464 protein-coding genes, 4 tRNA genes, 1 other RNA gene, 13 pseudogenes and 3 riboswitches (2 of these 485 only partly in view) are annotated in these 461,373 nt (G+C 32.5%); of the genes and pseudogenes, 120 read left to right on the plus strand and 362 right to left on the minus strand.

All coding sequences use genetic code 11. The features are described 5' to 3' along the window. Positions 1–2,334: the 3' portion of a YfhO family protein gene (locus tag JG554_RS07975; protein WP_238394751.1), read on the plus strand. 285 nt of this gene lie to the left of the window's left edge; only the last 2,334 of its 2,619 coding nucleotides appear in the window; the start codon falls outside the window, past its left edge; the stop codon is at positions 2,332–2,334. Positions 2,335–2,416: 82 nt separating this feature from the next. Here JG554_RS07975 and rplS read toward each other — a convergent pair whose 3' ends face one another. The 4 genes from rplS to rpsP all read right to left on the minus strand — a co-directional run bounded on the left by rplS (position 2,417) and on the right by rpsP (position 4,786). After that, positions 2,417–2,767: a 50S ribosomal protein L19 gene (rplS, locus tag JG554_RS07980; protein ID WP_019468465.1), complete on the minus strand. Its 351-nt coding sequence runs from the start codon at positions 2,765–2,767 to the stop codon at positions 2,417–2,419. 103 nt (positions 2,768–2,870) lie between these two features. Further along, positions 2,871–3,608, minus strand: coding sequence for a tRNA (guanosine(37)-N1)-methyltransferase TrmD (trmD, locus tag JG554_RS07985; protein ID WP_046208652.1), 738 nt, complete (start codon positions 3,606–3,608; stop codon positions 2,871–2,873). Continuing rightward, positions 3,608–4,114: a ribosome maturation factor RimM gene (rimM, locus tag JG554_RS07990; RefSeq protein ID WP_064209040.1), complete on the minus strand. Its 507-nt coding sequence runs from the start codon at positions 4,112–4,114 to the stop codon at positions 3,608–3,610. Before rimM ends, trmD begins: the two co-directional genes overlap by 1 nt. Before the next feature lie 405 nt (positions 4,115–4,519). Next, complete coding sequence (gene rpsP, locus JG554_RS07995; RefSeq protein ID WP_019468468.1) at positions 4,520–4,786, minus strand: 30S ribosomal protein S16; 267 nt, start codon at positions 4,784–4,786, stop codon at positions 4,520–4,522. Between the two features lie 197 nt (positions 4,787–4,983). Next, positions 4,984–5,083: riboswitch (TPP riboswitch) on the plus strand. Between the two features lie 107 nt (positions 5,084–5,190). Here rpsP and JG554_RS08000 point away from each other — a divergent pair. Together JG554_RS08000 and JG554_RS08005 are read left to right on the plus strand one after the other, a co-directional pair. Then, positions 5,191–5,943 carry a 3-oxoacyl-ACP reductase gene (locus JG554_RS08000; RefSeq protein WP_046208654.1) on the plus strand — a complete coding sequence of 251 codons (753 nt, stop codon included), beginning with the start codon at positions 5,191–5,193 and terminating at the stop codon, positions 5,941–5,943. Between the two features lie 19 nt (positions 5,944–5,962). After that, positions 5,963–7,273 carry an LLM class flavin-dependent oxidoreductase gene (locus JG554_RS08005; RefSeq protein ID WP_107360316.1) on the plus strand — a complete coding sequence of 437 codons (1,311 nt, stop codon included), beginning with the start codon at positions 5,963–5,965 and terminating at the stop codon, positions 7,271–7,273. A gap of 254 nt (positions 7,274–7,527) precedes the next feature. On the opposite strand, the gene ffh is transcribed toward JG554_RS08005, so the two are convergent. The 10 genes from ffh to fapR all read right to left on the minus strand — a co-directional run bounded on the left by ffh (position 7,528) and on the right by fapR (position 18,851). After that, entirely contained in the window at positions 7,528–8,895 is a 1,368-nt protein-coding gene (gene ffh / locus JG554_RS08010) for a signal recognition particle protein (protein ID WP_107360290.1), read from the minus strand. A gap of 26 nt (positions 8,896–8,921) precedes the next feature. Beyond that, on the minus strand, positions 8,922–9,254 hold the full coding sequence (locus JG554_RS08015) for a putative DNA-binding protein (RefSeq protein WP_046208657.1): 333 nt from the start codon (positions 9,252–9,254) through the stop codon (positions 8,922–8,924). After that, positions 9,241–10,476, minus strand: coding sequence for a signal recognition particle-docking protein FtsY (ftsY, locus tag JG554_RS08020; RefSeq protein WP_107360289.1), 1,236 nt, complete (start codon positions 10,474–10,476; stop codon positions 9,241–9,243). Before ftsY ends, JG554_RS08015 begins: the two co-directional genes overlap by 14 nt. Beyond that, positions 10,473–14,042 (minus strand): chromosome segregation protein SMC, encoded by a 3,570-nt coding sequence (gene smc, locus JG554_RS08025; RefSeq protein WP_107360288.1) that lies wholly within the window; start codon positions 14,040–14,042, stop codon positions 10,473–10,475. Before smc ends, ftsY begins: the two co-directional genes overlap by 4 nt. Before the next feature lie 255 nt (positions 14,043–14,297). Further along, complete coding sequence (gene rnc / locus JG554_RS08030) at positions 14,298–15,008, minus strand: ribonuclease III (protein WP_371090939.1); 711 nt, start codon at positions 15,006–15,008, stop codon at positions 14,298–14,300. A 249-nt stretch (positions 15,009–15,257) separates the two neighbouring features. Then, positions 15,258–15,491, minus strand: coding sequence for an acyl carrier protein (locus tag JG554_RS08035; protein ID WP_019467939.1), 234 nt, complete (start codon positions 15,489–15,491; stop codon positions 15,258–15,260). A 162-nt stretch (positions 15,492–15,653) separates the two neighbouring features. Further along, positions 15,654–16,391 carry a 3-oxoacyl-[acyl-carrier-protein] reductase gene (gene fabG, locus JG554_RS08040; RefSeq protein WP_046208661.1) on the minus strand — a complete coding sequence of 246 codons (738 nt, stop codon included), beginning with the start codon at positions 16,389–16,391 and terminating at the stop codon, positions 15,654–15,656. Further along, positions 16,384–17,310 carry an ACP S-malonyltransferase gene (fabD, locus tag JG554_RS08045; RefSeq protein WP_046208662.1) on the minus strand — a complete coding sequence of 309 codons (927 nt, stop codon included), beginning with the start codon at positions 17,308–17,310 and terminating at the stop codon, positions 16,384–16,386. The genes fabG and fabD overlap by 8 nt, the downstream gene beginning before the upstream one ends. After that, positions 17,303–18,289 (minus strand): phosphate acyltransferase PlsX, encoded by a 987-nt coding sequence (plsX, locus tag JG554_RS08050; protein ID WP_046208663.1) that lies wholly within the window; start codon positions 18,287–18,289, stop codon positions 17,303–17,305. Before plsX ends, fabD begins: the two co-directional genes overlap by 8 nt. Next, the gene (fapR, locus tag JG554_RS08055) at positions 18,282–18,851 is read right to left on the minus strand and encodes a transcription factor FapR (protein ID WP_046208664.1); all 570 of its coding nucleotides are present in this window, start codon (positions 18,849–18,851) and stop codon (positions 18,282–18,284) included. Before fapR ends, plsX begins: the two co-directional genes overlap by 8 nt. Before the next feature lie 291 nt (positions 18,852–19,142). On the opposite strand from fapR, the gene JG554_RS08060 reads away from it, so the two are divergent. Next, positions 19,143–20,702, plus strand: coding sequence for a M4 family metallopeptidase (locus JG554_RS08060; protein WP_107360287.1), 1,560 nt, complete (start codon positions 19,143–19,145; stop codon positions 20,700–20,702). A gap of 50 nt (positions 20,703–20,752) precedes the next feature. On the opposite strand, the gene recG is transcribed toward JG554_RS08060, so the two are convergent. From recG to JG554_RS08085, 5 genes are all read right to left on the minus strand, one after another. Beyond that, positions 20,753–22,798, minus strand: a complete 2,046-nt coding sequence (gene recG / locus JG554_RS08065) for an ATP-dependent DNA helicase RecG (protein WP_107360286.1) — start codon at positions 22,796–22,798, stop codon at positions 20,753–20,755. Position 22,799: 1 nt separating this feature from the next. Beyond that, positions 22,800–23,669 carry an L-serine ammonia-lyase, iron-sulfur-dependent, subunit alpha gene (gene sdaAA, locus JG554_RS08070; protein ID WP_046208667.1) on the minus strand — a complete coding sequence of 290 codons (870 nt, stop codon included), beginning with the start codon at positions 23,667–23,669 and terminating at the stop codon, positions 22,800–22,802. A 13-nt stretch (positions 23,670–23,682) separates the two neighbouring features. Continuing rightward, positions 23,683–24,348 carry an L-serine ammonia-lyase, iron-sulfur-dependent subunit beta gene (sdaAB, locus tag JG554_RS08075; RefSeq protein ID WP_046208668.1) on the minus strand — a complete coding sequence of 222 codons (666 nt, stop codon included), beginning with the start codon at positions 24,346–24,348 and terminating at the stop codon, positions 23,683–23,685. Positions 24,349–24,707: 359 nt separating this feature from the next. Continuing rightward, complete coding sequence (gene fakA, locus JG554_RS08080) at positions 24,708–26,369, minus strand: fatty acid kinase catalytic subunit FakA (protein ID WP_107360285.1); 1,662 nt, start codon at positions 26,367–26,369, stop codon at positions 24,708–24,710. Between the two features lie 14 nt (positions 26,370–26,383). Next, complete coding sequence (locus JG554_RS08085) at positions 26,384–26,755, minus strand: Asp23/Gls24 family envelope stress response protein (RefSeq protein ID WP_019467949.1); 372 nt, start codon at positions 26,753–26,755, stop codon at positions 26,384–26,386. A 239-nt stretch (positions 26,756–26,994) separates the two neighbouring features. On the opposite strand from JG554_RS08085, the gene rpmB reads away from it, so the two are divergent. After that, on the plus strand, positions 26,995–27,183 hold the full coding sequence (gene rpmB / locus JG554_RS08090) for a 50S ribosomal protein L28 (RefSeq protein WP_002483503.1): 189 nt from the start codon (positions 26,995–26,997) through the stop codon (positions 27,181–27,183). 81 nt (positions 27,184–27,264) lie between these two features. Here rpmB and JG554_RS08095 read toward each other — a convergent pair whose 3' ends face one another. The 15 genes from JG554_RS08095 to gmk all read right to left on the minus strand — a co-directional run bounded on the left by JG554_RS08095 (position 27,265) and on the right by gmk (position 43,044). Further along, positions 27,265–27,900: a thiamine diphosphokinase gene (locus tag JG554_RS08095; protein WP_064209050.1), complete on the minus strand. Its 636-nt coding sequence runs from the start codon at positions 27,898–27,900 to the stop codon at positions 27,265–27,267. Between the two features lie 5 nt (positions 27,901–27,905). After that, the gene (gene rpe, locus JG554_RS08100; RefSeq protein WP_046208671.1) at positions 27,906–28,550 is read right to left on the minus strand and encodes a ribulose-phosphate 3-epimerase; all 645 of its coding nucleotides are present in this window, start codon (positions 28,548–28,550) and stop codon (positions 27,906–27,908) included. Then, positions 28,551–29,426 (minus strand): ribosome small subunit-dependent GTPase A, encoded by an 876-nt coding sequence (gene rsgA, locus JG554_RS08105; RefSeq protein ID WP_203265227.1) that lies wholly within the window; start codon positions 29,424–29,426, stop codon positions 28,551–28,553. A gap of 229 nt (positions 29,427–29,655) precedes the next feature. Continuing rightward, positions 29,656–31,701: a Stk1 family PASTA domain-containing Ser/Thr kinase gene (pknB, locus tag JG554_RS08110; protein WP_070658407.1), complete on the minus strand. Its 2,046-nt coding sequence runs from the start codon at positions 31,699–31,701 to the stop codon at positions 29,656–29,658. Further along, positions 31,698–32,441 carry a Stp1/IreP family PP2C-type Ser/Thr phosphatase gene (locus tag JG554_RS08115; RefSeq protein ID WP_046208674.1) on the minus strand — a complete coding sequence of 248 codons (744 nt, stop codon included), beginning with the start codon at positions 32,439–32,441 and terminating at the stop codon, positions 31,698–31,700. Before JG554_RS08115 ends, pknB begins: the two co-directional genes overlap by 4 nt. 4 nt (positions 32,442–32,445) lie before the next feature. Continuing rightward, positions 32,446–33,540: a dual-specificity RNA methyltransferase RlmN gene (gene rlmN / locus JG554_RS08120; RefSeq protein WP_064209053.1), complete on the minus strand. Its 1,095-nt coding sequence runs from the start codon at positions 33,538–33,540 to the stop codon at positions 32,446–32,448. A 3-nt stretch (positions 33,541–33,543) separates the two neighbouring features. Continuing rightward, on the minus strand, positions 33,544–34,851 hold the full coding sequence (gene rsmB, locus JG554_RS08125) for a 16S rRNA (cytosine(967)-C(5))-methyltransferase RsmB (RefSeq protein WP_225792175.1): 1,308 nt from the start codon (positions 34,849–34,851) through the stop codon (positions 33,544–33,546). 2 nt (positions 34,852–34,853) lie between these two features. Continuing rightward, positions 34,854–35,786, minus strand: coding sequence for a methionyl-tRNA formyltransferase (gene fmt, locus JG554_RS08130; RefSeq protein ID WP_064209127.1), 933 nt, complete (start codon positions 35,784–35,786; stop codon positions 34,854–34,856). Beyond that, positions 35,779–36,267, minus strand: a complete 489-nt coding sequence (locus JG554_RS08135) for a peptide deformylase (RefSeq protein WP_046208677.1) — start codon at positions 36,265–36,267, stop codon at positions 35,779–35,781. The genes fmt and JG554_RS08135 overlap by 8 nt, the downstream gene beginning before the upstream one ends. Before the next feature lie 200 nt (positions 36,268–36,467). Beyond that, a complete protein-coding gene (locus tag JG554_RS08140) occupies positions 36,468–37,157 on the minus strand; it encodes a GNAT family N-acetyltransferase (RefSeq protein WP_107360300.1) in 690 nt (229 codons plus the stop codon). Between the two features lie 444 nt (positions 37,158–37,601). Continuing rightward, complete coding sequence (locus tag JG554_RS08145) at positions 37,602–38,069, minus strand: GNAT family N-acetyltransferase (protein ID WP_046208679.1); 468 nt, start codon at positions 38,067–38,069, stop codon at positions 37,602–37,604. Positions 38,070–38,238: 169 nt separating this feature from the next. Next, complete coding sequence (gene priA / locus JG554_RS08150; RefSeq protein WP_070037916.1) at positions 38,239–40,647, minus strand: primosomal protein N'; 2,409 nt, start codon at positions 40,645–40,647, stop codon at positions 38,239–38,241. 1 nt (position 40,648) lies between these two features. Further along, complete coding sequence (coaBC, locus tag JG554_RS08155) at positions 40,649–41,851, minus strand: bifunctional phosphopantothenoylcysteine decarboxylase/phosphopantothenate--cysteine ligase CoaBC (protein ID WP_107360299.1); 1,203 nt, start codon at positions 41,849–41,851, stop codon at positions 40,649–40,651. 369 nt (positions 41,852–42,220) lie between these two features. Then, entirely contained in the window at positions 42,221–42,421 is a 201-nt protein-coding gene (gene rpoZ, locus JG554_RS08160; RefSeq protein ID WP_046208682.1) for a DNA-directed RNA polymerase subunit omega, read from the minus strand. Continuing rightward, positions 42,421–43,044: a guanylate kinase gene (gene gmk, locus JG554_RS08165; RefSeq protein WP_046208683.1), complete on the minus strand. Its 624-nt coding sequence runs from the start codon at positions 43,042–43,044 to the stop codon at positions 42,421–42,423. Before gmk ends, rpoZ begins: the two co-directional genes overlap by 1 nt. A 159-nt stretch (positions 43,045–43,203) precedes the next feature. Between gmk and JG554_RS08170 the strand changes: the two genes are divergently transcribed. Continuing rightward, positions 43,204–44,901, plus strand: a complete 1,698-nt coding sequence (locus tag JG554_RS08170; protein WP_073342352.1) for an Rqc2 family fibronectin-binding protein — start codon at positions 43,204–43,206, stop codon at positions 44,899–44,901. A 116-nt stretch (positions 44,902–45,017) separates the two neighbouring features. Here the strand turns inward: JG554_RS08170 and JG554_RS08175 are convergent, their stop codons facing one another. The 32 genes and pseudogenes from JG554_RS08175 to bshC all read right to left on the minus strand — a co-directional run bounded on the left by JG554_RS08175 (position 45,018) and on the right by bshC (position 81,500). Beyond that, a complete protein-coding gene (locus tag JG554_RS08175) occupies positions 45,018–45,425 on the minus strand; it encodes a VOC family protein (protein WP_046208685.1) in 408 nt (135 codons plus the stop codon). 118 nt (positions 45,426–45,543) lie between these two features. Then, a complete protein-coding gene (locus JG554_RS08180) occupies positions 45,544–46,398 on the minus strand; it encodes a YitT family protein (protein ID WP_046208686.1) in 855 nt (284 codons plus the stop codon). A gap of 628 nt (positions 46,399–47,026) precedes the next feature. Continuing rightward, positions 47,027–48,586: an MFS transporter gene (locus tag JG554_RS08185; RefSeq protein WP_238394752.1), complete on the minus strand. Its 1,560-nt coding sequence runs from the start codon at positions 48,584–48,586 to the stop codon at positions 47,027–47,029. A gap of 210 nt (positions 48,587–48,796) precedes the next feature. Then, positions 48,797–48,982, minus strand: a complete 186-nt coding sequence (locus JG554_RS08190; protein ID WP_070658399.1) for a hypothetical protein — start codon at positions 48,980–48,982, stop codon at positions 48,797–48,799. 22 nt (positions 48,983–49,004) lie between these two features. Next, entirely contained in the window at positions 49,005–49,616 is a 612-nt protein-coding gene (pyrE, locus tag JG554_RS08195) for an orotate phosphoribosyltransferase (protein WP_046208689.1), read from the minus strand. Next, a complete protein-coding gene (pyrF, locus tag JG554_RS08200) occupies positions 49,609–50,313 on the minus strand; it encodes an orotidine-5'-phosphate decarboxylase (RefSeq protein ID WP_046208690.1) in 705 nt (234 codons plus the stop codon). The genes pyrE and pyrF overlap by 8 nt, the downstream gene beginning before the upstream one ends. A gap of 208 nt (positions 50,314–50,521) precedes the next feature. Further along, positions 50,522–53,695, minus strand: a complete 3,174-nt coding sequence (gene carB / locus JG554_RS08205; RefSeq protein ID WP_103161345.1) for a carbamoyl-phosphate synthase large subunit — start codon at positions 53,693–53,695, stop codon at positions 50,522–50,524. Continuing rightward, a complete protein-coding gene (locus JG554_RS08210) occupies positions 53,688–54,788 on the minus strand; it encodes a carbamoyl phosphate synthase small subunit (protein WP_107360193.1) in 1,101 nt (366 codons plus the stop codon). Before JG554_RS08210 ends, carB begins: the two co-directional genes overlap by 8 nt. Next, a complete protein-coding gene (locus JG554_RS08215; RefSeq protein WP_046208693.1) occupies positions 54,788–56,062 on the minus strand; it encodes a dihydroorotase in 1,275 nt (424 codons plus the stop codon). Before JG554_RS08215 ends, JG554_RS08210 begins: the two co-directional genes overlap by 1 nt. Further along, positions 56,046–56,960 (minus strand): aspartate carbamoyltransferase catalytic subunit, encoded by a 915-nt coding sequence (locus tag JG554_RS08220; protein ID WP_046208694.1) that lies wholly within the window; start codon positions 56,958–56,960, stop codon positions 56,046–56,048. The genes JG554_RS08215 and JG554_RS08220 overlap by 17 nt, the downstream gene beginning before the upstream one ends. 31 nt (positions 56,961–56,991) lie before the next feature. Further along, complete coding sequence (locus JG554_RS08225) at positions 56,992–58,299, minus strand: uracil-xanthine permease family protein (protein ID WP_046208695.1); 1,308 nt, start codon at positions 58,297–58,299, stop codon at positions 56,992–56,994. Between the two features lie 302 nt (positions 58,300–58,601). Further along, a complete protein-coding gene (gene pyrR, locus JG554_RS08230; protein ID WP_064209064.1) occupies positions 58,602–59,129 on the minus strand; it encodes a bifunctional pyr operon transcriptional regulator/uracil phosphoribosyltransferase PyrR in 528 nt (175 codons plus the stop codon). A 518-nt stretch (positions 59,130–59,647) separates the two neighbouring features. Next, a complete protein-coding gene (locus JG554_RS08235) occupies positions 59,648–60,565 on the minus strand; it encodes an RluA family pseudouridine synthase (protein WP_070658392.1) in 918 nt (305 codons plus the stop codon). Between the two features lie 12 nt (positions 60,566–60,577). Beyond that, on the minus strand, positions 60,578–61,054 hold the full coding sequence (gene lspA, locus JG554_RS08240; protein ID WP_064209066.1) for a signal peptidase II: 477 nt from the start codon (positions 61,052–61,054) through the stop codon (positions 60,578–60,580). A 136-nt stretch (positions 61,055–61,190) separates the two neighbouring features. Next, positions 61,191–61,985 carry a VOC family protein gene (locus JG554_RS08245; RefSeq protein ID WP_070812716.1) on the minus strand — a complete coding sequence of 265 codons (795 nt, stop codon included), beginning with the start codon at positions 61,983–61,985 and terminating at the stop codon, positions 61,191–61,193. A gap of 311 nt (positions 61,986–62,296) precedes the next feature. Further along, the gene (gene ileS / locus JG554_RS08250; protein ID WP_107360191.1) at positions 62,297–65,047 is read right to left on the minus strand and encodes an isoleucine--tRNA ligase; all 2,751 of its coding nucleotides are present in this window, start codon (positions 65,045–65,047) and stop codon (positions 62,297–62,299) included. Positions 65,048–65,286: 239 nt separating this feature from the next. Beyond that, positions 65,287–65,922 carry a DivIVA domain-containing protein gene (locus JG554_RS08255; RefSeq protein ID WP_046208701.1) on the minus strand — a complete coding sequence of 212 codons (636 nt, stop codon included), beginning with the start codon at positions 65,920–65,922 and terminating at the stop codon, positions 65,287–65,289. Between the two features lie 134 nt (positions 65,923–66,056). Further along, positions 66,057–66,827 carry a YlmH family RNA-binding protein gene (locus JG554_RS08260; RefSeq protein ID WP_046208702.1) on the minus strand — a complete coding sequence of 257 codons (771 nt, stop codon included), beginning with the start codon at positions 66,825–66,827 and terminating at the stop codon, positions 66,057–66,059. Positions 66,828–66,933: 106 nt separating this feature from the next. Further along, positions 66,934–67,223: pseudogene (locus tag JG554_RS08265) on the minus strand (YggT family protein). 12 nt (positions 67,224–67,235) lie between these two features. Further along, positions 67,236–67,817 (minus strand): cell division protein SepF, encoded by a 582-nt coding sequence (locus JG554_RS08270; protein WP_046208704.1) that lies wholly within the window; start codon positions 67,815–67,817, stop codon positions 67,236–67,238. A 5-nt stretch (positions 67,818–67,822) separates the two neighbouring features. Then, on the minus strand, positions 67,823–68,497 hold the full coding sequence (locus JG554_RS08275; protein WP_203265228.1) for a YggS family pyridoxal phosphate-dependent enzyme: 675 nt from the start codon (positions 68,495–68,497) through the stop codon (positions 67,823–67,825). 18 nt (positions 68,498–68,515) lie between these two features. Continuing rightward, positions 68,516–69,304 carry a peptidoglycan editing factor PgeF gene (gene pgeF, locus JG554_RS08280; protein ID WP_070658380.1) on the minus strand — a complete coding sequence of 263 codons (789 nt, stop codon included), beginning with the start codon at positions 69,302–69,304 and terminating at the stop codon, positions 68,516–68,518. Between the two features lie 238 nt (positions 69,305–69,542). Beyond that, on the minus strand, positions 69,543–70,709 hold the full coding sequence (gene ftsZ / locus JG554_RS08285) for a cell division protein FtsZ (protein WP_046208707.1): 1,167 nt from the start codon (positions 70,707–70,709) through the stop codon (positions 69,543–69,545). Positions 70,710–70,738: 29 nt separating this feature from the next. Further along, positions 70,739–72,145: a cell division protein FtsA gene (gene ftsA, locus JG554_RS08290; RefSeq protein ID WP_070658378.1), complete on the minus strand. Its 1,407-nt coding sequence runs from the start codon at positions 72,143–72,145 to the stop codon at positions 70,739–70,741. A gap of 105 nt (positions 72,146–72,250) precedes the next feature. After that, entirely contained in the window at positions 72,251–73,141 is an 891-nt protein-coding gene (locus JG554_RS08295) for a cell division protein FtsQ/DivIB (RefSeq protein WP_107360190.1), read from the minus strand. A 14-nt stretch (positions 73,142–73,155) separates the two neighbouring features. Then, on the minus strand, positions 73,156–74,505 hold the full coding sequence (gene murD, locus JG554_RS08300; protein ID WP_064209076.1) for a UDP-N-acetylmuramoyl-L-alanine--D-glutamate ligase: 1,350 nt from the start codon (positions 74,503–74,505) through the stop codon (positions 73,156–73,158). Position 74,506: 1 nt separating this feature from the next. Next, positions 74,507–75,472 carry a phospho-N-acetylmuramoyl-pentapeptide-transferase gene (gene mraY, locus JG554_RS08305; RefSeq protein WP_046208710.1) on the minus strand — a complete coding sequence of 322 codons (966 nt, stop codon included), beginning with the start codon at positions 75,470–75,472 and terminating at the stop codon, positions 74,507–74,509. A gap of 201 nt (positions 75,473–75,673) precedes the next feature. Next, entirely contained in the window at positions 75,674–77,956 is a 2,283-nt protein-coding gene (locus JG554_RS08310; RefSeq protein WP_046208711.1) for a penicillin-binding protein, read from the minus strand. Beyond that, positions 77,937–78,341 carry a cell division protein FtsL gene (gene ftsL / locus JG554_RS08315; RefSeq protein ID WP_046208712.1) on the minus strand — a complete coding sequence of 135 codons (405 nt, stop codon included), beginning with the start codon at positions 78,339–78,341 and terminating at the stop codon, positions 77,937–77,939. The genes JG554_RS08310 and ftsL overlap by 20 nt, the downstream gene beginning before the upstream one ends. 14 nt (positions 78,342–78,355) lie before the next feature. After that, positions 78,356–79,291, minus strand: coding sequence for a 16S rRNA (cytosine(1402)-N(4))-methyltransferase RsmH (gene rsmH, locus JG554_RS08320; protein WP_046208713.1), 936 nt, complete (start codon positions 79,289–79,291; stop codon positions 78,356–78,358). Between the two features lie 14 nt (positions 79,292–79,305). Continuing rightward, positions 79,306–79,737 carry a division/cell wall cluster transcriptional repressor MraZ gene (gene mraZ, locus JG554_RS08325; RefSeq protein ID WP_046208714.1) on the minus strand — a complete coding sequence of 144 codons (432 nt, stop codon included), beginning with the start codon at positions 79,735–79,737 and terminating at the stop codon, positions 79,306–79,308. A gap of 149 nt (positions 79,738–79,886) precedes the next feature. Beyond that, positions 79,887–81,500 carry a bacillithiol biosynthesis cysteine-adding enzyme BshC gene (gene bshC, locus JG554_RS08330; protein WP_046208715.1) on the minus strand — a complete coding sequence of 538 codons (1,614 nt, stop codon included), beginning with the start codon at positions 81,498–81,500 and terminating at the stop codon, positions 79,887–79,889. 275 nt (positions 81,501–81,775) lie between these two features. On the opposite strand from bshC, the gene JG554_RS08335 reads away from it, so the two are divergent. Next, positions 81,776–82,216 (plus strand): N-acetyltransferase, encoded by a 441-nt coding sequence (locus JG554_RS08335; protein WP_046208716.1) that lies wholly within the window; start codon positions 81,776–81,778, stop codon positions 82,214–82,216. Positions 82,217–82,371: 155 nt separating this feature from the next. Here the strand turns inward: JG554_RS08335 and JG554_RS08340 are convergent, their stop codons facing one another. The 17 genes from JG554_RS08340 to zapA all read right to left on the minus strand — a co-directional run bounded on the left by JG554_RS08340 (position 82,372) and on the right by zapA (position 98,365). Continuing rightward, complete coding sequence (locus JG554_RS08340) at positions 82,372–83,058, minus strand: YjjG family noncanonical pyrimidine nucleotidase (RefSeq protein WP_046208717.1); 687 nt, start codon at positions 83,056–83,058, stop codon at positions 82,372–82,374. A 166-nt stretch (positions 83,059–83,224) separates the two neighbouring features. Next, complete coding sequence (locus JG554_RS08345; protein WP_019469303.1) at positions 83,225–83,359, minus strand: beta-class phenol-soluble modulin; 135 nt, start codon at positions 83,357–83,359, stop codon at positions 83,225–83,227. A gap of 48 nt (positions 83,360–83,407) precedes the next feature. Further along, positions 83,408–83,542, minus strand: coding sequence for a beta-class phenol-soluble modulin (locus tag JG554_RS08350; RefSeq protein WP_046208718.1), 135 nt, complete (start codon positions 83,540–83,542; stop codon positions 83,408–83,410). A gap of 34 nt (positions 83,543–83,576) precedes the next feature. Next, positions 83,577–83,711: a beta-class phenol-soluble modulin gene (locus JG554_RS08355; RefSeq protein ID WP_019469301.1), complete on the minus strand. Its 135-nt coding sequence runs from the start codon at positions 83,709–83,711 to the stop codon at positions 83,577–83,579. A gap of 972 nt (positions 83,712–84,683) precedes the next feature. Beyond that, a tRNA-Arg gene (locus JG554_RS08360) sits at positions 84,684–84,757 on the minus strand. Positions 84,758–85,029: 272 nt separating this feature from the next. Next, positions 85,030–85,539, minus strand: coding sequence for a YfcE family phosphodiesterase (locus JG554_RS08365; RefSeq protein ID WP_107360189.1), 510 nt, complete (start codon positions 85,537–85,539; stop codon positions 85,030–85,032). Further along, positions 85,539–86,120 carry an XTP/dITP diphosphatase gene (locus JG554_RS08370; protein ID WP_070037973.1) on the minus strand — a complete coding sequence of 194 codons (582 nt, stop codon included), beginning with the start codon at positions 86,118–86,120 and terminating at the stop codon, positions 85,539–85,541. The genes JG554_RS08365 and JG554_RS08370 overlap by 1 nt, the downstream gene beginning before the upstream one ends. Before the next feature lie 15 nt (positions 86,121–86,135). Continuing rightward, positions 86,136–86,930 carry a glutamate racemase gene (gene racE, locus JG554_RS08375; protein WP_046207831.1) on the minus strand — a complete coding sequence of 265 codons (795 nt, stop codon included), beginning with the start codon at positions 86,928–86,930 and terminating at the stop codon, positions 86,136–86,138. Between the two features lie 372 nt (positions 86,931–87,302). Then, on the minus strand, positions 87,303–88,115 hold the full coding sequence (sdhB, locus tag JG554_RS08380; protein WP_107360188.1) for a succinate dehydrogenase iron-sulfur subunit: 813 nt from the start codon (positions 88,113–88,115) through the stop codon (positions 87,303–87,305). 1 nt (position 88,116) lies between these two features. After that, positions 88,117–89,880, minus strand: a complete 1,764-nt coding sequence (gene sdhA / locus JG554_RS08385) for a succinate dehydrogenase flavoprotein subunit (protein WP_046207833.1) — start codon at positions 89,878–89,880, stop codon at positions 88,117–88,119. 40 nt (positions 89,881–89,920) lie between these two features. Beyond that, on the minus strand, positions 89,921–90,532 hold the full coding sequence (sdhC, locus tag JG554_RS08390; RefSeq protein WP_046207834.1) for a succinate dehydrogenase, cytochrome b556 subunit: 612 nt from the start codon (positions 90,530–90,532) through the stop codon (positions 89,921–89,923). Positions 90,533–90,869: 337 nt separating this feature from the next. Next, complete coding sequence (gene uvrC / locus JG554_RS08395) at positions 90,870–92,654, minus strand: excinuclease ABC subunit UvrC (RefSeq protein ID WP_046207835.1); 1,785 nt, start codon at positions 92,652–92,654, stop codon at positions 90,870–90,872. Between the two features lie 345 nt (positions 92,655–92,999). Then, complete coding sequence (trxA, locus tag JG554_RS08400; RefSeq protein ID WP_019469293.1) at positions 93,000–93,314, minus strand: thioredoxin; 315 nt, start codon at positions 93,312–93,314, stop codon at positions 93,000–93,002. An 81-nt stretch (positions 93,315–93,395) separates the two neighbouring features. Continuing rightward, the gene (locus JG554_RS08405; protein WP_046207836.1) at positions 93,396–95,744 is read right to left on the minus strand and encodes an endonuclease MutS2; all 2,349 of its coding nucleotides are present in this window, start codon (positions 95,742–95,744) and stop codon (positions 93,396–93,398) included. Positions 95,745–95,753: 9 nt separating this feature from the next. Further along, positions 95,754–97,466 (minus strand): DNA polymerase/3'-5' exonuclease PolX, encoded by a 1,713-nt coding sequence (gene polX, locus JG554_RS08410; RefSeq protein WP_107360360.1) that lies wholly within the window; start codon positions 97,464–97,466, stop codon positions 95,754–95,756. Between the two features lie 111 nt (positions 97,467–97,577). Further along, positions 97,578–98,099, minus strand: a complete 522-nt coding sequence (locus tag JG554_RS08415) for a CvpA family protein (RefSeq protein ID WP_107360361.1) — start codon at positions 98,097–98,099, stop codon at positions 97,578–97,580. Beyond that, positions 98,099–98,365 carry a cell division protein ZapA gene (gene zapA / locus JG554_RS08420; RefSeq protein WP_019469289.1) on the minus strand — a complete coding sequence of 89 codons (267 nt, stop codon included), beginning with the start codon at positions 98,363–98,365 and terminating at the stop codon, positions 98,099–98,101. The genes JG554_RS08415 and zapA overlap by 1 nt, the downstream gene beginning before the upstream one ends. Positions 98,366–98,666: 301 nt before the next feature. Here zapA and rnhC point away from each other — a divergent pair, with 301 nt between their 5' ends. After that, complete coding sequence (rnhC, locus tag JG554_RS08425; RefSeq protein ID WP_107360367.1) at positions 98,667–99,605, plus strand: ribonuclease HIII; 939 nt, start codon at positions 98,667–98,669, stop codon at positions 99,603–99,605. A gap of 90 nt (positions 99,606–99,695) precedes the next feature. Here the strand turns inward: rnhC and pheT are convergent, their stop codons facing one another. The 6 genes from pheT to JG554_RS08455 all read right to left on the minus strand — a co-directional run bounded on the left by pheT (position 99,696) and on the right by JG554_RS08455 (position 106,100). Beyond that, positions 99,696–102,098, minus strand: coding sequence for a phenylalanine--tRNA ligase subunit beta (gene pheT / locus JG554_RS08430; protein ID WP_119505765.1), 2,403 nt, complete (start codon positions 102,096–102,098; stop codon positions 99,696–99,698). Beyond that, positions 102,098–103,156, minus strand: coding sequence for a phenylalanine--tRNA ligase subunit alpha (gene pheS, locus JG554_RS08435; RefSeq protein WP_107360365.1), 1,059 nt, complete (start codon positions 103,154–103,156; stop codon positions 102,098–102,100). The genes pheT and pheS overlap by 1 nt, the downstream gene beginning before the upstream one ends. A gap of 327 nt (positions 103,157–103,483) precedes the next feature. Next, positions 103,484–104,224, minus strand: a complete 741-nt coding sequence (locus JG554_RS08440) for a TrmH family RNA methyltransferase (protein WP_107360364.1) — start codon at positions 104,222–104,224, stop codon at positions 103,484–103,486. Between the two features lie 17 nt (positions 104,225–104,241). Continuing rightward, positions 104,242–105,123: a M23 family metallopeptidase gene (locus tag JG554_RS08445; RefSeq protein ID WP_238394753.1), complete on the minus strand. Its 882-nt coding sequence runs from the start codon at positions 105,121–105,123 to the stop codon at positions 104,242–104,244. Positions 105,124–105,308: 185 nt separating this feature from the next. Beyond that, positions 105,309–105,482, minus strand: coding sequence for a 50S ribosomal protein L32 (gene rpmF / locus JG554_RS08450; protein WP_019469283.1), 174 nt, complete (start codon positions 105,480–105,482; stop codon positions 105,309–105,311). 81 nt (positions 105,483–105,563) lie between these two features. Next, positions 105,564–106,100 (minus strand): YceD family protein, encoded by a 537-nt coding sequence (locus JG554_RS08455; RefSeq protein WP_046207843.1) that lies wholly within the window; start codon positions 106,098–106,100, stop codon positions 105,564–105,566. Between the two features lie 126 nt (positions 106,101–106,226). Here JG554_RS08455 and JG554_RS08460 point away from each other — a divergent pair, with 126 nt between their 5' ends. Continuing rightward, the gene (locus JG554_RS08460) at positions 106,227–107,369 is read left to right on the plus strand and encodes a nucleotidyltransferase (RefSeq protein ID WP_107360169.1); all 1,143 of its coding nucleotides are present in this window, start codon (positions 106,227–106,229) and stop codon (positions 107,367–107,369) included. Between the two features lie 269 nt (positions 107,370–107,638). Here JG554_RS08460 and JG554_RS08465 read toward each other — a convergent pair whose 3' ends face one another. The 3 genes from JG554_RS08465 to rsmD form a co-directional block, all read right to left on the minus strand. Further along, complete coding sequence (locus JG554_RS08465; RefSeq protein ID WP_238394754.1) at positions 107,639–108,160, minus strand: MepB family protein; 522 nt, start codon at positions 108,158–108,160, stop codon at positions 107,639–107,641. A 531-nt stretch (positions 108,161–108,691) separates the two neighbouring features. Continuing rightward, on the minus strand, positions 108,692–109,177 hold the full coding sequence (coaD, locus tag JG554_RS08470) for a pantetheine-phosphate adenylyltransferase (RefSeq protein WP_019469279.1): 486 nt from the start codon (positions 109,175–109,177) through the stop codon (positions 108,692–108,694). A gap of 1 nt (position 109,178) precedes the next feature. After that, complete coding sequence (rsmD, locus tag JG554_RS08475) at positions 109,179–109,721, minus strand: 16S rRNA (guanine(966)-N(2))-methyltransferase RsmD (RefSeq protein WP_046207846.1); 543 nt, start codon at positions 109,719–109,721, stop codon at positions 109,179–109,181. Positions 109,722–109,786: 65 nt separating this feature from the next. Between rsmD and JG554_RS08480 the strand changes: the two genes are divergently transcribed. Next, on the plus strand, positions 109,787–110,176 hold the full coding sequence (locus JG554_RS08480; RefSeq protein ID WP_064209090.1) for a DUF7147 family protein: 390 nt from the start codon (positions 109,787–109,789) through the stop codon (positions 110,174–110,176). Positions 110,177–110,260: 84 nt separating this feature from the next. On the opposite strand, the gene JG554_RS08485 is transcribed toward JG554_RS08480, so the two are convergent. After that, positions 110,261–110,512, minus strand: coding sequence for a YlbG family protein (locus tag JG554_RS08485; RefSeq protein ID WP_064209091.1), 252 nt, complete (start codon positions 110,510–110,512; stop codon positions 110,261–110,263). A 131-nt stretch (positions 110,513–110,643) separates the two neighbouring features. On the opposite strand from JG554_RS08485, the gene JG554_RS08490 reads away from it, so the two are divergent. Beyond that, positions 110,644–111,570 carry a lysophosphatidylglycerol phospholipase D gene (locus tag JG554_RS08490; protein ID WP_107360170.1) on the plus strand — a complete coding sequence of 309 codons (927 nt, stop codon included), beginning with the start codon at positions 110,644–110,646 and terminating at the stop codon, positions 111,568–111,570. A 67-nt stretch (positions 111,571–111,637) separates the two neighbouring features. Here JG554_RS08490 and JG554_RS08495 read toward each other — a convergent pair whose 3' ends face one another. Further along, positions 111,638–112,072, minus strand: a complete 435-nt coding sequence (locus JG554_RS08495) for a YlbF/YmcA family competence regulator (RefSeq protein WP_107360171.1) — start codon at positions 112,070–112,072, stop codon at positions 111,638–111,640. Positions 112,073–112,083: 11 nt separating this feature from the next. Next, the gene (locus JG554_RS08500) at positions 112,084–113,133 is read right to left on the minus strand and encodes a CAP-associated domain-containing protein (protein ID WP_046207851.1); all 1,050 of its coding nucleotides are present in this window, start codon (positions 113,131–113,133) and stop codon (positions 112,084–112,086) included. A 180-nt stretch (positions 113,134–113,313) separates the two neighbouring features. On the opposite strand from JG554_RS08500, the gene JG554_RS08505 reads away from it, so the two are divergent. Next, positions 113,314–115,569, plus strand: coding sequence for an ATP-binding cassette domain-containing protein (locus tag JG554_RS08505; protein ID WP_203265229.1), 2,256 nt, complete (start codon positions 113,314–113,316; stop codon positions 115,567–115,569). A 165-nt stretch (positions 115,570–115,734) separates the two neighbouring features. Here JG554_RS08505 and JG554_RS08510 read toward each other — a convergent pair whose 3' ends face one another. Next, the gene (locus JG554_RS08510) at positions 115,735–116,211 is read right to left on the minus strand and encodes a DUF420 domain-containing protein (protein WP_046207853.1); all 477 of its coding nucleotides are present in this window, start codon (positions 116,209–116,211) and stop codon (positions 115,735–115,737) included. A gap of 24 nt (positions 116,212–116,235) precedes the next feature. After that, positions 116,236–117,147 (minus strand): heme o synthase, encoded by a 912-nt coding sequence (cyoE, locus tag JG554_RS08515; RefSeq protein WP_070037996.1) that lies wholly within the window; start codon positions 117,145–117,147, stop codon positions 116,236–116,238. Between the two features lie 279 nt (positions 117,148–117,426). On the opposite strand from cyoE, the gene JG554_RS08520 reads away from it, so the two are divergent. Continuing rightward, positions 117,427–118,335, plus strand: coding sequence for a COX15/CtaA family protein (locus JG554_RS08520; protein ID WP_046207855.1), 909 nt, complete (start codon positions 117,427–117,429; stop codon positions 118,333–118,335). Between the two features lie 62 nt (positions 118,336–118,397). Here the strand turns inward: JG554_RS08520 and JG554_RS08525 are convergent, their stop codons facing one another. From JG554_RS08525 to JG554_RS08535, 3 genes are all read right to left on the minus strand, one after another. Then, positions 118,398–121,853, minus strand: coding sequence for a pyruvate carboxylase (locus tag JG554_RS08525; RefSeq protein ID WP_073342460.1), 3,456 nt, complete (start codon positions 121,851–121,853; stop codon positions 118,398–118,400). A 368-nt stretch (positions 121,854–122,221) separates the two neighbouring features. Further along, entirely contained in the window at positions 122,222–123,457 is a 1,236-nt protein-coding gene (ftsW, locus tag JG554_RS08530; protein WP_107360172.1) for a cell division peptidoglycan polymerase FtsW, read from the minus strand. 357 nt (positions 123,458–123,814) lie between these two features. Then, positions 123,815–124,090, minus strand: a complete 276-nt coding sequence (locus JG554_RS08535; RefSeq protein WP_019469266.1) for an Fpa/YlaN family protein — start codon at positions 124,088–124,090, stop codon at positions 123,815–123,817. 344 nt (positions 124,091–124,434) lie between these two features. Between JG554_RS08535 and JG554_RS08540 the strand changes: the two genes are divergently transcribed. Both JG554_RS08540 and JG554_RS08545 read left to right on the plus strand, forming a co-directional pair. After that, entirely contained in the window at positions 124,435–124,917 is a 483-nt protein-coding gene (locus JG554_RS08540; RefSeq protein WP_046207858.1) for a hypothetical protein, read from the plus strand. Beyond that, positions 124,918–125,091 (plus strand): DUF2197 domain-containing protein, encoded by a 174-nt coding sequence (locus tag JG554_RS08545; protein WP_073342466.1) that lies wholly within the window; start codon positions 124,918–124,920, stop codon positions 125,089–125,091. It abuts the gene before it with no gap. 616 nt (positions 125,092–125,707) lie between these two features. Here JG554_RS08545 and typA read toward each other — a convergent pair. Beyond that, on the minus strand, positions 125,708–127,555 hold the full coding sequence (gene typA, locus JG554_RS08550; RefSeq protein WP_046207859.1) for a translational GTPase TypA: 1,848 nt from the start codon (positions 127,553–127,555) through the stop codon (positions 125,708–125,710). 100 nt (positions 127,556–127,655) lie between these two features. Between typA and JG554_RS08555 the strand changes: the two genes are divergently transcribed. After that, positions 127,656–127,847, plus strand: a complete 192-nt coding sequence (locus JG554_RS08555) for a DUF5325 family protein (RefSeq protein ID WP_046207860.1) — start codon at positions 127,656–127,658, stop codon at positions 127,845–127,847. Between the two features lie 194 nt (positions 127,848–128,041). Here JG554_RS08555 and JG554_RS08560 read toward each other — a convergent pair whose 3' ends face one another. After that, positions 128,042–128,857, minus strand: a complete 816-nt coding sequence (locus JG554_RS08560; RefSeq protein ID WP_046207861.1) for an inositol monophosphatase family protein — start codon at positions 128,855–128,857, stop codon at positions 128,042–128,044. 246 nt (positions 128,858–129,103) lie between these two features. On the opposite strand from JG554_RS08560, the gene JG554_RS08565 reads away from it, so the two are divergent. Further along, positions 129,104–129,715, plus strand: a complete 612-nt coding sequence (locus tag JG554_RS08565) for a YktB family protein (RefSeq protein WP_046207862.1) — start codon at positions 129,104–129,106, stop codon at positions 129,713–129,715. Between the two features lie 401 nt (positions 129,716–130,116). On the opposite strand, the gene JG554_RS08570 is transcribed toward JG554_RS08565, so the two are convergent. Further along, positions 130,117–130,638 carry a DUF4064 domain-containing protein gene (locus JG554_RS08570; protein ID WP_107360173.1) on the minus strand — a complete coding sequence of 174 codons (522 nt, stop codon included), beginning with the start codon at positions 130,636–130,638 and terminating at the stop codon, positions 130,117–130,119. Positions 130,639–130,876: 238 nt separating this feature from the next. Here JG554_RS08570 and JG554_RS08575 point away from each other — a divergent pair. From JG554_RS08575 to JG554_RS08590, 4 genes and pseudogenes are all read left to right on the plus strand, one after another. Continuing rightward, a pseudogene (locus JG554_RS08575) lies at positions 130,877–131,773 on the plus strand (Nramp family divalent metal transporter); the annotation flags it as partial. A 444-nt stretch (positions 131,774–132,217) separates the two neighbouring features. Beyond that, positions 132,218–132,361 (plus strand): hypothetical protein, encoded by a 144-nt coding sequence (locus JG554_RS08580; protein WP_002360221.1) that lies wholly within the window; start codon positions 132,218–132,220, stop codon positions 132,359–132,361. Positions 132,362–132,614: 253 nt separating this feature from the next. Then, positions 132,615–134,038, plus strand: a pseudogene (gene fexA / locus JG554_RS08585) (chloramphenicol/florfenicol efflux MFS transporter FexA). Positions 134,039–134,215: 177 nt separating this feature from the next. Then, positions 134,216–134,593: an NAD(P)H-dependent oxidoreductase gene (locus JG554_RS08590; RefSeq protein ID WP_238394755.1), complete on the plus strand. Its 378-nt coding sequence runs from the start codon at positions 134,216–134,218 to the stop codon at positions 134,591–134,593. A 320-nt stretch (positions 134,594–134,913) separates the two neighbouring features. Here JG554_RS08590 and JG554_RS08595 read toward each other — a convergent pair whose 3' ends face one another. The 3 genes and pseudogenes from JG554_RS08595 to JG554_RS08605 all read right to left on the minus strand — a co-directional run bounded on the left by JG554_RS08595 (position 134,914) and on the right by JG554_RS08605 (position 138,281). Beyond that, positions 134,914–135,279, minus strand: coding sequence for a DUF6262 family protein (locus JG554_RS08595; protein ID WP_000619629.1), 366 nt, complete (start codon positions 135,277–135,279; stop codon positions 134,914–134,916). 1 nt (position 135,280) lies between these two features. Beyond that, a pseudogene (locus JG554_RS08600) lies at positions 135,281–137,193 on the minus strand (tyrosine-type recombinase/integrase). Positions 137,194–137,195: 2 nt separating this feature from the next. Beyond that, positions 137,196–138,281, minus strand: coding sequence for a tyrosine-type recombinase/integrase (locus JG554_RS08605; RefSeq protein WP_031883924.1), 1,086 nt, complete (start codon positions 138,279–138,281; stop codon positions 137,196–137,198). 131 nt (positions 138,282–138,412) lie between these two features. Here JG554_RS08605 and JG554_RS08610 point away from each other — a divergent pair. Further along, positions 138,413–138,841: pseudogene (locus JG554_RS08610) on the plus strand (divalent metal cation transporter); the annotation flags it as partial. Positions 138,842–139,066: 225 nt separating this feature from the next. Here the strand turns inward: JG554_RS08610 and auxB are convergent. The 12 genes and pseudogenes from auxB to JG554_RS08670 all read right to left on the minus strand — a co-directional run bounded on the left by auxB (position 139,067) and on the right by JG554_RS08670 (position 151,192). Beyond that, positions 139,067–140,272, minus strand: coding sequence for a lipoteichoic acid stability factor AuxB (auxB, locus tag JG554_RS08615; RefSeq protein WP_107360174.1), 1,206 nt, complete (start codon positions 140,270–140,272; stop codon positions 139,067–139,069). A 74-nt stretch (positions 140,273–140,346) separates the two neighbouring features. Continuing rightward, complete coding sequence (locus tag JG554_RS08620) at positions 140,347–141,420, minus strand: ABC transporter substrate-binding protein (RefSeq protein ID WP_064209099.1); 1,074 nt, start codon at positions 141,418–141,420, stop codon at positions 140,347–140,349. Next, positions 141,417–142,229, minus strand: a complete 813-nt coding sequence (locus JG554_RS08625; RefSeq protein WP_046207866.1) for an ABC transporter permease — start codon at positions 142,227–142,229, stop codon at positions 141,417–141,419. The genes JG554_RS08620 and JG554_RS08625 overlap by 4 nt, the downstream gene beginning before the upstream one ends. A gap of 5 nt (positions 142,230–142,234) precedes the next feature. Next, entirely contained in the window at positions 142,235–143,038 is an 804-nt protein-coding gene (locus JG554_RS08630) for an ABC transporter permease (protein WP_064209100.1), read from the minus strand. Continuing rightward, positions 143,031–144,125 (minus strand): ABC transporter ATP-binding protein, encoded by a 1,095-nt coding sequence (locus JG554_RS08635; RefSeq protein WP_064209101.1) that lies wholly within the window; start codon positions 144,123–144,125, stop codon positions 143,031–143,033. Before JG554_RS08635 ends, JG554_RS08630 begins: the two co-directional genes overlap by 8 nt. Positions 144,126–144,136: 11 nt before the next feature. After that, positions 144,137–144,676, minus strand: coding sequence for a helix-turn-helix domain-containing protein (locus JG554_RS08640; protein WP_064209102.1), 540 nt, complete (start codon positions 144,674–144,676; stop codon positions 144,137–144,139). Between the two features lie 169 nt (positions 144,677–144,845). Next, on the minus strand, positions 144,846–145,118 hold the full coding sequence (locus JG554_RS08645; RefSeq protein WP_107360175.1) for a UPF0223 family protein: 273 nt from the start codon (positions 145,116–145,118) through the stop codon (positions 144,846–144,848). 235 nt (positions 145,119–145,353) lie between these two features. After that, on the minus strand, positions 145,354–146,760 hold the full coding sequence (gene lpdA / locus JG554_RS08650; protein WP_046207871.1) for a dihydrolipoyl dehydrogenase: 1,407 nt from the start codon (positions 146,758–146,760) through the stop codon (positions 145,354–145,356). Between the two features lie 3 nt (positions 146,761–146,763). Continuing rightward, positions 146,764–148,062: a dihydrolipoamide acetyltransferase family protein gene (locus JG554_RS08655; protein WP_064209103.1), complete on the minus strand. Its 1,299-nt coding sequence runs from the start codon at positions 148,060–148,062 to the stop codon at positions 146,764–146,766. A 145-nt stretch (positions 148,063–148,207) separates the two neighbouring features. Then, complete coding sequence (locus JG554_RS08660; protein ID WP_046207873.1) at positions 148,208–149,185, minus strand: alpha-ketoacid dehydrogenase subunit beta; 978 nt, start codon at positions 149,183–149,185, stop codon at positions 148,208–148,210. Between the two features lie 3 nt (positions 149,186–149,188). Further along, a complete protein-coding gene (pdhA, locus tag JG554_RS08665) occupies positions 149,189–150,301 on the minus strand; it encodes a pyruvate dehydrogenase (acetyl-transferring) E1 component subunit alpha (RefSeq protein WP_046207874.1) in 1,113 nt (370 codons plus the stop codon). Between the two features lie 265 nt (positions 150,302–150,566). Continuing rightward, positions 150,567–151,192, minus strand: a pseudogene (locus JG554_RS08670) (YkyA family protein). Between the two features lie 122 nt (positions 151,193–151,314). On the opposite strand from JG554_RS08670, the gene def reads away from it, so the two are divergent. Beyond that, positions 151,315–151,866 (plus strand): peptide deformylase, encoded by a 552-nt coding sequence (gene def, locus JG554_RS08675; protein ID WP_046207876.1) that lies wholly within the window; start codon positions 151,315–151,317, stop codon positions 151,864–151,866. A 53-nt stretch (positions 151,867–151,919) separates the two neighbouring features. On the opposite strand, the gene JG554_RS08680 is transcribed toward def, so the two are convergent. Beyond that, the gene (locus tag JG554_RS08680; RefSeq protein ID WP_064209104.1) at positions 151,920–152,192 is read right to left on the minus strand and encodes a hypothetical protein; all 273 of its coding nucleotides are present in this window, start codon (positions 152,190–152,192) and stop codon (positions 151,920–151,922) included. A gap of 494 nt (positions 152,193–152,686) precedes the next feature. Between JG554_RS08680 and JG554_RS08685 the strand changes: the two genes are divergently transcribed. Further along, on the plus strand, positions 152,687–152,902 hold the full coding sequence (locus tag JG554_RS08685; RefSeq protein WP_046207878.1) for a DNA-dependent RNA polymerase subunit epsilon: 216 nt from the start codon (positions 152,687–152,689) through the stop codon (positions 152,900–152,902). Beyond that, positions 152,902–154,773 carry a ribonuclease J1 gene (rnjA, locus tag JG554_RS08690; protein ID WP_064209105.1) on the plus strand — a complete coding sequence of 624 codons (1,872 nt, stop codon included), beginning with the start codon at positions 152,902–152,904 and terminating at the stop codon, positions 154,771–154,773. Before JG554_RS08685 ends, rnjA begins: the two co-directional genes overlap by 1 nt. A 228-nt stretch (positions 154,774–155,001) precedes the next feature. On the opposite strand, the gene JG554_RS08695 is transcribed toward rnjA, so the two are convergent. From JG554_RS08695 to JG554_RS08705, 3 genes are all read right to left on the minus strand, one after another. Beyond that, a complete protein-coding gene (locus JG554_RS08695) occupies positions 155,002–155,661 on the minus strand; it encodes a potassium channel family protein (RefSeq protein WP_019467854.1) in 660 nt (219 codons plus the stop codon). An 89-nt stretch (positions 155,662–155,750) separates the two neighbouring features. After that, positions 155,751–156,767: a cytochrome d ubiquinol oxidase subunit II gene (locus JG554_RS08700; RefSeq protein ID WP_070038289.1), complete on the minus strand. Its 1,017-nt coding sequence runs from the start codon at positions 156,765–156,767 to the stop codon at positions 155,751–155,753. Continuing rightward, positions 156,767–158,119, minus strand: coding sequence for a cytochrome ubiquinol oxidase subunit I (locus JG554_RS08705; protein ID WP_046207880.1), 1,353 nt, complete (start codon positions 158,117–158,119; stop codon positions 156,767–156,769). The genes JG554_RS08700 and JG554_RS08705 overlap by 1 nt, the downstream gene beginning before the upstream one ends. Positions 158,120–158,319: 200 nt before the next feature. Between JG554_RS08705 and JG554_RS08710 the strand changes: the two genes are divergently transcribed. Beyond that, positions 158,320–158,559, plus strand: coding sequence for a glutaredoxin family protein (locus JG554_RS08710; protein ID WP_070038015.1), 240 nt, complete (start codon positions 158,320–158,322; stop codon positions 158,557–158,559). 226 nt (positions 158,560–158,785) lie between these two features. Here the strand turns inward: JG554_RS08710 and ptsP are convergent, their stop codons facing one another. The 5 genes from ptsP to auxA form a co-directional block, all read right to left on the minus strand. After that, positions 158,786–160,501, minus strand: coding sequence for a phosphoenolpyruvate--protein phosphotransferase (gene ptsP / locus JG554_RS08715; protein ID WP_070658340.1), 1,716 nt, complete (start codon positions 160,499–160,501; stop codon positions 158,786–158,788). 1 nt (position 160,502) lies between these two features. Beyond that, positions 160,503–160,769 (minus strand): phosphocarrier protein HPr, encoded by a 267-nt coding sequence (locus JG554_RS08720; RefSeq protein ID WP_019467646.1) that lies wholly within the window; start codon positions 160,767–160,769, stop codon positions 160,503–160,505. A 165-nt stretch (positions 160,770–160,934) separates the two neighbouring features. After that, the gene (locus tag JG554_RS08725; protein ID WP_046207883.1) at positions 160,935–161,477 is read right to left on the minus strand and encodes a DUF697 domain-containing protein; all 543 of its coding nucleotides are present in this window, start codon (positions 161,475–161,477) and stop codon (positions 160,935–160,937) included. 58 nt (positions 161,478–161,535) lie between these two features. Continuing rightward, positions 161,536–162,705 (minus strand): class I SAM-dependent rRNA methyltransferase, encoded by a 1,170-nt coding sequence (locus tag JG554_RS08730; RefSeq protein WP_046207884.1) that lies wholly within the window; start codon positions 162,703–162,705, stop codon positions 161,536–161,538. A 210-nt stretch (positions 162,706–162,915) separates the two neighbouring features. Further along, a complete protein-coding gene (gene auxA, locus JG554_RS08735; protein WP_046207885.1) occupies positions 162,916–164,217 on the minus strand; it encodes a lipoteichoic acid stability factor AuxA in 1,302 nt (433 codons plus the stop codon). A 237-nt stretch (positions 164,218–164,454) separates the two neighbouring features. On the opposite strand from auxA, the gene graF reads away from it, so the two are divergent. The 4 genes from graF (at position 164,455) to JG554_RS08755 (ending at position 168,144) form a co-directional block, all read left to right on the plus strand. Then, positions 164,455–164,589, plus strand: coding sequence for a glycopeptide resistance-associated protein GraF (gene graF, locus JG554_RS08740; protein WP_196296357.1), 135 nt, complete (start codon positions 164,455–164,457; stop codon positions 164,587–164,589). Positions 164,590–165,158: 569 nt separating this feature from the next. Further along, positions 165,159–165,260: riboswitch (TPP riboswitch) on the plus strand. Between the two features lie 75 nt (positions 165,261–165,335). Further along, positions 165,336–165,911: an ECF transporter S component gene (locus tag JG554_RS08745; RefSeq protein ID WP_046207886.1), complete on the plus strand. Its 576-nt coding sequence runs from the start codon at positions 165,336–165,338 to the stop codon at positions 165,909–165,911. 12 nt (positions 165,912–165,923) lie between these two features. After that, positions 165,924–167,345 carry an ABC transporter ATP-binding protein gene (locus JG554_RS08750; protein ID WP_046207887.1) on the plus strand — a complete coding sequence of 474 codons (1,422 nt, stop codon included), beginning with the start codon at positions 165,924–165,926 and terminating at the stop codon, positions 167,343–167,345. After that, the gene (locus tag JG554_RS08755) at positions 167,338–168,144 is read left to right on the plus strand and encodes an energy-coupling factor transporter transmembrane component T family protein (protein ID WP_046207888.1); all 807 of its coding nucleotides are present in this window, start codon (positions 167,338–167,340) and stop codon (positions 168,142–168,144) included. The genes JG554_RS08750 and JG554_RS08755 overlap by 8 nt, the downstream gene beginning before the upstream one ends. A gap of 206 nt (positions 168,145–168,350) precedes the next feature. On the opposite strand, the gene purD is transcribed toward JG554_RS08755, so the two are convergent. The 11 genes from purD to purE are packed head-to-tail and all read right to left on the minus strand — an operon-like array spanning position 168,351 to position 179,586. Then, on the minus strand, positions 168,351–169,595 hold the full coding sequence (gene purD / locus JG554_RS08760; protein WP_107360256.1) for a phosphoribosylamine--glycine ligase: 1,245 nt from the start codon (positions 169,593–169,595) through the stop codon (positions 168,351–168,353). Positions 169,596–169,617: 22 nt separating this feature from the next. Beyond that, entirely contained in the window at positions 169,618–171,096 is a 1,479-nt protein-coding gene (gene purH / locus JG554_RS08765; RefSeq protein ID WP_046207890.1) for a bifunctional phosphoribosylaminoimidazolecarboxamide formyltransferase/IMP cyclohydrolase, read from the minus strand. Between the two features lie 15 nt (positions 171,097–171,111). Continuing rightward, positions 171,112–171,678, minus strand: a complete 567-nt coding sequence (gene purN, locus JG554_RS08770; protein ID WP_070038029.1) for a phosphoribosylglycinamide formyltransferase — start codon at positions 171,676–171,678, stop codon at positions 171,112–171,114. 2 nt (positions 171,679–171,680) lie between these two features. Further along, positions 171,681–172,709: a phosphoribosylformylglycinamidine cyclo-ligase gene (gene purM / locus JG554_RS08775; RefSeq protein WP_107360257.1), complete on the minus strand. Its 1,029-nt coding sequence runs from the start codon at positions 172,707–172,709 to the stop codon at positions 171,681–171,683. Then, positions 172,702–174,189, minus strand: coding sequence for an amidophosphoribosyltransferase (gene purF, locus JG554_RS08780; RefSeq protein WP_046207893.1), 1,488 nt, complete (start codon positions 174,187–174,189; stop codon positions 172,702–172,704). The genes purM and purF overlap by 8 nt, the downstream gene beginning before the upstream one ends. Next, on the minus strand, positions 174,168–176,357 hold the full coding sequence (gene purL / locus JG554_RS08785; protein ID WP_107360258.1) for a phosphoribosylformylglycinamidine synthase subunit PurL: 2,190 nt from the start codon (positions 176,355–176,357) through the stop codon (positions 174,168–174,170). Before purL ends, purF begins: the two co-directional genes overlap by 22 nt. Continuing rightward, the gene (gene purQ, locus JG554_RS08790; RefSeq protein WP_046207895.1) at positions 176,350–177,021 is read right to left on the minus strand and encodes a phosphoribosylformylglycinamidine synthase I; all 672 of its coding nucleotides are present in this window, start codon (positions 177,019–177,021) and stop codon (positions 176,350–176,352) included. Before purQ ends, purL begins: the two co-directional genes overlap by 8 nt. Further along, on the minus strand, positions 177,021–177,281 hold the full coding sequence (gene purS, locus JG554_RS08795; protein ID WP_019468141.1) for a phosphoribosylformylglycinamidine synthase subunit PurS: 261 nt from the start codon (positions 177,279–177,281) through the stop codon (positions 177,021–177,023). Before purS ends, purQ begins: the two co-directional genes overlap by 1 nt. A gap of 1 nt (position 177,282) precedes the next feature. Next, positions 177,283–177,984 (minus strand): phosphoribosylaminoimidazolesuccinocarboxamide synthase, encoded by a 702-nt coding sequence (purC, locus tag JG554_RS08800; protein ID WP_046207896.1) that lies wholly within the window; start codon positions 177,982–177,984, stop codon positions 177,283–177,285. Continuing rightward, positions 177,984–179,117: a 5-(carboxyamino)imidazole ribonucleotide synthase gene (gene purK, locus JG554_RS08805; RefSeq protein ID WP_107360203.1), complete on the minus strand. Its 1,134-nt coding sequence runs from the start codon at positions 179,115–179,117 to the stop codon at positions 177,984–177,986. Before purK ends, purC begins: the two co-directional genes overlap by 1 nt. Further along, positions 179,104–179,586 carry a 5-(carboxyamino)imidazole ribonucleotide mutase gene (gene purE / locus JG554_RS08810; RefSeq protein ID WP_107360204.1) on the minus strand — a complete coding sequence of 161 codons (483 nt, stop codon included), beginning with the start codon at positions 179,584–179,586 and terminating at the stop codon, positions 179,104–179,106. The genes purK and purE overlap by 14 nt, the downstream gene beginning before the upstream one ends. Positions 179,587–179,790: 204 nt before the next feature. On the opposite strand from purE, the gene folD reads away from it, so the two are divergent. The 7 genes from folD to rihC all read left to right on the plus strand — a co-directional run bounded on the left by folD (position 179,791) and on the right by rihC (position 186,884). After that, positions 179,791–180,648, plus strand: a complete 858-nt coding sequence (gene folD / locus JG554_RS08815) for a bifunctional methylenetetrahydrofolate dehydrogenase/methenyltetrahydrofolate cyclohydrolase FolD (RefSeq protein WP_046207899.1) — start codon at positions 179,791–179,793, stop codon at positions 180,646–180,648. A gap of 596 nt (positions 180,649–181,244) precedes the next feature. Continuing rightward, positions 181,245–181,562 (plus strand): immunoglobulin-like domain-containing protein, encoded by a 318-nt coding sequence (locus tag JG554_RS08820; RefSeq protein ID WP_046207900.1) that lies wholly within the window; start codon positions 181,245–181,247, stop codon positions 181,560–181,562. A 263-nt stretch (positions 181,563–181,825) separates the two neighbouring features. Beyond that, positions 181,826–182,947 carry a cytochrome aa3 quinol oxidase subunit II gene (gene qoxA / locus JG554_RS08825; protein WP_046207901.1) on the plus strand — a complete coding sequence of 374 codons (1,122 nt, stop codon included), beginning with the start codon at positions 181,826–181,828 and terminating at the stop codon, positions 182,945–182,947. Next, complete coding sequence (qoxB, locus tag JG554_RS08830) at positions 182,947–184,935, plus strand: cytochrome aa3 quinol oxidase subunit I (protein WP_107360205.1); 1,989 nt, start codon at positions 182,947–182,949, stop codon at positions 184,933–184,935. The genes qoxA and qoxB overlap by 1 nt, the downstream gene beginning before the upstream one ends. After that, entirely contained in the window at positions 184,925–185,530 is a 606-nt protein-coding gene (gene qoxC, locus JG554_RS08835; RefSeq protein ID WP_046207903.1) for a cytochrome aa3 quinol oxidase subunit III, read from the plus strand. Before qoxB ends, qoxC begins: the two co-directional genes overlap by 11 nt. Further along, the gene (gene qoxD, locus JG554_RS08840; RefSeq protein ID WP_046207904.1) at positions 185,527–185,817 is read left to right on the plus strand and encodes a cytochrome aa3 quinol oxidase subunit IV; all 291 of its coding nucleotides are present in this window, start codon (positions 185,527–185,529) and stop codon (positions 185,815–185,817) included. Before qoxC ends, qoxD begins: the two co-directional genes overlap by 4 nt. Before the next feature lie 158 nt (positions 185,818–185,975). Then, positions 185,976–186,884: a ribonucleoside hydrolase RihC gene (gene rihC / locus JG554_RS08845; RefSeq protein WP_107360206.1), complete on the plus strand. Its 909-nt coding sequence runs from the start codon at positions 185,976–185,978 to the stop codon at positions 186,882–186,884. A 391-nt stretch (positions 186,885–187,275) separates the two neighbouring features. Here the strand turns inward: rihC and JG554_RS08850 are convergent, their stop codons facing one another. Continuing rightward, entirely contained in the window at positions 187,276–188,454 is a 1,179-nt protein-coding gene (locus JG554_RS08850; RefSeq protein ID WP_046207906.1) for a serine hydrolase domain-containing protein, read from the minus strand. Positions 188,455–188,472: 18 nt separating this feature from the next. Beyond that, the gene (locus JG554_RS08855; RefSeq protein WP_107360207.1) at positions 188,473–190,131 is read right to left on the minus strand and encodes a phospho-sugar mutase; all 1,659 of its coding nucleotides are present in this window, start codon (positions 190,129–190,131) and stop codon (positions 188,473–188,475) included. A 456-nt stretch (positions 190,132–190,587) separates the two neighbouring features. Here JG554_RS08855 and JG554_RS08860 point away from each other — a divergent pair, with 456 nt between their 5' ends. From JG554_RS08860 to JG554_RS08875, 4 genes are all read left to right on the plus strand, one after another. Then, a complete protein-coding gene (locus tag JG554_RS08860) occupies positions 190,588–191,889 on the plus strand; it encodes an LCP family protein (protein ID WP_046207908.1) in 1,302 nt (433 codons plus the stop codon). A 22-nt stretch (positions 191,890–191,911) separates the two neighbouring features. Beyond that, positions 191,912–192,382 (plus strand): DUF2538 family protein, encoded by a 471-nt coding sequence (locus JG554_RS08865; protein WP_019468155.1) that lies wholly within the window; start codon positions 191,912–191,914, stop codon positions 192,380–192,382. Between the two features lie 78 nt (positions 192,383–192,460). After that, positions 192,461–192,883, plus strand: a complete 423-nt coding sequence (locus tag JG554_RS08870) for a GNAT family N-acetyltransferase (RefSeq protein WP_107360209.1) — start codon at positions 192,461–192,463, stop codon at positions 192,881–192,883. Positions 192,884–193,119: 236 nt separating this feature from the next. Then, on the plus strand, positions 193,120–197,637 hold the full coding sequence (locus JG554_RS08875) for a GW dipeptide domain-containing protein (RefSeq protein WP_203265230.1): 4,518 nt from the start codon (positions 193,120–193,122) through the stop codon (positions 197,635–197,637). 319 nt (positions 197,638–197,956) lie between these two features. Here JG554_RS08875 and JG554_RS08880 read toward each other — a convergent pair whose 3' ends face one another. After that, positions 197,957–198,379 (minus strand): MarR family transcriptional regulator, encoded by a 423-nt coding sequence (locus JG554_RS08880; protein ID WP_046207911.1) that lies wholly within the window; start codon positions 198,377–198,379, stop codon positions 197,957–197,959. A 202-nt stretch (positions 198,380–198,581) separates the two neighbouring features. Here JG554_RS08880 and JG554_RS08885 point away from each other — a divergent pair, with 202 nt between their 5' ends. After that, the gene (locus tag JG554_RS08885) at positions 198,582–199,586 is read left to right on the plus strand and encodes an acyltransferase family protein (protein WP_064209410.1); all 1,005 of its coding nucleotides are present in this window, start codon (positions 198,582–198,584) and stop codon (positions 199,584–199,586) included. Positions 199,587–199,706: 120 nt separating this feature from the next. Further along, complete coding sequence (locus JG554_RS08890) at positions 199,707–200,867, plus strand: aminotransferase class I/II-fold pyridoxal phosphate-dependent enzyme (RefSeq protein WP_070038056.1); 1,161 nt, start codon at positions 199,707–199,709, stop codon at positions 200,865–200,867. Positions 200,868–201,246: 379 nt separating this feature from the next. On the opposite strand, the gene JG554_RS08895 is transcribed toward JG554_RS08890, so the two are convergent. The 6 genes from JG554_RS08895 to JG554_RS08920 all read right to left on the minus strand — a co-directional run bounded on the left by JG554_RS08895 (position 201,247) and on the right by JG554_RS08920 (position 206,817). Further along, positions 201,247–201,705, minus strand: coding sequence for a MarR family winged helix-turn-helix transcriptional regulator (locus tag JG554_RS08895; RefSeq protein ID WP_203265231.1), 459 nt, complete (start codon positions 201,703–201,705; stop codon positions 201,247–201,249). Positions 201,706–201,946: 241 nt separating this feature from the next. Further along, on the minus strand, positions 201,947–202,138 hold the full coding sequence (locus JG554_RS08900; protein ID WP_046208092.1) for a hypothetical protein: 192 nt from the start codon (positions 202,136–202,138) through the stop codon (positions 201,947–201,949). 47 nt (positions 202,139–202,185) lie between these two features. Then, the gene (menB, locus tag JG554_RS08905; RefSeq protein WP_046208091.1) at positions 202,186–203,004 is read right to left on the minus strand and encodes a 1,4-dihydroxy-2-naphthoyl-CoA synthase; all 819 of its coding nucleotides are present in this window, start codon (positions 203,002–203,004) and stop codon (positions 202,186–202,188) included. Then, positions 202,997–203,803 carry a 2-succinyl-6-hydroxy-2,4-cyclohexadiene-1-carboxylate synthase gene (menH, locus tag JG554_RS08910; RefSeq protein WP_064209414.1) on the minus strand — a complete coding sequence of 269 codons (807 nt, stop codon included), beginning with the start codon at positions 203,801–203,803 and terminating at the stop codon, positions 202,997–202,999. Before menH ends, menB begins: the two co-directional genes overlap by 8 nt. Then, positions 203,790–205,472, minus strand: coding sequence for a 2-succinyl-5-enolpyruvyl-6-hydroxy-3-cyclohexene-1-carboxylic-acid synthase (gene menD, locus JG554_RS08915; protein ID WP_070657728.1), 1,683 nt, complete (start codon positions 205,470–205,472; stop codon positions 203,790–203,792). The genes menH and menD overlap by 14 nt, the downstream gene beginning before the upstream one ends. Next, the gene (locus tag JG554_RS08920) at positions 205,465–206,817 is read right to left on the minus strand and encodes an isochorismate synthase (RefSeq protein ID WP_046208088.1); all 1,353 of its coding nucleotides are present in this window, start codon (positions 206,815–206,817) and stop codon (positions 205,465–205,467) included. The genes menD and JG554_RS08920 overlap by 8 nt, the downstream gene beginning before the upstream one ends. A 190-nt stretch (positions 206,818–207,007) precedes the next feature. Between JG554_RS08920 and JG554_RS08925 the strand changes: the two genes are divergently transcribed. Next, positions 207,008–207,946, plus strand: coding sequence for a 1,4-dihydroxy-2-naphthoate polyprenyltransferase (locus tag JG554_RS08925; protein ID WP_064209416.1), 939 nt, complete (start codon positions 207,008–207,010; stop codon positions 207,944–207,946). Between the two features lie 84 nt (positions 207,947–208,030). Here the strand turns inward: JG554_RS08925 and JG554_RS08930 are convergent, their stop codons facing one another. Beyond that, entirely contained in the window at positions 208,031–208,582 is a 552-nt protein-coding gene (locus JG554_RS08930; RefSeq protein WP_107360211.1) for a GNAT family N-acetyltransferase, read from the minus strand. Between the two features lie 176 nt (positions 208,583–208,758). Here JG554_RS08930 and JG554_RS08935 point away from each other — a divergent pair, with 176 nt between their 5' ends. Together JG554_RS08935 and JG554_RS13375 are read left to right on the plus strand one after the other, a co-directional pair. Then, positions 208,759–208,971 (plus strand): TM2 domain-containing protein, encoded by a 213-nt coding sequence (locus JG554_RS08935; protein WP_046208085.1) that lies wholly within the window; start codon positions 208,759–208,761, stop codon positions 208,969–208,971. A 108-nt stretch (positions 208,972–209,079) separates the two neighbouring features. Next, on the plus strand, positions 209,080–209,169 hold the full coding sequence (locus JG554_RS13375; RefSeq protein WP_019469096.1) for an SAR1012 family small protein: 90 nt from the start codon (positions 209,080–209,082) through the stop codon (positions 209,167–209,169). A 464-nt stretch (positions 209,170–209,633) separates the two neighbouring features. Here the strand turns inward: JG554_RS13375 and JG554_RS13380 are convergent. Next, a pseudogene (locus tag JG554_RS13380) lies at positions 209,634–209,764 on the minus strand (MazG-like family protein); the annotation flags it as partial. A 95-nt stretch (positions 209,765–209,859) separates the two neighbouring features. Here JG554_RS13380 and JG554_RS08940 point away from each other — a divergent pair. Further along, positions 209,860–210,201 carry a magnetosome magnetite crystal formation protein family gene (locus JG554_RS08940; protein WP_203265232.1) on the plus strand — a complete coding sequence of 114 codons (342 nt, stop codon included), beginning with the start codon at positions 209,860–209,862 and terminating at the stop codon, positions 210,199–210,201. A 965-nt stretch (positions 210,202–211,166) separates the two neighbouring features. On the opposite strand, the pseudogene JG554_RS08945 reads toward JG554_RS08940, so the two are convergent. Next, positions 211,167–211,580, minus strand: a pseudogene (locus JG554_RS08945) (SH3 domain-containing protein); the annotation flags it as partial. Positions 211,581–211,713: 133 nt separating this feature from the next. On the opposite strand from JG554_RS08945, the pseudogene JG554_RS08950 reads away from it, so the two are divergent. The 3 genes and pseudogenes from JG554_RS08950 to JG554_RS08960 all read left to right on the plus strand — a co-directional run bounded on the left by JG554_RS08950 (position 211,714) and on the right by JG554_RS08960 (position 214,774). Continuing rightward, a pseudogene (locus tag JG554_RS08950) lies at positions 211,714–212,885 on the plus strand (IS256-like element IS256 family transposase). Between the two features lie 44 nt (positions 212,886–212,929). Continuing rightward, positions 212,930–213,334 carry a GNAT family N-acetyltransferase gene (locus JG554_RS08955; protein ID WP_000134308.1) on the plus strand — a complete coding sequence of 135 codons (405 nt, stop codon included), beginning with the start codon at positions 212,930–212,932 and terminating at the stop codon, positions 213,332–213,334. Then, positions 213,335–214,774 (plus strand): bifunctional aminoglycoside N-acetyltransferase AAC(6')-Ie/aminoglycoside O-phosphotransferase APH(2'')-Ia, encoded by a 1,440-nt coding sequence (locus JG554_RS08960; protein ID WP_001028144.1) that lies wholly within the window; start codon positions 213,335–213,337, stop codon positions 214,772–214,774. A gap of 128 nt (positions 214,775–214,902) precedes the next feature. Here the strand turns inward: JG554_RS08960 and JG554_RS08965 are convergent, their stop codons facing one another. From JG554_RS08965 to JG554_RS09230, 55 genes and pseudogenes are all read right to left on the minus strand, one after another. Continuing rightward, entirely contained in the window at positions 214,903–216,075 is a 1,173-nt protein-coding gene (locus JG554_RS08965; protein ID WP_000195429.1) for an IS256-like element IS256 family transposase, read from the minus strand. A 101-nt stretch (positions 216,076–216,176) separates the two neighbouring features. Then, a pseudogene (locus JG554_RS08970) lies at positions 216,177–217,088 on the minus strand (N-acetylmuramoyl-L-alanine amidase); the annotation flags it as partial. Between the two features lie 115 nt (positions 217,089–217,203). After that, positions 217,204–217,890, minus strand: a complete 687-nt coding sequence (locus JG554_RS08975; RefSeq protein WP_192948081.1) for an AP2 domain-containing protein — start codon at positions 217,888–217,890, stop codon at positions 217,204–217,206. A gap of 293 nt (positions 217,891–218,183) precedes the next feature. Further along, complete coding sequence (locus JG554_RS08980) at positions 218,184–218,657, minus strand: phage holin (protein WP_107520603.1); 474 nt, start codon at positions 218,655–218,657, stop codon at positions 218,184–218,186. A gap of 147 nt (positions 218,658–218,804) precedes the next feature. Next, on the minus strand, positions 218,805–219,296 hold the full coding sequence (locus JG554_RS08985; RefSeq protein ID WP_107520604.1) for a hypothetical protein: 492 nt from the start codon (positions 219,294–219,296) through the stop codon (positions 218,805–218,807). Between the two features lie 4 nt (positions 219,297–219,300). Beyond that, positions 219,301–220,392 carry a S8 family serine peptidase gene (locus JG554_RS08990; RefSeq protein WP_203265233.1) on the minus strand — a complete coding sequence of 364 codons (1,092 nt, stop codon included), beginning with the start codon at positions 220,390–220,392 and terminating at the stop codon, positions 219,301–219,303. Beyond that, a complete protein-coding gene (locus JG554_RS08995) occupies positions 220,389–221,123 on the minus strand; it encodes a BppU family phage baseplate upper protein (protein ID WP_203265234.1) in 735 nt (244 codons plus the stop codon). Before JG554_RS08995 ends, JG554_RS08990 begins: the two co-directional genes overlap by 4 nt. Positions 221,124–221,170: 47 nt before the next feature. Further along, positions 221,171–221,569 (minus strand): hypothetical protein, encoded by a 399-nt coding sequence (locus JG554_RS09000; protein ID WP_203265235.1) that lies wholly within the window; start codon positions 221,567–221,569, stop codon positions 221,171–221,173. Beyond that, on the minus strand, positions 221,556–221,978 hold the full coding sequence (locus tag JG554_RS09005; protein ID WP_203265236.1) for a hypothetical protein: 423 nt from the start codon (positions 221,976–221,978) through the stop codon (positions 221,556–221,558). Before JG554_RS09005 ends, JG554_RS09000 begins: the two co-directional genes overlap by 14 nt. A 36-nt stretch (positions 221,979–222,014) precedes the next feature. Then, complete coding sequence (locus JG554_RS09010) at positions 222,015–222,506, minus strand: XkdX family protein (RefSeq protein ID WP_238394757.1); 492 nt, start codon at positions 222,504–222,506, stop codon at positions 222,015–222,017. After that, the gene (locus JG554_RS09015; protein ID WP_203265237.1) at positions 222,506–224,176 is read right to left on the minus strand and encodes a phage baseplate upper protein; all 1,671 of its coding nucleotides are present in this window, start codon (positions 224,174–224,176) and stop codon (positions 222,506–222,508) included. The genes JG554_RS09010 and JG554_RS09015 overlap by 1 nt, the downstream gene beginning before the upstream one ends. Before the next feature lie 13 nt (positions 224,177–224,189). Next, positions 224,190–225,902: a phosphodiester glycosidase family protein gene (locus JG554_RS09020; RefSeq protein ID WP_203265238.1), complete on the minus strand. Its 1,713-nt coding sequence runs from the start codon at positions 225,900–225,902 to the stop codon at positions 224,190–224,192. Between the two features lie 14 nt (positions 225,903–225,916). After that, complete coding sequence (locus JG554_RS09025; protein ID WP_203265239.1) at positions 225,917–226,435, minus strand: hypothetical protein; 519 nt, start codon at positions 226,433–226,435, stop codon at positions 225,917–225,919. Then, on the minus strand, positions 226,428–227,981 hold the full coding sequence (locus JG554_RS09030) for a phage tail protein (RefSeq protein ID WP_203265240.1): 1,554 nt from the start codon (positions 227,979–227,981) through the stop codon (positions 226,428–226,430). The genes JG554_RS09025 and JG554_RS09030 overlap by 8 nt, the downstream gene beginning before the upstream one ends. A 9-nt stretch (positions 227,982–227,990) precedes the next feature. Beyond that, complete coding sequence (locus tag JG554_RS09035) at positions 227,991–228,818, minus strand: phage tail domain-containing protein (RefSeq protein ID WP_203265241.1); 828 nt, start codon at positions 228,816–228,818, stop codon at positions 227,991–227,993. A gap of 1 nt (position 228,819) precedes the next feature. Then, positions 228,820–234,375, minus strand: coding sequence for a peptidoglycan DD-metalloendopeptidase family protein (locus JG554_RS09040; protein ID WP_203265242.1), 5,556 nt, complete (start codon positions 234,373–234,375; stop codon positions 228,820–228,822). 38 nt (positions 234,376–234,413) lie between these two features. Then, positions 234,414–234,614 (minus strand): hypothetical protein, encoded by a 201-nt coding sequence (locus JG554_RS13200; RefSeq protein ID WP_073342768.1) that lies wholly within the window; start codon positions 234,612–234,614, stop codon positions 234,414–234,416. 41 nt (positions 234,615–234,655) lie between these two features. Beyond that, positions 234,656–234,982 carry a phage tail assembly chaperone G gene (gene gpG, locus JG554_RS09045; protein ID WP_103161283.1) on the minus strand — a complete coding sequence of 109 codons (327 nt, stop codon included), beginning with the start codon at positions 234,980–234,982 and terminating at the stop codon, positions 234,656–234,658. A gap of 104 nt (positions 234,983–235,086) precedes the next feature. After that, positions 235,087–235,707, minus strand: a complete 621-nt coding sequence (locus tag JG554_RS09050) for a major tail protein (RefSeq protein ID WP_203265243.1) — start codon at positions 235,705–235,707, stop codon at positions 235,087–235,089. Between the two features lie 62 nt (positions 235,708–235,769). Beyond that, positions 235,770–236,171 (minus strand): hypothetical protein, encoded by a 402-nt coding sequence (locus JG554_RS09055; protein WP_238394758.1) that lies wholly within the window; start codon positions 236,169–236,171, stop codon positions 235,770–235,772. A gap of 8 nt (positions 236,172–236,179) precedes the next feature. After that, positions 236,180–236,575, minus strand: coding sequence for a hypothetical protein (locus JG554_RS09060; RefSeq protein ID WP_203265244.1), 396 nt, complete (start codon positions 236,573–236,575; stop codon positions 236,180–236,182). Then, a complete protein-coding gene (locus tag JG554_RS09065) occupies positions 236,572–236,922 on the minus strand; it encodes a phage head-tail adapter protein (RefSeq protein WP_203265245.1) in 351 nt (116 codons plus the stop codon). Before JG554_RS09065 ends, JG554_RS09060 begins: the two co-directional genes overlap by 4 nt. After that, entirely contained in the window at positions 236,906–237,193 is a 288-nt protein-coding gene (locus JG554_RS09070; protein ID WP_203265246.1) for a hypothetical protein, read from the minus strand. Before JG554_RS09070 ends, JG554_RS09065 begins: the two co-directional genes overlap by 17 nt. A gap of 5 nt (positions 237,194–237,198) precedes the next feature. Beyond that, entirely contained in the window at positions 237,199–237,369 is a 171-nt protein-coding gene (locus JG554_RS09075) for a hypothetical protein (protein WP_186297065.1), read from the minus strand. Between the two features lie 16 nt (positions 237,370–237,385). Beyond that, complete coding sequence (locus JG554_RS09080) at positions 237,386–238,597, minus strand: phage major capsid protein (protein ID WP_203265247.1); 1,212 nt, start codon at positions 238,595–238,597, stop codon at positions 237,386–237,388. 23 nt (positions 238,598–238,620) lie between these two features. Continuing rightward, on the minus strand, positions 238,621–239,406 hold the full coding sequence (locus tag JG554_RS09085; protein WP_203265248.1) for a head maturation protease, ClpP-related: 786 nt from the start codon (positions 239,404–239,406) through the stop codon (positions 238,621–238,623). After that, the gene (locus tag JG554_RS09090; RefSeq protein ID WP_203265249.1) at positions 239,399–240,562 is read right to left on the minus strand and encodes a phage portal protein; all 1,164 of its coding nucleotides are present in this window, start codon (positions 240,560–240,562) and stop codon (positions 239,399–239,401) included. Before JG554_RS09090 ends, JG554_RS09085 begins: the two co-directional genes overlap by 8 nt. 11 nt (positions 240,563–240,573) lie before the next feature. Next, positions 240,574–242,205 (minus strand): terminase TerL endonuclease subunit, encoded by a 1,632-nt coding sequence (locus JG554_RS09095; RefSeq protein WP_238394759.1) that lies wholly within the window; start codon positions 242,203–242,205, stop codon positions 240,574–240,576. Further along, complete coding sequence (locus tag JG554_RS09100; RefSeq protein WP_103161279.1) at positions 242,202–242,558, minus strand: hypothetical protein; 357 nt, start codon at positions 242,556–242,558, stop codon at positions 242,202–242,204. Before JG554_RS09100 ends, JG554_RS09095 begins: the two co-directional genes overlap by 4 nt. A 171-nt stretch (positions 242,559–242,729) precedes the next feature. Continuing rightward, positions 242,730–243,023, minus strand: a complete 294-nt coding sequence (locus JG554_RS09105) for an HNH endonuclease (protein ID WP_203265403.1) — start codon at positions 243,021–243,023, stop codon at positions 242,730–242,732. Between the two features lie 641 nt (positions 243,024–243,664). Next, the gene (locus JG554_RS09110) at positions 243,665–244,060 is read right to left on the minus strand and encodes a helix-turn-helix domain-containing protein (protein WP_128088426.1); all 396 of its coding nucleotides are present in this window, start codon (positions 244,058–244,060) and stop codon (positions 243,665–243,667) included. A 13-nt stretch (positions 244,061–244,073) separates the two neighbouring features. Then, positions 244,074–244,298 (minus strand): DUF1514 family protein, encoded by a 225-nt coding sequence (locus tag JG554_RS09115; RefSeq protein ID WP_128088425.1) that lies wholly within the window; start codon positions 244,296–244,298, stop codon positions 244,074–244,076. Then, on the minus strand, positions 244,298–244,639 hold the full coding sequence (locus JG554_RS09120) for a hypothetical protein (protein WP_203265250.1): 342 nt from the start codon (positions 244,637–244,639) through the stop codon (positions 244,298–244,300). Before JG554_RS09120 ends, JG554_RS09115 begins: the two co-directional genes overlap by 1 nt. Next, a complete protein-coding gene (rinB, locus tag JG554_RS09125; protein ID WP_203265251.1) occupies positions 244,639–244,773 on the minus strand; it encodes a transcriptional activator RinB in 135 nt (44 codons plus the stop codon). The genes JG554_RS09120 and rinB overlap by 1 nt, the downstream gene beginning before the upstream one ends. Then, positions 244,770–244,919, minus strand: a complete 150-nt coding sequence (locus JG554_RS09130; protein WP_203265252.1) for a DUF1381 domain-containing protein — start codon at positions 244,917–244,919, stop codon at positions 244,770–244,772. Before JG554_RS09130 ends, rinB begins: the two co-directional genes overlap by 4 nt. A gap of 47 nt (positions 244,920–244,966) precedes the next feature. Further along, positions 244,967–245,389, minus strand: coding sequence for a dUTP diphosphatase (gene dut / locus JG554_RS09135; protein ID WP_203265253.1), 423 nt, complete (start codon positions 245,387–245,389; stop codon positions 244,967–244,969). Beyond that, positions 245,390–245,665, minus strand: coding sequence for a hypothetical protein (locus JG554_RS09140; RefSeq protein WP_203265254.1), 276 nt, complete (start codon positions 245,663–245,665; stop codon positions 245,390–245,392). It abuts the gene before it with no gap. A gap of 199 nt (positions 245,666–245,864) precedes the next feature. Then, positions 245,865–247,307, minus strand: a complete 1,443-nt coding sequence (dcm, locus tag JG554_RS09145; protein ID WP_203265255.1) for a DNA (cytosine-5-)-methyltransferase — start codon at positions 247,305–247,307, stop codon at positions 245,865–245,867. After that, positions 247,308–248,051 (minus strand): DUF3310 domain-containing protein, encoded by a 744-nt coding sequence (locus JG554_RS09150; protein ID WP_203265256.1) that lies wholly within the window; start codon positions 248,049–248,051, stop codon positions 247,308–247,310. Then, positions 248,052–248,270, minus strand: a complete 219-nt coding sequence (locus tag JG554_RS09155; protein ID WP_203265257.1) for a hypothetical protein — start codon at positions 248,268–248,270, stop codon at positions 248,052–248,054. It abuts the gene before it with no gap. 11 nt (positions 248,271–248,281) lie between these two features. Then, the gene (locus tag JG554_RS09160) at positions 248,282–248,683 is read right to left on the minus strand and encodes a hypothetical protein (RefSeq protein WP_203265258.1); all 402 of its coding nucleotides are present in this window, start codon (positions 248,681–248,683) and stop codon (positions 248,282–248,284) included. Position 248,684: 1 nt separating this feature from the next. Then, positions 248,685–248,873, minus strand: a complete 189-nt coding sequence (locus tag JG554_RS09165; RefSeq protein ID WP_145381604.1) for a hypothetical protein — start codon at positions 248,871–248,873, stop codon at positions 248,685–248,687. 5 nt (positions 248,874–248,878) lie between these two features. Beyond that, the gene (locus JG554_RS09170) at positions 248,879–249,280 is read right to left on the minus strand and encodes a DUF1064 domain-containing protein (protein WP_192947722.1); all 402 of its coding nucleotides are present in this window, start codon (positions 249,278–249,280) and stop codon (positions 248,879–248,881) included. A 10-nt stretch (positions 249,281–249,290) separates the two neighbouring features. Further along, entirely contained in the window at positions 249,291–249,515 is a 225-nt protein-coding gene (locus JG554_RS09175) for a DUF3269 family protein (protein ID WP_192947723.1), read from the minus strand. After that, positions 249,506–249,712 (minus strand): hypothetical protein, encoded by a 207-nt coding sequence (locus JG554_RS09180; protein WP_192947724.1) that lies wholly within the window; start codon positions 249,710–249,712, stop codon positions 249,506–249,508. Before JG554_RS09180 ends, JG554_RS09175 begins: the two co-directional genes overlap by 10 nt. Then, the gene (locus JG554_RS09185; protein WP_192947725.1) at positions 249,709–250,944 is read right to left on the minus strand and encodes a DnaB helicase C-terminal domain-containing protein; all 1,236 of its coding nucleotides are present in this window, start codon (positions 250,942–250,944) and stop codon (positions 249,709–249,711) included. The genes JG554_RS09180 and JG554_RS09185 overlap by 4 nt, the downstream gene beginning before the upstream one ends. Further along, a complete protein-coding gene (locus tag JG554_RS09190; protein WP_226857833.1) occupies positions 250,937–251,296 on the minus strand; it encodes a replicative helicase loader/inhibitor in 360 nt (119 codons plus the stop codon). The genes JG554_RS09185 and JG554_RS09190 overlap by 8 nt, the downstream gene beginning before the upstream one ends. Positions 251,297–251,305: 9 nt before the next feature. Next, positions 251,306–252,010, minus strand: coding sequence for a helix-turn-helix domain-containing protein (locus JG554_RS09195; RefSeq protein WP_203265259.1), 705 nt, complete (start codon positions 252,008–252,010; stop codon positions 251,306–251,308). Continuing rightward, positions 251,997–252,677, minus strand: coding sequence for a putative HNHc nuclease (locus JG554_RS09200; protein ID WP_203265260.1), 681 nt, complete (start codon positions 252,675–252,677; stop codon positions 251,997–251,999). Before JG554_RS09200 ends, JG554_RS09195 begins: the two co-directional genes overlap by 14 nt. A gap of 28 nt (positions 252,678–252,705) precedes the next feature. Beyond that, entirely contained in the window at positions 252,706–253,146 is a 441-nt protein-coding gene (ssb, locus tag JG554_RS09205) for a single-stranded DNA-binding protein (RefSeq protein ID WP_203265261.1), read from the minus strand. Next, positions 253,136–253,768, minus strand: coding sequence for a Sak single strand annealing protein (locus JG554_RS09210; RefSeq protein ID WP_203265262.1), 633 nt, complete (start codon positions 253,766–253,768; stop codon positions 253,136–253,138). The genes ssb and JG554_RS09210 overlap by 11 nt, the downstream gene beginning before the upstream one ends. After that, positions 253,761–254,021: a DUF2483 family protein gene (locus tag JG554_RS09215; RefSeq protein WP_203265263.1), complete on the minus strand. Its 261-nt coding sequence runs from the start codon at positions 254,019–254,021 to the stop codon at positions 253,761–253,763. The genes JG554_RS09210 and JG554_RS09215 overlap by 8 nt, the downstream gene beginning before the upstream one ends. Before the next feature lie 61 nt (positions 254,022–254,082). After that, the gene (locus JG554_RS09220; RefSeq protein WP_203265264.1) at positions 254,083–254,259 is read right to left on the minus strand and encodes a hypothetical protein; all 177 of its coding nucleotides are present in this window, start codon (positions 254,257–254,259) and stop codon (positions 254,083–254,085) included. A 12-nt stretch (positions 254,260–254,271) separates the two neighbouring features. Next, positions 254,272–254,481 carry a hypothetical protein gene (locus JG554_RS09225; protein WP_046208793.1) on the minus strand — a complete coding sequence of 70 codons (210 nt, stop codon included), beginning with the start codon at positions 254,479–254,481 and terminating at the stop codon, positions 254,272–254,274. Positions 254,482–254,665: 184 nt separating this feature from the next. Continuing rightward, a complete protein-coding gene (locus tag JG554_RS09230) occupies positions 254,666–254,899 on the minus strand; it encodes a hypothetical protein (RefSeq protein WP_203265265.1) in 234 nt (77 codons plus the stop codon). Positions 254,900–254,953: 54 nt separating this feature from the next. Between JG554_RS09230 and JG554_RS09235 the strand changes: the two genes are divergently transcribed. After that, positions 254,954–255,193, plus strand: coding sequence for a hypothetical protein (locus JG554_RS09235; RefSeq protein ID WP_203265266.1), 240 nt, complete (start codon positions 254,954–254,956; stop codon positions 255,191–255,193). Here JG554_RS09235 and JG554_RS09240 read toward each other — a convergent pair. Together JG554_RS09240 and JG554_RS09245 are read right to left on the minus strand one after the other, a co-directional pair. Continuing rightward, positions 255,138–255,332 carry a hypothetical protein gene (locus tag JG554_RS09240; protein ID WP_203265267.1) on the minus strand — a complete coding sequence of 65 codons (195 nt, stop codon included), beginning with the start codon at positions 255,330–255,332 and terminating at the stop codon, positions 255,138–255,140. The two genes, JG554_RS09235 and JG554_RS09240, sit on opposite strands and share 56 nt — an antisense overlap. Positions 255,333–255,344: 12 nt before the next feature. Continuing rightward, a complete protein-coding gene (locus JG554_RS09245) occupies positions 255,345–256,097 on the minus strand; it encodes a phage antirepressor KilAC domain-containing protein (protein ID WP_203265268.1) in 753 nt (250 codons plus the stop codon). Positions 256,098–256,196: 99 nt separating this feature from the next. Between JG554_RS09245 and JG554_RS13205 the strand changes: the two genes are divergently transcribed. Continuing rightward, the gene (locus tag JG554_RS13205) at positions 256,197–256,439 is read left to right on the plus strand and encodes a hypothetical protein (RefSeq protein ID WP_238394760.1); all 243 of its coding nucleotides are present in this window, start codon (positions 256,197–256,199) and stop codon (positions 256,437–256,439) included. Between the two features lie 146 nt (positions 256,440–256,585). Further along, positions 256,586–256,810 carry a hypothetical protein gene (locus JG554_RS09250; RefSeq protein WP_203265269.1) on the plus strand — a complete coding sequence of 75 codons (225 nt, stop codon included), beginning with the start codon at positions 256,586–256,588 and terminating at the stop codon, positions 256,808–256,810. A 104-nt stretch (positions 256,811–256,914) separates the two neighbouring features. On the opposite strand, the gene JG554_RS09255 is transcribed toward JG554_RS09250, so the two are convergent. Continuing rightward, positions 256,915–257,160, minus strand: coding sequence for a helix-turn-helix domain-containing protein (locus JG554_RS09255; protein ID WP_203265270.1), 246 nt, complete (start codon positions 257,158–257,160; stop codon positions 256,915–256,917). 164 nt (positions 257,161–257,324) lie between these two features. Here JG554_RS09255 and JG554_RS09260 point away from each other — a divergent pair, with 164 nt between their 5' ends. The 4 genes from JG554_RS09260 (at position 257,325) to JG554_RS09275 (ending at position 259,860) form a co-directional block, all read left to right on the plus strand. After that, positions 257,325–257,651 carry a helix-turn-helix transcriptional regulator gene (locus JG554_RS09260; protein ID WP_203265271.1) on the plus strand — a complete coding sequence of 109 codons (327 nt, stop codon included), beginning with the start codon at positions 257,325–257,327 and terminating at the stop codon, positions 257,649–257,651. Between the two features lie 11 nt (positions 257,652–257,662). Beyond that, entirely contained in the window at positions 257,663–258,127 is a 465-nt protein-coding gene (locus JG554_RS09265) for an ImmA/IrrE family metallo-endopeptidase (protein ID WP_203265272.1), read from the plus strand. A gap of 71 nt (positions 258,128–258,198) precedes the next feature. Next, complete coding sequence (locus JG554_RS09270) at positions 258,199–258,750, plus strand: Ltp family lipoprotein (RefSeq protein ID WP_203265273.1); 552 nt, start codon at positions 258,199–258,201, stop codon at positions 258,748–258,750. A gap of 60 nt (positions 258,751–258,810) precedes the next feature. Further along, complete coding sequence (locus JG554_RS09275; RefSeq protein ID WP_203265274.1) at positions 258,811–259,860, plus strand: tyrosine-type recombinase/integrase; 1,050 nt, start codon at positions 258,811–258,813, stop codon at positions 259,858–259,860. 52 nt (positions 259,861–259,912) lie between these two features. Here the strand turns inward: JG554_RS09275 and JG554_RS09280 are convergent. The 3 genes from JG554_RS09280 to JG554_RS09290 all read right to left on the minus strand — a co-directional run bounded on the left by JG554_RS09280 (position 259,913) and on the right by JG554_RS09290 (position 260,795). Next, a tRNA-Ser gene (locus JG554_RS09280) sits at positions 259,913–260,001 on the minus strand. 2 nt (positions 260,002–260,003) lie between these two features. Then, positions 260,004–260,078 (minus strand) — tRNA-Asn (locus tag JG554_RS09285). Between the two features lie 153 nt (positions 260,079–260,231). Next, positions 260,232–260,795, minus strand: coding sequence for a competence protein ComK (locus JG554_RS09290; protein ID WP_046208083.1), 564 nt, complete (start codon positions 260,793–260,795; stop codon positions 260,232–260,234). Positions 260,796–261,045: 250 nt separating this feature from the next. On the opposite strand from JG554_RS09290, the gene JG554_RS09295 reads away from it, so the two are divergent. Next, positions 261,046–261,264, plus strand: coding sequence for an IDEAL domain-containing protein (locus tag JG554_RS09295; protein ID WP_046208082.1), 219 nt, complete (start codon positions 261,046–261,048; stop codon positions 261,262–261,264). A 78-nt stretch (positions 261,265–261,342) separates the two neighbouring features. On the opposite strand, the gene JG554_RS09300 is transcribed toward JG554_RS09295, so the two are convergent. Beyond that, entirely contained in the window at positions 261,343–262,332 is a 990-nt protein-coding gene (locus JG554_RS09300) for a lipoate--protein ligase (RefSeq protein WP_046208081.1), read from the minus strand. Between the two features lie 197 nt (positions 262,333–262,529). Between JG554_RS09300 and JG554_RS09305 the strand changes: the two genes are divergently transcribed. Both JG554_RS09305 and JG554_RS09310 read left to right on the plus strand, forming a co-directional pair. After that, a complete protein-coding gene (locus JG554_RS09305; protein WP_002508073.1) occupies positions 262,530–262,715 on the plus strand; it encodes a YkvS family protein in 186 nt (61 codons plus the stop codon). 5 nt (positions 262,716–262,720) lie between these two features. Then, positions 262,721–263,323 carry a CPBP family glutamic-type intramembrane protease gene (locus JG554_RS09310; protein WP_107360344.1) on the plus strand — a complete coding sequence of 201 codons (603 nt, stop codon included), beginning with the start codon at positions 262,721–262,723 and terminating at the stop codon, positions 263,321–263,323. 190 nt (positions 263,324–263,513) lie between these two features. Here the strand turns inward: JG554_RS09310 and JG554_RS09315 are convergent, their stop codons facing one another. The 7 genes from JG554_RS09315 to JG554_RS09345 form a co-directional block, all read right to left on the minus strand. Further along, positions 263,514–265,022 (minus strand): bifunctional metallophosphatase/5'-nucleotidase, encoded by a 1,509-nt coding sequence (locus tag JG554_RS09315; protein WP_107360345.1) that lies wholly within the window; start codon positions 265,020–265,022, stop codon positions 263,514–263,516. A gap of 196 nt (positions 265,023–265,218) precedes the next feature. Beyond that, entirely contained in the window at positions 265,219–266,577 is a 1,359-nt protein-coding gene (locus tag JG554_RS09320; protein WP_070657733.1) for a TrkH family potassium uptake protein, read from the minus strand. Between the two features lie 18 nt (positions 266,578–266,595). Then, on the minus strand, positions 266,596–268,350 hold the full coding sequence (locus JG554_RS09325) for a S1C family serine protease (protein ID WP_107360346.1): 1,755 nt from the start codon (positions 268,348–268,350) through the stop codon (positions 266,596–266,598). A 190-nt stretch (positions 268,351–268,540) separates the two neighbouring features. Next, positions 268,541–269,338, minus strand: a complete 798-nt coding sequence (locus tag JG554_RS09330) for a TerC family protein (protein WP_046208076.1) — start codon at positions 269,336–269,338, stop codon at positions 268,541–268,543. Positions 269,339–269,701: 363 nt separating this feature from the next. Then, the gene (locus JG554_RS09335) at positions 269,702–271,264 is read right to left on the minus strand and encodes a peptide chain release factor 3 (RefSeq protein ID WP_046208075.1); all 1,563 of its coding nucleotides are present in this window, start codon (positions 271,262–271,264) and stop codon (positions 269,702–269,704) included. 12 nt (positions 271,265–271,276) lie between these two features. Further along, positions 271,277–271,516, minus strand: coding sequence for a YueH family protein (locus JG554_RS09340; RefSeq protein WP_046208074.1), 240 nt, complete (start codon positions 271,514–271,516; stop codon positions 271,277–271,279). Next, positions 271,506–272,990, minus strand: a complete 1,485-nt coding sequence (locus JG554_RS09345) for a UDP-N-acetylmuramoyl-L-alanyl-D-glutamate--L-lysine ligase (protein ID WP_107360348.1) — start codon at positions 272,988–272,990, stop codon at positions 271,506–271,508. Before JG554_RS09345 ends, JG554_RS09340 begins: the two co-directional genes overlap by 11 nt. Before the next feature lie 428 nt (positions 272,991–273,418). On the opposite strand from JG554_RS09345, the gene JG554_RS09350 reads away from it, so the two are divergent. Further along, entirely contained in the window at positions 273,419–274,594 is a 1,176-nt protein-coding gene (locus tag JG554_RS09350) for a diglucosyl diacylglycerol synthase (protein WP_107359990.1), read from the plus strand. Further along, positions 274,572–275,774, plus strand: coding sequence for a lipoteichoic acid biosynthesis MFS flippase LtaA (gene ltaA / locus JG554_RS09355; protein ID WP_064209420.1), 1,203 nt, complete (start codon positions 274,572–274,574; stop codon positions 275,772–275,774). The genes JG554_RS09350 and ltaA overlap by 23 nt, the downstream gene beginning before the upstream one ends. A gap of 127 nt (positions 275,775–275,901) precedes the next feature. Here the strand turns inward: ltaA and JG554_RS09360 are convergent, their stop codons facing one another. The 3 genes from JG554_RS09360 to JG554_RS09370 form a co-directional block, all read right to left on the minus strand. Next, complete coding sequence (locus JG554_RS09360) at positions 275,902–276,411, minus strand: YjcG family protein (RefSeq protein ID WP_019469079.1); 510 nt, start codon at positions 276,409–276,411, stop codon at positions 275,902–275,904. Between the two features lie 85 nt (positions 276,412–276,496). Beyond that, positions 276,497–277,243: an esterase family protein gene (locus JG554_RS09365; protein ID WP_107359989.1), complete on the minus strand. Its 747-nt coding sequence runs from the start codon at positions 277,241–277,243 to the stop codon at positions 276,497–276,499. Positions 277,244–277,341: 98 nt separating this feature from the next. After that, positions 277,342–278,913, minus strand: coding sequence for an alanine/glycine:cation symporter family protein (locus tag JG554_RS09370; RefSeq protein WP_046208070.1), 1,572 nt, complete (start codon positions 278,911–278,913; stop codon positions 277,342–277,344). Positions 278,914–279,249: 336 nt separating this feature from the next. Between JG554_RS09370 and cozEa the strand changes: the two genes are divergently transcribed. Next, positions 279,250–280,335 carry a lipoteichoic acid biosynthesis protein CozEa gene (gene cozEa / locus JG554_RS09375; RefSeq protein ID WP_064209421.1) on the plus strand — a complete coding sequence of 362 codons (1,086 nt, stop codon included), beginning with the start codon at positions 279,250–279,252 and terminating at the stop codon, positions 280,333–280,335. 85 nt (positions 280,336–280,420) lie between these two features. On the opposite strand, the gene fabI is transcribed toward cozEa, so the two are convergent. The 7 genes from fabI to JG554_RS09410 all read right to left on the minus strand — a co-directional run bounded on the left by fabI (position 280,421) and on the right by JG554_RS09410 (position 287,428). Continuing rightward, positions 280,421–281,191, minus strand: a complete 771-nt coding sequence (gene fabI / locus JG554_RS09380; protein WP_046208068.1) for an enoyl-ACP reductase FabI — start codon at positions 281,189–281,191, stop codon at positions 280,421–280,423. A 303-nt stretch (positions 281,192–281,494) separates the two neighbouring features. Beyond that, positions 281,495–283,333, minus strand: coding sequence for a monovalent cation:proton antiporter family protein (locus JG554_RS09385; RefSeq protein ID WP_064209422.1), 1,839 nt, complete (start codon positions 283,331–283,333; stop codon positions 281,495–281,497). Between the two features lie 8 nt (positions 283,334–283,341). Continuing rightward, positions 283,342–284,670: a magnesium transporter gene (gene mgtE / locus JG554_RS09390; protein WP_151362710.1), complete on the minus strand. Its 1,329-nt coding sequence runs from the start codon at positions 284,668–284,670 to the stop codon at positions 283,342–283,344. Between the two features lie 83 nt (positions 284,671–284,753). Continuing rightward, a complete protein-coding gene (locus tag JG554_RS09395; protein WP_107359988.1) occupies positions 284,754–285,608 on the minus strand; it encodes an RluA family pseudouridine synthase in 855 nt (284 codons plus the stop codon). After that, positions 285,608–286,417 (minus strand): NAD kinase, encoded by an 810-nt coding sequence (locus JG554_RS09400; RefSeq protein WP_019469071.1) that lies wholly within the window; start codon positions 286,415–286,417, stop codon positions 285,608–285,610. The genes JG554_RS09395 and JG554_RS09400 overlap by 1 nt, the downstream gene beginning before the upstream one ends. An 11-nt stretch (positions 286,418–286,428) precedes the next feature. Continuing rightward, positions 286,429–287,064, minus strand: a complete 636-nt coding sequence (locus JG554_RS09405) for a GTP diphosphokinase (protein ID WP_046208064.1) — start codon at positions 287,062–287,064, stop codon at positions 286,429–286,431. Positions 287,065–287,080: 16 nt separating this feature from the next. Next, complete coding sequence (locus tag JG554_RS09410) at positions 287,081–287,428, minus strand: UPF0738 family protein (protein WP_046208063.1); 348 nt, start codon at positions 287,426–287,428, stop codon at positions 287,081–287,083. A 189-nt stretch (positions 287,429–287,617) separates the two neighbouring features. On the opposite strand from JG554_RS09410, the gene JG554_RS09415 reads away from it, so the two are divergent. The 3 genes from JG554_RS09415 (at position 287,618) to yjbH (ending at position 289,466) form a co-directional block, all read left to right on the plus strand. Further along, the gene (locus tag JG554_RS09415) at positions 287,618–288,202 is read left to right on the plus strand and encodes a CYTH domain-containing protein (protein ID WP_107359987.1); all 585 of its coding nucleotides are present in this window, start codon (positions 287,618–287,620) and stop codon (positions 288,200–288,202) included. Between the two features lie 87 nt (positions 288,203–288,289). Further along, positions 288,290–288,661: a globin domain-containing protein gene (locus JG554_RS09420; RefSeq protein WP_064209424.1), complete on the plus strand. Its 372-nt coding sequence runs from the start codon at positions 288,290–288,292 to the stop codon at positions 288,659–288,661. 16 nt (positions 288,662–288,677) lie between these two features. Then, on the plus strand, positions 288,678–289,466 hold the full coding sequence (yjbH, locus tag JG554_RS09425) for a protease adaptor protein YjbH (protein WP_064209425.1): 789 nt from the start codon (positions 288,678–288,680) through the stop codon (positions 289,464–289,466). Positions 289,467–290,177: 711 nt separating this feature from the next. Here the strand turns inward: yjbH and pepF are convergent. From pepF to spxA, 4 genes are all read right to left on the minus strand, one after another. Next, positions 290,178–291,986, minus strand: a complete 1,809-nt coding sequence (pepF, locus tag JG554_RS09430) for an oligoendopeptidase F (RefSeq protein ID WP_064209426.1) — start codon at positions 291,984–291,986, stop codon at positions 290,178–290,180. Positions 291,987–292,040: 54 nt separating this feature from the next. Next, positions 292,041–293,042, minus strand: coding sequence for a competence protein CoiA (locus tag JG554_RS09435; RefSeq protein ID WP_070038085.1), 1,002 nt, complete (start codon positions 293,040–293,042; stop codon positions 292,041–292,043). Between the two features lie 594 nt (positions 293,043–293,636). Further along, entirely contained in the window at positions 293,637–294,353 is a 717-nt protein-coding gene (gene mecA / locus JG554_RS09440) for an adaptor protein MecA (protein WP_107359985.1), read from the minus strand. Between the two features lie 312 nt (positions 294,354–294,665). After that, on the minus strand, positions 294,666–295,061 hold the full coding sequence (gene spxA / locus JG554_RS09445) for a transcriptional regulator SpxA (RefSeq protein ID WP_040030144.1): 396 nt from the start codon (positions 295,059–295,061) through the stop codon (positions 294,666–294,668). Between the two features lie 304 nt (positions 295,062–295,365). Here spxA and trpS point away from each other — a divergent pair, with 304 nt between their 5' ends. Then, entirely contained in the window at positions 295,366–296,355 is a 990-nt protein-coding gene (gene trpS, locus JG554_RS09450; protein WP_107359984.1) for a tryptophan--tRNA ligase, read from the plus strand. A gap of 397 nt (positions 296,356–296,752) precedes the next feature. Here trpS and JG554_RS09455 read toward each other — a convergent pair whose 3' ends face one another. From JG554_RS09455 to opp3b, 5 genes are read right to left on the minus strand one after another with little or no spacing between them, the layout of a single operon-like run. Then, positions 296,753–298,402 carry a peptide ABC transporter substrate-binding protein gene (locus JG554_RS09455; protein ID WP_070657767.1) on the minus strand — a complete coding sequence of 550 codons (1,650 nt, stop codon included), beginning with the start codon at positions 298,400–298,402 and terminating at the stop codon, positions 296,753–296,755. A 17-nt stretch (positions 298,403–298,419) separates the two neighbouring features. Continuing rightward, a complete protein-coding gene (locus JG554_RS09460; protein ID WP_150822840.1) occupies positions 298,420–299,361 on the minus strand; it encodes an ABC transporter ATP-binding protein in 942 nt (313 codons plus the stop codon). Beyond that, positions 299,351–300,436: an ABC transporter ATP-binding protein gene (locus tag JG554_RS09465; protein WP_046208053.1), complete on the minus strand. Its 1,086-nt coding sequence runs from the start codon at positions 300,434–300,436 to the stop codon at positions 299,351–299,353. Before JG554_RS09465 ends, JG554_RS09460 begins: the two co-directional genes overlap by 11 nt. A gap of 17 nt (positions 300,437–300,453) precedes the next feature. Next, entirely contained in the window at positions 300,454–301,521 is a 1,068-nt protein-coding gene (gene opp3C / locus JG554_RS09470) for an oligopeptide ABC transporter permease (RefSeq protein ID WP_046208052.1), read from the minus strand. Next, positions 301,521–302,447: an oligopeptide ABC transporter permease gene (opp3b, locus tag JG554_RS09475; RefSeq protein ID WP_064209430.1), complete on the minus strand. Its 927-nt coding sequence runs from the start codon at positions 302,445–302,447 to the stop codon at positions 301,521–301,523. The genes opp3C and opp3b overlap by 1 nt, the downstream gene beginning before the upstream one ends. Before the next feature lie 244 nt (positions 302,448–302,691). Here opp3b and JG554_RS09480 point away from each other — a divergent pair, with 244 nt between their 5' ends. After that, entirely contained in the window at positions 302,692–303,066 is a 375-nt protein-coding gene (locus JG554_RS09480) for a DUF3899 domain-containing protein (protein ID WP_064209431.1), read from the plus strand. 36 nt (positions 303,067–303,102) lie between these two features. Here the strand turns inward: JG554_RS09480 and JG554_RS09485 are convergent, their stop codons facing one another. The 3 genes from JG554_RS09485 to JG554_RS09495 form a co-directional block, all read right to left on the minus strand. Further along, entirely contained in the window at positions 303,103–304,353 is a 1,251-nt protein-coding gene (locus JG554_RS09485; RefSeq protein WP_107359983.1) for an MFS transporter, read from the minus strand. A gap of 244 nt (positions 304,354–304,597) precedes the next feature. Further along, positions 304,598–305,842 carry a beta-ketoacyl-ACP synthase II gene (gene fabF, locus JG554_RS09490; RefSeq protein WP_070038090.1) on the minus strand — a complete coding sequence of 415 codons (1,245 nt, stop codon included), beginning with the start codon at positions 305,840–305,842 and terminating at the stop codon, positions 304,598–304,600. Positions 305,843–305,853: 11 nt separating this feature from the next. Beyond that, a complete protein-coding gene (locus JG554_RS09495; RefSeq protein ID WP_040030149.1) occupies positions 305,854–306,795 on the minus strand; it encodes a beta-ketoacyl-ACP synthase III in 942 nt (313 codons plus the stop codon). Positions 306,796–307,023: 228 nt separating this feature from the next. Between JG554_RS09495 and JG554_RS09500 the strand changes: the two genes are divergently transcribed. Further along, positions 307,024–307,218 (plus strand): YjzD family protein, encoded by a 195-nt coding sequence (locus JG554_RS09500; protein ID WP_046208047.1) that lies wholly within the window; start codon positions 307,024–307,026, stop codon positions 307,216–307,218. Positions 307,219–307,473: 255 nt separating this feature from the next. Here the strand turns inward: JG554_RS09500 and clpB are convergent, their stop codons facing one another. Continuing rightward, positions 307,474–310,083, minus strand: coding sequence for an ATP-dependent chaperone ClpB (clpB, locus tag JG554_RS09505; RefSeq protein ID WP_064209434.1), 2,610 nt, complete (start codon positions 310,081–310,083; stop codon positions 307,474–307,476). A gap of 318 nt (positions 310,084–310,401) precedes the next feature. Here clpB and JG554_RS09510 point away from each other — a divergent pair, with 318 nt between their 5' ends. After that, positions 310,402–310,821: a nuclear transport factor 2 family protein gene (locus tag JG554_RS09510; RefSeq protein WP_064209435.1), complete on the plus strand. Its 420-nt coding sequence runs from the start codon at positions 310,402–310,404 to the stop codon at positions 310,819–310,821. 171 nt (positions 310,822–310,992) lie between these two features. On the opposite strand, the gene JG554_RS09515 is transcribed toward JG554_RS09510, so the two are convergent. Together JG554_RS09515 and JG554_RS09520 are read right to left on the minus strand one after the other, a co-directional pair. Next, complete coding sequence (locus tag JG554_RS09515; protein ID WP_107359981.1) at positions 310,993–312,816, minus strand: acyltransferase family protein; 1,824 nt, start codon at positions 312,814–312,816, stop codon at positions 310,993–310,995. Between the two features lie 231 nt (positions 312,817–313,047). Next, a complete protein-coding gene (locus JG554_RS09520; RefSeq protein ID WP_019469047.1) occupies positions 313,048–313,356 on the minus strand; it encodes a metal-sulfur cluster assembly factor in 309 nt (102 codons plus the stop codon). Between the two features lie 113 nt (positions 313,357–313,469). Here JG554_RS09520 and JG554_RS09525 point away from each other — a divergent pair, with 113 nt between their 5' ends. Both JG554_RS09525 and JG554_RS09530 read left to right on the plus strand, forming a co-directional pair. Further along, a complete protein-coding gene (locus tag JG554_RS09525; RefSeq protein ID WP_046208043.1) occupies positions 313,470–314,312 on the plus strand; it encodes a Cof-type HAD-IIB family hydrolase in 843 nt (280 codons plus the stop codon). Positions 314,313–314,340: 28 nt separating this feature from the next. Beyond that, on the plus strand, positions 314,341–315,663 hold the full coding sequence (locus JG554_RS09530) for a CoA-disulfide reductase (protein WP_070038097.1): 1,323 nt from the start codon (positions 314,341–314,343) through the stop codon (positions 315,661–315,663). A gap of 63 nt (positions 315,664–315,726) precedes the next feature. Here JG554_RS09530 and JG554_RS09535 read toward each other — a convergent pair whose 3' ends face one another. The 9 genes from JG554_RS09535 to JG554_RS09575 all read right to left on the minus strand — a co-directional run bounded on the left by JG554_RS09535 (position 315,727) and on the right by JG554_RS09575 (position 329,145). Beyond that, the gene (locus JG554_RS09535; RefSeq protein WP_046208041.1) at positions 315,727–316,116 is read right to left on the minus strand and encodes a YisL family protein; all 390 of its coding nucleotides are present in this window, start codon (positions 316,114–316,116) and stop codon (positions 315,727–315,729) included. 226 nt (positions 316,117–316,342) lie between these two features. Next, positions 316,343–317,248, minus strand: a complete 906-nt coding sequence (locus tag JG554_RS09540; protein ID WP_046208040.1) for a fumarylacetoacetate hydrolase family protein — start codon at positions 317,246–317,248, stop codon at positions 316,343–316,345. A 119-nt stretch (positions 317,249–317,367) separates the two neighbouring features. Continuing rightward, positions 317,368–318,507 (minus strand): DUF418 domain-containing protein, encoded by a 1,140-nt coding sequence (locus JG554_RS09545; RefSeq protein ID WP_064209437.1) that lies wholly within the window; start codon positions 318,505–318,507, stop codon positions 317,368–317,370. Between the two features lie 25 nt (positions 318,508–318,532). Next, the gene (gene addA / locus JG554_RS09550; RefSeq protein ID WP_107359980.1) at positions 318,533–322,204 is read right to left on the minus strand and encodes a helicase-exonuclease AddAB subunit AddA; all 3,672 of its coding nucleotides are present in this window, start codon (positions 322,202–322,204) and stop codon (positions 318,533–318,535) included. After that, complete coding sequence (gene addB, locus JG554_RS09555) at positions 322,201–325,665, minus strand: helicase-exonuclease AddAB subunit AddB (RefSeq protein WP_119505735.1); 3,465 nt, start codon at positions 325,663–325,665, stop codon at positions 322,201–322,203. The genes addA and addB overlap by 4 nt, the downstream gene beginning before the upstream one ends. A gap of 229 nt (positions 325,666–325,894) precedes the next feature. Continuing rightward, on the minus strand, positions 325,895–326,467 hold the full coding sequence (gene lepB, locus JG554_RS09560) for a signal peptidase I (RefSeq protein WP_064209440.1): 573 nt from the start codon (positions 326,465–326,467) through the stop codon (positions 325,895–325,897). An 18-nt stretch (positions 326,468–326,485) separates the two neighbouring features. Then, positions 326,486–327,004: a signal peptidase I gene (gene lepB, locus JG554_RS09565; RefSeq protein WP_064209441.1), complete on the minus strand. Its 519-nt coding sequence runs from the start codon at positions 327,002–327,004 to the stop codon at positions 326,486–326,488. A gap of 4 nt (positions 327,005–327,008) precedes the next feature. Further along, entirely contained in the window at positions 327,009–327,584 is a 576-nt protein-coding gene (locus tag JG554_RS09570; protein ID WP_046208034.1) for a TVP38/TMEM64 family protein, read from the minus strand. 229 nt (positions 327,585–327,813) lie between these two features. Then, on the minus strand, positions 327,814–329,145 hold the full coding sequence (locus JG554_RS09575; RefSeq protein WP_064209442.1) for a glucose-6-phosphate isomerase: 1,332 nt from the start codon (positions 329,143–329,145) through the stop codon (positions 327,814–327,816). A 354-nt stretch (positions 329,146–329,499) separates the two neighbouring features. Between JG554_RS09575 and JG554_RS09580 the strand changes: the two genes are divergently transcribed. From JG554_RS09580 to JG554_RS09605, 6 genes are all read left to right on the plus strand, one after another. Further along, a complete protein-coding gene (locus tag JG554_RS09580) occupies positions 329,500–330,702 on the plus strand; it encodes an argininosuccinate synthase (protein ID WP_064209443.1) in 1,203 nt (400 codons plus the stop codon). Further along, positions 330,695–332,077, plus strand: a complete 1,383-nt coding sequence (gene argH, locus JG554_RS09585; protein ID WP_107359978.1) for an argininosuccinate lyase — start codon at positions 330,695–330,697, stop codon at positions 332,075–332,077. Before JG554_RS09580 ends, argH begins: the two co-directional genes overlap by 8 nt. A 251-nt stretch (positions 332,078–332,328) precedes the next feature. Next, complete coding sequence (locus tag JG554_RS09590) at positions 332,329–332,643, plus strand: ArsR/SmtB family transcription factor (RefSeq protein WP_046208030.1); 315 nt, start codon at positions 332,329–332,331, stop codon at positions 332,641–332,643. 3 nt (positions 332,644–332,646) lie between these two features. After that, positions 332,647–333,936, plus strand: coding sequence for an arsenite efflux transporter membrane subunit ArsB (gene arsB, locus JG554_RS09595; RefSeq protein WP_203265275.1), 1,290 nt, complete (start codon positions 332,647–332,649; stop codon positions 333,934–333,936). Between the two features lie 17 nt (positions 333,937–333,953). Next, positions 333,954–334,349 (plus strand): arsenate reductase (thioredoxin), encoded by a 396-nt coding sequence (gene arsC / locus JG554_RS09600; protein ID WP_070039204.1) that lies wholly within the window; start codon positions 333,954–333,956, stop codon positions 334,347–334,349. Positions 334,350–334,633: 284 nt separating this feature from the next. Next, positions 334,634–335,617 (plus strand): glycerophosphodiester phosphodiesterase, encoded by a 984-nt coding sequence (locus JG554_RS09605; RefSeq protein ID WP_064209448.1) that lies wholly within the window; start codon positions 334,634–334,636, stop codon positions 335,615–335,617. A 61-nt stretch (positions 335,618–335,678) separates the two neighbouring features. Here JG554_RS09605 and JG554_RS09610 read toward each other — a convergent pair whose 3' ends face one another. The 5 genes from JG554_RS09610 to JG554_RS09630 all read right to left on the minus strand — a co-directional run bounded on the left by JG554_RS09610 (position 335,679) and on the right by JG554_RS09630 (position 341,414). Then, positions 335,679–336,923, minus strand: a complete 1,245-nt coding sequence (locus tag JG554_RS09610) for a Glu/Leu/Phe/Val family dehydrogenase (protein ID WP_019469653.1) — start codon at positions 336,921–336,923, stop codon at positions 335,679–335,681. Between the two features lie 107 nt (positions 336,924–337,030). After that, a complete protein-coding gene (locus tag JG554_RS09615) occupies positions 337,031–338,221 on the minus strand; it encodes an ornithine--oxo-acid transaminase (protein ID WP_046208027.1) in 1,191 nt (396 codons plus the stop codon). 446 nt (positions 338,222–338,667) lie between these two features. Further along, entirely contained in the window at positions 338,668–339,801 is a 1,134-nt protein-coding gene (locus JG554_RS09620; RefSeq protein ID WP_107359976.1) for an NADH-dependent flavin oxidoreductase, read from the minus strand. Positions 339,802–339,987: 186 nt separating this feature from the next. After that, positions 339,988–340,389, minus strand: coding sequence for a S1 domain-containing post-transcriptional regulator Ygs (gene ygs, locus JG554_RS09625; RefSeq protein WP_046208025.1), 402 nt, complete (start codon positions 340,387–340,389; stop codon positions 339,988–339,990). Positions 340,390–340,817: 428 nt separating this feature from the next. Next, positions 340,818–341,414, minus strand: a complete 597-nt coding sequence (locus JG554_RS09630) for a peptidylprolyl isomerase (protein ID WP_064209450.1) — start codon at positions 341,412–341,414, stop codon at positions 340,818–340,820. A 67-nt stretch (positions 341,415–341,481) separates the two neighbouring features. Between JG554_RS09630 and kapB the strand changes: the two genes are divergently transcribed. From kapB to JG554_RS09675, 9 genes and pseudogenes are all read left to right on the plus strand, one after another. Beyond that, positions 341,482–341,862, plus strand: coding sequence for a sporulation phosphorelay system protein KapB (gene kapB / locus JG554_RS09635; RefSeq protein WP_064209451.1), 381 nt, complete (start codon positions 341,482–341,484; stop codon positions 341,860–341,862). Positions 341,863–341,990: 128 nt separating this feature from the next. After that, on the plus strand, positions 341,991–344,408 hold the full coding sequence (locus tag JG554_RS09640) for a Na+/H+ antiporter subunit A (protein ID WP_064209452.1): 2,418 nt from the start codon (positions 341,991–341,993) through the stop codon (positions 344,406–344,408). After that, positions 344,389–344,817 carry a Na(+)/H(+) antiporter subunit B gene (locus JG554_RS09645; RefSeq protein WP_080760407.1) on the plus strand — a complete coding sequence of 143 codons (429 nt, stop codon included), beginning with the start codon at positions 344,389–344,391 and terminating at the stop codon, positions 344,815–344,817. Before JG554_RS09640 ends, JG554_RS09645 begins: the two co-directional genes overlap by 20 nt. Then, positions 344,817–345,164, plus strand: a complete 348-nt coding sequence (mnhC1, locus tag JG554_RS09650; protein WP_040030166.1) for a Na+/H+ antiporter Mnh1 subunit C — start codon at positions 344,817–344,819, stop codon at positions 345,162–345,164. The genes JG554_RS09645 and mnhC1 overlap by 1 nt, the downstream gene beginning before the upstream one ends. Further along, positions 345,151–346,647 (plus strand): Na+/H+ antiporter subunit D, encoded by a 1,497-nt coding sequence (locus JG554_RS09655; protein ID WP_107359975.1) that lies wholly within the window; start codon positions 345,151–345,153, stop codon positions 346,645–346,647. Before mnhC1 ends, JG554_RS09655 begins: the two co-directional genes overlap by 14 nt. A 1-nt stretch (position 346,648) precedes the next feature. Next, on the plus strand, positions 346,649–347,128 hold the full coding sequence (locus JG554_RS09660; protein ID WP_064209454.1) for a Na+/H+ antiporter subunit E: 480 nt from the start codon (positions 346,649–346,651) through the stop codon (positions 347,126–347,128). After that, positions 347,128–347,421: a Na(+)/H(+) antiporter subunit F1 gene (locus JG554_RS09665; protein ID WP_046208018.1), complete on the plus strand. Its 294-nt coding sequence runs from the start codon at positions 347,128–347,130 to the stop codon at positions 347,419–347,421. Before JG554_RS09660 ends, JG554_RS09665 begins: the two co-directional genes overlap by 1 nt. Beyond that, positions 347,399–347,755 (plus strand): Na+/H+ antiporter subunit G1, encoded by a 357-nt coding sequence (locus JG554_RS09670; protein WP_064209455.1) that lies wholly within the window; start codon positions 347,399–347,401, stop codon positions 347,753–347,755. The genes JG554_RS09665 and JG554_RS09670 overlap by 23 nt, the downstream gene beginning before the upstream one ends. Before the next feature lie 127 nt (positions 347,756–347,882). Next, positions 347,883–349,027: pseudogene (locus tag JG554_RS09675) on the plus strand (NAD(P)-binding domain-containing protein). 146 nt (positions 349,028–349,173) lie between these two features. Here JG554_RS09675 and JG554_RS13210 read toward each other — a convergent pair. From JG554_RS13210 to JG554_RS09705, 7 genes and pseudogenes are all read right to left on the minus strand, one after another. After that, positions 349,174–349,360 (minus strand): annotated as a pseudogene (locus JG554_RS13210) (IS5/IS1182 family transposase); the annotation flags it as partial. A gap of 297 nt (positions 349,361–349,657) precedes the next feature. Continuing rightward, entirely contained in the window at positions 349,658–350,038 is a 381-nt protein-coding gene (locus tag JG554_RS09680; protein WP_046207526.1) for a PaaI family thioesterase, read from the minus strand. Between the two features lie 29 nt (positions 350,039–350,067). After that, complete coding sequence (locus JG554_RS09685) at positions 350,068–351,384, minus strand: Na+/H+ antiporter family protein (RefSeq protein ID WP_046207525.1); 1,317 nt, start codon at positions 351,382–351,384, stop codon at positions 350,068–350,070. Between the two features lie 210 nt (positions 351,385–351,594). Then, positions 351,595–353,070: a leucyl aminopeptidase family protein gene (locus JG554_RS09690; RefSeq protein ID WP_203265276.1), complete on the minus strand. Its 1,476-nt coding sequence runs from the start codon at positions 353,068–353,070 to the stop codon at positions 351,595–351,597. Between the two features lie 171 nt (positions 353,071–353,241). Further along, positions 353,242–354,450, minus strand: coding sequence for an NAD(P)/FAD-dependent oxidoreductase (locus tag JG554_RS09695; RefSeq protein WP_046207523.1), 1,209 nt, complete (start codon positions 354,448–354,450; stop codon positions 353,242–353,244). Between the two features lie 237 nt (positions 354,451–354,687). Next, complete coding sequence (locus JG554_RS09700; RefSeq protein WP_046207522.1) at positions 354,688–355,047, minus strand: HesB/IscA family protein; 360 nt, start codon at positions 355,045–355,047, stop codon at positions 354,688–354,690. Between the two features lie 13 nt (positions 355,048–355,060). Beyond that, the gene (locus tag JG554_RS09705) at positions 355,061–355,297 is read right to left on the minus strand and encodes a YuzB family protein (protein ID WP_019469672.1); all 237 of its coding nucleotides are present in this window, start codon (positions 355,295–355,297) and stop codon (positions 355,061–355,063) included. A 440-nt stretch (positions 355,298–355,737) separates the two neighbouring features. On the opposite strand from JG554_RS09705, the gene JG554_RS09710 reads away from it, so the two are divergent. Further along, positions 355,738–356,802 carry an NAD(P)/FAD-dependent oxidoreductase gene (locus tag JG554_RS09710; protein ID WP_064209459.1) on the plus strand — a complete coding sequence of 355 codons (1,065 nt, stop codon included), beginning with the start codon at positions 355,738–355,740 and terminating at the stop codon, positions 356,800–356,802. Between the two features lie 92 nt (positions 356,803–356,894). Here the strand turns inward: JG554_RS09710 and JG554_RS09715 are convergent, their stop codons facing one another. Further along, a complete protein-coding gene (locus JG554_RS09715) occupies positions 356,895–357,206 on the minus strand; it encodes a YuzD family protein (RefSeq protein WP_064209460.1) in 312 nt (103 codons plus the stop codon). A 106-nt stretch (positions 357,207–357,312) separates the two neighbouring features. On the opposite strand from JG554_RS09715, the gene JG554_RS09720 reads away from it, so the two are divergent. Then, a complete protein-coding gene (locus JG554_RS09720; RefSeq protein ID WP_019469675.1) occupies positions 357,313–357,555 on the plus strand; it encodes a NifU family protein in 243 nt (80 codons plus the stop codon). A 362-nt stretch (positions 357,556–357,917) separates the two neighbouring features. Here the strand turns inward: JG554_RS09720 and dltD are convergent, their stop codons facing one another. The 8 genes from dltD to JG554_RS09760 all read right to left on the minus strand — a co-directional run bounded on the left by dltD (position 357,918) and on the right by JG554_RS09760 (position 364,785). Then, positions 357,918–359,063, minus strand: coding sequence for a D-alanyl-lipoteichoic acid biosynthesis protein DltD (dltD, locus tag JG554_RS09725; RefSeq protein ID WP_107359972.1), 1,146 nt, complete (start codon positions 359,061–359,063; stop codon positions 357,918–357,920). After that, positions 359,060–359,296, minus strand: coding sequence for a D-alanine--poly(phosphoribitol) ligase subunit 2 (gene dltC, locus JG554_RS09730; protein ID WP_046207518.1), 237 nt, complete (start codon positions 359,294–359,296; stop codon positions 359,060–359,062). Before dltC ends, dltD begins: the two co-directional genes overlap by 4 nt. Positions 359,297–359,313: 17 nt before the next feature. Next, complete coding sequence (gene dltB / locus JG554_RS09735; RefSeq protein WP_203265277.1) at positions 359,314–360,528, minus strand: D-alanyl-lipoteichoic acid biosynthesis protein DltB; 1,215 nt, start codon at positions 360,526–360,528, stop codon at positions 359,314–359,316. Continuing rightward, entirely contained in the window at positions 360,525–361,988 is a 1,464-nt protein-coding gene (gene dltA / locus JG554_RS09740) for a D-alanine--poly(phosphoribitol) ligase subunit DltA (RefSeq protein ID WP_107359970.1), read from the minus strand. Before dltA ends, dltB begins: the two co-directional genes overlap by 4 nt. Positions 361,989–362,002: 14 nt before the next feature. Next, a complete protein-coding gene (locus JG554_RS09745; protein WP_070039178.1) occupies positions 362,003–362,149 on the minus strand; it encodes a teichoic acid D-Ala incorporation-associated protein DltX in 147 nt (48 codons plus the stop codon). A 445-nt stretch (positions 362,150–362,594) separates the two neighbouring features. Next, positions 362,595–363,554 (minus strand): 2-hydroxyacid dehydrogenase, encoded by a 960-nt coding sequence (locus tag JG554_RS09750; protein WP_046207514.1) that lies wholly within the window; start codon positions 363,552–363,554, stop codon positions 362,595–362,597. Between the two features lie 10 nt (positions 363,555–363,564). Then, on the minus strand, positions 363,565–364,344 hold the full coding sequence (locus JG554_RS09755) for a TIGR01457 family HAD-type hydrolase (RefSeq protein WP_107359969.1): 780 nt from the start codon (positions 364,342–364,344) through the stop codon (positions 363,565–363,567). Between the two features lie 6 nt (positions 364,345–364,350). After that, the gene (locus tag JG554_RS09760; RefSeq protein ID WP_046207512.1) at positions 364,351–364,785 is read right to left on the minus strand and encodes a DUF86 domain-containing protein; all 435 of its coding nucleotides are present in this window, start codon (positions 364,783–364,785) and stop codon (positions 364,351–364,353) included. A gap of 145 nt (positions 364,786–364,930) precedes the next feature. Here JG554_RS09760 and JG554_RS09765 point away from each other — a divergent pair, with 145 nt between their 5' ends. Beyond that, the gene (locus JG554_RS09765; RefSeq protein ID WP_046207511.1) at positions 364,931–365,197 is read left to right on the plus strand and encodes a DUF3055 domain-containing protein; all 267 of its coding nucleotides are present in this window, start codon (positions 364,931–364,933) and stop codon (positions 365,195–365,197) included. A gap of 301 nt (positions 365,198–365,498) precedes the next feature. On the opposite strand, the gene JG554_RS09770 is transcribed toward JG554_RS09765, so the two are convergent. From JG554_RS09770 to sufC, 12 genes are all read right to left on the minus strand, one after another. Further along, positions 365,499–365,885: a YutD family protein gene (locus JG554_RS09770; protein WP_107359968.1), complete on the minus strand. Its 387-nt coding sequence runs from the start codon at positions 365,883–365,885 to the stop codon at positions 365,499–365,501. A gap of 171 nt (positions 365,886–366,056) precedes the next feature. Continuing rightward, positions 366,057–366,986, minus strand: coding sequence for a lipoyl synthase (gene lipA, locus JG554_RS09775; protein WP_203265278.1), 930 nt, complete (start codon positions 366,984–366,986; stop codon positions 366,057–366,059). An 81-nt stretch (positions 366,987–367,067) separates the two neighbouring features. Beyond that, a complete protein-coding gene (locus tag JG554_RS09780) occupies positions 367,068–368,387 on the minus strand; it encodes a bifunctional metallophosphatase/5'-nucleotidase (protein ID WP_046207508.1) in 1,320 nt (439 codons plus the stop codon). A gap of 20 nt (positions 368,388–368,407) precedes the next feature. Beyond that, positions 368,408–369,232 (minus strand): sulfite exporter TauE/SafE family protein, encoded by an 825-nt coding sequence (locus JG554_RS09785; protein WP_046207507.1) that lies wholly within the window; start codon positions 369,230–369,232, stop codon positions 368,408–368,410. 12 nt (positions 369,233–369,244) lie between these two features. After that, the gene (locus JG554_RS09790) at positions 369,245–370,093 is read right to left on the minus strand and encodes a DUF72 domain-containing protein (RefSeq protein ID WP_046207506.1); all 849 of its coding nucleotides are present in this window, start codon (positions 370,091–370,093) and stop codon (positions 369,245–369,247) included. A 186-nt stretch (positions 370,094–370,279) separates the two neighbouring features. Continuing rightward, on the minus strand, positions 370,280–371,350 hold the full coding sequence (locus JG554_RS09795) for an NAD(P)H-dependent flavin oxidoreductase (RefSeq protein WP_203265279.1): 1,071 nt from the start codon (positions 371,348–371,350) through the stop codon (positions 370,280–370,282). A 65-nt stretch (positions 371,351–371,415) separates the two neighbouring features. Continuing rightward, a complete protein-coding gene (locus JG554_RS09800) occupies positions 371,416–372,435 on the minus strand; it encodes a hemolysin family protein (protein ID WP_046207504.1) in 1,020 nt (339 codons plus the stop codon). A gap of 237 nt (positions 372,436–372,672) precedes the next feature. Next, positions 372,673–374,070, minus strand: coding sequence for a Fe-S cluster assembly protein SufB (gene sufB / locus JG554_RS09805; protein ID WP_046207503.1), 1,398 nt, complete (start codon positions 374,068–374,070; stop codon positions 372,673–372,675). 136 nt (positions 374,071–374,206) lie between these two features. Continuing rightward, positions 374,207–374,656 carry a Fe-S cluster assembly sulfur transfer protein SufU gene (gene sufU / locus JG554_RS09810; RefSeq protein WP_046207502.1) on the minus strand — a complete coding sequence of 150 codons (450 nt, stop codon included), beginning with the start codon at positions 374,654–374,656 and terminating at the stop codon, positions 374,207–374,209. Beyond that, positions 374,646–375,884: a cysteine desulfurase gene (locus JG554_RS09815; RefSeq protein WP_046207501.1), complete on the minus strand. Its 1,239-nt coding sequence runs from the start codon at positions 375,882–375,884 to the stop codon at positions 374,646–374,648. The genes sufU and JG554_RS09815 overlap by 11 nt, the downstream gene beginning before the upstream one ends. Before the next feature lie 171 nt (positions 375,885–376,055). Continuing rightward, positions 376,056–377,363 (minus strand): Fe-S cluster assembly protein SufD, encoded by a 1,308-nt coding sequence (gene sufD / locus JG554_RS09820; protein ID WP_046207500.1) that lies wholly within the window; start codon positions 377,361–377,363, stop codon positions 376,056–376,058. A 98-nt stretch (positions 377,364–377,461) separates the two neighbouring features. After that, positions 377,462–378,223 (minus strand): Fe-S cluster assembly ATPase SufC, encoded by a 762-nt coding sequence (sufC, locus tag JG554_RS09825; RefSeq protein ID WP_046207499.1) that lies wholly within the window; start codon positions 378,221–378,223, stop codon positions 377,462–377,464. 365 nt (positions 378,224–378,588) lie between these two features. Here sufC and JG554_RS09830 point away from each other — a divergent pair, with 365 nt between their 5' ends. Next, positions 378,589–379,440 carry a polyprenyl-phosphate transporter PopT gene (locus tag JG554_RS09830; RefSeq protein ID WP_203265280.1) on the plus strand — a complete coding sequence of 284 codons (852 nt, stop codon included), beginning with the start codon at positions 378,589–378,591 and terminating at the stop codon, positions 379,438–379,440. 699 nt (positions 379,441–380,139) lie between these two features. Here JG554_RS09830 and JG554_RS09835 read toward each other — a convergent pair. From JG554_RS09835 to JG554_RS09865, 7 genes are all read right to left on the minus strand, one after another. Continuing rightward, positions 380,140–380,955 carry a MetQ/NlpA family ABC transporter substrate-binding protein gene (locus JG554_RS09835; protein ID WP_046207497.1) on the minus strand — a complete coding sequence of 272 codons (816 nt, stop codon included), beginning with the start codon at positions 380,953–380,955 and terminating at the stop codon, positions 380,140–380,142. Between the two features lie 18 nt (positions 380,956–380,973). Next, positions 380,974–381,669 (minus strand): methionine ABC transporter permease, encoded by a 696-nt coding sequence (locus JG554_RS09840; RefSeq protein ID WP_046207496.1) that lies wholly within the window; start codon positions 381,667–381,669, stop codon positions 380,974–380,976. Next, a complete protein-coding gene (locus JG554_RS09845; RefSeq protein WP_046207495.1) occupies positions 381,662–382,687 on the minus strand; it encodes a methionine ABC transporter ATP-binding protein in 1,026 nt (341 codons plus the stop codon). Before JG554_RS09845 ends, JG554_RS09840 begins: the two co-directional genes overlap by 8 nt. Positions 382,688–382,768: 81 nt before the next feature. Next, positions 382,769–382,874, minus strand: a riboswitch (SAM riboswitch). A gap of 53 nt (positions 382,875–382,927) precedes the next feature. Next, complete coding sequence (locus tag JG554_RS09850) at positions 382,928–383,227, minus strand: thioredoxin family protein (RefSeq protein ID WP_046207494.1); 300 nt, start codon at positions 383,225–383,227, stop codon at positions 382,928–382,930. Continuing rightward, entirely contained in the window at positions 383,224–383,616 is a 393-nt protein-coding gene (locus tag JG554_RS09855) for a toprim domain-containing protein (RefSeq protein ID WP_046207493.1), read from the minus strand. The genes JG554_RS09850 and JG554_RS09855 overlap by 4 nt, the downstream gene beginning before the upstream one ends. A gap of 248 nt (positions 383,617–383,864) precedes the next feature. Continuing rightward, positions 383,865–384,245 (minus strand): glycine cleavage system protein GcvH, encoded by a 381-nt coding sequence (gene gcvH / locus JG554_RS09860; protein ID WP_203265281.1) that lies wholly within the window; start codon positions 384,243–384,245, stop codon positions 383,865–383,867. 179 nt (positions 384,246–384,424) lie between these two features. Next, positions 384,425–384,778, minus strand: coding sequence for an arsenate reductase family protein (locus tag JG554_RS09865; protein WP_046207491.1), 354 nt, complete (start codon positions 384,776–384,778; stop codon positions 384,425–384,427). Positions 384,779–384,921: 143 nt separating this feature from the next. Between JG554_RS09865 and JG554_RS09870 the strand changes: the two genes are divergently transcribed. Continuing rightward, on the plus strand, positions 384,922–385,242 hold the full coding sequence (locus JG554_RS09870; protein ID WP_046207490.1) for a thioredoxin family protein: 321 nt from the start codon (positions 384,922–384,924) through the stop codon (positions 385,240–385,242). Positions 385,243–385,364: 122 nt separating this feature from the next. Here the strand turns inward: JG554_RS09870 and JG554_RS09875 are convergent, their stop codons facing one another. Continuing rightward, positions 385,365–385,910: a nitroreductase family protein gene (locus JG554_RS09875; RefSeq protein WP_203265282.1), complete on the minus strand. Its 546-nt coding sequence runs from the start codon at positions 385,908–385,910 to the stop codon at positions 385,365–385,367. A 66-nt stretch (positions 385,911–385,976) separates the two neighbouring features. After that, positions 385,977–386,696 (minus strand): type I 3-dehydroquinate dehydratase, encoded by a 720-nt coding sequence (gene aroD, locus JG554_RS09880; RefSeq protein WP_064209470.1) that lies wholly within the window; start codon positions 386,694–386,696, stop codon positions 385,977–385,979. A 174-nt stretch (positions 386,697–386,870) separates the two neighbouring features. On the opposite strand from aroD, the gene JG554_RS09885 reads away from it, so the two are divergent. The 5 genes from JG554_RS09885 to JG554_RS09905 all read left to right on the plus strand — a co-directional run bounded on the left by JG554_RS09885 (position 386,871) and on the right by JG554_RS09905 (position 390,851). Beyond that, the gene (locus JG554_RS09885; RefSeq protein ID WP_046207487.1) at positions 386,871–387,296 is read left to right on the plus strand and encodes an organic hydroperoxide resistance protein; all 426 of its coding nucleotides are present in this window, start codon (positions 386,871–386,873) and stop codon (positions 387,294–387,296) included. A gap of 486 nt (positions 387,297–387,782) precedes the next feature. After that, positions 387,783–388,319 (plus strand): GNAT family N-acetyltransferase, encoded by a 537-nt coding sequence (locus tag JG554_RS09890; protein ID WP_107359965.1) that lies wholly within the window; start codon positions 387,783–387,785, stop codon positions 388,317–388,319. A gap of 212 nt (positions 388,320–388,531) precedes the next feature. Beyond that, positions 388,532–388,798: a hypothetical protein gene (locus JG554_RS09895; RefSeq protein ID WP_064209472.1), complete on the plus strand. Its 267-nt coding sequence runs from the start codon at positions 388,532–388,534 to the stop codon at positions 388,796–388,798. A 168-nt stretch (positions 388,799–388,966) separates the two neighbouring features. Further along, positions 388,967–390,262: a CitMHS family transporter gene (locus tag JG554_RS09900; protein ID WP_107359964.1), complete on the plus strand. Its 1,296-nt coding sequence runs from the start codon at positions 388,967–388,969 to the stop codon at positions 390,260–390,262. Positions 390,263–390,614: 352 nt separating this feature from the next. Continuing rightward, positions 390,615–390,851 carry a hypothetical protein gene (locus JG554_RS09905; protein WP_203265283.1) on the plus strand — a complete coding sequence of 79 codons (237 nt, stop codon included), beginning with the start codon at positions 390,615–390,617 and terminating at the stop codon, positions 390,849–390,851. A gap of 9 nt (positions 390,852–390,860) precedes the next feature. Here the strand turns inward: JG554_RS09905 and JG554_RS09910 are convergent, their stop codons facing one another. After that, the gene (locus JG554_RS09910; RefSeq protein WP_046207482.1) at positions 390,861–391,076 is read right to left on the minus strand and encodes a sterile alpha motif-like domain-containing protein; all 216 of its coding nucleotides are present in this window, start codon (positions 391,074–391,076) and stop codon (positions 390,861–390,863) included. A gap of 311 nt (positions 391,077–391,387) precedes the next feature. Beyond that, on the minus strand, positions 391,388–391,594 hold the full coding sequence (locus JG554_RS09915) for a TM2 domain-containing protein (protein WP_019467917.1): 207 nt from the start codon (positions 391,592–391,594) through the stop codon (positions 391,388–391,390). A 276-nt stretch (positions 391,595–391,870) separates the two neighbouring features. Here JG554_RS09915 and tsaT point away from each other — a divergent pair, with 276 nt between their 5' ends. Next, positions 391,871–392,053, plus strand: a complete 183-nt coding sequence (gene tsaT, locus JG554_RS09920; protein ID WP_064209474.1) for a type II toxin-antitoxin system toxin TsaT — start codon at positions 391,871–391,873, stop codon at positions 392,051–392,053. Between the two features lie 238 nt (positions 392,054–392,291). On the opposite strand, the gene JG554_RS09925 is transcribed toward tsaT, so the two are convergent. Next, on the minus strand, positions 392,292–392,501 hold the full coding sequence (locus tag JG554_RS09925; RefSeq protein ID WP_046207480.1) for a hypothetical protein: 210 nt from the start codon (positions 392,499–392,501) through the stop codon (positions 392,292–392,294). A gap of 120 nt (positions 392,502–392,621) precedes the next feature. Here JG554_RS09925 and JG554_RS09930 point away from each other — a divergent pair, with 120 nt between their 5' ends. From JG554_RS09930 to JG554_RS09940, 4 genes are all read left to right on the plus strand, one after another. Next, entirely contained in the window at positions 392,622–392,870 is a 249-nt protein-coding gene (locus JG554_RS09930; RefSeq protein ID WP_107359963.1) for a hypothetical protein, read from the plus strand. A 127-nt stretch (positions 392,871–392,997) separates the two neighbouring features. Next, positions 392,998–393,132 (plus strand): hypothetical protein, encoded by a 135-nt coding sequence (locus JG554_RS13285; RefSeq protein WP_256277551.1) that lies wholly within the window; start codon positions 392,998–393,000, stop codon positions 393,130–393,132. A 149-nt stretch (positions 393,133–393,281) separates the two neighbouring features. Continuing rightward, on the plus strand, positions 393,282–394,244 hold the full coding sequence (locus JG554_RS09935; RefSeq protein WP_107359962.1) for an arsenic resistance protein: 963 nt from the start codon (positions 393,282–393,284) through the stop codon (positions 394,242–394,244). 162 nt (positions 394,245–394,406) lie between these two features. Next, positions 394,407–394,595, plus strand: coding sequence for a hypothetical protein (locus JG554_RS09940; protein WP_046207477.1), 189 nt, complete (start codon positions 394,407–394,409; stop codon positions 394,593–394,595). A gap of 92 nt (positions 394,596–394,687) precedes the next feature. On the opposite strand, the gene JG554_RS09945 is transcribed toward JG554_RS09940, so the two are convergent. Both JG554_RS09945 and JG554_RS09950 read right to left on the minus strand, forming a co-directional pair. After that, complete coding sequence (locus JG554_RS09945; protein WP_046207476.1) at positions 394,688–394,918, minus strand: hypothetical protein; 231 nt, start codon at positions 394,916–394,918, stop codon at positions 394,688–394,690. A gap of 357 nt (positions 394,919–395,275) precedes the next feature. Then, positions 395,276–396,447: pseudogene (locus JG554_RS09950) on the minus strand (IS256-like element IS256 family transposase). A gap of 223 nt (positions 396,448–396,670) precedes the next feature. Between JG554_RS09950 and vraX the strand changes: the two are divergent. Then, positions 396,671–396,835, plus strand: coding sequence for a C1q-binding complement inhibitor VraX (gene vraX / locus JG554_RS09955; protein ID WP_164996921.1), 165 nt, complete (start codon positions 396,671–396,673; stop codon positions 396,833–396,835). 262 nt (positions 396,836–397,097) lie between these two features. Here the strand turns inward: vraX and JG554_RS09960 are convergent, their stop codons facing one another. Then, on the minus strand, positions 397,098–397,484 hold the full coding sequence (locus JG554_RS09960) for a VOC family protein (protein ID WP_107359961.1): 387 nt from the start codon (positions 397,482–397,484) through the stop codon (positions 397,098–397,100). Positions 397,485–397,717: 233 nt separating this feature from the next. Between JG554_RS09960 and JG554_RS09965 the strand changes: the two genes are divergently transcribed. After that, the gene (locus JG554_RS09965) at positions 397,718–397,918 is read left to right on the plus strand and encodes a helix-turn-helix domain-containing protein (RefSeq protein WP_046207474.1); all 201 of its coding nucleotides are present in this window, start codon (positions 397,718–397,720) and stop codon (positions 397,916–397,918) included. Between the two features lie 251 nt (positions 397,919–398,169). Here the strand turns inward: JG554_RS09965 and JG554_RS09970 are convergent, their stop codons facing one another. Then, a complete protein-coding gene (locus JG554_RS09970; protein ID WP_064209478.1) occupies positions 398,170–398,352 on the minus strand; it encodes a hypothetical protein in 183 nt (60 codons plus the stop codon). A gap of 133 nt (positions 398,353–398,485) precedes the next feature. Continuing rightward, on the minus strand, positions 398,486–399,295 hold the full coding sequence (locus JG554_RS09975; RefSeq protein ID WP_064209479.1) for an alpha/beta hydrolase: 810 nt from the start codon (positions 399,293–399,295) through the stop codon (positions 398,486–398,488). A gap of 193 nt (positions 399,296–399,488) precedes the next feature. Between JG554_RS09975 and JG554_RS09980 the strand changes: the two genes are divergently transcribed. The 3 genes from JG554_RS09980 (at position 399,489) to JG554_RS09990 (ending at position 403,165) form a co-directional block, all read left to right on the plus strand. Beyond that, entirely contained in the window at positions 399,489–400,661 is a 1,173-nt protein-coding gene (locus tag JG554_RS09980; protein ID WP_000195429.1) for an IS256-like element IS256 family transposase, read from the plus strand. 145 nt (positions 400,662–400,806) lie between these two features. Further along, positions 400,807–401,085, plus strand: a complete 279-nt coding sequence (locus JG554_RS09985) for a hypothetical protein (protein WP_107359960.1) — start codon at positions 400,807–400,809, stop codon at positions 401,083–401,085. Between the two features lie 649 nt (positions 401,086–401,734). After that, positions 401,735–403,165, plus strand: a complete 1,431-nt coding sequence (locus JG554_RS09990) for a YfcC family protein (protein WP_107359959.1) — start codon at positions 401,735–401,737, stop codon at positions 403,163–403,165. A gap of 314 nt (positions 403,166–403,479) precedes the next feature. Here JG554_RS09990 and JG554_RS09995 read toward each other — a convergent pair whose 3' ends face one another. From JG554_RS09995 to isaB, 6 genes are all read right to left on the minus strand, one after another. After that, positions 403,480–403,959 (minus strand): GNAT family N-acetyltransferase, encoded by a 480-nt coding sequence (locus JG554_RS09995; RefSeq protein ID WP_046207469.1) that lies wholly within the window; start codon positions 403,957–403,959, stop codon positions 403,480–403,482. Between the two features lie 160 nt (positions 403,960–404,119). Further along, positions 404,120–406,186, minus strand: a complete 2,067-nt coding sequence (locus tag JG554_RS10000) for a heavy metal translocating P-type ATPase (RefSeq protein ID WP_107359958.1) — start codon at positions 406,184–406,186, stop codon at positions 404,120–404,122. A gap of 179 nt (positions 406,187–406,365) precedes the next feature. Beyond that, complete coding sequence (locus JG554_RS10005) at positions 406,366–406,737, minus strand: VOC family protein (protein ID WP_046207467.1); 372 nt, start codon at positions 406,735–406,737, stop codon at positions 406,366–406,368. 236 nt (positions 406,738–406,973) lie between these two features. After that, positions 406,974–407,246, minus strand: a complete 273-nt coding sequence (locus JG554_RS13290; protein ID WP_338014917.1) for a glycerophosphodiester phosphodiesterase family protein — start codon at positions 407,244–407,246, stop codon at positions 406,974–406,976. A gap of 58 nt (positions 407,247–407,304) precedes the next feature. Further along, the gene (locus JG554_RS13295) at positions 407,305–407,745 is read right to left on the minus strand and encodes a glycerophosphodiester phosphodiesterase family protein (protein ID WP_274380044.1); all 441 of its coding nucleotides are present in this window, start codon (positions 407,743–407,745) and stop codon (positions 407,305–407,307) included. Between the two features lie 916 nt (positions 407,746–408,661). Beyond that, positions 408,662–409,141 (minus strand): immunodominant staphylococcal antigen IsaB family protein, encoded by a 480-nt coding sequence (gene isaB, locus JG554_RS10015; RefSeq protein ID WP_046207464.1) that lies wholly within the window; start codon positions 409,139–409,141, stop codon positions 408,662–408,664. Positions 409,142–409,357: 216 nt separating this feature from the next. On the opposite strand from isaB, the gene qac reads away from it, so the two are divergent. Together qac and JG554_RS10025 are read left to right on the plus strand one after the other, a co-directional pair. Further along, on the plus strand, positions 409,358–409,681 hold the full coding sequence (gene qac / locus JG554_RS10020; protein ID WP_046207463.1) for a QacCGHJ group quaternary ammonium compound efflux SMR transporter: 324 nt from the start codon (positions 409,358–409,360) through the stop codon (positions 409,679–409,681). Positions 409,682–409,890: 209 nt separating this feature from the next. Continuing rightward, positions 409,891–410,079: a hypothetical protein gene (locus JG554_RS10025; RefSeq protein WP_203265284.1), complete on the plus strand. Its 189-nt coding sequence runs from the start codon at positions 409,891–409,893 to the stop codon at positions 410,077–410,079. A gap of 115 nt (positions 410,080–410,194) precedes the next feature. Here JG554_RS10025 and JG554_RS10030 read toward each other — a convergent pair whose 3' ends face one another. The 5 genes from JG554_RS10030 to JG554_RS10050 all read right to left on the minus strand — a co-directional run bounded on the left by JG554_RS10030 (position 410,195) and on the right by JG554_RS10050 (position 413,343). Further along, positions 410,195–410,578, minus strand: a complete 384-nt coding sequence (locus JG554_RS10030) for a YxeA family protein (protein ID WP_107359956.1) — start codon at positions 410,576–410,578, stop codon at positions 410,195–410,197. 399 nt (positions 410,579–410,977) lie between these two features. Continuing rightward, positions 410,978–411,577, minus strand: coding sequence for an SGNH/GDSL hydrolase family protein (locus JG554_RS10035; RefSeq protein WP_107359955.1), 600 nt, complete (start codon positions 411,575–411,577; stop codon positions 410,978–410,980). A gap of 11 nt (positions 411,578–411,588) precedes the next feature. After that, positions 411,589–411,732 (minus strand): hypothetical protein, encoded by a 144-nt coding sequence (locus JG554_RS10040; RefSeq protein WP_157948045.1) that lies wholly within the window; start codon positions 411,730–411,732, stop codon positions 411,589–411,591. Between the two features lie 229 nt (positions 411,733–411,961). Then, positions 411,962–412,171: a hypothetical protein gene (locus JG554_RS10045; RefSeq protein ID WP_064209486.1), complete on the minus strand. Its 210-nt coding sequence runs from the start codon at positions 412,169–412,171 to the stop codon at positions 411,962–411,964. A 974-nt stretch (positions 412,172–413,145) separates the two neighbouring features. After that, positions 413,146–413,343, minus strand: coding sequence for a hypothetical protein (locus JG554_RS10050; protein WP_046207459.1), 198 nt, complete (start codon positions 413,341–413,343; stop codon positions 413,146–413,148). Between the two features lie 409 nt (positions 413,344–413,752). Here JG554_RS10050 and JG554_RS10055 point away from each other — a divergent pair, with 409 nt between their 5' ends. Continuing rightward, positions 413,753–414,364, plus strand: coding sequence for a hypothetical protein (locus JG554_RS10055; RefSeq protein WP_064209487.1), 612 nt, complete (start codon positions 413,753–413,755; stop codon positions 414,362–414,364). A gap of 1,007 nt (positions 414,365–415,371) precedes the next feature. On the opposite strand, the gene JG554_RS10065 is transcribed toward JG554_RS10055, so the two are convergent. The 3 genes from JG554_RS10065 to JG554_RS13225 form a co-directional block, all read right to left on the minus strand. Next, the gene (locus JG554_RS10065) at positions 415,372–415,665 is read right to left on the minus strand and encodes an antibiotic biosynthesis monooxygenase family protein (protein WP_107359954.1); all 294 of its coding nucleotides are present in this window, start codon (positions 415,663–415,665) and stop codon (positions 415,372–415,374) included. Positions 415,666–415,903: 238 nt separating this feature from the next. Then, on the minus strand, positions 415,904–416,059 hold the full coding sequence (locus JG554_RS13220; protein WP_182478112.1) for a hypothetical protein: 156 nt from the start codon (positions 416,057–416,059) through the stop codon (positions 415,904–415,906). Between the two features lie 1,130 nt (positions 416,060–417,189). Further along, complete coding sequence (locus JG554_RS13225; protein WP_206749091.1) at positions 417,190–417,345, minus strand: hypothetical protein; 156 nt, start codon at positions 417,343–417,345, stop codon at positions 417,190–417,192. 376 nt (positions 417,346–417,721) lie between these two features. Between JG554_RS13225 and JG554_RS10070 the strand changes: the two genes are divergently transcribed. Then, a complete protein-coding gene (locus tag JG554_RS10070) occupies positions 417,722–418,138 on the plus strand; it encodes a cytidine deaminase (protein WP_107359952.1) in 417 nt (138 codons plus the stop codon). Positions 418,139–418,177: 39 nt separating this feature from the next. On the opposite strand, the gene JG554_RS10075 is transcribed toward JG554_RS10070, so the two are convergent. The 3 genes from JG554_RS10075 to JG554_RS10085 are packed head-to-tail and all read right to left on the minus strand — an operon-like array spanning position 418,178 to position 419,429. Further along, positions 418,178–418,633, minus strand: a complete 456-nt coding sequence (locus tag JG554_RS10075; protein ID WP_107359951.1) for a GNAT family N-acetyltransferase — start codon at positions 418,631–418,633, stop codon at positions 418,178–418,180. 12 nt (positions 418,634–418,645) lie between these two features. Continuing rightward, positions 418,646–419,065 (minus strand): FosB/FosD family fosfomycin resistance bacillithiol transferase, encoded by a 420-nt coding sequence (gene fosB, locus JG554_RS10080; protein ID WP_107359950.1) that lies wholly within the window; start codon positions 419,063–419,065, stop codon positions 418,646–418,648. A 31-nt stretch (positions 419,066–419,096) separates the two neighbouring features. Beyond that, positions 419,097–419,429, minus strand: coding sequence for a GNAT family N-acetyltransferase (locus JG554_RS10085; protein ID WP_157948044.1), 333 nt, complete (start codon positions 419,427–419,429; stop codon positions 419,097–419,099). 275 nt (positions 419,430–419,704) lie between these two features. Here JG554_RS10085 and JG554_RS10090 point away from each other — a divergent pair, with 275 nt between their 5' ends. Beyond that, positions 419,705–420,238 (plus strand): hypothetical protein, encoded by a 534-nt coding sequence (locus JG554_RS10090; protein WP_107359948.1) that lies wholly within the window; start codon positions 419,705–419,707, stop codon positions 420,236–420,238. Positions 420,239–420,464: 226 nt separating this feature from the next. On the opposite strand, the gene JG554_RS13385 is transcribed toward JG554_RS10090, so the two are convergent. Beyond that, positions 420,465–420,698 (minus strand): YolD-like family protein, encoded by a 234-nt coding sequence (locus JG554_RS13385; protein ID WP_198645506.1) that lies wholly within the window; start codon positions 420,696–420,698, stop codon positions 420,465–420,467. 436 nt (positions 420,699–421,134) lie between these two features. Here JG554_RS13385 and JG554_RS10100 point away from each other — a divergent pair, with 436 nt between their 5' ends. Continuing rightward, positions 421,135–421,695, plus strand: coding sequence for a hypothetical protein (locus JG554_RS10100; RefSeq protein WP_107359947.1), 561 nt, complete (start codon positions 421,135–421,137; stop codon positions 421,693–421,695). Positions 421,696–422,158: 463 nt separating this feature from the next. Here the strand turns inward: JG554_RS10100 and JG554_RS10105 are convergent, their stop codons facing one another. From JG554_RS10105 to JG554_RS10165, 13 genes are all read right to left on the minus strand, one after another. Next, positions 422,159–422,407: a hypothetical protein gene (locus JG554_RS10105; protein WP_238394762.1), complete on the minus strand. Its 249-nt coding sequence runs from the start codon at positions 422,405–422,407 to the stop codon at positions 422,159–422,161. A 135-nt stretch (positions 422,408–422,542) separates the two neighbouring features. Continuing rightward, positions 422,543–422,902: a transfer-messenger RNA gene (ssrA, locus tag JG554_RS10110) on the minus strand. A 99-nt stretch (positions 422,903–423,001) separates the two neighbouring features. After that, positions 423,002–423,466, minus strand: coding sequence for an SsrA-binding protein SmpB (smpB, locus tag JG554_RS10115; protein ID WP_046207457.1), 465 nt, complete (start codon positions 423,464–423,466; stop codon positions 423,002–423,004). A gap of 22 nt (positions 423,467–423,488) precedes the next feature. Further along, positions 423,489–425,861 carry a ribonuclease R gene (gene rnr, locus JG554_RS10120; RefSeq protein ID WP_046207456.1) on the minus strand — a complete coding sequence of 791 codons (2,373 nt, stop codon included), beginning with the start codon at positions 425,859–425,861 and terminating at the stop codon, positions 423,489–423,491. Between the two features lie 35 nt (positions 425,862–425,896). Beyond that, positions 425,897–426,637, minus strand: a complete 741-nt coding sequence (locus tag JG554_RS10125; RefSeq protein WP_046207455.1) for an alpha/beta hydrolase — start codon at positions 426,635–426,637, stop codon at positions 425,897–425,899. 140 nt (positions 426,638–426,777) lie between these two features. Next, the gene (secG, locus tag JG554_RS10130) at positions 426,778–427,011 is read right to left on the minus strand and encodes a preprotein translocase subunit SecG (RefSeq protein WP_019469442.1); all 234 of its coding nucleotides are present in this window, start codon (positions 427,009–427,011) and stop codon (positions 426,778–426,780) included. Between the two features lie 68 nt (positions 427,012–427,079). Beyond that, positions 427,080–427,541, minus strand: a complete 462-nt coding sequence (locus JG554_RS10135) for a hypothetical protein (RefSeq protein WP_046207454.1) — start codon at positions 427,539–427,541, stop codon at positions 427,080–427,082. A 263-nt stretch (positions 427,542–427,804) separates the two neighbouring features. Continuing rightward, entirely contained in the window at positions 427,805–429,109 is a 1,305-nt protein-coding gene (gene eno / locus JG554_RS10140) for a surface-displayed alpha-enolase (protein WP_046207453.1), read from the minus strand. A 194-nt stretch (positions 429,110–429,303) separates the two neighbouring features. Beyond that, the gene (gene gpmI, locus JG554_RS10145; protein WP_046207452.1) at positions 429,304–430,821 is read right to left on the minus strand and encodes a 2,3-bisphosphoglycerate-independent phosphoglycerate mutase; all 1,518 of its coding nucleotides are present in this window, start codon (positions 430,819–430,821) and stop codon (positions 429,304–429,306) included. 1 nt (position 430,822) lies between these two features. Continuing rightward, the gene (gene tpiA / locus JG554_RS10150) at positions 430,823–431,584 is read right to left on the minus strand and encodes a triose-phosphate isomerase (protein ID WP_064209491.1); all 762 of its coding nucleotides are present in this window, start codon (positions 431,582–431,584) and stop codon (positions 430,823–430,825) included. A 64-nt stretch (positions 431,585–431,648) separates the two neighbouring features. Beyond that, positions 431,649–432,839, minus strand: coding sequence for a phosphoglycerate kinase (locus JG554_RS10155; protein ID WP_046207450.1), 1,191 nt, complete (start codon positions 432,837–432,839; stop codon positions 431,649–431,651). A gap of 129 nt (positions 432,840–432,968) precedes the next feature. Next, positions 432,969–433,976, minus strand: a complete 1,008-nt coding sequence (gap, locus tag JG554_RS10160; RefSeq protein WP_019469448.1) for a type I glyceraldehyde-3-phosphate dehydrogenase — start codon at positions 433,974–433,976, stop codon at positions 432,969–432,971. Positions 433,977–434,015: 39 nt separating this feature from the next. Then, the gene (locus JG554_RS10165; RefSeq protein ID WP_226857817.1) at positions 434,016–434,990 is read right to left on the minus strand and encodes a sugar-binding transcriptional regulator; all 975 of its coding nucleotides are present in this window, start codon (positions 434,988–434,990) and stop codon (positions 434,016–434,018) included. A 408-nt stretch (positions 434,991–435,398) separates the two neighbouring features. Here JG554_RS10165 and JG554_RS10170 point away from each other — a divergent pair, with 408 nt between their 5' ends. Further along, positions 435,399–435,626 carry a hypothetical protein gene (locus JG554_RS10170; protein ID WP_070657674.1) on the plus strand — a complete coding sequence of 76 codons (228 nt, stop codon included), beginning with the start codon at positions 435,399–435,401 and terminating at the stop codon, positions 435,624–435,626. A gap of 145 nt (positions 435,627–435,771) precedes the next feature. Here JG554_RS10170 and JG554_RS10175 read toward each other — a convergent pair whose 3' ends face one another. Further along, positions 435,772–436,419, minus strand: a complete 648-nt coding sequence (locus JG554_RS10175; protein WP_070657672.1) for a DUF4887 domain-containing protein — start codon at positions 436,417–436,419, stop codon at positions 435,772–435,774. Between the two features lie 289 nt (positions 436,420–436,708). Here JG554_RS10175 and JG554_RS10180 point away from each other — a divergent pair, with 289 nt between their 5' ends. The 3 genes from JG554_RS10180 to JG554_RS10190 all read left to right on the plus strand — a co-directional run bounded on the left by JG554_RS10180 (position 436,709) and on the right by JG554_RS10190 (position 438,375). After that, positions 436,709–436,897 carry a hypothetical protein gene (locus tag JG554_RS10180; protein ID WP_046207446.1) on the plus strand — a complete coding sequence of 63 codons (189 nt, stop codon included), beginning with the start codon at positions 436,709–436,711 and terminating at the stop codon, positions 436,895–436,897. 365 nt (positions 436,898–437,262) lie between these two features. Further along, positions 437,263–438,159 (plus strand): TIGR01777 family oxidoreductase, encoded by an 897-nt coding sequence (locus JG554_RS10185; RefSeq protein ID WP_064209495.1) that lies wholly within the window; start codon positions 437,263–437,265, stop codon positions 438,157–438,159. Positions 438,160–438,177: 18 nt separating this feature from the next. Next, positions 438,178–438,375 (plus strand): hypothetical protein, encoded by a 198-nt coding sequence (locus tag JG554_RS10190; RefSeq protein ID WP_107360129.1) that lies wholly within the window; start codon positions 438,178–438,180, stop codon positions 438,373–438,375. A 141-nt stretch (positions 438,376–438,516) separates the two neighbouring features. On the opposite strand, the gene clpP is transcribed toward JG554_RS10190, so the two are convergent. Continuing rightward, a complete protein-coding gene (clpP, locus tag JG554_RS10195; RefSeq protein WP_046207443.1) occupies positions 438,517–439,101 on the minus strand; it encodes an ATP-dependent Clp endopeptidase proteolytic subunit ClpP in 585 nt (194 codons plus the stop codon). Between the two features lie 150 nt (positions 439,102–439,251). Here clpP and JG554_RS10200 point away from each other — a divergent pair. Beyond that, a tRNA-Arg gene (locus tag JG554_RS10200) sits at positions 439,252–439,323 on the plus strand. A 179-nt stretch (positions 439,324–439,502) separates the two neighbouring features. Here the strand turns inward: JG554_RS10200 and JG554_RS10205 are convergent. From JG554_RS10205 to JG554_RS10300, 20 genes are all read right to left on the minus strand, one after another. Continuing rightward, positions 439,503–440,342, minus strand: coding sequence for an aminoglycoside 6-adenylyltransferase (locus tag JG554_RS10205; RefSeq protein WP_154409373.1), 840 nt, complete (start codon positions 440,340–440,342; stop codon positions 439,503–439,505). A 229-nt stretch (positions 440,343–440,571) separates the two neighbouring features. After that, positions 440,572–441,006, minus strand: a complete 435-nt coding sequence (locus tag JG554_RS10210) for a hypothetical protein (protein ID WP_204174283.1) — start codon at positions 441,004–441,006, stop codon at positions 440,572–440,574. A gap of 1,451 nt (positions 441,007–442,457) precedes the next feature. After that, positions 442,458–442,790 carry a DUF1722 domain-containing protein gene (locus tag JG554_RS10215; RefSeq protein ID WP_107523576.1) on the minus strand — a complete coding sequence of 111 codons (333 nt, stop codon included), beginning with the start codon at positions 442,788–442,790 and terminating at the stop codon, positions 442,458–442,460. Between the two features lie 81 nt (positions 442,791–442,871). Next, positions 442,872–443,063 carry a hypothetical protein gene (locus JG554_RS10220; RefSeq protein ID WP_107523577.1) on the minus strand — a complete coding sequence of 64 codons (192 nt, stop codon included), beginning with the start codon at positions 443,061–443,063 and terminating at the stop codon, positions 442,872–442,874. A gap of 400 nt (positions 443,064–443,463) precedes the next feature. Then, the gene (locus tag JG554_RS10225) at positions 443,464–443,811 is read right to left on the minus strand and encodes a hypothetical protein (protein ID WP_203265285.1); all 348 of its coding nucleotides are present in this window, start codon (positions 443,809–443,811) and stop codon (positions 443,464–443,466) included. Next, a complete protein-coding gene (locus JG554_RS10230; protein ID WP_203265286.1) occupies positions 443,804–444,130 on the minus strand; it encodes a hypothetical protein in 327 nt (108 codons plus the stop codon). The genes JG554_RS10225 and JG554_RS10230 overlap by 8 nt, the downstream gene beginning before the upstream one ends. Continuing rightward, a complete protein-coding gene (locus tag JG554_RS10235) occupies positions 444,127–444,663 on the minus strand; it encodes a hypothetical protein (RefSeq protein ID WP_064209743.1) in 537 nt (178 codons plus the stop codon). The genes JG554_RS10230 and JG554_RS10235 overlap by 4 nt, the downstream gene beginning before the upstream one ends. 130 nt (positions 444,664–444,793) lie before the next feature. Then, positions 444,794–445,300: a phage terminase small subunit P27 family gene (locus tag JG554_RS10240; protein ID WP_071560459.1), complete on the minus strand. Its 507-nt coding sequence runs from the start codon at positions 445,298–445,300 to the stop codon at positions 444,794–444,796. 1,496 nt (positions 445,301–446,796) lie between these two features. After that, positions 446,797–447,252 (minus strand): hypothetical protein, encoded by a 456-nt coding sequence (locus JG554_RS10245; protein ID WP_203265287.1) that lies wholly within the window; start codon positions 447,250–447,252, stop codon positions 446,797–446,799. Positions 447,253–447,264: 12 nt separating this feature from the next. Next, positions 447,265–447,903, minus strand: coding sequence for an HAD family hydrolase (locus tag JG554_RS10250; RefSeq protein ID WP_203265288.1), 639 nt, complete (start codon positions 447,901–447,903; stop codon positions 447,265–447,267). Between the two features lie 181 nt (positions 447,904–448,084). Further along, positions 448,085–448,537: a hypothetical protein gene (locus JG554_RS10255; RefSeq protein WP_203265289.1), complete on the minus strand. Its 453-nt coding sequence runs from the start codon at positions 448,535–448,537 to the stop codon at positions 448,085–448,087. 5 nt (positions 448,538–448,542) lie between these two features. After that, positions 448,543–448,818 carry a pathogenicity island protein gene (locus tag JG554_RS10260; protein ID WP_203265290.1) on the minus strand — a complete coding sequence of 92 codons (276 nt, stop codon included), beginning with the start codon at positions 448,816–448,818 and terminating at the stop codon, positions 448,543–448,545. Continuing rightward, entirely contained in the window at positions 448,805–449,608 is an 804-nt protein-coding gene (locus JG554_RS10265) for a bifunctional DNA primase/polymerase (RefSeq protein WP_203265291.1), read from the minus strand. The genes JG554_RS10260 and JG554_RS10265 overlap by 14 nt, the downstream gene beginning before the upstream one ends. A gap of 189 nt (positions 449,609–449,797) precedes the next feature. Beyond that, positions 449,798–451,408 (minus strand): phage resistance protein, encoded by a 1,611-nt coding sequence (locus tag JG554_RS10270; RefSeq protein WP_203265292.1) that lies wholly within the window; start codon positions 451,406–451,408, stop codon positions 449,798–449,800. A 60-nt stretch (positions 451,409–451,468) separates the two neighbouring features. Further along, positions 451,469–451,777 (minus strand): hypothetical protein, encoded by a 309-nt coding sequence (locus tag JG554_RS10275; protein ID WP_203265293.1) that lies wholly within the window; start codon positions 451,775–451,777, stop codon positions 451,469–451,471. A 2-nt stretch (positions 451,778–451,779) separates the two neighbouring features. Beyond that, entirely contained in the window at positions 451,780–452,013 is a 234-nt protein-coding gene (locus JG554_RS10280) for a hypothetical protein (protein WP_203265294.1), read from the minus strand. 1 nt (position 452,014) lies between these two features. After that, a complete protein-coding gene (locus JG554_RS10285) occupies positions 452,015–452,197 on the minus strand; it encodes a hypothetical protein (RefSeq protein WP_203265295.1) in 183 nt (60 codons plus the stop codon). A gap of 9 nt (positions 452,198–452,206) precedes the next feature. Next, positions 452,207–452,467: a DUF771 domain-containing protein gene (locus JG554_RS10290; protein ID WP_071562155.1), complete on the minus strand. Its 261-nt coding sequence runs from the start codon at positions 452,465–452,467 to the stop codon at positions 452,207–452,209. Between the two features lie 15 nt (positions 452,468–452,482). Next, positions 452,483–453,106, minus strand: coding sequence for a BRO-N domain-containing protein (locus tag JG554_RS10295; protein WP_203265296.1), 624 nt, complete (start codon positions 453,104–453,106; stop codon positions 452,483–452,485). A 12-nt stretch (positions 453,107–453,118) separates the two neighbouring features. Beyond that, on the minus strand, positions 453,119–453,334 hold the full coding sequence (locus JG554_RS10300; protein ID WP_064263798.1) for a helix-turn-helix transcriptional regulator: 216 nt from the start codon (positions 453,332–453,334) through the stop codon (positions 453,119–453,121). 161 nt (positions 453,335–453,495) lie between these two features. Between JG554_RS10300 and JG554_RS10305 the strand changes: the two genes are divergently transcribed. Both JG554_RS10305 and JG554_RS10310 read left to right on the plus strand, forming a co-directional pair. After that, entirely contained in the window at positions 453,496–454,374 is an 879-nt protein-coding gene (locus JG554_RS10305; protein ID WP_203265297.1) for a helix-turn-helix domain-containing protein, read from the plus strand. Then, a complete protein-coding gene (locus JG554_RS10310) occupies positions 454,375–455,424 on the plus strand; it encodes a tyrosine-type recombinase/integrase (protein WP_203265298.1) in 1,050 nt (349 codons plus the stop codon). Positions 455,425–455,798: 374 nt separating this feature from the next. Here the strand turns inward: JG554_RS10310 and JG554_RS10315 are convergent, their stop codons facing one another. The 6 genes from JG554_RS10315 to JG554_RS10340 form a co-directional block, all read right to left on the minus strand. Next, a complete protein-coding gene (locus tag JG554_RS10315; protein WP_107360128.1) occupies positions 455,799–456,644 on the minus strand; it encodes a YitT family protein in 846 nt (281 codons plus the stop codon). A 342-nt stretch (positions 456,645–456,986) separates the two neighbouring features. Then, positions 456,987–457,931 (minus strand): DNA-binding protein WhiA, encoded by a 945-nt coding sequence (gene whiA, locus JG554_RS10320; protein ID WP_046207441.1) that lies wholly within the window; start codon positions 457,929–457,931, stop codon positions 456,987–456,989. A gap of 51 nt (positions 457,932–457,982) precedes the next feature. Beyond that, positions 457,983–458,969, minus strand: coding sequence for a gluconeogenesis factor YvcK family protein (locus JG554_RS10325; RefSeq protein ID WP_105873836.1), 987 nt, complete (start codon positions 458,967–458,969; stop codon positions 457,983–457,985). Then, on the minus strand, positions 458,956–459,882 hold the full coding sequence (rapZ, locus tag JG554_RS10330) for an RNase adapter RapZ (RefSeq protein ID WP_046207439.1): 927 nt from the start codon (positions 459,880–459,882) through the stop codon (positions 458,956–458,958). Before rapZ ends, JG554_RS10325 begins: the two co-directional genes overlap by 14 nt. A gap of 475 nt (positions 459,883–460,357) precedes the next feature. Next, on the minus strand, positions 460,358–461,302 hold the full coding sequence (gene trxB / locus JG554_RS10335) for a thioredoxin-disulfide reductase (RefSeq protein WP_046207438.1): 945 nt from the start codon (positions 461,300–461,302) through the stop codon (positions 460,358–460,360). A 65-nt stretch (positions 461,303–461,367) separates the two neighbouring features. Beyond that, a protein-coding gene (locus tag JG554_RS10340; protein WP_046207437.1) for a tetratricopeptide repeat protein crosses the window boundary here: on the minus strand, positions 461,368–461,373 show its 3' portion. Its footprint extends 1,443 nt past the window's final position; 6 of the gene's 1,449 nt are visible here — the last part of the coding sequence; the start codon falls outside the window, past its right edge; its stop codon occupies positions 461,368–461,370.

Consider the following 461,373-nt stretch of genomic DNA (forward strand, 5'->3'; position numbering starts at 1 on the left):
ATTAATTTTTTATTCGTATGGTTATCTGAAGTAATATTTAATAGCAACCCTAGCGACATCACGTATTGGGCAAGCAATCAATTAATAGTAGCTTTTTTCAAATGCATCGCTACATTTATCGTTGCGTTCTATTTCTTTAATTATATCAAGCTCAAAAAACACATAGTATTTTTGGCTTCAATGTTATATGCAGCTTCAACAACCGTTATTTATTTTAATTTTACTTGGTCATATTATGGAGATTTATTAATTTTTCTTCCCCTATCTTTGCTCGGTATTGAACGGTTTTACAAAGAGAGAAAAATAGGATTATTTATTTTTTCTATTGCTTTAACATTATTTTCTAATTTTTATTTTAGTTATTACGAAGCCATTGTAATTTTGACTTACTTTATCTATAGATGTGTATTTCCTCATGCAAAAGATATTGTTACTAGGAAACAACAACTTTGGATGATTCCTACAGCTGTTATATTAAGTTCTTTAATTGCTATTTGGGGCTTTTATACTGGCGTTTCTTCTTTTTTAAACAATGATAGAGTAAGTAATCCTAATTTTAATTTTGGTGTCATTACAGATTTCGCACGACAAAAACATTTTTTTACAAACGGATTTTATATCACTGTGACTATCATCGCACTCATTGCCTTACTATCTTTTAAACTATATCAACATTATTATTATAAACTTTTTGCGATTGCAACTTGGATCATGCTTATAGGGTCACTAACCCCTCTTTTCGATAGTATGTTTAATGGGTTCTCAACGCCTGAACGCCGTTGGGTTTATATATTTGCACTTACTACTGCTGGATTAATAGCATTGTTCATTCATTATTTATCTGAATTATCTTTGAAGTCGTATATATTCGCTTCCCTTCCAGTATTAATGATTATGGGAATCATACAAATGATCGTTAAAGACCAGAAAATGACATGGATGGGCATCTGTCTCGTAATTATGATTTTTATCGGCATATTGCTTTATAAAAAATCACTATTCAAATTAAAATGGCCGTCTATTGTGCTAATCATATTATTCATTATTCAACAAGCGATTATTTTAGATAACGACCATTTCAATAATGTTCAAAAATACGAATCAACTGTTTCATCAATGCATGATTCAAAATATAAAAGTCCTGCACTAGCGAATAAAATAGATAAAATTAAACAGCATCAAGACGATCCATTCAGTAGAATTGATTACATGTCACAATACGGCTTGAATTCACCAATGATATATCATTTTAACGGTATTGCATTATATTCAAGCATTTTCGATGGCGACATTTTAAAGTATTATGATAAAACATTACAAATCAATATGCATACGGATAAAAACAGCACTTATCGTCTACTTTCAAATAGAGCAAATTTGATGGCACTTTGGGATGTCAATGATCGTATACGTCGCCCAGAAGACAAGAATATCCCCTATGGCTTTTCTAAGCATAGTACAATCAAACATTCTGATGAGGAATCCTTTATACATTCAACAAATAAAGCCAATTATCCAAGTGCGCACATTACAAATAAAGTATTCGATAAAAAAGATCTCAAATCGCCTATGGATAAAGAACAAGCTATGTTACAGGGGGTAGTTTTTGATCAAGCAGATGAATATTCTACAAATCAACAGTTCACACCAAATAAAAACTTACTATCAGAAACTTCTACCAATTTAATTAATGCAAAGCGTACACAAAAAAATAAATTAACCGTTTCTAAGGATGGTGGAGGTGTCCATTATCAGTTACCAGCATCTATTGCAAATCAGTATGAAGATCTCTATGTAGAGATGGATGTTGAATTGTTAGGGCCAGACAAGGCTCACAATGTTGGTGTGAATGAATATAATCAACATCGTAATAACCTATCTTATAAATATAGACGTTTTGTCACTCCAGTAACGATGCGAGTAAAATCTGTGCAAGACTTGAATATAAAATTATCTAAAGGTAATTATCGCTTTAATGTTAAAGGAATTTATGGAGAAAACTACGATGTATTAAAGAAAGCACATAAACAACTACATTCTGTGAAAGTTTCACAAAATCCACGTCATTATACAATTAAAAAAAATAAAAATGATGAAGGCTACCTCGTATTGCCAATGCCTTATAGAGATGGAATGAAAGCTTATACAGACAAAGGCAAAACATTACCAGTTAAAAAAGGTAATGGTATCATGACAGTAATTCCTGTAGAGCAAGGACAAAAGACAATTACACTTAAATATACACCGCCCCATACATGGTTATTAGTAATAATAAGTATTATTGGAATCATTTTAAGTTTCGTTTATACAAAATGGATTTATATTAAAAAATAATATCATCTTCAAATTGATTACAAAATATAAAAAGAAGCAGTTCCTAGTCGGAACCGCTTCTTTTTTATGACTTTTATGCTGATTAACGAATTTCTTTAATTCTAGCAGCTTTACCACGTAATTCACGTAAGTAATATAATTTAGCACGACGTACTTTACCGCGACGTTTAACTTCAATTTTTTCGATTTTTGGAGTGTGTAATGGGAATGTACGTTCCACACCTACACCTGAAGAAATCTTACGTACTGTGAAAGTTTCTGAAATACCTCCACCACGACGTTTGATTACAACACCTTCGAATACTTGGATACGTTCGCGAGTACCTTCAATAATACGTACGTGAACTCTTAAAGTGTCACCTGGACGGAATGAAGGTAAGTCTGTGCGTAATTGTGATTGTGTTACTGCTTCGATTAATTTGTGATTACTCATTATTTTTTCTCTCCTTCAACCTATGTTCTTGCCTAGACAAATATATAGCAGCGGATCATAGTGATTTTCGTGTGTCGCACACTTAAATTATGTTAGCACACTGTTATTCATTTTTCAATTGCTTTTTGTATCTTTCTAAAATATCTTTGTCTTTATCCGTAAGTGGATAATTTTCTAATAAATCTGGACGCTTTTCCCATGTACGTATCAGTTTTTGCTCATGACGCCATTGATCAATATGTGCATGATTTCCTGACAATAATACCTCTGGTACGTTCATATCTTGATATGAACGTGGTCTAGTATATTGTGGAAATTCTAATAATCCATCCTGAAAAGAATCATCTTCATGTGATTGTTGATTACCTAAAACACCTGGAATTAATCTTACTATTGCATCGGTCATTACCATCGCAGGTAATTCTCCACCTGTTAAAACATAATCTCCCATAGAAATTTCATCCGTAACTAAATGCTGGCGGATACGTTCATCATATCCTTCATAATGCCCACAAATAAAAACTAAATGTTCGGAATGACTGAGTTCCTGTGCAATTTCTTGATTAAATGGTCGACCTTGTGGACACATTAAAATCACACGTGTATTTTCTGTTTTGTCAATGTCTTTCATTGCATTAAATATAGGTTCTGGTTTAAGCACCATACCTTGCCCTCCACCGAATGGATAATCATCTACTTGATTATGCTTATTTTCAGCAAAATCTCTAAAATCGACAGTATTAATTTGTAGCATTTCCTTATCTTGCGCTCTTTTTAAAATCGATTGATTTAATACACCGTCAAACATTTGAGGGAACAAAGTTAAATAATCTATCTTCATTACTCCAACAGTCCTTCCATAGGCGTAATATCAATTCGTCTACCTTCAATATCTATATGTTTAACAACATCTTCTATATATGGTATAAGATATTCTTTATCACCTTTGACAACCCATACATCATTGGCACCCGTTTCAAAAATTTCTATCACTCTTCCAATAGGTGTTTCATTATCATCGAATACGGTACAGCCAATAATATCTGAGTAATAGTATTCATGCTCCCCTAATTCAATTTCTTCGTGGTCTCTATCTTGTAAAAGGATTTCACCTTTTAAGTGCTCAATATCATTAATATTGTTGATACCTTCAAAGGTCAACATGTGCAACCCTTTATGCATACGATATGTCGCAATTTTCAATTCTAATGTTGGTTCGTTTTGACGTTCTATCATCACAGTTTCACCTGGTTGAAAGCGTACATCTGTAAAATCTGAGTGAGATTGGACTTTAATTTCGCCTTTTATACCATGTGTATTGATAATTTTGCCTATTTCTACTTTCATATAAGCTCCTCCGATAATGTATATGTATCATTGAAATTCGTTATTTTTTATTTTTCGACTAAAATAATTATAACATGAATTGTTAGTATTATTTTAAACCTTCTCTATATGTTATGAGCTAAAATATTGTATAAATCATCTTAAGTCATTCTTGATCAATGTATTCACTCATATAAGCCTACTAAATTGTTGATGTTGCTTTATATAAATGATTACCGGTATGCTAATTTAAAAGGCTGGGACAAACGAATTGTCTCAGCCTTTTATGATTATATTGGCATGCACAATGGTTAACATTCAACCATAGTCATCCATACCGAGATGAGTCGTCGAAATCATTTTAAATGACTACGATTTCCACGACTCTCTCTTTTTTTAAAAATTTTTATGTGCTAATAATGACGATTATTTTTGATCGTCAAATTTTTTCAAGATACCTTCTCTTGATAAGATGTTGTGTACAGTATCTGTTGGTTTAGCACCATTTTTCAACCATTTTAATGCTAACTCTTCGTCAATTTTAACTTCTGGAGCATTTACATTATTTGGATTATAAGTTCCGATTTGTTCGATGTTACGACCATCACGTGGCGCACGAGCATCTGCTGCTACGATACGATAGAATGGATTTCTTTTTGAGCCTAAACGTGTTAAACGTAATTTAACTGCCATTTATATTCTCTCCTTTGATTGTTCTAATTTTTATTTTCTACAAGAAATAATATTAACAGTTATCTAGAAGTTTGTAAAGAGTTTCTTCTTTACCATTTTATACTTTTAATCACTTCATTGTACCAATATTATTTTCGATATCATCGTAAACTTGACATTAACTATTAAACACTATAAATTGAAAATAAATTAAATATTAAATGCACTAGGGGTGTTTTTTAACTGAGATGAGATTTACTCAAACCCTTTGAACCTGATCTAGTCCATACTAGCGGAGGGAAGTGTTACAAAAATAACAAAGCTATATCAACATATTAACTATAGATTGTAGATTTTTAGTACACAGCTTCTCTTATGGAGGTTGTGTATTTTTTTATTTAATAAATGATTCTAGGAGTGAAATGATGAGTAAAACAATACTTATAACTGGTAGCAGTAGAGGATTAGGAGCATCCATAGCAAAAACTTTAGGTCGCCAAGGACATCATGTAATTATCAATTATTTTCAGAATAAGGCGTTAGCAGAAAAGGTTGTAGATGAAATTGGTCACGAACAAGCAATTGCGATTCGTGCTGATGTCACAGACAGAGCACAAGTAGATCAATTAATTGCAGAAGCCACCAATCATTTTGGAAAAATAGATGCTGTTGTGAATAATGCGCTTATAGGGTTTAAATTTGATCCTTCTCGCCAAAAATCATTTAAAGACTTAAATTGGTCAGATTACCAACAACAAATTGACGGCACTCTAAAAGGCGCTTTTAATGTAACCCAAAGTGTTATCGACCAATTTATTGAGCATAAATCAGGTACTATTATATCTATCGGAACGAATTTATACCAAAATCCTGTCGTTCCCTATCATGAATATACTACCGCTAAATCAAGTTTAATCGGTTTTACAAGAAATATTGCTGCTGAACTTGGTCAATATGGCATCAAAGCTAATGTCGTTTCTGGTGGTTTATTAAAAACTACAGACGCCAGTGCTGCCACTTCAGATGAAGTATTTGATTTAATTGAACAGACTACACCATTACATAAAGTAACAACACCACAAGATGTAGCAAATATGGTGGCATTTCTAGTTAGCGATCAAGCTAATGGTATCACTGGTCAAAATATTACCGTAGATGGCGGTTTAACAATGAACTAAAATATGGAGGGCATCAATTATGACGCACGATCAACATCTCAATATAGGTGTATTAATTTACGGTTGTGGCCATCACCAAGCTGCATGGCGTATGCAAGATTCTAGTATTGAACGAATCGGTGATATCAATTATTATCAATCGTTAGCTCGACTATCAGAACGAGGTTTGCTAGATGCTATATTTTTTGCTGATAATCAATCTTTCCCTGCAAAAACGGATAATGACATGCCTGCTTTTTGGTTTGACCCTTTAATGAATTTAGCAGCAATTGCGCAAGTAACTCATCATATAGGTCTTGTTGCGACTATCTCAAGTACATTTTCGAATCCTTTTACTTCTGCAAGACAATTATTGAGTCTTGATCATATGAGCCAAGGACGTGCAGGTTGGAATTTAGTAACATCTATGACGGATTTAGAAGCTGCAAATCATAGCATGTCTAGTTTACCCGCACATCACGAACGCTACAAAAAAGCAGATGAATTTGCATGTGTTATGAATCAACTATTAACATCTTGGAGCTTAGAAGATTTTGTACATGACAAGACACAAGATATTCTAATCAATGCAAATCATATCCATGCCATTAGTCATACTGGAGAACACTTTAAAGTACAAGGACCTTTAACAACACCAAGTAGCCTACAAGGAAAACCTGTTGCTATGCAAGCTGGTGCATCCGACCCTGGTATTGCACTAGCTACGAAATACGCAGATGCCGTTTATGCAGTAGCTTGGAATATACAACAAGCTACTACATTTAGAAAAAGATTAAATCATCAACTGGAATTAGCAGGTAAATCAAAGAACAGTTTAAAAGTCTTTCCAGGACTAGTCACATATGTCGCACCAACATACGAAGAAGCTTATGCTAAAAAGCAAAAACTAGACACACATTTAGCAACTGAAACAGCATTAAATCAATTAGAATTTTTCATTCATCAAGATTGTCATAATTGGGATTTGGATGAACTGGTCCCACCTTTACCACCATTGGAATCTTTTAATGGCCCTAAAGGTCGTTACCAAACTGTATTGGAAATTATAAAAGATAAAAACCCAACTTTACGACAATTGTTAGGCTATCTCAGTGCAGGTGGTGGACACTTGACACTCATCGGAACGCCTGAACAGATTGTTGACGAAATGGAACGTTGGTTCAATGCAGGGGTAGCTGATGGATTTAATTTAATGCCACCAACTTTACCAAATAGCTTAGAAGATTTTGTAGATTACATCATTCCTGAATTACAAAAAAGAAATCTTTTTAGAATACAATATGAGGGTAAGACATTTAGGGAAAATATGAATTTACCTAAATCAAATTAAATAACTTCCCACCTACACATAAAATTTCATCATTTAATATTTTCCATGATTTTGTAACGCGCTGACGCCTAGGGTTATGATATGAGCGAGAGACTACTGGCTCGAGCCATATCCCCAGGCAAGCATGCACGAGCAAAATCACTTATGATTCATATAAAAAGGACCAATCCATTTTCATACGGATTGGTCCTTTACTTTGTAATATGCCTTATGTTCTACTCACTACTTTTACAACTATTTTATAGACAAAATTGTTAAAATGGTAAATTCATACCATTTAACATATTCTCCATTTGCTTACGTTTACCTTTTTTACCTTTGCCGCCACCAGAAAATTGCTTCATCATTTTCTTCATTTCATTAAATTGTTTCATCAATCTGTTAACTTCTTGAACAGTACGTCCTGAACCCTTAGCTATTCGTTTTTTACGTGATACATTTAATGTTTCTGGATTATTTCGTTCATTAGGTGTCATAGATTGAATAATAGCTTTAATATGGTCAATTTGTTTATCATCCATATTAAGATTATTCATCCCTTTCATTTTGTTCATGCCAGGAATCATTTTCATAATGTCATCTAATGGGCCAAGGTTTTTAACTTGATCTAATTGTTCTAAGAAATCTTCCAAAGTAAATGAGGACGTACGCATTTTCTTTTCTAAATCTTTCGCTTTATCTTCATCTACATCTTGTTGTGCTTTTTCTATTAAACTTAACACATCACCCATACCTAATATTCGAGAAGCCATACGTTCTGGATGAAATGGTTCTAAACCATCTAATTTTTCACTCATACCAACAAATTTAATTGGCTTTTGTGTCACTGATCTAATTGATAAAGCAGCACCACCACGTGTATCACCATCTAGTTTAGTCAAGGTTACACCTGAAACTTCTAGCTGTTCATCAAACGATTGCGCTACATTTACTGCGTCTTGACCAGTCATCGCATCAACAACAAGCATAATCTCATCTGGTTTAGTAATTTCTTTTACATCAGTTAATTCTTCCATTAATGCTTCATCAACGTGCAAACGACCTGCCGTATCAATAATAACAAAATCTAAATGTTCTTCCTTTGCGTGTTTAATTGCATTTTCTACAATTTGTTGAGGTTTTACTTGGTCCCCTTCACTGTAAACAGGAATATCAATTTGCTTACCAACAGTTTGTAATTGATCAATCGCAGCTGGTCTATAAATATCGGCTGCTACTAATAATGGTTTTTTGTTGTATTTTTTACGCATGAGTAATGCTAATTTACCTGCAGTTGTAGTTTTACCTGCACCTTGTAAACCAACCATCATCACAACTGTTGGCGGTTTATTGGCCATCTTGATGGTTGCATTTTCGCCACCCATCAGTTGTGTAAGTTCTTCTTGTACTATCTTAATGACTTGTTGTCCAGGTGTTAATGACTTCATTACATCTGAACCTAAAGCTCGTTCTGATACGGTTTTGACAAAATCCTTTACGACTTTAAAGTTAACGTCTGCTTCAAGTAATGCTAGTCGGACTTCTCGCATCATTAATTTAATATCTGCTTCTGTAACTTTTCCTTTGCCACGGATCTTTTGCATCGTCCCTTGAAGACGATCGGATAATCCTTCAAATGCCATATCATTACCCTCCTTTATACTCTCAATTATTCCAAATCTTCAAGCGTTTGAAGATACTGTTTAATTATTTCTGGCTCATCAATATGCTTTTTGATTGCTTCATATATGTTTTGTCGTTTTTCAAAATTTTGATAAAGACCTAGTTTCATTTCATAATCTTCTACTAAATCACCAGTTCTTCTTATGTTATCATACACTGCTTGGCGGCTCACATCAAACGTATCTGCAATCTCACTTAAAGAATAATCTTGTAGATAAAATAGTTCTAGATAGTTACGTTGTTTTTCCGTTAATAATGATTGATAAAAATCAAATAAATAATTCATACGTATGGTCTTAATTAAATCATTTTGTGTCATCTGTATGGCCTTCATTCTGTACATCCGTGCTATCTGTACGATCGTCCGCTGCGTTTGAATCATCAACATTTTGTTCAATCATATCAGCAAACAGTCCATATACATAGCTTTCTGGATTAAATGGTTGTAAATCATCTAATTTTTCACCTAAACCAACATATTTAACTGGTATTTTTAATTCATTACGTATCGCTAAAACGATACCACCTTTTGCAGTACCATCCAGTTTAGTTAATACAATACCAGTCACATTCGTAACCTCTTTGAATGATTTAGCTTGGGACAAGGCATTTTGTCCAGTAGTAGCATCTAAACAAAGTAGGACTTCATGAGGCGCTTCAGGTACTGCTCTACCTATCACACGTTTTACTTTTTCTAGTTCATTCATCAAATTAGATTTGTTTTGTAAACGCCCAGCAGTATCACATATTAGAATATCTACACCCTTACTTTTAGCTGCATTAATGGCATCATACATAACCGCTGCAGGATCCGAACCTTCTTTTTGACTCATTACTTCTACGCCAACACGCTCTCCCCAAATTTTGAGTTGTTCAATAGCACCAGCTCTAAAAGTATCACCAGCTGCTAGCATCACTTTCTTGCCTTCAGCTTGGTAGCGATGTGCTAATTTACCAATTGTTGTCGTTTTGCCCACACCATTGACGCCTACCATTAAGATGACATTTAATCCTTCATTTTCAATGTTCATAATTTCTGAGTGTTCATCGTCTTGATGATAGATTTCTACAATTTTTTCTACGATAACTTCTCGTAAATCTTCAGTTTCTGAAATATTACGACGTTGTGCTTCGGTACGTAATTCTTCCACGAGTTCCATCACTGTGTTAAAACCAACATCTGCAGTTATTAACATTTCTTCCAGTGCTTCAAAGAAATCTTCATCAACTTTACGATAACGTGCAATTAAATTGTTTAACTGTTCTTGGAAATTTTCACGCGACTTTTCTAATCCAGCTCTAAATTTTGCACCAAGTTGTTGCGCTTCAATTTCTTCAAAGTCCTCAATTGAAATTAATCCATCGTCATCAAAATCAGCTTCTTTTAATTTTTTTGGGTGCTTTGTTTTTTCCTTAGGTGCTTCGGATGATTGAGGTTGATCTATATCTAATTCAGATTGTTGTTCTTGTTCTAATTCGTCTGGTTTTTGATTTTCTGCAGACGTTGTGAATTTATCTTTTAGTCGTTTGAAAAAGCTCATACTTGTTCCTCCTTAATGACTTCATCAATCGTATTTAAATTGACACTTACTAATTTTGATACACCTGACTCTTGCATCGTTACACCGTATAAGCGATCAGAAAATTCCATTGTACCCTTACGATGTGTAATGACAATAAATTGAGTTTGGTTTGATAATGCTTTTAAATATTGTGCATAACGTATAACATTGGCTTCGTCTAAAGCTGCTTCTACTTCATCTAAAATGACAAATGGTGCCGATCTCACTTTTAAAATAGCGAACAACAAAGCAATTGCACTCAAAGCACGTTCCCCACCACTTAATAGTGATAAGTTTTGCAGTTTCTTACCTGGTGGTTGAACAATAATATCTACCCCTGCTGATAAATAATCATCATCTGTCAAGCGCAACTCTGCTTGTCCTCCACCGAATAGTGATTTAAATACTTCAGAAAAATGACCTTGTACAGCGTGAAAAGTTTCTTTAAATCGTTCTTTCACTTCATTATCCATTTCTTCTATTAATTGTTCTAAGGTCGCTTTGGCTGCTCTTAAATCAGCACGTTGTTCATTCAAGAATGTATAGCGTTCGTTGATTTCTTCAAATTGTTCAATTGCATTTAAATTTACGGGGCCTAATTCTTCTATAGACATTTTGGTTAATTTTACTTTTTTTCGTAAACTGTCAATATCCTCTTCTAGTGTATATAATTCACTTGCCCGTTCATAAGTAAGATGATACTGCTCGCTCAAATGGTCTATCGCATGATTGATTAGCACATCTAAACGAGATTGTTCTGCTTTAATATCTTGGTAACGATTTTCAATCGATAAAATATCTTGATTTGCTTCTTCCAACTTACGCTCTGTTGTCTCAATTGTATCATTCAAAGTTTGGCGTTGTGATTTAATAGTAGCCAAGTCTTCTGTTAATTGCGCTTTATTACTTTTACTTTGTTCAATATTATTTTGAATCGTTTCGAAAGCTTTTTCACCAGTTATCTCATCCGAATTAAATAATTCAATTTGCTCACTCAATTTTTGTTTTTGCTCTTTTAATTGTTTAAGTTGATGCGTTAACCTTGTTTCCGTTTGCTTTTGAGTACTTAATCTTTCTTTAACTACTGCTAAATCAGATTGTTTTTGATGTAATTTTTGTTGTATTAACGTTGTACTCTCTTTACCTTCTTTTGATAATTTTGTATAGATATTAATATCTTCTTCTAATTTTTGCAATTGCGTTTGGATTGTTGCCAATTGCGCTTTTTTGTCATTTAAGGTTTGCTTACTTGTTTCACTTTGGTAACCATCATTTTTCTCAAATTCAAATTCTTCATGCTCATTTTTTAAATGTGTTTCTTGTTTACGTAATCTATCTAATTCTAAGTCAAATTTATGTACGTTTTGTTTTATCGTATTATAACTTTGACTCGTATCGAAATAAGTATTACTTAACGCATCGGCTTCTTCTTTAATTGCTTGAAATTGTTTTTCAAATGAAACAGTTTGTTGCTGATAATCTTCTAATTGCGCACGCATTGTTGAGAGCTCATCTTTTTGAGATAAAATGCTCTTAGTTTTGCGATCACCACCACCAGTCATGGAACCTCCTGGATTTACAATATCTCCCTCTAACGTTACGATACGTGTTCGATACCGAATTTTTCTAGCTAATTCGTTAGCATTTTTCAAGTTGTCTACAATTATTGTATTGCCTAATAAATTTTGAATCACATGTTTATAATCATTTTCAACTTGTATCGCACTTGAAGCAACGTTCACAAAACCAATTGAACTATTAGCTATCTTCAAAATATCGCTGGCAATATTACGAGGTTGAATGACGTTTAATGGTAAAAATGTAGCTCTTCCTAGACCATTTTGTTTTAAATATTGTATTGCTTGACGACCATCTTTTTCAGAATCCACGATGATATGTTGTAGCGAAGCACCTAATGCAGTTTCAATCGCTTTCGTTAAATTCGAAGGTACTTGGATAACTTCTGCTACTGCACCACGGATGCCAGAAAGTTTATTATCTTTCATTTTCAATATGTGTTTTACACCATTGAAAAAATAACTATATTCTTCTTGTTGTGTTGCTAAACTATCAATACGTGATTTTAATTTTTCATTAAATCTGTATGCTTGATGTAATTTCTCTTCGTATTCATTTTGTTGATTTTTAAGTTGCGTTAGTTTTTTTTCATAAGATGCTAAATCACTTTCTGCTTTTTTCAACTCTTTTTTTGCGATTGAACTTTGTTCCTCTGTTTCAGTGATTTGAGTTTGAATATTTTTTAATTCCTTATAGGCATCAAGCAAGCGTGAATCTAAACGTGATTGCTTTGTTTCATTTTCTTGAATTGTATGCTCTAAAAAGCGTATATCATTATTGACATCTGATTGTTCTGACATGAGTTGATAGTATTCATCTTTTATTGATTCTAACTTTTCATCATGTTGTTCATCGGACACATAAAGTTGTGATTCATATTGTTGTATCTCTTCATTTAGATCATTTTGTTTCGTTTTTAACTGTTTGATTTGTTCTTTTACTTCTGATTGCTCTTGCTTTAAATTTGTCACTTGTGTCTCTATGCTTTCTTGTTCTTCTTCAAATCGTGCATTGGTTTGCGATTGATTCTTCTTACGTTCTTCCAACACATTCAATTGTCCAGCAAATTTTTCAACTTCTTCAGTCGCTTTAACAAGTTTAAAATTTAAAGATTCTATCGTTTCATCTAATTGTTGCCGTTCAGATTTATATTGATTTAATGATTGTGTATGCTGTGCCTTTTCCGCATCTTTTGAAGCTTGTTGACTTTTTAAGCGATTGAGATTTTCGTCTAGTTCATAAATATTTTGATTATATTGTCCAATATCATAAACAGTGACCAACACATCACTTTTTTCCATTTCACTAGACAGATGTTTATATTCTTTTGCTATTGCAGCTTCTTCACGTAATGGTTCGACTCGACCTTCTAAATCAAATAAGATATCTTCTACACGCGTCAGGTTATCTTCTGTTTGATCTAATTTTTGCACAGAAGTTGCCTTTCTTTTTTTATATTTTAGTACACCTGCAGATTCTTCCAATATTTGCCTTCTATCAATTGGCTTTGCATTAAGAATTTCATCTACGCGACCTTGAGATATTATACTGAATGCTTCTTTTCCTAATCCTGAATCTAAAAATAGTTCTATAATATCTTTAAGTCGTGATCGGTCATTATTTAAATAATATTCACTTTCCCCGCTTCTATATAAACGACGTGTGACTACGAGTTCTTCTGTATCAACATTTAATTTACCTGAACTATTATCTAATTTTAATTTTACTTCAGCAAAATTTTGAGCTTTTCTATGTTCTGCACCAGAAAAAATAATATCTTCCATTTTTGCGCCACGTAATGATTTAGCAGATTGTTCACCCAAAACCCACTTAATTGCATCTGTAATATTACTCTTACCACTACCATTAGGTCCTACTATTGCCGTGACACCTTCATCAAACTGTACATTTGTATGTTCAGCAAATGATTTGAATCCAAAGGCATCAATAGATTTCAAATATACCATGCTATTCTCCTTTAAAGTGTTTCTCAGATGCGAGATAAAAACAACGTAATGCAAATACGTTCATGCTCTCGCTTCTATATGATTAGTGCATCAATAAATTTGTCACAGCGACTTGCAATGATTACATGCTTTATTAACTCATCTATTAGAAATGCTTTCACATCATTCATTAACGCATCTTAAATTATTTACATTTTCGTCCAACATGCGCTAAATCGTCTGTAAGCTACACCACAATATACGATGGAACTGACATTAAACCTCTTTATTTTTCAAGAGTTTATAAGCACTTTCTGCTGCTTGTTGCTCTGATTCTTTTTTCGTTTTGCCTTTGCCTATCGCAACCGGCTTGTTTTCTAAAATCACTTCCGACGTAAATAAACGATGATGTGCAGGACCTTCTTCATTGATTAAACGATAAGTAACGTCACCTTTATTTTGCTGATGCACATATTCTTGAAACTGTGTTTTAAAGTCGACGACACCATCCAGTTTATCGTCTTCCACAAATGGAAAAATCACATTTTCAGCAAATTTCCAAACAGCGGTTAGGCCTTGGTCCAAATACAGTGCACCTACAAAAGCTTCAAATGCATCTGATACAAGTGAGGGTCTTGTTCTACCACCTGTTTTTTCTTCTCCTTTACCTAACAAGATAAGTTCGTGTAATGCAATTTTATTCGCGAATATTACAAGTGAAGGCTCACAAACAATTGTCGCACGCATTTTCGTTAAATTACCTTCTGGTAACTCTGGATATTTGTCAAACAAATAGCGTGAAACCGTCAATTCTAATACCGCATCTCCTAAAAATTCTAAACGTTCATTATGATCTAATCTATCCATATTGAAATCATTGATAAAGCTCGAATGTGAAAATGCTTGTTGATATAAATTCACTTTATTAAAATTCAAATTTAATTCTTGCATTTTTTTTGAAAACTTTTCTTGGAATGCATTAACCATTTCCTTTTTTTTATGATTCGTCAATACTTTTCCACCTCAATTTAAAGTAATTTTTTATATACTTATGCCTTTATATTTTACGTGAATTTATTATAAAACTAAAGGGAAAACTGCTAATCATACATTCATTTTATCATTTATAGTACATTAATCCTCTTTAACGATTACTATTGATATGATTACTAAAGTTAACTGCTTTTTAATAGAAAAAATCTGAGCCGTAAAATCCACGACTCAGATATTTGTTTATTATTTTTCCATACTATTGATAAAGTTAACTGCATCACCAACAGTGTTGATTTTTTCAGCTTCTTCATCTGGAATTTCAGTACCAAATTCGTCTTCTAATTCCATAACTAATTCAGCAATATCAAGTGAGTCAGCGCCTAAATCATCTTTGAAAGATGCATCTTGAGTTACTTTTTCAGCGTCAACACCTAAACGGTCAACGATGATATCTTTTACTTTGTCGAAGTTTTCCACGTCGATTCACCTCCTTTTAAAAGCCTATGATAGACTTTTATATTTTCCCATTTTATCGATTGAAATACAAGTAGTATTTCAATGAATTACATACTTAGAGCATGACATACATCCATAAGTCATATCAAGTCATGTTCAAAATGGTATGTCCGTACAGTTACACTATTCCATAAACATACCACCATTGACATGTATTGTTTGACCAGTAATATATTTTGCTTTGTCTGAAGCTAAAAATGCTACTGTATTTGCAATGTCAGTGTCTTCTCCAAATCTTGCTAATGGAATTTGTTGCAACATTTGATCTTTTAAATCATCTGATAATGCATCTGTCATGTCAGATACAATAAATCCTGGTGCAACGGCATTAACTGTGATATTTCTTGAAGCTAATTCTTTCGCAGCAGATTTAGTCAATCCAATAACGCCTGCTTTTGTTGCAACATAATTAGCTTGGCCTGGATTTCCTACTGCACCAACTACACTAGATAAATTGATGATTGACCCACTTTTTTGTCTTAACATTTGTGGTGTAACCTTTTGAATACAGTTAAACACACCTTTTAAATTAGTGTCGATAACGTCATCCCATTCACTTTCTTTCATACGCATCAATAAATTATCTCTAGTAATACCTGCATTATTGACTAATACATCGACTGTACCAAATTGGTTTACTACTTCTTTAATCATTGCTTTTACTTCATCGCCATTGGCAACATTAGCTTGAATTGCTAAGCTTTCTACACCTTTAGCTTTCACTTCTTCTACTACAGCCTCTGCTTTTTCTCTATTACCTGCATAGTTTACTGCTACGTTATAACCTTCTTCAGCTAACTGAATTGCTATACTACGACCAATACCTCTTGATGCTCCAGTTACTAATGCATTTTTAGTCATTTTCATTCCACCCTTTTACGTCTTCTAATGTTTGAATTGAAGTAAGCTTAACATCTCTATTTATTTTTTTTATTAATCCTGAAAGTACTTTACCTGGCCCAATTTCAATAAAATGGTCGACACCTTGATCAAGTAGCCATGTCACAGAATCTATAAATTGAACCGGAGAATATAATTGTTTAATCATATTCTCTTTAATTTCTTTAGCATCTGTTTCACCTTTAGCATTTACATTTTGTACCACTGGATAATTGGCGTCGTTCCATTCAAATTGTTCGATATAATTTGCAAAGTCCGATTCAATAACTTGCATCATGGATGAATGGAAAGGACCAGAAACGGCTAAAGGCATGACGCGTTTAGCACCCAAAGATTTTCCTTCAGCAACAAGTTGATCTATTAATGTTTTATGCCCTGAAACCACAATTTGTCCAGGTGCATTGATATTAGCAGGTTCTATGACTTCGTCTTCTGTTGAAAGTTGTTTGCAAATGTCATCAACTTCACTGTAATTTAAACCTAGGACAGCTGCCATGCTACCAACACCATCAGGAAAAGCTGCTGCCATCAATTGTCCACGTTTACGAACTATTTTTACCGCGTCCTCAAACTTTAATACGCCACTCGCTACTAGACTCGCGTACTCACCTAAGCTATGACCCATTGTATAATCTGCATCAATTTGTTTTAATGCCATTAATAAAGCGGTACTATGTGTAAGTAATGCTGGTTGTGTATTTTCAGTTTGGCCTAATTTACCTTCGGCATCTTCAAACATTGTTTCTAAGATATCAAAATCCAATTGTGCTTGTGCTTCATTTAAAATTGATGTTGCGGCATCACTTTCATTAAACAAATCACTAGCCATGCCTACTTTTTGTGACCCTTGTCCAGGAAAAATAATCGCTGTTTTACCCATTTTTTGACCCCACCGTTTCTCTCATTGTATCTACTATATTTAATTCTCCAGCAACCTTAGCTTGACGAATTGCTGAATAAAATGCCTTGGCATTAGAACTACCATGTGCTTTTACAACGATACCATTCAATCCTAGTAAAACTGAACCACCATATTCTGCATAGTCCATTTTTGTAGTTAACTCATTTAAATCTTTGCGTAAGACTAACGCTGCTAATTTATTTTTTAAACTACTTAAAAGTGTAGATTTCAACATTTTTCCTATAGATTTTGCTACACCTTCTAGATTTTTTAGGATCATGTTACCAGTATAGCCATCTGTGACAACGACATCTGCAGCATCATCCATTAATACTTTCGCTTCTACATTACCAGCAAAATGAAATTCTTGTTGTTCATCCATTAAATTAAACGCTTTTTTAGTTAATGTATTTCCTTTAGCTGCTTCAGTTCCTATATTAAGCAATGCTACAGAAGGTTGTTCAATATTACGTATTTTTTGTGCGTAAATATTGCCTAATTGTGCATATTGCAATAAGTGTTCTGCTTTAGCATCCGCATTTGCACCGACATCCATAAATACAAAACCTTTACCTGATACAGTAGGTAAAGTAAGCACTAATGCTGGTCTTTCTACACCTTTAATTCTACCAACAATAAATAGTCCTGCAGACATTAATGCACCTGTATTACCGGCTGATACACATCCATCCGCTTCACCAGATTTTACTGCTTCAGCCATGCGCACCATCGAACTATTTTTTTTTCGTTTAATTGCTCTTACAGGTTCATCTTCCATCGTTATCGCTTCTGTACAGTGACGTACTTCCACTCTTTCGTGATTAATATTACATTTATTTTGGTCTCCAAATAATATAATTTCTAAATCTTTAAAATCATTGACCGCTTTTTCAACAGCTTCTAAAACGATGCCAGGTGCGTCATCGCCACCCATCATGTCGATAGCTATTTTAACCATTTTGTTCATCCTCACTTGTATAATACATTTTGAATGTACCTCTAAATACTAAAGTATCTTTGACATACGAATTTACTTTTATCTTAAAATATTTATTCGTTATTTCGACAGCTTGTGCTTCAGCACGTACTGTATCGTTTAATTTAACTTGTTTTAAAAATGAAACATTACTTTCTTTAGTTAAAACGACTGGTTTATGTATAAGTGCCACACATAATGAATTGGCCTGTGCAAACAACACATGACCTCTGGCAATCTTATTTCTTGTAAATACTGAATCTTCATCAATATTAATCAGAGATGTTGCTTGATGATCTGGTTCAACGTTAATCACATCACCTATGATTTCACTTCCATCAATAGATCGAATACTTTCGTGATTTTTTCTCGCAACGGATTTTATTCTTTTTCTCAATTCAGGAATATTTAAGTGTGTACGATCCAACCTTATTGTTTGGATACTGACTGAAAAAAGACTGCTTAAATCAAGATCAGTAATAAAGGGATTTTTTTCTATTTCTTTTTTTATCGCTTCACGACGTTCTTGTTTTTTTAGCTTCATAGTTTACTACTCCCTAATTTTAGTACCAAGTCTTAAACATTCCTAACATATCATAACACTTTCTATTTCAATTGCTCAACTAAAAACATAAGACTTTCTCCATTATATTGAGTTAAAGCTGAACACTTTTATAACCAAAGCAAAAAAAGTTTTTAAAGTTAATATATAACTTTAAATAATAATATGTTAAATTATATAAAAATAAAATTTAACGTTTTTAAAACACTTAACTATTAAAAATTTTTCAGAAATACATAAATTATTCATTCCAATTCAAAGGGGTTGTAAACATTGAAAAAAGTAGTGACCAATGCATTGCTATCTGCAACATTTTTTGCAGCTTTTTCCACTCAGAGTAACGCAAAAGAAATCAATAGTATCCTTCCTGAAAACTTAGAAACTTCAACTGAAACAAAAATTTCCAATAAAATAGATGTAGAACATTTCCTACAAAACAACGCTACATCTGTGCTCAATACAAATAAAACTAAAACAGAATCTATTAATAAAAATGCATTTAAACAATACAAAGTAATCAATAGCAGTGTTGATTCAACTGGCGTTACACATTATGAATTAAAACCAAAAATCAATCATATTTTAGCTAATGATAGCACAATTAAAGTCCATGTGAACTCTGATGGAAACGTATCACTTATCAATGGTCATATACACAGACAACATATCGACGTTAATAATACGGTGAAACTATCTTCTTCCCAAGCAGAAAAATTAGCCTTTAAAGCAATTGGTAAAAAAAGCAATGACGTTACAAACATCGATGGCTTTAAAGTAGTGTCTAAAAACAAACTAGATGTTAATAGTAAAAAAGAAAGATATATATATAATATAGAATTAAATTACATATCTCCTAAGCCTGCACATTGGCAAATACAAGTTGATGCTAGCACTGGGGAAATATTAAAAAAACAAAATGTGATTGAACACGCTTTAGAAAAAGGCTCTGGTATCGGAGTGAATGGTGATAAAAAATCACCACTTAATGTATCTAGCAACAATGGACAATATACATTAAATGATACAACGACAGATGCACATATTAATACTGAAAGTGCCAATGGAACCACTGATCAATTTTCTCCTATCATAAATGATTCAAAATATTTTGATGAAAAACAACAACGTCCTGGCGTCGATGCACACTATTACGCAAAAGCAGTTTATGATTATTATTTAAATACACACGATAGAAATAGTTACGACGATAATGCTGCTGATATTAATTCAGTTGTCCATTTTGATAAGAACTATAATAATGCAGCATGGACCGGACAATATATGGTTTACGGTGACGGTGATGGTCAAACATTTAATCCCTTATCAGGCGCTAAAGATATTGTTGCTCATGAATTAACACATGCGGTAACTGAAAGAACTGCTAATTTAGAATATGTAAATCAATCGGGTGCACTCAACGAATCTTTCTCAGATGTATTTGGGTATTTTATTGACCCTGATAACTGGATGATGGGTGAAGATGTATATACTCCCAATCAAGATGGTGACGCTTTAAGAAGCTTAAAAGATCCAGAAAAATACGATCAACCAGCACATATGGATCAATTTTATACTGGCGCTGAAGATAATGGTGGTGTCCATATTAATAGTGGTATTCCAAACAAAGCTGCATATCTAACGATACAATCAATTGGTAAAGAAAAAGCTGAGCAAATATACTATCTCGCATTAACTCAATATTTGACGTCCAATGCTGAATTTTCTGATGCCAAAATTGCCTTAAAACAAGCAGCAGATGAATTATATGGCCATAATAGTAACGAATCACAATCTGTAGCACAAGCATGGACTAAAGTAGGTGTAGGCTCTTAAATATTAAAAAACAGCAGTTTAGCAAATGACACGCTAAATTGCTGTTTTTGTTAATCAAAACTAGTATATAGTAAATTATCTTCTACAAATGTTCTTAATCTTTGATACTCATCTTCAAAAAATGCACCGGATTGAATTAATTCTGCTGCCTCATCTCTCGCTACTTCTAACATTTTATAATCTTCAACAACATTCGCTACTAAAAAGTCAGGTAACCCACTTTGTTTCACACCAAAGAAATCACCAGGTCCTCTCATTTCTAAATCACGTTCACTTAATTCAAAACCATCTGTTGTTTGTGTCATTACATTCATACGTTCTATCCCTGTTTCAGTTTTAGGTGAAGCAATTAATACACAATAGCTTTGGTGTTCACTTCTACCAACACGTCCTCTTAATTGATGTAAAGTCGATAATCCGAATCGATCCGCATCATATATCATCATAAATGTTGCATTAGGAACGTTAACTCCTACTTCTACCACTGTCGTTGACACTAATATATCAATTTCATGATTACTAAATTGTTGCATCACTTGATCTTTTTCTTCTGAGGTTAATTTACCATGAAGTAGTCCAACTTTTCCTTTACCATAATAGGCTTGTAAAGATTCGAACAATTCAACTACATTTTGTACATCTTCTAAATGCTCTGAACTTTCTATCAATGGACAAATCACATATGCTTGTCTACCTTTTTTTAATTCAGCAGACATTTGTTGTAATACACTTTCATATGCTTCATGTTTAGACCAAGAGGTTATAATAGGTTTCCTACCCTTTGGTAACTGTTTGATTGAGGATACATCCATTTCTCCAAAAACAGAAATTGCTAATGTGCGTGGAATAGGTGTCGCTGTCATAAACAAAACGTTTGTCATCGCGCCTTTTTCTCTCAGCAATTGTCGTTGATTGACACCAAAACGATGCTGTTCATCTGTAATTACAAGGCCCACATTATTAAAGACAACATCATCTTGAATAAGCGCATGTGTACCAATAATACAATCTATCTCATTTTGCTCGAGCTGTTCCAACAAAATTTTGCGTTTTTTCCCTTTTACTGAACCTGTAAGTAAAGCAATGTTCATTCTGTCACCAAAGATTTCTGCAAGACTTTCAGCATGCTGTTCTGCAAGTATTTCCGTAGGTACCATTAAAGCAGATTGATAACCTGCTGTTTTTAATGCATACATACAAATTGCAGCTACGACTGTTTTTCCTGATCCAACATCACCTTGTAACAATCTATGCATGCGAATAGGCGCTTTTAAATCTCTAAATATCTCGTTTACACTTTGCTTTTGTGCATCAGTTAATTCAAATGGTAAACATGATATAAAATTTCTTACTAATTGAATATCATAATCAATTTCGATTGCGTCATCTGATATTTTTTCCAACCTATTTAGCCATTGCATTCTAAGTTCAAACATAAATAATTCAATAAATGCGTAAGTTCTTCTCGCTTTGAGCAATGAAGTTTTGTCCGGTGCAAGGTGTAATGTTTTGATTGTATCTTCTAGTGTTTCTAATTTATATTTTTCTCTCAATGAATCTGATATCCACTCATGAATCGTAACATGTTCTAAAACTTGCCTAATCATATCACGTAATGGTTTTTGCTTTATCCCTTCTTTAATTCGATAAATGGGTTCAAATTGTACATCTTCTATTGCTGGTTGATTAAAAAACATTCGATTTCCGTTAATTTCTTGCTTATTTCTATTCCATTTTCCTTTAATCGTAACCGTTTGGTGTAGTTCTAGTTTCTTTTTCAAGTAGGGTTGATTAAAAAATACACATTTTACTGCAATATTGTTAACCATTAAATGAACTGTCAACTTAGATTTATTCCTACCAAAAAAAGCGACAGTGGGTGTTGAGTATACTTCCCCAACAACAGTCACCATCGCTTGATCCTCTGCTTCATTCAAGTCAACTACAGTATTGTCTTCATAACGCGTTGGTAAATATAAGATTAAATCTTCTACTGTATAAATGTTCAATTCATTTAATACCGCTAACCGCTTAGGACCTAAACCCTTGATTTGTGATAATGGAAATGGGCTTTCTATTAAATTGACTTTTGACATTTTAATCACCAAATATTTCTTGTTTTAAACGCTGTCCTGTCGGTGTGCCTGCTAAACCTCCACGACCAGTTTCACGCAACGCTGAAGGCATCGTTTGCCCTATTTTATACATTGCTTCTATTACTTCGTCTGTCGGGATTCTGGAAGTTACACCTGCTAATGCCATATCGGCTGAGACGATTGCATTAGATGCCCCAGCTGCATTTCTTTTTACACAAGGTACTTCTACTAATCCAGCTACAGGGTCACATACTAAACCTAGCATATTTTTCAAACAAATTGCAAAAGCTTCCGAAGATTGTTGTGGTGTACCACCTGCAAGCTCAACTGTCGCACCTGCAGCCATAGCTGCGGCCGATCCAACTTCTGCCTGACAACCACCTGCTGCACCAGATATCGATGCATTATTTGCTACAACAAATCCAAATGCGCCTGAAGTTAATAAGAAATTCAACATATCTTTACGTGTAGGTTCTAATCGTGGTTTCAAACCAAACAGAACCCCAGGAACGACTCCAGCTGAACCAGCCGTTGGTGTAGCACAAATTTTACCCATTGCTGCATTTACTTCATTTGTTGCTACTGCTTTGCTCACAGCATCTAATAATGTTGCACCAGATAAAGATTTACCTGTTTTTAAATATTCTTTTATTAAAACAGCGTCTCCACCTGTTAGACCAGTCGTTGAAGTTACGCCTTCTAAGCCTTCATCTAATGCATTTTCCATAGTTTGTAAATTTTTATCCATATGTGCATATACTTCTTCTTCTGATAAACCAGTAACTTCCATTTCTTGCTCAAGCATCACTTCATATATTTTTTTATCTTCTGTCTCACATTTTTCAATGAGTTCTTTTACACTTTTAAACATTGATATCCCTCCATTAGGCGTCGCCCATGAGTGAGACTGTCACTACACCATCGACGTTTTTTATTTTTTCTATTATTTCATCATTGATAGCATCATCTAATTCACAAGTCATTAATGCTTGGTCACCTTTTTCTTTTCTTGAAACTTGCATGCTGCCAACATTAATACTGGAATCACCTAATATATTAGCTACACGGCCGATCGTACCAAATGTATCTTTATGGAACACTAAAAGTGCTGGATAGTTACCACTAATTGCAATACTAAAACCATTGATTGCAACAACTTCTATCTTACCGCCACCAATAGACACACCTTCAACAGAAATTTCTTTTTCTCCGTCTCTCATATTAATAATTGCAGTGTTTGGGTGAGAGCGTTCTTCTGCCATTTCAATAAAATTCACTTTCATGCCAATTTCTTCAGCAGTCTCTAAACTTTTTTGGATTCGATCATCGTCTGTATCATATCCTAATAAGCCACCCACAAGTGCTACATCTGTACCATGGCCCTTATATGTTTCCATAAATGACCCATACAAATATATATCAACTTGTTTTGGTATTTGATTAAATAAATCTTTAGCTACTAAGCCAATTCTGACTGCACCTGCTGTATGTGAAGATGATGGACCAACCATTGTTGGACCAATTATATCGAAAACTGTTTTATATTTCATAATGGATACCCCACCCTTATTTTTAATCATTCTAAAGTGTTGCGCTTACATTTTATTTGCACCTTTATTATTATAACAATTTAAGTTAACATTATAAACTAATTTTAGTTGTACTGCTTTTAATTCAAAATTATTACAAATTGCACACTATTGTGAATTGAATACACATATAAACATAATGAAAATAATTATTCTTTACCGTGAATATTATTACGATATTTACATCTATTTAGTATATACTTCTTTAAACATTAACTTCACCCATTTTTTTGCGTCAAAATAAATATACGTAACCAGATATGACACATACCTAATTACGTATATTGATAGAAATTTTTGTCGTTATCAACAAACTAACATTATTCCACAGAAAACAGATATTGATATACAGGCTGATCACCTTGATGTTGATCTATTTCAATATCTGGATACGTTGTTTCAATCCAGGATTCAATATTAGATGTTATATCACTATTGGTATCTTCACCGATAATCATAGTGATTATTTCACTTTCGTCCGTAATCATTTGAGACAATAACTGTTTAACAGTCTCAAATTCATCTTCATTGCTTGTGACAATTTTATCCTCGACTAGTCCCATAAATGCATCTTTTTTTATTTCTACACCATCGACTTTGGTATCTCTAACAGCGTAAGTAACAGAGCCAGAAGTTATCACTTCTAATGATTCAATCATGCGTGCTTTATTATCAATTAATTCGTCTGATTCATCATAATTAAATAATGCAGCTATTCCTTGTGGTATAGATTTCGAAGGAATCACAATAGCTTCAGCATCTACAATTGATGCAGCTTGTTCACTCGCCATCATAATATTTTTATTATTTGGCAAGATGATTGCACGTTTACATTGGGATTGTTCAATCACTTTCACAATATCTTCAGTAGACGGGTTCATTGTCTGGCCACCACTTATTAAATGTGTCGCACCCATGGATTTAAACAATTCTGATATGCCTTCTCCCATAGAAATAGCGATGACAGCAGTGTCTACTGTTGAAGTTTCTTGATTAGATTGTTGTGTATTTGCACCTTTTTGTTCTTTTTTTACAACTTCACGATGTTGTTCTCGCATATTCTCAACTTTTAATTTAATTAATTCACCGTATTGTTGTCCGTAATTAAAAACATCGCCAGGTTTTTCTGTATGTACATGAACTTTTACAATTTCATCATCATTAATAACTAATAATGAATCCCCAAATTGACTCATTTCTTCTCTAAAAGTATCTTCATCGAATACTTTTTTATTTACCCCAAAACGAACCATCATTTCGGTACAATATCCATAAACAATATCTTCAGTATTAATCACACCGTGGAAGTCATGTTCTTCATTCACTAAAGTTTCTGTATCTAATTTCGGAGTTTCTGCAGTTACAGTTTCACCTTTTAAAGCTTTTAGAAAACCTTCATAAACGATAACTAATCCTTTACCACCACTATCAACTACACCAACTTCTTTTAATACAGGTAATAAATTAGGCGTATTCTCTAAAGAAATTTGGGCTTGTTCTATAATATATGTCACAAGTTCAATGCAATCTTCTGTTTCTTGTGCCTTTTGTATACCTGCATCCGCAGCATCTCTAGCAACAGTTAAAATTGTGCCTTCTACGGGTTTCATAATTGCTTTATATGCAGTGTTAACACCAGCTTTAAAACTTTCTGCTAATTGCTCTGCATTAATTTCGCTAAAACTTTCTAAATTTTTGCTAAATCCTCTAAAAAGCTGTGATAAGATAACGCCAGAATTTCCACGTGCCCCCATTAATAAGCCTTTTGAAAATGTTTTACCTAACTCGCCAATATGCTGTGATAAATTCTCTTCTACTGCTTCTCTGCCTGATGTCATTGTTAAGTTCATATTTGTCCCTGTATCCCCATCTGGCACCGGGTATACATTTAATGAATCTACTAAATCTGAATGATTAGATAAATTTTGTGCCCCTTGAATAATCATTTCGGCAAATAATTTACCATTTATTTTACTAACCATCTCGTTATGTCCTCCTAGTTTTTCTTGCCATTATCCACTCGTACGCCTTGTACAAATATATTAATTGAATTTACTTTAACTTTTAATGTTTGTTCTAATGTATATTTGACAGTTGATTGAACATTGCTTGCAACTTCTGATATCTTTGTACCGTAACTTACAATGATATACATATCAACATCCAACACACTATTTTCTTCTCTCACAACAATGCCTTTTGCATAATTTTCATAACCTAAAATTTCAGCAATTCCGTCTCTTACTTGTTGTCTAGAAGCCATTCCTACAATGCCATAACATTCTACCGCTTTACTACCCACAACTGAAGCTATTACTTCGTTTGAAATGTCTATGCTACCATAATCATTTGTAATTTCTAATGTCATTTTATTGGGCCTCCTAGTTTATGGTTCTCACTTTATTTTGATACTTTAAAACTTTATATTAAGATTAAAAAATACAATATTATCCATAGTTTACAATTATATCATAAAATGAGTGTAACAAAAGTAGAAGCTATGTAAAGAAATTTTTTTCATTTTATTGCCATTATTTTTTTTATGTGGTACATTATTCAAGTATGTAGTAGATATGTGTATTTATATTTATTAAAGGAGGTACTTTCATGGGCAAACAATGTTTCGTAACAGGTCGCAAAGCTTCAACTGGAAACAATCGTTCACACGCTTTAAATTCTTCTAAAAGAAGATGGAATGCTAACCTTCAAAAAGTTAGAATTCTTGTAGACGGAAAACCTAAAAAAGTTTGGGTTTCTGCACGTGCTTTAAAATCTGGTAAAGTAACTAGAGTTTAATAAATATAATGCACGAAAAAGACCAATCCTTATGTGGAGGATTGGTCTTTTTTTGTTTATAATTAATTTTGCTACGATTTATCAATCTTTACTTTTAATCATTAATACGCTACCTGAATAAATAGAAACAGTACCTCGTGGTTTTATTAATTCATTAGATATTGTCAGCGTAGAACCGAGCTGTAAAGATGCTTGCTTCAATTCATATTTAAAATTGGCTAATGAAATAACTGTAGGATATGTAATTGGGATGAATGATATATATGGATAATTGAAGTCTCTTTCAACACAATGATCTTTAGCAGATAAATATGAAATTTCATTTTGTTGATCAATGATTTTAATATTAATTTTCTTTTTTGTATATTCTGGCTTCTCTAAAATTTGCAATGCACCCATAAAATGGTCTAAACGCCCACCGGTTGCTCCATAAACACATATTTCACTATAGCCTGAATGGATTGCTTGATCGATACCCAATGCTAAATCAGTGTCATCTTTTTCAGAATGATATGGATTAATTGCTAGTTTTTCAGCCAAATAATCCTTTTCTTCTTTAGTTATTGAATCAAAATCACCGACTGCAAATTGAGGCATAATACCTGATTCAATCAAAATTAATGCACCTCGGTCAATCCCTATCCATGACTCATTTGCCTTATTTTGTAAAATATTTTCTGGTAAATTTCTTGCACCACATAATAAATTGACTTTCATTGACTTCAACCTTTCAATGTTTGCGTCACTTGTTTATAATCTTTTTGTTTAAAGAAATATGAACCAGCTACCAACATAGTGGCACCATGTTCGATAACAGTTGCAACTGTTTCATCGTTAATGCCACCATCAACTTCGATTTCAAATGATAAGTTTAATGCTTTTTTTATCTTAACTAGTTCGTCCAATTTACTAATGCTATCTTGAATGAATGTTTGACCGCCAAATCCAGGATTAACTGTCATGACAAGTACATAATCCACCATTTTTAGCACTGGCATAATCGTATTCACCGATGTACCTGGGTTAATGACTACACCAGCTTTTACATTAGTATTTTTAATTTGTTGTATTACTCTATGAATATGCGGTGTTGCTTCCACATGTACTGAAATCATGTCTGCACCCTGTGCTGCAAAAAGCTCCACATATTTTTCTGGTTCTTCTATCATTAAATGCACATCTATTGGTAAATCAGTACCCTTTCTAACGGCTTCTAATATAGGCAATCCAATTGAAATATTTGGAACAAATTGACCGTCCATCACATCAAAGTGCACACCATCAACACCTGCATCTTCTAATGCTTTTAATTCCTTTTGTAATTGTAAAAAATCAGCTGATAATAATGATGGATATAATTTTGCCACTTAATATCTTTCCTTTCTGTTTGCAATTTCATTAAATAATTGTAAATAATGTTCATATCTAAAGTGAGCTATATTCCCTTTTTCTATTTCATGCTTAACGTTACACTTGGGTTCGTTTATATGGTTGCAATCTCTAAATTTACAAAGTTCACCATATTCATTGATTTCCATGAAATAATGTTTCACTTCATCTTTTTGAATATGATTAAAATCTAATGCGCTAAATCCAGGTGTGTCAACTATAAAGCCATTATTCCGTTCAAATAATTCAACATGCCTTGTAGTATGTCTCCCTCTATTTAACGCTCTAGATATATGTTGTGTTTCAATATTCAATTCAGGAAAATATCGATTTAATAACGTAGATTTCCCAACACCTGATTGACCGCTTAATACTACTAGTCCTTCTCCCCATTGCATGAAAACTTCATCGATATGATCTTCAACACTTATAAATTGTGTATAATATCCCATATCTTCATAAACTTTTAGTGTCTGTAATATTTTGTTTTCCATGCTAGGTGGAGTAATATCACGTTTAGTTACTAATATGCGAGGTCTCATATGATACGAGTGTGCTATGACTAAAAATCTATCCAATAACTGAGTTGAAAATTCAGGTTCTACCGCACTCATCACTAATACTAGATGATCAACATTGCTAACTGGTGGTCTTTTTAATTCATTTTTTCGTTCGTGAACATGGTGAATATAACCTTCTGTAATATTTTCAACTTCAAAATCTACAACATCACCAACAATAGGTGAAAATTTATTTTTTCTAAATAATCCACGTGGTTTTGTGTCGTACATTTCGCCATTTACATCTACGCGATATACACCACTTAATGATTTTATGATGCGTCCTGTTTTCACTTAGGCACCCCTCTTTTAAAAGCTTTACATACTATATTATAGCAAAGGCTTTTTAATTTAAATACGATTTGAGACTATTTCAGTTAAAAATAAATAACAGAGCATTATTACTACATGGAATGATAGCAATAATACTCTGTTATAGTCATTTTTTATAAGCAGTTCGCAGAAGCCTTTGGCTTCTGCATAAGCGCAACTAAACTCTCTTCACTTTGTTCGTTAAGTTGCGCTAAAAATCATAAGGAATATCTTTATCAGCTACAATCTTGCCATCAACTCGAATCGTATAACCCGCCGTCTCTCCTTTTTCAATCGTCATTGGAATAGTAACGGTTTTATCATCTTTAATTTTGAAGCTTTGTGCAGCTGATGATCCTTTGTCATCCTTGTCTCTCACATATACTTTCACTTCTTGGCTTTCATCATCATCACCCGTATAGGGAACTTGATAGGTTTCTGTATATGTTTTAGTTTGAGGTTTATCATCTTCTTTAGATGACTTATCTTCTTGCTCCTCAGAATCTTTATCTTCTTTTTTCTCTGATGCTTTCGGTTTACCTGTAGATACTACGAATTCTACGGTAGAACCTTCATCTACTTCTTCGTCTTTAGGTGATTGACTAATGACATTGTCCTTTTTAACTGTTTTATCAGAGCGTTTTTCTACAGTAACTACTTTAAATCCTTTAGATTCTAGTTCAGATTTAGCTGTCTTGAATGATTTTTTCTCATAATCATCCACATAAACTTGTTTAACACCTAATGATTCAGTCAATTTAATGTCACTATCATTTATTTTCACTCTATCACCTGGCGAAACACTCTGTGCTTCAATTAAGCCTTTAGCTACATTTTGTTTCGTATAAGATTGATCTACTTTTGCATCATCAATTCCTAATTTTTTTAATTTATTTAATGCTTCTGCTTTTGGTAATCCATATAAATTTGGCATTTCTGCAGTTTTAGGTCCTTTTGATAATACAATGTCCACTTTACTTTGTTGTTCTAAACGTTCACCTTTACCAGGTGATGTTTTAATAATTTTATTCTCAGGATATTTATCACTATAAGCTCTTGTAGTTTTGCCTAATTCTAGTTTGTTATCCTTTAAAATACCTTCAGCTTCTTTTTCAGTCTTACCTATTAAATTAGGTGTTTCCAAATATTTATTACCAAACATTCCCATGGCCATAAAACCAAATAATCCAAACAACAGTAATACAATGATTAAACCATAGAAAAACTTTTTCTTTTTTGATCTTTTTTTCGGAGGCATTGTATATAATTGTTCCTCATTTGATTGAAAATATTGTTGATTAACAATTGGAATTTGCATGGTTTGATTCATGCTTTTTGCTTTATCTTCATCACGAGTCTGATTAGCAATCTCTGCTTTATCAATAGGCACTGTTTTAGTGTCAGCGTCAACAGAATGATATGGTGATTCATTTTCACGCTCTTTTGTCAGGACAGTAGACAAGTCATCTTGCATTTCCTGAACCGATTGATAGCGATCTTTCTTATCTTTTTCAGTCGCTTTAAGCACGACGTTGCTCAATGATTGTGGGACTTCAGAACGTTTGCTAGAAACATTAGGCATCGGATCTTGGATATGTTTTATAGCGATGCTTACTGCTGTTTCACCGGAAAAAGGAGGTTGTCCTACTAACATTTCATACAGTACAACACCAATAGAATATATATCAGTGCCGTTATCTGTTACATCACCGCGCGCTTGTTCAGGAGAAAGGTATTGAACCGTCCCTAAAACATGATTTGTTTGGGTCATCGTCGTTTCGCTTAATGCTTTTGCAATACCAAAATCTAATATTTTTAGTGTTTGATCACGACTCACCAAAATATTTTGAGGTTTTACATCACGATGAACAATCTTTGTATCATGTGCATGCTTTATTCCTTCAATAATTTGTTCAGTAAATTTGATTACGGTTTTGATGTCTAGAGGTCGATGTTGTTGAATATATTCTGATAAAGTGGGACCTTCTATGTACTCCATCACTAAAAAGAAATTTTCATCATTTTCAGTGACATCAAAAACATTAACGATATTTTTATGTGAAAGTTGTGTTAAATTGTGGACTTCACGTTCAAAACGCTTAATTGTTTCTTCTTTTTCACCAGAAGGTATCCTAATAGCTTTAATTGCTACATTGCGATTTAAAATTGTGTCATCAGCCAAATATACTGTGCTCATGCCACCGCCGCCAAGCTTTTTTATCACTTTATAACGTTCGCTTATTAATTTTCCAATCATACCTTATCTCCTTCAATTTCTGCTAAAACAATACTCACATTATCATTCGTTTCTTGAGATATTGCTAATTCAATAAGATTCCGGCCGTGTGTTTCTAAATCATTTTCTTGCATTAATTCTTCTTGAATCATATGATTTCTCGCAAAATCTGTTAATCCATCCGAGTTAAGTAATAGAAAATCATAAAAATTAGTTCTTTTTACAAAAATATCTGGTGTTACTACCTTATCCGTACCCATAACTTTTGTAATAATATTTTTTTGTGGATGATTGAATGCTTCTTCAGCACTAATTTGACCAATCATCACTAAATGATTAACGAAAGAATGATCGTTTGTAATTTGTTCAATCTCTCTACTATTAACCAAATATCCTCTTGAATCACCAATATTTGCGACCACTACATAATCATCAAATACTAACGCACAAACACAAGTTGTTCCCATGCCATAATAGTCTGTATTATCAACAGAGAGTTGATATAATTCACGATTAATCGCTTTTAGTGTAGTTCTCAGCCAATCCTCGGCTTGGTTAGGTTCAATTAAATTTTCTTCTTCAAAACGACGTTGCAATTCATCTGTTACAAATTGACTTGCTACTTCTCCTGCTAAATGTCCACCCATACCATCACAGAGTACAAGTAATTGTTGTTCTGTTTTATTATAGAACACACCACCTGCATCTTCGTTCTTATCACGATATTGACCTGTGTCAGTAAAAAATTGTGCTTTTAGCATACTATTACCTCGTTTCTACTTTTCGTTCCTTAGCTCTTAATTGCCCACATGCTGCATCTATATCAGCACCTTGTTCTCTTCTTATAGTTGCATTAATACCTAGTCTCTTTAATTCTTTTTCAAATTTAAAGATATCTTCTTTAGGCGTCTTGACGTAATTTCTTTCTGGTACATGGTTCACAGGTATTAAATTTACATGACAGTTTAATTTTTGAATTAAATGTGCTAACTCTCTCGCATGCTCAACTTGGTCGTTGACGCCTCCAAATAGACCATATTCAAATGTAACACGTCTATTTGTTGTTTCTTGATAATATTTAATGGCTTCCATTAATTTTTCAACATTATACGCTCGGTTAATAGGCATTAATCGAGAACGAATTTCGTCATTAGCCCCATGTAAGCTTACTGCAAAATTGATTTGAATATCTTCGTCAGCAAAATCATAAATTCTAGGTATAATACCAGAAGTAGAAACAGTAATATGACGCGCACCTATATTTAAACCATTGTCATGATTAACAATCTTCAAAAAGTCCATCATTTCATCATAGTTTTCAAATGGCTCACCAATACCCATGATGACGATTTGAGATACACGTTCTTCGGTTTCATCTAATGCTTTTTGGACAGTAAGCACTTGAGATACAATTTCTCCCGCTTCTAAATTACGCTTTAAGCCACCTAGTGTAGATGCACAGAATGTACAACCTATACGGCAACCCACTTGAGTAGTAACACATACGGAATTACCATATTCATGTCTCATTAATACTGTTTCGATTGTGTACCCATCTTGTAATTCAAATAAGAATTTGATTGTACCATCTTTGCTTTCTTGTTTAACTACTGTCGTCATCACTGTCATTGCAAAATGATCTTTCAATAGTGCTCTTAACTCTTTAGACAAATTTGTCATTTCATCAATGCTGTCTACTCTTTTTTCATATAACCATTCAAAGATTTGTTTCGCTCTGAATTTTTGTTGCCCATTATCCTTTAACCAATTTTCCATTTCATCATATCTTAAAGAGTATATAGATTGCTTTTCAAAATTGGGAAGAAATTTATTCTTTTTCTTCTTTTCTGCAGTTATCATTATTTATTGGTCCTTTCTTTTTATCCTAGTAATGAAAAAGCCATCAGAATTAAAATGCTGAGGTAACACTTGTAAAGTTTTTACCTTTTCTCCACTGATTGGATGTTCAAATAAATCAAATTCAAAATCTTTATTTTCTTTTAAAAATGTATATATTACATTTTCATTTTCTAACTGTTCTATTGTACAAGTTGAATAAACTAAAGTGCCTCCTGGACGTAAATGATGTTTCACATTATTTAAAATTTCTAGTTGAATATTCACTAAAGATTGAATACTTTGCTGACTTTGTTCGTATTTGATTTCTGGCTTATGTCTAAGTACACCTAAGCCACTACAAGGTGCATCTACTAAAATCTTATCATACACTTTATCATAATTTTCCGTCGCATCGTGACTAAAAGCGGAAATGTTAGATAATCGTAATTTTCGAATGTTAAAATCAATCAAATCAATTTTATGTTCATGGATGTCTGTCGCATCTACATGTCCAGTACCATGTAGCCTTTCTGCTATATGACATGCTTTTCCGCCAGGTGCACTACAAGCATCTAATACAAGGTCGCCATCTTGAAGGTTCATCACGTCAGCTACAAACATAGAACTTTTATCTTGGATAGATACTAAACCATCTTTAAATACGCGTGACTCTATAATCGGTTTACCACTAATATGTAAACAAATTGTAATGTCATTATCTTGCGTTACAGTGTAACCTTCTTCTTCTAAACGTTGCATCACATGTTCAACTGAAATTCTTGTCAAATTAACCCTTACAGTTGTTGTCACTTTTGTTAAAAATGATTGTGCAATTGCTTCAGTTTCTTCTATTCCAAAGTGTGTCACCCAGTGATCAACAAGCCATTTGGGCAAGCTATACTGAATAGCAATTCGCTTCTTATCGTCCGAAATTTCATTGAAATTTGGTAACTCACTGCGCATAAGGGTTCTCAAGATTCCATTAACCACATTACCGTTATGTGGGCCGCCTTTATATTTTGCTATATTAACAGCTTCATTAATAATCGCATGTTCAGGAACTTTATCCAAATACATATACTGATAGATACTCATCCATAGTAACTGTCTGACCCAACCTTTAAGTTTAGTTTGTACAAATGGTTTCAAATAATAATCTAGTGTATATTTTCTTTTTAACGTACCATATACTAATTCGGTTAATAAATTCTTATCAGCTCGATTTAACTCATTATTTGTTAATACCTCATTAATAATAATATTACTATAAGCTTTATCATTAATAATATCTTGTAGTGTTTCAAAAGCTAATAACCTTACATTAGTTTCAATTGTCATTTTAATACCTTCCCAACGAGTGTTGATTGTACACCACTTAAGTAATTAGCTGTAGGCATTCTCTTTTTACCAGCAACTTGAATCTCTGTTAATGCAATCGCATCACTAGAACCTGTAGCCACAATAATTGCTTTCTTAGTTGTCTCTATAATTGTACCTGGCTCACCGTCTTTATCTTTTTCAATGCGTGAAGCATAGACTTTTAAGTTTTCTCCATCCATAATTGTGTAGGCAACCGGCCATGGAGATAGACCTCTAATATGGTTATAAACTACTTCAGCAGGTTCTGACCAATCAATTTTTTCATCTTCTCGACGAATGTTAGATGCAAATGTTGCTTCGTCTTCATTTTGAACAATACTTTCATTCGTACCATTAATGATAGAAGGAAGCGTTTCTTTTAATAATTCAGCACCTAAAAAGCTTAATTTATCATGCATTACACCAACGTCATCTTGTGGTTCAATATCGATTGCTTTTTGAGCTATAATATTTCCAGCATCCAATTTCTTAGCCATATACATGATAGAAATACCAGTTTGTGTTTCTCCATCTATAATCGCTTGATGTATCGGGGCTCCACCTCTATATTTAGGTAATAATGATGCATGTACATTGATAGCACCTAACTTTGGTGAATCCAATAAACGTTGTGGTAATAATTGGCCAAATGCCGCAGTAACAATTAAATCCGCGTTTAAATCAATCAACATCTCTAATTCTTCAGATTTTGACAGTTTTTCAGGCTGATATACAGGAATCGCATGTTCTATTGCAACTTGTTTCACTGGTGGTGGTGTTAATTTTCGTTTTCTGCCAACTGGTCGATCAGGTTGAGTAACGACTGCGATCACGTTATGTTCTGCAATTAACATTTCTAACACTTTTGTTGAAAAATCTGGTGTCCCCATAAAAATAATTTTACTCATTTTCAAAATACGCCTCCACTTCTGCTTCAGTCAAAATTTTATCTGCACGTTCTGTAAAAAGTTTACCTTCAAAATGATCAATCATATGCAATATCATGCGTGCAATATCATCATATGCAGTCATTTCTACTTCGTTTCCATTTTTATCGTTACTTTTAACAACAATCATTTTACTTCTTTCAACTTCACCATAAATGTCAGGTAATGAAATAGAGCCCTCTAACTCAGTTACTTTTTGGTCAGATTCTCGAATGATTTTTGGATTAATAAGTTGTAACAATCCATCTATTTCCATATCTATAATAGCTACCTTTTGTAAAATGCCAATTTGCGGGGCACATATAGCAGAAGCCTCAACTTCATACATTGTGTCTTCTAAATCGAGCAATAATTGAGCTAAGTTTTCGTCAAATCGTGATACATCCGGCACGTGCTTTTGCAAAATTGGATTTTCTGCTGTAACAAGTTGCTTTATTGTCATACAAATTACTCCTCATAAAAATTCATCATATCATTATAACTTATTTTAGTTAAATTTGCACCAAGCTTTGATGAAATACACGAACTGAAATCACATATATTTTCACTTTAATTTTATTCCGTCATCACAAATATAACCGTAAGCCTCCTATACAAGCTTACGGTTTACAAAATATTTATTATCCAGTTAATGTTGTAATATCATAATGATAACTTATTTATTTGATTGCCAGATTCATCAAAATTATATTCGTTCAACCAATTCTCAAACTTAGTTTTATATACTGACCACTCATCATCTAACATAGCGAGCCAGTATGTATCTCTACTTCTTTGTTTATAAATAGTATGATTTTTAAACAAACCTTCATATTTAAAGCCAAGTCGTTTGGCTGCTTTTATAGAAGGCTCATTGAATGCATCACATTTCCATTCATACCTTCTATATCCCAAAGTGTCAAAGATATATTTTGCTAATAAGTAGTGTGTTTCTGTAGCAATACGTGTTCGTTTCATTTTATTAGCATAATAAATATGACCAACTTCAATTGTTGCATTTGGTTCATTTATTCTAAGTAATGATAAAATACCTACTACATCATTATCAAATTGATCTATTATAGCAAAAAAATATGGATCCTTTGTTTGTACTTTATTTTTTATATAGGTTGCAAAATCATCATAACTTTTAGGCTGCGCGTCTGGTAAATACGTCCAATTAGGTGCATCTTCTTGCTCCTTAAAATGAGTGAATAAAGGGTTAATATGTTTTGAAGCTAATTTTTCTAATCTACAATACTTCCCTTCTAACACATTAGCCGTTGGTGTTTTGGGTTGAGAGAAATCGATTAATGACTTACCGATAGGTTGTTCAAACTGATTATATTCCATTTATATCCCCCCTTTTAATCAATGACTAGAGAACTTTATCGCATAATTTATCACGCGAAATATTAATCATTAAAATGTTTAGCAATTGCGTATAATACATCTATACTAATTTTTATAAATTAATATTATGTTATCATTGTAACTTATAATGCGAAAGCATTTTTATTAATCAGTTTATATTCTTTTTAATATTTTATAATATGAATTAATTAAAAAGTAGAAGTAAAAAGAAATAAATACTAGCTGAATGACATTCTTCTTACTTCTACTTTTTCATTTTATATTTATATTTAGATTTATTTTAACTATAGCAAGACATTACTTTATTATTTCTTCAATAAAATAAACCTTAAATTTATACCTTATATTAAAATTTAGTTTATTTAGAAACATCCAAAACGTTAAACTAAATAAACGATATAATAATAATTAGCTTTATATCTATTACTGTTTCGCTTCACTATTTGCTAACTCAATGGTCATGGATGATACATTTTTTATAAAACCAATTTTAGAATATAATGGCTCTGCTTGAGTAGAAGCTTTTAAATTAACAATATTCACCTGTTCTGTTTTACACTTTAATAAAAGCTCTTCTAGAATTTGTTTACTCAAACCTAATCCTCTATATAATTTAGTTGTATAAACATTAGTAATATAACCTTCTACACCATAATGATTATCATATGCAGGTGGTATCTGTTGGAAGACAACAGCTCCTGTTGCTACAACTTGATGATTATCTATCATAAATACTTGGTAGATGTTTCCTTTATCGAAAACATCTTTAAAATATGCTCTCATATTATCATCAATATCTTCAGTACCATGCATGCCTTGATCAAGTAATTGTTCTTTTCTTAATTTTATAATTGTTTCAATATCATTTTTATTTGCAATTCTCATCTCCATATCTAGTACTCCTTTAAAAAAATATGAGCAAATAAATTTACTATATCTATCAATCATATTCAACCATTAATATTTAATATTCAATAAAAAGAGAGCCTTAAAACCAATAAAATACTGATTTTAAGACTCCCCTTTTATACACTGCAATTAATCCATTTACAACAACAACCTACATCATCATTTGTGGATTGATGTCTATCTTCAGTGATAATTTGTCTTTTAAATACTGATCATGATAAAAATCATCTAAATACTTTAATGCTTCGTGCAATGAAGGTTCGCTTTTATATTTTATTAATATTTGGAAGCGATATTCATTATTAATTCGTGATAAAGCTGCTGGAGAAGGGCCTAGAACTAATGCCTTATCTGATAAATGCTGTAACAATATTTTGTGTATATGTTTAGAAGCTTCCATTACTTTTTTCATATTATTATGCGCAATCGTAAAATTAATTAAAAAGAAATATGGTGGATATTTACCTAACTTTCTATAATTCATTTCTTTTTCGAAAAAGGAATGATAGTCATTATCTTGAACATCTTTAATAGCATAATGATCAGGATTATAAGTTTGTATAATCACCTGTCCCTCTTTTTCATGACGGCCTGCACGTCCTGAAACTTGCGTCAACAATTGATATGTACGCTCACTAGCTCTAAAGTCAGGCAAGTTTAACATCGTATCAGCATTTAATACCCCAACCAAAGTAATATTTGGAAAGTCCAAACCTTTCGCTATCATCTGTGTCCCCAGTAAAATATCCCCTTTACCTGAACCAAAGTCATCTAATAATTGTTCGTGTGCACCTTTTCGAGAAGTGGTATCAACATCCATACGAATAATTTTTGCTTCCTGAAAATTTTCTTGTAATAGTTCTTCAACTCTTTGTGTACCTGTGCCTACCTGTCTGATATGTTCACTTTCACAGTTGGGACACTTATTAGGTGGTACTTCTTGATGACCACAATAATGGCATTTCAATTGATCCGTAGACTTATGATATGTGAGAGAAATATCACAGTTAGGACATTGAGGGACATGGCCACAATCTCGACACAACATAAATGACGCATATCCACGTCTATTTAAAAATAAAACAACTTGTTCTTTTTTATCTAAACGCTCTTGAATCGCACTACGCAAATCTTCTGAAAACATAGAACGATTGCCAGAAGCAAGTTCAGCACGCATATCTACGATATTCACGTCTGGCAAAGCTTGCTGATTCACTCTATGAGGTAATGATAATAGTTCATAAACACCTTTAGTTGCACGTGCATATGTCTCTAAACTTGGTGTAGCACTGCCTAATACTAAAGGGCAATGATGATATTGACTGCGCCATTGTGCAATATCTCTAGCATGGTATCTAGGATAATCCTCTTGTTTATAGGAAGACTCATGTTCTTCATCAATAATGATCATACCTAAATCTTTGAAAGGTGCAAATACACTTGAGCGAGCTCCTACACTCACACTCGCTTTTCCATCTCTAATTTTTTGCCATTCATCATAACGTTCCCCTTTAGATAATCCTGAGTGTAAAACTGCTACTTCGTCTCCAAATCTTCGTTTAAATCTTAATACCATTTGAGGAGTGAGTGCAATTTCTGGCACTAACATCATCGCTTGTTTACCTTGATTGAGTACATTTTCTATAGTTTGCAAGTAAACTTCCGTCTTACCAGAACCCGTTACGCCATGTAATAAAAATGTACGTTGTTCACCTTTATTAATCGTCTCGAGTATCGCATCATATGCATCTTGTTGTTCTTGCGTAAGTTGTTGCTTTTGATCTTGTTCAAATACCCGTGTTGCAAAAGGATCTCGCTCTACAGTTGTATCATATTTCTCAATAAAGCCTTTACGGACTAACGTCTCAATGCTAGATTTTGAAAAACCCATTTCTTCCAACTGTTTTAAAAAAACTACGTGATGATTTTCATCAATTAAATAAGCATATAATTCATATTGCTTTTTTGATTTTTCCAAAGATTCTAATACTGTATCATCATTAAAGCCTTCGACAATGCGCACTGCGCGTTGTTTCTTTTTCTTTAAACTTTGAGACAAAATCGTATCTTCAAGAATTGCACCTTGCTTTAAAAATGGTGCAATGAGCGTTAAGTCTTCATTTTTTTGTGCTACTTTATATGCATAATGTCCTTCCGAATCAAATCGTTTCAACAATTTTTCTGGTATGGCTTCAGTATCTTTAACTGCAAATACTTTAGTATATTTGGCTTTGATTGCGCTTGGAAGCATAACCTCTAACATAGAAATTCGTTTTGTAACAAAATACGTATGATACCAATCTGCAAGTTGTATTAATTCTTTCGTTAATTCAGGTTTAATATCTTGTATTTCTTTTATTGCTTTTAATTTTGATATGTCCATACTAGTGTCGGTTTGCTGAGTGATGTCCATAACATAACCTTGAATCGTTCTCGGTCCAAAAGGTACAATCACGCGCATACCAACTTCAACCATCGCTTGAAATTTTTGTGGAATTAAATAATCAAACGTAAAGTCAACACTTTTAGATGGTATATCTACGATTACTTTTGCTATCATTTTATTTCCACCTTGTTTCTAAACTGTCTAATATATGCTCCGCTAATATGACTTTTTTATGTTTCCCTAATGATATTGTTTCACCGTTTTTATAGTACATAGTATATGCATTATCATCAGAGCTAAACCCAATGGTACGATCGCCAACATTATTCGCTATGATGACATCTGCGTTTTTACTTTTTAGTTTTTTTTGAGCATATGATTCAATATTTTGTGTTTCTGCTGCAAAACCAACTAAAAATTGTTTATCTTTATGCTCACCCAAGTATTTTAAAATATCGGGTGTGCGTTTAAAAGTAACAGTCAAATCACCTTGTCGTTTTTTAAGTTTATGTTCTAATAATTCAGTTGGAGCATAATCTGATACCGCTGCAGATTTAAAGACAATATCCATCTTATCGAATCGCGTTTTAGCCGCTTCAAACATCTGTTGTGCACTTTCTACTTGAATGACTTCTACATTCTTAGGTGGTGTTAGATGAGTTGGACCAGATATAAGTGTCACGGTCGCCCCTCTTTGAGCTAAAGATTCTGCGAGTGCATATCCCATTTTACCTGATGAGCGGTTGGATAAATAACGAACAGGGTCTAGCTCTTCTATGGTTGGCCCCGCTGTCACCAATGCTTGTATACCGTTAAATCTACTATTTTTTGTCGCTGACGTGTTGTTTTTAAAATACTGATTTAATCTTTCTACAATTTGTAAAGGCTCTTCCATTCTTCCTTTTGCTACATAACCACAAGCTAGGAATCCTTCACCAGGTTCTAAGAAATAATAACCGTCCGAACTTAATGTTGCTAAGTTATGTTGCGTTCTTTTGTTCTCATACATATGTACATTCATTGCAGGAGCGATAAATTTGGGTGTTTCTGTAGCTAATAATGTTGATGTAACCATGTCATCAGCAATACCATTTGCTAGTTTAGCGATGGTATTTGCAGTTGCCGGTGCTACAACAATCGCATCTGCCCAATCTCCTAAAGCAACATGTTGAATTTCTTCTGGATTGTGTTCTTTAAAAGTACTCGTATAAACGGGATTTCTACCAATGGCCTGAAAAGCTAAAGGAGTTACAAACTCTTGTGCATGATCTGTTAACATCACTCTCACGTTATAATCAGCCTGTGTGAGTTTACTCGTTAAATCTATTGCTTTATACGCAGCGATACCACCAGTGACAGCAAGTAAAATATTTTTCATCGTAGTTTCCCTCCAAATCGTTAATATCTTTCTATTAATTGTTTAACTTTGTAGTTTATATTTTGAAATTTTAAATATAAACAAATGTTTTAATTCTGTATCAAGGTCGTACAAATAACTACACAATGTATTTTATGTTACTCAGCCAATGAATTATTTTATGCAATATCTTATTTTAGCTTCATTGCTTTAAATATAAATATGATTACTGCTTATTATACACAAATTATTGCCCAAATTAAAAAAGCACACCTTGGCTATGAAACCTCAAAGTCATCACATGCGTCTGACTTTTGAAGTGCACATCATTAACCTGGTGTACTTTTCAAAAATATAAAATTATATGATTTAATATTCGCTTAGAAAGTGTTATTTTGTAGTTTCAGGATAAACTTCGCCGCCAGCTATTTCTTCCAAAGCTTTTCCCACTGCTTTTTCTGAATTATATTTGTTTAATAGTGTACTATTTGGATGCTCGTCCAACTCACGTGCACGTTTAGCTGCAGTTGTAGCGATTAAATATTTTGATGTGATTTTAGATGTTAAATCATTTAATGGTGGATATAACATTATTTTTTTGCCTCCAATATCATTTTTCTATATTTTGCTTCAATTCTTTCCCTTTTCAAATGCTCAGCTTCAACAATGGATTGAATACGTTGCTTAGCTAATTCTACTTCATCGTTAACGACAACATAATCGTATAAATTCATCATTTCAACTTCTTTACGAGCTTCAAGTACTCTGCTTTGAATTTTTTCGTCTGACTCAGTACCACGCCCTACTAAGCGCTCACGTAAATGATCTAAACTTGGTGGAGCTAGAAAAATAAATAATGCATCAGGGAATTTCTTTCGAACCTGTTTGGCACCTTCAACTTCAATTTCTAAAAATACATCATGTCCTTGGTCCATAGTATCTTTTACGTATTGCACTGGTGTACCGTAATAATTTCCCACATATTCTGCATATTCTATAAATTGATCTTGTTTAATTAACGCTTCAAACTCTGCCTTTGTTTTGAAGAAATAATCTACACCATCGACTTCACCTTCACGCATATTACGTGTCGTCATCGAGATAGAATATTTATAAGATGTGGTTGGGTCATCAAATATTTTTTTTCTAACTGTACCTTTTCCTACACCAGATGGTCCAGAAAGTACAATCAACAAACCTTTCTCATTATCCATGCCTTACTACCTCTCTAAGCTATTCTTCTATTATTTAACTATGATACCATAATGAGCGTTTGGTTGTATAGCATACGTTCAAACAAACTTTGCTCATGACCAAATCTTTTCACCATGTTACAATATGATGAATGACTAAAAATAAGGTGGCTGATAGTAATGGCATACGATGGTTTATTTACACGAAAAATGGTAGAATCTTTACAATTTCTCGTTGATGGTAGGATTCATAAAATCAATCAACCTGAAAACGATACAATCATCATGGTAATACGTCAAAATCGTAAAAACCATCAACTTCTACTCTCGATCCATCCTAGTTTTGCTAGAATGCATTTAACGAATAAAAAATATGATAATCCATTTGAACCACCAATGTTTGCAAGAGTATTCCGTAAACATTTAGAGGGTGGTTTCATTAAAGCTATAAGACAAATCGGAAACGATAGACGTGTAGAAATAGATATTCACAGTAAAGATGAAATCGGTGATACCACATACCGCACAGTTATTTTAGAAATAATGGGTAAACACAGTAATTTAATGTTAGTAGATGATCAACGCAAGATTATTGAAGGTTTTAAACATTTAACTCCAAATACAAATCAATATCGTACAGTTATGCCTGGGTTTCAATATGAAGCGCCCCCTACCCAAAATAAAACAAATCCATATAGTATTACGGGTACAGAAGTTTTAAAATTCATCGATTTCAATAGTGGAAAAATCGCTAGGCAACTGCTAAATCAATTTGAAGGCTTTAGTCCCTTAATTACGAATGAAATTGTCAATCGTAAACAATTTATGACGACCGACACGTTACCAGAGGCATTTAATTCAGTTATGAATGAGACAATGGAATTACCTACTCCTGTTTTTCATAAGAATCATGAAACAGGAAAAGAAGATTTCTATTTTATGCACTTAAATCAATTTTACGATGATATGGTTGAATATGATTCTCTACATGATTTATTAGATAGATATTACGATGCTAGAGGAGAAAGAGAACGCGTTAAACAACGTGCAAATGATTTAGTCAAATTTGTACAGCAACAACTGCATAAATATCAAAATAAACTCAGTAAATTAATCGACGAACAAGAAGGTACTAAGGATAAAGAAATACAGCAATTATACGGTGAATTAATCACTGCAAATATTTATAGAATTAAACAAGGTGATAAGTATCTGACGACTACCAATTATTATGATGGTCAGGAAGTAACCATTCCCTTAGATACAACAAAGTCACCAGCTACAAACGCTCAAATGTATTATAAAAAATATAATAAATTGAAAACACGTGCACATGAATTAACACGACAAATCGATTTAACAAAAGAAAACATCACATATTTTGAAAATATAGAACAACAACTCGCACACATATCTGTGGATGACATTGATGATATTAGAGAAGAGCTTGCTGAACAAGGTTATATGAAACAGCGGAAGCAAAAAAATAAGAAAAAGAAACCGACCATTCAATTGCAAACGTATGTTTCAACTGATGGAGATACCATACTTGTAGGAAAAAATAATAAGCAAAATGATTATTTAACGAATAAAAAAGCCAGCAAACAGCATCTTTGGTTTCATACGAAAGAGATCCCAGGGTCTCATGTGGTTATCTTAAATGATGCGCCAAGTGAAAATACTATTAAAGAAGCGGCTATGCTAGCCGGTTATTTTTCAAAAGCTGGAAATTCTGGTCAAATACCAGTTGATTACACTGAAATTAGACACGTTCACAAACCTTCTGGCGCAAAACCAGGATTTGTAACATATGATCACCAAAAAACACTCTATGCTACACCTGATTACGATCACATTCAAAAAATGAAGGTGACATGATAACACCAAATACTTTAAAGCATTTGTAACATATTTCAATCTAAAAAAAGGCTAAGATTATGAGTAAGCAGCACATGTAACACGTGCATGATACTTTATCTTAGCCTTTTTAATATTTATTTTTTATCTGGTAATGCAAGCTGAAAATTAACGCCAAATCTATCTACAATCCATGTAAATTCTCTGAATGGTGGCATTTCCGTTTTAGGCATTAAAATTGCCCCACCACTTTTCAATTTACTGAATAATCTTTCCATTTCTAACGGACTATCTACAGTGACATATAAAGACATTGCTGGATTCATGTCTACATCGACACCATTCATATTATCAATCGCCATAAAAACTTGATCTTTTAAGCGAAAGATAGCATGTTGTACGGCACCAGTGGGTTCTTTATCATCTTCTTCATATTTAACCATCGCTAATATTTCTGCATCTTCAAATGCATCTACATATAAATTGATTGCTTCTTCTGCTTGTCCATTGAACATTAGAAATGTCGTTATTTTGGGAATTGCCATTTAACTGCCTCCTTAAAACATCTTAATTCTAGAATAAAACAAATGCTTAAAAAAATCGAACGAATAAAATTTGCAATTAACAACACATCACATGAAGTGCTCCTTTGCCAATCTATCATTAAGATAAATTTATAAATCCATTACCTAATACATCTCTCACATCATGAATGACTAAAAAGGCATTTTCATCTACCTCATTTACAAGCTTTTTAACTCTAGTTACTTGTGATTGTGGAACTACAACATACAACATGCTTGTTTCATGTTTACCATAACCACCTTTACCCTTTAAAAGTGTTGAACCTCTACCTGTAAAGCTATTGATTTCATCACTTATAATCTCATTTCTACTTGATATCACAGTCACCGCTTTTTTAGGATGGAACCCTTCTATAATGAATGCAGTAGCACGTTCAGTTATAAATATCATAATTACAGTAAATAAGACGTTTTCTAAAGGTAAGACAAATAAAAAAGACAAGACAACTAATCCATCTAAAACAAAAATGCCTTGCGATGTTTTGATGTCAAAGTATTTATTTAGCATCTTAGCAATGACTGATGTCCCACCTATCACACCACCAGAAGCAATTACTAATCCAATACCTACACCTACTAAAACGCCACCAAACGAAGCATTTATTACAAAATTATCAATACCTGTCTTAAAATTTTCAGTTAAATCTAAAAAGATTGAAATCGCTGTATTAGCAATAAACGTATATACTGCTGTTCTGGTACTTAAAAAACGCCAGCCTACAATAATGACCAATGTATTAATAATTAATGAGGATATCGCTGGTGAAAAACCAAAGGCATATTTTAATGCTAATGACATACCCACAGTACCCCCATCACCTAAATTAGACTCTAATATAAATGAATTTACAGCAATCGCACTTACAAATGCGCCAATTAAGCATACAATAATATTTTTAGTATGGTTTTTTAAAAGTTGCTTCATACGTTTCATATCATATCCCCTTACATTTGATAATATAAAATTAAATAAGGTAAGCTAAAAAAGTGTATTCAAATCATGCCTCACTTTAATTTTACAAATTTGTTTTTTATACTCACAAATCTATTTAAAACCAAAATAAATGAAAATATAACATTTGTTACAGTTACATAGTATAATTGCAAATGTAACACAACCCATTTCAATATACCACTTCATGTAGTTTGCAACATTAATTTGTAAAGTGTGTAATATTGAAAGCTTTGACGGCTTAAAACCATAAAATCACTTTACTTTTAAATATTTATAGTTAAAATAAATACAAATATAATTGGAGGTATTTCATGTTTTATTACATTATTCCATTACTGATTGCCGCTTTAGTGATACTCATTGGCTTTATCATCATTAAAATTATGATTCGTTAATCCATTTTATATCATAACTTTATAACGATACTTTTTAATCATTTTAATAACATTAATCATTTCAATCATTTTTGTATTATATTAAACAAAACACGCAGTAAAGTAGACATTAAAACCTTGTCTACCATACTGCGTTGCTGTTTTTTACGTTACTTTCTACAATTAATCTTTTTTTAATCTTTCTTTACGATTTCACCAGTTTATCAAATTTTTTATTTAAATTCTTTACTAAAGAGCGTTACAAGTAGCAAAATAATAAAAGCTGCAATAACTGCAGTTAAAAATATAGGCATATACGCTAGGTGTGTAGCATCCTCAATGCCATTTGTAATTGCATGTCTTAATGTATCATTAGAAATTTGATTCACTTGTTCTAATATTTTAGTAAGATTGCCTGAATTATGTTCCATCGTTTTCATTAACGAAACGGGTATATCTTTAAAACCAAAATGGGCTGAATTTATACTTTCTTTAATTTTACTACCCATTTGGCTATATCCGAATTGAATGAATGTCGTAAACATAGTCGGTGCAATTGTTATGCCGACTTGTCTAGAAACGGATAATGTTCCAATTACAGTACTATTATTTTTATCTGAATGTGCTGATCTAGTTGCTAATACAGTCATTGGTGCACCAATAGTAAAACCAAAACCTAAACCTGCGATAATTGAAAATATTAAAAATGGCGTAATTGAATAAGTTAAAAAGGCTAACCCTCCATACCCAATTATGCTAATGATACTCGCAATCACTAATGCAAATATCGGGCCTTTTTTATCAACAATCTTCCCGCCCATTGACGCGCCAATACCTGAAGCTAACGCTAAGGGTGTCATCCAATAGCCACTGTTCTCAGCTTTAACATGCAATACATTTTCAACAAAGGAAGGAATGAAAATAATGGAACCAATTAACATCCCTGATAAAACGCCCATAATCAATACTACTGAAAAAGCTGGTTTTTTTAATAAATAGAAAGGTAAGAATGCATCTATATCAGTTGCTTCGTTTTTATATTCTACTAAAATCAAAATACCATAACCAATGATTGCCAATATAAATAAACCAATCACTGAAAAGCTAAGTATACTATTAGCAATGTTATTCGTTTGTATATTATTAATCGCAAACATCATCAGCAACGTTGAAAATGAAAATATAATGATGGCGTACTTATCAATTTTAGTTTTAACTTTTTCTTGTGTTTCTGGCATTTTAAGAATCATAAAAATAACAATCATTACTGCCACTGGCACATTGATTAGGAATAGCCAATGCCATGTTCCACTTAGGTTAATTAATAAACTTCCTATATTTGGCCCTAATACCGAAGCAATACCATTCATTGCACCTAACCCACCAAGCATGCTACCTTGTTTTTCCTTGGTGTAAGTAGCTATAATATGTGAACTAGCGATTACAAATAAACCGCCTCCACCAAATGATTGAATTAATCGTGCAATAATAAATATTGTATAATTTGGACTTAAAGCAACTAACAATGATCCTAAACCAAATAAAATGACTTCAATAACAAATATTTTTTTACGACCATACATATCAGCAAGTTTACCCGCTATAGGTGTAGTTACAGCCATACCTAATGTGTAAATCGTTATGCCCCATGACCCCATTTGTGCTGAAATTTCAAAAGATTGATTTATTGTGGTTAACGCTGCACTAATAATGCCGTTGTCTAAAGCTGCCATAAACACACCAATGAGTAAAAATAGTGCAACAATATCAAATTTTTTTTGATTCAAGTTCATTCATTCCTTTCTATCTTGGAGTTTTATATGATACTCAGTATTTAAAACCTATTTTGTGAACTAAATATGAACAAAGTATTTTATATATTAAAAAATGCCTAAAAGACCTTTTATCAATATATAAAAGTCTTTTAAGCATTTTTTAACCAATTTAATTAAATAAATTTTTAATGTTGTCTCAAATTCACATAATATATTTACATATATCGTTTATTTAATATGTCCTTTTTGCTTTAGATTTAATTTTGATTTTTTATAAATATTTGATTCTGTAGCGTTAAACAACCATTTATTTTCGTCTTCTGAAGTTGATTGTGCTCTATAGTCTTCTGATTTTTTGAGGAATTTATTTAAATGAGCAAAATGATTATAAGCTACATTTGAGTCTTTTGTCATAACATCCCCTCCATCTAACATTTTATGACAAGTTATCTCTCCAATCAACTAATGTAGTAATATCATTTTCAGAAATTTCTCCATTTTCTCTAGCAACCTCAATTAGTTCATTATAATTGCTTAATGTATAGAAGGGTATATCAGCTCGTGCAAATTGGTCATCTGCTTTTTTCAAACCATAAGTAAAGATTGCTACTACACCTAATACATTTGCACCTGCAGCTTTTAGTGCATCTACTGCAGTTATTGAAGAGCCACCTGTAGATATTAAATCTTCTATAACTACTACATTTTTACCTTCACTTGATGCACCTTCAATTTGATTCTGTTTACCATGACTTTTGCTTTTTGATCTAACGTAATTCATCGGTAAGTTCATCACTTCTGAGACATATGCTGCATGTGGAATCCCGGCTGTTGCAGTTCCTGATATAACTTCAATATCTTTAAAATGTGTTTCAATCAATGCTTGCAGGCCATCTCTAATATGAGTACGTACATCAGGAAAACCTAGTGTGATGCGATTATCACAATATATTGGCGATTTAATACCTGAACTCCAAGTAAACGGATCATTGGGAGATAATGATACAGCTTTTATATCTAACAATGCTTGTGCAATTGATTTAGTCATGTGATTTCAACCAACTTTCTTTAATTTTTTGATAACTCGTTACCGGATTTTCACTTTGTGTAATCGGTCGTCCTACAACAATGTGTGTAGCGCCTAAAACGCTTGCTTTTTCTGGTGTCGTAATACGTTGTTGATCATCTGAAGAAGTGTTTTCTGGTCTGATGCCTGGTGTCACTTTCAAGAAAGATTCACCTAATTCCTGTTTTACTAAATTTGCTTCAAGTGGTGAACATACAACGCCATCTAATCCTGATAATTGAGCTAGACGAGCATAATTCAACACTGCTTCATCCATTGTACTTTGGATATTTTGTTCATCACGCAACATTGTTTCTGTAGTCGACGTTAATTGTGTAACCGCAATAATTTTAATATTACTGTTATATTTTCTAATACCTTCTACAGCACGTTTCATCATTTCTGAACCACCAGCTGCGTGTACATTTACTAAATCGACATCTAATTTGCTTAAGCCTTCCATTGCTTTACCAACAGTGTTAGGAATATCATGCAATTTTAAATCTAAGAATATGCTATGACCACGTTTCTTAATATCAGTGATTAATGAAGGCCCAGTTTGATAAAAAAGTTCCATTCCAACTTTGACAAATAAAGGTTCATCAAATTGATTTAAAAATTGTGTAACCGCTTCTGCTGATTCAAAATCTAAAGCAATGATAGGTAGATTATTTTGCATATATATCGCCTCTCATCTATAGCTATTTTATTATATTTGCCAAGCGTGTATGGACATATGACAGCAATAATATTTTGGAATTTTTTTCATACTGACAAGGACGACTAAGAGTAAAATTTCATAAAAATATTTTTATCCTAGCCGTCTATTGCCAATAGCATTTCTTTGCATTAAAGCATAAAAATTATTTCAGTTTTTTAATTATATTTTACATATTTTTCATCGTGAAAGTCATGCTTTCTATAACGGATGTTAATGCTTCTGCAGTATCTAATGAAGTTAGACATGGTACGCCATTTTCAACAGAGGCACGTCTAATTTGAAAACCATCACGTTCAACTTCTTTTCCTTTTGTCATCGTATTGATCACAATTTGAACATCATTCGTTTGTATACGTGATAATAAATCGTTTTCTCCACCAATTTTACCTACAGTTTCTGCAGTGATATGGTTATTTTCTAATTTTTTAGCAGTACCTTCAGTAGCTAATATTTTATAGCCAACTTCATTTAAGCGAGCCGCGATATTCACAATTTCATCTTTGTCTTTATCACTTACGGTCATCAATACCGTACCATAATCTTTTACTTCCATACCACTTGCTGTCAAACCTTTATATAATGCTTTTTCCATGGTTAAATCTTTCCCCATGACTTCCCCAGTTGATTTCATTTCAGGTCCTAAGGTAATATCTACATTTTTCAATTTGTTAAAGCTAAATACCGGAGCTTTAACAAAGACACCTTCACTATATGGTTGAACGCCCTCGTTATAACCTAAATCCTTAAGTTTCTCACCTACAATAGCGCGCATGGCCAACTGTGCCATTTGAATATGCGTAATTTTACTTAAGAAAGGAACTGTACGACTTGCACGAGGATTCACTTCTAAAACATAAACACCATCATGTGCAATGACAAATTGTATATTGATTAGACCTATGATATTTAGCCCTTTCGCTAAGCGAATTGTATAATCTTCTAATGTTTTAAGTTCATTTGGTGTCAAAGATTGTGGAGGATATACCGCAATCGAATCACCTGAATGGACACCAGCGCGTTCAATATGTTCCATAATCCCTGGAATAATTACCGTTTCACCGTCAGAAATAGCATCGACTTCAATTTCTTTACCTGTGAGATATCTATCAACTAATACAGGATGATCCGGACTCGCTTTCACTGCTTGATTCATATAATTGGTTAACTCTTCATCGTTATACACGATTTCCATTGCACGTCCACCTAATACATACGAAGGTCTAACTACTACAGGATAACCGATTGTACGTGCATTATTGAGCGCTTCATCAGTTGACGTTGCTGTCTTGCCTTTAGGTTGAGGCACATCAATTTTATGTAACAGTGCCTCAAATTCTTTACGATCTTCCGCACGATTCAAATCTTCGAGTGACGTTCCTAAAATTTTCACACCATACTTTTCAATTTTATCTGCTAAATTAATCGCAGTTTGACCACCAAACTGTACTACTACACCTTTTGGCTGTTCAATATTTATAATATTCATGACATCTTCTTCTGTTAATGGCTCAAAATATAATTTGTCTGAAATTGAAAAGTCTGTAGATACTGTTTCAGGGTTATTATTGACGATAATAGCTTCATAACCAGCTTGTTGAATAGCCCACACAGCATGCACAGTTGCATAATCAAATTCGACACCTTGACCGATTCTTATTGGCCCTGATCCCAAGACTAATATTTTTTCTTTTTCAGTGATAATGGATTCATTTTCTTGTTCATACGTGCCATAGTAATATGGTGTAGCTGATTCAAATTCTGCTGCGCATGTATCTACCATTTTATATACTGGTGAAATATTATGTTGTTTTCTTAAGTTATAAACTTCTGATTCTGACATATCAAAACGATGTGCAATAACGCGATCACTAAACCCATAACTCTTAGCAAATTTTAAATAATCTAGATCTCCTTTGTGTACTTTTAAGTCATGTTCTATATCAATGATGTGCAAGAATTTATTTAAGAAGAAGTAATCAATCTTAGTCATTTCGTGTATTTCTTCTAAAGATGTACCTCTTCTTATCGCTTCTCCTATAAAGAATAAGCGCTCATCATCTTGGTCTTGTATACGCGCTTTTATATAATCTAAATCGTATGTTTCGCCATTTGGTAATCCCAAATGATGCACGCCATATTCGAGTGAGCGAATTGCTTTTAATAAAGACTCTTCATATGTTCGGCCAATCGCCATTACCTCACCAGTTGCTTTCATTTGTGTACCGAGCACACGTTCACCCTTTTCAAATTTATCGAAAGGAAAACGTGGGATTTTTGAAATAACATAGTCCAACGTCGGTTCAAATGCAGCATAAGAAGTTTTAGTGATTGGATTCAACATTTCATCTAATGATAAACCTATCGCTATTTTTGCAGCTAATTTTGCAATCGGATAGCCTGTAGCCTTAGAAGCTAAAGCTGATGAACGTGACACACGTGGGTTCACTTCAATTATATAATATTTCATTGAGTGTGGGTCTAATGCCAGTTGTACATTACAACCACCTTCAATGCCTAAAGCACGAATAACTTTTAACGACACATCACGTAACATTTGATATTCAACATCTGATAAAGTTTGACTAGGTGCTACTACAATTGAATCGCCAGTATGTATGCCGACTGGGTCTATATTTTCCATGTTACATACAACGATGGCATTATCATTTTTATCTCGCATCACTTCATATTCAATCTCTTTAAAACCTGCGATTGATTTTTCAATTAAGCATTGTGTTGCCGGACTGTAATGTAAGCCATTCGTTACTACTTGTTTAAACTCTTCATCATTATGGCAAATACCACCACCAGTACCGCCCATCGTGAAAGCCGGTCTCACAATTAATGGGTACCCTACCGCTTCTTTAAATTCAAACGCCTGTTCTAGAGTATTGACGATATCGCTTTCTGGAACTGGAACATCTAGCTCATTCATTAAGTCTCTAAATAATTCTCTATCTTCCGCTTGTTGAATAGAAGCCAATTTAGTACCTAGTAATTGTACGTTGTTCGCTTCTAATACACCGCTATCATGTAATTGAATCGCCATATTAAGCCCTGTTTGACCACCTAATGTTGGTAACAGCGCATCAGGTTGTTCTTTACGAATAATACGTGCAATAAAGTCATGCGTTAAAGGTTCAATGTAGACTTTGTCAGCAATTTCATTATCTGTCATGATTGTAGCTGGATTTGAATTTACTAATATAACGCGATAACCTTCTTCTCGTAATGCTAAGCATGCTTGTGTCCCCGCATAATCAAATTCTGCAGCTTGGCCTATAATAATGGGTCCAGATCCTATAACTAAAATCGTTTTAATATCGTTACGTTTAGGCATTTGTCAAAATCTCCTTTTCTTTAAAGTCATGCATCATTTTAATAAATTCATCAAACAAATAATTTGAATCTGTAGGTCCAGGACTTGCTTCAGGATGATATTGTACTGAAAACGCAGGTAATGATTGGTGTCTTAAACCTTCAACTGTACCGTCATTAATCGCTATATGTGTTATTTCTAAAGGTGTACTGGCTAATGAATCTTTATCGATCGCATAACCATGATTTTGGCTAGTTAATGCTATTTTCCCACTCTTTAAATCTTTCACAGGATGGTTTGCCCCTCTATGTCCAAATTTCATTTTAAACGATCTAGCGCCTTGTGAAAGTGCAAATAATTGATGGCCTAAACAGATACCAAAGAAAGGAATTTTTCCTAAAATACCATTAATCATATTAATTGCAACTTTGACTTCTTCTGGATCACCAGGTCCATTAGACAACATGACTCCATCTGGTGACATTCTAATAATTTCTTCTGCTGTCGAATCATAAGGTACAACTGTAACATTACAACCACGTAAATTAAGTTCTCTCACAATATTTTGTTTTTTACCAAAATCTACAAGTACAACACTTAAATCATAACCCGTAGAGACATATGGTGTTTTGGTAGACACTGTTTTCACTTCATCTCTAGGTAATTCAATTACTTTCAACTCTTCTATTAATTGTGGAATATCTGCCTTATCATCTGTAAAAGCTGCTTTTAAAACGCCATAGTTTCTAATTTTTCGAGTAATACTACGTGTATCCACACCTGAAATACCTGGTATATCATAATCTTTTAACACTTCGTGGAATGTTTTTTGCATGCGAAAATGACTCGGATATGTGCTTGCTTCTTTGACAACAACACCATTCAATGTTGGTATCAAAGATTCAAAATCATCTCGATTAATTCCGTAGTTTCCTATTAATGGATAAGTAAACGTAATAATTTGCCCTGTATAAGATGGATCTGATATCGTTTCTTGATACCCAGTCATAGCCGTATTAAATACTATTTCGCCTTTCGTTAAATGGTCCGATCCTAATGGATAACCTTCATAATATGTTCCATCTTCTAAAACTAAATAGCGTTTTTGCAACATTACTTTTCCTCCTTAAATTTAACTTCACCTTCTACCAATGTTAATACTGGAGTTCCGTATACTTTTTCACCTATAAATGGTGTGTTTGACCCTTTTGACGCAAAATCTTCTGCCCTAATCTCTTTCTCGTCTTCTAAATTAATGGCAGTAAGGTCAGCTAAACCGCCCTCTTCTAATCTTCCATAAGGTAAATCAAATATTTGAGATGGTTTAATCGTTAAATAGTCAACCAATTGTTGCAATGACCAGTTACCATTTTTTACAAAGTGTGTATACAATAATGGAAATGCTGTTTCACTACCAACAATGCCGAAAGGCGCTTTTGTCATTGGTTGTGCTTTTTCTTCTTTCGCATGTGGCGCATGGTCTGTAGCAATACAATCAATTGTCCCATCTAATAATCCTTCGATTAGTGCAGCTCGATCTGCTTTACTTCTTAAAGGTGGATTCATTTTATAAATTGCATCATCACCAGGCACATCATCTTCTGTTAATAATAAATGATGCGGTGTCACTTCTGCTGTTACATGAATTCCTGCCTTTTTAGCATCTCTTATAGCTCGTACACTTTCTTTTGTAGATACGTGACAGACATGGTAATGTGCACCTGCTGCTTCAGCTAGCAAAACATCTCTCGCAATTTGTACCGCTTCACAAATATTAGGTATCCCCGGTATGCCTAATGCTTTACTACGTTCCCCTTCATGCATAGCGCCGCCATATATCAAGCTATTATCCTCACAATGAGCAACGACTGCTTTATTCACTTTAGCTGCTTGTTGCATAGCTTCATACATCATATTTGCTTGTTGTACACCTACGCCATCATCAGTAAAAGCAAATGTGCCTAACTGGGCTAAAGCTTCAAAATCAACATGTTCAGTACCTGCTTGCCTAACTGTGATTGCACTATATGGTAAAACTCTGACGTGTGCATTTTCGTCGATTAATTTGTTTAAACGTTCTAAATTTTCAACAGAGTCAGGTACAGGTCGTGTATTTGGCATTGGACAAACTGTCGTAAAACCGCCTCTTGCAGCTGCTTGTGTTCCCGTTGCAATTGTTTCTTTATGTTCACCGCCTGGTTCACGCAAATGTACATGAACATCAACTAAACCTGGAGCAACAAAGTGTCCTTTTAAATCAATGATTTCAACATCGGCATCAACCTCTATGTCTGACGCAATTTTTTTTATGGTTTTACCTTCTATTAAAATTGAAGTGGTTTTAAGTTCACCATTTTCTAAGATTTTCGCATTAGTTAGCAATTTCATTTATTGCTGCCTCCTTTGTTTGTAATATATACTCAATTACTGCCATACGTGTATACATACCATTTTCCATCTGTTTAAAGATGCGAGATTTTTCTGCTTCTACTAAGCAATCATCTATTTCAACACCGCGATTGACAGGCGCGGGATGCATAACAATTGCAGATGACTTCAATCGATTATAACGCGCTTTTGTCAAACCAAAATTTTCATGATAATTTTGATTTTCAAAATTCATTGTTTCTTCATCACCATGTCTTTCATGCTGTACTCTTAGTAGCATGACAATGTCTATGTCCTCTATGACTTTATCTATATCAACATAAGGTGCTTCTAAAGTGTCATCTCTCCACGCTTCTGGACTTGAGAACATCACATTTGCACCGAGTGCGGTTAAACTTTGAAAGTTACTTCTCGCTACACGGGAGTTTTTAATATCTCCACATATTAATATATTTAAATCTTTAAAGGTTTCATACTCTTCGTATATTGTCATTAGGTCTAATAAACTTTGTGTTGGATGCTGTCCACTACCATCACCTGCATTAATAATCGGTAACTTAAGTGAATTTAAATCATTATAGTATGTTGTATCTGAATGTCTAATTACTAGAACATCTGCACCTACTTGTTCTAATGTTTTACACGTATCGTATAAGCTCTCACCTTTTTGAACAGAAGAAGTGCTCGTTTCGAAATCAATCAGTTTTAATCCTAATTTTTGCTCTGCTACTAAAAAGCTACTTTTCGTACGGGTAGAATTTTCAAAAAATAAGTTTGCTACAAATTTGTCTTCATAATTATGTGGTTTAAATGATCCATTTTTAATACCACTTGCAATTTCTATTAGTTCATAAATCTCATTTGTAGTTAGATGTTCCATTGATAGTAAGTTATCCATTTTTTCAGCCTCCTAGTATTGAAATAGACGTTTATTTATTTGACTCAATCTCTTGCGGTAAAATTAAGTTTAGTAGAATACCTGCCAATGCTGCTAATGCCATCCCTTCAATTTCTAAATTTATACCTATACCATTCAGATTGAAGACTAGGTTGCCAATACCTATAACTAATATGACTGATGCGATGACTAGATTTCGGTTACTTGCAAAATCAACTTCACTTTCTACAAGCATTCGCAGACCACTTGCTGCAATAATTCCGAAAAGTAATATCGATACACCTCCCATAACAGGGGTTGGTATAGATGAAACTAATGCTGTGAATTTGCCTACAAAACCTAATATTATAGCGATGACTGCAGCACCTCCAATAACATATATACTATAAATTTTCGTGATAGCTAAAACACCTATATTTTCTCCGTATGTTGTACTTGGTGGGCCACCTATAATACTTGCAAACATCGTTGACACTCCGTCACCAATAATTGATTTGTCTAATCCTGGATCTTTAAAGAAATTTCTTCCTACGATTTTGTTAATCACCATTTGATGTCCAATGTGCTCACTAACTGTCACAAAAACGATTGGTATTAAGACAAGTACTAAACCTAGATGAAATGATGGTGTGTAATCTTTAAATGGTAGGTACACTTCAGGAAGTTGCAGCCATTTTGCTTCAGCTACAGGTTTAAAATTAACAAGCCCCATAAATATTGACACAATGTACCCCGTTATAATGCCGATTAATACAGGTATAAGGGACAAGAAACCTTTAAAGTATCCTTGAACTATAATCGTCACCAGCAGCGTAATCATTGCTACTACTAAATAACTTAAGTTATAGCCTTTCATATCTCCTGAATTTTCAAACATCGCCATATTGACTGCAGTAGGAGCCAGACTCAAACCAATCACCATAATAACTGGTCCAACAACAACCGGGGGAAGTAAGTGCATAAGCCACCCTGTTCCACTTAACCTAATAGCTAATCCAATAAGCACATACATCACTCCGCTCATAAACAATGCTACTAACATGTCACCTAAGCTATGTGAATTCAATCCAGTTATGATTGGTGTGATAAATGCGAAACTTGAACCTAAATATGCGGGTATTTTCGCTTGTGTAATTAATATATATAATAATGTCCCTATCCCTGATGCTAGTAAAGCAGATGATATCGGTAATCCAGTTAAAAATGGTACGAGGACAGTCGATCCAAACATTGCAAATAAATGTTGAGTGCTTAGAAATGCCCATTGTCCTAACTTAGGTTTATCTCGTACATCTAATACTGGTTTAGCTGTCCGTTCAAACATTGTTTCATTTTCCATGACTTTCCGCTTCCTCTCATAAAAAAAGTCCCTTTACATTGTTTTCATGTAAAGAGACTTAAAAAGTATCTATCCTCAAATCAAAATTCAGCTTGTTCAAACAACATTACGACTTAAATCGTTAGCATTGCTGTTTGAATACTTAGCTTAAATTAAGTTCAGATGATATGGAGAGAATCTATAGTATATGTTTTTATAATATAACTATATTTTGAAGTGTGGCTTCCTAGAAACTTGCCTTTGACTTCCACATGATTCTCTTCCCTTTTTCAGTCTCTCGTACTGAATTAAAAGGTGTTGATTTATTCAATTACAACTGCATTTCTACTATCTATTTCACTAAGAAAAACCGAGACAGCTTCTTCTCTAGCGGTCGGTATATTTTTACCAACAAAGTCTGCGCGTATTGGAAGCTCCCTATGTCCACGATCAATAAGCGTTGCTAATCCTATTTTACTAGGTCTTGCATATTGAAGTACTGCATCAAGCGATGCTCTAACTGTACGCCCAGTATATAGAACATCATCCACAATAATCACGACTTGATTTGTTATATTGACATCAATTTCATACGTCTGTTCTGCAACTTGATCTATTGTCTGTTCTAAATCATCTCTAAATTGTGTAATATCAATCGTACCTGTTGGGACAGTTATTTCCTCAATTTGTTCAATTTTTTGTTGGATACGTCGTGCTAAAAATGCCCCTCTTGTTTTAATGCCTAATAAAATTAATTCATCAGTACCTTTGTTGTATTCTAAGATTTCGTGTGCAATACGTGTAACGGTTCTTTGTATTGCTGCTTCATCCATAATTACGCGTTCTGACATTTTGGGCACCTACCTTAATCTTAATGATATTAAAAAACCTCACATCTTCAGAAGACATGAGGTAGCGTAATAAAATATTACAAACAAAATGTAGAGACATATCTAAAACTTAGATGATTTCTCCATCATAACCATTTTTGTACTTGTGATTATGACTTTTATCGCGTTTTACGAAAAACTACGATGGCTTTAGCTATTGTTATAACTTAAATACTTTGTTTGTATATTCTATTTTCATTACATGTCTTCGAAGCCTCTCTGGACTTTCAATTAAAGACGTTCGTTCTTTATTAAACTGTCATTATATTATCATGAATAACATATCGTTGCAAGTCTATATTAGAATATCGTTCGTTTTATAAAAGCGATCGTTTGCCTTTAAATCATTTTTTCACTTCTAGTCATCCTTGTTGGGGTGAGATAACGAAATCTAATTAATAAAATTAGATTTCTGTTCCAATCCTATTTATATATCATGGTATTATCTAAAATTCACGATATAACTTAGCAAAGCATTATTAATTATCAGATTTACGAACATCATTTAAGAGTTGCTCAAATTCCTCTGGTAAAGGTGCTGTCTTTTCAATATACGCTTGTGTAACTGGATGTTCAAAACCGATTACTGCAGCATGCAATGCTTGACCACCAATATCTAATGTTTTTTTCTGACCATATTTGGGATCTCCTACTAAAGGGTAACCAATGTATTTCATATGCACACGAATTTGGTGAGTACGGCCTGTTTCTAACTGACATTCTATTAACGTATATTTATTAAAATGTTCTAATACATTAAAGTGAGTAATCGCGTCTTTACCATCATCAACTACAGCCATAGATTGGCGGTCATTCTTATTTCTACCAATAGGTGCATCAACAGTACCATAATCATGTGGAATGTTACCATGTACCAATGCAATATATTTACGCGTTACTGATTTATCTATCAACTGCTCTACTAAACTACGATGTGCAACATCATTTTTTGCAATCATTAATAACCCGGAAGTGTCTTTGTCAATACGATGTACAATTCCTGGACGTATCTCTCCGTTTATACCAGATAAGTCTTTCATTTGATACATTAGTCCATTTACTAATGTACCCGTATAATGACCTGCTGATGGATGTACTACCATCCCTTTAGGTTTATATACAATTGCGACATCATCGTCTTCATAATAAAAATTCAGATTAAGATTTTCTGGTTTAATATCTGCCTCAACAATTTCTTTCTCAGTTACTATAATTTTATCATTTGACTTAGTTTTATAATTGGATTTTATCACTTTACCATTGACTTTAACCAGGCCTTCTTTAATCCAATCTTGCATTTGAGTACGTGACCATTCAGTATTAAATTCAGGCAATAATTTATCTATTCGTTGTCCTACATTAGCTGGGTCATCTATATTAAACTCATGAAATTCCATACACTATCTCTCCTATTCTTCTGTCCTCATATCCCTTAATAATGCGATTATTACTAAAACGACGCCTATAGTTAAACTAGAATCAGCTACGTTAAATATTGGAAAATTATAACTAAATATATAAGTATCAACAAAGTCTACAACTTCACCATTTAATACGCGGTCAATAAAGTTACCTAAAGCACCAGCAAACAATAAACTTATAGCAATTTGCATTAACAAATTATGCTTCGCTTCTTTTATAAAAAAGACAATGAGTATGATCAGAATAATGACAGTTATAATATAGAAAAAAGCCATCTTTCCACTTAAAATTCCCCATGCTGCACCATTATTTCTATGTGAAGTGATACTCAAAAAATTAGGGATTACTTCAAATGAGTCACCAATTTGCATTGTTTTAGTTATTATAAATTTTGTGATTTGATCTAATATAAGTATAACAATTGTTATAAATATAGAAATACCAATATAGTACTGACGTTTCATGTCTGTACCTCCTATTTGTTCTTCGTGCGGTCGCTTTTTACAACAACTCTCATTATATCCTAATCAAACTTATAAAAAAAGTTACAGTTCAAATAATAAGTTGATTTTTTAAAATGTTATTAAAATAGACATTATTCTAGAGTACGGAATAATAATTAAACCTAAATTGAATACCATCAGGTCCAGCTAATAATTTATGTGTTGTTTCTGGAAAATGAAAATCTACACACGCTAAACCATAAGTTCTATGATTTTCTATACGTTTTACACTTGATAACCAATTATTCACTACGAGATGTTGGTGATAACCATTTGAAGCTAAATAAACCGCACTGTCAGTTTCTACAGAAGAAGGTACCAAACCAAAGTAATTTTTATAATATTGCTTAACTCTATTTAATCGAATTGTTTTTAAATTTATATATCCAATAATACTTTCATCAGGAATACCTTGCCACTTCTCATCTGAGACATAAGTTAGTAATTTAGGTACATTTAATGGTTTTGTTTCTAAAACTGCTTTTTCATTTTCAATAGACCATTCATCAATGGGATTATCTACATAAAACTCCAAGCCGTTTCCTTCCGTATCTACTAAATATAATGAAGTTGAAATGTCGTGTTCGCCACCATTGATAGGTATTTTATATTCACTGAATTGCACAAGCAAGTCTGCTAAGTCTGTTTTAGATGGTAATTTTATCGCTAAGTGAAATAAACCTGCTTCTGAAACAAGAGGTTCTCTTCCCATATTGATTTGATTAAGTGTCATGAAGTGATTCAGATTACCAACCTCATATTGAATTGTAGAATATGATTCATTTACTACATTTAATCCAATAATATCTCCATAAAATTTTTTCATTTCATCTTTATCTCTTACATTTAATATAATGCCATTTACAAAATGGGCACTTTCGTTATGGAACATATTTAACACCTTTCTAATTGCTTATTGCATCCATTATATCTGATTTATTTAATTTTAAATTTTAATATGCTCATTTTAATCTTACTTTTGGATTCGTGAAATAACTCGTTTCATTTTTATATTAGCGAAAAGAAAACCTGGGACATCGTACTGATGTCTCAGGTTTTTCAAAAATATTAGTCATAACTTGTTTTAATGTAAAAATACATATCGCACTTTTTATAATTCTATTTAAATACATCAGAACAAAACCGTTTAATATTTTATGAATAACGTATTTGCCATGTTCTTACTTTAACATTTATCAATATTTAAACAAGTGTTTTAACTACTGCTTGACAACGCGGACATAGGTTATCTAATTCACCTACTGAACCCAATGATTCACTATAGTTCCAACAACGTTCACACTTTTCTCCGTGAGCATGTTCAATGTGGATATCACCATATTGATATGATTCTCCATTTTCAACTTTATCAACTACCTCCGCTTGTGAAGTAATAAATAATTGTTGTAAGTCAGAGAATTGTTGTAAAAATGTAGTCGCATCAAAGTTATCATTGCTACCGATTACCACTTTGGCTTCTAATGATTTACCAATTACTTTTTCATTACGCGCAACTTCTAAAGCACGGTTCACATCGTCACGCAATTTCATAAATGTATTCCATTTTTCCATGAATTCAGTATCAACTGCTACACGTTCAGGCATACGTGTTAAATGAACACTTTCTTCCTCTACATGTGGGATATGTGACCACACTTCTTCAGACGTATGCGCTAGGATAGGCGCTAATAATTTTGTCATGTCTACTACAATTTGGTACAACACTGTTTGCATACTGCGACGTTTATGTGCATTCTGCTCTTCAATGTACAAGATATCTTTACCGTAATCTAAATAGAAATTACTTAATTCAACGTTAATGAAATTTTGTAATTCTTGATATATATCTAAATAATCATAATTATCATAATTGTCTAGCGTATTCGCAGTAAATTCACGTAATCTATTTAATAAATATTTATCTACTTCTAATAGCTCAGATTCTGCAATTGCATCTGTTGAAGGATTATAATCATTTAAATTACCTAACATAAATCTTAAGGTATTTCTAATTTTACGATATACATCAGAAGTTTGTTTTAAAATTTCATCAGAAATACGCACATCTGATAAATAATCTACACTACTTACCCAAAGACGCGCAATATCTGCACCTTTTTGTTTGACGATTTGATCAGGTACAATAACATTACCTAATGATTTACTCATCTTTTTACCTTCACCATCCATCACAAATCCATGTGAAAGTAACATTTTATATGGTGAAATTCCTCTCGTAGCAACAGAAGTTGTAATTGAAGAGTTAAACCAACCTCGGTACTGGTCACTACCTTCTAGATATAAATCAGCAGGATATGATAGTTCCGGACGTTCTTCTAATACACCACGGTGTGATGATCCAGAATCGAACCAAACGTCCATGATATCTGTTTCTTTTGTAAACACACCATTTGGACTGCTTGGATGTGTGAACCCTTCAGGTAGTAACTCTGCAGCTTCTCGCTCAAACCATACATTTGAACCATGTTCTTGGAATAAATCTGCAACATGATTAACAGTTTCCTTAGTCATAATAATATCGCCATTTTCCGCATAAAATACTGGTAATGGTACACCCCAAACACGTTGACGTGATATAACCCATTCGCCACGATCTCTTACCATGTTATAAATACGAGTTCTACCCCAATCAACCTTGAAGTGTGTATCTTCGATTGCATCTAAAATATCTTGACGTACTTTATCAATAGAGGCAAACCATTGTGGTGTTGCACGGAAAATTACAGGTTTTTTAGTACGCCAATCATGTGGGTAACTATGAGTAATAAATTCTAATTTTAATAATGAACCATTTTCTTTTAATAAATCTGTAATTTCTTTGTTCGCTTTATCGTAGAACATACCTTCAAATTGACCGGCTTCTTCTGTAAATACACCTTTATCATCTACAGGGCTAATAACAGGCAAGTTATATTTTTGACCTACTACAAAGTCGTCTTCCCCATGTCCAGGTGCCGTATGGACACACCCTGTACCAGCATCTGTTGTCACATGTAATCCATTAATCACGAGTGACATACGATCAACAAAAGGATGTTGTGTTTCGATATACTCTAAGTCACTACCTTTGAATTCTTTTTCTAATTCAATGGCATCTTCGTTCCATCCTAATGCTTCAGCAACATTAGCAACTAAGTCTTTACCGATGATATATTTGTCACCATTCACATTATATTGACCATAAATTAAATCTGGGTGTACTGTGATCGCAACATTCGATGGTAATGTCCAAGGTGTAGTAGTCCAAATAACGAATTTTGCACCTTCATCAACAATACCTTTGCTATCTTTAACATCAAATGCTACATAAATAGATGGCGAACGCTTATCTTGATATTCAATTTCTGCTTCAGCAAGTGATGATTCACTAGATGGTGACCAATAAACTGGTTTTTTACCTTTGTAAATAAGACCTTTATCAGCCATTTCACCAAATAAACGAATTTGTGCAGCTTCATATTCCGGTTTTAATGTAATATATGGATCAGCAAAATCTCCTTTAACACCAAGGCGTTTAAAATCTTTTTTTTGATTTTCTATTTGTTCTAACGCAAATGCTTCACATTTTCTTCTAAATTCAGCAATTGATAATTCTTTACGCTTAACACCTTTTTTAGTAAGCGCTTGTTCGATTGGTAACCCATGTGTATCCCAACCAGGAACATATGGTGTATAGAAACCTTGCATTGTTTTATAACGCGTAATAAAATCCTTCAAAATTTTATTTAACGCATGTCCCATATGTAAGTTACCATTTGCATATGGTGGACCATCATGTAAAATATAATGTTCGTTATCTTTATTTTTGTCTAATGCTTTTTGATAAATATCATTAGCATCCCATTCTTCTTGGATTTTTGGCTCTTTATTCGGTAATCCTCCACGCATTGGAAAATTCGTTTTCGGCATTAATAACGTATCTTTGTAGTCCATTTCCTACACTCCTTATTACAATATTCTGACTTGATTAGTATTTAACAATAAAAAGAACTCTAAGTTCAATTAACAGGGACGATATATACCGCGTTACCACCCTGATTAACTCAACTTAGAGTTCTCTCATTGCATGTTATTCAGTTAAAACTACAGTGATATAAGAAACAAATATATATTAGGCTCACACTATCCCTAACTCGCTTGAATATATCGACTGTTTCTTACGCGTCTGCTGTTTATTGTTTATTATTCTCATTATCTGTTGAACCGCTGTTATCTGTTGCTTCTGCATCCGCCTCTGCCGTACTATCTGCTTCAGCTTTTGCTTTCATCGCTTTTTCTTCTTCAGTTAATTCATTTTCATTTAAATGATTAATATTCTCTTGTGTTACTTGTTCAGAATCAAGGTCATAATTTAATAAATAATCCCAATCATCATTTTTAAGTAAATCTAACTGTGCTTCTACTAACATACGGAAACGAGATCTAAATATTTTAGATTGGCGTTTCATATCTTCTGTTTGGAAAGAAAGACGACGAGCTTTTTCAACTGCATCATTGACAATACGATCTGCTTCGCTTTTTGCTTTAGCAATTGTTGCCTCTGCATCTTTATTGGCTGCTGCTTTCGTCTCTTCTCCAGCTTGTTTCGCTTGAACTAATGCATCGCTCACAGATTGATGCACATCTTTATAAGATTGAATATTTGTTTCTTTATCTTCGACAACTTTTTCTAGTTGTGCTTTATCTTCTTTTAAACGTTCAATTTCATTACTGAGCTGTTCTAGATAACTTTCAACTTCAGTTGGTTCAAAACCCGTTTTCACACGAGTAAAGGATTTGTTTTTTATTTCACTTGGTGTAAAAGCCATGCGTCATTATCCTCCTTCTATCATACACTATTTTGTAATTTCATTAAATATCATAAATAAAATTTCATCTTATATGGTATCATTGCTTATTTTAGTCGTTAAAATTCGGTTGTTCTACACTTTATAAGTATAACTTATTTAAATAAAGTTTTGTAGGAAATTCGTACTTTATCTTTTTTTGTTTTTCCACCAATATCAGTAATCATTGCTCTGCCATAACCTTGAATAGATAGTAAGTCTCCTTTATCCAGTTGGAAATCTGCAGAATCAATAATCGTATGATTAACTTTAACACGTTTCTTTTCGATTAACTGTTTGCTAATGGAACGAGATTTACGAATCATTTCTTTTAGAACGACATCTAATCGTAAACCAGATACGGTTGTTTCGGATGAGTGCCAGTTCTCTACTGATTGTATCATATCTTTTATTGGTAGCGCATTTAGTTTAACTGTCGCGCCTTTAATTTTATTTAATTCCAATATAATATATGATTCTAATTGCTTTGTCAAAGTAAATTGTATGCGATTATCTACAACAATATCACCTAATTGGTCTCTTTCGATTCCCAATGACATAATTGTGCCCAAGACATGTTGGTGTTGAAGTGTGACAAATTTTTGAGGATAATCGATTTCAAAAAGAATGATTTCAAAATCTTCCACCTCAGGTTGAAAGTAATCTGGTGCTATGATGGCTCTTTGTCTCTCAGCATATGGCCCACCATAAAAAGTAACTTCTAAATCTTGAAAACTACCAACTACAACATTTAATATATATTGGCCTCTGGGATCTAAAAAGGAAGTTAATACAGGTGCAAACTGGTCGTTGGCACGATAACACTTATCGATGAGTTGATCGATTAATTCATGTTCTTCTTTTCTAAAATGTTGATAAATATCGATGTGATTTCACTCCAAATATAAGTTAAAGCACCTCTCGTTTTTAACGTTAGGTGCTTAACATTTATTTTATAATTTATTCAAATATCATTTATCCTCAATACAAAACTTACACTAAATAATTTAAAATTAAATTAAAAATATTTTTAAACCAGTTTGGAATAATACAAGTACAATTATTGCAACAATGGATGAAATATCAATCATGCCAATAGGTGGAATAATTTTACGGAATGGTTCTAAAAACGGTTCATACAATTTTGATAAAAATTGACCGAATTTATTTTCACGTGCGCCTGGAAGCCATGACATAAAGAAATATACAATCATCCCAAAGTAATAAATTTGAACCAAGAATAAAATAAATTGAAATATATTTGCTAATAAACCTATATCCATGAATGTTTACCTCTATTCACCTTGGTATTCCATATTTTCGATTTGGTCTGTTATGCTTCCTGCAACTTCAACATTATCTGGCGTACATAAGAATATGTCAGAACCTACACGTTGAATGTCTCCACCAATTGCATAAACGGTACCACTTAGAAAATCGATAATTCTTTTTGCAGATACTTTATCAATACGTTGTAAGTTCACTAAAGTTGCTCTGCGATTTTTTAATTCGTCCGCAATGTCTTGAGTATCTGAAAAGACGCGTGGTTCAAATAAACACATTTTAGAACTTTCTTGCGTAAAACCATAATTGTTTTGATCTTGATTATTCATGTTCACAACGTTCCTAGTATTATTTTTAGGTGCACTGTTATTCATTTGATACTTCCTTTCCCCGGTTGATTGTTGTAATCTTGTTGGTTGTTTTTTGGGTACGGACTGTATGCGTTGTCTTTCTGTATTGTCATTTTGTTGATTATTATAATTTGTTTGAGACTGCGCTTGTTGTCTATCTTGTTCTTCTTCAGGTGGCGCTTGTAAATCATCGTCTTCCTCTTCAACTACGAAAAAACCACTAAATAAATCTTTTAAAGCCACGGGGCTCACTCCTCTTTTCCTACAAGTTTAGTCCCAATTCTCACAAATGATGCACCTTCTTCGTCTGCTAAATGGTAATCATTACTCATTCCCATTGACAATTCTGTGCATGGTGCATAATTTAAATTGAGCGCTTTAATTTCATCTCTCTTTGCTCTTAATGATTTGAATAAATCTTTAATATACGGTTCATCATCCGTATAAGGTGCCATCGTCATAAGACCAATTATTTCTATGTTTTCATATTGCTCTAAATCCTTAATAAACGTATCTACCTCATCTAAAGCGATACCTTGTTTTGACGTTTCTCCAGAAACGTTGACTTGAACAAAACATTTCACTTTATGTTCAGCTCTTTTATTAATCTCTTTTGCTAATTTCAGACGATCTAAAGCGTGAAAATAGTCGATATCGTTAATGACCTCTTTAACTTTTCTTGTTTGTAAAGAACCGATAAAATGCATGACTACATCGTCTGGTAAAGCTGCTTTCTTTTGTTGAAAACCTTCTAAACGATTCTCACCAAAATGTCTAATACCTGCTTGATAAGCATCATTAGCTCGCTCTATTGTAACATATTTTGTCACTGCTATCACGTGCGGGACTGTTGTAATATTACCTTTTTCGCAATGTATTTTCAATTGTTCATTTATTTGCGCTAAACTTTGTTGTACATCCAATTTTTATACACCTCTTAGTTATTGACCAATATAAGCTAACATACGACCTGTATCGCCTTTCTCTACTCTATATGAAAAGAACAAATTTAAATCTTCCGATGTCGCATAATTCGTTATATAAATATTATTTTTCGGAACACCATCATACTCTAACAACATAGCATTCGCCTTTTTTAGGTCTATGCCATGACGATTGTCACCTCTTGTTTCGATATATTGATGAGCATCTATAGGTAATTGCTCAAACTTGCTTTTAATATCATCATTAATTTCATATGAATTTGCAGTTGCTGGTCCAATAACAACGCTTAAGTCGTTCCAATCAAATGGTATACATTTTAACATTTGATTGACAATTTGACCTACTGTGCCACGCCAACCTGCATGAGCTAAGCCTACAAAGTGATGTTTTTCGCTATAAAAATAAATTGGTACACAATCTGCATAACACATAGTTAATAAAATGTCATTTTCAAATGTATACATACCATCTATACCATGTAATGCATTAGAAAGACTATCAATATTAGTACCTTTATCTTTGTTTGTAATTTCAACTACCTTATTTTCATGTGTTTGAATCGGGAAAACCCATTGATTTCTCGGAAACTGAATTACAGAAGCAAGTAACGCTTGGTGCCTCGTTACATTATCTTGATCATCATTAATGTATCTAGCCATATTAAATGCATCTTTCGGGTAATGGCTGTATCCTTCTTCTCTTGTTGTTATACCCAATTTCACATTCTTTAATTGATTATCGTCATATTTTAAAATATGACGATCTTTGATAAATTTCTCTTGCATGCTATAAACCTCCAGCTATTCAACATTTATAAACTATCTAAAGACATTCGGGAGATTCTAAATAATTGAAAACTATATTTTTCTACATAATAATGTAGTTCACAACAAATGATATGCCAACTTCTAAATTCAAAAAAGTCATCAGATCTTTGGACCTGATGACATTTATATATTTTATATTGTCTAAATTATTATTAATTATTATGAAAAACTAACAGAAGAAGAAGTCCATTCGAGATTAACGTCTAGTTCTTCTAGAACGTCTTTCTTCACGATTTCTGATAAAGCTAGGAATATCATCTTCATTTGTAGTATGTGTTCTACCTTCATTTGCACTGTCTGTCGTTTGTGATGCACTAGAAGAGAATGAATCTTCTTTTGCAGTTGTACTTCCAGATGATGCACTGTTGCCAAATCCAGTATTTGAAGCTTTGCGACCTTGAGATGAAGGTTTATCTTCAAATCCAGTAGCAATGACTGTTACTACGATTTCATCTTGTAATTCTGGGTTAATCACAGTACCGAAAATCATATTAACATCTTCATCAGCTGCATCTTGAACAATGTCTGCTGCTTCTTGTGCTTCAAATAATGATAATGACTCTCCACCAGTAATGTTCATTAGCACACCTTGTGCACCTACAATAGAAGTTTCTAATAATGGAGAAGAAATAGCTTTTTTAGCAGCTTCTACAGCACGGTTTTCACCAGAAGATACACCGATACCCATTAATGCAGAACCTTGGTTAGACATAATTGTTTTAACGTCTGCAAAGTCAAGGTTAACTTCACCTGAAACAGCGATTAAGTCTGAAATACCTTGAACACCTTGACGTAATACATTGTCTGCTTCTTTAAATGCTTCCATCATTGGTGTTGACTTATCAACAATATCTAATAAACGGTCGTTAGGGATGACGATTAATGTATCAACAGCAGCTTTCATTGATTCTACACCAGCAGCTGCTTGTGTTTGACGCTTACGGCCTTCAAACCCGAATGGACGTGTAACAACACCAACTGTTAACGCTCCCATTTCTTTTGCAATTTTTGCTACAACTGGAGCAGCACCTGTACCAGTACCGCCGCCCATTCCTGCTGTTACGAATACCATATCAGCACCTTGGATTGCATCTTCAATTTGCTCACGAGATTCTTCGGCAGCTTTTTTACCAATTTCAGGGTTTGCACCAGCGCCTAAACCACGTGTTAATTTTTCACCAATTTGGATTTTAGACTCAGCTTTAGATAAGTTTAAAGCTTGTCCATCCGTATTGATTGAAATAAATTCAACATTATTCATACCATGATCAATCATTCGGTTAACAGCGTTATTTCCGCCGCCCCCTACACCGATGACTTTTAACGTCGCTAAATGATTAAATCCTTGTTCAAATTCTAACATTTAAATTTCCTCCTAGTTTTAGTGGCCAATCAATCGAATAGAGATTTCATAAGTTTCTTGAACTTACTTTCTTCTTTGTCTTGAGGTTTACTTTCTTCTTCTTGTTCTATGTTGTCTTCATGTTCGTATGCCTCAGACGCTTCTGGTTCTTCTATATCAGAAGTTGATGTATGTGGCTCTTCTTGTTTGTTTGATTTCTTTTTGAACCAATCAAATCCGCTTGACTTCGTACTATTTTCTCGATCATTTGATTCTATGACTTCTTCTTCAAATTCTTCACTGTCATGATTATTTATTGTAACATAATCTAGTAATTCGTCGAAAGTAATGCTACTAGAAATCGTTGAAATCGCTGAAGAAAACTCTGGTTTTCTTATACCCATTTGGGATGGCGTATGAATTCTTACTTTTTCACTTACCATGTCTTGCAGCAATTCTTTAACGCCTAGTAAATTGGCCGAACCACCTGTTACAACGAAACCACCATTTACTTTTGTAAGACCTAACTCTTGTAATACATCAAACACATTAAAGAATATATCTTCCACACGTGCTTCTATCACATCTGCCAAATCTTTTTGAGTAAATTGTGCTTCTTCTTCGCTATTTATTTGATCAATAGTAAACACATCATGATCCGACGCTGAATCAAAGAAAGCGTGACCATATTGATGTTTGATTTTTTCAGCCGTTTCATAAGAAGTATTTAAACCTTTTGCAATATCTTCCGTTATATCTCTACCAGCCATTTCTATAGCATCAGCATCTACAAGCTCTCCTCTTTCGTAAAATGCCAATTGTGTTATATCCTCACCAATGTCAATAATGCATGCGCCAAGTTCTTTCTCAGTTGCCGAAAGTACTGAGCCATAATTATATGCATCAGAGTATACATCCAATACATCTACACCACAAGATTCTACACATTTAATCATGTTTATTAAAATTGATTTTTGAATCGCAATAACACCAGCTTCAACTTTCAAACTATGTCTTGCAATGAGTTCTTTAGGATCTGACACTTCATTATCGCCATCCACAACAAATTTAATTGGGAAAGCGTTTATTATTTCTGTTTCGGGTACATCATTTTTTTCACGAATACCTTCAAGTACACGCTCAATGTGTGTACCATCTAGTTCAGTATCTTCATAAAATTCAATTTCATTTGACTCATCAAATACCTCAGTTCCGATAATTGGAAGTTTTAAAAATACTTCTTTAACATCGACGCCTGATGCAATAGAGGCTTTTTTGATTGTATCTTTAACCGCTTGTTTTGCGATGTCGAAATCATCAATAAGACCATTTTTTATACCACTTGTGTAGGTCTGTCCTGTACCTATCACATTTATTCCATTGTGAAATTTTTCGCCCACTATCGCTTTAACACTTGACGAACCGATATCTATACTTACATAATAATGCTCTTCCATAGATAGGCACCTCCTGACAATAACTTATTCATGTTCACACTATTAACAGTTTACAATACGTTTTGACGCTTGTGAACTATAAACACATGTATTTGTCTAAATTTTTTAATTATTTTTGTCTGATTCTTTATTTATCTTATTTAAGGCACTTTGTAACTCGTCTTTCGCCTTATCTTCTTCTGTGTTTCCTTTGTCAACATTTTGATCACTTGTTGATTTAGTAGTACTTCCACCACTATAAGGAATAAAAGAAGCACCAACAGACAAATCAATGTAGCCTGATTTTTTTAAGCTTCCTGATTCATCACGTTCTAACGACTGTGACATTTGAGGATAATACTTCATTTTATTTGCAATAGTATTCAAATTACCCACAATTTGAATCTCATCTGTCGTATATAACTTGATTTGGTTTTGTAAATTTTCTTGCGGGTCATATTGCACTTCGGCGATCATGCTACGCACTTTTGTAGGCATTTTTGCTAATTCTTGTATTATTTTTTCTTTTTTCTCTTTTTTGAATCCTTCAAGGACGGGACCGTCATCTGTTACATTACTTTCTTCATAATTTTCTAATTCTGTTCCATCTTCAAGAATCGGTACATAATGATCTTTCTTTTTAACTAAACCAACGATTTGGCTTTCTGTCACTTTAACCTTCACCTTATTCGGCAATACTTTAGTTACTTCTGCATGCTTTATTAATTTATTCTTTTTTAAATTATTAACAGCTGATGAAGTACTATAGGTATACATTCTAGAGTCATCTTTTACATCTATCGCTTTTTTTATAGAAGCTTTAGATACATTGTCATTACCTTCAATTGTCACCGAGTTGATTTTACTCAATGGCGTGAACATATAAATAAGAATCAGTAAAATAATAAATAGCAAAATACCGAAGATTGCGTATTGGATTTGTTTTTGTTTTTTACGTCGTTTTGCACGTTTCTCTTTTAAATATTCAGAATCAAATTCACTAACTTTATCTGACATTTATTTCACAACCTTTAAAGTGAAGGTAAGTGCGCTTGGAAGCTCTTAATAAACTTATTTCCGCGCTCTTCAAATGTATTGTATTGATCCCAACTTGCACAAGCTGGTGATAATAATACAACGTCATTAGGCTCAATAACTGATTGTACTTTATCGACTGCGTCTTCTACATCTGTGGCCTTTATTACATATTTACCTTGATTCTCACCTAATTTCACAAATTTTTCTTGCGTCTCACCAAAGGTCACCATCACTCTGACGTTATTCATATATGGAATCAATTCATCAAATCCATTGCCTCTGTCTAAACCACCACACAACCAAATAATGGGTTGCTCAAATGAATTTAGAGCAAACTGTGTCGCTAAAGTATTGGTAGCCTTAGAATCATTATAATATTTATTGGTTTTGTTTGAACCTACATATTGAAGTCTATGCTCTATACCAGAAAAAGTTGTCAAACTATCTATTATGGCTCTTACTGAAACCCCTGCTAACAGTGCCGCTAACACAGCTGCGAGTATATTTTCTAAATTGTGTTCACCAGGTAATACTAAGTCATCTTTATGAATAAGTCGGAAACCTTTAAATGTAATATAACCATCTTTTACGTATATACCATCAACCTCTTGTTGTGTAGAAAAGTAATACACTTTTGCTTTTAAGGATTCTGATTCAATCAGGTGACGTTGATGATAATTACATATTAAATAATCCTCTTCAGTTTGATTTTTATATATTTGTTTTTTTGCATTTTGATAATTCTCTAAATTCTCATGATAATCCAAATGTGCAGAATAAATATTTGTAATAATCGATATATGCGGCTTATATTGATCGATACCTAGTAATTGAAATGAAGAGAGTTCAGTTATAAGGTAATCCTCTTCTTCTACTTCTTGTGCCACTTTTGAAGCTACATAACCTATATTGCCAGATAATTTACCAGTAATTCTACTTTTTTTAAACATATCACCTATTAAAGAAGTGACCGTTGTTTTTCCATTTGTTCCAGTCACGCCAATAATGGGCGCTTTGGAAACTAAATAACTTAGTTCTACTTCAGTAAGTATGTGTAATCCTCGACGTTCCGCTTCTTGAATTAACGGAACCGTGTATGGAATACCTGGATTTTTAAAAATGAGGGGTTCATTATCAAGTAAGGAAAATGGATGCGCTCCACCAACAACTTTGACACCCATATTTTCTAAATCGATTGCATGTGCATCTTGGCTTAAATCTTTGCCATCGTTAACAACGACATTTGCACCAAGTTTTTGTAACAATTTCGCAGCTTCATACCCACTTTTTGCTAATCCTATTACTAATACATTTTTATTTTCTAAACCTGTATATTTCAGCAATTTAATTCACTCCAATCCATAAGCCAATAAGACCTGAAATAATACCAACTGTCCAAAATACAGTAACAACTTTTCTCTCATTCCAACCTACTAGCTCAAAGTGGTGATGTAGTGGTGACATTTTGAAAACTCTTTTTCCTGTAAGCTTATATGATGTGACTTGAATCATAACTGATAATGTTTCAGCTACAAATACAAAACCGATAAAAATAAGTGATAATTCTTGATTTAGCATAATTGAAATTGTAGCAAAAATACCGCCTAGAGCTAAACTACCTGTATCTCCCATAAATACCTTAGCGGGATTTAAATTAAAAGGTAAGAATCCAAGTAATGCGAAAATCATGATAATACAAAACAAGCCAATAGAATTTGCGCCTTGGATATATGCCATAAGCGCATACATAATAAATCCAATAATAGAAAGCCCAGTAGAAAGTCCATCTAATCCATCTGTTAAATTGACCGCATTAGAAAAACCAACCTGCCAAAATACAATGAAAATTACATATGCAATTGATAATGGTACTTCTAAACCTGTAAATGGAATATGAATTCCCGTTGAAAAGTCTGTTAGATTAAACACTTGGCTTAATATGAAGAAAACAACTGCAATAGCGATTTGAGCAAGGAATTTTTGTTTACTCGTTAATCCTTGATTGTTCTTTTTAACAACAATGATATAGTCATCAATAAAACCAATTAATCCAAAACCAATCGTCACAAACAACAACAATATAATCGGATTTGCATTATCCATAAAAATAATAGCTAATATTGATGTGACAATGATACTAAGTAGGAAAGTTAATCCTCCCATCGTCGGTGTACCTGTTTTTTTCATATGGCTTTGAGGGCCTTCTTCTCTTATACTTTGTCCAAATTTCATTCGCTTTAGTGTTGGTATCAATACAGGGACTAATATAAATGTTATTAGTAGTGCAATGATCGCTAGTAAATAAACCATATTATGCTCCTTTAATATTAAATTGGATTGATATCGTTAATGCTAAGTGCAACTTATAAATCATATGTAACGAGGCAGTAAGTATGTTTCAAATTTCAAAATTATATTTTGTATTCAACATTTAAATTACTACCTCGCATCAATTTTCAAATGATACATTTTAACATGTTTTACCAGTGACGTCAGAAATACAATAAATTTTTATTCACTTTGTTTGTCACTGTTTGAATCTGAGTTATTATCATCTTTTTTATTAGAATCATCTTTGGACGATTCTTTTTCTTTGGATGATGTCGTCGAAGCCTCACCATTAACCGCTTCTGCAGATAACGTCACTTCTACTTTATCTTTTTTATCAACTTTTTGTCCTTTACTAACAGATTGATTAGAAACGAAGCCACTACCTTTTGTAGTTACTTTTGTTTGCGTCAAGGTTTCAAAAGCAATCACTTCTTCTTTTGTCCAACCTGTCATGTCTGGCATAGTTATATCCCCATCTGTCAGTAATAATACCTTACTATTCGGTAGCACTTCTTTATCTGGTGATACTGATTGTTTAACAACTTTATCTCCACTTCCTATGACAATTGGTTCGAGAGACTTACCATTCACCTTATCTTGTGCTTTTTGCGTTTCCTGACCTTGAACATCTGGCACTTTACTATACTTCACATCAGATTTATCTTTAGAGTTTTTATCTCCTACGTTTAAGTATTTCAATGTGTTTTCCATAATAGGTTTAAACGCTTTACTTACACCCATTTCATAAGCTTCTTGGTCATTTTTTTGTGCTAAACTCATACCAGCATACACTATTACTTCTGGATCATCTTTAGGTGCATCACCAATAAAACTTACAAAGTATGGATTTTCCCCTTGAACATAACCACCATTATCAGAGTCAGCAACTTGTGCTGTACCTGTTTTACCTGCTACGTCATAACCATCAATTTGATAGTTTTTAGCATGACTATCTTCACTGTTTACAACTTTGTCTAATTCAGTACGCACTTTCTTAGCAGTGTCTTTCGTAATTGGTTTTCCTGCAAACTCTTTTTTACCCTTATAAAAAGTATCATCAGTAACAGGATTGCTCACGCTATCTACAAACCATGGTTGCAGCATTTTACCTTCATTATTAAAAGCGGATTGCGCTCTTAACATTTGAACTGGTGTTACAGTTGTAGATTGACCAAATGAGGATGTTTTTTGCTGTGCTTCATTATCCCAAGCTATACCGCCCGTAGATTCACCATCAAACATACTCTTAGTAGATTTACCAAAACCAAATTTTTCATACCATTCTTTCATCTTATCTGAGCCAACTAAATCTTGTAAGTGCATCATTAAAGTGTTTGAAGAATACGTGAAACCAGTAGACATTGAGATTTTTCCCCAACCTACTTTATTCCAGTCAGATATTTTAGAGCCCATTACTTCTCTAGGTTCAGCAGTATATTTTTTATCAGGTTTAAATTTGCCTTCTTGAATTGCTGCCGCTAGACCATAAGATTTAAAAGTTGACCCTGGTTCATATGTGTTTTGATATAAATCATTTGCCCATTTTTTCCCAAAATCTTTACCAGTTTCTGGATTAAAAGTTGGTCTTTGACTAAATGCCAAGATTTCTCCTGTTTTCGCATCCATCACTACGGCAAACAAATCTTTTGGCTTATAATGTTCAACCATGCCATCTAACGCTTCTTCAACGAAAACCTGTATATTTGAATCAAGTGTTAAATGTACGTCATCTCCACGTTTAGGCACTTTTTCTTTTTTGGTGTTTGGTGCAATATACCCCCAAATATCATGAATATACGATAAAGCACCTTTTTGTCCTGAAAGATAGCTATCAAATATTTTTTCAACACCTAAAGCACCTTTTAATTCTCCACTATCTGGATCTTTTTGAGCTATACCTATCAAGTGAGATGCAAAGTTTCCATTAGGATAAAATCTTTCAGTTTCTGGATATAACGTCACACCAGGAAGTTTCATTTTTTCAATTTTTTCTTTCTCTTGATACGTTAAATCTGTGCCTTTTTGACCAAATTCAACTTGAAAGGCTTTTTTATTATCTAGTTTTTTCTCAATTTCTTTTGCTGACATATCAATCACTGTCGCAAGTTTTTTTGCAGTTTCTTTTTTGTCTTTTACATGCTTAGGTTTATCGCTGCCTTCGCTTGCTTTTTTATCAACAACTGCCACAACTTTATACCGTTCCACATCTTCCGCTAACACTTTGCCATTTCTGTCATAAATCTTACCTCGTTCTGGTTGCTGCTGACTATTTACTAAGTATTTTTCGTTCGCTTTCATAATTAAATCTTCACCAGAAGAGTGTCCTGTCAACATAATATATGAGTATCTTAAAACCAACGTAAAAAAGAGCAGTCCAAATCCAAGAATGAGTAGGACTGCCCCTATTTTACTTTTTTTAATTGAAAACTTCGGTTTTTTTAATTTAATTCTTCGCTTCGCCATTATTACGCACTACCTTTACATTATCGTTCTTAAGGCTCATTCCATCTTTTTTGGCCTTATCGTAAATGCGTTCATATGAGGAGTTCTTTTTAATTTCAGATTTTATTGCGCTGTTTTCACTAGATTGTTTTTCAATTTTTGTATCTAAATCTGCAATTTTTTCTCGAGTTTCATACGCATCCATTTTTAAAGATAGCATATAAATACTTATTAAAGCAATCACTGTTATAAGTCCTATGTATAACATCTTTTCAAACTTAGTTAGCTTGACAATTACTTTACGCTTAACTGTCTGGGGTTGACTCTGGGGATGAGGCGACGGTTGCGTTTGTGGTATTTGTTGTTCTGCTCCACTATACGGTTGGTATATCTTCTCTACTGCCACTCAAAAATCACTCCTTATTTTAGTATTTCAGCTATACGTAACTTGGCACTACGCGCTCGATTATTTTTTTCTAAATCTTCATCTGTAGCAATAATTGGTTTTCGATTAACTCTTTTCAATTTTGGTGTATAAGCTTCTGGAATAACTGGTAAGCCTCTTGGCACTTCGGGGCCTTTTTCATATTCTTGGAACATTTGTTTACAAAGGCGATCTTCTAACGAGTGGAACGTAATCACAGATATTCTTCCGTTCACTTTCACAAGCTCGATTGCTTGTTCTAATGAATTTTCAAATGCAGACAATTCATCATTAACTGCAATTCTAATTGCTTGGAAAATCCTTTTAGCAGGATGCCCGCCTTTTCGTCTTGCCTTAGCAGGTATTCCTTCTTTAATAACATCCACCAGTTCTAAAGTTGTTTCAATTGGCTTTTGTGCTCTATTTTGTTCTATTCGTCTAGCAATTTGTTTCGAAAATTTTTCTTCGCCATAACGATGAAAAATTCTCACTAATTTTTCAAATGACCAATCATTAACTACTTCATACGCTGATAATGATTGGGTTTGATCCATACGCATATCTAATTTCGCATCATTATGATAACTAAAACCTCTTTCAGGTACGTCTAATTGGGGGCTAGACACACCCAAGTCATAATAAATGCCATCTACTTTTTCAATATTTAAATCATCTAAAATTTCAGTTAATTTTCTAAAGTTGCTATGGACGAAGGTAACTTTATGTATATGGTCTTTCAATACTTCTTTTGCATTTTCAAGTGCTGTTGTATCTTGATCAATTGCAATAAGTCTACCTTCGTCTCCAATTTGATTTAATAAATAGAGGGCATGGCCTGCTCCACCTAATGTACAGTCGACATATATGCCATCTTCTTTAATATCTAAATAATCTATAGTTTCTTTTAGCATAACGCTGACATGATGAAACAATTTAACGCCTCCATTTAAAAATCAAAGTCAATTAAGTCTTCGGCAATATCTTCAAAACTATCTTCTGATTCATCATAAAAATCATTCCAAGTTTCTCTATCCCAAATTTCAATACGGTTTGAGACACCTATTACCGTACATTCCTTACTCAAATTGGCATATTTCCTCAAATTTTGAGGAATATTTATACGCCCTTGCTTATCTAATTCCACTTCAACAGCACCTGAAAAGAACATACGCATGAATTTACGCGCATCTTTTTTTGTCATTGGTAAGGTTTTCATTTTCTCTTCAATTACTTGCCATTCTTCTAAAGTGTAACCAAATAAGCATTTATCAAGGCCACGGGTAATTATAAAACGCTCATTTAGGTCATAACGAAATTTGGACGGAACAATCATACGTCCCTTAGTATCCAATTGATGCTCGTATTCACCCATGAACATTTATAATCACCTCACCTTCTTATATATATAATTTACCACATCTCACCACTATCCTCCACTAATTATACAAATTTCACCAAAATTTCTTGAAACATAGAAAAAAACACCCGATTCATCTTTTAAATGAACCGGGTGCTTCCCTTGATACTCTAAGGTTTTATCAATATATGATCAAATGTGTATGAAAGTGGTGGATAAGTGGAGGGACTAAACACATCTATCCCAAAATCATTCATAATTTGAAGTGGATTCCAAATTCTTTCTTGTAATCCACCCATTGGATGGAGTGTTTGACTTATGAGCTCAAAATGTTTCATGCTAATGTCATTTTCTCTTTCAACATTCAATAAATACCGTTTTATTAAATAATCAAATTGCTTTTGGTGAATTTCGTTATTTTTGTTCAACAATACCTTATTATCATGATTGTCTTTAACTTCTGCCTGAAGAGATTGAAACAAATCATTTTGCTGTTCTTTTAAAGCTTCAATCTGTTCTATAAAAGATTGCGAAGCTTTAGATCTAATAAACTTTGTTTTATCTGCTTCAATTCCTTTTTCAATGATATTATTACAATTCAATCGATATTGTGCTACTAATTTTTCTATTCTGGTATTTAAATACGTAATCCTTAATCGTGGTAAAACGATAGGCATATCTACTTGTAATGTTCGAAAAACTTCACTTAATTCTGTCCAATATTTAATTTCACTAGGGCCGCCTATGAATGCTACTGTATTAAATAGCCATTCTTCCATTACTGGTCTCGTAACGACATTATTAGAAAATTTTTCTGGGTCTGTTTCTACCATATTAAGAAGTTCTTGTTCCGAAAACGATTTCTCTGATTTATTTAAATAGAAACGTCCATTTTCAAAAGTTAATAGTTGTCTTACACCACCATCATCCATAAACAAATGTACATTCGTCTCTGTCTGTATCATTTGATCTAAACCGTCAGTGATAGTTTGAGCCTGTGTTTGCCTAAAGGCATCGTCAACTAAATTATGATTTTTAATAATGTCCTTGAACATTGGCTTTTCTAAACGGCGCAATGCTTTATCATTTGCATCTATCAGTAATAATCCGTAATGTTTGAAAACTTCGTGTAATAACGCTTTAAACATGTCAGTCCAACCATCATAGTTATCGATAATCTTTCTACACATGTTTAGTAGTTTTGGAGAAGCCTCAGTTTCTTTTAATTCTTTGAAAAATTCATTTAATGCTTTATGTAACGCTTCTTTATCTGGCGTATACTTTGAAACACTAGATTCTGGAGGCGTCATAGTACTATATTTTATTTTTTGTAACGTTGCCGTATGTTCATTAAAAACATAAGTATGATTTACTTCATCAAAATCATGATCTTCACCTGCAATCCAAAAAACAGGGACAACATGTGTATCGTAATCTTTCGATAGTTTTTCACTTAATGTAATAATCGAAAATATTTTATGAAACGTATATAAAGGTCCACCAAACAAACCAGCTTGTTGACCACCGATTACAACTTTCGCACCTTTACTAAGCGCTTTTAAATTTTTATTTTGTTGATAATCTAATGTTAAATCATCCATATATGCTTCAATGATTTTGGCTAGAGACGCTTCTCTTCCGTTATTTTCTGAAAGTAGTCTTTTTTTATAATTTTGTTCATCCATTGCATCAAGATGATAATACTTAGCTAAAGTTGAATCACTATTTTTAATATTCGCTATAAATTGATCTTTTTCATTAAGTTTCGTTGTCATACAATCCATTCGTAATTCTCCTTACGTTACTCTATTCCTATTTAGTATAAAGTTTATATTCAACATTGACAATTTTACGGCTTATAAATTTATTAGAAAATATACTTACTCTCTTTCAACATTGTAATCCAATGCTTATACATACGATCAGTACCTTTAAATATATTAAAACAAAGCACAAATTAATATTGATTTTACATAAAATGTTTTAAGCATTCATTTTTGTGAAATATCCAATAAAATAAGGTATAATAGTTAGTAATAAAGCAAAGGGGGAAGCTAAAGTGAGTAATGTTAAACGACTAGATATTAATTACAAAACAGATGAATTATTTGAAGATTTTAGGAACTTCGGAAATGAAGATTTATATTTAGTAGATGAATTACGCGGTGAAATGATAGACGCTAGTTCGGACTCACCATTTTATGGCATATATGTCGGTGATAGGTTAGGTGCTCGTATGGCTTTATACCGTAAAGGAGAAGTTGAAGAAGTATACTTCTCAGATTTTGATGATTATAATATTTTATGGAAATTAGAAGTTTTACGTGATTTCCAAGGTCGTGGTTACGGCGAAGCACTGCTAGATTTTGCTAAGGAACAAGGTCAACCTATTAAAGTCATTGCTCGTAATCAATCAAAAAATTTCTTCATTAAACATGGCTTTAAAGATATCGAACAACAAAATAAAGACGGTCACGATATACTTATTTGGACACCATGATTTTCCTGTCCAATACCACTAAATAATGATACACGCATTTTTAATATATAGTATATGTTTTTTATAAAGTAAACTTTTTCATTTCTTAAATTATCATTAACATAATATGAAGCGTGAATTACAATCAATTTTTCTGATTATAATTCACGCTTCTTTTATTTTGCTATATCTAACAATTGATCAAGCGATTCGATAGTATAATCTGGATTAATTTCTGTATCATTTATTTTATTTCTTGGATTAAACCAACATGTTTTTATTGACGCATTTTTTCCACCTAAAATATCTGATGTTATTGAATCACCAACAATCATTGCATGAGCTCTTTTGTCATGACCGATTTTATTAAAAACAAAATCAAAAAACTCTGGCATAGGTTTTTGATATCCAGTTTGCTCAGATACAAACACACCTTTAAACCAATCTCCCATTTCTGTTTTTGCTATACGTCTTTGTTGTGTTTCCAAAACTCCATTGGTAACAATATATAGATCGTGAGTGTTTTTGAGCATGCTCAATGTTTCCACCGTATTCATAAAATACTTTATTGGGGCATTTGCGAGTTCATCCCGAAAGATTACATCCGCTTCTTGCCCATTCACATTGATTTGATGTAAATCAAAATACACTTCAAACCTTTTACTTAACACTTCAGTTTTTGTTAATTGATTTTGTTGAAACGCTTCCCAATGTGCTTGGTTTACAGTTATAAATTGATTTAAATCATTTTGATCTGTCTCTAAATTATATTTTTTTGTAAGTTGATGAAATGCATATGCTTCAGCATCATGAAAATCTACAATTGTATCGTCAAAATCGATAAGCAAACATCTTTTATTCATAGTATTTTCTAACCCCTTAATGAATTCACTTAATAAAGTCAATTAATTATGTCATCGTTAATGTATAAACATAGTCGAATTTTATTTCATCATACCATATTTCAAATATTAGCAAACAAAAAAGGCCAAGGTTATTACCTTGGCCAGTCCGTCATAGGAATTCAAATTAAAATCCGAATAATTTACTTGCTAAACCTACACCATTTTCTACGATATCTACAATACTAGTGCCTAATTTAGCACCGTCTCCTGCTATGCCAGCTTGTACTGTATCTTTAATTGCATTAAATAAACCTTCCATTATAAACACTCCTCATTATATTATTTAGAATAAATAATCTGCTATTTTTTAAAATCCGAAAAGTTTTCCTAGTAAACCTGCACCACTTGAAACGATATCTACAATACTTGTACCTAATTCTGAACCATTACCTGATTTTGCTGCTTCTACTGTGTTTGCAATTGCTTCTGCTAATTTAGTCATAATTTATTTCTCCTTTATTATTTATATATTTATATTAGAATCCAAATAATTTACTTGCTAAACCTACTCCGTTTTCTACGATACTTACGATACTTGTACCTAATTTAGCACCGTCTCCTGCTATGCCAGCTTGTACTGTATCTTTGATTGCATTAAATAAACCTTCCATTATAAACACTCCTTATTATAAGATAAATGCTTATGACTGTTTTTTATGTTTTAAACGATACTGTTAATTTATTATTTAATTAAGTATCGTTTGTTATCTATAACTATAAGACATTTGCATATAAATTTGTGATTTATTTCATACTTCGTTAAATAGTAGTAAAAACTGTAGCAAAAGATACATTGGTTTACAGTTTTGAATGCCCAACTGTATTTTACGCAATTCCATGTCATACAATTTACAAAATAGAATTTATTTATAAAATTTATATATAAATAAAATTAACAAATGCTTTAACGATGATTATATTTGTTGTGGTATTTCTCAATATTTTTATTTGACAGTTTATACATGCATTTATTGCTTCGATACAAACACCAAAAAAGCGCCACTTTAAATTGAAGTAGCGCAAACGCAAATAATCATTAAATTATATTACCTTATAGTTATATATTCAATACCACTTAGCATTAGCCTAAAACATATTTATTGTCTTAATCGTCTATATACAATTTAAGCAACTAATAAATTTAAATGATTACAACAATATATAATAATAATTGTTATGCCATAACTATATGATCAAAGCCGCGTTTAAATTTACTAGCTAAAGCATTACTTTCTGACATAACTTTCATATATTTTGAGTATAATTTACTTGATTCAATAACAAATTTCATAAGTAACCCTATTTTGCAATTAGCAGTTTAACTTTATTAAGCCATAAATTAACAGTATATGTTGTTCACTGCGCATGTAAAAAAACGAAAAAAGACCGCTAAAATATTAGCGATCTAGTCAGTAAACACATAATTTATTATGTATTTTACGTTATTAGCGTCCTGGGAGATGTTTATACACATTTACTTGATGAACATAAAAAAGAGCAGGGCCAACGTGTCAGAGAAATTTTCTCTTGACACATATTTGACACCTGCACGATTGAAACGTTGTCATAGCAACGGGTTATAGCGTCCTGGGAGGGATTCGAACCCCCGACCGATGGCTTAGAAGGCCATTGCTCTATCCAGCTGAGCTACCAGGACATTATCTTTTGAACACAAGAATAATTATATCTAATTTACACTGATAAAGCAATACTCTATCCCTTAAAAATAAATATGATTTTTCACTATTGTAAACTTTTTATCATAATATTGCTAATTTATTTAAATTCTTTAAATAGTACAATCCATTAACGTGAGCACTATTTTTACAACACTGAAATGTAAAATATTTCTTACATTCAACGCTTTACAGTAATACGAAGATGAACCTACGATTCAATCATTTCTAGACGTAGATTCACCCCACCTATTTAGATTACAAAATTTTCACTACTGATGATTTCATGATTTCGATTACGGAAATTTAAAGTTGCTTCTAATCTCGTATCATCAATAAGCAATTCAACATATGTTTCTTCAATATTACTTCTCGACTGTGAAATACTACCTGGATTTATGACATGCACACCATTTATTGTTTCATGTTTAGCAACATGTGTATGACCATAAAAAGCAAATTTACAGTCTGCTGCTTTTGCTTGTTCCGCTAAAGGCATTCTTGTACGATTCACTTGATATAAATGACCGTGAGTTAAAAATGCCTTAATACCATTTATATCGATTGTTTGCTCATTTGGAAACTCAGGATAAAAATCAGTATTCCCTTTTACTCTATAAAAGTAACTGAGTTCACTATCATCATAAGCGAATTCAGAGTCACCTAAGTGAATGGCAGCATCTATATCCTCATGCTGATTTATAATATCAAATAGCACACCTTGTTCAGTATGATTGTCACTAACTATAATCCATTTCGACATTATTGATCACCTTCTAGATATTCTTGTAGCTGTTCTATTGCTTTACCTCTATGACTAATTTGTCCTTTTTCTTCTGCAGTTAGCTGAGCCATTGTTTTATTTTTGTCTTCTACAAAAAAGATAGGATCATATCCAAAGCCATGTTCACCAATTTTATTTAGTGTGATTTCTCCTTGTACAGTTCCTTTAAATTGTACTGTATCTTCACCCGGTGCGCTCATGCTAATAACACAAACAAATTGTGCACTACGGTCTGTTTCATCACCTAACTGAGTTAGGAGTTTTTCAATATTTGCATTATCATCTTTTGTTTCTCCAGCATAACGCGCTGAATATATACCTGGCTCTCCATTTAAAGCAAAAACTTCCAATCCACTATCATCAGCAATAACACGCTTATTTAATGCTTCTGCAGCTGCTTCAGATTTTAGTCTTGCATTTTCTTCAAACGTGTCACCTGTTTCCTCAACGTCAAAATCTTCGATGAGTTCTGAAATGCCTATAACATTATGATCAGGGAAAATAACTCTAAAATCATTTATTTTCCCTTTATTATTTGATGCAATAACAATATCTTCCATTTTTTACGCCTCACTTTAAACTTCTATTTTTTCAACTGTTGCTTTCATATTTAACCATTCTTCAATAATACGTTCGATATGTTCTGTTTCTCCTGTCGCAAAAAATTTATGTGCGGGCTGTTTCTTATAACCTGCGTGTTCATTACTGAATGTTAATAATGCACTCACTTCTCTGGCTGTTTCTAGTCCAGATGAAATAACTACTTTTTCTCCGTGAAAATAATCATTAATCGGCTGATAAAGTAAAGGATAATGTGTACATCCTAAAATAACTGTATCTGCTTTGCTATTTCTCCACTGTTTTAACGTTTGATGTATAACGATACTCGTAATCGTTGGATCCTTGTATCTCATTTGTTCTACGAGAGGCACAAAGCCTGGGCATGCCACACCAGATACTTCTACATTTGGATTTATTTGTTTAATGTGATGTCGATATGCCTCTGATTTAATCGTACCTTCTGTACCTAATATTAAAACATTCTGATTTTTTGTTGTCATAATCGCTGTTCTAGCACCTGGTTCAATAACGCCAATAACAGGTATTGCCAATAAGTTTTGTAAATGTTTTAATGCCACTGCCGTTGCAGTATTACATGCAATCACTAACATCTTGATATCAAACGTCATGAGTTTTTCAGCTAATTCTGTAGTAAATTGTCTTACCTCAGAAGCTTCTCTTGGTCCATATGGACAGCGTTTTATATCTCCTAAATAATAAATGGTTTCATTTGGTAATTGGCGCATGATTTCTTTAGCAACTGTTAAACCTCCAACGCCAGAGTCAATAACTCCAATTGGTTTCTCCATATCTTGTTCATCCTTATATATTTACTTGTCTTTTATTGTAGCATAGCTGCGTTTTCAAAATCATTTTCCAAGACCTAAAATACAAAATAGCAGACAATTCAAATGTTATACTTATCAATAGGTTAGCATCATTGATTCATAGAGTCACATCAGTTCTTCGCTATTTAACAAAATTCACAATATTACTAATGGAAAATTTTTATATAATCAGATTATCTATATATTAATATTTTAATACACTAATAACTTAATATTTTTATTATAGTATATATACTTTTTTAAAGCTTAATCACTGTATTAAATTTGTATCTATAAAATATTTCATAAAAAATGCCAACAAAGTTTAAACTTTGTTGGCATTTTCATTATATATTAGTTTACTTGGTGGTCTGAACCAAAGAATGATTTGAACATATGGAAAGAAGTTTCACGGTTTAATGCAGCAATTGATGTCGTTAAAGGAATGCCTTTCGGACATGCGTTAACACAGTTTTGTGAGTTACCACACTCTTGTAACCCACCTGCACCCATCAATGCATTTAAACGTTCATCTTTAGTCATTGAACCTGTTGGGTGTAAGTTAAACAATCTAACTTGTGAAATAGCTTGCGCACCAACAAAATCGTTGTTTCTTGTAACGTTTGGACAAACTTCTAAACATACACCACACGTCATACATTTAGATAATTCATATGCAGTTTGACGTTTTTTCTCTGGCATACGAGGACCTGGTCCAAGGTCATACGTACCGTCAATCGGTACCCATGCTTTCATACGTTTCAAATTATCAAACATTCTACTACGATCAACTTGTAAGTCACGAATAACTGGGAATGTACTCATTGGTTCTAACTTTATTGGTTGTTCCAATTGATCAACAATTGCTGTACAAGATTGTCTTGCTTTACCATTGATAACCATAGAACAAGCACCACAAACCTCTTCTAAACAGTTCATATCCCAAATAACAGGTGTTGTTTTCTCACCTTTACTATTGACTGGATTACGTCTAATTTCCATTAAACAAGCAATAACATTTAAATTCTCTTTGTAAGGAATTTCAAATTCTTCTTCATAAGGATTAGACTCTGCATCATCTTGTCGTTTAATGATGAGCTTAATTGTATTTTGATTTTGTTGTTCGTCTTGCGCTTGAGTTTCATTTACTTCTTTAGTATCTGCCATTTTATTTACCTCCTTTAGAACTACTTGAATAGTCACGTTTACGAGGTGGGATTAAACTTACATCTACTGGCTCGTATGTAAATTTAGGCGCTTCTGTTTTTCCTTGATATGATGCTAAAGTCGTTTTTAACCATTCTTCGTCGTTTCTTTCAGGGAATTCAGGTTTATAATGTGCCCCACGAGACTCATTTCGGTTATATGCACCGATTGTAATTACACGTGCTAATACTAACATATTCCATAACTGACGCGTAAAGAATACCGCTTGGTTACTCCAAGTTTGAGTATCTTCAATATCAATATTTTGGTAACGTTCCATCAATTCTACGATTTTCTTGTCTGTTTCCAATAATGCTTTATTATCACGTACAACAGTAACGTTTGCTGTCATGACTTCACCAAGTTCTCTATGAAGTTTATACGCATTTTCTGTACCGTTCATTTTCAATAAATTATCGAATTTATCTTGTTCTTCTTTAACACGTTTTTCATAAATACTATCGTCTAAATCAGTATATGATTTTTCAATATTAGCGACATATTCAATCGCATTTGGTCCTGCAACTGTTCCACCGTATATGGCAGATAACAATGAATTAGCACCTAAACGGTTACCACCATGTTGTGAGAAATCACATTCACCAGCTGCAAATAAACCTTTGATATTTGTCATTTGATCATAATCTACATAAAGTCCACCCATTGAATAGTGCACCGCTGGGAAGATTTTCATCGGTACTTTTCTTGGATCGTCACCAGTGAATTTTTCATAAATTTCAATGATTCCGCCCAATTTTACATCCAACTCATGCGGATCTTTATGTGAAAGGTCAAGGTAGACCATGTTTTCACCATTAATGCCTAATTTTTGATTCACACATACATCAAAAATTTCACGTGTAGCTATATCACGAGGTACTAAGTTACCATAATCTGGATATTTTTCTTCTAAGAAGTACCATGGTTTACCATCTTTATATGTCCAAATTCGGCCACCTTCACCACGAGCTGATTCACTCATCAATCGTAGTTTGTCATCGCCAGGAATTGCAGTTGGATGAATTTGAATAAACTCACCATTTGCATAAATCGCACCTTGTTGATAGACGATTGACGCAGCAGAACCAGTATTAATCATTGAGTTAGTTGTTTTACCAAATATGATACCTGGACCACCAGTAGCCATAATAACTGCATCTGAACCGAATGATTTTATTTCAGAAGATGTCATGTCTTGAGCCACAATACCCCTAGCCATATTGTCATCATCTTTGACAATGCCCAAGAATTCCCATCCTTCATATTTTGTAACTAAACCATCCACTTCATAGCTACGTACTTGTTCATCTAAGGCATACATTAATTGTTGACCTGTTGTTGCTCCAGCATATGCCGTTCTATGATACATGGTACCACCGAAGCGACGGAAATCTAGCAAACCTTCATTTGTTCTATTGAACATTACACCCATACGGTCAAGTAAATGTATAATGTTTGGCGCTTCCTCTGCCATTGCTTTTACTGGTGGTTGATTCGCTAAGAAATCTCCACCGTAAACTGTATCATCAAAGTGAACAGCAGGTGAGTCACCCTCACCTTTTGTATTCACTGCTCCGTTTATGCCACCTTGTGCACATACAGAGTGTGAACGTTTAACAGGCACTAATGAGAACAAGTCAACATGTGCGCCTTGTTCTGCTGCTTTAATTGTTGACATCAGACCGGCAAGTCCTCCACCGACAACAATAATTTTCTTCTCTGCCATAAATAGTCACTCCCCTAAATATATCTGAAACATTTTTAAATTATACGAAAGCAAGGATAGCACTTATTCCGATATATGAAACTACGATAAATACAACAAGTGATACCCATGTAAAGATTTGTTGTGATCTTTTAGATTGTAAAACACCCCATGTAACTAAAAATGACCATAAGCCATTTGCAAAGTGGAATGTTACAGCAAGTAAACAGATGATATAGAAAATTAACCAAATTGGATTAGATACAATATCATGTACCATATCGAAGTTAACTTCTTCACCTAATGCACGCTGAATGCGTGTTTGCCACAAATGTATTCCGATGAAAATAAACGTTATAATACCAGTCAAACGTTGTAATAAGAACATCCAATTTCTAAATTGAGAATAATGTCCTACGTTTTCTTTTGCCGTAAAGGCAATATGTACACCATATACCGCATGATAAAGAATTGGAATATAAATCACGATAAACTCCAATGCAATCAAGAATGGTAAAGATTCCATAAATCCAGCAGCCTTGTTAAACGCTTCAACGCCTTTTGTAGCTTGATGGTTAACAAGTAGATGCACTAATAAGAATCCACCTATCGGTATTACGCCTAACAAAGAATGTAAGCGTCTTAAATAGAATTGATTTTTCGAATATGCCAAAAGGAAGTCCCCCCTGTGAAACAATTAATTTTTTGGTATCTTTTTTTAAAGTATAAATGTGATGATACTTATCAACTAAAACTAAACAACAACATGTTATGCAATCGCTTTATATTTATAGCAATATAAACTTCAACATGTATGTATAAAACAATGAAGTAATACCCCTAGTTGAATTTGACAATTGTTTTATTATATAGATTTAAGTGATAACTTTTCTCAATTAGTAAACGCTTCCATATACTTTTAAAAAAAGAATTCCTGTTATTTGCTATTGTAACACTAATTCATAAAATTTTGGGCATGAGAATGATTCTCATGCCATATTCTTTTTTATCTATTTGTTATATAGTGCGTGATGAAGATTCTCAGCAACTTTTTGAGGTAAACCAGAAGATTTTAAATCCTCAATGCTTGCCTCTTTCATTTTCTTTATGGAACCAAAAGTTCGTAATAATTTAGTTTTTCGTTTAGAACCAATACCATCGACGGTATCTAATACTGATTGCAAGCCAGTTTTTTGGCGAGTTTGTCTATGAAATGTAATTGCAAATCTATGAACTTCGTCTTGTATTCTTTGAAGTAAATAAAATGCTTGGCTATTTTTTTTCAAAGGTACAATCTCTGCACTTTCACCGTATAAAATCTCTGAAGTTTGGTGTTTATCATTTTTACGCAACCCAGCGACTGGTATATCCAAACCTAATTCGTTTTCAAGCACATCGATAACCCCGCTCATATGACCTTTACCACCATCAACGATGATTAAATCTGGTAATGGAGTACCTTCATTTAAAACACGAGTATAACGTCTACGCACAACTTCTCTCATAGATTTATAATCATCTGGGCCATCTACCGTTTTGATTTTATATTTGCGGTATCCTTTTTTATTTGGTTTACCATCAATAAACGACACCATGGCTGAAACTGGGTGTACACCTTGGATGTTTGAATTATCAAAAGCTTCTATACGAATAGGTGTCTGAATTCCCATGCGGTCACCTAATTCTTCAATCGCCTTCACGGTACGTGATTCATCTTTAGCAATGAGTTCAAATTTATTCTCTAAAGTAACTTCAGCATTATGATTTGCTAAATCAATCATTTCTTTTTTCTTGCCCTTAATCGGCTGAACTATTTTTGTATCTACAACCGATTGGATAATATCTTTGTTTAAATTTTTAGGAATATGCACTTCTTTAGGGAGAATATGTTGATTTAAATCATAAAACTGACCTATAAAAGTATAAAATTCTTCTTCTTCTGTTTGCTGCAGCGGAATCATAGTAGCATCTCGTTTAATCATATTCCCTTGTCTTATGAAAAACACTTGAATACACATCCAACCTTTTGACACACTGTAGCCAAATACGTCTCTTATAGTATTATCTGAAGTAGTGATTTTTTGTTTCTTAGTTAAATTGTGAATATGTTGGATTAAATCTCGATACTCTTTTGCTCTTTCAAAGTCTAACGATTCACTCGCTTCGTTCATTTTCTGTTCTAAGTTATTCAGTATTGTTTTATCTTCACCATTTAAAAAATCAGTGATTTCTTTAGTCATTTCCGCATATTTATTTAAATCTACCGGGTAAACACAAGGTCCTAAACACTGACCAATATGGTAATATAAACACAATTTGTCGGGCATTTTATCACATTTTCTAAATGGATAAATTCTATCTAATAACTTTTTTGTTTCTTGAGCTGAATAAGCATTAGGATAAGGTCCAAAATATTTTCCTGTGCCTTTTTTAACTGTGCGTGTCACGATTAAACGAGGATACTTTTCTTTTGTAATTTTGATAAAAGGATAACTTTTATCGTCTTTCAACAAAATGTTATATCTCGGTTGATATTGTTTAATCAAATTAAGTTCGAGTAGTAAAGATTCTGTTTCACTCGAAGTTACAATATATTCAAAGTTTCTAATTTCTGAAACAAGTCGTGTCGTTTTAGCATCATGTGCACCTGTAAAATAAGACCTTAATCTATTTCTTAATTTTTTAGCCTTGCCGACATAAATGACTTGATCATTTCGATCTTTCATTAAATAGCAACCTGGTTCAGTGGGGACTACCGTTAATTTTTGTTTAATATCTTCTTGGTATTTTTCCATTTAAGTTCCCCTCCTTTCTTAATAAAAGTACATTGTTAAAATAGTAATTATAAAAATTTGCATAACAGTTATATAGAGATTAACGCTTGTTTGCAAATAAAACTTTTCAATTCTTACCTACATTATAGAATATACATTAGCATTAAACCAAAGTATTCATTTCCATATCAAAAATCTAACAACTAGATATTTTAATTGTTATTCATAAAATGCTTTCATCCTCAAAATGGAAGTGTGGCTCTGAAAAAAGACACTTCAAAAAACTTTGGCTTCAGTTGGAATAACAAAAAGTCACAGAAAAAACCTGAGACATTCATAGATGCCCCAGGTCGTTGCGTTGTACTTTTATAAATGTTTCTCAATAACTTCTGCTAAGTTTTCTTTAGGTTGGAAACCTACAACTTTATCGACAGGTTCGCCATCTTTAAATAAGATTAAAGTTGGGATACTCATTACTTCAAATTTAGCAGCTGTTGATGGATTTTCATCTACATCAAGTTTTAAAATATTAGCTTTTCCATCATAATCACCAGCTAATTCTTCTAATACTGGAGCAATCATCTTACATGGGCCACACCAAGTTGCCCAAAAATCTACTAAATTGACACCTGATTGAATATTTTCATCAAAGTTTGAATCTGTTACTTTTACGATTGCCATAACTGCCAATCCTCCTTAAATTTCAAATGATGAAGAAATTATAACAGACTTTAAGCAAATCTGCATACCTCTTGCTCACATTTATTTCAATTCTGCGACGGTCACGCCAAATCCACCTTCACTTGGCATGCCGTTCCTATATGATGACACATTTTTATGTTGTTTTAAATGTTTTTGCACACCTTTTTGCAACGCACCAGTTCCTTTACCGTGAATAATATATACTTGTTCGTAATTACTTAACACTGCTTGATCTAAATACTGATCAACGGCAACCATTGCTTCATCATAACGGTAGCCACGTAAGTCTAGTTCCATTTTAATACTTTGACGATTTTCACGTTTAACCATTTTAGAAGGTGCTTCTTTTGTCTTTTTTGTTTTTTCTAAATCGCTGGTAGGTAATTTCATTTTAATGATGCCCATTTGAACAACTGCTTCATTATCATCTAGTAACTCTAATATTTCACCTTTTTGCCCATATGTTAGAACTTTTACTTCATCGCCAACTTTAATTTCATCCCATTTTTTCTTTTCAACATTTTGTTTCAATGATTTGGCTTCATATTGATCATCTAACTGTTTCTTTTTATTGATGAGCTCATGTTCTTTTACATCGGCACCTTTTTTGTCTCTAAGTTCACGTAATTCTTTAATAATCTCATCAGCTTCTTTAGTAGCGGCTTTCACACGCTGATTGGCTTTGTCTTTCGCCTCGCTCATTAATTGTTTCTCATGATTACGATATTTATCGTATTCTTTTTCAAGTTCATCATGTGTTTCTTGAGCTTCTCTCAGTAAGCTATCTAATTCAATTCTCTGTTCGTCTACACGTTTAGAATTTTTCTCTAATGAAGCAATCATTTCATTTATTTCTTGTTCATCTTGTCCAATCATTGCTTTCGCATTTTGAATCACTTTCATATTAAGGCCTAATTTTTTTGAAATATCGAAAGCATTAGAACGGCCCGGCACACCCATGAGCAACTTATATGTTGGGCTTAATGTATTTACATCAAACTCTACACTAGCATTCATTACTCCTGATCTGTTGTAACTATATGCTTTAAGTTCAGGATAATGCGTTGTCGCCATAACTAATGAGCCTATTTCATGAACATAATCTAGGATACTCATCGCTAAAGCAGCACCTTCACTTGGATCTGTTCCAGCACCAAGTTCATCAAAAAGTATCAAACTATTTCTGCTTGTATGCTGTAAAATTTCAACAATATTTTTCATGTGTGATGAAAATGTTGATAGTGATTGTTCAATAGATTGTTCGTCTCCGATATCACAATAAACATTTTCAAAAATGCTTAATTTACTCCCGTCTAAGGTAGGTATCAACATCCCTGATTGTGCCATCAAAATTATAAGTCCCAGTGTTTTTAACGTTACTGTTTTACCACCTGTGTTAGGTCCAGTGATGATTACCGTTTCAATATCGTCGGCAAATTCAATCGTATTAGCTACAACCGTGTCTCTATCTAATAAAGGATGAAATGCTTTAGGTAAATAAACAGTTCGTTCACTTGTAAATTCAGGTTTCGTGCCTTTGATTGAACGTGCATAGCGCGCTTTAGCAGTTAAAAAGTCAATTTGTCCCATAATATTTTCCGAAATTAAGCAGGCATCTGCTTCAGCGGCTACATAACCTGTTAACTCAGTTAAAATTCGTTCACTTTCAGCCGCTTCATCATTGCGCAGACGACTAATCTGATTATTCATTTCAACAATAGACGAAGGTTCAATATAGAGTGTTTGACCAGAAGCTGATTGGTCATGAACGATACCATTAAAATCTTGACGATATTCTGCTTTTACAGGAATAACATTGCGGTCATTACGTACCGTTATAATAGCATCTGACAATTTTTTCTGATTTGCTTGACGTTTTACGATTTTATCTAAGTTTTGTTTTATCCGTTGCGTCGTACCAGAAATTTTACTCCGGATACCTTGTAGTTCATAACTCGCATTATCGAATAAATCATTAGCATCACATTTTTGATGAATATGTTGATACAACTCTGAAAGTACAGGCAATTGTTCCATCCTATCATGTAGAATAGCATAATTCACTGCTTCCTCTTCTTCCAATAAATTATTATAAAATGTTTTATATTGATTTTGAATTTGAATTAATCTTTTAATTGTATTAAGTTCTTTAACACTTAATACACCACCAATTGTAGCCCTATGAATCAATGATGAAACCTTTGATAATCCACTCAAACTAGGTAAACGGTGTTTATTGTATATTTGAGCAATTTCATCTGTTTCATTCATTTGAAATTCGACTGTTTGAATATCAGTTGCTGGTTCCATTTCAACAACTTTCTCTCTCCCTAAATCACTCATTGTTTCTTTTTCAACAAGTGTTTTAATTTTATCGAACTCTAGGACATTTAATGATTTTTGTCTCATACAATCCCTCTATTTCTTCAATTTTATATTATTGTCAATAAATGCTTTAAAAGATTCTCGATCCATTGTGTTTATAACTCTCTCTTTGTTTACAAATCCTTTTTGTGCAGTAGCTATACCGTATTTCATAAACTCTAAATGGTCTACGTGATGCGCATCAGTATTAATCGTTAGTTTCACATTCGTATGCTTTTTAACTATATCTGTATTTAAATCTAAGCGTTTAGGATTCGCATTGATTTCTAAAATAGTATTTGTTTCTTCTGCGATTTCACATAATTTATCAATATCAGGCCCATAACCTGCACGTTTACCTATGATACGCCCCGTTGGATGTGCAATATGACGGACATAGGGATTACGACATGCTTGCTCTAGACGAAACATGATATCTTCTTGAGATTGGTTGAAACTTTGATGTATCGCTGCAATGACATAATCTAGCTGTGCTAATATTTCATCATCATAGTCTAAACGTCCATCAGGTAAAATGTCCATTTCAATGCCTGAGTATATATCAATATCATCATATTTTTCGTTTAGTGCTTTAATTTCTTCATTTTGTCGCAACAACCGTTCAACAGAAAGTCCATTTGCTACTTTTAAACTCTGAGAATGATCTGTAATAACCATAAACTGGTAACCTTTAGCGATATTAGCCTCTATCATATCTTCAATACTAAACGCGCCATCACTATATGTTGTATGCATATGAATATCACCATTGATGTCATTGATATTGATTATATCTGTTAAATCTTTGTCAAATTCACTACCATCTTCACGTATTGAAGGTGCAATCCAATTTACTCCAAAATGATTATAAATTTCTTGTTCACTGTTATATTGAATTAATGAACCATCCGCTTCTTCTATACCATACTCACTAACCTTCTCTTTTTTTTCTTTAGCCAATTGACGGATTCGAATATTATGTTCTTTTGAACCTGTAAAATGCTGTAGTGTATGGTAAAAAGCAGATGGCTCGATTAATCTAAAATCTACACCAATGGTTTCATCATCATAGGTTAACTCTAACGAAATTTTCGTTGCTCCAACTGCTACTTCTTTAACCTTGTTAGGGATTTTTAATAAAGCTTTTTGAACTTCTAATGGTTGTTCTGTGCTTATAATATAATCTAAGTCCTTACTCATTTCTTTATAGCGACGGAAACTCCCTGCAACTTCGTATTTTTCTATCGACTCGATTGAGGATAAATAATCGCTAACTTCTATATTGAGTCCTCTCATTTGATCAATTGGATAACGCTCTTTTTTCGCTCCTAACGCTTTTACTGCTTCAAGGATATTTTGTTCAGTTTTTTTAGCGAATCCACTTAGCTCACTTACTTTTCCTTCTTCACAGGCTTTTTGCAATGCTTCTTTTCCATCAATATTAAGCGCTTTATATAATTTCGCTATTTTTTTGCTACCGAGTCCTTGTATTTTAAGTAGAGGAATTAATCCTTCTGGCACTTCTTCTTGTAATGTTGCTAAAGTCGTAGAATGACCTGTTTCTCTATATTCATTAATCACCTCTCCTACGCCTTTACCAATACCTTTTAACTCTGTAACATCTTCGATTTGGTCTAAAGGACGCTCATCTATTTCCAAGCTTTGAGCGGCTTTTCTATAAGCAGAAATTTTGAAAGTGTTTTCGCCTTTTATTTCCATATATACCGCAATTTTTTCTAATAATTGAATAATTTCTTTTTTAGTCATTTGTTTCACTCCATAGAAAAAGGTCAAGACAGCATCACCTAACCATTTTGGTATTTAAGTTACGCCTTGACCTCCTAGTTTTTTAAAGCTATAAATTTCACATCACTATTTTTATAGTTGTGTGATAAACATTGAGATAAACGGAATATGTAATAATATATGTTCTGTTATAATCGAATTAGATAGTTGTTGCTGTATCATCCTGTTAGGATAAATGGCACAACTATACAACAAAATTATATTAATAGTTACTGATGGAATAATACTTAACATCATACCAAATAACCTGCTTGTTATATTCGGTAATTTTTGTTTAAGGGTATAATCGAATATAACGATAATGCCATAACATATGACTTTTGTAATCAGCGCTATCGTTACAAATGCGACAATATGCTCAAATCGTTGCTGCAAATCTGCAAATTGAAATGCAAAATTCATATCGTAAGCGCGTGTCTTAGGATATGGCACAAATAACTCCAAACGCTGTGCTATCTGTAAATAATATTTTTGAGCCACCCACAAAGCAAAAATAGTTGCACTTAGATGTATCGTCGATAACCACACGCCTCTTCTAAAGCCAATGATGCCAATATATATGAAGATGACAACTATCGCTAAATCAAAAATCATTAATCTTCACTATGCTTCAATTGATTTATTTCTTGTCTTAAACGGTCATTTTCTTCTTCTACTTGCACTTTTTCATGCATGATATTAACCGCAGTAAGAATTGCTTTTCTAGTTGTATCTAAACCTGCACTTTTACTTGCTAACTCTTTGAGTCTCTCATCTACCAAATGTGCTACATAACGGATATGCTCAGGATTATCTTCTCCGACTATTGTATAATGTTGATCATTTATAGTTACGTTAATCCGATTTTTAAACTCACCCATATAATAACTCCTGACTTTTAAATTTTATTTCTAATCTGAATGATTTTACTTTATTTATATTTATATGTTGGTAATTTATAATATTTATTACGAACTATTATACACGACAAGATATTTTTTTGTAAGAGGTGTGAATTGTTCTATTTGAAATATTTAATGATTATACAACAATTATTTAAATCATTTTTATTTCATATCATATTGCCATTTATATCATAAATAGCTAACTTATTTAAATTTATGATATGATATGCATTATCCAATTTTAAAATAAGTTATTTGAACAAAGAGAGGTCACTAAATGGCTAATATAGTACAAAAATTAACAAACCAAGAAATACAACAATTAATGACTAAAATTGATTTTAATACGACTAATCTTTCACAAGGTATGAAAGCACGGACGAAATATCGTAACACCGCTATTACGATATACAATTCTAATAAAGTAATGTTTCAAGGTAAAGATGCCGAATCTGTAGCAAACGCTATGTTGCCTAATAAATCAATACCTTCAAAAAGCGACACCAAACACAATCAAAGCAAACAATCTAAACAGCACATCTCCTATAATCAATTTCAATGTATCGGCAGCGACGAAGCAGGTAGTGGTGATTATTTCGGGCCACTAACGGTTTGTGCAGCCTATGTATCCAAAAAGCACGCTCAAATTTTAAAAACACTTGGTGTAGATGATTCTAAAAGACTTACTGATGCTAAAATTATAGAGATTGCCGAACAAATTATAACTTTCATCCCGCATTCTTTATTAACAATGCATAATGAAAAATACAATGAGAAACAAAAAGCCGGTTGGTCTCAAGTTAAAATGAAGGCAGTGTTACATAACGAAGCTATAAAAAATGTCGTTGCAAAAATTGACACGGATGAACTTGATTATATTGTGATTGACCAATTTGCTGAGCCTGGTGTATATAAAAGATATGCACTTAGCAATCTACCGTTTGAAAATAAGACAAAATTTGAAACAAAAGGTGAATCAAAGTCTATTGCAATTGCTGCTGCAAGTATTATTTCACGTTATGCCTTTGTGAAAAATATGGATCAACTATCAAAGCATGCAAAAGTTGAATTACCTAAAGGCGCTAGCAATAAAGTAGATTTAGCTGCTGCAAAAATAATTGATAAAAACGGTGTCCAATATTTAGACGCTATGACTAAAAAGCATTTTGCGAACAGAACAAAAGCTTTGAATTTAATAAATAAAAAACATCAATAAACGATAATTTATAACCCAAAACGTTCTTAATGTAAAAAACAAAGCCTTGAATCATCGCCACATTTGGCATAGATTCAAGGCTTTATAATATTATCTAATCGTCGCACCTTCTGCTTGTAACGCTTCTAAAATACGGTCGTGTACTTCATTTACTTTATCATCAGTGAGCGTTTGTTTTGTATCTAAATATGATAAACGAAGTGCAATTGATTTTTCATCTTCTGCCACATGTTCACCTTCATATACATCAAAGACTTCTGCATTTTGTAAAATGTCGCCACCGTTATTTTTAATCACATTAACGATTTTGGCTGATGGCATCGCGCGATTAATGACTAATGCAATATCTCTCGATACACCAGGGAATCTTGGAATTGGTTGATAATTAATATAACCAACGGAAACTGACATCAACTTATCATAATTGAGTTCAAATACATAAGTTCGTTTTAAATCATAGTCGTTTTCAGTTTGTGGATGTAATTCCCCTACAAATCCAACAATTTCATTATTCAGCTTAACCAATGCAGTTCTGCCTGGATGTAATCCACTTATTTCACCAGCTTCATATTCAAATTGAACATCTAAAATTTCACCAATACGTTCAACAACACCTTTTGCTACAAAGAAATCAATCGCTTCTTTTTTACTTTGCCAAGTATTGACAGCATAATCTCCTGTTAGTATACCACTTAAGTATTCTACTTCGTCTGGCAATTGATCTTTTCCATTGCCAAAGAATACACGGCCCAATTCATAAAGCGCAACATGATGATTACTTCTAGCCACATTATAAGACACATCATCAATAAGATGTGGAATCAAACTCTGTCTCAAAGTGGCATGAGCTTCACTCATAGGCATCAGTAATGATATCGTTGAGCGATCCTGCAATGCAAAATCAGTTGCACGTGCTTTATCTACAAGTGAATAATTAATCGCTTGGCTTAATCCAGCACCTTCTAATGTCGCTTTTACAATTCTTGTTTTTGCTTGTCTATCATTTAGTGTGCCTGGTGTTACGTGTTCAAAAACTGGTAACGTTGATGGTATTTCATCATAACCATAGATTCGAGCAATTTCTTCGATTAGATCTTCTTTTATTGTAATATCTTTACGACGCGAAGGAACCATTACTGTCAGTGTATTACCTTCTTGTGTCGTTTCAAATCCTAATTGAACAAATATCGCTTCAATATCTTCTTTAGATAGTTCAAAACCAATTGTTTTGTTCACTTTTTCAACTGTGATTTCAATAGGTGTCACAAATTGACCTAAATCGCCTTCAGCTACACGATCTTGTAGTACTGTTCCACTTGCATATTGTTGTAGCAAATAACATGCTCTGTCCACGGCTTCGTCTACAAACTCGGTTGCAATACCTTTTTCAAATCGACTTGAAGCTTCACTACGTAAGTTTAGTCGTCGAGAAGTATGTCTAATTGAAACTGAGTCGAAAATCGCACCTTCAATAATGACATTTGTAGTATTTTCAGTCACCTCTGAGAAATCTCCGCCCATCACACCTGCAATTGCAATTGGAGTATTACCATTAGTAATAACAATATCGCTATCTTTTAATATTCTCTCTTGATCATCTAGTGTTGTCATTTTTTCCTCTGCCTTAGCTTGACGCACTTCTATTTGATCAGAACCAATTTGATCTTTATCAAACATATGCAACGGTTGACCATATTCTAATAATACATAATTTGAAATATCAACAACATTATTGATTGGTCGAATACCTGCTTTAATCAATCTCATTTGCATCCATTCTGGTGAAGGATGAATTTTAACATTTTTCACTATTCTAGCACTGTAATAAGGCACCTTGTCCTGATTTTGAACATTGATACTTAATTCATTTGTGGCTTGTTCATTCGTTAATTCACTTTGCGTTTCTGGCTTTTTCATTGGCACATTATAAAGTGCAGCTGTTTCATAAGCAGTACCTATCATACTTAACGCATCTGCTCTATTTGGTGTTAAATCAAATTCCATAACTTGATCATTTAAATATAAAGCAGTAAGTGCATCAGTACCAGGTTTGACATCTGAAGTAAATACATATATGCCTGATTCAAATTGCTTTGGAACAAGGTTTGGCGAAATACCTATTTCTTGTAATGAACAAATCATACCTTCCGAACGTTCACCGCGTAATTTTGCTCTTTTGATTTTTATACCTCCAGGTAAACGTCCACCTACTGTAGCTACAATGACGCTCTGCCCTGCATCAACATTTGGTGCACCACAGACAATTTGTACTGGCGCTTCTTCACCAATATCAACTTGGCATAAACTTAATTTATCTGCATCTGGATGGGGTGCTTTAGATTGAACATAGCCAACCACTAAATTTTTAATGTCTTTTGTGTAATCAATAATATCATCTACTTCAATACCTGTGCGTGTTATTTTTTCTGCAAGAACATTTACAGGTTGATTAATTGCTACAAACGACTCTAACCATTCTTTTGAAATAAACATTATAATTCACCTCTATCTTCTACCGCTTTAAATTGATCTAAGAAACGCACATCATTTGTATAAAAATGTCGTATATCTTCGATACCATACTTGAGCATCGCAATTCTATCTGGTCCCATGCCAAAAGCAAAACCTGTATATTTCGATGCATCAAATCCAGCCATTTCTAAAACATTAGGGTGAACCATACCAGCACCTAAAATTTCTATCCACCCTGTCTGTTTACAGACATTACAACCTGCTCCGCCACATTTGAAACATGATACGTCAACCTCTACAGATGGTTCAGTGAATGGGAAGTAGCTTGGGCGCAGACGAATTTCTCTGTCTTCACCAAATAGTTGTTTAGCTAACAATTCTAATGTACCTTTTAAATCGCTCATTTGAATATTTTCATCTACAACTAATCCTTCAATTTGCGTAAATTGGTGACTATGCGTTGCGTCATCAGAATCACGTCTGTAAACTTTACCAGGACATAAAATTTTCACTGGCCCTTGGCCATTACGTTGTTCCATTGTTCTTGCTTGAACCGGTGACGTATGCGTACGCATTAAGATATCTTCAGTAATATAAAAACTATCTTGCATATCTCTCGCCGGGTGTGATTTTGGCAAATTTAATGCTTCGAAATTGTAATAATCTTTTTCAACTTCATATCCATCTACAATTTCATAACCCAAACCTAAAAATAAATCTTCAATTTCCTCAATCGTTCTTGTTAACGGATGCTTAGCACCTATTGAAATTTTACGGCTAGGTAAAGTCACATCGAGTTTTTCTTCTGTTAATTGTTGCTCTAATTTTGCATTTGCTAAAATCTCTCGACGTGATTCAATCTCACCTTCAATTGTTTGTCTCACTTCATTTACTTTTTGTCCGTATGCTGGTTTTTCTTCATTCGATAATTCTTTCATATGTTTCATCAAACCAGTCACAGAACCTTTTTTACCTAGATATTTGACTTTGACATCTTGTAGTTCTTTTTCATTTTGAGCTTCATTTATATCTACTAATGCTTGTTGTTTAATCTCAGACATTGCCTCTGTTTGCGCCATACTTTGCCTCCTATTTAAAATCTATATTTTCAAATGATCAATAATTGCATACAAAAAAGCTTTCACCCCTTAAAACTGGGACGAAAGCTTTCCGTGGTACCACCCAAATTTATGCACACGCATACACTTGTAATCTTTGATAACGGAAATGATTTCCGACTTAAATTTCTTTAAGTAACCAAAAAGATGAAAAAAACTAATCACAGTGGATTATCTTTCAGTCTATGAATAATCTCCCTTGAACAACTGCTACTATTAGTTTACGTCTTTTTATAGGTTAATATTTTTCATTGATGTGTTTATTATATACGAAATTCATTCAAAGGGTCAACCTTTCAAATGATACAATAATATACTTCCTGCAATTGCAACATTTAAACTTTCGGCTTGACCATATATAGGAATGTTTAAATTCTGAGTCGTTTGTTTTAATAAATCAGGATTGACACCTTCTCCTTCATTTCCAAGGAGCAGTGCAAAACTTTCTTGATGCTTCACTTGATTATAAGGAATCGCATGCTCTAATGCTGTACCATAAACATTTCCATTAAAACCTTCGATAAATTCACTTAAATCTCTCGTTATAATAGGTATATGAAAAACGCTACCTTGACTTGCACGGAGTACTTTGTCTTGATAAGGATCTGCGGTTCCTTTTTCTAACACGATTAAATCGATGCCTGCTGCATCTGCAGTGCGTATTAATGTTCCCATATTTCCTGGGTCTTGGATACGATCTAGTAACAGTACTTGTTGATATGCTTTTTCCTCATAATGCACTTTTTCTATAATCGCAAAGAACCCCTGCGGCGTAACTGTACCAGACAGTGATTCTGCTACTTTTAAATTGATTTCATATACTTCGTCAACATCATTTACGAGTTGTTCATCTAATCTATCGATATCAATAGCAAATAACTGAAGGATTTTGATATTACTCTTATGTGCTTCGTCAATTAAGTGTACGCCTTCGATAAGCACATGACCTGTTTTATCTCTTTCACGTTTCTTTTTCAATTTATTTGCGTTTTTAATCTTATTGTTTTGTGCAGAAGTTATCATTTCCATAATATAGCCTCTTTATTTCAAATTTTAAATATATGTCTTATATTTGAACTTAATTGTTTGCATCTTCTAGCTAAGTCAAATTGATTTTCTAATATTATACTATCTCCACTATAACTTACCATATCACCTTTTTCAGGCAAAACATTATCAAGCAACTTACACTTATATGTTTTAGCAAATTGTGGATTGCTTTGATTCATAATTTGAAAATGTACGTGCGGTTCCATTGTGTTGCCCGAATTTCCTACTCGTGCAATTAATTGTCCACGTCTTATCTGCTCTCCGACACTGACTTCAAAGGAATTTGGTTTAAGATGCGCTATCATACTAAACTCTTTGTCCGTGTGTTTAATAATGATGTAATTACCTTCTGGATGTTTCATATTATTTTCTCCTGGTAGTGCATCTGCTATACCGTCTACGATATCTATTACAACACCATTTGCTGGAGCAATCACACTTTGATTATAACTATAATAACTTTCACAGCAATTAGGATTGCCATGATAAGTCAGATGATTTTTCACTAGAATCAGGTCTAATGCATAACGTTGATTTTTGTATGAGTAATGATGATTTACAAGCTCATTTTCACCACCAGCGTATACAAACCACGTGTCTAGAACTGGTATCGTATACCTTAATTTCGTTTCTTTATGTCTGTTTGACAAATTCATAGGAATAAGCACGAAACCAATAATTTCATGATACTTATTTAACGTCACACTAATACCAGATGTTTTCTTTACATCTAACCATATGTATTCTTCTTTATAATTGAGTTGTATATGTTTGTATAATTTATTTTTATGTCTAATTGTATTATATGATTTCAATAATCTTTCTAACTCGTGATAGGAGGAAATTTCTTGAAAATAATCACTAAACTGATTATACAACCATTCGCTGTCACTATTTTCTATTTTTTCTAATATTACTTGTGCATTTTTTCAATCATCATTTACACAACCCATCAATTGTATATAACATTACTATTAAAAATAAAAAATCGCTCATAAATTATTATATGAATAATTAATGAACGATTAATCTCGGCTAAACATTAGCCTTTAAATAAATGAAATTATTTAGATACAACTTCTTCACCTTTGTATGAACCACAGTTCTTACAAACACGGTGAGATAATTTGTATTCACCACAATTTGGGCATTCTGTCATACCAGGTACTGAAATTTTAAAATGCGTACGACGTTTATTTTTTCTTGTTTTTGACGTTCTTCTTTTTGGTACTGCCATGATATATCCTCCTTATATTCATACATTACTAAATTATTTTCAGACTCAATAATCTATTATACTATAAATTATTTAAATCCGCTATTGCTCTTCGTCATATAATTGTTGTAGTTTTTGAAGCCTAGGATCGATTTGCTCAGCTTCCTCTTCTTCAGCAAGCTCAACCGCTTGTTCCTCGTCAATAACTTCCCAACCATTACCTTCACGTAGCATCTGATCGCTATTATTTGCAAAAGCACGCATTGGCTTTTCTATAATAACAAGTTCTTCAGCAATATCTTTTAGATTAATCATGCCATCTGTGGCATCATGATAATGCTCATCTTCTTCGTCATCACCTATATACGCGTTACCTTCCAAATCAAAAATTTCTTGTGATTTTATGTCAATAGGCACTTCGACTGGTACTAACGTACGCGCGCACGCCATCGTATAGGTTCCAGTTATATGCATATCTGCAATGACTTCATTTGATTTGACAGTTAGTTCACCCTCAACATCAATATCAGATAAATCTATTAAATCTAATGATTTTACTAAATGATCAAAATTCACCGTTTGATGGAACTCAAATGGTTTATCTTGGAATTTTCTTAATTGTGTTATTGACCATTTCATATGGCTTCACCTCTAACAAGCACAAAATTTATTTTAACTTTATAGACAAAAGTTGTCAAGATTTTTTCTTAACACAAATTAATCTGATACAATATCTATAATGAATTCTGAAAGGGAGAATTGCAAATGAAAAGCGTTGCACTAGTCACTGAATATAATCCTTTCCACAATGGTCACTTATACCATGCCCAGACATCAAAGTCAATAACTGCTTCTGAAATATCTATAGCCATTATGAGTGGTAATTTTGTTATGAGAGGTCAACCTGCCATATATAATAAATTTACACGTACTCGAATGGCATTGAGTGCAGTGGATTTAGTCATTGAATTACCAGCAGTAGCTGCATTATCAGCAGGCCAATATTTTGCAGAAACAGCTGTCGAAATAGCGAGTTACGTTGATGCAGATCATCTATCATTTGGTAGTGAATCAGGTGACATCGATTCATTTCATGAATTGCTACAAAATATCTCTAAAATAGAACAATCGCCTGAATTTATTAAGAAACTAAAAGAAGGCAAAAGTTATCCAAGAATATTAAGTGAACTTTTAAACAATCATACATTATTATCTTCACCCAATAATACATTAGGTATTTCTTATATGCGAGCGATTCAAAAGTTAGCACCTCATATCAAACCTTGGACGATACCAAGAGAAAGCAGTCACCACCATGATTCCAATATTTCAAATTTAGATTTCGCTAGTGGCACTTCCATTCGCAATGCAATACAAGCCCATAACGACCAATGGAAATCAGTTGTTCCCGACTCAATACAACAGCTCTATCAAGAACCACAAGCAACTGTAGAAGATACGTTTCCATATATTAAATATGCTGTTTTAAGTCATACGCCACAATCTCTGAAAAATATCTATACGATGTCCGAAGGATTAGAAAATCGCATATTAGATAAAATTAGATATGCTACATCATTTGAGCATTTCATGTCACTCATTAAAACAAAAAGGTATACTTATACACATATACAGCGTATTTTAATGAATATTTTACTAAACTTTCAACAAAACCATAAACATAACGCTGTAAATGCAGTGCACATTCTTGGTATGTCAGCAAAGGGTCAACAATATTTAAAATACTTAAAACAAAAATTTCCAGAACGTCATTTTATTACGCAAATAAATCAACAAAACGCGCATTTATTTGAACGAGAAATCCATTCAACAAATATTTATAATTTGCTCACACACCATACAGAAACAGATTTCAATACACATGTCATACGTACTGAAAATGACTGAATGCTAATCAAAACAATTAAAACAAGATCCTAGTATTGGAGCCTGTAAATAATTTTTTAGAATTTTATTTATAGGCTTTATATATAGCGTTATTTTTATTATTTAGCTTAATTTTCAATAGTAGTATCCCATAGGTATTTTCAGTAATAATGGTAATTAATTACCTACAATTTGACTTTTATCAAAATAAATCCGTTTGCCTCATTTAGTTTTCGTATTTATAGCGTACGAAAATGACTGATGTCTATATTAAACAGCTCGAATCAACACTATGTATATAATTCAATTAGTTTCTGTTCATCGACATCATATGATAAATCTACAAAATAGTCGAGTTGCCACTTTTGAGTAAGTTTTGCAGTTTTGTTTAAGTCTTTTTCCCAACTTGGATAAACACGAAAAGCCATCTTCCCTTTTTGCTTTTCAGAACTTAAAATATTTTTGCGCATAAGAATTTCTTTTTGAAAAATGAATTGTCCTTTTTTCACACCATCTAATATATTAATAACTAATTTATCTTCCATCTCATCATAATTAAAAGGTACGTTGTTTCCTTGATCATTTTTACGCCATATCGCAACAAAATAGCCGTGTTTCTTTGGTGTTTTTTTAGCTAATCTACTTTTAAAAGTGACGTGATTAAACATAAAATTGATAGCTTCATATGCTTGATTCCAGTTTTCAATATTTAAGGCTTCAAACGAAAAGGCTAATTTCGTTTCTTTTAATTTATTAAATAGTGAGTTCGAATTATTATTAATGGTTATCATCCTTTTGATAGAAATTTTCATCACAGGTGTACATCTTTTACTTTCTCTCTGCTGCTCGAAAGCATAAGAACCACTAACCCAACAAGTTGGGAAGTGTATTTGGGATTACTTGAGCTTCTGCTCATGCATAAGAACCACTAACCCAACAAGTTGAGAAGTGTATTTGGGATTACTTGAGCTTCTGCTCATGCATAAGAACCACTAACCCAACAAGTTGGGAAGTGTATTTGGGATTACTTGAGCTTCTGCTCATGCATAAGAACCACTAACCCAACAAGTTGGGAAGTGTATTTTGGATTACCTGAGCTTCTGCTCATGCATAAGAACCACTAACCCAACAAGTTGGGAAGTGTATTTTGGATTACCTGAGCTTCTGCTCATGCATAAGAACCACTATCCCAACAAGTTGGGAAGTGTATTTTGGATTACCTGAGCTTCTGCTCATGCATAAGAACCACTAACCCAACAAGTTGGGAAGTGTATTTTGGATTACCTGAGCTTCTGCTCATGCATAAGAACCACTATCCCAACAAGTTGGGAAGTGGTTCTTTATCATTTCTTAAACTTTTCATTCAATGCTTTTTCAACATGTTCTGGTACAAAATCGGATACATTAGCCTTATATGCAGCCACTTCTTTCACTACACTGGAACTAATAAAGGAATAATTTGTACTTGTCATCATGTACATCGTTTCTACATTACTATTTAACTTTTTGTTCATTGAAGTCAATCTCAATTCATATTCAAAATCGCTTACAGCTCTCAAACCTCTAATAATTGTTTGCGCACCAATTTCATCACAAAAATCTACAAGTAATCCATTAAAATGATGTACTGTAACATTATCAAGGTGTTTTACAGATGCTTCTATTAACTCAATGCGCTCATCGACTGAAAAAGTGCCCGACTTGTTGTTATTTTTCAAAACACAAATGTGCAATTCATCAAAGCGATCGGCACTCCTATCAATGATGTCAATATGACCATATGTAATTGGATCAAAACTTCCTGGAATCACTGCTTTAGTTGTAGACATTTTAATCTCCTTTTTCTAATAACAAAGTGTCTGTTAATCCATAGTGATATCTTTTAATCACATGAAATGATTTTGTATCAATCTCTTCTTTATGATTGAACTCACAAACGATAATACCATTTTCTTTTAATAAATTAAACTTTATAATTCCGTCTAACGCTTCATCAATTAATCCCTTATCATAAGGTGGGTCTAAAAATATAACATCAAATTGTATTTCTCTTTTTGAAAGTGCTTTAAGTGCTCTATCTGCATTATTTTTATAAACTTCCGCTTGTTCATCAATGTTTAAATGTTGAAGGTTCGCTTTGATAATTTTTATTGCTTTGAAATTTTGATCTACAAAAATCACTTTTTCCATTCCTCGAGACAATGCTTCAATACCCAAGGCACCACTTCCGGCAAATAAATCTAACCCAATGCCTGATACTTCGTGTAGACTGTTAAAAATTCCTTCCTTAACTTTGTCCATCGTAGGCCGAGTGTTACGACCTTCCATACTTTCTAGTGGTTTACTTTTATGGATTCCAGAAATCACTCTCATTGAGAAACACTTCCATTCTTTAAGTTATTTTTATATAATACATACTGCATGAAAGGAGGGGCAAAATGAAACAAGCCTTTATACAATTGGGCGAAGGCCTTACAGACTTATTTGAATTTACAACGCTCATTGAATACAATCACGCACGAATCGAGCATATCGTTTACTTCCACACCCCTACTTTTGATAAACAATTATCTTCAGTGGCTATTATTATGAAACCTACCCAAGGTCAACATTTTCAGGCGATGTACATTATGGTAAATGCAGTTAAATATCCATATCCATATTCGAATAAAAAATTCAATTTAATTAACGAACAAGCAGCACGTTTCAACATTGATGTGAAAGAAATTGATGTGCAACCACCCGAGCATTTTCATTCCAACAGTATTTATTTCAATTATTTAATCAGTGTATTGAGACTTCAACGGTGGATACCACCATTACAATAGTCGTAAATAAAACAAAGTCACGTAGTTATATTTAAAGCTAATGTGACTTTGTTTATTAATAAAAAATATTTAAATTTAATACAATCACGAAAATTCATGTTGTTCTTTTGGATACTCCTTTTTAAGATATTTATAAGGAGAACCTGCTATATGTTTTACATATTTTAAGCTCATCAGTTTGTCTACAATAGTGTCAGCCTCTTCTTCATTTATATACATAATAACATAACGTTGTAACTTATTCGTACTGACTATATGTCCAAATTTTCTAATTTGGCGTTCGTGTTTCATATGTTTTAAATATATAACTAAACTTGTTCTAGATACAATATTCATACTATTATCACTCCATTTATTAGCCACTTTATAATATCATGCCTAATTCGATTAATAAATAACAATTATTTTGAACAATAGCTAACATTTGCTATATTACTGTATATACTCAAATCAAGGAGGATTTGCGCATGACAACAATAAACAAATTAATAAAAGGTGCATTTTTAGGTACGGTTGGTTTAGTAGGTAGTGTTATTTTCTTTTCTAAATATAAAGCTAAACCTACGAACCAAGAAGTTCCAGCTTTTTTCTCTAAGCCTGCACCGTACATTTTCGCACATCGTGGTGGTATGGCAGTAAAACCTGAGCTAACAAAACTCGCATTTGACAATGCTTTATCACATCACGTAGACGGATTCGAAATTGACGTGAGATTGACTAACGATCAACAATTAGTGGTTTTTCATGATGCAGACGTTGATCGTACAACAAATGGCTCTGGAAAAGTAGCAACACATACTTTAACTGAATTAAAGCAGCTAGACGCAGGTTATCATTTCAAGGATTTAAACGGCTCAACACCTTATCGTAATCATCCTGACGCTAAAATACTGACTTTTGATGAATTATTAACATTATATCCTAACACACTGATAAATGTTGATCTTAAAGATGATTCACAAAGTAATCAAGGTAAATTAGCACCTAAAATAATTTACGATATCATTGTTAAAAACCACGCGCAAAATCGAGTTTTAGTTACTAGTTTTCAAAGCGATCAAATTAATTTGTTCAAAAAAGAAAGCAACCATACAATAGCGATTGGCGCAAGCCAAAATGAAGTGGCAGAAGGCTTCTTAAAATTCAAATCAGGTTTAGGTAACACGTTTAAACCACAAGCACATACATTTCAAATGCCAGTGAATTTTAATGGTATTAAATTGACTTCTCCTAGATTTATTCAGTGGTTAAATGAACGTAACATCGTTCCAGGCTTTTATGGCATTAACAATTTAGATTTAATGAATGATTTAGTTAAAACTGGGGTGCATACGTTAGTCACTGATAGACCTGATTTAGCAGAACGTTTTAAAAACACCTATCGAAATAAATAATTATACAAAAGCTGGGTCACTACAAGTGCCCAGCTTTTATATGAATTAACACTACAGCGTTGATTTGCTATAAAGAACAGCTACAAGAACCACCTGTAGCACAACCACTTGCATCTTTTTGGAAAAATGGATTGCCAGTTTCTATCTTTACATTTTCAGATACAGCATAAGCTATTTTCACGATAACCTCATCTATTAAGTTTTGTAATGCAAACTCTTTTTGTTTGTAATCCATAACTACAGGTAGCATTTCATAAGCACGTTTACGTTTACGTGTTTCTAACATCACTTTTTGGTAATCTGGATGATATTTACCAAATCTCATGATTTCATCATATTGTTCTTTTGATTTTAAAAAGGCTTGATAGAGTAAATGTGCTTCATCGTTTTCTTGTAAATTTTGTTCTGCTTTTTTAAATGAATGATATAATCGTGAATCAAGTATTTTATCACTTAAATGCTCAATATCATCAAGAATATTCACCGTTTCTTCTGTTATCATAATAATCTCTCCTACTTATCTTCAATGAAAATAATTGTATAATATCCGTTTGACACTTCGCCGCCAACTTCATTGTATTTAGAATTTAACATCCTTGATCTATGAATATCAGAGTTTAACCAACTGTGGATTAAAGTTGGTACTTCGTTAAAATCATAACCCACATTTTGACTAGTGGAAACAAAAGAAATATTTTGTTCATTCAGCTTTTGTTTTAATGCATCTTCTGTGAATTCTACACTGTCAGTATCAATAGCTTCGTATAAATTGTATGATGCGATATGAGCTACGTCATTGTTGATTTTTAAAGGTTTTGCATCTTTTAATTTACGCATTTCATTAGTTATTTCATAAAGTGTCATCAATTGATTTGCATTCTGTTCATATGGTATTTTTTTATAATTATTTTTCACCTTTTTATCTTCTTGTGCAGTTATCATTTGATAAGGTTTAAATGCCATTAATGCTTCACTATCTAAATATCTTACACCTACGATTTCGTTAGCTTGTTGATCAATATATATTTGTGCATAAACATCATTAAATTTAATTAATGTCTGTGTTTTCATATCTGAATCAGAAAGTTCTATTTCATACGTTTTGCCATTAGCTTTAATCGTCGGTTCCGGATTGATACTGTACTTTTCGAAAACATGAGATGCATTGTCACCAATTTCTACCGGATTAGCGTTAGCATTTTTACCAGTGGCATACACAGATTTAATCTTATTTTTTTTAGTTGTTACAAGATAATATTGATCTTTTTGTTTAAAGACGTAGTTTTTAAAACCACCTTTATATGCATACACTCTATCAGCTTGTCCATAATTTTCAGTTAAATTATGTAAATCTTGTCCAATCCAAGTACCCACACCTTTTTTAAGCTTTGGATTTTCAACATTTGTTTTTGTGTTTCGAAAATCTTTATTTTGTGTTGTTTTTGACGTATCTTTATTAGGATTTTCTAAAACATCGAATTTCAAACGCGGTGAGTAAAATAAATAAATTATAAAACAAATCAATACTAATACACCAATAACTTTAATTATCAGTTTCTTCATCGCTCATCCACCTACATTATTCTTTGGTTTATTGTACATGTTTATAACAGATACAAGCAAGGCATGTCCTCAAATTTATTGATTTGTAATCATCCCTTTACATTTTCATCATAGATTATCTTAACACGACTTAATAGACAATAAAATTTTGGGTATAAAATAAATAAAGGGGTGACAAAAATGTCAATCATTCGTATTCACGGTGCGAAACAAAATAATTTGAAAGATATTTCCGTAGATATACCAAAACATAAAATTTCTGTATTCACTGGTCGTTCTGGTTCAGGTAAGTCATCATTAGTCTTCAATACAATTGCTGCCGAATCTGAACGTTTACTTAACGAAACATATTCTACATATATACAAAACCAATTAAAACAATATAGCAAACCAAACGTAGACTTAATAGAACACTTACCCGTAGCTATGATTATCAATCAAAAAAGATTAGGGGGAAATTCACGTTCAACTGTAGGTACAATTTCTGATATATATGCTTCAGTCCGTTTATTATGGTCACGTATCGGTACACCTTTTGTAGGATATTCTGATATCTTTTCTTTTAATAACCCAAAAGGTATGTGCGAAACATGCTCTGGCCTTGGATACATAGAAGATATTAACTTAGAAGAGTTATTAGATTTTGAAAAATCTTTAAATGAAGATGCAATCCGTTTCCCTTCTTTCAGACCAGATAGTTGGCGTAGTAAACGTTATTTATATTCAGGTTTATTTGATAATGACAAGAAATTAAAGCATTATACTAAAGAAGAATTGGATACTTTGTTATACACGAAACCTACCAAATTGAAAAACCCTCCTGAAAACTGGCCAAAAACTGCAAAATTCGAAGGGCTGATCCATCGATTCAGACGTTCATTTTTATTAAATGATAATTTCGAAAAAAATAAATTCAAAAATGATATTGAAAGAGTTGTGACGTCACAAAAATGTCCGACATGTGATGGCAAGAGATTAAATCAAAATGTATTAAAATCTAAAATTAACGGCTTAGATATTGCTGATTTCACACACTTATCTATTGATGATGCGATGCATTTCATAAAAAAACTAGAATCTAGTAAAGCACAATTTATAATTAACCCTTTGCTAAAGCAATTAGAATCTCTTAGTTATATCGGTCTTAACTATCTTACTTTGGATCGTGAAACGAAGACCCTGTCAGGTGGAGAGTCTCAACGTATTAAACTTATCAGACATCTAAATAGTCCTTTAAGTGACCTAGTTTATATCATTGATGAACCGAGTGTCGGGCTACATCCTGAGGATATTCAAAAAATAAATGAAATTATTCAATCGCTTAAAAACAAAGGTAACACAGTTCTAGTTGTAGAGCATGACCCTGACGTTATCAAAATCGCTGATCACATCATAGATTTAGGACCTTATGCCGGAAAAAATGGCGGTGAAATTATTTTCACTGGTAGTTATTCTAGTCTGTTATCATCAAATTCTAGTACTGGACAAGCACTAAAGAAAAAACACAAATTAAAATCAAAAGTAAGACCAACTCATGCGTTTATTAACTTAAACCATATGACGCAAAACAATTTAAAGGATATTTCAGCGCGTATTCCTAAACATGCAATGACTGTGGTAACCGGTGTAGCTGGATCTGGCAAGAGCACACTTATACACGGGGGCTTAAAAAATAATACTGATGCTATTATTATTGATCAAAAACCGGTGCACGCTTCAAGTCGTTCTCATTTATTAACATATCTTGATATATTTGAAGACGTCCGTAACTATTTCAGTAATCATACAGGCTTAAAGAAATCATTATTCAGTTACAACTCTGAAGGCGCTTGTCCTGAGTGTCATGGCAAAGGCGTGTTAAAAACTGAGCTTGCGTTTATGCCAGACTTCACTCAAATTTGTAATGTATGTGGTGGTAAAAGATATAAACCTGAAGTATTAAGTGCAACGATTGCAGGCTATTCAATAGCAGATATATTAAACTTAACGGTGGATGAAGCGTTAGATTTCTTCCATACAAATAGGTCTATTGCAGAACCTTTACAATCATTGAAGGCAACTGGCTTAAATTATATGAGTTTAGGTCAAACACTTGATACACTTTCTGGTGGTGAAATACAACGTGTTAAACTCAGCAAGTATTTAACACACACTGTAAGCGGCCATATCTTTGTATTTGATGAGCCTACCACTGGTTTACATGAAGATGATATACCAATTATTTTAGCTAGTTTTGATAATTTAATTGAGCAAGGTAACACTGTGATAATCATTGAACATAATTTAACAATGATGACGCATGCGGATTGGATTATAGATATTGGTCCATATGCTGGAAATAAAGGTGGCAAATTACTATATCAAGGGAAACCGGATGGTCTATTAACAAACACTGCTTCTGTTACAGCAAAACACTTAAATAGATATTTATCTTAGGTTAAGATGCTTCTACACTTAATTCATATTTTCACATTTTTATTAATATAAAATAAATCCAAATGTATCTGTAACCTTTAAATAAAAAATAACCTGCGACACAAAAGTGTCGCAGGTTATTTTTAGATATAATCAATATTTTAGCTAGATTAGTCTCTCGCATCCTTAGCTAAGTATATTTATAAAACCGAAAGTTGCTTTCAATAATGATGTCGTTTCTCCGCCTGGATATAATACATAGAGTAGTACATAAACCATCACGCCTGTGATAGCAGTACAAAACCAAACAATTGATGCAATTGGTCCTACAAATCTGTGAAGTTTAAACTTGTCTTTGAACGCAGTGATAATTTGGAAAAGTCCCAATAACCCACCAATGGTAGCTAAATTGATATGAAAAATTAAGAATATTGTATAATAAATCTTAATTGATTCTGGACCGCCAAAAGCAGTATTACCAATAAATATCGTTCTCGAAGCATAAATAATAAAAAACGTTAGCGCAAATACAGCAGCAAGTAACATAAATTTTTTATGACTTTCGATTTCTCTTTTCCATATTTTACGCCATCCGATTGCAATAAGGATTGCGCTTATCACTATACATGTTGTGCTAATTGTAGGTAAGATTGGTAAATTCATAAATTCCATCCTTATTAATATTTATTAGAACATTTTAATTAATGAAACAACAACAACGAGTACGAAGAAAACTACTAAATAGTTTAAAGAATAAATAAACATTTTTGTTGCCCATTTTGTTTGATCTGAATCTTTTTTAAAACTAGTTAAACCTAAATATAACCAGCCTAAGTTTAATAACGTAGCTAATACCATAAACGTTGTACCAAGATCACTCAATAATAATGGCAATGGTAATAACAATATTAGCCATATAAACATACTCACTCTCGTGCGTTTGAAACCTTTAACAGAAGGTAACATCGGAATATTTGCCAAGCTATATTCATCTTTACGTTTTATTGCCAATGCATAAAAATGTACTGGTTGCCAACAAAATATTACTAAGAATAGCGCTACAGCAATTATACTAATATTGCTCTCGATAGCTGTCCAACCTATTATCGGTGGTACAGCACCAGGAAAACTCCCAATTACTGTATTCCAAACTGTATGACGTTTAGACCAAATTGAATAAAATGACACATAGCCAACGATACCTAACAATCCAATTACACCGGATGGTATATTTAAAGCAAATAATAATGCTTCCCCTACGAGCATCATTCCAAAACTAAGTAATAATAAATTTCTATTTGAAATTTTCCCATTAACTGAAGGTCTTTGCTGTTTACTTGGCATGATACTGTCAATATCTTGATCATAGTAATTATTTAAAGCGCATGCGCCCCCCATAATTAATGTCGAACCTACCAACATCATTAAAATCTGTGGTATTGACGAGAGGAAGGAATGATTTGCCAACACAATTGCAAGCCATGAACCAGCAAACGCTGGAATTAAATTGCCCTGTACTAGTCCCATCTTAATAATTTGTTGTAACTCTTTAAACGTTACACGACTAGAATTATGCGACAAAGTTTGTTCTTTGTTCATAATTTCCCTCCTAAATTTTCCATATAATACAATGATATATCAATTTAAGGTCATTGACTACATTTATACAAAGTTATTTGTGACACTTTATCGACATTCACAAATAGTCATTTTTGTGACACAATTAGAAGTGTATTTCTTGTTATAATAATAATTAAGTTTTATTTAAAAATAAAGAAGTAAATGTAAAGAGTCTTTGGTTTACAGTATAATGGTTGTTATCATTTGAGCTGAACCATTACTCATATTCTGTTTTATTTATTTGTGGGGGGTTAATTCTTGTTTAACAAAAAAAACCTGAAATGGTTATCTGTATTGGCAGCGATAATAATGGCATTTGTACAGCTAGGAGGTGCCCTAGTTACTAAAACTGGTTCAGCTGATGGTTGTGGCTCTGACTGGCCGTTATGTCATGGTGCTTTTTTACCTCAAAATTTGCCTATACAAACAATTATTGAATTAAGTCATCGTGCAGTATCAGGTCTATCTTTAATTCTTGTTTTATGGCTAGTGATAGTTGCTTGGAAACATATTGGTTATATCAAAGAAGTTAAACCGTTATGCATGATTAGTATTGGTTTCTTATTATTACAAGCACTTGTTGGTGCAGCAGCAGTCATGTGGCAACAAAACGATTATGTTTTAGCGTTACATTTTGGTATTTCATTAATTTCATTTTCTTCAGTATTTGTTTTAGCGTTAATTATCTTTGAAGTAGACCGTAAATACGAAGCTGATGAATTATTTATTCGTAAACCACTTAGAATCTACACATGGATTATGGCAGTCATTGTATATTTAACGATTTATACTGGAGCTTTAGTTAGACATAAAGAAGCAAGTTTAGCTTATGGTCAATGGCCGCTTCCATTTAATGATTTAATACCTCATAACGTACAAGATTGGGTGAACTTCACTCACAGAGGTATGGCTTTAATCGCTTTTATTTGGATTTTAATTACGTTTATACACGCAATTAATAATTACAAAGAAAATCGAACAATTCGTTTTGGTTATACCGCTGCATTTATTTTAATAATTTTACAAGTGATTACAGGTGCTTTATCTATTATTACTGAAGTGAATTTATTAATTGCTTTATTGCACGCACTATTCATAACAATATTGTTTGGTTTAATTGCTTACTTTATTGTATTGATGCTAAGAACGATAAGAAGTGGCGGATAATCTACTTTAATTAACTTACAAAAATGCTGGGATACGTTAACCGTATCCCAGCATTTTTTAGTTTAATCTTCTTGCTCTTTTTCAATTTCTATTAATAAATCTCCTGTTTCAATCGCATCACCATTTTGTACTGTCACTTTTCTTACGACACCATCAAATGGTGCTTGAATAGTTGTTTCCATCTTCATAGCTTCAGTAATCAATAATGCTTGCCCACTCGTCACAGATTCACCTTCTGTAATTTTTACTTCTGTAACTGATCCTGGCATTTGTGCACCAATATGATTTGGATTCAGTTTATCCGCTTTGGGTTTAACGCTGGCATTGGCTTTCACATTTTCATCTTGTATAAAGATACGTCTAGCCTGACCATTCATATCATAAAATATCGTACGTACGCCTTTTTCATCAGGTTCTGTAATCGTTTTAAGTGTAATAATTAATCGTTTACCTGTATCAATCTCAATTTCTACAGTTTCATTTGCTCTCATGCCAAAGAAAAATGTTGGCGTATCTAGAAGTGATACATTGCCATATTGTTCTTGTGTCGAAATAAATTGTTCATAGACTTTAGGATATAACACATAACTGATTACATCTTGCTCAGTGACTTCTTTTTGTTGTTTTTCCTCTAATTCTTGTCTCACTGTTTCAAAATCGACTGGCTCTAAGTATTCTCCTGGTCGTTCAGTTAATGGTGTTTGACCTTTCAATATCACTTTTTGAAGGTCTTTATTGAATCCATTTACCGGCTGACCAATTTCTCCTTTAAAGAATGATACGACAGATTCAGGGAAATCTAATTTATATCCATCTTTTATTATCGTTTGTTCATCTAAATCATTTTGAACCATGTATAAAGCCATATCACCAACAACTTTTGATGAAGGTGTTACTTTAACAATATCACCGAATAAGAAATTAACACGTTTATACATATCTTTCACTTCATTAAATCTATTGCCTAAGCCTAAACTTTTCGCTTGTTGACGTAAATTCGAATATTGTCCACCTGGCATTTCATGTTGATAAATTTCTGTGTTAGGTGACTTAATATCACTTTCGAAATCGCTATAGTATTGACGTACAGTACCCCAATAATGTGATAATTCTTCCATACCATCAATATCTGCACGCATGCTTCTACCGAAACCATTCAGTGCATAATACAACGAATTACCACTAGGTTGACTGGTTAAACCACTCATAGATGCTACTGCTGTGTCAATGACATCTACACCTGCATCTATAGCTTCTTTATAAGTTAATAGCCCATTTCCGCTTGTATCATGTGTGTGTAAATGAATTGGTAAATTGACCGCTGCTTTTAATTCACCGATTAATTCATACGCAGCTTTTGGTTTTAATAAACCGGCCATATCTTTAATTGCTAAAATGTGGAATCCTTCTGATTCAAGTGTTTTCGCCATATTTATATAGTAATCTAATGTATAAATATCAGAACGATTACTATTTAAGAAATCACCTGTATAGCAAATAGCGCCCTCTGAAATCTTACCTGCTTCTTGAACGGCTTCATTTGCCACTTTCATTTGATCTATCCAATTTAATGAATCAAATATGCGGAAGACATCTATACCTGCATCAGCACTTTCTTTCACAAATTTTTTAATGACATTATCTGGATAGTTTTTATAGCCAACAGCGTTAGATGCACGTAAAAGCATTTGGAATAAAACGTTTGGAATAGCTTTTCTTAATCTTTCAAGTCTTTCCCACGGATTTTCTTTTAAGAAGTTGTAAGCAACATCAAATGTTGCGCCGCCCCACATTTCTAATGAAAAACTATCTTTCATTACTTCTGCTGTTTTAGAAGCAATATTCATCATATCTTTAGTTCGTACGCGTGTGGCCAACAATGACTGATGTGCGTCTCTGAACGTTGTATCTGTAATTAATACATCTTCTTGTTGTTTTAACCATTCCGCAACTGCTTGTGGCCCTTTATGATCTAATAACTGCTTTGTACCTTCAAATTTTTCGACAACCTTTTTTGGAACCTGAGGAATTGGCGACGTTTCATAAATCGGTTTCGGCCTTTTTTCTACGTTAGGAAAACCATTGATAGATACATTACCTATATATTCTAATGTCTTTGTTCCTCTATCTAATGTAGGTTCAATATCAAATAACTCAGGTGTACTTTCGATAAACTTAGTCGTGTAATCTCCGGTCTTGAATTGAGTATTTCTCATTACATTAATTAAAAATGGCACATTAGTTTTCACGCCACGAATGCGCATTTCTTGTAATGAACGGTCCATTTTTTCATTTGCTTGTTTAAACGTCATACCATGTGTAGATAATTTTACAAGTAATGAATCATAATATGGTGAAATCTCGGCACCTTGGAAACCATCACCAGCGTCAAGTCTTACACCAAAGCCACCACTTGAGCGATAAGCAATAATTCTACCAGTATCTGGCATAAAGTCATTTGTTGGATCTTCCGTTGTAATACGACATTGAATCGCATAGCCTAATGTTTGAATATCTTTTTGTTGTGGCATGCCTATTTCATCATCAAATAGTTTTTCACCATCTGCTACAAGAATTTGAGTTTTAACAATATCTACACCTGTTACCATCTCAGAAATTGTATGCTCAACTTGTACACGAGGGTTAACTTCTATGAAATAGAAATCGTCTCCAGATACTAAAAATTCAACTGTACCAGCATTTACATATTCAATATTTTCCATTAATTGAATCGCAGCATCACATATACGCTCTCTTAATTCATCAGTAAGTGCAACAGATGGCGCAACTTCAACAACTTTCTGATGACGTCTTTGGACAGAACAATCACGTTCATATAAATGAACGATGTTACCATGTTCATCACCAATGACTTGTACTTCAATGTGTTTTGGATTATCTATATATTTTTCAATATAAACCTCACTATTACCAAAAGATTTCTCTGCTTCAGATTTTGCTCTGTGAAATGCTTCTTCCAATTCATCTTCTGAACGCACAATACGCATACCCTTACCGCCGCCACCGCTTGTAGCTTTAATCATCAATGGGTAGCCGGCTTCATTTGCAAAAGCAATTGCATCGGATTGATTATCAATTGGTCCATCTGTACCTGGAATAACTCTTAAATCAGCATTTATAGCTGTCGTTCTTGCCTTAACTTTATCCCCAAACATGTCTAGATGTTCGACACGTGGGCCGATAAACTTTATCCCCTCTTCTTGACAGCGTTTAGCAAAAGTTTCATTTTCACTTAAAAATCCATAACCAGGATGAATTGCGTCCACTCCTGCACGTTTCGCAACATCTAAAATGCGCTCTATATCCAAATATGATTCTGCTGGTCCTAAATCTTTCCCAACTAAATATGACTCATCAGCTTTATATCTATGTAAAGACCCTTTATCTTCGTTTGAATAAATCGCAACTGTTTTAATATTCAATTCTGTTGCAGCCCTAAAAATCCTTATTGCTATCTCTCCACGATTGGCTACCATAAGTTTATTAATTTGTTTCAAATCATGGTCCCCCTTAAATTTTGAATTTTCTAAAAAGTTGAATATAAAATTGATTATAGCAAAATACGAACTATGTATACAGTAAAATAGTTTTCACATTATTTAAAATTACAATAAAACCATTACTTTTATTTTAAAGATAAGACTAACTATTTTATTGTAATTAACACTGAAAAAATGGATACCTATCGTATTTAAGAGAGATTATATCACAAAAACAACATAATATAAAGTTATCATTATTGATAACTTAAACTTATCAAAAGAGTTACACTTATTAACTTTTTCAAAAGTAGCTTGTACAGATAAAAAAATAAGCAAACGTTTCCAACATTTGCATGTTGAATCGTTTGCTTATTTTGCACGTATTAATTATTTTTTGGCACGCTAAAATTTTTAGTATGTTTACGTTGCTGTCTTCTTTTCGCTTCATCTACTTTAATTTGTTTAGCTGTAATTAACAATAGTCCCATTGCAATACTTAAGCTAATCATTGATGACCCACCAAAGCTAATAAATGGTAACGGGACACCAGTTAAAGGTATCGTGCCTGAAATACCACCTAAATTGACAAATGTTTGACTACCTATATAACTCGCAACACCTACACAAACTAATTTATAAAAGTATGAGCTTGTTTTACTCGCAAGTTCAAATGCACGATATACAATAAAGAATAATAGGCAAATGACAATTAGCCCTCCAACAAGTCCAAGTTCCTCACAAATAATAGAGAAAATAAAGTCAGTATGTGGTTCCGGCAAATAACCTAATTTCATAATACTATTTCCTAAACCACGGCCTAACAATCCTCCATTACCAATTGCAATTAATGAATTAGAAATGTGGTAACCTGTGCCACCTTCATTACTAAATGGATCTGTAAGGGTACTGAATCTAGCCGTTAAATAATCTGGCACGAGCCCTATGAGTAAAAATAAGCCACCAATAAGTACAACACCTGTAAGAACAATTAAACCATATTTTAGCGATTTTTGAACGCCAATACCTGCATAAAATAAGATTGAGAAAAAAATTATTAAAATTAATAATGTTTGCCCTACATCGCGCTGTAAAAACACAAGGCCAATACAAATAGCAGATAAAATGATTGGTGAAGTCATTAATTTAGGATTTTTAAAAACTTTTGGCCTTTTCTTTTCAATCATATATGGAATATATAATATCAAAGCAATTTTCAACAGTTCTGAAGCTTGTAAATTCATAAAGCCTAAATTAATCCAACTTTTCGAACCATTAATATTACTTCCTACTAAAAGCGTTGCCATTAATAATAAGATAATCCCAAGCATCATCCATTTTTGAAACTTAATTGTTTCCAAAAACTTCACATTCATCACAAAAGCCATAATAAAAACAAGAATGATACTCATAATTACGTACATTAATTGCCTAGTGTAAAAATATGTTCCTGTCACAGGTACACCGCCTGTTAAAGAACCTTTAGTGGCTGCAACCATACTTGCACTATATACCATGACTAAGCCAATGAGACATAACAACAAATATGTAATTACTAACGGATAATCAATATATTTAGCATTCTTGCTAATATATTGAAAAAAACTCTTTATGTTATTCATTCGACATATCATCCAATTCTATTTTATATATTCTTTACATATTAATCATTTTTAATAAAAGTTTCAGAAACGTTACGTTATTCTAAAAACCGAAATTGTTTTTTAAATTAATTGTACCTTTAACAGTATATCAAAAATTGTATTCATTTTTCGAACAAATATAATTTGTTGTTCAATCATTAATATACTAATACATCCTTTGTTATCAAACAAAAAAAGTGGCTACGATACAATCAATATAATATTGACATCTTAGCCACTTCAAATATCTTATGTAGTTTTTTAACTACTTAATTTCACTTTATATCATTTTATTTAGTAAAAATAAATTTATACTTTTAAAATTACTGAATCCAATTAAACGTTTGTAAATGCCTCATGCAATTTAGACAATTCTTTTTCTAAACGAAGCATTAAATCTTTGCCCGCTTCTCTGTCTACCAAGCCTAGTTCAACAGCAAAATCAACTTCTTTTTGTAAACCAAACATTTGCGTATCAAGAACTTCTTCATACAATGGGCATTGAGGTAATGTAAGATTATCCATTTGAACTTTTATCAATTGAAGAATCCTGTCTGCATCTTTATTTAATTGGTCATATGCCGCACTGTTTAATTTTTGGCCCTTTACCATGACATACTCCCCCTATCAATTGTAACTTTATATGTAAAAGTTTATCTTACTGATACAGAAAAAGCAAGCGAATTCAGTAATATACTAAGGCTAGTTATTTATGATAATATTAGAAATAGTGATATATTTAGTTTAGTTACATATATAATTAATGAAACGAACTACACAAATCATTGTGCTATGAGCGTTCAAGCAATTAGACATTTTTATTTATATGAAGCATCTCATATGATATAAACTATTTAATTACGTCTAAATTCACAAAAATGTCAATTATTGTAACGGCTGAACTTTTTGTCGATTCGTTTTATTTAAAATTTTTATAATACATTAGGAGTGGGATTATGATTCAAATTAAGGGTGAAGTTAAATTTCCAATTACTTTAGATAGTACAACTTGGATATTTGATGATAGAAAAGTTAAATTAGAAGATTTAGAGAGTGGTGTTTTTGACGGCACTAAACCAATCAATTTCGATGACAATCGGGAATGGAATCGTGCAATTTTAGAAGGACAAACAAATCCTCCAACACTTAATTCAGAAATTAAATATAGAAAAAGAGCAGTTTTAGAAAATTCATTTGTAATTAATATGTCACCATTTTTCAAAAATGCTGAGCCTTATGATCATGCGAAAGCAATACGTTTATTTAATGATAATGACTCAATAGAAGTGCCAATAGATTTACTACCATATCTTTTCTTCCAATTCGCTCGTGATGGTAAAAGACTTTATGAAGATAACTTCGTAGATAGTTTTGTCTATATTCCAGAACAAGGTTATTCATATGAGTTCAAGTATGTTACTCACATCGAGGTGATTTAAATGATAAAAGTGCAATGTATTATCTGTGATACCGAAGTATTCATTGATCAAAATACATTAGAAGCTAAAAGATTAAGAAATGATCCAATGCACACTTTTATGTGCGACGAATGTAAAAGTCGTCTGGATACACCAAAACAACGTAATCAAGCAACAACCTTCGACCATCGATAATCTATTTGTACAGACTTACACATCTTTTAAACCAAAAAGCAAAATATAGCTTCATCATATTAGCAATCATTAATAGCTTTGACCATCGTCATCGACTGTTAATATTTTATAAGTCAACTGGAACCTTAATCTTAAAATACGCCCTGTGAAAGTTTCTATCAATTTGAAACTTTTATAGGGTTTGTTTTATATCACCATTGCTTATCAATTAACTTTCTTGATGTGAAACAACACTGATCCTGTATACTCAAGCAACTCATGATATACTTTGAAGTTTTATCAGTAACTACTATTCTAGATTTCACGATTACTTATCAAAGATATTCGCTACAAAATCAAAATATTTATCTATCATGAATAAATACAATTAAATGATTTAATTTGATGTCATGTGTATAAAAGTTATAAGTTAATATAACACCTCTGCTTTACTAAAACGCCTAATTAATTAAAAATCGAACTAATTATATTACCAAATACAGATCATTTTTACTACTTAACAAGTGAATATCATAAAAAAAAAAGCAACATCAATCTCTATATTATTCCAATAGAAATTGACATTGCCATGTTAATCAAAAGTATTTATTGCTCCAATACTATGATGATTTACTAATTACTCTTCTTCTTGCATTAATTGTTTGATTCGTTTTGCTTCTTTTTCACGCGCTGCTTTTTCTAAAATTGTTTTTCTAATGCGAATCGTTTCAGGCGTTACCTCTACTAATTCATCATCATTGATAAATTGTAATGCTTCTTCTAAAGTTAATTTTCTTGGGCGTTTCATTGTAACTGTTTGATCTTTTGTAGCTGAACGTACGTTAGTTTGGTGTTTTTCTTTCGTAATATTTACTGTTAAGTCATTTTCACGATTGTGTTCACCGACAATCATACCTTCATATACTTCAGTACCTGGTTCCATAAAGTTCGTACCACGATCTTCTAATCCCATAATCGCATATGAACTTGCTTGACCTTTGTCCATAGACACAAGCGCACCATTTCTTCTACCGCCTATACGTCCTTTAACACGAGGTTTGAATTCTTCAAAAGTATGGTTAATAATACCGTAGCCACGTGTCTGTGACATAAACTCAGTAGTATAACCGATTAAACCACGTGCTGGAACCATAAATATCAGACGAGTTAAACCATTATCAGTAGTCACCATATCTAGCATTTCACCTTTACGTTGACCTAATGATTCTATGACAGCACCTGTATATTCTTGTGGTACTTCACATTGTACACGTTCGAATGGTTCACATTTAACGCCATCAATTTCTCTTAAGATAACTTGTGGTTTTGAAACTTGTAATTCATAACCTTCACGTCTCATATTTTCAATTAAAATAGATAAATGTAGTTCACCACGTCCTGCAACTATCCATTTATCTGGAGATTCTGTTTGAGTTACTTTTAATGATACATCTGTTTCTAATTGTTCATCTAAACGCTCTTGAATTTGACGAGACGTTACGAAGTCACCTTCACGTCCAGCAAACGGTGAGTTATTAACTCTAAATGTCATTTCCAATGTAGGTTCATCTATTCTAAGAACCGGTAAAGGCTCTTGATGATCATTAGGTGTTACAGTTTCACCTACGTTAATGTCTTCCATACCTGAAACAGCAATTAAATCGCCTGCATAAGCTTCTTCAATTTCTTCACGTTTTAATCCGAAATAACCGAAAATTTTAGTTACTCTGAAATTCTTTACAGAGCCATCTAATTTTAATAAAGATACACTATCACCAACACGCATCGTTCCTCTAAATACACGTCCTACACCAATACGTCCAACATAATCGTTATAATCCAACAATGCTATTTGGAATTGTAACGGTTCTTCTCTATTATCAATTGGCGCTGGCACATAATCAATAATTGTTTCGTAAAGTGATTGCATGTTTTCATCTTGTTTTTCAGAATCTAAACTTGCAGTACCATTAACAGCTGATGCATAAACAACAGGGAAATCCAATTGTTCATCATTAGCTTCTAATTCAATAAATAAATCTAAAACTTCGTCTACTACACCTTCAGGTCTAGCTTCAGGTTTATCAATTTTATTTACTACTACTACAGGTTTTAAATTTTGTTCAAGTGCTTTTTTTAATACGAAACGTGTTTGTGGCATTGTACCTTCATAAGCGTCTACAACTAAGATTACACCATCAACCATTTTCATAATACGTTCAACTTCGCCACCGAAATCGGCGTGTCCAGGTGTATCTAAAATGTTGATTCTGTTATCTTTATAATTAATTGCCGTATTTTTAGCAAGAATTGTTATGCCTCGTTCTCTTTCTATGTCGTTAGAATCCATTGCTCTCTCATCAACATGCTCATTTTCACGGAAAATTCCTGATTGTTTTAATAATTCATCTACTAATGTTGTTTTACCATGGTCAACGTGAGCGATGATTGCGATATTACGAACATCTTCTCTTATTTTAGTCATTTTATATAATTTCCTTTCTCGAGTAAATTCCCACTTTTCTTTGCAACTTTTTTATTATATCATATAATTGGTTAAAGAAAACTATAAAGGTGTGGTTGGGATGCAACAAAAAAAATCTAAATCAATATTCTGGGTACTCGCTATCATAGCTGTTATATTTTTGCTTTTGTTTAGCTTTAGTATCGCTGCTACAAATGTTCCAATGATGATTTTAACATTTATACTATTCATTGCAACATTTGGGTGCGGTTTCACTTTAAAAAAGAAATATCGTGAGAATAATTGGTTATAATTATAAAATAAATGAGGACAGAAAATCATTAAAAAATGTATTTTCTGTCCTTTTTTATATGTTAATTTTATTTAAAAATGCTTTAAAGGTTTGTATTTAACACGCTACTAATTAAACCATCATTGACTTTCTGTATCACATCACTTACTTTAAAAGTTAAAATTTGATTAGTTATATGATTCAAAACAATCACTTTAATGTTTTAATCGTTTTTGTAATGCTTCTATCATTTCATTATTTTTTTGAAAATGAAATTCTAATAGTTCTGCATGTAATTGAGGATTTGCCATTACTATGGAACTCGGTTCATATATGGACAAGGCATTTCCCATTAAATCTGTGCCTATGCCACCTACTTCTTGCAAAATGATTAAACCACCAGCAAAATCCCAAGGTTGTAATCTAGGTGTAATGTAGCCTCCTAATTTACCCGTAGCTACATGAATAATTTCTAAGGCAGCCGAGCCATAAGCCCTCGCACTTCTAGCTTCATCCACAATTGGTTTGAACACTTCACCTAACTTTGGCTTTGTAAGCCAATTTGGATTAATACCAATTATACTTGTTTTTAAAGGACTCGATTGAATAGTAGATAACGAATTCCCATTTTCAAATGCACCATCTCCAACTTTTGCATGGTAAAGTTTATCATTTATGACATCGTATACAAATCCTGCATATGGTTTGCCATCATTAAATATGCCTATAGAAATTGCAAAATTTTCTTTTTGATGTACAAAATTCAACGTCCCATCGATTGGGTCAACAACCCATACAATACCTGATTCATCTTTAAGGTCATGTCCATGTCCCTCTTCACCAATTACTAAATGTTCTGGATAAGTCTGCTTAATATTGTCAAAAATATACTTTTCAGTCGCTTTATCAACATTCGTCACTAAATCATTGGGATTTGACTTAGTTTCTATTTCTATACCTTGTTTCATGATTTTTTTTACATTGATGCCCGCTTCTAAAATAAGGCCTTTTGCAAACTCATAAACAGTCATTGTATCCCTCTCCTTTTTCACGACTCACTTTTCATTAATATTTAATAAGATAAAGTTCTATATATTTAAAATAGTCAATTGTATGTAATATCATATTAGTTAATAATACTATGTTTTTACCCTGATTCATAGGTTTATACACGTTTCTGTGCAATGTAATATCGTTCAAAGAAAAATGCAATGGCAATGTTTATAGAATAATATTGTGCTAAAATAAAAATAATAATTACATACTAGGAGGTTAAAATGGCTAAATATACATTTAAAGCAAACGATTTTAAAGCATTTACTGTTGATGGTTTAGATAACAGAATGGAAGCTTTGAATAAACATGTTCGACCACAATTACATGAATTAGGAGAATATTTTTCCCAATATTTAGAGGCAACAACAGGAGAAGTATTTTATCCTCACGTTGCTAAACATGCAAGACGAAGTGTAAATCCGCCTAAGGATACATGGGTTGCATTTGCAACTAACAATCGCGGTTATAAAATGTTACCTCATTTTCAAATAGGTCTTTTTGAAAACCAATTATTTGTCATGTATGGTGTTATGCACGAAGCAAAAGATAAAGCGCAGCGTGTGAAGGTTTTTGAAGAACAATTTCAAACCCTTAAAAACTTACCATCCGATTATAGTTTAAGCTTGGACCACATGTCTCAAGAAAAAACTTACATCGCAAACATGTCAGACGATGATATACAGAGTGCAATTGATCGTGTTAAAAAAGTGAAAAAAGGTGAATTATTTGTTGCACGCACACTTGCCCCAAATGCGAATGAATTAAAAACAGATAAAGCTTTCTTAAACTTTTTAGAAGAGACTTTCGCACAGTTATTAAAATTTTATAAATAATGTTTAACTCCGATTCTATAAAGCAACCAAGGTATAAATAGCTTAGACATTATAAAAAGAGTGGGACAGAAATTTATTTTTATTAAAAAAATTCGTCGTCCCACTCCAGTTATGCTGATTAGAATTAAAAAAGAATAATATGAAAGAGTTTAGGAAATCGTTGAGTCGACCTAGACTCTTTTTTTATGTTAATAAATGTACTTTAACGTATTTCGTTAACTAACTTTAAATTAACGGACGAAGCAAAAAATATATTTATTTAATTTCTATGTCTGTATTCTTATTAAATCCAAAAATTATACTCATAACTAAACTGCTAACATAGACAATACTTTGTTAGCAGTTAGCGTATATTTTCAATTTTTTATAAATCTTTTAATGGTACGAATCGTTCACATAATTTAATAAATATATGGATCCTCATCTTTTTTCTTTTTTAATTCTTGCTCTGGATTCATGTCACTTTTTTGTCGTGGATCATTATTCTTGCCATTTTCACTATTGTCATTTTCACTATTGTCATTTGACTTCATTTGATATTGTGATTGAATTTTGTCTTTTTTTACTAACAGCATAATACCAGCAATTATCCAAAGTATTAATGCGATAAAATTACCAGTAAAAATACTAATTAAAGCCGCTGCAATTAAAAGACACCCAGCTAAAATTCTGTTTCCTTTAATTGTAAAAACACCACAGAATCCTAGAATCGTCGCGAATAATAAAAATCCACCTTGCATTAATATCGACGCTTTAAGTGCATCTGCTGATATAGACATACCTTGCTGTTCATATATTTGATTTAATGCTTCCTTGGATTCGGGAAAATTCAATAAAATTAACCCCAAAATCATGAGTATTAAAAATAATAAACTAAGACCGTTTGCAATCCAAGCAAGGATTTTTTCTGCTTTCCGATTCATCATTTTTTCCTCCTATTCTTTCATTATCACTATCATAGCAAATTTAACAATATTACAAAATTACAAAGTATTATTTTCTATATTTCAAAATATTAATTTACTAATAAAAAATTAAAAGCAGTAAAATTTTAACCTAACAATTTTTCTTTGTTAGGTTGACCTAATAATTTTTTTGGAGTAATCTATAAAAAGTTAGTTAGAAGTATAGGAGGTATCACTATTGACTAATAATATAAAAATGCATAATAAAAGTTTAGAAGAAATCAACAATACGGTTTCTATTAATACCAATGGTAAATTTAGTCAAAAGTTATTATCTTATTTAGGTCCAGGATTATTAGTAGCAGTTGGTTACATGGATCCAGGTAACTGGATTACTTCAATGCAAGGTGGTGCACAATTTGGATACATTTTGCTATTCGTCATTTTACTCTCTAGCTTATCAGCAATGTTACTACAAAGTATGACGGTAAGATTAGGAATAGCTACAGGTATGGATTTAGCACAAGCTACAAAATATTACTTAAATAAACCATTATCTTTTGTGTTTTGGATTATTGCTGAATTAGCAATTATTGCAACCGATATCGCAGAAGTAATCGGAAGTGCGATAGCATTAGATTTATTGTTTGGCATTCCATTACTTGTTGGTGCGCTTATCACCGTATTAGATGTATTTTTATTACTCTTTATTATGCGATTTGGTTTCCGAAAGATAGAAGCAATCGTAGGTACGTTAATTTTCACTGTACTTGTGATCTTTATATTTGAAGTGTTTATCGCTTCACCACATGTCAATGAGGTTTTAAGTGGTTTTGTACCAAGCAAAGAAATCATAACGAATAATAGCGCGTTGTTTATTGCACTTGGGATTATTGGTGCTACAATTATGCCACACAACTTATACCTACACTCTTCTATTGTGCAGTCAAGAATGTATGATAGAAATAGTCTAAAATCAAAAGCACATGCAATCAAATATGCTACAATGGATTCTAATATTCAACTTTCGATCGCATTTATTATTAATTGCTTATTACTTGTTTTAGGTGCAGCCTTATTTTATGGTGTTAACACTGATCAATTAGGTGGTTTCTACGATTTATATCATGCTTTACAAAACCAGCCTATATTATACATCTTATCAAGAGTAAATTACTAAAAATCCATTAACATCAATGTTTTTACTTTAAGAACATATATTTAACGTGTTAAATCAAATGAAAAAATACAATGTCATTATTAGATGACAATTGATTACGGTCAGAAGAATGTACCACAAATAAAAAAACTAATTCCTTTTTATTTTATCGAGGAATTAAGCTTTTGACCTGCAACAATCACGCCCAATTTCGGAATATCTATAATATGATTTCGATCTTAAATTATCTACTTTAACTGACGCTACCTGCTCGTTAAAGAAGACCTATTTAAAAAAGTTTATACTGCACCTGCCTTTATTATGTAAGTAAAAGTAGTAAAGCTTTAAATTGGTTTTCAAAAAAGTAGGGTTGATTATTTCTTTTTCATCAATTATTATTGTGTTATTATCACAATATGAGAAAGGAGGCAAAAAGTAATGGGAATTGATTTCATTAATGTCGAGTTTAGAAAGCATGTAAAAGTTTCAGGGGATTTAGGTACAACGGGATCAGTATGTCCTTTTTCACAAAAACAAAAAATGGAAACACTACCGGAAAACTTTTTGCCTCCTTTTATATAATGGGCAAAAATTTATGAATCTATTGCATTTGTAAAAATGCATACGAATGATTAGGCACCGGTTGTTAAACTGGTGCCTTTTTTTTGTTTGATCAGTTCAGTTAGTTTGGAGAACCGAATCTTTAATCATGCTGTAGAAATATGGTGAGTTCGTTGATTTGGTTTTACAATATAAATAGATATGAGGTGAGGTTTATGGTGAAAGCAGTGGATTTAGCCTCCTAAAATCACAATATATTTTAGGAGGAAATAAAATGAAAAAGGATAGTAAATCTAAAGAAATGATTCAATCTGAAAAAAGGGGTTCTACTAGGCTTTTAATGATGGTACTCTCCTATCTGTACTTGTAGGTGCAATTACGGCTGATTCAGTCAATCCCGTACTTCCACTAATAAGCAAAGATTTAGAAGCTTCGAAATCTCAAGTGAGTTGGATAGTTAGTGGTATTGCACTTGTTCTTGCGATTGGAGTTCCGATTTATGGTCGAATCTCAGACTTTTTGAGTTACGAAAGCTATATATCTTTGCCATTATGATTCTGGCAAGTGGTAGTCTTTTATGTGCAATTGCCCCGAACCTCCCATTGTTGGTTTTGGGAAGAATGGTTCAGGGTGCTGGGATGTCCGCAATTCCAGTTCTATCAGTCATTGCAATTTCGAAGGTTTTCCCACAAGGAAAACGTGGGGGAGCTTTGGGAATTATCGCAGGAAGTATTGGTGTTGGAACTGCTGCTGGTCCAATATTTGGTGGAGTAGTTGGTCAATATTTAGGTGGAATGCCTTGTTTTGGTTCACATTTTTGTTAGCCATTATGATTGTTATTGGTGCCTACTACGCGTTACCGACAATTAAACCGGCAGAATCCGTAGGAAGCAATAAGAACTTTGATTTCATTGGTGGTTTATTCCTCGGCCTCACAGTAGGATTACTCCTTTTTGGCATCACTCAAGGAGAAACTTCTGGTTTTTCTTCGTTCTCATCGTTAACTAGCCTAATTGGTTCTGTTGTAGCTTTGGTGGGATTTATTTGGAGAATTGTTACCGCAGAAAATCCATTTGTACCACCTGTCCTGTTCAATAACAAGGATTATGTCAATACGGTCATAATTGCATTTTTTCGATGTTTGCTTATTTCGCTGTTCTTATGTTCGTCCCATTACTAGTCGTTGAGGTGAATGGACTCTCTTCTGGACAGGCTGGAATGATATTGTTGCCAGGTGGTGTGGCTGTTGCAATCTTATCTCCCTTCGTTGGCCGTCTTTCTGATCGATTTGGGGATAAACGTCTGATAATTACTGGGATGACTCTGATGGGGCTGTCTACCTTATTCTTGTCCACCTATGCATCTGGTGCTTCACCTCTGTTAGTTTCCGTGGGGGTCCTCGGAGTAGGGATTGCTTTTGCATTCACGAATTCTCCCGCAAATAACGCCGCAGTAAGTGCACTCGATGCAGACAAGGTTGGTGTCGGAATGGGGATTTTCCAAGGTGCTTTGTACCTTGGAGCAGGAACTGGAGCAGGTATGATTGGAGCATTATTATCCGCTCGACGTGATGCTACTGAGCCGATAAATCCATTATATATATTGGACGCTATGTCCTACTCAGATGCGTTCCTTGCAGCTACAGGGGCAATACTCATTGCCTTAATAGCTGGATTAGGTTTAAAAAAGCGTGGGTAATAACTTAGTTATGTAAAGATTAGTTATTGTTTAGTTCATCTTCTATAGTTTAAGCTGTAAATAAATAGCTTAGGAATCACGCAAATTTGAATTTCTTAGAATAGAATACTTTTAAGTAACTCAACTTTCGTACACTGTTTTATTGGTGCGAAAGTTGAGTATGTTAAGGATGAAACAATGAAAACATTGGTGATCGTTTCTCACCCAGATATGCCAAATTCTCGAATCAATAAAGTTTGGGTAGAAAAAGCAGCGTCTTATTCAAACGAAATTACCATTCATGATCTTTATAGAGAGTATCCTGATTTTATTATGAATGTAAAAAGAGAGCAGGAATTAGTTGAAAATCATGATAATATTATTTTTCAATTTCCATTATATTGGTATAGTTCTCCTTCATTATTAAAAAAATGGATCGATGAAGTGATTATATATGGATGGGCTTACGGATCAAAGGGTAAAAGAATATTTTATAATCGAAAATTAGGATTAGCTATATCAGCTGGCGTAAAAAAGGTGAATTTACAAGTATGGGTAAAAACAAGCATACATTAACCCAGATGTTAACACCATTCAAATCTTTATGTGCATAGATTCATGCTGAATATGTACCAGAGTTTGTACTTTACGGTGCTAATTCGGATATGAAGGGCGAAGAGATACAGAAAAGTGCTAATGAGTATTTGCAATATATTAAAAAGTATTATTTAAGAGCATAAAACACTTCTGCGATCATGCCAACAATACTAGAAGAAAGCCCATTTCCCCTTAACACATTTAGGGAAATGGGCTATTGAAGTTATTGAAGGTTTTAGCGATTTCATTTTAGGTAGCCAATTCAAAGTGCCCAATAAATTCCAAGAAACACAAATCTGCTAAAACAGCTTGCCATGTAATTTTTGAACTTGATCCTTTAACCGTTCATTCTCTTCTTCTAACGCCTTTATACGGCTTTTTAAGGTTTTTATTAATACGTCCTCTGAACGAGGGCTTTTACTAGGTTTACGGGGGGTTAACTCACTTATCTGCATCCCTCTTAATGTCTCCACTCTAGTTCTAATATCTTTTTGTTTGTAAAGCCATGACTTTGAAACATTTGCTTTTTGTGCAACGGAATTAAAATTAATCTTCTCTTCTTTCAATGCCATCTCTGAAATTGTCTTTTCAACCCTAATTCTTGTTTTCTCCGACTTGTCTTTAGCTAGCTGAACTATGGCAGTTGTGTTACCTTTTCTAATCATTTTAATTCGTCTCCTTTAACGAATGAATAATCTGTTCTAATCTATTTTTAACACGTTCATTGGTTTCAACCTGACGCTGCCATTGGTTTTGTTTAGCCCTATTTAGTATTTCTTTAGTTCGCTCTAAGTGCTCTTCATGTTCAGTAAGAAATTGTTTACTTGTACAGAAATTCGTACAATCTAAACATGCATTTGCGTGAGGACATGGTCCTGCAATTACTGGTAACCGACAATAGCCATTAGGAAGTGCCTGTGCATTGATATTCTTTTTAAACCATTGAAGATCTGTATTGTCAGCTTCAGTATTTTCCTCACTTAAATCCAGAATGCTACCGTTATTCGTTACTAAGGTTTCCTTAAATTTCGTAAATTCCTTCTTTAGGGTTTCATCAAAAATATGTGCATATCTTGCCGTCATTTCCGGTGATTCGTGACCCAAGAACTTCTGGACAATATGTTGTGGCACTCCGTTATTTATCATTCTAGTGCCAACTGTATGCCGAAAGGCATGAGCATGAAAACGAAAAATTTCTCCGTTGCTGTCCGTTATCTTTTCTTCATAAGCTAGTTCATTTAATTTAACCCTAAAGGTATCTTGTTTCAATGGTGAGCAATCTTTTCGGGGAAACACATATACACATCCATCATCGAGTTCATCAGCCACCCTTTGCTCTTGAACTAATATCAATGCAGCAATTTCTTTAGAAATAGGAATGATATGCTCTTTCTTCATTTTCCACTGATAATACTTTAAAAAGCAATCCCCTTCTTTATCGGTTATGACGCTCCCTTTTTTCAATGTACAAAGTTCACTGATACGCATCCCGCATTCTTGAAGTACCATAACCATTGTAGCAATATAAGGTTCCAATTTATCTAATTTCCCATTTAATTGTTCAAGTATATGTTCATCAATATAACGTGGTAGTGCCTTCGGCACTTTAGGGTAATCTTCTTGAAAGATAAGGATCTTAGAAGGTGTATCCTTCCAGTCATATCTTTGAATTGTAGTAAAAAAAACGTCTAAAGTAGATATTCGTCCAGTTACAGTACTGGGTTTTAAACCTTTTAAATTAATATAATTAAAATATTGCTCAATTTCATTTCTAGTTAATTGATGAATCCTTTGTATACCTTCACAATTTTTGTTCATGAAATTAAAAATTCTTTTAATTTTGAAGCTATATCTACTACGTGAGAAAAGCTAGCTGTGTTTAACATTAGTTTACAATATCGCTTAACTATTTCTTTAAAATAATTATTCTTAAAACCCTTAAAGTTGATCGTATATTCGTAGGATGTTGGGTTTACCTTATCTTCCGGTAATGATAATTTTCTTCGATTCCAAACATCTTTTTCCCATTCTTCCCCATCAAAATAGAAGTCCTCATAGAATTCCATAAACTGCTTAAGATGAGTAACGTAATAGGAATTCGCATGTACAGTAACTTTCTGCTGATTTACATCAAGTTTGTAATTAGTAGTCGTAGTTTTTACTTTTTGTTCTGTTAAGTAGGTCCGGTATTCTGTCAAAGCTTTTTTTATAGGCACTTCGGTTATCGATGTAATATTAGGATATTTTAAATTTAAAAATCCCATCATCCGGCTTATCACTGTTCCCTTTCTAATCCAAACGGATTTTGCATTCCAAGCTCCATTATTCAAGTGAAGGTAATAAAAATATTTTAATTCTGTTTTCAACCAGACATTTTCCACCTTATCGAAATTTACCCAACGATTTCTTAGTGACGGATTCTTACTTAACTCAATTGCACTAGGATGCGGACAAATTCTTATATCCCATCTATCTGCTGCCCAATAACCTTTTAAAACACTTGTCATATTAGCTATTTTTTTATTAATCTCTGTACTAGCGATAAGCTTTCGATTAGTTGCTACACTTGGAAATTTCATTGTCATGTTTCTCTCCCTTGAAGATACTTTTTATATTCATTCTTCATATCTTGATCAGAAAGATGAACATACGTATCAAGTGTTGTTTGTACATGGGCATGCCCTAATCTTTTTTGTACATATGCAGCATCCCATCCACTTCTAATAAGCTCTGTGGCATGCGTATGACGTAATATATGGGCAGTGAAAGTAATCCCTGTCCGTTTTCCTAGTCTTCTTATTAAGTCTAATACACTTTGATATTTTAGAGGGTGGCCAAAATAAGAATCTTTAAGATTAATAAATATATAATCATGATCTAAATCTTCCCCATATTCATGTACTAAGTAATCGGTATATAATGCCATTAATTCCTTACTTACATCAATAGTTCTTTTTTTTTTAAGTTTAATATAAGCTCCATTTTCATTATGATCTCTTGGCCTGATGTTAATCTGGTTATCCCATGTTGAAATATCTTCAATACGAAGGGATAATGCTTCTCCTATCCGAAGTCCCCCTTCATACATAAGCATAATAAGTAACTTATCTCTTTTGGTATGACATGCCTCAATTATTGCTTTGACTTGTCCATGTTCTAATACTTGTACAAGTTTCTTTTTGACCCTAAGCTTTAAAATATTTTTTTTATAGGATCTACCTTTAGAAATATGGTGAAGAAACCCCTTAAAGTTTCTTCCTCTTGCTTCTTTAGACATATCTATAGCTTTAAAATTTTCTGTGCGATTTAAATACTCTAAGAAACTAGTTACAGCGTTAAGTATGGAATTAACTGATGTTTCCTCTCTTTTAGCCTTCTTTGGTTGTATATCTATTACCTTTAAATGCCCTGCTGGATTTCTTAACCATCCTACAAAGTTTGCTAAATCCTCAAATTGTAAATCTCCTAATTCGATTCTACTTTGGCTCATAAATTCATAAAACAGCTTGAGATGATAACAATATGTTTTAATGGTATTTGGAGCTTTGCCCGTATTATCCAAGTACTTTATAAATCGCTTAACCGGTTCTATCACTTCAAATTCTTTATCTAGCAGTATGTATAACGGATATGATTTTTCCTCCACAATTACTTTCTGAACCTTCATCTTTCCACCACCTTTAAATACTTTAACTACTATTAATAATACCCTTATATATTTAATAGTTAAAGCACTGTAATTAAAAAATCCTAAACTTCGAGTACTTAGAGTACTCTAGTTTAGGATACTATGTTTAAGGAGCTTCTATGGGGGCAATTATGAGTACCTTATTTGCAATTGCTTTATTAGCATCAGGCCAAAATTCTACAATTACTGGTACGATGGCTGGACAAATTGTAATGGAAGGTTTTTTACACCTCAAAATTCCAAATTGGTTACGTAGACTTGTTACACGTCTACTTGCAATTTTACCAATTATATTCTGTATCATTATTTTTAAAAGTGATGAAGCTAAAATTGAACAATTACTAGTATTTTCACAAGTATTTTTAAGTTTAGCTTTACCATTCTCATTAATACCTTTACAATTGGCAACAAACAATCGTTATTTAATGGGACAATTTAAAAACAGAACTTGGGTTAATACGATATCGTGGTTATTAATCATTATTTTAAGCTTATTAAATGTATATTTAATATTAGAAACATTTAAAGAACTTATGTAAACATATTACTTAAATATATACAGAGTAATAAAACAGCAATTTCTTTATTGAAGTTGCTGTTTTGTTTATTTTTAAATCTAATACCTTTGTTTAATGACGATTTCTGTATGTTTTCATTATTATAGTGATTTTGTGAACGGTCAAAATTGTCAAATATTCATATAAAAAAAGCAAATCCATTTTGGATTTGCTCTTTTTTGTGCATAGCATAATAAAATACATGATTTATTTTTCTTTATCTGTATCTGCTGCTTCGCTTTGCATATTCTTACTTGATTGGTTTTGTTCTTCATCACTCTCTGATGACTCTGCAGATTGACTTGTGATTTTCTTTCGTTCTTCAAAATTCATTCTTCGTTGATTAACTGCACTGGGTTGTTGTTTACGTCTTTCTTTTTCACGCTGTTTACGTGCTTTCTTTTCTTGCTTGATCCGAGCTTTTTCTTCTGCTTTTTCTTGTTTCAATCTGGCAGCTTCCTCAGCCTTTTCTTGCTTGATTCGCTGTTGTTCTTCATATGCTTCTTGTTGAAGTTGTTGTTCTTTTTCAAATGCTTCTTGTCTACGTCTAGCTTCTTCTTCAGAGGCTTGGCTATCAAAGTTTTGATCTACTTGGTCGTTTTGAAGATTTTCATCATTATCATTTGACTGCTGTTTTGATTTATAATTGTATTTTGCTTGTCGAGATAGTACTTGAGGTTCTTCCTCTTTTGAATTGATATCCGAATTTACTTTATTAGCAACTTCGGAACTATACCCACCTCTTCTTAATTGTTGTTCTTGATTTGATGGTTGTTCTACGTCAGAAGTATCTTGTTGTGCTTTGTATTGTGGGTTTGGTTCTGGTCTTGGTTCTGGTCTTGGTTCTGGTCTTGGTTCTGGTCTTGGTTCTGGTCTTGGTTCTGCTTTTCTTTCTTGTCCATAGTCATTATAACCACTTTGATAACCACCAGAATAATATGCTGGTATCATTTCTACTTTATCTTTGCGTGCAAACATCATAATTGCCACTATTAAAAATAGAATCGGTATAATGAGTGGTACAAATAACAGAACTAAAGGTAAAGTTACGATTGTAGCTATTAAAAATAAAAAACCAGATAATATTCTAATATTCATTGATATTAAAGCTAAAAATGATATTAATAAACAAACAATAAAATATACGATAACTGCCCATATACCATTTTGTAACCAAATAACGAATTGAATCGTATTTAATCCATTATTCGCCAGTATTTGCTGAATAAAATCATTACCATTTAACGACGTTTCTAAATTTTGAATAGAACTTTCACTACTAAAAGAAACTAGTGCAATAAACATTGTGATGATTGTTAATAATAGTAAGAATATCCAGCTCAACCAACCCAATACCTTTTCTGCTAGTCGACTCACTGGACGCCTAACTTGAGTATATTGTTCTCCTGACATTTCTATACAACTCCTTATACTACTTATCAAACTATTATATCGAATAAACGATAAAATAACTACTATACTACGCTTTAATTTAACGACATTTTAAAATTTAAAAAGCGTTCATTATATTCACTTAATGTATCCTTACCTAAATCTTTATAGACTTCTAGTCTTGCTTGTGTACGTTTTGAAGGATAAAATCGTTCATCGTCTTTGATATTTTTTGGTAATTGTGCTCTTGCAGTCTTATTAGGTGTTGCATAAGCTACCCATTCCGTATTTTGTTTACTATTCTGTGCATCTAACATAAAGTTGATAAACTTGTGTGCACCTGCTTTATTTTGAGCAGTCTTGGGAATAACCATGTTATCAAACCACAAGTTTGACCCTTCTTTGGGTACCACGTAATCAAAGTCGCTATTATTTTGCACAATTGGCGCTGCTATACCGCTCCACACAACCGCGATATTTGCTTCATGTTGTTCAAGCATCATAGTTATTTCATCACCAACGACACCTTTAATATTAGGACTTATTTGTTTCAAATCATGTTCAACTTCTGCTAAGTGTTGTGTTTTTTTATCATTTAAACTGTAGCCTAATTTGTTTAAACCTAAACCTATAACTTCTCTTGCACCATCCACTAATAAAATATCATTTTCATATTTGGGGTTATATAAACTTTCCCACGAATTAAAGTTATCTTTTGGATACACATTTTTATTATATAAAATACCAACTGTACCAAAAAAGTATGGTACTGAATAACGATTATCTCTATCAAATGACATGTTCATATAATCTTTATCTAAATTTTTTATATTTGGTATTTTCTCATGATTTAAAGGCAATAACAAACCTTCTTTTTTCATTTTTTCTATCGTATATTCACTTGGAAAAGCAACATCATAATTTGTTCCACCATTGCGTATTTTGGCTTCCATAGCCTCATTAGAATCAAACGTCTCGTACACAACTTCAATACCAGTTTCCTTTTGGAATTTTTTTACTAAACTTGGATCAATATATTCTCCCCAATTATACACATATATTTTTTCACCTGAAGCAGAGTGCTCTTTTTCAGTGAGTTTTTGACTTATCCATAGACATAGTAATCCAACAAAAATTGAGAGCAAGATTAATTGTAAAAATCGTTTCATTGTTGAGTCACCTGCTTCAATGCTTTATTTCGTTTGATAATTTTTTGTATCAAATAATATCCAAGAATACCTATGATTATTGTTATAAAAAGTATAGTCGATATTGCATTAATTTCCATACTTATACCTTTTCTAGCCATAGCATAAACTTCTACTGATAATACACTAAATCCGTTTCCCGTAACGAAAAAACTAACTGTAAAATCATCTAATGAATAAGTTAATGCCATAAAAAAACCGCCAAGAATTGCTGGGAATAAATGTGGTAACATCACTTTGTTTAACACTTGTAACTCAGTGGCACCTAAATCTCTAGCAGCATCTAACGTATGTGCATTCATTTCATATAATTTAGGCAACACAATTATCACTACAATTGGAATGCAAAATGCAATATGTGAAATGAGCACAGTGATAAAACCAAGACCTAACCCTGTAAAATGGCCGATTGCCGTAAACATAATCAAAAATGATGCACCAATAACAACATCGGAAGAAACCATTAGCACATTATTTAAAGTTAGTAATGAAATTTTTAATTTCTTATTCCTTAAATGATATAAAGCAATGGCTCCCATTGTTCCGACGACCGTTGCAATTGCAGCAGCTAATAATGCCACTGCAATCGTATTAAAAATAACCGATAACAATCTGTCATTGTTAAATAAAGATAGATAGTGCGCTAATGTAAAATGCTCAAAATGAATCATATTACCTGCTGAATTAAATGAATAAAACATTAAAAACAGTATAGGGATGTACAATACTGCAATTAATATACCGATATATAGTTTGCCATACCATTTCATATGATTCACCCTTTTCCATTTGTAGATTTATTATTTGTGATGATTAAGACAAATGCCATAAAGAGAATGAGAAATAATGCAATTGTAGAACCCATTCCATAATTTTGAATTACAAGAAATTGTTCCTCTATCGCCGTTCCAATATTAATCACTTTATTTCCAGCAATTAACCTTGTAATCATAAACAAAGAAAGTGCAGGAATAAATGTAACTTGCACTCCAGTTAATACACCTCGTTTAGTTAAAGGCATGATTACTTTTTTAAAAGTGGCTAAACGACTAGCACCTAAATCACTTGAAGCTTGTAATAAATTATTTGGTATGTCTTTCATATTATTAAAAATTGGTAAAATCATAAATGGAATATAAATATAACTTGCTACAATTATAAACGCTGGTCCTGTAAATAACAGTTCCGTTCTAGGTAAGTGTAAACTATATAATATTCGGTTGATAATACCATCATGACTGAACAATCCGATAAATGCATAGGTCTTTAGAAGTAAATTAATCCAAGTAGGTATAATTAATATCAATAACCATACATTCTGATGTTTTGATGTACGAATAAAATACGCCGCTGGATAACTAATAAGTAATGTAGTCAGCGTAATAAGTACAGCGTACAATACAGAGTCCCATAACATCAAAAAATATTTGGTTGTCATCATTTGTTTATAATTTTCTAAACTAAAATCACCATGGATATCAATCATAGAAAAATAAATTAACAAAATAACAGGCACAACAATAAATAAAATCATCCACAAAATGTATGGTACAAATAAAAATCCATTTATTTTACGCATTATCATTTACCTCATAACTATTAATGCGTTTATCAAATTCTGCTTCAGTTTCACCTGGTACCATAATATGAATCGCTTCTGGTTCAAAATATAAACCTACTTTACTGCCTACTTCAGTTTTCTTTGTAGAATGCACCATCCACTCATAACCCTTTCTATCTACACAATTGATTTCGTAGTGCACACCTCTAAATAACATGGATTCAACAGTCACTTCAAATAACCCGTCCCCAGGAGATACTAATGCAATGTCTTCTGGTCTGATAACGACTTCAACTTGTTGTTGACTCGGAATTCCCATATCAACACACTTAAATGATTGATCGTAAATATTAACGACATAATCTTTGACCATCGTACCTTGCAAAATATTAGATTCTCCAATAAAATCAGCAACAAATCGATTTACTGGTTCATCATAAATATCAATCGGCGTACCAAATTGTTGTATTTTTCCATCTTTCATTACAAATATATAGTCACTTAGTGCCAATGCTTCTTCTTGATCATGTGTTACAAATATAAATGTAATGCCTAATCTAGATTGAATTTCTCTTAATTCATATTGCATTTCAGTTCTTAGTTTTAAATCTAGTGCTGATAATGATTCATCTAGAAGTAAAATCTCAGGTTCATTTACAATAGCACGCGCAATCGCAATTCTTTGCTTTTGTCCGCCACTCATGCCTTCTATCATTCTGTTTTCAAAGCCAGTTAATTTCACTAATTTTAAAGCTTCTTGTACCTTAGTTTTAATGACTTCCTTGTTTAATTTTTTTATTTTTAATCCAAATGCGATGTTATCAAATACAGTCAAATGTGGAAAGAGTGCATAATCTTGAAAAACTGTATTTACTTTTCTCTTATTAGCAGGAACTTGATTAATTGATTTTCCTTGATAAATGATTTGGCCATGATCAACTTGTTCAAAGCCTGCAATCAATTTGAGAATTGTAGTTTTGCCACAACCAGATGGACCTAATAGTGTATAAAAATGTCCAGATTCAATATTTAAATCTATGTTATCTAATATTTGAGTTCCATCGTAAGCTTTGCTTACCGATTCAAATGTCAATAAAGGGTTCATGTATTGTCCTCCTATAAATATGATGCTGTTGCAACAACCATCACTTTCACATCTTGTGACGTAAGGTTCTTTAACCTATGTATTTGGTTTGCTTTAAAATATAACGCGTCCCCTTCTTCAGCGTGATAATAATCACTCCCTAATAAAAGCGAAACCTCACCTTGTAAACAATATATGAATGTGTCGGAATCTGAAGGATCAAAACTTTTATAAGATGCATTAGGTCTTAAAGTAAGTATTAAAGGTTCCATTTCGAAATTATTTGATTGTGTAATTGGCCAATTCAATAAATATCCTCTATCAGATTCATCATAGTGAATTTGCTCATTTTTCTTATATAACACCTTAGTATTCGCTGAATCATTAAAAAATTCACGAGGGGTCGTACCTAACACTTCTAAAATATTAAAAAAAGTTTCCATACTTGGTGAAGCGTGTTCACTTTCTATTTGCGAGACATATCCTTTAGATAAATCTGTACGTTCTGCTAACTCACTTTGAGTAAGTTGTTTAATATTTCTTAGATTTTTTAATTTTTTCCCTATCTTCATTTTGTCACCTTATTTTATAACTTCTACTTTTACACATTTAAAGCTTAATTGTTAATCACAGCGTTAGCATGCTCTACACAAAAAACCATATTTTGTTTACTTTTATCAAACATTATGTTTAGTGCTTAATAAAAGTATCAAAATATGGCTAATATGACAATAGTTAAATTTATTCTGAGCTAAAATATTTTTGGTTAGAAGCCTCTTTGACTGATTTTACAGCTTTGTAGCTATTATAGCCACTTTGTTTCTCAAATTCTTTAAATATTTGCTTTTCTTGAGCTTTACCTGAAACTACTTTTTTAAATTGACTGTAGCGTTCTAACAAAAGCTTGCCCTCAACTTTTGATTCGTAGTATTGCTCAATGGCATTAAAAAAAGCTACCACTTGCATCATTTCTTCATTTGTCCATTCAAGATCAATAGGATATGAATATTCCATATCATTACACTCCCTTTTGTTAACAAGTAGTTATCAAAATTTTAAAAAAGTAAAAAAAAAGAGCGGGACAGAAACCAATATATTAAATTGATTTCTTATTCCCGCCCTATATATTTGTTATCGCCTTTAAATGTTTGAACATTGACTTGAAAGTGCGAGAACAGTGTCCCTGTGCATACTTCCTAATCACTTAAGTAAAAACTTCTAAAGCATAACAATTTGTGCTTATAAATTATTACATTGTATGAATTGGTAATCCTAAAGCTTTTTCAGCAGCTTCCATAGACATTTCACCTAAAGTTGGGTGAGCATGTACAGTTAATGCTAAATCTTCAGCATTCATACCAGATTCAATTGCTAAACCTAATTCAGAGATAATATCAGAAGCACCAGTACCAACTACTTGCGCACCAACAAGTGTATTATCTTCTTTAAGTGTTAACAATTTAACAAATCCAGTTGTGTCATCTAATGATAAGGCACGACCGTTAGCTGCATAAGGGAATTTAGAAGCTGTAACTTCTAATCCTTCTTCTTTTGCTTGGGCTTCAGTGTAACCTACTTGTGCTAATTCTGGTTCAGTGAAACATACAGCAGGCATACCAATGTAATCCACTTCTGATGCTTCTCCAGAAATAACCTCAGCAGCTACTTTCGCTTCATAGCTCGCTTTATGAGCTAATGGTAGCCCAGGAACGATATCACCAATTGCGAAAATGTTGTCGATAGAAGTACGGCTTTGTTTGTCTACTTCTAATAATCCACGATCTGCGAATTTAAGACCTAATTCTTCTAAGCCTAATTCATCAGTGTTTGGACGACGACCTACAGTAACTAATACATAATCAGCATCAATCGTTTGTTCTTCACCTTTAACTTCGTAAGTTACTTTAACACCGTTGTCTGTTTCTTCAGCAGATTTAGCCATTGCTTCAGTAACAATTTCAACGCCTTTTTCTTTCATACCTTTTTTAACAGGTTGTGTCATTTGTTTTTCGAAGCCACCTAAGATATCTTTAGCACCTTCTAAAATAGTAACTTCTGAACCAAAGTTAGCAAAAGCAGTACCTAGTTCTGAACCGATATAACCGCCACCAACTACTACTAATTTACCAGGAACTTCTTGTAAATTTAAAGCACCAGTTGAATCAATAACGCGATTGCCAAATTCGAAATTAGGAATTTCAATTGGTCTAGAACCAGTTGCAATAATTGCATGTTTAAAGTTATAAGTTTGAGCGCTCTTCTCATCCATAACACGTAAACTGTTGTTATCTACGAAATAAGCTTCACCTTTAACAATCTCTACTTTATTACCTTTTAATAATCCTTCAACGCCACCTGTTAATTTCTTAACGACTGACTGTTTGAATTCTTGAACTTTGTCAAATTTAAGTGAAACACTTTCAGCAATAACACCTAAATTTTCAGAGTTTTTAGTTTCATCATAACGGTGAGATGCGTGTAATAATGCTTTTGATGGAATACATCCAACGTTAAGACATACACCGCCTAATTCGCCTTTTTCAACGATTGTTACTTTTTGACCTAATTGTGCTGCACGAATTGCTGCAACATATCCTCCAGGTCCTGCTCCGATTACAATAGTATCTGTTTCAATTGGGAAATCTCCAACTACCATGTTTTACCCCTCCATTAATAATAATTCTGGATTATTTAATAAACGCTTAATATGGTTCATTGCATTTTGTCCAGTAGCACCATCGATTTGTCTGTGGTCAAAGCTTAATGATAATGATAATACTGGCGCAGCTACAATTTCACCATCTTTAACGATAGGTTTTTGGGCAATACGACCAATACCTAAGATAGCTACTTCTGGATGATTTATCACTGGTGTAAACCATTGTCCACCTGCTGATCCAATATTACTAATAGTACAAGTAGCACCTTTCATTTCATCTGAAGTTAATTTACCATCGCGTGCTTTTACAGCTAATTCATTAATCTCATCTGAAATTTGGAACATAGATTTACGATCAGCATGTTTTACAACAGGGACTAATAAACCTCTGTCTGTATCTGCTGCGATACCAATATTCCAATAATGTTTGTGTACAATTTCGCCAGCTTCTTCATTAAATTCTGTGTTAAGCGCTGGATATTTTTTAAGCGCAGAAACGAGTGCTTTCACAACGTAAGGTAAGAATGTTAATTTAGTACCTTGCTCAGCTGCTACTTCTTTGAATTTTTTACGGTGATCCCATAGTTCTTGAACATCGATTTCATCCATTAAAGTAACGTGAGGTGCAGTGTGTTTAGAATTCACCATTGCTTTTGCAATTGCTTTACGCATAGCAGGAATTTTTTCTGTTGTTTCTGGGAATTCTCCTTCACTAGAAACTGGCGCTGATTGTGCTGCGCTCGCAGAAGTTTCTTCTGCAGTTTCAGGTGCGCTCTCAGTTGAAGCTGCACTTGCATCTCCATTTAAGTATGCATCAATGTCTTCTTTCGTTGTACGTCCATTTTTACCTGAAGCTACAACAGCTTTAATGTTCACACCATTTTCACGTGCATATTTACGTACTGAAGGCATTGCTTTAACACGTTTGTTTTCATCTACATCTGCATCAGCTGATGATTGTGTCGCAGCTGCTTCAGAACTTTCTTCTTTAGCAGGTTCTGCTTCTGTTTCTTCTGCAGATTCACTGCTATCGCTACCTTTAAATTCCATGTCTTCTGCATCAGGTGCGTCAATTTTAACAATTGTATCGCCGACAACAGCTACTGTACCCTCATCTACAAGTACTTCCTCTACTGTACCTGACACAGGTGATGGGATTTCTACTACAGATTTGTCATTCTGTACTTCAGCTAAAACATCATCTTCTTCGATATTATCTCCAGCTTTAACAAACCATTTTACAATTTCACCTTCGTGGATACCTTCACCAATATCGGGTAATTTAAATTCAAATGCCACGTTATTATCCTCCTAAAAATTCATATTTAGTCAAAAATTAGAAAATGAGAACGGAACTTATGATTCGCAATCTCATGCTGTTTTATTATTAATAATTGAAGCTGGGATAACATTTCAAAAGCTATCCCAAACTTATTAATATTTATTAAAATTCTAATGTTGCTTTTGCTTTTTCAATGATATCGTTTTTGTTTGGTAACCAAACATTTTCTGCTTGAGTAAACGGATAAACGGTATCAGCAGCAGCTACACGAGCAATTGGTGCTTCTAATGATAGGATTGCACGTTCAGCTAATTCTGAAGCAACTGTTGCTCCAACACCAGCTTGGCGTTGTGCTTCTTGAACTACAACTGCACGTCCAGTTTTTTCTACTGAAGCAACTAACGTTTCTAAGTCGATTGGTTGTACCGTACGTAAATCAATCACTTCCACTGAATGACCATCTTTTTCTAACTCTTCAGCAGCTTTTAATGATTCTTGTACCATGGCACCGTAAGCAATTAAAGTAATGTCATTACCTTCTTGTTTGACACTTGCTTTACCAATTTCAATTGTATACTCTTCTTCTGGAACTTCTTCACGGAAAGAACGATACAATTTCATGTGCTCTAAATATACAACTGGGTCATTACTTCTAATTGCAGAAATTAATAATCCTTTTGCGTCATAAGGGCTTGATGGAATAACTACATTCAATCCTGGTGATTGCGCTAAAATACCTTCTAAATTATCTGCGTGTAGTTCTGGAGTATGGACACCACCGCCAAATGGAGCACGAATTGTTACTGGTGCTTGTTTTGAGTTACCAGAACGGAAACGTGTACGTGCAATTTGACCTGCAACAGAGTCAAATACTTCAAATACGAATCCTAAGAATTGGATTTCCATTACTGGACGGTAGCCTTGTGTAGTTAAACCTAAAGCTAAGCCACCAATTCCAGATTCAGCTAGAGGTGTATCAAATACACGGTCTTCACCGAATTCTTTTTGTAATCCTTCAGTTACACGGAATACACCACCGTTAACACCGACGTCTTCACCGAAAAGTAAGACATTTTCATCATTTTGTAATTCGGTTTTAAGCGCATTGTTAATCGCTTGAACCATTGTCATTTGTGCCATCGGTTACTTCGACTCCTTCTCTTTGTAGATTTCATATTGTTCTGCTAAATGTTGAGGCATTTCTTCATACATATTTTCCATTAAGTCTGTAACTGTTTGTTTTTCTGTATTATCCGCTTCTTTAATAGCAGTTTTAATTTCAGCTTTCGCACGATCGATTACTTCGTTTTCTTTCTCTTCAGTCCATAGACCTTTATTTTCTAGATGTTTTCTAAAACGAACTAACGGATCTTTTTTCTCCCATTCAGAATCTTCGTCTGAAGTTCTGTATTTCGTTGGATCGTCACCAGCCATTGTATGTGGACCATAACGATAAGTAATTGTTTCAATAAGTGTTGGACCCTCACCGTTCACAGCACGATCACGCGCTTCTTTAGTTGCTTGATATACTGCAAGTGCATCCATTCCATCTACTTGTATGCCAGGAATACCTACTGAAATCGCTTTTTGAGCTAATGTTTCAGCAGCTGTTTGTTTACTACGTGGCGTAGAAATCGCATAGTTATTATTTTGAATCACAAAAATTGCTGGCGCTTTGTAAGCTGAAGCGAAGTTAATACCTTCATAGAAATCACCTTGTGAAGAACCACCATCACCAGTATACGTGATTGCTACAGCTTGTTTCCCACGTTTTTTAAGTCCAAGTGCAACACCAGCAGTTTGTACGTATTGTGCACCGATAATAATTTGTGGGCTTAGTGCATTAACACCCTCAGGCATTCTATTTCCTTTGAAGTGGCCTCTAGAGAATAAAAACGCTTCAGTTAATGGCAAACCTTGCCAAATTAATTGTGGTACGTCACGATAACCAGGAAGAATAAAGTCTTCTTGCTCTAATGCGTATTGTGAAGCTAATTGTGAAGCTTCTTGTCCAGCAGTAGGTGCATAGAATCCTAATCTCCCTTGTCTATTTAAAGAAATAGAACGTTGATCAAGAATACGTGTCCAAACCATTCTTTCCATTAATTCTACTAATTGCTCGTCTGATAAATCAGGTACTAGATCTTCATTAACGATATTACCGTCTTCATCCAAAATTTGGATCATTTCAAATTGAGATTCAGTATCTTTCAATACTTTCTCTGCATCGAATTGGGCTTTTAATTTCGGAGCCATTCAATTCACCATACCTTTCCCGTATAATAGAAATTCATTTTATCCTTTAACATTGTATCACAAAACTGTTTCACTGTTAAACAAATATGAAAAGTTCTGTAATACAGTAAATAGGTACAGTTTTAAAACTGTATCACTAATTTCAAACTTGCTGTACTATATTATTCTCAAGTTTCAAAGCGTCAATGTTCAAATGAATGTAAGCGGCCTCATTTATAATGCTATAGTTATTTACATTAAATTTCAAATTAATAGCATTTTCATGTTAATTTAAATTATCAACATCTTGTTTTTCTTTATTTACTTTTTCCATTGCGTCTTTGTATTTATTAAATGATTTGTCCATAGTTTTATATGATTTGGATACAGCTTCTGTTTTTTTATTCATTTCTTCTTGATTAGCTTGATCACGTGAGCCATATTCAAATAAATCTTTTTCTTTATTCATAATATTTTTATATGAATTTGAATAGTTATCATGTGCCTTATATTTATCTTTCAAAGCATCATTTAACTCTTTCACTTCTTTTTCTTATCTTTGTCACTAATATTATCTAAATGTTTTTGAGCTTTTTTAAACGCTTCTTCTGAATTTTCTAAAGCATTTTCTTCTTTTTTAAATTCTTTTTTTCTTTTCTCAACATTATCTACAATTTTTTCAGAAGTTTGTTTTGCTTCTTGTTGGTCTTTACCATTGATTTTTTTCACAAGTTTTTGATTTTCTTGCTCTAGTTCGTTAAGTTTTTTGCCTACTGAAGAAACAGGCTTTTCTTCATCAAATGCTTGTTGTATCTTTTCATTGTAATCTTTAATCTCACCTTTATCCGTTGTACATCCAGCTATAAGTACTGTGGAAGCTAGTATGGCACCAATACCATATTTAAATTTCATTTTGAAAAATCCTCCTTTTTCGTGTGCTATATTATATAATAAATTTTAATAAATCAAATGAATTACTGTATTTTATTTGGTAATCTTTGGTATATTTTATATTAAGGAAGGTGTATGAACAAATGTTAACAATGAAAGATATAATTCGAGATGGACATCCTACGCTACGCGAAAAAGCTAAAGATGTCGAGGTTCCATTATCAAATGAAGATAGAGAAACATTAAAAGCTATGAGAACATTTTTAATAAATAGTCAAGATGAAGAAACTGCTAATAAATATGGTCTTCGTTCTGGTGTCGGACTTGCAGCGCCACAGATTAATATTTCTAAAAAAATGATTGCGGTTTATTTACCGGATGATGGCGAAGGTAAAAGTTATGACTTGATGTTAGTGAATCCTAAAATTATGAGTCATAGCATTCAAGAAGCTTATCTACCTACTGGTGAAGGGTGCTTAAGCGTAGACGAAAATATACCAGGCCTAGTACACCGTAAATATAGAGTTACTGTTAAAGCAAAAGATATAGATGGTAACGATGTCAAATTACGTTTAAAGGGTTATCCAGCCGTTGTAGTTCAACATGAAATAGATCATATTAATGGCATCATGTTTTATGATCACATAGATTCAGAACATCCATTGCAACCTCATGAAGATGCAGTAGAAGTATAAAAAAAGAACTGTTAGTAAACGTGCCAATCGCGTACGCTTACTAACAGTTCTTTTTACATAAAGTCGTCTCTTCTTTCATGGTATATAATATTGAGCTCTTGTAACTCTTTTTTCAAAGCATTTAATTCTTGAATATCAATAAATACAGGGTCATGATTGTGTTTCACATAATTTTGATCTTCATTTACAGTGTCAATGATTTCATTATAATTGAAAAACATGATAACTTGTTCCGCACGTATTTCAAATGTAATATCTTGAAAGACCTTGTCAGTTCGTTGTTTCTCACTTTTAATATCTTCAACAATACGCTTCACTTTATCCATATCAATCATCCTCATCTCGTCTTTATTACTTTCTACTATTACTTTCTATTTTAAATTATTAATTATTATATTTCCTTTTAATCATAATTAATTTTTATTATTGACTCAAGCTATATGATGATTCATTTAATATTTGAATATATGTAGCCTAAATTTACTTAGTTAAATACCTTTTATAAAGTGAATCACTTTTTTCTACATATTAAGCTTTAGCAGAAAATAAAACTGCTTTATTTATTCTACTACATCATGTAAAATGAGAAATAACTGAAAACATACGAATATGTTCTATTTGTATTTTTCTATACGAACGAATTTAAAATGACCCTAGAAACATACTGGGCAACTGCTCGTATGTTCTCTTTATATAAAACGTAGTTTCAATTCACTTTTAGTGAAATTTATTTTATTTAAAATTGAGAAACTCACAAAATATTATACATTTCAGGGTTTATATAAATAATCTAACCAAAACTTAGGAGGAAATAGATATAATGGCAGTATTTAAAGTATTTTTTCAACATAACAAAGATGAAGTAGTCGTAAGAGAACACACACAAACAATTTATGTTGAAGCTCAATCAGAAGAACAAGTAAGAAGATATTTGAAAGACCGTAATTACAATATCGAGTTTATTACTAAACTTGAGGGCGCACATTTAGAATATGAAAAACAATCAGATCATTTTAATGTGGAGCAAGCTGAGTAATGAAACAAATTCATAAAAATGAAGTTGCGGTATATGCCCTTGGTGGCTTAGGTGAAATCGGAAAAAACACTTATGCCGTAGAATATCAGGATGAAATCGTAATTATAGATGCAGGTATCAAATTCCCTGATGATAATTTATTAGGAATTGATTACGTGATTCCTGACATTACTTATTTAGAACAGAATCAAGACAAAATAGTTGGTCTGTTCATAACACACGGCCACGAAGACCATATAGGTGGTGTGCCCTACCTATTAAAACAAATAAACGTGCCTATATATGGTGGACCATTAGCTTTAGGTTTAATCAGAAATAAATTAGAAGAACATCACTTGTTAAGAACAACAGAACTTGTTGAAATCGAAGAAAGCTCTGTTATTAAATCTAAACATTTCGAAGTTTCATTCTATTTAACAACACATAGTATCCCAGAATCATATGGTGTTATCGTTAATACTCCAGAAGGCAATATTGTTCATACTGGTGATTTCAAATTTGACTTTACGCCAGTTGGTGAACCAGCAAATATTGCGAAGATGGCAAAACTTGGAGAAGAAGGTGTCCTTTGTTTACTTTCAGACTCTACCAATTCATTAGTTCCTGACTTTACATTGAGTGAGCGTGAAGTTGGCCAAAATGTTGAAAAGATATTCCGTAATTGTAGCGGTAGAATCATCTTTGCTACTTTTGCATCTAATATCTATCGTGTTCAACAAGCTGTTGAAGCTGCAATTAAACACAATCGTAAAATTGTAACTTTTGGTCGCTCAATGGAAAACAATATTAAAATTGGTATGGAACTCGGTTATATTAAAGCACCACCTGAAACTTTTATAGAACCAAATAAAATTAATAGTGTGCCTAAACATGAATTACTAATTTTATGTACTGGGTCACAAGGTGAACCAATGGCGGCTCTATCAAGAATTGCTAATGGTACACACAAACAAATTAAAATTATTCCAGAAGACACTGTAGTATTTAGTTCTTCACCTATTCCAGGTAATACTAAAAGTATTAACCGCACTATAAATGCATTATACCGAGCAGGTGCTGAAGTCATACACAATAAGGTATCAAATATTCACACATCTGGTCACGGATCTAAAGGCGATCAACAATTAATGTTACGCTTGTTACGTCCAAAATTCTTCCTCCCAATTCATGGTGAATATCGCATGTTAAAAGCACATGGCCAATCAGGAATTGAATGTGGTGTGGAACCAGACAACGTGTTTATCTTTGACATCGGTGATGTTTTAGCTTTAACACATAATTCAGCTAGAAAAGCTGGAAGAATACCATCTGGCAATGTTTTAGTGGATGGTAGCGGTATTGGAGATATCGGAAACGTAGTTATCCGAGATAGAAAACTATTGTCAGAAGAAGGCCTAGTCATCGTCGTTGTTAGTATAGACTTTAAAACGAACAAATTACTATCTGGTCCTGACATCATTTCTCGTGGTTTTGTTTATATGCGTGAATCTGGTCAATTAATTTATGATGCCCAAAGAAAAATCAAAACAGATGTTATTTCTAAACTGAATCAAAATCCAGAAATACAATGGCATCAAATTAAATCATCAATCATTGAAACACTACAGCCGTATTTATTTGAAAAAACTGCACGTAAACCAATGATTTTACCAGTGATCATGAAGGTAAATGAAGATAATACATCTTCTCAAAATAAAAAAACACAAAATAAACCAAATCAGAAAAAAGACAATTCAAAAAAACACAATAGTAAATCTCAAAACAAAAATACAAAAGATACTAACAACAAAGATAATAAAAACATCGCTCAGAAAGCAAAACAAAAACAAAAAAATGATGGTAACCAAACGGACCAATCAACAAAATCATAATCAAACTCAATGCCTCATCCATTTGTAATGGATGAGGCATTTTTACATTAAACACTTGCTATTTTGACTGAGTACATTAATTAAAAGTTAAGTTTGAACCTTCGTATAACTTGTCTATTCACAAATATCAAAATCCCTTAAAGAATACACTTTACACAAAAAAGAAGAGTGTGGGACATCACTCACTGTTCTGTTCCACCTCTTCTACGTTAGTTCATATATTAATTTTTATCTTACTACCTTTTTTTCAAATCGGTTTAAGTCATTATCATGACCAATCATAATTAAAATATCCCCAATTTCAATATTTATGTTTGGGTCTGGAGATACGATAATGTCTCTACCTCTTTTAATGGCAATAATACTTATACCATATTGCGCTCTAATATCTAATTCTATAATGGTTTGTCCTGCCATTTTTTCACTAACTTTAATTTCTACTATTGAGTGTTCATCTGCTAGTTCTAAATAATCTAAAACACTAGCACTAGCTACATTATGTGCAATTCTCCTACCCATATCTCTTTCAGGATGAACAACGGTATCTGCACCAATTTTATTTAAAATTTTTGCATGATAATCATTTTGAGCTTTTGCCGTTACTTTCTTAACACCTAACTCTTTTAAAATTAAAGTCGTTAACGTACTCGATTGAATATTTTCACCAATTGCAACAATTACGTGATCAAAATTTCTAATGCCTAAACTTTTCATCACAGCTTCGTCAGTTGTGTCAGCAATTACCGCATGTGTGGCAATATCACTATATTCATTCACACGCGCTTCATCCATATCAATCGCCATAACATCCATATCTAAAGCATTTAATTCTCTAACAATACTACCGCCAAAACGACCTAAACCTATAACCACATATTCTTTATCCATATGCGTCCTCCAAAAATAAGATAATTGAAATATATCAAATATCCGTAGCTTAAACAATAAACATCGCTACTATATTTAAGTATATTCGTCTATTTTTTACCTTCAACATATTTTTTATCAAAAACAAATAATTTCAATAATAATATTAGCGATGGAATTAGTAAAAGTAAACCTAAAATAAATGCGATGATTAAAGCAATAGCCATCCCACTATTCACAACATGTTCATCTATACGAATATATGGATATAAAATGTATGGTAACTTACTTACACCATAACCGAAGAACGCAAAAGCCATTTGTAAAATAACTAAGACAAATGCAAAACCATGCCATTTTTTCATCAATGTGAGTAACATTGTACCAGCAAAACATAAAAAGCTGAGTGCAAACATCCACCAATAATCAAATACCGCTGTATAGAAATGCGTTTCATTTTGCAATCTTAACGATAAGAATACAAATAATGAAATAGCGATCATTGGTGGTCCCCAAAATAAGAACCAGTATCTTAATAAATCATAAGCTGGTTTATCATTCGCTTTAGAAGCATAATAAGTTAAAAATCCAGATGAAATATAAAGTACAGATATGATTGCAAGAAATACAACTGACCATGAATATGGACTTAACAATAATTCAAACCAATTTAAATCTAAATGGTTGCTTGAACCGGTAATATAACCACCCTCAGAAATCGTTAATGTAGTGGCTAATGCAGCTGGTATGAATAATCCTGCTAAACCATAAAGTGCAAGCCATGGTAGTTTTGTGTCTGGTCCATAGTTTTCAAAAGCATAAAAGCCACCTCTTATGGACAACAATATCAACGCAATTGATGCTGGTAAAAGCAACACTGTACCAAAATACATCGCGGAATCTGGGAAAAACCCAACCATTCCTACGAAGAAGAATACGAAGAAAACATTCGTTACTTCCCAAACCGGATTAAGGTAACGTGCAATCAAATGGTTTATTTTTTTATCTTGTTTTGTCAATTTAGCATGTAACGTAAAGAAACCAGCACCAAAATCAATTGATGCAACAATAATATAACAAAATAAGAATATCCATAGTACTGTGATACCTATATATGCGAATATCATCATGCATCACCTCTTTCCGATGAAGTTACTTCAAATTCTTTATATGCTGGTTTATTTTTAAACATCCTTATTAGTACATAAGAAGAAGTAACAATCAATATTAAATATAATATACCAAATAATATTGTTACGAACGTTAAACCACCTGCTTGAGTGGCAGCTTCAGCCACTTTTAGATAACCACGCACAATCCAAGGTTGACGACCTTGTTCCGTTAAGAACCAACCAAATTCTATTGCCAACATCGCTGCAGGTCCAGTTAATAAAGCGCCATATAGCATTGGTTTGGAATAAGTGAATTTTCGTAATTTTTTAAAGCATAATGTTAGTACAAAAGCAGCTGAAACAATTAAACAGAACACGCCCATCGACACCATTAAGTCGAAATAATAATGGACAATCATCGGTGGATGTAGTTCTTTTGGAAATTCATCCAAGCCTTTCACCTTAGTATTAACATTATTATCAGCCAAGAAGCTAAGTAGACTCGGAATTTTAATTGCACCAGTTACTTCTTGTGTTTCTTCATTTAAAGAACCAAAAAGCACTAAATCAGCATTGGATTCCGTATCAAAATGCCATTCATACGCAGCTAATTTTTCTGGTTGTTCTTGATGTAAAAATTTTGCAGATAAATCTCCTGCCAACATAGAACCTAACGTAAAGACAACGCCAAGTATCATTGTTAATTTTAAAGCTTTTTTATGATATTCTGCATCTTTTTTAAACTTATTTTTCACTAATTTGAATGCAGCAATGGCAGCTAGTACAAAAGCCATCGTCATAAAAGCAGTCGTTACAACGTGAAAAGATCTTATTAAAAATGAGTCGTTAAACATTGCCACCCAAGGTTCAACATTTATCATTTTACCATTTTTAATTTCAAAACCAGCCGGTGTATTCATAAATGAATTAACCGCTGTAATAAAGAAGGCAGAGAAAGAACCTCCAATAATCACTGGTATACTAATTAAAAAATGCGTCCATTTACCCTTAAATCTATCCCAAGTATATAAGTATATACTTAAGAAAATCGCTTCAAAGAAAAACGCAAATGTTTCCATAAATAATGGTAATGCGATCACATGACCACCCATTTGCATAAATGTTGGCCATAGTAATGACAGTTGTAAACCTATAATCGTACCTGTTACAACCCCCACTGCCACAGTAATCGTATAACCTTTAGACCATCTTTTGGCTAACGTTATATAATGGGAATCATTTTTTTTAATCCCTAAAAACTCAGCAACTGCAAACATCAACGGCACACCTACACCTATTGTTGCAAATATGATATGCACTGCAAGTGTCATTGCAGTTAGAAAACGAGCTAATTCAACTGAATCCATAATATCACCTTTTTAATTTATTTGTGACAAAAATCACAACGTCCATTCATTATAAACCCAATGGCTATGTTTTAAAATTAGTTAAACTCAGAATTAAGTGACAAATTAATGACCAATTACATGTAATTTTATAGCTTGAATTATAATTAAAAGTCACTTACTATTAAAGAAAATGACTTTGTAGAAAGGATTGATGCTGAATGACTGATATCATCATTTACACACAAAATGATTGTCCTCCTTGCACCTTTATAAAAAACTATTTAACTGATAAAGGTTTTAAATATATAGAAAAAAACATTGCTAATCAGCAATATCGAAATGAAATGATTGATTATGATGCATTTGCAACACCCTTTATATTATTGAATGGTGAACCAATGTACCAAGTTGATATGGATAAAATTAACCACGTTTTAAATATTGAAACAACACATTAAATTTCACAACTCTATAAAATAATCTAAATCAACTAGGCTAATAAGGCAATTCATCACTTTAGTTGTTTTAACTAACCATAACCTAATTTCAGCTATATTAAACAAAATGAGCAAGTAGATAGATGCTCCTTATCCACTGTTATATGTATATCTGCTTAGTATTAAAATAAATCGCAATATAACTAAAAAACTGGTAATCCATTATATAATGAATTACCAGCTTTTTTTATTTCGCATAATTACTTACTAAATCTTGTACTTCTTCAGAAGTAGCACAGTTAATCGCTTTTTGCGCTAACTCTTCCATCTCATTTTTACTTAATCCTTTAATTTGACGACGTGCTTTAAGAATTGATGTAGCACTCATAGAGAATTCGTCTAATCCTAGGCCCAATAGTAATGGAATAGCAATTTCATCTCCGGCCATTTCTCCACACATTCCAGTCCATTTGCCTTCTTTATGAGAAGCATCAATCACTTGTTGTACTAAACGTAAAATTGCTGGATTGTATGGTTGATACAAGTAAGATACTCGCTCTGACATACGATCTGCGGCCATTGTATATTGAATTAAATCATTCGTTCCGATGCTGAAGAAATCTACTTCTTTAGCAAAAACATCTGCTAATGCTGCAGTTGAAGGAATTTCTACCATGATACCAACTTCTATATCATCAGATACTTCAATACCTTCATTTGTTAAATTTTCTTTTTCCTCTAATAACAATGCTTTCGCATCACGGAATTCTTTAATTGTCGCTACCATTGGGAACATAATATTTAATTTCCCATAAGCTGACGCACGTAATAAAGCACGCAATTGTGGTCTAAAAATGTCAGGTTGATCTAAACATAAACGAATCGCACGGTATCCTAAGAATGGATTCATTTCTTCTGGTAAATTTAAATATGGGAGTTCCTTATCTCCACCAATATCTAAAGTACGAACAACAACGCGTTTATCTTCCATTGTTTCAAGTACTTTTTTATAAGCTTCAAATTGTTCATCTTCAGTCGGCATTTCGTCTCTACCCATATATAAAAATTCAGTACGATATAATCCGACACCTTCAGCGCCATTTTCAATTACACCTTTCAAATCATTTGGTGTACCGATATTAGCAGCGAGTTCAGCATGAGCACCATCAACAGTTGTTGTTTCTTCATCGCGTAATTTTTGAAGTTCCTTTTTATCTTCAAAGAAACGTTCACGCTTGTTTTGATATGCAATGACTTCGTCTTCTGTAGGATCAATAATCACTTCGCCAGTTAAACCATCAACAATAATCATATCACCTTGTTTAACTTCTTGCGTGATTGATTTCGTTCCTACTACTGCAGCAATTTCAAGTGAGCGACTCATAATTGCTGAGTGAGAAGTTCTACCTCCAATATTTGTAACAAAACCTTGTACAAATTCCTTGTTTAATTGAGCAGTATCAGAAGGTGTTAAATCATTACCTATAATAACAACGCTTTCATCAATCATACTAGGATTTGGTAATTCCACACCCAATATATGTGCTAAAACGCGTTTTGACACATCACGAATATCTGCAGCGCGCTCTTTCATGTATTCATTATCCATCGCTTCAAAAATAGTAATGAATTGTCCAGTTACATCAGAAAGCGCAGTTGGTGCGTTAACTTGTTCATTTTTTATTTTATCTTCAATCGGTTGAATTAACTCTGGATCATCTAAGACTAGTAAATGTGCATCAAAAATAGCGGCTTTATCAGCACCAAGATTTTTTTCAGCATTATTTCTAATTTTTGTTAATTCAACTTTAGATGTTTCAATAGCATTTTGAAACTTAGCAATTTCTGCGTCGACATCTCGAATCTTCTCACTATCGTATGAAAGATCAGGTTCAACTAATAAATATGCTTTAGCAATTGCTACACCATCTGAAGCAGCAATGCCATTAATATAATTAGACATATTATTTAGTTAATCCTTCTTTAGATAAGATATCAGTAATCGCTTCCATTGCATCTGTTTCATCGCTACCATCAGCATAGATTGTAATTTCAGCATCTTTACCTACACCTAAACTCATAACACCCATGATTGATTTCAAGTTAACTTTTTTACCGTTATATTCTAATTGAATATCTGAATCAAATTTTGATGCAGTTTGAACAAGCATTGTAGCTGGACGTGCATGAATACCTGTTTCGTCAATAATTACATATGATTTTTGTTCCATAATATGATGTCTCCTTCGTATAGTTAGAATCGTTAGTTTATTATAAAACCTAGCATAGTTTTATATAATAACATTACCAAATTATACATATAAATTCAATTCGTTGCACCCATGATATGACAATATTCAATGAATATTGTTACTTTTTATGAAAACGCTCCACCATTACATTAAAGATTTAACAACCTTTTCACATTTTTCAATATGATCATCACCGATTTTTTTCATAAAGTAATAACTGATTGAAGCCGAAATAGCTTGCCCTACAAGTGGGAACCATTTTGTTTGTTTAGCAGCCATACGTTTTGCAACATCTCTAATAACGACTTTTAATATGGCATTAGATACTTTTCTACCTATAAATTGACTACCCTGTATTGCAGCAGCTGTAAAAATACGTTCTTTTACATCTTCTCTCATTGAATTTACTTGTTTGTGATCTAAACCATAGATTTTATTAACGTCTTCTATAATATCTCTCATTAGCTTGATATCGACACCAAAGTCAAGGCCTGGTATTGGTACAATACTAACACTTGAAGATAACATTGATTTTTTTCTCACTATAGCTTGAGCGCGTTGACGACGTTCATCTAATTCTATGTTAGTCGTTGGTATATCGCTTTTATTTTTTATATCTTCAATATTTAAAACTTTATTTCCGACTTTCTGTGTTACATTATTAGTTATTTTATTTTTAAAACTCATGATATTCACTCCTTGGTAAAATCTTGTACTGTAAAAATATTACCCTCTTTCACAGAAATTACTGTATATTTACAAAAATAGCCTTCAAATATTTTGATGGTTTATAGTGTGGATGTGTTTTAAAATCTTTTGGTAATCCCATTACCTCTGATAGTTCAAAATCAACTTCTGCATTATTCAATGTATCTTTAATCATTTTTTTAAATGCTTTTAATGAAAATGTACTATTATTCGTACACAATAATAAAGTTCCATTTGGCGAAAGTACTTCCAAAGCACCTAGTATTAATTTATCGTAATCTTTCAATACTGAAAATGTTTTTTTCTTATTTCTTGCAAAACTAGGTGGATCAATAACGATTGTGTCATAAAGTAAATCATGACGGCGCGCGTAATTAAAATAATCAAAGGTATCCATTACAAATATATATTGTGTCTTTGGATCAATTGCATTTAAGCCAAAATTTTCTTCTGTTAATGTGCGTGATCTGTTGGCTAAATCAACGCTAGTAGTGACTTTGGCCTTTTCTGCTGAGACAACTGAAAAAGCACCAGTATAACTAAACACATTTAACAAATACCTATCCTCAGCAAAATGATCTCTTAATTTCTTTCGTACTTCTTTTTGATCCAAGAAAATACCTGTCATAGGGCCATCATTTAAATCCACATTATAAAATGTGAAATTTTCTTCGATTATAATAGGAAATTCTGGTGCTTCCCCATCAACAAACCCTCCAGCTATTTGAGCATCTTTAAATCTCATTTTTTCAAACACAGATTTGTATTCTAAGGTATTTTTTAATGCATTTAAAATTTGATAACGGTATTTATAAATACCTTTAGAATACCATTGTATTAAAAAGTGTCCGTTATAATTATCAATAGTTAGACCACCTACACCATCACCTTCACCATTAAATATTCTAAAAGCATTAGTACCTTCAATATTATAAAAATACGCTCTTTCTTGTATTGCGATTTCAAAAAGTCTCTCAAAAAATTGAGTATTAATCACTTCATTTTCATCATAGCTCAATACCCATCCAAGTCCTTTATGTTGCCTTCCGACGTACGCAGTTGCAATATAGGTTTGTTCATCATTTACTAACGAGAATAAATCGCCCTCTTTTAAATGGTCATGCGCATACACGTCATTATCATCGATTAATGGATATCCATTTAGATATTTCGTTTCTTTACCTTTATTTAATACGGCAGTTTTCATAATTATATGTCAGCCTTTCTTCTAATTTTATAATTTATGCTTTCTTATTCTATCATCTCAAGAAATATCGTAACATCATTTATCTATAATTGAATGATTTCTCAATTCAAACATTATATTATTGTTTTTAATCTTTTGTGTTATTTCAATCATGAATCAAAAAGGACTGGCATTTAGCTATAGCCAGTCCTTTAAAAATTTATTTACTTGTTAATCTTTTGAAGGTTCACGCAATTTAATAATAAATGATACAATTACTGCGATTAACATCACAAACAATATTGGCGTAATGAAAATTGACAATAGTAGGCCATGAACCATAATATTCATAAATTCTGTTAACAATTTGAAAAATAATATACTAACCATAAACAACTGCAGATAATAGAATTTATCTCTCAAGAAGTTCGTTAATGTCGTTAATATATAAGCAATAATAATCAGCATTAGTAATAATAAGGTAATCCATTCAATCACATATTGTGTTTGAGAAATTTCCCAATTACCTGAAACAAATAAAGCATTTCTATTATTAAATTCTATAATTGTAAAGAATAATAATACAACACCACAAAATATTTCTACATAAGCTGATTTAACCCATTTTGGAATTTTCATCCAATTTGGAATATCATCCTCTTGTATATCAATAATATTCTTCCATTTTTCGATAAATTTGTCTTTTTTATCTCTTAATTTTTGAATATCAACACTTCTACGTGTTTTCCGAGTAAACTCAGTTGTCTTATCTTGTAAACTTTTCAAATGCTCTTTCGTTTGGTTTGTAACTGTACCTTTGCTTGTTCTAGATAATTCAGGTTCTTCTTCACCTAATTCTTGTTTTGTTAAAGGAAGTGCCCTTCTTAAAAACAAGAAATTCCAAATTGACATTTGACCTAGTAACCACATTATTAAAAAGAATGTATTTACACTCAAAATATCAATAGGGATAATTTCGTCACTATCTATTCTTCCATATAATACGATTTGCGTAATTAAATAACTTATCCCATAACTGAAAATAATTAATAAATAATGATATTTTCTGTGATTTGGATTTAGTTCATCTTTATATACAATATACCCAATATGAACTACAAATGGGATAATAAAAATGATAGCAAAGAAGCTATAAACTTGTGTCATTAAAATAAGTGTTATAATGAAGAACAGTATACCTATCACTAAGAAGAAGATTGAAACATCATAATCATATCTTGTTGTTCTTAATAGCGTGAATCCGAGTAAGATGACTGCAATACCAAATAAAATAATTAATACTGCACTTATAACAGGGAAATTCCCTATATAATTACTCATGACTCTTATGATTTCTGCAAAAAATGCATTTATAAAATCCCAAACATTATGAATATGTAATTCAATTTTACCTTTATCCTTTAAGTCATGGACCATAGATAAATTTATTAAAATGATGAGACCTGTGAAGAGCGAAACGATGCCTATTATATAACTATATAATATCTCAGCGTGTTTCTTTAAAAAAGACATACCATTCACCTCAAAGTTATTATATATTAACATTTAGTTCTTGTCTTTAATAAATCAATAAATAAGTCTATAGTATGATAGAAAATAGTTGTACAGTCAAGTTTCCACCAAACATAATCGATTAAACAAATATTTCAAATTTAACGTAATATACAGTTAGATCTTTGTGGTTTAGTTTCCAAATAAAGTGGTATATTGAAAACATAAGTCATTTGAATATTGAAGGAGTGTTTAACTATGAGTAAAGAAGAATTAAATAAAAAAGCAGCTGAAAAAGCAAAAGAAGCTGAAGATAAATTGAAAGATAAAAAAGAATCTGCTGAAGATAGTACTGAAGAAACGAAAAAAAATATTCAAGATACTTTAGATTAAACTAAATGTGCTTGATTTCTATATGAACATTACAATTTAAATTAAAAGAGAACAATAGCATTTAATTTTTGTTCATTCTATCAAGGTTAATATTAAAAAATCTGAAACATCAATCTCATAATTAGTCTAAAGGACTAAAACCACTTTTACATGGTTTTAGTCCTTTATTTAATATCATGTCATTTGATTTTCATACTTCTTACTCAAAATATGATTCGAGACTATACTCTGACACACATATGAATAAATGGATGAAGCACACAACAACATCTTAACAATGATATATTTGAACAAAAATTAAAAACACATTCTTATAAATTACACTACATCATGTATTTATTGTGATATGTAACTGAACTTGACAATTCCCTTTTTCATTAAAAATGATGAATTAAACAAACTTTAATTAACAAAACCACACTGCCATATCACCCAATGCACTATACAAAAAGTCTATATTTAACCTTACGTTATGTGTTGTGATTGAAGTCATAAATATCAAATTCAACGCTAATACACCTTGACATAACTAATTAAAAGTCATACATTATAGTTAAAATTAAATTTAATATTCGCACTAGGGGTGTTTAGTGACTGAGATGAGGTATACCCTCAAACCCTTTGAACCTGATCTAGATTAAACTAGCGTAGGAAAGTGTATCGTGATATGTTTTTTGGTATCCGTATGCCTATATTTAACGCGCAACTTCTAGATGGTTGTGCGTTTTTTTATTGGAGGAGAATTTATGTCAAAAGGTTTAAAACTATCAGAAATTTTAGTAACCGTACTTATAGCTGTTGTGTTTGCTATCGTCTATAATATTTGGACTTTAGTATATAAGGCAGTGCAAGTTTCTGGTCTTCATATTGAAGAACTAACATATGGTGCATGGTTTATGGCTGCAATTGTTGCATATTTGATTATACCAAAAGCTGGTATTGCGATTTTAGCTGAATTTGCTGCTGGTGCAGGTGAAACAATTGTCATGGGAAGATTTGATATTCCAACAATGGTCTATGCATTACTTCAAGGATTAGCATGTGAGATTATTTTCGCTATTTTCAGATATAAATCACGTTCGGCAATGGTAGCTATGTTAGCAGGATTTTTAGCATCTGTTGCGACACTTCCTCTTGATTTTGCTTATGGTTATTTAGGAGAAATTGCAGGATGGAACTTAACACTTTATATCGTATTTAGATTGATTAGCGGTATTGTTGTGGCTGGATTGTTGTCCTACTATATTGTGAAAATATTAGATCAAACTGGCGTAACCAAATTATTCAGACCTGCAACACAAAAAGATTATGACAATTTATAAGGAGCATAAAAGTTGATAGTCACTGAAAATCTACGTCTTAAATATCCAAATGGACAAAAGAAAATATTCGACAATTTATCACTTGAAATTAAAGATAAAGAGAAGGTGCTTATACTTGGTCCCTCTGGTTCAGGTAAAAGCACGTTATTGAATGTTTTAAGTGGTATCGTACCAAATCTCATTGATTTGCCAATGAAATACGATAAATTAGAGATTGATCAAGATTGTGGTGTTATTTTTCAAGAACCTGATAGCCAATTTTGTATGCCAAAGGTATATGAGGAACTCGCCTTTGTCCTTGAAAATTTACAAACGCCACGACATAAAATGGATGCATTGATTGAATCAGCACTCGAGTCTGTTGATTTAAACGTCAATAAAGACCAATATATCAATAATTTAAGTGGCGGTATGAAACAAAAATTAGCAATTGCAGAAACATTATTACAACAAGCTAATACTTTATTTCTAGATGAACCAACCGCGATGTTAGATGTAACATCAACAGAAGAATTATGGAATAAGATTAAAGCGTTATGGCAAGATCAAACTGTGATTATAGTTGAACATAAAGTAGAACATATATGGCAGCATATCGATCGTGTAATATTATTAAACTATGATGGTGTTATTATTGGTGATGCCTCACCAGCTGACATATTAAACAACTATGAACACCTTTTATCCGAATATGGCGTTTGGCATCCAAAAGCTTGGGATGAAGCACCTTTACCTATAGATTTACAGCAATCTAATATTCAATATGCCAATGAGCATCTATTTCTTTTTGAACAAGGCACTATAAAAAGAAGTAAAAAGACACTTATCGATATACCAAAACTTAATATCACTAGTGGCGAATGGATTACAATCACCGGTACAAATGGCTCAGGCAAGACTTCTTTATTAGAATCGATGATGCAACTTATTAAATATGAAGGCACAATGTCTTTTGATGGCAAAAAGCTTACTAAAATCAAAGAAGCTGCTAAAAATATGTATCTTGTATATCAAAATCCTGAAATTCAATTTATTGCGAATTCAGTTTACAAAGAAATTTTTATACAAAACAAAGCTAATTATCCTTCTATATCAGAAGCTGAAGAAAAAACAATTCAAATGCTTAAAATGTTAAATTTAGAAGATGTTCAATCACAACACCCTTATGAACTGTCAATCGGGCAGAAACGTAGACTGAGTGTAGCTATAGCTTTAAGCTCTACATCAGAATATATTTTATTAGATGAGCCAACATTCGGTTTAGATAGTCATAATACATTTAATTTAATTAAATTATTCCAACAACGCGTTAGAGATGGCCAAACAATTATTATGGTTACACATGATCCTGAAATTATCGCACGCTATCCAACACGTAAATTGTGTGTAAGTCAAAAACAAATTCTAGAGATAGCAGGTGAGCATCATGTTTGAAATGTGGAAAAAACACTACTCTTTCATGGATGATGTGAATATCATTACAAAGTTAGCATTAGCTGTTTTTTTGTTTTTCTTTGTTATATTTGTACATCAATTCGATTTTATGATTTATATTTGTCTATTGATGTTCCTGTTTTTATTAATGTTCAATGGTATAAAATTTAAAATAACATTTGCTTTTATTTTCTTTACTATAACTTTCAGCCTAATTTCAGCTTTATTCATGATTTTTTATGGTGAAGGCACTCATATATTGTTTAAATTAGGATTTATTCAAATTAGTACTGAAAGTTTAGTTAGAGGGCTGCATTTAGCGTTACGTACAACAACCGTTTCATTTTTCGGTATTTTAATTGCTTTCACTTCTGAAATTGTAATGGTCTTTTACAGCCTAATGCAACATTTAAAAGTTAAGCCTAAAGTTGCTTATGCTTTTATGGCTGCTATAAGAATGGTACCATTAATGATTAGCACTTTAGTTCAACTTAGAAAGTCTTTAAAAATGAGATATCAAATTATCTCTCAACAAAATTATAATTTATTTAGTAGAATCAAACATCTTATGATTCCACTTTTAAGCCAAAACATTAGAAAAGCTCATCAACTTGCTGTTGCAATGGAGAAAAAAGGTTTTAAAGATGGTCCGCGCACCTACTATTATCATACACCTTTCTCGTATAAAGACTTTCTATTAATCATCGTTTTTATCATCATTTTGGTTGTTGCTTATTTCTTAGCACTTCACTTACCGATTACAGGTATAAACGATGTTCGTATAAAAAATATATATTAACGATTACCTTATTATATCCAAAATTCATTACTATCCAATTAAGAAAAGATAAGACAAAAACTAAACCACTTTGTCTTATCTTTTTATATGTCAATTTACATAGATTGATCTGTGAACACATAGCTTTTAACGATATACAGTTTCAAAATTTAAAAAGTCGTAATTTCTATACACTTCTAAATAGAAATTACGACTTTTTTTAATATTTATAAATGTTTTATTGCTTTATTACTAATATCTTTTCGATAAAATAGTCCATCGCTTTGAATTTTTTCTGCAGCTTTATAGGCTTTTGCTTTAGCACTAGTAATATCATGACCTTCTCCTAATGCTAAGATGACACGACCACCATTGGTGACAAATTTATCCTTATCTCTTTTCAAACCACTGACAAAATAATTACCATTTAAATCAAAACCTGAAACAGTCTTACCTTTTTCGTAATTTCCAGGGTACCCTTTAGAAGCAAGCATTACACCAACGACAGACGAATCTTTCCATTTAAATGCTATTTTCTTTTTAGCCTCTAAATCTAAGATATGTTGCATTAAATCACTTTCCAATCTCGTTAGTAATACTTGTGCTTCAGGGTCGCCAAATCTAGCATTAAATTCTATTACTTTCGGACCATCTGCTGTTAAAATCACACCAATATAAAGGACGCCAAAAAATTCATAACCTTCTTTATACATTGCTTGAGCTATAGGTTGTGCAATGATTTCATTCGTGAGGTTAAGTACTTCCTTATCTATATGAGGTACAGGACAATACGCCCCCATACCACCTGTGTTAGGCCCTTTATCGTCATCATATGCACGTTTATGATCTTGCGCAATACAATCAAATGGCACGGCATAATCACCATTTACAAATGTCATCAATGAGAATTCTTCACCTTCTAAAAATTGCTCAAAGACAACTGTACCAAGCTCTTGTGGATACAATGAATGAACCGCTGCTTCAGCTTCACCATAATTCTCAGCTATAATTACACCTTTACCAGCTGCCAAACCATCTTTCTTTAATACGATAGGATACTGGCATGTTTCAATATAATTTAGTGCATCAGATTTGTTTGATATTTCTTTATATTCTGCAGTAGGAATATGATATTTCTGCATTAACTGCTTTGCGAATAATTTTGACCCCTCAATTTGAGCCGCTGCTTGGTTTGGCCCAAACACTTTAATTTGTTTTGCGTTTAATTTATCTGCTAAACCTTCTGTAAGTGGTTGTTCAGGGCCAATAATCACCCACGAAATATCATGCTCAACAGCAAATTCAACAATCTGAGTGTGGTCCGTTTCCGCTATTTCACAATGTACATCTGCAATGTCTGACATTGCGTCATTCCCTGGAATTGCAAAAATTTCATTTACGAGTGAAGATTGTTTTAACTTGTGTGCTAAAATATGTTCTCTTCCGCCTGTGCCAATGACTAGTACTTTCATAAATAATTTTGCCTCCAATATTTTAATGTTTAAAGTGTCTAACGCCAGTCGTTACCATTGCAATGCCATATTTATTAGCCATATCTATTGAATCTTGATCTTTAATTGAACCCCCTGGTTGAATGATGGCTTTAATACCATGTTGCGCAGCTAGTTCTACCGTATCATCCATCGGGAAGAAACCATCTGATACCATTACGACATTATCATTAATTTCAATCGCACGTTCTATTGCAATTTGTGCTGATCCTACCCGATTCATTTGACCGGCACCAATACCGACTGTTTGTTTATCGTTACATAGGATAATCGCATTACTTTTAACAGAGGCAACCACTTTCCAACCAAGCAACATTGCATCCCATTGAGTTTCTGTAGGTGCATTTTCTGTAACGACTTTTAAATCATCACGTTTGATTAATACATTGTCTTTATCTTGTATTAAATATCCACCTGAAACAGATACTATTTCTTGCTCATTATTATCAATTGTCATATCAATTTCTAATAATCTAATATTTTTCTTTTTATTTAAAATCGCTAACGCTTCATCGGAAAATTTTGGTGCAATAATCACTTCCAAGAATATGCTGTGCAGCGTTTCAGCCAAAGTAGCATCAACGGTTCTATTTAAAGCAACGATACCTCCAAAAATGGATTGGCTATCCGCTTCAAATGCACGCTGATAAGCTTCATAAATATTTGTTCCAATACCTACACCACAAGGATTCATATGTTTAACTGCAACTGCAGCAGGTGTTTCAAATTGCTTAACTAAAGATAACGCCGCATCTGCATCTTTAATGTTGTTATAACTCAATTGCTTACCATGCAACTGTTTCGCGCCACCTAACGTATGATTGGCATCAGATGTTCTTACAAATGATGCTTGTTGTTGTGGATTTTCACCATATCTTAAACTTTCTTTATTTTCTTTAAAGAAATCAACAATTGCATTATCATATTGATTCGTATGTTCAAATACTTTAATCATCAATGATTTTCTATAAGATTCATCTAATTGATTTGATTTTAGTTTTTCAATCACTTCATTATAATCTGATGGATGAACAATAGTAGTAACGTGTTTAAAGTTTTTAGCTGCTGCACGTAACATAGTAGGCCCACCAATATCTATATTTTCAATCGCGTCATTTTCTGTAACATCTGGATTGGCAACAGTCTCCTTGAATGGATATAGATTTACAACAACCATGTCTATTAAATCAATTTGCTGTTCTTTTAATTGTTCTAAATGTTCTGGTTTATTACGATCAGCTAAAATACCACCATGAACGGCTGGATGTAATGTCTTGACTCTCCCATCCATAATTTCGTCAAAATGTGTAAGTTCTGATATAGATTTAACTGCAATATTTTCATCGACTAACGTTCGCATCGTACCACCAGTCGAATATAACTCATAACCTAACTGTTGGAGTGATTGTGCAAAAGGGACAATGCCTGTTTTATTAGATACGCTTAAAATTGCCTTTTTCATGTTTATTGGCACCTCTTATTGAATAATTTTTGAAATAACTTCTGGATACAATTCATGTTCAATTGCTTTTATTCTTTCTTCTAATTGTTCTTTCGTATCATCCGGTTTTATTTCACATGTACGTTGTTCTATAATTTCTCCTGTATCCATCCCACTATCTACAAAATGTACTGTTGTGCCTGTGATCTTGTCACCACTATTTAATGCTTGACCAATCGCGTCTTTACCACGATATTTCGGCAATAATGAAGGATGAATATTAATGATACGTTTTTGATAGGCATTTAATATATTTTCACCGATTAATTTCATATAACCAGCTAAAATAATCCATTCAACTTTTTCGGTTGTTAACCATTCAATGATTTTCCGCTCATAATCTGCTTTAGAATCAAAGTTTTTAAGCTCATTAATATGTACATCTAAATGATATTTTCTTGCTCGCTCAATACAATAAGCATTAACCTGATCCGTATATAAAGCAGTCACTTCAATGTTCGGCAAATAACCTGCTTCTATTTGTGACATGATACTTTCAAAGTTACTTCCTGACCCTGAAGCAAAGATAGCAATTTTTGTCACTTTCATACCCCCGTCAAATGAATTGGCGCTTCACTTTTAACAATTTCACCAATTCTATATGCATTTACTTGTGCTTGTTGTAACGTATTTAATACTTTAGCTTCATCATTAGCATCAACAACTAAGGTGAAACCGATCCCCATATTAAATACATTGTACATTTCTTTAGTTGAAATATTGCCTTGTTTTTGCAACCATTCAAATATCTTTGGTGTTGGAAATTGAGTTACATCAATTTTTGCACCTACACCCTCAGGCAATGCTCTTGGGATATTTTCAATAAATCCGCCACCAGTAATATGCGTCATCGCATGTATGTTTACGTGTTCTTTTACAGCTAATACAGGCTTGACATATAGTCGTGTTGGTTCTAAAAAGATATCTAAAAATGTGTGGTTTTGATCAAATTTGTCTTGTAGATTAATACCTGATTTTTTTATTAAATTACGTACCAAGCTGTAACCGTTAGAGTGTATACCACTTGATTCAAGACCTATTATTACATCACCTGGTTTCACGGCTGAACCGTCTATATACGCTTCTTTTTCAACAGCTCCTACAGCGAATCCTGCTAAATCATATTCACCTTCATGATACATTTCACCCATTTCAGCTGTTTCGCCACCAATCAGTGCTGTATTTGTAGCTTCACAACCGTCACTAACCCCTTTAACAATCTGTTCAATAACTTCTGGAACAACTTTATGTGTTGCAATATAATCTAAGAAATACAATGGTTCTGCACCAGTTGTTAAAATATCATTGACACACATCGCTACTGCATCAATACCTATCGTATCGTGTTTGTCATTATCAATCGCTAACTTTAATTTAGTACCAACACCATCTGTTCCAGATACGAGTAATGGTGCTTTCATATTTAACTGTGATAAATCGAATGTAGCACCAAAACCGCCTAATCCACCTAAGACTTCTTTACGCATTGTTCTTTGAACATGACTTGATATACGTTCAACCGCTTCATAACCTGCACTAATATCAACACCTGCTTGTTGGTATGCTTTAGACATTTAAATTACCCTCTCTATCAAAGTATTGTTTATGATTTGCTAAATATTCTTTTTGACGTTCGCTTAAATGTTCAAAATAATCTTGTTCATAATCATAAAGACCAGCAGGATAATCACCTGTAAAACTTTCTACACATAATCCTTTATAAGGAGCATCTACATCAAGACCAATTGAATCTATTAAACCAGCTACAGTTAGATAGGCCAGAGAATCTGAACCAATATGTTCACTGATTTCTGATGGTGATTTGCTCGCTGATATGAGTTCAGCAGTAGTTGAAACGTCTATACCATAAAAGCTTGGAAACATAAATTCAGGAGAAGCAATACGTACATGCACTTCATTAGCTCCAGCATCTTTTAGCATTTGTACTATACGCTTACTTGTCGTGCCTCTAACAATAGAATCATCCACTAAGACGATATTTTTGCCTTGTACGATATCCTTTACTGCCGATAATTTGACCCTTACACCTTGCTCTCTTAATTCTTGAGTTGGTTGAATAAATGTACGCGCTACATATTGATTTTTGACTAACCCCATCTCATATGGCAAACCACTTTGTTCAGCATAACCAGAGGCTGCTGAGAGTGAAGAATTAGGTACACCAATAACCATATCTGCATTTTCAACTGGACTTTCTAACGCTAATTGTTTACCAGATTGTTTACGAATCGCATGAACATTTTTTCCTGCAATAGTTGAATCTGGTCTAGCAAAATAAATATACTCCATAGCTGATATCGCCGTATTCGTATGTCTCGTATAAGACTCTACTCGAATACCTTCATCATTGATAACCACATATTCACCTGCATGGATATCTCTTACATACGTTGCACCTAAAACATCTATAGCACAAGTTTCACTTGCGATGATGTAAGCACCTGTTTTCATTTTTCCTACAACTAAAGGTCTGATTGCATTTGGATCAACAGCACCATATAATGCATCTTTTGTTAATAACGCAAATGTAAAACCACCTTTTATTTTTCGTAAACTTTCCTGTAACGCTGCTTCAAAGGTTGGCGCTTTACTTTTACGAATTAAATGCATGATTACTTCAGTATCTGAAGAAGAATGGAAAATAGAACCTTGATGCTCAAGAGATTTTCTTAAACTTTGTGCATTTATAAGGTTTCCGTTATGACAAACTGCGACACTCATATCATAAAAATGGTACAAAAATGGCTGAATATTCTCTATACCTTTATTCCCCGATGTCGCATATCGTACATGACCAATCGCATGTTGATAGGACTTAAATGATTCCAACTGTGCATCTGAAATGGCTTCAGTCAATAAGCCAAGCCCTCTTTCTCCAGTGAGTTTTTGTCCATCAGAACACACCATACCTGCGCCTTCTTGACCTCTATGTTGTAAACTATGTAAACCCATATACGTCAATTGTGCTGCTTCATGATGATTCCAAATACCAAAAACGCCACATTCTTCGTTTAATCCGTTGTAGTCATACATTTAGGAATTGCTCCTTCCCACTGTTCATTCAATTGTTTCACATCACGTGAAATTAACGTTTCCCCGTTAGAAACTACAAATTTTCCATCTTCTGTTAATGTACCAACTTTAATAGCATCTGCGATATCTAAAGGTTGGTCACCTTTTACTGCTACTACATAACGCCCTTGCGTTTCACTGAATAATTGCTCATTTTTTAGATTTAAAGTTACATTTAAGCCCATTTGATAATGTGCACTGATACGAGCAAAAGTCATTAACAGGCCACCTTTACCCACTGTTTGTACGTGGGATGCTATACCATTACGTATTGCCCTTTTAATCGACTCTCCTCTTTTGACTTCATTTGATAAATCAATGGTTTCAACTTCATGATTCACCTTACTGAAAAGTAATTTCTCAATTTGACTCCCACCAAAATCGCTAAATGTATCGCCTACAACATAAAGCGTATCACCCACTTTTGGCGTAAAATCATTGAAATAATCAATTTCTTCAATCAAACCAACCATACCTACGACTGGTGTTGGGAATATTGAAGTTTCTTTTGTTTCGTTATACAAGGATACATTGCCAGAAACGACTGGTGTTTTTAATATTTCACAGGCTTCAGCCATACCTTTAGTAGAATCTGCTAATTGTTGATAAATTTCTTTTTTCTCCGGTGATCCATAATTCAAACAATCGGTCATCGCTAAAGGTGTAGCACCTACAGAAATCAAATTACGGTATGCTTCTGCTACTACCATCTTTCCGCCTTCGTATGGATGATTAAAGACATATCGTGCTTCACCATCTATCGTAGAAGCAATTGCTTTATTTGATCCTTCAACACGAACAACTGATGATTGTAAGCCCGGTTTGACAATAGTATTCGCACCAACTTGTTGATCATACTGCTCGTATAAATAACGTTTTGAAGCAATCGTTGGATGAATGAGTAAACGATTAAATACATCTTCGACATCTATGTCACTGTATTCATTTTTAGGTTCATTATATTGAGGAGTTTCACCTTCAAGCACATAAACAGGTGCTTCATCTGACAATGGCTGTACGGGTATATCAGCGAAAATTTCATCTTCATATGTAAGTACAAAACGATCTGTATCTGTAACTTCACCGATAACAGCACTATCTAATTCATGCTTATCAAATAAATTTAAGAATTTATCTTCAGATCCTTTTTCAACTACTAATAACATGCGTTCCTGAGTTTCAGAAAGCATCATTTCATAAGGTGAAATACCTTTTTCTCTTGTTGGAACTTTTTCTAATTGTAGATGTAAACCACTTCCACCTTTAGCAGCCATTTCAGAAGATGATGATGTTAATCCTGCTGCCCCCATATCTTGGATACCTACTAGCTCATCAAATGTTATTGCTTCTAAAGTTGCTTCCATTAATTTTTTTCCAACAAATGGGTCACCAATTTGTACTGAAGGTCTCTTACTTTCACTATCTTCACTTAGTTCTTCAGATGCAAAAGTAGCACCGTGAATGCCATCACGTCCTGTTTTTAATCCCACATATATAACTGAATTACCGGAGCCTTTAGCAGTACCTTTTTGAATTTTATCGTGATCAATGATACCTACGCACATTGCATTGACCAATGGATTGCCATCATATCTATCATCAAATTCTATCTCACCCGCAGTTGTTGGAATCCCAATACAATTGCCATAACCGCCTATACCGGCTACTACACCACGTAATAATCGACGATTTTGTTTTTCTGACAATTCACCAAAGCGTAAACTATTTAATAAATTTATTGGTCTAGCACCGATTGAAACAATATCTCTTATAATGCCTCCTACCCCAGTAGCAGCACCTTGATATGGTTCAACAGCAGAGGGATGATTATGTGATTCAACTTTAAATACTACTGCTTGGTTGTCACCAATATCTACGACGCCTGCACCTTCACCAGGCCCCATCAACACATGTGATCCTGACGTTGGAAACTGAGTTAAAAATGGCTTGGAATGTTTATAAGAACAATGTTCACTCCACATGACAGAGAAAATACCAGTTTCAGTAAAATTGGGCTCACGACCTAAAATTTCACATACTTTATCGTATTCTGACTCCGATAAACCCATATCTTTATATCGTTTTTCTAATTTGATTTCTTCCACACTTGGTTCGATAAACTTAGACATTTTGTTCCCTCCAACTATTAACCATTGCTTCAAATAACTTAACGCCACTATCAGTACCTAATAAAGATTCCATCGCACGTTCAGGGTGCGGCATCATTCCACAAACATTTCCGTTTTTATTTACAATACCTGCAATATCATTGTAAGAACCGTTGGGGTTATCCTTATATTTTAAAATGATTTGATTGTTTTCTTCTAATCTGTCATACATTTCTGATGTACAATAGTAATGACCTTCCCCATGCGCTACAGGATATACTACATTTTCATTCTCTTCATATAAATTAGTGAAAGGTGTATGATTATTGACTACTTTTAGTAGTTCATTACGACTTACAAATAAATGTGAATCATTATGCAATAATGCACCTGGCAGCAAACCTATTTCTGTAAGAATTTGAAATCCGTTACAAACACCTAATACAGGTTTCCCTTCTTTAGCGAAACGTTTCACTTCTTCAGTGATAGGTGCAACACTTGCCATCGCACCTGAACGTAAATAGTCACCAAAAGAGAAACCACCAGGTATTAAAACACCGTCAAAACCTTCTAAAGATGTATTTCTATAGTCGACATATTCTGCTTCTACACCAGATTTCAATGCTGCATTATACATGTCCCTATCACAATTGGATCCTGGGAATTTTAGCACTGCAAATTTCATTATGCTTTCTCCCCTTCTTCCAATACTTTATAGCTATATTCTTCAATAACGGTGTTTGCAAAAAGTTTTTCGCTTAAAGTTGTAACGACATTGTGAACTGCAGCATCAGTCGCTTCATCAACTGTCATGTACAGTAATTTACCAACACGTATATCATTAACTTGTGTGTATCCTAAATCATGTACTGCGCGATTTAAAGCTTGTCCTTGTGTGTCTAATACTTGTGGCTGTAATGTGATATGCAATTCAATTGTTTTCATTTTATAGTTCCTCCAATTTATTAAGAAAAGTTTGATAAGTGTCTATGATTGAACCAGTATCTTCACGATAAACGTCTTTATCGAAATTTGTATCACTATATTTATCCCAAATGCGACATGTATCTGGTGAAATTTCATCTGCTAATAGAATTTGGCCATTCGTGCTACGTCCAAACTCTATTTTGAAATCTACGAGTCTTAGATCCATATCATCCATTAATTCAAGCAATACTGAATTAATTGTTATTGCTGCATCTTTTAATTTTTCAATTTCATCTTTACTAGCTATATTTAATAATTGTATGTGATCTTCTGTAATTAAAGGGTCATTTAAATCGTCGTTTTTATAAAAGAATTCAACTAATGGGCTTTCAAACTTATGACCTTTATCAAAGCCTAATCTCTTTGTTATAGAGCCTGCAGCAATATTTCTAACTACGACCTCTAATGGAATAATGTCTACAGATTTTACGAGTTGTTCAGTTTCTGATAGTTGTTCGATAAAGTGACTATTAATATCACGATCTTGAATAAGACTGAAAATTCTAGAAGTAATTTGATTATTTAAACGGCCTTTACCTTCTATAAAATCTTTTTTGGCACCATTACCAGCTGTGACTTCATCCTTATATTCAATTCGAAGTACATCTGATTGTGCCGTAGAAAAAATTCTTTTCGCTTTTCCTTCATATAACAAAGACATTAGCCATGTCTCCCTTCAAAATGATTTAGTAAAGTTTGTTCTGTTTGTTCTACATTGTTTGTAAGCATTGTAAGATGACCCATTTTACGGTCAGGTTTACGACTTGATTTTCCATAAATATGTACATGCCATTCAGGATGATCGCCGAATTTATGTTCTAACAGATCTAAATCTCTTCCTAATAAGTTCATCATTACACTAGGTTTTAATAATTCGATTTTTTCTGGTAAGTGTTGACCTGTCACTGCTAATATATGTGTATCAAACTGCGAATAATCACACGCTTCAATTGAATAATGTCCTGAATTATGAGGTCTAGGTGCAATTTCGTTCACAAACAATTGATTGTTTGAATCGATGAAAAACTCCACTGTAAACGTACCTACAAAGTGAATATGTTTGATGATCTTTTCAACTTCATTTCGTGCTAATTGTTCAATTTGTGAATCCACACGTGCAGGCACAACAGTCTTAAATAATATTTGGTTTTGATGTTCATTCTCTTGTAACGGAAAGTACGTAATTTGATTATTGTTACCAATCGTTACCGTTAAAGAAACTTCTTTTTGTAGATTTAAAAATTTTTCAGCGACACATTCTTGCTTTTCAATTAACGCTTTTGCATTGTCCAAATCTGTTTCATTTGTAATAAGTAATTGTCCTTTTCCGTCGTATCCACCAAATCTTGTTTTTATCATAAAAGGAAAACCAATTGTTTCTATAGCTTGAGATAACTCATCTGTGTCAGATAATTTTATAAATGGTGCTACTTGAGTTCCAGCACCTTGCAAGGTTTGCTTTTCAATCAATCTATCCTGTAACAGTTGTATAGCTTGATAACCTTGAGGAATATTATATTGAGAAACTAATGTTTGTAATTGATGCGCAGAAATATTCTCAAACTCATATGTGATAACGTCGGACAATTCACCTAGTTGAATAAGCGATTGTTCGTCATCATAGTTTGCTTTTATAAATTGATGCGCTACATATTGACATGGACAATTTTCATCAGGATCTAAAACGATAACTTTATAACCCATTTTCTGTGCAGATTGTGCCATCATTTTTCCTAATTGCCCGCCACCAATAATTCCAATCGTTGATCCAAATGTCAGTTTATTGAAGTTCATGTTGCATCTCACTCACTTTCTCAACCAATAATTTTTCATAATTTTCCAAATTCTTTTGGATAACTTTATTACCAATGCTGAGCATTCTTGCAGCAAGTATTCCTGCATTTTTGGCTCCAGATTTGCCTATAGCTGTCGTTGCCACTGGAATACCACCCGGCATTTGGACAATAGATAGAAGAGAATCTAATCCTTTTAAACTTTTAGATTCTATTGGCACACCAATTACTGGTAATGTCGTCATTGAAGCAACCATACCTGGCAAGTGTGCTGCTCCACCAGCACCTGCAATAATGACATCATAGCCATTGTCTCTAGCTCCTTTTGCAAATTCATACATTAATTGAGGCGTACGATGTGCGGAAACAACTTTCTTTTCGTACGGTATATCTAGTTGTTCTAACATTTGACAACTTTCTTTCATAGTCTCCCAGTCGGAAGAACTACCCATTATGACTACCACTTTCAAAATGAACACCCTTTCAGAAATTTGAAATGTTACGTCTATTAGATGTATATTACAGATATAGCATAACAACTAAAAATCGCTTTTTCAATCAAAAATCGAACTTTAAAGCAAAAAAATCTTTGAATTTTCGTCTTTTGGTTGAAAAACATGATGTTAATTATGTTAAAGTTAAGTAAAGTTCATACATTGGAGGAGGATTTTTTCATGGTCGCAAAAATTTTAGACGGGAAACAAATCGCAAAGGATTATAGACAAGGTCTAAAAGATCAAGTCGAAGCTTTACAAACTAAGGGTTACACGCCAAAATTATCAGTAATATTAGTAGGTAATGACGGTGCTAGTAAAAGTTATGTGAATTCTAAAAAGAAAGCTGCAGAAAAAATAGGCATGATTTCTGAAATCGTACATTTAGATGAAAGTGCTAGTGAAGAAAAAGTATTAAGTGAACTTCAACGCTTAAATGAGGATGACAGTGTCAGTGGCATATTAGTTCAAGTGCCACTACCAGATCAAGTTAGCGAACAAAAAGTTCTAGAATCAATTAACCCCGCTAAAGATGTTGATGGATTCCATCCTGAAAATATAGGTAAATTATATATTGACCAACAAACTTTTGTACCTTGTACACCTCTTGGTATTATGGAATTGCTAAATCATGCTGACATTGATTTAGAAGGAAAAGATGCTGTTGTTATAGGTAGAAGTCATATTGTAGGTCAACCAGTATCAAAACTATTATTACAAAAAAATGCATCAGTAACGATACTGCACTCAAGAACTAAAGACATGCACCAACATTTAAAAAACGCTGATATTATCGTTAGTGCTGTTGGACGTCCTGGACTTGTTACTAAAGAAGATGTTAAAGAAGGTGCAGTTGTAATTGATGTTGGTAATACACCAGATGAAAACGGAAAATTAAAAGGTGATATTGCCTATGATGAAGTTAAAGAAATTGCTGGTGCTATTACACCTGTACCTGGTGGCGTTGGCCCAATGACTATTACAATGGTATTAAACAATACACTTATGGCCGAAAAAATGCGTAGAGGTATTGAATAACAATCACACGCTTAATTTAAAAACATTTTAAATAATAGGCAAAACTGAGATTTCATATCTCAAACTAATGAATAAACGTCAATTTCTAGGTGATTACAATAGAAATTGACGTTTATTTTACTTTTATGAAATATAGGCCGTGTTGATCTACTATCTTCCTTATATAAAACTTCAAATCATTTTTTACAAAACGAACAAATTGCGTAAGTGAGAATTGTTTGTAAGCTGAAGTTCAGTTAAATATTTTATACTTTTCAATTCAAATCATATATGGCCAGATAAGCAGACAAAATCTTTTTTCGTAAAATCAGATTTCTTTCCCACGCTCATATTCATTTTTAAACCATCTCCTAAAACAGCTCTTATATTATTAAAACATCCATCAATAAGGTTTTATTCAAAAACACTCAATTTTCTTTAGTAGTTTTTACATTTTTCAAAAATTTATTACAGTTAACTGAATTTTTTCGAAAAATTATAACTTAATTTACACAATTACGTTATATTAAGACTATAGTACGATGTAATTTCTATCAAAATAAAATATAGTGTATTTAAGATAAAAAATAAATGACGCTCATACGGAGGTTTACGTTATGAATAAATTAATGCAGTCATTATCAGCACTCGGGGTATCTGCAACCCTTGTTTCACCTAATCTAAGTGCAGAAGCTACAGAAAATTCTATCCCCGAATTAAAAGGAACAAACGATGTTATCATCGATAAAGGAAATAACTATAATTTATTAAATGGCGTACGTGCCTATGATAAAGAAGATGGTGACTTAACGCACAAAATTTCAGTAGATGGAAATATTAACACTGAAAAAGAAGGCAAATATAAAATTGAATATACTGTAGAAGATTCAGAAGGTGCAACGAATAAATCAATAAGATATATTGAAGTAAAATAAATAGTATATCAATACATATGTCATAATGAAATTCACTCAAACAATTAATTTTGGTGTGAAATTATCCTATCGCCTAAAATATGACACTTTTCACAAAATGTACACATAATTTTAACAAATCTTTGAAAGCCCGTCAGACGTTGAGTTTGTTGGGTTTCTTTTAATTTTACAATAATTTTTTTTGCACAAACACTTGTAAATATTGCGTAATATCTTAAAATTGATGGTAAGCCCTACAATTGTAGTATTAGGAGGTCAAAAAAGTGTCAAAATTTAAGTCTTTGCTTCTACTCTTTGGCTCACTAATTATACTTAGTGGTTGTTCAAATGTAGAAGTTTTAAACCCAAAAGGGCCGGTAGCAAGTGACTCGAAGTTCTTGATTATTTATTCAATCATCTTCATGCTTGTTATTATTGCCGCCGTACTTATCATGTTTGCTCTGTTCCTATATAAATATAGATTACACAAAACAGACGAGTCTGGTAAGATGCACCACAATTCTTTAATTGAAACAATTTGGTTTATCATTCCGGTGATCATCGTTATCGCTTTAGCGATTCCTACAGTAAAATCACTTTATATGTATGAAGCTAAACCGGAAAAACAAGACGATCCACTTGTTGTCTATGCAACAAGCGCTGGTTATAAGTGGTTCTTCAGTTATCCTGAAGAAAAAATCGAAACTGTTAACCACCTAACAATACCTAAAGATCGCCCTGTTGTCTTCAAACTCCAATCAATGGATATGATGACAAGTTTCTGGATACCACAATTAGGTGGTCAAAAATACGCGATGACTGGTATGACAATGGATTGGACATTAACTGCTAGCGAAGAAGGTACGTTCCGAGGACGTAACTCAAACTTCAACGGTGAAGGATTCGCTCGTCAGACATTTGATGTTAATTCTGTTAGCCAAAGTAAATTTAAGGATTGGGTAAAAGATGCTCAAAGTCAAAAGAAATTAGATCAAGATACTTTTGATAAACAACTTTTACCAACTACTGAAAATAAAAACTTAACTTTCAGTGGTACGCACATGGCGTTTGTTGATCCAGCAGCTGATCCTGAGTATATTTTCCATGCTTATGATCGTTTCAATTACGTACAGAAAGATCCAAACTTCAATACACCTGAAGAAATTAAAAAAGATGTATTGGATAAACCGAATAAACCTGCACGTAAACCTCAAATCACAAACGCAAACTATGAACGTCATGGTATGAAAGCTATGATTCTAGGCAATAATGAACCATATGATAGTGAATTCAAAGATGAAGAATCACATAATATGGATGAAATGGAAAAAATCTCAGAAGGTGCTAAAGATGAAAAAGCATCTAAAGCTGAGAAAAAAGACCATGAACATGGAGGTGGACATTAATGAATTTCCCATGGGATCAATTACTCGTTCAAGGTAACTGGATGATTACAATGGCGCAAATTGGTGCACCGTTTGCTGTCATCGCAGTAATCGCAGTAATTACTTACTTTAAATTGTGGAAATATCTATACAGAGAATGGTTCACGTCTATTGACCATAAAAAAATTGGTGCTATGTATTTAATCTGTGCTGTATTAATGTTCGTACGTGGTGGTATTGATGCCCTAATGATGCGTACACAATTAGCAATTCCAGATAATACATTCTTAGAAGGAAATCACTATAATGAAGTCTTTAGTACGCACGGCGTAATAATGATAATCTTTATGGCGATGCCTTTCATCTTTGGTTTATGGAATGTTATTGTACCTCTTCAAATTGGTGCAAGAGACGTTGCATTCCCTGTATTAAATAACGTAAGTTTCTGGTTATTCTTCTCTGGTATGTTGTTATTCAACCTATCATTTATAATCGGAGGCTCACCTGCAGCTGGTTGGACTAACTATGCACCACTCGCAGGAGAATTCAGTCCAGGACCTGGGGTTAACTACTACCTTATCGCAATACAAATTTCTGGTATAGGTACCCTAATGACTGGTATTAACTTCTTTGTAACAATACTTAGATGTAAAACACCTACGATGAAATTTATGGAAATGCCAATGTTCACGGTTACTACTTTCATTACAGCATTAATCGTTATTTTGGCTTTCCCAGTATTGACAGTTGCGCTAGCACTGTTTACAACAGATAGAATCTTCGATACTGCATTCTTTACAGTCGCAAATGGTGGTATGCCAATGCTATGGGCTAACTTCTTCTGGGTATGGGGGCACCCCGAAGTTTATATCGTTATCCTACCGGCATTCGGTATTTATTCAGAAATTATTCCAACATTTGCACGTAAACGTCTGTTTGGTCACCAAAGTATGGTGTGGGCAACAGCAGGTATCGCATTCCTTAGTTTCTTAGTTTGGGTTCACCATTTCTTCACTATGGGTAATGGTGCATTAATTAACTCATTCTTCTCAATCACAACTATGCTGATTGGTATACCAACAGGTGTTAAATTATTTAACTGGTTATTCACTTTATATCAAGGTAGAATTACATTTGAATCGCCTATGCTATTCGCATTAGCATTCATTCCTAACTTCTTACTTGGTGGTGTAACTGGTGTTATGCTTGCAATGGCAGCAGCCGACTATCAGTACCATAATACGTACTTCTTAGTTGCTCACTTCCACTACACATTAGTAGCTGGTGTTGTATTTGCTTGTTTAGGTGCACTCATTTTCTGGTGGCCTAAGATGACTGGATTTAAGTTAAACGAGACATTAAACAAATGGAGTTTCTGGTTATTCATGATTGGATTTAACGTTTGTTTCTTACCTCAATTCATCCTTGGATTAGATGGTATGCCACGTCGTTTATACACTTATATGCCAGAAGATGGATGGTGGTTGCTAAACGCAATCTCTACTGTCGGTGCATTAATGATGGCACTAGGCTTTATGTTCTTAGTTGCTAGTATCGTATATAGTTTCTTCAAAGCACCACGTGAAGCTACTGGTGACAACTGGGATGGCTTAGGACGTACATTAGAGTGGTCAACAGCTTCAGCAATGCCACCTAAATACAACTTTGCTATTACACCAGATTGGAATGACTACGATACATTTGTAAATATGAAAGAACACGGTAGACACTACTTAGATAATCACAATTATTCTGATATCCATATGCCAAATAATACGCCAGTTGGTTTCTGGATGGGAATTTTCTTCACAATCGGTGGATTCTTCCTTGTCTTTGAAACTATACTTCCAGCCGTTATTTGCTTAATAGGTATCTTTGGTACTATGATTTACCGCAGTTTCCAAGTAGACCACGGTTATCATATTCCAGCTTCTGAAGTAGCAGAAACCGAAAAACGTTTACGTGAAGCACGTATAAAAGAAAGGGAGGCTGTAAGTCATGAGTCATGATGCAAACACTATTGATCAACGTTCGCATGAAGGTAATTTAAATAGACTTGGCTTTTGGGTATTCCTTACAGCGGAAGTCTCATTATTCGGTACGCTATTCGCAACCCTATTAACGCTTCAACACGGTGGCGATTATGGCGGTAAAATGACAACTGAAATGTTCGAATTACCCCTAATTTTAATAATGACATTTGCGTTATTAATTAGTTCTTACACTTGTGGTATTTCTATTTACTATATGAGACAAGAAAAAGCAAAATTAATGACAATATGGATGATTATCACTTTACTATTCGGAGTAGTGTTCGTAGGCTTTGAAATTTATGAGTTTGCTCACTATGTCTCAGAAGGTGTTAACTTAACTATTGGTTCTTACTGGTCTAGTTTCTTTATTCTTTTAGGAACACATGGTGCCCACGTATCTCTAGGGATTGTTTGGATTACATGTCTATTAATTCAAGTTGCAATGCGTGGATTAAATAAAGATAATGCTCCTAAATTATTTATAGTAAGTTTATATTGGCACTTCTTAGATGTTGTTTGGATCTTCATCTTCACTGCCGTATATATGATAGGGATGGTGTTTAGCGGATGAATACAATTGTAAAACACACAGTAGGTTTTATTGGCTCAATCGTTTTGACTATTTTAGCAGTATTCGTAACCCTATACACATCAATGGCACTAAATGCTAAGATTACAATCATCTTTGGCTTTGCCTTTATCCAAGCTGCAGTACAATTATTAATGTTCATGCACTTAACTGAAGGTAAAGATGGAAATGTACAAGGGTTTAAAGTTATATTTGCGGTTATCATTACTCTAATTACAGTTATTGGTACGTATTGGGTAATGCAAGGTGGACACTCAAGCCACTTATAATCCCAAAAAGACTTCTCGAAAGAGAAGTCTTTTTTTTATTCCCGTATCCATCTCCCCTATACCTTTCATTAAATAATTTACTTTGTAACATTTCTTTCTCCAAAAGATGTAGAATATAATTGATAATGCTATTTTTGTAACAGGAGGATTAGATAATTATGAAACAACCAATTATTATTGATACAGACCCAGGTATTGATGATGCAGCAGCGATTAGCTTTGCTTTAAACCATCCAGAATTTGATTTGAAAATGATTTCTACAGTCAATGGTAATGTTGGAATCGAAAAAACAACTGCTAATGCATTAAAAATCAAACGTTTCTTTAATAGCGATGTACCTGTACATAGAGGTGCTTCACAACCACTTTTATCAGCTATTGTAGATGCAAGTGAAGTACATGGTGAATCGGGAATGGAAGGATATACTTTCCCAGAAATCAATGAAAGTGATCTCGATTCTACTCATGCTGTTGAGGCCATGCGAGATGTTTTACTCAAAAGCGAAACGCCTATCACGCTTATTCCTATTGGCCCATTAACGAATATTGCATTATTATTAATGACTTATCCTGAAGTGAAAGCATACATTAAAGAAATTGTATTAATGGGTGGCTCAGCATCTCGAGGTAATGTAACACCATTAGCTGAATTTAACATTTATTGTGATCCTGAAGCTGCTCAAATCGTATTTAATTCTGGCCTACCTATAACAATGATAGGATTAGATGTTGCTAGAAGTTCTAGTTTGACACATGAAACAATTAATGAAATAAAATCAATCAACGAGACTGGTAAGATGTTGCATCAGTTATTCAAACATTATAGAGGAGACGATTTTGAAAAAGGTATTAATGTATACGATGCTTATACATTGCTTTATCTACTGCATCCAGAACACTTTGTTGTACGAGAAGCTGATGTGCAAATTGAAACAGATGGCAAATTAACCAAGGGTGCTTCAGTAGTTGACTTCAAATCTCAATTTCCTAATACAACCGTAGTAATGTCAGTACAAGCAAATATCTTTAAGCAGATGTTTATCGATGCTTTAAAGTATTGTAAGTAAAATTTTAATACACAAATCGCTTGACTCATCTTTTATTATTTACAATTTTTGATCATATGTATGAACTCAGATTCGTAATTAATCATATCTACGACAATCCAGTCTGCATCTTACAAAACAAAAAAGTATTTATTTTGCAGAAAAACTAACACACCTTTTCTAAGGAAATCCATGGACAAACTAATTTAGCGAGATATATCATGCATGTATTTATCTCTAATTAACATTACCGTATAAAAAGCATGCATTTTGCGAAACATGAACTATAATTTGTCCTCAAAACATAAACAACTTATTATAAAAGAAAAACCGTCAATTTCTATCGTGGTTTGATAGAAATTGACGGTTATGTTTTAATCAGTGATATTAACACACCTATCACTATTCCCTTTCAATACAACTGTTTTACTCTATTATAATGACCATCTTGATGTAATAACTTAAAGTAAATATGTTTCATTTTATATTCATTATTCATTTTGCCGTTGTCATAATTCGTTGCTAGTACAATAACATAATTATCATTAAAATATACTGTGAATATATTGCCGAAAAAAATGCCATTAATTCTATTTTTATCAGCAAAAGAATAAAAGCCGTATCGGTATGGTCTAGGATATTGTGTAGTCAAACTTTCATGAATAAAAGGCATGGTCGTTGTTTCGTCAAAAATTCTATTGTCTTGTAAATTTAATACCACTTTCCCCATATCATAAGGAGACATGTAAAGGTTACCTGCCCCATCATATTGATTTAATATATTAGGTTTTTGACGAATACGTCTTCCAGTTAATTTATCATTTTTATAACCAACAGCCATATATTTTTGAAAATTTAAATTACTATAACGTGCCGTATATTCTAAATTATATGGTTTCACTAATCTTTCATTTAAATTCTGCATATAAGACTTATGTGTCACCGTCTCTATTACTTTCGATAATATTAAATAATTAGCATCGTTATATTGATATTTATTATATTCTAAAGGGTTGATACCTCTCTGTTGTATTGCATGTGTTGCATCATTTAAATCTTTAAATTTTGGATTAGCTTTATATTTATATAATCCACTTTGATGTAACATTAGTTGCTTAATCGAAAGTGGATAAATTGAATCAAACCATTCTAAATAATGCTTTACTGGCGTCATCATATGAATCTCGTCTTCAATTTCTAATTGTTTTAACATGATACCTGTCAAAAATTTTTGTGCTGAGCCAATTAAAAACATCGTATTAGCATTATTTTCTTCACTCTTTTCAAAATCTTGATAACCATAGCCTTTATTCAATTTAAGTTTACCTTTTTCAAAAAGCGCAATGGTACCATTAAAATGAGTTTGTTCCAAATATTCATCTATTTTATTAATTTGTGGATGTTTGTGATCAACGACTGTTTTTAACTTTTTTTGTTTCTTAGATGATTGTTTTTCATTTTCCTTGGTTGAAATCTTTGAAGGACTAATATAATCTTTCATTTGTTTATAGTGTCTATAACCAGTAAAACTTAAAACCAAAAATATGAAAATGATTAAAACAATGATTATTTTATATTTGTTGACTTTCATGTTGTTGCCTCTTTGTTGTTATTTTATATGATTGATATATTCCTCTTTAAATTGATTTGTTAAAGCATCAATATCTTCTATATTTAATGAGAAATACAACTTGATTTTAGGTTCAGTACCAGAAGGTCTCAATGCAATGAAACCTTCATCAAAAATAAAGCGAATTAAATTGGTTTCAGGTAATGATAATGCCTCAGTACTACCCTCTCTTAAATTTTTAATGGTACCTAATTGGTAATCCTCAACTTGTGTTACTTCAAGACCACAAATCGTTGAAACATCTTTATTTCTAAATTGATCCATTATTTTAGTGATTTTTTCAATGCCTTCTGCGCCTTCAAATGTCGGTGATAGAGTTTTATCTTTATATGCACCGATATGCGCATAAATATCTTCTATTGTATCTTTAAATGTCATTCCGTTATTCGCTAATAAATTTTTATATTTGATTAATAAAGGAACCATTTGTATTGCATCTTTGTCTCTTGAAAATGGCTTTGCTAAATAGCCATGGCTTTCTTCAAAAGCAATTAGTAATTGCTTATCTTGATGAGCACTTTCTGTTTCCAATAAATTTGAAATGTATTTAAATCCTGTTAATACATTATTCACTTCTACATCTAATGCTATGGCTAACCTTTCCGCAAGTTCACTTGTGACTATAGATTTAATCATGTATAGTTGCTTACCTTCTTCTACTAAATCTTGGAATCTTAATTTAGTAAGCAAAATACCAATTTCATTTCCATTAAAATATCTGTACGTTTGGTCATTATAACGTTCAATTATACCCAATCTATCAGCATCAGGATCAGTCGCTATAATTAATTGTGCATCTGTATCGTTTGCGAGCTTAATACCGCGTTCAAAAACAGCCTCATCTTCAGGATTAGCTATCGCTACAGTTGGAAAATTACCATCTGGGGTTGACTGTTCTTTTTCAATAACAAAGTTATCATAGTTTAATTCTGATAATATATCAGAAGCCAAAGGTAAACTCGTACCATGTAAACTCGTAAGTACGACTTTAGCTTGTTTCTCAGGAATATCCCCTACTAAATCTTTCACTTCATTTTTATAAGCTTCAGTGACTTCATTTGACATATATGTGATTTTATTATCTTCGAGTAATAAATTAAAATCATCTCTATCAATCTGTAGTGGATGCTCAATAGCGTTAATATATTGACTTAAATGTTCTGATTCATCGGGTAATAATTGTCCACCGTTTTGATCGTATATTTTAATCCCATTATAGTTTTTGGGATTATGACTAGCAGTAATCATCACACCTGCACTTGTTTTTAAATATCTCACCGCAAATGATAATTCAGGTGTGGATTTGTAATTTTCTGATAAAATCGTAGTAATATTATTTTGAGCTAAAACAGACGCCATTTCTTCTGAAAATGCTTTCGATAACAATCTTGTGTCAAAATGGATTACGATGGATGGATTATCAAATTTTGCTTTCAAATATTGCGATAAACCCAATGCAACTTTGCGGACTGTAAATGCATTCAATCGACCCGGTCCTAAACCGAAAGTACTACGTATTCCAGCAGTCCCAAATGTTAGGTTTCCGCTAAACCCTTCTTCTATTTCTTTTTCTGTTTGTGCTTCATAAAATTTTTTTACTAAACTTTCATCTAATTTATCCAACCATTCTGATTTCATGGTTATATCCTCCTTGAAACTTCAATATATTAACAATTTATTCATATGGTATTATCTTTGATTTAATTTAATAAATACCAAAAATCGCTATGACTTTAAAATCTCTGCTTAAAAACTTGCTTAAGTAAAAATATTAATATTATCAATCATTGATAACATTTAACATATGCTAATTATATCGTAAGTTTATAAATAAATCATTTTAGCCATGTCGTTTTTCTTAATAATTATTTCTTTTATTTTCATTAAGAATATTTTAATGGTCAACTGTACGTCAATTTATAATTCAAACTTTAGTAGGATAAATTCTTAGTTGATATTTTTTAATGTTAGTTATAAAATTATAAGTTATAGTACAAATTTCTCTTTACAATAATTTAATGAAATAATCAAAAACTTAACATTAGATCAATATTGTAATATATACAAAATCACATACGATGGGGAGCTTCATACATGAATAAATTTTTAAAATATCTTTTAATATTTCTATCTTTAATTCTTGTAGTTGTTCCAGTTATATTTGCCGTTTTATTACTTAAATCGTCACAAGGTGCATTTGAGCATTCATTGAATACGAGCGATACTTCTAGAGAATCAAGTATTCGTGAATCTAAAGTAAACCCGTCTAAAGATCCAATCTCTATTTTATTTTTAGGTATCGATGATAATAGTGGTCGTGAAAAGAATGGGCAAAGTGCTGAACAATCAAGAACTGATGCAATGATATTATCTACTTTTAACGCAGATAAAGAACAAATTCGAATGTTAAGTATCCCACGCGATACAATCAGTTACATTCCAGAAGTCGGCTATTATGATAAAATTACACACGCACATGCATACAACGGCCCTACAGCTTCTATGGATTCAGTAGAAGCTACATTAAATGTGCCCGTTGATTATTATGTAAGAATTAACATGGAAGCATTCGTGGATGCCGTTGATGAACTCGGTGGCATTGAATACGATGTTCCATATAATATTTCTGAACCAAATACAAACGATACAGGAAAAATAAAAGTGAAAAAAGGTCACCAAAAACTAAATGGAGATGAAGCTTTAGCAGTCGCTAGAACACGTCATCAAGATTCAGATTTAAAACGTGGCCAAAGACAGATGGATTTAATTAAAAAGCTATTTATTAAAGCTCAAAAAGCAGATTCATTCAGTAAATTAGATGATGTAATTGAAATAGTAGGTAAAAACGCGAAGCATAATTTAAGTTACAAAGAAGTAAAAGCACTAGCTACATCTTACTTAAAAGATGATGTTAAAATTAAAAGTAAACAGCTAGAAGGTCAAGATGATTATTTAAATGGTGTTTATTACTATAATCCTAATATTAAAAATATACAAGATACTGCAAATCTTTTGCGCAGCGATTTAAATTTACCTAAAATTAAAGATACAGACGATTTCTTAAATAAACGTGTCATCGACTTTTATGGTACACTCGTACCACAAACAGAAATTGATAGTAGTTTATTACGTAAAAATCAAAAAGATAGCTCTGAGGAAGATGAAGACGATTCAAATTCACAATCGGAACAAAATAATTCAAATTCACAAGATCCAAATTCTACAAATGAAAATCAACAAAATAATATGAATCAAACAGATAATAACCAAACGACAGAGCAACCGAACGATTCAAATCAACAATCTGATTACAACCAACAAATAGATCCTAACCAACAGCAGCAGGATCCAAATCAACAACAAAACACACAAGAATTACAAACAAATCTATATTAAGCTGTAGAGAGGAGATCGCGACATGTCACGAAAAACATATGAAAAATTAGCGAATATAAACGGTATGTTTAACGTTTTAGAACAACAATTAATCCATAGTAAGGATATGGCACTTTTTAGAAATGAATTTTTCTATGTTAATCACGCACATCGTGAAAACTATGAAGCTTTACGAATCTACTACAAGGATAGTGAAACCAACCCTGTTGTAGACGGTGCATGTTATATCGTAGCACTACCCGAAATTTTTGATAAAGTTGATGTTTTTGAATCAGAACTACCTTTTTCTTGGGTTTATGACCAAAATGGTATAACGGAAACAATGAAAGAACTTAGTGTACCACTACAATATTTAATTGCAGCAGCCCTTGAAGTAACAGACGTCAATTTATTTAGGCCGTCAGGTTTTACTATGGGGATGAACAATTGGAATATTGCACAAATGAGAATTTTTTGGCAATATACTGCATTAGTACGTCAAGAAGCTCAATAATACATTAAATAACTACCCTATTACATTATAAATGTGATAGGGTAGTTTTATTATATTCAAAAGAAATGAGGTTTTATCATGTTCGAAGTGGTTACTACATCTAAAATGTTGGATGATGCATACGAAATTAGAAAAGCAGTTTTTGTTCATGAACAAGGAGTCCCGCTTGAAAATGAAATAGATCAATTTGAATCTACCGCTACTCATGTCATAGGTTATGATGAACTACACTCCCCTTTTGCAACTGGAAGGTTTAGACCCTATCAAAATGGAGCAAAAATTGAGCGCGTAGCAATTTTACCAGCACATAGAAAATCAGGTCATGGCAAAGCTTTAATGCTTTTTATTGAAACAGTAGCAAAAGAACAAGGGTATAATATGTTAACGCTTAATGCCCAATGCCATGCACAACGCTTTTATGAATCTTTAGGTTATAAAGCTTCAGGTGATATTTTCTTAGAAGAAAATATTGAACATATTTTAATGAATAAAACAATTTGAACTAAATAATTTAATAAAGTTGCAGTTAATGTACATCTTTATTATGTAATATTCCAAAGAGTGTAATATTTTAATATATTTAAAATTAGGCGTATTTCCGCCTTTTCTTAAATTATTTCTACTTTTTTAGTGTCTTAATAAGATTAATTTTATATTACAAATCTATGAAATCAATTCAATTAAACTATCTTCGTATTATAATGGTATTAAATATTAATAATAAAAGGGGCAGTTAAATGACTAATAAAAAGTTGAATTATAAGGTACCTTCAATAGTTGCATTGACGTTAGCTGGTACAGCTTTGACAACCCATTATGCACATGCAGCTGATAATACACAAGATCAGAAATCAAATAAAAATGTGTTGAATGATGAAAATACCTTAAAGCAAAGCGAAGAAATAAAATCTGAAGTTAGTAATCCAACGACAAATATTTCAGGGACACAAACATACAATGATCCAAGTCAAGTGCAAGAACTCAAGTCAGATGAACCTGAAAATTATGATGCACAATTAGACGAACTAAACAAAGACACATCAAGTCAAAATACATATTCTACACAAAATCAAGAAAATCAAAATAATTCTGACAGCAATAAAAATACAGATGCCCAAGCAGTAAATAATGATGTTTCTATAAGTACTGATGTGAAAACCGACAGCACTAACGTAGCAGATCAGAATGATGATAAAACTACTGTTGCTCAAGATGATAATGCTTCTGATGTTGCTGACTCTGAGGTCGCTTCTGATGAATCAACTTCTGATTCTGCAAACGATAATAGTACGGCTTCCAACACTAATGAAAGTAAAGACGACAGTACTAACATAGCAGATCAGAATGATGATAAAACTAATGTTGCTCAAGATGATAATGCTTCTGATGTTGCTGACTCTGAGGTCACTTCTGATGAATCAACTTCTGATTCTACAAACGATAATAGTACGGCTTCCAACACTAATGAAAGTAAAGACGACAGCACTAACGTAGCAGATCAGAATGATGATAAAACTAATGTTGCTCAAGATGATAATGCTTCTGATGTTGCTGACTCTGAGGTCGCTTCTGATGAATCAACTTCTGATTCTACAAACGATAATAGTACGGCTTCCAACACTAATGAAAGTAAAGACGACAGTACTAACATAGCAGATCAAAATGATGATAAAACTAATGTTGCTCAAGATGATAATGCTTCTGATGTTGCTGAGTCTGAGGTCGCTTCTGATGAATCAACTTCTGATTCTACAAACGATAATAGTACGGCTTCCAACACTAATGAAAGTAAAGACGACAGCACTAACGTAGCAGATCAGAATGATGATAAAACTACTGTTGCTCAAGATGATAATGACTCTGATGTTGCTGACTCTGAGGTCGCTTCTGATGAATCAACTTCTGATTCTACAAACGATAATAGTACGGCTTCCAACACTAATGAAAGTAAAGACGACAGTACTAACATAGCAGATCATAATGATGATAACGCTAATGTCGCTCAAAATGATAATGCTTCTGATGTTGCTGACTCTGAGGTCGCTTCTGATGAATCAACTTCTGATTCTGCAAACGATAATAGTACGGCTTCCAACACTAATGAAAGTAAAGACGACAGTACTAACATAGCAGATCATAATGATGATAACGCTAATGTCGCTCAAGATGATGATGATTCTGAGGTTGCTGACTCTGAGGTAACTTCTGGTGAGACAACTACAACAACTCAATCTGACAATGAAGCACAAACTGAAAAAGTGAATACTTTAGATTCAGATATAAATACGTCACCAAAAACAGTTCAAGTCTATAAAAGTGAGGCAACACCAAAATTAAGAATGGCTAGATCAGTTAGTACACCAACTATAGCTACAAGATCAGCTGTCAGTACTAAATCTACATCTAAAAGTTCATTACCTAAATATACGCCAAAAGTAAATTCGTCAATAAATAATTATATTCGTAAAAATAACTTCAAAGCACCTAACTATGAACAAGATATCGCAAGTTATTTACCAAAATATCAGTATCGTTATGGTAAACCTGAAGGTATCGTTATGCATGATACTGCAAACGATAATTCAACAATAACTGGTGAAATAAATTACATGAAAAATAATTATAATAGCGCATTTGTACATGCTTATGTAGATGGTAATCGTATTATTGAAACAGCTAATACAGATTATTTAGCATGGGGTGCTGGTCCAGCTGCAAACGAACGCTTTATTCATGTAGAATTAGTCCATACTCATGACTATGATTCATTTGCTCGTTCTATCAATAACTATGCAGACTATGCAGCTACAAACCTACAATATTATGGACTTGCTCCTGATAGCGCTGAGTATGATGGTGTTGGGACTGTTTGGACGCATAAAGCTGTAAGTAATTATTTAGGTGGATCAGATCATATCGATCCACATGGTTATTTAGCTAATCATAATTATAGTTATGATGAACTTTATGATTTAATTTATGAAAAATATTTAATTAAAACAGGTAAAGCTGCCGCTTGGGGTTCTACGTCATCTGGAAGTACAAGTGGAAGCAAAAATGAGTCAAGTGGTTCTACTACAAAACCGTCTACTAATACTGGTAAATTAACAGTATCAACGAACAACGGTGTTGGGCGCATAAACACAAATAATGATGGATTATATACCACTGTTTATGATCAAAATGGTAGAAAAACAAGTAAAACGAATCAAACGTTAAAAGTTACAAAATCGGCGACTTTAGGAAACAAAAACTTTTACTTAGTTTCTGATTATAATAAAGGTAATTTAATTGGATGGGTACATCAAAGTGATGTAAGTTATAACTCTGCTAAGCCAGTTGCTAAAAATAATCAATCTTATAAAATCAAACCTGGTGAAGTGATTTATACTGTACCTTGGGGCACTAGTTCTCAGAAAGCAGGCACAGTTTCAGGCAGCTCTAGTCAAACATTCAAAGCATCAAAACAGCAGCAAATTGGCAAAACAAATTATATTTATGGCACAGTAAATAATTTATCCGGTTGGGTAAGCTTAAGTAAATTAACTTCAACAAGTAAAACAGCTACCTCCCCTAGTACAAGTAATAATTTAACTGTCAATACGCTTATCAATCAACAAGGTACAGTCGCTAAAACAAATCATGGTGTTTATACATCTGTATATGATCAAAAAGGTATTCAAAAATCATATGTGAATGGTAAAACTTACAAATTAAGTAAAAAAGCTACATTAGGTAAAAATTCATTTTATTTAATTACAGATAACAAAACAAATACTAACCTAGGTTGGATGCAAACAGGTGACATCACTGTTAAAGAAGCAGTTACAAAAGCTACTGCTACTCCTACAACATCTGTTAGTAAAATCGGACAATTAAACACAAACAATTCTGGTATTAAAGCAACTGTTTATGATAAAAAAGGTAAAAATGCTTCTAAATTTGCTGGTCGTACGTATACTGTAACTAAGCAACGTACTCAAGGTAATAACACTTATGTGTTAATCCAAAATACAAAACAAAATACACCAATTGGTTGGGTTAATACTAAAGATATAAATACGCGTAACTTAAGCAAAACAAAAGCTAAAAATGGACAATATACTGTAAAAGCTACTAACAATGGCTTATATGCAATTCCATGGGGTACAAAAAATCAGCAATTAGATACCCAAAATAATATTAAAAACAGTAAATTTAACGCATCAAAATCTGTGTTTGTTGATAAAGACGAGTACCTATACGGAAACGTCAATAATAAAACTGGTTGGATTGCAGCTAAAGATTTGAATAAAACTCCAACACAATCAAAAATCACACCACAAAAATTCGACTATGTTATTTACAATGCCAATGGTAACTATTACCTTGATCCTAATGCTACAAAATCAGCTGGATCATTAAAAGGTTTCCATGAAAGCATATTTACTGTTTTTGAAAAACAAATCATTAATGGGGTTACTTGGTATCATGGTAAATTATCGAACGGTAAAATTGTTTGGATAAAAGAAAGCGACTTACGAAAAGAGCTTGTAAAATACTATAAATCTAATCTCACTTTAGATCAGGCGGTAGCGTTACAACATGGTTTGAAATTCAAACCTCAAATTCAACGTACACCTGGAAAATGGGAAGATGCAACAAAGAGTGAGATTAAAAATGCTATGGATAGTAGTAAGCTTGCTAAAGATCCAACTCAAAAATACCAATTCTTACGCTTAGATAAATCACAAAATATTTCTGGTACTGATTTAGATAAACTATTAGTTGGCAAAGGCATATTAGAAGGACAAGGTGAGGCATTTAGTGAAGCTGCTAAAACTTATAACATTAATGAAGTTTATTTAGTTTCTCATGCCCTACTTGAAACTGGAAATGGAACTTCTAAGCTTGCTAATGGTGGTGATGTAGTAAATAATAAAGTTGTCACTAATGGCGCTAAAAAATATTACAATATGTTTGGTATTGGAGCCGTTGATAAAGATCCTGTAAAACAAGGTTTTGCTACCGCTAAAAATAATGGCTGGGATACTGTTAAAAAAGCAATTGTTGGTGGCGCTAAATACATTGCTAATTCATACATTAACCAAGGACAAAATACTTTGTATAAAATGCGTTGGAATCCTGATAATCCAGGCGTTCATCAATATGCAACTGATGTTGCATGGGCATCTCATAATGCTACACGTATTAAAGGTTTCTATGATTCAATGAATAAATTGGGCAAATATTTTGATGTAAACACATATAAATAGCATGAAATCATAATGTATAAGTTTTAAAACACAAATAAACCTTAGGTGAAAATTCACCTAAGGTTTATTTGTTTATATAGTACTAACATATTAAGTATCATTATACTAAACAGTTTTGTAAACGTCATAGAAACTTTTTAAAACTCTGTTATGACATATTGTTCTTTTCCAACATGAAAGCTTTTCCAATCATTGGATAGCTATTTATTGTTTGTGTTTCTATGCATTTTTGGTTCATTTGAACCCTATCATAACTTTGTATCATATCACTGTGTTACATAATAAAATGATGCTGAAAACTTTAGCCACCATTTGTCATTTACTTGATATAATGATGATGCGTATTTAATTTATTTAATAAATAATTTAGATTTTCAATATCATTTGAAGTTAAATTTTGACACCTTGCTTCTATCAAAGCCACCCTAACTTCGTTAATTTGTTGAACAAGTGCTTTTGTTTTTTCTGTAATCATTAAATCTTTACATCTTAAGTCTTTGTTTGACTGTTTACTAGTTATATAGCCCATTTGACATAATTTTTTGATCCATCTAGACACAATAGACTGTTCTTTATTAATTTTCATTGTTAAATCATATTGTGATAACACATTATAATGATATAAAATCCTTAACATTTCTAACTGTTCTGAAGTTAAATCTGTGCGTTGGCCAAACCTTCTACTGACTAAATTTAAATCATTACTTGTAAGTGTAATTAATTGTTCTAGTTGTTTATACATGTTGTTTCATCTCCACTACTTTAATTAAAATGTTCAATAGCATTTAAATTTATTATTTTATTTTCTAATATTATAATGTTATTCCTCATAATATACAATAATAATCTACAAATCAGTCGGTTTTGTTGCATTTGTCATATGTTTTATAATAAATTAGTAACAGTGATTATAAATTTTACCTGCATATAAAAGGAGCAACCCTATGACACAGTTAAAAGAAAGAGATTATTTCTTCGACAATGCGAGAATGATATTAATTTTTCTTGTTGTATTTGGTCATTTATTACAACCATATACTGAAGAAAGTAAATATCTTTCTTCACTTTATTTAACTATATATAGTTTCCATATGCCCTGTTTTTTATTCATCTCAGGTTATTTTGCTAAAAAAGCAGGCAAAGCTGGTTATCTAGAGAAAGTTTCAAAAAAATTGTTAGTACCTTATTTTATTTTCTTTGGATTTTTCACCTTTTACTATTATTTCACAGGAAAAGAGGACAGTGTTAAATTCGATCCATTTGATCCTGTTTTTGCATTATGGTTTTTACTGACATTATTCTTTTTCCATGTCATATTAGTAATAGTAAAAGACTATAAACCTTATTTTGTATTACCAATATCTATTATTATTTCTTTATTTGCAGGTTACTCAGATAATATTGACAATTATTTAAGTTTTTCAAGAACAATCATGTTCTTCCCTATTTTTTATTTAGGTTATTTATTTACGAGTGAACATACACGTGTGTTAAGAAATAAGAAATTCATACCGGTCGCTGTTAGCATTTTACTCCTTTTTTATATCATTTATACCTTGCATCCTATAAATGCTGATTGGTTATTAGGTGATTCACCTTATATGTCACTGGAAGGTAAACAAGATTTATATAGTCCAATTAAACGTTTGCTATTATACTTTATTATTTTAATTACAATGTTTTCTTTCCTTAATTTAATACCTGAAAAAGAAAGATTTTTCACATACATTGGGCGTCGCACTATGTATGTCTATTTACTACATGGCATTGTAATTGGTATTATACGTGGTTTTAATATTTATCCGTTTAAAGACCACATCTCTATACTGACTTATATATATCTACTCTTATTTACTAGTATAATTGTATATGTATTATCAACTAGATTTATCTCTAAGTGGACCAATCCAATTATTAATTTGCAATCCCCTTCGAATTTTAAAGATTAAAATAATTTCCAGCCGATTTGTAGTTGATTCAAATATGTTACGATGGTAGTAATTTGATATTTTAAGCTAGTCATACTTATTTAACTACAAATCGGTATTTTTATTTTGAGGTGAAAAACAATGAAGCTATCATTAAACGACAATTCTAAATTTTTAACAGCACCAAGTATTAGGCAATTTTCAAATAAAATTAAAGATATTGATGATTGTATCAATTTAACAATCGGTCAACCAGATTTTCCTATGCCTGATGTCGTAAAAAATGCATATATTACTGCAATAAAAGAAAATCAAACAAAGTATTCTCATAACAAAGGGTTACTTGAAACACGAAATGCAGTCAGTCATTATTTTAAACAGCGCTATGGTTTCCATTATAGCTCTGATGAAATTATTATTACAAATGGCGCTAGTGAAGCATTAGACACAGCTTTGAGAAGCATTATTAACCCAGGTGATGAAATATTAATCCCCAGCCCTATTTATGCAGGTTATATCCCTTTAATTAAAACACTTGGTGGCGTTCCTGTATATATCGACACTACAAAAACAGATTTCAAAATAACACCTGAAGCAATCAAGCAAAATATATCGTCAAAAACAAAAGCAATTCTTTTAAATTATCCGACAAATCCCACTGGTGTTATTTTGACTTATGATGAAATTCATGCACTTACAGAAATGTTAAAAAATGAAGAGATTTTTATCATTAGTGATGAAATTTATGCAGAAAATACCTTTAATCATCAACACACTTCTTTTGCTGAATTTAAATCCATCCGTGATCAGTTATTGCTCGTCAATGGATTAAGTAAATCTCACTCTGCTACTGGGATTCGCATTGGTTTTCTAATAGGTCCTGAATATTTAATTGAAAAGTTAACATTTATGCATGCCTATAATTGTATATGTGCTAATGTACCTGCTCAAATAGCTTGTATAGCAGCATTAAACGAAGGATTAGATGCACCTCACTATATGAACAAAGCATATATTGAAAGACGAGATTTTTTAATCACAAAACTACAATCTTTAGGATTTAAACTCGACGCTAAACCAGAAGGTGCTTTTTATATCTTCCCAAGTATTGAAAATTTCACAGAAAATGATTTTGATTTTTGCGTTGATGTACTCGAAAAAGCACACGTTGCAATGGTACCAGGTTCTTCATTTACAGACATTGGTAAAGGCCATGTGCGTATTTCTTATGCCTATGAACTCGATGCCTTAAAAGAGGCAATGAGAAGATTAGAACTTTATATAAAAGAACATTATGAATAACGCCTTGTTATTTTGTATTTAAAATTTATTTACCAATGATTACTACGCTAACTTCCATATTCTATGTAGGCAGTCAAAAAACTCAATTGAATATAATCAAAAAATTTTAGTGTGATTAATATCCGACATTCGATTAGTCGGTATAATGATTTAATAAATCGAGAAACTATATCAAATTGTTAATAATAGTAGGATTAATAAAGTGAATTTTTTAATGTGATTATTATGCTGAGGATTATGTGGAAAACTTACTTAGAGATAACTACGCACTTAAGCAGAGGTAATTTTCTTAAAAATATATCTGTTAAGAAGTATGACATAAAGAGGCTCGTAAATGAATTTCTAAAAATTCATTTACGGGCTTCTTTTATATTACGCTTTATATTTCAAATATGTGCATTTTATTGATAAATATTTTTTCAGCAAATTTTTTCATTAATTTATAATATATATCTATATCTTCTGAACTCATATTGAACTGAGTTAACACTTCATCTGAAATTTGCTCAAATTTCTCTTTTAACACACTTCCCTTTTGTGTCAATTGTACTTTAACTCTTCGTTCATCCTCTTCTGTTCTCATACGTTCAATTAGTCCTTTTTTTTCGAGTCTCTTAATAATTGGGCTTATTGTACCAGAATCTAAATATAATTGATCGCATAATGTCTTGATAAATACAGGATTTGAGTTTTCAATATATAACATCACTACATAATTTGGAAAGCTAATATCATACTGCTTTAGGTGTTTGTTAAATTTATTTACTATCTCTTTACTAGAAACATAAAACAGAAAACACATATCTTTCATAAGTTCTTTATTTTTATATTGTGTCATTCATTACTCTCCTCTGCCCTTTTTTATTATATTAATAGAAATTTTATTTTTGGTCAAATATAATAACAAAATGTTTAAAAGTTTTAACATTACTAGTATTAGTCAATAGAATATTCTGAAAACTAATTTTATCCAACTTACATGTTTTTCATTTAATTTTTAATAATAAATTTAAAACCTGGATTTTCATTTTATATTCTCATTTTTATCATTGATGAAAATGAATTTTTTAACTTTAGATTCATTCATATAACCAGTCATTATGTATCATTTTGGTAATAAGGTGTATTCGTTCGAACCATGCATTGGTCAATTTGTCACTCAGCATCAAATAATCACTAGACAACTTTAAAACAATAAAAAAACCGTTAATTTCTAAATATTCACTAGAAATTAACGGTTGTCGTTTTAGTTTTAATACCATGACTTTCATTCAAAAGCCTCTATATTTATTGACGCGTTGTTACTAAATATCTTTACTTATGGAAATTTAGGGAATTGATCAAAATCAGGATTACGTTTTTCTTTAAACGCATCTCTGCCTTCTTTAGCTTCGTCTGTTGTGTAATACAACAGCGTAGCATCGCCCGCCATTTGTTGTAATCCTGCTAATCCATCAGTGTCAGCGTTCATCGCTGCTTTTAAGAATCTTAATGCTGTCGGAGAATGTTGCATCATTTCTTCACACCATTTCACCGTTTCATCCTCTATATCAGCTAAAGGTACAACAGTATTTACTAAGCCCATGTCTAAAGCTTCTTGTGCATTGTATTGACGGCATAAATACCATATTTCACGTGCTTTTTTATGTCCTACAATGCGCGCTAAATATCCTGAACCATAACCTGCATCAAATGATCCTACTTTTGGACCTGTTTGACCAAATATTGCATTATCTGCAGCGATTGTTAAGTCACAAACAACATTTAATACATTTCCGCCACCAATTGCATATCCTCTAACCATAGCGATGACAGGTTTTGGAATAATACGTATCAATCTTTGTAAATCCAACACATTAAGACGCGGAATTTGATCTTCACCTACATAGCCACCATGGCCACGTACTTTTTGGTCTCCACCTGAACAGAATGCTTTATCACCTTCACCTGTAAGGACAATAACCGAAATACGTTGATCATCTCTAGCTCTTGTAAATGCATCTATCATTTCTTGTACCGTATTCGGCGTAAACGCATTACGAACTTCAGGTCTATTAATAGTTACTTTGGCTATGCCGTTATAAAATTCGTACTTAATCTCTTTATATTCTTTAATTGTTTCCCATTGTCTAGTCATTTTGCTCCTCCTTAAAAATAAAACCTAACACTATTTTATCAAATTCTGTCATTTCTTCCACATGTACAGTATGACCACTACCACTAACTTCATATAGACTCGTCTCTGGTATTAAGTCGCACATGTGATAACCAATTTTTATAAATTTTTCGTCGAAACTTCCTACAATTATACAAGTTGGAACTGCAATATCTGATATTTTTGGCCATAAGTTAGGCATTTGTCCAGTACCATACTCTCGTAAAGCTTTTGCTAATCTCACAGGATTTTGTTGTAATCGCATTTGACGAATCTTTCGTTTTGTTTCTGTATTTAAATTATACTGACTTTGAAATAAAGGTAATTTTTCCCAATCATTTACAAAAATTTCTAATCCAGCGATTTCTAAAACTTTTGCACGTGCTTGATCAATTTGAATTCTTTCGATGCGGTCGTCTTCATCTGCAATACCTGGTGAACTGCTTTCTAATATCAATCCATTTAAGTGGCACGTTCCATAAAGCGCATAATATAAAGCGATTCTACCACCCATAGAATAACCGTGTAAAAAAATACGATACGCCTTAAACAAAGCTAATGTATCGTCTAATAATTGGCAGATAAATTCGAAATTCCAAGTACTCGTTTCACTTGATTGATCAAAACCATGACCTGGCAAGTCAATGGTTAATACATTGATTTCATCTGTGAACGTTTTGATATGTTCATCGAATGTCGATTGATCACTTATAAATCCATGTAATAATACGATCAAATCATTTGAGTTCTTTGTAGATTGATGAAATTTATAATGTAACATCTATAATATCACTCAATTTCAAATAAAGATTTTGGTGTTGACTTAAGTTTTCATCACGATTTGTAATGATTTCATATATATGTGCACCAAGTTTTGACAGTTCTGCATACTTAAAAGTTTCAATTGTTTCAAAACGTCTGTAAGAAAAATCATAAAGTAATGCAGCATGTTCAAAGTTTAATCCTGTCGGTGTACCAAATAGTCTTTCAAAATAAATATCAGCAGACGACTTTTGTGGTAAAAAGGAGAAAATTCCGCCGCCATCATTATTTAAAAGTATGATATTTAAGTTAATATCATTTAATTTTGACATAAGTAAACCATTCATATCATGGTAAAATGCTAAATCACCTATTAATAATGTGACACGTTTATGTGCTGCCATTCCTATCGCTGTAGAAATAACACCATCTATGCCATTTGCACCTCTATTAGCATAAATCTCTGCTTCACAATCTATAAATAAGTTATCGACATCACGGATTGGCATACTATTGCTAACAAATAATGCATCCTCTTTCGTCAATTTATCTAATAGATTTGCTACAAAAGCTGACTCATCCGTAGCAGTTCTCAAATAATCTTTGATTTTAATATGTGCTTGCTTTTCTAGTGATTGCCATTTTTCTAACCAATTTTTTCGCTCTACAGTTGGAATTTCAGAAAGCTGCCTAAAGAAATCATTGGCCGACATTTCGTAAGATACATGCGGTACCTTTGGAAATGCATCTGGTTGATCATTATTTTGCACTAATATTTGAAAAGCTTCTGTAGCTTTTAACCATTGATTTACTTTTTTAGAAATCACTGGTTTACCTACGCGAATAATAAAATCAGCATTTATAGATAACCCCGATCTATACAGTAAATCATAAGTTGTCACTACATTAGGATGATGTTCTTTACGTAATTGACTCAAAGGGTCTGCCAAAATAGGCATGTCATGTATGGTTGCATAAGTAAGTATTTGATCTACATCTTGATGTTGCATATCACCCACAACAATGAGGCCTTTGCGTTTTTGCATAATCGTTTTGATTTCATTCAAACTTGCTGTTTTTTGATAATGAGGCAAGATCTTATTATCTGAATTTAACCATTCTACTTTTTCTAGGTTCGGTGTTAATGGCTCTCTAAATGGCAAATTCAAATGTATGGGTCCACGATGCGGACCGTAGAAATATTGGCTTGCTTTTTGTATTTGAAATTTGATAGTGTTTAACAAATAATCTTGTGATTCATCGGCATCTGCTATTGGAAAATCAAATTGGTATTGAACATAATTCTCGAACATATTTGTTTGATTTATCGCTTGCGGTGCACCTATTCCTCTTAATTCATGCGGTCTATCACTCGTCAATACGACTAATGGTAAATGACTTAAATCACTTTCTGCAATTGCAGGCGTATAATTGGCAGCTGCAGTACCAGATGTACATAAAATTGCAACTGGTCTTTCACTACCTTTCATTAACCCCATCGCAAAAAAAGCAGCGCTACGTTCATCTGGATGAATCCAAGATTTCAGTTTTGGATGTGCCTCTATAGCAATAGCTAGTGGCGTTGAACGAGAACCAGGGCTTATTACCACTTCCCTTATGCCATATGCATATAGTTCTGAGACTAATGTAAAAACTTGTTTTGTTAAAGCGTCTGTGTGATTACTCATATTTCTCTACTCCTAAAGCTTTCATCATCGGATTGAATTTAACCGCAGTTTCTTCTACTTCACTATCAGCATCAGAATTTTGTACAATACCGCAACCAGCAAATAAAGTAGCTTGATTCTTTTTAATTAACATCGATCTAATAGCTACGATGAATTCACAGTTATCATACATATCAATATATCCTACTGGTGCGCCATATAGACCTCGTGTACCAAATTCATTATTTTCAATATAAGAAATTGCTTCTTCCTTAGGATAACCACCTAATGCTGGTGTAGGATGAAGATTATCTAATAATCCAATATATGAATTTTGTAACAACCGTCCTTCAATTTTGGTATATAAATGATATAAATGATCATTTGTTAAAATTTGAGGTTTTTTATTAAATGTAATTTCTTCTACATAAGGTTTGATATCATTTAATATACTTTTAACAACAAAATGATGCTCATTTAAATTCTTGTCATCGTTTAAAAATGCATCAATATTTGCCTTATCTATGTCATCTCGATGTGTTCTTTTAATTGTACCAGCAACAGCTTTCGTCGATAACACGTCATCTTTGACTTCCATTAATTGCTCAGGGGTTTGGGAGAAAAACACACTATCTTGTGATTCAAGCACAAATAAGTAGCTATTATGTTCACCCTGCATTGCCCTATTGAGTATATATGGAATGTTAATGTTTTTATCAAACATAATAAGCCTTTTTCTTGCAAGGACAATTTTTTTATTTTCATCTAAAATATCAATTGTATCTTTAACTAACTCACGCCATTCGTCTTTATAAATATCGTCAATTCTTTTAATATCCCCTATTTCATCACTAGGTTGAACGTCCTTTTGTGTAAGTCTATCAATGATTGCTAAGAAAGTATCTATCTCAAACTTATCGGCTTCTACTGTATACGTTATAAATGATTGTCCCTGCTCCATCGTAACGAGTACTTCAGGTAAGACAAAATGATTAATACCAAACTCACGCCATTCATCACCTGATTTATGCGTTGAAAATTGGAAACCACCACAAATTTTCAAATGATGTCTTTCTGAATTTGGATGTATTAACTCAATATCATTTTTATACTTTTCCCACTCACGAAAAATAGATTGTTTATTTTCAAAATCGTTTTTAAATCTCGTGATAGCATGATAGCCAAAGAATGAAGTTTCGTTGTCATTTTTCTTGAAATAAAAACGGTCTCCCGCACAATCTTCGGTTAAATGAAATAATAATGTAGGTTCTAATTCATAATCTAATTTTGCTTCTACAGAAACCCAAGTATGGTTACTTTCGTATACCGCTTCGACAATTTCACTTTCCTTGACATCTAAAGTCATCTATTTCACTTCTTTCATTTCAATATCAGTTTACACTCATTATAATATTGTACCACTTTTCACAATCTGTGTACGTTTTTCAGCTTATTTCATGTAGACAATTTTTACGTAAGTTGACCTTTACAACTTCTTCTATTAAAATTAATTTGATAAAAATTAATTATATTAAAAGAATTCGAGGTAAATCATTATGGCATCTCAATACCAACAATATTCAACAGTCAGAAAATACTGGCACTTAATGCGGCCACACACATTGACTGCTGCAGTAGTTCCAGTTTTAGTAGGTACTGCAACTGCAAAAATATTCCTTCTAGGTAGTGAAGATCATCTAAAGCTTAGCTTATTCATTGCTATGCTAGTGGCATGTTTACTTATCCAAGCAGCTACAAACATGTTTAATGAATACTATGATTTTAAAAAAGGCTTAGATGACCATACTTCAGTAGGTATCGGTGGCGCAATTGTACGAAATGGCATGAGTCCAAAATTAGTCATGAACTTAGCCATAACATTTTATATTATCGCAGCGATTTTAGGTATATTTATCGCTTCCCAAAGTTCATTCTGGTTACTACCTATTGGGTTAGTATGCATGGCAGTAGGTTACCTATATACAGGTGGACCATTCCCGATTTCATGGACACCTTTTGGTGAACTATTCTCAGGAATATTTATGGGTATGATAATTATTTTAATTGCCTTCTTTATCCAAACTGGTAACATACAAAGTTTAGCGGTATGGATTAGCATTCCAATCGTAATCACAATTGGTCTTATCAACATGGGCAATAATATCAGGGATTGGGTTAAAGATAAGGCAAGTGGTCGAAAAACATTACCCATTTTATTAGGGAAAAATAATGCTGTTCGCTTTTTAGCATTGATGTATATCGTCGCTTATTTGCTCGTTATCTATATCACTTTCTTTAAACCTGGTGGTTCGATTTTCTTCTTGCTAGCTTTATTATCTTTCCCAATGCCAATCAAAGCAGTTAGAAGATTTAAAAAGAACGACACACCTGAAACAATGATGCCTGCAATGGCTGCTACTGGAAAAACAAATACATTCTTTGGTTTCCTTTATGCATTAGGTATCTATATCAGTGCTTTATTAGGTGGGATTTAATAACACTCTGTATTTAATTTATTATATATACAAAATCGTTCTTCATTCATTTGATGAACGATTTTGTATTTTTACTAGTATATGCTAAACATGTACTAAGTGATAATGCATATGTCCATATAAATCAAATTCACTTTTAATTTCAAAACCTAATTTTTCATAGACACGTAATGCTGCAGTATTATCAACATCACAATTTAAACTCCATTTTTCATCTGGGTAGTTTGAAATGACATGTTTAATCAATTTCGTTGCTACACCATTTCCACGAAAATGAGGAAATGTTGCTACAGTTTCAATGTACCATTCATCATCAGCAGCCTCTTTCATCGGCATTGGTGTGCCATAAGATTTTATATCTTCCTCTAAATCCATGTCTAGCCATGCTTGTTCAAGTTCTAATTCTTTACTGCCAGGATATGCGATCAAACAGCCTGCAACGTTACCATCAATTTCATACACCCATACATTACTAATGTGCCCTCTATATTTTACATCTACCATGCTTTGTTCCATTATATTTAGCAAACGAAATTTTTCGACTTCCTTTACCATATCGATATCTAATTGATTCCAAATGATATAACATAATTCTGCAATATCTTTTTTGTCACTAGGCTTAGCTTTTCTAATCATTTTATTTCTCCTTTATTTATTACGATTATTAATTCCATTATATCTGAATCAATTTAAAATTTCGATGTAACAACAACCATATAATTCAAATTTTGTCACATTGTTTTATTTGTTCAATTTCACTATTTAAGAGATAATTAATACAATAATCTAGAAAATGAAAGGACATTATACACATGAAAGTAAACAAAGTTATATACGTCGTACTTGCATTTCTTTTGGGTTGGTGTGGCATACATAAATTTTACTCAAACCAATTACTACAAGGTATTATACATTTAATATTTTTTTGGACTGGCATCCCTTATATTATTGCTATCATTAGCGGGATATTAACAATTTTCTTTAACAAAGCAGATGAAAATGGTCTCATTACCCTCGAAAAATAGTTTTATACTAACTTGCTAAAAAATCCCTTACATTTTCATTACACTTATAAAAAATGGGTAAAGGTATGTAAGTAGCATGTATGAGTTTCGTTTAGGAGGTAAAATTTTATGAATATTATAAAACGTGTTTTTAGAACACTGATTGTCGGTTATATTGTAAGAGGAATTAGAAACTTAATAAGTAAAAAAACAAAATAAATTAAAGCCCCACTTCTCTATTTATTGAGTTAGTGGGGCTTATGCATGAGCTAGATCAGGCAATCCCTAATACCACTTCTCTATTTATTGAGTTAGTAGGATTATGCATGAGCTTAGCTCAGGTAATCTTTAATACCACTTCTCTATTTATTGAGTTAGTGGGGCTTATGCATGAGCAATGATGCTCCAGTCACATTGCAATAACGGAAAACAAATCCATATAATAATAAATCTCTCTCTTTTCTGCACCCATCCACATCTAAATTATTCATTTAAACTTACTTTTATGTTTTACTGAAAAGCAATTACTATTTGCTAATGTTGTCGCATAATTTTTATTACGTATTTATCGAAAATTAACCGGACGTAACAAAAAAAGTTAAATCAACGTATTATTTACATCAATTTAACGGGAATTCGGCATTACCTTTACCGTCTTTTAAATCTTCCATTTTGTTACGTTATAATGCTGCACCGACTTTGCCAGCTTCTTCATAGAATTTTAATGTTCGTCTATCTGAATTACCATTATGTAATTTTTTTCTATACTCCATTGTTCTACTTGTATTAATAATTGATCTAGTGTGTTCGTAATTTAAATATTCTTCCTTATCTAACAATATTGTTAGATTTTATATATTGCTTCAAATTTATTTTTTAAGTGTTTTAATTGCTTTGGAGGTGATTATATTGAATCAATCTAATAAAAATCAAAATATTTTATTATCACTAAGTTATTTCAGTGTGTTTTTCGCACCAATTATATTTCCAATATTCGTTTGGATATTTGCTGAAAAACCAACTTCTACTCATGGTAGAAAAGCATTATTTAATCACATTTGGGTATATATTTTCTTATTCTTTGCAAATCTAGGTTTCATCTTTTCTCGAGAAGTTTTCGATAAACCTTTTGACAATCAAGAAGTAATATCTAATGTTTCATTCGGTATAGGCATTTTTTTATTACTCATTGCTGGCATTATATTTCTTTTCAACATCATTCGTGGTATCAAATTGCTTACGGATAAATAATATTGTCCCATCCTTAACTGGATGGCTTTTTCCATCTTTATATTCTCTCCCTTTCATCGTCTACATGCTACAATCTATCAATACTGCCGTGACATTAATTACAAATAAAGCAGCTATAAAGACTTTAAAAAAGTTCTTGTTAGAAACAATGTTGATAATTTTACATCACTTTTGATAAGACATACCCATGCATCAATATATTAAAGTAAAGAATTTTCAATGCCATATATTAGTAAAAGATTAGGTCATGCAAATATTGAAATTACTTGGTGAGTATATAATCATTTGCTTGAATAATTGAAATCACAGGAAGATGATAAGCTACTTAAAGCCTTTAATTTCTAGCTGGACAACTCAACGGACAAAAAATTTTAAAAGTGTTCAAGTCGTCCCATGTTGACAAAAATTTATAGAATTCACTTTTGTATATTTTTCATAAAATAAAAAGAACGCTGATTTAACAACGTTCTTTTGTTATCCAAAGTATTTACTTGAAATGATTTTTCTGTTTTTACGGAAACAGTTAAAGCCGAAAACGATAAAGCTATTCAAGCGTTAGAAAGTATGGAAACTCACACCAATGCGTTGGCGTATCTTGTAAAATCTATATAACTATTGGCGTTTCATCGTCTTAAAAGTTCATTTAAGACACTTAGCCAAACTTATCCAACTATAATAAAAACCTGTCAAATCAACGTTTTACTCACGTCAACTTAACGGGATTATCTAATTTACGGAAACGGAGGGCATTTGTATACTTTCGGATATAATCGAAAACCGCATAACTAAAGGATTTTTGAATATATACTTTAGAAAGAAATAGAACGAAATAGAAACGTTTTGACACGTATTTGACACGCGACCCACCAATTAAGGTGGGTTTATTTGTGCATAAAAAAAATAGGGCAGACACCACTATGTGCCTACCCAAGTATGATTACGTGGCATCTACATTATACCACACTTTATGAAATTGTTCCCCATAAAGGACCTACACCATGATTAGGCGGAGCTACGCCATTCCATTCTCTTATTGGAAGATAATAAGTTTTACCGTTCCAATCATATGAAATCCAAACATGGCCATCTTGCAGCATTACCTCTTTGTATGTTGGAGTATATCCTCCAGGTTGAAAGTCATAAGCATACGGACAACTTCTAAATGGACCAACGGTACGTACTGCGATTGGAGAGTTACCGTTTGTGAATACTGCTTTCTCACTCATATACCAAGTGCCATAGCTATTGCGTTTCCACGCACCAGCTACAGTTGATTTAGTATTACTTGATGCGCTAGTACCTTTGGCAACAGTTGCAGTAGGTACTTTTCCTGCTTGGTAAGCCCTAATTTGCTTAATAAAATAGTCTTTAAGTTTAAGTTGTGTAGCTTGTGAAGGTACACCTTGTGTTAGATAAAGTCCGTATAATTGTGTAAAAGTAAAAAGGCCATATAACAGTCCTTTTACGGTACAATGTTTTTAACGACAAAAACATACCCAGGAGGACTTTTACATGACCCAAGTACATTTTACACTGAAAAGCGAAGAGATTCAAAGCATTATTGAATATTCTGTAAAGGATGACGTTTCTAAAAATATTTTAACAACGGTATTTAATCAACTAATGGAAAATCAACGAACAGAATATATTCAAGCAAAAGAATATGAACGAACAGAAAACCGACAAAGTCAACGAAATGGCTATTATGAGCGCAGCTTTACGACACGTGTAGGCACGCTAGAATTAAAAGTACCCAGAACACGTGATGGCCATTTTTCACCCACAGTGTTTGAACGTTATCAACGAAACGAAAAAGCCCTCATGGCTTCAATGTTGGAAATGTATGTATCAGGCGTTTCAACTCGTAAAGTATCAAAAATTGTGGAAGAACTTTGTGGTAAATCCGTCTCTAAGTCCTTCGTTTCTAGCTTAACAGAACAGCTAGAACCTATGGTTAACGAGTGGCAGAATCGTTTATTATCAGAAAAAAATTATCCTTACTTAATGACCGATGTACTCTATATAAAAGTACGAGAAGAAAATCGAGTACTCTCAAAAAGCTGTCATATAGCGATTGGAATAACCAAAGATGGCGACCGTGAAATTATCGGCTTCATGATTCAAAGTGGCGAAAGCGAAGAGACCTGGACAACATTTTTGAATACCTAAAAGAACGCGGTTTACAAGGTACGGAACTCGTTATTTCTGATGCGCACAAAGGATTAGTCTCTGCCATTAGAAAATCCTTCACCAACGTAAGTTGGCAAAGATGCCAAGTTCACTTCCTAAGAAATATCTTTACCACCATTCCTAAAAAAAATTCAAAATCTTTCAGAGAAGCTGTTAAAGGAATTTTTAAGTTCACAGATATTAACTTAGCGCGTGAGGCTAAAAATCGATTGATTCATGATTATATCGATCAACCAAAATATTCAAAAGCTTGCGCATCATTGGATGATGGATTCGAAGACGCCTTTCAATATACCGTACAAGGAAATTCCCACAATCGACTAAAGAGTACCAATCTAATTGAACGACTGAATCAAGAAGTACGCAGAAGAGAAAAGATTATTCGCATCTTCCCCAATCAAACATCAGCCAATCGCTTAATTGGAGCCGTTCTTATGGACCTACATGATGAATGGATTTATTCTTCAAGAAAATACATCAATTTTGATAAGTAGAAATGGTAAAAACATTGTATAGCATTTTACACAGGAGTCTGGACTTGACTGAGTTTATGGAAGAAGTTTTAATTGATGATAATATGGTTTTTGATATTGATAATTTAAAAGGATTTCTTAATGATACCAGTTCATTTGGGTTTATAGCTAAAGAAAATAATAAAATTATAGGATTTGCATATTGCTATACACTTTTAAGACCTGATGGAAAAACAATGTTTTATTTACACTCAATAGGAATGTTACCTAACTATCAAGACAAAGGTTATGGTTCAAAATTATTATCTTTTATTAAGGAATATTCTAAAGAGATTGGTTGTTCTGAAATGTTTTTAATAACTGATAAAGGTAATCCTAGAGCTTGCCATGTATATGAAAAATTAGGTGGTAAAAATGATTATAAAGATGAAATAGTATATGTATATGATTATGAAAAAGGTGATAAATAAATGAATATAGTTGAAAATGAAATATGTATAAGAACTTTAATAGATGATGATTTTCCTTTGATGTTAAAATGGTTAACTGATGAAAGAGTATTAGAATTTTATGGTGGTAGAGATAAAAAATATACATTAGAATCATTAAAAAAACATTATACAGAGCCTTGGGAAGATGAAGTTTTTAGAGTAATTATTGAATATAACAATGTTCCTATTGGATATGGACAAATATATAAAATGTATGATGAGTTATATACTGATTATCATTATCCAAAAACTGATGAGATAGTCTATGGTATGGATCAATTTATAGGAGAGCCAAATTATTGGAGTAAAGGAATTGGTACAAGATATATTAAATTGATTTTTGAATTTTTGAAAAAAGAAAGAAATGCTAATGCAGTTATTTTAGACCCTCATAAAAATAATCCAAGAGCAATAAGGGCATACCAAAAATCTGGTTTTAGAATTATTGAAGATTTGCCAGAACATGAATTACACGAGGGCAAAAAAGAAGATTGTTATTTAATGGAATATAGATATGATGATAATGCCACAAATGTTAAGGCAATGAAATATTTAATTGAGCATTACTTTGATAATTTCAAAGTAGATAGTATTGAAATAATCGGTAGTGGTTATGATAGTGTGGCATATTTAGTTAATAATGAATACATTTTTAAAACAAAATTTAGTACTAATAAGAAAAAAGGTTATGCAAAAGAAAAAGCAATATATAATTTTTTAAATACAAATTTAGAAACTAATGTAAAAATTCCTAATATTGAATATTCGTATATTAGTGATGAATTATCTATACTAGGTTATAAAGAAATTAAAGGAACTTTTTTAACACCAGAAATTTATTCTACTATGTCAGAAGAAGAACAAAATTTGTTAAAACGAGATATTGCCAGTTTTTTAAGACAAATGCACGGTTTAGATTATACAGATATTAGTGAATGTACTATTGATAATAAACAAAATGTATTAGAAGAGTATATATTGTTGCGTGAAACTATTTATAATGATTTAACTGATATAGAAAAAGATTATATAGAAAGTTTTATGGAAAGACTAAATGCAACAACAGTTTTTGAGGGTAAAAAGTGTTTATGCCATAATGATTTTAGTTGTAATCATCTATTGTTAGATGGCAATAATAGATTAACTGGAATAATTGATTTTGGAGATTCTGGAATTATAGATGAATATTGTGATTTTATATACTTACTTGAAGATAGTGAAGAAGAAATAGGAACAAATTTTGGAGAAGATATATTAAGAATGTATGGAAATATAGATATTGAGAAAGCAAAAGAATATCAAGATATAGTTGAAGAATATTATCCTATTGAAACTATTGTTTATGGAATTAAAAATATTAAACAGGAATTTATCGAAAATGGTAGAAAAGAAATTTATAAAAGGACTTATAAAGATTGATTATATAATATATGAAAAGCTATTATAAAAGACATTAGTATTAAATAGTTTAAAAAATGAAAAATAATAAAGGAAGTGAGTCAAGTCCAGACTCCTGTGTAAAATGCTATACAATGTTTTTACCATTTCTACTTATCAAAATTGATGTATTTTCTTGAAGAATAAATCCATTCATCATGTAGGTCCATAAGAACGGCTCCAATTAAGCGATTGGCTGATGTTTGATTGGGGAAGATGCGAATAATCTTTTCTCTTCTGCGTACTTCTTGATTCAGTCGTTCAATTAGATTGGTACTCTTTAGTCGATTGTGGGAATTTCCTTGTACGGTATATTGAAAGGCGTCTTCGAATCCATCATCCAATGATGCGCAAGCTTTTGAATATTTTGGTTGATCGATATAATCATGAATCAATCGATTTTTAGCCTCACGCGCTAAGTTAATATCTGTGAACTTAAAAATTCCTTTAACAGCTTCTCTGAAAGATTTTGAATTTTTTTTAGGAATGGTGGTAAAGATATTTCTTAGGAAGTGAACTTGGCATCTTTGCCAACTTACGTTGGTGAAGGATTTTCTAATGGCAGAGACTAATCCTTTGTGCGCATCAGAAATAACGAGTTCCGTACCTTGTAAACCGCGTTCTTTTAGGTATTCAAAAAATGTTGTCCAGGTCTCTTCGCTTTCGCCACTTTGAATCATGAAGCCGATAATTTCACGGTCGCCATCTTTGGTTATTCCAATCGCTATATGACAGCTTTTTGAGAGTACTCGATTTTCTTCTCGTACTTTTATATAGAGTACATCGGTCATTAAGTAAGGATAATTTTTTTCTGATAATAAACGATTCTGCCACTCGTTAACCATAGGTTCTAGCTGTTCTGTTAAGCTAGAAACGAAGGACTTAGAGACGGATTTACCACAAAGTTCTTCCACAATTTTTGATACTTTACGAGTTGAAACGCCTGATACATACATTTCCAACATTGAAGCCATGAGGGCTTTTTCGTTTCGTTGATAACGTTCAAACACTGTGGGTGAAAAATGGCCATCACGTGTTCTGGGTACTTTTAATTCTAGCGTGCCTACACGTGTCGTAAAGCTGCGCTCATAATAGCCATTTCGTTGACTTTGTCGGTTTTCTGTTCGTTCATATTCTTTTGCTTGAATATATTCTGTTCGTTGATTTTCCATTAGTTGATTAAATACCGTTGTTAAAATATTTTTAGAAACGTCATCCTTTACAGAATATTCAATAATGCTTTGAATCTCTTCGCTTTTCAGTGTAAAATGTACTTGGGTCATGTAAAAGTCCTCCTGGGTATGTTTTTGTCGTTAAAAACATTGTACCGTAAAAGGACTGTTATATGGCCTTTTTACTTTTACACAATTATACGGACTTTATCTTGTGTTACTGGGTCAAAACCAGTATGCAGTTTCATTGATCTGTGAGGGCAGCTAGTTTGTGAAAATTCCATGTGTAATCGAATTGTATTTCTGTTTGCTTTTAACCCCCACTTATTTAATAATCTTGCAGCTTCTTGGAAGCTCGCTTGTTCATTAGCTAGAAACACTTTATCACTAGCACCAATAGATTGACATATCTCAATGCCATATGAATTTTTGTTACCATTCTGGTTAGCTGTGTGCCACCCTATTCGGCTTTCTGGTAATGCTTGATAAACTGTATTACCACTGATATATGAATGAGCTATACCAGCTTCTAAACGTGATAAAGGTGCATTAACTAATCCACGATGATAAGCTTCTGCAGTAGCGCCTACACTGCCTGCATCATTGTGTAACGTTATTGAAGTTGGCTTATATCCACGATTAGGTAAACGATAACCTTTCACTTCATCACGTATATAACTTAATTTCTTCATTTTCTTTTTAGCTGTTGTTTTCTTCTTGGTGGCAGTTTTAGTAGCAGATTGTGTAGAAACCTTTTTCGCACTCTCTGATTTATAATGTGGGCGAATAAACCACATAGGAAAATCGTAATTATGAACAATTCTTTGAGCTACCTCTGTTTTTGCACTTCCCCCACCAAACCAATTTTGATCTAATGATTGGAACTGCATATATTTACCATCATAATTACCTTTTGTAACAATAGCTACGTGACCATATCCACCACCATAGTTGCGATTGAACACAACAATGTCGCCTTCTTCTGCTTTGAAACTAGGTGTGTTGTTGTACACGGTAGCTTCACCATTGAAGTTATTCACGTTAGGAATGTCAGCAGCACCAGCGCCTTTCAACCCATGACCAAATAACTGATGCCAGTATTTGTTTGCCAAATCGAAGCATTGCCCGTTACATTATATTTAACGCCTTTCCCTGTAGTAATTTCTTACTACGCTTGTATAACATTAAATAGCTCTACAAAAAGAACCTTACGCTTTCACGCAAGACTAGACTATATCATTATCCTTGATATTCTTCGTATTTATAATTGGTATTGTGTTTTTTATTGAAATCAATGATAAATTGTTTTCTAGCATTGACTGCTTCTTCTAATGTTTTATAACTTCCAATATAAATGATTTTTCTATTATGACTTAAATTTACTTGATAGGTTTGGTTTTTCTTTCCGAAATGAACGCCAGTGTAACCGCTATTATTGTTGTATTTAGCTCTATTGTTGCTATTTTCTTTATGCGTTACCCATCTGCAATTTGATGGTTTATAATCGTCATTGTTGTTAATTCTATCCAATTCTGCACCTTCAAAATAACTCGGAGCCATATCGTTATAAAATTTCATAAAATCTTTATCCCATTCATCGCAAACTTTTATATTACGCCCTCCATATCTATCATAAGCATGGTAAGATTTGTCTCTACATCTGGATTTTATACCTTTCCAAACATTATGCAGATGAGTGCCTGAATAACCATGTTTTTTAAACCTTTCTGAAGCTAGTTTTCTTTTTAAACAGCCACAAGATTTTGTCCTACCATTTACGATAGTTGTACCTAATGTAATAAATTTCTCGTTACAATACGGACATTTTACTTTAAACTTTCTTTTACCATTTTTATCAACATGAGAAAATTCTAATATCTCAATACCATTATAAACTTCGCCAACTTTCGCTCTAATTCCTCCCATAATCAAAACAACCTTTCCACATGAGTTGTCTTAATTATACTATAAGAATATAGATAAGTCATCAAGGATAGCCTCCGCTGTCCGACAATTGTCGATACTTAGTCGTTGAACGTTCCCACACTGCTACCATGCAGGCTTCGCTGCTGATTGCCCTCGTCTTATACGTTAGGGTTTCCCAGCAATTCAAAGGCTTTTACATGGGCTATGCAATAATTAACCCATAAACTCCATCGAAATCCCAGCCTTTACCTTCTAGTGAATACAAATATTTAATAGCTTCTTTTTTAGTTAATTTAGCTACCATCTTCATCACTCACTTTCAATACTTCATCATCGTGGTAACGACTAGCACCACGTTTCAATTCTTCATCATATTCATAATCCGCAACATCAAATTCTACTTCGTCAGTGTCATCAGTGAATGGTTCAGATGTGTCAAATTCTTCGGGAGTTAATTCTTTTCGTTCTGGTGTAACTTTTTCGTCACTAACCACTTTCTGATACTCAACTGGATTGACATTTTCATCACGTGGTTTTGTGTAAGTCTTAGTTATACCACTGTCTTTTACACCTTTTGTAGTAGGGTCAGTAACAACACCTATACCAACTAAAAACGTAATGATTGCACCTATCAATCCACTTACTTGTTCAATCTGTGCAGATAAATCAACGCCAAATGCTTCCGTTATTTGCTTAATGAATAGTAAAATCGCACCCACAATAGCTGTAAGTGTTGCTTTATTTTTTAGTCTTAATATAAAATTCATAGTTTACCTCCATAATAAAAAGCCACCCCGTTAGGAGTGACTTTAGTTATTTATATATAAAGGACGCTGGGAAACGCCCTGTGTTACATTGGGACATATGGTTGCCTTAAAGTTATAAAACATCACCTTTAATCAGATTATTTAATTTCAATACTCATAGACATTAAACAGTTCTATTTTTTCGTTTCCGTTGTTTATATTTGTATCGTGTCCACTTATAGTTTCGTTCTTAATGTAAATATACTTTTGAACATAAGTTCCGTTAGCAGAACCAAGCACAAGTTTTATCCCACCACTATTAGCGATAGGAATGTGAATTTTGGGTATATACTCATAATTAAAATTACTATAAGCACCCACATATTTAAAAATAAGCAACCATCCATTTTTACAATCTAAAATAGGCTTGCTAGGTGTTACTCTTTCCCCAGCACTCAAAGTGGTATTCCCTTCCCATATTTTGCCTGTTGTTGGTTCGGCTTTCAAAAGGTTAATGTTATCTTCTATTTTGTTTAGATCATCATCAACTTCTTTTTTCCATTTTTCCACATTTTTTCCACTGTTCATTATAACGTTTTCGGAAAGCGTAGTAGGGTAAATTTTTTTAAAATCTCCGTTATCCTTGTAGTTAATTTCCATACAATCAACCTTTCATTTGTATGTTAAAATAATCTATTTCAGGATATTTAGGTATGCCAGCGCCAAACAATCTTTCATCACCTATTTTTTCTGAATTGACATACATTCTTTGTAATATTTTATCTCGACTTTCACCATACTTTTCTTTATATAGTGCATACATTCCCATAGTTATAGGGCTTGCATAAGAAGTACCTGTACCAACTTGATATTTTGAACTGATATCCACATTGTTATCTATATCAGTTAAATTTACCGAAACGCCACCGTTAGAAAAATTTATTCCTCTCCCTATTGAACTTGTAACATATCTAGTTTTGTCAGAATTTATATTTGCTGTTGTTACAACAAACGGGTATTTAGATGGAAATGCAATTGTGGAACTTTCATTATCGTAAAGTGGTTGTGAGTTCCCCGCACTACAAAAAATAGCTATCCCTTCATTGTAAGCGTGTTCAAAAGCCTCTCTCCTTGCTAAAGAATCAGTACTACTAGAAAATGAACAGTTTATAGCATCCATTCCATTTTCTATGCACCAATCTATAGCTTTAATTTGTGCGCTCCAAATGGTTCTGTTTATCGTGCCATTCCCGTCATCAATTCTAACAGCATAAAGCGAAACGCCTGGCGCAATACCTGCCATTCCTTTATCGTTATCTTGCATTGCAACTGCACCTGCAACTTTTGTTCCATGATTAATAGCTAAGTTGTGGTTATACGGCATATTTTCATCATAAGCATTATACCCTCCTAATAATTTTAAATCCTCGTGATTTTGTACTCCACTATCTACAATAGCTACTTTTATCCCTTTTCCAGTTATACCTTCTTTGTGAAATTTTCTTGCTTCTGTCAAATCTACTGCATATGATTGTTTTTGGTTATTTTGTGTCGTTTCACCTTGCATTACATCACTTTTATCTAGTTCAATACTTTTTATTTCAGAATTCCTTTTTAATTCTAAATACTGATTTTCACTTAAATAACATGTAACGATATTCGGCAAATTTTTATAAAAACGAATATTTTTTACATTTATTTTTTCAAACAAACTTTCGGTTGGAGCTTCGCGAAAAACAATCAAATATTTGTTCATTCAATCACCTCAAACCACACAACCGCTTTTTCAGGTTGATTTTTAGATACAATAATAGTATCTTCCCCACGATCGCCTTTTTCACCTTTGTCCCCTTTTTCACCTCTAGCGCCATTCAAACCATCTTGCCCATTGAAACCTCTAGGACCTTGTACTCCTTGTGGACCTTGCTCACCAGTATCACCTTTTTCACCTTTAAACAGTTCAGGATTACTATCCAAATGCTTAACTACATCTGTGTTTAAACGTTGTTCGAAATTATCACCTAATAACTCAATTGCATTATCTCTCACAATTCTACGAACCGCATTATCAACAAGATTTACACTAATTTCTTTTTCAACCGCACCTTCTACACCAGAGTCAAGAATGTTAAACGTAAAATTAGCAACGTGAACAGCTTTATTTCCATTTTTTAGAAACAACTTACATCGTACTAAACCAACATGTTTAATAACTTTTTGTGGTATTTTATATTGAATCAAACCTAATTCTTCATTTATAGTGTCTAAAGGTTCATCAAGGAATATAGAACCATCAGCTAAAAATAAATCTAGTTGTGGTTTAAGTTTGCTTGTTTTTAAATTAAGTGTTTTACCATACCATTTAACGTAAATCCTGATTTGCGCTGTATCTTTATCTTCACTATAAAAATTAGCACTGCTCTTTTTTACTTCTACAGTTTCGTTGTTTATGTTAGCTGTAAAATCTGAATTTTTAAATATAGCCATTTAATCACTCCCTTGTATAATAAAAAAGCCGACACATGAGCGCCGACTTATTTAAAAAAGATATTTGCTACTAAAGTGATGAGTGGTACTAATACAACACCAGCAAATCCTAACCAGTAGCCAATTACTTCTCTGTTTCCTTTTGCTTCTGCTTCTACAGTTCCTTGCAAATTTTTAATTTCTTTCTCATGACTTTTTGTTTCATATTCTAAATCAGTAACTCTTGTTCCCACCGTCGATAATGATTCACTCATTTTTTCTAAGTGTTTCTCGGACCTGGATTGTGATTCAAATGCCTTCTCTTGTAGCAATGTCTGTCTATCTACTTTATTCAACAAACTATTAAAATTGTCTGTGTGTTTGTTATCTACTTCGTTTATGCGTTCGTGTATCTTGCCTCTTGATTTTTCCCACTCGTGTCTTAGCACATATTTATCTTCGTCCATAAATACCCAAACCACCTAAGAAACCGACAAATCCTAGCCATGCCGTCATGATAAGCATTTGTGCCGGTGTTAGCCAATTAAGTGCATTATATACACTCGCTGACGACATTAAGAAGTGTATAATAGCACTTCCTACGCCTCCTACTAACATAAAACAGTTTGAAGTGTTATTAACAGACCGTTTACCAAAGAATAGACTTGATAGAATCAGACAAGTACCAAACATAAGTAGTATTAAACCCCATATCCAAATAGGCATGACTTCGTTTAGCGCTCGGTAAAAATCACTTTCGTTAATAACCTTTTCTTGGCTTATGAGCCAATAGACACCTCGTATATCTACAAACACACCTAACCCAAACAAAGATAAAGTGGCTAGTTTATCTTGTATTGTAAAGTTTTCGTTCATGTGTTCACCTACTTTCTATAAAATAAAACCACAAGCCTAAGCCTGTGGTTCTTCTGGATAATCATCACCAGTAAATGATTTATATTCTTCACTTGTTAAAATTTCATTATCTACTAACTGCCTTAAAGTAAAATCAGTATAAATATTTTTATCATAGAAATACTGAATATCCTCTAAGTTAATAATGTTAGGCGTGTACCCAACATGTTTTTTTACATATGCTAAATTTAGTAATAAGTTAGCAGCATACCTCGTGAGTTTGAGGTTATCTTTTTCTATCTTGTTAGATCTATCAATCACTTCTTCAAATTTTTGATTTTGTGAGTTGATAGCTTCTTCTAATCTTTGTAAATCACTATTCTTCAACGGAGGTTCAGAACCTATCCATTTTTGCTTATCTTCATCAAAATATATTGGATAGTACATCCCTTCATTTGGTGGTATCTTTGTATAAGGTTGAGAGGGATAATCCCAATTACTAACTACTAACTTAGGCGATCCATCGTATAAATAAACTGTTTCTGCCATTAAATACCAGCTCCTACATCATCAATTATCCAAGACACTTCACCTATAATGTAATGACCAGGTTGCCATTTGGCAGTGTCGTTAGTGTTTAAATAAACTTTTAATTGGCCGTCAACATCCGCCACTAAAACAGCAGGGTTCATCGTTACTGGTGTCCTTACATAAAAGTTTTGTACTTTAGGCACATGTCCTTTTGGTATAGAGCCAATCGTCATTTGTGTCGTGATGTTATTTACATACACTCTCAAATAACATTTTTTCACACCGTTTGTAGTAATCACTCTGTATTGATTACGTATAGACGTTTCTTGGTCTATACCTAAAGGAACAGCGTCGTTCATAACTTCCCAATTAATCCAACCTGTATCGTTGTTCTTGGCTTCAAATTCTTCTGCGTTCATTACACGTTTCCAACCCATAAAACGGCCATTTGGATTATCTACATTTTCCGTGTGGACAGTAGCCAAAAATTCATAATTATATTGATTTTGCACTAATCTTATTTGTTTACGTTTGCCGTTACCTTCGTAGACATCAATAGCTGCAATATAGTCGCTACCATTCATTGATTGTGGTGCGTCTACAGTCCATGCATCACTTGGAATGGTTGCTTCATAGAGCCCTGGTGGTAAATCTAACACACTATTGTAGCCACTTGCTTCTGAGCCTAAAGTGCCTAACCATTGACGAGTGTTATCGTTTGTAATTTTTTTCCACTTAGACCATCCATCATTTCCAATTTTTCTTGTCATATAAATATTTTCTGAATTCCATGGTTGGTATGTTAAAACACCATAACCACCTCTGATTTTGAAACCCACATAGCCACTGACAAGTTCAGGACCATTCACTGGTGTTGTAGCATATATCATTTCACTCTTAGTTAAATAATCATCAATATTATTAAAATCAAAATTAGCAATAGTACGGAGAGTACCATCATCTTGTGTAAGTTTATGTTTCTGCCAATTAGTCGTATCTTTTTGATTTAGTTCCTCAATACTTTCTTTAGCCTGTATTGCTTTATTGTTGATTTCTTCAACACTGTTATCTTTTAAATCGTTTAACTCTTGTCTGTAATTATCAGCTAAAGCATTAATCTCACTAATAACTTGCGAACTTCTATCATTTAACGATTTCATACCACTCTGGAATGTATCATCCATTTGTGTTACGTAGTCATCGCCGTTAGCTAATGATTCTTCAATATACTGAACTCTATCTTCGATACGTTCTCTTAAATCTTCAAATGTACGAATGTAGTTTACCTTGTCAACTGCAGGTATAGTTGTAAACATACTGTCTTTGATAGTAAAGCTAAACTCAACTTCTGTTATCATATCTTCTTTACCATGAACAGTTATCCATACTTGTCCTTTAACACTTCCTGTGTGTGTTAGAAATTCTTTGGGAATCGTATATTTAACTTTTCCATTTAATGGATCAACCACGTGTGCAGTATCTACAATATAAGTTCCATCCTTAGCTTTAAGCATTAAAAAACAATCAACATTTTCGTCACTCACTTCGAGTGGCTGTTGATTGCGTGTAATGTAGAATATTAAGTCGGCTGTTCCAATATCGCTGTCATAAAATGTGATATTCGTATTACCAATAGGGACGTAATTCGCCGATGTTTCTAATTTAATTTTTCCTTCTTTGTTATACATTTAACCACTCCTTTTATACGTCATACCATTGTGACCATTTACCTTCTGCGAATGTTCTTCGTTTCATTCTATAATTTGCAGATCTTGCAAATGGCACAGCTGTTTGGAAAGCTGTTGCTGCATCATCAAAACTTGCATAAGTTACGTTATATTGAGTTACTATTGAACTTGATTGATTCGGATAAGGTGACCCTTTAGCGTTTTTTGGTACATGATATGTTCCACCACGTTGCAAGTTGTTACAATCTTTCACACTTCTAGGTGCAGAGAAATTATCTGCCAGCTCTCTATTGTGTAACTGCATAGCGTCATCTGTTACTCTAAACCATGTTCTTGAAGTATCGTAATCCCAAAATCTGAACTCATTAGGTTGCATGTAGAATTTCTTCTTAGCATTTTCCCCGTCCATTGTTACAATTCCTGTATAATCGTTATAATTTCTTATTCTCAACTCATTAGAATTTACTTCATTCCAAGTTGTAAGTAATCCATACAGGAATTGGAAATTATTTCTCAAATCTCCGATATCTTCATATGCTTTTTGGATGTCTTTATCTCTGATTTGTCTTGGGTCTTTGCCTACATAGATAAAGTCTAGTAATTTACGTTCAGATTTATTATTATTGTCAGATGGTTTGTTTAACATTCTTGAACGTAATACAGCTGACGAACTGCCACCACCATCTAAATTGTAAGCAAATTCTATATCTCCATAATGACTAAACAATACTTCGGTTACTTCGTTTAAGGTCATACCTTTTTGATGTAAGGTGCTTCCTGTAATTCGACCATCACAAGTGAATATTAAAATATCTTTATTTGGTAATTGAGCGATAACCGTACGTGGATGAGATGCTTCACTGTTAGGACTGTAATCACCTTCTGTGTACACTTTTTTTCCTTCCATAATTAAAGGACCAAAACCGCTAAATGTGTTGTTATAACCTTTATCCTTGATTTCTTTAGCTGTGATATTTGGTGGAAAAGAAGTTAATGTATTATCATCTGCCATTGCTAAAGTCCATCTATCTTTCAATGGAGCATAGTCTTTCACACTGTCTAATATTTGACCGTTGTAGACTTGTTGACCATGCAACTTTAATTGGGAGCCACTTCCTGTACTAGCATTCGCTACAAAAGTTGCACTTGTTTGTTTTGCAAAATCTCTAGCTGTAATATGGTCAGGTTTACTAGGATTACTACCTGAAATACCTTTTCTTAATTTGATTAAATTACCATCACTATCTCTATGTGGAATGCGTACGATTTTATATGTTGTATCAAATTTACGGCCGCTCACATAACTTATTTCATTATAATAAGCACTTTCTTTAATTTGTCCTTCATGTTTTTGCGCCATATTATCGGCTTGTGTAGCAACATCATCAATCTTAGCAAAATCTTTCATTAATCTATCTTGTGCTAAATCATGAACAGTGCCGTCCATTCCGACACGAATATCTTTAACCTCTGCAGAGCTATTTTTACTAGCCCCATAAATTTGATTGTTAATACGACCCGATAAAACATCTACTGTTTGATTTAGTGGTTTGCCGTTATGATCTATTTGTTTTGACGTGTGCGCTTTTACTTCTTGATTTTTATGATTATCTACTAATTCTGATACCAGCTGTCTATCTTTGTTTAAAGTTTTAAAATTACTTACCAAATAACCTCTGAATTCATTATTAAGACTATAAGGTAAGTTCTCATATAAATTTGCCATTCACTTCACCCTCTCTATTCAATCCAAGTAAATTGTGCATAAATCCAATTGTCAATTGATTTTGCTGATTGGTCAGCTTTATCTATATAGACGTTTAATTTTCCATTACTACGAATTTCAACCATGATAGGTTGTTTTCCACTGCCAGAACGTGAATAAAATACTTGCGTATTGCTCATGAAACCAGTAGGGAGTTGTGCTATTTGTTGTCCGTCAACAAAATCTCTTAAATTAACACGTATCATTTTTAATCTAATTTGATTACCGTTGCCAAATATACTTGGGTTTAAGATGACTTCTCTTATCCCACAGTTAAACCCATCACTAGAATATAAACTATTTTTTTTCACATCTATATGGGTATCGTATTCTTTCCATCCAGTGTCAAATATGAAATCACCTAATATTTGTGCAACTTGCGTTAAACCCTCTGTATATTCTTCCATACCGTCAATAGCATCTAAATGCGTCTTAGTATAAACATATTCACCATCGCTATTTCTAAATTGAATAACATCAACATCTTTACTCACTTAATACCACACTCCCTACTATGTCTTTATCTAAACCAATACCAACAGAAGTCGATACGCTTGTTGTTTTGTTTGGTTGATTTATTTGTTTGATTTTGCGATTGATATTTTGTTGAATACTGATAATGTCTTGCTTAGCATTGCTAAATTCAACATCAACTGGTTCGTTGACTAAAGGGTGTGGCTCTGTGATTTTTACAACTTTTAAATCAGTGTTATATCCTAACGGTTCATGAACGAAATGAATAATATTATTTTCTTTTATCTGTTCATAGCCTAAGTAGTTAGTAGATAATTCAACAGTAGGTTCATCTTGCAATTCAGTCTTTAATTTTTCGGTAAGTTCTTGTTTGTCTAACACATTATCGTCAAATACTGTAGGCGCTTCTGCATGACCAAAAGTTTTATAATTGGGTGATTTGTATTCAGATTTATAATGATATAAATCATCGCCACTTAATACTGCTGTTAAATTTAATATATTTTGTTTTTCCGTTCCAACATAACCAATAGGCTTTTTGTCTTTGTAGTTAAGACTTTTAATGCCACCCTTGAATACAGCTTTAAATTTGTGTTTGCCTTTACTCAAATTCTTTGCAATAACTATGCGTTCGGTTGTAGCAGTACGAGAAAAACATTCGAATGTGTCAACAAATTCATCGTCTAAGAAAACATCCCATATACCGCCTGCAGTTCCTTTTTTAAGGTTGTATACTAAAGTTTCGTTACCCCATTTGCAGTCAAATTCACGCTCATAGTAAGCCCCAACTGTTTCTGTACGCCAATTACCCTTTTGAATGAAAGTACCTTTAAACGTCATCTGTGGTGTTTTTATAGGGCTGTAGTTTTTGGTTTCTTTAGTCGTTTTCTTTTTACCATAACCTCGAATAAACGTTTTCAGCTCTGTAGTTGTTACGCTAGCACTAACTTCATCGGTATTGTATTTGTAACGAATAACTTCTTCTGCCATTTTGTAAAATTTGTTTGGTTTATATATATAAATCTTTTTATTATCTGCAAAGTATATATAATCAAACAATTCAGCACCTTCAATTAGATATTCCATACCGTTTTTATTACCTAATTCGTCTATAACGATACGATTGTCGAAATTTCCAATGATCTCATAAGTAAAACCTAACTTATTGCCACTGAAACCAAATTGAAGATATTGTTCTAAGGTGTATGAGGGTTTTTCTTCATCTGTATTCTCCTCGCTATTCATTTCTTCATTTTCTAAATCTTTGAGTATATAGTGGTTTTGAAATTCCATAAAAATATGCTTAGCAGTCACTTCGACCGTAAGCATTGTATTATCTGATTTAATTTGTGTTTGCTTGATTACATATTTTTGACCCTTCCACAAAACAATGGCCTCATTCTGTAGCATGTTGAATACATCAGCGTTCATGTTAGTTTTATAAGCAGTGAAAGAGATTGATCGTTCGTTGTTTATTTCATATTCATATTTGAATGAACTAGGGTCGAAATCAATAAGTATTTCACCACGTGTCCCTTGTCTGTCTTGTACAATTATTTGATGCAATTCTTTCACCTACCTATAAATAAAATTAAATATAAATTCAATGTCTATTTGTTCGACACCATCACCTTCAATAACGATGTTATTTTCTCCTGGTGCTAGTGTGATATAGCTATAGTTTGTATCTACGCCAACTCTTTTTTTATCTACATAAGGATAAACACCATTTAAAACAAAAGCTTGTGATTTTTTAAGTTTCTTTTTGTACTCGAATACATCTTTTGTCGTTTTGTTACGTATCTTAAATCCGTTAGGGGCTTCTGCAGACAATTTAATAATCAACTTATGTCGCATAAGTGGGTCTATGACATCGGTCGAACCATTGTATATTTTGAAACTTTTTGTTTTATGTTTATACTGTAGTTTTTCAGCTAATTCTAATCCTTGTTCGAATTGAACACGTTCCTGCAACAATTCAATGTCGTTAGTATCCCTTAACGATTCTGAATAACCTTTTACAACCACAAAAGTAACTTTAAATGTAGCAAACGAATGCGTTAAATCTTCGTTTTCGTTACTATCACAATAAACTAAATACTTCTTACCTGGTGCATCTGAATGCCAAATATAATAAGGCACACGTCGGAATAAAATGTTCCTTAATTTTTGTTTTTGCAGTATTAAATCTTTAGTATCTAATCCTCTGAAAGAAAAGTTTAAAACCAAATTAAAAGGACCGAACGTAGTCGGCCCCATTAGTACACCATCAGTACCATTGATTTCAGTTGTATTTGCTTTAACTTCCACACCTTCTTCTATATGGTCAAGAAATCTTAAATAAGGTGTGTCTGTCAGTTTAATATCAAAGTTATCATTAAATAACCTTACTTCTTTTTTCAAATTAGAATACACCTCCCATATTGTACGCCATCATTTGCGAACGTTTACCTTGCGCTCGTGATACATCGCCTTCAGTAAATCCTTTAGGTTGTTGTTCAATGTTCTTATTACTACGTGCGATTTGCATTAATGCATCTAATTGTCTTTGTTGATTAGCAATCATTTGCAATAACAATTCTGTGTTGTCATTACTGTTACCGCTAGTAGAAGGTGTACGCATTTGATTAGGACGTTTGTTGCGTTTATTTTTACTTTCTATATCTTGTGCAGCTAATGCTAACAATTTCATTGCGTCAGAGTTACGACTAGGGTCAGTAGGGATTACCCACTCTGGATAACCACCTTCGGCTAGGTTATACCATCCAGCGTTTTTGATTAATCCACCTGTAGCATATCCATGACCCTTACCAATAACACCTAACATGCCGCCTTTACCATATCTAGCTTTAGCGTATCTCATACCAGCAATTAGGTTATCCAAGCCATTCCATATGTTTCCGTGACCTGGTAATTTATATGCATTGAATGTACCTGGTTTAACTTGTACTAAACCTTTTGCACGACCATCAGCTAATCCGTCAGTACCACCTAAAGCTTTTGGATTTCCACCAGATTCAGTTTGTATTTGTTTTTTCCAAGCATTCACATACGCCGATGAAGTAGGTAGTCCAGCTAGTTTGAGTGCCTTTTTAACATCACCACTCCATTTACCAGACTTACCGCCGCCGTTATTTTTCTTCAACCAATTTCTCGGATCAAACGGCACACCATTTTTTCTCATTTCATAGTGTAAGTGTGGTCCTGTTGAACTACCAGCACCAGCACCATCTCTAGCAGGGTCACCACCAGATATACCTAAATAAGTACCTGGTTTAACTTTCTTACTACCACTAAAGGCTATTTTGTGTAGGTGTCCGTATATAGCTTCTAATGCACCAGATTTTATAGATACCATGTTACCAAATCCGCCGTTATAGCCTTTTTTAGCTGTAGCCATACCGTTCAAAGTAGAATAGACTTTGTCATATTTATAATTTATATCTAAACCATGATGTGCTCTTGGGAATGGATATCCCATTCTAGCTGCTTCAGCAGCAGTTCTAGCGAAACCAAAGTTAATACCTTTAGAAAGGTCAATATATCCACCGTCACCGCCGCCTTGTTCTTCCATCCATTTAGTAAATAGATCCGTTGCAGCTTTTTTAAGTTTGCCGAACATACCTTTCATCATATCAAACGGCAAGGATGCAGCTTTAGGAATTCCAAAGCCTTCCATGTTTACACCAAATGCTTCTAGAACTTTGTTAAGTAACTTACCAGGTTTTTCTATCCAGTCCATTACATCGCCGACTTTGTCCCCAAGCCACTTTTTACCTTTTGCAGCAGTTTCAAGTGTTTTGCTAACTATAGCTTTTCCACCATCGACTACTTTTGCAGCTCCAGCCTTACTTGCGTCCCAAGCATCGCCAAATACATTATCTCCTTTTTTCTTTTTCTTAGGTTTTTTGTTGGATAGAGTACCATTATTAAATTTAGGTAATCCACTCAACATAGAGTGTGTCTGTGCACCATTCATAACAGACGAGCCTTTAGGTAAGAATGCTGTTGTATCTCTGTTTGGTGTGAGTGCCATTTTACCGTTTGGATATTTGATAGCTTCATGTCTGAAGCCACCAGGACCATTTCCGCGTCCTTTGTCTCCTACAGTAGCAAATGTATCGCGAGCAATCTTACCGTTCTTAACTACATTTGTAGTCGTATTAGTGTGTTCTGTTCCAGTGTGCAACTTGATTTTTGGAAGTTTATCCATATTAAGTTTTCCACCAACCCAGTTCACACCATCAATTAATTTATTTAATCCTTTTTTAACTGCATCAACCATTCCAGTTATGTGGCCTTTGATTTTTCCGATAATATCTTTAAGGCCATTTTTCATATTGTTGAAAGTGCCTTTGACTGAATTCCATAGTTTCGAAGCAATGTCAGTTACTTTACTTTTAATAGAATTCCATGTGTTAATAAGATTACCTTTAACTTTTCCAATAATACCGCGTATACCGTTACGCATATTATTAAAGGTATTTCTAACACTATTCCATAAGGCTTTAGCTAAAGATATTACTTTATTTTTGATTTTATTCCATATATCAAATAAGAACGATCTGATACTTTTAGTTATGGAATTCACGCTATTTTTTAATTTGTTGAACATATTTTTAACGCCGTTCCAAAGAGATTTAGCTCTTGCAACAACGCCGTTTTTCATATTTGTCCATAATTTCAGTGCGAAATTCTTCACTGCATTGAATATGTTTGTTACACCTTTTCTTAATGCATTAAAAGTGTTACGAACACCATTCCACAGTGATTTAGCTCTCGCTATCACACCGTTTTTGAGCGTTGTCCAAACTTTAATAGCAAAGTTTTTAACTGCGTTGAATATGGCAATAACACCTTTTTTAAGAGCGTTGAACGTATTTCTAACACCTGTCCATAACAATCTAGCATTCGCTATAATTCTGTTTTTCATTAAAGTCCAAATTCTTATAGCAAAGTTCTTCACTGCATTAAATATAGCTACAACAGAATTTTTTAATCCTGTAAATATTGCTTTAACTAACGTCCAAATTGCACGTGTTATTGCAACCACTCTATTTTTTAAGATTGTCCACGCTGTTATAGCAATCGTTTTAGCGCCATTAAACACCGTTGAAACAACAGTTTTTATTGTATTTAAAATAGCTCTAGCTACTGCAACTAAAGTTCGAATGATTGTTAATATTGAGTTTTTGATACCGTTCCATACAGTTATTGCAACAAATTTTATACCATTCCATATCGCAGTGAGCGCTACTTTCCAAACGTTAAAGTATGCTTTAGCTACTGCTAACCATGTACGAATAATTGTCAATACAGCAGTCTTAATTCCTGTCCACACTGCTATAGCTGTGAATTTAATTCCAGCCCAAATAGCAGATAAAACGTTCCTTAATGCCAAAATTGGATTTTGAATTGCAAATTTAATTGCATTCCATGTCGCAAATGCTGCAGTTTTCAAAATAGTCCATGCAACAATTGCAGATGTTTTTATACCATTCCATATTGCAACTAAATATGGTTTTAAAAAGCCAAAAACTGATATTGCTGTGGCTTTAATTTGATTCCAAGCAGTTATGACAAAATTACGGAACGTTTCATTGTTTTTCCAAAGATACATAATACCTGCAACTAATGCACCGATAGCAGTTATAACCCAACCTATTGGACCAGTCATAAATCGAAGAGCTAGGCCTAATCCACGTGTTGCTATAGCAGCAGCTTTTGTGACACCAGTCCAAACTGTAGTAGCTACCGTTGCAATTTTCGCTTGGATCGCTTGTCTTTTCAAATTCAATACAGCAAAAGCACCAGCTTTACCAAATAAAGTTGTAGCTCCTGTTGCGCCTAATAGCGCTCCTCTTAATAATAAGAATGGTTTACCAATTAACAATGCTGTACCAGTTAATGCAGTTAAACCGCCTATAATCTTACCTATCATAGGATGTGCTTCCATCATAGAAGATATCCAACCTGTCATAGCAGTGGTTAATTTCAACATTACAGCGCCAACCGGTGCCATACCTTGTATTAAACTAACTAAAATAGAACCAATATTTTTAAGTAATTGCCATACTCTTGGTCCATTTTCATCTAAATACTTAATGAAGTTTTTAAAACCTTCAGTATTATGGAGGTTAGCTGCCCAATCTTTAAATGTTTTAGTTACTCCTTGCATTCCTACTAATACATCATGTGAGTGACCACTAAACGCTTGGAACAAGCTAACAATACCACTAAATACGTTGCCAAATATTTGACCTACAATAGGCAAATTCGTTTTAGTATATTGAATAAATTGAGCTATCCCTCTATCTGTACTTGCACTGTTTGCCCATGTGTTAAATTTGTTAGCTAGACTTTCTATACCTTTTCCTGTCCAAGTAAACAAAGGACCAAATTGAGTAAACATATGTGTGATACCATCGCCCACACGCATAGCAGCATTAAGTAAGTTTTGGAATATAGGTGGACCAATATTATTAATAAGTTTGAATGCATTGTTAGCGTTTTTTGAAGAATTAACCCAATTGCTCATTTCTTTAGACGCTCTGGCTATTTGATTTGTAGTTGTCGTAATAAAAGGAGTTAATCTAGTTAGTGCAGTTCTTGCGATATTAATGCCATTGGCCATTGTATTAAATATAGCCGCTTGATTAGACTGCACAAGACCTTTCCATTGATTTTGCAACCCACTTAAAGATGTTTGGTATCTACGAACTTGACTAGTAACTTTAAGTTGACCATCTTCTAACATTTGTAACGCTGTCGTTGCTTGTCCTGTGAAAGCCATAACACCAGCTAATGCAGCACCATAAGCACCACCAAGTCCAATTGCACCACCAGCGGCAGCAGTAGCAGCGCCACCGATACCTGCAATAGCACTAACTGCACTTCCAGCAACTGGTACAATTGTAGATAGTTGTTGAATGACAATTCCGCTAATAACACCTTGAGTTATTTCACCAACACTTCTTAATGTATTAGCAATTTTACTCATTTGACTGTTCATACCGCCCCAAGCACCTGCAACTGTACTACCAGTTACAGCTAGCATAGTTTGTTTGCGTTGGAATTCGCTTAATTCATCATTAGTCTCATCAATACGATTCTGCAATACATTATATGCAAACGCTTGTTGATACACTTCTTTTTCGGCTTTATCTAATTTACTAGGAAGTTGTGCAACTTCTCTATTCAACGATGCATAAGATTTCTCCGCATTGTTAGCTTCTTGCTTTGCGGACTGCATTGCAGTTTTAGCGCTAGTCATAGCTTCCTTGTTGGCATCACTAAAGTTTTGCAATTCGTTTTTTGCATTTGCTGTTGCTACTTTAGATTCATTTAAATCTTGCTTAGCGCTATCTACAGCATTAGATAAACTATTGTATTGAGCTTTAGCTTTAGCTAACTGATTGCCTAACGAAGTTAATTCTTGTTTAGACGCTTTGCCTGATGCATTTAATTGGTCAAATTCTTCCTGTAAGCCATCTACAGAAGATTTAGCGTTTTTCATTTTCGCGCTTAGTGCTGTGACAGTATTCTGCATTTGTTTTTGTGCACTTTGTGCTGCTTTCACCTTAGCTTGATGCTCTTTCAGTTCATTGTTCATCTTTTCGTATGAATTGCTCAAAGAATCATAACGCTTTTTAGCATTTTGAGCGTTTATCGCAGATTCTTTTAATTTTCCAGACATTTTATCTTGAGCATTTCGTAACTGATCTAATTTCTTTTGAGATTGTTCACTAGCTCTACCTTGTTGTGTAAGTTTTTTATTAAGTCCTTCTAATTCAGTTTCAAATTTATCAACAGACTTTTCAGCTTTATCAAAGGTAGAAAGGTTAGCTTTCATTTGCGCATCTGCAGTTTTTAATTTACGTTGAAGATTGGCCATCCCTCTATCGATATCAGAGGTGTCGATACCTAAATCAATCGTAAAACCTTTAATATCATCCGCCATTTAATCACTCTCCTTTCTTTGTATAATAAAAAAAGAGCCTAACTGGATTGACGTGGGTCTTTCCCAGTAATTGCTCCAATTAGACTCTCGTTGACTTTTACTTTCTTAGTTTTACTTTGTTTGTTGTTTTTATCCTGTAAGATTCGTAATAGCTCGAAAATTTCAGTATTATCTATCTCCGTCATTTTCCAACCTGCTTCTAACAAGTCTTGATAAATAACATCGATATTCTTCGCCATTTTTTCGTACGTTAAATCTTCATTTTTAAGTGAGCTACTGTCTATTTTTTCTTTCCCGTCTCTTCATTAGCTCCACTTACTTCAGTGATAAGTGTTTCGAAGTATTTATCTCCATCTACACCTTCTTGTAATTCATCTACAGTAAATTGGTTATCATATAAATCTTCAACAACCATTTTTTCAATTTGATCTAATGTTTCTTCAAATTTTTCTGCTTGTTCAATGTCTAAACCTTCAGGGTTTGTGCTTAAAGCACTCATACGCATTGATAAACGTGTACCTTTACGTGCTTGTTTACCTGTAAAGCTACCTGCTTTATAAAATTTCTTTTCTTCACCGTTGATATTTAATACTAATGCTTTTGCCATAATTTATTTACTCCTTTTCATCGGGGTTTATATTCAACCGATTATTTTAGATTTTTTATTTTTGTATACAAAAATAGACGACCGGTTAAAGTCGTCTAATGTCTTTATGCTTCAGGTACTTTGTCTGTTACTGTATTATTTTCAGATTTACCAAATATAGATTGGAATACAGAGTCTTTACCTTCTGTAGATCCTTTAGGCTCATATGCCATCATAACTGCTAATTCTTCTTCGAAACCGCCAACTTCACGTTCCATGAATTGGCCTTCGATTTCGTCTGAACCGAATTCTACGCCGTCTTCTTTTGTTTGACCTTCTTTGTTTGGACGTGTGAATACGCCTTTAGATAATCCAAACCATTCCATTGAGCCATCTTCCATCGTACGTGGAATAGCCACAGCCGCGTAAGTAATACCTGTAGAATTACTAAATCCATATACATTTTTATTCTCGCTATGCTCAACTAAACCTAATAAGTCTTTTTGAACGTCAATAGGTAATTTATGGAATGTTAGAGAAAGTGTTGTTTCCCCAGCAGATTTTGCAATCTCCGCTACTTTGTTTGAACCATAAGCTCTTTCTAATTCTTCGCCAAACTCTAATTCCATTTCTTGTACATAGTCTACATCTTTAATATTTCCAACTTCTACTGAACCATCTGGTTGTTCAGTTAAAACTGCATAATACATTTTTCCTAATCCTGTTGCAGCATTATATCTACCCATTTATATTTCCTCCTTAAATTTAGGCATAAAAAATAGCCCTCCGTTAATTACGAAAGGCTTGCCTATTCAGTTAATTCTTTATCAATATGTCTTAATTCATCTATCGTATACGGATTACCTCTATATCTACGAGCATCCATATAAATTTTAATTTCGTGGTCGTATTGATCAGTACCATCTTGTTGACGAAAACCAATCTGCCACAGTGTTTTTCTTATTTCTTCTTGTAGTAATTTAACAATGTCGTAATTAGGTCCACGTACATCTATTTGATATAAATATTCAGTCGATAAATTTGTATCACTCGCATAGGTTGACGGTTGTGGTGCTATCAATGGACTAATGAGTATATAGGGTCCAGAAGTATCGGCAGTTTCATCATAATGATACGCTCGAATACGACCTGTACAATGCTGAGCAATTGTTGCGTTTTTTAATAAATATTTTTGTAAAGTTTTCAACATATCAAACATTACAGTTCACCTTCTAACGTTTCTTTTATGATTGACCTATATGGCATTTCTGTTGTAAACATTGTTCTAGCAATCGCACCTTTACCTCGTGGATTAGGTTTTTTAACCGAACCCCATTCGTTTATGTGAATAATGGAATAACGGTTTCGAGCACCTTCCCAATGAACTTTAACCATACGTGTATTGCCATGAATGAAATATGGGTCCGTAACGGTTATTTCACCTATACTTGCACCTGTATCTCTAAAGACTTCAAAATTACTTTTCAATACAGATGTAAAATACTTAGCCCCGTTATTTAAAGCCTTGTCTTGAGCTTTAAGCATATTAGCTTCCCCATACTTCTCTCCGATTTTACGTAACATTTGATGCGTACCTTCTATTTCCACACTCATTTTGAGTATTCTCCAATGATTTTAATATTCATGTGGTAATCTGTATCATCATCAATTTGTACAATATTGAAATGTTTACCTTTATATCTAGGTAAGTCAATTTCAAAGTACATATCGTCAATGATTTCCTTACCCATTGGATACCATGTCACCATCGTTATACTTGCTTTATTATCTGTCATGTCCAAGTCTTTTTGAGAGGGAGAGTAAACATTCGCAAAACATTTATAATAAACTTCGCTCACAGATTCACCTGGCAAGAAGTCGTCACTTGGTTTTGCGATATAAAAAATAACCGGTGTGCGCATTTCGCCACCAGTTACCATTTGTCTACGTTGTTGTACCATCTTCTGGCACCTCCATATTGATTATTTGAAATTGGACAATACTAGATAAAAAATTATCGTGAAATTCTTCTAATTTATCATTGAATACATATCTTGTACGTTCATAGACCAATTCACGACCAAGCGTAATATCTTTTATTGAAAAATCACCGCATTTCCGCTTTATATCTTCATATGACATTTCTAAATCACGTTTTATGCGTTCATCTTCCATGTCGTAGAAAATACGATTACGTGCTTTAAATTCTTCAACATGTTCTGAAGTAATCATTTACATCACTTCTTTTCTTTAATTCGTTCTAAAAAAGGACCGTCAAATCCATTTGCTTTTAAAGTTTCTTCAACCTCATCAGCACGTTTGACAGTCATTTCTACTTTTTCATTCTTTTTTAAATTTTTATCTAATTGCTTATCTTTATAAGCTTTTAGCACTTTATACTCTGCCATTTATATAACCTCCTTATTATGCTTCTGGTGTAACTGATGCATTATCAGTAGAACCTAAACTTGAAAAGTCAACATCATACACAAATGAAGTTTTATTATCGTCAGGCTCTGCATATAAGAATTGTTTTGCAGTATAAAGATCCATATCTTCTAAAGCTAATGTTTGGTCGAATTCACGAACAATCACTTCACTTCCTGCATAGAAGTTGTAACGTGTTTTATCAAACGCTACTGCTTTACCTGCAGGCACAAATTCAGATTGTTCAAATGTAACGTTAAATGGAATTGGACTTACAAATTGACCATTGTGTAATTGCATGAACGCTACACCTGTGTAAATGTAGTCGGCAGGGTTTAATGCGATAACAACATTATTTAAAACGCTAGCGCCTTTTGATTTCTTAACGTTACCGTCTTTATCGTAGTACTCTTTAGTTGATAAGTTTTTAATAACGCCACCAATTTCAGAAATTGATTTATCTGCATCAGCTAACGTTAAAGTACCAGCAACTGCTTTGTCAGACACAGCACCATTCGTACGATTAATTTCTTTCATTAATCCAACTGGTTGATCTTTAGCAGCGCCTTCACCAACAACTGCAGTTTTTTCAATTGCTACTGCAAATGCTTCTTTGATTTGTGCGCGTACATAACGGTCAACCCATTGTACACCTGCATCTTTCAAGTCTTTAGGAACTACAACAAATGCAGTTGCTTTACCTAATGAAACATCTTGTTCGTAGAATGTAGCCTCAAGTTGTCCACGTATTTCTCCGAACACTTTACCCCATACTACTTGACCTTCAGGCACAGAACGAATCACACGTGCTTTTAATCCTGTACGGTTAATGTTGATGTGTTGTAATAATGGGTGCTCTGACTCAATGTCTTCAAAAATACGGTCGATAACTGTTTCTGGTAATAGTTCACCATCTTTCCAGTTTGTATCTGTATTAACATGATCTTCAGAAACTAATGCGTTGTAGAATTTCTTCTCTTCATTCGTTAAACGATTAACTTTGCGTGCGTTTAATACTGCGTTGTCCCCTTGTTCATTTTGCATATCTTTACGGATAGCATTAGCTAAATCTTCGCTATATGCGTTCATGTATTCTGTATACTTTTCCTTTACTTGTTCATCCGATGCATTCGGACTCATATTTGAAAATTGCTTTAATAGTTGTTGAGAGTTTTCAAATTGCTCTTTGTTTTCTAAATCAATTGCCATAATCTTCATTCTCCTTTTATTGTTTATTTTGTTTGCATATTAAATAATCTTGCAAAGCTATTTTGAGGTGGTTCTGGTTGTTTAGGCTCTTTAGGTTCTTTGTCCTCTTTGCCATCATTACCTTTTTTGACTTCTTCTAAAATTTCTTCGAGTTTGTCCATCATATCTTCTGCAGTAATTTCTTCACCTTGTTTTTTAGGTTCTTGTGGCTCACCTGGACCTTCATTTCTATAACGTTTTGACATATTGTTGTCACCTCCTAGTAAGACTGATGTTGTTGCAGCCGCAACACGTGTACTTTCAGTTATATTATCGATTAATCCTAATTCTTCTGCTTCTTTAGCTGTAAACCATGTTTCTTCGTCCATATACTGACGTAGAAGCGCATGATCAATATCAGGATTTTTATCGATGTAACTGTTAAACACAACAGAATTGATTCTTTCTAATGAATCGGCTTGTTTTTTAAATTCATTTGAATCTCCCGTTACATTCGTCCACGCGTTATGAATCATTAGTACTGCATTATTTGGCATATTAACTGCGTCACCAGCCATAGCAATGACTGAAGCAATTGATGCTGCCAAACCATCAATATTTACGGTGATATGGGCATCTTGACGGCGAAGCATATTGTATATAGCAACTCCACTAAACACATCACCACCCTGACTGTTTATGTTTACAATAATTTCTTTTTCGTCGCTCATTTCTTTCAGTTGGTCTTTAACTGTTTGTGGGCTAATCGTCATACCTTCGACTGTCATTGAATCAATAAAACCGTAAATATCGATTTCGTTATTACTCATCTATATCACCTCCTTCACTACCTGTTGTTTCTTCATCTACAGTTCGATAGTTTTTAGTGATAATAAATTTCTGCATTTCTTCACTTCCTATTGGTTCATATCCAGTAAGCTCTCGAATTTCATCCCTATTAAAAGAACCACTAGCAATGAGTTTATCTACAGCTTCACTCACTTCTAACGGTCCTTTTTGATCTATTGAAATTGCTTTTATTCGTTTACCTTCTTTATAGCCACGTTCACTAAACAACTTAGCGTTTAATTCATCCGTAATCTTTTCAATAATAGGTTTGATACAAAATTTCATGTAATTATCCGTCATTGCTTCTATATCGGCTGTATCACCGTTTATAAGCCCTACGGGAATTCCTAAGTTACGTGCTACGTAACTCAATAGTTGGTTAGGTACTTTAGCTAAATCATCAATCTGTGATGAGGCTTTCGTACCATTACTATTAGAATGTTCCTTATATGAATATCCTTTTTGCATTGGTACAACTGCAACATCATTTTTACTAAATGCTTCATACGCTTTATTGATGAATCTCTGCATACTTTCATTTGAGGCTTCGTTTAACGCTAGAGAAGCATCCATTTCTACTGTCCCTCTTATTTGATTACTCATCATATTATAAGTAAGGACACGACCAAAAATATCACCATAATCTTTAAATAATCCCATTAGCATATTTGTGATTGATTCATTGTTATATTCTAAATAAATAACTTCACTCATTTTGAAATTTCTTTCGAATTCAAACTCACCTAACATCACATTTTTAAAAATGTCATCATATAAAGCGTATTCTTCACGGACAAAATCATCGGCAATTATTAAATCTTTAGAATCGGTAACTACAATTAATACTTCATTATCATAAATTAACTTTCGAATAACTTTTTGCCAAAATGTAGCTGCACTTTCATCAGTATTTGGTCTAACATTCAATTTATAATGTGTTGTAGACGAATTATCTTTACTATCACCATCTATAATTTCAAACTTTGTTTGACTTATTGTCCTAGCAATGTGATTGATACATGTGTCTAACGCCCAACGTTTTATGTAGGCTTTGTTGGAAGTTTCTCTAACAAGTTCTAAATCATATGAAAACTCAATTGCAGAATTTCTTCCCATTATTTTGTCAAATATACTCAAATTCTCACCTCCTAGAAATCGATATCAGCCATTATGAAGTGTTCTTCATCTTTTAAATATGTGTCCGCTATCCACAAAGCATGTATAAAGGCTTGAAATCCATCAGTTTTACGTCTGACTTCATCTTTTTTCTCGTAAATTTTATTACCATCTTTTTTTACAGTGACTTGAACATTGTTTGTATACCACCGCATTAATGGATTGTCTCCGTATACAACTTTATGTTGGCTAAACAACGTTTCAACACGCGGCGCTAAGATAGACTGGATGGATTTCGGATTTCTAACATATATAAATTGGAAGCCTTCTTTTTCAAGTTGTTGTTTTACAATATCTAATCTATACATATCTGCACATATTACAGTCAGATTGTATTTTTCTCTCATTTCTTTAAACCAATCTACAATGTGATGGATATCAATAACAGGTTCATCAAGAATTGTTAATAATCCCTTTTCTTCCCATTCATGTATTGGTGCTTTCAATCTTACATTTTCTAAGAAACCCTTTCTAACAAACGAGTGTGACTTCCAAATGTATTCATCGCCTTCTTTAAATAACAATCCCACACTTGCGAAGTCTCTTATATCTGCAAAATCTAATCCACCTACACATGTATGATGATCTAATGGAGGAATGCGTTTATTTGTTGCTAATATATCTTCCCATTGAGCAATAGAAAGTGATAAATCAACTTCAGGTAAATTCATTCTTTTAGTCATAAATTCAGGTCTGTTTGAAGGATTGTTTGGTAGTTGCTTATATTGAATTAACACTTTTCTAAAAAGACCTTTTGCATATTCGGTACGTGGCTCACAAAACATCGGATTAGCTTTCTCCCACATTTCTTTGTCGTCTACTTCTTTAGGGTCATCTAATCTGCAAATGAACGGAAACATCGGATCATCCAATTCTTCACCTTTTAAAATTTCCATTGAACGTTCTTTCATCTTGTCGATAAAACCATCTCGAACAAATCCATCTGTACTGATAAAAAATTCTCTTGGATGTTTAACTTTACCTAAACCAGAACTAAACACGTTTACCGTATCCCAATTTTCATACGCTGCAACCTCATCGTATATAACGCAACCATCACGTAGCCCATCTTTTGTACTTGCATTCGATGTACGATACTTTATATATGAACCAGTATCATATGCGGTAATGTGTGCTTTGCGATTGTCAAAAACATCATCCAACTCATTCTCTTTAATACAGTTAAAAATTTCTTCGAATGAAGTTTTTGCTTGTTCCTCTGATGTTGCAACAACTGATATGTTGTAATGGTTAATTCCATGCAAACCACTGATGAAATAATGACTAAGGCCACTGATCAAACCATTTTTACCAGCACCTCTCGCCATCATTATGAAAAATTGCTCATAAAAAAGCGCGTCATCTTCTTTGTATTTTAAGAAAATAAACGCTATTAGGAACTTTTGGAAACTATTCAATTTGAAATAATACTTTTCGATAAAACTAATACAGTTTTTTATATGTGTTTCATCAAAGTAAATGTCATCTCTATTAAATACGTGTTTTTCGAGATGTTCGACCAACATTCTTCGTTCTTTATTAAATTTTATATAACCTTTTCGCCATTGTTCAATATATTGTTTTACTTCATCCACTATCTTCATAATAAATCACTCGACGTTCTTCTTTTTTTATTATCTTCTTCCTTGTTTTCTTTAGGTAGTAAATCGGATAATTGTTTAATTACTCTTTGGTAAGATTGATCTCTCGTCGTATACAATCTAGCAACAGGACGTTCTCTTTCATATGGCGGAGCTTTATCCGTTTGTTGGAACATCGCGTATTCACCGTTTTCTTGTATATCATTCCACATATAATCGAGCATTATCCTTAATCTTGCAGCTTGAATTATCAATCCTTCTGCGACTTTTAACTTATCTTCAGGAATATCTTTGTATATTTCGAGCAATCGCTTGCGTTCTTTAATTACTTGCTTATCATTATCGCTTACTTTCATGTTTTCACCTCATTTCACGCCAATATACCCTAAGGGGGTTATGTAATGTTTTATTTTTACGGTTAAGCAATCGGGACCTTCTTCGCCGTTTCTTCCTCACGTGGACAAAACCAATTTGTTTCCACCCGGGGAGGACAATTATTTCGATTTTTGTGTTCACGAAAAACACAATCACCATTTTTCATCTCCATCCCATTTATTAGGCTTGCGATTCCAACGATTATAGCTCCGATTATGCTTTCGATTGTGGCAAGATACACACAATGTAACCAAATTATCCATGTCATATGCTAAATTTGGATGTGTATCCAACTCTTTTATATGGTCAACATCTAATGATTTATGTTTACTCTTATCGATTGTTGTGACTTTACCTTGTTCCTTACAATGTTGACATTCATAGTTATCTCTTTTTAATACTTGTAGCCTTGTATCACGCCATGCTTTAGATTTGTAGAAACGCATTGTCTCCTTATCAACAACACGATCACTTGCTGGTTTATTATCATGCCTTGCATACCAATCATGTATGACTTCTTCAACCTCATGTGCATCGTGTCTGTCTGTTTCATACAAACGTTTAAGACAAGTATTTATATCTACATCCATCTTGATGTACTTCGCTTCTATAGATAATGTTTTAATTCTATTGAGTATTACTTTAGATAAGAATGTCGTAATGATGTACATAGTTCCTTTATCATTCCACTTGGCATAATCAATCATGCTATCTCTTAGAGTAAGTAATAGATTGTGTGCATTGTCATTGTATTGTTGGTATTCACTATTAGTGATAGTCTTTGCTAAAGCATCATAGTCATACACAATATCTTCATTAGTTAATTGTTCATTAACGTATGTTGTCTTACCACTCATAGGCGCACCATACACAATAACAAGTTTCACTTTGCTTACCTCCATATAAGAAAGACACACCACTTAGTGATGTGCCTGCAAATTAATCATAATATAGTATTTGTATTACATACCATTGGACTAACACCTCTAAAGTTATATCCAACTTGCGTATATCCATATTATATACCGTACCTTAGGAATGTACCTAATAGTGTGTAAACTGTGCAATGTGTGCAATATGTGCATGGTTATTGATGTTTCATATATGTTTCCACTATCTTGTCTATTCGACTATATATACTTCTTCTGCTTATACCTAACAGCCTTTCTATAGTCTTGATGGTCTCGCCCTGCTTAAGCAACTGCAGTATGTGATAATTTTTATCATTCGTAATGTAATGTTCACGCTTATCAACAAACTCTATTTCATCTATTAACTTCTGTGAATGTTTCTTATCCTTATCATTACGTATAACTCTAACCAACACCTTATCACCAGTCTGTCCTTGTCCTTTAGGCATTGCTGCTTCTATACCATACTGCCCAGTAGATGTACTGTCATACTCATACACCTTATGTTCTAGCAGATTCACACGCCAATGATAGCCTGTAATTAATTGTCTTACTTCTGATTCACTGTACATATACTACCTCCAGTTATTTCATACGTTTATCCCATGCGTCTTTTATCTCTCTCACTTCTTCATCCGTTAATTCATTATCTTTCAACCTCAACACAACATCGCCATGATCATTGAATATAATATCGAGTAAGTATGCTACTTCATATTCCAGTGCATCTATCTTACTATCCTTAATAGAATTATATATAAGAGTAAGTATTGTAATACATCCTAATAAGATTGATATAATTACCCACATTACATATCACGCTCCAAATTCTCTATATGTGCCTCAGCTTCAACAACTTGTTCTTCAAGTTCTTCTATACGTTCTTTCAATTTAATCATTTCTAACTCCTGTTCAATATTATGTTTTGGACTACTAATCAATTCATCATCTTCAAAATAAGCAGTAGCTAAAACATAAGGCGTTAAAATATTTTTGTTATCTACGTATTTCTTATTTAGTAATACTGGATATGAAATTTTAGTCACTTCTACAGTTTCTGAAACTATATCCATATTATTAAGTTCTTTTTCAAAAACCTCTGCATCTTCAATTAACTCTGTTGTTGGATTTCTAAAATTATCATTAAACATCATTCACTCACCTCATAATCTCTCGGCACATCCACCATATCGTTTGCTTGTTTCCTAACAATGATCTCGTACGTGATTGCTTTACTTAGTTCGTATAAGAATATAATTAATAATGGTTTGAGTATGTGTTTCATTCGTCGTCCTCCTTACTAACTCTCTCCTTAGCTTCTTCTGCACTTTCTGCATCCACTACAACAAATTCTTCATTCTCCTTAGCTCTAGTTACATCAAGGAATAGTTCACCTGTTGTGTGGGTTGTTTTGCGTACTAGAAATTGCATATCGTCACTCCTTACCTAAGATTATTCGTACACGTTTTACGATATCTTTAGTATCCTGTTGACCCGTATCCGCCTCTATCTGATTCTTGCTCAAAACTTTCCACCTCTGTTATTTCTGGTAACGCTACACGCTGTACAACTAACTGTGCTAGTCTCTTACCTTTGTCTACTGAAATTGGTCGTTTACCAATGTTGTCCACAATAATTCCTATACTCTTATGATACGAATTATCTATTGTACCTAACTGTACTCTTAACTTAGTCGTAGCAGTCACACCACTTCTTGGTCTAACCTGTGCTTCATAGCCTTCATCTAAATGAATTGCAATGCCTGTATCGATAATTGCAGTTTCACCCGGATCAAGTGACTTAGCTTCACATGTAAATAAGTCTAATCCACTATCACTAGCGTTTGCTCTATATGGTTTGATTGCATCTTCATGATTACGTTTGAATATTAGTTTTTTCATCTACTTAACCCCCAACTGATCTAACTTACTTCGATATTCTCTATACATCGAACTGCCTTGATGCAGTGTTAATTTATAATCTATGAGCTTTCTAAACTGTTTCAGTAATGCGAGTTGTTCTGCGTTTTGTCGTTCTAATCGTTTGTTATTCGCACGCAAGACGATCAAATCGTCTACACAGTGCTGATACGCTTTTTTGTATTGGTCACATTGCTTTTTCACTTTCTTCAATCTTGCATCCATAACGCTGACATGAAATTTCGTTTCTGAATTCATATTTAACACTCCTTTATCCCATTTAATAATTTCCTGTTATGTTCCTTGTCCTCTGGTAACACTGCCATGACAATGCTACGTGGATTAATCGAGTATAAGAACCCTCGAACTCCCCAATCTCTTAGTAGCTTTGCCATTTCGACAGTATTTCTGCCTTTCGTATCAATTTTGTACTTAATTTTGATAGTGTCGGATAGAATCATAGGCATTTCACTATCGCATCAACGACTGGTACACTAACGCTGTTTCCTGCTTGTTTATATAACTGTGAATTACTTACACCACTCTCTTTAGCTTTGTAAAACTGTTCATCTGTAAAACCTTGCAACCTCCAACATTCTAATGGTATTAGTTTTCTAATACGTAAATTTGAATAAACTGGCATAGGAACATGACCCCCACCTTGCCCCATGGCACTTGTTAATGATGGACTTGTTGAACCATCGCCAACATACGCATTTTTTTGTGTGCTACCAATAATTGCTCTGGGTTCATTTTTAGTTTCAAATTCATAAAAATTTTCATCACACTCAAAACATACATAGTCATAACTTTCTATGTCGCTAGGTTTTAGATTGTTGTTACATTTGCGACAAATCTTATTGTTAATAACTACACCTTGGTTAACTTCTCCAGCTTGCAAAGTCTGTGCCACTTGTTTACCAACTCTGCCACGTCTAGTTTTAGATGAGGGATAAGATACGTTTACACTGTCGCCTTGTTCAGCAATAGCATAACCTTGCTTGGTTGCTTCACGAATAGCAATTCCATGTCTATCTTGTGAAGTTAAAGTAAACATTGGCTCTCCATCTTCTTTGAACCTACGCCCATTTTGTCTTTTATTCACTCTATCTGGCGTTAATACTGGCACTGCTACTTTTGGTTGTCTATCTCCACCTTGCATCGTATTTAATGTCGGTCTTACTTTGTTTATACTATGGACTTTGTCACGTTCGTTGTAGTCATACATATTCAATTTGCCACCTAAATCAGTATCAAGTGTTAATTTTTTAGTCTTTTCTTCTGACAAATAATACTTTTCATCAACTTCATCTTCTAGCACATCAATTAAACGTGTAGTGACTTCTGTTTGTTGTTTTAGCAAATCAAATAACTTAGGTCGATTGTATACATCTTTTCGTGTGACTAGGATATATACCCTTTCCCTGTTCTGTGGAACTCCCCAGTATTTAGAGTTAAACAAACCCCATTCTGTGACATACCCCAGTTCATCCAACGCTTGAATGATTGTTCCGAACGTTCTCCCTTTGTCGTGTGATAATAAGCCTTTGACGTTTTCCAATAAAACATAAGATGGTTGGATTTCTTTAATCGCCCTTGCAATGTGAAAGAAGATTGTTCCCCTAGTATCGTCAAACCCTCTGCGATTCCCTGCGATACTAAAGGTTTGGCAAGGAAATCCACCTGTGATGATGTCGCATCGTCCTCTGTAAAATCGAAAATGTTCATCTGTGATTGTTGTAATGTCATCCAAATCTTCCTCTCCGTCCGTGTCATAAATAGCTCTATAACTTTGTTTAGCGTATTTATCTATCTCTGCAAACGCCAAACATTCGTGACCATTGTTTTCTAACGCTGATCTAAATCCTCCAATACCGCTACATACATCTATGAATTTCATCTACTTCACATCCCAATTCTCAATAGCGAAATCTAAACATTTTCTAGCTTTCTTAATATCTTCAAGTCCATTTTTCTCTGGCGCTCTCATTTGATATTCCAATGCACTAGCAATGTTATGTGCAACAGAACCTTTGTGATATTTATCTGCCACAAGCGAAACTATATCCTTAACCTCATGATTACCTAACATATAGTGTGAAGGACTGTTGACCATATCTTCTGCGTACTGTGGCGTTGCGTTCCATTCTATTATTGTGAAATCATAGTTATCATTGATAACTCTATACACACCATCATCCACTTGTATTTCAGCAGATTTACCGTTATCAGCTATTTCAGTAACTTCACCTGTCATGTTGTCACCCAACACTTTGACTTTATAACCGACTTTTAAATCTTTAATTTTAAATAATCCTACTTTTTCATCGTTACGCTTACGTTGTTGTAAGTCATTGGATTGTATTGATTCATTTTCATACACATCATTTATACCTAACAACATTTTATTAACTTCTTTTAAATTTTCTTTACGTAATTCTTCTAACTGTTCAGCCATAGATTCTACTACAGTTATCCAATCCGAATCTTCTCTTAAATAAACATGCACACCGTTTACTTTTTCTAACTCTAACTCTGTCTTAAAATTGTGCATTCTATATACTTTTTTTATAAATCTACCGTACTCTGATTGACCTAATTTATTTGGGTAAGCTATCCATGTACCTACTTTTAGTTCCTTCATCTAACGCACCGCCTCTGCTTCTATTTCTTTGATATTCACTTTCTCTGCTACAATTTGATTTGGCCCAGCTTCTCTTTTAGTTAGAGAACTTGCCATTCGAGCGAATGTACCTTCTGTAATGTTCATCTTCGCTTGTATTTCTTGTCTAGTACCGGCACAAATCACTTCGTCGCCTTTATAAACAACATATTCATATGCATGTGAGCGTCCTTTTGCCATTCTGTCCACCTCTAAACTAATTGTTGATTGCCATATTTGTCTGTTTTAAGTTTTGCTACTAAGTGTTTCTTAGACATTTCTTTGAACCATCTACTACTGCATCTAGCATTATTAATCATCTGTAGTCGTTCCTGTTCCTTACGTTGCTTTTCTTCTGCTAATGCTTGTTTGCGTTCTTCGCGTTCTCTATCCTCGCGGTTTAATCTTGCTAACCCTTGTTGAGCATCGTAATTTTTAACGTATTTACGAAAATGTCTTATACCTTTTTCCATATGTTTCTTAATCGTTCCGTTGCTTATGCCCAATCTCGTTGCCTCTTTGTAATCTTCCACTGGTATTAAGATTGCTTTATCCCAGTTTTGCAGTGCATAACACACTTCGCCATTCTTATCTTTTACACGTTGAAATCTCATCTCAATAACCCCTATCTATAATTTTTACGTCGTCAAACTCTAATGGTTTTGCGTCCATGTAATCTTCTTTTAATGTCCACATCTGATCGTGTATCTTATCAGCAGCAGTATTATCGTCGTCTTCGTGATTAACATACACTTGCTTTTCAACATAGACTTTATAGCGAATAGTCGCTGTTTCTTCATTCATTTAGATCACTTCGCTTTCTTACGTTCTCGTCTAGCTTTAATTAAATCTTCATAAGTTATCCATTGCTTACCTGTGTATTTAGGAGCTTTACATATCCACGTTAGCTTCACGTCTTGATATTTGTATCGGAATATCTTCGCTTTCAATTTAGCGGTTTCTGTGGCCATTCCTTTAACATCTATGACTTCGATTAACTTACCTTCATTCCACAATGCAAAATCTGCAATGTATTCTGACTTTCGTTGCTTACCAAACTTAGGTATTAACTCATATCTTGGTTGTAATTCTATGTAGTCATAACCATCTATATGCAATCTGCTTTCTAAATATTGGTAATATTCACACTCTGCTGTGCTATCGAATACAATTCCTTTGTACTCAACTTTCTTAGCGTTGTATTTACTCATTCCGTCACTCCTATATATCAAATATTGTTGTTTGCAATCCTAGCTCATTCTCATATAGAAGCCCGTACACGCCTTTAAATCGTTTTACCTCACTATCAGTCATCTTTTTACTTTCTTCGCTGAAATGAGCGCCTGTGAGTGTTCTAACTATATTCATATCTCCATCAAGTTTCTCTACTTCTATTTCTTCTGTTCCATCTGCTCTATAAAGAAAATACTTTTCGGTTACTTCCATCTATCCGACCACTCCATTTCTTCAAAAATAATGTCCTTCTTTTCTTCATACACATCAAACGGCGTTATGCGTCCACTCACAAGCAATCTTTCGGTTGCCCAACCTAACTCGAGCAAATTGCGTTGAATGAGCGTATCGCCTTTGTATGTGTCTCTGTAAAGGTTTCCTAGTAATTGTTGGAATTGTTTTATAGTCATGTGAAAAACCTTTGCGTTTTCTTGTAGTATTCAAATTCGATAATGCCCGTTTCCCCGTCTTTATTCTTTGCGATATTACATTCAACAATTGATTTTCCTGAGTTATCAACGTCATCACGGTTATAATAGTCATCTCGATATAACAACATTGCTAAACTAGCGTCTGCTTCTATTCCGCCTGCTTCTTTCATATCAGATAACATAGGACGTTTGTCGTTTCTACTTTCAACTCCACGACTTAACTGTGAAAGTAAGACGATAATTGCGCCTGTTTCGTTAGCGATAATCTTTAAGTCTCTTGATATTTTTTCAATACCATTACGACGATCTAACTTGTTGTCTGTTTCCATAAGTTGTAGGTAGTCGATGAATATAACTTGTTGGGTATCTTTGTTTTTCATCGCTTGTTTACGTACATCGTGTGTAGTGATATTGCTTTTATCGTGTATATCTATATCAAGTTTGAGTATTTTATCTGCAGCACTTGTTAAACGTGTTAGTTCATCTGGCTCTAAATCTTTAATTTCTTTAATACGTGTTAGTTCTATTCCAGTTTCTGCTGATAACATTCTTTTTAATACAGATACACCTGTAGTTTCTAAGCTAAAGAACGATGTTTTATATCCTTGAGAGGCAATATTAAGCATCATATTAAGCGCAAATCCTGTCTTTCCGACTGAAGGCCTCGCAGCAATCACAATCAACTGTGTAGGCTCTAAACCTCCTATTTTGTAATCCATCAATTTGTAACCTGTATTAATTTGTTTCTTAGGTTCTTCGCTGTATAATTCTTCAACAAAGTGATCTACAATTTTCTTCGTTCCACTTTCTTCATTTGCACTAATCAAGCTGACTTTTTGTAGTTTGTTAAGCATCTCATCGAAATTGTTTATGTTTGGTTCCGAATTGAATTCTTGTAATACATTTTGCGTCTGATCTATTTGATATAGATTGAGTAAATCTTGTTGGTATCTTTCAAAGAATCCGTAGCCGATAAATTTTGAATTATACAAATTCGAAATGGTATTCATATCTAAAAATGATTTGTCTTTAGTAGTCTTTAAATATATTTCGTTGTGGTCCACTTTACCTACATCAAACACATACTCCATAAAGGACTTCATACCATCATGCGTAAACATTTTAGGTTTAACACGTAGTTTTTCGATTAAATCTGGTTTTTGTAAAAGACTAGCAACAATGGTGCTTTCTATCTCATGGCGTTCATTCATTGTTGTTCACCTCAAACTCATTTAACTTCTTTTTAAAATCATCTAGTATTTTTTTACGACGTGCTACATATTCTGGGTCATTTTGCATTTTCCAACGATGTTTTGCAGTCTTTTCGTCAATAGGTTCCTCTTTAACTGTTTTAGGATATTTTTTTAAGATGTGTGGTAATTTAGGAGGGAAGGTATTACCATCTTTAATATATCTTTTAGCTGTTTGTAACGAAGGCTCATAGTCTCCATCTTCTACTAGGAAATTCATCCAAGTCTTAGCTTTACTTTCATTTTTATTGAACCCCATATCATATACATCTTCTAATAGTTTCAGTATGGTTATTGCTTCTTTTTTAGTCATTGGCAATTGTTATCCCTCCTCCATCAATTTATCTAAATAACTTTCTTCAGATGTTTTTACTTCATTTCCGTAATCATTCAAGAAACTTTCTTGTGATAAGAATGTTTTAGGATATTTTTGATATTGTTTATCAGTAATTGTTTTTAGATAATTTTTAGTCCCGTTCATAATGGTTTCAAACTCATATTTTTTTAATGCTGATTTAAATAAACTAAATGCTTTCTTCTTATCTAGTTTCTTATCATATAAATTCCACCATTGGTCGAATTGTTCTTGCGTAACTTTAGTTGCGCTAGTGTTTATATCATTATTAGTTAAATCATTATTAGTTGAGTTATTATTAGTAGTGTCCGATTTCGCGATTTCCATTTTCGCGATTTCCATTTTCGCGTCTTCCATTTTTCGAACCCCATTATTTATTGGATATTCATGTAGTGTATAATCATATCCGTCAAAATCACCGTTGGTTTTACGCCGACTTTGTCTAGTCATATAACCGTTATTAATCAATTCATTGATTGTTGACCGAACGCTAGCCTTGCCATCTTTAGACACTTTCTCTAATTGCGTTTGGTAAATCTGCCAATCATCAGGTTTGGAAAATAGGTAACTCATAATTCCTTTGGCTTTCCACGAAATATTTTCATCTTCTACATAGTATTTACTAGCTATAAAATAATTACCTGCAGTTTTATCAATCCTAATGATTCCCATTTGATTGTCCTCCTTTCAACATCTTATTCAACTTCTCGTCCACGTCAAGCCAACTGTCTATAAGATGATATTTCTTGTTAAAGGTATCCATGCCTATTTGATGCTGTTCTGTATGATGGTTTCTGCACAGCGCTAACACTTTATTTCCATAATGATCTATCTTATTTCTGTTTCGTCCTCTACCTACTGCTTGATAATGTGCTAAATCGGCATTCTTAGCCCCACAGACGACACATATTCTGTTTATGGTAGATTTATATATAAAATACTTATCGTTGCTCATAAGCTCGCTAGTGGCCTTGTGCATAGGTATGTCATGTGTGAATACAAAATCTAGTATTAACTCGATTAATTCACTAGCTTGTCGCCTACTGCAGTTGCTTAATGAGATTGGTTCATAGCCATGTAAGAACTCCAGTTGCTTTTGGAACATGTACCTTAAGTAGTCCATTGGTTGTCCATAGTGGTTGAATATATCTCTTATCATTGCGAACACTTTTCGACGTTGCTTATCGGTTATCTTGTATGGATCACTCACAATAACGTCGCATTCTACTTCTAGTCCGTTATCTAACAGTAAGAAGTCTTTGTTTTCTAAAGTTAATCCAGTGATGACAGCAGTTATTGTGCCGTCATCTTGCTGGATGTAGTTTTTTATTATTGGCATTACATCACCTTATTTAAGTTGCGTACAATTAAAATGGTAAATCATCATCACTAATATCAATAGGGCCGTTTGCATTTGCAAAAGGATTATCGCTTACTGGTTGCTGTTGTGGTTTAGCTTGTCCACTTTGTTGTTGAGATTGTCCTTTAGATTGTGATTTAGGTTCCATGAATTGAACACTGTCCGCCACTACTTCGGTAACGAATATACGTTTACCTTCTTTGTTTTCGTAACTACGTGTTTGTATACGACCGTCAATTCCAACCATATCGCCTTTGTGTACATAGTTATTGACGTTTTCAGCTTGTTTGCGGAACGTTACAACATTGATGAAGTCTGCATCCTGTTCACCATTTTTGTTCTTAAATGGACGGTTGCAAGCTATTGTGAAGTTTGCTATTGCAGTTTGTCCTTCTACAAAATTTGGGTCCTTAGTTAATCGTCCTACACCAATAAATCTATTTATCATTTTCATCATCCTTATCTAATTGTTTTAGTCCTGCATCTAGTTTTGCGTGTGCGTTTGCTATTTCTTTTTGTGATACTTTATTAATGTCCGATATGCCTAACCATCGCATTGTTTTGTCCAACGTTGCGTCACGGCCTTTTTCTTGTGAGATAGTAACAAACTGATTAATCTTATCTTCTAATTCAGTTCTGTCGTTATCACTAGCATCTGGCGCATCCTCGCCCAAATATAAATAGTTTCCTAGACCAAATTGAGCTGCACATTTTACGAATGCTCTTTTCATACTTTTGTTTATGTCGAAAGTTGTAGCTGATCCTTTAGGGATTGCTTGATTTTTATAATTCAACACAGGCAGCCACTCTCTTTTAGTAACGCCAAACAATGTTATTTCTACACAAACCATATAACCTTCATCTGTCTTTAAATAAGGCACGAAAATGTCGTCACGGTCACTGTCTGTGTAAGGAAATTCTATGAATCTGTGTTGGAAATTTTCATCTAATTTAGTTAATTCTTGTTGAACATATGCCCAAGATAAATAATTAAGTCCATTTTTTTGTTCAACGTGTTCGTTTACGTTACGTGAATTAAGTTCGTTAAATTTTTCGATAAAGCTAGTCATCTTGTACCTCCTTCAATTGATCTATACTGTAAGTTTTATAATATTTTTTTATCACTGTAGTTTCTGTTTCTATGAGATGTTCATTCCATTTAATATTTATTTCTTCTAATCCTGTTAAGCGTCTAGCATTTCTACGTTGAATGTTGTAAGTTGCGTCGTCTGGATGATTTGGTTTATTTATTAAATATCTATGCTTTCCATCTTGCTCTTTGATTAGATAGAACACTTCTTTTGTTTCGTATTCTTCTGCCATTTGACGAAACACCTCAATTCCGTGTATATTAAAGTTGTATATTTTGTAAATCGTTTGACTGTTAGCAATTGCCGTTGCTTTCAGTCTTTTTTATTGCGTCTAAGAACTTATCCCAGAACCAATACAATCCGAAACCTGTTAATACTGATAGCAACATACCGATGTAGAAATCATTTGTTGTAATTCCTATAGCTAACGTTGTGAATGGCATTGATAGAAATGTTAATAGTGTTCTCATGTAATCACCTCCTTACAAATCAGTTTCTTTAATCAGAATGTTTTGTTCGATAAATTCTATTGCTGGTCTGATTTTGATGTAGCGTTTGTTACCTTTACCAAATCGATACATACACGCTTCTTGAAATTCTTTGTTCGGGTAAACTTTACTTTCTAGGTCGTCTCTTGAAATGCCACTAACTTTTATAAACTCTTTAGCGTCTGCGAATCCGATGAAGTCCATTACTATCACTCCTTTCATTTTTAGGTTGTGCTATACTAGTTTCATCGCTACTGCGATAGTGGGTGGTGATACTTATGTCCAAAGATCATGTGACTATTGAGACATCTTGCCCTAATTGTGGTAAACGTATGAAAATTTCTACTAAGAAAAAAACATAATCGTTGTTCAAGATGTAAACTCGATTTCACTCTGAAAAAGTAGTATCAAAAGGGAACCCTTCTTCAATTAATGAATTTATTGTCGATTCAGCTTCTTCTAATTCACGAATCGCTTTTTTAATTTTTAATTGTTTTATCTCAAGGTCTTTCTCATTAATAATTAAATGATGTACTACTTTGTTTCTTGTTTTATCAAGCACCTTTTTAGTAACTATTGCAGTAGTTGCTATTAAGAGTGCTTTTTTAATTGATTTGTTCATTCCGTTTTCTCCTTTCGTGTATAATATTGTTATCAACCTAAGGAGGTGATAATTATGGATAAAGAATTATTCGATAAAAAGTTCGATGAATTAAAAGAATTTTTAGAAGTTGAATTAAATATTGACAGTGATTATTTCAAAGAAACTCAACAAAAATTCAGAGAATTAAATCCAGACATGAGTGAAGAAACAAATTTTTATTTATCACTCTACGAACTTAGTAAAAAATATTCTCAATCTATTTCGTACAATACTGCGATGCTGCTTCTAAAAGACGATGAGCAGAATCAGTAGCATTCTTAGAGTCTCCCGGTATAATGAATGACTCATTTGTTGAATCTGATTTATCTTTCGAACTATCAAGCAATTGTTCTATAACTGTTACAGCAGTGTATAGGATGATTGCTTTTTTGATTGGTTGTAATTCATTCAATGTTTGTGCCTCCTATATTTCGATTGTCGGTAAAATATTATTATCTTTAAGCAATTCATAAATGAATAAACGTCCTTTTTGTGTCCACTTAGTATTCATTCTTACTGAAGTACTACCATCTTTATGTTCAATTTCTGTAGTAGATGAGTGTGTATAACCTTTGTCTTGTATGTTCGAATATAGTAACCATTGTCCAGATTGTTTATATTGAACTTTTAAGTCATGCAGTAATTTGTTAAGTGCTTGTGCTGACATACCATAGTCTTTAGCAATTTGCCCTACTGTTACTAAACTCTTATTGTTAAGAATTGTGTCTAAATATGATGCTTTAGGTTCAAATTCAGCTATCTTTTGCTTATTCATATTATTTTCTAATTCCAATTTCTCTTTCTGTTCAACTGTTTCTAGTAATTGTGTTAATGCTTCTTTATATGAACCTGGCAAACGGTTTTGTATTTGTTGTTCCATTTCATTAAATTTGTTAATATAAGCCATTTTAAAATCGTTATGACCTTGAATATTGAACATGTATAATGTGAAACCGTCTTTAGTTAAGAGGTATTCTCTATAATTGCGACCTCGACTATTTGTGAATTGACTTTCTATAATTTCACTGTCCAGATTTGGACTGTGAGATTTTATAGTTTCTAAATCTCTTAAAACATGTTGATGATTTTTATTTAATTCCTTCGCTACCGCTCTGCTTGAAACTACTGGTCCAAGTTCTGTATTGTTTTCAATTTTTATTTCTTTTAATACTTGCATATTGTGTATGCTCCTTTCTGCTATACTCCTATTAAGGAGGTGATTTAAATAACTCCAGGTATATTTTGGAAACTTTTAGTTGCTTACGTAAAAGGTTCGGTGAATATTGAGTTTGAAGATAAAAATTTAAGTGAAATGTTAGACAAAAACTACATATATTCCGAAGATGGAGAAACGTTTCACATTAATGGTTTTCCTATACAAGGTTCAACAACTAAAAGATTCATTTCGACTGAAGGTAGAAAAACTTTTTGGAAAGTCGTTTTTAAAGTATTTCTTCCTTCGCTCATAGGAATAGCTGGAATACTTGTAACAGTATTAAAATTATTAATAGGAAATTGAAAAAATTTAATTTTCTATTAATATCAACTATCTCCCAACCAGTAATCTTGATGTGGTCTTCACCACATTGAGATTTTTTATTTTCGTTCAATTTTGTATGCTCCTTTCGTGTATAATGTTGTTATCAACCTAAGGAGGTGATAATTTTGTCAAAGTATGAAGAGATAGTTATCGAGTCTGTCAACCATGTTCAATCTGAATTTTTCACTCAAGAAGATGTAGATTCTAAAATGGATGAAATCACAGACTTAAATGGCAATGTCGATATTAACGCTTTGTTTAGTTATATAATTGAACTTAATACTAGTTATTCAGCAACCCTACTTGCTGACACACTAGAGCGTTTATCCGACAATGGTCTACTCAAATAATAATTTTAAAGCGTCTACTTACTATTAGTAGGCGTTTGTTTTATTTCTGGAACTTCCAAATTTACTTTTAAACCTTTTATTTTATTCATTATTTTATGCCTCCTTTAAAATTTCGGTTTTTCCGAATCGTCACCCAAAAAAATATTATCTACTTCTATACCTAATGCGTTAGCTAACTTATTCAGTGTTTTGTAATTTGCATTTTGAATATATGTTTGACTCATTTCATAGTTGTAGATAGTTTTTTCAGTAACACCAGATCGGATTGCCAACTGACGTTTGTTCATGTTTTTTAATGCACGCCATTGAGAAATTGTTAATACCAATTTTTTCTTTTCTTCAGTTGTCATTTTTTGCCTCCTTTCTAAGAAGTTAATTACACTATACCATTTCGGTATTTCCGAAGTCAATACTTTTGTTTCATTTTTTCTGAAATATAATTTCGGATTATCTGTTGTGTATTTCCGATTTTTGTGTATAATATAGGTATAAACTTTTTCAGGAGGAACTAAAAATGTTCAGTCAAAACTTAAAATATTTGAGAAACAAACACGATATGGAACAAATAGATCTTGCTCATAAATTAGGTAGAAAAAGTGCTTCAAGCATAAGTGAATGGGAAAAAGGTAAATATACGCCTAAAATGAAAACTTTAAAAGAAATATCTGATATTTTTAATGTATCTATAAACGATTTAATGTCAATTGATTTAAGTAATATCAGTAACGAACAACAAGAGCAAGACACAATCGCAGCTCATTTCGATAAAGAAGATTTAACTGAAGAAGAACAAAAAGAAGTACAAGATTTTATAAACTATCTAAAAAGCAAACGTCAATAAAGGGGTATTAGATGGGGAAATATGAAGAATTAATTTATGAATATCGAAACTTAAACATCGTAGAAACTAACATGCTTCCTAGTTTTCAATCAGGTATGTATTACAATAACGAAATTTATATCAACAGTAATAGATCCAATGCGGTTAAGTTAGAAACTTTAGCAGAAGAATTAGGACATCACAAACTTACATATGGGAATATCACTGACCAAACACAATTTAATAATAGAAAATTTGAAGGATATGCTAGACGATATGCAATGGAACAAATCGTTTCACTGCAAGGAATTATTGATGCCTTCAAGCACAATTGCCATAACTTATATGAAATGGCTAATTTTTTTGAGGTTTCTGAAGGTTTTGTGCAACAGTGTATTGAGCATTATAAAGTCAGATATGGATTATCCACACTTCATAATGGTTATTTAATACAACTTGAGCCATTGCGTGTGTTTGAATATAAGTATTGGGAATGACCAATCTGCATACGTGTGTGCGAATGCAGGTTTGTTAATATAAATAATTTTTTACAAAGGAGAGTTACATTATGTCAAAAGAACTAAAAGATTTAACGAATGAGGAGTTGTTAGCAAGACAACAACAACAATTCGAAGAGTACAAAGAACAAGAAAAGAAAGGTAAGAAAAAGAAATGGTTTTGGGGTTGTGGAGGATGTCTAGTATTTATAATTATTATGGGTATTATTTTCGCTTCTTGTTCTGCATCAGTAGTAAATGAAGTTGATAAAGAAATAAACAATGATTCTACAGAAGTAGAACAAGATGACGATGCCTCTAAAGGACAAAAAGCAGCTTTAAATTCAGCTAAGACTTATGCAGATACAATGCACATGTCTAAAGAGGGAATTTACGAACAATTGACATCAGATGCTGGAGACCAATTTTCAGAAGAAGATGCACAATATGCAGTAGATCATTTGAAGGTAGATTATAAAGAAAATGCTTTAGAAGCTGCTAAATCATACCAAGATGACCAAAGTATGTCTAAAGACGCAATTTATGATCAGTTAATATCTAATGCAGGTGACAAATTCACAGAAGAACAAGCACAGTATGCAGTAGACAATTTAGAAGAATAATTTTAAGGGCAGTCCCTACTGCCCTATATATTTTTATCTTTTTTAGGAGGTATGAAGATTATGGCAACATTTACAGTAACAAAACGTAAAAATAAAACGTCTACTACCTGGCAATACGATGTGAAAGACCCAAGTTTTAAGTCAGGTAAGAAACGTAAATCGGGTTTTAAAACGAAAGCAGAAGCTACATTAGCAGCACAACAACTTATCAGAGATTTAGAAGATGGAAATAAAATAGAAGATAATAAAAAATTTGTGGACTACTATAATGACTGGTTAGAAATTAAAAACAAAAAAGATCTATCACAAGGGCAATTCTATTGGTATGAGCGTTCCCTCACTTTGTTTGAAAATTATTTTGGTGAACAAATGTTATTGAAAAATATTAATCGAAGCGAATATCAAAAGTTTTTAAATAATTATGGTAAAGGGCATTCAGACGAAACAGTGAGAAAAGTAAATAGTTGCATTGCACCATGTTTGAGAGAGGCAGTATACGACGGATATATTAAAAAAGACCCTACTTTCAATATTATGATTAAAGGTACGGTAAAAGCTAAAGAAGAACATTTTAAATATATCAGCATCAAGCATTATTTAGCATTAATGAAATACTTTAAGTCAAGGGATGAACAAAGTTATATATTCTTGTACTTATTAGCGATAACTGGTGCTAGATATAGTGACGCTATCAATATGACGACCGAAGATTTAAACAAAGCAAGTGGGGTTATCCATTTACCAGGTACAAAAACGAAGAATTCAAAAAGAGATGTGGAAGTTAGCAACAAAGATATTATGGTAATTAAATCTAAATTATCTAAGTTACCTTTGAGATTTGACGGTAAATTATTTTCTGTAAGTCATACGGCAGTGAGTAAAGCATTTAAACATGCAAAAGACGAAGTGGGACTAGATGATGATAATGTTACACCTTATTCTTTAAGACATACTCACACTTCTTATTTGCTTTCTAAAGGTATACCAATCGAATATATTAGTAAACGTTTAGGACATGCTACGATTTCACAAACACTAGACACATATTCCCACTTACTAGAAGAACATAAAAAAGAGCAAGGTCAACGCGTCAGAGAATTATTCTCTTGACACATATTTGACACTTACTCTCGTTAAACCCTGTCATATCAAGGTTTGTATACGGAAACGGAGGGATTCGAACCCTCGCGCCGCTCTCGCGACCTACACCCTTAGCAGGGGCGCCTCTTCAGCCAACTTGAGTACGTTTCCAATGGCTCCACAGGTAGGACTCGAACCTACGACCGATCGGTTAACAGCCGATAGCTCTACCACTGAGCTACTGTGGATAAATAGTATCTCTAATCAAGCACAAATATTATTATATCAATTAATAGCAAATTTTCAAGAGATATCGTAAAAAAATATGCAGAACATTTACACTAAATTAATATAATATTCCGCATATTCTACTTTTACATTAATATTTTAAATAAACTTTACTATTTACTTTCAAACAAAGAATACTTAGCAAGTGCTTCATATATATTTAATTGTGGTTTTGTATAATCTATAGGAGATTCTGGATCAAAAGTTGCAACTCTTGCCGCTCTATCCATCATATAATAATAATAAATACCATTTAAATATTGATGTTGCATGCTATGAGCTGAAATGTTTACAACGATAGATTGATTATCAACAAAGTTCACTTTGCATTTTTTATCTTTGAGTGATTTAATACTTTGAACATAATGGATATTAATCCATGTATTTTGTGTTTTTCTATCAGAATGTGTTGGAAAAAAATAAGTAGGAAATAAAGGAGTGAATAAAATCGGGGGCTTGCTGCTAATACCTGTAATTCGAATGGTATCCTCTTTTTTAAAAACATAACTACTACCATAAAATCTACAAGAGCGGTCAATAATTTTGTGGGTACGTTCTTTTATTGTACTTTCATCTTCTTTATACCTTAGCACTCTTGTTCCTTCATATTGGCCAACGGGTAAATGGCACGGTTGCAATGACATATCACCTTTTTTAATAATATACGGTTGAATCATAGTTGTAACCTCCTTACAATTTTGGTGATACTCAAATAATATACTATCATCATTTTAAAATCAACTTATATTATAAAATATTTTCTATATATTCTACAATTAAATTTCAGTTACGAATCTTTTTCTATTTTTTAATTATTGAAAGTTTCGTTTTACACTTATTTTTCGGAAAAGTCAGAATATTCGTTGATTTAAAAATCAAAACCTTGTATAATGTATTTTAAATATAGATAGAGGGGTTGTGTTGATAATGAAACATAATACACATGTAAAATACAATACTTTAGAGTCTTTTGTATCAACAATTAATGACTTAGGTATCGAATTAATCATTGATGAATCGTTAAGGAATGTCCGTAAGCAACAATTAGAAAATCTCATCGATCATGCACTTAAAAATAAAAACGAGAATGATTTCAAACGCTATACAGAAGAATATAAACATTTGGAGGCATATCTCGTTGGTTAATTTAGTTGTCATATATTTAAAATAAGGTCTATTCACTAATTAATTAAAGTTAGCGAATAGACCTTTTATATTGTTTATTTAAGACATTAATCTGATTAACTCATATCTATCAATATCTCCAAAATAGTGATAGATATCATAATCTGCTAATGCTTCTTCTATACTATCAAAGTCATGCAATGTGCCTTCCAATGCATGTTCTAATTCAGTAACGTCTCCCACACCGAAGAAGTCACCGAAAATTTTAGCATGTTCAATTCTTCCTTTTTTAACATCTAATTTAATTTGAACAAATCCTTTTTCAAATTTTTCTTCTCGTTCAAAATTATATTTAGGATTTCTACCGTAATTCCATTCCCAAGTACGATATTTTTCATTACTTAATTGCTCTATATTTGCCCAATCTTCGTCTGAAAGCTTATATTCTTCAACTTGTGTAGCCTCACCAAATATTGTTTTTAAAATAATTTCTTTAAAAGTATCAATATCTAATGGTTCAGTTAAGAATTCTGAGATATTAGCAACTCTACTTCTCACAGATTTAATACCTTTCGATTTAATTTTTGCTGGATTCACACGCAAGGCATTTTGAACTTCATTTAATTCACTGTTTAACATTAAAGTACCATGGCTAAACATTCTATCTTTTACTTTGACCATGGCATTACCGGAAATTTTAGCTTTACCGATTTGAATATCGTTTCGGCCACTCATTTCTGCATCTAATCCAAGTGATTTCAATGCTTCCACTATAGGTTCAGTGAACTTTTTAAAATTATGAAAACTATTGCCATCATCATCCGTTATAAAACTAAAGTTTAGGTTGCCTGTATCATGGTACACGGCACCGCCACCTGAAATACGTCTGACTACATCTATACCATGTTCATCAATATAAGGTTGGTTCACTTCTTCAATCGTATTCTGATTTTTGCCAATAATAATTGAAGGACGATTGACATAAAACAGAAAATAACTATCGTCATTCGGCATGTGCTTTAATACATATTCTTCCATTGCCAAATTTAATGTTGGATCTGTAATATCATTATTACTAATAAATTTCATATACTGCACTCCTTTTCCTCTTAATACCCTTACCTTATTTATGCAATATTTTCATTAAAAATGCCAATCATTTAACTGATTTATACTAATTTTTCTAAAAAAAGAATGATAACTGTATATTTAAAGGTTATTTGTTTATTTGTCTGTCGTTTTTTTGTATAATACTATCTAGTTAGCATTTCTAGGGAGGATTCAATATGACTGTCGCAGAAGTCGGAAATATAGTAGAATTTTATGACGGTTTAAAAGGCCGCGTAGAAAAAATTAATGATAACTCTGTAATTGTAGATTTAACAATTATGGAAAACTTCAATGATCTAGACCTGCCTGAAAAAACTGTCATCAATCACAAGCGATATACAATCGTCGAACAAGAAGGATAGTTTATATGAATAGAATTTCAAACGCTTTAATCTGGTTTATTGTAAGCTTCATCGTATTTCACATTATTTTATATATCATGTGGGGTGAAAAGCAAGAATACTGGTACCTTTATACTGGTATCATGCTTATCGCAGGTATCAGTTATATATTTTACCAAAGAGATATTGAATCAAAAAGATTATTAACATCTCTAGGGATAGGTATTATTACGGGTATCGTACTCATTATTATACAGCTAGTTTTAGCAGCTATCTCATCAGATATTCAGTACGCATCACTGATTAAAGAATTAACGCGAACAGGTGTATACTTTAAATGGCAAATGTTAGTTACTTTATTATTTGTGATACCGTGTCATGAACTTTATATGAGAACTGTATTACAAAAAGAACTACTCAAATCAAACATTCCAATGTGGTTAAGCGTATTAATAACAGCAATTTGTTCTGCTTCTTTATTTTTCTATCTAGATAAAATGTGGATTGTTTTCTTTGTATTCATCGTTCAAATTGTGCTTTCATTAAGTTATTATTATACGCGTAGAATTGCTACGACTGTCATAGCACAAATTGTTGCAGTAGTTATTCTATTAATTTTCCACGGATAAATTGAAATAGAAACACAAGCTTATGAATGATGTAAAAAAGATTAAGATTTTACAGCTTATACCCCACAGTTTGAAAGAGATGAGGGCATAAAAGGTCTCTGAATGAAAATAAACGCCAATTTCTATTGAAATAATATAGAAATTGGCGTTTTCTTTGGTTTTAAGAGATTTTTATAGCACATAAATTTTATCAAATAATAACATTAAATGTTTGTTTTTGTTCGATGTGGTAGTCATTATCTTTTAAATTTCTAGCAATTAATTCAACCATCGTAATTTCACCCGTTTCGTGAATGACAGCATCTTCTAAATATTGCTTATAGTTTCTATAGCAGTAATCAGTCATACTTACACGATACATGTGGTCTAATTTAATATTTTCCAATGTCACACGATGGTATGGCTCTGCATTCATATCTATTGTATAGTTAACACCTTGCCAAAACGTACATAAGGTTTCATCTACGATTGTTAAGCTCAATGCGCCGTCACTAAAAGCTATATGTGAATAGCAATACTCTAAAATATCATGAATCTGTTGACCTTTCATTGTTAAATCAACTGGGACATCTGGATGAGGATAGGCATTAAATAAATCTTCATTTGTAATGATGCCATTGAGCCCCTCTTCACCACTCATTGGTAAGTGTACACAAGATATATCATAATCATAGGCTAATCGAATACTATCATGTAATAACTGTGTGAATGGATGAGGTTTTGTTATAACATCACTCAAACCATTTACCTCTGCTGACAAAGCATTTTCGTTTATGCTTTCTTCACTCCAATTACAAACTGTTTTTCTATCATAAAAAGTCAAATCTAATAATGCTTGGTCTTCTGGATAATGATTTAAATCCACAATTTTAGAATTGACATCTTCTAATTCATACGAATTTGTGCGTTTTTTAAAGTTAATCTTCACATGTATAAGTTGTTCAGCATTTTGTCCTGCTTGTACATAAAGCGTCTGATCATCTCTACCGATAAACGTTTGATGTTGATGACCAGTAATTAATAAATCAATAACGCCTAGGGTCTGCATGATTTTTTCCGCTTCATTTACATTTTGCTCACGCTCATTAGAGGTTTTATTTAGTTGATTTAGTCCACCATGGTATATAACAATTAAAAAGTCTGGCATTTCGCTTTCATGAATAAATCGAATCCAACGTTTAGAAGAGCGTAATGTTTTTTCAATTCGTACATCATTTTCCATTTCAAAATGTTCACGCTCCATTAGCCCATCTGAAGTCAAACCCACTATTGCGATTTTGACACCTTCTATTTCTTTAATTGTATATGGTGTAGAAAAATATGGTTCTTTTGTACGTTTATATTCAATATTTGCCGATAACCATGGAAACCTAGACAATGATACTGCCCTTGAAAAGAATGACAGACCAAATTTAAATTCATTAGGACTAATACCACTTGCATCGTATTGCATAGCATTCATCAATTTTATCATTGGATGACGTTTATAAGGTGCTACAACTGCATAATAAAATGCTGCTAACGAACCTGCTAAACTACCACCACTGTCTAATAAAATAACGTGATCATTTGTTTCTCTAATACTTTTAACATAAGATCCTGCTCTATAAATATTGGAATTATTCTCACCACTTTGAAAATAACTATGCATATCAGAAGTAGTGATAATGTCTATTGCGATTTTTTCACTTTTTTTCATACGCCTCTCCCCTCATTAATATTAGTCTAACACGTTTCTAAAACAGCTTGAAATAATAATAAACATATATCATCAACAGTGAATATTTGCCAACTATACGCTTTTATCCTGAAACTAAAAGCACCAGTACATCATTTGTTAGATGTACTGGCACCATTGTTTCATAAACTATTCAGTTCAGATTTAAATTTAACAATCAACCAATTTGTACGCGTTCTTTAGGATAATGAAATTTATCAGGTTCTCTACGTCCACCAATCATAATAATAAAACTGATTAAACCAACACGGCCAATTAGCATCAACACCATCAAGACACCTTTACTCATATCATTCACATCACCAGTAATACCTAATGATAATCCACAAGTTCCAAATGCCGACATAACTTCAAAAAACGCTTGTAAAAATGAAACCTTTCCATTTTCAACAACCAGTATAAAAATCATACTCGTAAAAGTTAATATGCTAGCCATGATAAAGACAGCAAATGAACGTTGAACATCAGTTATGTGAATTTCACGATTAAATGCTTTGATAGACGTTTTTTCAGGTTGGTTGCTAAAGTTTAAAAGGAATAATATTAAAATCGCAAACGTCGTAGTTCTAATCCCCCCACCGACAGAACTTGGGGATGAACCTATAAACATCAGTATACCCATAACGATATTCGTACCTTCTCCAAAACCACTTACATCAATAGTTTGAAGCCCTGCGCTCCTTGTTGTAGCTGATTGGAATAATGCATAAAATAGCGATTTGTGCCAACTCATATTCTGAAAAGCTTGGTTATGTTCGAATAAAAGGATAATTAATACGCCGAAAATAAACAAACCAAAATAAGTGACCGTGGTGATTTTTGCAAATAATGAAAATCTAAAATTAGGAATTCGATTTTTGATATATGCTTTCACTTCTATCAATACAGGAAAGCCAATTGAACCTAACATGATTAAAAACATAACAATAGTTTGCACAAAATAGTCATTTGCATATGGTATAAGTGATTGTCCAGTTATATCAAGCCCACCATTTGTTGTTGCTGATACCGATACAAATAATCCTTGCATAATTGCATATTGAATGTCGGGGTTATCTCTATAGAAATAAAATGCTAATAATGATGCACCAACAAGTTCTATGATAATGATTGTTCGAACAATATCTAAAATCAATTTCACCGTACCACTCATCGTATGTTTATTATTATCAAGCATGATTAATTGGCGTTCACGCATACCAATATGTTTACCTAAGACAACCCACAGCATAGTTCCAATGGCCATAACACCAATACCACCTAAATTTAGTATCAGCATGATAACCACTTGGCCAAATGTTGTGTAAGTATCAATAATGTTAACTGGCGTTAGACCTGTTACACTGACACCTGACACAGCAACAAACAAGGAATCAATTGGATCTACAGAAACATTGGACTTATGGACAAACGGCAAGTTCAGCATTAAAAATGCCACGATAATTGCCACGATATAATACATTACAATCCCTTGTTGAGGACTTGATTTTTTTAACAATTGGTTGAAAATGGACAACGTTTCTTCACCTCAACGTTACTTCAGTTTAATCTTAATATCCTTTTCTTTACCATCCCTATATATTTTAGCTGGTAGCGTTTTTAAATCATCTTTATGATTAAAAATAATTTGTCTGTATCTAAGATTATCTTCTAATGCTTTACCATCTAATTCTACTATGACATCATTTTTTTGCAACCCGGATTTTTCACCTAATGAATCTTTTTTAACATCACCTACTAGCACGCCTTTTTTAACATCTTCTGGTAAATTAATAGATTGTTTGGTAGCTTCATCAACCTCACTAATATTAGCAATCTTCACACCTGTATTAGGATATTTAACTTCACCTTTATCTTCTAATTGCTTGGCAATGTCTTCAGCGTCATTGACCGGTATGGCAAAGGCAATACCTTCAACATTATCCATATCTATTTTCAAGGATGCTATACCTACTAACTTACTATTTCTATCAATCACGGCTCCACCTGAGTTGCCCGGATTTACAGGTGCATCTATTTGGAAAGCACTCATTAACACATCATATTGATCGTCTTTATTGATATCCACTGGTATGTGTCTGTTCAAACCTGAAATAATACCATCAGAAATACTTCCTTTAAAATCTACACCTAGAGGGTTTCCTACGACTATAATTGGTTCACCTAGTACTAAAGTACTGGAATCGCCTATTTTAATTGGTTTCACTTTACTATCCGATTTTACTTTAGCTTTAACAACGGCGATATCTGAATACTTATCCGTGCCAACAACTTTTCCAATCGCATAGTCATCATTACCATATGTAATCTTCTGTTCTTTTTTATCTCCAACCACATGTGCGTTGGTCATAATAAAAATAGAGTCGCCCACTTTTTTGTAGACGACACCTGAACCTAATTCATTTTCTTTACCTGCTTCTTGTGTCTCTTTTTCGGCAGAAGTTCTATCATCACTTGTATCATTTTCAACAGTTACTACTGAATGAATTGCAATGTTTGCACTTTTCATTGTTGTTGTATAAGCTTTATCTTTATTTTGATTATCGTTAAACACGCTATCATTTGAAGTACCATTTTCATCAACATTTTTGAATATAGCTTGTATGAGTGTAAGTAAAACAATAACTGCAACAACAATTAAAATTTTAGCCCAATGTTCAATAAAGAAAGCCTTAACTTTATCAGAAGTATTAGCTGTGCTTTCATGCTTAGTTTCATTGTTACGATTCGAATGTTCACTGGCACTTTTTTGGTGCTTCATTTGGAAAGATGTTTGTTCATCATTACTCAAATAATCATCGACTCTAGATTGTTGTGCATTCTCTGAGTAAAAGTTTTCTTCCTGCTGTTTTTCAGCTGGGACATGTTGTTCATTTGATTGTGCACTGTTATTTTGATCCACATTCTCAACATGTGATGATTTTGAATTTATATTATTTTTTTCATCCGCTATGTTCTCGTTTTCATTGTATGGATGATTGATATTGTCCGCTGAGGTTGACTCATCGTTTTCTGTTCTCTCTGGTGTATGTTTTGAGTTCCGCGCAGCAGCAATGGCTTGTTGTTGCTGAATTTCTTCTTGTGTAAGCTTTTCAATACGTGCTTTTCTTAAATTTTCTTTCACACGCTCTTCATTATTTTTAGCAAGTATTTCAGCCTTTTCTTCACGCTGTTTTCTAGCTTGACGTTCTTGTTGCACACGTTGTTCCCGTTCCTCGTTATGAAAGTACTCACGTCGTTTGCGTCCATACTTTACTTTTGGGATGACATGTTTTTTATTTTGCGTCACAATAAGCCCCCCTATTACTTTTGATTGCAATTCTATTATGACATATCAAATATAATTTTTCTGCTTTATTTTGTCATATAAAGTTAGCATACTACAGATTATAGTCTCTTTTATTAAAAAATTCTAACTTTATCTCATGAAAAATAAAACAAAGCCTGAGACATAGTTTTTATGCTCAGACTTATTTATATTATTTATGTTCTTTTTTATTATTTTTAACAGAAGTTAACCAACCAATAATCACAAGTGCAATCATAACCGTCCAGAAAATAGATTGCCATAATACACTGTGTGGGAAGTGTTCCGGTAATATTTTAATATCTGGGTGCGCTAACACCATTATTACTAATTTAATACCTACCCAGCCGACAATTGCAAATGCAGCACCTTCTAAACCAGGATATTTATTCAATAGATTTACAAACCAAGTGGCTGCAAAACGCATGATGATTACGCCTAGCATACCACCTAAGAACATGACTGCAAACTGTCCAAGGTCCATACCACCAAAGTGTATACCAACAGTAGGTAAAGTTACTGCAATAGCAAGTGCAGCTAACATAGAGTCAATCGCAAAGGCAATATCTGCAAATTCTACTTTTAATACTGTGCCCCAAAATGCTTTTGGACTTGCATGTATTTCCTCACCTGACTCATCATAATGGTGGTCATCCGTACCATCTTCTTTTTGGTGATCTTTTTCATTAAAGAATGATATAAGATTCTTAATGGACATGTATAATAGGTAAATTGCACCCAATGCTTGAATCCACCAAAAATGTGCGATGATGCTTATTAAGAATAAAGAAATAAAACGGAAAATAAATGCACCTAACAGTCCATAAAACAATGCTTTTTTACGTTGTTCTGGAGGCAAGTGTTTAACCATGACTGCCATTACGACAGCATTATCTGCTGCTAATAATCCTTCTAAAAATACCAGTACTACTAGAACCCATAAATAAGGTAAAATTAAACTCGGATCCATTTAGGACAACTCCTTTAGTTTTTTACATAAAAATAGAGACCTAAGCTAAGTAAATGCTACACACATTTTCGATCATATACACGCCTATAGTAAATTAAACTTTTAGCTTTATATATTTTGTATGTTTGTAACATTTATAAGCAAAGGTCTCACTCGACAGTATTTTTCTGCCCATTTTACCGGAAACGTTTAACGTTTCGTAATGACGACAAAATGACTATGTTAAAAAGATATATAAAACAGACATTTCACAAAAATATTACTATCTCATATATCTCTTTAAAAACAGTTGAGTTACTCCCCTCCGACTACAAAGTCATAGGTATTCTATTAATAATATAGTATTATACACAATTAATCATATTATAACAAACTGTATAATTTAATTTCTGGAAATTTTTCTTCAAACCATCTCGTTGCAAACTCATTTTCAAATAAGAAAACGTAATTATCATAAACATCTTTAACAAGAATAGAACGAGAAGAGCTCATTTTATCTTTAATATCTTCTTCATTTTCAATCCATCTTGCAATTTTTGGACCAACTGGTTCCATGATGACATCGACATTATATTCATTTTTAAGTCTATGTTCAAATACTTCAAATTGTAACTGACCTACCGCACCAATAATAATTTGATTGGTATGCAATGCTTTATAGTATTGAATTGCGCCTTCTTGAACTAATTGTTCAATTCCTTTATGGAAATGCTTCTGCTTCATGACATTTTTGGCAGAAACTTTCATAAATAATTCTGGTGTAAACTGCGGTAATTCTTGGAAACTGAATTTTTGGTTGCCACCTACTAATGTATCTCCAATTTGGTAATTACCTGTGTCATACAAACCTATGATATCTCCAGCAACTGCGTGATTAACTGTTTCTTTATCATCAGCCATAAACGAAGTCGAACGTGTTATTTTCTGTTTCTTTTTCGTTCTTTGTAAGGTAACATCCATACCTCGTTCAAAAGCGCCACTAACTACCCTCATAAAAGCAATTCTATCTCTGTGTTTGGGATCCATATTGGCTTGAATTTTGAAAATAAAGCCTGAAAAATCCGTATCGTAAGGTGTAACTTCAATATCTTCTTTCGTTTGTCGTGCACTTGGCATAGGTGCATGATCAACATAAGCATTTAAGAAATTTTCTACACCAAAGTTCGCTAATGCTGATCCAAAGAACACTGGTGTTAAATCACCATTTCTCAAAGCTTCATTATCAAATGTTTCTCCTGCTTCTTCTACCAACATTAATTCTTCGATTGCTTGTGTAAAGGCGCTATCATTTTTAATATTATGATCTTCTTCCAGTTCATAATCATCATTTAAATGTAGTACATTTTGTTCATCTCTAAATGGCTCAATCGTATGTGTATCTCGATCAATGATACCAAAGAAATTTTGTCCCATACCCACTGGCCAATTCATAGGATACGTTTCGATTTCCAGTGTAGACTCGATTTCATCTAACAATTCAAATGGCTCTTTTCCTACTCTATCTAACTTATTGATAAACGTAAAAATAGGAATACCTCTCATTTTACAAACTTTGAATAGTTTTAAAGTCTGAGGTTCAATACCTTTTGCACAGTCTATAACCATTACAGCACTATCCACTGCCATTAATGTTCGATATGTGTCTTCGGAAAAGTCTTCATGCCCTGGCGTATCTAAAATGTTGATTTTATAATGATCATAATCAAATTGCATCACTGAACTCGTTACTGAGATACCACGTTCTTGTTCAACTTTCATCCAGTCACTTGTCGCAAACTTACCGCTCTTTTTACCTTTTACGGTCCCTGCTTCTCTTATTGCCCCACCAAATAACAGTAACTTTTCTGTTAATGTGGTTTTCCCAGCATCAGGATGTGAAATAATCGCAAAAGTTTTTCTGGATTCTACTTCTTCCTTTATACTCATTTGTTCTCTCCTTTAATTCTCAAATATCGATTGACCAATATCATCAGCAATTTGTACTGCTGTTGACTCATCAAGTAACGTAAACAAGTGTATCACAAGTTCCTCCTTGATATCATCATCATTTAATGAAGTATCAATTTCTAATGACCAATTGAGGTCTGGTATTGCCATAAGTAAGACATCAGCGTCATCATTTTTATAAATATAACTACGAACTGTTACACCATTCAGACTTATAGGCTTAATTTTCAACAGGACCACCGCCAAACTTTTTATAAGCCGCTTCTAAACCGATTAAGTCATCTCGATGCGGTACTTTTACATGACCAGGCATAATTTGATAAGGCTCACGCCCTTTTGACGCCAAGACAACTGTATCACCAGGATTAGCAATTTCAATAGCATGACGAATCCCTTCCGCACGATCTTCGAATTCAACATAATTACTATGCGTTGCGCCTTTAGCAAGTTCACTTGTTAATTTTTTTGGATCATCATTTGCTGGATTGTCAGGCGTAAAAATAACATAATCCGCTCTACAAGCGACACGACCCATTTCAGGTGTTTTCCCCATATCTCTTTCTCCAGCCATTCCACACAAGAAAATCAATTTCTGTTTTGCAAAAGGTTTCACTGCATCTATAAGTTTATCCATACCATCTGCTGTGTGTGCATAATCTATAATTAAATCAATTGGTAATTTTGGGTCTAAAACTTCAAGTCGACCCTCAACTGGTTCTAAGTTTTCTACCGCTTGAATAATTTCTTCTAAAGTAGCACCTTTTGCCCAAACAGCTATCATTGCTGCCATAATATTAGAGACATTGAAAATGCCTACATATGGTGACTTCACAGGAAATGTACCTTCAGGTGTATTAAAATCAAATGTTACACCTTGTAAAGACTCATGAATATTTTCAGCCTTAAATTGTGCATGTTCTTTGATGCCATACGTAAACACCTCGTAAGGTGTAACTGAAGCTAAATATTCTGAGAATTCATCATCTTGATTTAAAACAACATACTTTTCTTTTGATAAATCTTCACCTAACTGGCTGAATAATAATGATTTGGCATGACCATAAGCTTCCATTGTACCGTGAAAGTCTAAATGATCTTGCGTTAAATTTGAAAACACACCAACATCAAAATTAACACCACTTAAGCGTCCTAATGATAATCCGTGGCTTGATACTTCTAAAGTCATAGCTTGTGCTTGTTGTTCTACAGCTTCATGAATTTTTTTCGTCAACGCAACTGTTTCAGGAGTTGTATTTGTACCTTTAGATTTTTCTTCGTTAATTTGAAAACCATTTGTACCTAAATAAGCACTACCTTTACCTAATTTTCTATATATGTGGTGTATCATTGTTGCTATAGATGTTTTGCCATTTGTCCCGGTAACACCATATGTAGTAAGTTGTTTACTTGGATAATTAAATAATACATTTACGAGTAAACTAGCAACACGCAACGTGTCAGGAACGATAACTTGCGTTACATCACCTTTCAACAGTTGTTCATGATTTACCACAATAACTTTACAGCCTTGATTCACCACATCTTGACAAAATTTATGACTATCGACGGTATAACCTTTAGAAGCAACAAATATGCTGCCTTCTTTAGCTGTACGCGAGTCCGTTGTTATATCATTCACATTCATATCTAATGTTCCAATCACTTGTTTAACTCTAATTTTTTTAAACAACTCGTTTGCATTCAACATTAACCGCTCCTTTATTTCCAATACTTCTATTATACACATTTTCAAGTGATTTTATAGAAACTAATATTGCATTTTGCCTTTTCTCTACCATTATATATTTTTTCGTTTTTATTTAAAAACATTATAATTACCGTAAGTATAAACTAGATTTAAAATGTTAATCATATGTAATTAATTATGTAGATTTTCTTTTTATTTGTTTAATTTCTTTTAAGATGACTTATTTTAAAAGCATGCGTGGTATGGTATAAATATAGAACAATCTAAATTTATCATGATATAATTTTTAAAAATAAGTATGAATTATTTTCTATGCGTTTGTAAAATGATATAATCTCTATTAATTATGTTTTTTCTTTCGCATGATAACAAAATGCGTTAAACTTAGCATGAGCTAAATTTATACTATTGGAGGGTGACTCAAAATGGTTACTCGTAACAAAAAAATATTGATTATTACTGGTTCTTTTGGTAACGGACATTTACAGGTTACTCAAAGCGTAGTAAACCAATTCAACGAAATGAATCTAGACAATTTAACTGTCATTGAACATGATTTATTTTTAGAAGCTCACCCAATTTTGACTTCTATATGTAAAAAGTGGTATATCAATAGCTTTAAGTACTTCAGAAATATGTACAAGTCTTTTTACTATAGTAAACCTGACCAAATAGACAAATGTTTCTACAAATATTATGGTTTGAATAAATTAATTAATTTATTACTAAAAGAAAAGCCAGATTTAATTCTACTTACTTTCCCTACGCCAGTGATGTCTGTATTAACTGAGCAATTTGATATGAATATTCCCATTGCCACAGTTATGACAGATTATAGATTACAAAAGAATTGGGTTACACCACATTCTCAACGATATTATTTGGCAACTGAGGAATTAAAAGATGAATTTGCTGAATTAGGCATTCCAAGAAATCAATTAAAGGTTACAGGCATTCCAATTTCTGATAAATTCGAACAAGATATCGACCAATCTGCATGGTTACGTCAAAATAATTTGAATCCTGACAAACCAACAATCCTTATGTCAGCAGGTGCTTTTGGTGTTTCTAAAGGATTCGATCAAATGATTAGCGATATTTTGACTAAAAGTCCACACTCGCAAGTCGTCATGGTTTGTGGTAAAAACAAAGATTTGAAGCGCACATTATCTAGCCAATTTAAAAATTATGATAACGTACTGATTTTAGGTTATACAAAACAAATGAATGAATGGATGGCTTCAAGTCAATTGATGATAACAAAACCAGGTGGCATCACTATTTCTGAAGCACTAACGCGACAAATACCAATGATTTTCTTAGATCCTGCGCCAGGACAAGAGTTAGAAAACGCGCTCTATTTTGAAGAAAAAGGTTATGGTAGAATCGCTTATTCACCCGATGAAGCTATACAACAAGTAGCCTCATTAACAAATCATCCAACTTCACTAGTGGAAATGTCTGAAGCAATGAGTGAATCGCGCATTCCATATTCAACATATAAATTATGCAAAGATTTGTTAGAACTTCTAGACCATTCGACACGTTATGAAGAAGTTTATGGAAAGGTTCCTTTATATGCAAAGCTCTTCGTTAAATAATACTAACTACAATTCAAGCACAAATTTTATTATTATGTTGATTATTTTATTTTTAATGGAGTTTGCTAGAGGTATGTATGTATTGAGTTACTTAGCCTTACTTCCAACGGCAACTTCTATTGCGGTAGGTGTTACATCTATCGCTATTTCTATTCACTTTATTGCTGATGCAACAACAAACTTTGTCATTGGTTTTTTACTTAAACGCTTAGGTACTAAACTTGTTTTAACACTTGGATTTTTATTAGCTTTTGGTAGTTTGTTTTTAGTCATTTGGTTTCCTACATCACCAATCGTATTAATCACAAGTGCGATATTACTAGGTATCGCAGTGAGTCCGATTTGGGTCATTATGCTTGCAAGTGTTGATGAAAATAACCGTGGTAAACAAATGGGATATGTCTATTTCTCTTGGCTACTAGGCTTATTAGTCGGGATGGTTGGAATGAACTTAATCTTTAAATTCCACCCAACACGCTTTGCGTTTATGATGTCATTAGTCGTATTGATTGCATGGATTTTATACTATTTCGTTAAAATCAGGCTTACTAACTACAATACAAGACCTGTAAAGCAACAATTAGGACAAATTGTAAACGTGACCAAACGTCACCTCATTCTATTTCCAGGTATTTTATTACAAGGTGCTTCAATCACCGCCTTAGTCCCAATATTACCTACATATGCGACAAAAGTTGTCGGCGTTTCAACCGTAGAATATACAATAGCAATTATCATTGGTGGTATAGGTTGTGCCATTTCTATGCTATTTTTATCTAAAATTATAGATAAAAATGGAACATTATTTATGTACAGTATCATTTTTGGTGGTTTTGTCTTATACACTATAATGATATTTGCTTTATCTATTATTACAGATATTAAACTAGTCTGGGGCTTAGCATTATTTATTGGCCTAATGTATGGTATCTTATTACCTGCATGGAATACTTTTATGGCTAGTCATATCCATATGGATGAACAAGAAGAGACTTGGGGCGTGTTCAATAGTGTTCAAGGTTTCGGGTCTATGATTGGTCCACTCGTAGGTGGTTTAATTACAGAATTCTCTAAATCTGTTAATAATACATTTTATTTTTCAGCATTAGTGTTCTTATTTTTAGCAATATTTTATGGCTTGTATTTTATTAAAAATAAAAAACAACACAATCACACTTAAGTATATGAGTACGTTTCAACATACAAAAGCGTCGCTATCATTTTAGAAATTATCTAAAAATATGATAGCGACGCTTTTAAAATTTCAATATTATCATCGATTAAAATGATAATTTTATATAAAAAAATTATGCAAAATTAAAATTCTCTAATACTTTCCATTTTTCTGCACTTTCATCATAGTAAACTAAAGAAAGTTGCTCAATTGCTTCTTTATAGTCAATACCCGCTAAGTTCAATTGACCAAAAATGTCTTCGAACTCTTGACTAGTCAAGCCTTGTGCAATTGTAAAATGTGGTACAAATGGATGTTCTGGACGACCATAAAAATCACCACTATTGAATTGATTAAATAATTTTTCTAAATTGTCCGTTTTGGCAACTTTAAAATAAATTACATTTGTAATTGGCGCAAAGTTTGATGCCTTTGTCGCGTGTACTTCAATCGGTGGTATCCCCTCGATTCTTGATTTGATTGTCTCTTTGACAGCGTCAAGATCACCTTCGTTTATTTTAAAATGCTCTTTAATCGTAATGTGTGGCATAATCGTTGCATAGTGAGCATCATAACGTTTACGGTATGCATTTACTTCATCTTGAAACGCTTTTGACGGAATTAATGCTAATCCTAAAATCATTTAAATTCCTCCTTTGTTTAACATAACTACATTATATCAAATTTCACAAAAATTCGTTACTTTTAACTAAATTTCCTACAGATAATTAAAAAGAAATATTATCTGATAAAAAATATTTTAATAAATCATCTAGTAAATGTTTCCAAGATTTCCATCTATGTCCCCCATCAAACTCTGCATAGTGATAAGTAATATCACTATTTTCGATAATCGATTTCAACTGGCGATTAGGTGTTAAAAAATCCGCTTGCTTTCCGGTCGTTGGTAAAGCAAAGTCTTTTTCTTCTAATCCAACTGTATGCCAAATCGTCAATTGTTCTTGAAATTGACATCGTTCAATTAATGTTTGTATTACCTCATTATGTTGAGGACTCAATAGACCTACTTGGCTAAAAATTCTTGGATAGGATAAGGCTGTGATCAAAGCTGCACTCCCTGCTAAACTATCACCTAAAATAACTCTGCCATTTCCTACTTTATATGTTGGGAATTGAGCGTCTATAAACGGTAAAATTTCATTCGCCATACATTTTACAGTTAGTGCTGTTTTTGCTCCTTGAGGATGAAATTCTGCTCTTCTTTTTTCAACATCTTCATAATGAAAACCCACAAAAATTGCTCTTTCTACTTCATTTGCTTCCCATAATTTTTCATACGTTCTGTGTATTCTACCAAAGCTAAAAAAATCCAAACCATCAAAACAAAAGACGACCTTGTATTTAAATAATTCTGTGAAATCTTTAGGTAAATAAATAGAAAGTGTGATGTCTCTATCTAATATGTCGCTTGAAAAATTAATTTTATTAATTCGTCCTGCTTGAAAATTGTCCATAAAATAATGCGCCCCCTCATAGTCTTAATGACATTGTATCAAGAGACGCAATATTTTAAAATGACTCCTTTTTATTTAGCAAAGTAAGATATTATTTTTTAATCGTTAATATTCTCTTTTTTAAGGCGTTCAGGATAATCTTTTAGCCAAAAAACAGCATTGGGTACTTTTTCTGGGTCTGGTTTATAAATCGCTTTTCTACCAGATCCTAAACGCTTTTTCTGCAATTCATAATCTTTCAATGCGTTTATAGCTGGTTTGTGTAATAGCCAAATCGCTATGATATTAAGCCATGCCATCATGCCTACACCTAAATCTCCCATTAACCATGCTATATCTGCCGTTTTCACTGCGCCATAAACTGTTGCTAATATCAATACAATACGAGTTATATTGATAAATATAAAGGAAGTTCTATAATTTGCAGATCTCGTTAAGTATGCAATATTGGTTTCTGCAATATAGTAATAAGCCAATATAGTAGTAAAAGCAAAGAAAAATAATGCAATTGCTATAAAGTAAGATCCGAATCCAGAGAATGATGGATCAAAATGATAACTTCCGCCTTGTAAAGCCTTATCTATACCTGCTTGAGCATACATTGCTGTACCAGAATAATCTTTATCTCCATTTGACATTTCAACAAAGATACCATTATCTTTAATCAAACTCGCTTTATCACTAGGTGTATTGCCACCATCCGTTACATTATATGTACCAGAAAGCAAGATGATTAGTGCGGTTGCAGTACAGACAAATAAAGTATCAACGTAAACTGAAAACGCTTGCACCAAACCTTGTTTTGCTGGATGTGACACCTCTGCTGCCGCGGCTGCATGTGGCCCAGTACCTTGACCAGCCTCATTTGAATAAAGACCTCTTTTGACTCCTATTTCAATCATTGCACCTACAATCCCACCAAATGCTGCTTGCATGCCAAATGCAGATTTGAAAATTAATGCAAACAATGCAGGAACCGCTTCAATATTAAGTATAATGATAATAACCGCCATTAATATATAAAACACTGCCATAAATGGTACAACTGCTGTCGCTGCATTAGCAATCCATTTGATTCCCCCAAAAATAATTAATCCGATAATGATTGCTAAAAATATGGCTACAACCCATGGATTTAATTGAAACGCATTTTTCATAGAACTGGATATAGCATTGGATTGAACACCTGGCAATAATAATCCGACTGAAATTACAGTGACAATTGCAAAGATCAATCCATATACTTTGCCCAGTTTCCCCTTTATACCATATTCAATATAAAATGCTGGTCCACCTCTATATTGTCCCTTCTCTTCTCGTTTATATATTTGACCTAGTGTCGATTCTATAAAGGCGCTACTTGCTCCTAAAAATGCTGTAGCCCACATCCAAAATACGGCGCCTGGTCCACCAATAAATATTGCTGTCGATACACCTACAATATTACCAGTACCTACACGACCTGCTAACGATAAGGCGATTGCTTGAAAACTTGAAATACCAGTTGGTGACTTTTCCCCTTGAAACATAAGTCGAATCATTTCTTTAAAGTGTCTGACTTGGAAAAATTTCATAAATAGTGAGAACAATATACCAGTGATTAACAAACCATAAACTAATGGTTTGCTCCATACTATGTCATAAAGCCAAGTTAAAAAACCTTCTATCATAACGTATCCCCCTTGTTATACCATTAAAGAAAATGATATTTTTTAATATTATACACATATGTTATGTTCCGCGCAACGCATTATATAAGTTATTATTTTCACAATTTATATAATGCGTTATGAATTTTTATATAAATAACATTAATATATTTAATACTTATATTATCTTATAACGTACTACTTATTATTGAGTAACAATTGTTACTTACCTGAAATTGCAGTCAACCACACGGTGCGACTAAGTACATACTTTCACAAATTTACCTTTTGTTCTATCTTTTTTTAAGATATACTGAATTATAAATTCAAATAAAGTTTTATAGGAGGAACCATTCTATGCTTAACAAAGTATGGTTTAGAACAGGTATCGCTTTATTAATCCTGTTTTTACTAATCAAATTGATTATGGAAGTACATAGTATTTTCACACCATTCATTATTATCCTTCAATCTGTGTTACTGCCATTATTATTGAGTGGCTTTTTGTTTTACATTTGTTTGCCTTTTCAAAAAATACTTGAAAAGAATCATGTGCCACGCTGGGGTAGCATTACTCTAATCTTTATAGGCTTAATCATAATTATTAGTATTGTTATTGGGGTATTAGCTCCGTTAATTGCAGAACAAATTGAAAACTTAGTAACTCAAATACCTGCATTACAACATGAAGTTCAAAACATCATTAATTTCGCTCTAGATCAAATGGAAAGATTGCCTAATGATGTAACAGATCGCATTAATAAAATGGTACAATCTATCAGCGACAGTACTGCTGATATTTTATCTAACTCTTTAGGTTACTTAACATCATTTATTTCAACACTTTTCTTACTGATAATGGTTCCGTTCTTTTTAATTTATATGTTAAAAGATCATGAACGTTTTATCCCTTTCATCGCAAGACTATTTAAAGGAGACAGAAAAGTTTTCACTGTAGAATTATTGAAAGATTTAAATGAAACTGTTAAATCCTATATTCAAGGCCAAGTTACAGTAAGTATCATTCTTGGAATTATCTTATACATTGGTTATTCAATTGTAGGACTTAACTACACATTATTACTCGTTATGTTTGCATGTGTAGCAAATATGATACCGTTCTTAGGTCCTTGGATGGCATTTGCACCCGCTGCAGTCATTGCAATTATTCAAAGCCCTACAACATTTATATGGGTATGTATTATCACGCTGATTGCACAACAATTAGAAGGTAATGTGATTACACCTAACGTAATGGGTAAATCACTTAGTATTCATCCTTTAACAATTATTGTAGTGATATTAGCTGCAGGTAATCTTGGCGGTTTCGGTCTAATCTTAATAGCTGTTCCATTATATGCTGTCATTAAAACCGTTGTCAGAAACGTATTCCGTTATAGACAAGAAATTATTGCAAAAGCCAATAGTGACGTCAAAGAATGAAATAATGATATAAAACAAAAAGACTATTCGTTTCAGTTGTTGAAACGAATAGTCTTTTTATATGTTAATAATTAAAGATATTTAATTATTTAACGATATGATAACCACTGTCTACATGGATATTTTCGCCTGTAACTCCACTTGAAAAATCACTCAATAAGTAAGCTGCAGTTTTACCTACTTCTTCTTGGTCTACATTACGTTTTAATGGCGCACGTTCTTCAATTTCTTTCATGATTGTGTTAAAACCACCAACACCTTTAGCGCTAAGTGTACGAATTGGACCAGCTGAAATCGCATTGACACGGATATTATCTTCACCCAAATCTAATGCTAAATAACGTACATTTGCTTCTAAACTCGCTTTAGCTACACCCATCACATTGTAATTTTGCACAGCATACTCGCCACCTAAATAAGTAGTAGCAACAATACTACCACCCTCAGGCATGATCTTTTTTGCTTCTCTAGCAACAATTGTTAATGAATATGAACTAATGTCTTGTGCCAATAAGAAGCCATCACGAGATGTATCTGAAAAACGACCTCTTAAATCTTCCATGTTAGCAAAAGCAATCGAATGATAAACACCGTCAATGTTACCTACTTCTTCTCCAATTTTTGCAAAACCATTGATAACATCTTCGTCTTTTTGTACGTCTATTTGATACATTCTAATTGTTTGTTGATCTAACTGTTCAACAAGTTTTTCCATTTCTTTTTTACTACGTTCTTTACGATATGTAAAAACTAAATTCGCACCTAATTTGTCTAATACTTTAGCTACACCAAAACCGATACTACGTTTATTAGCAATACCCATAATGACGAATGTTTTATTTTCTAAATTTAACATGAAAATAACTCCTTTTTTAAATTTTCATTGTAAATTGGTTCGAGATGTTATAATCATACTTCCTATCACTTCGCTCGATGCCAATTCTAACAAACTTTATTTTAACATTGGTTTCATTGTTTAAACAATTCATTTTACATTCTATAAACGAATTCATCGTTTTTTGCTTTCTTTCGAGTTGAAATTTTGACCAACGCTTCATTCAATTAATCAGTACTAACAGCTTAAAGTAACTTGCATATTGTTCTTTCACTACCTATTAATACATATTTTAGGATTTCAATACTATCCCAGATATAGATGTTAATAATAAAATTCTAATTCACGTTTTAACTCATCAACATACTCTTTAGATCCCGTTACAATGACACGGTCTTTATAGCGTAATTGAGTATCACCATGTGGTACAATCGATTCATTATTTCTAATGATTCTCACAAATATAATATCCCCATCAAACGGGAAATTACGTAATTGAATTTGATCATATTTATGATTTAGCATTGCAATTTCATATAAAGATGTTTCCACATTACTTAAAAGATTAAGCATATTTGGTGTTTCTATTAAACCTTTCAAGAGTATCTTATTACTCATAAAGCCACTAAATACTTCTATACCTTCACTTTGTAAACCTTCATCACCAGTACTCGCTTCTAACCTACATATAACTCGATTTACACCATGGCTTTTGGCCATTAAAGCCACTTTTCTATTAATATCGTCATCATTTGTAGAACAAACAACAATATCTCTTTCAAATAAACCTAAACGCTCTAATAATGGTTCTTCATAATCTGCAATTTCAATCATCGAAATTGCATCTGATAATTTACGTTTATCACTTAAATCATTTCTATAATATAACGAAACTTGATAAAGTTGTGATGTTAAATTCTGAGCAATTGGTATGGTTAATTGGTTTTTACCTATTAAACTCACTTCAATCTGTCTTGTTGCTTCATCAGGCATCGGGAACATTTTCTTAAATATAATTGGTACAAAAACACATGTAATAACTGCACTTAATATTAAAATACCTGATATTTCAGATGATATTGTTCCAAGTTTTTCAGCAATTTTTGCAGAAGCAATAACCAACGATAAAGTTGACGTTAGCAAGAAAGCTGAAGAAATTGTTGTTTTCATATCAAACCATCGACGTATATAAAATACTGGTATTAATTTAGATATTAAAAAGGCCAATATTAAAAATGGAATGATAAGTAATAATGAAGGCTCTTTTATTAACATTGGTATATTTAAATCTACACCAACCATGATAAAGAATATTGGAATAAAGAATCCGTAACCAAAGGAATCTAATTTCTCTACCATATCCTCATCAGGACCCAGTAAAGAAACAATCACGCCGGCTAAGAAAGCGCCTAGAATATTTTCTGCACCAACGCCTTCCGCCAAAGCAACTAGCATGATAATTAACGCAAATACCGCACGTATACCAATTTGTGTTGTACCATCCATCAGTTTTTGCAAGAATTGTGCTTTCTTAAATAATCCACCTAGGAAATAAAAAACAAGCGCAAATACTACTAAACTCCCTATTAACCAAAGTGATGTGCCACCTGAAGCGTGTAGTGTTCCGTACGCAGTTAATAATATCATTGTCACTAAGTCAGCTAATACTGCTACTAATAATATGAATTGTCCGATAGTTGTACGCATAATATTCATTTCTTTTAGTGTAGGTACCACAACACCTAATGAAATAGTAGAAATAATAATAATCATTAATAAAACATCATCAATTAAACCAAACCATTTAAATGCATATGCAAATACAATTGAAATAACCATAATAAATAAAAATACAGTAAGTGCTAATTGTAAATGACCGGGTTCTTTACTTTTTTCATTATCTTCTAATGCGCCTTTGTCTTTTTTAAATGCTTTAAAATCAATTTCTAAACCACTCAAAAACATTAAGAATATAAAGCCTAATGTAGATAAAATATTTAACATAGCATCACGTTCTACTATGTTTAAAAAAGAGTGCCCAATAAGAATACCCATTAATATTTCTGCTACAACAACAGGCAAGAATGTAATTCGCAATCTATTGATTAGTATCGGTGTAAGGAATGCTGCCATTACAACGACAACAAGTGATAAAAATTCCATGTAACCCCCTATAATAAGTAAGACATGAATGAAGTTGCTAATCCAAAGTAAATCAACATACTCACAATATCATTGATTGTAGTTATAAATGGACCACTAGCAACTGCAGGGTCAATTTTTAGTTTATTCATAACCAATGGAATCATTGATCCCACTAATGTACCTACTGTCATAGCAATTGTTAAACTGCTTGCCACGATCGTAGCTAAAATTGGCTGTCCATAAAGCACCATTATAATAATAAACAGCAATATAGCACAAATCAAACCACTTAAAAAACCGCTACCTGCTTCTCTCAATGCGACTTTAAAATTACTTTGTTCGTCAATTTCACCAGTTGAAATATTACGTACTGATACGGCAAGTGATTGTGTCCCAGAATTACCAGACATACCACTGATAATTGGAATAAACGCTGCCAATAATGACACTTGTGCTAAAGTATCCTCAAATGATCCAAGTATCGTGGCTGTGATCATTCCTAAAAACGTTAAAATAATTAGCCATGGCAAACGTTTCTTAGCAGTTTTAATGACTGAATCATTGGTTGCATCAACATCAGATACCCCGGCTAAACGAGAGTAGTCTTCACTCGCTTCTTCATCCATAACATCTAAGATATCATCGATTGTAATAATACCTAATAAGTGATCTTGATAATCGACAACTGGCATAGCGATAAAATCATAATCACGCATTTTCTGAGCAACATCTTCTTGGTCATCAGCAGCATTAGCACTGATCACACGTTCGCTCATTATGTCTTCTATATAAGCATCATTTTCTGCTACGATTAAATCTCTTAGTGATAAAACCCCAGCTAATTGTTTATGCTCATTCACTGCAAATATGACATAAATTGTCTCAGCATCTGGCGCTTGTTCTTTAACATGCATTAAAGCTTCTTTCACTGGCATTGTTGATTTTAAAGAAATATATTCCGTCGTCATGATACCGCCAGCAGTATCCTCTTCGTAATGTAATAATGCTTTAATTTCTTTTGCATCTTCACGGTTCATCAGTGTCAACAAGCTAACAATTTTCTGCTTAGATAATTGATTCATAATGTCTACTGCGTTATCGTATGACATATTTTCTAACACTTTGCTAGCATATGTAGCATCCATAGTATCGAACAGCGCTTCATACGCTTCTTCATCAATTTCTAATTGTTCAAAGAAATCTGCTACTTCTTCAGGGGACAATACTTCAAACATTTTTTGTCTAATATCTTCATCGCTGTCTTCAAAGTATTCACTTTGTTCATATGTGTGCATCGCTAAGAATTCTTCTCTAAATTCACCAATATGATTTTCATGCAGTAATTTATCTAGCATTTCTTGATCATATACTTGCTCATCTTCTAAAACGATTTGGTCTTTTTCATTTGCCAAAAGTCCCACCTCCATAGTTACTCAAATTATATCATATTAAATATGTTTTCTATTGCATCATATTTATCTTGTATTTCAATCTTTTGATCATAGATTGGATGTATAAAAGATATTTTAAAACATCGTAACAACTGATGTTTAAAATACGAATGTTCTCCTCCATATAAATCATCACCCACAATAGGATGTCCTATATGCTGAAGATGGACGCGAATTTGATGTGTCCGGCCTGTTAATAAAGTAACTTCACATAAACTGTAATTATTTTTATGGTCTAAGCATCTATATTTTGTTTTTGCTTGTTTACCATTTGAATTGACTTGTCTTGTAATAATACTAACAGGATCTCTAGCAATAGGTGCATCTATGATTCCTTGTGATTGCAATTCACCATAGCATACGCATAAATAGGTTTTATCAATGTGTATGTTTGACATCAGATGATGTAAAAAACCATGTTTAGCAATCACAACAATACCTGAAGTATTTCGGTCAATCCTAGTGACAATATGCGGTACGATGTTTTGTCCTGATTGTTTAAAATAACCTAGAACTTGTTCAGCTAAACTAAAATGTTTATGTTCTCTTGATGGTGCGCAGTTTTGAAAAGCTTTTTTAGAAACGATTAATAAGTATGCATCTTCATATAAAATATTTAAAGGCTTATTGAATGGGATTAAATTATTACTAGCTGTCTCGTAACCTAAATGTACCTCCACTATATCGCCGTTCTGTAATTGCTTACGCACAGTTTCTGCTTGTCCATTAACAATTAAAGCGCCATTATGCTTAATGGCGCTAATTGTATTCTTAGAATACCCTTGCTCCTGTAAAAAAGTTCTTAGCATTTGAGGGTCTCTAATCATATACGTAAATTGCATTATTCATCGTCTCCACTTGAAATAAAGGAATCATGTACTCTTTTCCAAAATGGAAATGGTCTAAACCTAGCAAATCTAATTTTTTCATTTGCCACTCTAAATTGAATTGCATTAACATTTTTATGTTTTATGCTGACGTGATCTATGGTCGTTAAAATCTTATCATGATTCACTGGTGTAATCAGACATGTATGATGTTTGGGCAATACTAATGGTGACCCAACCGTTCTGAATACTCTATTATTAATAGAAGCGATTTCGGCGATTTGCATCGCTTCCAAAGAAGGATGTATTAACGCACCACCCAACGCCTTATTATATGCAGTAGAACCTGATGGTGTTGACACACACAGTCCATCTCCTCTAAAGCGTTCAAATTGGTTTCCTCTAATATTCACATCCACAACAAGTGTAGAACCATTTTCAGTTTTCATCGTCGCCTCATTTAATGCTAAGTATCTCGTCTCATATCCATTATCGTTATAACGCACTATAATTTCTAATAGTGGATATTCTATAACTTGGAATTCTGAATTATTAATTTCAATAATCAATTTCTCTACTTCATGTGGCAACCAATCTGCATAGAACCCTAAATGTCCAGTATGTATCCCTACAAATGCGCACCTCGATAACATGTGACTATACTGATGGAAAGCCTGTAATAAAGTACCATCTCCACCAACTGATATGACTATTTCAGGATTTTCCGTATCTTCAACCATTTCAAAATCTTTCATGTGATTAATCATCTTATGCTTTAAAGCGTTCGACTTAGAATCACCTTTAGATAAAATTGTATAGCGCATGATTGCACCTCCTAGTCATTATCATGCTTTTTAGCACGTTTTTTGGAATAGTATTTTTGAGCTTCTTGAATTTCCTCTTTAATTTCTGACATTTCTTCATCAAGTAAAAACGCTGCTTCAGCCGCACGTTCTAGTCGGTGCTGAATTTCTGGCGGATAATCTCCATCATATTTATACCGCAAAGTATGCTCGATTGTTGCCCAAAAATTCATGGCTAATGTTCTGATTTGAATTTCTGCTAAAATTGACTTTTCACCTTTAAGTGTTTCGATTGGATATTCAATAATTACATGATATGAACGATATCCACTTTGTTTTGTATTACTAATATAATCGCGTTCTTCTACTACTTTGAAATCTTGACGTTGTCTCAAGAGATTGACCACAATATCGATATCATCGACGAATTGACACATTAATCTCAAACCTGCTATATCATACATTTCTTCATGTAATCGATCAAATGAGATTTGTCTTTTATTTGCTTTATCAATAATGCTAGTCATAGGTTTAACACGACCCGTCACAAATTCAATCGGTGAAGCATTATCTTCTACATCATATTGTTTTCTAAGCCCTTTTAATTTTACTTTTAATTCATCAACTGCTTGTCTATATGGAGATAAAAACTGATCCCATTGATTCATTGTGCTTCACTCCGCTTCACTCTAATTCGAAAGTATCTTCCACAACAGAAACAAACTCCTTACCATAGTTTGAATTACCTTGAATATTTTCTAATATATAATTAAATTCTCTATCGAATTGTTTTAGTTCTAAATGATCATTAACGATAATCTTTTTATTTTTATTTTCATGTAGCATCGACCAAGTTTCTTGAACAAAAATCAAATATGAATACGACTGGCCGTCATCTAAGATATATGCAAAGCTATAATTATCACTATCAACAAGCATTTGTCCTGCTTCTTGTAAGCCTTCTGTAGATTGTTCTGTATAACACTTTAAACTATCTTCTGTTACTTTAATTTCATTCACATAAATACGCATGCTTGTTCCTCCTTATTCTTCATTATTTTAACATAATTAAGACGTACATAACACGTTACATGACTATTATTATGTCATCAATTGACTTAACGTAAATATAATAATTTTCAGCGTATAATGCAATCTAATTTAAATTAACTTACAAGTCCTTTAAAATGAATTATCATATATATTTAAGGAGTGTAACGCGTGGCAACTAATAATGAAATTGAATTTAAACAGTTATTGTCTGAAGACGATTATCAAGCTATATACAACACCTATTTTTTAAATATCAAACCATTTAGTCAAACTAATTATTACATCGACACATTAAATTTCGATTTAAAATCTCATCAATCAGCTTTGAGAATTCGCGTTAAAGATGATGCATACGAAATGACGTTAAAAGTACCAGCTGAAATTGGTTTGATGGAGTATAATTTCGATACAATCGTTGAACCAAAACTAAACAAGCACATCAAAAGTCAGGATCTGCCCCAAGATATTTTAAACCAACTCCTAAAAATGGACGTAGATATTGATGCATTAATCGTCTTAGGAGACCTAACTACCGAACGTATAGAAAAAGAAATTAACGGAAATCTACTTGTTTTAGATAAAAATTATTACTTGGATTTCCAGGACTTTGAACTTGAATATGAAGTAAATGATTATAATGAAGGATTAGTTCAATTTAAATCGATTCTTAATCAATTTAATATCAATCATGAAATTCCAAACAATAAAGTCCAAAGATTTTTCAATCGCAAACGTAAATCAAACAACAGTTAATTGCGCACAATATTAAGAAGTCGAATTACTTCCAAATGTAAAAATTCATGTTATATTAGTATTATATTAATAGGATATGGTGATACTATGACTCAAACAGCTTACGAGGTTATCGGACAAGACGCCTTATTTAAAATGATTGACCATTTTTATGATATGGTTAAACGTGATGATAGAATCAATCATTTGTTTCCTGGAGATTTTGAAGAAACAAGCAGAAAACAAAAACAATTCTTAACACAATTTTTAGGCGGACCTCAACTGTATACAGAAGAACATGGTCATCCTATGTTAAAAAAAAGACACTTGGAATTTGTAATAACAACATACGAACGTGACGCATGGCTTGAAAATATGTATAAAGCTATTCAACAAGCAGATTTTTCTGCAGGCGTCGGGGATTATTTATATGAACGATTACGTTTAACAGCGAATCACATGGTTAATTCCGAAAATTAATTGTAGGTGAAAAAACATGGCTGAAGAATTAAAATTGATAAATGCTAATAGTCGTGAAGATGCAAATCTTTCACCTTTGAGTAAGATTGAAATTTATTCCTTTTTCGATCCATTCAGTAAAGAGTGCTTTAAATTGTCTGCGATACTTTCAAAATTACGACTTGAGTATAAACAATATATAAGTATTAGACATATTTTAAACCCTTCTTTACGTGTATTAACAAAATGCCAAGCACAAAGTACATCAAATTTAGATAATATTGCACTTGCCTATAAGGCCGCCGAACTCCAAGGTCGATTACGGGCGGAGCGTTTTATCCATCTTGTTCAAAATGAGATAATACCAAAACGAGATATTATCACTGAAGAGATGGTCAATAATTGTATAAGTAATGCTGGCCTTGATTATGAAGTCTTTAAAGAAGACTTACATAAAAGTGCTTTAAAGGAAAGCTTACAAGTTGACTTGCATATCGCTCGAGAAATGGAAATTGAAGAAGCACCCTCTCTTGTATTCTTTAATGAAGATATTCATGAAGAAGGTTTAAAAGTCGAAGGCTTGTACCCTTATCACATATATACGTACATCATAAACGAACTGATTGGTTCACCGATTGAAAAAGAACTCCCACCAAGTTTGGAAACTTACATCTATCAACAACAATTAGTAACCAAAGAAGAATTACTGACTATTTATGAATGGCCTGAAAAATTATTGAATAAAGAGCTGAAAAAATTAGCATTACAGCAAAAAATAGAAAAACTTAGCTCACCAGAAGGTAAATTTTGGAAGTCAAAAGTTTGAAATATTAATTTTGTTAATATCTATATCAATATACTGCACCATAAAACGTAGTATATTTTATGGTTAAAAACTTGTGACATACAACATGCTTACTTTCCGAATCAAAAGCTAAAAGCATAAGTCAAAATAAAATGACTTTAAAAGATTTTATATAGGTTAATGATTTATCTAGAAAATGTTTCATAAACTTATAAAAGTTAAATAAACATTTTGAATATACGCAAATATCATAGTAGATAGAATTACAAAATTTCATAAAAGTAAAGAAATGCCAACTTCTATATGAGTATTAAAGAAGTTGGCATTTTTATTTATCATTCCTAGTTATGATCACTCAATCACTTTTTTGTATAATATATACTTGCAATTACTTGCTTAGTAGTTGCTAATTGTTAATCATTATTTTCAATATACATTCATGTTTTATATAAAATTCCAGTCAAAATATATGCTGAAATATCTGAATAGTTATTCAATTTCTTATACATATAAAAGTCTTTAAAAATGAACATAAAAAAACGCCGTGTCTGATTACACGGCGCTAAACAAAGGGGATGGGAGAAATTTTTCACTTCAAACAAAGGGGTATGTTTGTTATGTGATTAATTTCATGTATATAATATAACACGGTGTTATATACCTTTCAACCTTTAAAATTAAATAAATCTCCTTTGTCACAAACTTGTCATATTGTAAACGAATACATTCATACTAAGCTTTCATTAACTTTTCAAAAGCGTCTAATTTTTGTTCGAACACTTGGCAAGCTTGTTCAATTGGTTCTGGAGTTGTCATATCTACACCTGCATTTTTTAAGATTTCAATAGGATAATTTGAACTACCTTTTTTCAAGAATTCATTGATATATCGCTCAACAGCAGGTTTACCTTCTGTTAAAATTTGATGACTTAAACTTTGAGCTGCACTGTATCCGGTTGCATATTGATACACATAATAATTCATATAAAAGTGTGGTATTCTAGACCATTCTTTACTAATATTTTCATCTGTTTCAACAGAATCTCCAAAATATTTTCTGTTGAGCGCTGCGTATTCTTCATTCATACGGTTAGCTGTTAATGGTTCTCCTGCTTCTTCTATTTGATGGATTTTATGTTCAAACTCTGCGAACATTGTTTGTCTAAATAGTGTTGCACGGAAACGTTCAAGTTCTTGGTTTAATAGTAATAATCTGCGCTTGTCATCTAAATGTTTATCCATATAATCACTTAATAGTGCTTCATTACAAGTCGATGCAACTTCTGCAACGAAAATAGTGTAATCACTTAAATTAGATGGTTGATTTTGACGACTAAAGTAGCTATGTGCTGAATGACCAAATTCATGTACTAAAGTATACAAATCAGAAACAGTATTTGACCAATTTAGTAAAATAAACGGATTTGTTAAGTGTGCACCTGATGAATAACCTCCAGAACGTTTACCTTTATTTTCAAAGACATCTACCCATCGATGATTTAATCCTTCTTCTACAACTTTCATATATTCTTCACCCATCGGTTGTAATGCTTTCAACATCCAATCTTTAGCCTCTTCGTACGGCATTTCAAATTTAATATCTTTAACAAGTGGTGTGTAAACATCATACATTTTCATGTCATCTAAGCCCAATAGTTCTTTGCGCAATTTAGTATAGCGATGAAGTAAAGGTAAGTATTTATGAACTGTTTTCACTAAATTATCATATACAGCTTCTGGAATGTGATTATTACTTAACGCTGCTTCTCTTGCTGTTTTATAGTTATGTGTTCTAGCGTTAAAAACATTTTTCTTAACTTCTCCAGCGAGCGTCGCACTTAGTGTATTATTATAAGCACCGTATGCTTTATATAAATTTTCATAAGCAGATTGACGTAATACGCGATCATCTGATTCCAGACATTTAATGAATGTTCCTTGTGTTAATGAATGTCGTTGGCCTTCACTATCTATCGCATCTTCAAATTCTAAATCCGCATTACTAAACATGCCATACACATTGTCAGGTGTAGACAATGCATCTTGTGCTTCAGTTAGTAATCTTTCTTTATCTGCACTCAATACATGTGGTCTTTTTTCATTAATTAATTTTAAATCAAATTTGTAACGTTCCAAATCATCATTTTCATCAATAAATTTTTGTATCGTTGCTTCATCTATTTGTAGAATTTCTGGCACTAAGAAACTCCATGCTGAGCTGAATTTTATAATTAATTGATGTGCTCTAGATTCATAACCTGTGTATTTATCATTCGCTGTATCTTGATCTTGTTTTAAATGTGCATATACATATACTTTTTCTAACTTAGAACCTAATTCATCTTCTAGTGCTAATGCATTATATAGTGTAGATGAGCTATCAGCTAAGTGACCGACATATTGTTGTTCTTTGCCGATATTATTTTCTACTTCTTTAAATGCATCTTCAAAAGCATTGTCAGATTCAAAAATGGTAGATAAATCCCAAGTATATTCTGGATATTTACGTTCTTGCTCTTCTCTTGTTAATTGTTGTGTCATAATATCTAGTAAACCTCCTATAAAGTCTATTAGTATAATTTTCTCATGTCATGATTATTTTTGCACGCTATAACACCCATGATTATGATAGAATTGTTTGAACTTTTGAACAACGCTATGGCTTATTTGCGTTTTATCTATTTCAACATTATAAAAATGATTTAATTCTATCAGTTGTTTAAATCGTGTCATGTTAAAAGTGTGTGTACGCCACAAATATATAAGTTGTAATTGCCAATACACAGGATGTGACTTAATATAAATTTGTTCTGGGTAAATTATACCTATATATTTATTTACCCATGCATCCGTTAATTTTAAATTATACATCACACTTAAACTTGGTTCTAAAACTGAGTGTGTTTTACGGCAGTTTCTCAAATAAGTGCTTATAGCAATTTTGGATAATTTTAAGGGCTGTGTTGGCGCATGATAAACACGCTCTATTTGAATTTGATTAATTAATTGTGCAAATGTCATACAATGCCTTTTGGCAATAAATTGTTGTCCTCCTAAAAAATTAATCACTTTATAACCAAAAAGAATTTTATGTGTTGTATCCCACGATAATAATAATCTATTATGAATGTTAATAAAATTTCTTTCGTATTTTGATAAATACAAAACACTATTACTTTTATTATATTTAACTTTTTTTGTTATCCAATACACTTTATACCCAGCATTTTGTAAAGTTTTACTGCGTTTTGAAATACATGCTGTCGTTACTTTTGAAAATTGTATTTCTAATACAATTTCATCATCAATGATTAAATCAGGATATTGGTAACTTTGTGGTACATAAGGTTCGATGTTAACTTTGTGATTTAAGCCTTTTAACTCACGAGCAATATGGTATTTTAAATTAAAATGTTCTTGTGATTCATTTTTATGACAGTATGAACGATTATTACGGATATGCGCAAAATGAGGTGTATTGTATGTTCCTTTTTTTAATATCACTTTGCATTTACAAAATGGGCAACGATAATGCTTATTTTTTATCGCATCTTTTGCCCAAACGGCCTGATTTCGATTATTGTTCGCGTATAACATTTCTTCACCTCATTTAATTACACGTGAGAATCCAACAAATTACTATGCTTTATTTAGAAATCACCTTGTTATTACATAAAGAATCTGAGACATAAATCCTAGAAAAATAGCACGCAGATGATTTAATTCAATTCATCTGCGCGCTTCTTTATTATTCAATATTTCGTATTGTTGACTTGCTTTCTTAGAAAACAGCTTCATACTGCAGTCTTCAGCTTATCCTGTTCCTTCAGTACCTCACCAAAATACAACGTATTCATACGTAATTTCACATTAAAATACTTTAAAAACAACGTCTTATATCAACCAAAATGATGTTAATAATTATTCTACATGTAGACACCCAATCTGTATGCTCTAGTCATACAATAGAAAAAGGTCAATAATGGTATCTGAATGATGTAGCTCTCACAGAATCAAATGCCTTACTTTAAAACAATACAGAAAAAGGCAATTTCTATATGATTTCAATAGAAATTGCCTTTTTTTCATTTGTCCAAGAACCTTATGTCCCAGACTGTCAGTCTCAAATTAATCTACTAATCAAATCATAATCATTGTTGATAATAATTTATATTAGTTTCTTTATCGTAGTTATTCTGTTGTATCAGGAAAATAACGACGTACTTGTGAAGCGACATTATGACTCATAATAATTTTTGCGTAATCGTTTAAATATACTTCTGATTTATCAGTAGGATATGCGAACTCAAGTAATTGACTGTAACTATCGTTAATTGTTTCTTGTCCAACTGTTTCATCAAAGTGAACAGCGTAGTAATATACATTATTAAAACTATATAATAAATCTTCAAACTCATCTGTTCTTTGATTATTATGGTAAGCATAATCAATTACTTCTTCCAAGTCATTAAATCTAACTATAACAGTACGTGTATTTTGCGGCTTACGTTTGTTGTGTTCTTGATCTTGTTGTGTCTCTTTTTGTTGTTGTCGTTGTTCAAATAAATCCTCTAAACTATCATCTTGATCAAATGTTTGTGATAATAAATCATTAACTTGATGATCTAATTGGTCATTGTCTTCATCAGACATATTGATAAGATCTTCGTTTTTAGATTTAGAAATTGTTACTTCAACGCCCTTTTCAAAAGCATGTACTTGAATCCATAAAGGACCTTCAACAACAAAATCTTCTTCTTCATTGATTTCTTCCATCATGTTCCAAAAGAATTCTTCTCCACGTTTGCGATTAGTCCATAAATCTTCTCGTTTAAAACCTCTTGCTTCTATATCACTATATGTTATAAATAGTTTAACGGTAGTATCGTCAACTCGCTCTATTCTCATATCATCTCACTCCTTACAGTCGATGAATAGTAATCATTATTGTATTAGAACGTAGTAAGAATTACAATTAATTTGTTTGATTAATTTTTACTATTTTCTATTTGGTCTCTTATAATAACATATACCCTTATAAAAGGCCAAAAAACAGCACTTTTTATAGAGTGCTGTTTGAATTTAGTCAATAATTATTCACAATCGAATAATCGATTTGTTTGACGTAAGTATACATTTATCTGTTATGGTAAACACAACAAAACCACAAAGCAACATCACAATAACATTACTTTATGGCTTAATCGCTCTATTTTTAAATTAATCAACCATACGTTGCGCTTCTTGCAATTGGAACGTACGTACTTTTCTAGGTAAAAAACGTCTGATTTCATCTTCATTATAACCAACTTGTAAACGTTTATCATCTAAGATAATCGGACGTCTTAATAAACCTGGATTATCTTGGATAATTGAATATAAGTCTTGAAGTGGTAAAGCATCAATATCTACATTTAATTTTTGATAAGTTTTAGAACGAGTAGATATGATTTCGTCTGTTCCATCTTCAGTCATTTTTAAAATTTGTTTAATTTCATCAATTGTTAAGTGTTCTGAAAAAATGTTACGCTCCGTATACGGAATGTCATGTTCTTGTAACCATGCTTTCGCTTTACGGCAAGATGTGCAACTTGGTGAAGTAAATAATGTTACCATACATCTCACTCTCCTATTTTTCATGAATATAAATTCATTAGATTTCAATTTTTATATGATTAAGAAATTACTAAGTCATTTTTACCTCTCTTAACCTTACAATTAAAGTATACCCTATCAACATTAAAATTAAATGAGAATTCTCTAATTTTTTTAAAAATTTTCAAATAAGCTTAATTCTCAATCAATTTAGTTAGAAATATTGATATGTATACAGTTTAACATAACTTACAAATGATTGAAATACTGTTATACTATTACTAAAGTAGATAAATTAAATTATTAAAAAGGTAGGCATCAAAAAATGGAAACTTTATTTTCTGGTATCCAACCTAGCGGCATCCCAACGCTTGGTAATTATATTGGTGCGTTGAAGCAATTTGGTGAAGTCCAAGAAGACTATGATTGTTTCTTCTGCATCGTGGATCAACACGCAATTACAATTCCACAAGATCGATTAAAACTACGTAAACAAACAAGACAACTAGCAGCAATTTATTTAGCTTCAGGCATTGATCCAGAAAAATCAACATTATTTATACAATCTGAAGTGCCAGCGCATGTGCAAGCTAGCTGGATGTTAACAACTATTTCATCTATTGGTGAATTAGAACGTATGACACAATTTAAAGATAAAGCAGTAAAACAAACGGAAGGTATACCAGCTGGCTTACTTACATATCCTCCATTAATGGCAGCAGATATCGTTATTTATAACACAAACATCGTTCCTGTTGGAGACGACCAAAAACAACATATTGAATTAACTAGAAATTTAGTAGACCGATTCAATTCACGTTACAACGATGTTCTTGTAAAACCAGAAATACGCATGCCAAAAGTTGGTGGTCGTGTTATGAGTTTACAAGACCCAACGAAAAAAATGAGTAAAAGTGATGATAACCCAAAAAATTATATCTCATTGTTAGATGAACCCAATGTTGGCGCTAAAAAAATAAAAAGTGCAGTAACAGATTCAGATGGTATTATTAAATTTGATCGTGACAATAAGCCTGGCATTTCAAATTTATTATCTATCTATTCAAGTTTAACTGATAAAACAATTGATGAACTCCAAACACAGTATAAAGATTCTAACTATGGTGAATTTAAATCAGATTTAGCTGAAATTGTAAAAGACTTTTTAGTTCAGTTCCAAGAAAAATATGAGTATTATTTCAACTCAGATGAATTAGATACGATTTTAGATAATGGTAGAGAGAAAGCTCAAAAAGCTTCATTTAAAACATTAAAAAAAATGGAAAAAGCAATGGGCTTAGGTCGAAAAAGATAATCTAAAAATCAAAAAAATTGGCATACATCTCATTCTAAAACAGACCAATCCAAATTAAAGGATTAGTCTGTTTTTTCAACTTTCGATACATATATTAACCTGGTTGTTCCCCCCGATTTCATCATTCCTTCTACAACTATCCACGTGATTTTAGCAAATTACAATTTTGTTTAGTTGATGAATGCTACATTAACACCGTAATTTTTGAAATATATCAATTTGCTCTTACAATATCAATAATCATTTATTGTCAGTTCTTCTGTTGGTAAGTAATTATTTAACAAGGATCAAAAATGTATGATATCAAAGAATACGTCACTCTCTATATAATGACATAGAAAGTGACGTATTTTCATTATTTCAATAAGTTGTACTCAAATTTCATTTTTCACTTCTTTTATTTCTTTTTACCAGTTTCACGGTCAATTGATTTATCAATGCTTACTTCTTTTAACGAAGTATCACCACCAATTTGGTGATAGAATAAACCTTTGACTTGTGGATTGGTTAAATGTGCTTCCCCTTTTTGATATATAGGTGCTACAGGTGCATCATTGAGTAATAATTCTTCCGCTTCTTTCATCGCTGCATTACGTTCTTCCGGTTTTTTCAATAATTTACCATTCGCATCTTTAACGAGTTGGTCGTATTTTTTACTACCCCAAGCGGTATTATTTGAAGGATTACCTGTTGTCATAATTTCCAAGAATGTTAGAGGATCTGGATAATCTGGCCCCCAACCTGATAACGATGCTTCAAATGTTTCAGAATGTTCTTGATTTACTCTCTGTTTAAACGGTAATTGTTTAATCTTCAAAGTGACACCTGGTAAATTCTTCTCTACTTGTGCTTTAATATATTCTGCTGAAATCTTTGCATCTGGTGTATCTTCAGTATTCATGGTAAACGTCAATTCTTTCACACCTAAATCTTTTTTCGCTTTTTCTAAGTGTTTCTTAGCTGCTGTCGGATTATATGCAAGTGGTGAATCTATAGATTCGGCAAAGTCTTTGCCGTCAGGTGTTTCTGCCGTTAATTTAGCTGTGAACCCATCTGTCGCTTTTGATCCATTATTTTTTACAGAATTCACATACCCCTCTTTATCAATCGCTTGCGAAATAGCTAATCGCATATCTTTATTTTTAAATTCAGGTACATTATCTTGATTTAACTTCATATAGAACGTACTAGCCAACAAACGTTTCTTCAAACCAGGATTTCCTTGATATTTATCCACTTGGTCGGCGGTGATAGTAGTATCATCTACAGAACCAGTGTCATAAAGTGATGCTCCTGCTTGCTGGTCTTTTAACACTTTATAATTTACACGGTCTAAATGAACTTTTTTCTTGTCCCAATAATCTTCATTTTTAACTAATTGAATTTTATCTTCAACTTTCCAATCTTGAACTTTGAACGGACCATTAAACACTGTTTTATCTGCAGTTGTAGCATATTGTTCACCATGCTTTTTCACAACTTTTTCTTTTTGTGGCAAGTATGTGCCAAATGCAAGCATTTCATTAATATATGGTATTGGCTTATTTAGTTCAATTTTTAATGTGTGGTCATCTAACGCTTTTACACCTAATTTATCAACATCTTTTTTACCCATATTAATGTCTTCAGCATTTTTTAAGTCATACATTATGTAAGCATATTCTGAAGCTGTATCTGGATTGACAACACGTTTCCATGCAAAAACAAAATCTTGTGCAGTAACTGGATCTCCATTAGACCATTTTGCATCCTTACGCAATTTAATTGTCAAGGTCTTACCGCCATTACTTTTCTTTGGCATTTCTTTAGCGACACCTGGTTGTGCTTTATCATTCTTATCCAAAGTGTAAAGACCTTCATAGACTTGATTGAATAAATCAAAAGATACCGTGTCGGTCACTAGTGCAGAGTCTAATGAAGAAATATCTTGTGGTATCACTTTTCTAAATACTTGTCCTTTGTCCGAGTAGATACCTTCAGCACTGCTACATCCCGCTGTAATCACCGTTAAAGCTAATAAAACTATAAATAGTTTAATCCTTTTCATATTAATCCCCCTTCCCCTTATACTGATGGTGCTTGCATTTGAGATTTTAATGTTTCTGCTTCTTCATCCGTAGTAAATACAAAATGGCCAGGTTGTATTTCATTTAATGACCGTTGATTATTTTTGGATGTGTCTTCTTTATACACTGTTCTTTTTCGAGAACGTTCACTTTCAGGATCCGGTTGTGGTACTGCTGAAAGCAATGATTTCGTGTAAGGATGTAACGGATGATTGTATATTTCATCTGCAGAACCTAATTCGACAATTTTACCAAAATGCATTACTGCTATTCTGTCTGAAATATATTTCACCATTGAAAGGTCATGGGCAATAAATAAAAACGTAATATTGTGTTCTCTTTGCAACTTTAATAACAAATTAACGACCTGGGCTTGTATTGACACATCTAACGCTGATATTGGCTCATCTGCAATAATAAATTCTGGTTCTACTGCTAATGCACGTGCAATACCGATACGTTGTCTTTGACCGCCTGAGAATTCATGTGGATAACGATTGGCATGTTCTTTGCTAAGACCTACTGTTTCTAATAAATTGTAAACTCTTCTTTTTCGGTCTTTTGTCCCACTAGCTAGCTTATGAATATCTATCCCCTCTGCTACGATATCCATGACTTTTAACCTTGGGTTTAATGAAGCATACGGATCTTGGAAAATCATTTGCATCTTTTTATTAAACTTTAAAGAATCTTTACGGTTTTTTATTTTTTGAATATCGATACCTTCATAAAGTATTTCTCCATCAGTTATATCATTGAGTTTAATAATAGCTTTACCAGTTGTAGATTTTCCACAACCAGATTCACCAACTAATCCAAATGTTTCCCCTTTATAAATATCAAATGAAATATTTTCAACTGCACGCACTTCGTTACGCTTTCCTTCATTAAAATATTGTTTAACATTTTTCACTTGTAAAAGTATGTCTTTATTTTGCATCATCAAACGCCACCCTTTCTACTTGTTGCGGTTTATCGTAATTATTTGGCATCTTACGTAAACGTTTTTGTACCATTTCTGGTGGTTCAACATGAGGTGCACGCTCGTCAAGTAACCAAGATTTCACAAAATGTGTATCAGATATTTTGAACCATGGTGGCGGTGTTTTAAAATCCACATCTAATGCATATTGGCTACGTTCAGCAAATGCATCTCCTTTAGGCGGGTGTAATAAATCTGGTGGTGTACCTGGAATAGCTAATAATTCTGTTTCTGAACCAGTCGTTAAATCAGGCATCGATGATAATAGTCCCCAAGTATACGGGTGTTTAGGGTCATAAAATATTTCATCTACATCCCCTGTTTCAACCATTTGACCACCATACATAACAGCTACTCTGTCTGCTATATTAGCAACAACACCTAAATCATGAGTGATGAAAACGATTGAAGTACTTATTTTACTTTGTAACTCTCTCATCAATTCTAATATTTGAGCTTGCATCGTTACATCAAGTGCAGTAGTTGGCTCATCAGCAATTAATACTTTAGGCTCACATGCAAGTGCTGTCGCAATGACTATTCTCTGTCTTTGTCCCCCTGAAAATTGATGTGGATAGGCATTAAAACGTTTTTCAGCGTTTGGTAAACCGACAAGGTTTAATATTTCCAATGCTCTTTTTTTCGCATTTACTTTATTGTAATTTCTATGTTTCATTAGTGGTTCCATAACCTGCTTGCCTATTTTCATTGTAGGATTAAGCGAAGTCATCGGATCTTGAAAAATCATAGAAATATCTTTTCCTCGTAATTTAATTAACTCTTCTTCTGATTTTTGAGCTAAGTCTTCACCCAAGAAATTAATAACACCTTTTTTAATTCTCCCTGTATCACCTTGGAATAATTTCGTAATAGCTTTTGTTGTCACTGATTTCCCAGAACCTGATTCACCAACAATCGCTAGTGTTTCTCCTTTATCTAGAAAGAAATCCACGCCACGTACTGCTTGCACTTCCCCTGCGTCAATATCAAAGGAAACATGCAAATTGTTAACTTCTAATATTCTTTCTGACATAAAATGTTGCCCCCTTTTTATTTACGCATTTTCGGATCAAATGCATCACGTAATCCATCACTAAATAGATAGAAGAATAATATTAATAAACTTAAAATAATAGCCGGAATAAATAATTCATGTGGATGAATCAATAACATTGCGCGACCATCATTTACAAGTGAACCAAGTGATGTTCTTGGTGCTGGCACTCCAATACCAATAAAGCTTAGGAATGCTTCGAAGAAGATTGCATTCGGCACTGTAAACATAGATGTAACAACTATAACTCCTAGTGTGTTAGGTAATATGTGCTTAAATATTAATTTAAGTTTAGATGCACCTAATGTTTTTGAAGCTAATACAAATTCTTGGCCTTTTAATTTTAAGAATTCCCCTCTGACAACACGACTCATTCCAATCCAGCCTGTGATTGCCATCGCTAATATAATCGTCCATATAGATGGTTCAAAGATTAACACGAATAAAATAACAACAATCAATGTTGGTATAGACGCAACAATTTCAATAATACGTTGCATCACATTATCAAGTCGTCCTCCAAAAAATCCTGAAATCGCGCCATAAATGACCCCTATAAAAATATCGAGCAATGCTGCAACAACACCAATAAATAATGATACTTGTGCACCTTGCCAAGTACGTGACCATAAATCTCTACCTAATTGGTCTGTACCAAACCAGAAATTTTCTTTCACTCCAGCTTCTTCATAGGCATCTTTACCTTGAGCACCTTCACCATCAAATGGTAAAAATGAAATTTGATCTAGTACAGGTATTTTAGCTGGTAAGTTACGTCTTTCAACATCTTGTTCAGCATAGTCATGCGCACTAAATAATGGCCCAATTAACGCTAAAATAATGATAATAATTAACCCTATCATACCAACTACCGCTAATTTATTACGCTTTAATTGTGTCCATGCATCCTGCCAAAAGTTTTTACTTTCTCGCTGTATTTCAGGCTCTTTTTCAATATCATTGTTACTTCTAATAAAATCTGATGCTGGTATTGCTTCTGAGGTATGTGACATAACTGCATTTGAATAATCTTGATTTAAATTTTCATTTTTATTATCAGCCATTATTTTTTACCTCCTTGTACACGTATACGTGGATCAATAACACCATATAATATATCTACAAGGAAAATAGAAACTATAAATAGTGTACTGAATAAAATAGTTGTCGCCATAATTACTGGGAAATCGTTCGTGGTAATCGATCTTACGAATTGATCCCCTAACCCTGGCACACCAAAAATATTTTCAATTGTCAAAGTACCTGTTAATATACTTGCCAACATTGGCACAATAATTGTAATTACTGGAATCAAGGCATTTCTTAATGCGTGTCCAAATAATACTCTCATTGTTGAATTACCTTTGGCACGTGCAAGTAAAATATAATCTGAACTTAACACTTCTATCATTTCTGCTCTTATGTATCTTGCTACCGTCGCTAAAACTGCTGCTGATAGTGCTAAAGATGGTAACACTGCTGTTGAAATACCTTCCCAACCTGCTACTGGGAACCATTGTAACCTTACTGAAAATACATATTGTAATAAAACAGCTAAGACAAATGATGGTACCGATACTGCTATAACTGAAATTACTGTAGCTGTATAGTCAGCCCAGGTGTTTTGCCGGACTGCCGCAATGACCCCTAAAATCAGACCGAGTATGACACCAATCACCATCGCTGTTAAACCCATTTCTAAAGATGGTAATAACCTTGGTTTGATTAAATCCCAAACTGGCTGGTTATCATATTGGAATGAGTTACCAAAGTCCCCCGTAACAACATTCTTCAAATAACTCGCATACTGAACTGGTACTGGGTCATTCAAACCATATTTTTCATTTAGAATTTGCTTTTGTTCATCATTTAATTTTTCATCATTAAATGGTGAACCTGGCATAAGTTTCATCAAGAAAAAAGTAATGGTAATGATAATGAATAATGACAAAAACATATAACCCAATCGCTTTAAAACATATTTAAGCATATTGTATCCCCCTTTGAATCGAATTAAACATTCCCTTCACAATATTCAGAATATTTAATAACATTATACGTTTAGTTAAGATTTTAATCAATATTCTATTGCTTTACTTTATTAAAGAAATTAAAAATTAATTAATTTTAAACTTCTAATTAAATACTGTTGTTAACGAATTTATAGTAATTTTTATTCATTTTTTAGTTAACTTAAGTTACAATTAATTTAATTCTTTTTTGGGGGCAACGACATGAAATATTTAAAACATCTCGTATTATTTTTACTTATTACACCTATAATTTCATTTATTTTATGGTTATTTTCAAACCATAATTGGATAAACTTTATTAATATTATATTCTATGTCTCTATCTTCTTAGCAATATTCTCTTTTATCATTTTGGTTGTACAGGAAGGCGTTTTAGATCCTACAAGCTTTGGTTTTAGAAGATTAAAATATCAATTGATGAGAAAGAAACATAGAAGCTCGCTTGAAGATGATACGTTTTTTAAGCCTACTAAACCTAAAAAAGATATTTATATTGTTTCATCTTGGGTGAAAATTGCTTTTCTTTGTAATCTCATTTATGTCATTATCTCTATTTTAATATCATTTGCTATATAAAAAGACTGGATTAGTAATTGTATTTAATAACAATAACTAATCCAGCCTTTTTTTCTGTTGATTATCAATATTGGGATTACAAAAAAGTGCATAATAAAGTAGGATAAAGCCCAACAAAACAATGACTGCCACGTAGATAGACATCATCCATGGTAATATAAATGCGCCAATAATAAGTCCTAGACGTGCTAAAATATTTCCGCCGTAAAATGAAACCATTGCAAATGTACTATACGTACTTCGTTTATCTTCAGGAATCATCAAGAATCGTTGTGCATTTTGTATAGGTGAATATATTAATTCCCCTAAAGTAGCCAAAATTGAAAATAAGCATAAAATCCAAAACGATGTTGCAGACGTCAATACACTGTATCCTAATGTATACAAGACAATCCCAATCATAAATGCAATTCTAGTCGAAGTCGCTGCGACAATTCTGTTTACAGTAAATGTTAAAGTGGCGACAACTACTGTATTAATAATCATAATGACCGTAAACATTCTGACACCATCTATATAAAAACCTAAAATCGATAATGGTTCAAAAGCATCTTTCAACCTTACCACGACGTAAGAATTTAAACTTAATTCAGCCATGATGACCATCATATAGCCCAAATTTAGCATCATATAATATTTATCTTTAACTACATCTCGATAGCTTTCAAAAAAATGTTTAAATTTAGTCGTAACGTCGCCCTTTTTACTAATAACTTGTTTAACATCATAATACTTCTCAAATAAGTACCAACTTACTAACATAGCGACAAAGAAAAGAATAAATAATAAATGTTTATGCCCCAAATATAATAATGCACCTAACGCCATACCGATGGCTGTACCGATATTAAACATCCAATAATTGAGTTGATATACATATGCCCTAACATCTTCATATATAGCATCCATAATAGCCGCTTCAAATATAGGTTCACTTGCAGCAAATAATAATTGAAAAACAAAAATAGCAATACAAAATATAACTAAACCAGTACCGTCCATAGTAACCGTAATACTTAGAATAATTAGGCAAATTGCATATAAAAAGTGAATATAATTCACCGTTTTCTTCCTATTATAATTATCACCTAAATATCCACCAAAAAAAGACACTATAAAACTCACTATAATATTTATAATTAAAAATGTCCCTGCAAAAACTGCGTTCACCTTGCTCGTTAAATAAAGTGCTATAAAAGGCATGATGGCTTGACTTGCTATAATCAAGATAAAATCTGCAATCATTCGTGTTTTCAAAGTTGTTGACAAAGTTGAAAAGCGTTTCATCTTGACTGCCTCCTTTTGAAGTAAATATAAAGCACATTATACACTAGGTACACACTATAAATATACAATATATCAAATTTAATTATGTATTTTACTATTAAAATATATATTATTTAAAAATTAAAACTATCTTCAATCGATATCATCGCTTATTCATATCACTCCGTATCTGTTAAATAATTTCAGCCAAAATAAATAAGGCTGGACAAATGAATTGTCTCAGCCTTTTATCATTACATATGATTTAGTCGTTAAATTTTTTCAAAACAAGGACGGCATTATGGCCACCAAATCCTAAACTATTACTCATAGCGTAAGTAATATCTAAATCTTCAGCTTTATTTGGAACAATGTCTAAATCACACTCTGGGTCTGGAGATTCAGCATGGATGGTTGGCGCGATGCGGCCATCTCTAATAGATAAAGCAGAGAAAATGGCCTCTAAACCACCTGTTGCACCTAATAAGTGACCAGTCATTGATTTTGTAGAGCTAATTTTTAAGTTTTTAGCTGCTTCACCAAATGTATTTTTAATCGCTTGTATTTCAGTCAAATCGCCAACTGGCGTACTCGTACCATGAGCATTTAAATATTGAATATCTTGGGGCTCAATGCCTGCATCATCAATCGCTGCTTGCATCGCACGTGAGCCGCCTTCGCCTTCAGGTGCTGGAGCTGTAATATGATAAGCATCACCTGTTGAACCATAACCAACTACTTCAGCATAAATTTCTGCACCACGTGCTTTGGCTGACTCTAAAGATTCAAGTACAACAATACCTGCGCCTTCTCCCATTACAAAGCCATCACGGCCTTCTTGGAATGGTCGACAAGCTGTTTCTTTATCTTCATTCGTTGTTAAAGCACGGCTTGCGCTAAAGCCAGCTATTGCCATATGTGTAATTGGCGCTTCAGTACCACCTGTAACCATAGCATCGGCATCACCGCGTTGGATAATCTTGAAAGCTTCTCCAATTGAGTTTGTACCTGTAGCACATGCTGTAACCGTAGCACCATTCGGCCCTTTTGCACCTAAATCAATAGATACTTGGCCTGTAGCCATATCAGGAATTAACATCGGAACAAAGAAAGGACTGACACGTCTAGGGCCACGCTCTAGCAATTGGCTATGTGATAATTCAAATGTTTCCATGCCACCGATACCTGAGCCAATCCAAACACCAATTCTATTAGCTGTATCTTCATTAATATTTAGTTTTGCATCCTTAACCGCTTCTCTTGCAGCGACTACTGCATACTGTGTGAATCGATCCATACGACGCGCTTCTTTTTTATCTATATGATCTTCAATATCAAAGTCTTTTAATTCACCAGCTAAATGAACTTTATATGCTGATGTATCTATACGTGTTATTTCATCTATACCACTAACACCATTTAGTGCATTTTTCCATGAAGTTTTTGCATCATTACCGATTGGTGATAAAACACCCATACCAGTAATGACGACACGATGTTCCTTGCTCATATATTATCCTCCTATTTTCCCCATCTTATTGTTACAGCACCCCAAGTAAGACCGCCACCGAATCCTACTAGTACTAAAACATCATCATCTTTAATTTTACCATTTTCTAATTCTTGTGCGATACTTAATGGAATTGAAGCTGCAGAAGTATTACCAAATTTATCCACTGAGACGCTCATTTTTTCTTTAGGTATACCTAATCGTTCTCTTGCAGATTCCATAATTCTAATATTCGCTTGATGTGGCACAAACATATCGATATCGTTTGGTTCTAAATTTGCTTTTGCAACTGCATTATTAGAGGCTTCACCCATGATTCTAACAGCAAATTTAAACACTTCTCGTCCATTCATAAATATCTTACCATTTTCTGGATTTAAATATAAATATTCGCCTCCAGAACCGTCTGATCCAAGTTCATAACTTAAAATACCTCGGCCTTCAGACACTTCGCCGATAACGACTGCACCAGCACCATCACCAAATAAAATAGCGGTTGAACGGTCTGTGTAATCTGTGATTTTAGATAATTTATCTGCACCTACAACTAAAATATTTTTATAATCGCCTGATTGTACGAATTGTTTAGCGTTAATCATTGCATACATGAAACCACTACATGCAGCTAACTGATCCATAGAAGCAACCTTTCCGATACCAAGTCTGTCTTGTAATATGTTAGCCACAGTTGGAAATGGAAAATCTCCTGTAGATGTTGCAACAATAATCATATCTATGTCCGTTGGTTCAATACCAGCATCATTAATAGCTTTAACACTTGCTTGATAAGCTAAATCAGACGTCTCTTCATCTTCATCAGCCCATCTTCTTTCTTTAATACCTGTCATTTTCGAAATCCATTCATCTGAAGTTTCTAAAAACGATTCAAAATAGGCATTCTCTACTACTTTTTCAGGCGCATATGCGCCGAAACCTTTAATACCCACGTTCATGGTTGTACACCTTCTTAATAATTTTTTAATACCAGGTATTAATTTAACATAATACATAATTCCAATACAAGAACTTCACCTAGTATACTCATTAAAATCACATTTATTATTATAATTTATAGTGAAAATTAGTACAATTAAAATCTACACTTTATAACTTACTACTATACAAATATCACATTCTTATTTATAATAAATGTATATATATTAAATTGGAGGCATTACATAATGAAATACCTCGCAGTGTTATTTTGGTCTATTGTCTTATTACAAATGGTAAATTTCGTGCTTAACAGTCTTTCAGGTGGGGGCGCACTTAATTTGATTACCCCTATTATTGGTGCTATTGTATTTACAATCATTGTCGTATTATTTGACTTGATTATTAAACCTTCAAAGCATGAAACGAAAGAACAACACTAATTATTTATCGCATACACATTTTTAAGAAACGTTCGAAACGAAAATATCTCGAACGAATTTAAAAAGGCAATCTCTAAGTTTTCAATTTAGAGATTGCCTTTTTGCTATAGAAAATTTCTAAGATTTTAAATGTACTAACTTTTTAATTAATCCAACATTAATATAATAGTAGCCCATAAATGAATTTCTCCAAATCATTTATGGGCATATTTTAATAGCGATGATGCGCAAACACTATTTTCTATTTATTTCTTCTTATATCATTTCTGGTTTAATTTCTTCAAATGTTAAACCATCATCAGATAAATCTATTTTTATTAACGTACCTTCTGGTAGATTTTCTCTAATCATTTTGCGTGCAAGTGGTGTTTCAATTTGTCTTTGAACAAATCTTTTAAGTGGTCTTGCACCAAATTGTGGTTCATATGCTTCTTCACCTAACCAAGTCTTAGCTTTGTCAGAAACTTCAATTGAAATACGTTGTTCCATCAGTCTAATGTTTAATTGTGTTAAAATTTTATCAACAATTAAACTCATATCATTTACAGATAATGGTTTAAATAATACGATATCATCCATACGATTAATGATTTCAGGTTTGAAGTATTGATTTAAACTATTCATAACTGCTTTTTCTGTTGATTCAGTTATTACACCTGTATCTTTTACATTTTCTAATAAAATTTGTGAACCTATATTACTCGTCATGATAATTATTGTATTTTTAAAGTCTACTTCTCGACCTTGTGAATCAGTTAAACGACCTTCTTCTAATATTTGAAGCAACACATTGAACACATCTGAATGTGCTTTTTCTATTTCGTCTAACAGAATGACTGAATAAGGATTACGTCGTACTGATTCAGTCAGTTGACCGCCTTCTTCATGTCCAACATAACCTGGAGGCGCACCTATTAAACGTGAGACAGAATGTTTTTCCATATATTCACTCATATCAATACGAATCATATGTTTTTCTGAATCAAATAAAGTTGATGCTAAAGATTTCGCTAATTCTGTTTTACCCACACCAGTTGGGCCTAGGAATAAGAAGCTGCCAATGGGTCTGTTAGGATCTTTAATTCCAGCACGTGCTCTGACAACTGCGTCTGCAACCAAATCTACAGCCTTATCTTGTCCCACAACACGTTCATGAAGTATATCAGATAAGTTCAAGAGTTTTTCTCTTTCAGTTTCAACTAATTTTGATACTGGAATGCCTGTCCAAGAACTAACAATATCACCGATTTCTTCATCGGTAACAATTTCACGAATGATGCGGTCATTGTCTTCATTTTGTTCATTTTGGAAAGCATCTTCTAGTTCACGTAATTCTTTTTCTAATTGTGGAATTTTACCGTGCTGTAATTCCGCTGCTTTTTCTAAATTGTAGTTGTTTTCAGCATCTTCTAAAGCTTTTCGATTTTCATCTAATTCTGAACGTTTCTCTTGCAACTTAGCTATTTTTTCTTTTTCTTCTTCAACACGTGATTGAATAGAACTTTGTTTTTCTTTTTCGTTCGCTAGTTCTTCTTGTAGCTCTTGTAAACGCTGTTTACTAGCATTATCAGATTCATTTTTCAATGCCGACTCTTCAATTTCCAGCTGCATAACACGACGATTCACTTGATCTAATTCTGTTGGATTTGAGCCCATTTCAGTACGTATCGTCGCACATGCTTGGTCTACTAAATCTATTGCCTTATCCGGTAAGAATCGATCTGTAATATACCGATCTGATAATTCAGCTGCTGCTACTAATGCTTTATCTTGTATACGAACACCGTGATATACTTCGTAACGTTCTTTCAAACCACGTAAGATAGAAATTGTATCTTCTACATTAGGCTCAGATACATTTACTTTTTGGAAACGACGCTCTAAAGCTGAGTCTTTTTCAATATATTCTCTATATTCATTTAATGTAGTCGCACCAATACAATGTAGTTCACCACGAGCTAACATCGGTTTAAGCATATTACCTGCATCCATAGCCCCTTCAGTTTTACCAGCACCTACAAGCATATGAATTTCATCAATAAACAAAATAATTCTGCCGTCAGAGTCTTTGACTTCTTTAAGTACTGCTTTCAATCTTTCTTCGAATTCTCCTCGATATTTAGCTCCAGCCACAAGTGCACTTAAATCAAGTTCAAAAATTGTTTTATCTAACAATGATTCTGGCACATCTTTACGAACGATACGTTGCGCTAACCCTTCGACGATTGCTGTTTTACCTACACCTGGTTCACCAATCAAAACAGGATTATTTTTAGTTTTTCTACTTAATATACGGATTGAATTACGAATTTCTTCGTCTCGACCAATGACAGGGTCCATATTTCCTTGACGTACTTCTTCAACTAAGTCACGACCGTATTTTTCTAAAGCTTCATAATTTGCTTCTGGATTTTGTGATGTCACGTGATTGCCTCCTCTAACTTTTTTAATAATTTCTTCAATAACTTCTTTTTTATTTGCTACAAATTGTTTAGTCGTATCATCTATATCAATAGCAGCTAATACGATGTGTTCCATAGATATATATTCATCTTCATATTTTTTCATATAAGATTCAGCTTTATTTAATAAATTGTTAGCATTTTGGCTTATATATTGGCCATATTGGACATTATCTCCTTGAACGGATGGATATTTTTTAAGCTTTTCTTTATATGATTGATCTAATTTATCAGTGTCTATATGCGCTCTATCAAAAATACTTTTAAATAAACTTTCACTTTCTGTTAATGCCGCTGATAATACAGCTTCAATTTCAATATTTTGATTTTCATTTATTTTAGCCAGTTCAATAGCATTTTGTAATGTACTTTGGACTGCATAGGTCATTTGATTGATATCCAAATTGATTCACCTCACCATTTAATGATTGATCAATAAAGTAAGTTTGACTTTGACTTTCTTTGACCTTATCTATATTATATTACGCTTCTCGGCAATAATCAACAATAAAGGGTTGGTTTTTCAATTATTTTTTATAAGTTTTGAACGCTTACTATATCATAACTTTTACCAGATACATATATGTTAAAACATCTAGATAAATAATATAAAGCTATTAAATTCTATAGCAATATTTATATTTTCAACAATAGGACATTCCTCATTACTTTAAAGCTATGTTAGCATTATTGTAAATATACAAGATTGGAGGTTATCTATATGAAAGATGTAATCAAAAAGCCAACGCCGCCGTTTAATAAACAGACAGCTTTAGAAAAAGTTAAATTGGCGGAAGATGCATGGAATACTAGAGATCCTGAAAAAGTATGTCTCGCTTATACACTTGATTCACAATGGAGAAATCGTAATGAGTTTTTTGAAGGTCGAGAAGCAATCAAATCTTTTTTATATAGAAAATGGAATAAAGAACTTCATTACAAATTGATGAAAGAATTATGGTGTTACACCGATAACCGTATTTCAGTTAGATTTGAGTATGAATGGTATGATGCTTCAACAACTCAATGGATGCGTACCCATGGTAATGAACATTGGGAATTTAATAGCCATGGACTCATGACTAGAAGGGATATGAGCGCAAACGATTACCCAATCAAGAAACAAGATAGAAAATATTAATATCATCTATGCTAATTCATTAATGGTAAATATATGTCATTTAAAGTACATCTTCAAATGACAGTTTTCTTTATAGATGTTCAAAAGCAAAGTAAACGCCAATTTTAACAAAAGTTGGCGTTTACGCGTTAGTTAAGCTTCATTGATTTCATATTTCTCTAAGTTTTTAATTTATTTTGCATTGCTAGCTATATGTTTTAAAATTTCATCCGTCAATGCCTCTACACCTTTTGGTTCTAAATGAATACCGTCTGGTGCAAAGTATTCTGTATGATTTTCAGAGCGTTTGTACCAATCAACAAGCGTTACATTCTTGTGTGTGTGTGCAGCATCTGTCATCAATTTATTCACATGGCCTTCATAACTTCTCGGAACTCTCGTATTCACTAAATAAATTTGAGCATTCCCGAATTTATTGATTAACGTATCTAATTGTTCTTTACTAAAATCTCCATTTGTACCAAGCTCTAGTACAATTTTATCTGATTTTTTATTAAACGAATGATAATGTTTTTCTACAAGTGGAGCGACATCGTAAAGATTACGACCAACCTCACCATCAATTTGTGCATTGGGCACCCTTTTTTTAAAATTCTCACCAATATCAACCATCACTGAGTCACCAATGAGCAGTGGTTTAATATTTGTAAAAACTTCTGATTTGGAGGTTTTTTTAGCATTTGATTTACCAAAAAAGTTTACATCATCAATTGGTATAGGCCTCACTATTTGTTTATCAAATTCATTAGTCTTAAACGTAGTTTTTTTATCTGAAACCATATCTTTCCCTAATTTATCAAAGCTACCAGCTAAAACAAATAAACTTGGAATCATAAAAATTAATAAAATAGCTGTTCTCACTAATGGTATTTTTTTGTTTAATTTTATAGAAAGTGCTTTGAAACCTTTTTTTCTAAAAGGCGTTTCAATATAACGATACGATAATTCTGCTAAAATAATTGTCAATATGATATCTAATAAGTACACATAACTCGGTAATTGTCCATCAACATAATATGAATGTACAAAACTAATCACTGGAAAATGCCATAAATATAAGCTATAGGACCTTTTACCTATCATAACAAAAATAGGATTTCCTATGACTTTAGCAAAGTAACCTGATGGATGAACAACACTCATTATGACAAATAATGTCATTACAGATATTAAATAAAAACCACCATTATAAATCCAATCGCTATTATCATTAACTTTATAAAAAAGTAAAAGCAAGATAAAAATACCAAAAACACCAATACCATCTATGATATGCGTTAATGTCTTTTTCGGATGTTTTTTCAACTTGAACGGAGGCCATAAAAACGCTAATATGACGCCTAATAACATAGTTTGAAGTCTTGTATCTGTACCAAAATAAACTCGAGAATGAGACATATGTGGTTGTGAAATGCTTATCATCACTAGTAAAGAAATTAACGAAATAATCCAAAATATCAAAACAACATTACGATATTTTTTAAAAGCTAATAAAAGGAATATAAAAAGAATTGGAAAAACTATGTAAAATTGCTCTTCAATTGCTAAAGACCACAAATGTTTTAATGGCATGAAAGCAAATTGTTCAAAATAATTGACATCTGTAGCGATGTACCACCAATTTGAAAAGTAAAAAATTGCTGCTATTGCATCTTTTTTAATATTAATAATTTCGTCTGGTTTTAATAACAGTGTTACCACAATGACAACAAATACTAAAGTTAATACTGCAGGTATCAATCTTTTAAATCGTCGTATCCAAAAGTTTTTTAAATTAATTATCCCTGTTTCTTCATATTCATTTAACAGTAAACTAGTAATTAAATATCCCGAAATAACAAAAAATGTATCAACACCTAAAAATCCACCGGTTAACCATTGTTTATTTAGATGGTAAATAATAATACCAATCACTGCAATTGCCCTTAAACCATCTAAACCTGGCATGTATCGCGTGCTACGTTTCACACGACAATTTTCAAGATTATTGTTCATTTTCCCACAAACTTTCCTAAAATTACATAAACATCTATTTTATTTACCTAGCCATTGTAATACTAATGTAATACAACTGCAATTATTTTAATGAATTGAGCGATAGAAATAAATAATTTTAAAATAGCCTGACACAAAGTGGGTATATGTTGTTTAAATAAAAAAACTAGCTTAAGTTAGCAATACGTATCTCATCGCATTGTTACTTAAACTAGTTCTCTAATCTATATATTAACCTATGCCTAGCGCTATTTTAGCATAGCGTGACATCATTTCTTTACTCCATGGTGGACTCCAAACAATATTTACTTCTGTATCTGAAATCTCTGGAATTTCTGCTAAGACCATTTTTACTTGGTTCATAATTTGCGGTCCAAGCGGGCAACCCATAGAAGTTAACGTCATTTCCACTGTACATAAACCTTCATCATCAACATCTACGTTATATACTAAACCTAAGTTTACAATATCGATTCCTAACTCAGGGTCTATGACCATCTCTAAAGCATTTAGTATGCTATCTTTTAATCCTTCGTCCATACTTTTCACCTCTTCGTATTTAATCATACTAACAATATATCAAATATCTTACAAAACGCCAATAAAATGCTATGATGTTCATACATCATTTATTAAATTCAAAGGAGATTTACATGAGTTCTTATTTAATTTGTTTAGACTTAGACGGAACACTATTAAACGATGACAAGAAAATTACACCTTATACAAAAAAGGTTTTAACTACATTGCAAAAGCAAGGACACAAACTAATGATAGCAACAGGCAGACCATACAGAGCCAGTCAAATTTATTACCATGAACTAAATATGGACACTCCTGTAGTTAACTTTAATGGTGCATTCGTTCACCATCCAAAAGATGATCATTTCCAAAATAAACATGAAGTACTGGATTTAGACTTATCACATGAGATCATTCAGTCACTGAACAACTTTGGTGTCTCCAACATTATTGCTGAAGTAAAAGATTATGTTTTTTTAAATAATTTTGACCAAAAATTATTCGATGGTTTTTCAATGGGAAATCCTAAAATTGAAACTGGTGACTTACTTTACTCCTTAAATGAATCGCCTACTTCCATTTTAGTTGAAGCTGAAGAATTTATGATTCCTAGAATCAAACAAATGCTAACCCGTTTCTATGCAGAAAATATTGAACACCGAAGATGGGGCTCACCTTTCCCAGTAATCGAAATCGTAAAACAAGGAATTAGTAAAGCTAGAGGCATAGATTATGTGAAAACTTATTTAGATGTAGACAGAAACCATATTATTGCATTCGGCGATGAAGATAATGACTTAGAAATGATAAAATATGCCAAACATGGTATTGCTATGGGAAATGGTTTAGATGAACTAAAACATGTAGCCAATCATGTGACTTATTCAAATAATGAAGATGGCATTGGTCGCTATTTAAACGATTTCTTTCATTTAAATATATCGTATGAAACAGTAGTAGAATCACATATTTAAACACTAAATTTATAGGGGGCAATATACTATGAATAAAATTGTAGTGGTGGGTGCTGTTGCTGGAGGTGCAACCGTTGCTAGCCAAATCAGAAGACTAGACCATGAGAGTGAAATAACTGTTTTTGAAAAAGATAGAGATATGAGTTTTGCTAACTGTGCACTTCCTTATTATTTAGGAAATGTCGTAGATTCAAGAGACAAAGTATTAGAAGCTACACCCGAGTCTTTCTATGATTCTAAAAAAATTGTTGTTAAACCTTATCACGAGGTAACTGCAATTAATGACAAAGCGCAAACAATTACTGTTTATAACAAGCGTGACAATACAACGTTTGAAGAAGATTATGACACTTTAATTTTAAGTCCAGGGTGCAGTGCAAATACTTTAAACTTAAACAGTGATATCAGCTTTACATTAAGAAATATGGAAGATACTGATGCCATTGAAAAATTTATAGAACACCAAAACGTTAAAACTGCCCTTGTCGTTGGTGCAGGATATATAGGTTTAGAAATATTAGACAATTTACACCATAGAGGTATCGAAAGCACATTGATACACCGTTCAACTCATGTGAACAAGTTAATGGATAGCGATATGAATCAACCCATTTTTGATGAAATGGAAGCGAGAGATATCAATTATCGTTTAAATGAAGAAATTCAATCAGTGGATGGTAATACAGTTCATTTCAAATCTGGTAAAGTTGAAAACTATGATTTGATTATTGAAGGGGTTGGAGTAAAACCTAATTCCGAATTTATTCAATCATCAAATGTAAGTTTAGACAGTAAGGGTTATATTCCAGTAAACGATCAGTTCCAAACTAACATTGAAAACATTTATGCTTTAGGTGATATTATTACTTCACATTATCGTCATGTGGACTTAAATGCACACGTACCATTAGCATGGGGTGCTCATAGAGCAGCGAGTATTATAGCAGAACAACTAGCTGGTAATGCATCTATACACTTTAAAGGTTACTTGGGTGCAAATATTGTAAAATTCTTTGATTATACGTTTGCCAGCGTTGGCGTAACACCACAAGAATTAGATAACTTTGATTACGAAATGGTAGAAGCTAACCAAGGAGAACACGCGGGCTATTACCCAGGAAATACTAAGTTACATTTACGTGTTTATTTCGATAAATCAAGCAGACGCATTATTCGAGCTGCCGCAGTAGGAAAAAATGGTGCAGATAAACGTATAGATGTTTTATCTATGGCAATGTTGCATAAGTTGACAATAGATGAACTTACTGAGTTCGAAGTTTCCTATGCCCCGCCTTATAGTCGACCAAAAGATATCATCAATATGATTGGTTATAAAGCGCGCAACAAATAATTTCAGCTAATTTAATACGTGAAAATAAAAAGCGGAGACAGCTTAATGTCTCCGCTTTTTATATTACATACCAAACATTTGTGTGATTGGGCCTTGCGGTAAAATAACCCCAATAATGATAGTGATTATAATAACTGCAATTGTGCTCCACATCATACCATGACTTGCTTGTCCTTTTTTTCGTTTTGTAACTGTAACTTCCATTAATGCTACGACAGCCACACCACAAATCATTTTCAATGTTAATAACATGTGCCCGCCTGAATTTCCATCACCAAATGCTTGAATCCAAATCCAGAATCCTGAAATTAAGACTAAAACCATGAATAACCTTAATAACATATGAATTGGTTTAAAATAAGGTGTCGCACCTTGCTTTTCTGAGAAATTAAAATAAGCAGCGAAAAACAAGATAATTAGCAATACCCAACTTGCAATATGCATATGTAACATATTTAATACCCCCACACTATTTTTACTTTATAAAAATATCAATACATTGTTACTTTTAATTATAAAATTAAAAGCGTACTTTTTTAATCATACTGAAAAAGTAAATATTTTTCAAAAAAAGTTCTGCACTTCACATTTTATCTTCATTTTCAATTTATAGCAACATCATTACTTTGTATCAAAAAAATTAGGCTAACTTATTATAATTAGCCTAATTCATTTATTATTATTTTTCTGCTATGACATTTGTTAAAGTACCAATATTATCAATCGTTACTTTTACTTCATCACCTGGTTGTAAAAATTTAGGCGGTGTCATACCTGCCCCCACACCAGCTGGTGTACCAGTAGCAATAATATCACCAGGATGTAATGCTACATATTTCGAAATCTCTTCAATCAATTCATCGATTTTAAGAATCATTTCTCCTGTATTACCATCTTGACGAATTTCATTGTTTACTTTAGTTACAATATTTACATCTTCAGGTGTAGGTAATTCATCTTTAGTTACTATATATGGACCAACTGGGCAACCACCAGTTAAACTTTTAGATAAGAATGCTTGATCCTGTTCATTTTGGGCTTTGCGGTCAGTGATATCATTAATGATTGTATAGCCATATACATAGTCAAGTGCTAAAGCTTTAGGAATTTTCTCACCAGATTTACCTATCACAATACCTAGCTCACCTTCATAATCTAACTGATCTGTAATATCTTTATGATTTGGTATTACACTATTATCACCAGTTAACGATGAAGCTGCTTTTGTGAAGACGTATAAACGCTGTACCTCATGATTTAATTCACTAGCATGGTCTTGATAATTACGTCCAAAAGCAATCACATTATTTGTTGGCGTGACCGGTGGCAAAAATTCAATATCTGCAAATGCGACTTTATATTCTTCACCTCTACCACTATCTTCTGCCGCTACGACTGCTTTACGAACCTGTTCTTGGAAATCTAATATTTGATTTTGTTGAAGACCATTCAATAATGTCTTAGGATGAAAGTCCCCTTCCGCAAAATCTGCAAAGACTTTTTTCAAGTCCCAAGCAGCTTCTTCTCTTTTAACTTTCACACCATAAGATGTCTGTTCATTATGTCTGAATGATAGAAATTTCATTCAATATCAGCTCCTCATCTTTATCTTATTACATATTATAACTATATTTAGTAACAAATCACAAATAAATACCCATTATTTTCAAAAAATTCAATAAACATAGACATGATATTGTATCGCTATTTTAAATAAGTCACTTTACGCCACAACCATTCAATAGGGCCGTATCTATAAAATTTCAGATACACATAACAGAAAATTAGTTGTAAGTTATATACAACCAATACGATTAAATAAGATTCATACAGTGGTAACTTATTATATAAACCTAAACCTACATAAATAAATGTAAAAATAAAACTTTGCATTAAGTATACTGTTAGACTCAATTTTCCTGGGTATTTAAAGATATTTACGGTTTTGGAAAATTGCTTAAATCGACAACAATAGATAAATAACAATATATAGCCAAACGCTACAAGTGGCCCACCAATCATAGCACTAATGATTGCAAAAGCTTGGTTTCCAATGTCCACTACATATGGCATTTTAAAAGCGTATCCAACAATTAACATAAGGCATGCATATAAAACGTGACGATAACGATTTTGTGCGAATTGTACCTTTTCAACCAAGTTGTATTTTTGTGCTGCCATTCCTAAAAACACATACGGTAAAAATTCAAAATATGCAGAAAAAGTTATTGTATCTATAATATTATAGGTGTTTTCTACAACATTTACTTTTAAATAGTTAAAATATTCGCCACTTTGCTTTAGATTGACGATTTCAGAAACATTAAATCCGCTTATATTAATAGTACTATATGGATCATCTAAGTATGTTACTAAAAAAGTAGGTAAAATTAAGATAAATGCTTTTATTGCATATAAAATAACACCTATTTTAAAGAGTTTCTTGCTACTTTTTTTAATACATAATACTGCAATCATCCCTGTAAATGCATAACTGAACAAAATATCTCCTGAAAATAGTAAAAAACCGTGTAATGCACCTAATATTAATAAAAAAGTTAATCTTCTATAAATAAAGGGATAATATTTCATCGCTCTTCTCTGACTATGTTTGTACATAATGGCTAAACCATAACCAAATAAAAAGGTGAAAATAGGATAAAAAGAACTGATTACAAACAGTGTAATAACTCTTAATATACTTTGATCTATCCCTTTCACTAAACCCGGTAAAAATGATTCCTCATATGGCATACTAAATGTCAATATATTCATCAATACAATACCTAACAAACTGAATCCACGTAAAGCATCCAGTTCGAATATTCTCTGCTGTGTCGACACTGTTTAGCACTCCTTTATCAAAGCATTATTTAATCGATTTATCATCTATTGAAAGCTGACCAAATTTAAAGAAGTATAAATAACCTTTAACAGGTTCGCCAAGTATGGTCTGTAAGGTATTTCTATAGTATTCCATTTGTATTTTATAACGCGCACGCAATTGATTTCCAACTTCTTCATCTGACATATGCAAGCGTCTATTAAATGCATCTGTTTTATAATCAACAAAGTAATATTGCTGATCTTTAATAAAAATCAAATCAATCATCCCTTGAATGATTGATGCGTCTGTTTCTACATCTTTCAACTGGTCTACTTTTGCTTGATTCACAACGAAAGGTAATTCACGATAAATATAATCACTTTGAGCAATCGTAAGATACAAGTCACTCTCAACAAATTTATAAATATCATCAAATTGAATATCAGCTTTTGCATCTTTAGGTATGATCGCTTTAACTATTAATTGGTCAACAAATATTCCAATTTCTTCTGCTGTCAGCCTTTCTTCTTTAAATGGTAAATGCTGCATTACCGTATGCATTAATGTCCCTATTTCATTTGCTTTTCTCTTTGTTTGTTGACTTAAGAAAGCTGGTCTTTCATATGAAGTTGTGCCAATACGATACTGACGAACTCTATCATAATTTGTATCCGCTTGTTCTGTTTCTAATTGTCGTTTTAATTCAGAAACGGACTGTTTTGAAGGTTTCATCATAGCTTCTTGATATGGATAGACGTAACTTAATTGCTGATGTATTTGCGTTTTTAATGTGTCATTGCCACTATTTATATACTCAATATCACTAACTGTACGCTGTTCACTATCTGAAATAACTTGTTCTGAAGCAATGTCTTCATAAAATTCTGTAGTCAAATTCACATAAGGTTGCATCGTTGAATCAATATCTTCTATTGATTGCTCAAAACGCATCTCTCTTGGTAAAGATGATGATTGATATTTTGCTAATATTGGGTATATCATATCAATCGGTCTTTGGGCTGTAATCCGATAACTGACTGGTAAATGTGTTTCCGAAACAGAAACCTGCTCTAATTGTGTTAATTCTTTCTCATCTTTAACACGGCCAATCAAAAATAATTGTTCCTTAGCACGTGTCAACGCCACATAAATTAATCTCATCTCTTCTGAGACCATTTCTTTTTCCGCGATTGCTTTCAAAGTGACTGATGATAATGAAGGATAAGCTAAATTTGATTCTACATCATAATACGTCATTCCAAGTCCATAATTTTGATTTAAAATCACAGGTTTATGTAAGTCATCTCTTCTAAACTTACGCGATAAGCCAGAGTAAATAACAAATGGAAATTCCAGCCCCTTACTGCTATGGATTGTCATCATTCTCACAACATCATCATTAGGACCTATGATGTTTTCTTCACCGAAATCTTTTCCTCGCTCCATAAGTTCATCAATAAATCGAATAAATTGATATAGACCACGAAAACTAGAATTTTCAAATTCTACTGCTTTATTAAACAAACCATATAAATTCGCACGTCGACCTTTGCCACCAATAAGACCACTAAAATATTGTATAACATAGTGATCATTGTAAAATTTATCAATCAGTTGATTAACAGGATGATTTTGACTGTACGATTGATACATAGCTATATCTTTTAAAAATACTTCTAATTTTTTGACCAATTTCTTATTTGCCACGTCATTTTCCATATAATGTTGGATAGATTGATAAAAATAATCATCATGAGGACTAAATACTCTAATGTTTGATAATTCATCTTCTGTAAATTGGTAAATAACTGAACGCATTAAACCGACTAAATAAATATCTTGTAGTGGGTTGTCGATCGTTCTTAAAAAAGACAATATCAGTTGCACTTCTGTTTGTTCAAAATAACCTTCTTTACTATTAACATGGAACGGAATATTATGATCCTTAAATGCTTGTTGTATTTTTCGTGCTTGCCCATATGATCTCTCTAAAATAACAATGTCCTTGTAGTTAGGCTTTCGATATTGTTGGGCTTTAATATCAAAGATTTCACGTGTATTCATTATTTTTTCAACTTGTTGTACAATATATTCTGCTTCTTGTTCAGAACCATTTAACTCAGAAGATGCATCTTCTACTAGCATATTTAAATTCACATCATATGGCTTGTTGTCAAAGGGAGCTCCATAATATAACTGTGCTGCATCATCATAGTTAATCTCTCCTACAGATTCATCCATCATATGTTTAAATAAATAATTAGTTGTCGTTAACACTTCTAATCTTGAACGGAAATTTTGTGATAAATCTATACGTAAGCCATATGATGAGCCATCTACAGTAAAACGATTATACTTTTCGATAAACAAACTAGGATCTGCTTGTCTAAATTTATAAATCGACTGTTTGACGTCCCCTACCATGAATAAGTTGCCATCATGTTCCTCACCACGTTTAATACATGACAAAATCTTTTCTTGTACTCTGTTTGTGTCTTGATATTCATCTACTAATATTTCTTCAAACTGATCACGATAAGATTGTGCAATCATTGAAGGTGAACCATCATCATTTGTTAAAATTTTCAAAGCAAAATGTTCATAATCCGAGAAATCTAAAATATTTCGACTGCGCTTTTTTTGATTAAAAAGTTCTATGACATCTTTTGTAATAAGGCTAAGATAAGATACTCTAGGCGCTAAACGTTGCATATCTTCTTTTAGATTTTCTGAAGACCTTGAAAAATAATCATTCTTAACTTTTGACACTAATTTTTTATAATTATCATAATATGCTTTACCATCATCATAAGCATCTATCATCATTTCGTTTGCTTCTTTAATTTTTTTATCTTTTCGAGGAAATGTTTTTTCAAATTCGTGTTGTACGATTGCTTCATGATTGATATGGCCATTTTCCATAGCTTTGTTTAAGAATTGTTGTTCTTTTTCAATAACTGCAATTTGTTTATCGACTTGTTCCAGCATCATAAATAAATCATAACTTTTATTTAATGACTCTAAGGCAGACCTCATAAATATCATGGCCAACTCATTAAGTAATTTTAATAACGCTTCCTGTTGCACTACATCTTTATATGGTGTTGCAAGACCGCTTAACCAATTCAAAGGATTGGGGTTAGCAACACTAAAGAAATACATTTTTTTTACAATATCTCTGAGTTGTTCATCATTCCTATCTGAGGACAACTGTTCAGTTAAATCAACAAAATGCGGGTCTAAGATGTCATAATGTTGTTCTAAAACCTCATCTATGGTTTGTTCCAGTAATAAAATATTTTCCGCTTCACCACTTGTTTTAAAGTTTGGATCAATATCCAATACATCGTAATGTTGCTGAATTAACTTTAAACAAAAACTGTGTAGTGTAGAAATTTGAGCTTGGTGAATTTTGATGCGCTGATTCTTTAAATGCGTATTATCAGGTGATTCAATAAATGCTTCTTGTATTCGTTGATCTACACGTTGCTTCATCTCTCTTGCACTTGCATTAGTAAACGTTACGACTAATAAACGATCTACATCGACCTTATCTCTAAGAATGCGTTGAATGATGCGTTCTACTAAAACCGCTGTTTTACCAGAACCTGCAGCTGCTGCTACAAGTATGTCTTGATCCTTTGCAAAGATACTTTTCCACTGATTATCGGTCCATCTTGTGCCAGCTGGTTTTACAGGAATCTCACTGATCATTCTTCTTCCTCACTTTCTAACTCCATATTTTGTACTGCTTCAATTGGGTTGATTGTTTCGTCTACGGTTCTATAGCGTTTACTGTCAATCATGCCATCAACATGACAGACTGGTTTATAGTTACAGAAATCACATGGCAGTGTTTGATTATATTTCATTGGCGCTACTTCTGTGTGACCATCCATAATATTAGATGCTGTTTCTATAAAATTTTGCTTATTATGTTGAATTAATTTATAAATCGTCTTTTCGTCCGCGACCTTACTATTAGATTTAATGCCTCCATCTTTTTTTAAACCTAAAGGTACAATATCTGAATTATAGCTAGGTTCTATTCGAGTATCAAAAGCATCCAATACTGCTTCGTCACTATTTAATAAGCCACTTAATTTAAAGGATTGGATAAATTCTAAATCCCTTTTCGTTTCATTTAATTCATTCCACGCAAGTTTAATACGTGGTTCATGGACATGAAAGTACAATAACCCACCCGGCTTAGTCATATTGGTTAGGCCGAGCCTTGCTTTATTTTGTAATACAATATCCATATAAGTCATCATTTGCATTTGCATGCCATAATATACTTTTGTTAAATCTAAGGTCCCACTATATTTTGATGATTTATAATCAATAATATTCACAAAACTTTCATTTCCATGGTTATACGTATCTATCCTGTCAATTTGTCCTCGAATGTTGATAGGAACCCCTTGTTTAGTTTTTAAAGGCTGCGCATACAGTTCTTGATTGTCCCTAGGTTTTTTTCTAAAACTGGCTTCAAAGCGTTGCGGTGTGAATTTACTATAACTACCTTGATATTTTAACGCCGTTAAAGTTGTTTCTACTATTGAACCAATACGCTGTGACAAATAGCGATAATAAGCTGTTGAATTTAATAGATTAAATTGTATCTCTGGTAGGATTTCAGATAACGCGTCACTCGTCAATTTGTGAATTTGTTTGATGTTTAAATTCTTAAAGTCGCCATTAATTTTTTCAGAGATAAATTTTAATACTTGATGGAATATATCACCTAAATCAAAGTTTTCTAGTTTATATTTTGTTCGTTCATTAAGTCGTAAACCATGTGAAGCAAAATGCTTAAATGGACATGATTGATACCCTTCAAAACGTGATACACTAGCATTTATAGTCGTACCATATAAATCTTTTGATAAAGATTCACTTAATTGTACAGTTTTATTATCGTAAGTGAGTGCTGATAACAAATAAGTAAGCCCTTCATTTAACTGCTCATCATCCCTCATAACTTGGTATGTATCTAACCACGTATCTGCGACGATTTCTTCATCAAGCCAAGCTTTAAGTGATTCAAATAATGCAATTTTAGTTTGATGTGGATGTTCCATTAACGTTAGCGGATTTGCTTGATGTTGACGCTGGATGTTTTGTACTTCAAGATCTGTAAACAATTGCTGAATTTGACCTAAAAATGGGCTCGCTTCTTTTTCCTCCCCATTTGATCCCATTAAGGAATATGAAAATGTCACCTCTGAACGCCCTCGTGTCATAGCAATATAGCAAACAAATGCTTCATCCATTTGTAATATATCTGATGTTGGACTTAATTCGATATCAGCTTGTTCTTCAAAATATTTTTTCTCCTCATCTGTTATTAAGCCTGAAGCATTCACAGTCTGTGGTAAAACGCCATCATTGACCCCAACTAAATACACATGTTCTTTATTATCAACTTTTGCTAGATCCATTGTACCAATGCTAACTTGATCAAGCGTTTGGGGAATCATTACAAATTCCAATTGATCCAAACCAATATCTAATAACTCTAAAAATCTACTTTTTGTTAAATTTTGAGTTCCAAAAACCGTAACTAAATCATCTAATGTTTGAATAAATCCATGCCATATTTGATCAATTTCTTCTGATTTACGGTGTTCGCCTTCAGCGTCTAACGTATCACGTTCTGTCATTAACTGACTGGGCAAATCGAACGATTCAATAGCTTCGTAAAACGCTGTTGCAAAATCAACAGCTGTGGTTGCATCAGCCATTTGATTTTCAAAGCGCATAATTTTATCTATCACATCTGTTTTTAACTGAATAACCCTTTCAAATGTTTCACGTTCTTCTTCTGTTAATGGTTGTCGTTTTAAACCCATTTTCCTAAATTGTTCAACTTGGAAATATTTATCATCTATCCAACGTTTTCCATAAATACCACGTTCTAATACAAAATTTTCTAAAATATCAATTAAGTACTGGCTGTCTTTAAATTTTTTAGTTAAAATATTCGTTTTAAACAAACGCATTAGAGGCTCAAAGTTCCAATTTGTCTGAAGCACTTCAATTAACGAGCGAAACATTTCCATTATAGGATGATGAGTCATAGAAGCCTTGACGTCAATGTTATAAGGTATATCGTATTGTGGTAATATCGATTCCATTAAGTAGGCATATGATTCATCTCTATATAAAATAGCAATATCTTGAAAACGTCTACCTAATTCACGGTTTTCTTTTAAAATCCTTCTAGCAACTTCATTTATTTCTTCTCGCATCACTGATGATTCTAGGATAGAGATATGACCTGTTGATGCAATAGGTTCAAATTGCAATGCATTAAAGTTTTTCTCTAAATGCGATAAGTCATTATGAATAAATCTTTGTTGTTGATAAAATGGTTTAACATTTAAATGAATATTCAAATCATTTGCGATGGCTTGCATTTGTGTTAATGATTCTGACGGCTTTCTAAATAAACTAAAAACATCTTTATCTCCATCTGTAGTTAAAGCAACCGTAACTTGCTTGGTATGCTGAACTAATGAACGAATGATTTGATATTCAATTGTAGAAAAGTTATGAAATCCATCAATGTAAATCTCAGCACGTTGCAACCAATCGGATTGGTTCATCACCTCAATAAATCGCTGCAAACTATCCTCAGTAGAAACATACTCGCCACGAATCCTATCTTCTAAATGTTTATATATTAACGCGATGTCTTCTAATTTGTGTTTAGTCCTCGTTTGTAAGTGGTTGTTTGCTATATAATCTTCAATATGTTGTGGAGAAACTGCATATTTTTTAAAATCTTGAATTTGCTCATATAATTTTTCACTAAAGCCATAGTATTTTACTTGAGATTGATATAATTTCAATTCTGACTGATGTTGTTGAATAATGTCATAAATCATCATTTCAGTACCAACTTTGGATAACTGTTGTTCTGTTAATCCACCAACTTCTTGAAAAACACGGTGACTTAAACGTTCAAAATGGAGCACTTCAGTTCTCAAACTGCCATATAATGATGGATCTTTTACAAAAGCTTGCTCTAACTGAAACGTGTTTTGGGTAGGTGCGATTAAGATAATAGGATCACCTAATGGATTTTGTTTCATTTTAGTTTTTATTTCTTCTATTACACTGTGCGATTTACCAGTGCCAGCTCTCCCAATATAAGCATTAAATTCCATTGCGTGCAACAACTCCTTTGATTCATATTTTAACATATTAGGCATTACACTTTGTTTAATAGTCTATGTGATTTACCTACATTTAAGTTCATAAATGAATGATATACTGTGTAACTTTAATATTGGAAAGGTGTCATTCAAAAGGTTCAAAAAGCACAAATTTAACAACATTAATATATAGAAAAACCTGAGACATTTTTATGTCTCAGGAAGTATACACATATGCTATCTATTCATAACTGACATCTGGGTTAAATCCAAATGTCATTTTATTTAACGGCCAATATCTAAATGAAACTTTACCTACTACCTTATCTTCATCAATCAAACCAAATGAGCGGCTATCCTTACTCACTTCTCGATTATCGCCTAATACTAACAATTTCCCTTTTGGAATTTTGTTTTTTCCATCAACCTGATTGATTTCTTTTGTTTTATAAGTACCTGTAATGTATTCACCTAGTTTGTGTTTTTCATTGTAATCTAAATAAGGCTCATCAACTTTTTTACCATTAACATATAATTGATCTTTTTTATATTCGATGTTATCTCCAGATGTACCAATAATACGTTTTACATAATCTTGTTCCTTATTAGCGTGGAATACAATGACATTTCCCTTTTCTAAATGACCTAGCTTTTGACCAATCATATTTACAACTACGCGTTCACCATCTTTTAAGGTTGGGTCCATAGAATCCCCTTTGACTGTGTATGATTTTGCAACAAAATTTGTAATCAATAGGACTAACGCTACTGCGACAGCAATTGACACAATCCATTCTAGTATTTCTTTTTTCACTTTTTACACCTCGTCTATTTATTTAAAGTTTACTGTGAAGTTGCTTAAAGGGTAATACCTTAAACTTACATCACCAATAATGTCTTCTTGTCGAACAAAACCCTCTGTTCTTGAATCGTTTTTTAGTTCTCGATTATCATTCAGTACAAAGTATTCGCCTGGTGGAATTATATCTCCTTCAGAGCCTTTAATATTTCTGAGGGATAGATCTTTCATACTTGACTCAGTATACATTTCATCTACTTGTCTGTCATCTCTATACAACTGATTATTTTTAAAGGTTATAGATTGGCCAGGCTTCCCGATAATTCTACCAATATGTACATCGTCACCTTTATGGTACATGATAATATCGTTAAGCTTTAGCATATTAAAAGTCGTTTTGATTTTATTAACAATCACACGATCATTTTGTTTCAACGTTGGCGTCATACTTTTATCTTGTATGACTGCTCCTGTAATAATAAAAGTCTGAATCAATATTACAATAATAATCGCAAATATTATAGAAATCAAATGTTTTACTACCTTACTCAAATTGTCACTCCTCTGGAGAATGCATAAAATATCGTTCAAGTTTTCTACCTATAAACCAAACGACAATAATAACAATAATGATGATGACCAACCTTAAAGGCTGTGTAAATAACGTCGTAATATCATTGCCTAACCATCCAATCAAACCAATCATTATCAATTTCGAACTGAACAATACTACCAGATAAACGTGTGCTCTGATATGCGACAAGCTTACGACCAAGTTTACTAATGCACTTGGGGTAAAGGGGAAACATAATAGAATGAAAATAGGAATAACGCCTTTTCTATCTATAAAATGTATTAACCTTTGAACCGAGGTGCGTTGTTGTAATTTTTTCATATAACGTGTATGGTTCAATTTGCGAAAACCTAAAAATACAAGATAACTTCCTAAAACAGTACCCAACCATGCTAATAATGTACCCATCAAAAATCCAAATGCATTCACATTCACAATCACAAATACAATAATAGGTAGTACTGGGATAAATGCTTCAATAAAAGGCAATAAAAATCCTACGATATAACCTAAACTACCAAATAAATCAAACCAATACTGCACTTGTTCTTGAGTCATTTCATCAATCCCTACCAATGTTAGTCAACGATTATTATAAGTGTATTATAGCGATTTTAAAACAATTATGTATACTTTTGTGTAAATATCAGTCTCAAGTACCAAAACAGTAAATGACATTACACACAAATGATAAGTTTTTTTATAAAATAGCACATAAAAAAATTTCCGCATTTTCAATGCGGAAATCATTTTCTCAGTCACTTATTAATCTAATGCACAGATAAAATTATAGACGTTTTTCTAATGCTTCTTTTTTATCTTCAAAACCTGGTTTACCTAATAATGCGAACATATTTTGTTTATATGCTTCTACACCAGGCTGGTTAAACGGATTTACACCAAGTTGATAGCCACTCATTGCGCAAGCCATTTCAAAGAAATAAACGAGATAACCAAATGTTTCTTCATCTAATTGTGGAACGTTGATCACTACATTTGGCACGCCACCATCAGTATGTGCTAATAAAGTACCTTCAAAGGCTTTAGTGTTCACTTCATCAATTGTTTTACCTGCTAAATAGTTTAAACCATCTAAATTGTCATTATCTTCTTCAATTGTAATATTATGCTTTGGTGTATTTACTTTGACAACAGTTTCAAATAAGAAACGACGACCTTCTTGTACATATTGTCCAAGTGAATGTAAATCAGTTGTATAATTTGCACTGGATGGATAGATGCCTTTGTAATCTTTACCTTCTGATTCACCAAATAATTGTTTCCACCACTCGTTAAAATATTGCATTGAAGGTTCATAATTGATTAACATTTCAGTGTCATAACCTTTAGCATATAAAATGTTACGGATACTAGCATATTGATATGCAATATTATCTTCTAAGTTTTCAGAAGAGAGCTCTTGTCGCGCTTTTGCAGCCCCGCCCATCATTGCTTCAATATCAATACCTGCGACAGCGATTGGTAATAAACCTACTGCAGTTAAAACTGAGTAACGTCCACCAATATCATCCGGCACTACAAATGTTTCATAGCCTTCATTTGTTGCTAATTGTTTTAATGCACCTTTTTCTTTATCAGTAGTAGCAAAAATACGTTGTTTTGCTTCTTCTTTACCATATTTATTTTCTAAGATTTGTTTAAATAGTCTAAATGAAACTGCTGGTTCTGTTGTAGTACCAGATTTAGAAATAACATTTACTGAAAAATCTTTACCATCTAAATAACTAATTAACTCTTGTGTATATGTCGAAGATAAATGATTACCTACAAAGACAATTTCAGGATATTCATTACTATTTCTAAATGCCGGTGTCAACATTTCAATTGCAGCACGTGCACCTAAATATGAACCACCAATACCAATTACAACAAATACATCTGAATTATTTTTGACACGTTTAGAAGCTTCTAATATACGTGAAAATTCTTCTTTATCATAATTAACAGGTAAATCAATCCAACCTAAGAAATCACTACCAGCACCTGTTCCTTCATGAATTGTATGATGAATTGATTTAACAATATCTTTTTGTTGTTTTAATTCATGTTCGCCGAAAAATTCTAAAGTTTTACCATAATCTAATTGAATATGAGTCATCTAAATTGCCTCCAATGTTTTTGATTTCATACATATTTTACTAAGTTTATTTTGACTATTCAAACAACTAGCCTACAAAACAAAATTTTTTATAATTATTTTAGCTTATTCATTTCTTATACAACAGACAGAACATCCAATCATATATTCACTGATATATACATCTTCATAAAACGCATATAACTCCAAAACACCTAAATTTCAATATACAAACAGACGGTTGAATTGTAAGAAATTTCTACAAAATGCATATTTATGTATAAAAATGGTTTTATTTTCACCATCCTTCTGCTATACTTACTAATATCAAATTTATAAACAACATATTAAAAAATTCAATTGAGGTGTAACGGTATGAAGGAAAAAATAGTTTTAGCATATTCGGGCGGTTTAGATACAAGTGTTGCAGTGAAATGGTTGATAGATAAAGGCTATGATATCGTAGCTTGTTGTCTGGACGTCGGCGAAGGTAAAGATTTAGATTTAGTGCATCAAAAAGCTTTAGATATGGGTGCAGTTGAATGTCATATTATTGATGCCACAGAAGAATTTAGTGAAGATTTTGTTTCATATGCAATCAAAGGCAATTTAATGTATGAAGGCACATATCCCCTTGTATCTGCATTATCAAGACCTTTAATTTCAAAAAAATTAGTTGAAATTGCTAACAAGACAAATGCAGTAGGTATTGCACATGGTTGTACCGGCAAAGGTAATGACCAAGTTCGTTTTGAAGTGGCCATAAAAGCATTGGATCCAGAGTTAAAAGTATTTGCTCCAGTAAGGGAGTGGGCTTGGAGCCGCGAAGAAGAAATTGACTATGCAATCAAACATAATATTCCAGTACCTATCCAACATGATTCACCATATTCTATTGACCAAAATTTATGGGGAAGAAGTAATGAATGTGGCATTTTAGAAGATCCATATGCAGCACCACCAAAAGATGCATTTGACTTAACGAATGAAATTGAAGATACACCTGACGAAGCAGATGAAGTCGTACTTACATTCGAACAAGGCTTACCTACCGCTTTAAACGGTAAATCCTATAAATTAAGCCAATTAATTTTGGATTTAAACAAATTAGCGGGTAAACATGGTATTGGAAGAATTGATCATGTAGAAAATAGACTCGTCGGTATTAAGTCTAGAGAAGTTTACGAAACACCTGCAGCAGAGGTTATAATCAAAGCGCATAAAGCACTCGAAACGATCACTTTAACTAAAGATGTCGCTCATTTTAAACCTGTTATTGAAAAACAATTTTCGGAACAAACGTACAATGGACTTTGGTTTTCTCCACTAACTGATAGCCTAAAAGCGTTTGTAGATAGTACACAAAAATTCGTTTCTGGTGACGTACGTCTTAAATTATTTAAAGGTAATGCCGTTGTAAATGGTAGAAAATCGCCACATACACTATATAATGAAAAATTAGCGACTTATACAAAAGAAGATGCATTTAATCAAGAATCTGCAGTCGGTTTTATTGATATCTTTGGTTTACCTACAAAAGTTAATTCTATGTTACACGGCGGATATTCAGATGAGTAATAAAGCTTGGGGCGGAAGATTTAGTGAGCAACCCGAAGACTGGGTCGATGAATTTAATGCCTCCATTCACTTTGATAAAACGCTCATCCAATATGATGTGCAAGGAAGTATTGCTCACGCTAAAATGCTAGCTAAACAAGATATCATAACCGATGAAGACTGTCAGCAAATAATCAATGGTTTAACAACGATTTTAAATGATTATGAACAAGGTAATTTATCATTCGATGTTTCTTTAGAAGATATTCATCTAAACATTGAGCATGAATTGATTAAACGTATCGGTGATGCAGGTGGTAGGTTGCACACAGGACGTAGCAGAAATGACCAAGTTGCTACTGATATGCACCTATATACTAAAGAAGAAGTTACTCAAATTATTGAGCTCGTCAATGAGTTGCAACAAACAATTGTCAATATCGCAGAACAACATGTCAATACAATTATGCCTGGTTATACACATTTGCAAAGAGCTCAACCTATTTCATTTGCACACCATATACTGACTTATTACTGGATGTTAGATAGAGATAAATCGCGTTTTCAAGATAGTTTGAAGCGAATCGATATTTCACCACTTGGTGCTGCTGCTCTAAGTGGGACGACTTATCCAATCGATCGTCATGAAACGCAATCTTTATTGAATTTCGGCTCTGTTTATGAAAATAGTATAGATGCTGTAAGTGATAGAGACTATATAGTAGAAACATTGCACAATATATCATTAACAATGATACATTTATCACGTTTTGCTGAAGAGATTATCTTTTGGTCATCAGCAGAAGCCAATTTTGTAACTTTATCGGATGCATTCTCAACAGGTTCCTCAATTATGCCTCAAAAGAAAAATCCTGACATGGCAGAGTTAATAAGAGGCAAAGTAGGACGTACGACAGGAAACCTAATGAGCATTTTGATGACGCTCAAAGGTTTACCACTTGCCTATAACAAAGATATGCAAGAAGATAAAGAAGGGCTATTTGATGCGGTGCATACGATTAAGGGCTCCTTACGAATTTTTGCTGGCATGATAGATACAATGACTGTGAATGTCAATCATCTACAACAAACTGTTTACAATGATTTTTCAAACGCTACTGAATTGGCTGATTACCTTGTCAATAAAGGTGTTCCGTTTAGATCAGCACATGAGATTGTAGGAAAAATCGTACTGTGGTCAATTCAACATAATGTCTATTTATTAGATGTGCCGTTGGAAGAATATCAGAAAGCGCATAAACGTATTGATTCAGATATTTATGATTATTTAAAGCCAGAAAATTGCGTTAGTCGTAGAATTAGTTATGGCTCAACTGGACAATCAGCGGTAGAACATCAATTATCAGTTATCAAGCAACATCTAAATACAAATTAATAAACCTTTAAAAACTGGAAGTTAAACCATTACTTAACTTCCGGTTTTTTCTTCCATTCATAGTCCAACGTTTTAATCCATTTCACATTTTACTTAGCTCCCTCAACATATGTTTGTATAAATGTATTAACAGTACTCAACTCACCATGTCTTGAATCCTATAGATAAAGCTATTTATTTATATGTCTCAAATCTATATAGACACTTTTCTATATAGATGTTAGTCTATTTAATGCTTAGGATGTATCAATATGTCTTATAAAAAACTTTCAGCATTGCTTAAAGTTTTATCAGATTCAAACAGATTAGAAATATTAGATTTACTTTCTTGTGGTGAACGATGTGCATGCGATTTGTTGGAGCACTTTCAATTCTCGCAACCCACGCTAAGCCATCACATGAAAACATTAGTGGATTATGAGTTAGTGCATACACGTAAAAATGGAAATAAGCGTTTGTACCAGCTTAATCATGTTATTTTAGATGAAATCAATCAAAGTCTCAATATAATTCACACATCGAACCAACATTGCGCATGTCATAATATGAAATCAGGTGAATGTTAATCAATGACCATTTTAGCTATATTAATTTTTCTTTTAACATTAATTTTTGTCATATGGCAACCTAAGGGATTAGATATTGGTATTACTGCTTTAGCTGGGGCTATCGTAGCTATAATTACAGGTGTAGTTAGCTTTTCCGATGTATTAGAAGTAACAGGCATCGTTTGGAATGCCACGTTAACTTTTGTTGCTGTTATTCTTATTTCATTAATATTAGATGAAATTGGTTTCTTTGAATGGTCTGCACTACATATGGTTAAATCATCGAATGGTAACGGGTTAAAAATGTTTGTTTTCATCATGCTATTAGGGGCAGTTGTAGCAGCATTTTTCGCAAATGATGGTGCTGCTTTAATCTTAACGCCTATCGTATTAGCCATGGTGAGAAATTTAGGATTTAATAAAAAAGTCATCTTCCCTTTTATTATTGCCAGTGGATTTATCGCTGATGCGACATCATTGCCCCTGATTGTAAGTAACTTAGTAAATATCGTTTCTGCAGATTATTTTGATATAGGATTCATTGCGTATTTTAGTCGTATGATAATCCCTAATGTATTTTCTTTACTAGCTAGTATTCTCGTATTGTGGCTTTATTTTAGAAAATCTATACCACATACATTTGATACTGAAAACATTTCAGTACCTAAAGATGCTATTAAAGATCCTAAATTATTTAAGATTTCATGGATTGTATTAGCCGTACTGCTCGTAGGCTATCTTGTAAGTGAATTTATCCAAATACCTGTATCAATCATTGCAGGTATGATTGCTTTTGTCTTTGTATGCTTAGCTCGTAAATCTAATGCAGTTCATACTAAGCAAGTAATTAAAGGTGCTCCATGGAATATAGTGTTATTTTCCATTGGTATGTACCTCGTCGTATTTGGGTTAAAAAACGTGGGTATTACCACAATTTTAGCCAACGTATTATCCAGTATTTCAAGTTATGGACTATTCAGTAGTGTTATCGGAATGGGCTTTATATCGGCCTTTTTATCATCAATCATGAATAATATGCCTACCGTTTTAATAGATGCAATTGCTATTGGCCAATCCAATGTCGTTGGCACTTTGAAAGAAGGTATGGTTTATGCGAATGTCATTGGCTCTGACTTGGGCCCTAAAATCACGCCTATTGGTTCTTTAGCTACATTATTGTGGCTTCATGTTTTAACACAAAAAGGTGTAAAAATTGCTTGGGGTACCTATTTCAAAACAGGCATCGTCATTACCATTCCAGTACTATTTGTTACCTTGTTAGGTTTATATTTCACGCTCGTTATTTTTTAAGAAAAGAGGTCTTAATTATGAAGAAGAAAATAATTTATTTTATATGTACTGGTAACTCTTGTCGTAGCCAAATGGCTGAGGGTTGGGGAAAGCATATATTAGGTGAAACATGGCATGTCTATTCTGCTGGTATTGAGACACATGGTGTTAACCCTAAAGCGATAGATGCTATGAATGAAGTAGGTATTGATATATCAAATCATACGTCAGACTTGATTGATAATGATATTTTAAAGCAAGCAAATTTAATCGTAACACTATGTAGCGATGCAGATAAAAATTGTCCAATTTTACCACCGAATGTAAAAAAAGAACATTGGGGTTTTGATGATCCAGCTGGAAAAACTTGGACAGAATTTCAACGTGTTAGAGACGAAATTAAATTAGCAATTGAAAATTTTAAAACCAAATAAATGTATTAAGTCACCGGCACAGCAGCTTTGACTACGCCAAAGCGTCCGTTTCAAATGAAATTGACACTTTTTGTTGGTTTGAACTTATATATAGGCATATGAAGTTAACGTGATTAAACTAATACATCCTATATATGCCAGAAAAAATTTTAATTAGTTTAATATATTGTTATAACAATATTAACTTTTTAAATCTTAAATTTTAATCGTGTAAATGTCATTCTCAAACAAACGTTTATTTTGTAGGGTTGATATGTAAATACATATCGAGGAGTGACCCATTCTTGCAAAATTTAAAAAAAGCATTATCAACGAGTCTAGCAACGTTATCTCTAGCTTTGATTGGAACGACTTCTATAGCAACTGCAAGTGAAAATAACCACAATATCAATACACAATCATCTGCCACACCCTCAAAGCAACAAGGTAACAACTCACACAACCCAAACAGAGCTCAAAATCTAACAGGTGAAAAATATGCAACGATTGCTCATAGAGGTGCCAGTGGTTATGCACCAGAACATACTTTTTATTCATATGATAAAAGTCACAATGCAATGGGAGCATCATATATCGAAATCGATCTTCAGATGACTAAAGATGGTCATCTAGTTGCCATGCATGATGAAACAGTTGATAGAACTACAAACGGTACAGGTAGAGTTGATTCATATACACTAAAAGAATTAAAGCAATTAGATGCTGGTAGTAAATTTAATGCCACAAACCCTCAGTATGCTAATTCAAATTATGTAGGTGCTGAAATTCCTACATTAGATGAAATATTAGAACGATATGGCCCGAATGCAAATTATTATATTGAAACTAAATCACCAGATGTGTATCCAGGGATGGAAGAAGCAGTATTAAAAACACTAAACAATCACAATATGCTTAATGAGCAATCATTAAATCAAGGGCATGTCTTATTACAATCATTTTCACCTGAAAGCTTAAGTAAATTGCATCGTTTAAATAGCAATGTCCCATTGATAAGGTTATTAGATAAAGGTGAGTTACCCGCGTTAACTCAACAAGATTTTAATCAAATGCGTCAATACGCAATCGGTGTCGGCCCTGAATATACAGACTTAACTAAACAAAATGTTAAAAACCTTAAAAGAGCTGGTCTGCTGGTACATCCTTTCACCGTTAATAATGAAACCGATATGCACCGCTTAAATCGATATGGCGTTGACGGCGTTTTTACAAATTATCCTGATTTATATAAACAAGTCGTTCTAGATAATGAACAAAAAAACAAATAACAAAAAAGAAGAAGTTCTTGGGTTCAAGAACTTCTTCTTTTTCTAAAAGTTAAATATTTAATTAAGCCCAACCACGATAACGTGCAGCTTCAGCAGTACGTTTAATACCTACAATATAAGCTGCTAAGCGCATATCAATTTTTCTATTTTGGGATAACTCATAAATTGTATCGAAAGCTGTGATAAGTTTTTCACGTAATTTTGTATTTACTTCTTCTTCTGTCCAATAATAACCTTGATTATTTTGTACCCATTCGAAGTAAGAAACTGTTACGCCACCTGCACTTGCTAATACATCAGGTACGAGCAATTTACCACGTTCAGTTAAAATACGTGTACCAGCTGGTGTTGTTGGGCCATTAGCCGCTTCAACCACAATATCAGCTTTAATTTCATTTGCATTGTCTTCTGTGATTTGATTAGCAATCGCTGCAGGTACAAGAATATCACAATCAAGTTCAAACAATTCTTTATTAGAAATTGTTTCTTCAAATAAATTTGTTACAGTACCAAAGCTATCTCTTCTATCTAAAAGATAATCAATGTCAAGACCGTCTGGGTCATGTAAAGCACCGTAAGCATCTGAAATACCCACAATTTTTGCTCCCATATCATAAAGGAATTTAGATAAGAAACTACCTGCGTTACCAAATCCTTGAATAACGATACGTGCACCTTTCAAATCTAGACCTCTTCTTTTAGCAGCTTGTTCTATGGCAATAACTACTCCCAGTGCAGTAGAACGGTCTCTACCTTGTGATCCACCTAATACAATCGGTTTACCAGTAATAAACCCTGGTGAATTAAATTTATCTAATGAACTATACTCGTCCATCATCCAAGCCATGATTTGTGAGTTAGTAAATACGTCTGGTGCTGGGATATCTTTTGTAGGTCCAACAAATTGAGATATCGCACGTACATAACCACGAGATAAACGTTCAACTTCATGTATACTCATTTGTCTAGGATCACAGATGATACCACCTTTACCGCCGCCATATGGCAAGTCGACGATACCACATTTTAATGTCATCCACATAGATAATGCTTTAACTTCTTCGACATCAACGTCTGGATGGAAACGCACCCCACCTTTTGTTGGTCCAACTGCATCATTATGTTGAGCACGATAACCTTTAAATGTTTGAACCGTACCATCATCCATACGTACAGGAATGCGGACTTCAAGGAATCTTAATGGTTCCTTTACTAAATCATACATCCCATCATCAAATCCCAATTTATGCAATGCTTCTTTAATAATTTGTTGCGTAGAAGTAACTAAATTATTATTCTCAGTCATGATTCATTTCGCCTCTTTTTCGTTACTAATGATTTCGCTTTCACGATAATTGTAACATAAGATTTTGCTTTTTAAAGGGTTTTCAAAACTTAAGTTACAGAACATTTTTATTTAAAAACATTTCTTACTTTATCCAATGCAAAGTCCAGTTCTTCTTTGGAAATAATAAGAGGTGGTGCAAATCTAATTACTGTATCATGTGTTTCTTTACATAATAATCCTTCTTCTTTTAACTTTTCACAATAAGGTCTAGCATTTTCATTTAGCTCTATACCAATAAATAATCCACGACCACGCACTTCTTTAATCGCTGGGTGATTTATTTTTTCTAATTCTGATTTAAAGTACTCACCTAGCTCTAATGAACGCCCTGCTAAATCTTCATCAACTAATACATCCAACGCTGCAATCGATACAGCACACGCTAATGGATTACCACCAAACGTTGACCCGTGAGAACCAGGTGTAAATACGCCCAACACTTCTTCGTCAGCTAATACAACAGAAATTGGGAATACACCTCCACCTAATGCTTTACCTAAAATATAGACATCTGGTTTTACATTATCCCAATCTGTGGCAAATAATTTTCCTGAACGCCCTAGTCCAGCTTGAATTTCATCAGCAATAAATAATACATTATGCTCATCACATAATTCTCTAATTTCTTTTAAATAACCTTCTGGTGGAACATTGATACCTGCTTCTCCTTGAATAGGTTCGATTAAAATAGCAGCAGTATTTTCATTAATTGCTTCTTTAACAGCTTCTATGTTACCAAAATCAACTTTACGGAAACCATCTAATAATGGGCCGTATCCTCGTTGGTATTCTGGTTCAGATGACAATGATACTGGCGCCATTGTTCGGCCATGGAAGTTACCATTGAACGCAATAATTTCAGCTTTATCAGGTGCAATATCTTTCACATCATAAGCCCAACGACGTGCTGCTTTTAGTGCTGTTTCAACCGCTTCAGCACCTGTATTCATAGGTAAGGCTTTATCTTTACCGGCTAACTTGCATATTTTTTCATACCATGCCCCTAAGTTATCACTATGAAACGCACGTGATACTAAAGTCACTTTGTCAGCTTGATCTTTTAAAGCCTGAATGATTTTAGGATGTCTGTGACCTTGGTTTACTGCAGAATAAGCAGATAGCATATCCATATATTTATTTCCTTCAGGATCTTTAACCCATACACCTTCAGCCTCTGAAATTACAATTGGAAGTGGCACATAGTTGTGGGCACCGTAATGATTTGTTAATTCAATGATTTCTTCAGATCTTGACATAATATCTCCCCTTTGCATGAATTATATAATAATTTATTGGCATTACTCATTCATAGCATAACGTATTTATTCACTTACGAAAACTATTTTCCGAAAATACTATAAAATCATCGATTCAGAACTTACATTACAACTTTTAAACGTTAAATTTAGAATATAACCGTCAAAATGTAAGCCTTTACATTAATATAATGACACATTCTCGACCGTTTACACAAGCCAATTTTTATAAATTTAAAAATTCTTCTTGATTTAAATCCAGATTACAAGATTTATGCTGATTCTAGTGTTTATAATTTAAAATTTTATACAAACAAAAAACGTCAATTTCTATAATTTTTTCAATAGAAATTGACGTTTTTTTGCTAGTAAAATATTTATAACTTGTGCCTCACTTTGGCAGTTAGATAGGATTAATAAAGTTAGTATTTACGCATTCAAAACTTTTATTTATTATCAGTTCTAGGTAATGGATAAAAACCTTTATTAAATTGTTCCCATAATTTTGGTGGCAAGTGATGTTTATCTGCTCTTTGCGGATCAAATTGAGATAGAATTTCATCTTCTTTGCCATCTTTAATTTTACTTACAAAATTATGATCTAACAAGATTTCACGTCCTAGTGCGACCAGTTCTACACCAGTTGACTCAATTGCTTCAATAGCTTGTTCAGCTGTGAAAATAGATCCTATACCTATGAGTGGCATACGTCCATTCATCCACTCTAAAATAAGTTTAATACGCTCTTTGCCTTTGTATTGACCTTCACGCGTTTGTGAGTGAATATCCATTAACGATACATGTAAATAATCTAAAGGTTTTTCTACTAATAATTCAATCAACTCTTTAGTAATTTCCATGCTTATACCTGGAGATTCAGCTTCTTCAGGAGAAAATCTATAGCCAACGATAAAATCTTTACTTCCGTATTGCTTAACAGTATTTGTCACTTCATCTACCACGCTTGTAGCAAATTTATAACGGTCTTGTCCCCACTCATCATTACGACGATTATAATATGGAGATACAAATTGATGGATTAAGTAATGGTTTGCACCGTGAATTTCAACACCATCGAATCCAGCTTCAATGACTCTTCTAGTTGCTTCACCGAAAGCTTTTATTGTTGATTCAATTTCCTCTTTTGTAATTTCACGTGCATCATGTGCTTCTTGTTCACCAAAACTCTTTAATGATATCGGGCTTGGCGCCGCAACATCACCATTAGGTGTTAAATTAGGTAAAGATTGCGCGCCACCATGATGTATTTGAACAACCGCTTTTGCACCATTTTTTTTCATAGCTTTTGCCAAACGTTTTAGACCTTCTATATTAGAGTCATGTGCTACTGAAGGTTGTCCAGGAAAAGCCTTACCTAAATCTGTTACATTGCTTGCAGCTGAAATTGCTAAACCAACATCTTTTGAACGCTGTTCCATATACACAACCTCTTCATTAGAAATTGCGCCATCGTCATTAGATGAAACATGTGTTAAAGGTGCTAGTACAAATCGATTGTCTAAAACAACTTGATTTGGTAATTTTAATTTTTCAAATAACGGTTGAAATTTTTTATCCATTAAATTAAATCCTCCTAAAATACAAATTACTTAAATGTCATTACATAATCACTTTAAGTGTTTTTAATTCTAACTTCCTTAGTTTTAAATATAAAATTATATGCTCACGCATATAATTTTATATTGCTACTCTTCCAATAAATTTTAGCTTATAAATAAAAAACACTAACATCTTAAAATAAGATGTTAGTGTTTTTTAAAAGATGACTGTTCATCTTTTATCGCGTTTTTGGACTGTTTAATCCAAACCGGTAAGCGTTCTTTAATTGTTTGAAACCCATATTTTTCGGTTTCTTTAATTTCATCTAATACTGATTGCTTTTCTTTTTTACGTTCATAATTTTTAAAATAGTCGTTATCTTTTAAAGAAAGATTTAACTTTCCTTCTTTATCAATTGAAATGACTTTCGCTTTTACAATTTGTCCTTCTGATAAAAACTTTTTTAAATTATGGACGTAATCATCCATAATTTCAGAAATATGGATTAATCCTTCAGTATTGTCAGGGGTTTCTACAAAAGCGCCATACGGTTGAATTCCAGTCACACGAACTTTGATATGTTGACCTACTTTATAGTGATTATTCAACGTGATAACCCCTTAATTCGTTTTACTTAACATGTTCATAATAGCATAAATCATTCAATGGTACTAATATTACCTAGAAAAATTTCACGATTTATCAAAAATCAAGCTACACAACCACGGATTGAATTTCTCTTATATCTCATTATACAAAGGCTTTTAAACCATTCCCAAGAACTGATACTTGAATCAATGCTTTCAAAATAAAAATTCTTAGGTTTTTACTTATAATGGTATTTAATTGAATATATTACACCATCACGCTCCAATGGAGATAACTAAAATTGTCAAAATAAAATAAGAGGCTGAAACAATGAATTTGTCTCAACCTCTTAAACATTTTTTATTTTTAATATAACAGGTATTTAAAAACAATTTAAAAATGGTTAAATGCTTACTAGAGTTTACCATCTTTCAAACTTTATTTTACCTTATTTTTCAATAATATCTATTGAATCAATCGTGATATCATGTAAAGGTTTATCCTGTGGTCCTACCTTAGTAGCCGCAATATCTTCTAATGTAGATTCACCTTCTAATAATTGACCAAAAACAGTATGCTTTTGATCTAACCAAGGTGTACCACCCTTTTCACCATAAGCTTTCACAATCGGTTCTGGCCAACCACCATCTACGAGTTGGCTAAGCATAGATTCTGGTACTTCTTTCATTTGAACAATAAAGAATTGTGAACCGTTCGTATTCGGTCCAGAATTTGCCATCGATAAAGCACCATATAAGTTGAATGCTTCTAGTGAAAACTCATCTTCAAACGGACCTCCATAAATACTTTCACCGCCCATACCAGTTGCTGTTGGGTCGCCTCCTTGTACCATGAAGTCATTGATTACTCGATGAAAAGAAATGCCATCATAATAGCCATTTTTTGCATGTGTAACAAAGTTTTCTACAGTTTTAGGCGCAATATCAGGCAATAATTTGAAAGTCATATCACCCTTATTTGTATGCATAACCATTTTTATTTCATTTTCGTTTACTTCTGAATTTAACTGAGGATAGTTCGACATTTTTATTCTCCATTTCATGTTAAGATGATATATGTATTCTAACATAAAATGAGGAGTGTATTGAATTATGTTATATCGTTTTGCACATAAAACTGGAAGTTATGGTGTATCTATTATAGAAGAAGATGACAATCAAGTACTTGTTCAAATTGAACAGGTCATTAAACATCCAAAACAAGGAGACTTACATCACCCAAACGAAACGAACAATGTCTTTTTTCACGAACGCAAAGCTTTAAGTCAATTTGAAAAGCGCTATACTTCAAAATCCAAACTTAGACCTTTTAATGTAGAAGAACTGGATTATATACAATCTTTACAATTTGCCATTACGAATTTAGAAAACAAATTAAAAGAAGAAAATACCGAATTCGCTCAATACTCACTTGCTAATTTAGCACAATTAAAAAAAGATTATTCAATTCAATACAAACAAAATTTTGAATAAAAATACCGTGTTTCTTCTTATTTAAAACAAACTTAAAATTAAAGCTCCACAAGGGTTAGCGTGGTTTTTCAGAATAGTCTTATTCATGTATAATGACCTTATACTATTTTTAAAAGGAGGATAAAATAATGAGTTTGATACATATAGCGGTGTTATTACCGTTAATATTTGCACTCATTATTCCAATTGTATATCGCGTACAAAAGCGGATACATTTAGGATGGTTTGTGTTACCTATCCCCGTCGTCTTATTTATATATTTTATATCAATCATTTCGACAACAATGTCAGGTGAAAACGTAGTACATAAAGCAAATTGGATGCCTCACTTTGGCATGAATTTCGATTTATACGTTGACGGCTTAGGCTTATTATTCAGTTTATTAATAACTGGTATCGGAAGCTTGGTTGTATTATATTCCATTAGTTATTTAAGTCGACAAGAGCAATTGGGTCATTTTTATTGTTACCTTTTGCTTTTTATGGGTGCCATGTTAGGGGTCGTATTATCAGATAATATCATTATCTTATATCTGTTTTGGGAGCTAACTTCATTTTCAAGTTTTCTACTCATTTCATTTTGGAGAACAAAACAAGCATCTATTTATGGTGCACAAAAATCAATGCTCATAACTGTTTTGGGCGGTCTTTCTCTGCTAGGTGGCCTTATTTTACTATCACTTGCAGGTAATTCTACCAGTATTCAAACGCTCATCAATCATGCGTCTGAAATTCAGACAAGCCCTTACTTTATATTGTCTATGATTTTTGTAATCATTGGAGCAATGACTAAATCAGCTCAGTTTCCATTTTACGTTTGGTTACCGGATGCTATGGAAGCACCGACACCCGTTAGTGCTTACTTGCATTCTGCAACGATGGTTAAAGCTGGCCTTTACTTAGTTGCTCGTATGACACCAATATTCGCACTTTCTCAAGGTTGGATTTGGACGATTACTGCAGTCGGCTTAATCACGCTGTTCTGGGCATCTTTGAATGCCACAAAACAACAAGATTTAAAAGGCATTTTAGCTTTTTCAACTGTCTCACAATTAGGCATGATTATGTCAATGTTAGGTATCGGGGCAGTAAGTTATCATTTCGAAGGTGCAGATAGTCAAATTTATGTTGCTGCGTTTACAGCGGCTGTGTTTCACCTTATAAATCACGCTACATTTAAAGGTGCATTGTTTATGGTAACTGGTGCTGTTGATCACAGTACAGGAACACGTGATGTCAATAAATTGGGTGGCTTAGTAACAATCATGCCAATTTCTTTTACGATTACATTAATTACATCATTGAGTATGGCGGGTATTCCACCGTTTAATGGTTTCTTATCTAAAGAGAAATTTCTTGAAAGTATGATTGAAGTTACACATGCTAATATCTTCAGTTTAAATAGTATTGGCATACTCATACCTATCGTAGCAATTTTGGGCAGCGTATTCACTTTTGTTTATGCAGTTAGATTTATTGGTCAAATATTCTTAGGTAGTTATAAACCAGATAATTTACCAAAATCAGCTCATGAAGTTTCAAAATTAATGCTAATCTCTCCAGGTATTTTAGCACTACTCGTCATTGTTTTTGGGTTCTTCCCTTCAATATTGACAGGTACGATTATTGAACCAGCTGTCAACGCAATCAGTAATAATACAAATGCAACAGCTGAGTTTCATATGTTCCATGGATTTACACCAGCCTTTTTCTCCACATTGGGCATTTATGTAGCTGGTATATTGTTAATATTTAGCTTTGGTTATTGGATTAGTTTATTAAAAGCACAACCTACAAAACTAACAATCAATTATTGGTATGATAAAGTTGGAACGGTATTCCCAGGCTATTCTAGTCAATTTACCAACACTTATGTTACTGGATTTACACGTAATAACTTATTAATCATTTTTGCGTCTTTAATCGTAATTACACTTGTGACGTTATTAGTAACACCATTCAGTGTTAACTTTAAAGATGTTAGTGAAATCAGACCATTCGAATTGATCATCGTAGTCATTATTATTACGGCAGCTTCAATGATTATTTTTGCTCGCTCTCGACTATTCAGTATTATCATGGCAAGTGCAGTAGGTTATGCAGTAGCAATCTTCTTTATTTTCTTTGGTGCGCCAGACTTAGCGCTGACGCAATTTGTTGTAGAATCTATTTCTACTGCATTGTTCTTATTATGTTTCTATCACTTACCAAATCTAAATCGACATAACGAGTCCACTTCATATAAGTGGCTGAATATTTTGATTGCCATCGGTGCTGGTACTGTTGTAACAGTATTAGGTTTAATCACATACGGAAATAGACACTTTGGCTCAATTGGAGAATTTTATAAAGCGCATGTATATGATTTAGCTCATGGTACAAACATGGTCAACGTTATCCTAGTTGATTTCCGTGGTACGGATACTTTATTCGAATCTTCAGTATTAGGTATTGCTGGATTAGGTGTTTACACAATGATTAAACTTCGTTATAAAAATAAACCAAATGATGAAGGAGGAACTCACATTGAAAAGACAGAAAAATAATTTAATATTCCAATACTCTGCCATTGTGATTTTCTTCTTAATCGTTATGTTTGGTTTACACCTATTTCTAACAGGACATTATACACCTGGTGGCGGTTTCGTCGGTGGCTTACTACTATCAAGTTCACTTGTGATTGTAGCTGTTGCTTATGATATTAAAACGATGCGTAAAATATACCCATGGGACTTCAAAAAACTCATTGGTATCGGGTTGTTCTTTTGTTTAGCTACACCGATGGCGAGTTGGCTATACAATAAAAACTTCTTTACGCATACACCTTTTGAAATTCCATTAGGTATTTTAAAACCTATAGAAATGCACACTGCCACATTTTTTGATTTAGGTGTTTTATGTGCGGTTGTTGGCACAATAATGACTATAATATTAGCGATTGGAGAGAATGAGTAATGGAAATAGTGATGATTTTTGTTTGTGGTATTCTCACTGCAATGAGCGTCTATCTCATTCTTTCTAAAAGTTTGATACGCATCATTATTGGGACTACATTACAAACACATACAGCTAATTTATTTTTAATAACGATGGGTGGTCTTAAAAAAGGTGAAGTCCCTATTTATGAAAAAGGGTTTACTTCATATGTGGATCCAATTCCACAAGCACTCATATTAACAGCAATTGTAATTTCATTTTCAGTAACAGCCTTTTTCTTAGTATTGGCTTTTAGAAGCTATAAAGAACTAGGTACAGACAACGTAGAAAGCATGAAAGGGGTGCTAGATAATGATAGAGAGTAATCTTATTATTTCATTACTTGTCATACCAATGTTAACAATTATTGCATTAATTTTTATTGGTAAACGCCCTAAAATTAAACGCTACGTTGCACTAACAGGTACTGCAGTTACATTAATTTTTGCTTTTATAAATCTAAAGAATGTTCTCAGAGATGGACCTATAAAACTCGAGCTTGGTTCATGGGATGCACCTTATAGTATTATTTTTGTTACAGATATTTTTAGTATCTTACTTGTGATTACAAGTTTAATTGTAACAATGTTGATTATCTTATATTCATATCAATCAGTAGGTATCGAACGTGAAACATATTATTATTATTTTGCCATAATGTTTATGCTCACAGGTGTTATAGGCTCATTTATAACTGGTGATATTTTCAACCTTTTCGTATTCTTTGAAGTATTTTTAATGGCATCTTATATTTTATTAGTTATTGGTGGCACACAAGTTCAATTGAGTGAAACGATAAAATATGTGCTTGTGAATGTGACATCTTCTGCTTTCTTTGTTATAGCCGTTGCAATGCTTTATTCTGTCGTCGGTACATTGAATTTAGCAGATATCAGTGAAAAATTAAGCCAACTATCAACACAAGACAAAGGAATTATCAGTATTATATTTATTATGTTCATCTTTGTTTTTGCTACAAAAGCTGGTGTGTTTCCAATGTATATCTGGCTACCAGGAGCTTATTATGCGCCACCTATAGCAATTATCGCTTTCTTTGGTGCATTATTAACAAAAGTTGGGGTTTACGCAATAGCTAGAACAGCAAGCCTTTTCTTTGGCGATTCCTCTAATTTTTCGCTGTACACCATTCTATTCTTAGCCTTACTTACAATTATTTTTGGTTGTGTGGGTGCAGTAAGCTACTTTGATACTAAAAAAATTATCATTTATAATATTATGATTGCTGTTGGTGTCATTTTAGTAGGCGTAGCAATGATGAATCAGGCTGGCATGATCGGCGCAATTTATTATACTTTACACGATATGTTGATAAAAGCTGCACTATTTTTCTTAATTGGTGTGATGTATAAAATCACCAAAACACACGATTTACGCAAATATGGTGGCTTAATCAAACATTATCCTGTATTAGGTTGGTCTTTCTTTATCGCTGCTTTAAGTTTAGCTGGTATTCCGCCGTTAAGTGGTTTTTATGGTAAATACTATATCGTTCAAGCTACTTTCGAAAAAGGATTTTATTTAAGCGGTATAATCATATTACTATCTAGTTTAGTCGTACTTTACTCTGTTATTCGTATTTTCTTAAAAGGATTCTTCGGTGAATCTGAAGGTTATGAAGTCAATCCTAAACTGCAGTACAAAGGTATCTTAACAGTAGCTATTATTGCAGTTGCCATATCAGTAATATTTGGCCTATCCGCTGACTTTTTACAACCAATCATAAAAGATGCTGCTGAAACATTCTATAATCCTAGTGTATATATAGACAGCGTATTGGGGGGTAAATAGTATGGCAATTCAAATATTAGTAAATTTAATTTTATCTGTGTTTTGGCTATTCGTTACCGGCAGTTATACATTTAATAATTTCCTTTTAGGTTATATCTTTGGTCTTTTATTAGTATTCCTAATGCGCGGTATCTTACCCGGTAGATTTTATATTATTACTATTTATAAAATCATTAAATTATTTATCGTGTTTTTAGTAGAATTGATTAAAGCAAATATTGATGTTATTAGAATTGTAACTAAGCCTAAAATCAACAACGAACCCGCCTTTTTTACTTATCCGACCGATTTAAAAAAAGATTGGCAAATTGTGTTGTTATCAAATTTGATTACCCTGACACCAGGCACAATTGTTCTAGGCATTAGTGATGATCGCACAAAAATATACATTCACAGTATTGATTTTAGTACTAAGGAAGAAGAAATAGAAAGTATTAAATCATCACTTGAAAAAGTGGTAAGAGAGGTAGGCGAATATTAATGAACTACAACGTAATATTAATCGTGGCATTAGTTATCGTAACATTGTCAATGTTTGGTATGCTTGTTCGTGTCATTATCGGCCCTTCTCTTGCGGATAGGGTTGTGGCACTCGACGCAATGGGTATCCAACTAATGGCGATTGTAGCACTATTTAGTATTTTCTTAGGTACTAAATATATGATGGTTGCTATTTTGTTAATTGGTATTTTAGCATTTTTAGGAACCGCAGTGTTTGCAAAATATATGGATAAAGGTAAGGTGATTGAACATGATAACAACGATCATCATTAGCATAGCACTTATCTTAGTTATCCTCGGCTCACTCATAAGTGCACTAGCTGCGATTGGCCTCTTGCGTTTAGATGACGTATATGCGCGCGCACATGCTGCTGGTAAAGCCGCTACATTGGGAGCAATGTTACTTATAAGTGGTGTTTTCTTATATTTCATCGGGCGTGAAGGTTACGTAAATATGCAATTACTTATTGGAATATTATTTATTCTGATAACAGGTCCACTAGCAAGTCACCTTATTATTAAATCCGCATATAATTTGAGAACACCCGCTTCCAAAAGAACAAAACGTGATGATATACAAAAAGACCTAAAAGATACAAAATTGTAAAGTCATTAACTTACGCATTCCAATTAACTGGGATGCGTTTTTTATTTTATAAAATTAATGATTGCTAAATTCGGTGTGTGATGATATATTAAATCGTAATTATTACGTTTTAAAAGGAGCTGAAAATATGTCTACTTGGACCATAATCGGTGGCGGTATCCAAGCAGTTACAATTGCAATAAAATTAAAATCCATAGGTATCAAAGACCACGAACTAACAATTATTGATCCACATCAAAGTTTATGCGAGCAATTCGAGGATTATACTCAACGCATTCAAATGCCTTATTTACGTTCGCCGTGTGTCCACCATATACATCCTAATCCCTTTCATTTAAATCAATTTGCTAAATGTCATCAATATATTAATGCCAGTTATGGACCGTATAAAAGACCAAATCGAGCGTTATTTATAGACCATATTCACCATCTATTACATAAATTCAATTTGAACAAGAACCATATTGTCGGTTTTGCTAATAAAATCAGCTTCAACCAAAAACAATGGCATGTACAATTATCACACACAATTGGGTTACATCAGATTACTTGGTGATTGCAACAGGTTGTAATCACGTACCCTATATTCCACATAACTTTAAACATACACCAGATGTATATCATATTTTTGATTCACGATTAAATTTACATAAACAAACTTCTCATGTCGTCGGAAGTGGGATTTCTGCAGCACATGTCACTTTAAAATTACTACAACATCAACCGCAATCAGTCATTCATCTTTGGACAAATAAAGTCATTGACGTACATGACTTCGACGCAGATCCAGGTTGGTTAGGTCCCAAAAAAATGTCAAACTTTAGTGCATTAACTGACTCAAAAACCAAACTGAAAATCATTCAAAAAGAGCGCCATAAAGGTTCTATGCCTAAAGAATTAGCATTGAGGCTCAAAAAACACATGAAGCAAGGTAAATTAATAATGCATATCAATGAATTAAAAGATATACATCATCATCATATTTGTACAGAACAATATTGTATGTTCTATGATAGCGTAGTATTAGCCACAGGTTTCGAAGATACACTTATGCAACAACCAATTATCAAGCAGCTCGTTAAAAATTTTAATGCACCTGTGTCAGATGCGGGATTGCCTTCTATTTCATCTCATTTAGAATGGTTACCGAATTTATTCGTCACAGGTGGTCTAGCAGATTTAGAACTCGGTCCCTTTGCTCGCAACATCATGGGTGGCCGTGAAGCAGCAGCAAAAATTGCAACTGCTGCATTATCAAAAAAAACGTATTGAACATAAGATATATTTAACAACAAATAAACATATTTAAAAGGAACTGGGACATAAAGTGCTTGGACAAGTGAAAAAGCCAATTTCAATTGAAATAATAATTAACTCATTGAGTTGCTACTTTGCTCATATTAAATACCATTAATACCAAGAAATATAGATACTAATAAGACATCTACTTTAAGATTTACTTTAAAACGATTCATTGTTTTATAAAAAGGTGTTTGATTTTGTGAGAGCTACATCATTCAGATACGATTATTAAGCATTTTTCTATTTTACGACCAGTGTATACAGATTGGTGTATGCATGTAGAATAATTATTAACATCATTTTGGTTAATATAAGACTTTGTTTTTAAAGTATTTTAATGTGAAATGACATATGAATACATTGTATTTTGGCGTGTCGATTGAGGAAACAAGACAATCTGAAGCTGTTTCCTAAGAAAGCGAGACAACCATACGAAATATTGAATAACAAAGAAGCACGCAGATGCATTAATTAAATCATCTGCGTGCTATTTTTCTAGGTTTTTATCCCAAGCTTATATATAGTTTACATGTAATAATAATTATCTTGAATACATGTTAATCATTAAAATAAAAATCACTAATCTAATACTTTAATTGCTCATTGCCGTTTACGTGGTTTAATAGCAACGGTTCCTCTCATTACACAAATCAATCTATCATTTTGGTCTCTGATATCTATGTTCCAAACTTGAGTCGTACTACCTTCATGTATGATTGTAGCAGTCGCAAATATTGTCCCTTCGGTTGTCGAACCTATATGATTCGCATTCATTTCTAAACCTAGGGGAATGTAATGCTCTGTGTCAATGATTTCAGCAGCCCCCATAGAGCATGCTGTTTCTCCGAGCGCTAAACTCGCCCCACCATGTAAAAAGCCAAATGGTTGTTTTACTTCATCTGTTACTGGCATGGACATAACCATAAGTCCATGTTCTTGTCGCTCTACCTTTATCTTTAAAGCATCAAGCATATTTGCCATTTAAGACACCTCTTTTTTTATTCTTAGATTTATAATATCATAGCCGCTATTGTTCCAAAAATAATTAGAGGAATGTTATAGAAAACAAAGTTTGGAATACATGTATCACGAATGTGATCATGTTGACCATCAACATCTAAACCTGCCGTAGGTCCTAATGTTGAATCACTTGCAGGTGATCCTGAATCACCTAATGCACTTGCTGTTCCTATCAACGCAATCAATGCCATAGTACTTAATCCTAAAGATTCACCTAATGGCACAAATAACGTTGCAATAATAGGTATTGTAGCAAATGATGAACCGATACCTAATGTTACGACCAAACCAATAATGTACATGACAATAATACTAAATAATTTATTCTCACCAATAACATCGCTAAGCCCACTTACTAAATTACCGATATCTCCTGTTTCATTCATTACACCTGCAAATCCATTTGCTGATAAGATTACGACACCTATAAATGACATAATTTTAATACCATCTACAAATTTTTGGTCTAACTCAGTCCACTTGTATGCACGTGAGATGAAGAATACAAGCACACCAGCTAAAGCCCCAAATATCATAGAATCAGTGAACATTTGTACTAAAAACGTAGCAATAATAGAAATAATGGTTACTATGAGGACATATGGTCTAATTTCAATTTCACTCATATCTTTAATATCTTTATGTTCAGAATATTTTCTAGGTTTTCTATAATAATAAATACCTGCAATTAAGCCAACAATATAGCCTAATGAAGGAATCAGCATCGCTTTCCAAATCATGCCCATTTCAATTGGATGATCTGCTTTAGAAAATCCGCTTTGAATAATTTGATGGAAAATCTGACCGAAACCATATGGCAATAATACGTATGGCCAACATAAACCAAAGCCAATGATAATTGCAATTTGTCTTCTATCTATATTAAGTTCATTGAACAAACTTATTAATGGTGGTATCACAATTGGGATAAATGCAATATGTACAGGTATTAAGTTTTGGCTCATTACACTCATAATTAAGAGTGCACCGATAATAATCACTTTAACTTTAATACGTGACATTTTACTGTTTTCCGCGTGAATAGCATTGATAATTTTATTTACTAAATAGTCAGTAATACCACTATAAGAAATCAACGCAGCAAACCCGCCTAGTAAAGCATAGCTCAATGCCACTTCTGCGCCATCAACAATATTTTTACCAAATACAGATACAATGTCTGTGACGCTCATACCTGCGATTAAGCCACCAACTAGTGCACTGATAAATAAGCTTATAACAACATTTAATCTACATAAACAGAGTACAATCATCAGTACCACTGCTATAACAACTGCATTTATCACAAAAGCACAACTCCTTTATTACGTTATCGAACTAAAGTATCACGAGATTTATAATAACAATTGCTTATCAAATTGTCAATCCTATCTTGATATTTAGATAAAATATGAATCATTAACCTGCCAACCTTGTGATATAAGGTTAAAAAAACTTCAAGTTAATTTACTAAAATTAACTTGAAGTTTTTGTTTTTAATGATAATATTGTTACACCTAAAGTACGCGTAACCATTGTACGATTGTTGATATTAGATAACCTGTAGGTCCCACAGGCCCTTTATAACTTGATTTATTCGAAGTAGCAGGCCCTGCGATATCAAAATGTAAGTGTGGTGTATTACCTGCAAAATGATTGATAAATGTTGCCGCAAACAATGCTTTACCTTGACCATTGGTATGGTTAACTAAATCAGCCACTTCACTTTTTCTTATCAGTGCTTTTTCTGTGTCAGTAATCGGTAATTCAAAGACTTTTTCATCCATCATTTGTGCTTGTTGTAGAATAGATTTTAACGTAGTGTCAGCATTTTGATTAAAAACAGCAGCTTTATCTTCACCTAACGCAGCTACAGCAGCGCCAGTTAACGTTGCAAAATCTAATATTATACTTGGCTGAAATTGATTTGCATAAAATACAGCGTCACCTAAAACAAGGCGCCCCTCTGCATCAGTATTTAATACCTCTACTGATTCTCCGCTAAGTGCTGTGTAAACATCATCTGGTTTCATTGCTTCGTCATTCACCATATTTTCAGCAGCGGCAATAATTCCAACAATATTTAGTGGCAGTGCTAATTGACGAGCAGCTTCGATCATTCCTATTACATTTGCTGAGCCACACATATCAAATTTCATGGTCTGCATACCTGTTTTTGATTTGATTGAATAGCCACCTGAATCATACGTAATGCCTTTACCTACGAGTGCAATAGGATTTTCTCCTGGTTTTCCACCATTATAAGTCAACGTTATTACGCGTGGGCCATTTTTAGAACCTTTACCAACTGCATGAATTAACCCAAAACCTTCTTTTTGTAAAGTTTTATTATCTTTGATATCAACTGATACGCTAGTGTCATTAAATTGTTTTTGTATCAGTTCTGCATAATAAGCTGGTGTCAATATGTTAGGTGGTATATTACTATAATCACGTGCTAAATTAACAGCAGTTGCAATAGCCTCTCCTCGTTCAATAAACTCGACAATGTGATTTTCTTCTGTGTGAATCTCTATTGTTAATTGATAAGGCGCTGATTTATTAGTTTTATAACCATCAAAATGATAGATAGATTGTTTACTTTGTTTACCAAGAATTTCTGCTATTAATTCCGTTTCTACTTTTTGAGATTTAAACGTGTTAAACAACAATGATGCTTTAGTTATCCTTTTGCTATTTAAAGTTTGAAATAAATTTCCGAAGATTTTTAAATAATCATTATATCCTAATGTTTTAGTATTTCCTAAGCCCACAGTAATCAGTTTATGTGCCTTCTCATCTACTTTAAAAAATGTACTCGAAATCGCTCCAACATTGGTGCTGAAAATATGATGTTCTTTTAAAGGGGATAATAAGTCTTTTATGTCATTTCCAGCAATTCGTATCGACTCTAATTGATTTAAATGTTCAGGCACACCAACAATAATTGTTTCTTGTTCAATCTTAGAAGTGTTATTTATAACTGTTTTCATCAAACATCCCTCATTTCAATTTATTCTGTCACATTGTATCATTTTAATGTCGGATTATTATAAAAAATGATAGATTATATCATACTATATATAAAATTTGAGGCTGAGACAATTTATGTCTCAGCCTCAATATTTATGGTCAATAGATACTTATCTATTGGTTATCAGTTATTAAAATTTACCTTTTTTAAATGCTAAACCAATACCACCAAGTTTGAATACTGCACGTGTATCGATTACTTTTTTCATAAATGCAGCTTTTTTACCTTGGATATCTTTACCATAAACAACACCAACGCCATCGTTAGCACCTAAAGAACATACTGTACCACGATCAACATATTCAAACTCTTGAGTAGGTTGACCTTCTAAAATATTTTTAATGTTCTTAGCAGTGTGCTCGCCTTCTTGCATTGCAATTTGTGCTGTTGTAGGTAATGGGCGTTCTTCACCAGCTGGAATAAATGCAGAACAATCACCTATTACAAAAATATCATTATAACCATCGATTGTTAAATCTTGATTTGTAACGATACGGCCGCGTTTAACGCCTTCGAATGATTCTTCCATTAACTTACTACCACGAACACCTGCTGCCCATACAACTGTATTTGCTTCTAATTGTTGTTCTTCATCATTAACTTTAACTACGAAACCTTTTTCATTTGCAGCAACAATCGGTGTAGCAATTTTAAATTCAACACCTTTACTTTCTAAATAACTAACTGCATGGTTTACTAATTCATCAGAGAATTGAGGTAACATTTTTGGAGCAGCTTCTACACAAGTAATTTTAACTTTTGTTTGATCTACACCATATTTGTTACATAACTCAGGGATACGGTCAGTTAATTCACCTAAGAATTCAACACCTGTAAAACCTGCACCACCAACGATAATAGCTAAATCTTTATCATCTTTATTTTTAGAAGCAGCGTAGTTAGCAAATTTATCTTCAATATGGCGCGCTAATTTACGTGCAGTTAAAATATTTTCGATTTGGAAAGCATGATCTTTCATACCTTTAATACCAAATGTTTCACTTTCGAAACCTAAAGCAACAACTAAAATATCAAAATCAAAGATTCCTGCATCAGTTTCTACTTTTTTAGCATTGCGATCAATTTTTGTAACTTCTGCTTTAATGAAGTTTACTTTATTCTTATTGATTACGCTTTCAACTGGATATAAAACATCTTCATAACTAATTGTTCCAGCTGAAGCTTCATGTAACCAAGTTGCTTCATAGTGATAATCATTCTTATTGATTAATGTAATTTCAGCTTCATCAGCTGAAAGTTGCTTTTGTAATTTGGTAATAGTTTGTAACCCAGCGTAACCAGCGCCTAAAACTAAAACTTTTTTACGTTCTTGAGCCATTTCATTCACCTAAGCTTTCATAATTTTTTTGTTGCGATCGTCTTTTTATAATTTACTGATTTACATAGAAATTCACAAAAAAGACATTTTTCATCCAACACTAATTTTATAGTTTTTATAGTTTATTTTCAAGCCGAAACGCATATATTGTTTATTTTTTCACATAAACAGATAAAAGACTATAGTTCTAACCACATTTAGTCGAACTATAGTCCTTAAACACTCGGTTTATAATTTTTAACAATCTTCTGGGGAACCAGAAACTTTTGCAGTTCTGAATGAACTTCCACAACCACAAGATGCAATTGCATTTGGATTGTCTATTTGGAAGCCACCGCCCATTAACGATTGTTTGAAATCAATTTTTGTACCTTCCAATACTGGTATATCATATTTATCAACTAGCACTTTGACACCGTGAAATTCAAATATTTCATCATTTTCACTAGGTTCAGCTTCTGCAGACATACCATACGTTAATCCTGTGCAACCGCCACCATTAACTTTGATTTTCAAAAAGCCATCTGGCATATCATTCTGTTCCATCATATCTTTAACTTCGTATGCTGCCGCTTCTGTTAGTTCAACTACTGCCATTGAAATTACCTCCCTAAAAAATCCATGTTTCTTCTATATGTGAATAAATATTTTGTAATAAGTCGTCTGGTGATTCTCCTTCAACAATATCACCGTTTACTAATGCATACAAGCCACTTGAGCAAATGCCACAATTTTGCAGACATCCATATTCTAAAACGTCTACACCTGGATCATTTTCAAGTTGATTATATACATAATCTCCACCTTTCGCTAAATTCGAAATGCAGAACTCAACTATTGGATTCATATTACACCCTCTCAATTAATTATCAGTTTAGTAATTATAACAAAATCACATCACTTTTGACCACTTACTAGCTTATATGAATTAATCATTCATTTTGTTGTTTTTGTAACAATTCAATTAAAACAAAACACGTTTTCGTATAAAATGCCATTCACACTAATTTTTTATATTGTTATAATCATATTGTATTTTTTAAGATTTATGTTTACAAATTACAATTCATCACGTTTATTTGTAGAAGTATATAAAAAAGCATATAATATATCTAAGTAAGCTTATTATGAAATTGGTATTTCGTTCAATGAAGACGAATATGATTTAACCAAATTGTATTTATTGACTTACATTGACGACAAGAGATAAAAATATTATTTATTAACAAAAATAAACTGTATTTTTATCAAATTGCTCAATATATTTTTACTAAAGGGGTATCATAAATGAAAAATTTAGTACTATTGGGTGGCGGATATGGAAATATGCGCATTATGTCTCATATTTTACCATCGGCACTTCCTGAAAATTATTCTATTACATTAATTGATCGTATGCCTTATCATGGTTTAAAACCAGAATTCTATGAATTAGCTGCTGGTACTAAATCAGACAAAGATATTCGTATGAATTTTCCCGATTCAGAACGTATTAATATTGTGTACGGAGAAATCAATGATATTAATTTAGAAGATCAAATTATTTCAGTTGGCAACACAAAAGTAGATTATGACGAATTAGTCATTGGACTTGGTTGCGAGGACAAATATCATAATGTCCCAGGAGCAGCAGAATACACACACAGTATCCAAACGTTATCAAGTTCACGGGAAACATTTCATCATATCAGTGAATTACCAAATGGAGCAAAAGTGGGTATTGTAGGTGCGGGTTTAAGTGGCATCGAATTAGCGAGCGAACTTCGCGAAAGCCGTAAAGATTTGCAAATATACTTATATGATCGAGGAGAACGTATTTTACGTCGTTTTCCAGAAAAGCTAAGTCGTTATATAGAAAATTGGTTTAAAAAGAACGATGTAACGGTAGTTCCAAATTCTGATATTAATCGTGTGGAACCTGGTAAAATTTTCAATAACGATGTACCTGAACCATTGGATTTAATCGTATGGACTGCTGGCATTCAACCTGTGGAAATTGTTAGAAATTTACCAATTGATATTAGCAGAGATGGCCGTGTCATCCTAAACCAATACCATCAAGTCCCAACCTATAAAAATGTATACGTAGTTGGCGATTGTGCAGATTTACCTCATGCACCTAGTGCACAACTTGCTGAAGTTCAGGGAGACCAGATTGCTGATGTTATGAAATTACAATGGCAAGGTAAACCTCTACCAGAAAAAATGCCAGAACTCAAAGTTCAAGGCTTCTTAGGTTCCCTTGGTGATAAAAAAGGGTTTGCTTACATCATGGATAGAACCGTTACGGGGCGTTTAGCTTCAATCTTAAAATCTGGTGTGCTATGGTTATACAAATATCACAATGGATAAATTTTAATCAGTAATTATAAAGACACGTCTTCCTATACTTTATTAACATGCGTAAAAAGTATAGGTACGTGTCTTTTTTTAAAATAATTAAATTAATGCGCATCCATAAATTGAGTGATATCTCTCAATTGTACATACCCATCTGAAACGTATTCATCATTCATCGTTACAAGCGGATAGAACAATTCATCATCTTGAATACGCTCAATATATTGTTGATCATGATCAGTTAAATTTTCAGTATCCTTTTCTATATCAATATACGTAAACTCAAATTGGATATCTGGATACTTTCTTTTGAGCAATGGTTGCAACCAATCAAAAGTATTACGCGCTGTTGGCGCATTAACACAGCTTGCACAAACAACATCTGCACCATAAACGACTACACTTACTTTATTCATTTTACTTATCCCCTTTTGTCTCGATTGATAGATTTTTCTTTATATATCTATTATAATAAAAAGATAGACAGAAAATGAAATAATATACTTGAAAGGAGGCATTTCCATGCCAACTGAAAACGTAACAATGTTTGATCAAGTAGCAGAAGTAATTGAAAAACTACGTCCATTCTTACTACGTGATGGCGGCGACTGTTCGCTAGTAGATGTAGAAGATGGCATTGTTAAACTTCAATTGCACGGTGCATGTGGTACATGCCCAAGTTCAACAATCACATTAAAAGCAGGCATCGAACGTGCTTTACATGAAGAAGTACCTGGAGTAGTAGAAGTAGAGCAAGTATTCTAGTTGATCAACTTATAAATAAATTAAACAACAAAAACGTCAAATTTTATAGAATTCTTCGTTTATGAATCTTTCATCAAATAGCTGATTTATAACAAAATGCACTTTCATTTAAACATGAAAGTGCATTTTATATTAAAACCAGAAATAAAATTGAAAATTGTATGATAGCGAAGTGATTTGACTTTATTGCTTAAATTTATACAAGTCATTCCTGACGTAATCAGCACGCTGTTCATTTTTAATCAAAGGCAGAACCGATAAATAAAATCAGTAAACACGATAGAAAATCCATAGTTGCGATTTCCTATCCTAGTCAACATTTTAATCATCATTCAAATCATTCATCCTTAATTTGAAAGTAGTTATTTGCGCATGTGCTGAGCAATGTGCTCACTAATATAAACCCAACCTTTCCATCCTATATGGACGGCATCACTGATAACATAAGGTTCATAATCTTTATCTGTCATGTCGTAAATTTTCCCGCCACGACTAATAACTGTGTTCTTAATTTTATTATATACTTTTTGACGTTTTTCTTTATTTACACCTATGTGATCGTACCATTTTCCATTTGATGGAAGACTAATATATTCAATATCAGCACCAGCCTCTCGCATAGTATCTACCAATAACTCCAAATCTTTAAATTCTGGAGAATTACTATTAAATTCATAATCTCTGTTCACTTTACGCTTATGCTTTTTTATTAATTGCCAATACTCATCTCTAATTTTAAATATATTTGATTGTGAATGTTTAGCACCATAGTATTCAGCTTTATTGCGAAGCATCCCCCAACTGTCATCTTGTGCAGTTACCGGTGTAATGTCTGCTAACTCAGTATTTGCAAGAGGTAAATTCGACTTTATTGCTTCAATTTTTTCAAATTGATTCATTTTAAATGATGATACATATTGGTCATTGTCATTAATTTTACCTTTAGCTACTTTTTCTAAATAGTTTCGATTTTCTACATTTTTAAATCTTAATAAACGTTTGGCATAGCGCTGTTTAAGTTCTGGGCTTAAATGCTTTTGCTTAAATAAGCGGTTCAACTGTGCTTTAGACATACGAGCATCAAAATTTTTATTAGTTAATCCATGGTTTGTAAACCATTGCGGCGATATAATAAGTGACATTTTCTTTCCTTTTAAATGATCATATTGTGAGGCTAATTCCACAGCATTAATTAAATCTGTAGAACCACCTGTGCCAATTAGAAATGGTTGCTTAGCATGCATATTTTTATCGCGCAACAATATAGATGGATTAAACGGGTCATCTTTCCCAAGTTCACTAGAACCGTAAATTGGATAAAAATGATTCGACTTAAACATCTGCTCTTGGATTAACGTACCTTTTAACACTTGATCTGAGAGTGAAGTACGTTGATTATCTAACGTTTTCTGAGTGATTAATCCACTAAACCAACTAGAAGGTAATATTAAGAAAATCCCAAATAAACATAAACTGATGATAATTGGTATAAAATGTTTTAATTTCATCTTAATTCTTCTAATACCGCTGCAATCTTATTTGGTGTTGCCCATTCATCTCTGTCAAAATCCATAATTGAAACCTCAATATCTAATTTGTTTTGAATTTCTAATAATAAACCGACCGTTTGAAATGAATCTATAATACCTTCTTCAAATAATTCAATGTCAGGATTTTCTTTCACGATATTATTTTCAGTTACTTCAACTAATAAATCTAATACTTGTTCTTTAAATTCCATTATTATTCCTCCTAATTTTAAAACAGTTTTCCTGAAAAAATCAGAAAACCAAATGTTACAAAATGAAATGTTACAACAATACTCAAAGCAGTTGTAAACTGGTTCTGCCAACGTGGAAGATGTTTTTTTCTCCATTTTTCATAATAGCCATATCCAATAAATAATGCTGCATGATACAACCCATACAAAATGTAATAAAGTTCTATACCATGCCATATGCCCATTATTAAAAAGTTTAAGAAAAAGGCTATATTCGACATTGCAAATTGACTTTTTAGTAATTTTTTCTTTGACATAAAAAATAATGACCGCATATAAATACAATCTCTAAACCAAAATGATAGTGACATATGCCATCTATTCCAAAAATCTTTAATATTTTTAGCTTTAAATGGCTGGTTAAAGTTTTGTGGCGTTTGAATACCATAAATATAGCTAAACGCAATAGCAAAAAGTGAATATCCGGCAAAGTCAAAAAATAAATATAAACTGTATGCGTACATATATAACCATTTTGTGATAACACCAGAAAAATCGAGCATTAATGGATTAATTGCAAATGTTTGTATCAAATAAGCAATAATATATTTGTATAAAAATCCAAGCATAATGTAATGTATTGCTTTGACAAATAAACCATTATAGTCACTTCCACTCAGAATTTTATTGTCATCTTTCACAAAACGTTTGTAACGATCAATTGGTCCTGAGGAAATGGTTGGAAAAAACGATATAAACTGTAAGACTTTCCAAAATTTAATCTCTTTGATTGAGCCATCTCTAATTTCCATTAATAGTTGAACACTTTTAAAAGTAACATACGAAATGCCTAAAAATCCGATGAATTCTATGACTTTACTCTCATGTAGTTTTAACTGTGCCATTCCAAACCACGAACTTTGCATAACTTTCACAACAATAAGCGGCAAAACAGAGAGAAAAATAACCGATAAAAATTTTGCTGTTGTATTATTTTTAGCACGAGAATTCCAGTAATATATGATAATCAACACTTGCCAAATTAAATAAAGGATAAAATTTATCAGTTCTAAACTCAAAAAAGCTTGTCCAAATAGATGATGCTTATTCGATGAAAATATTAATATAATCATGACTGCTGTACTCAAACCATTATAAATTTTGCTCTGCTTACCCATAAATCCTAATATAATAACTGGTAACAAAATAACAAATGCTATAAGAAAGAATGTAAAATCGCCGTATGGAATCATTTCTCTATAGCCTCAGCAATCTTTTTACGATCTAATTTTCCATTCATCGTAAGCGGTAATTTCTTCATATATATTAACTTTTTAGGAATCATATATTCGGGCAATACATGTTTTAATTCCGTTTTTATTTCATGAGTCAAAGTTTGAACGTCTTCGTGGGTTTCGCAATCACTTAAAATAACTGCAGCATTTAAATGAATGACTTTGTTATTTTTATAAGTTGGTACAACAACTGCATCTCTGATTTTTGCTAACTTTCGCAATTGAAACTCTATTTCTTCTAATTCCATACGATAGCCGTTTAATTTAATTTGATAATCTATTCTTCCATTAATAAACCATTGGTTATCAATCAATTGTGCTTTGTCACCAGTATAATAAGATTTCTCACCATCCAATTTGGTAAATACTTTTTTTGAACGTATGTCATCTTTGACATACCCTTCACTTACGCATTTACCTGAAATGATAAGTTCACCTTCGTCGGTTAACGATAACTTCGTTCCCGGTTGAGGTATACCTACTGGTAATGGATTATATTGATTTAAAACTTCATCTGTAACTAATATACTTGTGACTGCTACCGTAGCTTCTGTAGGGCCATATGTATTGTAAATGTATGCAGATGGGAACCGTTGAAGCAATAGTTCTGCTGTTTTATGTGCCAAAATCTCACCACAAAAGAAAAATTCTTTCAAATTACTATAATATGTTTCCGTTAAGCGTGGTAGCATAAGACACATTTCCATAAATGAAGGCGTAGATACCCATACATTTATTTTTGCTTCTTCTAACATTTGATTTAATAATTTTGGTTTATTTATCATTACTTTATCTACTAAGTTTAAGGTTCCAGCAGTCATTAAACACGGGTATATGGACATGACAGATAAATCAAATGAAAAAGGCGCTTGATTGAGCCATTGTTGATTTGAACCAACTTGATTGAGTTCTAACATCCAATTTGTAAAAAGATTGAGACTTTCATAACTGATTTGTACACCTTTTGGTGCTCCAGTAGAACCTGATGTAAAAATAGTATAAGCAATATCAGAATCTTTTATATTACTTACTGTGGTGTCATCTTGTTTTACACTTGATAATGAATCTTTTGAAATAAAAGAAACATGCTCTATTTCTATTTGTTCATCAGTAGTATTAAATATAAATTGTGGCTCTATTTTATTTATAATTGATAGCATACGATCTTGAGGGATAGAAGTATCTAGGGGAACATAACCACAACCTGCCTTCATACTACCTACCATTCCTACAATCATATACGGGGACATATGCCCGTATAAAATCAATGGTGTTTTAGCATCTTTTAATATCATTGCAAGTTGGTTGGCTAACCGATTTAGTGCTTCATAGGTCAAAATTTCGTCATTATGTTTAACTGCAACTTGATTTGGACAGTTTTCTCCATGTCCTATTAAAGTTTGAATGATGTCTTTCATGATAGTCTCCTTAATTAAAATTCATTGTAAATAAAGTTATTGTGTGTATCACCTGTACCATAAATTAAATATAATGCAATTAATATAGCTAGGTACATTACTGTCAATAACCATGGCTTGAATTTTTGTAAAGCAGTATGTTCTTTATCGTTTTTGTGCATATTTCACCTCTAAAATTTATATAAATTCAACATTAATCATCTTCATTAAATTATTTTTTATATTTTACACCTTATTGTATATAAGTTATTCAACTTTTTCACTAATTAATTATACAATTTTTCCTACATCATTACAATTAAATATTTGTGCATATATATAACAAAATTGTTAGATAGTATATAAATAAATAGAGTATTATTTTAAAATTCAAAAAACACACAATAAACTCATTTAAAAGAATTTATTGTGTATTAATTTTAACTATTCTAACCCAATATATAGTAATATACATGAATGTAATGACCCTTTTTATCAAATGCGGTGAGCATCCTCGATTTATTAAGTAAGTTCAAATTACGCTATTTAATGTAATGTTCCTAAAAAATAAGCTGCCAATCACCCGAGCTAAACAGGTAATAAGCAGCTTAAATTCGTTTCAATCATTTATACAACAGGCGTTTTAGGATCTTTTTCGTCTAATACTAGCTTTATATTATCTACGCACAGTTGTATCATTCGGTCTCTTGTTATAACCGATGCACTACCAATATGTGGAAGTATCGTTGCATTGTTCATTGAAAGTAATGGATGTTGCATATCTATGGGTTCCTCTCTTAAAACATCTAAACCACATGCTTTAATTTCTTCATTTTGCAACGCCTTCACTAATGCTTCTTCATCGACAACAGCACCTCTACCGATATTGATAAAAATCGCATCTTTTTTCATCATTTTAAATGCCTTATCGTCAAATTTATCACGTGTTTCTGCAGTTAATGGTGCCGTACAAATGACAAAATCACTCTCTTTTAATAATGTTTCAAATGAAACGTATAATGCACCAAGTGCTTCTTCATCATCTTTATGTCTGGTTCTATTATGATACATTATATTCGTATTGAAACCTTTTAGGCGTCTCGCGAATGCTTTTCCAATATCCCCCATACCATAAATACCAACGTTAGCTTGATATAAATCTTTACCAGCAAATAAATACGGCCCCCAACTCTGCCATTCACCGTTTTGAACATATGTTTCCGCTTCGACTACACGTCTTGCTACTGCAAGCATTAAGGTAAATCCTAATTCTGCTGTCGTTTCAGTTAAAACACCTGGTGTATTCGTCACAACAATACCCTTACTTTGCATCAAATCAATATCTATATTATCATAGCCTACTGCCATGTTTGCTATGACTTTCAGATTTGGTGCAGCTTCAATCACTTCTTCATCCATTATTTCACTTAATGTCACAAAACAAGCAGTTGCGTCTTTTAAAGCAGTTAAAAACTTTTCTCGTGGCATAGGGGTCAATGACGCATCCCAAACTTCTACTTCACCGATGTCCTCTAATTGCTTAATAAATTTCTGTGGAATTTTTCTACTAACTACGATTTTTTGCATTCAATCACTCCTAAATTTCGAGTTCTTTGATTACTTCATTTAAATCTTTAAAACTATATGTTGGCGGTATTGCTTTTTGATTAACATCATCTAAAGTTGATACACCTGTTTGAACATGTATTGTATCAACATCAACATTGATTCCAGAAAGTATATCTGTATCATATAAATCACCTATCATTGCAACTTCAGAGCGATCTAACCCTAAAATTTCCAAGGCTTTATTCATAATAATAGGTTCTGGTTTACCAATAAATATTGGTTCAACACCAGTAGAGACTGACACAACGCTTGTAATCGCGCCATTACCTGGTAAGAATCCACGTTCTTTGGGTATGGATACATCTTTATTAGTTGAAATAAATTTTGCACCGTTTCGAACACCTAGCGTAGCAGTTGCTAATTTTTCATAAGTTACAGCTTCATCCAAACCAATAACTAAGTAATCTACATACTCATCATCTTTTATTTTCAAATGATGTTGCGTTAACGCTTTTTCTAAACCTGAGCCACCTAACATATAGATTGAAGCGCCTGGTTGTTCATCAGCAATATATTCTGCAGTTGCTAGAGCAGACGTCACGACTTCATCTGCTGTAGCATCAACTCCCATCGCTTTTAATTTTTCTGCTACTTCTGTAGGTTCTTTGGTAGAGTTATTCGTAACAAATAAATGAGGTATTTGATGCTTGTTTAAGTATTCAATAAACTGCGCTGCACCATCAATTTTTTCATTTCCTTTGTACATCGTACCATCCAAATCAATGAGATATGCTTTGTACTGTTTCATCAAAACTTACTTCTCTCCTTTTTGTCCAAATGCTGTTATAGGCACATTTTCATTATTCAAAAATTGTATTACCTCATCGATAAATTGTTGATAATAATCAAGTGTTTTATCAAAAAGTGGTTTTAACTTTGTAGTATCGAGCTCGTCATAATAATGAACGAATTGTTTTCTAACATCTACAGTTTGGTTAATATTACTTTGAGTATCTTTAGTGATTACATTTTCTAACTCTAAAATATCGATGACATCTTTATAATTGCCTGGATCTCTTAAAATAAAGCCATCAATAATCATATTACCAATATCTACCGATGATTCGATCAACATTTGTGAAATTCTTTCAAATGCATAGTGATTATCTCTATATTTCGGATAATCATTTACCAATTGTTGTAAGTAATTTATTTTTTTATCTAACTTTTCTTTATTAACAAAATACATCTATGTCACCCCTATCATTCTCATCATACCACACCTTTGCAGTCGAATTCATTTATGGTTATACTGTAAATTAAGACTTTTTATTTCATTAAATGATTCGAATGATAAAAAACTTTAATAACTCAATGATGAAAGGGTGTTTATTATGATAGATATGTACCTCTATGACGACGATGAATCATCACAGGTACAATTTGTAGGTTTCGTCGGAGAATATAGTCGTTATGATTTAATGCTCATACAAACTGATCGCCATTTTGGAAAAACAATGGTTTTAAACATGCAAACAAATAAATTTGGCATTATTGGTACAGATGATTTAGAAGAAGAAGGCTATATTGCTTATATTTTAGGTGTAACTGAAAATGAAGGCAATGAAATCACTGAATACCTCAATCAAGTTATACAATAATTACCACGATAAACACACATGTTTAAGATAATATTGCTTGCATAAAATCACTTCAATTTGTTAGCAATTAGTTTATCCAATATTGCTAATGAAATTAATGCACATGATATGTCACAATGTCATGAATCATTCAATAATAACTGCTTGATGTAAGGCTGAATCACCTACGATAATCAGCCTTTTTCATTAGGCACCATATTTCAATCATAGAAAAAGGCTACGATACTAAACCTTAAATCTCGGTTCAATATCGTAGCCTAACTTATTAATAATATGAAACTAACTCTAAATCTACATCAACTTAATGCTCAGTATCTTGAATTGATGGTTGGATTTTGACATCTTGTAATTTATTTTCTTCAAAAGGTATTTCTGCATTTTCATCCTCTGTTTCAATTCGGGATTTAATCTCACTTTCAGGAACTTTTCTTAAAATAAAATACGGACATCCAAAATTGCAGTATTCTAATAAATAATCTTGAATTGTCGAAAAGCGCTTACTTAATTCAGCCTTTTTATTCGAGTCTTTATAGAATCCTTTTAACCTTAATTGATCATATCCAAAATCTCCTACAATATAATCATATTTATCTAAAATGTCTGCGTAACGATTTGCAAATAATGTTTCATCAAAACATTCTCTATATTCTTCTATAATTTCAAAATAAAAACTATTAACTTTTATCATTATACTCACCTAATCTAATTTTCATTACTCAATTTAACCATACAGTGTCTGACTTAAAAAGGTTAGTAATCTATTTTTATAATTGCTAATAAAAGACTTAGCCCAATGTGAGTTAACGTGCGTCGTTAATTGCTCTAATTGAACTAAGTCTTTAAATACAATTTCTATATTTTAACTATTAGAATCCATGTTAAGTTGTTCTTCACCTAAGCGATGTCTTTCTTTTGCAGCTTTATTCACTTGCTCATCTGCATGATAAGAACTTCTCACAAGTGGTCCAGCTTGGCAATGTTTGAAACCTTTATCCATTGCTACTTTTCTTAATTTACCAAATTCTAATGGTGTATAGTATTTTTCAACTTTTAAGTGTTTACGTGAAGGTTGCAAATATTGGCCGATAGTCAAGATGTCTACATCATTTGCACGTAAATCATCCATTGTTTCATAAATTTCTTCGTGAGTTTCCCCTAGTCCTACCATTAAACTAGATTTTGTTGGTATATCAGGTTGTAATTCTTTAGAACGTCTTAAGAATTCTAAAGTACGGTCATAAGTCGCTCTAGCACGAACTCTTGGTGTTAAACGACGAACTGTTTCAATATTATGGTTTAAAATATCTGGTTTTGAAGCCATTAATGTTTCTAAAGCTTCGAAGTCACCACCCATATCAGATGGTAATATTTCTATTGAAGTATAAGGGTTACGCTCACGTACTTTACGGACTGTTTCAGCATAAACATTTGATCCAGCATCTCTTAAATCATCACGTGCAACCGCTGTTATAACAACATGTTTTAAATTCATTAATTCAACAGATTCTGCCACACGCTCTGGCTCATCTAAATCTAACTCATTTGGCAATCCGGTTTTAACCGCGCAGAAACGACATGCACGCGTACAAACTGCACCTAAAATCATAAATGTCGCAGTACGACGCTCGCCCCAACATTCATGTATGTTTGGACATTTTGCTTCTTCACACACTGTATGTAAGTTCTTTTCTCGCATCATTTTCTTAAGACCAGTGTAGTTTTCGTTAGTATTCAGTTTTATTTTCAACCAATCTGGTTTACGTAAAATTTCTTCATTTTTAGTAGCCATAACCGTACAATTCCTCCTGATTTCAAATCTGTAATCATTATAACGAAAATCGGATTAAATTAAAACGTAAAATGTAATATTTTAATATTCGAGCAATTTATCTTTATAAATATCTCTTAAAAATTCTGGCATTAAGTAATCTATAGATTGTTCTTTAAGCGTTGGGAAATAACGACCAAATGTATACATATCAACAGTACCTAGCACATAACTTTTATCGTCTTCAATTTCTTCTCCGTTGATAAAATATCTTGCTTCAGATTCGATTAATCCTAAATTATAAAGTATATAACCACCAAATATATCTCCTCTAAAACCTAAACCTTGTGCATGTTCATTTAGATATTCTTGCTTTTGACTTTTAATGATTATATTTTTTAATTCTAGACCGTTTAAGCGGATGCGAACAGCATTAATAGGATGAGGTAACATTTGATGTATATCAAATTCCGTCACTTGATCCGCTGAAATACCTTTTACAATCAATCCTGCATTAATAATTGTGCAGTCAGCATTCGTAAATTCAAATATACTTTCAGCTAACATATAAGACGTCTTTGTTATTACATCTGTCCTTCTCTGCAAATCAACTGGTCTATTAATAACTGGATCGCTTAACAGTGCTTTACCTTCTTTTTCGAAATGTGTTTCTACTTCCGGCAAAGTGTCTACTGGATAAATCACTGCTTGTTTATCTACAACTTTTTTTTGGTCTATCTCTAATGTTACTTCACCTAAAAAGTGACCATATTTACCAGCAGCTGCCATTAGCACACCATTATTCATTTCACCATTTTCAAAATAATGATGTGTATGACTACCCAATATTAAATCAATTTCAGGAATTTCTTGGCATAATTTTTCATCAAAAAACACACCCACATGACTCATAATAATCAATAAGTCATACGCATCTTGATGTGCGCTAATTTCATCTTTAATCGCTTCTAATGGATTCGTAACAACCCAATCCAAAGCCCTATAAAATGGTGTGAATGGCGCAGTGGCTGCAACAAATAAGATTCTCACACCTTCAATCTCTTTGATGATTGATGATGTAATATTTCGAGGTAAGTCACCCTGTTCGTCAAAAACATTTGCACAAGTTACATCAAATTCTGCATTGTCATAAAGTGTGTTTAATGCATCATGTGATATTGTCATACCTTCGTTATTACCAATAGTTGCTATATCACAATGTGCTTGATTTAAAAGCTCAACATTTTTGATTCCCATAGTAGCTTCTGTAACAGGAGCAGATAAATCTACATGGTCTCCAATATCTAAATAGAGCGAGGGATGATTTAATTTTGGTCTCTCTTGAGCTAAATATTCGGAAATACGGGCATACTCATGCAAATGACTGTGAATATCATTTGTATGGTAAATAGTTAATTTCACCTTGGTACCCTCCTCTTAGTTTATAAAAATGACTTAATAATTAAATATAGTCCCATTATAAGCATAACTGTTCTTAATAACATAACCACAGTATTTGATTGTATGGATTGATTGACTTTTACACCAATTTTCGCACCCAAATAGCTAGAGATGATTAATACAATAGAATATACCCAAGCTACATGTCCTTGTGCAATATGTCCAATAGAACTCATCACGCTGGAAAAGAATATCATCATCATACTTGTACCAACTGCGACATGTGGTGGAAATCTAAAAACAATTAACATTAGCGGTGTCATAAGTGCACCACCACCAATACCAAACAATCCCGTCAAAACACCTATAAATAACGTTGATATAAATGCCACAATTGGCGGAACACTATAATGATGTATTTTTCCATAACCGTCTACATATGTACGCTCATACTTAGGCTTATTAAACATTTTCATTGGTTTTATATTATTTCTTATCATAAGCAGAATTGCTACGAATATTAAGAAAATACCAAAATATAAATTAAAAGAATCTAAAGTTAAAAAACGACTTAAAATTGATCCAACCAAAGAGCCTGGTAACAAACCAAATAAAAAGATGGAACCATTTTTGACGTCAACTTGTTTCGTTTTTAAATAACCTAATGTTGACGATAGTCCTGTCACGATTAATATTAATGAAGATGTTCCTATGGCAATCTGAGGTGTGATGCCATGTAGTAAATCATTTTCTACGCCCAAATAAACTAAAGTTGGGACGATGATAATACCGCCACCAATGCCCACAAGTGAACCCAATATGGCTGATAAACCACCAATTAAAATCAAAATGATTATTGTTAACATATCTGACCGCTCCTAAAATAATTTTAATTGTTGTGGTGCTAAGCCTTCATAATCAATGCCTAATAATGTTTGGTATGTTTTAGCATTTTGTGCAGCATGACCACCGGAGTTATTATTAAACACGACATAAATATTTTTAGCTTTTTGTTCTAATAATTTCACTTTTTGCGCTAAATCATTAAGTTCTTGCTTATTATAATCATACAAATATCTAACGTCTCTCCAAGCTTCATCCGTCATGTCTTTTTTTGTCCATCCATGTTCGTTTCTACCATGATAACGCACAAATGCTGTTTCGTTTGTAATACGATTGACTAATGGTATAGAACCTTGGCCTACTTGTGGTTCATCACATACCGCATGTATCATGTCATGTTCAGTTAAAAAAGCTAATGTTTCTTCTTTATACTTATCATTAAACCAGGATTGATGTCTAAATTCTATACAGACAGGAAAATCCTTCAACTGTTCTCGTACATATCGAATATATTTAATGTTTTGAACTGTGCAGTCAAACCAAGGTGGAAACTGTACTAATACCATCGCTAACTTTTTTTCAGATTTTAATGGCGCTAACATCGCTTTAAACTGATCAAAAAGTATTTGTCTTGATTCAGCAAAATCATGATAATCTGCATGAAGTGTTAATGCCTGATGAATTTTAACAATAAATTGAAACCTCTCAGGCGTTTCTCTTATCCATTTCCTAATATTTCTTTCAGGTTGTATCGCATAATACGATGCATCTAATTCTACAATGGGAAAATGACTTGCATATGTAATCAACTTATCTGATTTACGTTGCAAATCTTCATACAAAATATCATGGTCACCCCAACCTGTTAAACCAATATTTATCATAGTATCACCAGTTACATGATACCATAGATGATTTATAAGATTCACTTGATTAAATTTTATTCTTCAATTATTTCAACGGTTAAAGTTAAGAAAATCAACGGTCATTTTAAAAGATTCAATAGATACAAAAATCAAAAAAGTTGCTATCATTTTTTAAATAGCAACTTTTATTAAAACATCTAAAGATTAATCATCATTGAGTATGCGTTCTGTTTCTTGTACGATATCAGCTATCAATTGAGCAGCTGAATTCGGTTGGGATAACCTTGGACTTTGTCCGCTCCATAAATGCGTCCATTGTTCCTTACCTAAATCAGCTGCAGTTTTACGAATACTATTCGTCAATTGATTTTGAATAGGATAATCTGGAATATCATCAGCATAACTTTCCATCTTGTGTATAAATTCATTATCGATACCTCTAGCTGGTTTTCCCGTAAAGGCTTTTGTGATAACAGTATCTGTTTCTTTGCTCTGCTGTATTGCATTTTTATATAATGTTGAAGCTCCACTTTCTTCTGAAGTTAAAAATGCTGTTCCCATTTGTACAGCCTCAGCACCTAGCACCATACTTGCAACCACACCACGTCCATCCATAATGCCTCCTGCTGCTATAACTGGAATAGATATATTATCCACGATTTGTGGAATCAATGACATGGTACCAACCAATGGCGTGTGTTCACCAGAAGTCACAGTGAAAGAACCTCTATGACCACCCGCTTCACTACCTTGAGCAATAATCGCATCCATTCCTGCGCTTTCATTGGCTTTCGCTTCTTCAACAGAGGTTGCTGTGCCTATCACAGTAATCTGACGCGCTTTCAATTTTTTGATAATATTTTGATTTGGGATCCCAAAAGTAAATGATACTACAGGAACCCCTTTTTCAATCACCATATCTATGGCATCGTTAAATTGCTGTTCTTCACTAATATCAATCACAGGTTCCTCTAAGTTTAAAGCTTTTCTATAAGGTTTTAACCATGCATTCATGTGTTCTACATTTTCTGGAATATATAATTGTTCACTTGGAACAAATAAATTAACGGCAAAGGGTAAGTCAGTTAATTCTTGCACATAAGTTATCTCAGAATCTAATTTTTCTGGAGTAAAATAACCTGCTCCAATCGTACCAAGTCCTCCACTATTACTGACAGAAGCTACTAATTCCGGTGTCGTACTACCTGCCATACCTGCCTGTATGATTGGAAGCTTGATATTCAACATTTTGGTCACTTTTGATGAAAAGTGCATACAAAACACTCCTTTTATTGAAATACAATAACCTAAATATCACTGAAAATTTATTACTAAAGTTTTTATTTTTTATTATAAGCTTGCATTTGTGCGTCTAATTTTTCTCGTTCTTGTTCATCCATTTCATCTTCAATTTCCATACCTAGCATCTCTTCAATCAAGTCTTCATGAGACACAATGGCATCTGTGCCACCAAATTCATCTAATACAATTGCTAAATGTTTGCGCGACACAGTCATTTTTCTGAGCACCCATTCTGCTCTATTATGTTCATTCACAAATAAAGGTTCTGAAGTATATTGTAAAATATCATTTGACTTTTCTTTACTCCATGCTAACAAATATTTTGAATGGAAAATGCCAATAATATGATCGATATCACCATCATATACTGGATAACGTGTATATGGATTCGTCACGACAGTATCATATGCATCTTCATAAGATATATCAGCTGGAAACGCGGTTACATTAATCCTCGGTGTTGTATCAATATTGGTTATTTTTAATTGTTCAAAATCCATAACACCTTGGATTCGATTTCGTTCCATTTCATTAAATGCACCTTCGCTACCTGCAATTGTAACCATCTGTCTAATTTCTTCTTTTGATAACCGTTGTTGATCTTCTTGTCCTTTGGAAAGTAAATTATTAATCATATCCGTTAACCAGTTTAACAATTTCGTAATTGGTTTAAATATTATGACAAAAAATGCAATTGGCGTGTAAACCAATCTAGACATACGATCTGGATAAGTTGCAGCAACAGATTTTGGAATTACTTCAGAAATAATGATGATAGCAACCGTTGTCACTGCAGTAGCTATACCAACGTTCACGCCAATATCCACTGCTAAGACTGTCACCAATGTAGGTAAAATAATATTCGCAATATTATTTCCAATTAAAATTGTAGTAATAAACTCACTGGGTTTTGTAAGTAGTTTTGATAATTTAGCGGATTTTTTATCTCCATTTTCAGCTTCAGTTTGTATTTTCATCCTATTTGCAGCAGTTAAAGCTGTTTCACTACCAGAAAAGAAGAATGAAGCAAATAAAAGTATGATTATAGCAATAATCATATCAGCATAACTCCTTTTTGTATTCTATAAAATTTTAAACGATATGTAACAATTCCCTCATATTACAATGCATAAACGCATTTCTAACTATTAGAACTACGTTTTCAAAACAATACGAATAAAAAAACACGAGGTGATACAAATTTGAACCCCAAAAGTATACGGGTATCAAAATAGTATCACTCGTGTTTTATATTTAATCAATTACTGTAAAACCAAATTTTTGATTACCAATTTTTAGCCGATTGAACCTTCCATTTCAAATTTGATAAGACGATTCATTTCAACAGCATATTCCATTGGAAGCTCTTTAGTAAATGGTTCAATGAAGCCCATAACGATCATTTCTGTAGCTTCTTCTTCAGAAATACCACGGCTCATTAAATAGAATAATTGTTCTTCAGAAACTTTTGATACTTTAGCTTCATGTTCTAATGAAATATTATCATTAAATACTTCATTGTATGGAATTGTATCTGAAGTTGATTCATTATCTAAAATTAAAGTATCACATTCAATGTTTGAACGTGCACCTTTAGCTTTACGACCAAAGTGTACGATACCGCGATAAATTACTTTACCACCGTCTTTAGAAATTGATTTAGATACAATCGTAGATGAAGTGTTAGGTGCTTTATGAATCATTTTTGCACCAGCATCTTGAACTTGACCTTTACCAGCGAAAGCAATGGATAACGTACTACCTTTAGCACCTTCACCCATAAGTACACAGTTTGGATATTTCATCGTTAATTTAGAACCTAAGTTACCATCAACCCATTCCATATTACCATTCTCATGTACTAATGTACGTTTTGTAACTAAGTTATAAACGTTATTAGCCCAGTTTTGAATTGTAGTATAACGCACATGGGCATCTTTGTGGACGATAATTTCAACTACAGCTGAGTGTAGTGAACTTGTTGTATAAACCGGAGCCGTACAACCTTCTACATAGTTAACTGAAGCACCTTCATCTGCAATGATGAGTGTACGTTCAAATTGTCCCATGTTTTCAGAATTAATACGGAAATACGCTTGTAATGGCGTATCTAGCTTAATATTTTTCGGTATATAAATGAATGAACCACCAGACCAAACAGCTGAATTAAGTGCTGAGAACTTATTATCTCCAGCTGGCACAACTGTTGAGAAATATTGTTTAAATAGGTCTTCATTTTCTTTTAATGCAGTATCAGTATCTTTAAAGACGATACCTTTTTCTTCAAGTTCTTTTTCCATATTGTGATAAACAACTTCGGATTCATATTGGGCTGAAACACCAGCAAGGTATTTTTGTTCAGCTTCAGGGATACCTAATTTATCAAATGTACGTTTGATTTCTTCAGGCACTTCATCCCATGAACGTTCAGTTTGTTCAGATGGCTTAACATAATAAGTGATATCATCAAAATTCAATTCTGATAAATCGCCACCCCATTGAGGCATAGGCATTTTGTAGAATTGTTTTAATGCTTTCAATCTATAATTAAGCATCCATTCTGGCTCTTCTTTCATATTTGAAATTTCACGGACGATATTTTCTGTTAAACCGCGTTCTGATCTAAAAATGGAAACATCTTCATCATGGAAACCATATTGGTAATTACCCACATCAGGTGCTTTTTTAGCCATTTAAATCACTCCTTTTATATATTAAAACGACTCGCGTCAAGACAACTTCGTTTGTAGTTACATCGTATTACAACTAATCTTGGTGTTATGTCTAGTGTGAATGGAAATTTACACAATGTCAACGTATCAACATGGATTAGTCTTCTGTATTTCCTTCTTTTTCAACTGTACCTTTTTCTAAAGCTTTCCAAGCCAAAGTAGCACATTTAATTCTAGCTGGGAATTGAGAAACGCCTTGCAGCGCTTCAATATCTCCCATTGCTTCACTGATTTCATAATCTTCACCAAGCATCATTTTTGTGAATTCTTGACTCATTTGCATTGCTTCAGCTAAAGAGTGACCCTTTACTGCTTCAGTCATCATTGAAGCACTAGACATTGAAATTGAACAACCTTCTCCATCAAATTTTGCATCTTTGATAAAACCATCTTCAATATCAAACGTAAGATGAATGCGATCCCCACAAGTTGGATTATTCATATCAACTGTCATTGCACCAGTATCTAAACGCCCTTTATTTCTAGGGTTTTTATAATGATCCATAATGACTGAACGATACAACTGGTTTAAATTATTAAAATTCATATGAGAAAAACTCCTTCGTTTGCTTCAAGGATTCTACTAATTGATCAATATCTTCTTTAGTATTATAAATATAGAAACTTGCACGTGCAGTTGACGATTGATTCAACCATTTCATCAATGGTTGCGCACAGTGATGACCTGCTCTAACTGCAACACCTTCAGTATCCACTGCAGTCGCTACATCATGAGCATGAACATCAGCCATATTGAACGTTATAACACCCGCACGTCTGTCTTTTGGTGGCCCATATATTTCTATACCTTCAATTTCAGACATCTTATCATAAGCATACGTCGTCAATTCATGTTCATGTGCTTGTATCGCATCAAAACCTAGGTTTTCAATATAACGGATTGCTTCAGCCAAACCAATCGCTTGCGCAATTAATGGTGTACCCGCTTCAAATTTCGTAGGTAAATCAGCCCATGAAGCATCATATTTTTCAACAAAGTCAATCATATCTCCGCCAAACTCGACTGGCTCCATTTTATCTAGCAAGGCGCGTTTACCATATAATACTCCGATACCCGTAGGTCCCAGCATTTTATGGCCACTAAAACTATAAAAATCAACATCTAGTGATTGCATATCTAAATCCATATGTGGCGCTGCTTGTGCACCGTCTACGCTTACGATAGCACCATGTTCATGAGCAATATCAGTAATAGTCTTAATGTCATTAATTGTACCTAATACATTTGAAACGTGTGTAATAGCGACAATTTTTGTATTATCATTAATTGTTGCTTTTATATTTTCAATTGTAAGTTCACCATCATCTGTCATTGGAATGAACTTTAAAGATGCATGCTTACGCTTAGCCAATTGTTGCCAAGGCACGATATTGGCATGATGTTCCATTTCAGTGACTACAATCTCATCACCTTCTGAAATATTCGCATCTCCATAACTATGTGCAACAATATTAATTGATGCTGTAGTACCACGAGTGAAGATAATTTCTTCAAAATATTTTGCATTAATAAAACGTCTGACTGTTTCACGTGCGCTTTCATAACCATCAGTTGCTAATGATCCAAGTGTGTGTACACCACGATGTACGTTAGAGTTATAACGCTTATAATAATCCGCTATAACATCAATAACTTGTATTGGTGTTTGACTAGTAGCAGTTGTATCTAAATAAGCAAGGCGATTATTGTTAACTTTTTGGTTGAGAATTGGAAAGTCTTTTAATATTTCGTTAACATTTAATGATTGGGTCAAATTATCCACAGACCTTTCTTAATTTAAAAAATCAATAAAGAAACCGTAGCAATTTAAGAAATACAACAAACTAACGTATATTATTTCATTTAATCTGAGCATTTTGTAGTCATGTTCAATAACATTCTCTTAATCTTATTTTGCTGCGGATTCAATTGTATTCAGTGTTTATTATTTATTAACTTTTAATTCGATGACTTCACGTAACTTACGTTGAACATCTTCGATTGGCAATTCACGTACAACTGGGTCCAAGAAACCATGAATAACGAGACGTTCAGCTTCTTGACGTGAAATACCACGGCTCATTAAATAATACAATTGTTCAGGATCGACACGACCAACTGATGCAGCGTGACCAGCCTCTACATCATCCTCATCGATAAGTAAGATAGGGTTCGCATCTCCTCGTGCTTTCTCAGATAACATCAGAACACGAGATTCTTGGTTCGCAATAGATTTCGTACCGCCATGTTTAATATAACCAATACCATTAAATACTGTTTGCGCACCTTCTAACATTACACCATGTTTTAAGATGTAACCATTTGTTTCTTTACCATATTGAACAATTTTAGAAGTTAAATTAATTTTTTGGCTACCAGTACCAACAACAACTGATTTGAGTTCACTTTCAGAACGGTCACCAATTAAGTTCGTTGTATTATCAATGATTTGGCTACCTTCGTTCATTAAACCTAACGCCCAGTTGATAGTGGCATCTGCTTCAGTAACACCGCGACGAATAATATGCCCAGTGAAACCTTTATCTAAATAATCTACTGAACCGTATGTGATTTTCGAATTAGCTCCAGCACTCACTTCTGAAACAATGTTAAGTTGATTGCCTTCTCCACTGGCGATTGATAAGTAGTTCTCTACATACGTTACTTCAGCACTTTCCTCAGTTGCAATAATGACATGATTAAAGAAACTGGCATTTTCATCGTCATGCAATACTACATATTGAATTGGATGCTCAACTACTACATTTTTTGGAACATATACAAACACGCCACCATTTAACAATGCAGTATGTAGTGCAGTCAATCTATGTTCATCAACTGTAACAGTTTCATTCATAAAATATTTTTTCACTAAATCTGGATGGTTTATTAATGCATCTGCTAAGCCTTCAACGATAACTCCATCATTTTGAGCTGAATCAGAAACTTTTGTGAACGCTAAAGTATTATTATGTTGAATAACCAAATTTTCAGTGTTTTCAACATCAATTATCTCTCTAACTTCACTTGGCAATTCTTCTAATGACTCATATACGCTACCTGTTGTTTCATGTTGTTTAAATGAATCAAAGTCCCATCTCGTGATTTTTGTTTTATCTGGTTTTGGCATTTCTAAAGTTTCAGTTAATTTCAACGCTTCTTTACGTAATTCAGTTAACCAAGAAGGTTCATTATGGGCTTGTGAATATTCAACAAGTTGTGCTTCAGAAATGTTCAAAGTTTCAGTCGTCATACTTTTTTCCTCCCATTTGATGATTGTATGATTTAACTCATCGGTATAAATCAAAACCTAAATCTTCATCTATAATATTTTTTCATATGAATTAAGACTTACTCTGCAGCATTAAACTCTTCTTTAACCCATTCATAACCTTCTTCTTCAAGGCGTTTCGCTAATTCAGGTCCTCCTGAAGTAACAATTTTACCACCGTACATAACGTGTACATGGTCAGGTGTAATATAATTTAATAGTCGTTGATAGTGCGTAATGATTAATGAACCAAACGTTTCTCCGCGCATTTGATTGATGCCTTTTGAAACTACTTTTAATGCGTCAATATCAAGTCCTGAGTCTATTTCATCTAAAATAGCAAATTTAGGTTCTAACATCATTAATTGAAGAATTTCATTACGTTTTTTCTCCCCACCTGAAAATCCTTCATTTAAATAACGTTGTGCCATATCTTGATCAATATCTAAAAAGTCCATTTCCTTATCTAACTTTTTAATGAATTGCATTAAGTTAATTTCTTCGCCTTCTTCACGTTTAGCGTTTATCGCTGAACGCATAAAGTCTGCATTCGTTACACCAGTAATTTCTGATGGATATTGCATAGCAAGGAATAATCCCGCTTTAGCACGATCATCAACATCTAACTCTAAAATGTTAACGCCGTCTAATAATACTTCACCTTGTGTTACCTCATAGCTAGGATGTCCCATGATTGCAGATGATAACGTCGATTTACCTGTACCATTAGGTCCCATTACTGCATGTACTTCTCCTGTATTAATTGTTAAATTAACACCTTTAAGAATTTCTTTATCTTCAATAGACACATGTAGGTCTTTAATTTCTAATGTTGATGGCATACATATTCCCTCCGTATTATATGATATGTTTTTCCTATCCAGTTTATAATAATTTTAATCTACAGTCAAAAGACTGAGCCCTTGTTACACCTTCTAATTATAACGCAGTTGTGTTGGAATATAAACCTTTTCAAGTGCTAAATTAAAATTGTTATCAAAATACAATGATTTTTGTTAGTGCATTAAAGAATTCTTTAACTGATAATATAAGATATGATGTTCTCAACTCATTTATCCCTATATTATTCATTATGAACAAAGCATATTCTATAATCATTTATTCATTTTAACTTTTGTTTTTAATATAGTTCTATGACAAATTGTGCTATCATTTTTAATATATTTTAGATAGAAAGGATTATGATATGTCAAAAATTAAGTGGTCAAATCTATGGAAAGGATTTGCAATGGGCACATCAGATTTAGTACCCGGTGTAAGCGGAGGAACTATCGCTTTACTTCTAGGTATTTATGATGATTTTATACGCTCTATTAGTGGAATATTTTCAAAGAAGTTTTGGGAAAGCTTAAAATTCCTGATTCCTATTGGGTTAGGGATGGTCATTGCCATAGGTTTATTAAGTAAAGTAATTAATTATCTTTTAAGTGAACATACCGTGCCAACGATGTTTTTATTTGTTGGTCTAATAGCAGGCATCATACCCTATTTATTAAACACAGCAAGAGTTAAACAAACATTTCAAACTTCTCATTATTTACTCGTTTTACTTGGTATTATAATCATTGTAGTGATTATCTTATTAAATGATGGTGATAAACATGCAGGAGAAACACTTGAATTATCAACTGGTCTTATTATTAAATATTTTATTGCAGGTGTTTGTGCTTCTAGTGCAATGTTACTACCAGGTATTTCAGGGTCCTTTATGCTATTAGTATTTGGTGTATATGGTACTGTAATGTTTTCAATTTCAGAATTTATGTCTTTAAATTTTAACGCTGTACCTATCTTAATGATTGTAGGTATTGGAATTATTTGTGGTTTCTTATTTTCTAGTAAATTGATTCAGTACCTTTTAAACCATTACACATATTTAACATATGCCATTATCATTGGTTTTGTTGTAGGATCACTGTATGCAGTATTTCCTGGGTTACCAAGCGATGTTACTACATGGATTATTTCTATTATCACAATAATTTCAGGTTACTTTATTAGCTATAAACTAGGACATATTACGAGTGATGATTTTTAATGCTTCTATGCAGAAATCATATTAATTTATCTCTAGCTTACTAAGATTTTGACTTTGAAATCACGTAATAACATTTGATTTCTCCCCATATTAAAATATTAAAAGCCCGGAATGGTAATGATTCGTTGCAATAACTAGTTAAGTAGTTTAGTTACAAATCCATACCATATCCGGGCTATTTTACATTCATGCTTATACATCAACAGCGAAATGATATATGATGAACGCTTATATATAATGACGCAACCTATATCATGATATAAGTTACGCACAATTTTAAGTTCTCCCTGTCACAGTTTGAATGATAATATAATATTGAATAACGCCTTCAATATTTTCGTGCTTTAAAGCAATTCACTCAAACATAATTTAATTTTAGTCTATAAAACTTTAATTTTCAAATATGCAATTTTTCTATATAAAATCACCTTGTAAACAAAACAAATGAATACCGCTTCAACTTAAAAGCCATTTTGTAGACCATTAAGCCCATAGAGCAATATTTCATAAGTTACTTGCATCAAATAGTTTTTGATAGAAAAATATGATCATCTTGAGCCAATAAATTTAGGTCAAAAAAACTGTTTGGACGAATTTTCCGAGTTATACTGATAGTTTCACACACTGCCCTTTTACTAAATTCAAACAAAAAGAACCCTTCAACTATTGAAGTTAAAGGGTTTGTTAATTGTGTTGCTATTATTTTGCTGGTACTACGGCTCCGTCATATTTTTTATTGATGTAATCTTTAATTTCTTTAGACTGTAATACATCCATCAACGCTTTAATTTTTTTGTCGTCTTTATGGCCTTCTTTTACACCAATCAAGTTAGCATATGGATTATCTTTTGCTTTTTCTAAAACAATTGAATCATTTTTAGGACTTAATTTTTGATCAATTGCGAAGTTTGAATTGATGATTACTGCGTCAGCATCTTCTTTTTGATAAATCTTAGGTAAGTATTCTGCCGATTGCTTATTATTAAATTTGATATCTTTTTTATTTTCTACGATGTCATCAAATTTAGCATCTTCAGTTTTAACACCTTTTTTAATTTTAATTAATCCAGCGTCAGAGAAGAATTTTAAGAAACGTCCTTCTTCTGCAGGGTTGTTTGAAACATAAACAGTAGCACCTTTTGGTAATTCTTTTAAACTTTTATATTTCTTTGAGTAAACAGCCATAGGTTCTAAATGTACATTTCCTGCTGACTCAATTTTATAGTTTTTGTCTTTCTTTTCAGTATTTAGATAAGGCGTATGTTGAAAGAAGTTTGCATCTAACTCACCTTTATCTAATAATTTGTTAGGTGTTGTATAATCGTTAATCGTTTTAATTTTTAAGTCATAACCTTTATCTTTTAGAATTGGTTTTGCTTTTTCTAATATTTCAGCATGTGGTGCCGGAGAAGCGCCAACTGTAATTGTCTTATCTTTACCTCCGCCGCCATTACCACAAGCAGCTAATACTAATGCTAAAGCGATGATTGAAGCTAAACTAAATAATTTTTTCATATAATTGTCCCCTTTAACTTAACGTTTATCTATTTTATTAGTAACTTGATCTCCAATAAATTGGATGATAAAAACAATAATTAAGATTAAAATTGTAGAAACGAATATGACATCGTTTTGGTTTCGTGTGAAGCCAGTTAGGTATGCTAAGTTACCTAGACCTCCAGCTCCAATCACACCAGCTACTGCAGTAGAGCCTACTAATGCTATTGCTGTTACAGTTATTCCAGATATTAATGCTGGCATAGCTTCAGGTAACAACACTTTCTTAACTACTGTCCATGTTGTAGCTCCCATTGACCAAGCCGCTTCTATAACACCCTTGTCTATTTCTTTAAAAGCAATTTCCACTAATCTAGCGTAGAATGGTGCTGCACTGATAATTAGTGCAGGTAAAGCACCTGTTGGACCACTAATTGTTCCAAGTACTAAACTCGTAAATGGTATAAGTAGTAAAATTAAAATAATGAATGGTATTGCTCTGAATAAATTCACAATAAACGATACGACACTGTAAAACACTCTAGCTACTGGTGATTGGCTTTTAGCAGATAAGAATAAAAGCACACCAAGTATCAAACCAAAAATAAAAGCAAATATTGTAGAAATCAATGTCATATAAATTGTTTCATATGTAGCTAACCAAACTTCATCCCAACTTACATTAGGCATTGTTAGCATTTCCTGTAGAATCTCGCCGAATGAACTACCCATGCTTTAACACCTCCACAGAAACATGTTGTGCTGCTAAATCATTTTTGAACTTTTCGAATTTTTCAGAATTCACATCTAATAAATGTAATACTAAAAATCCTAGAGCACCATCTTTAGTATGCTTAATATTTGCTTCAAGAATATTAACATCTATATTATGTGTCTTTGTTATGTATGATACCAATGGTTCAGTTGTATTATTTCCTGTAAAATTCAATCGTACGATATAAGCAGTTTCATCTAATTCGATTAATTCAGAAATAGACTCATCAAACTCATCATTTAAGTCCTCTTTCACAAAGCGTTTTGTTACTTCATGCTGTGGATTTTCGAAAACATTTGACACTTGTCCTTGTTCAATGACGCGACCATTTTCCATCACTGCCACTTCATCACAAATACGTCTTATGACCTGCATTTCATGTGTGATAATAACTATTGTTAAATTTCTTTCTTCTTTAATTTTTAATAATAATTCTAGTATTTCATCCGTTGTTTGCGGGTCTAATGCACTTGTAGCTTCATCGCAAAGTAAAACATTAGGTTCATTTGCTAACGCACGGGCAATACCTACACGTTGTTTTTGTCCACCCGATAACTCTGATGGATAGGCGTTTTCTCTACCCTTTAGTCCTACCAATTCCACCAGTTCAATCGCTCTTTTTTTGGCTTCATTGCGTGATACACCAGCAATTTCTAATGGAAAAGTAATATTATTTAAAACATTACGTGACCACAATAGATTAAAATGTTGAAAAATCATGCTCACTTTTTGACGTTTTTTTCTCAATTCTGATTTTGATAATTTCCCAATCGTATCTCCATCAATGATGACATCTCCTGAAGTTGGTTGTTCAAGATTATTTAAAAGTCTTATCAAAGTACTTTTACCTGCACCCGAAAAACCAACCACACCAAAAATCGAGCCTGATTGAATACTTAAATCAACATGATCTACTGCTAACACATCGTGTTTTTTCGTCTTGTATCTCTTAACGATTTGATTTAATTCAATCATTGTCGTTTCCTCCTTGTATTGCTCATTCAATTAAAAAATGCTTTCTCTTTTCACTGAAGAATAGAGAAAGCAATGTCGCTTCTCTCATCTTCTAAAGTTTATCTACTTTATGTGAATTGGCACCATTTCTATTACAGACGGTTGCCGGGCTTCATAGGGCACATCCCTCCACCTCTCGTGATAAGAGTACATTATTTAATTATCCATAATCCTACCATTGTACTAAAGATTCGTCAATAATTATTTTAAATTTTCTAACAAATAAGGCACTGATTGAAATGCATAAATTCTTTTTTGTTCTTCACCTTTAGACATAAGCATAAGTATCGGTACCGATTGTATCTCATGTTGTTGACTAAAATCAGGATGAAAATTTAAATCTATTTTAGTAATTGGTAATTTTAAAATTTCATTCGCAATATCTAACATGCGTTCTGACACTTTACATGTACCACAAGTTGGCGTATAACCAAAAATTAGATATTTTTCTTTATCTACGTGTTCGAAAACATTAACACGCGTTTCATTCTTTACATTCATGTTAATAAACTGACCCTTTCAGCAATATAATCTAATTTGGCTTTTGCTACTTTTTCTTCATCTTTCACTATAAAACCATGTTTTGCTAACACTTTTGACAAATAGGCTTTAGGGCATCTCGCTACTTCACCATATTGTTTCTCTATGCGAATATGTTTACTTTCACTTAAATATTTTTTGAACCATTTACGTATCTTTTCACCTTCATCATCTGCATCCGCAAGCACATAAACTTGCTTGTCGTATAACGATTCTATCATCTCATCTAACTTATCAATTCCCATAGTACCGTTTGTACAAATGATTTCAATCGGTTGGTCAATCACCTGCTTCACCCGTTTCTTGTCTGTTTTACCTTCGACAATTATAACTTGGTTTAATATCGCCATGACAGTCACCTCTAAATGTGATAGTAAATTCAATTTTATATTTAGTTCTACACCATACATTATCAACATAAACATTTATTATAGTTTCTTATTAAAATCTTATAATTGAACCATCCATTTGTCACCATTGAACTTTTTAATGTTTTGGACACTTCAAAATCAATTAATATATTCAAGTGAAATTTAATCTTTTGTTATAGAAAAATAAAAACTCCATGATATATCGTATCGTGGAGTTTGATTTCATATTATTCACCGATCATTTCAGAATATTGGTCAGCTGACATTAACTCGTCTAATTGACTTTCATCGCTTAACTCAACTTTAACCATCCATGCTTTTTCGTATGGTGATTCATTAACGAATTCTGGACTATCTTCTAGTTCATCATTTGTTTCTACAACTTGTCCTGAAACAGGTGCATAAAGTTCTGAAACTGTTTTCACTGATTCAACACTGCCAAAAGATTCACCTTCATCAATATCGTCATCAGTTTCAGGCAATTCAACGAATACGATATCACCTAATTCACTTTGCGCATACTCAGTGATACCAATTGTTACTGTATTTCCTTCAATTTTTACCCATTCATGTTCTTTAGAATATTTTAATTCACTTGGTACTGCCACGAGAATCCCCTCCTAAATGTTTTTACATATTCATGATGCCATATGAAAGGCTTACAATCAACTATTTAATTGATTTTACAATACTTCTCATGTTTTACAATTCATCGCACAAAACTTTTCTGAAGTATATAACGGTTTTTTCAAAAGTTGTTAAAAATGAATTGTAAAAGCATGTGTGTTTACAACCAAGTTTCCTTGTATTGTTCCTCTTTAAAACCTACCGTTACTTTATCCCCTAATACTGCGAGTGGTCGTTTTACTAACATACCATTTGAGGATAATAAATCTAGTTTTTCTTCGTCAGAAAGGTCTTTCAATTTATCTTTAAGGCCTAGTTCACGATATTTTGCACCATGTGTATTAAATAGTTTATTGATATCTATACCTGTAGTATTTATGATTTCTTTAAACTCATTTTTAGTTGGTGTATGTTGCACAATATCGATGGGTTCAAAACTTACCCCGTATTCTTGTAAAAATTTAGCTGCTTTTTTACAAGTTGTACAATTAGGATATTGGTAAAATTTTATCATTTTTCAGAACCTCCTATGCTTAGTTAACACTAATATAACAAACTTATAACAAAAACGCTCTAATTATTAAGCTGATTTTTTTATTTACTGCAATTTGTCAGTTATAATGTCAATACTAATATCTTTTATAAAGGAGTCTAATTATGGAATCTATTAATACTAATGATCAATTTAAAAGCACAATACAAAGCGACGCACCAGTCATCGTTAAATTTGAAGCAGGATGGTGCCCAGATTGTAAAGCTATGGACATGTGGATTGACCCAATTGTAGAAAAATACAACAATTATAATTGGTATACTGTAAACCGCGATGAATTAGAAGATGCCGCGGCTGAAAATGACGTTATGGGTATTCCAAGTTTATTAGTTTTTAAAAATGGGGAGAAATTAGCACATTTACATTCAGCAAATGCAAAATCTCCTGAACAAGTTGAATCATTCTTAGCTGAAACATTTGAGTAATTTTTGCTTTAATTCTTTTATTTTAACTTTTAAACAATCAAAATTTTGAAATAGACATTATTAGGGAGTGGGACTGAAATCTTTTTATTAAAAGATTTCAGTCCCACTCCCTTTTTTCATAATTAGAACTTATCAATGATTTGATTGTGTTGGCGTTTTCTGTGTGGCATTCTTTCTAAATCTTCCAAATCTGTTAAATATAATAACCCTACTAAACGCTCATCATCTTTCACACCAAATATTTTACGTATTTCAGGATTAAATATATAAGCCGGAGACTTCCAACATGTACCAATACCTGCTTCAAAAAGTAATAACATGAGATTTTGCGCAAATGCACCAAATGCCATATTATTCTCTAAACTTTCTTTTTGTCTTGGATCTTCTTTAACGATTAAAGCAAGCATACCACCTAAATTAGTAGCAACTTTATAGTGATCTTCCTGTTTTTTTCTTAGATTAGGAAAAGCAATTTCAGTTAATTGCTTACTCATATCTCCCAATCTATCTTTTGCGATATGAACCACTCTCCAAGGTGCTCTCAAACCGTGATTCGGTGCATCTGTAGCACGCTGTATCGCTTCATATAAAGCATCGTCATCTATATTCATATCTCTTCTAAAGACCTTTATACTTCTTCGTTGAGCTATTGCATCTTGTAGTTCCATCTAATATCGCCCTTTCACTATTGATAACTATTTTCAATTATAAGACAGGACGATAAGATTTTCAAACTACTGATATAACTTTAATTGCGCGCTTAAAGTTTCAACTTGAATCTGTCCAGGTGCTTTAGGATTATCTAAACAACCATATGATACTGCGCCTCCAAATAAACCTTGTGCAGTTCTCGAAATGGTGCCTAATTTCGACATTGCAATGCCAATGACTTGTTGCGGAACTGTATCTACTGTTGCTGATAATGCATATAATAAATTTAAAACATCTTCTTTACTTAAAGGCATGACCGCGACTTTTAAGTAATCTGGATTCATTTGATGCATTTTAAAATATAAATGTTTTAGCTGTGTGAGTGCTGGTGTTTTTTGAAAATCATGATAAGACAATATAACTTCAATATTATTTTTGTGTGCTTGGTCAATCAAGTTCAATATATATTGAGATTGTTGGTTAATTTCAAATTCTACATCAATCATATCTATGTGATCTATTTTAATTATGCTTTCAAGTAATTTAATGTACGAATCAAACGTCAAATCACCTTTACCCCCTTGTGATTGTGTCCGATACGTAACTAAAAGTTTTTTATTTAAATTTAATTCATATAATTTATCAATGACATTAGCTATATCATTTATCTCTGGTGTTGCCCAATGATCAACTCTCAATTCTATTATATCGATAGAAGTTTGATATTTTACTAATTCATGTAAAAAAGTTTGTGAAATTTTATTTTCTGGCTCTATCGTTACCGCAATTTTTACTTCAGACATTTTAAAAACTTCCTTTTCAATCAACATTAAAATTATTGTATAACAATCTTAAGAACTTACACAATCTTTAAAGCATACATTTAAACAAATAACAAAAATCCATTCACCTTTTATATGATTTAAATTTAATTTTAAGGGTATTGTTGTTATATAAGTAATTTAGGAGGTAATATAATGGCAGTAAATTATGAAACAAAAGCAACGAATACAGGTGGTCGTAACGGTCACGTGCAAACAGATGATAAAGCAATTGATGTAGCAGTCATTCCTCCAGCACAAGCTGATGCTGAAAAAGGTACTAATCCTGAACAATTATTTGCAGCAGGTTATGCATCATGCTTTAATGGTGCATTTGATTTAATTCTTAAACAAAACAAAGTCAGAGGCGCTGAACCTGAAGTCACTTTAACTGTACGTTTAGAAGATGACCCAGATGCAGAAAGCCCTAAATTAAGTGTTTCAATAGATGCAAAAGTTAAAAATGTTTTATCACAAGAAGATGCTGAAAAATATCTACAAGATGCACACGAATTTTGCCCATATTCAAAAGCGACACGCGGTAATATTGATGTAGATTTAAATGTACAAGTAGTAGAATAATAACAATAAAAGCCCCCAAAATTCGATTAGAATTTTGGGGGCTTTTATTGTTAAATTAGTACTGCTTATGCTTATGTCGTGATGTCTTTTGATCATTTCCTCTTTTTTTAATTGTCTTCATCTTTATAATTAATCCATATGTAAATCATTAATATGGCAAAAGAAATCAAGATAAGCAAAATTAGCGAAACTATAATAGTCATTAAAGATTCCACTTATCGTGCCTCCGCTCATAATATATCACTCACCATATTATACCATAACCATCCTATCCATTCGCGTCATTTAAAAATTAAATAAAATACAATTAAACATTTAATAATTTTATATTTTTTGGCTTTCGAAATAAACATGATTCCATGTTTTTGAATAAAATTAAATATAGTGTTGCTCAATTTTACTTTTTCCCTTAAAATCAAATTTAATACGGCGTTAAAATTAATTAAACTATTATATAAATGGTTTATAAAATTTAGGAGGCACTCAATGACAAATATACGTTACTTATCAATCGATGATATATCCAACTATAGAACATTATTAAAACGTGGCATTCATGAAGATCTTGAAGTATTTGCATGGAAATTGCAAAATGATCGCTGCTTGGCCGAACTAAATTTACAAGATTTACTTTCTACCAATTCAAATAAATCAATTGTCATTGGAGCCTTTCAAAATAGCGTTTTGATAGGTGCTGTAACACTTATGTTTAATCAGAGTTATAGCTTGGCACACAAAGCAGTTATTGAGAATATGTGTGTTATGGGTGAAAACCATGAATCTAGAGAATATCTTGCTAAACAATTAATGGAATATGTATTCCAAATCTGTCAAAAAAAACAAATTGAAATTCTAATGACTTCACTTATATCAAATAATATTAGTGGCAAAGTCTTTTTTAGCAATTTAAATTTTGAATTACTTGCAATAGAAAAATTTGCTCGGAAATATGAAGTGGGTTATGTTGACGAACACTGGTTGATTTATTATTTCAACGGAGAAGATATGGCATTATTCGAATAACATATGACATAGTTATTGAAACCACCTCATTCAATCAATATACGTTCCACTACCTATAATCATTTAGCATTTTTGTTAATAACCTTTTTAATAAATGTTATGACATATTTAAAAATGACTTGCAATTAAATTGTTAAGCAAATATTATTTTATTAAGCTATCATTTAAAACATTAGATTAATAAAAGTATTTCTTAGAGAGGACTGAACAATTTGAAATATGCAACGACATTATTATCACTGTTCTTGTCATTAATTACATTAACTACCCCATTATTAGCTGTTAATAAAATTTTAGAAGAAGATATGCAATTATTAGCTGGTCTATTATTCATTTTAGGCGTACTACTCATTAATTTATATGCATGTTTACGTGGGGATCGTATTGCTAATATATTTGCAATGTTGGTATCGTTATTTTCATTAGCATTATTAAGTTATCCATTTTGGAAATCGTATGTAATAAACTTTTTCATTTAATTTTATAAATACATATTTTTTATAATATTTAATTATCAAAACACTTCATAACTATACATTTTAGTTATGAAGTGTTTTTTCTATATACATTTTAAAAAAAAAAAAAATTATTTTAAAAATTTTCTGAAAAGTATATAATGATTAAAACAAAGGGGGAAAATTGAATATATGAACTTAGCAATTCTCGGTTTTATTATGATTATCATCTTTATGGTATTAATTATGACTCGTAAAATGTCAGCTTTGACTGCATTAATTGTTATACCAACCATTTTTGCATTAATCGGTGGTTTCTACTCAGGTTTAGGTAAGTTTATGCTAGATGGCATAGAAACTGTTGCACCAACTGGAATTATGCTGACTTTTGCCATACTTTATTTTGGCGTTATGATAGATGCGGGATTATTTGAACCAGTCATTAATCAAATTATAAAAGTCGTTAAAGGGGATCCAGTAAAAATAGCAATAGGGACCGTAATATTAGCATCAATGGTAGCACTTGATGGTGATGGTACCACTACTTTTATCATAACTGTAACTGCAATGATGCCGCTTTATAAAAAAATTGGTATGAGTCTGTATACTTTATCTACATTAGCACTTTTATCTATCGGGGTTATGAACATGTTACCTTGGGGCGGACCCACTGCACGTGCGATTTCATCTTTGCAAGTAACTACTGAGGAAGTCTTTGTACCTATCATTCCTGCAATGATTGGTGGTATATTATTTGCTTTTGGAGTTGCTTACATACTTGGAAAACGTTCAAAAAGATATCTCACATCAAATACAAATATTGATTTAAACGATATAAAACCTACTGATACAAAAGAAGAATCTTTATTAAAAAGACCTAAAATGCTTATTCCAAATGCGATACTTACAATTTCATTAATCATCTGTCTGGTTATCGGCTTAATGCCAATACCAGTTATGTTTATGCTATGGTTTGGCTTTGCAATTTTACTAAACTATCCTAATTTAAGTATCCAAAATTCTGTTGTGAAAAAACATGCTGGCGACGTACTTTCTGTAATTAGTCTTGTTTTCGCTTCAGGTATATTTACAGGCGTAATGAATGGGACAAAAATGGTTAACGAAATGGCTAATACCTTAGTACAAATTATACCAGATGCTATGGGTAACCACTTTGCACTAATCACTGCAATTCTGAGCGGACCATTTACATACTTTATGGCAAATGATCCTTTCTATTATGGTGTATTACCTATTTTAGCTGAATCTGCACAACAATTTGGCATTTCTAAAGTTGATATGGCCAGAGCTTCAGTTCTTGGTCAACCCTTACATGTATTAAGTCCATTGTATGCTGCTGGTTATTTACTTGTAGGTATGCTAGATATAGAATACGGTCAAAATCAGCGTATTGTAATAAAATGGGCAGTTGGCTCTAGTCTATTCATGATTTTAATTGCTTGTATTTTAGGAATTATACCGTGGTAAAATGTAATTCACAACTTGCAACTAGAATATATGTAAAGTAAACAAAATCGTTAGCTTTTGAATATAAAAAGCACTCATCCAATTTTTTAGTTTGGATGAGTGCTTTATTTGTATACGAGATGAATAATTTGCCTCACCAAGTTAATTAGTCGATGATACGTTTTTCGTACTGTGCTTATATTTATATATTAACGATGATAAATATAAGCTTTAAAACACTGCATAATAACAAATTTCAATCATTTATTATTTTTTCATCAATAAGTAGACAAATAACATAAAATTGTCGTTTTATTTTATAGGTACTTGGGTAAAACTTAACGTCGGATTAACAATGTTAAGGAGTGTTTTTATGGATCAGATTCATGAGTGCAAATATATTAATCCTTCAAAAATTTCTCTCGATTGGGAATGTTTTGTTCTAAGTAAAAGTGACATGGAATTGGATGGTTTACCTACAGAACTTATTAATACATGGATGCCTCAAAATATTATTGAACCTTTTTCAATAAGAAATAATGAAATTAACTTTAGAACGGAAGACATTAAACATGCTTTAAAAATAAGAAATTGGTATTACGAACACTGAATCTTTATTTTAATTGACACTTAAATTATTCAGATATAAACTTAATGCCCTTTTTGCAGATGTCATTACTTCATTGTAATTATAATTCGTTTTAAAGTATGCATATAATTCCTGATAACCAGTTGCATGTTTAGGGAAATTGTTATCTTTATTTATAAAATAGGCAAGTTGACCAAGTGGCGTGTCGTCATTAACAAAGTCAATAATAAAATCATAAAATGTCATAAGCATTACCTCGATTACTTAAATTTTAATCGTTACATGTCTTACTATTTAAAGCCTTTTCATAATCATAACAAATAATATTTATTTGTCTATCACTGTTCATTTTTAAAATTAAAAATGATGAGTTTAATTGTTGTTACCATAGTATTTAACTAAAATTGTAAATATTGTAAAGTTTATGGGTTTCATTAATAAAGCAATAAAAATTTTATATCTTTTCACTTAAATTTTATTGTAGTCATTATTCTTTTACAATATAAAAACAACCTAGGCGAAATTGTTTCGCTTAGGCTGTTTTTTATACAATAATTTTAAACTAAAACATTACCATTTTGATCTGCAGGTTTGAATACCGTAATAATTGCACCAATGATAGCTAAAATTTGTGGGATACCTGTCCAACAAAATACAAGGAACAAGAGACCCATTCCGGTTTTTCTAGCATAAAACTTATGAATTCCAAAACTTCCTAAAAACACTGCTAAAACAATATAAATCACTTTATTGACTTCATTCATTATTTTCTATCTCCTTACTTATTCGATTCACTACTATTATACAATGTTATACTAAATAAAATCTAAAATTTTAATGCTATACGCTTATTCTTTTCTAATGCTCAGACACTTTTCAAACTAAACGCATTAGAATATCTTATACTATGGCATCTTATGAATAAATGATAAAATAAGACTCAAACTAGCTTACTAATCTAAAAACAATTAATTTTTAAGTTATTGAATAAAATCATCAAATTGTACAATTAAGATGAAATGCAAAGGAGGGACAAGACTTTGAGTTTACATTTCATGATTATATTTTGGCTTTCACTCATATTTTTAGTTTGTGGAATTATTTCCTTAATAATCTATAAGTTAAAAGGTACACAACAAACAAAAGAATCTTTACTCGGACTGACTGTTATTTTAATTATTTTTGGTGTTGTAGGTATACTCTTCACTATCATTTTCGGTTAGTTCATTTTAAAACTTTCAATATACGTGCAAAGTGTAGCGATCAAACATGCTTAACTTAAACCAAACGATATTATAAACTTCTTGAGGTACCACTTAAAACAAATTAAATAAGTGGTGCTTTAGTATAAGCTTTCGCTCATATAATATTTAAAGTTCATTTTTCTTCCTAAAACCTTAACTCATTTAAAAAACGAATCAGGTATGCTTATACCTATGTTTAAGTATCGAACGTATCGATTCAGTTTGTAATAAAATGAAAAACCATTAAGAGAATAATAATTAATATAAAGAAATATATAAAACGTTTAATCGCTCTGATTTTTTCATGGCGTATTTCTTCCTTAGAGTGATTGACATTTTCATGCAACCTCGTATTTATAAATAAAAATGGCATCGTTGCTAAAAAAGCAAAAATTAATGCTAATATAATAGATAATAAAACAATCATGCTATCACCTCATATCAATATATTTATTGAACTTATTCCCTTTCGAGTTCAATTAATTCAAAATTTAAGATTCTACTGTAGAAAAATCTTAAAAAAGCACAATCATAAGGAGAGAAAAATATGAAGTTAACTTATTTACCTAAATGGCAAATAATAAATCAAAGTCAAAAAAATTTTATGATTCAAGAAGATACAACATCTATTTCTCTTGTGAGTCCAATTAATGAATACGCGATGGGCATTTTAAGCCAAATTTATTTTACGATTGAGCAAGGCAATGTTGTTAATACTACGATTGAAAATAATAGTGATGAATTGAAAGTAACTGTCGATGAAGAAAATTTAACACTTTATATCTTCGACATTTAAACAAACCAAACATGAAAGAAGCTCACTTCACCGTATTTTTATTCAATTAGTCGATGATTAGTGTATGATATATATAAATATAATTACTTTGTAACAAGCATATAAATTCATACAGGTAGGTGAAAAGATGAAACTATTAAAAAATCTGTTGTTACTTATATCTGGCGTTTTAGTGATTCGTGCATTGCTTTTAAGTATTGATAACACAAACGATGATAAAATCGAAAATAAAGTGAGCGTTCAAGATAAAAACAAAAAATAAAATCTAAACTAACTGTTCATATAAGAAGTGGGACTTGAAATCAAATGTCATACATGATTTCTCTCCACTTTTTTTGTTTCAACTATTCTGTATCACTGACTGTGTATGTACCAAATCCAAGAACAAAAATTAATATACGAGAGGTTATTATGCAATACATAAAATCCAAAATTGAAAAATACCAAATTTATATTTATTTTATTGCACTTTTTAGTGGAATAATCGTTGGCTTAATATCCAATGCTTTTGCTAATATATTAGAAACTATTATTTCTGCTAGCTTGTGTATCCTTATGTTTAGTATGTTTTCACAAATTCCATTTTTTAACATCAAACACAACTTACTTAATATAAAATCTATTTTGGCATTATTAACATCAAATTTTATAGCTATACCATTATTTGTTTTTTGTTTAATTCAATTGTTTGATGTTTCAAATGTTCCTATCATCATAGGGTTGTACCTTGTTTTACTAACGCCTTGTATTGACTACGTAATCGTTTTTAATGCTTTAGGAAAAGGAAATGAACAACTCATGTTGTTTGCTACACCACTGCTGTTTATAGGCCAAATTTTATTATTACCTTTATATTTTACGTTGTTTCTAAACATTGATATTTTTTCACAAATAGATATTTTGCCATTCTTAAAGTCATTTTTAATGTTCATAATTTTCCCTTTATTATCAGCACTTTTATTACAATATACCAGTGAAAAATCTGAAAGCATAAATCAAATATTAAAGTTAACATCTTGGCTTCCCGAAATTTTCATGGCACTGGTTTTATTTTCAATTGTAGGTTCACAAATAAATAAAATTATTTATAACTTAAATATTGTCTTTTCAGTAATACCTATTTATATTTGCTTTTTAATCGTATCCCCTTTTATAGGTACTTTATGTGGAAAATTATTTAAAGTAACACAAGAAACTAAAAGAACGATAGCTTTTAGTTCAAGTACAAGAAATGCACTTGTTGTCTTACCTTTAGCTTTAGGTTTACCAAACCATTGGGTAACCATTGCAACTACTGTCATTATTACGCAAACATTATGTGAATTATTAGGCGAACTTATCTACATCAAAATGATACCTAAATACATTAAATAATTATATTACTATTTATCAGAGGCTAATTATTATTCATTTACTCTTAAATATATTAAACTAATATATAATTAACATTTTACACCACTCTCATTAAATAGTTCATGAACTCTGTCTCATTTTAGCCAAACGCTAATTTTTCAATTTGAAAACGGGGTGATTAAGATGCAAATTTTAAGAAGCGTATCTGAAAATAACCGTACAACTTTCCACATTAAAACGGATTTAGGCTTAATTATTAAAGTTACTGTTGATAATGAATTAACTTCAAAAGATAACAAACTATTACTAATAAAAATAGCTAACGACATGGATCAAAAACTCCAAGGCAATGTTGAATCTTTTAAAGCTTAGTGATTTTTGAATAAATGTATGCATACAAAAAGGAGTGAAAATAGGAAACCATCAGTAAAATATGGATTCCTTTTCACTCCTTTTATTATTTATTAATTAACAAGCACAATGATAAATCCAATAAATAGCACTAACATTGATAGCCTTGGCTTACTTTTTCCAAACAAACCACTCAATAATACAAATGCTAAACCTACAATTAATAATTGATTATTAAACGTTGTTAGGCCCATTAAATCACCAGCCATCATTATAACGCCATATATAACAACAATCGTTATCGCTAGGCTACATAAAAATGACAATATACTCAATAATCTCACAATATACATCCCTTTTTATAAATAGTTATACTATATGCAGTATAAAACAAAAACGCCGCTTCGAAAAGCGACGTCAATCTCGAAAATATATTCCACACTAAAGTTTGGAGGACTTTTTGTGCTTGGTTAGTTATACCCTTCTTTATAAAATAAAAACACAAAAAACTAATTTTCCCAAAAAATTATCATGAATTATAATTAACAGTTAAAAATGCATTGTTTTGAATAAGATTCAACAAGTTAATTAAATTAATTGAATCATACCAGTGGAAAAGAATTTAATAAAAAGTTATCCTATAGTTAAAGTAGTCAAGTCCAGACTCCTGTGTAAAATGCTATACAATGTTTTTACCATTTCTACTTATCAAAATTGATGTATTTTCTTGAAGAATAAATCCATTCATCATGTAGGTCCATAAGAACGGCTCCAATTAAGCGATTGGCTGATGTTTGATTGGGGAAGATGCGAATAATCTTTTCTCTTCTGCGTACTTCTTGATTCAGTCGTTCAATTAGATTGGTACTCTTTAGTCGATTGTGGGAATTTCCTTGTACGGTATATTGAAAGGCGTCTTCGAATCCATCATCCAATGATGCGCAAGCTTTTGAATATTTTGGTTGATCGATATAATCATGAATCAATCGATTTTTAGCCTCACGCGCTAAGTTAATATCTGTGAACTTAAAAATTCCTTTAACAGCTTCTCTGAAAGATTTTGAATTTTTTTTAGGAATGGTGGTAAAGATATTTCTTAGGAAGTGAACTTGGCATCTTTGCCAACTTACGTTGGTGAAGGATTTTCTAATGGCAGAGACTAATCCTTTGTGCGCATCAGAAATAACGAGTTCCGTACCTTGTAAACCGCGTTCTTTTAGGTATTCAAAAATGTTGTCCAGGTCTCTTCGCTTTCGCCACTTTGAATCATGAAGCCGATAATTTCACGGTCGCCATCTTTGGTTATTCCAATCGCTATATGACAGCTTTTTGAGAGTACTCGATTTTCTTCTCGTACTTTTATATAGAGTACATCGGTCATTAAGTAAGGATAATTTTTTTCTGATAATAAACGATTCTGCCACTCGTTAACCATAGGTTCTAGCTGTTCTGTTAAGCTAGAAACGAAGGACTTAGAGACGGATTTACCACAAAGTTCTTCCACAATTTTTGATACTTTACGAGTTGAAACGCCTGATACATACATTTCCAACATTGAAGCCATGAGGGCTTTTTCGTTTCGTTGATAACGTTCAAACACTGTGGGTGAAAAATGGCCATCACGTGTTCTGGGTACTTTTAATTCTAGCGTGCCTACACGTGTCGTAAAGCTGCGCTCATAATAGCCATTTCGTTGACTTTGTCGGTTTTCTGTTCGTTCATATTCTTTTGCTTGAATATATTCTGTTCGTTGATTTTCCATTAGTTGATTAAATACCGTTGTTAAAATATTTTTAGAAACGTCATCCTTTACAGAATATTCAATAATGCTTTGAATCTCTTCGCTTTTCAGTGTAAAATGTACTTGGGTCATGTAAAAGTCCTCCTGGGTATGTTTTTGTCGTTAAAAACATTGTACCGTAAAAGGACTGTTATATGGCCTTTTTACTTTTACACAATTATACGGACTTTATCGTTAAAGTATTAATCATTTCAATTATAAAATAATAATTTATTCGTCTTATAAAAGTAATGTTTCTATTTATGCATTATTTTATATTGTAGTGAATTGTTTTATAGAAAAAAAGGGTGATGAGATGAAAGTATTACGGAAAGTTTATAAAGACGAAGAACCAATTTACCATGTTAAAACCGATAAAGGTTCTGTTATTAGAATTAAAGGTTCTGACGAATTGACCGATGCAGAAACTGAAGAATTATTAACAATAGTTGCAGAGGATATTGATAAAATGAAAAAATAAATAATCAAATTTTGAACGATGATGTTTACGATGGACAAAGGGGTTACATCGTAAGTATCATCGTTATTTTACTGCTTGGTTAGGCATCATAACTGAGTCTTTATATATTATATAATGCTTTTTTAACAATGATTGATACTGAAATCACATTTTATAAAATACTTTGATGTAATAAATAACAAGCACCAAGTTTAATTTATATCAACATAAATTAAATTTAGTGCTTAACAAAAAATTACGGAAACTATTCGTAAATATATAATTATTGCTCAATCAATTGAATTAAATTACCACAAGTGTCATCAATGATTGCTAATTTAATTCCTTCAACCTCTTTTGGTACTGTATGGAATTTCACATCTAGATCTGACAGTGACTGATATGTTTGTTCTAAATTAGAAACGCCAAACATTGTGACAGGAATACCTGTATTAAATAAATCGTTTTGATATGTTTTTGCTATAGGATTCTCATTAGGTTCAAGAACAATTTCTACCGGGTTGTCAGAATTGTTTTCTTTTACAGTTAACCATTTAAACCCGCCACCAATCTCCATATCATGTACAAGTTCAAAACCGAGTTTTTCTGTATAAAATTGTTTTGCCTTTTCTTGATCATCTACAAAAATACTCGTAGCAATTATTTTCAATTTATTTCCTCCTTTATTTATAAATATTTTTAATGTCTTCTTTTATACCCAATTCTTGTCCCCTGACACTTTAAATATTCAACCAATGATTCATAGTTAAATTAAAAATATTAAAGTTGTTAGTAATGACAATGCCAATGAATACTAAATTATTAGTAATTTGAACATACCTTTTATCTGTACTAAAATAACTAATGTAAGTCTTATGTATTTAATTATGGGAGGTTTAAATTTTGGAAGCTTTAACTGAATTACGCGAAAAAAAGCATTTAAGTTTGTCTAAATTAGCGATTAATTTAAACAAAAGTTATGAGAAAAATTACAGAATATGTCAAATTTGGGATTGGGAACATGGATATAGAGAACCATCAGAGAATGACACTAAAATACTAGCTGATTATTTCAACGTATCTCAAAAAACATTTAATCAATAATTATATGAATTTAGTACGAATATTGAATTTATATAATTATTGATTAGATTGTTATCATGTATCACTATTTATATATAAACTAGACAACTATCATTTATTAAATCGTCTAGTCGACATGCAAAGTCACAGATAGTTAATGTATGTTTATTGTTAATGAAAGTCATGCAATGACAGCCATTTTCTAACTGTTCAGAGTCTGTATGTTGTTTGAGCCTGAAACATTTTCAGGCTCTTTTTTGTAGTGTTATTCATTACTTTTTATAAACAATTGTAATAAAATAATCTACGCCTTCCACAGTGTTCGTAACAGAAGGTGTCACTGAAACTAGTTCCCAGTGTTGTTTATCATCCACTTCATGTAAAAATTGGTTCACTCGTCCATCAAATTCTTCAAAGCTTTCTTCGTATTCCATATGCAAAGTTTTAATAAACATATTTGTCTCCTTCTATTATTTTGTATTAATTATTTTCTTATTATAAATCTTCCAAATTACTGAAACAAACATTTTGAAATATTTGAGGACTTAATAAACTATAAATTTGTAAATATACTTTAAAAACTTATGATTACTGCATTTCATTATCCAACCAATCAACAATTTCTTTAAAAATACTCTTATTAAAAGAAGATTCATTAAATATTTCATGTTGTAAACCATCATATATATGAATTGATTTGTGTTCTGAACCTATTTCATCAAATAATTGTAGTGAATCTTTATAACTCACCAAACCATCCTCTTTGCCATGTAATATTAATGTAGAATCAATAAATTTAGAGGCATTTTCTTTTAAATACTTTATTCCCTCAATGAGTGTTGATACTAGTCCCATTGAAATTTGTTTAGCGTTTAAATCATCTAATGCATATTTTTCAACAACTTCTTGATCAGAGCATAGTCCTTCACTAAGCACGTTATCAAAATAACTATTCATATCTATCTGTTTGTCTACTTCACCAAATAATTTTTTATTATATCTCGTTAAAGCTCCTGATGTTATGATGCCACTTACTTCATTCGGATGTTGTGTACCGAATAAAGTTACAGTATATCCACCCATACTATGACCAATTAAATAAATTTTACCTTCATAATTTTCTTTAACTTTATCAATCACTGCAGACAAATCTTCTACGATTTCATCCTTATTACTATAAAATGTCTGTTTTCCTTCCGAACGGCCGTGTCCGCGTTGATCATATCTAATGACATTGAATTCATTTTCATTCAAATAACTAGTTATTTCATCATAACGATCAAGATGTTCAGCTAATCCGTGGACAATGATAATATTTGCTTTAGCCTTTTCAACTTCATTTATTTTTGTATAAAGTTTCGTGTTATCTTTGGACAATACATATTTTATATAATTCATTTTCACTTCACCTCATAGTATTAAAAATAAATTTATTTATACTATTAAAGTCCCCCTTTCAAATTAAAAACAAACTTAATCTGCCTATAATAGATAAAGTCCGTATAATTGTGTAAAAGTAAAAAGGCCATATAACAGTCCTTTTACGGTACAATGTTTTTAACGACAAAAACATACCCAGGAGGACTTTTACATGACCCAAGTACATTTTACACTGAAAAGCGAAGAGATTCAAAGCATTATTGAATATTCTGTAAAGGATGACGTTTCTAAAAATATTTTAACAACGGTATTTAATCAACTAATGGAAAATCAACGAACAGAATATATTCAAGCAAAAGAATATGAACGAACAGAAAACCGACAAAGTCAACGAAATGGCTATTATGAGCGCAGCTTTACGACACGTGTAGGCACGCTAGAATTAAAAGTACCCAGAACACGTGATGGCCATTTTTCACCCACAGTGTTTGAACGTTATCAACGAAACGAAAAAGCCCTCATGGCTTCAATGTTGGAAATGTATGTATCAGGCGTTTCAACTCGTAAAGTATCAAAAATTGTGGAAGAACTTTGTGGTAAATCCGTCTCTAAGTCCTTCGTTTCTAGCTTAACAGAACAGCTAGAACCTATGGTTAACGAGTGGCAGAATCGTTTATTATCAGAAAAAAATTATCCTTACTTAATGACCGATGTACTCTATATAAAAGTACGAGAAGAAAATCGAGTACTCTCAAAAAGCTGTCATATAGCGATTGGAATAACCAAAGATGGCGACCGTGAAATTATCGGCTTCATGATTCAAAGTGGCGAAAGCGAAGAGACCTGGACAACATTTTTTGAATACCTAAAAGAACGCGGTTTACAAGGTACGGAACTCGTTATTTCTGATGCGCACAAAGGATTAGTCTCTGCCATTAGAAAATCCTTCACCAACGTAAGTTGGCAAAGATGCCAAGTTCACTTCCTAAGAAATATCTTTACCACCATTCCTAAAAAAAATTCAAAATCTTTCAGAGAAGCTGTTAAAGGAATTTTTAAGTTCACAGATATTAACTTAGCGCGTGAGGCTAAAAATCGATTGATTCATGATTATATCGATCAACCAAAATATTCAAAAGCTTGCGCATCATTGGATGATGGATTCGAAGACGCCTTTCAATATACCGTACAAGGAAATTCCCACAATCGACTAAAGAGTACCAATCTAATTGAACGACTGAATCAAGAAGTACGCAGAAGAGAAAAGATTATTCGCATCTTCCCCAATCAAACATCAGCCAATCGCTTAATTGGAGCCGTTCTTATGGACCTACATGATGAATGGATTTATTCTTCAAGAAAATACATCAATTTTGATAAGTAGAAATGGTAAAAACATTGTATAGCATTTTACACAGGAGTCTGGACTTGACTCTATAATATTCCATAAATTCGTAAATGGTGATTGACCTCGACCTTCTTTCAACCTTTAAATCTTAGTTAATGATATGATTATATTGGAGGGCGATATGAATGGCGAAATATATATATTATCCTATAATTTAAATTCTATTTCTTTTGGATATGAAAAGTTACCATCAAAGTTAAATCTTGTAGGTAAACCATTGTACATTTATAAAGGACTGTGGTTATTAAAAAGTGACTTGGATCAAAATAGCATTTGTGAAAATATAAAGAGTGCTTTCAATTCAAATGATGATTTTTTAATATTTGAAATTAATCAAAGTCCTTTGGGCACTTTGAGTGCACAAAAGTACGACGAAATATTAAATTTACTTAATGATTAAACATATTCTTAAATTTGAATGTGTTTTTTATTTGTATTATTTAAGTTAATTTCATAAATATGTTATACTTTTTATTACTTAAAAGATTTATGTATAGTACAATTATATAAATGGTCAGTTTTGTACTTCAACCTATTTCACAGTTTCATTTGCAATTTCATAATTTTAAAACAATGACCATTGTTAAGGGGATATTTATGAAAATTATTGATTTCAAAATTAGTAACTATGATATAATCTATACTGTTAAAACGGATAACGGACATACGTTTTCCCACGCTCTACCAAAGGATACAACATCACAAAATGTTCATCGTTATTTGAATATATTGTGTATTAATGTTGACCGAACAAAGTAATATATACCTATAATTATTAAGAGGACAGCTCTTTTAACTGTCTTTAACTATCAAATAGATACAATATTTCTAACAAAGTCTAGCAAATGATCTGCAAAGTTCATTTACTAGATTTTTTTATTCTCATTAATTCATACTACATTCTTCAACTAAAATCATATTTATTTAATTCTTTTATAAAAATTTTGTTATAATTAAGTTTAAAATAATTTTTCAGAATATTAAGATTCTATTTTATATAAAATAATGATATTAGTTCAAAATTTATGTTAACTCAAAGGGGTGTATCAATGAAATTTTCAAAAAACAAAGGGAATACAACAAATAAAAACAGAAAAAAGTTCGAAATGCCTCATATTTATGTCATATTATTTATATTTGGTGCCATCGCTACCATTTCCACTTACCTCATTCCTTCCGGAGAGTTTAATCGAATTAAAGGACCTGAAGGCAGAGAAATGGTTGATGCAGATTCATTTCATTACATAAAAGCTACACCAGTCAATATAATAGACTTTATATCGATTATTCCTAAAGGACTCATAGCAGCAGGTGAAATCGTATTCTTTACACTTATTATTGGTGGTATGTTTATGGTATTAAGACGTACTGGCATTATTGAAATTGCTGTTGATAAACTCGCGCGTAAATTTTTAAATCATAGTATCTTTATTATTCCAGTATTGACCTCTGTATTTGCAATTATTGCTACTTTAATTGGTACAGCTGAACTTTCGCTTGTATACATACCAGTTATCATTCCGTTAATTATTGCCTTAGGCTATGATTCTATAACGGCTACTGCAATTGCGTTATGTGGTACTGTAGTCGGTTTTACAGTTGGTGTATTAAATCCAATCAACACTGGATTGGCTCAAAAATTGTCCGGTGTACCTGTTTTTTCTGGTATTGGCTTACGACTCACACTCTTTATCATTGTGCTCTTTGTAACAATATTATTTATAATGAGATACGCTCAAAAAGTAAAACAAAATCCAAATATCAGTTTAGTTTATCAAGAAGACACAGAAAAAAGACAGACATATAAAGATATTACGAAGCACAAACCATTGGTTGCCACTCAACGTCAAAAAATCGGTATTGCTATAGTATTAACCTTTTTCGTCATACTTGTTTATGGCGTGACTACACAAGGTTGGTTTATGGTTGAAATGTCCGGCTTATTTATCATTATGGGCATTGTCGTTGGATTAGTTACCGGGTTGACTACACGTGAAATTTGCGAATCATTTAACGACGGATTTAAAGATGTTTTGATGGGCGCTATCATTGTTGGGCTTGCCCGTTCTATCGTGGTAGTTCTTGAAGATGGTAAAATTATGGATAGTATTGTCTATGGATTAGGTTCTGTTATTGAGGGGGCCACACCGACTGTCGCAGTCATTGGTATGTATATCGTTCAGGTATTAATTAACTTCATCATCTCATCGGGGAGTGGTCAAGCACTTGTCACTATGCCTATCATGGCACCTTTAGCCGATATGCTAGGTATTACTCGCCAAACAGCCGTTTTGGCTTTCCAATTAGGCGATGGTTTCACACATGTATTCTACCCCACAAGCGGTTATTTCATGGCTGCATTAGCTATTGGTGGCGTGTCTTATACCAAGTGGATCAAGTTTTTCTTTCCACTATTTATTATATGGGGACTTATTTCTATTGCTACATTGGTAATTGCGCAATTAATTGGCTGGTCCTAAATATACTAATACTGGTCATTCGTATATCAGAGCTATTGATAAAATTTTAGTCTTTTTTAACTTTTAATGAGTACATAAACGTCAATTTCTATTGAGATGAAATAGAAATTGACGTTTCTTCTGTTTTATAAAAAATGATATGCTGTTGAACGATTAACCTTTTTGGCAAACTTTGAGAATCAATTCAAGTTCACGTTTCCCCTATGGATAAAGTCAATCACCATTCTATTAAAAATCAATCAATCATTAATTCATTCTAAAATACTACGGTTTTCATTTTCTTTGATTACCAATTTTTAAATTAATGTTTTATGTTAATCATCATTCTCTATCACTTTTTCCATTCTATAATTAGTAGTTTGAAACCCTAACTTATGATACAAGGACACTGCCCTCCTATTATGACCGAACACATGTAAACCGATACGATGTATATTATTTTTTTCACAATAATCTTCGATACAAAGCATAGTTTTCTCACCTAATCCTTTCCCTCTATAATTGTCAAAAATATGTACATCATAAATAAAACACTTATTTATCTTTTTATTTTCCGCAAAATGCAGCCAGCAATATCCAATCGCTTCGTTCAAATAAACAACAGTAAATAAATATTGATTATCAGTAGCTAATCCGTGGGGCAGTAATTTTTCAAAATCTGAACGTGCCCTTTCAATAGCTCCTTCTGTTTCCCAAACACCGCTTTTTATATGTTCATGTGCATATTCATGTATGCTCTTTTCATAAACTTTATCAAAAGTTCGTTGCGTCATTGGTTCTAGTGTTAACGACATGTCATCCCCCTCTCTTTAAATTAACACTAGTTTAGCATAATTCATTTTTCGTTTACGAATTAAAAAAAAGTGGAACAAACACGTTACCTTTAAAAAGATAGTGTCGTTCCACTTTATCAAAGTCACTATATTCGCACATTTATTCAAAATTTTTATAGTGCTATTTCAATTTCAATGTCATCGCATTAATGGCAACAATAACCGTACTTAAAGACATCAAAATTGCTCCTACAGCAGGTGATAAGATTAAGCCAATAAATGCTAAAACGCCAGCTGCGAGCGGTACAGCAATAATGTTATATCCAGCGCCCCACCATAAGTTTTGAACCATTTTTCTCATAGTATTTTTAGAAAGTGTAAGGAAATGAATAATGTCTGATGGTGCACTTTTAACAAGAATCACATCTCCTGATTCAACAGCAACATCCGTACCTGCACCAATAGCCATACCTATATCCGCTCGAATTAAACTAGGTGCATCATTGATTCCATCACCAACCATCATTACTTTATGTCCCTCAGCTTGATAGTCTTGAATAATCTTTTCTTTATCTTCAGGTAATAGTTGAGCATGAACATCATTAATACCTAGTTCTTTAGCGACCGTATTTGCCACTTCATTATTATCACCTGTTAACATCACTGGTGTAATATTTCTTGATAATAAATCCGAAACCATTTTTCTCGAACTTTTTTTAATTTTATCACCTTGTGCAATCACTCCTATGACTGCTTCATTATGAATTAAAAAGCTAACTGAATTACCTTGTTTAGCAAGTTTTTCAAACTGTTCTATATCATATTTCAAATTATTTTTTTCTAAATAACTAACATTGGTAATTTTATATTTTTGATTTTCTATTATACCTTGTAAACCAACACCTGGTATATTTGTTACTTCTTGAGGATTTTTGATTGTGATATCTTTATTTTTTGCAAACGTCACGATGCCTAAAGCAAGTGGATGGTTAGAATTACTTTCCAATGAGGCAAATAAAGATAAGATTGCTTCATTATCACTTTGAGGTGTATAGCTTTCATAATGATTAACTGAAAAATCACCTTCAGTTAAAGTCCCTGTTTTGTCCATCATAATATAGTCAATATGCTGAGCTAATTCAACAGAAGATCTATTTTTTATGATTAAGCCATGATGTGCACCAATAGAAGTTGAACGTGCTGTAACAAGTGGTATTGCTAATCCCAATGCATGCGGACAAGCAATAACCAATACTGTCACTAATCGTTCCAAAGCAAAATCTAAATTATTATGGATAATCATCCACACGATAAATGATATTAAACCAATACTCACTGCAAAATAAAATAGATAGCCTGCTACTTTATCTGATAATAGTTCAGCGTCTGATTTGTCATTTTGTGCTTGATTGACTAACCCCATTACTTGGGATAAATAGCCATTTTCACCTGTAGCAGTTACTTTGACATTTACCGTACCTGAACCATTTATTGAACCACCAATCACTTGATCTTGTACATTTTTAACCACTTGCTTAGATTCTCCTGTGACTAATGATTCATCTACAGAAGTACTACCTTGAATAATCACACCATCTGCCGGTATGCTTTCTCCAGCTTTCACTTCTACGATATCATCCACTTCGATTTCTGAAATAGAAACTTCTTCTTTTTGTTCTGAATCTATGACTTTTATTGCTTTGTTAGGTAGAAGTTCTGCCATTTTCTTTAAAGCATTGCCTGCATTACCAACTGCATTCATTTCTATCCAATGTCCTAATAACATAATTAATATTAATGTTGCTAATTCCCAGAAAAAGTCCATTACATGTCCTGATACATTGCTAAAATGATTCATATAAAATGCATATAAACTATAAACATATGCTACAGAAATACCTAACGCAACAAGCGTCATCATGCCAGGCTTTTTAGACGCAAGTTCATCTTTTGCACCAGTTAAAAAAGGTTTGCCACCATAGAAAAACAAAACTGTGGCAAGTACTAATACAATCCAATCAGAGCCATTAAATGAGAACTGAAACGGTAATTTTATTCCCATCATTGGTGATAAAATGATGATTGGTATGGCAAATAATAATGATATAAAAAATTTACGCTTAAAATTACCATGATGATGTCCATGGTGTTCATGCATTTCATGTACTTCATGATGATGTGTATGATGTCCTTCGTGCATCTGATGCTCATGACTATCATGTGCTTCATGATTATTGGAACTTGTCATATTATATCCTCCTTACAAAGTGTATCGTTATTCTCTTAACATAAACGATTATAACACATACCCCTATAAGGTATAATAAATATGCTTACAATTACTAAAAAAGACTGAAACCAACGAATTTCATCGCCTTGATTTCAGTCCTTTTGATCACAGCTATTTATTTTAAGAAATACTAAATGCTATTCACTTACTGCAAAATAATTACCTTGTCCATCTTGAAAATTAAATACACGCGTTCCTGACATTTCAATAATATCATGTCCAGTTAAACCCATGTCTTTTAATTTTGTATAAAGCTCATCAAAATTAGAAGCTTTAAACATCAGTGATGGTGTTCCCAGATTAACGCCTGGGCTATATTTTTTTATAAATTCTTTTTCCATAATAGAGATAGATGTTTCAACTTCATTATTGGGAGCAATTTCTACTGCTTTATATCCCTCCGCTAATGCTTCTTCTGATAAAACTGCAAACCCCATGGTATTTTTCCAAAAATCAACAGCTTTTGACTGATCATCTACATATAGCATGACTTGATTTAATTTTTCCATTTCAATACACCTTTCAATTTTAGACATGCTTAAATATAGCCAAAACGATATACATATAAACGATTTATGTAAAAATTTTTTCCTGTATATAAGTATATAAATTTAAATTTTAGTATTCTCATTAATAATTTAATCTTCTAAAGGATTCAAGTTCCTACCTAAACACAGTATGTTTCTATATATCATTGGTGGGATGAATTTATTATTTTATCTATGGGTTATTATTAAAACCACCGTCAACACCCATTTTTTTTCATTTCTTTTACTTCTTCTTGACTATTCAATGTAAACACATGAACTTTTAAACCGTTTTTGTGAGCTCGTTTAATCAACGCTACATCTACGTTTTTCTGACTTATCCCTATGCCATATATAAATTTTGACAAACGTTGCAGTTCTTTATCTGATAATTCATTAATCTCATTATCATCAATCAGTTTTATTAATGGAATGTTTTTATTTATTTTATGGATGTTTACTAAACTACTTTCAGAAAATGACTGTATTATAACTTTGCCCTTTTTTAGTTTATATTTGCTAAGTAAAACTTTTTATTAAGTTCTTCTATTAATTTTTTATCCATACCGGGTAAATTTCAGGGTTTTTGGTTTCAATGTAGAAATTAGATTTTTTATAATACTTTTTTAATATGTCTGCTAATTCTGGTACTTTTTCATTTTTATACTTTTTCTTAAACCAAGATCCTGCATCTAATTTTTTAATTTGCGATATGTTTTTGTCTTTTACAAATCCTGTACCATCGGTAGTTCTATCAACTTTACTGTCATGCATTGCAATCAATTTATTATCTTTAGTCATTTGTAAATCTACTTCTATATAATCTGCATCTAATTCAATTGCTTTATCATATGCGACAAAAGTATGTTCAGGCGTCGTTCCGCTAGCACCTCGATGTGCAATGTTTAAATATTTTTTACTTAAAACATCTGGAGCACAGCCAGAGAGTAATATACTACATAAAATACACACGCCAATTACTTTTTTCATTTTTACGTCTCCCTTTTACCATATAATTAATAACAAAAAATTAATTATTTACTCATTAAAATAACCACCCTTAAAGGTGGCTGCAAAAATAATAAAGCTCTAAAATAAATCATATTTTTATAATATTATAGTAAATTAGGTTTTTCAACGCTTTTTATAGTAAAATTCAGCAACACTGTGACATAAATAAATTATTATTATATAATATGAACAAATAATTCATTTGTCATAGTTAATTCAAAATCATGATATGCTAAATCAAAATGAGGTGCTTTATGAGATTTAAAAAAGTCTAAAATATTCTACTATTTTTTCTTGATAATAACATTTATCACAATTTTAACTAGACCATCAGAAACAAAAATAAATGAAATTATGAACGCTTCTAATTTCAATACATTGCTTTTGATTAGTAACGAATTTATAAAAACAATATCTATAAGTTTACCACCATCAATCATCATATTTTTGGTTTTTTATTTTTATATTTTAAGATCTCAACAAGATTAATATGCTGAATGCTTTTTTGGACAAAAGTACTTATCTCTTATTACAACGCAAAAAATTGTTAAAAATAAATTTGTAATTAAAAAGTTAATGCTTCTCAAAGCACATGCTTAAATCTTTACTTCTAAAATTATACATATAATTATATTCATTTAGCCTTAACCTATTAAACCCACTCTAAAAATAGTTTTTATTACAAAAACGCCCACCAATTGGTGAGCGTTTGTTTACTGAAATTTAGTTTTATAAAAAGAAGCATAATCATCATCTATTAATCACTTTATGACTATGCACTTGTAAAGTACACACTGCTAAAAAATTTAAGGAATAATGTGCAACCTACTTTTATTAACTACATTATTTATTAAATTTGATTGATTATTTAATATTCCTCACATTATATTTCAATTTAAGTATTAATTTGTACTTTAGTTACATAGCCATCATTTACATAAAATTTAATTGATGTACCATTATAATTACGTTCATACATATTCCCTGCTGGTGTGTCCGTTACATCTGAAGGTCCATATACTGTTAATAAATCATTTTTTGAAACAGTTTTACCATCTAAATCAAAAGTAACAGCATCTGCTTTATTTTCGCCAGTTTTACGAAATGATTGATCATATATATCTACCATCTCCGCTGTTTCTGCATCGCTATTTGTAATTTTATAACCATTAATTGTTAAATTTTTGTATTTAATTGCATTAATAAAATCTTGATCCAAAATAAATTCACTATTTGCTGATGTATAACCTGTATAGTTATAATATGGCGTTTCTGCTGCTTGGGTTTGTGATTGATGTGAATCGATTGCTGCTGCACCTACTGCTGTACTAAATACGAGGCCGCAAGATAACATTATCTTTGACACTTTATTCATATTAAACACTCCCTGTAAAAATTTTGAATCTCAGTTGATTCAATTGTAATATTACACTTATATTACAAAAAGTCAATTGTTTACTGATTAATATAATCCACAAAATTTTTGAGTTCACAAAAATTGACACCTCACATATCGTTAGAAAATTACAAGACTATTATTCATTAATTAAACAAGTAAAATGAAATTATCAATTATAAAGGAGAGAATATCATGCCTTATTTATTATTAATTTTAGCTATAGTGGGAGAAGTCATAGGTAGTGCATTTCTTAAATCATCTGAAGGTTTTTCTAAGCTTTTTCCAACTTTGGCAACAATTATTTCATTTCTTGCATGCTTTTATTTTTTAAGCAAAACTTTACAATATTTACCATTAAATATTACATATGCTAGTTGGGCTGGACTTGGTTTGGTACTTACAACGATTGTGTCAGTTGTAATTTTCAAAGAACAAATTAATTTGATGAGTGTCATTTCAATTACTATTATTATTGTGGGTGTTGTATTACTTAATACTTTTGGGTCAACTCATTAGACACTTAATTTTTAAATTATTAGCCACCTTAGATAGGTGGCTACAGACTGTTCACAAAGCCTCCAACTTTGTTGGCAGTCTTTTTATACACGCTTTCCGCGGGCACTGCCTTAGCCTGTAGTCTTCGTCTAGTGCTATTCCCGCAGGAGTCGGCATAAATCACTGCCAACATTATAATATATGTAAATTAAGCAGTGATGGTGTTTATTATGTTGAATAAATCAATTGATAAAAGAGATCGATATGAAATAATTTCTATCTCTGACTTAGTCGCTAATAGTCATTTATTACATAAAGTCGATGCGATATTAGATTTAAATTTTGTATATGAACTTGTCGAATACAAAGGAAGAATTAATATAAACATGGTCAAAGTAAATTCGTTTCTGAAAAATTGAAATGTGCCTTATCTATAGTAAAAATACGACTTACTATAGAATCCTAATTCATGTTCATAATAAAAAAAGGAACTGTTTGAAAGTCCCTTTAAAGTGAGTTACCAAGTTATAATTTTTAATTTTCAATTTCCTTCAATGCCTTTTTAGGTATATCCATTTTATTCACTTCTTCATACGTAGCCACATGGGCTCCTTTATGAGTGATTTTCAAATATTTGTCTAGCTTTAAAGTTTTTGCAGTTGTGAAAGTTATATCTCTACTTTCACCATATTTATTATAAGCATTTTGTGTGTAGCTAACTCTATCATATTCGAGAAATTTATCAGGCTTTTTTGTTTTTACATAACTATTTTCTTGCTTCACAAGGGGATTAATTTGATCAATTATGCCGGCAATTTCTCCCTCTTGCTTTTTTCCATTAGATACTATGTACATGCCTATTAGTATTATTGCTAAACCTAGTATTACAACTGGCATTAAAATCAATATCTTTTTCATTTAAAATCATTCCTTTCGTTATATAAAATTATTTTATCAATCAATATGAATTAACTGTACTTACAATATTGTTATCTTTTTTCACTTAAAATTTAGTTAATAGCAAAATATTATAAATAAAATTACTATTATTTATATAGTGAAATATATTTTCAAATACAGTTTTATTGTCTTTAGGACTAACTGTTATAAAAGCACTTTATTTTTAATACTTAAATTATAAATGCACCAGTTTATCTTGCTATGATTTCTATTGTCTTAAGTATTTTTACTTTGTTCATTTTTCCTAAAAAGTAAATACTGGATAATTAAAAAGGATAGGCATTCATTTGCCTATCCTTCTGCATTAAATCCAAAATGACCTGCTAGCTTTTCTGATTCGTAAAAAGTAGTTCATTTTTATATTTCTTTGCTCAATATATTTTTTATCTTTTCTTTAAAAAGTGGTGTATAAATATAGCGATAGCCTTTTAAAGTTGGGTGTGCATCATCAGCAAAAAGTGTATTATCATATTTTATTTGTTCATTTGCCCATTGATTGCCCCAAACATCTAAAATTTCAATATCCCATTTTTCTTTTAGTTTATATAAATTATATACCAAAAATTCATAATAAGGATCTGCTTTTCTAATACAAGTATAAAATAATATAGGCGTATCCAAGGTTAATTTAGCGTAACTAATAATATATTCCATTGCGCCAATTGTTGTTTCTACATCAAAAGCATTATGATCATATTCTTTTTTTATTTCACCTACATATTTATTTAACCTACCATCATTCGTTGATAACTGACAAATCAACAAATCAAATTTGTTTTTACTTAACTTCTCTTTTTTTATTCTTTGGACATATGAATTTTTTTCTGTTCCTGCCAAACTTGTACCCGAAAGTGCTTCTTTCGTTGTGTTCATATGAGATTCTATATTTAAAAATTCAACAAATGAAATCCCATGAGAAGCCGCACCATATGTAATTGAAGAACCTAAAAAAAGAATGTTTTTATCAGCTAAACCATCTTCTCTTTTAAAAAATTGGGAGTTCGGTTTAAACTACTTTTATTGCCTTTTCTTATATCATTAACAAAATTTGTCACTGCAGAAGCTAATTTCCCAACAATATACACGCTAATTAACATTATTACCTTTTTCAATTTTATAGCTCCTTTTGGACATTATCATATTAAATTCTCAAATATACACTTTAATTAGTTAGGTACATTGAATTACTAATTTTCATGATATTATAACTTGATTATGACAGAAAGTTTATAGTCTAACTGTATGCATAAGCCAATGAAAAACAACTCATGATATCAATATTTTTTATATTTCACATTGATAATCTTATTTAAGTATTCTATTTTATATAATTTAATCTTTTTAGTTCAAAAGTTCTACGTCTATTGAAATAATATTACTCACATTGATATATCTACCACTGTCTTTTAAGTAAAAGTATTCATGTTTCTTAATTGCTTTTTCAAACCTTTTTAAAGCCAATGCTTCACTAATTTCCCAAATATTTTCTACATACTCACGAAACATATTTCCATCGCTCGTTTTTATTTTAAAAACAAAAATTTCGTCCATCTATATTCACCCTGTGTAAGTATTATAAATTAATTATCCAACTAATTACTTAGCATTGCAAATTAGATACATTCCTAAATCGAAATACATTCTTACAATAACTTAATTGCTTTCAAAAATAATGCACAAGCACATATCATATAGATTTTTAATAAAACAAAAGCCCTCAACCGCAATGGGTGAAGGCTCGGCTATGAAGACGCTGGGAGTTCGTTAAAGCGATTAACTATACATTTTTATAACTATTGCTATATCAACGTTTACATTCTCTTGATGCTGTAGTGTAAAATATTAAAATTGCAAAAACAAAAGAAATTTGTGCACTCTTAATGTATTCGTTCCCGCATGCAAGAGTTAATTACTTAAATACTTAATAATGTTATTAATCTGTTTCTTTAAATCGTTCTTGAGTAGCTGGCTCAGCACTTTTTTCTTCGGTTGTATTTTCAGAATGTTGCTCTTTTTTTATAGACTTCCCAATTGTACGTTTTTCTTATGTATTTTCAAGAGTCGTTCCTTTATTTTTGTCCACAATTACTTATGCTTAAGATGCCTCATTTTGACCATAAAAAGGTGTTTCTATGTAATAGTGATTTTCGTCACTTTTGCCTTTGTGATGTATTAATCACTCTTATTAAAAAATACTTGATTTTCCGTTTATAACTTTTCATTAGCAATTGTTTTCGCTTGATTGATAGTTAATTTTCCACCTTAATCATGTGACTTATCATCGACATTTTGTTTGTTATGTTTTGAATTACTTTTATAATTTTCATTCGACTTTTTATGGTCTTCATTGGATTCATTTGAATTCCTCACATCATCCAGACTAATAAAATCACATCCACTCAAAAAAATTATAGTTACCAATGCTGAAATAAACAAACTTTTAATTTCACAATAAACTCTTATCTATATTCCTAGTACATATAACTTAGTAGAGATGTTTTTAACATAAAATACATAATTAAATATTAATATCCAAAATATTTATATATAACATATAATATTAATCCAATGGTTGGTCCACCAATTATTACCATAACCACAATACACCCAGTATCACCCAAAGCCCAATGCAATATTTTAAAGATTACTAGCCAAAATACAACAGTAACAACAATCCCTATAAGTAATATCAATAACATAGTAAAAATTCCAATTAAATCCATTCTATCCTCATTACTACTCCTTATACTGTTTTAAAATTTAACAAAGTATATTGTAACATTCTTTCACTTTCATTCAACAATAATGTTATTCAAAAAATATAATGTCCTATCATTAATTATTTACATATTGTTTTTCACTATCTAAAATGATTACAATTTTTAAATCTGCTATTCTTCTTTAGATTAATAACTTTCGTTACATATCCCATCATACATTAAGTTACTTAATATATATTTCTGACATTTACTCTGTAATACATCGGGCAATGAATTTACGTATACTTTTCGCTTTATTAAATAACCATAAGCATATTCACAAATATTAAATTTAACTATAACCTTTTGTTATCACTATTTTTTAGGTATAGTACAATTAAGTTAATAATTTATTTTTAAGGGAGAGCATTAAATGAAAAAGATTTTATTTTTATTATTAGCAAGTTTCTTAGTATTAGCAGCATGTGGCAATAAAGAAGAAAGTAAATCAGATGATAGTAAGGAAACAAAATCATCAAGTAATAAGAAATCAAATGATGAAAAGAATGATATTAAACAATCTGAAGATAGCAAAGACAAATCAAATGATAGTTCTAATGATGAAGTAACAAAACAAAATGAAATTAATGAACAACCTGTTCAATCACAAGAACAAGTGAATACACAAAAGCAACAGATGACACAACAACCTATTCAGTCGCAAGAGAAAGCAGAACAATCTGAATCTGAACAACAACAAAACTCACAAGTGGCTAATAAAGAGCAATCAAATGTACCTGCTGGTGACGCAATGTTTGGTGAATATAAAAAAGATGGTACTTATTGTACAGTTGGTGGTTGTTTAACACCTGAACAACAAAAAGACCAAGAAGAAGCAAATTATGAAGAGATGGAAAATCAAGGATATTCTCGTGAAGAGTACGATGAAATTCAGAATAAAGCTGCAGAATTACAACAACAAAGAGACAATGGAGAAATTTCATCAGAAGAATTTACGGATAGTTATCTTGAATTATATGATTGATAATCCTATTTAACATATTTTTATATGGGCATTAAACTATGCCCTTTTTATTTTAACTCCGCAATATCCTTCAAACTAATTCTATTTAATCCATTTCATTCATATAAATAAAACAATTGTACATAGTCATCTACTTTGCGAATATATCCTTCTATATTTTTAATATATCCACTTTCATAATAACTAATAATCACTTCTGAATCATTGAGCATTTCGAACGTTAAAGTTTATTCAATTCATATAGTTGATCATCGCTAAATAAAGACTTAACTATTTTATTCTGATCTTCAACATACTATTCTATCATTTCATACTTTTCGAGCATAAACTTGAAAAGATGTAATTTAACTAATCCATGTTCTTGTAGTATTCGTGATTAAGATATTCACGTAGTGTTTTACGATAATCAGTTTCATTTTTATAATTATCTGGAGTCATAGTATTACCTCAATAAATATTGACGGAACACTTGTTATTATATGTAAATAAAAAATAACCACCCATTGACATGTGTGAGTGGCTTATTAGAAAGACAAAAATATTCAATTAACTATACAAAACATTCATAAACTACGATTATTTCTAATTTTCATTGCTTTAATAACTATGTATATTGAATTTACACCCATTATAAGAACGTAAGGTATTAATATAATCAAATTTTCTAATTGTGTAATAAAAATAAGACCAAATAAAAATAAAATATTTAACCAAATAGATATAAAATAACTTGTGTCTAATTCAGGATTTATCTTCACAAAATCACCCATTCTTTAAAATTTCAACATAATTGCTTTATTGACATTGAGCTATGAAACAATTTTATTTTAACACAAAAAATAAGGCTAGCACATAAGTGTATATCCTTGATAATCAATCCATTACCCTATCAAAGCTTGTTGTACTCTCTTATCTGATACTTCAAATATACGTCCCACCATGATAATTTAATAATCTGTTGTACTTTATATATCACAGTTGTTGTTCAAGTGACCTAATTAAATCACTTAAATTTCTATTTTATAAAAATGTTCAACTACAGGAAAAGGTTCATAATAACAATGCAATAAAGACTTCCAATTATTATATTCTTCAGACTCACGAAAACCTATTGTATGATCTTCTAATGTTTCCCACTCAACCAATAACAGATACTTACCTTCTTCTTCAAAACATTTATTTAACGAATGATTTATATAGCCTTTCATTGAACTAATAATACTAGAGGCTTCTATAAAAGATTGCTCAAATTCATTTTCCATATTCTTTTTAACTTGTAACATCGCTCCTTCAAGTACCAATGCAAAATCCCCCTTAAAATATATTTTGAAAGAAATTAATACGATTTCCTTTTATTTTAACCACTTTTATATCATTAATCTATTTTGCTTTATTCCAATTGCTTTATTGACGTTGAGCCTCGCAATAATTTATTTTAATGATAGCATAAAAAAATAGGGCAAACACATAAGTGCTTACCCTTCTACTATTTTATCCAACACCCTATCAAATACTTGTTTCACTTTCTTATCTGATACTTCAAATAAACGCCCCACAATGACAATTTAATAATCTGTTGTACTTTTTAACATCACAATCTTTATAAACTGCTGTAATACCTTTTACAATCGTTCCTAAGTTCATATCTTGAATTTTTTCCATATCATGTGATTTATTCTTATAAGTATCTACCATATTATGATAATTACACACGTATCTTTCTAGAACAACTCTCAATAAATTTCAAAATTTTTATACATGAAAAAAGCCCTCAACCGTTGTGGTTGAGAGCTCGGATATGGAGACGGCGGGAGTTGATTATAGCGATTATCTATACATTTAAAAATCGCTATAAGTATTGTCAAATCAACGTTTACATTGCATTACTAAGTCAGTGTAAAATGTTAAAATTGCAAAAACAACATATTTTTGGGGCAACATTTATGTATCTATTCCGTATGCGTGAGATTCCTATTTTTTTGATTTTAATTGCAACTCACATGATTTACAATATAAAAACTGTCTGATTTTTTATACAGAAATATAAAAATAACCGGTATTAATAGAGAAAAAAATAAGCCTATTTGCTCCAAAAGATTCCCATAAAAATTTCTTGAGCCAAATATAGCTACAATAGATAATACGCCAAAAATTAAAACCACCTTTATCATTTTTTAATAAAAACTTGTTATCTCTTTTTATTATTATTTCGCTTTTAGTCTATATAAAATACAATGTTTTTTCATTATAAATTCACAAAAATAATATATATACAGCTGTTATTTATATGATACCATTAAATATGTAATATTAACCTAAATCTACAAGTTATTTCGAAAAAATCATCAAATATTTTAAAGTTGTAAAGGGTGCATATATTTGAAAATTAATAATTGTCCTAATTGCAAAAGTAGTAAGATTAAATTTATTAACAATAGAACATTACTATATCTCAATTTACTAATTAGTTTCATTTTCTTGTTTGTTTTTATTTTTAACACAAATTATTTCTCTAAACATACATTTTTAATTATATTATTTTTATTAACTATACTGAATTTATGGATTCTCTACTTTAAATTAGGACGTTACTATGTTTGTAACAATTGCGATTTTACATTCAATTATCAAACTAAAAGTGAACAAATTATAGAATACTATGATGACACTGAAAATTTAAAAGATGATACCTTTTTAAATTTCGAAATTCTATTTAAAGTTTTCAAAAAACAATTTTCTGCATATTGCATAATTTGTTTTCCGTTAATCATAATATTTTCAGTTTTACTAAATAGTGATATGGATAGTTCTATATTTATTTTAATTTACATATTTATTTCAATACCATTAGGAGCAGCTTTAGTTTGTATACTTTCTCTAGAATCTGAAATTTCAATTGCACGTAGCTTAAAATTAAGTAGAAATGAGATCGATTTCAAACAAGTATATAGTTCGCTTGCTAAGCTTCTTACTCTACTCACAACATTTTATACAATTGCTTTCACTAGAATTAGCCATAGAGAGATATTCAATTTTGATATCTTTTTATGGACTAATATATTTATTTTTACAATTGCATTAAGCAATTTCATTTTAGAATTCAACCATTATAGAAACTATTAAATCCGTTAATAAAACAAAGAATAAATATATATTTTTTCAATTTATTAATATCTATGTATTTGTTTAACATATATGAATCTGACATTCACTCTGTGCTGCATCGAGAAGTGAATATGCATATCGTTGTTCATTTGATGTTCTATAATTATCAATACATATTTCAAAAAAGCATCCCCTATTTATATTTAACTATAGTAGTATTGATTTATACAAATATTTATTGGAGGTATGTTTATGAATATTGAACAAAAACTTTTCGAAGATGCTAAATCCTTAATCAAAGAACGTTATCCAAAAGGATGGGGTGGTGCAGCTGCAATGTATTCGAAAAATGGAAACACATATACATCAGTCGCACCAGAAATTATAAACACTTCTAGTGCATTGTGTATTGAAACTGGAGCAATATTAGAAGCACATAAGTACCAAGATATAATCACTCATTCAATTTGTGTTGTAAGAGATGATGAATATAGGGATTTTAAAATACTTACCCCATGTGGTACATGCCAAGAAAGATTACTATATTGGGGAAATAAAATTAAAGTCGGTATAACAACTGATAATGAACAACCCCAATACAAAAATCTATATGATTTACAGCCACATCATTGGACTAATGCTTACGATGATATTGAATTTTCAGTATAAATTTATTATAAAATGAGCTAACTATTTAATTAGTTGGCTTTATTTTATATTATCGATACTTTTAGAGAATCCAGATGTCTTATTTTCAAAACCATTATTTTTATAAAAACTATAGACATTGTCTCTTTCTTCTCTTTTACCACTATTTAAAGTGAATGTTTTGCATCCTAATTGAATTGCTAACATTTCTGACTCTTTTAATAAAAGTGTTCCATAGCCTTTCCCTCTATAACTAGAATTAATAACGAACGCTAGTAAACGCATATATTCACCATTTTTTTCATAGAACAACATTTTGCACATACCACTTAAACCAATTATCACGTCATCTTTTATTAAAAGTAATAAATAATAATCTTCATTATTGTATATCTTGTTCAAACGATTAACTAAATCCTCTTCTATTGTTGGATAACCTAAATCTTCATATAAAACTAACAATTCATCGATTTTATTTAAGTCACGTTCATCAAATAATCTTGTTTCTACATTCATAATATAACCTACTTATTTATAAAATTTCATATGTGGCTTTTCTTCTTTATAATAATCTAACCTATCTTGTAATGTACCTGTATGTAGTTCTAACTTGTGCCCGTCTGGATCAGTGAAGTATATTGATTTCTTATCTCTTATATCTCTTGTACGCCCTTCTAATATGTTCACATTTCTAACTTTTAACCATTGATACCATTCTTTAAATTCACTTTCATCAATTGTAAATGCCATATGCGTATAGGAGTATTGAATTTCATTTCTTGGTATATCTTTTTCTTCATTCAATGCCAGCCATAGTCCACCTAAAGTAAAATAAGCTGTCTTATTACTCTCTACTAGAATGTTAGCTTTTAAAATATCTTTATAGAAAGCAATAGATTGCTTAATATCTGATACTGAATAAGTAACGTGATTTATAGATTGAATCATTTAGTACCACCTCTTATTTAAAATTTAGTTGTTAAAAGTTTTTTCTATAACCATAAAAATTTCTAAAACCTTGTTTTTCGTAAAATTTTGCTGAACGGTTTGTTGCTAATAAATCAATTCTTGTATCTGGATACATTTTATGTAAATGATTTATCAACTCATTACCTATCCCCCTACCTCTTTTATGCTCTATTATAAGCAACTCACAGATAAACAAAGTAGTATAACCATCTGTTAGGCCTCTAACAAAGCCAATAACATTATCGCATTTATCAACGGCAACTATTGTTATGGAATTTTCTAAAGATTTCTTGTAGTTATCTTTACTTTCAACAAGCTCTTGCCATCTCTCAAGTTTATTCAATTCATTAATTTGTTCCCAATAACGTAAACGAAATTCTACTAATTTAAATTCAATGATAAATGCACATCCTTTTTTTATAATTCACAGAATATTCTAACATAGATAAACACAAAAATAATCTCTACATTAAATAGATAATACTACGTAACCTTTTATCGAAATGTAATATAAGTAAATTCACAAACAGTAATGTTAATCATAACTTTTTGTTATCACTATTATTTTTAAGTATAGTACAATTAAGTTAATAATTTATTTTTAAGGGAGAGCATTAAATGAAAAATTTTTTATTTTTATTATTAGCAAGTTTTCTAGTTTTAGCAGCATGTGGGAATAAAGAAGAAAATAAATCAGAAGATACAAAAGAAACAAAATCATCATCAAAAGATGATAAGAAAAAATCAAATGATGATAAAAATGCATCTAAGGAAAAGAAAACAGATAAAGAAGATAACTCTGATAGCGATAATCAAACTACTAGCAGTGACAGTCAATCACAAAATAGTGATGGCCAACAAGCTAATTCAGATCAACAAGACCAACAAAATAAACAAATGAATGCTAACCAACAACAAAACACCGCTAACACACAACAACCGCAACAAGACAATCAACAAACTAACGGTTATGATCCTAATAATCCATATATGAATATGCCTGACCAAGAATGGCGTAAAAACACTGGGGATGGTCTTTCATCTGGCGAAAAGCAAACTATGTATGCAATTGAAAATAATCAATATGAAGTTGAAGACGCAGAGCAAAAACTTGCAGCATTAAAATATTATCAAAATAAATATAGTCAATAATATTTACGATCACACTACTTGTGCATATATCTTTTATAAAACAACCCACCTAAACGATTAGGTGGGCTTATTTTATCTCCACAATATCTAATAAATTAACATTACTTAAACCAGTTACTTTATATAATTGTAGAGTTTCTGTGTACGGGTCTATTTTGTGTATGTAATTCACTTTTGTTTCAATATATCCACCTTCAAAGTAACGTATGTCAATTAATGGGTGGTTTTACATTTTTAATATTAATGTATCGTTTAAATCAGCAAGTTGGTGGTCTCTTAATGTGGGCTTGTCTATCTTATTTTGGTCATTCATATACTGTTCTAATCTTTCGTACTGTTCGGGCATCGTCTTGAATGGTTGCCATTTAACCATTCCTCTGCCCTTTGGTATGCGTGGATTAAGATATTCACGTGGTATTTTACGATAGTCAGTTTCATTTTTATATTTATTTGGCATCATAGTATCACCTCACTAAACACAACGGAACTTTCGTTCGCATATGTAAAAAAATAACCACCCAGTGACTAGTGTGGGTGGATTAAATCAAAACGGTACAGTTAGCTTCTTACTACTAAACGCAAGTAAGTCCACTCCACGTAATAAAATAAAACATACAACCAAATGATAGTATGCCAGTGTTAAACACTGTTTCCTCATTTATATTGTACCATAAAAAATAGGGAAAGCGCATATTGCCTATCCTAAACGGTATTATTAGAGAGCACTCTATTAAGGAATGGTAAAACTTATTCTAGTAATTTAAAATCATTTTATTACTTATTGATTTTAGTAAATACTATCAGTTTGGAATTATATTGCAACACTTATGAAAAATACCATTTTATTTTACATTATATTGTTATGTTAGTTATATAAATCAAAGGAGGTATTCATTATGAACAATTATGCGAAGTTTACTAGTATTGTATTAGCATCAATATTTACGTTATCTTTAACCGGTTCACCTATCACACAAGCGAGTAAAGAAAACATTAATGTCCATCAAAAACAACAATTGAGTATAAATAACATACCAAGTGATGCACAAAAAGAAGGAGACCACTACGTTAAATATATTTCAGATCAAGAGTTAAAATCAGAATTAAATAAAAAAGGATATGATACTAGCGGTTTTGAATCAGCTGAAAGTAATAATAGTATCAATACTTATGCCGCTAAAAAAGGCGGAGTAACAAAAGCAGTATATGGTAAAGGCAAAAATTCGGATAAAGTAGACTTATACCTATCACATAGTGCAGCAACAGGTATAATAAAAGCTGGAGGGTCTGGTGCAGCTGGTGCGTTAGGAGCTTTAATTGGCGGTGTATCAGGTGGTTTTACAGGTTCGTTTGCAGGGTATCTAGTTAATGCATTTGGCGGTAATGCAGTTCCTAAAAATGGCATTATAATTAAAGGTAAAGTTGATGGTACTGTAGATAGTGTTGTAAATCAGTAGCAAATGAGGTGTTTTCTATTATTAAAATTTTAATTGTTTTTTTATCAGCCTTATTATCCACGTTGTACGCGTTGCTAATTTTAAACTTAGTTACCAATCAGACATTAAGTTCTATCTTAATAGGAATTGGTCTATTTATAATAGTATTTACAATTACTACAATTGGACAAAAGATGAATAATAACAAAAATAAATAAAAAAAGGGGTGGTTTTCAGCCCCCTTTTATTTACTTCATTTTATCCAATAAACTATTAAACATCTGCCTAATTCTTTGTGACTGCACACCAAATATACTCCCAGTTTCTTCAAATTTCACACCATTACTAAGTAATAAGAATAAATTATGTTCTTCTTCAGTCGCTACTCTTTCAACAATAGCCTCTAATTCATTAAAAAATATAACATCTTCAAAGCTTGTATCGTTATTATCTATTGTTTTATGGTAGTTTAATATAAATTCTTTTACAGTACCTTTATCATACTTCGTACATAATCTACTGTCTTTGCAACACGTTTTAATATAACTTCTTTTGCGTGTCTTAACGTTAATTCACTTATGCCCATCACATCAGCTATAACGTTCTCTGTATGGTTGTTATCATCCCACCATGACAATTTAATGATCTGTTGTACCTTTGTTTGGGTATTGTTGTATACCTCTGTAATGCCTTTTACAATCGATTCTAGGTTCATATATTGAAGTTCATCCATATCACTAGTTAGATTCTTATAAGTATCTACCATATTATGATAATTACACACGTATCTTTCTAGAACAACTTTCAATAAATTTCAAAATTTTCATACATGAAAAAAGCCCTCAACCGTTGTGGTTGAGAGCTCTTATAGTGGAGACGGCGGGATTCGAACCCGCGTCCAGAGGTCCTGATACTAATCTTTCTACGTGTGTAGTCTATCAAGGTATTTCGCATAATGTTAGGTGATAGACAGCCGACATTATGCTAGTTCGATTAATCTCTTCTAGGCAGACTTCGAACGGCAGTGCCTAGCGTATCCTATTAAGGTTGAATCGCGTTAACTGCACATAGGAAATGCAGTTAGGCGATGCAGAGTGCTATTAGGCAGCTACTGCGAAATTATTGTTTGATTTGTCAGTTAATTTTTAACTGTGTGTGTTGGTGCGGAGACAACCCTCCGACACGCTTAACTAGCTCGGGGACCCCTGTCGAATCCAAAAACGTCCCCTTAATAATATAATGTACTTTCTGCAGATTTAATCATCTATCTTTTTCAGAAAGCACATATTATATTACCAAAGATCGAAGTCTTTGGCAATATTTTCGCTTAATAACGCGCTTTAAGCGCTCTATCTACGTCACGTTTCATTGCTTTTTCTTTCAATGCCTGACGTTTATCATGTTTTTTCTTACCTCTTGCAACACCAAGTAAAACTTTGCATTGACCGTGTTTTAAATAGAGTTTTAAAGGAATGATGGAATAACCAATTTCTCTAGTACGTTCTCCTAATTTTGCTATTTCACGTTTGTGTAATAGTAATTTGCGTGAACGACGTGGGTCATGGTTAAATCGATTTCCTTCTTCATATGGGGCAATGTGCATATTATTTAAAAACATTTCGCCACGATTTACTTGCGCATAGCTATCTTTAAGGTTTGCACTGCCACGACGAATGGACTTAATTTCTGTCCCTTTCAACACAATGCCCGCTTCAATCGTATCTTCTATATTAAAATCATGTCTGGCCTTACGATTTTCAGCTAATGTTCCTGGTGATTTTTTCTTTGGCATTGAGTTTCACCTCTTTGTTGAATTATTTTTTCTTCTTACGAGCTTTATTTTTCACTTTTTTATCTTTGTAAAATGGCTTGTGTTTGGTGTTACCACTTGCTTGTTTGTTTTTATTGCGTTGGTTTTTACCTTTACGTTGTTTCTTCTTGCCTTTTTTATCATTATTTGAGTTATCTAATGATTGACCGCGTGGCTTCGCTTGAATCGTCTTACCACGTGAAGGTCTTGGACTACGCTCTTTTTTCGGTAATGGCATACCGACAATTTGGAAATCGATCATACGCTCATCAACATCTACGTTAACAACTTTGATTTTAACTGGATCACCGATGCGGAAGACTTTAGCTTGGCGTTCTCCAATCATTGCCATTTGACGTTCATCGAAGTGATAATAATCGTCGGTCATCTCTGATACATGTACCATACCTTCGATTGTATTTGGCAATTCGATAAACATACCAAAATTAGCTACAGAGCTGATGATACCTTCATATTCTTCTCCGATATGTTGAACCATATATTCTGCTTTCTTCAATTCATCGGTGTCACGTTCTGCTTCGATCGCTCTACGTTCTCTTTGAGATGTATGATCAGCAATTTCTGGTAATGCTTCTTCCCATTTATTAAGTGTTTTATCATCCATTGTTTTATCAATAAGATATTTACGAATAAGTCTATGCACGATTAAATCTGGATATCTCCGAATCGGTGATGTGAAGTGTGTATAGTGTTCTGCTGACAGGCCGAAGTGACCTAGATTCACATCATCATAACGTGCTTGTTGCATTGAACGTAACATCATAGTAGAAATGACCATTTGCTCTGGTTGACCTTCTACTTCTTGTTGAATTTTTTGTAAAGTTGATGGATGTACTTCTTCGCCAGTACCTTTAATCATTAAACCAAAGTTAGTAATAAAGTCAAAGAATTGGCGTAAACGTTCAGATTTCGGTTGCTCGTGTACACGATATATAAATGGTACATTTAATCGATCGAAATGTTCTGCTATCGTTTCGTTGGCTGCTAACATAAACGATTCGATGAGACGTTCACCTTCACCGCGTTTTCTTAATTCTACGTCTGTTGGAATGCCTTCATCATTGACAAGTACTTTGGCTTCACTGATATCGAAGTCAATTTCACCACGGCGTTTACGCATGTTGATTAAACGTTCAGACAAGTCTTTAGCTAAATCAAGCATTGGTGTAACTTCGTTATATTGTTTGCGCGTATCTTCATTTTGATCTGTAATAATTTCATTCACTTCATCGTATGTCATACGATAATTTGAATGAATCACACTATCAAAGATTTCATGATTAACCACATGACCACGTTCATCTAATTCCATCTGGCAACTTAAAGTTAGCCTATCTACTTGTGGATTCAATGAACAAATACCGTTACTAAGTCGATGAGGTATCATTGGAATTACACGGTCAACTAAATATACACTTGTTGCACGGTCGTATGCTTCTTCATTTAGTGCTGATCCTTCCGTTACATAATAACTGACATCAGCGATACTCACTGTCAATTGTGTATGACCATTATCTAACTTCTTGACACTAATTGCGTCATCTAAGTCTTTAGCGTCTGCGCCATCAATTGTAATAGTTAGCTCATTTCTTAAATCACGACGTCCTTCAATTTCAGATGGTTTGATTTCATCTGGTACAGCTTCAGCTTCTTCTAATACCTTATCTGGAAATTCTATTTCAATACCATGTTGATAGATAATCGACAAGATGTCGACACCTGGATCATTTTTATGACCTAAAATTGCTGAAACTTGGCCTTCTGGGTTATCGGTACCGTCCGCATATTTCGTGATTTGTACTAATACTTTATGCCCATCTATCGCACCTAAATTATGACCTTTAGGTATAAACACATCTTGCATAATGCGTTTATCATCTGGTAAGACAAATCCAAAATGTCGAGCTTCACTGTACGTGCCCACTACTTGGGTAACGGAGTGTTTTTCGATTGATTTTACTTCACCTTCCAGCTTACCTTTATGTTCACCTTTAGAGTTTTGTAATTCGACAAGTACAGTATCTCCATCCATTGCACGATTAATCTTTGTAGGTGGGATAAAGACATCATCCATCTCATCGTCTTCAGGACGTAAGAATGCAAAGCCTTTTTTATTTTGACTAAGCGTACCTTGTATTAATTTCGATTGTTTTGATTTTTTAGATTCCTTACGTTGGTATCTGTCTGTCTTCGTACGTTGAATTAATCCTGTTTGTTCTAATTCAACAAGTACCTTGATTAAGTCTCTAAATGAGTCGGCACTATTTAAACCTAATGCATCTTGAAAATCTGATACAGACATGGGTTCATAATCTGGTTGCTTAATAATTTCTTCTATGGATTGCTTTAAATTCATTATGCCCCTCCTTTCTATAATTAAATACTAAAAATTTATTTGGACCAATCTAATGATTCTAAGAATTGGTATATATCTTCAAAAACTTTTTCTTTTTCTTTATCAATTGTAATGACATGTCCTGAATTCGCATACCATTTAATTTCTTTATCATCAGACTCGCTGTCATTGTATATAATATTAGCAGAGTCGGTATTAATCATTTGATCTTGCTCACCTTGGATAACAAGTAGCGGATCCATTACCTCGTCTACTTGATTACGTATACTTTGAATCTGACCTTGTAGATCTTTTAACGTATCTGTTGGATGAAACGCATCCATTTCTTTTTCTATTGTCGCTTCATCTTTGCCTTCGTATTTTTTGAAATTACGCGCATACGTTAAGACGCCATCAAACATTGCACCTTCAGTCTTAATATGCATAGGTGAACACATTGTTATAATACCCTTTACATCTCTATCTAAGCTTATTTTTAATGCATAACAACCACCCAGTGATAAGCCAGCAACCACAATTTCATCATATCCTTTATCAACAAGGAATTCGTATCCATCTATTGCATCTTTATACCATGCAAATGGACTAGATTGCAGTATCTCTTCTGGTGGTGCTGCATGACCATCATATTGTGGTGCATAAGAAGTGTAACCCTTTTTTTGTAAGAATCTACCTAACTGTCTTACATCTGAAGAATTCCCTGTAAAACCATGTAAAAGTAATACAGCACGATTACCTTCTTCAAAAAAGAATGGTTCTGGTAATCTAATTTGCATTGTGACTCAATCCCTTCATCCAAGCTATTAAAATAATTATGATATCAGTTGTACTCAAAATATATTCCCTACTTCGAATCATTTAAAAGTCGAATACTTCCATTATAAATAAAAAAGCCCGACTTTTACATTGTCGGACCTTATAAACCAAAATAACTTATGCCTAACATTAACAAGAAGAAAATGACAGACAATACAATTGTTAATCTATGCAAGAATAAATCAACGCCACGTTGTTTTTGTTTACCAAATAACTGTTCAGCGCCACCGCTTATCGCACCTGATAGTCCATTACTTTTACCTTCTTGGAGTAATACAACAGTCACTAATGCAATACAATCTAAAATTAAAATGATCATGAAAAATGTATGCATAAAAATTGTCCTCCATTCATTATATACGAACCGCATTATATCACACGTTTATCTTATTTAGCAAACTTCTATCTATTAAAAGTGCTTTTACGTTTAATTGAAACAACCAACATATATATCGCTAAAATAAGTGACATGATCAATACAATTGTTAACGGTAAGATATTAATCATTGATTTTGTATCTAATATCGCTTCATAAACCGCATTGATATTAACTAAATTATATAAAATTTGTGAAGTGAATACTGCAAACATAAACCACCACAAATAAGTATGCCTATTCCAAATCGCAATAATCCCTGTTAAATTAGCAATCACATACATGATACCTGTAAATTGGAAACTGTTTTTTATCACACCAATTGCGTTTTCAGAAGGCTTTTGTCTACTATTTATTAACATTTGTTTTATTACACTATCGTCTAAAATAACGAATAAATGAATCGCATAAAGTATTGCTATAATTAGTGAAGTGTATGCAAGAAAATGACCTGTTCGAATTTCTTTTGTTTTAGGTTGTGCCTTCATAATCAGTCAATGCTCCTTCTATAATTTACACTATTAATTATATCAGTTTCACAAACAAAGATGAACAAATTAAACAATGTAAATCTTGTATTTCATTAATATGTATGTTTCTCTGACACAATTGGTCATCATAACTGAAATCGACAGGTATCGCAATAACCTAACTGCACCATACGCATAGCGTATGATTTTTTTATCCAATAAAAAACACGTAAACCCATAGGGTTTACGTGTTAGCGCGTGAACTCATTTTTAGATAAACATTATTTATCTAAATTGTAGAATGATTTAATACCATCGAATTTGCCTGTTTCAAATAATTCATCTTCGATGCGTAATAATTGATTGTATTTAGCAATACGGTCAGTTCTTGATAATGAACCAGTTTTAATTTGACCTGCATTTGTAGCAACTGCGATATCAGCAATAGTTGTATCTTCTGTTTCACCAGAACGGTGTGATACTACTGCTGTATAACCAGCTTTTTGAGCCATTTCAATAGCATCAAATGTTTCAGTTAATGTACCAATTTGGTTAACTTTAATTAAGATTGAATTACCGATACCTTTTTCGATACCTTCTGATAATTTAACAGTGTTTGTAACGAATAAATCGTCACCAACTAATTGAACACGATCACCGATACGGTCAGTTAATACTTTCCAACCATCCCAGTCATTTTCATCCATACCATCTTCAATAGAAATAATTGGATATTTATTAACCAATTCTTCTAAATAGTCAACTTGTTGTTCTGCTGTAAGTTTTGAACCATTTTCGCCTTCGAATTTAGCATAGTTATAAACACCATCTTCGAAGAATTCTGATGAAGCACAGTCAAAGCCTAAGAATACATCTTTACCAGGTTCTAAACCTACTGCTTTAATCGCTTCTAAGATTGTTTCAACAGCATCCTCTGTACCTTCAAATTTAGGAGCGAAACCACCTTCGTCACCTACTGCTGTTTCTAAACCACGGTTTTTAAGGATTGATTTTAAGTTGTGGAAAATTTCTGCTCCCCAACGTAATGATTCTTTAAATGTTTCTGCACCAACTGGTAAGATCATGAACTCTTGGAATGCGATTGGCGCATCAGAGTGAGAACCACCATTTACAATGTTCATCATTGGAACTGGTAATTGTTTACCATTGAAGCCACCTAAATATTTATAAAGTGGTTGGCCTAATAAATCAGCTGCTGCACGTGCTACTGCAATAGAAACACCAAGAATAGCATTTGCGCCTAATTTACCTTTATTTTCAGTTCCGTCTAATTGAATCATCATTTTATCAATTGAAACTTGTTCTAATACTGAAAATTCACCTTCAACTAATTCAGGTGCAATAATTTCATTTACGTTTTCAACAGCTTTCGTTACACCTTTACCTAAATAACGTGATTTGTCTCCATCACGTAATTCAACTGCTTCGTGCTCACCAGTAGACGCACCTGATGGTACAAGTGTGCGACCAAATGCACCGCTTTCAGTTAATACTTCTACTTCCACTGTTGGGTTGCCGCGTGAGTCAAGGACTTCGCGAGCATAAACATCTGTAATAATTGGCATGTTTGTAATCTCCTTTATAAATAAGTAGTTTAGAAATATTAAATTTCATCTTTATTATAGCTATAAATACTATAAATACAAATAATTTAATTACTTCATTTTGATTATGCGTGCCATCAGTCATTTAAGCAAATCTTAAACAATGACACGCCCTTATATTTCTGGTCTTTAGACCATATTGTGTTTATATTATTTTAATGCTTGATAAGTGATTCGCCAGTCATGTCTTCAGGTTGTTTTACTTGTAACAAATCTAATAGTGTAGGCGCTAAATCACCTAGTCGACCTGTTTCACGTAAAGTTTCACCCTCTTTAGTAACAATCACTGGTACAGGGTTAGTCGTATGTGTTGTCATTGGTTGCTCATCATCAGTGAGTACCATATCTGAGTTACCATGGTCAGCTGTAATGATGGCGTGACCACCCATATCAATAATTTTATCTACGACTTCACCTAAACACTCATCAACTGCTTCAATCGCTTTAATCGTAGGTTCAAGCATACCGCTATGCCCCACCATATCAGGATTGGCAAAGTTTAATAAGATTAAGTCTAAGTCACCTTTATTTAACTCTTCAATCAGTGCGTCTTTGACTTCATAAGCACTCATTTCTGGTTTAAGATCATAAGTTGCAACTTTAGGTGAGTCAATCAATCTACGACGTTCACCTTCGAATTCATCATTGCGTCCACCACTCATAAAATAAGTGACATGCGGGAATTTTTCAGTTTCCGCTATACGTAACTGTTTCAAGCCATTATCTTGTGCAACTTCACCAATTGTATTTGTTAAGTCGACTTTTTCAAAAACAATTTTTGCATCTACATTATCATTATATTTTGTAAATGTAGCGTAAAATAAGTCATTAACTTGATCTACTTTAAAGCCTTCAAACGCTTTATCTGTAAAGATTTCAGACAGTTGACCAGCTCTATCAGGACGGAAGTTATAGAAGATGACTGCATCTCCATCATTCACTCCATTATTTTGGTCTTTGATGATAAATGGTTCGACAAATTCATCAGTTAAATCTTTAGCATAGTTTGCTTCAACACCAGCTTTAGCTGATTCAAATGTTTCTCCACCAAAGTTACGAATTGCGTTATAAGCTTTTTCTTCTCTATCCCAGCGTTTATCACGATCCATTGCGTAATAACGACCTGAAACAGATGCGAATTGGCCAATGCCTAATTCTTTAAATTTAGCTTCTGTTTCTTCGATATATTTAAGTGCTGATTTTTGGTCGACATCACGTCCATCTAAGAACGCGTGTACATAAACGTTGTCAACGCCTTGCTTTTTGGCTAATTCTAATAAAGCAAATAGATGCTTGTAATGACTATGCACACCACCATCTGACAATAAACCAAAAATATGAAGTGCTGATTGATTGCCTTTTACGTGTTGAATCGCCTGGTTCAATACATCATTTTCAAAGAAATCACCATCTTCAATAGATTTATTGATACGTGTTAAACTTTGATAAACAATGCGTCCAGCGCCAATATTCATGTGTCCAACTTCTGAATTACCCATTTGACCTTCAGGAAGTCCAACATCCAAGCCACTCGCTTCGATTTGTGTTGTTGGATATTGATTATAATAACGGTCAAAATTAGGTTTATTAGCTAGTTTCACAGCATTACCATGCTCACTTTCTCTATTTGCAAAACCATCTAAAATAATTAATGCAGTTGGTTGTTTAGCCATATTATTTTGCACCTTCTAACAATTGTACAAAATCGTCCACTTTAAGAGATGCGCCACCTACTAATGCGCCATCGATGTCTGATTCTGCCATGTATTCTTTTATGTTGTTAGGTTTAACACTACCGCCATATTGAATACGTGTTGCTTCAGCAACTGATTGTCCTGATAAGTCTGCAATCGTTTCTCTTACAAATGCACACATTTCATTGGCATCTTTTGCAGTTGATGATTTGCCAGTACCGATTGCCCAAATTGGTTCATATGCAATGACAACTTGTTTCAATTGTGTTTCAGATAATCCTTCAACAGCTTTTTTCACTTGGTTACCAACAACTTCATTAGCTTTGCCACTTTCGCGTTCTTCGTCTGTTTCACCAACACAAATAATTGGAGTCATACCATGATTGAATACGGCATGTGCTTTTTTGTTAATATCTTCATCTGTTTCATGGAAGATTTCACGACGCTCAGAGTGTCCAATAACAACGTATTTTACACCTAAATCAGCTAATGCTACTGGTGATGTTTCACCTGTAAATGCACCATTATCTTCATAAAAAGCATTTTGTGCACCAATTTGTAAACCTTGTGCTTTACCTTCATTAACTGCTGTTACTAAGGCATCTAATTGAATTGTTGGAGCACAAATGACAGATTCTACCTCTTTAGTATCTGGTAATGCTGGTAATTCATTAATAAAATCTTTAGCCTCTTGAACTGTTTTGTTCATCTTCCAGTTACCCGCAATAATTGGTTTTCTCATTATATACACTCCTATTAGTAAATTATGATTAATGTTTAATCAAGTTTTGCTCGTAAATTAACGATTATTTATTAGCAATCGCAACGACACCTGGCAGTTCCTTACCTTCAAGATATTCTAATGAAGCACCGCCACCAGTTGAAATGTGACTAAAGTCATCAGCATATCCTAATGAAATCGCTGCTGCAGCTGAATCGCCACCACCGATAATTGTGTTTGCATCTTTCATTTCAGCAATTGCTTCACAAACCCCAATTGTACCTTTTGCGAAATTACTGAATTCAAATACACCCATAGGTCCATTCCAAACTACTGTATGAGCGCCTTGTAGTTTTTCTTTGAATAATTCTACAGTTTTCGGACCAACATCCATCGCTTCTTGGTCGGCAGGAATGTTATCAACAGAAACTTCTGTAATCTTCGCATCATTAGAAAATTCTTTTGCAACTTTACAGTCTACAGGTAATACAATTTGATCTCCTGCTTTTTCTAACAATTCTTTTGCAAAGTCTACTTTATCTTCTTCTAATAAAGATAAGCCGATTTCTTTACCTTGCGCTTTGAAGAATGTGTATGACATACCGCCACCAATAAGCACTTTATCTGCAATTTTCAATAAGTTAGTGATTACACCAATTTTATCTGAAACTTTAGCGCCACCAAGAATTGCAACTACAGGTTTATCTGGGTTTTCTACAACACCACCGATATATCTAATTTCTTTTTCCATTAGATAACCTGCTACAGTTTCTAAGTGAGCTGCAATACCTACGTTTGACGCATGTTTACGGTGTGCCGTTCCAAATGCATCATTTACAAATACATCACCTAATGATGCCCAGTATTCACCTAATTCAGGGTCATTTTTAGACTCTTTTTTACCTTCTAAATCTTCAAAACGTGTATTTTCAACTAATAGCACATCACCTTCATTTAAATCTTTAATTGAGTGCTCTAATTGTGTTCCACGTGTTTCAGGAACAAATGCCACGTCTTTATTTAATTTTTCAGCTAATGCATTAGCTACAGGTTTTAAAGTTAATTCTGCTTTATCACTTTCTTCTTTAACTTTTCCTAAGTGAGAGAATAAAACGACTTTACCACCTTGTTCAATAATATATTTTATAGTTGGTAAAGCTTGAACGATACGGTTGTCGTCCGTAATTTCACCGTCTTTCATAGGTACATTAAAATCTGCACGTACAAGTACAGTTTTACCTTTTAACTCGATATCAGATACAATTTTTTTTGTCATGTAATCTTCCTCCTTTAGATGGATGAATAAAGTAAAATAAGCGGAGAAGCGTTGAGCTCCCCGCTTACTCCTAAGCTTATTGATTCAATTTCACAACGCTATACTTGTTAAACTAAAGTGAGCATCAAATTATTTAGCGTGACTTGCTAAATATTCTAATGTGCGTACTAATTGTGAAGTGTATGACATTTCGTTATCATACCAAGCTGCTACTTTAACTAATTGACGATCTCCAACAGTCATAACACGTGTTTGAGTTGCATCAAATAGTGAACCGTAAGTCATTCCGATTACATCAGAAGAAACGATTTCATCTTCAGTATAACCGAATGATTCGTTAGATGCATTTTTCATTGCGTTATTTACATCTTCGATACTTACATTTTTATCTAAAACTACTGTTAATTCAGTTAATGAACCAGTTGCAACTGGTACACGTTGTGCTCCACCGTCTAATTTACCATCAATTTCAGGAATTACTAGGCCGATAGCTTTAGCAGCACCTGTTGAGTTAGGGATAATGTTTTCAGCAGCTGCACGTGCACGACGTTTGTCACCTTTTCTATGAGGCGCATCTTGTGTGCTTTGGTCACCAGTGTAAGCATGAATTGTAGTCATGAAACCTTCGATTAAACCGAATTCATCATTCAACACTTTAGCAACTGGTGCTAATGAGTTAGTAGTACATGAAGCACCTGAAACAACGTCTTCTGAACCATCTAAAGTATCATGGTTAGTGTTGTAAACGATTGTTTTCAAGTCACCTTTAGCTGGTGCTGAAATCAATACTTTTTTAGCTCCTGCATTGATATGTGCTTCTGCTTTTTCTTTATCTGTAAATAAACCAGTACATTCTAATACTACATCGATATCTAAGTCTCCCCAAGGTAATTTGCTTGGATCTGGCTCAGAAAATGATTTAACTTCTAATCCGTTAACGCGGAAACCATTCTCTTCAACTTCAACTTCTCCTGTGAAACGACCTTGTGTAGTGTCATATTTTAATAAATGAGCTAACATTTCATCATCTGTTAAGTCGTTTACTGCTACTACATCGATTCCTTCTACATCTTGAATTCTTCTGAATGCTAAACGACCAATTCTACCAAAACCATTAATTGCTACTTTAACTGCCATTATAATGGCCTCCTTTAAAATGATATTTAAAAAGTGGAATCACTTTTTATTACTATTATTCGCGATAATACTTGCCGCTCCTTCATCTGTGATTAACACAGTGTTTTTGGGTGCAATCGAAAGATAAGCTTTAATTGCCTCTCCTTTTGATTTACCCCCAGCAACGGCAAAGATAAACTTTTTCGATACAAGGTCTTCTAATTGAAGTCCGATTGTTTTTACTTTGTGAACGATCTGCCCTTGTTCATCGAAATAATATCCAAATGCTTCTCCCGAGGCATTGTGATGTTGAAGTTTTTCAATAACTTCACTAGGTGATTGACGTCTACGCGCCATCTTCAGCGCATCACCAATGCCGTGGATTGTAATATTTGCTTCTTTAATTTTTTCTAAAGTGTGTATCACTGAAGGCTCTAACATAAGTGTATTATACGTTGTTTCACTGACATTATCTGGTACATAAAGCGTTGTATAATCTCCATCTGTTTGCTGTGCCATACTGGCTGCAATCGTATTGGCTTGATATACAACGTTTTCACCAAGCCCACCTCTTGCAGGTACAAAAAATACGTCGTAAGGTTGCCGATGCATAGCTTCACTTACGTATGCCATCGTTGAGCCACCAGTAACTGCTACAGTTGCATGATCGTATAAAACATCTTCAACTAGCTGTCCGGCTTGTTTAGATAATTCAATTTTAACCGTTTTATCAGTGTCTGAATCACCAGGAATGACATAAACATCTTTAATGCCATATTTTTCTTTGATAATTTGAGCAAGGTGATGATCATCTGAATAAACGTTAAAATAACTATTGAGTTGGCGTACTGTCGTTTCACCAGCTTCAGTGATTTCCATACCTGTGGGTTTAACTTTGATAAGTGCTTGTTTCTTTAAAACATCTGTTTCAGAACGCAACACTCTTTCAGTTAAATCCATATATTCACTTAAACTACGTCTACCGACGGGTTGATACTGAGCGATAGTAGTGAGTATTGAAAAACGACGATACATCTTTTCAACAATTTCTGGGACAAGCTTTTGTTGAATTTTTATCAAGTTCTTCACTACTAACCTCCTCCGTTTCTATATACAAGGGTCAAGTTCTAACCATAGATTGACTTTTTACGTCCCTACTGGGACAAAAAAATATAACCTCTTATATTTGCTATAATACTACTATACATTTAAAAAAGCAAGAGAAATACTTCGGTCTTAAATAAAGTGAAATTTATACTTTTATAGTTCTATTCTCTATAGAAATATTTTACCCATTTTCTTTTTTTATTAATCATTTTCCACATGACATTTTTTAATTATATGTTAAACATAACATCATCAACATGCGTTTCTTTGAAACAATCTCCAATTATGCTTAAAATAAATATAAATTTAATGAGTTATTTTTCAGGAGGAATATACATGTCTAACAATAAACACCCAGAAGTTATAGACCCAGAAGATAAAAGATACAAAGATGACGATTACTTTAAACAAACGAAAGAACATTCTCAAAAAAATCCATATCAATCATTTGATTACAACAAACACATTGGTTGTCATTTAGGTCCATTTGGTTGTTTAGGTGGCTGCTTATCAATCATACTGCTTTTGTCATTCATTTCATATTTAGTGAGCTTATTATTTTAATCATTCTTTTCTTTGTTTCATATGATTCTTACTACAAATGATAAGCTGCGTTTCATTCTAGTGCTTAATTCACATTAATATTTATAAAAAAACACGCACTGTATGTGACAGCGCGTGTTCTATAAATATAATTTTCTTTTTATATTTAATCTTCATCAGATGATTGTGAACTTTTTTCTGAGTTTGAATTATTATTTTGCGTTGAACGTTGTTGAGTATTTTGTTGCGTACTGCGTTGTTGTGTAGAAGGTTCATTCGTCTTCTCTTCTGTTGAAGGCTCAGATGTGCGCTCTTCAGTAGAAGGTTCACTCGTCTTTTCTTCTGTTGTTTTTTCTTCTGTTGAAGGTTCGCTTGTTTTTTCCTCTGTTGAGCGTTCTTCAGTAGTACGTTCTTCCTTCGTTTTTTCAGGTGAATCTTTTTCTTCCGTAGTTCTTCTTTCTTGTGTTCTAGGTTGCTGTGTCTGTTGGGTTTGTTGCGTCTGTTGTGTCTGAGGAACTTGTTGTGTTTGCTGTGTCTGTTGGGTTTGTTGTGTTTGGTTTGTTTCTTCAGTTGATTTTTCTTTTTTCTTGTCTTTTTGTTCCTTAGTTTTTTCTTTCTTTTTGTCTTTTTCTTCTTGTTTTTGGTCTGCCAAACGTTCATTGGCTTTATTTGAATGATCTACGAATGCAAAAATTGCAAAAACTAACCCACCTATAAGTAATAGGACAATCAATCCACTGATCAGTTTTGCGAAACCACTCATTTTTTTATTATCTTTGTCATCAAAATTGTTATTTTGATTATGCTTAGGCATATGCTCCCCTCACTTCAATTTATATCAAATCATCATTTTCAAATGGCATTTAACTTCATGTTAGAACTATATTTTACAATTTTACACTATTTCATTGATTAAACAACCTTATTAACCACATTTTAATGTAGTTGTTACTTTGATTTCCAAACTATAGTAAAATAATCACATACAACACTTTTATTGTAGCTTCAACTTAATACTAATCTAATTTCGAATATTGTTTCAATACTTTTATTTAAATTATTCTTTTACTATCAATAATATCATAACAGGATGTGACTAGATTTTGAAAAAGTACGACTTATTTAATGAATCAAATCAATCACAACAAAAGCCTACCCATTTGCGTCATATGATGAGCGTAAATGATAATGATGAATCAAAAATCCCAATTAAAACACGCTATAAACTTTTTATACTTGTGCTATTTTTGTTTTTAATCGCTTTTGGCATTATCGGCTTATTTATTTTATAATATGTAGTACTTCAATTACACTATTATAATGACATCAAAATAATTTCTGCCGATTCAATGATGTATATTAAGAATCACAAAAAATTAGGCCTACACGATAATCGTATAGGCCTCTACTAAAGGGAGTCAAAATTTTACCTTCGCTAGTATATTATGGGGTATACTCGAAATAATTAAGAGATGATTAATTAATATCGAAGGTACCTTTATTATAACGACATATGATTTTATTTTAAATACATCTTAGACATAGTAAATGACATATTTTTGAACAAAATTCGAATAAATTTTGTCATACTCTTTATGAGATTTACTTGCATTTAAAGCCTGAACGATTCCATACTATAATTCTATGAGGTGATACTATGAAACACTATCTAATTACAGGCGGTACTGGTCTAGTAGGTACTCAGCTAATCGAGGCAATACAACAAAGTGATTCCAAAATCACGATATTAACAAGACAAAACAATGCTACATCACATCCTAAAATCACATATGTTAACTGGTCAGAACCGAATTGGGAAAGCCAAATTCCAGATATTGATATCGTGATCAATTTAGCCGGTGCTAGCTTAAATAATCGCTGGACCTCCTCACATAAACAAAATATAATGTTAAGCCGATTACAATCTACTCAGGCACTATACGACCTTTTTAAAAACAGAAAGCAAAAGCCAGCTGTATTCTTTAACGCCAGCGCAGTAGGTTATTACAAACCTGATTTAACACGTACATATACTGAGCTGTATCAAACATTACCATTTGATTTTTTATCTGAAGTGGTATATCAGTGGGAACGTTTAGCACGTCAATTTGAATCATTAGGCACACGGGTAATTATTGGCAGATTTGGAATGGTACTATCAAATCAAGGTGGTGCATTACCATTGATGAAATTACCTTATGATTTAAATGTCGGTGGTAAAATAGGTAGTGGTAGACAATGGTATTCTTGGATTCATATTGAAGATTTAACAAGAGCGATACTCTATACCATAAATAATGAAAAAGCACGCGGCGTATTTAATTTCACATCACCTATTGCAGAACATCAAAATATGTTTGGTTATACCATTGCAAGAGAAGTTCATCGCCCACACTATACATGGGTACCTTCATTTGCACTCAGACTTATCTTAGGTGAAATGTCGACAGTTGTACTTGATACCCAAAAAGTTTTACCTAATAAGTTGCAAGCACTAGATTTTGAATTCAAATACCCAAATCTGAAACTAGCACTAGAAAATTTAGTTCATTAAGAAAGGGACTATTTAAAAATGAAACAAGATAGTATTAGCCATATCTTATTATTCATTGCAGGTTTACTCCTCATCACCAATGGTATTTTGGCATTTGAAAAACCTGCTATTATGATCGTCATTTCTATGTCTTTAGTAATCATTGGATTATGGACGTTAGTCATTTCGATTATTTTAATTTATAAAAAGAAACAAAATCTCTTAAATAAACACTAATCATACTTTCAAAATATTATTAAAAAAACAAGCCACACATGTCAACCACATCGTATATGCATCATGCATTTTAGAAATGGTCGTACATTGTCGTGACTTGTTTTTTGTTACTTGTATGTCATTATTAGCATACGCGATATATTATGATTCTGGCACCATAACATCATCGATTAAACCATATTCTTTAGCTTCTTCTGCTGATAAGAAGTTATCACGGTCAGTATCTTTTTCAATTTGTTCAATTGATTGACCTGTGCGCTCAGCTAAAATTTTATTTAATTTAGCACGTGTTTTCAGAATATGATTAGCGGCAATTTCAATTTCAGTTGCTTGACCTTGCGCACCACCAAGTGGTTGGTGAATCATTACTTCAGCATTTGGTAAAGCAAAGCGTTTACCTTTTGCTCCTGCTGCAAGTAAGAATGAACCCATAGATGCAGCCATACCAATACAAATCGTTTGCACATCTGGTTTAATGTGTTGAATTGTATCATAAATAGCAAATCCAGCAGTTACACTACCACCCGGTGAGTTAATGTAAAGATAGATATCTTTTTCAGCATCTTGTGCTTGTAAAAATAATAATTGTGATACGATAGAGTTGGCTACGTTGTCGTCAATTTGTGAACCTAACATAATAATACGGTCTTTTAATAAACGTGAGTAAATATCATAAGCACGTTCCCCACGGTTTGTAGTTTCAATTACTGTAGGTATTAAATTCATTAATATTGCCTCCTTATTTCTAACTGATAAATTTATTTTAACCTAAAAGTCAAATATGGTCAAAAAATAACGCTTAGAATTTCATTAAACATTATAAATTATTGTTGACCAACACTTATAAGATTTGTACACTAATATTATTGTTATTTACCCCTCGTAGTGTAATGGATAACACATAAGATTCCGGTTCTTAGAATAGGGGTTCGATTCCCTTCGAGGGGATTAGTAAGTCATTTTCTCATTTTCACCCGATATCACTAGTTGTCAAAACACTTGTGGTGTCGGTATTTTTATATTTTATAGTGTCATTCGTTTTGATACGTTTTGAATTTCGCGCCCCCATTTAGTCCCCATTATAAAATCAATTGTTTTGTAAATACTTCTCTCATTATGCACGAACTTTAATTATTAAAACCAATATATTTCTTAACTTCTGCATAGTTTTCTGTATCATAATTTAATTTACATTTCTTACTGACCATTACTGCAGCATAATCAAACATTTCAGTCATTTTATATAATGCTTCTTTTATTTCATTAGTATTTAAATGAGGATAAGTGGAAGTCAATTCACTATTTTTATTAGATCCTAAATAATTAGGCAAGTATTTAAAGCTCTTACCAAAATTAACTTGAAAATCAAATTTATAACCTTTATCCCATGCAAGCATTAAAAGTAACATTCTTCTACATATATTCAAATGATCTATTAAATAAAGCAACTCATTTCTCCATATACCTTTCATTACATAGGTAGAAACCCAATAAAACTCATTTATACATTCATCAAACAATTTCTGATATGGCTTGCTTATCCAATAACTTGCTTCACTAACACTATTGTTTTTTGGTAACAAATTATCTTTATCAAGAAGTATTTTTATTAATTTATCTTCTACCAAATATTCAGATAATTTATTTTTCGATAATAATGTTAAGTCTATTCGATTGTAATCATCAAATAGCATTAATATTGGATAACGTTCTTCTAATTCAGATGGATATAAATCTTGCGCTTCTGGAAACTGTGTTATTATTCTATTTCCAAACTGATTTATCCATTCCAAATCAGCAATTATATCTTCTAAATTTTCAACAATGTAGACAATATCAAAATCCTGATGTATATCGGGTTTAATTTTTTCATTAACCCTAGACCCATTCATACATACTGCTTTTATATTTTTATCTTGTTTAGCAATATTAAGAATTAAGTCCAACATTTCTTTTTCTGTTCTCATTAGACACCTCACATTTAGTTATGGACTTTTTTGTCTGTAACTGTCTTATATGTGTAGTTATAACTACGGTTGTACAATCAGACAATTTTGTTCGTTTGCTATCGTCCATTCTTGAGCAATAGTACGTGGTCATTTTTGACTGTGTACATTGGTTGCTCTTTTTTTGAGAAACCAAACCTCATACTCATTTTTGAGTAATAGCACATAAACTTTTTTGTGTGCGTACTTTTTACACAATCATTTTTGAGTACATACTTTTGGTTAAACATTTTTGTACGACCAATGTTACTGATTTTTTTACTTTCTTAGCTCTTTTTAATGTTGTTTCAGAAACGCCTGCTAATTTAGCCAATTCAGCGTTTTCTTTTACTGGTGTCTTGACTTTTTTACCGATAGGTTCAACTGGGCTTTTCGGTTTGTTTTGTTTCAAATTTGCTAATCTATTTTCTTTTGATTTCTCTTGCAATTCTTCTATTAAATCTTTGGTATTAAGAACAACATTTAACTTTTGATTTTTATTTAAAGTTCTTCTTTTAACAGCAGTGTCTCTTACGAATTTAAGTGCTTCGCTCTTTGTCATATCTTCCTTTATAGCTGATATTTCGTTTTGATTTAATTCCTGTAACGCCCTAACTCTGTAACGCTTTTTTATTACTTTTATCAAACCGTTTTAAAGCTAAACTTTCATCAATTTTCCAAACGTTTTCTACATACTCACGAAAAATGTACCGTCATTTAATTCTATTATAAAAAACAAATCTCATTCATTTACAATTCATCCTATATAAGTATTGTATATATAATTATCCATCTTATAACTTCTTAATACAACACAAATCTTCTCTCAGAACGCAAAATACATCCCTACCTTTTATAAGATAGAGAAGTATGGGATTTACAAACTTATTATTACATTTATTACCATTTTTATATTGCTAAACATATATTCATATATATAGAAACATAAACAATATTAAAACTAGAGTTTTCATTAGTACATGCACTTTTTTGAGCTGTTACTCAATTTTAAGTAATAGTGTAATAAAGAACAGGTAAAAAAATCACCGAGTCTACAAATCTGGGGGGGCAAATTGGATTTTGGCCTGCCCTAATGATTCATTCACTCCTTATGGGTTAGCATTTTACGTCCTCTCTATTTTACAAGTATTGCTATAGTTATTACCAGTTGGATAATCTAAATCACTCAGATATGAGTAAATTTTTTACAGACTCTTCAATTTAGAGTTCTCTAATATATTCAAATCCAAATGTATAACATCACGCTTAAAATTTGCTCAAAGTTATCAAATAACCTTAATGTATAGTTTTAACATTTGGTCTGCGTTGCATCAACTAATTAAAATACATATATTAGGGGATATTTAATGCGTCAATTTTGTCTAACTCGAAAATTATTTTTGTTAATAGAATCCCTAAGTAAAATGACAATCAACGAACATGTAATGATAAATTTAGTTACTAACGCTCACCAACAGGTGAATGTTTTTATTTTGCTTGACCAAACTATGAGGAAATGATAATTTTTAAATAGACATACAATTCACATTCCTTTATTATTATTATTAAAACACACAAGTAAGAAAAGACAGGCTTTGTGCTTGTCTTTTCTTATTAAATTGCATAATTTAAAATAATGTGTCAAATTGTAAAAATGGCCATTAAACATATAATTATAATTAACATACTATAGATTATAAGGTCTTTCTGGTCTGGATTTTTTCTTGTAATAATATAATCAAATCAGTCAACACACTTAACAAATTTATATGAAATAAGCCTATAGGTTTTTTATTTATTTAAAAATTCATTTAGTGTAGAGTTATCACTTTCTTTTTCAATAAGATTCTCTATATTTTCATTGTCATTTTCTTTTGAACTTATAAATCCATCATCTATTAAACTTTCGTTTCTATTTTCTACTTCTTTTGAGTTCCAACCTATTTTGTTGATTTCTTTTTGTAATCCATATATAATCTCCTTGGTTATTTATTTGTAATATAATCAAATGTATAACATAAATAGCAATAAAGATATTAAATTAATTTAAATATTAAAAAGTAGATCAAAGTTATAATAACTACCTATAAATTATACTCACCTATTTAGATTTGGATCACTTATAATAGAGGACTGTTTTAAATAAGAAACTTCATATAAATCTGCTAACCTCTTAATAAAATCAATTAAATTTCTTTCATTTATTAATTGATTTTCAAAATCTGTTTTTAATTGTATAAATTTCTGTTTTTCTTGTTCGGTGCTTATCTTTTTGAAATACCCCCACATATGACAAAAGGCATTAATTATTGAACCTTTAGATGGTTTCTTACTTAATGCGTATTGAATTTTTTGCTGAACTAATTCGATTTCAGCATCGTTATTCATCAAATATCTAATGTCATTATAAGTATTGTGATCATGCCACAAAACTTCATATTTATATCTACTCCATAGTTTTTCTTTTTGAAGTCGTTTATTGATTTTAAATACCTACTTTCAATATTTAATTTAATAAAAAGGAATTCTTTTACTGGCTTCAATAATATCTTTAGTAAAGAAAAATTGTTTCCCTTGTCCAGTATATGCTGGATTAAGTATCAAATTTGCTTTAGCATTATATAACCATTCGGGATTTATTCCTGAATTCAAAATATCTTGAAACTCTTGAAACTCTTTATTCCAGTCTAAATTGGGTTTCATTTATAATCACCTCGTAAATATAATAGAACTCTAGTTCGTATATGTAAATAAAAAAAGACAGACTAGACCGTCTGCCTTATAAATTAAGAGTTATAATGCTAAAAACTGATAAATACATTTTAACATGACATTGAACTATCAAGCAAATAACCATCCCATAACATACTTGGGCAATTGTTATATGTAAAAATTAATAATTATAAAATAATATATATATAGCTGTATGTAAGTTTACTATAGCATTAAATATCAGAATAAGCCTATTTTATACTCACTCTAATGTGATTAAAAGAAAAAATTTAGTTGTATAATAACCAAATAAAAAAGACGACTTTAAAAGTCGTCTAGTGTGTATTCGTTAGAAAGTGATAAGTGAGTCCGTTACCTATTATATACAATTTTAGTTATATTGCAAATATTTAATCATTTTAACTATTAACTTGTCTAACATCTGCTTAACTCTCTGCTCGCCTACTTCGAATATACGAGCCATAGCTTTGTAAGTTTTCCCCTCTACCATCAGTAAAAACAAATTAAACTCTTTGAATGCTCCTACTGTTTCGGCGGCCAATTCTAGCTCGTTTAAAAATATCGCATCTTCTGTATTCATTTGATCTATACGCTTATGGCCAACTTCTGCACCTAACTCAAAGAAATCATCTGTTTCAATGGGTTTGTCTTCATAATCATCGTTAATATGCTTGTGACAACTCAATATAAACTGTTTAATCGTTTTTTTATCATACATAGCCGATTTCACTCGCCAATCGATCTAATATAGACGTTCTAGCACGCAACAATGCCCTTTGTTTAATACCGATGATGTCGCAAATAACGTCATCTGATAAGTTTTCCTTGTCCCACCACGTCAACTTGATAACTTGTTCCTTTAATAAAGAAGAATCATTATATACAGCAGTAATCCCTTTAGCTATATCGCATATATTTCGATATTGAAGGTCATTAACGCTATGAGGTCGGTTAATATACCAGTCACACAATCTGTGATAGTTCAGCATGTACTTAGATAACATTTTATAATTTACATCTTGATACTCAATAATCATATAGCAAGCACCTCACGTTCATTTTGTAGGCTTTTACGTTTAGATTCGATATAATCGTTGTAAATAACTTTATTGGCTTGTGTGCGCTTCTCATTGCGTTCTGAACGCGCTTTATGATGTATTTGGTATAAATCTCTTTGAAGTTTCTCTATGGCTTTGTGTGGCTTATATGAGCCGTTTGATTGCATGTATTGAATAACGGCCTTTTGTTCATGCGGTGGGTAGCGTTTAATCAACTTTTTAACTAGGTTCAGTCGCTTATTGGATTGCTTTTTATATCTATCCAGTTCTTCTTTTTTATCCACGATCCAACATACCAACTTTTCTAGTGGATACGAAGTGGTGATAACGCCCATTACATCATCACAGGTCATATGCGATGTATTAAGGCTATACATACATTCGATTTGTTCCTCTATTGCTTGTATTTTACGATTAATAAACATAGGATTATAAGCAGTTAATAGCTCGTATTCGGTTATCTTTTCTACAGGATAATATCTTAATACTTGCTTACAGGGTTTTAGATGCATGTTATAACCTCATTTCTTTATATAGTTATATAAACGCTTATAAGTTTTCTGCAACAGTTGCAGAAATCCATTTCTTACCAAAATTTGGAAGGCATTATTATATATTTAAGTTTGTCCAACAGTTGGACAATTAGTCATTTTTGCCTATGCCAAACTCTTCATATACTGATTTAGGCTTCTTACCTGTCACAAAATCACCTACGGGATCATACTCATTTTTTGTCTTAGGTTCCATAATCTTGAGACGTGCCTCAACAGTTAAGCCTAATTTGGGACAAATGGCGTTCATTGTATTCACGCTATCCCTTTGTATTGTGTAATGAGGTGAGAGTTTACTTCCACGTTCAGTCACAACCACCATACCTTCTTCTTGTAATTTGAGTGTGGCATTTTTGTAGTTACTATATGTTTGGCAATAAGTAGCAAGCAGACCTTTGTCTAAATCTTTTATAGGTAATTCATTAATAAGTGGAAGCACTCTATACCATTCTTGAATAGCATCATCGTCTAAAAAATCGGGTGGCTCTTTTGATAAAGGTGTAAGCTCATTCATAGCTTTCTCGGTCGCATTTCTTTGGTCTTGTACATCTTTTGTACGGTATGCTTTCTGTTGTGATAATAATTTTCTTTGTGACATCCATATCATCTCCTATTAGTATTATATGTATTGAAACAATAATTCATATTAAGCTCTGACAAACGTCTTATAATGCATTGAAAGGCTTAATAGTCGGATATTAGGCCATAAACGGCTTAAATTAGGCTATTTTATCTATTGATATTGTGAATTTTTACACAATTTTAGCTTTTCATTTCAAGATTCGGTTACGGATAAGGCGGGCTCGTTTAATTCGTTTTCTAAAAGGCTGGGCGCAAATTCAACGCCTCCCTTTAAATTTAGAAATTATTTTTCAAATTTTATTTTCTTTTTATAATCTCCAGTATTATTTTCACTGCCCGATTAAATTATCTATCCCATTAAATTTATTCATAGTATTTAATTCACACTTACTTTATTCAATTATATTTATCGCTAAAAACTTCGCTCTTAATCCATCTATTTAAGCAGCTTTCACACACTATTTAACAGTTTGTAACACTTAATATACAATCATCTATACATGCGCTGTATCACTCTCTAAACGGCTATAAACACCATTGTATATAAGCAAACCATTCACGCTTAGTCATAACGATTAGTAACTCGTTTGTGCTTCTCATATTGTTGTTACTTATCATCTAATAACAATAATAATATTTATTTTTATTACTTGAAATCAGAATCTTAATTTAGTTTTCGATTTACTTTTTAAATTTATTCTCACAAACTTTTTTGTAATTCAAATCTCAATTTACTTTTGTCTTTAACATTTACTTTTTGATTTGATGAATTAACTTCACAATTGAATTGAATCAACAATAGAAATTATTTATATTCAGAACACAATCAACAATGAAACTAAACAGAAGAACATCAACAAACAATTAATGTTAATTAAATAAGAACAAATGATTTAAGTTAATTGATTGAATCACTTTAAATTACATTTTGTTTCTTCTCTTTTATTATCAATGAACAATCACAACAAACAAATGAAACTCTTTACACAATGAGTTTGATCACTTAATGCAATGACCTTATAAACTCTGTGTTCAATAGTCTGACCTTTAATGTAGGTAGCTTAATCACTGCTTACTTTATTGTGCAGTCCTCTAAACTATCCACCTTAATAAGCAGTGTGCTTTAATACACAGTGTCTTAATGCTTGGGCACTTTATAACAGATGGCGCTTTATCATCTATGCTCATTGTTTGCCTGCACCTTTAATACCTGGGTCTTATAACTGCATGTGCTTTTATATACTATGTTGAAGTATCTGCTACACATTGAATGCGTACCACATATATATCATTGTGATTACTTTCACATATATACTTTAAGAAAAGACCACCACCAATTAATAGTGATGGCCTAAACCAACGTACAGAAGAACTAGGAACTAATGAAAATAACAAGGAGTTAAATGCCCAATGGCTAATTTAGACTTTAATACTGAGCGCTCAACATTAAAGATTTAGTATATCTTTAATATCTATATTATACCATGAACGCCGTAATAATGCCACTTTACATTACCTAGTATTAATAGAAATTGCTTTTATTTTACCAATCTTTTCAATGAGCTTATTCATCGATGTCACTTCATCTGTATAGATTTGTACATTCTTAACTTTGTTATGCTGCACTAACTTTATAAATTCTTGCATAATTGGTTTGTCATCCACTTCTATAGACAGTCCATACAGTCCTTTATTGACTACGACAGTTAAATTGCCACGATGTATCGATGCTAGGATATTACTATCCTTATTGTTGTCTAACATCACACATAGCTTGTCATTGTCTTTTAATGCTTGAAATACATTATTATCTAACTCATATGGTTTAAATGTCTGATAGTTAGGATCTACTGTTTTGGTCGTTCCCATTTCTACAGGTTTATCAGTCGTAAGTGCTTGTACTGTAATTCGATTCTTTTGCTTATTATATTTAACGTTATTATCTGATTGTTTGATTGTTGTTAGCATATACTCACATCCTTACCATTGTTTCTTGCCATAATGATATTTTTGGAACTCATCACGAGAAACGGCATCTAATGCTTTCTCCAGTTGCCATGCATAGCCTCTAGGAGTCGTTTGTTCGTCGTACTTGTTGCCATCACCTAAATTAATTTCGTGGGCTAACATTTGGCCTTTATACTGGTTGTGAATGTTACCAGGATTATTTTTCTCTTGCTTAACATAACGTTCACGAGATATACGACGACCAGCCTCATTTTTATTCTCAATCATTTTACGATACACTTTTACAACATCTTGCAGTTTATCCTGCATCTCTTTCGCTAGTTTTTGATGTTCATCCTTAAATCCTGTCATTTCTTTGTTGTATGCCTTATAGAACTGGTCAAATTCTTCTTCAGTTACTTTATAATCTGATGAGTTAAGTTGTTCGTCGACTTCGATTAATTCTTGTTCTAAATCTGATTGTAGACTTTTTAATTTTGTTGCTTCTGCAAATTCATCATTATTTTGATGATGTGTAATTTTACTATTAATCTGTTTAATACGATTTGTTAGCTGATGGTACTTCTGCTTAACCTCTTTTGCCTTAACACCTTTATCATAGATTTGGTTATCAAAGATATTGATTGTATTGTCTTGTACTGTTTTTGCCATAATTAAATTCCTTCTTTCGTTTTTGATTTATTATTCGCTTTATTGCACTAAAGTCTTTCTTATTTCTAGCATATTGCCTTACCAGTGAATCAAGATACCTAACAGATACATTGTTCACATGGGTAGGTAAACGCGCTAGAATCTGATGTGCTATCCGTTTGTGATTCATGGAAACACTCCCTTAACTTATTTTCTGTGTATTACCTTTAATATGGTGCGTAGGCATTATATAGTGACTATTTCTATCAATTTCTAACATACGCTTACCATCTCTATATTTTTGCCAATACGTAGCATCTGCAGTGAGTTTATTAATTTCATCTAGTAAATACTTAATCGCTAAATGATCACCACGTAAATATATTGTCATATGCCCTACACTGTTATAGTTGAGTTTCAAATTGTACCCTCTTAACCACAAGAAGATTGATTCAGTGTTTAACCTTGACTGCAGCGTTGCTTGTCCTAAACTGGATAAGCACCAATCACATGTTATGAAATCAATTTCTAAATACTGATACTTGCCCTGTGTTTTATAGATGTGACAAATGGGTTTGTTAGCAATTTCTAAATTCTTAATGTCATTAAAGTTGAGTTTCTTATTATTTAATTTGAATGGTTGCTTATAGCTCATTTTCTTCATCCTCTATTCTTTTTAATATATCCCAAATAATTTTTAGTACGTGCCATTACTAATTCAAAGCCACCATGAGCAATCAATTTATAACTGGTACGTCTATTAGTATTAGGTACATAACTTTCACGCCATGCCACCCATTTTCCATCAATGTATTCAACATAAACTGCCGATATTTTGCTTATTGAACAGAAATACATTTCTTCTGGTATTCCAACAATTAGTCCTATCTTTTCAGCTTGCTTATCATAATTTATTTCAATATTAGTAGCCTGCACTTCTTACAGTCGCCTCCCAACTTCTCTCATCAAAAACATCACCGTTTTTATTATCCCCAATCAATATACGCAATGGTTCAATGTCGATGTTACATTGCTTCGCATAGCTTGCTGCTTTATATAAATCATCATTCCTATATTCGCTTTCACCATTTACAATACGTTGATATGCTTGTTTACCTAATCCACCTTTGCCAGCACCTAAATGGTCAAAACTGTGGTCTGATAGCACTTGTTTCATGGAATATGGCTCTAATACTTGTTGTGTGTAATTACCACGTTTAGAAAATATACGATTTTCAAAATCTCCATTATATTCCGTTACATCTTTGTTATTGTGTTTATAAATTCCCTTACGTGTTTGACTATTCGCTAACACAAAATAGTTGTTATCATGTGCCTTTATATCTACTGATGGTAAGTAATCTATTTTTTGACCATATTCAACGTCATCACGTTTCTTGAATATTATGTGCTTTCCACCACTAGGCGTTGTTTGTACCAATGTATTTTGTGCATTAGCAACAATTTCTTCATAAAAAGGAATCATCTTTAAACTTTCAAAACCGTTTTTATCTTTACTATGATCTACATCAATATCGATACACCACACCCCACGTGTAAGTACACCTAATACATGCGTTTGATGATATAAACTTGAATGATATTCAATGAAATCATCTATAACATCTATATCTGCAAAAGTAACACTAGGTTTTTTATGCTGATTCAAAGGTATAACTTGAATATTCTTTTTTAATAAATATTTTGCTACATGGTAACCTGTCATTGAATACCTCCTAATTAAGAGTGTCGGTCACCCTTGTTACGCTTATTTTCTCTATAATAGTAAAGCATATTTACATTTATAAAAAACGCTATAGAAATTAGAGTGACAAGAGTGACTGACTGTCATATCAACAATATAAGAGTGTCTATAAGAGTAACCGTCACCCTTATAAGAGTGACTTTTGTAAAATCATTCAATAAGTGAATGTGCCATATCAAATAACTCTTGGTTTCCTATTTTATGAACTTTGTAGCTTTTACCTTCAATTTTCTTATCATTACTAATGGATACACCTATTTTTTTCATATCTTCTTTAGCTTGTTTGTAACGCAAATTTTTATAATCTTGTTCAACTAATCGCTGAAGTGTTTCGTCTCCTGCTAGAATAAATCCTTGTGTACTTAGAACCTTCAGCATATTAACTTGTGTTTCCGTCAATTCATCTTCGCTAAAATAATGTTTAAGTGTTACATCATTAAAATTAAATTCTCGGCCAATTACTTTCAGATACTCTAAGCTTGTAATCAAGAATGAAACTGCGGCTGCTACTGATTTTTTACCATTAGGTTGTACAAAATCCCAATAAGGCTTAAATATTTGATAACGTTCTTCGTCTGTTTCGTTAAGTGGTCTATCTTTAAGTGAAATCTTAATTGTACGTGTCGTATTCGCTGTAATCTCCCCTGTGTCCACACTTTCATTTGTATCAAGAATTAATACTGCGTTATTTTTAAATGTGAATGCATTTCTGCCTATCCCACGCCCCGAAATAACTTCACCAGTCGCAATTTTTCTTAATATACGCATCATACTTTTTGTGATTTCACCTGTTTCGTTGGCATGTGCAATATCTGCACCGTAAAAATTCATCCATTCGTTAGATGCTTCAAATCCACCTGAAATTAAGCTGTCAAAGTTTACTTTATTAACTTGTAACAATTCATCAAATGTTGTCATGAATAACCCTTTACCTGAACGTCCGAAGTCTTTCATTAAAAACCATTTTTCTGCTTGTATGAGATTCATTTTGCGATACATAGCATAAGCATGTACTAACATTAAATTATTTTTACTCTTATCACTTTCGGTAACTAGATTATAGAAGCGTTTAGGTGTGTCTGTATCAATCGCTGATGCATTAACATCATATTTTTTAGCGTATAATTCATCTAAATTAAGTGATTTTTTCTTGAACTCTAATTTTCTGCAATCGTAAATCCAATCATTACCTGCAATGGTATATGGAAGGATATTGTAACCATGCTCTACATTTAGGTGTTCACGATACATTTCAAGCATGACTTCTAAAAAATCGTTTATCTGGTGCTTATTGTCGACTGGATAATTAAGTGCAAAATTTGTTTCGTCTATTACTTCATATGTGTTACTTTTGACTATTAAAAAAGCATCCAATTCATTTGAATAAATAACTTTTTCTGATATGAGATCTGCAATAAATCTTGCGTAATTGTTGAATGCATCTGCTTTAAAGCTTGCTTTCTTTTCCTCTTCGCCATTATCATTTTCTGTAATTTTAGTACTTACAATTCCATAAATAACTCCAATTTCTTTGGGAATTATGATATAATCTAGTGTAAGGTTACTAATGTAATCACCGATATCATTCTTTTCACGATGATATAAATTACCTTTATTATTAAAAACTTGTTTATCACTAGAGATAGAAGCGAAATTAATTCGCTTACTAATCTCCTTGATTCTGGATAAACTTGTTGTATTGATATAATCTAAATTTGAATGAAATTCAAAATGTTGTTTATAAAGTGTTGTTTCGTCCATACAATCAACCTTTCATATATGATAGTATTTAGTTAGATATTTTTAGTTAAATATCTGTGTTTAGGCGTTATCATTCTGCTTGCCGGCTTGTGATAATGCCTTTTTTTCTTGCTTAATATTAGCTTGAATATCTTCATGCATAGATTCAATATCATTTCTGATTGCTAATAAAGTAGCTGTGACAATGTAGTTTTGCTTAATATTATTATTGATAGCTTGGTGATATATAGGCTGATTATTCTTTACTGCATATGCTCTTTCATCCTCTAATTCTGATGATTCCATACCGAGATAGTCCAATACTGACTGAATCTTATTTCTCAAATCTGCAAACTCTACGCTTTCTTGTACTTTTTCTGAATAATTCATAATTAATTACTCCCTTTTCTAATATTTTTCATTTGCATTTTTAAATCTGTTAAATCGATGGTCAACTTGTTGTTTAAATTAAATAGCAATTCTCCTAAATCTTCGCTAATTTCTTTATCCAGTGGTTTTGAATTACAGTAATCAACTAACCATTGCATTAATTCGTTTGAGTAATCACTTTGACCTAATATGTGATGTATCTTTTCTGTTTGTTCGATATATTCATCTTTGATCATTTTACTTCTCTCCTAACTTATATTTACGTCTTAATTTTCTATCTTCCAAACTATCTTTAACCACAATTGATATAAGTGATAGTGGTGTATATAGACTTAATGCATGGAAGATGTCTTGTGTGACAATTCCAATAATTGATGACACTGTAGCACTTGCGATAATTAATGCAATAAATGTTTTCATTCTATCCTCCTAGGAATTATATATTTCGTTAAAATTTTTCTTAATATACTCTTTCATTGGTTCTGCTAAAAACTTGTAATGATCTGCTTGTGATTTAGGTTCATGTACATACTTTTCAATGTCCTTTTTAAATCTCGGATTAAGCAAAAGTTTTTTCATAACTGAATTCCTTGATAATTGCATGTGTGACTGTAAATCTTTAAATGACCACACAAGTTTAGGTTCATTGATAATCACAATACCGTCATTCTCTTGTAGTTGTTCTTGCATCATTTTCACTCCTTATTAAGCAGTTGCTTGTGTATTCAAATATTTATTGTAGATAGTTTTACTGACTGAAATATCTAAACCAAATTTGTTAATAGAAGTCATTAAGTCGACTGTGTCATCTAAAATTTGTTGACGAATAATTAACATATCTTCACTCATTTGATCTTTTTTTAAGGCTTTATCATAACCAAACAATGTTGAAACACATTTATTAACTACAGTTTGACATTTCATATAACTAATCTTATTGGGATTAGATAAACCTTTTTGCAAAACGTCCATAGCTTTTCGTTGATGCTGCTTATCCATTAAATGAAATACTTCATGTTGCTTTAATCCGATTGATTGTCTTAACTCTTTAATCACTTGCTTAACCCATTTCTTAAATTCTTGTGCTTCATCACGTCTACTATTCCATATAGATTCGTAAATGCCTACTTCTGAAACAATTACAGCTTTTTGCTTACCTTTAAGGGTGTCCACATTATGGACGGCCTTTTCTGACACATCTAATAATCTAGTCATATGTGGTGTGTGTGAATACCCTAATGCTTTTGCAACATCACCTGCTATGGCCCAATACTCCCCGTCTTTTTCAATAAAACGAATTTCTTTACCGTCAAAAAATTGTTTAACCATCGAACTTCCTCCTCACACTTTTTCTTTCATTTCAAATATTTCAGATACATCAACATTCAATGTATTTGCAATTTTAATTGCCATTATTTCAGAAGGTAGTGTTTTACCATTAATAATTCTTGAAAAATAACTTCTTTCAATCGGTACTTTTCTACATAAATCAGATTGATTCATATTATTCTTTACAAGAAGAATCAATAAATCTTTTTTACGAATTGAATATTCCAAAAAATCACCTCTTCCAAATTGTAAAACGTTTCATACTGTTTTACTGTTTTAATATATTTATATCTTACCAACATTCTTGATAAAGCACAAGGGTTTTGCTTAATTTTGTTTCAAATTGTTTTAATGTTTCAAAAATGGTAAAATGCATGAGAGGTGATAATATGGCATTAAACGAAATGTTAAAAAATTTAAGAAAAAGTAAAAACTATTCTCTAAGAGAACTTTCTGAAGCGAGTAATGTTTCACATTCATATATATATAGATTAGAGGATGGAAAGGTAAAGCATCCTGATAAAGAAAAATTATTAGCAATTGCTTTTACTTTAGATCCAACAAATAAAGATGATACCTATTTAAAAATGTTGAAGTCAGCAAGTTTAGATTGTTCAAATGCAGAAAATGAATTAAATGAGTACACTCAAAAACAACTTGATAAAATCAGTGATTATAAAGAAATAACAAATGAAGTAATTAATGGAATGAAAACTTTCAATAATTACATGAGAGTAGTTAAGGGGCAAAAAGGACAAAAAGCAAAAGAAATAATAGAGTTGGATGAGCCATATTTAGATATAAGATGGTTATTAACTCAAAATAAATATTCTATATATTATGGTGAAGATCCAATCAAAAATACAGTTGGTTCAGAATTTCTTGGAAATGTTTTTATAATAACTGACGATGAAAAACATAGAATGCTAAATGAGTTAGATTCATTAAAGATACATTTTGAAAAAGAAAGAGAATATAACTTATACGAATTAGAAAAGAATCATGAAATTAGAAAAATCAAAAAACAAGATGACGAATACCAACTAATATTCGATTTACTAAAAAATAATATAAATGATAGCAATGTGCTCATGGAAAGGTTAGCCTTAATAGAAGGAAGCAGAGAAATATTTAATGCTAAGGAATTTCACGAAGAAATAGAGAAAGCAGTAGAACAACAAGATGCTTTAAAATTACAACGTCTAGTAAGAATGACTACAATAAATGAATTGAAACAATACTTGTCAGAACAAAATCGAGGTGATTAAGTGGCATACATTGAAAAGCGAGGTAAAACATGGAGATATTCTATCTCATATGTAGACGATGAAGGTAACCGTAAAAAAGTTCAAAAAGGTGGTTATCGTACTAAACAAGAAGCTAAACGAATTGCAGAAGATTTAGAATATAAAATGAGAAATGGTTATGCTGTAAGTAATGATATAACATTTGCAGATTATTTTTATCAATGGTATGAAGTTAATAAACTACCACACCTATCAGAATCAACTAAAAGACATTATGAATCTGCATACAAGCATATTAAAGACCATTTTAGACACAAGTTATTAAAAGATATTAAACGTACTGAATACCAAAAGTTTCTCAATGAGTACGGTTTAACGCATAGTTATGAAACGATTAGAAAGTTAAATAGTTATATACGTAATGCATTCGATGATGCTATACATGAAGGTTATGTTATTAAAAACCCTACATACAAAGCAGAATTACACGCATCTATCCCAGCCAAAACAGAAGAAATGAAGTTTATTAATGAATCAGAATTCAAAAAACTTAAACATTATTTTGAACAAAAAAATACCACCTCATCACTTGTGCTATTAGTAGCACTTGCAACAGGTGGTAGATTTTCAGAAATTGCTAAATTGAAACGTGAAGATCTGGATATTAAAAATAATAAAATTCATTTAAGAGGTACTAAGACCGAAACATCAGACAGAATAATAAGTATTGACGCAGTAACTATGAAACGTATTCAATCATTTATTGATTCACGACCTACTAATATCAGTGGTTACATCTTTACTGTTGATGGTAAAACAATAACAAATGCTGCTGTAAACAAAGTACTGAGAAAAGCATGTGATAATCTAAATATAAAAGAGATAACTATTCACTCGCTAAGACACAGCTTCTGTTCTATACTCATACATCATGGCTTTTCAATACTATATATATCAAAACATTTAGGACATTCCAACCCAGCCACAACACAATCCATTTACTCCCACTTACTTCAAGAAACTTATGAGCGTGAAGATGAAAAAGCAATGAAATTACTAGAAACTATTTAAGCCACTTAATTATAAATATTAGGTGGTTTTTTACTATAATTTATTTTCCAGTCCCCAAATAGTCCCCACAACGAAAAACAAAAGCTTATATAACAGCGTTTAATTACTTTATAATATGCCCTTCGAGGGGATATTTTGGATAATCTTCCTTAAAACCATCAAACTGAACATTGAAGTTTTCGGGCTTTCATTGACATTTACTATCCGTTGATGAAAGTCTTTTTTTATTTTCACACCATGAAAAATACCAAACCAGTAGATTTGAAACTCGCTGTTATTCAAAACGCTTAAATTTCAACATTTAAGCGTTTAAGATTTTGTGAAAATGATTTTGTATTTATTTATCAATATTTAATAACTTAAGCATAACACTATTACTTTACATTGATAAACGTGCTGCCTAAGACATCTCGCACATCATGAATAACTAAAAAGGCATTTTCATCTACTTCATTGACTAATTTTTTCACTCTTGTCACCTGAGATTGCGGCACAACAACATATAACATCGTTGTTTCCGTTTTTGCATAACCACCTTTTCCATTTAATAAAGTTGAGCCCCGACCAGTAAAGGAATTAATTTTGTCACTGATGATTTCATTCTTATTAGATATGATTGTAACGCCTTTTTTAGGATTAAAGCCTTCAATTATAAATGAAGTCGCTCTTTCAGTAATGAATAGCATAATAATCGTAAACAAGACATTCTTTAATGGTAACACCATCAAGAATGATAAGACGACAATGCCATCTAGAATAAAAATACCTTGTGATGTCTTCATTTCTGAGTATTTACTTATAATTTTAGCAATTACAGATGTGCCTCCAAGGGTACTCCCTGTAGAAATTACAAGTCCAGCACCTATTCCTATAATTGCACCACCAAATACAGAATTTATAACAAAATCATCTATCCCAAAATTAATATTTTCAGTTACTCGTAAAAAGAATGAGAGTGCCGTGTTTGAAATAACGGTATAAACAGCGATTGTTTTACTTAAATACTTCCAGCCGATAAAAACGACTATGGTATTAATAATCAAAGAAGACCAAGCTGGAGAAAATCCCAAAGTGTATTTTAAGGCTAGCGCAATACCTACCGTACCGCCATCACCCAAATTCGATCCAAGTAAAAAGCAATTTACACCTATAGCGTTGATAAACGTTCCAATTAAACATAAGATGATACTTTTATAATGATTTTTTATTAATGCTGTCATTGATTCACTCCCATTCTATTTCATTTAAATTTTAATCATGTCACAGACTATCTGCCATAACCTGTACTAAATATGATACTTAGCTGTACCTAACCTTAGACTGCAATAGCATACGCTTAATCGTCATAATCTATTTGGTATCAACAAAGTAAGTTGATGCTTCAGAAAATACAACTCCGTTTGAATCATATTAAAAAAGACACCTCATATGAGGCGTCATATATAAATCTAATTAGCATATTATAATATCAAAACGCAGTTTTTTTCAATAACATTTTAATATATTTTTAAAATTAGTTTTAACATTGGTAATAAGCACCATTTTCTTTTACAGACAAATGATTAAAGTTCAATTGTTTCACCACTCCGAATTTTATCAGCCATTTGGTTTAATTTTCTTAAACGATGATTGACACCGGATTTAGAAATTGTACCCGTAGACATCATTTCGCCTAATTCTTTCAGAGAAATTTCTTGATGCTCTATGCGTAACTTCGCTATTTCCCGTAATCGATCAGGAAGATTATCTAAACCAATTTCTTGGTCGATTAGTTGAATGCTTTCGACCTGCTTCATCGCTGCACTAACGGTTTTATTTAAATTCGCCGTTTCACAATTGACCAATCGATTTACGGAATTTCTCATATCTCTAACAATACGCACATCTTCAAATTTAAGTAATGCCTGATAGCCACCGATTAAACTCAAGAAATCAGAAATTTTTTCAGCTTCTTTTAAATAAGCAATGCTTCCTTTTTTTCGTTCTAGATGTTTAGCATTGAGTTCATATTCATTCATTAAATTCGTAATACCTTCGGAATGGTCTTCATACAATGAAAATATTTCTAAATGATAAGAAGATGTTTCTGGATTATTCACTGATCCACCCGCAAGAAAAGCACCTCGTAGATAACTTCTTTTCATTTCATCTTCACGAATCATCGCTTCATCTATTTCATGCGTAAAGACACCATTTTTCAATATACCTAATTCATCTAAAATTTCTTTAGCACGTGCTTTAATTCTACAAATATAAATATTGTTCTTTTTTAATTTCATTTTTTTTCTTACAAGTAGCTCTACTTCAACATTAAACACTTTTTTTATTAAGGAATATATCCGTCTTGCTGTCGTAGCATTTTCAGTTTGAACATTAATCACAAATTGTTGATTGGAAAGACTGAGTGCACCATTCATCCGTATAAGCGCACTGAGCTCTGCTTTTGCATTTGTTTCATCTACTTCTATTCTAGTCAGTTCATTTTTCATTTCTGATGCAAAGCTCATACATCTTCAGCCCCTTCTTATCTAAGTTTAATACTTAGTTTTTTTACGATTTTATTTATCTCGTTTAAATTCAATCGTTTCTGTCTCTCTCATAGCGATCTCGTAAATCATTTTAGACAAGACCTCTGTATTGTGTCGAACATAATTTTCTTGTGATACTTCCACCAAGTTTTCGTGCGTAAAAACTTTGATGTTTTGTGCTTCCATATCACTCATATTGCATTTAACTGGAACTGCCCCATCTTCTTTATAACGTTGTAAGACATCAGTGTTAAAAGTTTGGGTACTACATATAGCATAGTTTATACATTGACGACCCATGTGATTATGTATTGCTTCGACATGATCTAAGGCAGTGTAATGATTGGTCTCACCAGGTTGTGTCATAACATTTGATACATATAGCTTAGGCGCATCACAATTTAATAACGAATCCGCAATACCTTTAACGCATAAATTTGAGATTACACTTGTATATAACGAACCTGGTCCTAAAACGATTAAGTCTGCATCCTCTATCGCTTCAACCGCTTCTTCCATAGGTTCTACATTTTCTGGTTCTAAAAATACACGTTCGATTTTTTTATTTTTTTTAGGAATTTTTGATTCACCATAAACAATTTCGCCATCTTCCATCACTGCATTTAAGCGTACACTAGAATTTGTAGATGGTATCACACGGCCTCTTATATTTAAAATTTTACTTAATTCTTTTACTGCATGGCCAAAATCATCATTTATATTCGTTAATGCAGCTATCAATAAGTTGCCTAAAGAATGACCTTCAACTTGATTTTCTTTAAAACGATATTGAAACAATCTTTCAATTGTTGATTCAGAATCACTGAGTGCTGAAATTACATTTCGTATGTCACCTGGTGCAGGAATATCCATTTCATTTCTGATTTTCCCCGTACTACCTCCATCATCAGCAACTGTGACAATCGTCGTAATATCTATCGGGAAGTCTTTTAAACCACGTGCTAAAACAGATAAACCTGTACCACCGCCAATAAGTACAAGTTTAATTCTTTTCATTTTTTCGTTTCACGCCACTTTCAATTTGAGCATCTCTATGATGCACATATACATTATAGTCAAAATTTTCATTAAGCTCTGCACCAATACGTTTTGCTAAAGCTACAGAACGATGCTGGCCTCCAGTACAACCAATCGCTATCACAAGTTGTGATTTACCTTCTTTTTTATAACCTGGAATCATAAATTTTAATAAATCCATTAATTTCTCATAAAAAATATTTGTTGCTTTCCATTTCATAACGTAATTATATACTGCTTCGTCTTCACCAGTTAATGGTCTGAGTTCATCTACATAATGCGGATTTGGCAAAAATCTCACATCAAACACTAAATCTGCATCCATTTGAATACCATGCTTAAACCCAAAACTTGTTACATTGATATTAAATGTTTGATAATTACTTTGATTAAAGTAATCTCCAATGCGCTTACGAAGCTCTTTAGGTTTCATAAATGATGTATCAATCGTATAATTTGCTAAACTTTGAATTTCAGCGAGTAAGCTGCGTTCTTCTTCAATTGCTTCAATTAATGAGCGCTGGCCTTGTTCGTTTAATGGATGTGCACGTCGCGTCTCTTTATAACGCGAAATCAACTTTTCGTTGGATGCTTCTAGGAACATCATATCAACAATAATGTCTGAGTTGCTTTTGATTTGATCGATTTCTTTAATCAATGATTTGAAAAGTTCTTTCCCTCTTAAATCAATGGCAATGGCAACCTTTTGCAACGAAGGATTTCCTTGACCCATTAATTCTACAAACTTCGGCAATAGTATTGGAGGTAAATTATCTACACAAAAATAACCGATATCTTCTAAACTTTGAATTACAACCGACTTACCTGCGCCAGACAAACCAGTCACAACTAATAATTCACTTTTAGTCACTTCTTTTTCTTCTCGTTGCATTGCTTTACACCATCCAAAGATTATTTTTAATATTCCATTTATAATATTGGAATTTTTATCCATATACGCAATCGTTTTAACTTAGTCAGTTTATGACCACTATGCTATCACATTATATTTTACATGAAAAACGACTTTGGTAGTAGTTTTATCACTTAATTCACCTTAACTGCTATTGCAGACTGACTTAAAAGTAACAAAGTTGTTGCCAAAAATGTTAAAGGACCTTTATCTCTTTTTCGATTCACATCATTTATGAAAAGCAGCATCTCTTTACGACGTTTTAAAAATCATCACGCATACATCTGCATAAAAAAACTAAAACGCATAACTAGCGAATACTTCAACCTTAAAATGCGATTATGTAAAAAAGCTAGAATGCTCAACCTACATGCTTCGTGTAAGGTTGGTACATTCTAGCTCTGTCTGAATCTCGTTATTATTTAATTAATTACAGTAAATAACGCTTTTATGCCTATGCTTCTATAACATCTTTTAATTCTTCAATATATGAAATTGCACTTTGTGCTGCAATACTGCCATCGCCTGTTGCAGTTACGATTTGACGTAGACCTTTTGCACGTACGTCACCAGCAGCATATACGCCTGGTATTTTCGTACTCATATCTTCATTAGTAACAATATAACCTACTTCATTTGTAATGCCTAAATTTTCAAATGGTGCTGTTAGTGGTTTCATACCAATGTATACGAAAACACCATCAGCATCTAATGTTTGTTCAGCACCATCTTTAGTAGATTCTAAAGTAACTGAACCAACTTTGCCGTCTTTTTCATTGATTGTTTTTAGAGTATGGCTCCAAATAAAATCGATTTTATCGTTTTTAAATGCACGATCTTGTAAGATTTTTTGCGCACGTAGTTCATCTCTACGGTGTACGATTGTTACACTATCAGCAAATTTTGTAAGGAATGTACCTTCCTCAACTGCTGAATCTCCACCACCGATGACAAATAATTTTTTGTTTTTGAAGAATGCACCATCACATACTGCACAATAACTTACACCGCGACCGCCTAATTCTTGTTCACCTGGCACACCAATTTTTTTATATTCAGCACCAGTAGATATAATCACAGCTCGTGCAGTAATTTCACTGTTTCCAAGATTTATAACTTTGTATTGACCTTTATCTTCTATTGATTTGATATCACCATATTGATATTTTGCACCAAATTTTTTAGCATGTTCAAACATTTTAGTTGATAAATCTGGCCCTGTTATCATTTCAAAACCTGGGAAATTTTCAACTTCTTCTGTATTTGCCATTTGTCCACCTGGCATACCACGTTCAATCATTACAGTACTTAAGTTTGCACGCGATGCATATACGGCAGCAGTCATACCAGCTGGTCCTGCGCCTACAATTGCAACATCAAAATCCACTTGTTCAGCCATTTAAATTGCCTCCTGTTTATTAATTCATTATACGCATTATATACGATTTCTTGCATTTCATAAAATTATAT

Origin of the sequence: Staphylococcus sp. 11-B-312, assembly GCF_016743055.1 — a bacterium.
In the GTDB taxonomy this organism is placed as follows: Bacteria; Bacillota; Bacilli; order Staphylococcales; family Staphylococcaceae; genus Staphylococcus; species Staphylococcus ureilyticus.

Excerpts from the sequence above, each read along its gene's own strand:
- rplS (WP_019468465.1), bottom strand. The coding sequence starts at position 2,767 with ATGAGTAATCACAAATTAATCGAAGCAGTAACACAATCACAATTACGC.
- trmD (WP_046208652.1), bottom strand. The coding sequence starts at position 3,608 with ATGAAGATAGATTATTTAACTTTGTTCCCTCAAATGTTTGACGGTGTA.
- rimM (WP_064209040.1), bottom strand. The coding sequence starts at position 4,114 with ATGAAAGTAGAAATAGGCAAAATTATCAATACACATGGTATAAAAGGC.
- rpsP (WP_019468468.1), bottom strand. The coding sequence starts at position 4,786 with ATGGCAGTTAAATTACGTTTAACACGTTTAGGCTCAAAAAGAAATCCA.
- JG554_RS08000 (WP_046208654.1), top strand. The coding sequence starts at position 5,191 with ATGAGTAAAACAATACTTATAACTGGTAGCAGTAGAGGATTAGGAGCA.
- JG554_RS08005 (WP_107360316.1), top strand. The coding sequence starts at position 5,963 with ATGACGCACGATCAACATCTCAATATAGGTGTATTAATTTACGGTTGT.
- ffh (WP_107360290.1), bottom strand. The coding sequence starts at position 8,895 with ATGGCATTTGAAGGATTATCCGATCGTCTTCAAGGGACGATGCAAAAG.
- JG554_RS08015 (WP_046208657.1), bottom strand. The coding sequence starts at position 9,254 with ATGACACAAAATGATTTAATTAAGACCATACGTATGAATTATTTATTT.
- ftsY (WP_107360289.1), bottom strand. The coding sequence starts at position 10,476 with ATGAGCTTTTTCAAACGACTAAAAGATAAATTCACAACGTCTGCAGAA.
- smc (WP_107360288.1), bottom strand. The coding sequence starts at position 14,042 with ATGGTATATTTGAAATCTATTGATGCCTTTGGATTCAAATCATTTGCT.
- rnc (WP_371090939.1), bottom strand. The coding sequence starts at position 15,008 with ATGGTTAATGCATTCCAAGAAAAGTTTTCAAAAAAAATGCAAGAATTA.
- fabG (WP_046208661.1), bottom strand. The coding sequence starts at position 16,391 with ATGACTAAAAATGCATTAGTAACTGGAGCATCAAGAGGTATTGGTCGT.
- fabD (WP_046208662.1), bottom strand. The coding sequence starts at position 17,310 with ATGGGTAAAACAGCGATTATTTTTCCTGGACAAGGGTCACAAAAAGTA.
- plsX (WP_046208663.1), bottom strand. The coding sequence starts at position 18,289 with ATGGTTAAAATAGCTATCGACATGATGGGTGGCGATGACGCACCTGGC.
- fapR (WP_046208664.1), bottom strand. The coding sequence starts at position 18,851 with ATGAAGCTAAAAAAACAAGAACGTCGTGAAGCGATAAAAAAAGAAATA.
- recG (WP_107360286.1), bottom strand. The coding sequence starts at position 22,798 with ATGTCAAAAGTCAATTTAATAGAAAGCCCATTTCCATTATCACAAATC.
- sdaAA (WP_046208667.1), bottom strand. The coding sequence starts at position 23,669 with ATGTTTAAAAGTGTAAAAGAACTCATTGAAAAATGTGAGACAGAAGAT.
- sdaAB (WP_046208668.1), bottom strand. The coding sequence starts at position 24,348 with ATGAAATATAAAACAGTTTTCGATATAATTGGTCCAACAATGGTTGGT.
- fakA (WP_107360285.1), bottom strand. The coding sequence starts at position 26,369 with ATGGTTAGTAAAATAAATGGTAAATTATTTGCCGAAATGATTATTCAA.
- JG554_RS08085 (WP_019467949.1), bottom strand. The coding sequence starts at position 26,755 with ATGACATTAGAAATTACAAATGATTATGGTAGCATAGACATTTCAAAC.
- rpmB (WP_002483503.1), top strand. The coding sequence starts at position 26,995 with ATGGGCAAACAATGTTTCGTAACAGGTCGCAAAGCTTCAACTGGAAAC.
- JG554_RS08095 (WP_064209050.1), bottom strand. The coding sequence starts at position 27,900 with ATGAAAGTCAATTTATTATGTGGTGCAAGAAATTTACCAGAAAATATT.
- pknB (WP_070658407.1), bottom strand. The coding sequence starts at position 31,701 with ATGATTGGAAAATTAATAAGCGAACGTTATAAAGTGATAAAAAAGCTT.
- JG554_RS08115 (WP_046208674.1), bottom strand. The coding sequence starts at position 32,441 with ATGCTAAAAGCACAATTTTTTACTGACACAGGTCAATATCGTGATAAG.
- rlmN (WP_064209053.1), bottom strand. The coding sequence starts at position 33,540 with ATGATAACTGCAGAAAAGAAGAAAAAGAATAAATTTCTTCCCAATTTT.
- fmt (WP_064209127.1), bottom strand. The coding sequence starts at position 35,786 with ATGAGTAAAATTATTTTTATGGGGACACCAGATTTTTCAACAAAAGTG.
- JG554_RS08135 (WP_046208677.1), bottom strand. The coding sequence starts at position 36,267 with ATGACAATAAAGCAACTTGTTACAGCAGAAAATCCAATTTTGCAAAAG.
- JG554_RS08140 (WP_107360300.1), bottom strand. The coding sequence starts at position 37,157 with ATGGAATATAATCAGTTTGAACAACCTATCGGTAAGTCATTAATCGAT.
- JG554_RS08145 (WP_046208679.1), bottom strand. The coding sequence starts at position 38,069 with ATGGAGATGAGAATTGCAAATAAAAATGATATTGAAACAATTATAAAA.
- priA (WP_070037916.1), bottom strand. The coding sequence starts at position 40,647 with ATGATAGCAAAAGTAATCGTAGATATACCATCTAAAAGTGTTGACTTT.
- coaBC (WP_107360299.1), bottom strand. The coding sequence starts at position 41,851 with ATGAAAAATATTTTACTTGCTGTCACTGGTGGTATCGCTGCGTATAAA.
- rpoZ (WP_046208682.1), bottom strand. The coding sequence starts at position 42,421 with ATGTTATATCCACCATTAAATGATTTAACATCTAAAATCACATCAAAA.
- gmk (WP_046208683.1), bottom strand. The coding sequence starts at position 43,044 with ATGGATAATGAGAAAGGTTTGTTGATTGTACTTTCTGGACCATCTGGT.
- JG554_RS08170 (WP_073342352.1), top strand. The coding sequence starts at position 43,204 with ATGGCATACGATGGTTTATTTACACGAAAAATGGTAGAATCTTTACAA.
- JG554_RS08175 (WP_046208685.1), bottom strand. The coding sequence starts at position 45,425 with ATGGCAATTCCCAAAATAACGACATTTCTAATGTTCAATGGACAAGCA.
- JG554_RS08180 (WP_046208686.1), bottom strand. The coding sequence starts at position 46,398 with ATGAAACGTATGAAGCAACTTTTAAAAAACCATACTAAAAATATTATT.
- JG554_RS08185 (WP_238394752.1), bottom strand. The coding sequence starts at position 48,586 with ATGAACTTGAATCAAAAAAAATTTGATATTGTTGCACTATTTTTACTC.
- JG554_RS08190 (WP_070658399.1), bottom strand. The coding sequence starts at position 48,982 with ATGACAAAAGACTCAAATGTAGCTTATAATCATTTTGCTCATTTAAAT.
- pyrE (WP_046208689.1), bottom strand. The coding sequence starts at position 49,616 with ATGACTAAATCAATTGCACAAGCATTGTTAGATATAAAAGCTGTATCA.
- pyrF (WP_046208690.1), bottom strand. The coding sequence starts at position 50,313 with ATGCAAAATAATCTACCTATCATTGCTTTAGATTTTGAATCAGCAGAA.
- carB (WP_103161345.1), bottom strand. The coding sequence starts at position 53,695 with ATGCCTAAACGTAACGATATTAAAACGATTTTAGTTATAGGATCTGGA.
- JG554_RS08210 (WP_107360193.1), bottom strand. The coding sequence starts at position 54,788 with ATGTTGCAAAAACGCTATTTAGTTTTAGAAGATGGAACATATTATGAA.
- JG554_RS08215 (WP_046208693.1), bottom strand. The coding sequence starts at position 56,062 with ATGAAATTGCTAACTAATGCGAAAATCTTAGAAAATGGTGAACTTAAA.
- JG554_RS08220 (WP_046208694.1), bottom strand. The coding sequence starts at position 56,960 with ATGGATAACTTACTATCAATGGAACATCTAACTACAAATGAGATTTAT.
- JG554_RS08225 (WP_046208695.1), bottom strand. The coding sequence starts at position 58,299 with ATGGAAAATGAAACAATGTTTGAACGGACAGCTAAACCAGTATTAGAT.
- pyrR (WP_064209064.1), bottom strand. The coding sequence starts at position 59,129 with ATGTCAGAACGCGTAATTATGGATGAAGCAGCAATACAAAGAACCGTT.
- JG554_RS08235 (WP_070658392.1), bottom strand. The coding sequence starts at position 60,565 with ATGGAATTTCATGAGTTTAATATAGATGACCCAGCTAATGTAGGACAA.
- lspA (WP_064209066.1), bottom strand. The coding sequence starts at position 61,054 with ATGAAACGTCAGTACTATATTGGTATTTCTATATTTATAACAATTGTT.
- JG554_RS08245 (WP_070812716.1), bottom strand. The coding sequence starts at position 61,985 with ATGTTCCATAACGAAAGTGCCCATTTTGTAAATGGCATTATATTAAAT.
- ileS (WP_107360191.1), bottom strand. The coding sequence starts at position 65,047 with ATGGACTACAAAGATACGTTATTAATGCCGAAAACGAATTTTCCAATG.
- JG554_RS08255 (WP_046208701.1), bottom strand. The coding sequence starts at position 65,922 with ATGGCTTTTACACCAAGTGAAATAAAAAACAAATCCTTTACTCGTGTG.
- pgeF (WP_070658380.1), bottom strand. The coding sequence starts at position 69,304 with ATGCAAGAGAAATTTATCAAAGATCGTCATATTTTAAAATATGACGAT.
- ftsZ (WP_046208707.1), bottom strand. The coding sequence starts at position 70,709 with ATGTTAGAATTTGAACAAGGATTTAATCATTTAGCGACGTTAAAAGTC.
- ftsA (WP_070658378.1), bottom strand. The coding sequence starts at position 72,145 with ATGGAAGAGCATTATTATGTAAGTATAGATATCGGTTCGTCAAGTGTT.
- JG554_RS08295 (WP_107360190.1), bottom strand. The coding sequence starts at position 73,141 with ATGTCAGATAAAGTTAGTGAATTTGATTCTGAATATTTAAAAGAGAAA.
- mraY (WP_046208710.1), bottom strand. The coding sequence starts at position 75,472 with ATGGTTTATTTACTAGCGATCATTGCACTACTAATAACATTTATATTA.
- JG554_RS08310 (WP_046208711.1), bottom strand. The coding sequence starts at position 77,956 with ATGGCGAAGCGAAGAATTAAATTAAAAAAACCGAAGTTTTCAATTAAA.
- mraZ (WP_046208714.1), bottom strand. The coding sequence starts at position 79,737 with ATGTTCATGGGTGAATACGAGCATCAATTGGATACTAAGGGACGTATG.
- bshC (WP_046208715.1), bottom strand. The coding sequence starts at position 81,500 with ATGGATTGTATGACAACGAAACTTAATGAAAAAGATCAATTTATAGCG.
- JG554_RS08340 (WP_046208717.1), bottom strand. The coding sequence starts at position 83,058 with ATGAATAAAAGATGTTTGCTTATCGATTTTGACGATACAATTGTAGAT.
- JG554_RS08345 (WP_019469303.1), bottom strand. The coding sequence starts at position 83,359 with ATGGAAGGTTTATTTAATGCAATTAAAGATACAGTACAAGCTGGCATA.
- JG554_RS08350 (WP_046208718.1), bottom strand. The coding sequence starts at position 83,542 with ATGACTAAATTAGCAGAAGCAATTGCAAACACAGTAGAAGCAGCAAAA.
- JG554_RS08355 (WP_019469301.1), bottom strand. The coding sequence starts at position 83,711 with ATGGAAGGTTTATTTAATGCAATCAAAGATACAGTACAAGCTGGCATA.
- JG554_RS08365 (WP_107360189.1), bottom strand. The coding sequence starts at position 85,539 with ATGTCGAAATGGATTATAGTTAGTGACAATCATACTGAACAAGGTGTG.
- JG554_RS08370 (WP_070037973.1), bottom strand. The coding sequence starts at position 86,120 with ATGGAAGATATTGTTATTGCATCAAATAATAAAGGGAAAATAAATGAT.
- racE (WP_046207831.1), bottom strand. The coding sequence starts at position 86,930 with ATGGAGAAACCAATTGGAGTTATTGACTCTGGCGTTGGAGGTTTAACA.
- sdhB (WP_107360188.1), bottom strand. The coding sequence starts at position 88,115 with ATGGCAGATACTAAAGAAGTAAATGAAACTCAAGCGCAAGACGAACAA.
- sdhA (WP_046207833.1), bottom strand. The coding sequence starts at position 89,880 with ATGGCAGAGAAGAAAATTATTGTTGTCGGTGGAGGACTTGCCGGTCTG.
- uvrC (WP_046207835.1), bottom strand. The coding sequence starts at position 92,654 with ATGGAAAAATACCAAGAAGATATTAAACAAAAATTAACGGTAGTCCCC.
- trxA (WP_019469293.1), bottom strand. The coding sequence starts at position 93,314 with ATGGCAATCGTAAAAGTAACAGATTCAAACTTTGATGAAAATATTCAA.
- JG554_RS08405 (WP_046207836.1), bottom strand. The coding sequence starts at position 95,744 with ATGAGACAAAAATCATTAAATGTCCTAGAGTTCGATAAAATTAAAACA.
- polX (WP_107360360.1), bottom strand. The coding sequence starts at position 97,466 with ATGACTAAAAAAGAAATTATTCAATTATTAGAAAAAATTGCGGTATAT.
- JG554_RS08415 (WP_107360361.1), bottom strand. The coding sequence starts at position 98,099 with ATGATTTTTGATTTAGCGATAGTTGTCATCTTCATATATATTGGCATC.
- zapA (WP_019469289.1), bottom strand. The coding sequence starts at position 98,365 with ATGGGTGAGTTTAAAAATCGGATTAACGTAACTATAAATGATCAACAT.
- rnhC (WP_107360367.1), top strand. The coding sequence starts at position 98,667 with ATGGCTAATATAGTACAAAAATTAACAAACCAAGAAATACAACAATTA.
- pheT (WP_119505765.1), bottom strand. The coding sequence starts at position 102,098 with ATGTTTATTTCAAAAGAATGGTTAGAGTCGTTTGTAGCAATTAATCAA.
- pheS (WP_107360365.1), bottom strand. The coding sequence starts at position 103,156 with ATGGCGCAAACAGAGGCAATGTCTGAGATTAAACAACAAGCATTAGTA.
- JG554_RS08440 (WP_107360364.1), bottom strand. The coding sequence starts at position 104,224 with ATGGAAATGATAACTTCTGCACAAAACAATAAGATTAAAAACGCAAAT.
- rpmF (WP_019469283.1), bottom strand. The coding sequence starts at position 105,482 with ATGGCAGTACCAAAAAGAAGAACGTCAAAAACAAGAAAAAATAAACGT.
- JG554_RS08455 (WP_046207843.1), bottom strand. The coding sequence starts at position 106,100 with ATGAAATGGTCAATAACACAATTAAGAAAATTCCAAGATAAACCATTT.
- JG554_RS08460 (WP_107360169.1), top strand. The coding sequence starts at position 106,227 with ATGAAAAGCGTTGCACTAGTCACTGAATATAATCCTTTCCACAATGGT.
- JG554_RS08465 (WP_238394754.1), bottom strand. The coding sequence starts at position 108,160 with ATGAAAATTTCTATCAAAAGGATGATAACCATTAATAATAATTCGAAC.
- coaD (WP_019469279.1), bottom strand. The coding sequence starts at position 109,177 with ATGTCTACAACTAAAGCAGTGATTCCAGGAAGTTTTGATCCAATTACA.
- rsmD (WP_046207846.1), bottom strand. The coding sequence starts at position 109,721 with ATGAGAGTGATTTCTGGAATCCATAAAAGTAAACCACTAGAAAGTATG.
- JG554_RS08480 (WP_064209090.1), top strand. The coding sequence starts at position 109,787 with ATGAAACAAGCCTTTATACAATTGGGCGAAGGCCTTACAGACTTATTT.
- JG554_RS08485 (WP_064209091.1), bottom strand. The coding sequence starts at position 110,512 with ATGAATATTGTATCTAGAACAAGTTTAGTTATATATTTAAAACATATG.
- JG554_RS08490 (WP_107360170.1), top strand. The coding sequence starts at position 110,644 with ATGACAACAATAAACAAATTAATAAAAGGTGCATTTTTAGGTACGGTT.
- JG554_RS08495 (WP_107360171.1), bottom strand. The coding sequence starts at position 112,072 with ATGATAACAGAAGAAACGGTGAATATTCTTGATGATATTGAGCATTTA.
- JG554_RS08500 (WP_046207851.1), bottom strand. The coding sequence starts at position 113,133 with ATGAAGAAACTGATAATTAAAGTTATTGGTGTATTAGTATTGATTTGT.
- JG554_RS08505 (WP_203265229.1), top strand. The coding sequence starts at position 113,314 with ATGTCAATCATTCGTATTCACGGTGCGAAACAAAATAATTTGAAAGAT.
- JG554_RS08510 (WP_046207853.1), bottom strand. The coding sequence starts at position 116,211 with ATGAATTTACCAATCTTACCTACAATTAGCACAACATGTATAGTGATA.
- cyoE (WP_070037996.1), bottom strand. The coding sequence starts at position 117,147 with ATGAACAAAGAACAAACTTTGTCGCATAATTCTAGTCGTGTAACGTTT.
- ftsW (WP_107360172.1), bottom strand. The coding sequence starts at position 123,457 with ATGAATAACATAAAGAGTTTTTTTCAATATATTAGCAAGAATGCTAAA.
- JG554_RS08535 (WP_019469266.1), bottom strand. The coding sequence starts at position 124,090 with ATGGTAAAGGGCCAAAAATTAAACAGTGCGGCATATGACCAATTAAAT.
- JG554_RS08540 (WP_046207858.1), top strand. The coding sequence starts at position 124,435 with ATGATTCAAATTAAGGGTGAAGTTAAATTTCCAATTACTTTAGATAGT.
- JG554_RS08545 (WP_073342466.1), top strand. The coding sequence starts at position 124,918 with ATGATAAAAGTGCAATGTATTATCTGTGATACCGAAGTATTCATTGAT.
- typA (WP_046207859.1), bottom strand. The coding sequence starts at position 127,555 with ATGACTAAAATAAGAGAAGATGTTCGTAATATCGCAATCATCGCTCAC.
- JG554_RS08555 (WP_046207860.1), top strand. The coding sequence starts at position 127,656 with ATGCAACAAAAAAAATCTAAATCAATATTCTGGGTACTCGCTATCATA.
- JG554_RS08560 (WP_046207861.1), bottom strand. The coding sequence starts at position 128,857 with ATGACTGTTTATGAGTTTGCAAAAGGCCTTATTTTAGAAGCGGGCATC.
- JG554_RS08565 (WP_046207862.1), top strand. The coding sequence starts at position 129,104 with ATGGCTAAATATACATTTAAAGCAAACGATTTTAAAGCATTTACTGTT.
- JG554_RS08570 (WP_107360173.1), bottom strand. The coding sequence starts at position 130,638 with ATGAATCGGAAAGCAGAAAAAATCCTTGCTTGGATTGCAAACGGTCTT.
- JG554_RS08580 (WP_002360221.1), top strand. The coding sequence starts at position 132,218 with ATGGGAATTGATTTCATTAATGTCGAGTTTAGAAAGCATGTAAAAGTT.
- JG554_RS08590 (WP_238394755.1), top strand. The coding sequence starts at position 134,216 with ATGAAAACATTGGTGATCGTTTCTCACCCAGATATGCCAAATTCTCGA.
- JG554_RS08595 (WP_000619629.1), bottom strand. The coding sequence starts at position 135,279 with ATGATTAGAAAAGGTAACACAACTGCCATAGTTCAGCTAGCTAAAGAC.
- JG554_RS08605 (WP_031883924.1), bottom strand. The coding sequence starts at position 138,281 with ATGAAGGTTCAGAAAGTAATTGTGGAGGAAAAATCATATCCGTTATAC.
- auxB (WP_107360174.1), bottom strand. The coding sequence starts at position 140,272 with ATGTCAGGAGAACAATATACTCAAGTTAGGCGTCCAGTGAGTCGACTA.
- JG554_RS08620 (WP_064209099.1), bottom strand. The coding sequence starts at position 141,420 with ATGAAACGATTTTTACAATTAATCTTGCTCTCAATTTTTGTTGGATTA.
- JG554_RS08625 (WP_046207866.1), bottom strand. The coding sequence starts at position 142,229 with ATGAAATGGTATGGCAAACTATATATCGGTATATTAATTGCAGTATTG.
- JG554_RS08630 (WP_064209100.1), bottom strand. The coding sequence starts at position 143,038 with ATGCGTAAAATAAATGGATTTTTATTTGTACCATACATTTTGTGGATG.
- JG554_RS08635 (WP_064209101.1), bottom strand. The coding sequence starts at position 144,125 with ATGAACCCTTTATTGACATTTGAATCGGTAAGCAAAGCTTACGATGGA.
- JG554_RS08640 (WP_064209102.1), bottom strand. The coding sequence starts at position 144,676 with ATGAAGATAGGGAAAAAATTAAAAAATCTAAGAAATATTAAACAACTT.
- JG554_RS08645 (WP_107360175.1), bottom strand. The coding sequence starts at position 145,118 with ATGGAATATTCATATCCTATTGATCTTGAATGGACAAATGAAGAAATG.
- lpdA (WP_046207871.1), bottom strand. The coding sequence starts at position 146,760 with ATGGTAGTTGGAGATTTCCCAATTGAAACAGATACTATTGTAATCGGA.
- JG554_RS08660 (WP_046207873.1), bottom strand. The coding sequence starts at position 149,185 with ATGGCACAAATGACAATGGTTCAAGCGATTAACAATGCGCTTAAAACC.
- pdhA (WP_046207874.1), bottom strand. The coding sequence starts at position 150,301 with ATGGCTCCGAAATTAAAAGCCCAATTCGATGCAGAGAAAGTATTGAAA.
- def (WP_046207876.1), top strand. The coding sequence starts at position 151,315 with ATGTTAACAATGAAAGATATAATTCGAGATGGACATCCTACGCTACGC.
- JG554_RS08680 (WP_064209104.1), bottom strand. The coding sequence starts at position 152,192 with ATGGATAAAGTGAAGCGTATTGTTGAAGATATTAAAAGTGAGAAACAA.
- JG554_RS08685 (WP_046207878.1), top strand. The coding sequence starts at position 152,687 with ATGGCAGTATTTAAAGTATTTTTTCAACATAACAAAGATGAAGTAGTC.
- rnjA (WP_064209105.1), top strand. The coding sequence starts at position 152,902 with ATGAAACAAATTCATAAAAATGAAGTTGCGGTATATGCCCTTGGTGGC.
- JG554_RS08695 (WP_019467854.1), bottom strand. The coding sequence starts at position 155,661 with ATGGATAAAGAATATGTGGTTATAGGTTTAGGTCGTTTTGGCGGTAGT.
- JG554_RS08700 (WP_070038289.1), bottom strand. The coding sequence starts at position 156,767 with ATGATATTCGCATATATAGGTATCACAGTACTATGGATATTCTTATTT.
- JG554_RS08705 (WP_046207880.1), bottom strand. The coding sequence starts at position 158,119 with ATGGATTCAGTTGAATTAGCTCGTTTTCTAACTGCAATGACACTTGCA.
- JG554_RS08710 (WP_070038015.1), top strand. The coding sequence starts at position 158,320 with ATGACTGATATCATCATTTACACACAAAATGATTGTCCTCCTTGCACC.
- ptsP (WP_070658340.1), bottom strand. The coding sequence starts at position 160,501 with ATGTCTAATTATATTAATGGCATTGCTGCTTCAGATGGTGTAGCAATT.
- JG554_RS08720 (WP_019467646.1), bottom strand. The coding sequence starts at position 160,769 with ATGGAACAAAAATCATATGTAATTATTGACGAAACAGGTATTCATGCA.
- JG554_RS08725 (WP_046207883.1), bottom strand. The coding sequence starts at position 161,477 with ATGAGTTTTAAAAATAAAATAACTAATAATGTAACACAGAAAGTCGGA.
- JG554_RS08730 (WP_046207884.1), bottom strand. The coding sequence starts at position 162,705 with ATGAAAACTGCCGTATTAAATAAAGGTAAAGAAACGAAATATCTAAAT.
- auxA (WP_046207885.1), bottom strand. The coding sequence starts at position 164,217 with ATGTCTTTTTTAAAGAAACACGCTGAGATATTATATAGTTATATAATA.
- graF (WP_196296357.1), top strand. The coding sequence starts at position 164,455 with ATGAGTAAAGAAGAATTAAATAAAAAAGCAGCTGAAAAAGCAAAAGAA.
- JG554_RS08745 (WP_046207886.1), top strand. The coding sequence starts at position 165,336 with ATGTCAAAAGGTTTAAAACTATCAGAAATTTTAGTAACCGTACTTATA.
- JG554_RS08755 (WP_046207888.1), top strand. The coding sequence starts at position 167,338 with ATGTTTGAAATGTGGAAAAAACACTACTCTTTCATGGATGATGTGAAT.
- purD (WP_107360256.1), bottom strand. The coding sequence starts at position 169,595 with ATGAAAGTACTAGTCATTGGCACAGGCGGAAGAGAACATATTTTAGCA.
- purH (WP_046207890.1), bottom strand. The coding sequence starts at position 171,096 with ATGAAAAAGGCAATTTTAAGCGTATCTAATAAAACAGGCATTGTCCCT.
- purM (WP_107360257.1), bottom strand. The coding sequence starts at position 172,709 with ATGTCTAAAGCATACCAACAAGCAGGTGTTGATATTAGTGCAGGTTAT.
- purF (WP_046207893.1), bottom strand. The coding sequence starts at position 174,189 with ATGTATGACTACAACGGATTAAACGAAGAATGTGGCGTTTTTGGTATT.
- purL (WP_107360258.1), bottom strand. The coding sequence starts at position 176,357 with ATGTCTAAGTTTATCGAACCAAGTGTGGAAGAAATCAAATTAGAAAAA.
- purQ (WP_046207895.1), bottom strand. The coding sequence starts at position 177,021 with ATGAAATTTGCAGTGCTAAAATTCCCAGGATCCAATTGTGATAGGGAC.
- purS (WP_019468141.1), bottom strand. The coding sequence starts at position 177,281 with ATGAAAACAATTGAATTGCATATCACATTACAGCCACAAGTATTAGAC.
- purC (WP_046207896.1), bottom strand. The coding sequence starts at position 177,984 with ATGTCTTTGTTATATGAAGGAAAAGCGAAAAGAATTTTTTCTACGGCA.
- purK (WP_107360203.1), bottom strand. The coding sequence starts at position 179,117 with ATGAACTTCAATAAACTGACATTTGGATCAACGATTGGAATTATTGGT.
- folD (WP_046207899.1), top strand. The coding sequence starts at position 179,791 with ATGGTCGCAAAAATTTTAGACGGGAAACAAATCGCAAAGGATTATAGA.
- JG554_RS08820 (WP_046207900.1), top strand. The coding sequence starts at position 181,245 with ATGAATAAATTAATGCAGTCATTATCAGCACTCGGGGTATCTGCAACC.
- qoxB (WP_107360205.1), top strand. The coding sequence starts at position 182,947 with ATGAATTTCCCATGGGATCAATTACTCGTTCAAGGTAACTGGATGATT.
- qoxC (WP_046207903.1), top strand. The coding sequence starts at position 184,925 with ATGAGTCATGATGCAAACACTATTGATCAACGTTCGCATGAAGGTAAT.
- qoxD (WP_046207904.1), top strand. The coding sequence starts at position 185,527 with ATGAATACAATTGTAAAACACACAGTAGGTTTTATTGGCTCAATCGTT.
- rihC (WP_107360206.1), top strand. The coding sequence starts at position 185,976 with ATGAAACAACCAATTATTATTGATACAGACCCAGGTATTGATGATGCA.
- JG554_RS08850 (WP_046207906.1), bottom strand. The coding sequence starts at position 188,454 with ATGAAAGTCAACAAATATAAAATAATCATTGTTTTAATCATTTTCATA.
- JG554_RS08855 (WP_107360207.1), bottom strand. The coding sequence starts at position 190,131 with ATGAAATCAGAATGGTTGGATAAATTAGATGAAAGTTTAGTAAAAAAA.
- JG554_RS08860 (WP_046207908.1), top strand. The coding sequence starts at position 190,588 with ATGAATAAATTTTTAAAATATCTTTTAATATTTCTATCTTTAATTCTT.
- JG554_RS08865 (WP_019468155.1), top strand. The coding sequence starts at position 191,912 with ATGTCACGAAAAACATATGAAAAATTAGCGAATATAAACGGTATGTTT.
- JG554_RS08870 (WP_107360209.1), top strand. The coding sequence starts at position 192,461 with ATGTTCGAAGTGGTTACTACATCTAAAATGTTGGATGATGCATACGAA.
- JG554_RS08875 (WP_203265230.1), top strand. The coding sequence starts at position 193,120 with ATGACTAATAAAAAGTTGAATTATAAGGTACCTTCAATAGTTGCATTG.
- JG554_RS08880 (WP_046207911.1), bottom strand. The coding sequence starts at position 198,379 with ATGTATAAACAACTAGAACAATTAATTACACTTACAAGTAATGATTTA.
- JG554_RS08885 (WP_064209410.1), top strand. The coding sequence starts at position 198,582 with ATGACACAGTTAAAAGAAAGAGATTATTTCTTCGACAATGCGAGAATG.
- JG554_RS08890 (WP_070038056.1), top strand. The coding sequence starts at position 199,707 with ATGAAGCTATCATTAAACGACAATTCTAAATTTTTAACAGCACCAAGT.
- JG554_RS08895 (WP_203265231.1), bottom strand. The coding sequence starts at position 201,705 with ATGACACAATATAAAAATAAAGAACTTATGAAAGATATGTGTTTTCTG.
- JG554_RS08900 (WP_046208092.1), bottom strand. The coding sequence starts at position 202,138 with ATGAAAGTCATGGTATTAAAACTAAAACGACAACCGTTAATTTCTAGT.
- menB (WP_046208091.1), bottom strand. The coding sequence starts at position 203,004 with ATGACTAGACAATGGGAAACAATTAAAGAATATAAAGAGATTAAGTAC.
- menH (WP_064209414.1), bottom strand. The coding sequence starts at position 203,803 with ATGTTACATTATAAATTTCATCAATCTACAAAGAACTCAAATGATTTG.
- menD (WP_070657728.1), bottom strand. The coding sequence starts at position 205,472 with ATGAGTAATCACACAGACGCTTTAACAAAACAAGTTTTTACATTAGTC.
- JG554_RS08920 (WP_046208088.1), bottom strand. The coding sequence starts at position 206,817 with ATGACTTTAGATGTCAAGGAAAGTGAAATTGTCGAAGCGGTATACGAA.
- JG554_RS08925 (WP_064209416.1), top strand. The coding sequence starts at position 207,008 with ATGGCATCTCAATACCAACAATATTCAACAGTCAGAAAATACTGGCAC.
- JG554_RS08930 (WP_107360211.1), bottom strand. The coding sequence starts at position 208,582 with ATGATTAGAAAAGCTAAGCCTAGTGACAAAAAAGATATTGCAGAATTA.
- JG554_RS08935 (WP_046208085.1), top strand. The coding sequence starts at position 208,759 with ATGAAAGTAAACAAAGTTATATACGTCGTACTTGCATTTCTTTTGGGT.
- JG554_RS13375 (WP_019469096.1), top strand. The coding sequence starts at position 209,080 with ATGAATATTATAAAACGTGTTTTTAGAACACTGATTGTCGGTTATATT.
- JG554_RS08960 (WP_001028144.1), top strand. The coding sequence starts at position 213,335 with ATGAATATAGTTGAAAATGAAATATGTATAAGAACTTTAATAGATGAT.
- JG554_RS08965 (WP_000195429.1), bottom strand. The coding sequence starts at position 216,075 with ATGACCCAAGTACATTTTACACTGAAAAGCGAAGAGATTCAAAGCATT.
- JG554_RS08975 (WP_192948081.1), bottom strand. The coding sequence starts at position 217,890 with ATGGGAGGAATTAGAGCGAAAGTTGGCGAAGTTTATAATGGTATTGAG.
- JG554_RS08980 (WP_107520603.1), bottom strand. The coding sequence starts at position 218,657 with ATGAATTTTATATTAAGACTAAAAAATAAAGCAACACTTACAGCTATT.
- JG554_RS08985 (WP_107520604.1), bottom strand. The coding sequence starts at position 219,296 with ATGGAAATTAACTACAAGGATAACGGAGATTTTAAAAAAATTTACCCT.
- JG554_RS08990 (WP_203265233.1), bottom strand. The coding sequence starts at position 220,392 with ATGAACAAATATTTGATTGTTTTTCGCGAAGCTCCAACCGAAAGTTTG.
- JG554_RS08995 (WP_203265234.1), bottom strand. The coding sequence starts at position 221,123 with ATGGCTATATTTAAAAATTCAGATTTTACAGCTAACATAAACAACGAA.
- JG554_RS09000 (WP_203265235.1), bottom strand. The coding sequence starts at position 221,569 with ATGGACGAAGATAAATATGTGCTAAGACACGAGTGGGAAAAATCAAGA.
- JG554_RS09005 (WP_203265236.1), bottom strand. The coding sequence starts at position 221,978 with ATGAACGAAAACTTTACAATACAAGATAAACTAGCCACTTTATCTTTG.
- JG554_RS09010 (WP_238394757.1), bottom strand. The coding sequence starts at position 222,506 with ATGGCAGAAACAGTTTATTTATACGATGGATCGCCTAAGTTAGTAGTT.
- JG554_RS09015 (WP_203265237.1), bottom strand. The coding sequence starts at position 224,176 with ATGTATAACAAAGAAGGAAAAATTAAATTAGAAACATCGGCGAATTAC.
- JG554_RS09020 (WP_203265238.1), bottom strand. The coding sequence starts at position 225,902 with ATGGCAAATTTATATGAGAACTTACCTTATAGTCTTAATAATGAATTC.
- JG554_RS09040 (WP_203265242.1), bottom strand. The coding sequence starts at position 234,375 with ATGGCGGATGATATTAAAGGTTTTACGATTGATTTAGGTATCGACACC.
- JG554_RS13200 (WP_073342768.1), bottom strand. The coding sequence starts at position 234,614 with ATGGCGAAGAATATCGATGTTATTTATCAAGACTTGTTAGAAGCAGGT.
- gpG (WP_103161283.1), bottom strand. The coding sequence starts at position 234,982 with ATGGCAAAAGCATTAGTATTAAATATCAACGGTGAAGAAAAGAAATTT.
- JG554_RS09050 (WP_203265243.1), bottom strand. The coding sequence starts at position 235,707 with ATGGGTAGATATAATGCTGCAACAGGATTAGGAAAAATGTATTATGCA.
- JG554_RS09055 (WP_238394758.1), bottom strand. The coding sequence starts at position 236,171 with ATGTTGAAAACTTTACAAAAATATTTATTAAAAAACGCAACAATTGCT.
- JG554_RS09060 (WP_203265244.1), bottom strand. The coding sequence starts at position 236,575 with ATGAGTGTGGAAATAGAAGGTACGCATCAAATGTTACGTAAAATCGGA.
- JG554_RS09065 (WP_203265245.1), bottom strand. The coding sequence starts at position 236,922 with ATGGTACAACAACGTAGACAAATGGTAACTGGTGGCGAAATGCGCACA.
- JG554_RS09070 (WP_203265246.1), bottom strand. The coding sequence starts at position 237,193 with ATGATTACTTCAGAACATGTTGAAGAATTTAAAGCACGTAATCGTATT.
- JG554_RS09075 (WP_186297065.1), bottom strand. The coding sequence starts at position 237,369 with ATGGCAGAGTATAAAGTGCTAAAAGCTTATAAAGATAAGCAATTAGAT.
- JG554_RS09080 (WP_203265247.1), bottom strand. The coding sequence starts at position 238,597 with ATGGCAATTGATTTAGAAAACAAAGAGCAATTTGAAAACTCTCAACAA.
- JG554_RS09085 (WP_203265248.1), bottom strand. The coding sequence starts at position 239,406 with ATGAGTAATAACGAAATCGATATTTACGGTTTTATTGATTCAATGACA.
- JG554_RS09095 (WP_238394759.1), bottom strand. The coding sequence starts at position 242,205 with ATGAAGATAGTGGATGAAGTAAAACAATATATTGAACAATGGCGAAAA.
- JG554_RS09100 (WP_103161279.1), bottom strand. The coding sequence starts at position 242,558 with ATGAAAGTAAGCGATAATGATAAGCAAGTAATTAAAGAACGCAAGCGA.
- JG554_RS09105 (WP_203265403.1), bottom strand. The coding sequence starts at position 243,023 with ATGCGTTTCTACAAATCTAAAGCATGGCGTGATACAAGGCTACAAGTA.
- JG554_RS09110 (WP_128088426.1), bottom strand. The coding sequence starts at position 244,060 with ATGTACAGTGAATCAGAAGTAAGACAATTAATTACAGGCTATCATTGG.
- JG554_RS09115 (WP_128088425.1), bottom strand. The coding sequence starts at position 244,298 with ATGTGGGTAATTATATCAATCTTATTAGGATGTATTACAATACTTACT.
- JG554_RS09120 (WP_203265250.1), bottom strand. The coding sequence starts at position 244,639 with ATGTTTAATGATAATTTTAGAAATCCAACAACAGAGTTAATTGAAGAT.
- rinB (WP_203265251.1), bottom strand. The coding sequence starts at position 244,773 with ATGAAACACATACTCAAACCATTATTAATTATATTCTTATACGAACTA.
- JG554_RS09130 (WP_203265252.1), bottom strand. The coding sequence starts at position 244,919 with ATGCAATTTCTAGTACGCAAAACAACCCACACAACAGGTGAACTATTC.
- dut (WP_203265253.1), bottom strand. The coding sequence starts at position 245,389 with ATGAAAAAACTAATATTCAAACGTAATCATGAAGATGCAATCAAACCA.
- JG554_RS09140 (WP_203265254.1), bottom strand. The coding sequence starts at position 245,665 with ATGAATTCAGAAACGAAATTTCATGTCAGCGTTATGGATGCAAGATTG.
- dcm (WP_203265255.1), bottom strand. The coding sequence starts at position 247,307 with ATGAAATTCATAGATGTATGTAGCGGTATTGGAGGATTTAGATCAGCG.
- JG554_RS09150 (WP_203265256.1), bottom strand. The coding sequence starts at position 248,051 with ATGAAGGAACTAAAAGTAGGTACATGGATAGCTTACCCAAATAAATTA.
- JG554_RS09155 (WP_203265257.1), bottom strand. The coding sequence starts at position 248,270 with ATGGCAAAAGGACGCTCACATGCATATGAATATGTTGTTTATAAAGGC.
- JG554_RS09160 (WP_203265258.1), bottom strand. The coding sequence starts at position 248,683 with ATGAGATTTCAACGTGTAAAAGATAAGAATGGCGAAGTGTGTTATGCA.
- JG554_RS09165 (WP_145381604.1), bottom strand. The coding sequence starts at position 248,873 with ATGAATGAAGAAACAGCGACTATTCGCTATAAAGTCTATGTTGAAAAG.
- JG554_RS09170 (WP_192947722.1), bottom strand. The coding sequence starts at position 249,280 with ATGAGTAAATACAACGCTAAGAAAGTTGAGTACAAAGGAATTGTATTC.
- JG554_RS09175 (WP_192947723.1), bottom strand. The coding sequence starts at position 249,515 with ATGGAAGTAACCGAAAAGTATTTTCTTTATAGAGCAGATGGAACAGAA.
- JG554_RS09180 (WP_192947724.1), bottom strand. The coding sequence starts at position 249,712 with ATGACTATAAAACAATTCCAACAATTACTAGGAAACCTTTACAGAGAC.
- JG554_RS09185 (WP_192947725.1), bottom strand. The coding sequence starts at position 250,944 with ATGAATGAACGCCATGAGATAGAAAGCACCATTGTTGCTAGTCTTTTA.
- JG554_RS09190 (WP_226857833.1), bottom strand. The coding sequence starts at position 251,296 with ATGACTAAAAAAGAAGCAATAACCATACTGAAACTATTAGAAGATGTA.
- JG554_RS09195 (WP_203265259.1), bottom strand. The coding sequence starts at position 252,010 with ATGGGAATCATTAGGATTGATAAAACTGCAGGTAATTATTTTATAGCT.
- JG554_RS09200 (WP_203265260.1), bottom strand. The coding sequence starts at position 252,677 with ATGCCAATAATAAAAAACTACATCCAGCAAGATGACGGCACAATAACT.
- ssb (WP_203265261.1), bottom strand. The coding sequence starts at position 253,146 with ATGATAAATAGATTTATTGGTGTAGGACGATTAACTAAGGACCCAAAT.
- JG554_RS09210 (WP_203265262.1), bottom strand. The coding sequence starts at position 253,768 with ATGACTAGCTTTATCGAAAAATTTAACGAACTTAATTCACGTAACGTA.
- JG554_RS09215 (WP_203265263.1), bottom strand. The coding sequence starts at position 254,021 with ATGGCAGAAGAATACGAAACAAAAGAAGTGTTCTATCTAATCAAAGAG.
- JG554_RS09220 (WP_203265264.1), bottom strand. The coding sequence starts at position 254,259 with ATGAGAACACTATTAACATTTCTATCAATGCCATTCACAACGTTAGCT.
- JG554_RS09225 (WP_046208793.1), bottom strand. The coding sequence starts at position 254,481 with ATGGACTTCATCGGATTCGCAGACGCTAAAGAGTTTATAAAAGTTAGT.
- JG554_RS09230 (WP_203265265.1), bottom strand. The coding sequence starts at position 254,899 with ATGAACAAATCAATTAAAAAAGCACTCTTAATAGCAACTACTGCAATA.
- JG554_RS09235 (WP_203265266.1), top strand. The coding sequence starts at position 254,954 with ATGGATAAAGAATTATTCGATAAAAAGTTCGATGAATTAAAAGAATTT.
- JG554_RS09245 (WP_203265268.1), bottom strand. The coding sequence starts at position 256,097 with ATGCAAGTATTAAAAGAAATAAAAATTGAAAACAATACAGAACTTGGA.
- JG554_RS09255 (WP_203265270.1), bottom strand. The coding sequence starts at position 257,160 with ATGACAACTGAAGAAAAGAAAAAATTGGTATTAACAATTTCTCAATGG.
- JG554_RS09260 (WP_203265271.1), top strand. The coding sequence starts at position 257,325 with ATGTTCAGTCAAAACTTAAAATATTTGAGAAACAAACACGATATGGAA.
- JG554_RS09265 (WP_203265272.1), top strand. The coding sequence starts at position 257,663 with ATGGGGAAATATGAAGAATTAATTTATGAATATCGAAACTTAAACATC.
- JG554_RS09270 (WP_203265273.1), top strand. The coding sequence starts at position 258,199 with ATGTCAAAAGAACTAAAAGATTTAACGAATGAGGAGTTGTTAGCAAGA.
- JG554_RS09275 (WP_203265274.1), top strand. The coding sequence starts at position 258,811 with ATGGCAACATTTACAGTAACAAAACGTAAAAATAAAACGTCTACTACC.
- JG554_RS09290 (WP_046208083.1), bottom strand. The coding sequence starts at position 260,795 with ATGATTCAACCGTATATTATTAAAAAAGGTGATATGTCATTGCAACCG.
- JG554_RS09295 (WP_046208082.1), top strand. The coding sequence starts at position 261,046 with ATGAAACATAATACACATGTAAAATACAATACTTTAGAGTCTTTTGTA.
- JG554_RS09300 (WP_046208081.1), bottom strand. The coding sequence starts at position 262,332 with ATGAAATTTATTAGTAATAATGATATTACAGATCCAACATTAAATTTG.
- JG554_RS09305 (WP_002508073.1), top strand. The coding sequence starts at position 262,530 with ATGACTGTCGCAGAAGTCGGAAATATAGTAGAATTTTATGACGGTTTA.
- JG554_RS09310 (WP_107360344.1), top strand. The coding sequence starts at position 262,721 with ATGAATAGAATTTCAAACGCTTTAATCTGGTTTATTGTAAGCTTCATC.
- JG554_RS09315 (WP_107360345.1), bottom strand. The coding sequence starts at position 265,022 with ATGAAAAAAAGTGAAAAAATCGCAATAGACATTATCACTACTTCTGAT.
- JG554_RS09330 (WP_046208076.1), bottom strand. The coding sequence starts at position 269,338 with ATGGATCCGAGTTTAATTTTACCTTATTTATGGGTTCTAGTAGTACTG.
- JG554_RS09335 (WP_046208075.1), bottom strand. The coding sequence starts at position 271,264 with ATGAGTATAAAGGAAGAAGTAGAATCCAGAAAAACTTTTGCGATTATT.
- JG554_RS09350 (WP_107359990.1), top strand. The coding sequence starts at position 273,419 with ATGGTTACTCGTAACAAAAAAATATTGATTATTACTGGTTCTTTTGGT.
- ltaA (WP_064209420.1), top strand. The coding sequence starts at position 274,572 with ATGCAAAGCTCTTCGTTAAATAATACTAACTACAATTCAAGCACAAAT.
- JG554_RS09360 (WP_019469079.1), bottom strand. The coding sequence starts at position 276,411 with ATGATTTTAGGATTAGCATTAATTCCGTCAAAAGCGTTTCAAGATGAA.
- JG554_RS09365 (WP_107359989.1), bottom strand. The coding sequence starts at position 277,243 with ATGGACAATTTTCAAGCAGGACGAATTAATAAAATTAATTTTTCAAGC.
- JG554_RS09370 (WP_046208070.1), bottom strand. The coding sequence starts at position 278,913 with ATGATAGAAGGTTTTTTAACTTGGCTTTATGACATAGTATGGAGCAAA.
- cozEa (WP_064209421.1), top strand. The coding sequence starts at position 279,250 with ATGCTTAACAAAGTATGGTTTAGAACAGGTATCGCTTTATTAATCCTG.
- fabI (WP_046208068.1), bottom strand. The coding sequence starts at position 281,191 with ATGTTAAATTTAGAAAATAAAACATTCGTCATTATGGGTATTGCTAAT.
- JG554_RS09385 (WP_064209422.1), bottom strand. The coding sequence starts at position 283,333 with ATGGAATTTTTATCACTTGTTGTCGTTGTAATGGCAGCATTCCTTACA.
- mgtE (WP_151362710.1), bottom strand. The coding sequence starts at position 284,670 with ATGCTAGATAAATTACTGCATGAAAATCATATTGGTGAATTTAGAGAA.
- JG554_RS09395 (WP_107359988.1), bottom strand. The coding sequence starts at position 285,608 with ATGCAATTTACGTATATGATTAGAGACCCTCAAATGCTAAGAACTTTT.
- JG554_RS09400 (WP_019469071.1), bottom strand. The coding sequence starts at position 286,417 with ATGCGCTATACAATTTTATCTAAAGGTGATTCTAAGTCGAACGCTTTA.
- JG554_RS09405 (WP_046208064.1), bottom strand. The coding sequence starts at position 287,064 with ATGAATCAATGGGATCAGTTTTTATCTCCATATAGACAAGCAGTTGAT.
- JG554_RS09410 (WP_046208063.1), bottom strand. The coding sequence starts at position 287,428 with ATGCGTATTTATGTGAATGAAATTAAAGTAACAGAAGATAGTTTAAAG.
- JG554_RS09420 (WP_064209424.1), top strand. The coding sequence starts at position 288,290 with ATGACTCAAACAGCTTACGAGGTTATCGGACAAGACGCCTTATTTAAA.
- yjbH (WP_064209425.1), top strand. The coding sequence starts at position 288,678 with ATGGCTGAAGAATTAAAATTGATAAATGCTAATAGTCGTGAAGATGCA.
- pepF (WP_064209426.1), bottom strand. The coding sequence starts at position 291,986 with ATGACACAACAATTAACAAGAGAAGAGCAAGAACGTAAATATCCAGAA.
- JG554_RS09435 (WP_070038085.1), bottom strand. The coding sequence starts at position 293,042 with ATGTTATACGCGAACAATAATCGAAATCAGGCCGTTTGGGCAAAAGAT.
- mecA (WP_107359985.1), bottom strand. The coding sequence starts at position 294,353 with ATGAGAATAGAGCGAGTTGACGATACTACCGTTAAACTATTTATAACA.
- spxA (WP_040030144.1), bottom strand. The coding sequence starts at position 295,061 with ATGGTAACATTATTTACTTCACCAAGTTGCACATCTTGCCGTAAAGCG.
- trpS (WP_107359984.1), top strand. The coding sequence starts at position 295,366 with ATGGAAACTTTATTTTCTGGTATCCAACCTAGCGGCATCCCAACGCTT.
- JG554_RS09455 (WP_070657767.1), bottom strand. The coding sequence starts at position 298,402 with ATGAAAAGGATTAAACTATTTATAGTTTTATTAGCTTTAACGGTGATT.
- JG554_RS09460 (WP_150822840.1), bottom strand. The coding sequence starts at position 299,361 with ATGCAAAATAAAGACATACTTTTACAAGTGAAAAATGTTAAACAATAT.
- JG554_RS09465 (WP_046208053.1), bottom strand. The coding sequence starts at position 300,436 with ATGTCAGAAAGAATATTAGAAGTTAACAATTTGCATGTTTCCTTTGAT.
- opp3C (WP_046208052.1), bottom strand. The coding sequence starts at position 301,521 with ATGGCTGATAATAAAAATGAAAATTTAAATCAAGATTATTCAAATGCA.
- opp3b (WP_064209430.1), bottom strand. The coding sequence starts at position 302,447 with ATGCTTAAATATGTTTTAAAGCGATTGGGTTATATGTTTTTGTCATTA.
- JG554_RS09480 (WP_064209431.1), top strand. The coding sequence starts at position 302,692 with ATGAAATATTTAAAACATCTCGTATTATTTTTACTTATTACACCTATA.
- JG554_RS09485 (WP_107359983.1), bottom strand. The coding sequence starts at position 304,353 with ATGAAACGCTTTTCAACTTTGTCAACAACTTTGAAAACACGAATGATT.
- fabF (WP_070038090.1), bottom strand. The coding sequence starts at position 305,842 with ATGAGCAAGGAACATCGTGTCGTCATTACTGGTATGGGTGTTTTATCA.
- JG554_RS09495 (WP_040030149.1), bottom strand. The coding sequence starts at position 306,795 with ATGAACGTGGGTATTAAAGGTTTCGGCGCATATGCGCCTGAAAAAGTA.
- JG554_RS09500 (WP_046208047.1), top strand. The coding sequence starts at position 307,024 with ATGAAATACCTCGCAGTGTTATTTTGGTCTATTGTCTTATTACAAATG.
- JG554_RS09510 (WP_064209435.1), top strand. The coding sequence starts at position 310,402 with ATGAAAGATGTAATCAAAAAGCCAACGCCGCCGTTTAATAAACAGACA.
- JG554_RS09515 (WP_107359981.1), bottom strand. The coding sequence starts at position 312,816 with ATGAACAATAATCTTGAAAATTGTCGTGTGAAACGTAGCACGCGATAC.
- JG554_RS09520 (WP_019469047.1), bottom strand. The coding sequence starts at position 313,356 with ATGGACGAAGGATTAAAAGATAGCATACTAAATGCTTTAGAGATGGTC.
- JG554_RS09525 (WP_046208043.1), top strand. The coding sequence starts at position 313,470 with ATGAGTTCTTATTTAATTTGTTTAGACTTAGACGGAACACTATTAAAC.
- JG554_RS09530 (WP_070038097.1), top strand. The coding sequence starts at position 314,341 with ATGAATAAAATTGTAGTGGTGGGTGCTGTTGCTGGAGGTGCAACCGTT.
- JG554_RS09535 (WP_046208041.1), bottom strand. The coding sequence starts at position 316,116 with ATGTTACATATGCATATTGCAAGTTGGGTATTGCTAATTATCTTGTTT.
- JG554_RS09540 (WP_046208040.1), bottom strand. The coding sequence starts at position 317,248 with ATGAAATTTCTATCATTCAGACATAATGAACAGACATCTTATGGTGTG.
- addA (WP_107359980.1), bottom strand. The coding sequence starts at position 322,204 with ATGATCAGTGAGATTCCTGTAAAACCAGCTGGCACAAGATGGACCGAT.
- addB (WP_119505735.1), bottom strand. The coding sequence starts at position 325,665 with ATGGAATTTAATGCTTATATTGGGAGAGCTGGCACTGGTAAATCGCAC.
- JG554_RS09570 (WP_046208034.1), bottom strand. The coding sequence starts at position 327,584 with ATGACTCAAGAACAAGTGCAGTATTGGTTTGATTTATTTGGTAGTTTA.
- JG554_RS09575 (WP_064209442.1), bottom strand. The coding sequence starts at position 329,145 with ATGACTCATATTCAATTAGATTATGGTAAAACTTTAGAATTTTTCGGC.
- JG554_RS09580 (WP_064209443.1), top strand. The coding sequence starts at position 329,500 with ATGAAGGAAAAAATAGTTTTAGCATATTCGGGCGGTTTAGATACAAGT.
- argH (WP_107359978.1), top strand. The coding sequence starts at position 330,695 with ATGAGTAATAAAGCTTGGGGCGGAAGATTTAGTGAGCAACCCGAAGAC.
- JG554_RS09590 (WP_046208030.1), top strand. The coding sequence starts at position 332,329 with ATGTCTTATAAAAAACTTTCAGCATTGCTTAAAGTTTTATCAGATTCA.
- arsB (WP_203265275.1), top strand. The coding sequence starts at position 332,647 with ATGACCATTTTAGCTATATTAATTTTTCTTTTAACATTAATTTTTGTC.
- arsC (WP_070039204.1), top strand. The coding sequence starts at position 333,954 with ATGAAGAAGAAAATAATTTATTTTATATGTACTGGTAACTCTTGTCGT.
- JG554_RS09610 (WP_019469653.1), bottom strand. The coding sequence starts at position 336,923 with ATGACTGAGAATAATAATTTAGTTACTTCTACGCAACAAATTATTAAA.
- JG554_RS09615 (WP_046208027.1), bottom strand. The coding sequence starts at position 338,221 with ATGTCAAGATCTGAAGAAATCATTGAATTAACAAATCATTACGGTGCC.
- JG554_RS09620 (WP_107359976.1), bottom strand. The coding sequence starts at position 339,801 with ATGGATAAAAAATTTCAACCGTTATTTGAAAAATTAAAATTACCAAAT.
- JG554_RS09630 (WP_064209450.1), bottom strand. The coding sequence starts at position 341,414 with ATGTCGAACTATCCTCAGTTAAATTCAGAAGTAAACGAAAATGAAATA.
- kapB (WP_064209451.1), top strand. The coding sequence starts at position 341,482 with ATGTTATATCGTTTTGCACATAAAACTGGAAGTTATGGTGTATCTATT.
- JG554_RS09640 (WP_064209452.1), top strand. The coding sequence starts at position 341,991 with ATGAGTTTGATACATATAGCGGTGTTATTACCGTTAATATTTGCACTC.
- mnhC1 (WP_040030166.1), top strand. The coding sequence starts at position 344,817 with ATGGAAATAGTGATGATTTTTGTTTGTGGTATTCTCACTGCAATGAGC.
- JG554_RS09655 (WP_107359975.1), top strand. The coding sequence starts at position 345,151 with ATGATAGAGAGTAATCTTATTATTTCATTACTTGTCATACCAATGTTA.
- JG554_RS09660 (WP_064209454.1), top strand. The coding sequence starts at position 346,649 with ATGGCAATTCAAATATTAGTAAATTTAATTTTATCTGTGTTTTGGCTA.
- JG554_RS09665 (WP_046208018.1), top strand. The coding sequence starts at position 347,128 with ATGAACTACAACGTAATATTAATCGTGGCATTAGTTATCGTAACATTG.
- JG554_RS09670 (WP_064209455.1), top strand. The coding sequence starts at position 347,399 with ATGATAACAACGATCATCATTAGCATAGCACTTATCTTAGTTATCCTC.
- JG554_RS09680 (WP_046207526.1), bottom strand. The coding sequence starts at position 350,038 with ATGGCAAATATGCTTGATGCTTTAAAGATAAAGGTAGAGCGACAAGAA.
- JG554_RS09690 (WP_203265276.1), bottom strand. The coding sequence starts at position 353,070 with ATGAAAACAGTTATAAATAACACTTCTAAGATTGAACAAGAAACAATT.
- JG554_RS09695 (WP_046207523.1), bottom strand. The coding sequence starts at position 354,450 with ATGGCTCAAGAACGTAAAAAAGTTTTAGTTTTAGGCGCTGGTTACGCT.
- JG554_RS09700 (WP_046207522.1), bottom strand. The coding sequence starts at position 355,047 with ATGGCAGTAGTTGAACTAACAGAAGCGGCAGCATACGAAGTTAAAGAT.
- JG554_RS09705 (WP_019469672.1), bottom strand. The coding sequence starts at position 355,297 with ATGAATCCAATAGTTGAGTTCTGCATTTCGAATTTAGCGAAAGGTGGA.
- JG554_RS09710 (WP_064209459.1), top strand. The coding sequence starts at position 355,738 with ATGAAAAATTTAGTACTATTGGGTGGCGGATATGGAAATATGCGCATT.
- JG554_RS09715 (WP_064209460.1), bottom strand. The coding sequence starts at position 357,206 with ATGAATAAAGTAAGTGTAGTCGTTTATGGTGCAGATGTTGTTTGTGCA.
- JG554_RS09720 (WP_019469675.1), top strand. The coding sequence starts at position 357,313 with ATGCCAACTGAAAACGTAACAATGTTTGATCAAGTAGCAGAAGTAATT.
- dltD (WP_107359972.1), bottom strand. The coding sequence starts at position 359,063 with ATGAAATTAAAACATTTTATACCAATTATCATCAGTTTATGTTTATTT.
- dltC (WP_046207518.1), bottom strand. The coding sequence starts at position 359,296 with ATGGAATTTAAAGAACAAGTATTAGATTTATTAGTTGAAGTAACTGAA.
- dltB (WP_203265277.1), bottom strand. The coding sequence starts at position 360,528 with ATGATTCCATACGGCGATTTTACATTCTTTCTTATAGCATTTGTTATT.
- dltA (WP_107359970.1), bottom strand. The coding sequence starts at position 361,988 with ATGAAAGACATCATTCAAACTTTAATAGGACATGGAGAAAACTGTCCA.
- JG554_RS09745 (WP_070039178.1), bottom strand. The coding sequence starts at position 362,149 with ATGCACAAAAACGATAAAGAACATACTGCTTTACAAAAATTCAAGCCA.
- JG554_RS09750 (WP_046207514.1), bottom strand. The coding sequence starts at position 363,554 with ATGCAAAAAATCGTAGTTAGTAGAAAAATTCCACAGAAATTTATTAAG.
- JG554_RS09755 (WP_107359969.1), bottom strand. The coding sequence starts at position 364,344 with ATGAAACAGTACAAAGCATATCTCATTGATTTGGATGGTACGATGTAC.
- JG554_RS09760 (WP_046207512.1), bottom strand. The coding sequence starts at position 364,785 with ATGTATTTTGTTAATAAAGAAAAGTTAGATAAAAAAATAAATTACTTA.
- JG554_RS09765 (WP_046207511.1), top strand. The coding sequence starts at position 364,931 with ATGATAGATATGTACCTCTATGACGACGATGAATCATCACAGGTACAA.
- JG554_RS09770 (WP_107359968.1), bottom strand. The coding sequence starts at position 365,885 with ATGATAAAAGTTAATAGTTTTTATTTTGAAATTATAGAAGAATATAGA.
- lipA (WP_203265278.1), bottom strand. The coding sequence starts at position 366,986 with ATGGCTACTAAAAATGAAGAAATTTTACGTAAACCAGATTGGTTGAAA.
- JG554_RS09785 (WP_046207507.1), bottom strand. The coding sequence starts at position 369,232 with ATGTTAACAATAATCATTTTGATTTTAATTGGTGGTTTATCAGCCATA.
- JG554_RS09790 (WP_046207506.1), bottom strand. The coding sequence starts at position 370,093 with ATGATAAATATTGGTTTAACAGGTTGGGGTGACCATGATATTTTGTAT.
- JG554_RS09795 (WP_203265279.1), bottom strand. The coding sequence starts at position 371,350 with ATGCACTTTTCATCAAAAGTGACCAAAATGTTGAATATCAAGCTTCCA.
- JG554_RS09800 (WP_046207504.1), bottom strand. The coding sequence starts at position 372,435 with ATGATTATTGCTATAATCATACTTTTATTTGCTTCATTCTTCTTTTCT.
- sufB (WP_046207503.1), bottom strand. The coding sequence starts at position 374,070 with ATGGCTAAAAAAGCACCTGATGTGGGTAATTACCAATATGGTTTCCAT.
- sufU (WP_046207502.1), bottom strand. The coding sequence starts at position 374,656 with ATGAATTTTAATAATTTAAACCAGTTGTATCGTTCAGTCATTATGGAT.
- sufD (WP_046207500.1), bottom strand. The coding sequence starts at position 377,363 with ATGACGACTGAAACTTTGAACATTTCTGAAGCACAACTTGTTGAATAT.
- sufC (WP_046207499.1), bottom strand. The coding sequence starts at position 378,223 with ATGCCATCAACATTAGAAATTAAAGACCTACATGTGTCTATTGAAGAT.
- JG554_RS09830 (WP_203265280.1), top strand. The coding sequence starts at position 378,589 with ATGTCAAAAATTAAGTGGTCAAATCTATGGAAAGGATTTGCAATGGGC.
- JG554_RS09835 (WP_046207497.1), bottom strand. The coding sequence starts at position 380,955 with ATGAAAAAATTATTTAGTTTAGCTTCAATCATCGCTTTAGCATTAGTA.
- JG554_RS09840 (WP_046207496.1), bottom strand. The coding sequence starts at position 381,669 with ATGGGTAGTTCATTCGGCGAGATTCTACAGGAAATGCTAACAATGCCT.
- JG554_RS09845 (WP_046207495.1), bottom strand. The coding sequence starts at position 382,687 with ATGATTGAATTAAATCAAATCGTTAAGAGATACAAGACGAAAAAACAC.
- JG554_RS09850 (WP_046207494.1), bottom strand. The coding sequence starts at position 383,227 with ATGAATGTAAAGAATGAAACGCGTGTTAATGTTTTCGAACACGTAGAT.
- JG554_RS09855 (WP_046207493.1), bottom strand. The coding sequence starts at position 383,616 with ATGGCGATATTAAACCAAGTTATAATTGTCGAAGGTAAAACAGACAAG.
- JG554_RS09865 (WP_046207491.1), bottom strand. The coding sequence starts at position 384,778 with ATGATAAAATTTTACCAATATCCTAATTGTACAACTTGTAAAAAAGCA.
- JG554_RS09870 (WP_046207490.1), top strand. The coding sequence starts at position 384,922 with ATGGAATCTATTAATACTAATGATCAATTTAAAAGCACAATACAAAGC.
- JG554_RS09875 (WP_203265282.1), bottom strand. The coding sequence starts at position 385,910 with ATGGAACTACAAGATGCAATAGCTCAACGAAGAAGTATAAAGGTCTTT.
- aroD (WP_064209470.1), bottom strand. The coding sequence starts at position 386,696 with ATGTCTGAAGTAAAAATTGCGGTAACGATAGAGCCAGAAAATAAAATT.
- JG554_RS09885 (WP_046207487.1), top strand. The coding sequence starts at position 386,871 with ATGGCAGTAAATTATGAAACAAAAGCAACGAATACAGGTGGTCGTAAC.
- JG554_RS09890 (WP_107359965.1), top strand. The coding sequence starts at position 387,783 with ATGACAAATATACGTTACTTATCAATCGATGATATATCCAACTATAGA.
- JG554_RS09900 (WP_107359964.1), top strand. The coding sequence starts at position 388,967 with ATGAACTTAGCAATTCTCGGTTTTATTATGATTATCATCTTTATGGTA.
- JG554_RS09905 (WP_203265283.1), top strand. The coding sequence starts at position 390,615 with ATGGATCAGATTCATGAGTGCAAATATATTAATCCTTCAAAAATTTCT.
- JG554_RS09910 (WP_046207482.1), bottom strand. The coding sequence starts at position 391,076 with ATGACATTTTATGATTTTATTATTGACTTTGTTAATGACGACACGCCA.
- JG554_RS09915 (WP_019467917.1), bottom strand. The coding sequence starts at position 391,594 with ATGAATGAAGTCAATAAAGTGATTTATATTGTTTTAGCAGTGTTTTTA.
- JG554_RS09925 (WP_046207480.1), bottom strand. The coding sequence starts at position 392,501 with ATGATTGTTTTATTATCTATTATATTAGCATTAATTTTTGCTTTTTTA.
- JG554_RS09930 (WP_107359963.1), top strand. The coding sequence starts at position 392,622 with ATGAAGTTAACTTATTTACCTAAATGGCAAATAATAAATCAAAGTCAA.
- JG554_RS13285 (WP_256277551.1), top strand. The coding sequence starts at position 392,998 with ATGAAACTATTAAAAAATCTGTTGTTACTTATATCTGGCGTTTTAGTG.
- JG554_RS09935 (WP_107359962.1), top strand. The coding sequence starts at position 393,282 with ATGCAATACATAAAATCCAAAATTGAAAAATACCAAATTTATATTTAT.
- JG554_RS09940 (WP_046207477.1), top strand. The coding sequence starts at position 394,407 with ATGCAAATTTTAAGAAGCGTATCTGAAAATAACCGTACAACTTTCCAC.
- vraX (WP_164996921.1), top strand. The coding sequence starts at position 396,671 with ATGAAAGTATTACGGAAAGTTTATAAAGACGAAGAACCAATTTACCAT.
- JG554_RS09970 (WP_064209478.1), bottom strand. The coding sequence starts at position 398,352 with ATGTTTATTAAAACTTTGCATATGGAATACGAAGAAAGCTTTGAAGAA.
- JG554_RS09975 (WP_064209479.1), bottom strand. The coding sequence starts at position 399,295 with ATGAATTATATAAAATATGTATTGTCCAAAGATAACACGAAACTTTAT.
- JG554_RS09980 (WP_000195429.1), top strand. The coding sequence starts at position 399,489 with ATGACCCAAGTACATTTTACACTGAAAAGCGAAGAGATTCAAAGCATT.
- JG554_RS09985 (WP_107359960.1), top strand. The coding sequence starts at position 400,807 with ATGAATGGCGAAATATATATATTATCCTATAATTTAAATTCTATTTCT.
- JG554_RS09990 (WP_107359959.1), top strand. The coding sequence starts at position 401,735 with ATGAAATTTTCAAAAAACAAAGGGAATACAACAAATAAAAACAGAAAA.
- JG554_RS09995 (WP_046207469.1), bottom strand. The coding sequence starts at position 403,959 with ATGTCGTTAACACTAGAACCAATGACGCAACGAACTTTTGATAAAGTT.
- JG554_RS10000 (WP_107359958.1), bottom strand. The coding sequence starts at position 406,186 with ATGACAAGTTCCAATAATCATGAAGCACATGATAGTCATGAGCATCAG.
- JG554_RS10005 (WP_046207467.1), bottom strand. The coding sequence starts at position 406,737 with ATGGAAAAATTAAATCAAGTCATGCTATATGTAGATGATCAGTCAAAA.
- JG554_RS13295 (WP_274380044.1), bottom strand. The coding sequence starts at position 407,745 with ATGAAAAAAGTAATTGGCGTGTGTATTTTATGTAGTATATTACTCTCT.
- isaB (WP_046207464.1), bottom strand. The coding sequence starts at position 409,141 with ATGAATAAAGTGTCAAAGATAATGTTATCTTGCGGCCTCGTATTTAGT.
- qac (WP_046207463.1), top strand. The coding sequence starts at position 409,358 with ATGCCTTATTTATTATTAATTTTAGCTATAGTGGGAGAAGTCATAGGT.
- JG554_RS10025 (WP_203265284.1), top strand. The coding sequence starts at position 409,891 with ATGTTGAATAAATCAATTGATAAAAGAGATCGATATGAAATAATTTCT.
- JG554_RS10030 (WP_107359956.1), bottom strand. The coding sequence starts at position 410,578 with ATGAAAAAGATATTGATTTTAATGCCAGTTGTAATACTAGGTTTAGCA.
- JG554_RS10045 (WP_064209486.1), bottom strand. The coding sequence starts at position 412,171 with ATGGACGAAATTTTTGTTTTTAAAATAAAAACGAGCGATGGAAATATG.
- JG554_RS10050 (WP_046207459.1), bottom strand. The coding sequence starts at position 413,343 with ATGGATTTAATTGGAATTTTTACTATGTTATTGATATTACTTATAGGG.
- JG554_RS10055 (WP_064209487.1), top strand. The coding sequence starts at position 413,753 with ATGAAAAAGATTTTATTTTTATTATTAGCAAGTTTCTTAGTATTAGCA.
- JG554_RS13220 (WP_182478112.1), bottom strand. The coding sequence starts at position 416,059 with ATGGTAGATACTTATAAGAATAAATCACATGATATGGAAAAAATTCAA.
- JG554_RS10070 (WP_107359952.1), top strand. The coding sequence starts at position 417,722 with ATGAATATTGAACAAAAACTTTTCGAAGATGCTAAATCCTTAATCAAA.
- JG554_RS10075 (WP_107359951.1), bottom strand. The coding sequence starts at position 418,633 with ATGAATGTAGAAACAAGATTATTTGATGAACGTGACTTAAATAAAATC.
- fosB (WP_107359950.1), bottom strand. The coding sequence starts at position 419,065 with ATGATTCAATCTATAAATCACGTTACTTATTCAGTATCAGATATTAAG.
- JG554_RS10090 (WP_107359948.1), top strand. The coding sequence starts at position 419,705 with ATGAAAAATTTTTTATTTTTATTATTAGCAAGTTTTCTAGTTTTAGCA.
- JG554_RS13385 (WP_198645506.1), bottom strand. The coding sequence starts at position 420,698 with ATGATGCCAAATAAATATAAAAATGAAACTGACTATCGTAAAATACCA.
- JG554_RS10100 (WP_107359947.1), top strand. The coding sequence starts at position 421,135 with ATGAACAATTATGCGAAGTTTACTAGTATTGTATTAGCATCAATATTT.
- JG554_RS10105 (WP_238394762.1), bottom strand. The coding sequence starts at position 422,407 with ATGGATGAACTTCAATATATGAACCTAGAATCGATTGTAAAAGGCATT.
- smpB (WP_046207457.1), bottom strand. The coding sequence starts at position 423,466 with ATGCCAAAGAAAAAATCACCAGGAACATTAGCTGAAAATCGTAAGGCC.
- rnr (WP_046207456.1), bottom strand. The coding sequence starts at position 425,861 with ATGAATTTAAAGCAATCCATAGAAGAAATTATTAAGCAACCAGATTAT.
- JG554_RS10125 (WP_046207455.1), bottom strand. The coding sequence starts at position 426,637 with ATGCAAATTAGATTACCAGAACCATTCTTTTTTGAAGAAGGTAATCGT.
- secG (WP_019469442.1), bottom strand. The coding sequence starts at position 427,011 with ATGCATACATTTTTCATGATCATTTTAATTTTAGATTGTATTGCATTA.
- JG554_RS10135 (WP_046207454.1), bottom strand. The coding sequence starts at position 427,541 with ATGAAGGCACAACCTAAAACAAAAGAAATTCGAACAGGTCATTTTCTT.
- eno (WP_046207453.1), bottom strand. The coding sequence starts at position 429,109 with ATGCCAATTATTACAGATGTTTATGCTCGCGAAGTCCTTGACTCACGC.
- gpmI (WP_046207452.1), bottom strand. The coding sequence starts at position 430,821 with ATGGCTAAACAACCAACTGCATTAATTATTTTAGATGGTTTTGCAAAT.
- tpiA (WP_064209491.1), bottom strand. The coding sequence starts at position 431,584 with ATGAGAAAACCAATTATTGCGGGTAACTGGAAGATGAACAAAACAGTT.
- JG554_RS10155 (WP_046207450.1), bottom strand. The coding sequence starts at position 432,839 with ATGACAAAAAAAATTGTATCTGATATCGAGTTAAAAGGTAAAACTGTA.
- gap (WP_019469448.1), bottom strand. The coding sequence starts at position 433,976 with ATGGCAGTTAAAGTAGCAATTAATGGTTTTGGTAGAATTGGTCGTTTA.
- JG554_RS10165 (WP_226857817.1), bottom strand. The coding sequence starts at position 434,990 with ATGTATCGTCGTTTTTCAATACTCACTACTATCGCTCAGTATCAACCC.
- JG554_RS10170 (WP_070657674.1), top strand. The coding sequence starts at position 435,399 with ATGTCTAACAATAAACACCCAGAAGTTATAGACCCAGAAGATAAAAGA.
- JG554_RS10175 (WP_070657672.1), bottom strand. The coding sequence starts at position 436,419 with ATGCCTAAGCATAATCAAAATAACAATTTTGATGACAAAGATAATAAA.
- JG554_RS10185 (WP_064209495.1), top strand. The coding sequence starts at position 437,263 with ATGAAACACTATCTAATTACAGGCGGTACTGGTCTAGTAGGTACTCAG.
- JG554_RS10190 (WP_107360129.1), top strand. The coding sequence starts at position 438,178 with ATGAAACAAGATAGTATTAGCCATATCTTATTATTCATTGCAGGTTTA.
- clpP (WP_046207443.1), bottom strand. The coding sequence starts at position 439,101 with ATGAATTTAATACCTACAGTAATTGAAACTACAAACCGTGGGGAACGT.
- JG554_RS10205 (WP_154409373.1), bottom strand. The coding sequence starts at position 440,342 with ATGAGAACAGAAAAAGAAATGTTGGACTTAATTCTTAATATTGCTAAA.
- JG554_RS10220 (WP_107523577.1), bottom strand. The coding sequence starts at position 443,063 with ATGAAACCCAATTTAGACTGGAATAAAGAGTTTCAAGAGTTTCAAGAT.
- JG554_RS10225 (WP_203265285.1), bottom strand. The coding sequence starts at position 443,811 with ATGTATGATAAAAAAACGATTAAACAGTTTATATTGAGTTGTCACAAG.
- JG554_RS10230 (WP_203265286.1), bottom strand. The coding sequence starts at position 444,130 with ATGATTATTGAGTATCAAGATGTAAATTATAAAATGTTATCTAAGTAC.
- JG554_RS10235 (WP_064209743.1), bottom strand. The coding sequence starts at position 444,663 with ATGCATCTAAAACCCTGTAAGCAAGTATTAAGATATTATCCTGTAGAA.
- JG554_RS10240 (WP_071560459.1), bottom strand. The coding sequence starts at position 445,300 with ATGTCACAAAGAAAATTATTATCACAACAGAAAGCATACCGTACAAAA.
- JG554_RS10245 (WP_203265287.1), bottom strand. The coding sequence starts at position 447,252 with ATGCTAACAACAATCAAACAATCAGATAATAACGTTAAATATAATAAG.
- JG554_RS10250 (WP_203265288.1), bottom strand. The coding sequence starts at position 447,903 with ATGGCAAAAACAGTACAAGACAATACAATCAATATCTTTGATAACCAA.
- JG554_RS10255 (WP_203265289.1), bottom strand. The coding sequence starts at position 448,537 with ATGAGCTATAAGCAACCATTCAAATTAAATAATAAGAAACTCAACTTT.
- JG554_RS10265 (WP_203265291.1), bottom strand. The coding sequence starts at position 449,608 with ATGACAGGTTACCATGTAGCAAAATATTTATTAAAAAAGAATATTCAA.
- JG554_RS10270 (WP_203265292.1), bottom strand. The coding sequence starts at position 451,408 with ATGGACGAAACAACACTTTATAAACAACATTTTGAATTTCATTCAAAT.
- JG554_RS10275 (WP_203265293.1), bottom strand. The coding sequence starts at position 451,777 with ATGAATTATTCAGAAAAAGTACAAGAAAGCGTAGAGTTTGCAGATTTG.
- JG554_RS10280 (WP_203265294.1), bottom strand. The coding sequence starts at position 452,013 with ATGATCAAAGATGAATATATCGAACAAACAGAAAAGATACATCACATA.
- JG554_RS10285 (WP_203265295.1), bottom strand. The coding sequence starts at position 452,197 with ATGAAAACATTTATTGCATTAATTATCGCAAGTGCTACAGTGTCATCA.
- JG554_RS10290 (WP_071562155.1), bottom strand. The coding sequence starts at position 452,467 with ATGCAAGAACAACTACAAGAGAATGACGGTATTGTGATTATCAATGAA.
- JG554_RS10295 (WP_203265296.1), bottom strand. The coding sequence starts at position 453,106 with ATGGTTAAACAATTTTTTGACGGTAAAGAAATTCGTTTTATTGAAAAA.
- JG554_RS10305 (WP_203265297.1), top strand. The coding sequence starts at position 453,496 with ATGGCATTAAACGAAATGTTAAAAAATTTAAGAAAAAGTAAAAACTAT.
- JG554_RS10315 (WP_107360128.1), bottom strand. The coding sequence starts at position 456,644 with ATGACAGCATTAATAAAAAATCATTATAAAAGTATCATCTTATGTTTA.
- whiA (WP_046207441.1), bottom strand. The coding sequence starts at position 457,931 with ATGAGCTTTGCATCAGAAATGAAAAATGAACTGACTAGAATAGAAGTA.
- JG554_RS10325 (WP_105873836.1), bottom strand. The coding sequence starts at position 458,969 with ATGAAAAGAATTAAACTTGTACTTATTGGCGGTGGTACAGGTTTATCT.
- rapZ (WP_046207439.1), bottom strand. The coding sequence starts at position 459,882 with ATGCAACGAGAAGAAAAAGAAGTGACTAAAAGTGAATTATTAGTTGTG.
- trxB (WP_046207438.1), bottom strand. The coding sequence starts at position 461,302 with ATGGCTGAACAAGTGGATTTTGATGTTGCAATTGTAGGCGCAGGACCA.